This is a genomic window from Plantactinospora sp. DSM 117369 (assembly GCF_053764795.1).
The window spans coordinates 1,985,269-2,446,641 of sequence record NZ_CM132446.1; the positions used below are offsets into that span (position 1 = coordinate 1,985,269).

At 71.8% G+C, this 461,373-nt stretch carries 386 protein-coding genes, 4 tRNA genes and 18 pseudogenes (2 of these 408 cut by a window edge); 221 read left to right on the top strand and 187 right to left on the bottom strand.

What is annotated here, in order from left to right; translation table 11 throughout:
• Both ACSMXO_RS08885 and ACSMXO_RS08890 read right to left on the bottom strand, forming a co-directional pair.
• A protein-coding gene (locus tag ACSMXO_RS08885; protein WP_455417338.1) for a glycoside hydrolase family 53 protein crosses the window boundary here: on the bottom strand, positions 1–482 show its beginning. The gene continues 1,105 nt to the left of window position 1, outside the view; only the first 482 of its 1,587 coding nucleotides appear in the window; the start codon lies at positions 480–482; its stop codon lies off the left edge, out of view.
• Positions 483–706: 224 nt separating this feature from the next.
• Positions 707–2,785 (bottom strand): beta-galactosidase, encoded by a 2,079-nt coding sequence (locus tag ACSMXO_RS08890; RefSeq protein WP_455417339.1) that lies wholly within the window; start codon positions 2,783–2,785, stop codon positions 707–709.
• Between the two features lie 182 nt (positions 2,786–2,967).
• On the opposite strand from ACSMXO_RS08890, the gene ACSMXO_RS08895 reads away from it, so the two are divergent.
• From ACSMXO_RS08895 to ACSMXO_RS08915, 5 genes are all read left to right on the top strand, one after another.
• The gene (locus ACSMXO_RS08895) at positions 2,968–4,269 is read left to right on the top strand and encodes an ABC transporter substrate-binding protein (protein ID WP_455417340.1); all 1,302 of its coding nucleotides are present in this window, start codon (positions 2,968–2,970) and stop codon (positions 4,267–4,269) included.
• Positions 4,270–4,406: 137 nt separating this feature from the next.
• Positions 4,407–5,336, top strand: a complete 930-nt coding sequence (locus ACSMXO_RS08900; RefSeq protein ID WP_455417341.1) for a carbohydrate ABC transporter permease — start codon at positions 4,407–4,409, stop codon at positions 5,334–5,336.
• Position 5,337: 1 nt separating this feature from the next.
• Complete coding sequence (locus tag ACSMXO_RS08905) at positions 5,338–6,261, top strand: carbohydrate ABC transporter permease (RefSeq protein WP_455417342.1); 924 nt, start codon at positions 5,338–5,340, stop codon at positions 6,259–6,261.
• 82 nt (positions 6,262–6,343) lie between these two features.
• A complete protein-coding gene (locus ACSMXO_RS08910; protein ID WP_346255931.1) occupies positions 6,344–7,372 on the top strand; it encodes a LacI family DNA-binding transcriptional regulator in 1,029 nt (342 codons plus the stop codon).
• A gap of 82 nt (positions 7,373–7,454) precedes the next feature.
• On the top strand, positions 7,455–8,294 hold the full coding sequence (locus ACSMXO_RS08915; protein WP_455417343.1) for a GNAT family N-acetyltransferase: 840 nt from the start codon (positions 7,455–7,457) through the stop codon (positions 8,292–8,294).
• 27 nt (positions 8,295–8,321) lie between these two features.
• Here the strand turns inward: ACSMXO_RS08915 and ACSMXO_RS08920 are convergent, their stop codons facing one another.
• The 3 genes from ACSMXO_RS08920 to ACSMXO_RS08930 form a co-directional block, all read right to left on the bottom strand.
• Positions 8,322–9,389, bottom strand: coding sequence for an NADH:flavin oxidoreductase/NADH oxidase (locus ACSMXO_RS08920; protein WP_455417344.1), 1,068 nt, complete (start codon positions 9,387–9,389; stop codon positions 8,322–8,324).
• Between the two features lie 101 nt (positions 9,390–9,490).
• On the bottom strand, positions 9,491–10,792 hold the full coding sequence (locus tag ACSMXO_RS08925) for a dicarboxylate/amino acid:cation symporter (protein WP_455419200.1): 1,302 nt from the start codon (positions 10,790–10,792) through the stop codon (positions 9,491–9,493).
• A gap of 313 nt (positions 10,793–11,105) precedes the next feature.
• Positions 11,106–11,906: a DUF998 domain-containing protein gene (locus ACSMXO_RS08930; protein ID WP_455417345.1), complete on the bottom strand. Its 801-nt coding sequence runs from the start codon at positions 11,904–11,906 to the stop codon at positions 11,106–11,108.
• A gap of 295 nt (positions 11,907–12,201) precedes the next feature.
• On the opposite strand from ACSMXO_RS08930, the gene ACSMXO_RS08935 reads away from it, so the two are divergent.
• On the top strand, positions 12,202–13,020 hold the full coding sequence (locus ACSMXO_RS08935; protein WP_455417346.1) for an SAM-dependent methyltransferase: 819 nt from the start codon (positions 12,202–12,204) through the stop codon (positions 13,018–13,020).
• A gap of 35 nt (positions 13,021–13,055) precedes the next feature.
• Positions 13,056–15,290 carry a putative bifunctional diguanylate cyclase/phosphodiesterase gene (locus ACSMXO_RS08940; RefSeq protein ID WP_455417347.1) on the top strand — a complete coding sequence of 745 codons (2,235 nt, stop codon included), beginning with the start codon at positions 13,056–13,058 and terminating at the stop codon, positions 15,288–15,290.
• Positions 15,291–15,391: 101 nt separating this feature from the next.
• Here ACSMXO_RS08940 and ACSMXO_RS08945 read toward each other — a convergent pair whose 3' ends face one another.
• Positions 15,392–15,592, bottom strand: a complete 201-nt coding sequence (locus ACSMXO_RS08945) for a hypothetical protein (RefSeq protein WP_455417348.1) — start codon at positions 15,590–15,592, stop codon at positions 15,392–15,394.
• 57 nt (positions 15,593–15,649) lie between these two features.
• Here ACSMXO_RS08945 and ACSMXO_RS08950 point away from each other — a divergent pair, with 57 nt between their 5' ends.
• The gene (locus ACSMXO_RS08950; RefSeq protein WP_346255938.1) at positions 15,650–16,147 is read left to right on the top strand and encodes a DUF456 domain-containing protein; all 498 of its coding nucleotides are present in this window, start codon (positions 15,650–15,652) and stop codon (positions 16,145–16,147) included.
• A 414-nt stretch (positions 16,148–16,561) separates the two neighbouring features.
• On the opposite strand, the gene ACSMXO_RS08955 is transcribed toward ACSMXO_RS08950, so the two are convergent.
• Together ACSMXO_RS08955 and ACSMXO_RS08960 are read right to left on the bottom strand one after the other, a co-directional pair.
• Positions 16,562–17,674: an ImmA/IrrE family metallo-endopeptidase gene (locus tag ACSMXO_RS08955; protein ID WP_455417349.1), complete on the bottom strand. Its 1,113-nt coding sequence runs from the start codon at positions 17,672–17,674 to the stop codon at positions 16,562–16,564.
• Positions 17,671–18,375, bottom strand: coding sequence for a hypothetical protein (locus ACSMXO_RS08960; protein WP_346255940.1), 705 nt, complete (start codon positions 18,373–18,375; stop codon positions 17,671–17,673). The genes ACSMXO_RS08955 and ACSMXO_RS08960 overlap by 4 nt, the downstream gene beginning before the upstream one ends.
• Positions 18,376–18,632: 257 nt before the next feature.
• On the opposite strand from ACSMXO_RS08960, the gene ACSMXO_RS08965 reads away from it, so the two are divergent.
• The 5 genes from ACSMXO_RS08965 to ACSMXO_RS08985 all read left to right on the top strand — a co-directional run bounded on the left by ACSMXO_RS08965 (position 18,633) and on the right by ACSMXO_RS08985 (position 23,890).
• On the top strand, positions 18,633–20,282 hold the full coding sequence (locus ACSMXO_RS08965; RefSeq protein WP_455417350.1) for an amino acid permease: 1,650 nt from the start codon (positions 18,633–18,635) through the stop codon (positions 20,280–20,282).
• Positions 20,279–21,649, top strand: coding sequence for a glutamine synthetase family protein (locus ACSMXO_RS08970; RefSeq protein WP_346255942.1), 1,371 nt, complete (start codon positions 20,279–20,281; stop codon positions 21,647–21,649). Before ACSMXO_RS08965 ends, ACSMXO_RS08970 begins: the two co-directional genes overlap by 4 nt.
• 402 nt (positions 21,650–22,051) lie before the next feature.
• On the top strand, positions 22,052–22,618 hold the full coding sequence (locus ACSMXO_RS08975) for a hypothetical protein (RefSeq protein ID WP_455417351.1): 567 nt from the start codon (positions 22,052–22,054) through the stop codon (positions 22,616–22,618).
• A gap of 320 nt (positions 22,619–22,938) precedes the next feature.
• Entirely contained in the window at positions 22,939–23,718 is a 780-nt protein-coding gene (locus tag ACSMXO_RS08980; RefSeq protein WP_455419201.1) for a 3-oxoacyl-ACP reductase, read from the top strand.
• A gap of 16 nt (positions 23,719–23,734) precedes the next feature.
• Positions 23,735–23,890, top strand: a complete 156-nt coding sequence (locus tag ACSMXO_RS08985; protein WP_455419460.1) for a hypothetical protein — start codon at positions 23,735–23,737, stop codon at positions 23,888–23,890.
• A 74-nt stretch (positions 23,891–23,964) separates the two neighbouring features.
• Here the strand turns inward: ACSMXO_RS08985 and tnpB are convergent, their stop codons facing one another.
• From tnpB to ACSMXO_RS09005, 4 genes are all read right to left on the bottom strand, one after another.
• Positions 23,965–25,335: an IS607 family element RNA-guided endonuclease TnpB gene (gene tnpB, locus ACSMXO_RS08990; protein ID WP_455417352.1), complete on the bottom strand. Its 1,371-nt coding sequence runs from the start codon at positions 25,333–25,335 to the stop codon at positions 23,965–23,967.
• The gene (locus tag ACSMXO_RS08995; RefSeq protein WP_455419202.1) at positions 25,332–25,907 is read right to left on the bottom strand and encodes an IS607 family transposase; all 576 of its coding nucleotides are present in this window, start codon (positions 25,905–25,907) and stop codon (positions 25,332–25,334) included. The genes tnpB and ACSMXO_RS08995 overlap by 4 nt, the downstream gene beginning before the upstream one ends.
• Before the next feature lie 117 nt (positions 25,908–26,024).
• Positions 26,025–29,867, bottom strand: a complete 3,843-nt coding sequence (locus tag ACSMXO_RS09000; RefSeq protein WP_455417353.1) for a S8 family peptidase — start codon at positions 29,865–29,867, stop codon at positions 26,025–26,027.
• 698 nt (positions 29,868–30,565) lie between these two features.
• Positions 30,566–33,439, bottom strand: a complete 2,874-nt coding sequence (locus tag ACSMXO_RS09005) for a helix-turn-helix transcriptional regulator (protein ID WP_455417354.1) — start codon at positions 33,437–33,439, stop codon at positions 30,566–30,568.
• A 286-nt stretch (positions 33,440–33,725) separates the two neighbouring features.
• Here ACSMXO_RS09005 and map point away from each other — a divergent pair, with 286 nt between their 5' ends.
• Positions 33,726–34,583, top strand: coding sequence for a type I methionyl aminopeptidase (map, locus tag ACSMXO_RS09010; protein ID WP_346255948.1), 858 nt, complete (start codon positions 33,726–33,728; stop codon positions 34,581–34,583).
• A 30-nt stretch (positions 34,584–34,613) separates the two neighbouring features.
• The gene (locus ACSMXO_RS09015) at positions 34,614–35,324 is read left to right on the top strand and encodes a VIT1/CCC1 transporter family protein (RefSeq protein ID WP_346255949.1); all 711 of its coding nucleotides are present in this window, start codon (positions 34,614–34,616) and stop codon (positions 35,322–35,324) included.
• A 39-nt stretch (positions 35,325–35,363) separates the two neighbouring features.
• On the opposite strand, the gene ACSMXO_RS09020 is transcribed toward ACSMXO_RS09015, so the two are convergent.
• The 3 genes from ACSMXO_RS09020 to ACSMXO_RS09030 form a co-directional block, all read right to left on the bottom strand.
• Positions 35,364–35,867, bottom strand: a complete 504-nt coding sequence (locus tag ACSMXO_RS09020) for a nitroreductase/quinone reductase family protein (RefSeq protein ID WP_455417355.1) — start codon at positions 35,865–35,867, stop codon at positions 35,364–35,366.
• A 74-nt stretch (positions 35,868–35,941) separates the two neighbouring features.
• Positions 35,942–36,364, bottom strand: coding sequence for a ferritin-like domain-containing protein (locus ACSMXO_RS09025; protein ID WP_346255951.1), 423 nt, complete (start codon positions 36,362–36,364; stop codon positions 35,942–35,944).
• A 34-nt stretch (positions 36,365–36,398) separates the two neighbouring features.
• The gene (locus tag ACSMXO_RS09030) at positions 36,399–36,854 is read right to left on the bottom strand and encodes a hypothetical protein (protein ID WP_455419203.1); all 456 of its coding nucleotides are present in this window, start codon (positions 36,852–36,854) and stop codon (positions 36,399–36,401) included.
• Between the two features lie 244 nt (positions 36,855–37,098).
• On the opposite strand from ACSMXO_RS09030, the gene rimP reads away from it, so the two are divergent.
• The 12 genes from rimP to ACSMXO_RS09090 all read left to right on the top strand — a co-directional run bounded on the left by rimP (position 37,099) and on the right by ACSMXO_RS09090 (position 48,352).
• Complete coding sequence (gene rimP / locus ACSMXO_RS09035) at positions 37,099–37,788, top strand: ribosome maturation factor RimP (RefSeq protein ID WP_346255952.1); 690 nt, start codon at positions 37,099–37,101, stop codon at positions 37,786–37,788.
• Positions 37,785–38,840 (top strand): transcription termination factor NusA, encoded by a 1,056-nt coding sequence (gene nusA, locus ACSMXO_RS09040; protein ID WP_346255953.1) that lies wholly within the window; start codon positions 37,785–37,787, stop codon positions 38,838–38,840. Before rimP ends, nusA begins: the two co-directional genes overlap by 4 nt.
• A 48-nt stretch (positions 38,841–38,888) precedes the next feature.
• The gene (locus ACSMXO_RS09045) at positions 38,889–39,200 is read left to right on the top strand and encodes a YlxR family protein (RefSeq protein ID WP_455419204.1); all 312 of its coding nucleotides are present in this window, start codon (positions 38,889–38,891) and stop codon (positions 39,198–39,200) included.
• A gap of 93 nt (positions 39,201–39,293) precedes the next feature.
• The gene (gene infB / locus ACSMXO_RS09050) at positions 39,294–42,281 is read left to right on the top strand and encodes a translation initiation factor IF-2 (protein ID WP_346255955.1); all 2,988 of its coding nucleotides are present in this window, start codon (positions 39,294–39,296) and stop codon (positions 42,279–42,281) included.
• A 128-nt stretch (positions 42,282–42,409) separates the two neighbouring features.
• Positions 42,410–42,703, top strand: a complete 294-nt coding sequence (locus ACSMXO_RS09055) for a DUF503 domain-containing protein (protein WP_346255956.1) — start codon at positions 42,410–42,412, stop codon at positions 42,701–42,703.
• A gap of 163 nt (positions 42,704–42,866) precedes the next feature.
• Positions 42,867–43,361, top strand: a complete 495-nt coding sequence (rbfA, locus tag ACSMXO_RS09060; RefSeq protein WP_455417356.1) for a 30S ribosome-binding factor RbfA — start codon at positions 42,867–42,869, stop codon at positions 43,359–43,361.
• Positions 43,358–44,443 carry a DHH family phosphoesterase gene (locus ACSMXO_RS09065; RefSeq protein WP_455417357.1) on the top strand — a complete coding sequence of 362 codons (1,086 nt, stop codon included), beginning with the start codon at positions 43,358–43,360 and terminating at the stop codon, positions 44,441–44,443. The genes rbfA and ACSMXO_RS09065 overlap by 4 nt, the downstream gene beginning before the upstream one ends.
• 52 nt (positions 44,444–44,495) lie before the next feature.
• A complete protein-coding gene (locus ACSMXO_RS09070) occupies positions 44,496–44,903 on the top strand; it encodes a hypothetical protein (RefSeq protein WP_346255958.1) in 408 nt (135 codons plus the stop codon).
• The gene (locus tag ACSMXO_RS09075; protein WP_101370376.1) at positions 44,900–45,109 is read left to right on the top strand and encodes a DUF6186 family protein; all 210 of its coding nucleotides are present in this window, start codon (positions 44,900–44,902) and stop codon (positions 45,107–45,109) included. The genes ACSMXO_RS09070 and ACSMXO_RS09075 overlap by 4 nt, the downstream gene beginning before the upstream one ends.
• A 723-nt stretch (positions 45,110–45,832) precedes the next feature.
• Positions 45,833–46,144, top strand: coding sequence for a hypothetical protein (locus ACSMXO_RS09080; RefSeq protein WP_346255959.1), 312 nt, complete (start codon positions 45,833–45,835; stop codon positions 46,142–46,144).
• Between the two features lie 52 nt (positions 46,145–46,196).
• Positions 46,197–47,834: an alpha/beta hydrolase gene (locus ACSMXO_RS09085; protein WP_455417358.1), complete on the top strand. Its 1,638-nt coding sequence runs from the start codon at positions 46,197–46,199 to the stop codon at positions 47,832–47,834.
• Positions 47,834–48,352 carry a hypothetical protein gene (locus ACSMXO_RS09090; protein ID WP_346255961.1) on the top strand — a complete coding sequence of 173 codons (519 nt, stop codon included), beginning with the start codon at positions 47,834–47,836 and terminating at the stop codon, positions 48,350–48,352. Before ACSMXO_RS09085 ends, ACSMXO_RS09090 begins: the two co-directional genes overlap by 1 nt.
• A 396-nt stretch (positions 48,353–48,748) precedes the next feature.
• Here ACSMXO_RS09090 and ACSMXO_RS09095 read toward each other — a convergent pair whose 3' ends face one another.
• Together ACSMXO_RS09095 and ACSMXO_RS09100 are read right to left on the bottom strand one after the other, a co-directional pair.
• Complete coding sequence (locus tag ACSMXO_RS09095) at positions 48,749–49,654, bottom strand: hypothetical protein (RefSeq protein WP_455417359.1); 906 nt, start codon at positions 49,652–49,654, stop codon at positions 48,749–48,751.
• Between the two features lie 95 nt (positions 49,655–49,749).
• Positions 49,750–50,106, bottom strand: coding sequence for a peptidase inhibitor family I36 protein (locus ACSMXO_RS09100; protein WP_346255963.1), 357 nt, complete (start codon positions 50,104–50,106; stop codon positions 49,750–49,752).
• 269 nt (positions 50,107–50,375) lie between these two features.
• Here ACSMXO_RS09100 and ACSMXO_RS09105 point away from each other — a divergent pair, with 269 nt between their 5' ends.
• From ACSMXO_RS09105 to ACSMXO_RS09130, 6 genes are all read left to right on the top strand, one after another.
• Positions 50,376–51,413: a helix-turn-helix domain-containing protein gene (locus tag ACSMXO_RS09105; protein ID WP_455417360.1), complete on the top strand. Its 1,038-nt coding sequence runs from the start codon at positions 50,376–50,378 to the stop codon at positions 51,411–51,413.
• A 409-nt stretch (positions 51,414–51,822) separates the two neighbouring features.
• Positions 51,823–53,562 (top strand): trypsin-like peptidase domain-containing protein, encoded by a 1,740-nt coding sequence (locus ACSMXO_RS09110; RefSeq protein WP_455417361.1) that lies wholly within the window; start codon positions 51,823–51,825, stop codon positions 53,560–53,562.
• Positions 53,559–55,781 carry a tetratricopeptide repeat protein gene (locus ACSMXO_RS09115; protein ID WP_455417362.1) on the top strand — a complete coding sequence of 741 codons (2,223 nt, stop codon included), beginning with the start codon at positions 53,559–53,561 and terminating at the stop codon, positions 55,779–55,781. The genes ACSMXO_RS09110 and ACSMXO_RS09115 overlap by 4 nt, the downstream gene beginning before the upstream one ends.
• A gap of 52 nt (positions 55,782–55,833) precedes the next feature.
• Positions 55,834–57,342, top strand: a complete 1,509-nt coding sequence (locus ACSMXO_RS09120; protein ID WP_455417363.1) for a vWA domain-containing protein — start codon at positions 55,834–55,836, stop codon at positions 57,340–57,342.
• Entirely contained in the window at positions 57,342–58,496 is a 1,155-nt protein-coding gene (locus ACSMXO_RS09125; protein ID WP_455417364.1) for a hypothetical protein, read from the top strand. The genes ACSMXO_RS09120 and ACSMXO_RS09125 overlap by 1 nt, the downstream gene beginning before the upstream one ends.
• Positions 58,497–58,504: 8 nt before the next feature.
• Entirely contained in the window at positions 58,505–59,893 is a 1,389-nt protein-coding gene (locus ACSMXO_RS09130) for an ABC transporter substrate-binding protein (protein WP_455417365.1), read from the top strand.
• Between the two features lie 28 nt (positions 59,894–59,921).
• Here the strand turns inward: ACSMXO_RS09130 and ACSMXO_RS09135 are convergent, their stop codons facing one another.
• From ACSMXO_RS09135 to ACSMXO_RS09155, 5 genes are all read right to left on the bottom strand, one after another.
• Positions 59,922–60,206: a hypothetical protein gene (locus tag ACSMXO_RS09135; RefSeq protein ID WP_455417366.1), complete on the bottom strand. Its 285-nt coding sequence runs from the start codon at positions 60,204–60,206 to the stop codon at positions 59,922–59,924.
• A 48-nt stretch (positions 60,207–60,254) separates the two neighbouring features.
• On the bottom strand, positions 60,255–60,692 hold the full coding sequence (locus ACSMXO_RS09140) for a hypothetical protein (RefSeq protein WP_455417367.1): 438 nt from the start codon (positions 60,690–60,692) through the stop codon (positions 60,255–60,257).
• The gene (locus ACSMXO_RS09145) at positions 60,676–61,350 is read right to left on the bottom strand and encodes a hypothetical protein (RefSeq protein ID WP_455417368.1); all 675 of its coding nucleotides are present in this window, start codon (positions 61,348–61,350) and stop codon (positions 60,676–60,678) included. The genes ACSMXO_RS09140 and ACSMXO_RS09145 overlap by 17 nt, the downstream gene beginning before the upstream one ends.
• 292 nt (positions 61,351–61,642) lie before the next feature.
• Positions 61,643–61,906 (bottom strand): hypothetical protein, encoded by a 264-nt coding sequence (locus tag ACSMXO_RS09150; RefSeq protein ID WP_455417369.1) that lies wholly within the window; start codon positions 61,904–61,906, stop codon positions 61,643–61,645.
• Between the two features lie 251 nt (positions 61,907–62,157).
• The gene (locus tag ACSMXO_RS09155; protein ID WP_455417370.1) at positions 62,158–62,391 is read right to left on the bottom strand and encodes a winged helix-turn-helix domain-containing protein; all 234 of its coding nucleotides are present in this window, start codon (positions 62,389–62,391) and stop codon (positions 62,158–62,160) included.
• A 407-nt stretch (positions 62,392–62,798) separates the two neighbouring features.
• Between ACSMXO_RS09155 and ACSMXO_RS09160 the strand changes: the two genes are divergently transcribed.
• The 3 genes from ACSMXO_RS09160 to ACSMXO_RS09170 are packed head-to-tail and all read left to right on the top strand — an operon-like array spanning position 62,799 to position 66,683.
• Positions 62,799–63,065 (top strand): hypothetical protein, encoded by a 267-nt coding sequence (locus ACSMXO_RS09160; RefSeq protein WP_455417371.1) that lies wholly within the window; start codon positions 62,799–62,801, stop codon positions 63,063–63,065.
• Positions 63,062–65,137, top strand: a complete 2,076-nt coding sequence (locus ACSMXO_RS09165) for a hypothetical protein (RefSeq protein WP_455417372.1) — start codon at positions 63,062–63,064, stop codon at positions 65,135–65,137. The genes ACSMXO_RS09160 and ACSMXO_RS09165 overlap by 4 nt, the downstream gene beginning before the upstream one ends.
• Positions 65,138–65,177: 40 nt before the next feature.
• Positions 65,178–66,683 carry a hypothetical protein gene (locus tag ACSMXO_RS09170; RefSeq protein WP_455417373.1) on the top strand — a complete coding sequence of 502 codons (1,506 nt, stop codon included), beginning with the start codon at positions 65,178–65,180 and terminating at the stop codon, positions 66,681–66,683.
• On the opposite strand, the gene ACSMXO_RS09175 is transcribed toward ACSMXO_RS09170, so the two are convergent.
• The 3 genes from ACSMXO_RS09175 to ACSMXO_RS09185 are packed head-to-tail and all read right to left on the bottom strand — an operon-like array spanning position 66,659 to position 68,786.
• Complete coding sequence (locus ACSMXO_RS09175; RefSeq protein WP_346255977.1) at positions 66,659–67,573, bottom strand: hypothetical protein; 915 nt, start codon at positions 67,571–67,573, stop codon at positions 66,659–66,661. The genes ACSMXO_RS09170 and ACSMXO_RS09175 overlap by 25 nt on opposite strands.
• On the bottom strand, positions 67,570–68,238 hold the full coding sequence (locus tag ACSMXO_RS09180; RefSeq protein ID WP_455417374.1) for a hypothetical protein: 669 nt from the start codon (positions 68,236–68,238) through the stop codon (positions 67,570–67,572). The genes ACSMXO_RS09175 and ACSMXO_RS09180 overlap by 4 nt, the downstream gene beginning before the upstream one ends.
• Positions 68,235–68,786 (bottom strand): hypothetical protein, encoded by a 552-nt coding sequence (locus ACSMXO_RS09185; protein ID WP_455417375.1) that lies wholly within the window; start codon positions 68,784–68,786, stop codon positions 68,235–68,237. Before ACSMXO_RS09185 ends, ACSMXO_RS09180 begins: the two co-directional genes overlap by 4 nt.
• A 239-nt stretch (positions 68,787–69,025) precedes the next feature.
• Here ACSMXO_RS09185 and ACSMXO_RS09190 point away from each other — a divergent pair, with 239 nt between their 5' ends.
• Both ACSMXO_RS09190 and ACSMXO_RS09195 read left to right on the top strand, forming a co-directional pair.
• Complete coding sequence (locus tag ACSMXO_RS09190) at positions 69,026–70,378, top strand: MATE family efflux transporter (RefSeq protein WP_455417376.1); 1,353 nt, start codon at positions 69,026–69,028, stop codon at positions 70,376–70,378.
• A gap of 144 nt (positions 70,379–70,522) precedes the next feature.
• The gene (locus tag ACSMXO_RS09195; RefSeq protein ID WP_455417377.1) at positions 70,523–70,933 is read left to right on the top strand and encodes a nuclease-related domain-containing protein; all 411 of its coding nucleotides are present in this window, start codon (positions 70,523–70,525) and stop codon (positions 70,931–70,933) included.
• Here the strand turns inward: ACSMXO_RS09195 and ACSMXO_RS09200 are convergent.
• Both ACSMXO_RS09200 and ACSMXO_RS09205 read right to left on the bottom strand, forming a co-directional pair.
• Positions 70,853–71,866 carry a DUF5954 family protein gene (locus ACSMXO_RS09200; RefSeq protein ID WP_455417378.1) on the bottom strand — a complete coding sequence of 338 codons (1,014 nt, stop codon included), beginning with the start codon at positions 71,864–71,866 and terminating at the stop codon, positions 70,853–70,855. The genes ACSMXO_RS09195 and ACSMXO_RS09200 overlap by 81 nt on opposite strands.
• Before the next feature lie 134 nt (positions 71,867–72,000).
• Positions 72,001–72,618 (bottom strand): formylglycine-generating enzyme family protein, encoded by a 618-nt coding sequence (locus tag ACSMXO_RS09205; protein WP_455417379.1) that lies wholly within the window; start codon positions 72,616–72,618, stop codon positions 72,001–72,003.
• A 267-nt stretch (positions 72,619–72,885) separates the two neighbouring features.
• On the opposite strand from ACSMXO_RS09205, the gene ACSMXO_RS09210 reads away from it, so the two are divergent.
• Together ACSMXO_RS09210 and ACSMXO_RS09215 are read left to right on the top strand one after the other, a co-directional pair.
• Positions 72,886–74,064, top strand: coding sequence for a right-handed parallel beta-helix repeat-containing protein (locus tag ACSMXO_RS09210; protein ID WP_455417380.1), 1,179 nt, complete (start codon positions 72,886–72,888; stop codon positions 74,062–74,064).
• Positions 74,065–74,135: 71 nt separating this feature from the next.
• The gene (locus tag ACSMXO_RS09215) at positions 74,136–75,398 is read left to right on the top strand and encodes a hypothetical protein (RefSeq protein WP_455417381.1); all 1,263 of its coding nucleotides are present in this window, start codon (positions 74,136–74,138) and stop codon (positions 75,396–75,398) included.
• A 40-nt stretch (positions 75,399–75,438) separates the two neighbouring features.
• Here ACSMXO_RS09215 and ACSMXO_RS09220 read toward each other — a convergent pair whose 3' ends face one another.
• Entirely contained in the window at positions 75,439–76,020 is a 582-nt protein-coding gene (locus ACSMXO_RS09220) for a Uma2 family endonuclease (RefSeq protein ID WP_455417382.1), read from the bottom strand.
• Between the two features lie 145 nt (positions 76,021–76,165).
• Here ACSMXO_RS09220 and ACSMXO_RS09225 point away from each other — a divergent pair, with 145 nt between their 5' ends.
• The 8 genes from ACSMXO_RS09225 to dapB all read left to right on the top strand — a co-directional run bounded on the left by ACSMXO_RS09225 (position 76,166) and on the right by dapB (position 85,647).
• Positions 76,166–76,411, top strand: a complete 246-nt coding sequence (locus tag ACSMXO_RS09225; protein ID WP_455417383.1) for a hypothetical protein — start codon at positions 76,166–76,168, stop codon at positions 76,409–76,411.
• 309 nt (positions 76,412–76,720) lie between these two features.
• Complete coding sequence (locus ACSMXO_RS09230; protein WP_455417384.1) at positions 76,721–78,079, top strand: DEAD/DEAH box helicase; 1,359 nt, start codon at positions 76,721–76,723, stop codon at positions 78,077–78,079.
• 50 nt (positions 78,080–78,129) lie between these two features.
• Entirely contained in the window at positions 78,130–79,044 is a 915-nt protein-coding gene (gene truB / locus ACSMXO_RS09235) for a tRNA pseudouridine(55) synthase TruB (RefSeq protein WP_455419205.1), read from the top strand.
• A gap of 48 nt (positions 79,045–79,092) precedes the next feature.
• Positions 79,093–80,037, top strand: coding sequence for a bifunctional riboflavin kinase/FAD synthetase (locus tag ACSMXO_RS09240; RefSeq protein ID WP_455417385.1), 945 nt, complete (start codon positions 79,093–79,095; stop codon positions 80,035–80,037).
• 231 nt (positions 80,038–80,268) lie between these two features.
• Positions 80,269–80,538 (top strand): 30S ribosomal protein S15, encoded by a 270-nt coding sequence (rpsO, locus tag ACSMXO_RS09245; RefSeq protein ID WP_318395265.1) that lies wholly within the window; start codon positions 80,269–80,271, stop codon positions 80,536–80,538.
• A gap of 311 nt (positions 80,539–80,849) precedes the next feature.
• Positions 80,850–83,237 carry a polyribonucleotide nucleotidyltransferase gene (locus ACSMXO_RS09250; protein WP_346255990.1) on the top strand — a complete coding sequence of 796 codons (2,388 nt, stop codon included), beginning with the start codon at positions 80,850–80,852 and terminating at the stop codon, positions 83,235–83,237.
• 154 nt (positions 83,238–83,391) lie between these two features.
• Positions 83,392–84,765: a M16 family metallopeptidase gene (locus tag ACSMXO_RS09255; protein ID WP_455417386.1), complete on the top strand. Its 1,374-nt coding sequence runs from the start codon at positions 83,392–83,394 to the stop codon at positions 84,763–84,765.
• Positions 84,766–84,849: 84 nt separating this feature from the next.
• Positions 84,850–85,647 (top strand): 4-hydroxy-tetrahydrodipicolinate reductase, encoded by a 798-nt coding sequence (dapB, locus tag ACSMXO_RS09260; protein WP_346256303.1) that lies wholly within the window; start codon positions 84,850–84,852, stop codon positions 85,645–85,647.
• Between the two features lie 354 nt (positions 85,648–86,001).
• Here dapB and ACSMXO_RS09265 read toward each other — a convergent pair whose 3' ends face one another.
• Positions 86,002–88,062 (bottom strand): glycogen debranching N-terminal domain-containing protein, encoded by a 2,061-nt coding sequence (locus ACSMXO_RS09265; protein ID WP_455417387.1) that lies wholly within the window; start codon positions 88,060–88,062, stop codon positions 86,002–86,004.
• Between the two features lie 156 nt (positions 88,063–88,218).
• On the opposite strand from ACSMXO_RS09265, the gene ACSMXO_RS09270 reads away from it, so the two are divergent.
• The 4 genes from ACSMXO_RS09270 (at position 88,219) to ACSMXO_RS09285 (ending at position 92,843) form a co-directional block, all read left to right on the top strand.
• Positions 88,219–89,304: a substrate-binding domain-containing protein gene (locus tag ACSMXO_RS09270; RefSeq protein WP_455417388.1), complete on the top strand. Its 1,086-nt coding sequence runs from the start codon at positions 88,219–88,221 to the stop codon at positions 89,302–89,304.
• 109 nt (positions 89,305–89,413) lie between these two features.
• The gene (locus ACSMXO_RS09275) at positions 89,414–90,658 is read left to right on the top strand and encodes a sugar ABC transporter substrate-binding protein (protein ID WP_455417389.1); all 1,245 of its coding nucleotides are present in this window, start codon (positions 89,414–89,416) and stop codon (positions 90,656–90,658) included.
• 89 nt (positions 90,659–90,747) lie between these two features.
• Positions 90,748–91,920, top strand: coding sequence for a carbohydrate ABC transporter permease (locus tag ACSMXO_RS09280; protein WP_455417390.1), 1,173 nt, complete (start codon positions 90,748–90,750; stop codon positions 91,918–91,920).
• Positions 91,921–91,922: 2 nt separating this feature from the next.
• Complete coding sequence (locus ACSMXO_RS09285; RefSeq protein WP_346255995.1) at positions 91,923–92,843, top strand: carbohydrate ABC transporter permease; 921 nt, start codon at positions 91,923–91,925, stop codon at positions 92,841–92,843.
• A 3-nt stretch (positions 92,844–92,846) separates the two neighbouring features.
• Here ACSMXO_RS09285 and ACSMXO_RS09290 read toward each other — a convergent pair whose 3' ends face one another.
• Positions 92,847–93,449 carry a GNAT family N-acetyltransferase gene (locus ACSMXO_RS09290; protein ID WP_346255996.1) on the bottom strand — a complete coding sequence of 201 codons (603 nt, stop codon included), beginning with the start codon at positions 93,447–93,449 and terminating at the stop codon, positions 92,847–92,849.
• Between the two features lie 35 nt (positions 93,450–93,484).
• Here ACSMXO_RS09290 and ACSMXO_RS09295 point away from each other — a divergent pair, with 35 nt between their 5' ends.
• Positions 93,485–94,789, top strand: coding sequence for a glycosyltransferase 87 family protein (locus ACSMXO_RS09295; protein WP_455417391.1), 1,305 nt, complete (start codon positions 93,485–93,487; stop codon positions 94,787–94,789).
• 9 nt (positions 94,790–94,798) lie between these two features.
• Here ACSMXO_RS09295 and ACSMXO_RS09300 read toward each other — a convergent pair.
• Positions 94,799–95,239: pseudogene (locus ACSMXO_RS09300) on the bottom strand (N-acetyltransferase family protein); the annotation flags it as partial.
• Positions 95,240–95,319: 80 nt separating this feature from the next.
• Between ACSMXO_RS09300 and ACSMXO_RS09305 the strand changes: the two are divergent.
• Entirely contained in the window at positions 95,320–96,549 is a 1,230-nt protein-coding gene (locus ACSMXO_RS09305) for a winged helix-turn-helix domain-containing protein (RefSeq protein WP_346255998.1), read from the top strand.
• 103 nt (positions 96,550–96,652) lie between these two features.
• Positions 96,653–97,219 (top strand): DUF2752 domain-containing protein, encoded by a 567-nt coding sequence (locus ACSMXO_RS09310; protein ID WP_455417392.1) that lies wholly within the window; start codon positions 96,653–96,655, stop codon positions 97,217–97,219.
• A 13-nt stretch (positions 97,220–97,232) separates the two neighbouring features.
• Here the strand turns inward: ACSMXO_RS09310 and ACSMXO_RS09315 are convergent, their stop codons facing one another.
• From ACSMXO_RS09315 to ACSMXO_RS09335, 5 genes are all read right to left on the bottom strand, one after another.
• Positions 97,233–97,613 carry a bleomycin resistance protein gene (locus ACSMXO_RS09315; protein ID WP_455417393.1) on the bottom strand — a complete coding sequence of 127 codons (381 nt, stop codon included), beginning with the start codon at positions 97,611–97,613 and terminating at the stop codon, positions 97,233–97,235.
• Between the two features lie 152 nt (positions 97,614–97,765).
• Positions 97,766–101,140 carry a S8 family serine peptidase gene (locus ACSMXO_RS09320; protein WP_455417394.1) on the bottom strand — a complete coding sequence of 1,125 codons (3,375 nt, stop codon included), beginning with the start codon at positions 101,138–101,140 and terminating at the stop codon, positions 97,766–97,768.
• 338 nt (positions 101,141–101,478) lie between these two features.
• Positions 101,479–102,159 (bottom strand): hypothetical protein, encoded by a 681-nt coding sequence (locus tag ACSMXO_RS09325; RefSeq protein ID WP_455417395.1) that lies wholly within the window; start codon positions 102,157–102,159, stop codon positions 101,479–101,481.
• Positions 102,160–102,206: 47 nt separating this feature from the next.
• A complete protein-coding gene (locus tag ACSMXO_RS09330) occupies positions 102,207–104,696 on the bottom strand; it encodes an FHA domain-containing protein (protein ID WP_455417396.1) in 2,490 nt (829 codons plus the stop codon).
• Positions 104,693–106,573, bottom strand: a complete 1,881-nt coding sequence (locus ACSMXO_RS09335; RefSeq protein WP_455417397.1) for a protein kinase domain-containing protein — start codon at positions 106,571–106,573, stop codon at positions 104,693–104,695. The genes ACSMXO_RS09330 and ACSMXO_RS09335 overlap by 4 nt, the downstream gene beginning before the upstream one ends.
• Before the next feature lie 131 nt (positions 106,574–106,704).
• Here ACSMXO_RS09335 and ACSMXO_RS09340 point away from each other — a divergent pair, with 131 nt between their 5' ends.
• On the top strand, positions 106,705–109,701 hold the full coding sequence (locus tag ACSMXO_RS09340) for a BTAD domain-containing putative transcriptional regulator (protein ID WP_455417398.1): 2,997 nt from the start codon (positions 106,705–106,707) through the stop codon (positions 109,699–109,701).
• An 82-nt stretch (positions 109,702–109,783) separates the two neighbouring features.
• Positions 109,784–109,963 carry a hypothetical protein gene (locus ACSMXO_RS09345; RefSeq protein ID WP_455417399.1) on the top strand — a complete coding sequence of 60 codons (180 nt, stop codon included), beginning with the start codon at positions 109,784–109,786 and terminating at the stop codon, positions 109,961–109,963.
• Positions 109,964–110,000: 37 nt separating this feature from the next.
• On the opposite strand, the gene ACSMXO_RS09350 is transcribed toward ACSMXO_RS09345, so the two are convergent.
• Positions 110,001–110,798, bottom strand: coding sequence for a DUF4097 family beta strand repeat-containing protein (locus tag ACSMXO_RS09350; protein WP_455417400.1), 798 nt, complete (start codon positions 110,796–110,798; stop codon positions 110,001–110,003).
• 140 nt (positions 110,799–110,938) lie between these two features.
• Positions 110,939–111,451, bottom strand: a complete 513-nt coding sequence (locus ACSMXO_RS09355; RefSeq protein WP_346256008.1) for a toxin-antitoxin system HicB family antitoxin — start codon at positions 111,449–111,451, stop codon at positions 110,939–110,941.
• Positions 111,452–111,679: 228 nt separating this feature from the next.
• Between ACSMXO_RS09355 and thyX the strand changes: the two genes are divergently transcribed.
• The 5 genes from thyX to ACSMXO_RS09380 all read left to right on the top strand — a co-directional run bounded on the left by thyX (position 111,680) and on the right by ACSMXO_RS09380 (position 117,612).
• Entirely contained in the window at positions 111,680–112,423 is a 744-nt protein-coding gene (gene thyX, locus ACSMXO_RS09360; RefSeq protein ID WP_346256304.1) for an FAD-dependent thymidylate synthase, read from the top strand.
• A 46-nt stretch (positions 112,424–112,469) separates the two neighbouring features.
• Positions 112,470–113,390: a 4-hydroxy-tetrahydrodipicolinate synthase gene (dapA, locus tag ACSMXO_RS09365; RefSeq protein WP_455417401.1), complete on the top strand. Its 921-nt coding sequence runs from the start codon at positions 112,470–112,472 to the stop codon at positions 113,388–113,390.
• A 67-nt stretch (positions 113,391–113,457) separates the two neighbouring features.
• Complete coding sequence (locus ACSMXO_RS09370; RefSeq protein WP_346256010.1) at positions 113,458–115,146, top strand: ribonuclease J; 1,689 nt, start codon at positions 113,458–113,460, stop codon at positions 115,144–115,146.
• A gap of 250 nt (positions 115,147–115,396) precedes the next feature.
• Positions 115,397–117,052, top strand: coding sequence for a S1 family peptidase (locus ACSMXO_RS09375; RefSeq protein ID WP_455417402.1), 1,656 nt, complete (start codon positions 115,397–115,399; stop codon positions 117,050–117,052).
• A gap of 143 nt (positions 117,053–117,195) precedes the next feature.
• The gene (locus ACSMXO_RS09380) at positions 117,196–117,612 is read left to right on the top strand and encodes a DUF2784 domain-containing protein (RefSeq protein ID WP_346256012.1); all 417 of its coding nucleotides are present in this window, start codon (positions 117,196–117,198) and stop codon (positions 117,610–117,612) included.
• Here ACSMXO_RS09380 and ACSMXO_RS09385 read toward each other — a convergent pair.
• On the bottom strand, positions 117,554–119,242 hold the full coding sequence (locus ACSMXO_RS09385) for a YbjN domain-containing protein (protein ID WP_455417403.1): 1,689 nt from the start codon (positions 119,240–119,242) through the stop codon (positions 117,554–117,556). The two genes, ACSMXO_RS09380 and ACSMXO_RS09385, sit on opposite strands and share 59 nt — an antisense overlap.
• Before the next feature lie 94 nt (positions 119,243–119,336).
• On the bottom strand, positions 119,337–119,795 hold the full coding sequence (locus ACSMXO_RS09390; protein ID WP_455417404.1) for a YbjN domain-containing protein: 459 nt from the start codon (positions 119,793–119,795) through the stop codon (positions 119,337–119,339).
• Positions 119,796–119,980: 185 nt separating this feature from the next.
• On the opposite strand from ACSMXO_RS09390, the gene ACSMXO_RS09395 reads away from it, so the two are divergent.
• The 10 genes and pseudogenes from ACSMXO_RS09395 to pspM all read left to right on the top strand — a co-directional run bounded on the left by ACSMXO_RS09395 (position 119,981) and on the right by pspM (position 130,894).
• Entirely contained in the window at positions 119,981–122,449 is a 2,469-nt protein-coding gene (locus tag ACSMXO_RS09395; protein ID WP_455417405.1) for a DNA translocase FtsK 4TM domain-containing protein, read from the top strand.
• 28 nt (positions 122,450–122,477) lie between these two features.
• Positions 122,478–123,191: a helix-turn-helix transcriptional regulator gene (locus ACSMXO_RS09400; RefSeq protein ID WP_455417406.1), complete on the top strand. Its 714-nt coding sequence runs from the start codon at positions 122,478–122,480 to the stop codon at positions 123,189–123,191.
• Positions 123,192–123,223: 32 nt separating this feature from the next.
• Positions 123,224–123,796, top strand: a complete 573-nt coding sequence (locus tag ACSMXO_RS09405) for a DUF3291 domain-containing protein (RefSeq protein WP_455417407.1) — start codon at positions 123,224–123,226, stop codon at positions 123,794–123,796.
• A 28-nt stretch (positions 123,797–123,824) separates the two neighbouring features.
• A complete protein-coding gene (locus tag ACSMXO_RS09410; protein ID WP_455417408.1) occupies positions 123,825–124,784 on the top strand; it encodes an ornithine cyclodeaminase family protein in 960 nt (319 codons plus the stop codon).
• 59 nt (positions 124,785–124,843) lie between these two features.
• A complete protein-coding gene (gene rimO, locus ACSMXO_RS09415) occupies positions 124,844–126,355 on the top strand; it encodes a 30S ribosomal protein S12 methylthiotransferase RimO (protein WP_346256019.1) in 1,512 nt (503 codons plus the stop codon).
• A 220-nt stretch (positions 126,356–126,575) separates the two neighbouring features.
• Positions 126,576–127,118, top strand: a complete 543-nt coding sequence (gene pgsA, locus ACSMXO_RS09420; protein ID WP_346256305.1) for a CDP-diacylglycerol--glycerol-3-phosphate 3-phosphatidyltransferase — start codon at positions 126,576–126,578, stop codon at positions 127,116–127,118.
• A 96-nt stretch (positions 127,119–127,214) separates the two neighbouring features.
• Positions 127,215–127,739 carry a CinA family protein gene (locus ACSMXO_RS09425; RefSeq protein WP_346256020.1) on the top strand — a complete coding sequence of 175 codons (525 nt, stop codon included), beginning with the start codon at positions 127,215–127,217 and terminating at the stop codon, positions 127,737–127,739.
• Positions 127,740–128,104: 365 nt separating this feature from the next.
• Positions 128,105–128,377: pseudogene (locus tag ACSMXO_RS09430) on the top strand (helix-turn-helix domain-containing protein); the annotation flags it as partial.
• Between the two features lie 741 nt (positions 128,378–129,118).
• Positions 129,119–129,982 (top strand): PspA/IM30 family protein, encoded by an 864-nt coding sequence (locus ACSMXO_RS09435; protein ID WP_455417409.1) that lies wholly within the window; start codon positions 129,119–129,121, stop codon positions 129,980–129,982.
• A 132-nt stretch (positions 129,983–130,114) separates the two neighbouring features.
• Positions 130,115–130,894, top strand: coding sequence for a phage shock envelope stress response protein PspM (pspM, locus tag ACSMXO_RS09440; protein WP_346256022.1), 780 nt, complete (start codon positions 130,115–130,117; stop codon positions 130,892–130,894).
• Positions 130,895–130,935: 41 nt separating this feature from the next.
• Here the strand turns inward: pspM and ACSMXO_RS09445 are convergent, their stop codons facing one another.
• The 6 genes from ACSMXO_RS09445 to ACSMXO_RS09470 all read right to left on the bottom strand — a co-directional run bounded on the left by ACSMXO_RS09445 (position 130,936) and on the right by ACSMXO_RS09470 (position 143,699).
• Positions 130,936–134,595 carry a multicopper oxidase domain-containing protein gene (locus ACSMXO_RS09445; RefSeq protein WP_455417410.1) on the bottom strand — a complete coding sequence of 1,220 codons (3,660 nt, stop codon included), beginning with the start codon at positions 134,593–134,595 and terminating at the stop codon, positions 130,936–130,938.
• Positions 134,596–134,908: 313 nt separating this feature from the next.
• Positions 134,909–135,739 (bottom strand): DNA-formamidopyrimidine glycosylase family protein, encoded by an 831-nt coding sequence (locus ACSMXO_RS09450; RefSeq protein WP_346256024.1) that lies wholly within the window; start codon positions 135,737–135,739, stop codon positions 134,909–134,911.
• Positions 135,740–136,071: 332 nt separating this feature from the next.
• Positions 136,072–136,317 carry a CPCC family cysteine-rich protein gene (locus ACSMXO_RS09455; RefSeq protein ID WP_346256025.1) on the bottom strand — a complete coding sequence of 82 codons (246 nt, stop codon included), beginning with the start codon at positions 136,315–136,317 and terminating at the stop codon, positions 136,072–136,074.
• Between the two features lie 143 nt (positions 136,318–136,460).
• Entirely contained in the window at positions 136,461–137,237 is a 777-nt protein-coding gene (locus ACSMXO_RS09460) for an SAM hydrolase/SAM-dependent halogenase family protein (RefSeq protein ID WP_455417411.1), read from the bottom strand.
• A 208-nt stretch (positions 137,238–137,445) separates the two neighbouring features.
• Entirely contained in the window at positions 137,446–138,381 is a 936-nt protein-coding gene (locus ACSMXO_RS09465; RefSeq protein WP_455417412.1) for a siderophore-interacting protein, read from the bottom strand.
• A gap of 617 nt (positions 138,382–138,998) precedes the next feature.
• Entirely contained in the window at positions 138,999–143,699 is a 4,701-nt protein-coding gene (locus tag ACSMXO_RS09470) for an Lhr family helicase (protein ID WP_455417413.1), read from the bottom strand.
• Between the two features lie 172 nt (positions 143,700–143,871).
• Between ACSMXO_RS09470 and ACSMXO_RS09475 the strand changes: the two are divergent.
• From ACSMXO_RS09475 to ACSMXO_RS09515, 9 genes and pseudogenes are all read left to right on the top strand, one after another.
• Positions 143,872–144,219: pseudogene (locus tag ACSMXO_RS09475) on the top strand (hypothetical protein); the annotation flags it as partial.
• A 437-nt stretch (positions 144,220–144,656) separates the two neighbouring features.
• Positions 144,657–147,566 carry a Na+/H+ antiporter subunit A gene (locus ACSMXO_RS09480; protein ID WP_455417414.1) on the top strand — a complete coding sequence of 970 codons (2,910 nt, stop codon included), beginning with the start codon at positions 144,657–144,659 and terminating at the stop codon, positions 147,564–147,566.
• On the top strand, positions 147,563–148,057 hold the full coding sequence (locus ACSMXO_RS09485; RefSeq protein WP_346256029.1) for a Na(+)/H(+) antiporter subunit C: 495 nt from the start codon (positions 147,563–147,565) through the stop codon (positions 148,055–148,057). Before ACSMXO_RS09480 ends, ACSMXO_RS09485 begins: the two co-directional genes overlap by 4 nt.
• Positions 148,054–149,559, top strand: a complete 1,506-nt coding sequence (locus ACSMXO_RS09490; RefSeq protein ID WP_455417415.1) for a Na+/H+ antiporter subunit D — start codon at positions 148,054–148,056, stop codon at positions 149,557–149,559. Before ACSMXO_RS09485 ends, ACSMXO_RS09490 begins: the two co-directional genes overlap by 4 nt.
• Positions 149,556–150,260, top strand: coding sequence for a Na+/H+ antiporter subunit E (locus ACSMXO_RS09495; protein ID WP_455417416.1), 705 nt, complete (start codon positions 149,556–149,558; stop codon positions 150,258–150,260). The genes ACSMXO_RS09490 and ACSMXO_RS09495 overlap by 4 nt, the downstream gene beginning before the upstream one ends.
• Positions 150,257–150,517, top strand: coding sequence for a monovalent cation/H+ antiporter complex subunit F (locus ACSMXO_RS09500; RefSeq protein WP_455417417.1), 261 nt, complete (start codon positions 150,257–150,259; stop codon positions 150,515–150,517). Before ACSMXO_RS09495 ends, ACSMXO_RS09500 begins: the two co-directional genes overlap by 4 nt.
• A complete protein-coding gene (gene mnhG / locus ACSMXO_RS09505; RefSeq protein ID WP_455417418.1) occupies positions 150,514–150,876 on the top strand; it encodes a monovalent cation/H(+) antiporter subunit G in 363 nt (120 codons plus the stop codon). The genes ACSMXO_RS09500 and mnhG overlap by 4 nt, the downstream gene beginning before the upstream one ends.
• A 111-nt stretch (positions 150,877–150,987) precedes the next feature.
• A pseudogene (locus ACSMXO_RS09510) lies at positions 150,988–151,263 on the top strand (VOC family protein); the annotation flags it as partial.
• Positions 151,264–151,282: 19 nt separating this feature from the next.
• Entirely contained in the window at positions 151,283–152,386 is a 1,104-nt protein-coding gene (locus ACSMXO_RS09515) for a tetratricopeptide repeat protein (RefSeq protein ID WP_455417419.1), read from the top strand.
• Between the two features lie 29 nt (positions 152,387–152,415).
• On the opposite strand, the gene ACSMXO_RS09520 is transcribed toward ACSMXO_RS09515, so the two are convergent.
• Positions 152,416–152,649 (bottom strand): transposase family protein, encoded by a 234-nt coding sequence (locus ACSMXO_RS09520; RefSeq protein ID WP_455419206.1) that lies wholly within the window; start codon positions 152,647–152,649, stop codon positions 152,416–152,418.
• A gap of 132 nt (positions 152,650–152,781) precedes the next feature.
• Here ACSMXO_RS09520 and ACSMXO_RS09525 point away from each other — a divergent pair, with 132 nt between their 5' ends.
• Complete coding sequence (locus tag ACSMXO_RS09525) at positions 152,782–153,318, top strand: AAA family ATPase (protein WP_455417420.1); 537 nt, start codon at positions 152,782–152,784, stop codon at positions 153,316–153,318.
• A gap of 290 nt (positions 153,319–153,608) precedes the next feature.
• Here ACSMXO_RS09525 and ACSMXO_RS09530 read toward each other — a convergent pair whose 3' ends face one another.
• Positions 153,609–154,559: a GlxA family transcriptional regulator gene (locus tag ACSMXO_RS09530; protein WP_455419207.1), complete on the bottom strand. Its 951-nt coding sequence runs from the start codon at positions 154,557–154,559 to the stop codon at positions 153,609–153,611.
• A gap of 168 nt (positions 154,560–154,727) precedes the next feature.
• Here ACSMXO_RS09530 and ACSMXO_RS09535 point away from each other — a divergent pair, with 168 nt between their 5' ends.
• The 7 genes and pseudogenes from ACSMXO_RS09535 (at position 154,728) to ACSMXO_RS09565 (ending at position 158,735) form a co-directional block, all read left to right on the top strand.
• Positions 154,728–155,390, top strand: coding sequence for a DJ-1/PfpI family protein (locus ACSMXO_RS09535; RefSeq protein WP_455417421.1), 663 nt, complete (start codon positions 154,728–154,730; stop codon positions 155,388–155,390).
• 10 nt (positions 155,391–155,400) lie between these two features.
• On the top strand, positions 155,401–155,865 hold the full coding sequence (locus tag ACSMXO_RS09540) for a DUF2269 family protein (RefSeq protein ID WP_455417422.1): 465 nt from the start codon (positions 155,401–155,403) through the stop codon (positions 155,863–155,865).
• Between the two features lie 3 nt (positions 155,866–155,868).
• Complete coding sequence (locus ACSMXO_RS09545; protein WP_455417423.1) at positions 155,869–156,126, top strand: DUF3817 domain-containing protein; 258 nt, start codon at positions 155,869–155,871, stop codon at positions 156,124–156,126.
• 3 nt (positions 156,127–156,129) lie between these two features.
• Positions 156,130–156,774, top strand: coding sequence for an NAD(P)-dependent oxidoreductase (locus ACSMXO_RS09550; RefSeq protein WP_455417424.1), 645 nt, complete (start codon positions 156,130–156,132; stop codon positions 156,772–156,774).
• Positions 156,771–157,577 carry an SDR family NAD(P)-dependent oxidoreductase gene (locus ACSMXO_RS09555; RefSeq protein ID WP_455417425.1) on the top strand — a complete coding sequence of 269 codons (807 nt, stop codon included), beginning with the start codon at positions 156,771–156,773 and terminating at the stop codon, positions 157,575–157,577. Before ACSMXO_RS09550 ends, ACSMXO_RS09555 begins: the two co-directional genes overlap by 4 nt.
• Positions 157,578–157,663: 86 nt before the next feature.
• A pseudogene (locus ACSMXO_RS09560) lies at positions 157,664–157,765 on the top strand (VOC family protein); the annotation flags it as partial.
• 124 nt (positions 157,766–157,889) lie between these two features.
• Positions 157,890–158,735, top strand: coding sequence for an MOSC domain-containing protein (locus ACSMXO_RS09565; protein WP_455417426.1), 846 nt, complete (start codon positions 157,890–157,892; stop codon positions 158,733–158,735).
• Positions 158,736–158,883: 148 nt separating this feature from the next.
• On the opposite strand, the gene ACSMXO_RS09570 is transcribed toward ACSMXO_RS09565, so the two are convergent.
• Entirely contained in the window at positions 158,884–159,264 is a 381-nt protein-coding gene (locus ACSMXO_RS09570; protein WP_455417427.1) for a sensory rhodopsin transducer, read from the bottom strand.
• A complete protein-coding gene (locus ACSMXO_RS09575; RefSeq protein WP_346256042.1) occupies positions 159,264–160,454 on the bottom strand; it encodes a D-arabinono-1,4-lactone oxidase in 1,191 nt (396 codons plus the stop codon). Before ACSMXO_RS09575 ends, ACSMXO_RS09570 begins: the two co-directional genes overlap by 1 nt.
• Positions 160,455–160,733: 279 nt before the next feature.
• Between ACSMXO_RS09575 and ACSMXO_RS09580 the strand changes: the two genes are divergently transcribed.
• The 3 genes from ACSMXO_RS09580 (at position 160,734) to ACSMXO_RS09590 (ending at position 164,272) form a co-directional block, all read left to right on the top strand.
• Entirely contained in the window at positions 160,734–162,098 is a 1,365-nt protein-coding gene (locus ACSMXO_RS09580) for a hemolysin family protein (protein WP_346256043.1), read from the top strand.
• Positions 162,095–163,159: a hemolysin family protein gene (locus ACSMXO_RS09585; protein WP_455417428.1), complete on the top strand. Its 1,065-nt coding sequence runs from the start codon at positions 162,095–162,097 to the stop codon at positions 163,157–163,159. Before ACSMXO_RS09580 ends, ACSMXO_RS09585 begins: the two co-directional genes overlap by 4 nt.
• A 99-nt stretch (positions 163,160–163,258) precedes the next feature.
• Positions 163,259–164,272, top strand: a complete 1,014-nt coding sequence (locus ACSMXO_RS09590; RefSeq protein WP_455417429.1) for a sporulation protein — start codon at positions 163,259–163,261, stop codon at positions 164,270–164,272.
• 33 nt (positions 164,273–164,305) lie between these two features.
• On the opposite strand, the gene leuE is transcribed toward ACSMXO_RS09590, so the two are convergent.
• Together leuE and ACSMXO_RS09600 are read right to left on the bottom strand one after the other, a co-directional pair.
• Entirely contained in the window at positions 164,306–164,974 is a 669-nt protein-coding gene (leuE, locus tag ACSMXO_RS09595) for a leucine efflux protein LeuE (RefSeq protein ID WP_455417430.1), read from the bottom strand.
• On the bottom strand, positions 164,971–166,266 hold the full coding sequence (locus ACSMXO_RS09600) for a bifunctional pyridoxamine 5'-phosphate oxidase family protein/GNAT family N-acetyltransferase (protein ID WP_455417431.1): 1,296 nt from the start codon (positions 166,264–166,266) through the stop codon (positions 164,971–164,973). The genes leuE and ACSMXO_RS09600 overlap by 4 nt, the downstream gene beginning before the upstream one ends.
• A gap of 39 nt (positions 166,267–166,305) precedes the next feature.
• Here ACSMXO_RS09600 and ACSMXO_RS09605 point away from each other — a divergent pair, with 39 nt between their 5' ends.
• Positions 166,306–167,646: an aminotransferase class I/II-fold pyridoxal phosphate-dependent enzyme gene (locus ACSMXO_RS09605; protein ID WP_455417432.1), complete on the top strand. Its 1,341-nt coding sequence runs from the start codon at positions 166,306–166,308 to the stop codon at positions 167,644–167,646.
• 29 nt (positions 167,647–167,675) lie between these two features.
• Positions 167,676–168,374, top strand: coding sequence for a UdgX family uracil-DNA binding protein (locus tag ACSMXO_RS09610; protein WP_346256049.1), 699 nt, complete (start codon positions 167,676–167,678; stop codon positions 168,372–168,374).
• 52 nt (positions 168,375–168,426) lie between these two features.
• On the opposite strand, the gene ACSMXO_RS09615 is transcribed toward ACSMXO_RS09610, so the two are convergent.
• Together ACSMXO_RS09615 and ACSMXO_RS09620 are read right to left on the bottom strand one after the other, a co-directional pair.
• A complete protein-coding gene (locus tag ACSMXO_RS09615; RefSeq protein ID WP_455417433.1) occupies positions 168,427–169,848 on the bottom strand; it encodes an Nramp family divalent metal transporter in 1,422 nt (473 codons plus the stop codon).
• Positions 169,849–169,948: 100 nt separating this feature from the next.
• Positions 169,949–170,818, bottom strand: a complete 870-nt coding sequence (locus ACSMXO_RS09620) for a shikimate dehydrogenase (protein ID WP_346256051.1) — start codon at positions 170,816–170,818, stop codon at positions 169,949–169,951.
• 150 nt (positions 170,819–170,968) lie between these two features.
• On the opposite strand from ACSMXO_RS09620, the gene ACSMXO_RS09625 reads away from it, so the two are divergent.
• From ACSMXO_RS09625 to rny, 10 genes and pseudogenes are all read left to right on the top strand, one after another.
• Entirely contained in the window at positions 170,969–171,679 is a 711-nt protein-coding gene (locus tag ACSMXO_RS09625; protein WP_346256052.1) for a TetR/AcrR family transcriptional regulator, read from the top strand.
• A 54-nt stretch (positions 171,680–171,733) separates the two neighbouring features.
• The gene (locus tag ACSMXO_RS09630; RefSeq protein ID WP_455417434.1) at positions 171,734–173,668 is read left to right on the top strand and encodes a bifunctional sugar phosphate isomerase/epimerase/4-hydroxyphenylpyruvate dioxygenase family protein; all 1,935 of its coding nucleotides are present in this window, start codon (positions 171,734–171,736) and stop codon (positions 173,666–173,668) included.
• Positions 173,669–173,673: 5 nt separating this feature from the next.
• On the top strand, positions 173,674–174,816 hold the full coding sequence (locus ACSMXO_RS09635) for an acyl-CoA dehydrogenase family protein (protein WP_455417435.1): 1,143 nt from the start codon (positions 173,674–173,676) through the stop codon (positions 174,814–174,816).
• A gap of 166 nt (positions 174,817–174,982) precedes the next feature.
• Positions 174,983–176,317, top strand: coding sequence for an MFS transporter (locus ACSMXO_RS09640; protein ID WP_455417436.1), 1,335 nt, complete (start codon positions 174,983–174,985; stop codon positions 176,315–176,317).
• A gap of 40 nt (positions 176,318–176,357) precedes the next feature.
• Positions 176,358–176,558 carry a DUF3046 domain-containing protein gene (locus tag ACSMXO_RS09645; protein ID WP_107258591.1) on the top strand — a complete coding sequence of 67 codons (201 nt, stop codon included), beginning with the start codon at positions 176,358–176,360 and terminating at the stop codon, positions 176,556–176,558.
• Positions 176,559–176,775: 217 nt separating this feature from the next.
• Positions 176,776–177,627 (top strand): annotated as a pseudogene (gene recA, locus ACSMXO_RS09650) (recombinase RecA); the annotation flags it as partial.
• Positions 177,628–177,669: 42 nt separating this feature from the next.
• Positions 177,670–178,242: pseudogene (locus ACSMXO_RS09655) on the top strand (LAGLIDADG endonuclease); the annotation flags it as partial.
• Positions 178,243–178,413: 171 nt separating this feature from the next.
• On the top strand, positions 178,414–178,917 hold the full coding sequence (locus ACSMXO_RS09660; RefSeq protein WP_318395282.1) for a hypothetical protein: 504 nt from the start codon (positions 178,414–178,416) through the stop codon (positions 178,915–178,917).
• Positions 178,918–178,941: 24 nt separating this feature from the next.
• Positions 178,942–179,679, top strand: coding sequence for a regulatory protein RecX (locus ACSMXO_RS09665; RefSeq protein WP_455417437.1), 738 nt, complete (start codon positions 178,942–178,944; stop codon positions 179,677–179,679).
• Positions 179,680–180,430: 751 nt separating this feature from the next.
• A complete protein-coding gene (gene rny / locus ACSMXO_RS09670; protein WP_455417438.1) occupies positions 180,431–182,206 on the top strand; it encodes a ribonuclease Y in 1,776 nt (591 codons plus the stop codon).
• Positions 182,207–182,527: 321 nt separating this feature from the next.
• Here the strand turns inward: rny and ACSMXO_RS09675 are convergent, their stop codons facing one another.
• From ACSMXO_RS09675 to ACSMXO_RS09695, 5 genes are all read right to left on the bottom strand, one after another.
• Positions 182,528–183,526 carry an amino acid ABC transporter permease gene (locus ACSMXO_RS09675; RefSeq protein WP_455417439.1) on the bottom strand — a complete coding sequence of 333 codons (999 nt, stop codon included), beginning with the start codon at positions 183,524–183,526 and terminating at the stop codon, positions 182,528–182,530.
• Positions 183,527–183,655: 129 nt separating this feature from the next.
• Positions 183,656–184,366, bottom strand: coding sequence for an amino acid ABC transporter permease (locus ACSMXO_RS09680; protein ID WP_455417440.1), 711 nt, complete (start codon positions 184,364–184,366; stop codon positions 183,656–183,658).
• Positions 184,367–184,432: 66 nt separating this feature from the next.
• Positions 184,433–185,323 carry a glutamate ABC transporter substrate-binding protein gene (locus ACSMXO_RS09685; RefSeq protein ID WP_346256060.1) on the bottom strand — a complete coding sequence of 297 codons (891 nt, stop codon included), beginning with the start codon at positions 185,321–185,323 and terminating at the stop codon, positions 184,433–184,435.
• Between the two features lie 63 nt (positions 185,324–185,386).
• A complete protein-coding gene (locus ACSMXO_RS09690; RefSeq protein WP_346256061.1) occupies positions 185,387–186,172 on the bottom strand; it encodes an amino acid ABC transporter ATP-binding protein in 786 nt (261 codons plus the stop codon).
• 246 nt (positions 186,173–186,418) lie between these two features.
• Positions 186,419–186,514: transfer RNA gene (locus tag ACSMXO_RS09695), tRNA-Sec, on the bottom strand.
• Between the two features lie 310 nt (positions 186,515–186,824).
• On the opposite strand from ACSMXO_RS09695, the gene ACSMXO_RS09700 reads away from it, so the two are divergent.
• On the top strand, positions 186,825–187,307 hold the full coding sequence (locus tag ACSMXO_RS09700; protein ID WP_455417441.1) for a hypothetical protein: 483 nt from the start codon (positions 186,825–186,827) through the stop codon (positions 187,305–187,307).
• A 60-nt stretch (positions 187,308–187,367) separates the two neighbouring features.
• Here ACSMXO_RS09700 and ACSMXO_RS09705 read toward each other — a convergent pair whose 3' ends face one another.
• Positions 187,368–187,616 (bottom strand): DUF2277 family protein, encoded by a 249-nt coding sequence (locus ACSMXO_RS09705; protein ID WP_455417442.1) that lies wholly within the window; start codon positions 187,614–187,616, stop codon positions 187,368–187,370.
• 81 nt (positions 187,617–187,697) lie between these two features.
• Between ACSMXO_RS09705 and miaB the strand changes: the two genes are divergently transcribed.
• Entirely contained in the window at positions 187,698–189,191 is a 1,494-nt protein-coding gene (gene miaB / locus ACSMXO_RS09710) for a tRNA (N6-isopentenyl adenosine(37)-C2)-methylthiotransferase MiaB (protein WP_455417443.1), read from the top strand.
• A 50-nt stretch (positions 189,192–189,241) separates the two neighbouring features.
• Here the strand turns inward: miaB and ACSMXO_RS09715 are convergent, their stop codons facing one another.
• On the bottom strand, positions 189,242–190,591 hold the full coding sequence (locus tag ACSMXO_RS09715; protein WP_346256064.1) for a pectate lyase family protein: 1,350 nt from the start codon (positions 190,589–190,591) through the stop codon (positions 189,242–189,244).
• 384 nt (positions 190,592–190,975) lie between these two features.
• Positions 190,976–192,184 carry a DUF349 domain-containing protein gene (locus ACSMXO_RS09720; protein WP_346256065.1) on the bottom strand — a complete coding sequence of 403 codons (1,209 nt, stop codon included), beginning with the start codon at positions 192,182–192,184 and terminating at the stop codon, positions 190,976–190,978.
• A 248-nt stretch (positions 192,185–192,432) separates the two neighbouring features.
• On the opposite strand from ACSMXO_RS09720, the gene ACSMXO_RS09725 reads away from it, so the two are divergent.
• The 3 genes and pseudogenes from ACSMXO_RS09725 to dapF all read left to right on the top strand — a co-directional run bounded on the left by ACSMXO_RS09725 (position 192,433) and on the right by dapF (position 195,174).
• Positions 192,433–193,188: a class III extradiol dioxygenase subunit B-like domain-containing protein gene (locus ACSMXO_RS09725; protein ID WP_455419208.1), complete on the top strand. Its 756-nt coding sequence runs from the start codon at positions 192,433–192,435 to the stop codon at positions 193,186–193,188.
• A pseudogene (gene miaA / locus ACSMXO_RS09730) lies at positions 193,146–194,087 on the top strand (tRNA (adenosine(37)-N6)-dimethylallyltransferase MiaA); the annotation flags it as partial. The gene ACSMXO_RS09725 and the pseudogene miaA, both read left to right, overlap by 43 nt.
• A gap of 241 nt (positions 194,088–194,328) precedes the next feature.
• Positions 194,329–195,174: a diaminopimelate epimerase gene (gene dapF / locus ACSMXO_RS09735; protein WP_346256067.1), complete on the top strand. Its 846-nt coding sequence runs from the start codon at positions 194,329–194,331 to the stop codon at positions 195,172–195,174.
• A gap of 82 nt (positions 195,175–195,256) precedes the next feature.
• On the opposite strand, the gene ACSMXO_RS09740 is transcribed toward dapF, so the two are convergent.
• A complete protein-coding gene (locus tag ACSMXO_RS09740; protein ID WP_455417444.1) occupies positions 195,257–196,738 on the bottom strand; it encodes a malic enzyme-like NAD(P)-binding protein in 1,482 nt (493 codons plus the stop codon).
• 754 nt (positions 196,739–197,492) lie between these two features.
• Between ACSMXO_RS09740 and hflX the strand changes: the two genes are divergently transcribed.
• Both hflX and ACSMXO_RS09750 read left to right on the top strand, forming a co-directional pair.
• On the top strand, positions 197,493–198,944 hold the full coding sequence (hflX, locus tag ACSMXO_RS09745) for a GTPase HflX (protein ID WP_346256069.1): 1,452 nt from the start codon (positions 197,493–197,495) through the stop codon (positions 198,942–198,944).
• An 81-nt stretch (positions 198,945–199,025) separates the two neighbouring features.
• Positions 199,026–200,753: a hypothetical protein gene (locus ACSMXO_RS09750; protein ID WP_455417445.1), complete on the top strand. Its 1,728-nt coding sequence runs from the start codon at positions 199,026–199,028 to the stop codon at positions 200,751–200,753.
• A gap of 329 nt (positions 200,754–201,082) precedes the next feature.
• Here ACSMXO_RS09750 and lexA read toward each other — a convergent pair whose 3' ends face one another.
• Positions 201,083–201,868, bottom strand: a complete 786-nt coding sequence (gene lexA, locus ACSMXO_RS09755) for a transcriptional repressor LexA (RefSeq protein ID WP_318395190.1) — start codon at positions 201,866–201,868, stop codon at positions 201,083–201,085.
• Between the two features lie 248 nt (positions 201,869–202,116).
• Between lexA and ACSMXO_RS09760 the strand changes: the two genes are divergently transcribed.
• From ACSMXO_RS09760 to ACSMXO_RS09775, 4 genes are all read left to right on the top strand, one after another.
• On the top strand, positions 202,117–202,443 hold the full coding sequence (locus ACSMXO_RS09760) for a LysM peptidoglycan-binding domain-containing protein (RefSeq protein WP_455417446.1): 327 nt from the start codon (positions 202,117–202,119) through the stop codon (positions 202,441–202,443).
• 316 nt (positions 202,444–202,759) lie between these two features.
• Positions 202,760–203,272 carry a transcriptional regulator NrdR gene (gene nrdR / locus ACSMXO_RS09765; RefSeq protein ID WP_318395188.1) on the top strand — a complete coding sequence of 171 codons (513 nt, stop codon included), beginning with the start codon at positions 202,760–202,762 and terminating at the stop codon, positions 203,270–203,272.
• A 91-nt stretch (positions 203,273–203,363) separates the two neighbouring features.
• Positions 203,364–206,219, top strand: coding sequence for a vitamin B12-dependent ribonucleotide reductase (locus ACSMXO_RS09770; RefSeq protein ID WP_346256072.1), 2,856 nt, complete (start codon positions 203,364–203,366; stop codon positions 206,217–206,219).
• Between the two features lie 318 nt (positions 206,220–206,537).
• Complete coding sequence (locus ACSMXO_RS09775; protein WP_455417447.1) at positions 206,538–207,473, top strand: DUF2332 domain-containing protein; 936 nt, start codon at positions 206,538–206,540, stop codon at positions 207,471–207,473.
• A gap of 34 nt (positions 207,474–207,507) precedes the next feature.
• On the opposite strand, the gene ACSMXO_RS09780 is transcribed toward ACSMXO_RS09775, so the two are convergent.
• A complete protein-coding gene (locus ACSMXO_RS09780) occupies positions 207,508–207,696 on the bottom strand; it encodes a hypothetical protein (protein ID WP_455417448.1) in 189 nt (62 codons plus the stop codon).
• Positions 207,697–207,812: 116 nt separating this feature from the next.
• On the opposite strand from ACSMXO_RS09780, the gene ACSMXO_RS09785 reads away from it, so the two are divergent.
• Both ACSMXO_RS09785 and ACSMXO_RS09790 read left to right on the top strand, forming a co-directional pair.
• On the top strand, positions 207,813–208,094 hold the full coding sequence (locus ACSMXO_RS09785) for a DUF5522 domain-containing protein (RefSeq protein ID WP_346256074.1): 282 nt from the start codon (positions 207,813–207,815) through the stop codon (positions 208,092–208,094).
• 412 nt (positions 208,095–208,506) lie between these two features.
• Entirely contained in the window at positions 208,507–209,052 is a 546-nt protein-coding gene (locus tag ACSMXO_RS09790) for a hypothetical protein (protein ID WP_346256075.1), read from the top strand.
• A 130-nt stretch (positions 209,053–209,182) separates the two neighbouring features.
• Here ACSMXO_RS09790 and ACSMXO_RS09795 read toward each other — a convergent pair whose 3' ends face one another.
• On the bottom strand, positions 209,183–209,869 hold the full coding sequence (locus ACSMXO_RS09795) for a metal-dependent transcriptional regulator (RefSeq protein WP_346256076.1): 687 nt from the start codon (positions 209,867–209,869) through the stop codon (positions 209,183–209,185).
• A 97-nt stretch (positions 209,870–209,966) separates the two neighbouring features.
• Here ACSMXO_RS09795 and ACSMXO_RS09800 point away from each other — a divergent pair, with 97 nt between their 5' ends.
• Together ACSMXO_RS09800 and ACSMXO_RS09805 are read left to right on the top strand one after the other, a co-directional pair.
• On the top strand, positions 209,967–210,830 hold the full coding sequence (locus ACSMXO_RS09800) for a sulfurtransferase (protein ID WP_346256077.1): 864 nt from the start codon (positions 209,967–209,969) through the stop codon (positions 210,828–210,830).
• A gap of 84 nt (positions 210,831–210,914) precedes the next feature.
• Positions 210,915–212,096, top strand: coding sequence for an acetoin utilization protein AcuC (locus ACSMXO_RS09805; protein WP_346256078.1), 1,182 nt, complete (start codon positions 210,915–210,917; stop codon positions 212,094–212,096).
• Positions 212,097–212,352: 256 nt separating this feature from the next.
• Here the strand turns inward: ACSMXO_RS09805 and ACSMXO_RS09810 are convergent, their stop codons facing one another.
• Complete coding sequence (locus tag ACSMXO_RS09810; RefSeq protein ID WP_346256079.1) at positions 212,353–213,330, bottom strand: TetR family transcriptional regulator; 978 nt, start codon at positions 213,328–213,330, stop codon at positions 212,353–212,355.
• A gap of 157 nt (positions 213,331–213,487) precedes the next feature.
• On the opposite strand from ACSMXO_RS09810, the gene ACSMXO_RS09815 reads away from it, so the two are divergent.
• Both ACSMXO_RS09815 and ACSMXO_RS09820 read left to right on the top strand, forming a co-directional pair.
• The gene (locus tag ACSMXO_RS09815) at positions 213,488–214,414 is read left to right on the top strand and encodes an ABC transporter ATP-binding protein (RefSeq protein WP_346256080.1); all 927 of its coding nucleotides are present in this window, start codon (positions 213,488–213,490) and stop codon (positions 214,412–214,414) included.
• On the top strand, positions 214,411–216,039 hold the full coding sequence (locus ACSMXO_RS09820) for an ABC transporter permease (protein WP_455417449.1): 1,629 nt from the start codon (positions 214,411–214,413) through the stop codon (positions 216,037–216,039). The genes ACSMXO_RS09815 and ACSMXO_RS09820 overlap by 4 nt, the downstream gene beginning before the upstream one ends.
• Positions 216,040–216,124: 85 nt before the next feature.
• Here the strand turns inward: ACSMXO_RS09820 and sigB are convergent, their stop codons facing one another.
• Positions 216,125–217,162 (bottom strand): RNA polymerase sigma factor SigB, encoded by a 1,038-nt coding sequence (gene sigB, locus ACSMXO_RS09825; protein WP_455419209.1) that lies wholly within the window; start codon positions 217,160–217,162, stop codon positions 216,125–216,127.
• A 282-nt stretch (positions 217,163–217,444) separates the two neighbouring features.
• Here sigB and ACSMXO_RS09830 point away from each other — a divergent pair, with 282 nt between their 5' ends.
• Positions 217,445–218,233: a sporulation protein gene (locus ACSMXO_RS09830; protein WP_346263480.1), complete on the top strand. Its 789-nt coding sequence runs from the start codon at positions 217,445–217,447 to the stop codon at positions 218,231–218,233.
• Between the two features lie 49 nt (positions 218,234–218,282).
• Here ACSMXO_RS09830 and dtd read toward each other — a convergent pair whose 3' ends face one another.
• The 7 genes and pseudogenes from dtd to ACSMXO_RS09865 all read right to left on the bottom strand — a co-directional run bounded on the left by dtd (position 218,283) and on the right by ACSMXO_RS09865 (position 224,896).
• Entirely contained in the window at positions 218,283–218,705 is a 423-nt protein-coding gene (gene dtd / locus ACSMXO_RS09835; protein WP_346263478.1) for a D-aminoacyl-tRNA deacylase, read from the bottom strand.
• Between the two features lie 5 nt (positions 218,706–218,710).
• Positions 218,711–220,195, bottom strand: a complete 1,485-nt coding sequence (locus ACSMXO_RS09840) for a DUF7782 domain-containing protein (RefSeq protein ID WP_455417450.1) — start codon at positions 220,193–220,195, stop codon at positions 218,711–218,713.
• Between the two features lie 102 nt (positions 220,196–220,297).
• Positions 220,298–221,389, bottom strand: coding sequence for a CPBP family glutamic-type intramembrane protease (locus ACSMXO_RS09845; protein ID WP_346263476.1), 1,092 nt, complete (start codon positions 221,387–221,389; stop codon positions 220,298–220,300).
• 395 nt (positions 221,390–221,784) lie between these two features.
• Positions 221,785–222,411: pseudogene (locus ACSMXO_RS09850) on the bottom strand (lytic polysaccharide monooxygenase auxiliary activity family 9 protein); the annotation flags it as partial.
• 366 nt (positions 222,412–222,777) lie between these two features.
• Entirely contained in the window at positions 222,778–223,218 is a 441-nt protein-coding gene (locus tag ACSMXO_RS09855; protein WP_455417451.1) for a cupin domain-containing protein, read from the bottom strand.
• Positions 223,219–223,345: 127 nt separating this feature from the next.
• Positions 223,346–223,933: a hypothetical protein gene (locus ACSMXO_RS09860; RefSeq protein WP_346263474.1), complete on the bottom strand. Its 588-nt coding sequence runs from the start codon at positions 223,931–223,933 to the stop codon at positions 223,346–223,348.
• 534 nt (positions 223,934–224,467) lie between these two features.
• Complete coding sequence (locus ACSMXO_RS09865) at positions 224,468–224,896, bottom strand: hypothetical protein (protein WP_455417452.1); 429 nt, start codon at positions 224,894–224,896, stop codon at positions 224,468–224,470.
• A gap of 277 nt (positions 224,897–225,173) precedes the next feature.
• Between ACSMXO_RS09865 and ACSMXO_RS09870 the strand changes: the two genes are divergently transcribed.
• The 3 genes from ACSMXO_RS09870 (at position 225,174) to ACSMXO_RS09880 (ending at position 227,830) form a co-directional block, all read left to right on the top strand.
• Positions 225,174–225,791: a hypothetical protein gene (locus ACSMXO_RS09870; RefSeq protein ID WP_346263472.1), complete on the top strand. Its 618-nt coding sequence runs from the start codon at positions 225,174–225,176 to the stop codon at positions 225,789–225,791.
• Positions 225,792–225,850: 59 nt separating this feature from the next.
• A complete protein-coding gene (locus ACSMXO_RS09875) occupies positions 225,851–226,429 on the top strand; it encodes an HhH-GPD-type base excision DNA repair protein (protein ID WP_455417453.1) in 579 nt (192 codons plus the stop codon).
• Between the two features lie 183 nt (positions 226,430–226,612).
• Complete coding sequence (locus tag ACSMXO_RS09880) at positions 226,613–227,830, top strand: low temperature requirement protein A (RefSeq protein ID WP_455417454.1); 1,218 nt, start codon at positions 226,613–226,615, stop codon at positions 227,828–227,830.
• Positions 227,831–227,876: 46 nt separating this feature from the next.
• On the opposite strand, the gene ACSMXO_RS09885 is transcribed toward ACSMXO_RS09880, so the two are convergent.
• Together ACSMXO_RS09885 and ACSMXO_RS09890 are read right to left on the bottom strand one after the other, a co-directional pair.
• Positions 227,877–228,188: a hypothetical protein gene (locus ACSMXO_RS09885; RefSeq protein WP_455419210.1), complete on the bottom strand. Its 312-nt coding sequence runs from the start codon at positions 228,186–228,188 to the stop codon at positions 227,877–227,879.
• 79 nt (positions 228,189–228,267) lie between these two features.
• The gene (locus tag ACSMXO_RS09890; protein WP_318395162.1) at positions 228,268–228,555 is read right to left on the bottom strand and encodes a hypothetical protein; all 288 of its coding nucleotides are present in this window, start codon (positions 228,553–228,555) and stop codon (positions 228,268–228,270) included.
• A 158-nt stretch (positions 228,556–228,713) separates the two neighbouring features.
• Between ACSMXO_RS09890 and ACSMXO_RS09895 the strand changes: the two genes are divergently transcribed.
• Together ACSMXO_RS09895 and ACSMXO_RS09900 are read left to right on the top strand one after the other, a co-directional pair.
• A complete protein-coding gene (locus ACSMXO_RS09895; protein ID WP_346263469.1) occupies positions 228,714–229,070 on the top strand; it encodes a DUF3099 domain-containing protein in 357 nt (118 codons plus the stop codon).
• Between the two features lie 99 nt (positions 229,071–229,169).
• Entirely contained in the window at positions 229,170–229,547 is a 378-nt protein-coding gene (locus ACSMXO_RS09900) for a DUF4259 domain-containing protein (RefSeq protein ID WP_346263468.1), read from the top strand.
• Positions 229,548–229,621: 74 nt separating this feature from the next.
• Here ACSMXO_RS09900 and ACSMXO_RS09905 read toward each other — a convergent pair whose 3' ends face one another.
• Together ACSMXO_RS09905 and ACSMXO_RS09910 are read right to left on the bottom strand one after the other, a co-directional pair.
• Positions 229,622–230,560 carry a carbohydrate kinase family protein gene (locus ACSMXO_RS09905; RefSeq protein WP_455417455.1) on the bottom strand — a complete coding sequence of 313 codons (939 nt, stop codon included), beginning with the start codon at positions 230,558–230,560 and terminating at the stop codon, positions 229,622–229,624.
• Positions 230,560–231,477, bottom strand: coding sequence for a pseudouridine-5'-phosphate glycosidase (locus ACSMXO_RS09910; RefSeq protein ID WP_455417456.1), 918 nt, complete (start codon positions 231,475–231,477; stop codon positions 230,560–230,562). Before ACSMXO_RS09910 ends, ACSMXO_RS09905 begins: the two co-directional genes overlap by 1 nt.
• A gap of 107 nt (positions 231,478–231,584) precedes the next feature.
• Between ACSMXO_RS09910 and ACSMXO_RS09915 the strand changes: the two genes are divergently transcribed.
• The 3 genes and pseudogenes from ACSMXO_RS09915 to ACSMXO_RS09925 all read left to right on the top strand — a co-directional run bounded on the left by ACSMXO_RS09915 (position 231,585) and on the right by ACSMXO_RS09925 (position 234,538).
• Positions 231,585–231,803, top strand: coding sequence for a DUF3039 domain-containing protein (locus ACSMXO_RS09915; RefSeq protein WP_346263465.1), 219 nt, complete (start codon positions 231,585–231,587; stop codon positions 231,801–231,803).
• A 39-nt stretch (positions 231,804–231,842) separates the two neighbouring features.
• Positions 231,843–232,472, top strand: a pseudogene (locus tag ACSMXO_RS09920) (trimeric intracellular cation channel family protein); the annotation flags it as partial.
• A gap of 344 nt (positions 232,473–232,816) precedes the next feature.
• Positions 232,817–234,538, top strand: coding sequence for a DEAD/DEAH box helicase (locus ACSMXO_RS09925; RefSeq protein WP_346263463.1), 1,722 nt, complete (start codon positions 232,817–232,819; stop codon positions 234,536–234,538).
• 184 nt (positions 234,539–234,722) lie between these two features.
• Here ACSMXO_RS09925 and ACSMXO_RS09930 read toward each other — a convergent pair whose 3' ends face one another.
• Together ACSMXO_RS09930 and ACSMXO_RS09935 are read right to left on the bottom strand one after the other, a co-directional pair.
• A complete protein-coding gene (locus ACSMXO_RS09930; RefSeq protein WP_203860997.1) occupies positions 234,723–234,956 on the bottom strand; it encodes a DUF7455 domain-containing protein in 234 nt (77 codons plus the stop codon).
• A gap of 244 nt (positions 234,957–235,200) precedes the next feature.
• Positions 235,201–236,835 carry an RNA polymerase sigma factor gene (locus tag ACSMXO_RS09935; RefSeq protein ID WP_455417457.1) on the bottom strand — a complete coding sequence of 545 codons (1,635 nt, stop codon included), beginning with the start codon at positions 236,833–236,835 and terminating at the stop codon, positions 235,201–235,203.
• Positions 236,836–237,124: 289 nt separating this feature from the next.
• Between ACSMXO_RS09935 and ACSMXO_RS09940 the strand changes: the two genes are divergently transcribed.
• The gene (locus ACSMXO_RS09940) at positions 237,125–237,949 is read left to right on the top strand and encodes an inositol monophosphatase family protein (protein WP_455417458.1); all 825 of its coding nucleotides are present in this window, start codon (positions 237,125–237,127) and stop codon (positions 237,947–237,949) included.
• A gap of 3 nt (positions 237,950–237,952) precedes the next feature.
• Here ACSMXO_RS09940 and ACSMXO_RS09945 read toward each other — a convergent pair whose 3' ends face one another.
• The gene (locus ACSMXO_RS09945; protein WP_346259614.1) at positions 237,953–238,498 is read right to left on the bottom strand and encodes a LytR C-terminal domain-containing protein; all 546 of its coding nucleotides are present in this window, start codon (positions 238,496–238,498) and stop codon (positions 237,953–237,955) included.
• Between the two features lie 422 nt (positions 238,499–238,920).
• Between ACSMXO_RS09945 and ACSMXO_RS09950 the strand changes: the two genes are divergently transcribed.
• Both ACSMXO_RS09950 and ACSMXO_RS09955 read left to right on the top strand, forming a co-directional pair.
• On the top strand, positions 238,921–239,217 hold the full coding sequence (locus ACSMXO_RS09950; RefSeq protein ID WP_203861001.1) for a DUF4193 domain-containing protein: 297 nt from the start codon (positions 238,921–238,923) through the stop codon (positions 239,215–239,217).
• Positions 239,218–239,415: 198 nt separating this feature from the next.
• A complete protein-coding gene (locus tag ACSMXO_RS09955; protein ID WP_346259613.1) occupies positions 239,416–240,309 on the top strand; it encodes a hypothetical protein in 894 nt (297 codons plus the stop codon).
• A gap of 88 nt (positions 240,310–240,397) precedes the next feature.
• Here the strand turns inward: ACSMXO_RS09955 and ACSMXO_RS09960 are convergent, their stop codons facing one another.
• Complete coding sequence (locus ACSMXO_RS09960; protein ID WP_318395152.1) at positions 240,398–240,889, bottom strand: DUF3093 domain-containing protein; 492 nt, start codon at positions 240,887–240,889, stop codon at positions 240,398–240,400.
• 57 nt (positions 240,890–240,946) lie between these two features.
• On the opposite strand from ACSMXO_RS09960, the gene dut reads away from it, so the two are divergent.
• The 4 genes from dut to ACSMXO_RS09980 all read left to right on the top strand — a co-directional run bounded on the left by dut (position 240,947) and on the right by ACSMXO_RS09980 (position 243,749).
• Entirely contained in the window at positions 240,947–241,483 is a 537-nt protein-coding gene (dut, locus tag ACSMXO_RS09965; protein ID WP_455417459.1) for a dUTP diphosphatase, read from the top strand.
• A 109-nt stretch (positions 241,484–241,592) separates the two neighbouring features.
• The gene (locus tag ACSMXO_RS09970) at positions 241,593–242,330 is read left to right on the top strand and encodes a DUF3710 domain-containing protein (protein ID WP_455417460.1); all 738 of its coding nucleotides are present in this window, start codon (positions 241,593–241,595) and stop codon (positions 242,328–242,330) included.
• Between the two features lie 296 nt (positions 242,331–242,626).
• A complete protein-coding gene (locus ACSMXO_RS09975; RefSeq protein ID WP_331206888.1) occupies positions 242,627–243,007 on the top strand; it encodes an OB-fold nucleic acid binding domain-containing protein in 381 nt (126 codons plus the stop codon).
• Between the two features lie 43 nt (positions 243,008–243,050).
• Positions 243,051–243,749, top strand: coding sequence for a DUF3159 domain-containing protein (locus ACSMXO_RS09980; RefSeq protein WP_346259610.1), 699 nt, complete (start codon positions 243,051–243,053; stop codon positions 243,747–243,749).
• Between the two features lie 39 nt (positions 243,750–243,788).
• Here ACSMXO_RS09980 and ACSMXO_RS09985 read toward each other — a convergent pair whose 3' ends face one another.
• Together ACSMXO_RS09985 and ACSMXO_RS09990 are read right to left on the bottom strand one after the other, a co-directional pair.
• Entirely contained in the window at positions 243,789–244,481 is a 693-nt protein-coding gene (locus tag ACSMXO_RS09985; RefSeq protein ID WP_455417461.1) for a potassium channel family protein, read from the bottom strand.
• 1 nt (position 244,482) lies between these two features.
• The gene (locus ACSMXO_RS09990; protein ID WP_107258644.1) at positions 244,483–245,148 is read right to left on the bottom strand and encodes a potassium channel family protein; all 666 of its coding nucleotides are present in this window, start codon (positions 245,146–245,148) and stop codon (positions 244,483–244,485) included.
• Between the two features lie 272 nt (positions 245,149–245,420).
• On the opposite strand from ACSMXO_RS09990, the gene ACSMXO_RS09995 reads away from it, so the two are divergent.
• The gene (locus ACSMXO_RS09995; protein ID WP_455417462.1) at positions 245,421–247,538 is read left to right on the top strand and encodes an APC family permease; all 2,118 of its coding nucleotides are present in this window, start codon (positions 245,421–245,423) and stop codon (positions 247,536–247,538) included.
• Entirely contained in the window at positions 247,535–248,908 is a 1,374-nt protein-coding gene (locus ACSMXO_RS10000) for a class I SAM-dependent RNA methyltransferase (RefSeq protein ID WP_455417463.1), read from the top strand. Before ACSMXO_RS09995 ends, ACSMXO_RS10000 begins: the two co-directional genes overlap by 4 nt.
• A 55-nt stretch (positions 248,909–248,963) precedes the next feature.
• Here the strand turns inward: ACSMXO_RS10000 and ACSMXO_RS10005 are convergent, their stop codons facing one another.
• Positions 248,964–249,746: an RNA ligase family protein gene (locus tag ACSMXO_RS10005; RefSeq protein ID WP_455417464.1), complete on the bottom strand. Its 783-nt coding sequence runs from the start codon at positions 249,744–249,746 to the stop codon at positions 248,964–248,966.
• A 163-nt stretch (positions 249,747–249,909) separates the two neighbouring features.
• Positions 249,910–250,161: a hypothetical protein gene (locus tag ACSMXO_RS10010; protein WP_346259605.1), complete on the bottom strand. Its 252-nt coding sequence runs from the start codon at positions 250,159–250,161 to the stop codon at positions 249,910–249,912.
• Between the two features lie 419 nt (positions 250,162–250,580).
• Here ACSMXO_RS10010 and dxs point away from each other — a divergent pair, with 419 nt between their 5' ends.
• On the top strand, positions 250,581–252,578 hold the full coding sequence (gene dxs, locus ACSMXO_RS10015) for a 1-deoxy-D-xylulose-5-phosphate synthase (RefSeq protein WP_455417465.1): 1,998 nt from the start codon (positions 250,581–250,583) through the stop codon (positions 252,576–252,578).
• Between the two features lie 156 nt (positions 252,579–252,734).
• Here dxs and ACSMXO_RS10020 read toward each other — a convergent pair whose 3' ends face one another.
• Positions 252,735–253,928 (bottom strand): hypothetical protein, encoded by a 1,194-nt coding sequence (locus tag ACSMXO_RS10020; RefSeq protein ID WP_455417466.1) that lies wholly within the window; start codon positions 253,926–253,928, stop codon positions 252,735–252,737.
• A 190-nt stretch (positions 253,929–254,118) separates the two neighbouring features.
• On the opposite strand from ACSMXO_RS10020, the gene ACSMXO_RS10025 reads away from it, so the two are divergent.
• Both ACSMXO_RS10025 and ACSMXO_RS10030 read left to right on the top strand, forming a co-directional pair.
• Entirely contained in the window at positions 254,119–256,110 is a 1,992-nt protein-coding gene (locus ACSMXO_RS10025; RefSeq protein ID WP_455417467.1) for a hypothetical protein, read from the top strand.
• On the top strand, positions 256,107–258,026 hold the full coding sequence (locus ACSMXO_RS10030; protein ID WP_455417468.1) for a hypothetical protein: 1,920 nt from the start codon (positions 256,107–256,109) through the stop codon (positions 258,024–258,026). The genes ACSMXO_RS10025 and ACSMXO_RS10030 overlap by 4 nt, the downstream gene beginning before the upstream one ends.
• 94 nt (positions 258,027–258,120) lie before the next feature.
• On the opposite strand, the gene ACSMXO_RS10035 is transcribed toward ACSMXO_RS10030, so the two are convergent.
• A complete protein-coding gene (locus ACSMXO_RS10035; protein WP_455419211.1) occupies positions 258,121–260,094 on the bottom strand; it encodes a hypothetical protein in 1,974 nt (657 codons plus the stop codon).
• A 160-nt stretch (positions 260,095–260,254) separates the two neighbouring features.
• Between ACSMXO_RS10035 and ACSMXO_RS10040 the strand changes: the two genes are divergently transcribed.
• The 3 genes and pseudogenes from ACSMXO_RS10040 to ACSMXO_RS10050 all read left to right on the top strand — a co-directional run.
• Positions 260,255–261,604 carry an outer membrane protein assembly factor BamB family protein gene (locus ACSMXO_RS10040; RefSeq protein WP_455417469.1) on the top strand — a complete coding sequence of 450 codons (1,350 nt, stop codon included), beginning with the start codon at positions 260,255–260,257 and terminating at the stop codon, positions 261,602–261,604.
• A gap of 78 nt (positions 261,605–261,682) precedes the next feature.
• Positions 261,683–262,369, top strand: coding sequence for a response regulator transcription factor (locus tag ACSMXO_RS10045; RefSeq protein ID WP_346259599.1), 687 nt, complete (start codon positions 261,683–261,685; stop codon positions 262,367–262,369).
• 8 nt (positions 262,370–262,377) lie between these two features.
• Positions 262,378–263,523, top strand: a pseudogene (locus ACSMXO_RS10050) (sensor histidine kinase); the annotation flags it as partial.
• Between the two features lie 248 nt (positions 263,524–263,771).
• Here ACSMXO_RS10050 and ACSMXO_RS10055 read toward each other — a convergent pair.
• The gene (locus ACSMXO_RS10055) at positions 263,772–264,716 is read right to left on the bottom strand and encodes a DUF2637 domain-containing protein (protein WP_455417470.1); all 945 of its coding nucleotides are present in this window, start codon (positions 264,714–264,716) and stop codon (positions 263,772–263,774) included.
• Between the two features lie 364 nt (positions 264,717–265,080).
• Here ACSMXO_RS10055 and ACSMXO_RS10060 point away from each other — a divergent pair, with 364 nt between their 5' ends.
• On the top strand, positions 265,081–265,464 hold the full coding sequence (locus tag ACSMXO_RS10060) for a VOC family protein (RefSeq protein ID WP_346259597.1): 384 nt from the start codon (positions 265,081–265,083) through the stop codon (positions 265,462–265,464).
• Between the two features lie 60 nt (positions 265,465–265,524).
• Here ACSMXO_RS10060 and ACSMXO_RS10065 read toward each other — a convergent pair whose 3' ends face one another.
• Positions 265,525–266,277 (bottom strand): class I SAM-dependent methyltransferase, encoded by a 753-nt coding sequence (locus tag ACSMXO_RS10065; protein ID WP_455417471.1) that lies wholly within the window; start codon positions 266,275–266,277, stop codon positions 265,525–265,527.
• A gap of 263 nt (positions 266,278–266,540) precedes the next feature.
• Here ACSMXO_RS10065 and ACSMXO_RS10070 point away from each other — a divergent pair, with 263 nt between their 5' ends.
• Positions 266,541–267,200, top strand: coding sequence for a hypothetical protein (locus ACSMXO_RS10070; RefSeq protein ID WP_346259595.1), 660 nt, complete (start codon positions 266,541–266,543; stop codon positions 267,198–267,200).
• 127 nt (positions 267,201–267,327) lie between these two features.
• Here the strand turns inward: ACSMXO_RS10070 and ACSMXO_RS10075 are convergent, their stop codons facing one another.
• Both ACSMXO_RS10075 and ACSMXO_RS10080 read right to left on the bottom strand, forming a co-directional pair.
• Positions 267,328–269,427, bottom strand: coding sequence for a 3-hydroxyacyl-CoA dehydrogenase NAD-binding domain-containing protein (locus tag ACSMXO_RS10075; protein ID WP_455417472.1), 2,100 nt, complete (start codon positions 269,425–269,427; stop codon positions 267,328–267,330).
• Between the two features lie 55 nt (positions 269,428–269,482).
• A complete protein-coding gene (locus tag ACSMXO_RS10080) occupies positions 269,483–270,679 on the bottom strand; it encodes a thiolase family protein (RefSeq protein WP_455417473.1) in 1,197 nt (398 codons plus the stop codon).
• 189 nt (positions 270,680–270,868) lie between these two features.
• On the opposite strand from ACSMXO_RS10080, the gene galE reads away from it, so the two are divergent.
• Positions 270,869–271,894: a UDP-glucose 4-epimerase GalE gene (gene galE / locus ACSMXO_RS10085; protein ID WP_455417474.1), complete on the top strand. Its 1,026-nt coding sequence runs from the start codon at positions 270,869–270,871 to the stop codon at positions 271,892–271,894.
• A gap of 63 nt (positions 271,895–271,957) precedes the next feature.
• On the opposite strand, the gene ACSMXO_RS10090 is transcribed toward galE, so the two are convergent.
• Entirely contained in the window at positions 271,958–273,280 is a 1,323-nt protein-coding gene (locus ACSMXO_RS10090) for a ribonuclease D (protein ID WP_455417475.1), read from the bottom strand.
• A gap of 124 nt (positions 273,281–273,404) precedes the next feature.
• A complete protein-coding gene (locus tag ACSMXO_RS10095; RefSeq protein WP_455417476.1) occupies positions 273,405–273,977 on the bottom strand; it encodes a DUF3000 domain-containing protein in 573 nt (190 codons plus the stop codon).
• A 190-nt stretch (positions 273,978–274,167) separates the two neighbouring features.
• Here ACSMXO_RS10095 and hemE point away from each other — a divergent pair, with 190 nt between their 5' ends.
• Genes hemE through hemQ form a run of 3 tightly spaced genes read left to right on the top strand, consistent with a single transcriptional unit; the run spans position 274,168 to position 277,464 of the window.
• The gene (hemE, locus tag ACSMXO_RS10100; RefSeq protein WP_455417477.1) at positions 274,168–275,250 is read left to right on the top strand and encodes a uroporphyrinogen decarboxylase; all 1,083 of its coding nucleotides are present in this window, start codon (positions 274,168–274,170) and stop codon (positions 275,248–275,250) included.
• Positions 275,251–275,269: 19 nt separating this feature from the next.
• Positions 275,270–276,727, top strand: a complete 1,458-nt coding sequence (hemG, locus tag ACSMXO_RS10105; protein WP_455417478.1) for a protoporphyrinogen oxidase — start codon at positions 275,270–275,272, stop codon at positions 276,725–276,727.
• A complete protein-coding gene (gene hemQ / locus ACSMXO_RS10110; protein ID WP_455417479.1) occupies positions 276,724–277,464 on the top strand; it encodes a hydrogen peroxide-dependent heme synthase in 741 nt (246 codons plus the stop codon). Before hemG ends, hemQ begins: the two co-directional genes overlap by 4 nt.
• Before the next feature lie 140 nt (positions 277,465–277,604).
• On the opposite strand, the gene ACSMXO_RS10115 is transcribed toward hemQ, so the two are convergent.
• The 4 genes from ACSMXO_RS10115 to msrB all read right to left on the bottom strand — a co-directional run bounded on the left by ACSMXO_RS10115 (position 277,605) and on the right by msrB (position 280,607).
• Positions 277,605–279,128 (bottom strand): hypothetical protein, encoded by a 1,524-nt coding sequence (locus tag ACSMXO_RS10115; RefSeq protein ID WP_455417480.1) that lies wholly within the window; start codon positions 279,126–279,128, stop codon positions 277,605–277,607.
• A gap of 175 nt (positions 279,129–279,303) precedes the next feature.
• On the bottom strand, positions 279,304–279,807 hold the full coding sequence (locus ACSMXO_RS10120) for a GNAT family N-acetyltransferase (RefSeq protein ID WP_455417481.1): 504 nt from the start codon (positions 279,805–279,807) through the stop codon (positions 279,304–279,306).
• A 74-nt stretch (positions 279,808–279,881) separates the two neighbouring features.
• Positions 279,882–280,142 carry a Prokaryotic metallothionein gene (locus ACSMXO_RS10125; protein ID WP_318395121.1) on the bottom strand — a complete coding sequence of 87 codons (261 nt, stop codon included), beginning with the start codon at positions 280,140–280,142 and terminating at the stop codon, positions 279,882–279,884.
• Positions 280,143–280,178: 36 nt separating this feature from the next.
• Positions 280,179–280,607, bottom strand: coding sequence for a peptide-methionine (R)-S-oxide reductase MsrB (gene msrB, locus ACSMXO_RS10130; RefSeq protein ID WP_455417482.1), 429 nt, complete (start codon positions 280,605–280,607; stop codon positions 280,179–280,181).
• Between the two features lie 186 nt (positions 280,608–280,793).
• Between msrB and ACSMXO_RS10135 the strand changes: the two genes are divergently transcribed.
• The 6 genes from ACSMXO_RS10135 (at position 280,794) to ACSMXO_RS10160 (ending at position 299,535) form a co-directional block, all read left to right on the top strand.
• Positions 280,794–281,273 (top strand): hypothetical protein, encoded by a 480-nt coding sequence (locus ACSMXO_RS10135; protein ID WP_346259583.1) that lies wholly within the window; start codon positions 280,794–280,796, stop codon positions 281,271–281,273.
• An 87-nt stretch (positions 281,274–281,360) separates the two neighbouring features.
• The gene (gene ligD, locus ACSMXO_RS10140; RefSeq protein ID WP_346259582.1) at positions 281,361–282,389 is read left to right on the top strand and encodes a non-homologous end-joining DNA ligase; all 1,029 of its coding nucleotides are present in this window, start codon (positions 281,361–281,363) and stop codon (positions 282,387–282,389) included.
• A gap of 109 nt (positions 282,390–282,498) precedes the next feature.
• Positions 282,499–283,479 (top strand): AfsR/SARP family transcriptional regulator, encoded by a 981-nt coding sequence (locus ACSMXO_RS10145; RefSeq protein WP_455417483.1) that lies wholly within the window; start codon positions 282,499–282,501, stop codon positions 283,477–283,479.
• Complete coding sequence (locus ACSMXO_RS10150) at positions 283,415–289,360, top strand: RHS repeat-associated core domain-containing protein (protein WP_455417484.1); 5,946 nt, start codon at positions 283,415–283,417, stop codon at positions 289,358–289,360. Before ACSMXO_RS10145 ends, ACSMXO_RS10150 begins: the two co-directional genes overlap by 65 nt.
• Before the next feature lie 205 nt (positions 289,361–289,565).
• A complete protein-coding gene (locus ACSMXO_RS10155) occupies positions 289,566–295,187 on the top strand; it encodes an RHS repeat-associated core domain-containing protein (protein WP_455417485.1) in 5,622 nt (1,873 codons plus the stop codon).
• A gap of 88 nt (positions 295,188–295,275) precedes the next feature.
• The gene (locus ACSMXO_RS10160) at positions 295,276–299,535 is read left to right on the top strand and encodes a LamG-like jellyroll fold domain-containing protein (RefSeq protein WP_455417486.1); all 4,260 of its coding nucleotides are present in this window, start codon (positions 295,276–295,278) and stop codon (positions 299,533–299,535) included.
• 16 nt (positions 299,536–299,551) lie between these two features.
• On the opposite strand, the gene ACSMXO_RS10165 is transcribed toward ACSMXO_RS10160, so the two are convergent.
• The 3 genes from ACSMXO_RS10165 to ACSMXO_RS10175 form a co-directional block, all read right to left on the bottom strand.
• Positions 299,552–300,019, bottom strand: a complete 468-nt coding sequence (locus tag ACSMXO_RS10165) for an N-acetyltransferase family protein (protein ID WP_455417487.1) — start codon at positions 300,017–300,019, stop codon at positions 299,552–299,554.
• A gap of 294 nt (positions 300,020–300,313) precedes the next feature.
• Complete coding sequence (locus tag ACSMXO_RS10170; RefSeq protein ID WP_455417488.1) at positions 300,314–301,888, bottom strand: alpha/beta hydrolase; 1,575 nt, start codon at positions 301,886–301,888, stop codon at positions 300,314–300,316.
• Between the two features lie 33 nt (positions 301,889–301,921).
• Positions 301,922–303,016, bottom strand: coding sequence for an ATP-dependent DNA ligase (locus tag ACSMXO_RS10175; RefSeq protein ID WP_346259576.1), 1,095 nt, complete (start codon positions 303,014–303,016; stop codon positions 301,922–301,924).
• 141 nt (positions 303,017–303,157) lie between these two features.
• Here ACSMXO_RS10175 and ACSMXO_RS10180 point away from each other — a divergent pair, with 141 nt between their 5' ends.
• Positions 303,158–303,382 carry a hypothetical protein gene (locus tag ACSMXO_RS10180; protein ID WP_318395108.1) on the top strand — a complete coding sequence of 75 codons (225 nt, stop codon included), beginning with the start codon at positions 303,158–303,160 and terminating at the stop codon, positions 303,380–303,382.
• Positions 303,383–303,414: 32 nt separating this feature from the next.
• On the opposite strand, the gene ACSMXO_RS10185 is transcribed toward ACSMXO_RS10180, so the two are convergent.
• The 7 genes from ACSMXO_RS10185 to ACSMXO_RS10215 form a co-directional block, all read right to left on the bottom strand.
• Positions 303,415–303,618: a hypothetical protein gene (locus ACSMXO_RS10185; protein WP_346259575.1), complete on the bottom strand. Its 204-nt coding sequence runs from the start codon at positions 303,616–303,618 to the stop codon at positions 303,415–303,417.
• Between the two features lie 483 nt (positions 303,619–304,101).
• On the bottom strand, positions 304,102–305,130 hold the full coding sequence (gene nrfD, locus ACSMXO_RS10190; protein WP_455417489.1) for an NrfD/PsrC family molybdoenzyme membrane anchor subunit: 1,029 nt from the start codon (positions 305,128–305,130) through the stop codon (positions 304,102–304,104).
• The gene (locus ACSMXO_RS10195) at positions 305,127–306,098 is read right to left on the bottom strand and encodes a 4Fe-4S dicluster domain-containing protein (protein WP_346259573.1); all 972 of its coding nucleotides are present in this window, start codon (positions 306,096–306,098) and stop codon (positions 305,127–305,129) included. The genes nrfD and ACSMXO_RS10195 overlap by 4 nt, the downstream gene beginning before the upstream one ends.
• A gap of 4 nt (positions 306,099–306,102) precedes the next feature.
• Positions 306,103–309,390 (bottom strand): formate dehydrogenase, encoded by a 3,288-nt coding sequence (fdh, locus tag ACSMXO_RS10200; RefSeq protein WP_455417490.1) that lies wholly within the window; start codon positions 309,388–309,390, stop codon positions 306,103–306,105.
• Between the two features lie 63 nt (positions 309,391–309,453).
• Positions 309,454–309,744, bottom strand: a complete 291-nt coding sequence (locus ACSMXO_RS10205; RefSeq protein WP_455417491.1) for a hypothetical protein — start codon at positions 309,742–309,744, stop codon at positions 309,454–309,456.
• A 187-nt stretch (positions 309,745–309,931) separates the two neighbouring features.
• Positions 309,932–310,978 (bottom strand): glutathione S-transferase family protein, encoded by a 1,047-nt coding sequence (locus ACSMXO_RS10210; RefSeq protein WP_346259570.1) that lies wholly within the window; start codon positions 310,976–310,978, stop codon positions 309,932–309,934.
• A 69-nt stretch (positions 310,979–311,047) separates the two neighbouring features.
• Positions 311,048–311,866: an isocitrate lyase/PEP mutase family protein gene (locus ACSMXO_RS10215; protein ID WP_455417492.1), complete on the bottom strand. Its 819-nt coding sequence runs from the start codon at positions 311,864–311,866 to the stop codon at positions 311,048–311,050.
• A gap of 104 nt (positions 311,867–311,970) precedes the next feature.
• Here ACSMXO_RS10215 and ACSMXO_RS10220 point away from each other — a divergent pair, with 104 nt between their 5' ends.
• Entirely contained in the window at positions 311,971–312,993 is a 1,023-nt protein-coding gene (locus ACSMXO_RS10220) for an ArsR/SmtB family transcription factor (protein WP_455417493.1), read from the top strand.
• Between the two features lie 132 nt (positions 312,994–313,125).
• On the opposite strand, the gene ACSMXO_RS10225 is transcribed toward ACSMXO_RS10220, so the two are convergent.
• Both ACSMXO_RS10225 and ACSMXO_RS10230 read right to left on the bottom strand, forming a co-directional pair.
• A complete protein-coding gene (locus tag ACSMXO_RS10225) occupies positions 313,126–313,467 on the bottom strand; it encodes a cupin domain-containing protein (protein ID WP_346259567.1) in 342 nt (113 codons plus the stop codon).
• A 120-nt stretch (positions 313,468–313,587) separates the two neighbouring features.
• Entirely contained in the window at positions 313,588–313,860 is a 273-nt protein-coding gene (locus ACSMXO_RS10230; protein ID WP_346259566.1) for a hypothetical protein, read from the bottom strand.
• 337 nt (positions 313,861–314,197) lie between these two features.
• On the opposite strand from ACSMXO_RS10230, the gene ACSMXO_RS10235 reads away from it, so the two are divergent.
• The 3 genes from ACSMXO_RS10235 (at position 314,198) to ACSMXO_RS10245 (ending at position 316,225) form a co-directional block, all read left to right on the top strand.
• Positions 314,198–314,944, top strand: a complete 747-nt coding sequence (locus tag ACSMXO_RS10235; RefSeq protein WP_455417494.1) for a hypothetical protein — start codon at positions 314,198–314,200, stop codon at positions 314,942–314,944.
• A gap of 139 nt (positions 314,945–315,083) precedes the next feature.
• Positions 315,084–315,497 (top strand): hypothetical protein, encoded by a 414-nt coding sequence (locus ACSMXO_RS10240; RefSeq protein WP_455417495.1) that lies wholly within the window; start codon positions 315,084–315,086, stop codon positions 315,495–315,497.
• 227 nt (positions 315,498–315,724) lie between these two features.
• Positions 315,725–316,225, top strand: coding sequence for a DUF1990 family protein (locus ACSMXO_RS10245; RefSeq protein ID WP_455417496.1), 501 nt, complete (start codon positions 315,725–315,727; stop codon positions 316,223–316,225).
• 126 nt (positions 316,226–316,351) lie between these two features.
• Here the strand turns inward: ACSMXO_RS10245 and ACSMXO_RS10250 are convergent, their stop codons facing one another.
• Positions 316,352–317,272 (bottom strand): DNA-3-methyladenine glycosylase family protein, encoded by a 921-nt coding sequence (locus tag ACSMXO_RS10250; RefSeq protein WP_346259562.1) that lies wholly within the window; start codon positions 317,270–317,272, stop codon positions 316,352–316,354.
• Between the two features lie 154 nt (positions 317,273–317,426).
• Between ACSMXO_RS10250 and ACSMXO_RS10255 the strand changes: the two genes are divergently transcribed.
• Genes ACSMXO_RS10255 through ACSMXO_RS10265 form a run of 3 tightly spaced genes read left to right on the top strand, consistent with a single transcriptional unit; the run spans position 317,427 to position 318,408 of the window.
• Positions 317,427–317,885 (top strand): RNA-guided endonuclease InsQ/TnpB family protein, encoded by a 459-nt coding sequence (locus ACSMXO_RS10255; protein ID WP_455417497.1) that lies wholly within the window; start codon positions 317,427–317,429, stop codon positions 317,883–317,885.
• Positions 317,876–318,286, top strand: a complete 411-nt coding sequence (locus tag ACSMXO_RS10260) for a transposase (protein WP_455417498.1) — start codon at positions 317,876–317,878, stop codon at positions 318,284–318,286. The genes ACSMXO_RS10255 and ACSMXO_RS10260 overlap by 10 nt, the downstream gene beginning before the upstream one ends.
• The gene (locus ACSMXO_RS10265) at positions 318,172–318,408 is read left to right on the top strand and encodes a zinc ribbon domain-containing protein (RefSeq protein ID WP_455419212.1); all 237 of its coding nucleotides are present in this window, start codon (positions 318,172–318,174) and stop codon (positions 318,406–318,408) included. The genes ACSMXO_RS10260 and ACSMXO_RS10265 overlap by 115 nt, the downstream gene beginning before the upstream one ends.
• A gap of 319 nt (positions 318,409–318,727) precedes the next feature.
• Here the strand turns inward: ACSMXO_RS10265 and ACSMXO_RS10270 are convergent, their stop codons facing one another.
• The 9 genes from ACSMXO_RS10270 to ACSMXO_RS10310 form a co-directional block, all read right to left on the bottom strand.
• Positions 318,728–319,723 carry a Pecanex-like protein 1 gene (locus tag ACSMXO_RS10270; RefSeq protein WP_346259560.1) on the bottom strand — a complete coding sequence of 332 codons (996 nt, stop codon included), beginning with the start codon at positions 319,721–319,723 and terminating at the stop codon, positions 318,728–318,730.
• Between the two features lie 625 nt (positions 319,724–320,348).
• Entirely contained in the window at positions 320,349–320,975 is a 627-nt protein-coding gene (locus ACSMXO_RS10275; protein WP_455417499.1) for a COG4315 family predicted lipoprotein, read from the bottom strand.
• 309 nt (positions 320,976–321,284) lie between these two features.
• Positions 321,285–322,037, bottom strand: a complete 753-nt coding sequence (locus tag ACSMXO_RS10280; RefSeq protein ID WP_346259558.1) for a zf-HC2 domain-containing protein — start codon at positions 322,035–322,037, stop codon at positions 321,285–321,287.
• Positions 322,034–322,726, bottom strand: coding sequence for a sigma-70 family RNA polymerase sigma factor (locus ACSMXO_RS10285; RefSeq protein WP_346259557.1), 693 nt, complete (start codon positions 322,724–322,726; stop codon positions 322,034–322,036). Before ACSMXO_RS10285 ends, ACSMXO_RS10280 begins: the two co-directional genes overlap by 4 nt.
• A gap of 165 nt (positions 322,727–322,891) precedes the next feature.
• Positions 322,892–323,749, bottom strand: coding sequence for a spermidine synthase (locus tag ACSMXO_RS10290; protein WP_455417500.1), 858 nt, complete (start codon positions 323,747–323,749; stop codon positions 322,892–322,894).
• 74 nt (positions 323,750–323,823) lie between these two features.
• Positions 323,824–324,795 carry a hypothetical protein gene (locus ACSMXO_RS10295; RefSeq protein WP_346259555.1) on the bottom strand — a complete coding sequence of 324 codons (972 nt, stop codon included), beginning with the start codon at positions 324,793–324,795 and terminating at the stop codon, positions 323,824–323,826.
• Positions 324,792–327,275, bottom strand: a complete 2,484-nt coding sequence (locus ACSMXO_RS10300) for an AAA family ATPase (RefSeq protein WP_455417501.1) — start codon at positions 327,273–327,275, stop codon at positions 324,792–324,794. Before ACSMXO_RS10300 ends, ACSMXO_RS10295 begins: the two co-directional genes overlap by 4 nt.
• Complete coding sequence (locus ACSMXO_RS10305; RefSeq protein WP_346259553.1) at positions 327,275–328,420, bottom strand: exonuclease SbcCD subunit D; 1,146 nt, start codon at positions 328,418–328,420, stop codon at positions 327,275–327,277. The genes ACSMXO_RS10300 and ACSMXO_RS10305 overlap by 1 nt, the downstream gene beginning before the upstream one ends.
• 17 nt (positions 328,421–328,437) lie before the next feature.
• The gene (locus ACSMXO_RS10310; protein ID WP_346259552.1) at positions 328,438–330,195 is read right to left on the bottom strand and encodes an ATP-binding protein; all 1,758 of its coding nucleotides are present in this window, start codon (positions 330,193–330,195) and stop codon (positions 328,438–328,440) included.
• A 233-nt stretch (positions 330,196–330,428) separates the two neighbouring features.
• Here ACSMXO_RS10310 and ACSMXO_RS10315 point away from each other — a divergent pair, with 233 nt between their 5' ends.
• Positions 330,429–331,910 (top strand): glycerophosphodiester phosphodiesterase, encoded by a 1,482-nt coding sequence (locus ACSMXO_RS10315; RefSeq protein ID WP_455417502.1) that lies wholly within the window; start codon positions 330,429–330,431, stop codon positions 331,908–331,910.
• 45 nt (positions 331,911–331,955) lie between these two features.
• Here the strand turns inward: ACSMXO_RS10315 and ACSMXO_RS10320 are convergent, their stop codons facing one another.
• Entirely contained in the window at positions 331,956–332,699 is a 744-nt protein-coding gene (locus tag ACSMXO_RS10320; protein WP_346259550.1) for a pyrimidine reductase family protein, read from the bottom strand.
• 148 nt (positions 332,700–332,847) lie between these two features.
• Here ACSMXO_RS10320 and ACSMXO_RS10325 point away from each other — a divergent pair, with 148 nt between their 5' ends.
• The 6 genes from ACSMXO_RS10325 (at position 332,848) to ACSMXO_RS10350 (ending at position 339,960) form a co-directional block, all read left to right on the top strand.
• A complete protein-coding gene (locus ACSMXO_RS10325; RefSeq protein WP_455417503.1) occupies positions 332,848–333,393 on the top strand; it encodes a plasmid pRiA4b ORF-3 family protein in 546 nt (181 codons plus the stop codon).
• Between the two features lie 591 nt (positions 333,394–333,984).
• Positions 333,985–335,295 (top strand): extracellular solute-binding protein, encoded by a 1,311-nt coding sequence (locus ACSMXO_RS10330; RefSeq protein ID WP_346259548.1) that lies wholly within the window; start codon positions 333,985–333,987, stop codon positions 335,293–335,295.
• Positions 335,296–335,425: 130 nt separating this feature from the next.
• Positions 335,426–336,409, top strand: coding sequence for a carbohydrate ABC transporter permease (locus ACSMXO_RS10335; RefSeq protein ID WP_346259547.1), 984 nt, complete (start codon positions 335,426–335,428; stop codon positions 336,407–336,409).
• Between the two features lie 26 nt (positions 336,410–336,435).
• Positions 336,436–337,314: a carbohydrate ABC transporter permease gene (locus tag ACSMXO_RS10340; RefSeq protein WP_346259621.1), complete on the top strand. Its 879-nt coding sequence runs from the start codon at positions 336,436–336,438 to the stop codon at positions 337,312–337,314.
• Complete coding sequence (locus ACSMXO_RS10345) at positions 337,311–338,744, top strand: GH1 family beta-glucosidase (protein ID WP_455417504.1); 1,434 nt, start codon at positions 337,311–337,313, stop codon at positions 338,742–338,744. The genes ACSMXO_RS10340 and ACSMXO_RS10345 overlap by 4 nt, the downstream gene beginning before the upstream one ends.
• A 172-nt stretch (positions 338,745–338,916) precedes the next feature.
• On the top strand, positions 338,917–339,960 hold the full coding sequence (locus tag ACSMXO_RS10350; protein ID WP_346259545.1) for a LacI family DNA-binding transcriptional regulator: 1,044 nt from the start codon (positions 338,917–338,919) through the stop codon (positions 339,958–339,960).
• Positions 339,961–340,068: 108 nt separating this feature from the next.
• Here ACSMXO_RS10350 and ACSMXO_RS10355 read toward each other — a convergent pair whose 3' ends face one another.
• Both ACSMXO_RS10355 and ACSMXO_RS10360 read right to left on the bottom strand, forming a co-directional pair.
• Positions 340,069–341,304, bottom strand: a complete 1,236-nt coding sequence (locus tag ACSMXO_RS10355; protein ID WP_346259544.1) for an acyl-CoA dehydrogenase family protein — start codon at positions 341,302–341,304, stop codon at positions 340,069–340,071.
• Positions 341,305–341,437: 133 nt separating this feature from the next.
• The gene (locus ACSMXO_RS10360) at positions 341,438–342,547 is read right to left on the bottom strand and encodes a phosphotransferase family protein (RefSeq protein WP_455417505.1); all 1,110 of its coding nucleotides are present in this window, start codon (positions 342,545–342,547) and stop codon (positions 341,438–341,440) included.
• A 252-nt stretch (positions 342,548–342,799) separates the two neighbouring features.
• On the opposite strand from ACSMXO_RS10360, the pseudogene ACSMXO_RS10365 reads away from it, so the two are divergent.
• Together ACSMXO_RS10365 and ACSMXO_RS10370 are read left to right on the top strand one after the other, a co-directional pair.
• Positions 342,800–343,516 (top strand): annotated as a pseudogene (locus ACSMXO_RS10365) (amino acid-binding protein); the annotation flags it as partial.
• Positions 343,517–343,841: 325 nt separating this feature from the next.
• Positions 343,842–344,924 carry a GNAT family N-acetyltransferase gene (locus tag ACSMXO_RS10370; RefSeq protein WP_455417506.1) on the top strand — a complete coding sequence of 361 codons (1,083 nt, stop codon included), beginning with the start codon at positions 343,842–343,844 and terminating at the stop codon, positions 344,922–344,924.
• A 182-nt stretch (positions 344,925–345,106) separates the two neighbouring features.
• Here ACSMXO_RS10370 and ACSMXO_RS10375 read toward each other — a convergent pair whose 3' ends face one another.
• Positions 345,107–346,684 carry an aldehyde dehydrogenase family protein gene (locus ACSMXO_RS10375; RefSeq protein WP_455417507.1) on the bottom strand — a complete coding sequence of 526 codons (1,578 nt, stop codon included), beginning with the start codon at positions 346,682–346,684 and terminating at the stop codon, positions 345,107–345,109.
• An 845-nt stretch (positions 346,685–347,529) separates the two neighbouring features.
• Between ACSMXO_RS10375 and ACSMXO_RS10380 the strand changes: the two genes are divergently transcribed.
• On the top strand, positions 347,530–350,022 hold the full coding sequence (locus ACSMXO_RS10380; RefSeq protein WP_455419213.1) for a glycoside hydrolase family 9 protein: 2,493 nt from the start codon (positions 347,530–347,532) through the stop codon (positions 350,020–350,022).
• Positions 350,023–350,103: 81 nt separating this feature from the next.
• On the opposite strand, the gene ACSMXO_RS10385 is transcribed toward ACSMXO_RS10380, so the two are convergent.
• From ACSMXO_RS10385 to ACSMXO_RS10400, 4 genes are all read right to left on the bottom strand, one after another.
• On the bottom strand, positions 350,104–350,778 hold the full coding sequence (locus ACSMXO_RS10385; protein WP_455417508.1) for an SMI1/KNR4 family protein: 675 nt from the start codon (positions 350,776–350,778) through the stop codon (positions 350,104–350,106).
• 91 nt (positions 350,779–350,869) lie between these two features.
• Positions 350,870–351,163, bottom strand: a complete 294-nt coding sequence (locus ACSMXO_RS10390) for a hypothetical protein (protein WP_455417509.1) — start codon at positions 351,161–351,163, stop codon at positions 350,870–350,872.
• Positions 351,164–351,185: 22 nt separating this feature from the next.
• Positions 351,186–351,929 (bottom strand): tetratricopeptide repeat protein, encoded by a 744-nt coding sequence (locus tag ACSMXO_RS10395; RefSeq protein ID WP_455417510.1) that lies wholly within the window; start codon positions 351,927–351,929, stop codon positions 351,186–351,188.
• A gap of 135 nt (positions 351,930–352,064) precedes the next feature.
• Positions 352,065–354,080, bottom strand: coding sequence for a glycoside hydrolase family 3 protein (locus ACSMXO_RS10400; RefSeq protein ID WP_455417511.1), 2,016 nt, complete (start codon positions 354,078–354,080; stop codon positions 352,065–352,067).
• 631 nt (positions 354,081–354,711) lie between these two features.
• Here ACSMXO_RS10400 and ACSMXO_RS10405 point away from each other — a divergent pair.
• The 4 genes from ACSMXO_RS10405 to ACSMXO_RS10420 all read left to right on the top strand — a co-directional run bounded on the left by ACSMXO_RS10405 (position 354,712) and on the right by ACSMXO_RS10420 (position 358,648).
• Positions 354,712–355,071: a hypothetical protein gene (locus tag ACSMXO_RS10405; protein ID WP_455417512.1), complete on the top strand. Its 360-nt coding sequence runs from the start codon at positions 354,712–354,714 to the stop codon at positions 355,069–355,071.
• 260 nt (positions 355,072–355,331) lie between these two features.
• A complete protein-coding gene (locus tag ACSMXO_RS10410) occupies positions 355,332–355,412 on the top strand; it encodes a putative leader peptide (RefSeq protein WP_369938690.1) in 81 nt (26 codons plus the stop codon).
• 121 nt (positions 355,413–355,533) lie between these two features.
• Positions 355,534–357,990 carry a M14 family zinc carboxypeptidase gene (locus tag ACSMXO_RS10415; RefSeq protein WP_455417513.1) on the top strand — a complete coding sequence of 819 codons (2,457 nt, stop codon included), beginning with the start codon at positions 355,534–355,536 and terminating at the stop codon, positions 357,988–357,990.
• Positions 357,991–358,255: 265 nt separating this feature from the next.
• A complete protein-coding gene (locus tag ACSMXO_RS10420) occupies positions 358,256–358,648 on the top strand; it encodes an integrase (protein WP_455417514.1) in 393 nt (130 codons plus the stop codon).
• A gap of 183 nt (positions 358,649–358,831) precedes the next feature.
• On the opposite strand, the gene ACSMXO_RS10425 is transcribed toward ACSMXO_RS10420, so the two are convergent.
• Complete coding sequence (locus ACSMXO_RS10425) at positions 358,832–359,455, bottom strand: TetR/AcrR family transcriptional regulator (RefSeq protein WP_455417515.1); 624 nt, start codon at positions 359,453–359,455, stop codon at positions 358,832–358,834.
• A gap of 174 nt (positions 359,456–359,629) precedes the next feature.
• On the opposite strand from ACSMXO_RS10425, the gene ACSMXO_RS10430 reads away from it, so the two are divergent.
• Positions 359,630–360,367, top strand: a complete 738-nt coding sequence (locus ACSMXO_RS10430) for an SDR family NAD(P)-dependent oxidoreductase (RefSeq protein ID WP_455417516.1) — start codon at positions 359,630–359,632, stop codon at positions 360,365–360,367.
• Positions 360,368–360,449: 82 nt separating this feature from the next.
• Here ACSMXO_RS10430 and ACSMXO_RS10435 read toward each other — a convergent pair whose 3' ends face one another.
• The 3 genes from ACSMXO_RS10435 to bioB form a co-directional block, all read right to left on the bottom strand.
• Complete coding sequence (locus ACSMXO_RS10435) at positions 360,450–362,366, bottom strand: lectin (RefSeq protein ID WP_455417517.1); 1,917 nt, start codon at positions 362,364–362,366, stop codon at positions 360,450–360,452.
• A gap of 161 nt (positions 362,367–362,527) precedes the next feature.
• A complete protein-coding gene (gene bsaP / locus ACSMXO_RS10440) occupies positions 362,528–362,728 on the bottom strand; it encodes a biotin synthase auxiliary protein BsaP (protein ID WP_455417518.1) in 201 nt (66 codons plus the stop codon).
• Positions 362,729–362,730: 2 nt separating this feature from the next.
• Positions 362,731–363,726 carry a biotin synthase BioB gene (gene bioB, locus ACSMXO_RS10445; protein WP_455417519.1) on the bottom strand — a complete coding sequence of 332 codons (996 nt, stop codon included), beginning with the start codon at positions 363,724–363,726 and terminating at the stop codon, positions 362,731–362,733.
• Between the two features lie 289 nt (positions 363,727–364,015).
• Between bioB and ACSMXO_RS10450 the strand changes: the two genes are divergently transcribed.
• The 4 genes from ACSMXO_RS10450 to ACSMXO_RS10465 all read left to right on the top strand — a co-directional run bounded on the left by ACSMXO_RS10450 (position 364,016) and on the right by ACSMXO_RS10465 (position 368,371).
• Positions 364,016–365,152: an 8-amino-7-oxononanoate synthase gene (locus tag ACSMXO_RS10450; protein ID WP_455419214.1), complete on the top strand. Its 1,137-nt coding sequence runs from the start codon at positions 364,016–364,018 to the stop codon at positions 365,150–365,152.
• 46 nt (positions 365,153–365,198) lie between these two features.
• Entirely contained in the window at positions 365,199–365,903 is a 705-nt protein-coding gene (bioD, locus tag ACSMXO_RS10455; protein WP_346259618.1) for a dethiobiotin synthase, read from the top strand.
• Between the two features lie 90 nt (positions 365,904–365,993).
• Complete coding sequence (locus ACSMXO_RS10460; protein ID WP_455419215.1) at positions 365,994–367,649, top strand: sensor histidine kinase; 1,656 nt, start codon at positions 365,994–365,996, stop codon at positions 367,647–367,649.
• Between the two features lie 107 nt (positions 367,650–367,756).
• Positions 367,757–368,371, top strand: a complete 615-nt coding sequence (locus tag ACSMXO_RS10465; protein WP_455419216.1) for a response regulator — start codon at positions 367,757–367,759, stop codon at positions 368,369–368,371.
• A 49-nt stretch (positions 368,372–368,420) separates the two neighbouring features.
• Here ACSMXO_RS10465 and ACSMXO_RS10470 read toward each other — a convergent pair whose 3' ends face one another.
• Together ACSMXO_RS10470 and ACSMXO_RS10475 are read right to left on the bottom strand one after the other, a co-directional pair.
• The gene (locus tag ACSMXO_RS10470) at positions 368,421–369,260 is read right to left on the bottom strand and encodes an ABC transporter permease (RefSeq protein WP_455417520.1); all 840 of its coding nucleotides are present in this window, start codon (positions 369,258–369,260) and stop codon (positions 368,421–368,423) included.
• On the bottom strand, positions 369,257–370,285 hold the full coding sequence (locus ACSMXO_RS10475; protein ID WP_455417521.1) for an ABC transporter ATP-binding protein: 1,029 nt from the start codon (positions 370,283–370,285) through the stop codon (positions 369,257–369,259). Before ACSMXO_RS10475 ends, ACSMXO_RS10470 begins: the two co-directional genes overlap by 4 nt.
• A 220-nt stretch (positions 370,286–370,505) precedes the next feature.
• Between ACSMXO_RS10475 and ACSMXO_RS10480 the strand changes: the two genes are divergently transcribed.
• Positions 370,506–371,045 carry a signal peptidase II gene (locus ACSMXO_RS10480; RefSeq protein WP_346259525.1) on the top strand — a complete coding sequence of 180 codons (540 nt, stop codon included), beginning with the start codon at positions 370,506–370,508 and terminating at the stop codon, positions 371,043–371,045.
• On the opposite strand, the gene ACSMXO_RS10485 is transcribed toward ACSMXO_RS10480, so the two are convergent.
• From ACSMXO_RS10485 to ACSMXO_RS10500, 4 genes are all read right to left on the bottom strand, one after another.
• On the bottom strand, positions 370,998–372,239 hold the full coding sequence (locus ACSMXO_RS10485; protein ID WP_455417522.1) for an MFS transporter: 1,242 nt from the start codon (positions 372,237–372,239) through the stop codon (positions 370,998–371,000). The genes ACSMXO_RS10480 and ACSMXO_RS10485 overlap by 48 nt on opposite strands.
• A complete protein-coding gene (locus ACSMXO_RS10490; RefSeq protein ID WP_346259523.1) occupies positions 372,236–372,997 on the bottom strand; it encodes a DeoR/GlpR family DNA-binding transcription regulator in 762 nt (253 codons plus the stop codon). The genes ACSMXO_RS10485 and ACSMXO_RS10490 overlap by 4 nt, the downstream gene beginning before the upstream one ends.
• A gap of 115 nt (positions 372,998–373,112) precedes the next feature.
• On the bottom strand, positions 373,113–374,276 hold the full coding sequence (locus ACSMXO_RS10495) for a cytochrome P450 (protein ID WP_455417523.1): 1,164 nt from the start codon (positions 374,274–374,276) through the stop codon (positions 373,113–373,115).
• 9 nt (positions 374,277–374,285) lie between these two features.
• The gene (locus ACSMXO_RS10500) at positions 374,286–374,978 is read right to left on the bottom strand and encodes a class I SAM-dependent methyltransferase (protein ID WP_455417524.1); all 693 of its coding nucleotides are present in this window, start codon (positions 374,976–374,978) and stop codon (positions 374,286–374,288) included.
• A gap of 228 nt (positions 374,979–375,206) precedes the next feature.
• Here ACSMXO_RS10500 and ACSMXO_RS10505 point away from each other — a divergent pair, with 228 nt between their 5' ends.
• Entirely contained in the window at positions 375,207–376,151 is a 945-nt protein-coding gene (locus ACSMXO_RS10505; RefSeq protein ID WP_455417525.1) for a hypothetical protein, read from the top strand.
• A 68-nt stretch (positions 376,152–376,219) separates the two neighbouring features.
• Here the strand turns inward: ACSMXO_RS10505 and ACSMXO_RS10510 are convergent, their stop codons facing one another.
• A complete protein-coding gene (locus tag ACSMXO_RS10510) occupies positions 376,220–379,183 on the bottom strand; it encodes a M36 family metallopeptidase (protein ID WP_455417526.1) in 2,964 nt (987 codons plus the stop codon).
• A gap of 461 nt (positions 379,184–379,644) precedes the next feature.
• Between ACSMXO_RS10510 and ACSMXO_RS10515 the strand changes: the two genes are divergently transcribed.
• Complete coding sequence (locus tag ACSMXO_RS10515; RefSeq protein ID WP_346259518.1) at positions 379,645–380,943, top strand: ABC transporter substrate-binding protein; 1,299 nt, start codon at positions 379,645–379,647, stop codon at positions 380,941–380,943.
• A gap of 183 nt (positions 380,944–381,126) precedes the next feature.
• On the opposite strand, the gene ACSMXO_RS10520 is transcribed toward ACSMXO_RS10515, so the two are convergent.
• The 6 genes from ACSMXO_RS10520 to ACSMXO_RS10545 all read right to left on the bottom strand — a co-directional run bounded on the left by ACSMXO_RS10520 (position 381,127) and on the right by ACSMXO_RS10545 (position 389,949).
• Entirely contained in the window at positions 381,127–382,482 is a 1,356-nt protein-coding gene (locus ACSMXO_RS10520; protein WP_455417527.1) for an alpha-L-fucosidase, read from the bottom strand.
• Between the two features lies 1 nt (position 382,483).
• Positions 382,484–384,406 (bottom strand): polysaccharide lyase family protein, encoded by a 1,923-nt coding sequence (locus ACSMXO_RS10525; RefSeq protein ID WP_455417528.1) that lies wholly within the window; start codon positions 384,404–384,406, stop codon positions 382,484–382,486.
• A 288-nt stretch (positions 384,407–384,694) separates the two neighbouring features.
• Positions 384,695–385,876 (bottom strand): IniB N-terminal domain-containing protein, encoded by a 1,182-nt coding sequence (locus ACSMXO_RS10530; protein ID WP_455417529.1) that lies wholly within the window; start codon positions 385,874–385,876, stop codon positions 384,695–384,697.
• Positions 385,877–386,266: 390 nt separating this feature from the next.
• Positions 386,267–387,937, bottom strand: coding sequence for a M16 family metallopeptidase (locus ACSMXO_RS10535; RefSeq protein WP_455417530.1), 1,671 nt, complete (start codon positions 387,935–387,937; stop codon positions 386,267–386,269).
• Positions 387,934–388,884 (bottom strand): hypothetical protein, encoded by a 951-nt coding sequence (locus ACSMXO_RS10540; protein ID WP_455417531.1) that lies wholly within the window; start codon positions 388,882–388,884, stop codon positions 387,934–387,936. Before ACSMXO_RS10540 ends, ACSMXO_RS10535 begins: the two co-directional genes overlap by 4 nt.
• 93 nt (positions 388,885–388,977) lie before the next feature.
• Positions 388,978–389,949, bottom strand: coding sequence for a helix-turn-helix transcriptional regulator (locus ACSMXO_RS10545; RefSeq protein ID WP_455417532.1), 972 nt, complete (start codon positions 389,947–389,949; stop codon positions 388,978–388,980).
• A gap of 62 nt (positions 389,950–390,011) precedes the next feature.
• On the opposite strand from ACSMXO_RS10545, the gene ACSMXO_RS10550 reads away from it, so the two are divergent.
• Entirely contained in the window at positions 390,012–390,569 is a 558-nt protein-coding gene (locus tag ACSMXO_RS10550) for a DinB family protein (protein WP_455417533.1), read from the top strand.
• 5 nt (positions 390,570–390,574) lie between these two features.
• Positions 390,575–391,009, top strand: a complete 435-nt coding sequence (locus tag ACSMXO_RS10555) for a VOC family protein (protein ID WP_346259510.1) — start codon at positions 390,575–390,577, stop codon at positions 391,007–391,009.
• A 20-nt stretch (positions 391,010–391,029) separates the two neighbouring features.
• Here the strand turns inward: ACSMXO_RS10555 and ACSMXO_RS10560 are convergent, their stop codons facing one another.
• From ACSMXO_RS10560 to ACSMXO_RS10585, 6 genes are all read right to left on the bottom strand, one after another.
• A complete protein-coding gene (locus ACSMXO_RS10560) occupies positions 391,030–393,216 on the bottom strand; it encodes an acyltransferase family protein (protein ID WP_455417534.1) in 2,187 nt (728 codons plus the stop codon).
• A 137-nt stretch (positions 393,217–393,353) separates the two neighbouring features.
• Positions 393,354–394,835, bottom strand: coding sequence for a rhamnulokinase (locus tag ACSMXO_RS10565; protein WP_455417535.1), 1,482 nt, complete (start codon positions 394,833–394,835; stop codon positions 393,354–393,356).
• Complete coding sequence (locus tag ACSMXO_RS10570; RefSeq protein ID WP_455417536.1) at positions 394,832–396,901, bottom strand: bifunctional aldolase/short-chain dehydrogenase; 2,070 nt, start codon at positions 396,899–396,901, stop codon at positions 394,832–394,834. The genes ACSMXO_RS10565 and ACSMXO_RS10570 overlap by 4 nt, the downstream gene beginning before the upstream one ends.
• Positions 396,898–398,061, bottom strand: a complete 1,164-nt coding sequence (gene rhaI, locus ACSMXO_RS10575; RefSeq protein ID WP_346259506.1) for an L-rhamnose isomerase — start codon at positions 398,059–398,061, stop codon at positions 396,898–396,900. Before rhaI ends, ACSMXO_RS10570 begins: the two co-directional genes overlap by 4 nt.
• A 1-nt stretch (position 398,062) precedes the next feature.
• The gene (locus ACSMXO_RS10580; protein WP_455417537.1) at positions 398,063–398,476 is read right to left on the bottom strand and encodes an L-rhamnose mutarotase; all 414 of its coding nucleotides are present in this window, start codon (positions 398,474–398,476) and stop codon (positions 398,063–398,065) included.
• A 96-nt stretch (positions 398,477–398,572) separates the two neighbouring features.
• The gene (locus tag ACSMXO_RS10585; protein WP_346259504.1) at positions 398,573–399,607 is read right to left on the bottom strand and encodes a LacI family DNA-binding transcriptional regulator; all 1,035 of its coding nucleotides are present in this window, start codon (positions 399,605–399,607) and stop codon (positions 398,573–398,575) included.
• 369 nt (positions 399,608–399,976) lie between these two features.
• On the opposite strand from ACSMXO_RS10585, the gene ACSMXO_RS10590 reads away from it, so the two are divergent.
• Positions 399,977–400,936: a DUF6807 domain-containing protein gene (locus tag ACSMXO_RS10590; protein WP_455417538.1), complete on the top strand. Its 960-nt coding sequence runs from the start codon at positions 399,977–399,979 to the stop codon at positions 400,934–400,936.
• A 49-nt stretch (positions 400,937–400,985) separates the two neighbouring features.
• Here ACSMXO_RS10590 and ACSMXO_RS10595 read toward each other — a convergent pair whose 3' ends face one another.
• From ACSMXO_RS10595 to ACSMXO_RS10605, 3 genes are all read right to left on the bottom strand, one after another.
• On the bottom strand, positions 400,986–401,882 hold the full coding sequence (locus tag ACSMXO_RS10595; protein WP_455417539.1) for a carbohydrate ABC transporter permease: 897 nt from the start codon (positions 401,880–401,882) through the stop codon (positions 400,986–400,988).
• Positions 401,879–402,844 carry a carbohydrate ABC transporter permease gene (locus ACSMXO_RS10600; protein WP_455417540.1) on the bottom strand — a complete coding sequence of 322 codons (966 nt, stop codon included), beginning with the start codon at positions 402,842–402,844 and terminating at the stop codon, positions 401,879–401,881. Before ACSMXO_RS10600 ends, ACSMXO_RS10595 begins: the two co-directional genes overlap by 4 nt.
• A 396-nt stretch (positions 402,845–403,240) precedes the next feature.
• Positions 403,241–403,843, bottom strand: a complete 603-nt coding sequence (locus ACSMXO_RS10605; RefSeq protein ID WP_455417541.1) for a TetR/AcrR family transcriptional regulator — start codon at positions 403,841–403,843, stop codon at positions 403,241–403,243.
• A 268-nt stretch (positions 403,844–404,111) separates the two neighbouring features.
• On the opposite strand from ACSMXO_RS10605, the gene ACSMXO_RS10610 reads away from it, so the two are divergent.
• The 5 genes from ACSMXO_RS10610 to ACSMXO_RS10630 all read left to right on the top strand — a co-directional run bounded on the left by ACSMXO_RS10610 (position 404,112) and on the right by ACSMXO_RS10630 (position 408,093).
• The gene (locus ACSMXO_RS10610) at positions 404,112–406,583 is read left to right on the top strand and encodes a TRAP transporter permease (RefSeq protein ID WP_455417542.1); all 2,472 of its coding nucleotides are present in this window, start codon (positions 404,112–404,114) and stop codon (positions 406,581–406,583) included.
• Positions 406,580–407,599, top strand: coding sequence for a TAXI family TRAP transporter solute-binding subunit (locus ACSMXO_RS10615; protein WP_455417543.1), 1,020 nt, complete (start codon positions 406,580–406,582; stop codon positions 407,597–407,599). Before ACSMXO_RS10610 ends, ACSMXO_RS10615 begins: the two co-directional genes overlap by 4 nt.
• A gap of 230 nt (positions 407,600–407,829) precedes the next feature.
• Positions 407,830–407,902 (top strand) — tRNA-Gly (locus ACSMXO_RS10620).
• Positions 407,903–407,934: 32 nt separating this feature from the next.
• A tRNA-Cys gene (locus ACSMXO_RS10625) sits at positions 407,935–408,005 on the top strand.
• 13 nt (positions 408,006–408,018) lie between these two features.
• Positions 408,019–408,093, top strand: a tRNA-Val gene (locus ACSMXO_RS10630).
• A 1,032-nt stretch (positions 408,094–409,125) separates the two neighbouring features.
• On the opposite strand, the gene ACSMXO_RS10635 is transcribed toward ACSMXO_RS10630, so the two are convergent.
• Positions 409,126–410,283: an IS110 family RNA-guided transposase gene (locus tag ACSMXO_RS10635; RefSeq protein ID WP_455417544.1), complete on the bottom strand. Its 1,158-nt coding sequence runs from the start codon at positions 410,281–410,283 to the stop codon at positions 409,126–409,128.
• A gap of 503 nt (positions 410,284–410,786) precedes the next feature.
• Between ACSMXO_RS10635 and ACSMXO_RS10640 the strand changes: the two genes are divergently transcribed.
• Both ACSMXO_RS10640 and ACSMXO_RS10645 read left to right on the top strand, forming a co-directional pair.
• Positions 410,787–412,154: a hypothetical protein gene (locus tag ACSMXO_RS10640; protein WP_455417545.1), complete on the top strand. Its 1,368-nt coding sequence runs from the start codon at positions 410,787–410,789 to the stop codon at positions 412,152–412,154.
• 302 nt (positions 412,155–412,456) lie between these two features.
• A complete protein-coding gene (locus ACSMXO_RS10645) occupies positions 412,457–413,575 on the top strand; it encodes a hypothetical protein (protein ID WP_455417546.1) in 1,119 nt (372 codons plus the stop codon).
• Between the two features lie 158 nt (positions 413,576–413,733).
• Here ACSMXO_RS10645 and ACSMXO_RS10650 read toward each other — a convergent pair whose 3' ends face one another.
• The 3 genes and pseudogenes from ACSMXO_RS10650 to ACSMXO_RS10660 all read right to left on the bottom strand — a co-directional run.
• The gene (locus ACSMXO_RS10650; RefSeq protein WP_455417547.1) at positions 413,734–414,372 is read right to left on the bottom strand and encodes a hypothetical protein; all 639 of its coding nucleotides are present in this window, start codon (positions 414,370–414,372) and stop codon (positions 413,734–413,736) included.
• The gene (locus ACSMXO_RS10655) at positions 414,365–414,778 is read right to left on the bottom strand and encodes a hypothetical protein (RefSeq protein ID WP_455417548.1); all 414 of its coding nucleotides are present in this window, start codon (positions 414,776–414,778) and stop codon (positions 414,365–414,367) included. The genes ACSMXO_RS10650 and ACSMXO_RS10655 overlap by 8 nt, the downstream gene beginning before the upstream one ends.
• Positions 414,714–414,875: pseudogene (locus ACSMXO_RS10660) on the bottom strand (SEC-C metal-binding domain-containing protein); the annotation flags it as partial. The pseudogene ACSMXO_RS10660 and the gene ACSMXO_RS10655, both read right to left, overlap by 65 nt.
• A 291-nt stretch (positions 414,876–415,166) precedes the next feature.
• Here ACSMXO_RS10660 and ACSMXO_RS10665 point away from each other — a divergent pair.
• On the top strand, positions 415,167–415,841 hold the full coding sequence (locus tag ACSMXO_RS10665; protein WP_455417549.1) for a hypothetical protein: 675 nt from the start codon (positions 415,167–415,169) through the stop codon (positions 415,839–415,841).
• 547 nt (positions 415,842–416,388) lie between these two features.
• On the opposite strand, the gene ACSMXO_RS10670 is transcribed toward ACSMXO_RS10665, so the two are convergent.
• The gene (locus ACSMXO_RS10670) at positions 416,389–416,808 is read right to left on the bottom strand and encodes a peptidase inhibitor family I36 protein (RefSeq protein ID WP_432876579.1); all 420 of its coding nucleotides are present in this window, start codon (positions 416,806–416,808) and stop codon (positions 416,389–416,391) included.
• Between the two features lie 360 nt (positions 416,809–417,168).
• On the opposite strand from ACSMXO_RS10670, the gene ACSMXO_RS10675 reads away from it, so the two are divergent.
• Positions 417,169–420,006, top strand: a complete 2,838-nt coding sequence (locus ACSMXO_RS10675; RefSeq protein WP_455417550.1) for an AAA family ATPase — start codon at positions 417,169–417,171, stop codon at positions 420,004–420,006.
• A 277-nt stretch (positions 420,007–420,283) separates the two neighbouring features.
• Here the strand turns inward: ACSMXO_RS10675 and ACSMXO_RS10680 are convergent, their stop codons facing one another.
• Positions 420,284–420,757: a MarR family transcriptional regulator gene (locus ACSMXO_RS10680; protein WP_455417551.1), complete on the bottom strand. Its 474-nt coding sequence runs from the start codon at positions 420,755–420,757 to the stop codon at positions 420,284–420,286.
• A gap of 68 nt (positions 420,758–420,825) precedes the next feature.
• Here ACSMXO_RS10680 and ACSMXO_RS10685 point away from each other — a divergent pair, with 68 nt between their 5' ends.
• Complete coding sequence (locus ACSMXO_RS10685; RefSeq protein WP_455417552.1) at positions 420,826–421,212, top strand: hypothetical protein; 387 nt, start codon at positions 420,826–420,828, stop codon at positions 421,210–421,212.
• Between the two features lie 272 nt (positions 421,213–421,484).
• On the opposite strand, the gene ACSMXO_RS10690 is transcribed toward ACSMXO_RS10685, so the two are convergent.
• Positions 421,485–422,585 carry a response regulator gene (locus ACSMXO_RS10690; RefSeq protein ID WP_455419217.1) on the bottom strand — a complete coding sequence of 367 codons (1,101 nt, stop codon included), beginning with the start codon at positions 422,583–422,585 and terminating at the stop codon, positions 421,485–421,487.
• Positions 422,562–423,287 (bottom strand): annotated as a pseudogene (locus tag ACSMXO_RS10695) (histidine kinase); the annotation flags it as partial. The pseudogene ACSMXO_RS10695 and the gene ACSMXO_RS10690, both read right to left, overlap by 24 nt.
• A 173-nt stretch (positions 423,288–423,460) precedes the next feature.
• Here ACSMXO_RS10695 and ACSMXO_RS10700 point away from each other — a divergent pair.
• Positions 423,461–423,895 (top strand): DUF6326 family protein, encoded by a 435-nt coding sequence (locus ACSMXO_RS10700; RefSeq protein WP_455417553.1) that lies wholly within the window; start codon positions 423,461–423,463, stop codon positions 423,893–423,895.
• A gap of 310 nt (positions 423,896–424,205) precedes the next feature.
• A complete protein-coding gene (locus tag ACSMXO_RS10705; RefSeq protein ID WP_455417554.1) occupies positions 424,206–424,937 on the top strand; it encodes a class I SAM-dependent methyltransferase in 732 nt (243 codons plus the stop codon).
• Between the two features lie 170 nt (positions 424,938–425,107).
• On the opposite strand, the pseudogene ACSMXO_RS10710 reads toward ACSMXO_RS10705, so the two are convergent.
• The 4 genes and pseudogenes from ACSMXO_RS10710 to ACSMXO_RS10725 form a co-directional block, all read right to left on the bottom strand.
• A pseudogene (locus ACSMXO_RS10710) lies at positions 425,108–425,821 on the bottom strand (IS256 family transposase); the annotation flags it as partial.
• A 132-nt stretch (positions 425,822–425,953) separates the two neighbouring features.
• Positions 425,954–426,610: a group II intron maturase-specific domain-containing protein gene (locus tag ACSMXO_RS10715; RefSeq protein WP_455419218.1), complete on the bottom strand. Its 657-nt coding sequence runs from the start codon at positions 426,608–426,610 to the stop codon at positions 425,954–425,956.
• Positions 426,607–427,431, bottom strand: a complete 825-nt coding sequence (locus tag ACSMXO_RS10720) for a transposase family protein (RefSeq protein ID WP_455417555.1) — start codon at positions 427,429–427,431, stop codon at positions 426,607–426,609. Before ACSMXO_RS10720 ends, ACSMXO_RS10715 begins: the two co-directional genes overlap by 4 nt.
• Positions 427,432–428,232: 801 nt before the next feature.
• Positions 428,233–428,625, bottom strand: a complete 393-nt coding sequence (locus tag ACSMXO_RS10725) for a hypothetical protein (RefSeq protein WP_455417556.1) — start codon at positions 428,623–428,625, stop codon at positions 428,233–428,235.
• A gap of 356 nt (positions 428,626–428,981) precedes the next feature.
• Here ACSMXO_RS10725 and ACSMXO_RS10730 point away from each other — a divergent pair, with 356 nt between their 5' ends.
• On the top strand, positions 428,982–429,566 hold the full coding sequence (locus tag ACSMXO_RS10730; protein ID WP_455417557.1) for a DUF3800 domain-containing protein: 585 nt from the start codon (positions 428,982–428,984) through the stop codon (positions 429,564–429,566).
• On the opposite strand, the gene ACSMXO_RS10735 is transcribed toward ACSMXO_RS10730, so the two are convergent.
• Both ACSMXO_RS10735 and ACSMXO_RS10740 read right to left on the bottom strand, forming a co-directional pair.
• Entirely contained in the window at positions 429,563–429,883 is a 321-nt protein-coding gene (locus tag ACSMXO_RS10735) for a winged helix-turn-helix domain-containing protein (protein ID WP_455417558.1), read from the bottom strand. The genes ACSMXO_RS10730 and ACSMXO_RS10735 overlap by 4 nt on opposite strands.
• Positions 429,884–429,930: 47 nt before the next feature.
• On the bottom strand, positions 429,931–430,581 hold the full coding sequence (locus ACSMXO_RS10740; RefSeq protein ID WP_455417559.1) for a hypothetical protein: 651 nt from the start codon (positions 430,579–430,581) through the stop codon (positions 429,931–429,933).
• A 70-nt stretch (positions 430,582–430,651) separates the two neighbouring features.
• Between ACSMXO_RS10740 and ACSMXO_RS10745 the strand changes: the two genes are divergently transcribed.
• Positions 430,652–431,902, top strand: a complete 1,251-nt coding sequence (locus ACSMXO_RS10745; protein WP_455417560.1) for an MFS transporter — start codon at positions 430,652–430,654, stop codon at positions 431,900–431,902.
• A gap of 325 nt (positions 431,903–432,227) precedes the next feature.
• On the top strand, positions 432,228–432,371 hold the full coding sequence (locus ACSMXO_RS10750; RefSeq protein ID WP_455417561.1) for a maleylpyruvate isomerase N-terminal domain-containing protein: 144 nt from the start codon (positions 432,228–432,230) through the stop codon (positions 432,369–432,371).
• 139 nt (positions 432,372–432,510) lie between these two features.
• On the opposite strand, the gene ACSMXO_RS10755 is transcribed toward ACSMXO_RS10750, so the two are convergent.
• Positions 432,511–433,890: an IS1380 family transposase gene (locus ACSMXO_RS10755; RefSeq protein ID WP_455417562.1), complete on the bottom strand. Its 1,380-nt coding sequence runs from the start codon at positions 433,888–433,890 to the stop codon at positions 432,511–432,513.
• Positions 433,891–434,054: 164 nt separating this feature from the next.
• On the opposite strand from ACSMXO_RS10755, the gene ACSMXO_RS10760 reads away from it, so the two are divergent.
• Complete coding sequence (locus ACSMXO_RS10760; RefSeq protein ID WP_455417563.1) at positions 434,055–434,579, top strand: maleylpyruvate isomerase family mycothiol-dependent enzyme; 525 nt, start codon at positions 434,055–434,057, stop codon at positions 434,577–434,579.
• A 32-nt stretch (positions 434,580–434,611) separates the two neighbouring features.
• Here ACSMXO_RS10760 and ACSMXO_RS10765 read toward each other — a convergent pair whose 3' ends face one another.
• The 4 genes and pseudogenes from ACSMXO_RS10765 to ACSMXO_RS10780 all read right to left on the bottom strand — a co-directional run bounded on the left by ACSMXO_RS10765 (position 434,612) and on the right by ACSMXO_RS10780 (position 437,103).
• Entirely contained in the window at positions 434,612–434,776 is a 165-nt protein-coding gene (locus tag ACSMXO_RS10765) for a hypothetical protein (protein WP_455417564.1), read from the bottom strand.
• Positions 434,777–435,063: 287 nt separating this feature from the next.
• A pseudogene (locus ACSMXO_RS10770) lies at positions 435,064–435,207 on the bottom strand (DUF397 domain-containing protein); the annotation flags it as partial.
• Between the two features lie 104 nt (positions 435,208–435,311).
• Positions 435,312–435,917 carry a GNAT family N-acetyltransferase gene (locus ACSMXO_RS10775; protein WP_455417565.1) on the bottom strand — a complete coding sequence of 202 codons (606 nt, stop codon included), beginning with the start codon at positions 435,915–435,917 and terminating at the stop codon, positions 435,312–435,314.
• A gap of 478 nt (positions 435,918–436,395) precedes the next feature.
• Positions 436,396–437,103 (bottom strand): TetR family transcriptional regulator, encoded by a 708-nt coding sequence (locus tag ACSMXO_RS10780; protein ID WP_455417566.1) that lies wholly within the window; start codon positions 437,101–437,103, stop codon positions 436,396–436,398.
• Positions 437,104–437,128: 25 nt separating this feature from the next.
• Here ACSMXO_RS10780 and ACSMXO_RS10785 point away from each other — a divergent pair, with 25 nt between their 5' ends.
• From ACSMXO_RS10785 to ACSMXO_RS10810, 6 genes and pseudogenes are all read left to right on the top strand, one after another.
• A complete protein-coding gene (locus ACSMXO_RS10785; RefSeq protein WP_455417567.1) occupies positions 437,129–437,722 on the top strand; it encodes a TetR/AcrR family transcriptional regulator in 594 nt (197 codons plus the stop codon).
• Between the two features lie 12 nt (positions 437,723–437,734).
• Positions 437,735–438,655, top strand: coding sequence for an alpha/beta fold hydrolase (locus ACSMXO_RS10790; RefSeq protein ID WP_455417568.1), 921 nt, complete (start codon positions 437,735–437,737; stop codon positions 438,653–438,655).
• A 111-nt stretch (positions 438,656–438,766) separates the two neighbouring features.
• A complete protein-coding gene (locus ACSMXO_RS10795) occupies positions 438,767–439,252 on the top strand; it encodes a hypothetical protein (protein WP_455417569.1) in 486 nt (161 codons plus the stop codon).
• 316 nt (positions 439,253–439,568) lie between these two features.
• Entirely contained in the window at positions 439,569–439,922 is a 354-nt protein-coding gene (locus tag ACSMXO_RS10800; protein ID WP_455417570.1) for an ATP-binding protein, read from the top strand.
• Positions 439,923–440,052: 130 nt separating this feature from the next.
• Positions 440,053–440,570, top strand: a pseudogene (locus ACSMXO_RS10805) (DNA polymerase III subunit beta family protein); the annotation flags it as partial.
• Positions 440,571–440,645: 75 nt separating this feature from the next.
• Positions 440,646–440,822: a hypothetical protein gene (locus tag ACSMXO_RS10810; RefSeq protein WP_455419461.1), complete on the top strand. Its 177-nt coding sequence runs from the start codon at positions 440,646–440,648 to the stop codon at positions 440,820–440,822.
• A gap of 161 nt (positions 440,823–440,983) precedes the next feature.
• On the opposite strand, the gene ACSMXO_RS10815 is transcribed toward ACSMXO_RS10810, so the two are convergent.
• Complete coding sequence (locus ACSMXO_RS10815) at positions 440,984–443,068, bottom strand: sigma-70 family RNA polymerase sigma factor (RefSeq protein ID WP_455417571.1); 2,085 nt, start codon at positions 443,066–443,068, stop codon at positions 440,984–440,986.
• 444 nt (positions 443,069–443,512) lie between these two features.
• On the opposite strand from ACSMXO_RS10815, the gene ACSMXO_RS10820 reads away from it, so the two are divergent.
• The 3 genes from ACSMXO_RS10820 to ACSMXO_RS10830 all read left to right on the top strand — a co-directional run bounded on the left by ACSMXO_RS10820 (position 443,513) and on the right by ACSMXO_RS10830 (position 448,119).
• Positions 443,513–444,577, top strand: coding sequence for a pectate lyase family protein (locus ACSMXO_RS10820; RefSeq protein ID WP_455417572.1), 1,065 nt, complete (start codon positions 443,513–443,515; stop codon positions 444,575–444,577).
• 351 nt (positions 444,578–444,928) lie between these two features.
• Positions 444,929–446,089: a pectate lyase gene (locus tag ACSMXO_RS10825; RefSeq protein ID WP_455417573.1), complete on the top strand. Its 1,161-nt coding sequence runs from the start codon at positions 444,929–444,931 to the stop codon at positions 446,087–446,089.
• A 410-nt stretch (positions 446,090–446,499) separates the two neighbouring features.
• Positions 446,500–448,119: a CBM35 domain-containing protein gene (locus ACSMXO_RS10830; RefSeq protein ID WP_455417574.1), complete on the top strand. Its 1,620-nt coding sequence runs from the start codon at positions 446,500–446,502 to the stop codon at positions 448,117–448,119.
• Between the two features lie 439 nt (positions 448,120–448,558).
• On the opposite strand, the gene ACSMXO_RS10835 is transcribed toward ACSMXO_RS10830, so the two are convergent.
• Both ACSMXO_RS10835 and ACSMXO_RS10840 read right to left on the bottom strand, forming a co-directional pair.
• Positions 448,559–449,755: a YbfB/YjiJ family MFS transporter gene (locus ACSMXO_RS10835; RefSeq protein ID WP_455417575.1), complete on the bottom strand. Its 1,197-nt coding sequence runs from the start codon at positions 449,753–449,755 to the stop codon at positions 448,559–448,561.
• Positions 449,752–450,534: an alpha/beta hydrolase family protein gene (locus tag ACSMXO_RS10840; RefSeq protein ID WP_455417576.1), complete on the bottom strand. Its 783-nt coding sequence runs from the start codon at positions 450,532–450,534 to the stop codon at positions 449,752–449,754. Before ACSMXO_RS10840 ends, ACSMXO_RS10835 begins: the two co-directional genes overlap by 4 nt.
• A gap of 141 nt (positions 450,535–450,675) precedes the next feature.
• Here ACSMXO_RS10840 and ACSMXO_RS10845 point away from each other — a divergent pair, with 141 nt between their 5' ends.
• A complete protein-coding gene (locus ACSMXO_RS10845) occupies positions 450,676–451,281 on the top strand; it encodes a TetR/AcrR family transcriptional regulator (RefSeq protein WP_455417577.1) in 606 nt (201 codons plus the stop codon).
• Between the two features lie 263 nt (positions 451,282–451,544).
• Here the strand turns inward: ACSMXO_RS10845 and ACSMXO_RS10850 are convergent, their stop codons facing one another.
• Positions 451,545–451,841, bottom strand: a complete 297-nt coding sequence (locus tag ACSMXO_RS10850) for a winged helix-turn-helix transcriptional regulator (protein ID WP_455417578.1) — start codon at positions 451,839–451,841, stop codon at positions 451,545–451,547.
• Between the two features lie 72 nt (positions 451,842–451,913).
• Here ACSMXO_RS10850 and ACSMXO_RS10855 point away from each other — a divergent pair, with 72 nt between their 5' ends.
• Complete coding sequence (locus tag ACSMXO_RS10855; RefSeq protein WP_455417579.1) at positions 451,914–452,834, top strand: alpha/beta fold hydrolase; 921 nt, start codon at positions 451,914–451,916, stop codon at positions 452,832–452,834.
• A 176-nt stretch (positions 452,835–453,010) separates the two neighbouring features.
• On the opposite strand, the gene ACSMXO_RS10860 is transcribed toward ACSMXO_RS10855, so the two are convergent.
• A complete protein-coding gene (locus tag ACSMXO_RS10860) occupies positions 453,011–453,688 on the bottom strand; it encodes a maleylpyruvate isomerase family mycothiol-dependent enzyme (RefSeq protein WP_455417580.1) in 678 nt (225 codons plus the stop codon).
• 445 nt (positions 453,689–454,133) lie between these two features.
• The gene (locus ACSMXO_RS10865; protein ID WP_455417581.1) at positions 454,134–454,622 is read right to left on the bottom strand and encodes a zinc-binding dehydrogenase; all 489 of its coding nucleotides are present in this window, start codon (positions 454,620–454,622) and stop codon (positions 454,134–454,136) included.
• A gap of 174 nt (positions 454,623–454,796) precedes the next feature.
• On the opposite strand from ACSMXO_RS10865, the gene ACSMXO_RS10870 reads away from it, so the two are divergent.
• From ACSMXO_RS10870 to ACSMXO_RS10880, 3 genes are all read left to right on the top strand, one after another.
• Positions 454,797–455,006: a hypothetical protein gene (locus ACSMXO_RS10870; RefSeq protein ID WP_455417582.1), complete on the top strand. Its 210-nt coding sequence runs from the start codon at positions 454,797–454,799 to the stop codon at positions 455,004–455,006.
• Between the two features lie 6 nt (positions 455,007–455,012).
• Positions 455,013–455,675, top strand: coding sequence for an aminoglycoside phosphotransferase family protein (locus ACSMXO_RS10875; RefSeq protein WP_455417583.1), 663 nt, complete (start codon positions 455,013–455,015; stop codon positions 455,673–455,675).
• 142 nt (positions 455,676–455,817) lie between these two features.
• Positions 455,818–456,048 (top strand): hypothetical protein, encoded by a 231-nt coding sequence (locus ACSMXO_RS10880; protein ID WP_455417584.1) that lies wholly within the window; start codon positions 455,818–455,820, stop codon positions 456,046–456,048.
• A 246-nt stretch (positions 456,049–456,294) separates the two neighbouring features.
• Here the strand turns inward: ACSMXO_RS10880 and ACSMXO_RS10885 are convergent, their stop codons facing one another.
• From ACSMXO_RS10885 to ACSMXO_RS10900, 4 genes are all read right to left on the bottom strand, one after another.
• Positions 456,295–457,359 carry an integrase core domain-containing protein gene (locus ACSMXO_RS10885; protein WP_455417585.1) on the bottom strand — a complete coding sequence of 355 codons (1,065 nt, stop codon included), beginning with the start codon at positions 457,357–457,359 and terminating at the stop codon, positions 456,295–456,297.
• 163 nt (positions 457,360–457,522) lie between these two features.
• On the bottom strand, positions 457,523–458,002 hold the full coding sequence (locus ACSMXO_RS10890) for a YcxB family protein (RefSeq protein ID WP_455417586.1): 480 nt from the start codon (positions 458,000–458,002) through the stop codon (positions 457,523–457,525).
• A gap of 175 nt (positions 458,003–458,177) precedes the next feature.
• The gene (locus ACSMXO_RS10895; RefSeq protein WP_346263624.1) at positions 458,178–458,396 is read right to left on the bottom strand and encodes a hypothetical protein; all 219 of its coding nucleotides are present in this window, start codon (positions 458,394–458,396) and stop codon (positions 458,178–458,180) included.
• 133 nt (positions 458,397–458,529) lie between these two features.
• The gene (locus ACSMXO_RS10900) at positions 458,530–459,150 is read right to left on the bottom strand and encodes a TetR/AcrR family transcriptional regulator (protein WP_455417587.1); all 621 of its coding nucleotides are present in this window, start codon (positions 459,148–459,150) and stop codon (positions 458,530–458,532) included.
• On the opposite strand from ACSMXO_RS10900, the gene ACSMXO_RS10905 reads away from it, so the two are divergent.
• Positions 459,150–459,995, top strand: coding sequence for an SDR family oxidoreductase (locus ACSMXO_RS10905; RefSeq protein ID WP_455417588.1), 846 nt, complete (start codon positions 459,150–459,152; stop codon positions 459,993–459,995). The genes ACSMXO_RS10900 and ACSMXO_RS10905 overlap by 1 nt on opposite strands.
• A 104-nt stretch (positions 459,996–460,099) precedes the next feature.
• Here the strand turns inward: ACSMXO_RS10905 and ACSMXO_RS10910 are convergent, their stop codons facing one another.
• The 3 genes and pseudogenes from ACSMXO_RS10910 to ACSMXO_RS10920 all read right to left on the bottom strand — a co-directional run.
• Positions 460,100–460,486 carry a hypothetical protein gene (locus ACSMXO_RS10910; protein ID WP_455419462.1) on the bottom strand — a complete coding sequence of 129 codons (387 nt, stop codon included), beginning with the start codon at positions 460,484–460,486 and terminating at the stop codon, positions 460,100–460,102.
• 233 nt (positions 460,487–460,719) lie between these two features.
• Positions 460,720–461,043 (bottom strand): annotated as a pseudogene (locus ACSMXO_RS10915) (integrase core domain-containing protein); the annotation flags it as partial.
• Positions 460,977–461,373, bottom strand: the 3' portion of a protein-coding gene (locus ACSMXO_RS10920) for a helix-turn-helix domain-containing protein (protein ID WP_455417589.1). It continues 254 nt past the right edge of the window; 397 of the gene's 651 nt are visible here — the last part of the coding sequence; the start codon falls outside the window, past its right edge — the gene reads right to left on this strand; its stop codon occupies positions 460,977–460,979. The gene ACSMXO_RS10920 and the pseudogene ACSMXO_RS10915, both read right to left, overlap by 67 nt.

Below are 461,373 nucleotides of genomic sequence, written 5' to 3' on the forward strand. Positions count from 1 at the left end.
ACCACCGCGGCGGTACACTGCCCGCTGCTGACCTGGGCGGTCACCGAGATCTGGGTCCAGCTCGACGCGGTCGGGATGGTGACCCGCTGCTCGGCGCCGCCGCAGTTGCGCAGCGCCAGGTACGCCGCGATCTGGCCGCCGCCGGAGCGGACCCAGGCCCGCAACGTGTACGACCCGGCGCCGAGCCCGGTGAGCTGCTGGTAGGTCTCGACCCGGTAGGCGCCGGAGGCCCAGTGCGACAGGCGGTAGTTGCCGGACCGCCCGCCGGCCTCGGTGAAGCTGGCACTCTGCTGCCCGGAGCTGGACGACTCGGACCAGCCCGCTGGGCTCTGGCCGGCGCCGGACGACTCGAAGCCCGGGTTGGTGATGGCGGCGGCGGCGCGGACGGGGCTCGGAGCGGGGCCGGCGACCAGGCCGGCGGCGAGCAGTACGGCGCCGAGAGCGGCGGCTGCCGTACGGAGCGGATGGGACGGACCGCTCATGGGGATTCCTTCCGTCGAGGGGGATGGGACGTTCCTTCTTGGCAAACGCCGAGACGACACCGGTCGCCCAGGTTCTGGGTTGGGAGCGCTCACAGTCACGGTCTGCCCTCGCTGAACTGGACGAACAAGCGATCTCGTCCGAGGTTTGAGAGAGGTTGTTGTGAGCGCTCACAGAACCATCGCCGTCGATGGATGTCAAGAGGCCGCCGGCCCTCCTCGCCCGGTCAGGCGCGCAGCGCGCGTACCCCGCCGGCCGGTATCCGGCACACGCCCTGCTGGAAGCTGCCGTCGAGCAGGTCGGTGCCGGTGGCCGCCAACTCCACCTCCCGGTCGGCGTGGTTGATCGCGATCAGGAACCGGCTGCCGTCGGCACCGGCCCGGCGGACCAGCTCGACGCCCTCGGGCACCCCGTCCGGCGGGACCAGACCGGCGTCCCGGTACGCCGCCCGGAGCACCGGGGCGAGGCCGGCGGCGGTGAGCCGGGTGGAGACGTACCAGGCGTGGCCGGCGCCGAGGGCGTGCCGGGTGACCGCCGGCCCGCCGGCGGCCGGGCCGTCCAGATAGCTCAGTACCGGCGTGGCGCCCTGCGGCACCACCACCTCGGCCCAGACATCCCCGGTGGTCTCCGCGCCCGCTCCCGCCCCGGCCGGCTCGGAGTCGATCGCCGCCAGCCGGACCGTCTCACCCGAGCGCAGCGGGAGGAACTCCTCCACGGTCAGCCCGAGCAGGTCGCGCAGCGCCCCCGGGTGCCCACCGGGATGGATCGCGTCGTCCGCGTCCACGATCCCGGAGAAGTACGAGACCAGCAGCGTCCCGCCGCCCGCGACGTACCGGCGCAGGTTCTCGGCCGCGGCCGGCGTGGTCAGATAGAGGCTCGGTACGACGACCAGCCGGTAGCCGTCCAGGGCCCGCTCCGGGTGGGCGAAGTCCACGGTGAGCCGGTCCCGCCAGAGCCGCTCGTAGTAGGCCGCCATCCGCTCCCGGTAGTCCAGGTCGACCGAGGGCCGCCAGTCCAGCTCCACGGCCCACCAGGACTCCCAGTCCCACAGCATCGCCACGTCGGCGACCACCCGGGTGCCGCGCAGCGGTTCGAGGCTGGGCAGGTCGGCGCCGAGCGCCACCACCTCGCGCCAGATCCGGGTGTCGGTACCGCCGTGCGGCAGCATCGCGCTGTGGAACTTCTCGGCGCCGAACCGGGACGCCCGCCACTGGAAGAAGAGCGCCGACTCGGCGCCCCGGGCCAGGTGGGACAGGCTGTTGCGGCGCAGTTCGCCGGGACGCTTGGCGATGTTGCGGGGCTGCCAGTTCACCGCCGAGGTGGCGTGCTCCATCAGCAGCCAGGGCCGACCACCGGCGACCGCCCGGGTCAGGTCGGCGCACATCGCCAGCTCGATGTGGTTGTCCGGCTCCTCGGCCCGCAGGTAGTGGTCGTTGGAGACCACGTCCACCTCGGCCGCCCAGCGCCAGTAGTCGATCGTCTTGCAGTTGGCGATCATGAAGTTGGTGGTCACCGGCACGCCGGGGGAGAGCCGGTGCAGGATGTCCCGCTCCCGCCGGAAGTTGTCCAGGTGCGCGTCGGAGGAGAAGCGCAGGAAGTCGAGCTGCTGGGTCGGGTTGACCGAGGTCGGTGCGGCCAACGGCGGCTCGATCTCGGCCCACTCGGCGTACCGCTGGCCCCAGAAGGTGGTGCCCCAGGCCGCGTTGAGCCGGTCCAGGTCGTCACCGTGCCGGTCGCGCAGCCAGTCCCGGAACGCCTCGGCCGAGGTGGCGCAGTAGCAGAGCGCGTTGGCGCCGCCGTACTCGTTGTGCGAGTGCCAGAGCACCAGCGCCGGGTGGTCGGCGTAGCGGCGGGCGAGCTGCTCGGTGATCCGCGCGCTGGCTTCGGCGTACGCGGGTGAGCTGGGGCAGAACGACTGCCGCGCGCCCCCGCCCAGTGGTACGCCGTGCCGGTCGACGAGCCGGGCCTCGGGATGTCGCCGGCGGAACCAGGCCGGCGGTACGGCGGTCGGGGTGGCCAGGTCGACGCCGATCCCGCCGTCGTGCAGCAGGTCGAGCAGCCGGTCGAACCAGCCGAACTCGAACTGCCCCTCGGCCGGTTCCAGCAGGGCCCAGGCGAAGATCCCGACGCTGACCAGGTTCACCCCCGCGACCCGCATCAACTCGACGTCCTCGGCCCAGACGGATTCCGGCCACTGCTCGGGGTTGTAGTCGCCGCCGTACGCCAGGCGGGCCAGCCGGGGCAGCGGCCCGGCCCGACCGGCGGAGTCCTCGGCGGCGACCAGGAGATGCGGGGTCTGACTCATGCGGGATCTCCGAACTGTGCGCGCTCCCAACGGTAGTGCGCATGATTGCACACGGATCTACAAGGTGAACAAGTGTGAATACGTGTCTTGACATGATCGATCGAGGGTCCAAGACTGTGAGCGCTCCCAGTTGTTTCTGGTCGATCAGCAGCCGATGACACCACGGAAACTGAGAGGTTGAGATGACCCGTACGCTCGGCGCGAAGATCCTGGCGGTGGCTCTCGGCGCCAGCCTGGTCGCTGCCTGCACCTCCACGTCGGACGACGACCCGGCGGAGCCGACCGGGCCGGTCGAGCTGACCTTCTGGTCCTGGGCGCCCAACATGGAGAAGCTGGTCGACCGGTGGAACGCCGACAACCCGGAGACCAAGGTGACGCTCAGCAAGCAGGCCGGCGGCGCGGACATCGTCACCAAGCTGCTCACCGCGGCCAAGGCGGGCAACCCGCCGGATCTCGCCCAGGTCGAATACCAGTCGTTGCCCACCCTGGTCAGCAACGACGTGCTGGCCGACATCGCCGAGCAGGCCAAGCCGCTGAAGGAGAAGTTCTCCGAGGGCACCTGGCGGCAGGTGACCCTCGGCACCGACGCGGTCTACGCGATCCCGCAGGACGCCGCGCCGATGATGCTCTACTACCGGGCCGACCTGTTCGGACAGTTCGGGCTGACCGTGCCGAAGACCTGGGAGGAGTTCGCGCAGACCGCCCGTACGCTGCGCGGCAAGAGCAGGAAGCACTTCCTCACCACCTTTTCGGCGAACGACCCGGGCTGGTTCGCCGGGCTGGCCCAGCAGGCCGGCGCGAGCTGGTGGGGGATCGACGGCGAGTCCTGGCGGGTCACCGTCAACGACGCCGGCACCAGGAAGGTCGCCGACTACTGGGGCGGGCTGGTCGGCGAGGGCGTGGTCGACGGCAAGCCGATGTACACCCCGGAGTGGAACAAGTCGCTGAACGACGGCACCCTGCTGGCCTGGCCGAGCGCGGTCTGGGCCCCCGGCGTACTGGTCGGCAACGCGCCGGCCACCAAGGGCAAGTGGGCGATGGCCCCGCTGCCACAGTGGAGCGCCGGAGAGAACCGGACCGGCAACTGGGGTGGCTCCTCCACCGGGGTCACCGCGGCCTCGAAGCACAAGACGGCGGCGGTCCGCTTCGCCACCTGGCTGAACACCGACCCGGCCGCCACCACCATGCTGGTCCGGGAGTGCGCGGTCTATCCGGCGGCCCGGGACGCCCAGTCCGGCCCGGCGCTGGGCTCGCCACCGGACTTCTTCGCCAACCAGACCGACTTCTATCCGCTGGCGAAGCAGATCGCCGACACCGCCGCGGGGGTCACCTGGGGACCGAACGTCAACGTCACCTACGAGACCTACCAGGACGCGTTCGGCAAGGCGATCACCGCAAAGACGCCGTTCAGCGCGGCGGTGGACGCGATGCAGACCGCGACCGTGGACGACATGCGCAAGAACGGCTTCACCATCGCCGGCTGACCACTGAACCTCTTTCAACCTCCCCTCGCGGTCCGTCGTGGCCGCAGGCGGAAGTCGGGGCGCACACGCCGTGCGGTCCAGGTTGAAAAAGGTTCACCGGGCAGGCGTCAGCGACCGGCCGACCGAACGGAGAGTCGATGCCAACGGCCACCCCCGGGGTGCGCCGCCGGGGAAGGCGTACGGGCATCCCGTACGTCTTCCTCGCCCCGGCGGTGATCCTGTTCCTCGCCTTCTTCCTCGCCCCGATCGGGTACGCCGGGTACCTGAGCCTGCGCAAGGTCCGGATCTCCGGGCTGGGACTCGGCCGGGGCTCCCGGACCGAGGTCTTCGCCGGACTGGAGAACTACCGCACCGCGGTCACCGACTCCGAACTCTGGTCCGGTGCGCTGCGGGTGCTCGGCTACGGCGCCCTGCTGGTGCCGACCATGCTGGGGCTGGCGCTGCTCTTCGCGCTGCTGCTGGACCGGCCCCGGGCCCGGCTCGCCCGGTTCAGCCGTACCGCGATCTTCCTGCCGTACGCGGTGCCGGCGGTGATCGCAAGCCTGCTCTGGGGCTTCCTCTACCTGCCGGCGACCAGCCCGCTGAACGACCTGCTGGCCCGGTTCGGCCTGCCCGAGCCGGACCTGCTCGGCACCGATGCGGTCTTCTACGCGGTGGTCAACATCGCGCTCTGGGGCGGCGTCGGCTTCAACATGATCGTGCTCTACACGGCGCTCCGGGCGATCCCGCCGGAGCTGTACGAGTCGGCTCGGCTGGACGGCTGCTCCGAGATCCAGGTCGCGCTCCGGATCAAGATCCCGCTGCTCACCCCGGCGCTGGTGATGACCACGCTGTTCACCATGATCGCCACGTTGCAGGTGTTCAGCGAGCCGATGACGCTGGCGCCGATGACCAACTCGATCTCGTCGACCTGGACACCGCTGATGAAGATCTACCGCGACGCCTTCGCCACCGACGACCGGTACGCCGCCGCGGCCACCTCGGTGCTGATCGCCGCGATCACCCTGCTCCTCTCGCTGGGCTTCCTGCGCCTGGTGCAGCGGCGGGCCTTCGGACAGGAGCAGTGAGATGGCCGGAACCGACACCGTCACCGCCGCCCGGGCCGCGGCGGCCGGACGGACGGCGCCACCGGCACGGGCCGGCACGGGCAGCCCTGGCGAGGGCCGCCTCTCCCGGCTGGTGCCGACCGCGATCCTGCTGATCGGGGCGTTCTACTGCCTGCTGCCGGTGGCCTGGGTGCTGGTCGCCGCCAGCAAGGACGCGGCCACCCTCTTCACCAGCTCCACCTTCGCCCCCGGCGACGCGCTGCTCGGCAACCTGGCCGACCTGTCGACGTACCGGGACGGGCTGTTCTGGCGGTGGATGCTGAACACCCTGTTCTACGCCGGAGTCGGGGCGGCACTCTCCGCCGCGGTTTCCGGGCTGAGCGGCTACACCCTGGCCAAGTTCCGGTTCCCCGGCCGGTCGGTGGTGTTCAACGTGCTGCTGGCCGGGGTGCTGGTCCCGGGGATCACGCTGGCCGTACCGCAGTATCTGCTGCTGGCCAAGGTGGGGCTGACCGACACGTACTGGTCGGTGCTGCTGCCCAGCATCGTCAGCCCGTACGGCATCTACCTGGCCCGGATCTACGCGGCGGCGGCGGTGCCGGACTCGGTGGTCGAGGCGGCCCGGGTGGACGGGGCGAGTGAGTTCGGCATCTTCCGCCGGGTGGCGCTGCCGATGATGGTGCCCGGTCTGATCACCGTCTTCCTGCTCCAGTTCGTGGCGATCTGGAACAACTTCCTGCTGCCGTTCATCATGCTGGCGAACGACGAGCGGTTCCCGGTGACGCTGGGCCTCTACACGCTGCTCAACCAGGGCAACACCCAGCCGGCGCTCTACCGGCTGGTGATCGCCGGGTCGCTGCTGTCGATCATCCCGCTGGTGGTGCTCTTCCTGTCGCTGCAACGCTACTGGCGGATCGACCTGCTCTCCGGGGCGACCAAGGCGTAGCGGTCGTACGGGGAAGGTAACGGCGAGCTGTGTCACAAGGTCCGGTGCCGCCGCCGGGTGCCGGCGCGGGGACAATGACAGGGTGACCGCGCCTGACCGCAGCCGTACCCGCCGGACGAGGCCCCGCCCGACCATGGACGACGTGGCGGCGGTGGCCGGGGTCTCCCGGGGCACCGTCTCCCGGGTGCTCAACGGCGGGCACAACGTCAGCGGCCCGGCCCTGGACGCGGTCCGGCGGGCGATCCGCAAGACCGGGTACGTGCTCAACCAGCACGCCCGGAGCCTGGTCACCCAGCGCTCGGACTCGGTGGCGTTCATCCTCTCCGAGCCGCAGGACCGGCTCTTCGAGGACCCGAACTTCAACATCCTGCTCCGGTGCTGCACCCAGGAGCTGGCCGAGCACGACATCACGCTGCTGCTGACGATCGCCGGCACCTCCGAGGACCGCAAGCGGGTCGGCCGGTACGTCACCGCCGGCCACGTGGACGGCGCGCTGGTGATCTCCAACCACGCCGGCAGCCCGCTCCTGTACGAGCTGGACGAGCGGGGCCTGCCCTTCGTCGCCGTCGGCCGCCCGCTCGGCCACGACTCCGACGTCAGCTACGTCGCCGCCGACGACCGGGGTGGTGCCCGGCAGATGGTCAGCTACCTGCGGTCCAGGGGACACCGGACCATCGGCACCATCACCGGCCCGCTGGACACCTCCGGCGGGGTGGACCGGCTCGCCGGCTACCACGACGTGCTCGGCGAGACCGATCCCCGGCTGGTGGTGACCGGCGACTACACCCACGACAGCGGCGAGGCGGCGATGGAGCGGCTGCTGCGCCAGGTGCCGGAGCTGGACGCCGTCTTCGTCAGCTCGGACCTGATGGCCACCGGCGCGATCGCCGCGCTGCGCCGGGCCGGCAAGCGGGTACCCGACGACGTCGCGGTCGGCGGCTTCGACGACTCCAAGGTCGCCACCACCTCCGTACCGCGGCTCACCACGATCCGGCAGCCGTGGGCCCGGATCAGCGCCGAGATGGTCCGGCTGCTCCTCGGGCACCTGGCCGGCGACTCGCACGCCGCGGTCATCCTTCCCACCGAGCTGGTGGTCCGGGAGTCCGCGTAACGGCCGGTGTGTCCGGACCCGCCCGGGGCGGGCGCGGTGATCCGGCCCGTTCCCCGGCCGATGATCTGGCACGCTGGTAGGCGTGCTGATGGTGCCGGTACGCCAGCTCGGAGAGGCCGAACGCGGCGCGGTGGAGCGGATCCTCGACCTCGACCCCTTCGCCGCCGCACAGGTGGCCGAGCGGGTCGCCGCGCACGGCCTGTCCTGGTGGCGGGCGGACGGCCGGGTGCTCGGCTACGGCAGCCGGGACAAGCTCGAATCGGTCTGCTGGCTGGGCGGCCAGGTCACCCCGGTCTGCGCCGGCCGATCCGCTATCGCCGCCTTCGCCGAGGCGCTCGGTGCCGAGGAACGCACCTGCTCGTCGATCGTGGGGCGGGCGGACGGGGTGCTCGGGCTCTGGGAGCGGCTCTCCGGGCGGTGGGGACCGGCCCGGGACGTACGCCCGAACCAGCCGCTGCTGGCGACCGGGGCGGCGCCACAGGTGGCGGCGGACCCGGACGTGCATCCGGTGCGGCCGGGTGAGATCGACGCGCTCTTTCCTGCCGCGGTGGCGATGTACACCGAGGAGGTCGGGGTGTCGCCGCTGGCCGAGGACGGCGGGCGGGCGTACCGGCAGCGGGTGGCCGAGCTGGTCCGGGCCCGCAGGGCGTACGCCCGGATCGTCGACGGCCAAGTGATCTTCAAGGCCGAACTGGCGGTCGTCACCCGGCGCACCGCGCAGATCCAGGGGGTCTGGGTCGATCCGGCCTGGCGGGGGCGGGGGATCGGCGTCGCCGCGATGGCGGCGGTGGTCCGGGACGCGCTGGCCCGGGTCGCCCCGACGGTGAGTCTCTACGTCAACGACTACAACGCCCCGGCCCGCCGGGTCTACGAGCGCTGCGGATTCCGTTCGGTCGGTACCTTCGCCACCGTGCTGTTCTGACTCGGCTGTTCTGACTCCCCGAAGCGCTCACCAGGCCCGGAGGTACTGCTCCGGGGTGTGCACGGCGGCGCCGAGCCGGTCCGCCGCGCGGCGCGGCCAGTACGGCTCGCGCAGCAGTTCCCGGCCGAGCAGCACCAGGTCGGCGTCGCCGGTCGCGACGATCGCCTCGGCGTGCTCCGGCTCGCTGATCAGCCCGACCGCGCCGGTCGGCACCCCGGCATCCCGGCGCACCTGGGCGGCCAGCGGCACCTGGTAGCCGGGACCGAGCGGGATCTCGGCCTCCGGCACGCCGCCGCCGGACGAGCAGTCCACCAGGTCGGCGCCGGCCTCGGCGAGCAGCTTGGCCAGCAGCACGCTGTCGGCCGGGGTCCAGCCGCCCGGCACCCAGTCGGTGGCCGAGATCCGGACCAGCACCGGTACGTCGTCGCCGACCGCGGCCCGGACCGCCCGGGTCACCTCAAGGGCGAACCGGCTCCGGGCGGCCAGGTCGCCGCCGTAGGAGTCGGTGCGGAAGTTGACCAGCGGGGAGAGGAACTCGTGCAGCAGGTAGCCGTGCGCGGCGTGGATCTCGACCGCCCGGAACCCGGCGTCCAGCGCCCTCGCGGCGGCCCGCCCGAACGCCTCGACCACCCGCGCGATGCCGGCCCGGTCCAGTACCGCCGGCGTCCGGTACGCCGGCAGGAACGGCTCGGTGCCCGGCCCGACCGGGGTCCAGCCGCCCTCCTCGTCCGGCACCCCGCCGTTGCGGGGTGACCAGGGCCAGTACGTGGAAGCCTTGCGGCCGGCGTGTGCGAGCTGCACGGCCGGCACCGCACCGGCTCCGGCGACGATCGCGGTGATCGGCCGCCAGGCGTCGACGTGGGCGTCCGACCAGAGCCCGGTGTCCCGGGGACTGATCCGGCCCTCCGGTACGACCGCGGTGGCCTCGCTGATCACCAGCCCGACCCCGCCCACCGCCCGGGATCCGAGGTGGATCCGGTGCCAGTCGGTGGGCAGCCCGTCCGGACCCGCCGAGTACTGGCACATCGGCGACATCACGATCCGGTTCGGCAGGGTCAGACCACGCAGCGTCAGCGGGCTGAACAGCACACTCATCCTCGTCCCTTCCCCCGCGCTCCCGGGCGGGCGCCGGAAACGGATCGTGGTCTTCCGCCGCCCCGGTGCGGGGGTGGCGGAAGACCACGGTCAACCTAGCGTCAGGCCGGCTGCGGGGCCGGGTTGAGGTCTCGGGCCGGGGGTTCGGCCGGGGGCTCCTCGTCCAGCAGTTCGCGCCGGCCGGCGGCGTCGTACGCGGTCCGATCCAGTACGCCTTCCCGGGCCGCGACCACGGTCGGCACCAGCGCCTGTCCGGCGACGTTGGTGGCGGTGCGGATCATGTCCAGGATCGGGTCGATGGCGAGCAGCAGACCCGCCCCGGCCAGCGGCAGGCCCAGCGTGCTCAGGGTCAGGGTGAGCATTACCAGCGCCCCGGTCAGCCCGGCGGTGGCGGCCGAGCCGACCACCGAGACGAAGGCGATCAGCAGGTAGTCGAGCGGGCTCAGGCTGACCCCGAAGACCTGGGCGACGAAGATCGCGGCGAGCGCCGGGTAGACCGCCGCGCAGCCGTCCATCTTGGTGGTCGCGCCGAACGGCACCGCGAACGAGGCGTACTCGCGCGGCACGCCGATCCGCTCCACCGAGCGCTGGGTCACCGGCATGGTGCCGACCGACGAGCGGGAGACGAAGGCCAGCTCGATCGCGGGCCAGGTGCCGGCGTAGAAGCGCAGCGGGTTGAGCTTGCCGGCGACGATCAGCACCAGCGGGTAGACCACCAGCAGCACGATCGCGCAGCCGACGTAGACCGCGGTGGTGAACTTGGCCAGCGGCGCCAGCAGGTCCCACCCGTACGCCTCGACGGCGTGGCCGATCAGGCCGAGGGTACCGATCGGGGCGAGCCGGATCAGCCACCAGAGCGCCTTCTGGGTGATCGCCAGCAGTGCCTTGTTGAAGTTGACGAACGGCTCGGCCGCCGCGCCGACCAGCAGCGACGCGATCCCGGCGACCACGGCCAGGAAGACGATCTGGAGCACGTTGTTCTCGACGAACGCCCCGACCGGGTTCTCCGGGATGATGCCGGTGAGGAAGTCCGTCCACGAGCCGGTCCGCTCGGGTGCCTTGGCTCCGGCGACGTCCAGGGTGACGCCCCGGCCCGGGTTGGTCAGCAGGCCCAGCCCGATGCCGACGGCGACCGCGATCAGCGCGGTGATGCCGAACCAGAGCAGGGTCTTCAGGGCCAGCCGGGCGGCATTCGCCACCCCGCGCAGGCTGACCACGCTGACCACCAGGGCGGTGAAGACCAGCGGGGGCACGGCGAGCCGGAGCAGTTGGACGAAGATGCTGCCGATCTCGTCGAGGGTGGTGCCGAGCCAGGAGATGTCGGCTGCCCGGGCCAGATAGCCGAGCGCGATGCCGAGGACCAGACCGGCGAGGATCTGTACGGAAAATGGAATTTTGCGAATGGTGGAGATCACGGAAGTCATAAACGGAATCCCTAGGTCTGGATCCGGCGTGGCGCTGTGGTGGCCGGGGGTACGCCGGACTGGCGGACTGCGGTCGGCGGAGACGCGTCAGCCGCAACAGCAGCCGCTGGCCTGTAGCCGGAGATCGACATACAGGCGCACGGTCAGGAACCAGACATTGGTCATCGTCAAGAGACGATACGGCGCCGGAGCCGGTAATGAAAGGATGGATCTTCGTGAGGCGCCTTACAGCCATCGCCTGAGGCGCCTCGTCGGGGGCGCGCCTCGCTCCCCGCCGACCAGTGAACCTTGCTCAACGCTCAACCTCCCCTTGCGGTCTGTCGGACCGCAAGCTCGGACGCGGTGCGTGGGCGCCGCGCGGTTCAGGTGGAAAAAGGTTCAGCGCCGCGGGTGCCCGGGCCAGCCCGAGGATCAGCGCGATGGCGACTCCCCAGGCGGCCAGGTCGAGCAGGAGCAGCCGCTCCACCGCGCCCATCAGCACGCTCCGGCCGACCAGTGAACCTTTTTCAACCTGAACCGCGCGGCGCTCGCGCACCGCGTCTGACCTTGCGGTCCACCGCACCGCAAGGGGAGGTTGAAAAAGGTTCAGTAGCAGGGTGAGCCCGGCGACCGCCGACAGCGGCAGCGCGACCGCGGCGGCGGCCACCGAGATCCGGCGCAGCGGCCGGGCTACCCCGGTCGTCCCGGCCACCGCCAGGATCGCGAAGACCGTGCCGGCCACCGCCGCGATGCTGGCGCCGCCGTGCACCAGGTCGGCCAGGGTCACCCGGTCGAAGGGTGGCAGCGGGCAGGCGGCCCGGCAGCTCACCCCGGCCGAGACCACCGTGCCGACCGCGCTCGCCACCAGCAGCCCGGTCGCCAGCCGCAACACGGCGGGCAGGGCCGCGCCGAGCAACACCTGGCCGGCGGCGGTGGCCAGCAGGCCGATCCGGTACGCCCAGACGGTCGCACTGTCCGACGCGCCGGCCTCGCTGACGTACGAGCTGAGTTCCGGGGCCGGTCCGGCGTAGACGGCGAGCGCCACCGCAGCCGTGCCGAGCAGGGTGCAGACCGCGGCGGCGAGCGCCAGGGCGGGCCGGTGCGCGGCCGTCATCTCCGGGCGGGTCACCTCCGGGCGCGACGGAGACGGGGCGGGTGGCCAGTCCGGGGGCGGGACCGGCCGGCCGGTCGGACGACCGGGCCATCGACGTCGGTCACCCGGAGGAACTGTGCCTGCGCCATGCGGCCAAACCTATCCCGCCGCCGTACGGCCGGTAGAAGATCCGCTGTACAGGCCCTAAAGTGTGGGTCGATCACCACGACTCCGCCGGGTTCGTCGGCGCTGCATGCCGGTGCAGGTCGTGGCCGACCAGCCCCTGCACGGGCCGGAGTGACGAGCTGAGGCGGACATGCGACTTCCGGACGGGCTACCCGCGGACATCGATCTGACCAGGCCCAGCGCCGCCCGGGTCTACGACTACTTCCTCGGCGGCGCGCACAACTTCGAGATCGACCGGCAGCTCGCCGAGCAGATCGCGAGCATGACACCGAACCTGGCCGAGACGATGCGGGCCGGCCGGGCGTTCCTGCGCAGGGGCGTACGGATGCTGGTCGGCGAGGGCATCGACCAGTTCCTCGACATCGGCTCCGGTATTCCCACCGTCGGCAACGTGCACGAGGTGGCCCAGGCGCTCAACCCGACCGCCCGGATCGCGTACGTCGACATCGACCCGGTGGCGGTGGCGCACAGCCGGTCGATCCTGGCCGGCAACGAGTACACCGGGGTGATCCACGCCGACCTGCGGGAGCCGGAGCGGATCCTGGCCGAGGCCGAGAAGCTGGGCGTGATCGACTTCAGCCGCCCGGTCGCCGTACTGCTGGCCGGGGTGGTGCACTTCATCCCCGACGCGGACGACCCGCAGGAAATCCTGGCCACCCTGCGCGCCGCCACGGTGCCCGGCAGCTATCTGCTGCTCTCGCACTCGACCTACGAGGACCAGCCCCCGGAGATGCTGGACGCGCAGCGCCTCTCCGCCCGGACGTCGACCGAGATCACGCTCCGCTCCCGGGCCGAGATCACCGCGTTCTTCGGCGACTTCACCCTGGTCGAGCCGGGTGTGGTGCACATGCCGCTGTGGCGACCCGACGAACCCGGCGACCCGGGGGAGCATCCGGAGCGGCTCGGCGCGTTCGGCGGTGTGGGCCGGCACGACCGTGGCGCGGGCTAGCGGTGTCGACCTCCGTCACCGGAACCGGTGGGGACGTGTCGTCGGTTGACGAGCCGTCGGGTTCCCCGTCGGTCCCCGGTGCTGGATCGGAGCCGGTCGACGAGCCGCCGGTCTCCGTCGCCGGCTCCGAGTTCGACCGGTTTGGCGCGCACCGGTACGCGGAACGCTGGGCGCGGGAGGTGATCCGGTGCGGCTTCGTGGCGACGAGTACGGCCGAGAACCAGCGGCTGCTGCTGGCGCACACCGTACGGCTCGCCGAGGCGGTGCTGGCCGACCCGTTCACCCCGCAGCCCGGGTACGACGTCGGCCGGGCCCTGGTCGACGCCCACCTGACCGAGCCGGGCGTGCTGGACTGGTCGGTACGCGCCCTCGGCGAGCGGTTCCGTGCCCTCGTCCTGCCCACCCTGCCCGAGCCGGCGGCGGCACCCCGGGTCGCCGCCCTCCAGGGTGCCCTGTCGGCGGGATTCGCCGGTGCGCTGCGCCACCGCACACTCAGCCAGCAGGAGCGGATCGCCCAGGCCGTCTGGGAGGCCCGGGACCGGGTCGAGCAGGCGCTGCGGGACAGCGAGGCACGGTTCCGGGCGGTCTTCGTCGACGCCGCGATCGGGATCGGCATCGCCGACGTCAACGGGCAGATCATCGACGTCAACCGGGCCTTCGCCGAGCTGCTCGGCTATTCCGTCGCCGAGCTGCGTGAGATCAACGTGGCCGCACTGTTCCACCCCGACGACGCGGCCGGGATGTGGGAGCTGTACCAGGAACTGATCGAGGGCAAGCGGGACGCCGTACGGGTGGAGAAGCGCTACTACCGCAAGGACGGCAGCGCGGTCTGGACCGATCTCGCGGTCTCGCTGATCCGGCACGACGACGGGCGGCCCCGGTTCACCGTGGCGATGCTGGAGGACATCACCGAACGGCACGAGCTGCAACAGCGGCTGCGCTACCAGGCGTCGCACGACCCGCTGACCGGGCTGCCGAACCGTACCCTCTTCTTCGACCGGCTCGGCGAGGTCTTCGCCACCGGCGGGCCGGACGACCGGGTCGGGATCTGCTTCCTCGACCTCGACGGCTTCAAGGCGGTCAACGACAGCCTCGGGCACGACCTCGGCGACAACCTGCTGGTGACCGTGGCCCGGCGACTTGCCGACTGCGTGGCCGAGCAGGGGCACCTGGTCGCCCGGATGGGCGGTGACGAGTTCGTGATCCTGATCGACCACAACGCCGGCTGCCGGGCGGTCAAGGCGGTGGCCGACCTGGCGCTGGCGGCGGTCGCCGAGCCGGTGCAGATCGGCGAGCACCGGCTGTCGGTCTCGGCCAGCATCGGCGTGGTCTCCGGGCCGCTCGCCACCACCTCGGTCGCCGAGCTGATGAAGGCCGCCGACGTCACCCTCTACTGGGCCAAGGCCGAGGGCCGGAGCCGGTGGGTGAGCTACGACCCGGCGCGGCGGGCTCGGGAGCAGACCCGATCGGCCCTGGTCGCCGGCATGTCGGCGGCGCTGCACCAGGGCGAGTTCATGGTCGACTACCAGCCGATCGTGACCCTGGCCGACGAGGCGATCTGCGCGGTGGAGGCGCTGGTCCGGTGGCGGCACCCGGAGCTGGGGCTGCTCGGCCCGGACGAGTTCATCGGCCTGGCCGAGGAGACCGGGCTGATCGTCGAACTCGGTCGCTGGGTGCTGGCCCGGGCCTGCGAGGCGGCCAGCCGGTGGCACCGGGAGTTCCCCGACGCCCGGCTGGTGGTCAGCGTGAACCTGGCCGCCCGGCAGGCCCGCGACCCGGGCGTCGTCGGCACGGTCTCCGAGGTGTTGCGCCAGACGGAACTCCCGGCCGACCTGCTGCAACTCGAACTGACCGAGAGCGCGGTGATGGCCACCGACGGCGAGCCGCTGCCCGCGCTGCGCCGGCTGGCCGCCCTCGGGGTACGGCTGGCGATCGACGACTTCGGCACCGGTTACTCCAACCTGGCGTACCTGCGCCGGCTGCCGATCCACAATCTCAAGCTCGCCGGCCCGTTCGTCGAGGGGATCCGGTCCAGCGACCGGCAGGGCCTGGTGGACGGGCGGATCGTCGACGCGCTGGTGCGACTGGCCCACGCCCTCGGGTTGACCGTCACCGCCGAGGCGGTGGAGACGCTCGGCCAGGCGGACCAGCTCCGGGCGCTGGGCTGTGACGCCGCCCAGGGGCGCTACTTCGCGGCGCCGGCACCGGAGGGCGAGATCACCAGGTGGCTGGCCGCCCGCGCGCAGCGGCGCCGGGAGGGTGCCGTCTGACGCCGGGTGGTGGATGCGGCGTGAGAGGTGCGGGTAGGGCACCCTGGGAGGCGTGGACTCAACGCTTCCCCGTGACTGGAGGCCGGGGGAGTTGTGGCGTATCAGTGCCTGTTGGTGGACAGCCTCGTTCCACAGCCAGCGACACCGCCCCACCCGGCCAGCAGCGCGGCTTCCACGGTCGCGCCGGGGCGCAACCGGTAGCTGTACCGCACCGTCTCGGCCACACCTCGAACCATCTCAGCCGCATCCGACAGTTTCGCCCATACGGAGGAGTCGACGCCCATGCCGACAACCACCACCACGCCTGACCGCCCTCTCCTTCCCCTGGCTGAAGCCAGGTCTTCCTCGGGCGGCTCTTGATGACCGAGACCGAGTCAGTGGTGACCCTGCTGTGTGGCGTGACGATCGTGATCGGCGTCTGCGGGGTGATCGTGCCGATCATTCCCGGGCTGATCCTGTGCTGGCTGGGCGTGGTGGTCTGGTCGTTCTTCGGCGACGGCGAGGGGTTCGGCCGCTGGGTGGTACTCGGCCTGGCCACCGCGATCACGGTGCTCGGCACCACCATCAAGTACCTGTGGCCGGGGCGGAACCTGAAGCGCAGCGGGGTGCCGACGATGTCCCTGCTCGCCGGGGGCGTACTCGGGCTGGTCGGGTTCTTCGTGGTACCGGTGGTCGGGCTGGTGCTCGGCTTCGTACTCGGGCTCTGGCTCGCCGAACTGGCCCGGCTCGGTGACGCGAAGCAGGCCTGGCCGTCCACCCGGCACGCGCTGTCGGCGGTCGGGCTCGCGCTGCTGGTCGAGTTGGCCGCGGCGCTCGGCATCACCGCCGTCTGGCTGGTCGGTCTCGTCCTCACCTGAGGGGTGGCGGGACCAACCGGTGTCGAGGCCCACCTGGCGAACGTCCGAAGGATCAGGATCGCCGCCGCCGGTCGGTGCGGGTGCGGTGCGGCGGCGCGGGGCGGGCGCTGGCACGACCTGCGTCGTACCCGATGAGAGAGGTGACCGCGCCCCGCGCCGCCGCGGGAAACCGGGTTGTCCGAGAACCCGGCGTCGGGCCCCGGGCGGGGCCCTACGGGTCCGGCGGTGCCGGACCGGCGCGCCGAGATCGCGCGCGATGCTGTCCGGTCAGGCCAGGGACCCGGCACGCCGGCGTCGGCGGCGTGCGGTGTGCGATGCCTGCCATGTCATGGCTCAGATCATGCTGCCAAAACGGCAGGTCGGCAACGCAATTAGCGGCGTCGACGCCCACGGCGCGGGGTCGCCCGGGTCACCTCAGGTGACGGCGATGTCCAGCTCGGGGAGGTGCTCGGTGGCGGCGGCCAGCACGGCACCGGTGAGCCCGGGTGGCAGTCCGGCCCGGGCAGCCAGCCGGTCGACGGTGATCTGCTGCCGGCCGAGGAGTTCGACGGCCTTGCCGAGCAGCGACGGCTGCTCGCGGGGGCCGAGGTCGCCTGGCTCCGGGAAGCCCCACTGGGCGAGCAGCGCCATCCCGCGCCGGTAGGTGTGCTCCCGGTAGACGCCGAGGTCGTGCCCGCGGTAGACCAGCGCCTTCAGGCTGATCCCCCAGCGGCGCTTGAGGTCGTGCAGCCGGTCGAAGTCGAGCCGGGACGGCAGTTCGTCGCGCAGCGCCGCGCTCGGGGCCAGGAACTCGGAGGCGAACGCGGTGGCCTGCCGCTCCAGCAGTTGGCTGCCCGGCTCGGCGTCGTGGTGCATCAGCAGGTGGCCCAACTCGTGCGCGGCGTCCATCCGGGACCGGGCCTTGTCGTCCTTGCCGGGGTTGAGGAAGACGAACGGCCGCTGGCCGTACCAGTGCGAGAACGCGTCGACCCGCTCGGAGACGTCCGGCAGGGCGAGCACGATCACCCCGGCCGACTCCAGCAGCCGCACCATATGCGGTACCGGGGCGGCACCGAGGCCGAACGCGTCCCGGGCGGTGACGGCGGCGGCGCGTACGTCGTCGGGGCCGGTCGGCTCGGCCAGTTCCAGGTGCGGCAGCCGTAGCCGGGGCAGCCGGAGCTGCCGTTCGACCGCCTCCACCACCCGCCAGGCGAGCTCGCCGAACGCCTCCGCCTGATCCCGTTCGGCCTGGCTGGTCGTCCGCAGGCTGCGGAAGTGCGCCTGCCCCGAGGTGACCGGTACGGCGAATCCGGCGGCGAAGAACTCGACCGGCATCGAGAGCGCCAGGGCCAACCGGGCCAGCGTCGCCGCCGACGGTCGGGCCTGGCCCAGCTCGTACTGGCTGACCGCCGCGGCCGTGACCCCGACCTGCCGGGCCAGCTCGTTCTTGCGCATCCGCCGCCACCGGCGGGCCAGGGCGAGAGCGTGCGGCGCGAACGCGGCGGCTGCGGCGGCTGCGGGTACCGGAGGTCGGAGCCGGCCCGTCACGCGGACCGCTCGGCCGGACGGCCGAATGCCGCGCCGAACCGGCCGCTCCGGTCGTCGGGCTGGATGGCCAGCAGGTCCAGCTCGGGGATCGGCAGTTCGTCGGTGCGGGGCTGCGGCACCGCACCGTCGACCACCGGCAGCGGTGCTCCGGTGGTGGCCGGCTCGCCGAACCAGAGGCGTACCTCGAACCAGGGCGAGCCGCTGTCCCGGTTGTCCCGGGGCAGCCCGATGTAGGCAACCGCCTCGCCGGTGACGATGTCTCCGGTGTGCGCGATCCGGATGTGCCGTTTCGGCGGCACCACCTCGGCGAAGACCTCGGGGAACTGCCCCTCGTCGTCGAAGGCGAGCTGCCCGTCGCGGCTGTTCTCCACCGCGCCGCCGAGCCGGGCCTCGCTGCCCTCCCAGCGGATCGACTCGATCCCGCCCTGCAACGAGTAGAGCCGGACGACGTAACCGGCGCAGGCGATCTCCAGTGAGTTGTCCTCCAGCCGGACCCGGATGCCGTCGAGGCCGTCGAATTCGGCCTTGCCCAGGTTGGTCAGGTTGCGCCACACGGTGGTGCCGAAGCTCATCGCGTCGTCGCCGAGCTCCGGCTCGTGTCGGTCCGCCGCGCGCCGGTAGACCTGCTGGATCAGCCGACCCAGCCGGTCCAGTACGCCCTGCTCGTCGAGCACCGCCACCGCGTCGTCCAACAACGTCATGCGGGAAAACCTAGCCGAAGCCCCGGATGATATTGCCGAAATCAAGTGCCGACACGCCACGGCGGACACCGGAACCTGAGTCTGAGCAATCGAGAACTTCTCGACGGCGTGCTTCGGCGGCCGGACGGGAGCCGTGGTCTCGGTTACTCGATCCACATCGGTTGACGTGGATCTTCCGGAGGCGCACGATCTCGGACAGAGGCGTGACGCCGGTCACACGCTGCGTCCCACCCCGGATCCGGACGAAGGAGACGCCGATGAGCGCACCTGTCCCGCCGCCCCGTACGCCGACGGCCGCCGGGGTCGACCTCGACGAGCAACGCCTGGCCGAACTCGGCTACCAGCAGGAACTACGCCGCAAGCTCTCGGGTTTCTCCAACTTCGCGGTCTCGTTCTCGATCATTTCGATCCTGGCCGGCGCGATCACCTCGTACGGCATCGCGATGAACTCCGGCGGCCCGCTGGCGATCACCCTCGGCTGGCTCTTCGTCGGCGGCATGGTGACCCTGGTCGCGCTCGCGATGGCGGAGATCTGCTCGGTCTACCCGACCGCCGGGGCGCTCTACTGGTGGGCGGCGGCGCTGGCCAGCCGGAACAAGGCGGCCTGGGCCTGGTTCATCGGCTGGTTCAACTTCCTCGGCGAGGTGGCGGTCACCGCCGCCATCGACTTCGGCGCGGCGATCACCACCTCGGCCTTCCTCAGCCTCGCCTTCGACCTGGAGGTGACCCCGGAACGCACCTTCGTGGTCTTCCTGGTGATCATCATTGCGCACGGCCTGCTGAACACCTTCGGGGTCAACCTGGTCCGGGTGCTCTCCGACGTGAGCGCCTGGTGGCACCTGGCCGGGGTGGCGATCATCGTCGGGGTGCTGGCGGTCGTGCCCGACCAGCACAAGCCGATCTCCGAGGTCTTCTTCGAGGTACGCAACGCCACCGGCTTCGACTTCTCCGGCGCGGCGGTCTACGCCGTACTGATCGGTCTGCTGATGGCGCAGTACACCTACACCGGCTACGACGCGAGCGCGCACGTCGCCGAGGAGACCCACGACGCGGCCCGAGCGGCGCCCCGGGGCATCGTGATGTCGGTGGTGGTCTCGGTGGTCGCCGGCTTCTTCCTGCTGGTCGCGATCACCTGGTCGATCCGGGACTACGACGTCCAGCGGCAGACCGAACTCGGCCTCCCACCAGCCCAGATCTTCATCGACGCCACCGGCGAGACCATGGGCACCTTCCTGCTCTTCATCTGCGTGGTGGCGCAGTTCTTCTGCGGGATGGCCTCGGTCACCGCCAACTCCCGGATGGCGTACGCGTTCAGCCGGGACGGCGCGCTGCCCGGTTCGGCGATCTGGCGCCGGGTCAACCTCCGCACCGGTACGCCGACCAACTCCATCTGGCTCTGCGTCGCCTGTTCGACCCTGCTGGTGCTGCCGTCGCTGTGGAACACCACCGCCTACCTGGCGGCCACCTCGATCGCGGTGATCGGCCTCTACATCGCGTACGTCGGGCCGGTCTTCCTGCGCCGCCGCAGCCGGGACTTCCGGCCCGGCCCGTGGCACCTGGGCCGGTGGAGCCCGCTGGTCGGCTGGCTGGCGATCGGCTGGGTGGCGGTGATCTGCGTACTCTTCGTGCTCCCCACCACCGCGCCGATCACCCCGTCGACCTTCAACTACACCATCGTGGCGGTCGCGGCGGTGCTCGGCGCCGCCGGGCTCTGGTGGCTGCTCGGCGCCCGGCACTGGTTCACCGGTCCCCGGCAGAACGTGGTCCCGACCGCCCCGCGACCCGACCCGGACGTGCCCGACCCGGACGTGCCCGACCCGGACGTGCCCGACCCGGACGTGCCCGACCCGGTTGTGGGCGCCCCGGCTCCGGACCGGGCGGTCGCAGCGGACGGGGACGGCGGATGAGGGCCCGGGTTCCGGCGCTGAGTCTGGAGGCGCTCCGGGTGGCGGTGGACAGCGGCGACATCGACACCGTGGTCCTCGCCCTGGTCGACATGCAGGGGCGGTTGCAGGGCAAGCGGTTCCACGCGCCGTACTTCCTCGCCGAGGTGCTCCGGCACGGCAGCGAGGGCTGCAACTACCTGCTCGCCGTCGACGTCGAGATGAACACCGTCGACGGGTACGCGATGTCGAGCTGGGAACGCGGTTACGGCGACTTCGCCATGGTCCCGGACCTGAGTACGCTGCGCCGGGTCCCCTGGCAGCCGGGCACCGCGATGCTGCTGGCCGACCTGCGCTGGCTCGACGGCAGCGGGGAGGTGCTCGCCTCGCCCCGACAGATCCTGCGCCGCCAGCTCGACCGGCTCGCCGGGCACGGGCTGACCGCGTACGCCGGGACCGAGCTGGAGTTCGTGCTCTACCGCGACTCGTACGAGGACGCCTGGCGCCGGGGCTACCGCGAGCTGACCCCGGCGAACCTCTACAACGTGGACTACTCGCTGCTCGGTACCGCCCGGGTCGAGCCGCTGCTGCGGCGGATCCGCACCGAGATGGCCGGCGCCGGGCTGACCCCGGAGAGCGCCAAGGGCGAGTGCAACCTCGGCCAACACGAGATCGCCTTCCGGTACGCCGACGCGTTGACCTGCGCGGACAACCACGTCGTCTACAAGAACGGGGCGAAGGAGATCGCCGCTCAGGAGGGCATGTCGCTCACGTTCATGGCCAAGCCGAACGAGCGGGAGGGCAACTCCTGCCACATCCACTTCTCGCTGCGGCGTGCCGACGGGCGGTCGGCGATGCTCGGCGACGGCCCGGCCCGGCTGTCGCCGACCGGCACCCGGGTACTGGCCGGGCTGCTGGCGACGATCCCCGACTTCAGCCTCTTCCTGGCCCCGAACGTGAACTCGTACAAGCGCTACCAGCCCGGTTCGTTCGCCCCGACCGCGCTGCGCTGGGGCACCGACAACCGCACCTGCGCGCTGCGGCTGGTCGGGCACGGCCAGGGGATGCGGGTGGAGAACCGGCTGCCCGGCGCGGACGTCAACCCGTACCTGGCGATCGCGGCGCTGGTGGCCGGGGCGGTACACGGGATCGAGGCGGAACTGGAGCTGGAGCCGGAGTTCGCCGGCAACGCGTACGCCGACGAGTCCGCGCCCCGGGTGCCGGGTACCCTGCGGGACGCCCTCGGCCGCTGGACGGAGTCGCCGCTGGCCGCCGACGCGTTCGGGGCCGAGGTGGTGGCGCACTACGCCAACCAGGCGCGGGTGGAGTTGGCCGCCTTCGACGCGGCGGTGACGGACTGGGAGCTGCGACGCGGTTTCGAACGCCTCTGACCCGAATCCGTGAGTAAGTGGTTCGCGTTCGTTCCCGAGCCGTCCGGTGCCGTCGGGTTGGTCGAGCTGCCGAGGGCGGTACCTACCCACGACAAGCAACGACCCACATCGATCGGAACCTACTCGACAGCGAACCCGAAACAATTACTCACGGATTCGGGTCTGAGCCGCCATCCGGGCTGACCGAGGTGGTCAGTCCGGCGACCGGGTTGGTGGTGGCCACGGTGCCGCAGACCGGCCCGGCCGCTGCGCCAGGTTCGCCGCCCGTCCGTACCACCCCTGGCTGACCAGCGAGTTCATCGAATGAAACCGGGCTGAATGCAGCTCCTGATTGCATGGGGTCGCTCGGGCATCGCGTACGTCAATCAGAATGGGGGCTGAAGCATGGTACGCAGAAATCTCATGACCTTGGCGGTGGTTGTCGCCGCCGTCACGGGTGCCTCGATGCCGCTCAACGCCGCAGTTGCTGCGTCGGCCGAGCCGTCGACTGTCGAGGTTGCACGGACGTCACTCACGGCGACCCGCATCGACCAGGCCATCGCGAACCAGCATGGCTACAAGGTCGTGGTGCGGAACGGCGCGCTGGACAGCGTCAAGGTCGCTGATCACCCGATCACGCAAGATCCGGTCATTACTCCGCTGGACGCACCGGTCGTGTACGGCAACTGCGGGGTCTCGTTCCTCTACTACGCCCGGAGCGCTCCCCGCAAGGCCATCGTGCACACCGGGTTCGATCTGAACACGGTCCCACCGTCGGTCCTGGGTTCGTGGACGGTCGCGGTGACGGACAACGCCGGTGTCGGCTCGCGGACCTGGACACCTTCGGTCGGATGGAGCTGGGACACCACCTGGGACACCACTCACAGCGTGGGCGGATACTCGGTCGCGCAGGTGACGAACGGCTATGTGGTACTGGCTGACGGGCGGGTCTGCGTGTCGGGGAATCCTTGGCAGCACACGTACCTGTAGTGCCTTGAGGCAGTTCGCGGGCCAGGACTGGATTCCTGGCCCGCGAACTCTGCGCACAGGACGTCCGGCAGCACCCGGTGGTCCGGCGGGCCACCTTCGCGGACGTACCGGCGATGTTCGAGGGCGTCGACGTCGACTGGGTGGCCGCGTTCGGGCTGAACGTGGCCGACGCCGGCCGGCTGCTCGACCTCTCCGGAGTGGACGCCGCGACGTCGCTGACGGTGCGCCCCGAGGACACGTTGCCGGCCGGCGCCCCTCGACCACCGGCCACGCCGTCGGCGAGGATGCCGGGGACAGCGATCCCCGGGAGGAGTACGGCGATGATCAGTGATCGACTGGCTGGGCGGGTGGCGGTGGTGACCGGTGCCGGCAGCGGGATTGGGCTGGCCACCGTGCGCCGGCTCGCCGCCGAGGGCGCGTACCTGGTCTGCGTCGACATCGCGACCGACGCCGGGCGGGCCGCCGCCGACGAGGTGGACGGCGAGTTCGTGGCCTGCGACGTGAGCGACGAGGCGCAGGTACGCGATCTGTATGACCAGGTCGCGGCCAGGCGCGGCCGGATCGACATCGCGTTCAACAACGCCGGCATCTCCCCGCCGGACGACGACTCGATCCTGACCACCGGCCTGGACGCCTGGGAGCGGGTGATCCGGGTCAACACCACCAGCGTCTACCTCTGCTGCAAGTACGTCATCCCGCACATGCTGCGCCAGGGCCGGGGCTCGATCATCAACACCGCCTCCTTCGTGGCGCTGATGGGCGCGGCCACCTCGCAGATCGCCTACACCGCGAGCAAGGGCGGGGTGCTGGCGCTGACCCGGGAGCTCGGCGTCCAGTTCGCTCGGCAGGGGATCCGGGTGAACGCGCTCTGTCCCGGCCCGATCGGCACGCCGTTGCTGCGGGAGCTGTTCGCCAAGGATCCGGAACGGGCGGCGCGGCGACTGGTGCACGTACCGATGGGTCGGTTCGGCGAGCCCGGCGAGATCGCCGCCGCGGTGGCCTTCCTGGCCAGCGACGACGCGTCCTTCATGACCGCCGCCCAGTTCGTGGTGGACGGCGGCATCACCGGCGCGTACGTCACGCCGGCTCTAGACGAGTAGTTCCGAATCCCGGTCAGTGGTCGTAGGCGATCAGGGATCGGGTGACGGGCATCTCGCGACGCACCGGCTGCCCCTGGACGAGGCGCCCGAGGGCTACGGCTACGCGATGTTCAGAGAGAAGCGCGACGGCTGGGTCCGGGCGGTCTTCACACCGGACGAGTCGCCCCGGTAGGGCCGTGGTCCAGCGTGCCGCCCCTCAGGTGGTCTCACGGCGCTGGCAGATACTCCGTTACCTTTCAGTGCACTTTAGGTGAGCACGTGATTAGTAGTCCCGCCTTGCGGTGGGACGGTCCCGGTCTGACCGGCGGACGCCGTGCCGGGTTCACGCTTCACAGCCGCCAGCCCGTGTGTACGGGTCTTACGGTCGGCTCCACGTGCTGCCACCGGGCCACTCCCGGCGGTGTCGAACTCGGCCGCGACAGCGGCCAGGTTGCGTGCGGCGTTGAGGTCCCGGTCCAGGACCAGCCCACACGCCTCACAGTCGTACTCACGCTCGGACAGGGCCAGCTTGGCTTTCACCGCGCCGCAGCCGGAGCAGGTCTTCGAGGACGGATACCAACGGTCGGCCACGATCAGTCGGCCACCGTTCCATGAGGTCTTGTAAGCGAGTTGACGGCGGATCTCGGCGAATCCGGCGTCAGCGATATGCCGGGCCAGCCGCCGGTTACGCAGCATGCCAGCCACGTTGAGGTCTTCGACCACGACCGTGCCGTGCTCACGAGTGAGCCGGGTGGTGAGCTTGTGCAGGCCGTCGCGGCGCAGCTGAGCGACCCGGGCGTGCGCACGACCAAGCCGCGCGGACGCCCGTTCCCACCGCTTCGATGGGCGGCGTCCGGTACGCCGGTCGGGGCCGCTCTTACGCGACAGCGCTCTTCCCCAGGCATCTAGCCGGGCCTGCGAGGCAACGAGGTGGCGCGGGTTGTCCACCAGTTCACCGGTGGACAACACCGCAAGGTGCGTGACGCCGACGTCCACGCCGACCACAGACGTGGGCTTGGCCGGTACCTGGTCGGCGCGTTCGACCTCGACGGTGAACGAGACGTGCCAGCGGCCACCGTCGCGCCGGACGGTCGCGGACATGATCCGGGCGGTGCCGGCGTCGAGGCGGCGTGCGAGTTTCCGAGCGGACTCGTGCAGCTTCAATCGGCCCAGCCTGGGTAGCGTCACGTGCATGCGGTCGGGCTCGACCCGGATCGTGCCGGTGGTGAACCGCACGGACGGTGTGGTGCGGCGTCGGGACTTGAACCGAGGAAACCCGACCGGACGGCCAGCACGTTTACCGGCGCGGGAGTCGGCCCAGTTCTTCAACGCGCGGGCGAGCGCGTCCAGGCCGGTGTTGAATGCCTCCTTCGAACACTCCCGCCACCACGGCGCCACACCACCCTTCGCGGCGTTCCACTCCCGGCGCAACGCGGGCAACGACCACCCGACCGCCGGGGTGAGCTGACCATCCGGCACACCGTAGGTACGCTGCGCCGCGCGCTGGTCCATGACCGCCTTCACCCGAGCCAACGCCCAGTTGTACGCCAACCGCGCCGCCCCGGCGTGCGCGAGTACCGCACGCTCTTGGGTCGGGGTGAGGTCCAAGGCGAACCGGTACGCCTGAATCGTCTTCATGCCGGGTCGCCCTCGGTGGCCGCTTCGACGGCGCGGCGGGCTCGGTTCGCAGCAGAGCGCCGTCCATACAGACGGGCGCACAGCGACGTCAGGATCTCGGTCATGTCGCGCACAAGGTCGTCGTCCACCTCGGCCGGGTCGACCACCAGAAGCCGCCTGCCTTGGGCGGCCAGCGCGGCTTCGACGTACTCGCCGCCGAAACGGGCGAACCGGTCCCGGTGTTCGACCACGATCGTCGTGACGGTCGGGTCACGCAGCAACGCCAGGAACTTCTTGCGGCGTCCGTTGAGCGCGGACCCGACCTCGGTAACGACTCGGGACACAACGAGGTTCCGCCCAGTCGCCCATGCGGTTACCCGGGCGACCTGTCGATCCAAGTCGGACTTCTGATCGGCAGACGACACGCGGCCGTACACCACTGTGGTTTCTGGTGACGACGCCTCCGCGTGCTGCTCTACCAGGATCAGGCCGCCGACTCGTCGAGCGGGCACGGGCAGCTTGCCCTCCCGGAACCAGCGATACGCCGTGACCGGGTGGACTCCTTCCCGCTTCGCCCACTCTTTCAAGTTCACCATTGCATTCTATTACTTACTACAGCGGCAACTGCCCTGAACCCCCAATCCGGGACGTGCCCCGGAGGTCTGGTCTCCGGGGCACGTCGCCTTGGTGGTAATCGGTCGATCGGCGGGTTACTTGGATGGCTGGTACCGATTGGCGCTGAGGGCGAACGCCCGGTCGACCCGTTGCTCGACCCGGTTGCCGTCGACGTCCCAGGCTTCCACCTTCAGGCTGACCGCACCGGAGGTACGGTTCACCGCCGGGTAGCCGGTGAGGACCTGGAAGCTCCGGCCGTCACCATCACCCCGACCCTTCGGCAGCACCACCGCCCGCTGCCAGGTCTTGCCGTCGTCGAGGCTGGTCCACACCTTCATCCCGTCGATCCGGGGCATCGCCTCGATGGACTGCCCGTTGTATGCGGTGACAGTGAAGGTGTGCAGGCCGGGTGCCTTGACCGTGTTGTTGAGCTGGAGGTCCTTGCCGAGGTCGTAGCGGAGGAAGACGAACGGCTCCGGATGACACGGGTTGTGCCCGTAGCCGCGGCTGAGCCAGCACAGGGTGCCGGGTTTGGCGGTGGCCCGCTCCGGATGCTCCGACTTGAACGTCCAGGTCGTGGTGGTGTTGTTCAGATCCCGCTTGGACTCGGTCAGCCGGTAGGTGCCGGGCTCCTGCGGAAGCCGGAACACCGGGAGGAACCCTTCCATGCTGAGCGGGATCTCCTGGCCGCCCTCCCGGTGCAGTCGGACGGCACTGTTCCAGACGTCCTCCGCGGCGTGGAGGCTTCCGGTGATCCCGACTGTTCTGGGATAGATCAGGTCGCCCTCGCGACACCCGATGCAATCCCGCGCCCCGGTCTTGTGGGCGGGGTGGACGAGCAAGTCGGGCGGCAGCGAAGGCGCGGCTCCCGGGGCCACCGGGGCGGTGCCCCAGCGCTCGGTGGTCTGCCCCGGCCGGCCGAAGACCCGAGCAGCCGCCTCTAACCGGACCTTGGTTCCGCTGGCGTCACGGTAGAAGACCTCGCTCCGGCGTACCATCCGGGGGTCGACCGGGCCGAAGTACTGGGTCCGGGTCTGCGGCACCGCGAATTCGAAGTCAGAGCTCGCGCCCGGTTGCGCGCCCGGCTTCGACGCTTCGTCACGCGAAAAGGACGGTCCCGGCTGGGTGGCGTGGAAGGTGCTCTCCACCCGGGCGAGGTCACGCTCGCCGAACCGGTGATCCAGCGACGTGGAGACCTGCTGGTCGTGATAGAGCGAGAGCTGGTAGCTGTATCGGATGTTCGGGTCGCTGGTCAGGCCGATGGTCACCGTGCCCTTCCGGACCAGGTCCAGCAGCCGCTTGCCCTCGTCCCGTTGGATCTGGACCTCCGGTAGCAGCAGCTTCTGCTCATCTGGAATGACGGTCGAGTTAGCCGGCGTTGTGGGCGCCATACTGAGCCGGTGGTGCTCGTAGCCGGGTGGCGGGTTGGAGAAGGCGATGACGCCGATCGCACCGGCCCGGTGCAGGTTGTTGAGCCGGTCCACCCACAGTGCGAGGTCGGGGGTGCCATCCGGCGGGGTGTTGCCCGCACCCCACCGGTCATCGCCCCACTGGAGCAGGGCGAGCTTGCCGCGCAGATCGTGTCCGGCGATGTCCTCCGGGTCACCGAACCCGGCATCGACCAGCTCGAACGTCCCGTTGCGGGTGAACGGCAGCCAGCCGCCGGCCCAGTCAAACGCACCCGGATCGAACGTCAGCCCCCGGTCGGCGTGGGCGCGAAGCATCGGCTGCAATGCCAGGTCGTTGGCGCCGCGCACCCGCATCGAGGCCGGTGGGTTCGCCAGCGTCCACTGGCTGGAGAACTGGAACTCCCCCACCGTGACGCGTTCGGTCGGGGTCACCCACAGCTTCGTCTGGGCCCACGTGATGCTGCCGGTGGTGCTGATGGTGGTGATGCTGCCGTCGGCGTGGCTGCGCTCGTAGTTAACGGAGAGGGCGTACGGTGCGGCCGGTCGCGGAGTGGCGATCGATATCGGTCGGGCCTGCCGGCCGTCGAGGATGACTTCGGTGCCTCCGGTCACCGTGATCTGCGGGTCGATGAGGTAAGCCGAAACCTTCCGCCCCGCAGTGCCGTCGTGTCCTGTCAACCCCGCCATCACGCTGTAGGTGCCCGGCCGGACCAGCGCCTGGTACCGACCCACGCCGACCGAGGTGACGTCGGTGATCTGCTCACCCGGGACGTCCACCGCTTGCACCCTCGGCCGGATGCTGGGGACGGCCGGTTGGCCGTCCGGGCCGAGGACCTGAACGGTGAACGCCACCCGGCGGTCCAGCCCGACCGGGGTGGAGAGCCGGACCCCGCTCGCCTCGTCAGCGGCGACCACCGTGCCGCTGTAGGTCTCCAGGCCGAGCCTGCCGACGTTGAGGATGACCGTGGCGGTGGCGGCCCCTCCAGCCGGCACGGTGAGCGTGCCATCGACGGTCAACGCCCCGTTCGGTGCTGGCTCACCCGCCATACTCCGCAGACTCGGCGTCAGCGTCAGCTCGACCGGCTGGTCGGTCAGGTTCCGATAGGTAATCCGCTTGCTGACCGGGTCGGAACCGGTATCCCCGGTGATCCGACCGAAGTCGACATTCGGGGTGGTGGCGAAGACTTCCTGGTCGACCGCCCGCGCCGCATTGACTCGCCCAGCACCCTGCTCATAGACGCTGTGCCCGGCGTCGTGGGCGGTGCTCATCAACGCCGCCTTCAGCTCCGGACCGGTCAAGTCCGGGTACCGCTGCGCCAGAAGCGCCGCCGCACCCGACACATGCGGAGTGGCCATCGACGTACCGTTCGCCGAGGTGTAACGGGCGTCCACCGGCGTACCCAGCGTGGTCCCCGCTGCACGGGCGGCGACGATATCCACCCCTGGGGCGGCAATGTCCGGCTTCAGCGCCCCGTCCAGTCGCGGGCCTCGGCTGGAGAACCGCGCCATCTGGTCCCGCTTGTCGGTGGCCGCCACCGTCAACGCCGCCTCCGCCGTACCCGGCGACCCGACCGTCTGCGCGTTCGGCCCGTCGTTACCGGCGGCGATCACAAACAGGGTGCCGGTGCGCGAGGTCAGGCTGTTAACCGCCTGACTCAACGGGTCGGTGCCGTCCGTGCAGCAACCACCGAGGCTGATCGAGACGATGTCGGCGTCCTGCTCGGTGGCGGCCCACTCCATCCCCTGGAGAATCGACGACGTCGGGCACCCGTTGGTGTCAAAGCACACCTTCGCGGACAACAGCCGTGCACCCGGCGCCACACCCTTGTACCGGCCACCGGACGCGGCACCGGACCCGGCGATGGTGGACGCCACGTGCGTCCCGTGACCGTGCCGGTCCCCGGCGTCAGAGCCCGGAATGAAACTGACCGCCGTGGCGACCTTGCCCGCCAGGTCGGGGTGCGTGGCGTCGACACCGGAGTCGAGCACCGCGACATTCACCCCGCTACCGTCATACCCCGCGCTCCAGGTAGCGGGAGCACCGATCAACGGCACGCTTTCGGCCAGGCTCAACTCCAGCTCGCGGTCCAACCACACCTTTCCCACTCCAGCGGCCAGCACCGACGGACCCGCTGGCCTCGGTGCCACCGTGAACGAACCCGACCCGGCGCCAGAACGCGGTGCCGACTTCGGGGCCGTGGGCGCCGCCTCGGCACCGCGCAGCCGGTGCCAGAACTGCGCCGCGGTCTTTTTCTCCACCGCGACGCCGGCACCGTTGATGCTGGGCAGCGCGACCGCCTTGCCGGGAGTGGCGGGCAATTGCTCCACCCGCTCCGTCAACAGCTTTGCGGCCAGCGGCGCACTGCCGCCGGGCCGACCGGCTGGAGCCGGATAGGTAACGATCACCGGAAGGTGACCAGCATCGGCATCGGCATAGCCATGCTCGGCCAGATACGTGACGTTGAATAGATCCCGATCCAACACTCCGGCGGCAATCGCCGGCAGCACATCCTCGGGGAAGATGTACACGCCATCGGGCCCGGACTCTGTCTCGAAGGACGGCACACCAGCGAAGCCCGACCGTGGGGCCGCCTTGTCGACCGCGACACCGTACCGGCCAGGGGTACCGGTCAACGTAACCCGGTCGCCCGTGATCAGTGTGATCGTGGTGGAACCAGCACCGGCCGGCGCGGTCAGATCTGGGCTGGGCGCCGCAGGTGCGGCCGGCGCCGCCGCAGCCGGACCGGTCGGCGCAGCCAACACGGCGGCAGCCACGGCCGCCACCGTCGCGAACGCGGCAGCTCGCGGCGGGCGAGGCCGGGAACGGCGGTGCCGCCGCCCGGCCGATCGATGGAAGTTACCTCTGATCACCGTGGACTCCATCTCTTCTCCTCCAATCGGCCGTTCGGCAGGTGCACCGCGGTGGGCCGAAGCGACGCACCGTCACACCTCGACCCAGCCGTCGCCCAATCCGGGCATCTGCTCAGGTACGTCGGGGGCGCGCTTACCGGACCTGGACGGCTTGACATCCTCAGGCGGAGATGGGTCCGGGAGGCTCCTGGTACCCAGGTCGTGGCCAGGGTCGTCAAGTAGGTCGGGCTCCGCTGCTCGGCCCTCGCGCGGATCTTCGGCGTCGTGCACACGGTCAGGGTGCGGCCCAACACCTCGCCGTACCTATGGGAAAAACTCCCCATTCCTACCGGCGGCGTTCGCCGACCTGTGCTGAGCTACCCGTCGACCGCGTCGCGCAGATGACGGGCGAGCGCGGTACGCGTACGCAGGCCGAGCTTGCGCAGCGCGGCGCTGAGGTGCTTGTCCACCGTCTTCGGGGACAGGAACAGTTCGGCGGCGATCTCCCGGTTGGTGCGACCTGTGGCCGCCAGGTCGGCCACCTCGCGCTCCCGCGGCGAGAGTGCCGAGCCGTATCCGCGCGGGCCGCCCCGGTGCCGGGCCGGCAGCGACATCCCCCACTGGCGGGCGATGCTGGCCGCGCGTTCCAGGTCCCACCGGGCGCCGAGACCGTCGAAAGTGGTCATCGCGGTACGCAGCACTTCCTCGGCCCGAGGATCTCCGACCTCGAACAGGCACATCGCGGCCTGTTCCCTGGCCTGCGCCGCCTCGTACGGACAGAGCAGCGACTCATACCGCTCGGCGGCGGCAAGAAAGTGCCGGCCACCGGCGGGCCAGCGCCGCTCGGCCGCGTCGAGGAAACCCCGGGCATGGTGCAGAGCCGCCCGGGCCAAGGGCACGTCGAGGCCCCGTAGTTGCCGGGCGAACCGGATCAGGAACAGGCGCGCCTGGTCGACCCGCCCCGCTGCGACCAGCGCCTGCAGCACCGAGGGCAGTGCTCGCACCGCCGACGCCCAGACGCCGCTGGACTCGGTCAAGGCGACGAACCGATCGAGCCCAGCGAGAAACTGGTCCGGGTCGCCACGGGCCACCGCGAGTCGGGCCGACGCCGCTACCGGAATGGCCAACACGTCGAATGCGTAGTGCCGTTCGAGCTGTCGCACCAGGCGGGTTAGGCGGCTCTCGGCGCGGTCCAGGTCGCCATTGGCGAGGGCGAGGCAGCCAGCGACCACCTCACCGTCAAGGTGGTTGCGGGACGACTTGGCCGCCTCGATCAGCGGCTCAACTCGCTCGCCCAGCCCGCCCCACCTGCCCTGGCAGTAGTCCAGCAACGCCAGGGCGATCTGGATCCGAAGCTCCAGGAGCTCGTTCTGCGCAGTCGCCGCGCCCTCCCGGGCCCGGTCCAGCAGCCGGGCCGCGACCGCATGATGCCCGGCCCTGCACGCGTCCAGCGCGACCGAATGGTAGGCGTTCACCTCCCGCGGGTGCCGCGGCGTGCCGCCCGTGCAACGCACGATGCGATCGGTCACCGGGCGCCACTGTGGATCACCCATTGGTGCCAGCACCATAGCGACCTTGCCGAGCAGGAACACCTCGACGACCGGATTCGCCACCTCGGGCAGGATTTGCAGCGCCCGGTGCAGCCACATCTGGTGCTCCGCGGCCGGCACTCCGAGTGACCGGGGTATTCCGAGCCCCACCATCGCCCATGCCTTCAGTTCGGGCCGGTCGGCGAGATCGGCCAGCGCCTCGGCGAACAGCTCTCGTTGCAGGTCGTGGCGTTCGAACGCGTCGTACAGGATGGCCAGAGCGAAGCGCAGCTCACCGCGGACCGCCGCGGGCTGGTCGTGCTCCAGCGCCGCAGTCAGCAGGTCGATCACCTCGGGGTCCTGCCGAAGCGACTCCAGCGCTGCCCGGCCCAGCTTCACCGCGATGTGCCCCTGCCGCGCGGTGTCGAGCGGCGCATGACGCAGCACCTCGGCCAGTAGCCGGACCGCCTCGGCATCGTCGCCGAGCGCGACGGCCTGGTCGGCGGCAATTTCCGCAGCCGCCACCCATTCGGTCAACCGGCCCGCCCGGCGCAGGTGGTGGGCCACCTGTCCCGCCGGCATCGGACGCAGCTCCCGCAGTGCTTCCGCCGCCCGAGCGTGCAGTTCACGCTGGCGAGGCCCGGTGATACCCCCGTACACCGCCTGTGCCGCCAACACATGGCGGAACCCGACCGTGGTCGGGCGATAATCGGCCAGCAGGCCCGACGCCAGGCCCTCGGTCAGCCCGTCCGTGGCATCGGCCGTCGACAGTCGCGCCACGCTCAGCAGGAGCGACTCTGGAAAGGGTGTCTGCAACACCGCCGCGGCCTCCACCACCGCCTTCGCCGCAGAACCGAGCCGGCTCACCCGCTCTCGCACCGGGTCTCGAATACCGGCCGGCACGTCCAGGTCACTCAACACCCGGCGGGCCCATCCTCCGTCATGCCGGATCAACGTTCCCCGCGCGTGAAGGAGTGCGACAAGTTCCTGAATCGCCAGCGGCAGCCCCGACGCCCGTTGACACAGGTGAACGGCGAACTCCTCGGAGACCCGGTCAATCCCGAGCATTGCCGCTGCCATCGTCCCGGTAGCCGGCGGATCCAGCGGCGCCAATGCGATCCATGCCCGGCGCACCGTCTCTGGCAGTCGCACGGTCACCGCCCGTACTCGCGGGGCCGCCTCCTCACCCCGCATGGTAAGAACGATCGACAGGCCCGACGGCGGTACGGACACCAGGTAGTCGAGGAACTCGACGCTCTGTTCATCCGCCCAGTGCAGATCCTCGATAACCAGAATCGCTGGGCCCACCGCGCCGAGCACCTCCACCAGCCCACGGAACACCTGATGCCGACGCGTAGCACGATCAGCAACCGGCTCGGGAGGCGGTGGCAGCATCCCGGTCAGCTCTGGAAGCAACGGCCGCAACGCGCCCGCCACCGGGGAAAGTTCCACACCTGCCAGCGCCTCGCCGAGGCCGCGTACCGCTTCCACCAGCGGTCCAAGCGGGAACGGCTCGCGAATCTGGCGGCACGCGCCTACCAGCACCCGTCGACCTGCTAGCAGCGGATGGGCCATCAGTTCGGTCACCAGTCGGGTCTTGCCGATTCCCGCCTCGCCCTCCACCGCCACCACCGCCGGTGACGCGGACACCACAGACACCAGCCGGTCGAGATCGTCGTCACGTCCGACCAGTGGCGGCATTACCGATCGTGGCCCGGTCATCGAGGGCGGCCCCGGGCTCGGACACACTCCCACCGACCGCGACGGCCCAGTACGGTCGTTGACGGCTGGTCCGTCCCCTGCACAACCAGGAAGCTAGTGGTCGGACGAAACAAGGGTCAAGATCTAAATTGCGACCGCCGGCTACCGCTGGCACGACCAGCGCCACCTCGGTCCCGCCCGGTTGCTGGCCAGCCTCCGGCGCGTCGGGATGCCGCTGGCCCAGATCTTCGGTGGCTGCCTGGCCGGACGGATGAGCGGTCCCGGTCCCGGCGATAGGCTGGAGGTCATGACCGTACGTGCACCGCTGACCCCTGGCACGCTCTCCCCGTGGCGCCAGGTGCCGCCCCACATCGTCCGCCCCGAGTACGTCGGCAAGAAGCGGCCGAAGGAGTGGCGCGGCTCGCACGTGCAGTCGGCCGAGACGATCGAGAAGATGCGGGTCGCCGGCCGGATCGCCGCCCAGGCCACCCAGCTCGCCGGCGAGCACTGCAAGCCCGGCGTCACCACCGACGAGATCGACCGGGTGGTGCACGAGTTCCTGATCGACCACAACGCCTACCCCTCCACCCTCGGCTACAAGGGCTTCCCCAAGTCGTGCTGCACCAGCCTCAACGAGGTGATCTGCCACGGCATCCCGGATTCGACCGTGCTGATGGACGGCGACATCATCAACGTCGACGTGACGGCGTACCTCGACGGGGTGCACGGGGACACCGACGCCACCTTCTGCGTGGGCGAGGTGTCCGAGCCGGCTCGGCTGCTGGTGGAGCGGACCCACGAGGCGATGATGCGGGGCATCCGGGCGGTCGCTCCGGGCCGGCAGATCAACGTGATCGGCCGGGTCATCGAGTCGTACGCCAAGCGGTTCGGCTACGGGGTGGTCCGGGACTTCACCGGGCACGGCATCGGCGAGGCGTTCCACAGCGGGCTCTACGTGCCGCATTACGACAGCCCCCGGCCGACCGACGTGATGGAGCCGGGGATGACCTTCACGATCGAGCCGATGATCACCCTCGGCACCCACGAGTACGACATGTGGGACGACGGCTGGACCGTGGTCACCAAGGACCGGCGCTGGACCGCGCAGTTCGAGCACACCATCCTGGTCACCGAGGACGGCCACGAGATCCTCACGCTGCCGTGACGGACGCGCCCTCGTGACGGGCGGACACTCGTGACGGACGCGTCCACCCCGGTCAGCGAGCACCACCACGCGGACGTCTCCGGTGGCTGGCTGCGCCCCGCCGTGTTCGGCGCGATGGATGGCCTGGTCACCAACATCGCGTTGATCGCGGGCGTCGGCGGCGGTGGGGTCGCGCCGCGCAACATCGTGCTGACCGGCTTCGCCGGGCTGGTCGCCGGGGCGATCTCGATGGGGCTCGGCGAGTACACCAGCGTGCAGTCGCAGAACGAGCAGGTGGCCGCCGAGGTCGCCAAGGAGCGCCGCGAGCTGGAGCGGAACCCGGCCGGGGAGGCCCGGGAACTCGCCGAGGCATGGGTGGAGCGCGGGCTGCCCCGGGACCTCGCCGAGCAGGTCGCGGAGGCGCTGCGGCACAACCCGGAGGAGGCGCTGCGGGTACACGTCCAGGAGGAGTTGGGCGTCGACGCCGACGAGCGGCCCAGCCCGTGGACCGCCGCCTTCTCGTCGTTCCTCTGCTTCTCGGTCGGGGCCGTGGTGCCGTTGATCACGTACCTGCTCGGCTTCTCCAGCCTGTGGCTGGCGCTCGGGGTGGGCGGTGTCGGCCTGTTCGTCGCGGGTGCGATCGTCGCCCGGTTCACCAACCGGAAGTGGTGGGTCAGCGGCGGCCGGCAACTGCTGCTCGGCGCGGCGGCCACCGCCGCGACGTACCTGGTCGGCCGGCTCATCGGCGTCGGCGTGACCTGACCGCGCCGGTGTCCGGGGGGTCCAGGTGCGGGGCGGCGGCTACTCCCGCCCCGGCGGAGACGTCCGTTCGAGCCGGAAGACGCGGATGTCCCGACCACCGGCCCGGCGGACGTAGGTCCGGTACGCCGGCCACTCGGCCACCAGCAGGTTCCACAGCCGCTCCCGCTCGGCCCCCTCGGTCAGCCGGGCCCGGACCGGTATCCGGGTGCCGTCGACGGTGACCGTGGCGCTCGGGTCGGCGAGCAGGTTGAGGGCCCAGGCCGGCTGCTCGGGGCGACCCCAGTTCGAGCCGGTCACCACGAAGGCGTCGCCGTCGCGCACGTAGAGCAGCGGGTTGCTGCGCGGGCGTCCGGACCGGCGCCCGGTGGTGGTGATCAGCAGCGACGGCACCAGGCCGAGGGCCACCACCCGGCCCCGGGTCAGCCTGGCGACCAGGCGGTCGGCCGGGACCAGTACCGGGGTGCAGGCGGCGAACCAGCGTGAGTGGCCGAGCCGGCGTACGGCCCGGCCGAACGCGGAGACCGGTCTTCCCAGAGCGGACATCGATACAGTGTGCCGGCTGACCGTCGTCCCGGTTCGCCCGCACCGTCATCCGTCTCGGAGGCGGGGCGTGCAGGTCAGGTCGGGCGGCCCGGGAACGGCACCGTGGCCGGGCTGACTCCGGCCGCCCTGCGCCACCGGGTGGCCCGGACCGCCGCGTCGGTGAGCCCGTCCAGCGCGCGGGTGCGCTCGGCACCCTCGGTCGCCGGCAGCGCGGCCCGCCAGACCGCCGCGGTGCGCTCCTCGACCTCGACCGCCAGCCGCAGTGCGCTCGCCTCGTCGGTGACCGCGAACGGCGGCGCGTACGCCGGCTCGGCCGCCGGTACCGGACCGCCCCGCTCGGTGAGGAGCAGCACGAGCTCGTCCCGCCGGCTGCGGTGTGCCGCCTCGGCGGAGCGGGCCTGCTCGGCGGCGCCCCCCTTCAGTCGTACCCCGATCAGCCCGTACGCGTAGATCGCCGCGTGCTCGGCGGCCAGGGCCGCCGCCAGTGCCTCGGACATCAGGCCGCCTCTCCCCGGGCGCCGCCGCGCCCGGTCACCGGAGCACCTCCAGGTGCGTCGCCCGAGCCGCGGCGATCGACCCGACCAGCGCGGCGCGGGCGGCCGGCGCCGCGGTGCAGGCCTTCGCGGCGGCGTCCCGGCCCTGCTGCTCGGCCTCCCGTAACTGCCCCAGGGTCTCGGAGACACCGCCGGCTCCGGTGCCGGGGGCCGGGGCGGTGGCGGTGGCGCTCGGCAGGGCGGTGCCGGTCACCCGGGACAGTTCGGCGGCGTGCGCGCGGTGTGCCTCGGCGACCGGGCGGAGCCGGTCGGCCAGCTCGGGGAACGCGGTGACCGCGGCCTCGTATCGGGCGGCGAGGTCGAGAGCGCCGGTGATCAACGGCGCCAGCGGGTCCGGCGGAGGCGGCGGGTCGGGCTCGCCGCCGAAGAGACCACAGCCGGTGAGGGGGCCGGTGGTACCGATCAGTGCCGCCAGGGCGACCGCCCGCACCACTTCGCGCCGGGACCGCCCCGCCGCGCCGATCGTCTGGTTCGTGTTGCCGGTCCGCACCCGGCAAGTCAACACCATCGGTACCGCCGGCGGGGTCGGCACGCTCACCACGGCCGGTCGTCGGTGCGCCGATCGGGCTCTCCGGCGGTCAGCGCGTTACGCTCTGCGCAGCCGCCGGGCGCGTCAGTCCGGTGGCACGCTGGTATGGCTGCCGGGCGGAGCCGGCGATCACGAGAGAGGGGCGGAGATGACGCAGCGTGGCCGGAACGCCGGTCGGCCCAGGACGGGTCACCGGGCTCCGGACCGTCCCCGCGAGGACCCGTCCGCGCGTCGGCTCCGGCTCCGTGCCGTGATCGAACCTGTGGTGACCGCCGCCGGCTATGACCTGGAGGACCTCTCGGTGTCCCGGGCCGGCCGGCGGTACGTCGTCCGGGTGGTGGTGGACGGCGACGCCGGGGTCAGCCTCGACGCCGTGGCGGACGTCTCCCGGCTCCTGTCCAAGGCGCTCGACCAGGCGGAGGAGACCGGCGGCGACCTGGTCGCCGGGGAATACCAGCTCGAGGTGAGCTCCCCCGGCGTGGACCGGCCGCTGACCCAGCCGCGGCACTGGCGGCGCAACGTCGGCCGGCTGGTGAAGGTGACCGTGCGGGGCCCGGGTGAGCACCCGGAGCGGGGCGGCGCCGACGAGCGGCCGCCGGCACCCGCGGACCGGCAGGTGACCGCCCGGGTGGTCGCCGCCGACGACGAGCGGGTGGTGCTGGAGACCGACGCCGGACCGGTCGGCTGGGCGTACCCCGACCTCGGGCCGGGCCGGGTCCAGGTGGAGTTCAACCGGCTGGACGAGATCGCCGACGACGATCCGACCGGTGCCGGCGATGATGACTATGACGACGTCGGCAACGGCGACGACGAAGATGTGGAGGGCGAGGAGCGGTGAACATCGACCTCGCGGCGTTGCGTGCATTGGAGCGCGAGCGGGAGATCCCGTTCGACACGATTCTCGCGGCGATCGAGACCGCGTTGCTGACGGCGTACCGGCACACCGAGGGGGCCCAGGCGCATGCCCGGGTCGAGATCGACCGTAAGACCGGCGCCGCCCTGGTGTACGCCCAGGAGCAGGACGCCGAGGGTGCGGTGATCCGGGAATTCGACGACACTCCGCACGACTTCGGCCGGATCGCCGCGATGACCGCCAAACAGGTCATCCTGCAACGGCTTCGCGAGGCCACCGACGAGGTGCACTTCGGCGAGTACGTGGGCCGGGACGGCGACCTGGTCACCGGGGTGGTGCAGGCGCACGAGGCGCGCAGCGAGAAGGGCATCGTCTCGGTCGACCTCGGCAAGGTCGAGGCGGTGCTGCCCCAGGCCGAGCAGGTCCCCGGCGAGTTGTACGAGCACGGCCAGCGGATCCGCTGCGTCGTCGTACACGTCGTCAAGGGCTTCCGGGGCCCGCAGATCACCCTCTCCCGGTCGCACCCGAACCTGGTGAAGAAGCTCTTCGCCCTGGAGGTGCCGGAGATCGCCGACGGCACCGTGGAGATCGCCGCGATCGCCCGCGAGGCCGGTCACCGCACCAAGATCGCGGTCCGTTCCACCGTGCCGGGCGTGAACGCCAAGGGCGCCTGCATCGGCCCGATGGGCCAGCGGGTCCGGGCGGTGATGAGCGAGTTGCACGGCGAGAAGATCGACATCATCGACTGGTCGGAGGATCCGGCCCAGTTCGTCGGCAACGCTCTCTCGCCGGCCAAGGCGCTCCGGGTCGAGGTGGTCGACGCGGCGACCCGTACGGCCCGGGTGACCGTGCCGGACTTCCAGCTGTCGCTGGCCATCGGGCGGGAGGGGCAGAATGCCCGGCTTGCCGCCCGATTGACCGGTTGGCGGATCGACATCCGGCCCGACACCGAGCAGATGCCGAGCCAGGCGCCGGCCGGGCGGCAGGGCGGTCCTGATCACGCAGCCGAGGCGGACGGAGCGATCTCGGCCGGGTAGGGGTAGACTTTCTCAGTGGTACGACGCGCGGAGCCGGAGCGCACCTGTGTGGGCTGTCGGCGACGGGCGCCGGCCGGCCAGCTGCTGCGGATCGTCGCGGTCGGCGATGAGACTGGTCACAGCCTCCGACCCGATCCGACCCGTAAGCTGCCGGGGCGGGGAGCACACCTGCATCCCGACCCGGCCTGCTTCACGCTGGCAGTGCGGCGTCGGGCCTTCGGGCGGGCGCTGCGTATCGCTGGCGTACCCGACGCGAGTGAGTTGGCCGAGCACCTCCAAGGCGTCGACGACCACGACCGGCCATCCGGCCGGGCGGGATCGACGCAACGGAACCCGAGCAAGGTAGGACGACCGACATGAGCACACGATGAAGTCCCAGAAATGACCAGGCTTCAAGTGCACGAGTGAGGTCGCTGCGGGTGCTGCCCGCACGACCTCGGAGTGAGGAGTGCAGTGGCAGGCAAGGCCCGCGTACACGAGCTGGCTAAGGAGCTCGGGGTCGAAAGCAAGACCGTTCTCGCCAAGTTGAAGGAAATGGGCGAGTTCGTCAAATCAGCGTCCAGCACCGTCGAGGCCCCGGTGGCTCGGCGACTGCGCGGCGCCTTCGTCGCGTCCCCGGAGCCGGCGGCACCCGCCGCCGCCCCGACGCCACCGCCGGCACCCAAGGCGGCTCCGGCGCCGGGTCCGGGAGAGCCCAGGATCGCCGCGAAGCCCGGACCACCCCGTCGGCCGACGCCGCCGGCGAAGCCCAAGGGGCCGGTGCCCGGTCCGCCGCAGACGGCGACTCCGGTCGCCAAGCCGGCGAGCGCGCATGACATCGAGTTGGCCGCCGCCGAGGCGCGCGCGGCCGCGCTGAAGGCCGAGCAGGAGGCGACCGTCAAGGCCGCCCAGGCGGCTCGGCAGCAGCGCAACGACACGGTCCGGCGGGAACCGCCGGCCGACGGCGGCCCCACGAACCGGCCGAAGCCGGGTCCGAACGCCGTTCCGCCGCGTCCGGGTACCCCGTCGGGTGCCCGTCCCGCGCCGCCTGGCGCCCCGACGCCCGGCCCTGGCCGGCCCGGTGGCCGTCCGCCGGCGCGCAGTGGCGGTAACAACCCGTTCGGCATCACGCCGGGCGGGCAGCGTCCGGCTGCCTCGGGTGGGCCCCGGCCCAACCCGGCCAACATGCCGCCGAGGCCGAGCCCGGCCTCGATGCCGCCCCGGCCGAGCCCGGCGTCCATGCCGACGCAGCGGCCCGGTCGTCCCGGTGGCGGCCCCGGCCGTCCCGGTGGCGGTGGCGGTGCCGGTCGTCCCGGTGGCGGTGGCGGCGGCTTCCGCGGCGGCCCTGGTGGCGGCGGCGGTGGCGGCGGCTTCCGCGGCGGTCCCGGTGGTGGCGGCGGTGCCGGTGGCGGCTACCGCGGTGGCCCCGGTGGTGGCGGCGGTGCCGGTGGTGGCTACCGCGGTGGCCCCGGTGGCGGTGCGCCGGCCGGTGGCGCCGGTCGCCCCGGTGGTGGTGGCCGTGGCCGTGGTGGCGGTGCCGCGGGTGCCTTCGGGCGTCCGGGCGGCAAGCCGACCCGTGGTCGCAAGTCGAAGAAGCAGCGCAGACAGGAGTTCGACAACCTGTCCGCGCCGACCATGAGCTCGGGCGCCCCGCGCGGCCAGGGCCAGGTCATCCGGCTGCCTCGCGGCGCGTCGCTGTCGGACTTCGCAGACAAGATCAACGCGAACCCCGGTTCGCTGGTCCAGGAGATGTTCAACCTGGGCGAGATGGTCACCGCGACCCAGTCCGTCTCCGACGACACGCTCCAGCTGCTCGGCGAGCACCTCGGCTTCGAGGTCTCGATCGTCAGCCCGGAGGACGAGGACCGCGAGCTGCTCGCCCAGTTCAACATCGACCTGGACGCCGAGGTCGCCACGGACCGGCTGGTCAGCCGTCCGCCGGTGGTGACCGTCATGGGTCACGTCGACCACGGTAAGACCAAGCTGCTCGACGCGATCCGCAAGGCGAACGTGGTCGAGGGCGAGGCCGGTGGCATCACCCAGCACATCGGTGCGTACCAGGTGCACGTGCCGCACGAGGGTGAGGACCGGGCGCTGACCGTCATCGACACCCCGGGTCACGAGGCGTTCACCGCCATGCGTGCCCGTGGTGCCCAGGTCACCGACATCGTGGTGCTGGTGGTCGCCGCCGACGACGGCGTCATGCCGCAGACGATCGAGGCGCTCAACCACGCCAAGGCGGCGGACGTGCCGATCGTGGTGGCGGTCAACAAGATCGACAAGCCGGAGGCCAACCCGGACAAGGTCCGGCAGCAGCTGACCGAATACGGGCTGGTCGCCGAGGAGTACGGCGGCGACACCATGTTCGTCAACGTGGCGGCCAAGCCGGGCATCGGCATCGAGGAACTGCTCGAGGCGGTCCTGCTCACCGCCGACGCGTCGCTGGAGCTGACCGCTCCGATCGACGGGCCGGCCCAGGGTGTGGCCATCGAGGCGCACCTGGACAAGGGGCGCGGTGCGGTGGCCACGGTGCTGGTGCAGAAGGGCACCCTGCGGGCCGGCGACTCGATCGTCGCCGGTGGGGCGCACGGCCGGGTCCGGGCCATGCTGGACGAGAACGGCAAGCCGGTCACCGAGGCCGGCCCCGCGCGTCCGGTCATGGTGCTCGGTCTGACTGCGGTACCGGGAGCGGGTGACACCTTCCTGGCGGCCGAGGACGACCGTACGGTCCGGCAGATCGCCGAGCAGCGGCAGGCGCGGCGGCGGGCGGCGAGCTTCGCCAACTCGCAGCGGCGGCCGAGTCTCGAGACGATCATGGAGCAGCTCAAGGAGGGCGAGAAGACCTCGCTCAACCTGGTGCTCAAGGGCGACGGCTCCGGCTCGGTGGAAGCGCTGGAGGACGCGCTCTTCAAGCTCGACATTCCGGCGGAGGTCCAACTGCGGATCATCCACCGGGGCGTCGGTGCCATCACGGAGAGCGACGTCATGCTGGCCAGCGCCTCGTCCGAGGCGGTCACGATCATCGGCTTCAACGTCCGGGCCTCCAACAAGGTCCGGGAGATTGCCGACCGCGAGGGTGTGGAGATCCGGTACTACACGGTCATCTACCAGGCCATCGAGGAGATCGACGCCGCGCTCAAGGGCCTGCTCAAGCCGGAGTTCGAAGAGGTCGAGCTGGGTAGCGCGGAGATCCGCGACGTCTTCCGCTCGTCCAAGATCGGCAACATCGCCGGTTGTATCGTCCGGTCCGGTGTCATCCGCCGCAACGCCAAGGCGCGGCTGCTGCGTGACGGGACGGTCGTGGCCGACAACGTCACGATCAGCTCGCTCAAGCGGTTCAAGGACGACGCCACCGAGGTCCGTGAGGGCTTCGAGTGCGGTCTGACGTTGAGCAACTTCAACAACGTCCAGGTCGGGGACATCATCGAGACGTTCGAGATGCGCGAGAAGCCGCGCGCCTGAGCGAGTTCGATACCGGTGGCCGGAGCCCGTGGGGTTCCGGCCACCGGCCTGTCCGCCGGTCGCCTGCGGCGGCCGCCGCAGGCGAAACGCGGTGAACGGCAGGGGTGGAATGGCGTACCCTTCCCGCCGTGTATACCGGAACCGCCCTGTTCGACCTGCTGTTGCCTGGAGACTCGCGCTCCCTGAAGGCCAAGCGGTCCTACGTCCGCCCCATCGTCGCCGCATTGCGCAAGTTCGAGGTCTCGGCCGCCGAGGTGGGCGCGTTGGACCTGCACGGCCGGGCCCAGATCGCGGTCGCCCTGGTCGCCTCCGAACCCGAGCACGTCGGTACGGTGCTGGACGCCTGCGAGCGTCTGGTCGCCGGCCGACCGGAGGTCGAGTTGCTCTCCGTACGGCGCCGGTTGCACGGCGAGGAGGACTGAATCGGCGGCTGGCCAGGGGGTAATCGGCCGGTACGGCCAATGGCGACGGCGGCGGCGAGGCCGCAGGATGCGCGGGTAGTGTTTCCCAGGTCGGCCGGTCCGGCCGCGGCGCCCAGCGTCGCCGGTCCGGCCCGGAAGCGCAGATGGGCGTGGAGGTGCGGAGATGACGGACCAGGCCAAGGTGCGTCGGCATGCGGAGCGGGTGCGGGAACTGGTGGCGTCGGTGGTGCGTACCCAGATCAAGGACCCCCGGCTCGGCATGATCACCATTACCGACGCCCGCATCACCCCCGACCTGCGGGACGCCACCGTCTTCTACACGGTGCTCGGCGACGCCTCCGACCAGGCGGCCACCGCCGCCGCGCTGGAGAGCGCCAAGGGGCTGCTGCGGAGCACCGTCGGCAAGGCGCTCGGGCTGCGTCACTCGCCCAGCCTGACCTTCGTCCTCGACGACGTGCAGGACCAGGTCAAGCAGATCGACGAACTGCTGGCGGCGGCCCGTACCGCCGACGCGGAGGTGCAGCGGCTGGCCGCCCAGGCCGAGTACGCGGGCGAGGCGCAGCCGTACAAGCTCGACGCGGACGACGACGAGGACGACACCGACCACGGTCGGGACGAGGACCGGCCCCCGGCCGGGGACGGCGGAGGCCGGCGGTGAGCAACGCACTGCTCGCCGACGTGTCCCAGCCGGCCGCCGAACAGCCGACCGAGGCGGAGTGGGCGGCGGCGGTCTCCGCCATCACCCGGCTTCCCGCCGACGGCCGGATACTCCTGATCTGTCACGTCAACCCGGACGGGGACGCGCTGGGCAGCATGCTCGGCTTCGGGCTCGGGCTGCGCCGGCTCGGCGTACGGCAGCTCCAGGCCACCTTCCCCGGCCGTCCGGAGGTGCCGGAGCCGCTCCGGGCGATGCCCGGCTCCGACCTGCTGGTCCCGGCGACCGCCGCCGACCCGGACCCGGACCTGGTGATCTGCTTCGACGTCGCCGCCGTGTCCCGGCTCGGTGACCTGGCCGACCGGCTGGACCGGGCCGGCACCGCCATCGTGCTGGACCACCATGCCTCGAACACCCGGTTCGGCGGGATCCATCTGGTCGACCCGGACGCCGCCGCGACCTCGGTGGTGGTGGAGAAGCTGCTGGTCCGGCTCGGCGTGCCGCTCGACCAGGGGATCGCCGAGTGCCTCTACATCGCGCTGGCGACCGACACCGGCTCGTTCCGGTTCGACATGACCACCCCGGCGGTGCACGAGATGGCCGCCCGGCTGCTGGCCACCGGCATCCGCCCCGGGGAGATCTCCCGGCGGATCTTCGACACCCGGCCGTTCGGCGCGGTCCGGCTCTACGGCGACGTGCTGGGGCGTACCGAGCTGGAGCCGTTGGCGGCCGGCGGGCTGGGGCTGGTCTGGACGTACGCGACCCTGGACGACCTGGCCCGGCACGGGCAGCGCCCGTACACCCTGGAGCCGCTGATCGACTCGGTACGCTGCACCGCCGAGGCGGACGTGAGCTGCGTGCTCAAGCAGGTCGCCGAGGGGGAGTGGGCGGTCTCGATGCGCAGCAAGGGCGGCACCGACGTGAGCCGGGTGGCGGTGGCGCTCGGCGGAGGCGGGCACCGGCTGGCGGCCGGGTTCACCGGGTACGGGGCGGCGCCCGAGGTCGTCGACGCGATCCGGGCCGAGTTGGCCCGGGACGCCACGGCGGGCGGACCGACCGGTGGTGACCGGCAAGATCGGCAGTGACGCGGACGGCATCTAGCTTTCCGCCGGGCGGTGGCCCGGGGACAATCGGCTCATGGAACAGCAGCCGGAGCTCTCTGCGGATGTGCCCCGGGCCTGGGACCGACCGGTCGTCACGGTTCCGACCCTCACCGTTCTGTCCCTGATCGGCGGGCAGTTCCCGTCGTTCTCGACGCAGGCGAACGTCTACGCCATCGGCACCGGCGGCGTGCTGGTGTGGCTTGGGCTCTCCAACCGGGTGCCCCGGCGGCCGGTACCGCACCGGCTGCGGTCCGGCGCCGTCTGGTGGCTGCTGCCGGTACTCGTCTTCGGGGTCTTCGAGGCCAGCACCTTCATGCTCGGCTCCCGGGACGACTTCCCGACCTTCTCCAAGATCGCCGACCCGTTGCTGGACGACTCGCTGGTCCGTTCGGTCGGCTACTTCGCGTGGCTCGCCGCGTTCTGGGGATTGGTGCGTCGATGAGATACGTCGCGATCGCCGGGTTCACCGTGGCGCTGCTGCTCTTCGTGGTGGTCGAGTGGGCCGCCCGTCGGGAGGGCTCCCGGATCCCCACCTTCGGCGACGTCTGCGCCTACGTCATGCGATACGAGGTCGGCCCGGTGCCGGTCGGCCGGATCGCCCTGTTCGGCTTCTGGTGGTGGATGGGCTGGCACTTCTTCGCCCGCTGAACGTTTCCGGAACCCCAGTCCCGCGCAGGGCCGCGCTGACCAGCCGAGCCGCCAAGATCTGACGGTTCGTACTGTCCCGTATGGCGGGAATGCTGCACAGGATGTGGACCTGAACGATAATTTGGGTAAGGGAACTGAACGATACCTAGGGTTGTAGTCGCACCTGTCCCACCCGTGACCAGGTGTGGCAACCCGTCGCAGATCGCCTGCCTCCCAGGGTCAACCGACCCGGGGCTCACGCCGTCCCGGCCGTCTCGCCCGGAGATCCCGGACCCGCCGTACCGGCCGATCAGCAGGATCCCTGTCGCGGTGGACCGCGCCGTGCGGTGCCACCCACCCTGGAAGGAGCCACGTCATGGCCGCCAAGCCGACCAAACCCAAGCCGGAGAACACCGACGAGGCCCGCGAGCAGGCTCGTCGCGCACTCCAGACGTCGATGGACACCCGCCAGTGACCGAGTTCGCCAGCGGCGTGAGGCGCCAGATCCGGCCGCCGGCCGGACCCGTGCGCACCGATCGTCCTTCATGCCGGCCGACGAGCCGGCCGACTCCGCCCGCACCGGCCTGCCGGACGGCCTCGGACCGTCCCGGACAGCCGGTGCGGCCGTGTGTCGGGTGAGGACAGTTGACCAGTCCTAGCCGGCAGGTCGATGTTGATATATTGCTTCCCCAACGGGGCCCGGTCGGCCGGGTGACCGCCCCCGAGGTCTGACGGGGAGGCGTGATGACGCAGCCGGTGCGGGTCAACGTGCCAGGGTTGCGGACGGTGGGCGGCGAGATCGTCGGTCACGGCACCGAACTGAAGCGCAATGTCACGGCGGTCGAGGGTCAACTGGTGCCCCCGGGCGGGCCCGGGGTGAACGGCTGGGCCACCCTCGACGCGACGACCAGGGCCTCCGACGGCTGGGAGGCATATCTCAACGGGCTCGGCGGCCGGATCGAGGCGGCCGGACAGTCCCTGATCGACTCCGCCGACAACTACCAGGGCTCGGACCAGCGCGCCGGCCAGCGGCACGGCGGGATGCGGGTCCAATGAGCGCGCGGATCGGTCGACCTGATCGCTCGGCGTTTGACGGCGGGGCGCCCCGATGAGCGGCGTGACCTTCGAGATGGTGCTGAACGCCGACCCGGAGGCGTGGCGTAAGGCGGCGGCCGGCTGGGACCGGCTCGGCAGGTCGACCGACGAGCGGGCGGACGCGCTGGCGCTGTCGACTCGGCGGCTGCCGGACGTCTGGGAGTCCGGCTCGGCATCGCAGGCAGCCGGTGCGCACTGTGACGGTCTGCGCAAGGAACTCGACTCCGCCTTCCCACCGGTGCTGCTGATCGCCCAGGCACTCGCCCAGCACGGCACCGACGTCGCGGAACTGCGGGCCCGGGCCGAGGAACTGGTCGAGCAGGGCCGGGCCGCACACGTCACCATCAACCCGGACGGGTCGATGACGATGGACCCGGCGCACGCCAACGAGTGGACCGCGCGGTCGATGTCCAGCCTGGTGTGGCAGCGGGACGCGCTGCTCAAGGAGGCCGCCGAGCTGGACGCCCGGACCGCGAAGGCGATCGCGGAGAACACCGCGACCGCCTCCGGTACGCCATCGGCCAAGGTGGACAGGTCCAGCGTGCCGGCCAAGGGGACCGATCCGGCCGACGTGAAGAAGTGGTGGGACTCGCTCTCGCCGGCACAGCGCCGGTACGTCATGTCGGAGTACCCGGAGCTGATCGGCTCGCTCGACGGGGTACCGGTGGCGAGCCGGGACATCGCCAACCGGATCGTGCTGGACCGCGAACTGGACGGGCTGACCCAGCGCCGGGCCGACCTGGACGCCCGGGAGGCGCACATCCGGGCCATGGTCGAGCAGGGGCGCGGCGCGGAACTCTATCCGGACGCCGGCAACCCGGCCGGGGCGGCGCTGGCGGAACTGGAGAAGATCAAGGAAGAGCGGGAGCGGATCGACGGCAGCCTGCGCGGGCTGAACCGGATCGACGACCGGCTGGAGGATCCGGGCAAGCCGCGGGCGTACCTGATCGGGCTCTCCACCGCGGACGACGGCCGGGCGATCGTCTCGGTCGGCAACCCGGACGCCGCCGACAACGTGCTGACATACGTTCCCGGCACCGGCGCCGAACTGTCCAAGGTGGGCGGCGACATCGATCGGGCCGACCGGATGGCCCTGGACGCCAAGCGGGTCGACCCGAGCCAGGAGACCGCCTCGCTGCTCTGGCTCGGCTACGACGCGCCGGACTCGATCGCCTGGAACGCACCCTTCGACGGCTCGGCCGAGGGCGGTGCGCCGGAACTCAACCAGTTCCAGCACGGCCTGCGGGCCACCCACGACGGAGAGCCCTCCCGCAACGTCGTCCTCGGGCACAGCTACGGTTCTACGGTGATCGGGCACGCCGCCACCGGCGCCGGGATCAACGCCGACGCGGTGGTCTTCGTCGGCTCGCCCGGGGTGGACACCAACTCGGCGACGGAGCTGAAGGGCGTCTCCCCGCACGAGGTGTGGGCGACCAGGGCCGAACACGACGCCATCAAGCGGGTACCCGACTGGGACCTCGCGCACGGCAACGACCCGACCCGGGAGGACTTCGGCGGCCGGGTGTTCAGCAGCAACCCGGGCGACCCGGACGACGAGGGGGCGACCCACTCGGCGTACTGGGACGACGGGAACCTGGCCCGGGAGAACATCGCGTACATCGTGACCGGGCAGAACGGCAAGGTCACCTGATGGCCGCGCGGCGCTGGCGCACCGGCGTACTGGCGGCGGCCCTGATGGCCGGCCTGGCGACATCGGCATGTGGAGGAGACGAGGACGTGCAGCCCACCGTCACCGCCGTACAGGCGGCCCAGCGGGTCGAGGAGATCCTGCGGGAGGCACATTCGCAGCTCCCGCCCGGCGCCGAGCTGAAGCCGTTCGGCGACAGCGGCACGCTGCCGTGCGACGACCCGACCGACGGTGGCCCGGCCGGCCGGGTCTTCGTGGAGCAGCAGTACGAGGTGGTCTTCCCGGCGAACTGGCCCGCCGACCAGGCGTTGCCGAAGCTGGCCGACTACTGGCAGCAGCGCGACTACAAGGTGGTCAACGACCTGCGGGAGCGCAGCGATCCCCGGCTGAGCGTCGAGGACCCGGCCGACGGCTACCGGATCAGCGTCACCGTCTACAACCGGGCGCCGGGGTCGGTCGACATCTATCTGATCGGCAGCTCACCGTGCGTCTGGGAGCACGGCACGCCCGATCCGCAGTGAGGTAGCGGTCGGCCCACCCCTGGTCGGCCAGATCGGTCCGCACGTCGAGGTCGCACCGCCGGCGCTGCCGGTCGCCCCCGACACCCTGCCCGCCCGACCCAGCGCGGAGGCCGGGGTCGGGCACTGCCTCGAATATCTCGAACTCGCCGTCGACCGTCGCGTTCCCGACGACCCGCCCAGCCGATCCCGGTACCGCAGACCCCGACTCCGGTCGTGGCCGACGATCCCGTACCTCCCCTTGCGGTCCGACGGACCGCAAGGCCGGACGCGGTGCGTCAGCGCCGCGCGGTCCAGGTTGAAAAAGGTTCACTCATCCGCCGGCTCGCCCGGCACCACGCCGGCCAGCCCGTCGCCCTGCACTACGACGGCGTCACCTGAGTTTGGCCGCCAGGGCGGTCAGCGGAGCTTCGAGCTCGCCAGCACCGCCTCAGCGGCGGCGAGTTCCGCCTCCGTTGCGGCACGGAGGTCCTGGAAGTAGTCCGGGTGTTGCCGGATCTCCTCCTCCTGGATCTTCACCTCGGCGGCGTGCCACACCTCGACCAGGTCTGTCTGCTCCTCGCAGCGAACAACGGCGACCGCCACCGCTCTCTCTTCGCTCGACGCGGTGCTCTCTTCGCTCGACGCGGTGGCCTCTTCGCTCGACGCCGCGGCGGCGTCATCCGCCCACCATCGTGGATCGGACATGGCCGCGAAGGGGTCCTGATAGTCGAAACCCAGGTTGCGGACGCAGTCCCGCCAGGCGTCCATCGCCACCACGACGCGCTGTTCACGCTGGGACTCGTCCAGCGACGCGCGGTCCAGCTTCCGCAGCAGATCCAGGTCCGCGCTCTTCTCCGGCCGGAGCCGGGTGGCCGCCTCGCGTCCGCACCCGTCCGCACCGAAAACCGCCGACTGCTGGCTCTCGCTGAGGGCGTTGTCGCGCCGGTCGTACCGCTGTTCGACATCCAGCGGCGTGAGCAGCCCAGCCGGGACATGGAAGCCGAACCGCTCGGCGATGCTCATCTCGATGACGCCGTACCGTCGGCGGTTTCTCAGGTCCTTCAGGTCCGTGGGCCGCTCAATGATCTCCCAGTCGTGTCCCCTCGCCGCCATGCATTCCTGGGTGAGCACATCCTGGGCGTTCGCCATGATGTACAGCCCGGCCAGCGAGAGCGTGTAGGCGTCGAACGGTAGGCGCAGGTTCTCGACCTCAGCGGTCGGCGGGAAGGGCTCGACGTCCCGCGAGGACCGCGGTGACTCAGGTGCGGCACAGCCGGCTACCAGGAGGGCAACGACAAGAATTCGTCCCGATCGCAGAATCATTTTCGCTCCAATGTCGCCAGGTGCTGGCACACCGGTTCTCCCGTGTGCCAGCACCTGTGTCGCGGTTCACTCAGGCAACTCGATCGGTCGCTACCTCAGACTCGCTTGAGGGAGCTGGCCTTGTTCGAGAAGTTGTTGTTCCCGAAGTTCGAGTCATAGGAATTTGCCTGCGCGTAGTAGGTGCTGGAGCCCCCGCACCCCGGAAGGTCCCACATCCTGACGGCGTGGCTCCGGTAGTTGCGCATCGCATTCGCGTCGTTGTCGATGCCGCTCGGCAGGTTGCGGCAGGTAGTGGTGGGCGCGAACTGGAACTCCCGGTCTTGATAGCCGTTGGTCTCGTAGAGGCAGAACGTGTTGGCGGGGCAGTCGGCGAAGGCGGGACCCGCGGCGACACCGACGGAGAGGACGGACATGGCCGCAGTCGCGAACACCGCCACGATCTTGTGCTTCACGTGATACGTCTCCATTCTGAGCTGAGGCTCGTTGCGGATCGATCGATGTGCCAAGCGTGCCACCGGTGCCCGGAATGGTCGTTGGCGCGCCGTACACATTGTCTTGACGATGTGTCTACCCGCGTGGCGCGATCTTCGATGTGCCACTCCGACGGGCCCCGGTCCTCGGCAGGTTGGGGCCGGGGCTCTGATGTCACAAATCTTCTGTCCAGCGCGTCGAGATATGGTGATGAAGCGACCGCTCTATTGATCGTTGACGGGGGACGTTGATGATGGAGACTGTCACATTCCAGACTGAAGACTTTCCTGCGGCCGATCGGTTTGCGATCTGGTGCGAACGAATGACCCAACTGATGGGGCCGATGGAAATGGCGAGCGAGCATGCCCCTGACTTCCAGGCGCGGGCGCGGGTACTGCACCTTGGCGCCCTACAGGTGTGGCCCATGGCACTTCAGCCGATGCGGTTTCGGCGAACGGTACGGCTGCTCCGGGAGTCCGCGTCCGAGCGGTACCACATCTCGCTGGTCCTCAGTGGAGCGCTCGACGTGCGCCAGGACGGCAAGCACGCCGTACACGGCCGACACGACCTGTCTGTCGTTGATCTGTCCCGGCCCTTCGACTGCCGTCTGATCGGCGGCGGGCACCTGACCATGATCGGAGTCGAGGTCCCCAAGGTCCTGTTGCCGCTACCCGAGCAGAGGGTCGAGAAGCTCCTGGCGCGGCGATTGTCGGGGAAGGGCGGAATCGGGGCTCTGCTGGTGGGGGTCATTACCCGGCTCTGTGGGGAGACCGACGGCTACCGACCGGCGGACGGCCCACGACTGGGCGGGGTCCTGATCGATCTCTTGTCGGCGTTGTTGGCCCACACGCTCGACGCCGAGAACGTACTTCCATCGGAAACGCATCGCCGGACCCGGGCGCTGCGGATTCGGGCGTTCATCCAGCGGCACCTCCACGATCCGCGGCTCACTGTCAGCACCATCGCCGCCGAGCACCACATCTCCGTCAGCTACCTGCACCGGCTGTTCGAGACGGAGGGCGTCACCGTCGCGGCGTGGATCCGTGAGCAGCGCCTCGGACGGGTTCGCCGGGACCTCGCCGATCCGGCGCTGGCCACCACTCCGATCCACGAGGTAGCCAACCGTTGGGGCTTCGCCGACCCCGCGACGTTCAGCCGGACCTTCCGCTCGGTCTACGGCATATCTCCCAAGGACTACCGTCGGCGACATACTCAGGGTGGACGCCCGTCTTCAGATCACCGGGAGCTGTTGAGCCAGAGCACGGCCTCGGCAAGGTTGGCGAGGTAGGCGATCGTGTCTGGCAGCGCGACCGTCAGAGCCGGTCGAGCTCGGTGAGGCCGATGTCGAGATCGAAGGGTACGGCCAGCTTGAGCCGGCCGTGGAAGATGCTGGTCGGCCGGTAGACACTCCGCGGCCCTGCCAGGCGTCTCGCGGTTGGCGACCCTCCCGACACGGTCGGCGGACCTGCCGCCGCAGCCGACCACCTTCGCCGACCGACAGGATTCGTCTCGAATTGAGGACGCGGCCTCCCGGCACCAACCACGGAAGCTCGTGGTCATTTCATCCAATGTCACCCGAAAGGCAGTGGCGGTTGCGGGTCCAGCGGTAGCCTGCGGCGGTGCCGGCCGGTCGGCAGACTGATTCCCGACCTTGTTACGGGTGGCATCGATCCGACACCTGCGAATAACGTTGCCGTGTGTCGCATTCGGGCCGCGCACAGTGGCGGGCATGCATCCGGGACGAGCGGGCCGGAATCCGCGGTGCCGGCATCGTCCTCGGCGACCGGCACGTGCTGACCTGTGCACACATTCTCCTTCCGGTGCCCCATGACGAGCCGGGCGGCGCCCACGACAGACCGTCCCGGGACTTCGAGGTGGAACTCGTCGGGCATCCCGGCGTACCGGCGGTCCGGGCCGGGGTGGTTGACGGCTGCTGGAGGCCGCCGCAGGACGACCAGCGGGCCGACCTGGCCCTGCTCGGGCTCGCCGAGCCGCTGCCGTCCGGCACCGGTCCGGTGCTGCGCCGGCTGCCGTCGGGTGCGCGTCGCGCGGTACGGATGTTCGGCTTCCCCGCGACCGTCCCGACCGGGGTCTGGGCCCGGGCCCGGCTCGCCGGGGACGGCGGGCCCGGTGGCGAGTGGATCCAGCTCGACTCCGAGCCGACCGGTCCCGCCGTGGAACCCGGGTTCAGCGGCACGGCGGTCTTCGACGAGGAAACCGACCACGTGCTGGGGATCGTGGTCAGCTACCTCGCCGGCCGGGGCTCGGCACTGTCCTGGATGATCCCGGTCGAGACGATCATCAGATACCTCCCCCGGGTGCGGGAGTGGGTCAGCGGCGACTCGGCGGTCGACGCGAGCTTCGCCGCGCCGGCCGGCCCGGTGCCCACCGACGAGACGGTCGTCCGGCAGCTCACCGACTTCCTCGCACCCGGCGCCCCGCCGGACTCGCGGATCATCGTCACCGCGCCGGGTTCGGCTGCGCAGGCCGCCCTGCGCGACGTCGTGCTGCGGACCAGTCGGGAGTTCCGGCCCACCGACCGGGGCGGGCCCGCACCGGCACCGGCCGCCGCCGCGGAGTCCCCAGCGGGCCGGATCGACCTGGCGCTCGATGTCTCGGGCCGGACGGTGGACGAGGTCAGCAGCCGGATCGTCAACTGGATGAGCGTCGGTGCCGACCCGGGGAAGTCGCTGGCCGACAGCCTGGCCGGCGATCCGCCGCCGATGAACCTGGTGCTCGACGGCGTGGACCGGGCGGCCGACCCGGCCGCGCTGGTCGCCGAGGTGGTGCGACCCATCGCCGACCGGGTGGCCGGACGCGACCTCCGGCTGCTGCTGGTCTTCCACGACGACCACGCGCCGAGCCTCGGGTACGCCGCGCTCGAACTGCTGGCCGCCCGGGTCGCCGACGTACGGGCTGCGGAACAGGCTGCCCGGGAGCGGTACGCGTACGTCGCCGCCCGGGTCAGGCCGGTACCGGCACCGTCCTCGCACGAGCCGGGGCTGCGGCTGCGACTGACCGCGTTGCGGGCGGCCGCCACCCGACCCGGCGACAGCCCGCTGCTGCCCGGCATCGAGTCGTGCCGGCGGAAGGCCGACCGGGCACTTGACGCCGCCAGGCAGGCACGCCGGCAACTGGAGGCGGTGCTCGACGAACGCGACCGGTTGCGGGACCGGCTCGACGGCTACCGGGCTGGCGTACCGGCACCGCTGCGGGAGGACCGGGAACTGACCGCGCTCTACCGCGAGGCCCACGAGGCGCTCTGGCAGGGGCCGGCCGACCTGGCGGCCTGCGCCGTGCTGGTCGACCGGTACGCCACGGCGATCCGGCGGCGGGCGGCCGAGGCGGAGGACCGTCCCGTTGATCGTCGACCCGCCGAGGTGGATGATCCAGGACCGCGCGACGGCCGGGACGAGCGGCCGGGTGCGGCGCGGTGACGGAGAAGTGCAACCGCCCGGGCTGCCCCGGGTCGGTGGACGAGACCGGCTTCTGCGACACCTGCGACCGGCGTCCGCTGCCGCCCCCGGCCGCCGGGCCGCCGCCTGCCGTCACCGGCTCCACGGCCTCCGGCGGCTCGTCCTGGCTGGTCGGCGGCCTGGTGTCGATGCCGGAGTTGCAGCCCGCCGACCCGGTCAGCCGGCTGCGCGGTGACACCGAGGTACCCGAGTCGAGCCGGTTCTGCGGCCACTGCCAGGCCGAGGTCGGCCGGGGATACGCCGGCCAGCCCGGGCTGGCGGAGGGATACTGCGGCCGGTGCCGTGCACCGTTCTCGTTCGTGCCGAAGCTGCGCCGGGGCGACCTGGTGGCCGACCAGTACGAGGTCGACGGCTGCCTGGCCCGGGGCGGTCTCGGCTGGGTCTACCTGGCCCGGGACACCCACCTCGACGACAACCCGGTCGTCCTCAAGGGACTGATCACCAACGACGAGGCGGCGCTCCGGCTGGCGGTCGCCGAACGCCGCTTCCTGACCACCATCGAGCACCCCAACATCGTCCGGATCTTCAACTCGGTCACCCACCGCGATCCGCGTACCGGCGAGCGGGCCGGCTACATCGTGATGGAATACCTCAACGGGCAGTCGTTGCAGGACGTGCAGGAGGCCGCCGCCCGGGGTACCGCGCCGCTGCCGATCGAGCACGTGCTCGCGTACGGGCACGAGATCCTCGCCGCGCTGGAATACCTGCACGGCAGCCGGGGCCTGCTCTACTGCGACATGAAGCCGGCGAACGTGATCCGCTGCCCGGACCGGATCAAGGTGATCGACGTCGGCGGCGTACGCCGGATCGACGACCGCACCAGCCCGGTGGTGGGTACGGACTTCTTCCAGGCCCCACCGGACGAGATCCGGCGGCACGGCCTGACCGTCCGGTCGGACATCCACACCGTCGGCCGGACGCTCCAGGTGCTCTTCGAGGTCAGCGAGGAGGGGCGCCGGGCGGCCCCGGTCGACCCCGACGGGATCGCGTTCGGCGTGGAGTCGTTCGTCCGACTGGTCAACCGGGCCGTCGCCCGACACGACCGCCGGTTCGCCACCGCGGCGGAGATGTCCCAGCAGCTCAAGGGAGTACTCCGGGAGGTGCTGTCGCTGCGTACCGGCCGGGCCCATCCGGTCCGGTCGGCGGTCTTCGCCCCGACTCCGGTGCTGCTGGACGGCGGGCTCGGCGCCGTACCGGGGCTCGACGTCTGGATCCGGGGCACGAGCGGGCTGCTCGACGTCGCGCCGCCGTCGCCGTCCTGGGCGGCCGGCGGGCTGCCGCTGCCGATCGTGGACCCGGACGACGAGGCGGTGGACCTGCTGGCGACCGCCGGGGCGGCGGACCCGCGTGGGCTGATCGAGAAGCTGGCCAACTCCGGGCTGCGCTCGGTCGAGGTCCGGCTCGCGCTCTGCCGGGCGTACCTGGAAGCGGGTGATCCGGACAGTGCGGCCGGCTCCCTGGACGCGGCGGTCTCCGGCCTCGGTGCCCGCGCCGATCACGACTGGCGGATCCGCTGGCACCGGGGCCTGCTCGGGCTGGCCCGCGCGGACGTGCCGACCGCCGAGACCGAGTTCGACGCCGTCTACTCCGACTGCCCTGGCGAGATCGCCCCGAAGCTCGCCCTCGGCTTCTGCGCCGAACACCTGGCCGAATACTCCCGGGCGACCCGCTGCTACCGGGCGATCTGGCAGCGGGACCGGAGTGAGGGCAGTGCCGCCTTCGGGCTGGCCCGGCTGCGGCTGCGCGACGGCGACCGGGCCGGGGCGGTGGACATCCTGGACGAGGTGCCGAGGGAGACCCTGCACTACGAGCGGGCCCGGGTGGCGGCGATCCGCATCCTCTGCGGCCGGCTGCCCTCCGGCGGGCCGACCCCGGGCGACGTCGCCGAGGCGGTACGCCGGCTGCCCGCACTGCACCTCGACGGCGGCAACGCGACCGGGGAGGCCAGGGACAGGTTGACCGCGCTGGTCCAGACGGCGGCGCTCGGCCTGTTGGAGGGCGGTGCCGGGGACGGCCTCGGCAACGGCGGCGAGGTGCTCGGGCCAGAGCCGACCGTGGACGACCTCCGGCGGCGGCTGGAGCGGTCGATGCGGGTGCTCGCCGCGCAGGCCCGGACGATCGAGGACCACGGCGCGCTGGTGGACCTCGCCAACGCGGTACGGCCGAGGACCCCGTGGTGAAACCGACCGTGGTGAACCCGACCGTGGTGACCATCCGATGGGAGGTGCCGGCGTGACGCCAGGACCCGGCGGGGGCGGCCCGCCACACGCCTTCGGGCTGGAGGTCGTGCAGAACCCGTACCGGTCGACCTCGGACACCGGGATGGCGGTCGTGCTCAGGGTGACGGCGCGGTCCCCGGCCGAGGCGGTGGCGCCGGCGCCGACCTCGGCCGGGGTGGTGGTGCTGGTCGACTGTTCCAGCTCGATGGGCTATCCGCAGGCCAAGATGACGGCGGCGAAGCAGGCCACCCGGGCGGCGATCGACACCATCCGGGACGGCAGCAGCTTTGCCATCGTCGCCGGCACCGACACCGCCCGGATGGTCTACCCCGAACGGGCGACGACGGCGGTCGCCAGCGAGAGCACCCGGGCGGCGGCGAAGCGGGCCACCGGACACCTCTACGCCGGCGGTGGTACCGCGATGGGGCGCTGGCTGCGGCTGGCGGACCAACTGCTGGGTCCGTACCCGGATCTGGTGCGGCACGTGATCCTGCTGACCGACGGCCGGAACGAGCACGAGACTCCGGAACAGCTCGAAGAGGTGCTGACCGGCTGCGCGGGCAATTTCGTCTGCGACGCCCGGGGCATCGGTGAGGACTGGGACCACCGTCAACTGCTGCGGATCGCCTCGGTGCTGCGGGGCACGGCCGAGGCGATCGGGCAGGTCGACGAGCTGGTCGCCGACTTCAAGTCCATCATGGACAGGGCGATGGGCAAGCAGGTGGCCGACCTGCGGATCCGGCTCACCACCGCCCCCGGCGTACGGGTCCGGTCGGTACGCCAGGAGACGCCGACGCTGGCCGACCTCACCGAGCACGCGACCGTGCTGGACGACCGGACCACCGAGTTCTACACCGGCTCCTGGACCGGTGACGAGAGCCGCGACTTCCTGGTGGACCTGGCGATCGGCTACGGGTCGGACGGTGACCGCCCGCCGCTGGAGGAGGAGGTCCGGGCGGCCCGGGTGGACCTGCTGATGGCGGGCGAGCGGTGCGCCGACCCGCGACCGATCGTGCTGCGCTGGACGGACGACCCGGTGGCGCCGACCCGGATCGAGCCGCTGGTCGCCCGGCACCTGGGGCAGGAGGAACTGGGCGACGCCGTGGCCGCCGGCTGCGACGCCCTGGAGGCCGGGGACCGGCAGACCGCCGAGGCGCAGCTCGGGCTCGCCGTCGGGCTGGCGGAGCGGCTCGGCAACACCGAGGTGCTGCACCGGCTGGCTGGTCTGGTGGAGGTCACCGGCGACTCCGACCGGCCGGTACGGCTGAAGGCGGACTGGACCAGGAGCGCACTGCTGCGGGTCGCGGTCAGCTCGGTGATGGTCGGGGGCGCGGAGCCGCCGTGGGCCGCCCGCCAGCCCCGGCCCTCGCCGCAGTCCCCGTCGGCACCCGAGCCGGCGCCGGGGACCGGTACCGCCGACCAGGTCTGTCCCTGCGGGCGGATCTCGCCGCCGGAGGCGGTGGTGTGCGACGCCTGCCGCCGCCCGTTCCGCGAGCCGGCGGCCGGGGCTGAGGGGGCCTGATGACGACGGAGCTGGCGGCGAGCAGTGCGGTGCGGCCGAGCACGACCCGGCGTACGCTGCTGCGCCTGCTCGGCTGCCTGCTCGGCACGACCGTGCTGGTGCTGGCCAGCTCGCTCGCCGTGGTCTGGGGCACCCACCGCACCGCCGAGACGGTACGCACCCGGAGCCTGCCCGCGGTGATGGAGCTGGCGGCGGTGCGTACCGCCCTGGTCCGGGCCGACACCGCGGCGATCACCAGCTTCCAGACCCGGCAGGCCGGACTCGTCGGGCCGGGCGAGGAATACCAGAACCAGATCGCCGCCGCCAGCCAGAGCCTGGCGCAGGCCGCCGAGGACATCGGCTCCGGCGACACCAGCAGCCGGCAGATCCAGGTCGTGGAAGGGCTGCTGGTCACGTACATCAGCCTGATGGGGCAGGCGCACGCGCACTACCGGCAGAGCGGGCCGGATGGCCTGGCCACCGTCTACGCCTGGTACGCCTCCCGGCTGCTGTACTCCGACGGCGGAATCCTCGCCCAGCTCGACACACTGCTGGCGGCGGAGACGGCGACGCTGGAGACGCGGCTCTCGTCCGGGTGGCTGAGCCCCGGCACGACGCTGGTCTGGGTACTGCCGGTGCTGTTCCTGCTGTTGCTCCTCGTCGGCGCGCAACTCTTCCTGCGCCGACGGTTCCGCCGGGGCGTCAACTGGGGGCTCGCCGCCGCCACGGTGCTGCTCGCCGTGCTCACCGCCGGTACGTCGTTCGTGCTGGTCTCGAACGAGCAGCTCGCCGACGCCCACGCGGAGCTGTCGGAGGTCCGCCGGCTGTCGGCGGAGCAGGCCGCCGGAGCCGATCAGGAGGGCATCACCGCGCTCGACGGACTCCTCGCGGGCTTCTGCTCCCCGGCGGGTGGGTGCGAGGTGCGCAGCGGCGTGTTCCGCAGCCGGCCCGACGCCGGGTCCCCGGCTGCGCCGCCTTCTCCGTCGGCGTCCGCGATGCCGGTGGCGGACCGCGACGTGCTGCGCCGCGCGGAGGAGGTCGACGACCAGGCGGCGTTGGCCACCGGGGCGACCTCCGGCGCGTTTGTCGTACTGCTTCTGGCGTCGCCGATCGCGCTCCTCGTCTGGTTGGGGCTGCGGCCGCGCATCGAGGAATACCGGTACCGGTCGAGATGAGACTCTCCATGCGACGCAAGCTTGCCGAGCTGGCCCTGTTGCCGGTACTGGTCGTCGGGTTGGGCCTGGGCGGCTGCCTGGGACAGCGTGACGGGGAGACGGTGACCGTGCTCGCCTCCTGGACGGGCGCCGAGGAGGAGAGCTTCCGGGCCGTACTGGACGCGTTCACCGAGCAGTACGGCGTCGAGGTCGACTACCGGGGCACCCGGGCCGTACGCCAGATCCTCCTCGCCGAGGTGCAGAAGGGCACCGCGCCGGACGTCGCGGTGCTGCCGACCCTGAGCGAGATGGCGGCGTACCTCCGACGGGGAGTGCTCCGACCGCTCGACGGCGATCCCGCATCCTCGATGAGTCCGCAGTGGCGCAGGCTGGCCCAACTGAACGCGGGCGGCGGGCTGGACGTGGTACCGATCAAGGCTGACCTGAAAAGCCTCGTCTGGTACCTGCCGGAACGGGCGCCGTTCGGCCCGGCGGGACCGCCGGGAAGCTGGGAGGCGCTGGTCGATACCAGCCGGTCACTGGCGGCGGCGGGGAGGACGCCGTGGTGTCTGGGTATGAGCGCCACCCCGGGCTCCGGGTGGCCGGGGACGGACTGGATAGAGGACATCCTGCTGCACCGCTCCGGGATGGCCGCCTACGACGCCTGGTCGGCCGGTCGGCTCGGCTGGAACTCACCGGAGGTACGGGCGGCCTGGGCGGCGTGGGGCGAGCTGGTCACCGGCCCGGGGATGGTCCGGGGCGGCAGCGCCGCCGCCCTGCTGACCGAGTTCACCGATGCCGGCAAGCCGATGTTCACCAGCCAGCCCGGCTGTCTCCTCGAACACCAGGCATCGTTCGTGATCGGCATGCGGGCCGGCTACCCCGACGACGAGCCGGGCGGGGTCATCCAGGCGGCGGATGTCCGAGGTGCGGACTACTTTCCCTTCCCGACCTTTGGCGGGGCGGACCCCGGCGCGGAAGGCCGGGACGGCTCGGTGGTGTCGGCCGACTTCGCCGGCCTGTTCAGCGACAAGCCGGTGGCCCGGCGTCTGGTCGAGTTCCTGGCCACGGACCAGGCCCAGCGGATCTGGCAGGACAGCAGCGCCGGCAGCTTCTTCTCGGTCAACCGGGAGGTGCGGCCGAGCGCCCCGGCCGAGCCGGCGTTCGCCAACCGGCCGGACCGACGGCCCGAGGTGAGCGAGAGGGTCGCGGAGACGCTGACGGCGAGCCAACGCCCGCTGTGTCTGGACGCCTCGGACGTGATGCCGAGCGCCATGGCGAACGCGTTCCAGCACGCCGTACTGGAGTTTCTGCATGACCCGGACCGGCTCGGCTCCCTGTTGGCCGATCTCGAACGGCTCCGCGCCTCGATCGGGCCGGAGGAGTGGCTGCCGGGCGCGTGTAGCGGCCCGGCGTAGCAAGGGGACGCGGGCGCCGCCGCCAGTCTCACATGTACTCTGCGGCCGTCTTCTCGACCTGTTGGGTGAACTGCTCAAGTTGTGGCTCGGTGAGATCCGCCTCCTGAAGCAGTGTGCCGAGAATTGCGACCTGTGCGGAGCACGCCCGGGTATCCCTGACGAACGCGGCAATGTCCTGGAGGTCCTTGCCACGGAAGCGCCGATCCACAGCAAGCGCGGCGGCGGCGCTGATCACCTGCGACTGCCCGGACCATCCAACCTGGTCCAGTTGCTCCAGTAGCCGGTCGGCGCTGTCCCAGTCACGTCGGGCCATCGTCCAGATGAGGTCGTTCAGTCCTCTTGTTGAGCCCACGTGAACGGACTACCCGGTGGCGTGGTGCTCTGCCAACTGCTTGGCCTCGGCAAGAACGTCGTCCAGAGCTTCGTCGGTCAGGTCCTCCTTAGCGAGGATCGTGTACGCCACGAGAGTCTGCACCCGGCCCATGGCTTCTGGCTCCATGTCGAGCTGTACCGACTCGTCGAACACGGCCCTGATCAGCGACTCTGCGTCGGCGGGGTCGATCGGCGCTGTCCCGTCGACAGTCTCGGCGCGGAGGTCTGCGACAAACCTGATCACCTCGGCTTCGTCGTACGTCCCCTGAAAACGTCGTTCGATCGCGAGGAAGAAGAGGGCGCTGAGAAACGCCGGCCAACCATCCCATCCTTCGGCGTCCAGCTTGCGTTCGTATTCGTCGTTGGCCTCGAAGTCGCCCTTGATGAGAGTCCGCGCGAACTCTACGACGTCACTTCTTATCATCATCCTCTTGCTTCCTTGTACGGTGCCGTTTCTTGAGGTAGTCGATGGCGGCTCTGCCGACCAGGGCGGCACCGAGGGCGGCAACCACGACCGCCGATGCCGTCTCATGCGCCGGCGGATGCTGTGCAGGGGCGGGATGAGTGGTCGGTGTTGTCGTGGACGCGGGGCCGCCGGAAGGTGGCCGGTCTCCCTTGATGTGTCGCAAGGCGACCTTCGTGCCTTCTTCCACCGCTTTCGTCGCCTCGGTGACTGCATCCTTGACGTCGTCGGCCCGTCTCGCCGTTCGGTCCAGGAAACTGGTCGCGCGGGTTCGCCGATCCATCGCCTCAGTTGTCGTACGCTCGCCATCCGGCATGGCCTCCGGTGCGGAGGAGCGGGGTGGCACGGTGCCGGGGGCGATGATGTTGACGTAGGCGGTGAAGTGCTCGGCGGCTTCGGACAGGAGTCGCGCGGTCTTACCGGCCTTCTCCGCAGCGGTGCGGGTGTCCACGACCGCCTTTCGCATCGACCGGTCGTCCGTGCCTCGGGACGCTTCGGTGTACTCGGCCTGAGCCTGCCTAGCTTCCTCCTCCGCGCGCTTGGCAGTCACGGCAGCCTCGTCGAGGATGCCTATGACCGTGCGGAACCCTGCCACGACATCACCGACGGACGTGTTAGCCATCAAGCCTCGACGCGTAGTCGTGTGCGGCTTCTGCGCCAGATCGGAATAGCTCGGCTACCCGCGACGATTCTCGCAACGCCTCTTTGAGCCTCGCCATGCCCGCCTCGACCTCTCTGTGCGCGCTGTCGTGGGCGGTCGCGGCGGCTAGGGAGCGTGCTTCTTCGGCCCGGCTCTGGACCCCCTGCATCAGGGCACTGCCGTCTTTGGCTGCCTGTTCGCCTTGTCTGATGGTCGCCTTGACCCGAGTGATGTCCACGAGGCTTGTCCCGAGTCGCTTGCCGAGCCGATGGGATCAGCCGAGGACGCTGGCGTATTCGCGGGCTGCGGCGGCGCTGCCCTGGATCATGGTCGCGGCCTCCGTGAGACGCTGCCGGGTCTGCTCGGCGCGGTTGATGGCCTCGGCGATCTTCGGGTGGCCGGTGCCGGCGGCAACGGACCGGAGCCGAGCAAGGACCTGTTCGGTGTTCTCGATGGCGGATCGGATCTGATTGAGGGTGGTATTGCCCTGGTCAGCAGCCTGAGCAAGTGCGGCTTTGACTTCCTCGATGCTGGCCATGCGATCCTCCCCGATTGCCGGCTGGAGCGAGATGGCGTAGAGCGGGTCGGCGTAGGTGAAGTCATGCCTGGCCATCACGCCCGCGTGGTCGAACGAACACTATCCGAGACGGGCGGCGTGTGCAGCCCCGCGGATTTGCGCCCGGCCCGCTGGTCGGGGCACGGCGCTTTACACCCGGCCGCTGATCCGACCTTCGGTCTGGGTTGTCTACCTGACGCGGCACCGAAGTCCACCTGTTGCCCGGAGTGGCCCTAACTGGCGCTCTGATCTGGACCGGTGACGTACACGCCCTTGCCCTGGTGCCCTTCCACCAGGCCCTCGGCCTGGAGAATCAGCAGGGCCGAGCGGATGGGCTCGGCGGATACGCCGTAGAGGGCGATCATTTCGCGGAGCGACGGCAGCTTGTCGCCGGGCTTGTAGTGCCCTGACGCGATCTTGTCGCGGATGTCCTGGGCGATTCGTTGGCGATCTGAGATGCGGGGCATGGCAACTTCCTGGTAGGCCCCTGCATCCTCTCATGATCGCCAATCGAGCCTCAAGACTTTGTCTGCTTTGCATGGTTAGTTCTTGTCCTCCAATGCTTTGCATTGTAAGTTGCTTCCAAGGACGCCTGGCGACGGAAAGCCTGGTAGGCAACCGGCCCTCCGGTTGGGCATCCCCACCGCTGGCACGGCTGGCTTCGGCCAGGTCAGCCGTGCCAGCGCGACCAATTGACGACCATGCCCAGGCGACAGGCTCCCGTCCGGCCCGACTTTGGCCCGATGTCGTACCGCCGCTTGTCGCTGCGGGAGCTGGGCCAGTTCGTCCATGTCCTGCTGAATCGAGGAGAGGTTGGTGAGGTCGTGCGTCTTTCGTTGTGCCGGCCGCTGCCGCCCGAGATGGCGAGCCGCTGATGGCCGAGCCGAGCCCGAACCGGTACGTCGTACACGTGCCGTTCGCCGCACCCGACCAGACCGAGGCCCGGCAGTATGCCCGGATGCTCGCCCGCGCCGTCGGCCGGCTGCCGGAGGTGGACGCGGCCGAGGCGACGGTGTCGGCAGAGGACGACCAGGGGGTGCAGTCCCGACTGTTCTGCGACCGGCTCCTCGCCGGTGGTCGCCGATGCGTGCTGCGGGCCGATCACGAGGTGCCCTGCGCGGTGGTGGAGTCGGGCCGGTGAGCGGGGTGCCGGTCGTGCTCTGCCGGAGCTGCGACGGCGTGACCTTCACCCTCGACCAGTGCTCCTGCATCCGGGGCGGAAACCGGCTGCTGATCGAGGACGACCGGACCTCGGCGGGGGAGCCGTACCGGAACTGTGCGCTCTGTCAGGGCGTCGGCACCGTGGCCCGGCCCTGCCACGGGTGCGGGCAGACCGGGCGGCGTCGCGCCCAGCTCGTGCTCAGCGTGGCGAACGTGGACACCGGGGCGGTGGCGTCGGCGAACGTCGTACCCGGAGTGGTGGAACCGGTGCCGTGGCCCGGCGGCGGAGGGTGGCACCTGCCGCTGGCGCCGCTGGTCAGGGAGCTGGCGGCGACGGTCGGTGCCGGCTCGTGGCGGGACGTGCAGGCGCCGGACGGGACGCCGGACGCTCCGGTGGTGTTCCTGCCCCGGCAGTGGCGGCCGAGCCTGCCGGAGCCGACCCGCCGCGCCCTGGAGGCGGAGGCGATCGCGACCCAGAGCGGCCAGCCGTGGCACGTCCTACTCGGCCGCACCGCCGCCGCCCCGCCCCGGAACCTCGCCGCCGACCTGGGCCGCTGGTGCCGGCTGGCCGACCTGCTCTATCTCGACCTGGTGGTCGAGGCGTGTCGTCGCGGCCATGCCGACGACCCCGCCTGGAGCGTCCGCTACGAGGTCCCGGGCGGCGAGGTGCCGGCCGAGTCGCGTGGCTGGGCCGCCGACCTGCCCGGCGCGGTCGCGGCCACCACCGTCGCCGACGCGCTCTACGGCCTGCGGGAGCGCGGTCGAGCCGCCCCCGCGCACTACCTGACCGGGCGCGACCGGCAGCCGCCGGAAGTCCCGCACGTCGACCTTGACCAGCTCGAACGCCGGATCGTCGCCGACTGCACCGACCTGGGCAGCGGCACGCCGACGGCCGGCGCGCAGGCGATCTGGCGGGACGGCCGCTGGTGGCACACCAGCCTGCGGATCGCCGGCACCGTCGAGACGTTCGTCGAGCGGAGCACCGGACAGATCGCGTGCCGCCAGGCGGTTGCGTTGCGGCGTGGGTGGCAGCCGCCGGCACCGTCCTGGCAGGGCCCGCCCATCGGGTACGCCGAGTGCCGCGACTGCGACCCGCACAGTCGACTCCGCGCCTGCTCCTGCACGCTGGCCGGTCGGGCCGCCGATCCCGACTGCCGGGCCTGCGCCGGTTCCGGCCGCAGCCCGTCGCCGATGCCCTGCCGGACCTGCCAGGGCACCCGACGGATCCATCACGGGGTGAACGTCACCGTCACCGACCTGGACGGCCGGGTCGTACACCTGACCTGGCGGCCCGGGCAACCGGTGCCGGCGCCGCTGGTCGCCAGCCAACCCGGCGGCCGGCCGGTGCACCAGCTTCCCGACGCCTACCGGCTGGGCACCTGGGCCGGCACCTTCGGGGTACGCCCGGAGGACCTGACCGAACTCGACGGCGCTGCCACCCTCGACCAGGACCTGCGGGACGGCGTCGTCACCCTGCCCCACGTCGGGGCGGACCCGCTCACCTGCTATCTGCATCGGGCCGGCCGGGGGCAGCCCGGTGCCCGGCTGCTCGTCGGCGCCGCCCGGCCCGAGGTGCCGACCCTGGCCGAACTCGTCCGGCTCGTCCTCGGCCTGGGGCTGGCGGTCACCGTCACGGCCACCGACCACAGCCGCAACGCCGGAGACCCCCGCCTCGTCCAGGGCGACAGTTGGGATGTCACCGTCGGTCTGCCCGGCGTGCCGGTCGACCCCGCCGCGCCACCCACCCGGAACACCCCGGAGGCCGCGATCGCGTTCTGCCTCGAATACCTCGAACTGGCGGTCGTACGCAGCGTGCCCGACGATCCCACCGAGCCGATCCGGGTGCCGCAGGCGCCTCAGCCGAGCACAGTGGACGATCCGACGCCGCTGGTCCGGCAACTCGCTCGGCACCACCCGGGACAGCCGGTCGCCGTGCACTACGACGGCGTCACCTGCCAGCTTCACCTGCGCGAGCGGGACGGCGTCCGGCACCTGACCACCGCGCCGACCCTGCGCGCCGCGCTCACCGACCTCGGCCTGCACCCGCGTTGAGCCCCCTCGCGCCGCCGCCACCGGCGGTACCCTGTGGCCCGTGATCGGCGGCGGCTCGGACGGTACGGCGACGGCTCCACCATTGTGGACCCAGGCGCCGCGCCGACGTCGTACCCTCGGCGCGGCGCTTTTGGAGGCCGTCGCCGTAGTCGGCACCTCGCTGCGATTGCTGGTCCGGCACTGGCCGGTGCTGTTCGCGCTCTACTTCGCCGGAGCGGCGGCCCGGGAGTTCGTCGTACTCGGCGCGGTGCAGGTCAGCAAGATCAACGGTGTGCTGGGAATGCTGGTCGTCGTCCTGGGACCGATCGCGACGCTGACCGCGCTGGTGTTGATGCTGCGTGCCCTGCGCCCGTCCCTGCCGTGGCTCTCGGCCGCGACGACCGAGACGGCAGACATCGACTCGACCGAGCCGCCGGACATCGGAACGACCGAGGCGGCGGGAGTGGCAGAGGCAGGGGAGGTGGGGATCTGGCCGGCGGGTGACACCGGCGGTCGCCCGCCGCGCCGCAAGACACTCCTCGACCACCTGGGCAGTGCGCTCGTGCCGTTCCTCGCCGTATACGCCTCCTGGGGGTACCTCCAGGAGGATCTCACCGACTACCTCTACAAGGTCTTCGTCGACACCTACCTCGCCGACGCCGCCATCTTCACCGATCCTGGCCAGGTCGCCGAGAACGCGGAGCGCCGCATGCCGCTCGACCTCACCGGCACGATCCTGGCGGTGGTGGCCGTCGCGGTGGTGCTGCGCTGGCTGCTCGGCAAGTGGCAGGAGCGGTCCCGGATGGGCTGGCTCGGCATCCCCGGCGCCTACGTCGAGGTCGTCTGGATCTCTGTCGTCGCCACCACGGTCGCGCAGGCACAGGACCCGCTGCTGCAATGGCTCCAGGAGCGCCGGATCGTGGTCTGGTTGCTGGACGCCTGGCACACGCTGGTCGACCAACTCGGGCCGCTGTCCGGGCCGGTCCGGGCCGCCGGGGCGTTCCTGGTCGGTGCGGCCGGATCGGTGCAGGTGGCCATCATCGTACCGCTGGCCTGGCTGGCGGTCGGCGCGGTCGTCTACGGCCACCGGCTCACCCCACCTCCGCCGTCCGAGGCCGACCTGGTGGAACGGGCCGCCCGGCGTTGGCGGGCGCTGCCCCGACCGGTACACGTGGTCGGGGCGAACCTCGGCGCCGACCTCCGCGAGCGGTTCGCGCCGATGGTGCACAGCCTGCGGCTGATGGCGCGGGCCGGACTGGCCCCGATGCTCTTCTTCTGCCTGGCCTTCCTGCTGGCCCAGACCGCCCGGGAGTGGCTGTGGGAGGCGGAGCGGATGATCATCGGCGGGCAGGACCTCGAGTCGATCTGGATGCCGCTCTCCGGGCAGCTGGCGCTGCTCAACGATGCGGTCGGCACCGTGGTGCTGGCCTGCCTGCTCGGCGCCGCCGTCGATCGGGTGCTGCGGATCCAGCCGCCGCCCTCGGCATCCGGCACCGAGAGGTCGACCGCCGAGACGTCGGCAGGAGACCAGCCCGCCGGGGATCAGCCGACCGGCAGCCGGGCGTAGCGCGGCCGCTGGGTCGGCTTGACGATCCGCAGTGCGACCGGGGCGGCCGGGCGGGGCAGCAGGAAGTACGCCTCCGCCTGCAACGACCGCTGCGCGGGGTCGTCCGCGACGCATTGGGTGACCGGCAGCCGCGCACCGCTCAACTCCGGTGGGTTCACGCTGAACAGCCGACCGTCCCCGTCCTCGAGATAGGGCAGGCAGCCGATCAGCGCCTCCGGGGCGGAGAGCTCGAACGCCACCGTCGCCCGCCAGACGCGTACGCCCTCCGGCAGCGTGACCGGCCGGCTGCCGCGCGCCGGTACGGAGGACGCCTCGACCAGTTCGACCAGGCGGATCCGGGCACCGGAGAACTCCACCCACCCGTCGGCTCCGACACCGACCGGTTCGAGGTACTCCGCCCGGGAGTACCGCTCGTAGCCGTCCTTGACGCCCGGACCGAGGGCCAGGAGGAGGGCCGGCAGCAGGGCCAGCAGACCCCATCGGTTACGTCGCCACCAGCCGACCGGTCCGGTGCCCGAGCCACCGGGGGCAGCCGGTGCGGTGGTCACCGGCTCCGAGAGCGGGCGGGAGACGGGCGACGACGTAGTGGAGACGGGTGACGGTGCGGTGGGGACGGGCGAGGGTGCGGTGGGGGCCGGTGAGGCGGTGGGGACGGGCGATGGTGCGGTGGGTGGGCGGGCCGGTTCTGTGCTGGGGGCGGCGGGTGGTGGCGGGCCGGGCTCGACCACGGGCAGCATCGCCGTGTCGACCTCGGCGTACCGCAGGATCACGGTCGGCGGGCCGGTCCACGGTGGCGGTGGGCCGAGCGGATCCCGCCGGGGCGGTGCGGGCGGTGGCGGGCCGAGTGCGTCCAGGCCCTGGCCGGACGGGACTGGCGGTGGCTGGGTCACGGCGCCACCGCCCGCGCGCTCGCCAGCGGTACCGGTGCCGGAGCGCCCGCCCACTCGTCGACCCGCGACCGGTCCACTGCGGGCAGCGGTACCTCGGCCAGGTCGTCCATCCGGATGTCGATCTGCTGCTGGGCGAAGTACGCGGAAAGCCGGGTCGCCGCGTCCCGGGGTACCTCGAAGGCGAGATCACCCTCGACGGGTATCCCCGGCTGGAGGACCCGGGCGGCACCGACCAGCGACTGGGTGAACCGGGTCGTGGCCCGGAACTCCCGGTCCCGCTGGTCGCGCAGGGCCGCGTACCCGATGCTCGTCGCCTTGTCCCGGGTCGCCAGGCGGACCCGCAGGACGATCCAGACTCCCGCCGTGTCGTACGACTGGCCGCCGTTGGACACCTTCGCGGCGCCCCGGACGTCCAGCACGGTCGCGTCGAAGACCCGGGTCGACACCGTCTCGCCGAACCTGCCCGCCTGGACGAACGGCCGCTCACGGGCCTCGGCACCGCCGCCGTTGATCGGTCGCCAGTTGGCGATGGCCCCGCCCACGGCCAGCGCCGCGAGGATCAGGGTGCCGGCACCGGCCCGGAGACCCATCCGCTGCACGCGGCCGGGCGGCGCCCGGTGACTGCCGACGGAGTCGGGATCCGGGTGCTGGACCGGTACGGTCATCCGGCCCTCCGGTCCTGCACCGGCACCTCGACCTCGGCCCGGCGCTCGGGGTCGAGCCATTCCCAGGTGTCGCCGATGGTGTCGAGGCGGCGCGTCGTACCCCAGACCTGCACCTTCACGCTCGTCGGCACGGGGGTGCTGTCGTCCTGCTCCCAGAGGAACGCGAGCCGTTCGGGCAGGCCGGGATTGAGATAGGTCGGCTTGCTTCCGTCGCGTACCAGCCGGACCTGGCTCGGCCGCTCCTCGGCGATCCCGGCGACACCGCTCAGCCTGATCGCGTCGTCGAAGTCGGTACGGCTCTCGTCGGCGGTGTTCTCGATCGTCGCCAGTACCGTGAACCAGCGCTTGCCATCACGGAGGTACAGCGTCGGCAGCTTGCCGACCAGCCGGCTGCCGGTCACCGTGACGCTCCACGGCCCGCCGTCGACCGCCTTGCCGACCGCGACCGTCGGCACCTCGGGCTTCGCCACCGTCTCCAGGCCGCCGAACAGGCCCGAGGCGGCGAGCCCGGCCACCCCGGTGCCGAGCCCCAACCAGCGCAGTGGCACCGCCAACAGTCGGGCAGCCAGTCCCGATCGGCCCGCTCCCGGCCCCCCGCCGTGGTTCGACACGGTTCCGGAGCATAGGCACTGGTCGCTGATCGGGCCAGTGCGGCGCGGTCGGTCCCAGGGGATGGGCGCACGGACGGGGCAGCTCGACAGCACGGCCCGGAAGGTCGCCCAGTCAGGAGCGGTAAGCGTCGAGCAGCCTTGCGTTCCTTACAACTGTCATGCCAGGATCGTTCGCGATGAGCCAGCCCACCGCTCCCATCTCGCAGGCCGCCCCACCGCCGGGCGCGGTCGACGCGTCCGCGCGGCGGATCCTCGGGCTCGCCCTGCCGGCCGTGGTGGTGCTGGCTGCCGAACCGCTCTACGTGCTGGTCGACACCGCCGTACTCGGGCACCTCGGGGCCGTGCCGCTGGCCGCACTCGCCGTCGGCGGCCCGGTGATGACCCTGGTCGTCTGGATCGGCACCGTCACCGCGTACGGCACCACCGGGCGGGCGGCCCGCCGATTCGGGTACGGCGACCGGGCCGCCGCCGTCGCCGAGGGCGTCCAGTCGTCCTGGCTCGCCCTCGCCGCCGGCCTGCTGCTGGCGGTCGCCATGCAGTTCGCGGCCGGCCCGCTGGCGCGTACCGTCGCGGGTGGTGGCGCCCCCGAGGTGGCCGACGGCGCGGCACTATGGCTGCGGATCGCGGCGATCGGCGCCCCCGGCCTGCTGCTCGCGGCGGCCGGCAACGGCTGGATGCGCGGCGTGCAGGACACCCGCCGGCCGCTCTGGTTCGTGCTCGGGCCGAACCTGCTCTCCGCGCTGCTCTGCCCGCTGCTGGTCTATCCGGCCGGGCTCGGCCTGGCCGGCTCGGCGATTGCGAACGCGGTCGCGCAGACCCTCTCCGGGCTGCTCTTCGCGGCTGCGCTGGTCGCCGAGCGGGTGCCGCTGGCGCCCCGGCCCCGGGTGATCGGCCGGCAACTGGTGCTCAGCCGGGACCTGCTGATCCGGGGCGCCGCCTTCCAGGCCAGCTTCCTCTCCGCGACCACCGTGGCGGCCCGGTTCGGGGTGGCCGCCGTCGGTGCACACCAGATCGCCCTGCAACTCTGGTTCTTCACCGCGCTGCTGCTCGACGCGCTGGCCATCGCCGCCCAGGCGCTGGTCGGGGCGGCGCTCGGGGCCGGCGACGGGGCCAGCGCCCGGCTGCTGGGCCGGCGGATCGCGATCTACGGTGGCATCTGCGGCGTCGCCTTCGCGATCATCATCGGCGCCGGTGCCGGGATCGTGCCGAGCTGGTTCAGCGACGATCCGCAGGTACGCGAGCAGGCCATGGTCGCCTGGCCGTGGTTCGTCGGGATGCAGCCGCTGGCCGGAGTCGTCTTCGCGCTCGACGGGGTGCTGATCGGCGCCGGTGACATCCGGTTCCTGCGCAACCTGACCGTGGTCAGCGGGTTCGGGGTCTTCCTGCCGGCGATCTGGCTCACCTTCGCCCTCGACCTCGGCCTGGGCGGCATCTGGGCCGGGCTCACCCTCTTCATCGTGGCCCGGCTGGTCGGCCTGCTGCTCCGGATGCGCTCCGGCCGCTGGGCGGTACTCGGCGCGACCCGGTGAGTACGGCCGTCGGCGGCTCCTACCGAAACATGCCCACTGACCGAGAACCGTCTTCAGTGACAGGTGCAGGTAGCCTGCCAGGACGAGTAGGACCCTGAATCGGGGGAGTGACGGTGGGACGGCGAGAGCGGTGCGTGGTGACACATGCGTGACGATTCTCCCCGCTGGGAAGAGGTCAACCCGAGCAACTTTCCGCACGAGAAGGACGGCCTGCGGGAGCTCGCCTCTTACCTGCCAGACGCCCACCCGTACCACGTCTGGGCCAATGTCGAGTTCGTGGGCACGGACGGGTCGATCAACGAGATCGACGCGCTGGTGCTCACTCGCAGTGTTCTGTACGTGGTGGAGCTGAAGCACTGGCAGGGCGTGATCGAGGGCAGCGGCACCCACTGGACCCGGCAGCTGCCGAGGCGTTGCACCGGGGCTCTCCGCTGGGTCAAGCGGTGTACCGGGCCGTATGCCCACCGGTGTCGGTCAGTCAGGGTCGGGCATCAGGCCCTGGGCGCGGAGGTCGGCGACGTGTCGGGCCGGTGGTGGTTGGGAGTCGTGGTCTGAGGGGCGCGGCCCTTCCGGTCCGTCGGGGCCGACCCGGACGAAGGTTTCGACCCGGGTGACCCGGCACCGCACGCCGTTCATCTCGAAGTCGTCGGTACGCGGCGGCTGGTGTGCCGCGCGAGCGCGCTCGCACGCCGCCATGAACTCCTCGATCGTGGTGGTCTCGTCCATCCGGGGGCGCACGATGGAGAAGGAGCCGGCGTCCCGGGCAGCCTGTGGGGTCGGGTAGGCGTCGAACGACTTGGGTCGCCAACTGCCGTCGACGTACCCGCCGATGGTGAAACCGACCGGGAGCAGCACCACGTTGGGGTGGGTGTCCAGTGCCCGGTAGGAGTCGGCGCGGACCTCCTCGGGGACGGTTTCCGCGCGGTGGAAGGCGGAGGTCATCTCCATCCGGACGATTCCGTCGGTGAGTCCGGTGCCGGCGGTCGGGTCGATGACGAACCCCTCCATCTGGGACGGAGCTTTCTCCGCCTGGCCGGGCGGGTACGGGTCGGGGTCGGTGGGTCGGGGTGGCTCGGGCCCGTCCGGCCCCATCCGGATGAACGGCTGGGCGCGGATGATCCGGTATCGGCGGCCGTTGACGGTGAGGTCGTTGACGGGCTCCCAGTCGAGCAGTTCGTACGCGGCCTCGCACTCGGCCCGCTCGGTCGCGTTCTCGGGGGTGTCCGGTGTCTCGCTGTGCCGCCTGTGGAGGTGGTGGGCGAGGCTGTCCCGGGCGTACTGCGGCTCTTCGGCGTCGAGCCGGATGATCCGCCACCGGCCGGCATCCAGTTCTTCGGCGAGGCCGAAGATCGGGGCACCCCACATGGTCTTGGGGTAGGCGAGCGAGCGACGTCGGGCGTCGTCCTCCGAGATCATCGAGACGGGGTCGTCCCGCTGCTCTATTTTGATCAGCAGGTGATCAGGCGCCGACTTGTCGTGACTGGTCATGTACGCATTGTGTTGCCTCCGTTGCCGAACCGCAGCCCCGCCACCGCCACAGTTCGTCCACAAATCTCATCATCTTCCCCACAACGCTCCACAAGAGCTTGACAAAGCCGCGATCGCTGCGGCCCGACCCCGGCTCAGGCGGGTGGCAGCGGCGCGACCGGGCGTACCGCGGTGAATTGGGCGTGCTCGTACCGGGTGGCGGAGAGTAGCAGCAGCCACTCGTCGCAGCCCTGCCAGGGAGAGAGGTCGGCGGCGCCACCGCGTGCGGTTCGAGGGCCGTCGCCGGTCCGGGGTCGGGCGTCGGTCGGGGCGCCCGCATACCCGGGGATCCACACGTCGGCGCAGAGTTCGCCCGCTGACCCCATCGCGGCGAGCCCGAACGCGTTCTCCGACGAGGCCGTCCGCTTCTCGTCAGCGAAGTCGTCGAGCAGTTGCTCCTCGTCGGGTTTCCCGTCGCCACGGAAGGTCAGCGTGGTGGTGCCGGCTCGGGCCGCGTACTCCCACTGGGCCTCGCTGGGCAGCGCGAACGGCAGCAGGCCGAGCAGGTCGTCCAGGTCGTCTTCGAGCCGGGCGGTGGCGGTGTCGGGCTCGGCGTACGCGTCCTCGTAGTCGAGGAGCCATGCCGGACCTGGGCCACCGTCAGCGGGTGCCGGGCGATCAGGAACGGCTCGACCCGCACCTCGCGTACCGGCTGGGCGTCGCCGGCGGTGGCGAGGAACGGCTCGATGGTGTCCTCGACCTCGCCGGCGCATACCGCGTCCAGCTCCGCGTCGGACAAGCCCATCCGGAACGTGCCGCCCGGAACCTTCCGGAACACCACCCCGGACGGGGTGTGCCGCCATGCCGGGCGCCCGGCCACGATCGCCTCGCTCCACAAGGCGCCGAACGCTACTGCAGCGGTGGGCGCGCGTCGTACGGGTGACCTTCGCGAAGGTGCACGTGACATCATGGCCGTGCGGAAACGATCTCCGTCGGTGCCTCCAGGCGGTCGACGGGTCCGCGTACGGGGAGGAGTGTCCGTGAGAAGTCTCAAACATCTGTTTGCGGTGATGGTGCTCGGGCTGTCGACGGTGGTGGTGTGCACGTCGCCCGCGGCTGCCGAGAACGTCCAGGCCAGCTCTGCCGAGGGCGTCCAGACCATCTATCTGAACGCGGCCGGCGACGACGCCCGGGACGGCGCGACGCCCGCCACCGCGGTCCGCAGCCTGGCGCGGGTGCAGCAGCTCGTCGCCGCCGGCCCGCTCGACATGGACGTCGAGGTGCGCATCCACGCCGGCACGTACGTGGCCCAGGGCATCGTCTGGCAGACCTACCGTCCGGGCCACACGATCTCGTTCATGCCGGACGACTACGAGTACGGCGAGGGCATCGGGGGCATCGCGGCGCGGCCGGTGTTCCAGAACGGACGGGCCAGCGGGTCGGGCCGGTACATCGGCGGACCGTGGTTCTATGCCTGTCCCGGCAACCCCGGCCAGCCACTCGCGGAGGGCGGGACGTCCGGGTTGCGGTTCTACTACCTGCAGGTGGAGTACTACGCCGCCTCGGCCATTTCGCTGGACGGCTCGGCGGGGTCGTGCGGCGGGGGCTACCAGCGCTCGTCGGCGCCGGGCCTGCCCTCGGCGCGGGGGCTTGACGGAAACACCGTCTTCGGGATGCTCTTCACGAAGATCGGCAACGCCTACACCGGCGGCTCGTGCGACAACCCCGACTTCCTGCGGTGCGGCTACGGCGGGATCGTGCTCACCGAGTCATCCGACAACCGCATCGAGAACAACCACTTCGTGGACCTGCGGAACTCCGAGAACAGCTACATCCACGCCATCTACGTGACCCACAAGAGCAACCGCAACCGGTTCGTGGGCAACCAGGTGACCGGCGTGAGCAGCGAGCCGATCAAGGTGCGCGACGGTAGCAACTTCAACACGTTCGAGCAGAACGTGTTCGGCGCCAACGGGTTCCTCCGGTCCTCGCCGTCGATGACCCACTACCGTGAGGAGCTCAACGAGGCTTCGGACGAGTGCGCGTCGTACCACGTCCGGTTCGCCAACAACGACCTCGGCACCTATCTCATCGGCAGCACCGCCAACCTGCCGGCATGGCTGATCACCCCGGCTGGTGCGACGTACAAGGGTGCCGCGGTGTGCCCGGCCCTGCCGGCGGGTGAGGTGCGGCTGACCACGGCGAACAACACTTACTGACTCGTGCGCCCGGCGGCCCTACCGGGGCCGCCGGGCACGCCACCTCGGGCGGTCGGTGCGCGAGTTTCGCGGTGACGATCGTCCCGGCGTACCGGTTGACCTGCCCCGACCTGCCCCCGGCCGGCCCCGCCGGCATCGACCTCGACCAGCTCGAACGCCGGATCCTCACCGAATCGTCGACCGGGCAGATCCACCAGCGGCGTACAGTGCTGCGGCGCGGCTGGCAGCCGCCGGCCCCGTCGTGGCAGGGCGAGCCACTCCCGTACGCCGAATGCCCCGACTGCGACCCGGACAGCAACCTGCGGCGCTGCCACTGCCGACTCGGCACCGGGGTCGCCGAACCCGACTGCCCGGCCTGCGCCGGCACCGGCCGCAGCCCGTCGGCGCTGCGCTGTCACACCTGCCGGGGCAGCCGCCGGCTGCACCAGGCCGTGACCATCACGATCACCGACCTGACCGGTCGGGTCGTCCACCTCACCTGGCAGGCCGACCCGACCGGCTGGCAGACCGGCGAACTCGTCTGGCACATCGCCCCGGACACCGTGCCGGGCGGGGAGCGGAGCTGGCGGACCGGGCGCCGGGTGACCGCCCCGCACGTCGCCACCCAGCCCGGCGGCAAGCCGCTGCACCAGCTCCCCGGGCGGTTCCGGCTGGCGGAGTGGGCGGCCACCTTCGGGGTACGCCCCGACGACCTGACCGAACTCGACGGCGGCGGCGATCTCGACGACGACCTGCGGCACGGCACCGTCACCCTGCACCGGCCCGGGGACGACCCGCTGATCGAACACCTGACCGCAGCCGCCCGGGGCCGGCCCGGCGCCCGGCTCTTCGTGCTGGCCCGTCGCCCCGACGTACCGTCCCTGGCCGACCTGGTCCGGCTCGCCCTCGGACTGCACCTGACGCTCACGGTCACCGTCGTCGACCATGTCCGCAACACCGGAGACCTCCGGCTGGTTCAGGGCGAACGCTGGGACGTGAACATCGGCCCCGCCAGCGGGCCGGTCACCCCGGCCGACCCGCCGACCCGGCCCACTCCGGAGGCGGCGATCGCCTGCTGCCTCGACTATCTCGAACTCGTCATCGGCGGTGCGGTCCCCGACGATCTGGTCGACCCGATCCCGGTGCCCCAGTGCCCGAACCCGATCGAGCTGGCCGACCCGGTGCTGCTGCTGCGCCGACTCGCCCGACACCACGCTGGCCAGCCCGTGGCCGTCCACTACACGGCCGCCACCTGCGAGATCGTGCTCCGCGAACCCGACGGCGTACGCCTGCTCGTCACCGCGGCCACCCTGCCCGCCGCGATCGACGCCCTCGGCCTGGCCCCGGGCGGGTGACCCTGCGGGCAGGTCCGACCCCGCCGGAACGGCCAGGACGTCAGAGCCGGTCGATCCCGGTGAGGTCGATGCCCAGCTCGAAGGGCTCGGAGAGCTTCAGCCGGCCGTGGAAGATGCCGGTCGGCCGGTAGGTGCGGGACGTCGTCCCCAGGGTGTGGACGTAGACGGTGGGTTGCCCGGAGCTGTCCTCGACCCGCCAGAAGTGCGGGATGCCGGCCTGGGCGTAGATCTGCGGCTTGCGTTCCCGGTCGCGCAGGACGGAGTCGGGCGAGACCACCTCCACCGCGAGCACCACCGCGTCCGCCGGATACCAGGTCTGGTCGTTGTCGACGTCGGCGTCGGCGTGCACCACGATCAGGTCCGGCTCGGGGCGCTGCTGCGGGCCGAGCACCACCGACATCTCCCGCCGGACCCGGAACCGGTCCGTCGGCGCGGCGAGGGCCAGCGCCTGCTCCAGCAGCCGGAGCACCTTCATGTGGAAGAGCTTCTGCGGGCTCACGAAGACGAGGCTCCCGTCGATGAGCTCGGTGTGCGGGGGAAGGCCGGGAATCCGGTCGAGATCATCGGCGGTGAAGCCACCGGGCGGCGGGCGGAACCGTTCGTACACCGGCTCGGCACTCATCGCCTCACCCCCTGCGGTCGACCTGCCCGTGACGCTCAGCATAACGAAGAGTGCCGTTCCGGCGTGGTGCTGCGCGCGGCAGCCCGTCCTTACGCGCGTGGCGGGCGGCGGAGCGGCACGGCGGCACAGCGGTGGAGGAGAGCGGATGACCCTGCTGCGGGACCTGATCGACATCCCGACCTCGGTGGGCGAGAGCGACTTCGTGGTCAAGGCCGCCGAAGGAGCCGACCTCGACCAGTACGTCGTCACCGACCAGCTCCGCGAGAGCTTCGACCAGGCACTGCGGCGGATCGGGCACGCCATCTCCACCCGCCGGTCCCAGGCGATGTTCCTGCACGGCTCGTTCGGCTCCGGAAGTCGCACTTCATGGCGGTGCTCCGGGAGATCCTGACGCACAACCCGCAGGCGCGAGAGATCCGCAAGCTCGCCGAGCCGGTGAGCGCCGCCGACCCGTGGCTGCCCGGGAAGCAGATCCTCACCCTCACCTGCCACATGCTCGACGCCGCGTCGGTCGAGCAGGCGATCCTGGAGGCGTACCTGCGGCGGGTCACCGCCCTGCACCCGGAGGAGCCGGTCCCCGCCGTACACCGGTCGGACGCGCTGCTCGCGGACGCTGACGGGATCCGGCGGCGGATGGGGGACGAGGCGTTCTTCGCCGCGCTGCGCGAGGGGCCGGTGCAGCCGGCCGGACCTGCGGCCGTTGCAGCGCGACGCCGTGCCGCCGCTGCTCGCCGGCGAGGACGCCATCCTTCTCGCCCCGACCGCCGGCGGCAAGACCGAGGCGGCGGCCTTCCCGTTGCTGTCCCGGATGACGGCCGAACAGTGGACCGGCACCTTGGTCCTCTACCTCTGTCCACTCAAGGCACTGCTCAACAACCTGCTACCCCGACTGGAGCGGTACGCCGGCTGGCTCGGGCGCCGGGCTGCGGTCTGGCACGGCGATGTGACCGCGAGCCGCCGTCGAGCGGTGCTCTGGGAGCGCACCGACATCCTGCTCACCACACCCGAGTCCCTGGAGTCGATGCTGGTCAGCGTCAACGTCGACCACCGGCTCTTCTTCGCCGGCCTACGGGCAGTGGTGGTGGACGAGGCGCACGCCTTCGCCGGCGACGACCGGGGCTGGCACCTGCTCGCCGTACTGGAACGGCTTACCCACCTGGTCGGCCGGCCGCTGCAACGGGTCGGGCTCTCCGCCACCGTGGGCAACCCGGACCAGCTGCTGGCCTGGCTCCAGGGCTCCGGCGTCGGCAACCGGCCGGGACGGGTCGTCGCACCGGAACCGCTGCCGCGACCAGCGGCTGCCGGGGCGGTGATGCCGGGGCCGCCGCCGGGTGACATCGAACTGGATTACGTCGACTCGCTCGACAACGTCGCAACTGTGATCGCCGCGCTGCACGCGGGAGAGAAGCGCCTGGTGTTCTGCGAGTCGAGGCAGACCGTGGAGGAACTGGGCCAGCTGCTGCGGGCGAAGGGCCTGACCACCTTCCTCTCCCATGCGTCCCTCTCCGCCGACGAGCGGATTGACGAACGACTCGCCCCGGAAGGCGTCGGCACCGTCTCGTCACCACCGGTCACGGCTCGTACGGCGGCAGCCCCGGACGGGACGCGCAGATGTCGACCCAGTACGCCTGCCGGGCCTGGCGCCCGAGCCGGGACCGAAGTCGGAGGCAGTAGCGACAGCCCGACCGCCAGTAGTGATCGGCCGGCCGTCGTCCGTACTGCGTGCCTGTGCCTCGGTGGCGGTGGTCGGCCGGGGAAAGACCAGCGGCGACAGCCGTACGGCCAGCGCGCAGAAGATCACCAGTACGGCTACGCCGACCCCCGGGGAGCGGTCGGTGAACGGCACCGTCGACAGCAGCACACCGCACCCGAGCATGACACCGGCCGGTCCAAACGTGCAGCATGGCGCCAAACCTATCCGGCCGCGCGCGTCGGGGTTGGAGCAACCCGTTCGGCTCGCGGCCGGTCAGCGGCAGTACCGCCGGGCCCTGGCCGGGCCCGCACCGGCGTGGGCGAAGCGGCCGGCGGTGGCGGTATCTGGCAGGCTGGTTGCCCGTGAATGCTCCCGCAGGCGCCGACGGTCTGATCGTGGTCGACAAGCCCGGCGGCATGACGTCGCACGACGTGGTGGCCCGGATCCGCCGGCTGGCCCGGACCCGCCGAGTCGGGCACGGCGGCACCCTGGATCCGATGGCCACCGGCGTGTTGGTGATCGGGGTCGGCAAGGCGACCCGGCTGTTGACGTACGTGATCGGGGCCGGCAAGAGCTACACCGCGACGATCCGGCTCGGCCAGTCGACGGTGACCGACGACGCGGAGGGCGAGGTGCTCGCGGCCACCCCGGCCGGGCACGTCACCGACGAGGCCGTCGCCGCCGGGCTCGCCGCGCTGACCGGGGAGATCGACCAGGTGCCGAGCGCGGTCAGCGCGATCAAGATCGACGGGCAGCGGGCCTACAAGCGGGTACGCGACGGCGAGGCGGTCGCCCTCGCCGCGCGCCGGGTCACCGTCTCCCGACTCGACCTGCTGGCCATCCGCCGGCTCGACCTATCGACGACGGCCGGGGCGGTGACCGGGGACGGTGGTGGCGGGCTGGCGACCGGGAACAGTGGTGGCGGGTTGGCGGTGCTGGACGTGGACGTGGCGGTGGACTGCTCGTCCGGGACGTACATCCGGGCGCTGGCCCGGGACCTCGGTGCCGCGCTCGGGGTCGGCGGGCACCTGACCGCGCTGCGGCGTACCGCCGTGGGCGGGTTCACCCTGTCCGAGGCGGCGACCCTGCCGGAGCTTGAGGAACGCGCCCCGGAGGTGGTCAACCTGACGGTCGAGGCGGCGGCCCGGAGGTTCTTCCCGCAGCGCCAGGCCAGCGCCGACGAGGCGAAGGTGCTCTCGCACGGCGGCCCGCTCGACCCGGCCGGCATCACCGGGCCGTACGCGGTCTTCGACCCGGCGGGCGGGCTGATCGCTATCGTCAGCGATCGGGACGGCCGGGCCCGGGCGGAGATCGTGCTCGCCCCGGCCTGACGGCGCGGCCGAGGCGGCGAAGGCGCACGGAAGGAAAAGGGATCAGGGATGCAGCGGTGGCGGGGGTACCACGGGGCGCCGGTCGGTTGGGGCCGGTCGGTGGTCACCATCGGGGTCTTCGACGGGATACACCAGGGACACCAGGCGATCATCGGGCACGCCGTGAAGCGCGCCCGGGACATGGGCGTGCAGTCGGTGGTGGTCACCTTCGACCCGCACCCGGCCGAGGTGGTCCGGGCCGGTTCGCATCCGGCGGTACTGACCGAACCGGCCCGCAAGGCGGAGCTGATCGAGGCGCTCGGGGTGGACGTACTCTGCGTGGTGCCGTTCACCCCGGACTTCTCCCGGCTGTCGCCGGAGGCGTTCGTGCACGACGTACTGGTCGAGCAGTTGCACGCCGCGCTGGTGGTGGTGGGGGAGAACTTCCGGTTCGGCCACCGGGCGGCCGGCGACGTGGCGCTGCTGGAGCGGCTGGGCCGTACCTTCGGCTTCGGGGTGGAGGGGGCGCCGCTGGTCGCCGACGCCGATACGGTCTTCTCGTCCACCTACATCCGGGCCTGCGTCGCCGCCGGTGACGTGACCGCCGCGGCGGCGGCGCTGGGCCGGCCGCACCGGCTGGAGGGTGTGGTGGTCCGGGGCGACCAGCGGGGGCGGGAGATCGGATTCCCGACCGCCAACCTGCTCTGCCACCGGTACGCGGCGGTGCCGGCGGACGGCATCTACGCGGCCTGGCTGATCCGCCGGGGCGGCCGGGCAGGACAGGGCGCCGAACGGCTCCCCGCCGCCGTGTCGATTGGAACAAATCCGACATTTTCTGGCAGGGAGCGCCGAGTCGAGGCGTACGTGCTGGACTTTTCGGGCGATCTCTACGGAGAACGCCTCGCCCTGGACTTCGTGGCGTACCTGCGGGAGATGCGCAGCTACGACGGCATCGAGCCGCTGGTGGCGCAGATCCGGGCCGACGTCGAGCGGACCCGCCAGGTACTAGGCTGACCGGCCGCAGTCAAGCCCGTGCTGACCAGGGAAAACCCTCCCAGGCGGGGTGACCCGCCCAGGTCGGGCGTGCCCTTGACTCGGCCGGACCGGAGCAGGCTGGTAACCTGACGAGGACGTCGGGTTACCGGCGTGGCCTCGCGTGCCTGCACGACGCCGCGGGTGCGGGGTCGCCCCGGCCCGGTCCACCGACCGGCCCGGGCGGAGACGACAATCCAGGAACAGGGAGACATGGCGCTCGACCAGGAAAGCAAGGCCAAGATCCGCCAGGAGTACGCGACCGCCGAGGGTGACACCGGGTCACCCGAGGTGCAGGTGGCGGTGCTGACCAAGCGGATCGCCGACCTCACCGAGCACCTCAAGGTGCACAAGCACGACCACCACAGCCGTCGTGGTCTGCTGCTGCTGGTGGGTCGCCGTCGGCGGCTGCTCAACTACATGCAGAAGAAGGACATCAACCGCTACCGGTCGCTCATCGAGCGACTCGGTCTGCGGCGGTGATCTGAGCGGGGGAGCGGCCGTCCCGGTGCCGGCCCGGCGAGACGACGTCGCCGACGGCACCGACGGGCAGTCGCTCCACCCGCCCACCTCGCCACACCCGTAACCAGGGGCCAGCGCGACCACCCGATGGGGAGCCGGTCGACGCACCGGTCCTCGGTAGTGGCCCCCGGGCCGGCCGGCACTCCCGGCGCCCCGGGCGCTTCGATCGAAGACCGGTTGTCTGGGCAGCTCCTCTGGCCACGGTCTCGCACCGGTGGATGCCGGCGCGGAGGGCAGTCGCGGGCCCCCGATCGAAGGAGTGCTACCGCACCATGACCGAAACGACCAACCCCAACAGCAGCACGCTGGGCACCCAGCACCGCACCGCCGTGATCGACAACGGGTCCTTCGGCACCCGCGAGATCACCTTCTCCACCGGGCGTCTGGCCCGGCAGGCCGCCGGCTCCGTCCTCGCCCAGCTCGGCGAGACCGTGGTCCTCTCCGCGACCACCGCGAGCAAGCACCCGAAGGAGCAGTTCGACTTCTTCCCGCTCACCGTCGACGTCGAGGAGCGGATGTACGCGGCGGGCCGGATCCCCGGCTCGTTCTTCCGCCGCGAGGGGCGGCCCAGCGAGGACGCCATCCTCACCTGCCGGCTGATCGACCGGCCGCTGCGCCCGTCCTTCGTCAAGGGGCTGCGCAACGAGGTCCAGGTCGTCGAGACCGTGCTGGCGCTCGACCCGCAGCACCCGTACGACGTGGTGGCGATCAACGCCGCGTCGCTCTCCACCAAGCTCTCCGGCCTGCCGTTCTCCGGCCCGATCGGGGCGACCCGGATGGCGCACGTCGACGGCCAGTGGGTCGCCTTCCCGACCATCGAGGAGCTGGCCCGGGCCACCTTCGACATGGTGGTCGCCGGTCGCGCCCTGCCGGACGGCGACGTCGCGATCATGATGGTCGAGGCGGAGGCCACCGAGCACACCGTGGCGCTGGTCGCCGGTGGCGCCCCGGCGCCGACCGAGGAGGTCGTGGCGAGCGGTCTGGAGGCCGCCAAGCCGGCCATCCGGGAGCTGTGCCGGGCGCAGAGCGAGCTGGCCGAGGTGGCGGCCAAGCCGGTCGCCGACTTCCCGGTCTTCCTCGACTACACCGACGACGTCTACGAGGCGGTTGCCGGAGTGGCCCGCGGCGAGGTCGCCGAGGCGCTGAAGATCGCCGGCAAGGCGGAGCGCGAAGAGGCGCTGGAGCGGATCAAGGACCGGGTCGTCGAGCAGCTCGCCCCGAGCTACGAGGGCCGGGAAAAGGAACTCAGCGCGGCCTTCCGCTCGCTGAACAAGTCCGAGGTGCGGGCCAGGGTGCTCCGCGACCAGGTCCGGATGGACGGCCGCGGTGTGCGCGACATCCGGCCGCTGACCGCCGAGATCGCGGTGCTGCCCCGGGTGCACGGCTCGGCACTCTTCGAGCGCGGCGAGACGCAGATCCTCGGCGTCACCACGCTGAACATGCTCCGGATGGAGCAGGCGCTGGACACCCTCTCTCCGGAGAAGACCAAGCGCTACATGCACAACTACAACTTCCCGCCGTACTCGACCGGTGAGACCGGCCGGGTCGGTGCGCCGAAGCGGCGCGAGATCGGGCACGGCGCGCTGGCCGAGCGGGCGCTGATCCCGGTGCTGCCCAGTCGCGAGGAGTTCCCGTACGCGATCCGCCAGGTCTCCGAGGCGCTCGGCTCGAACGGCTCCACCTCGATGGGGTCGGTCTGCGCCTCCACCCTGGCGCTGCTCAGCGCCGGTGTGCCGCTGAAGGCTCCGGTGGCCGGCATCGCGATGGGCCTGATCTCGGACGAGGTCGACGGCAAGACGCAGTACGTCACGCTGACCGACATCCTCGGTGCCGAGGACGCCTTCGGCGACATGGACTTCAAGGTCGCCGGCACCAAGGACTTCGTCACCGCCCTCCAGCTCGACACCAAGCTCGACGGCATCCCGTCCGACGTGCTGGCGGCGGCGCTGCAGCAGGCGTACGAGGCGCGGCAGGTCATCCTCGGCGTGATGCAGAACGCCATCGAGGCCCCGGCCACGATGTCCGACTACGCGCCGCGGGTGACCACGGTGAAGATCCCGGTCGACAAGATCGGCATGGTGATCGGGCCGAAGGGCCAGACCATCAACGCCATCCAGGACGAGACCGGTGCCGAGATCTCGATCGAGGACGACGGCACCATCTACGTGGGCGCGACCAACGGCCCGTCGGCCGAGGCCGCGGTCGAGCGGATCAACGCGATCGCGAACCCGACGCTGCCGAAGGTCGGGGACAAGTTCCTCGGCACGGTGGTCAAGACCGCCGCGTTCGGGGCGTTCATCTCGCTGCTGCCCGGCCGGGACGGCCTACTGCACATCTCGAAGGTGGGCGACGGCAAGCGGGTCGAGCGGGTCGAGGACTTCCTCAACGTCGGCGACAAGGTCGAGGTGCAGATCGCCGACATCGACGCCCGCGGCAAGATCTACCTGGACAAGGTGCGGCCCGAGGGCGAGGAGGCACCGGACCAGGCGGCCGGCGGCGAGCGTCCGGCCGGCCGGGACCGGGGCGACCGTGGCCCGCGGGACCGCAGCGACCGGGACCGGGGCGACCGTGGCCCGAGCCGGGGCGACCGCGAGGGCGGCGAAGGTGGCGGCGAGGGCGGTGGCGGCGAGCCGCGCCGCCGGCGCAACCGGCACAGCTGATCGATCGCGCCGCGCTGGCCATGCCGCACCTGATCGTGCGGCACGGCCGGCGCGGCGCGCGCGGCACCACCGCACCGGAATCGGGTACGGGTGCCGCACTGTTCCGGGTGCGGCGTCCGCCGCGCCGTCGGCGTACAGGTAGGAGCCAGGTCCCTTGAGTCGGGCGAAACGAGTGTCGGGCGCCGGTGGCGTTCGCGGTGCCTCCGGTCCGGCGGGCCGGGCGGTGACCCGGGTGGTGGACAGCGACCCGCTCGGCGGGACCGTACGCCGCACCGTGCTCCCCAGCGGGCTGCGGGTACTCACCGAGGCGATCCCCACGATGCGGAGCGTCTCGTTCGGCATCTGGGTGGCGGTCGGGTCCCGGGACGAGACCGGGCCGCAGGCCGGCGTCTCGCACTTCCTGGAGCACCTGCTCTTCAAGGGCACCCGCAAGCGCAGCGCGCTGGACATCTCGGCGGCGATCGAGGCGGTGGGCGGCGAGACGAACGCCTTCACCACCAAGGAATACACCTGCTACTACGCGCGGGTGCTCGACCAGGACCTGCCGCTGGCCATCGACGTGATGTGCGATCTGGTCGCCGACTCGGTGCTGGCCGCCGCCGACGTGGAGACCGAGCGCGGGGTGATCCTCGAAGAGATCGCCATGCACGACGACGAGCCCGGCGACGAGGTGCACGACCTGCTGGCCAGGGCGGTCTACGGCGACCACCCGCTGGGCAGGCTGATCTCCGGTACCGAGGAGACCATCTCCCCGATGTCCCGGCGGCAGATCCAGAGCTTCTACCGGCGTCGCTACACCGCACCGTCGATCGTGATCGCCGCCGCCGGCAACCTCGAACACACCGAGGTGGTCAAGTTGGTCCGGCAGGCGCTGCACGGCACCGTACTGGACGGCGAGCCGGCCGCACCGGCCCCGCTGCGCCCGGCCGACACCCGGGTACGCACCAGCCGGCCCGGCAGCGTGGTCGAGCACAAGGAGACCGAGCAGGCGCACGTCGTACTCGGCTGTCCCGGCATCGGCCGGCTCGACGACCGGCGGTTCGCGCTCGGGGTACTCAACAACGTGCTGGGCGGCGGCATGTCCAGCCGGCTCTTCCAGGAGATCCGCGAACGGCGTGGCCTGGCCTACTCGGTCTACTCCTACTCCAGCCAGTACGCCGACACCGGCCTCTTCGCGGTCTACGCCGGCTGCGCCCCGGGCAAGGTCGACGAGGTGCTGGAGCTGGTCCGGGCCGAACTGGCCGAGGTCGCCGCGCACGGCGTCACCGACGCCGAGCTGGCCCGGGGCAAGGGCATGGCGAAGGGCTCCTACGTGCTCAACCTGGAGGACACCGGTTCCCGGATGAGCCGGCTGGCCAAGGGCGAGCTGCTCTTCGGTGACCTGTTGCCGGTCGACGAGCTGCTGGCCCGGGTCGACGCGGTCAGCGCGGACGAGGTGAACGCGCTCGCGGCCGACCTGCTGGCCCGGCCGATGTCGCTGGCCGTGGTGGGCCCGTTCGGCCCGGACGACTTCCCGGCCGCCGGCTGAGCCGTTCGCCCCGGCCGCTACGCCAGCCGGGGCACCCGGCGGACGTACCTCCCGGGGTGGGATAAGTTGTGCCGCGTGAGTGACGTGCGTGAACCCCGGGCCGGATCGTCCGCCGAGTCGTCGGCCCGGCCGGCGGGAGCGCCGCTGCGGGTCGGTGTGCTGGGCGCCCGTGGCCGGATGGGCGTCGAGGTGTGCCGGGCGGTGGAAGCCGCCGACGACCTCGAACTGGTGGCGATGGTCGACGAGGACGACTCGCTGGGCAGTGCCTCCGACGCGGGCGCCGAGGTGGTGGTCGACTTCACCAACCCGGACGTGGTGATGGAGAACCTGCACTGGTGCATCGAGCAGGGCATCCACGTGGTCGTCGGCACCAGCGGCTTCACCGAGCAGCGGCTCGACCAGGTGCGTGGCTGGCTGGCCGACAGGCCCGGGGTGGGCGTGGTGATCGCACCGAACTTCGGCATCGGGGCGGTGCTGATGATGCAGTTCGCGGCCCGGGCAGCCCGCTACTTCGAGTCGGTGGAGATCATCGAGCAGCACCATCCGAAGAAGCTCGACGCGCCCAGCGGCACCGCCACGCACACCGCACGGTTGATCGCGCAGGCCCGGGCCGAGGCCGGCCTGGGCCCCGTCCCGGACGCCACCAAGGACGAGGTGCCGGGTGCGCGCGGCGCCGACATCGACGGGGTACGCGTGCACGCGGTCCGGGCCGCCGGCCTGGTCGCGCACCAGGAGGTGCTGTTCGGTACCGCCGGTGAGACGCTGACCATCCGGCACGACTCGTACGACCGGGCGTCGTTCATGCCCGGCGTGCTGCTGGCCGTGCGTTCGGTGCCGCAGCGCCCCGGACTCACCGTCGGCATCGACGCGCTGCTGGCCTGAGGCACGACCGGCGACCGGGCACCGACGGCTGGCGCCGAGGCGTCCAAGCGGGAGGGGTCGTGCCGCGCATACTGTCGAGCTGGGTGCACAAGCGGGGCATGTCCGGTGAACCCGGGCAGCGACTCGGCCTGCGGCGCGTGGCGGCGCGCGGCGGGGCGGGAGCACAGGCGGGGCAGCTCGACAGTGCTCGTGTGAGGCACAGTGCAGGTGTCGGAGGTGCCGTCCGGGCGGTGTGTGGGCGCAGGCGGTGGGATCGCCGGCATCGCCGGCCGGGTGGGCGCGTGGACGGGGCAGGTCGACAGTTCCGTCGGTACCGTCATCCGGCCAGGCGCACCACCCGTGGCGAGACAGTCCCTAACGCTGCCGGGGTGTGGGGACCAGCCCGGAGGGCAGGCCGGAGATGGTGCCGTGGCCGGTACGGTCGACGGTGACGTCGACCGGGGTGCCGGCGATCCGGAGCCGGCGGGCCGTGATCGCGCCGAACGGTGTACCGGTGAGGGGCCGGAGCTGGACCTGGCCGGCGGGCACGTCGGGGTAGAGGCCGACCGCCGCTTGGAGCAGGACCACGGCAGCCGCCGCGCTCCACGCCTGGGGACGGCAGGCGGCCGGGTACGGCAGCGGTCGGGCCAGTGCCGTCCGGTCGTCGCCGCTGAACAGCTCGGGGAGCCGGTAGTCGAACGCCTCCGCCGCGCCGAGCAGGCCGTCGGCGAGCCGGGCCGCCGCCGAGGCGTAGCCGCTCGCGGCCAGCCCGCCGATCGCGATGGCGGTGTCGTGGGCCCAGATCGACCCGCAGTGGTAGGAGAGCGGGCTGAACCCGGCATCCTTGGTCGACATGGTGCGCAGCCCGTAGCCGCCGGCCAGGGTCTCGTCGGCGAGTAGTTCGGCGACCCGGGCCGACTCGTCGGCGTCGAGCAGACCGGTGCCGAGCAGGTGCCCGAGGTTGCTGGTCAGCGAGTCGACGGGCCGCTTGTCCCGGTCCAGCGCCAGGGCGGGATGGGCGCCGAGTGGCCCGTCCACCCAGAACCTGGCCCGGAACCGGTCGGCGAGCCCGGCCGCGTACGCCCGCCAGCGCTCGCCGCCCGGGCGGTCGAAGGCGTCGAGCAGCGCCGCGCCGTCCAGGGCGGCCCGGTGGGCGTAGCCCTGCACCTCGGCCAGTGCGATGGGGGGCCGGGCGAGGCTGCCGTCGCGGAACCGGATCGAGTCGTGCGAGTCTTTCCAGCCCTGGTTGGCCAGCCCCTGCCCGCTGAGGTCGAGGTATTCCACGAAGCCGTCGCCATCCGGGTCGGCGTGCTCGGCCAGCCAGCGCAGCGCCGCCTCCAGGTGCGGCAGCAGCGGGACGATCTCCTCGTCGGGCAGGCCCCAGCGCCAGGCGTCGTGCAGCAGGCTCACCCAGAGCAGGGTGGCGTCGATGGTGCCGTAGTAGGCGGCGGGCAGCCGCAGGCCGTTGCCGACCGCGACGAACTCGTGCCGGCGCAGCTCATGCATGATCTTGCCGGGCGCCTCGCCGGACCGTTCGTCGACCCGGGTGCCCTGCCGACGGGCGAGTACCCGCAGCGTGCTGGCGGCCAGCTCGGTGCCGAGCGGCAGCAGCATCCGGGCCGCCCACATGCTGTCCCGGCCAAAAAGGGTGAGGAACCACGGCACCCCGGCGCCGAGGAAGACCTCGTGCGGGCTCTCGGCCTCGGCGAGCCGGAGCGCCCGCAGGTCGTCCAGGGAACGGTCGAGCAGCCGGACCAGCCGGAGGTCGTCCGCCGACACCTCCGGTCGGGACCAGGCGGGCTCGCGGGGCGGGGTGACCACGACCGCCCGGGGGTCGTCCACCGCCAGGCGCCAGCGCAGCACGACCTGGCCGCGCGGCGGCAGCTCGATCGACCAGCGGAGCCGGCCGGTCCCGGGCTCGGCGTCGGCACCCTCGCCGCTGACCGTGACGGTGATCCCCTCGGCGGTCCAGCCGAGCTGGCCGGGCTGGCCGGACTTGGCCTCCAGCGGGCTGGTCGGCAGCCCCGACTTGACCGTCTCGACCGGGGCCAGGTCGCAGCCGAGGTCGAGGGTGGCGGTGGCGCGTACCGGGTCGGCGGCGGTGGAGACGATGTGGATCTCCTCGGTGAGGCCCCGGGGGACGACCCGGCGGACCCGGTCGACCCGTACCGTCGGGTCGGGGCCCTCGTCGCCGAGCCAGCGGGCCAGCGAGACGAAGCGTGCCCCGTGCGGACCGTCCGGACCGTTGCCGATCGCCTCCAGGTCGCGGCCGTCGAGCCGGAACTCGGCCTGCCGCAGCACCCGGGCGTCGGCGTGGAAGACCCCCTGCACGCCGACAGGTCTGAGTTGTCCGTCCGCGTCGGTCAACACGCTGGTCGGGGCCAGCACGACGCCGACGAGATCGTGTAACAGCGGTTGGAGGTGCCGGTCGGCCACAAGGAACTCCTGATCCGGGGGTGGTACGCGGTGCCTTGACAGATCGTCGTGCGGGGTGCAAAGTGCGGAACATTCCAGCAACTTGAACGATCCAATACTGCCCTACTTCTTTTGGATCGTTCAAGAGGGGCGACGAGGGATTCTATGGCGGAAAAAGTGACGATCGCGACAGTGGCCCGCCGGGCGCGGGTCAGTCGGCAGACCGTCTCCAACGTGTTGAACGCCCCGCACATGGTCCGGGAGGAGACCCGGGAACGGGTGCGGGAGGCGATCAGCGCGCTCGGGTACCGGGCCAACCAGGCGGCCCGGCAGATGCGTACCGGCCGGTCCCGGCTGATCGCGGTCCGGATCGAGCCGACCCGGGACGGGGTCAACGGTTCGGTGCTCGACCGCTTCCTGCACGGGTTGACCGAGGCCGCCGAGGCCGCCGGGTACCGGGTGATGCTCTACACCGCGCCCGACTCCCGGGGCGAGATCGACGCGTACGACAGCCTGCTCGGCGCGTACGACCTGGACGCCTTCGTACTCACCGGCACCGAGTACGACGACGCCCGGACCGCGTGGCTGACCGAGCGGGACGTACCGTTCGTGACCTTCGGCCGGCCCTGGGACGACCCGGCGAAGGCGCGGTCGGGCGCGCGTACGGCGGTGCCGTCCCTGCACCCGTGGGTCGATGTCGACGGGGCCGACGGGGTCGCGCAGGCGACCCGGCGACTGCTCGACACCGGCCACCGGCGGATCGGCTTCGTCGGCTGGCCCGCCGGCTCCGAGGTCGGTGACGACCGGCGGTCCGGCTGGTTCGACACGCTGCGGTCGGCCGGGCTCGACCCGACCGGCCTGGACCGGGCCGCCCCGGACGGGTTCGCCCAGGGCGAGGCGGCGGCCCGGGACCTGCTCGCCGGGGCCGAGCCACCGACCGCGATCGTCTGCGCCAGCGACTCCCTGGCGCTCGGCGCGCTCCAGGCCGTCCGGGGACCGGGCGACTGGGCGGCCGGGTCGGACCAGCGGCCCCGGCTCGCCGTCACCGGCTTCGACGACACACCGGTGGCCCAGGCCATCGGGCTGACCAGCGTCAGCCAGCCGCTGGCCGAGGCCGCGGCCTGCTGCGTGGACCTGCTCGCCGACGTACTCGACGGGGGGCGGCGGGGCGGCGCGGCCGGCTCCCGCCGGTCGGGCCCGGCAGCCGGCGGACCCGGGCAGGTGCTGCTGCGCCCCTCGCTGGTGGTGCGGCAGAGCGGCTGACCGCCCGCCCGCCGGCCGGCGCCGCGAGCGGACAGCGGCCGGCGGGCAGACCAGAGACCAGGACGTTCCCGACCACCGTGACACCCCGAAATCCCACCAGGAGAGTGAGATGGCACGACGATTCCTTCGCCGGGCGACCGTGGCGGGCATCGCCGCCACGGCGCTGCTGAGCTCGGCCGCCTGCGGCAGCGGCTTCGACGACGGCGCCGAGACCAGCCAGAGCAGCGGGCCGGCGGCGTTGCAGATCCTGATCGGCTCGTCCGGCGAAGCCGAGACGAAGGCGGTGCAGCAGGCCGCCGCGAGCTGGGCCAGCGCCTCCGGGAACACCGCGACGGTCACCCCGGCGCAGGACCTGGTCCAGCAGCTCGGCCAGGCACTCGCCGGTGACACCCCGCCGGACGTCTTCTACGTCGACGCCGGCCGGTTCGCCGACTACGCCAGCGTCGGCGCTCTCGAACCGTACGGGGACAAGCTCGCCGACGCCGGGGACTTCTATCCGAGCCTGCGTACCGCGTTCACCCGGGACGGCAAGCTCTACTGCGCCCCCAAGGACTTCTCCACGCTCGCCCTCCAGGTCAACACCGAGCTGTGGGCCAAGGCCGGTCTGACCGACGCGGACATCCCGACCACCTGGGACCAGTTCACCGCGACCGCCCGCAAGCTCAAGGCGAAGGGCGTCACCCCGCTGGTGATCGGCGACACCCGGGACCGGATCGGCGCCTTCCTGAAGCAGAACGGCGGCTGGATCACCAGCCCGGACGGCAAGCAGGCCACCGCCGACACCCCGGAGAACCTGCAAGCCCTCCAGTACGTGAAGAGCCTGCTCACCGAGGGACTGGCCCGCTATCCGAAGCAGCTCGACGCGGGCTGGGCCGGCGAGGCGTTCGGCAAGGGCTCGGCGGCGATGACGATCGAGGGCAACTGGATCAAGGGCGCGCTGCAGAACGACTTCCCGAACGTGAAGTACACCGTGCACCCGCTGCCGGCCGGGCCGAAGGGCCAGGCCACGCTCTCCTTCACCAACTGCTGGGGGATCGCGGCGAAGAGCAAGTACAAGGAGCAGGCGATCACGTTCGTCGAGGCGATGATCTCGGTGGAGCAGCAGATGGGCTTCGCCAAGGCGTTCGGCGTGATGCCCTCGCGGCAGGCCGCCCGGGACCAGTACACCCAGGCGTTCCCGGCCGACAAGGCGTTCATCGACGGCGCCGAGTACGCCCAGGGCCCGGTGAACGCGCCGAAGATGGACAGCGTGCTGGCCGACTTCGACACCGGCCTGCAGGGGCTGGACCGGGGCGACCCGAAGGCGCTGCTGGAGCGGGTACAGAAGAACACCCAGGCCACGCTCGGCGGCTGAGCCGGACCGCTGGCCCCGGCTCCGGTCCCCCCGTACCGGACCGGGGCCAGCCCCACCGCCTTATTCCGCACCGAACCCGAGGAAGGACCATGGCGACCGACGTACTGGCCGGACCGGACGACACGCGGCCAGCCGCGCCCACCCCGGCACCCCGGCGTACCCGACGGCGGGGCGGGATCCGCAGCGGCGAGACGGTCGCCGGCTGGGTCTTCGTCACGCCGGTGGTGGTGATCCTCGGGCTGTTCATGCTGCTGCCGATCCTGATGGCGCTCTGGGTGAGCCTGACCGACTGGAACGGCCAGGGCAGCCCGTTCACCTCCCGGGTGCCGCTGGTCGGGCTGGACAACTACACCGACCTGTTCACCCGGGACGGGCTGGCCCGGCAGAACTTCATGACCTCGATCCGGAACAACCTCTACTACGTCGGGATCGTGGTGCCGGCGCAGACCGCGCTGGCGCTCTTCCTCGCGCTGGTGGTGAACAACCGGATGCTGCGCGGGCGGGGATTCTTCCGGGCCGCGTTCTATTTCCCGTCGGTCACCAGCTCGGTGGCGATCAGCGTGGTCTTCCTCTTCATCTTCGCCAACTCGGGAGCGGTCAACCGGCTGCTGGCGCTCTTCGGCGTCGACGGGCCGCAGTGGTTCGCGGACAGCCGGGGCGTGCTGCACATCCTGCTCGGCGCGGTCGGGGTGGACGCGCCACCGGCGGCGCTGGCCTCGGGCGGACCCTTCGGGCTGCCCTGGTGGGACTGGCTCGCCGGGCCCAGCGTGGCGATGTGCTCGATCATCCTGCTGGTCGTCTGGACCACCTCCGGCACCTTCATGCTGATGTTCCTGGCCGCGTTGCAGCAGGTGCCGGAGACGCTGGAGGAGGCCGGCAAGCTGGACGGGGCGACCCGCTGGCAGCGGCTGCGTTTCATCACCCTGCCGTCGCTGCGGCCGACCATGTTCCTGGTGCTGGCGCTGGGCGTGATCGGTAGCTGGCAGGTCTTCGACCAGATCTACGTGATGAGCCAGGGCGATCCGGCGAAGACCACGCTGACCCCGGCGTACCTCTCCTACCGGACCGCGTTCCGGGACTTCGAGTACGGCTCCGGGGCGGCGATCTCGTTCCTGCTCTTCCTGATCATCATCCTGCTCACCCTCGGCCAGCGCTGGCTGCTGCGCGAACGCGGCTCCGGTCGACGATCCCGCCGCCGCGCCCGCCGGGATGCGGCCGGGACCGGACGTTCGGGTACCGCCGAGACCGGACGGAGGTCCTGACGATGGCCGTACTCACCCAGCCCGGCTCGGGGCCGACGATCCGCCCGCCCCACGACGGCGACCCGCGCCCGGCGAACCGGAGCCGCCGGCCGGGCGGCCACCCGGCGGCCGCCTTCGCCGGGTACGCCGTGCTGGTCTTCTTCGCGCTGGTCTTCCTCTATCCGTTCGTCATCCAGCTCGGCAACGCCTTCAAGACCGAGCCGGACGCGGCGGCGAACCCGCTCTCCCCGGTGCCGTCGGTGCTGGACCTGAGCAGCGTGCAGCGGATCTTCGAGGGGACCGACTTCCCGCTCTGGCTCGGCAACTCCACCCTGGTCACCGTCGTCGTCACGCTCGGCCGGGTCTTCTTCGCCTCGCTGGCCGGCTACGCCCTGGCCCGGCTGCGGTTCACCGGCCGGCGCGCCGTCTTCGCCGTGGTGGTGGCGATGATGGCGGTACCGCCGGTGGTGCTGCTGATCCCGAAGTTCCTGGTGCTCAACCAGCTCGGCCTCTACAACAGCTACTCGGCGCTGATCGTGCCGCTGCTGGTCGACGCGACCGGGGTCTTCGTGATGAAACAGTTTTTCGAGTCGATCCCGGTCAGCGTCGAGGAGGCTGCCCGGATCGACGGGGTCGGGGCGTTCCGGATGTTCTGGTCGGTGGTGCTGCCGATGGCCCGGCCGGCGCTGATCACCGTGACGATCATGTCCTTCCAGGGCTCCTGGAACGAGCTGCCGCACACCCTGGTCGCGGTGCAGGACCCGGGACTGTTCACCCTGCCGCGCGGGCTGGCCGACCTGGTCAGCGGCTCGCTCGGCGAGGGCAACCAGTACCCGCTCAAGCTCGGGGCGGCGCTGCTGGCCACCGTACCGGTGGCGATCATCTTCGTGGTCTTCCAGCGCTACTTCGTGCGCGGCGCCAACGAGGGGGCCGAGAAGGGCTGACCTTCACCCCTGCGCGGGCTCGGCGGCGGCGCCCGGCTCGGGTTCGGCGGCGAGCGAGACGTGCAGCCGGAGCTGCGGCACCAGCAGGTCGTCGACGTCCAGCGCCCGGGCCGCCCCGTCCGGCTCCCAGCCGGCGCCGCCGAGGAACTTCCGGGTCGCGGCGTCACCCTCGAAGGCCCAGGCCACCGCCGTGTCGAAGCCGTCGGTGCGCCACAGGTCGACGCTGGCGGCGAGCAGCCGGCTGCCGTGCCCGCGCCGGCCCCACCTCGGCTCGACCAGCAGGTCCGTCACGGCGACGACGCCCGCGCCGAGCGCCTCGGCCGGTTCCTCCGGGGCCAGCGCCTGCTCGTCGGGGGGGCCGGATGCGGCAAATCCCACCAGATACGATTGTTCGGCCTGCTCGACGGCGACCAGGACGCGGTGCCGTTCGGAGGGGGGCGCCTCGACCGCCGCACTCCACCGGCGACCGAGCCATTCCTCGTCCAGGTTGTCGAGCACGTGCTTGGGCAGCATCCTCCGATAGGCGACCCGCCAGGTCGCGAGCTGGATGCGTGCGATCTCGCCGGCGTCTGACGGACGCGCCGGGCGGACGTACCCGAGAGCCATGAGTGGGAAGCCTACGCAGGGCAAGGGGGGCGGCAATGGCGCAGGGTGCCGGTTGGCGTACCCGGTACCAGGTGCTATTCGTGATCGCGTTGGCGGTGCTGGTCACCGGGTTCCTCTCGGTGGCGGCGGTCCGGCACGGCTTCTTCGACCTCCGGGTCTACTACGGGGCGTTGCACCACTGGGTACGCGCCGACGGCGAGATCTACGACTGGCTCAAGCCGGACAGCAAGTACGGCTTCACCTATCCGCCGTTCGCGGCCCTGGTGATGCTGCCGCTGGCGTACCTGAGCTGGCCGGCGGCCATGGTGATCAGCGTCACCCTGACCGTGCTGGCCAGCGCGCTGCTGATCTGGTGGCTGGTCGACCCGATCGCCCGCCGGACGGGCTGGACCCGGTGGTTCACCCTGGCCGTCGCGCTCTGCCTGGCGGCGGCTTTCGAGCCGATGCGCGAGACGGTCAACTTCGGCCAGGTCAACATGCTGCTGCTGTTCCTGGTCGGTGCCGACCTGCTCTGGCTGGTCGCCCCGGTGACCCCGTTCGGGCGCCGGCTGCCGCAGCGCTACCGCCGCTTTGCCGGGGTGGGTATCGGGCTGGCCACCGCGATCAAGCTGACCCCGGGCATCTTCATCGTCTATCTGCTGGTCACCGGGCGCTGGCGGGCGGCGCTGGTGGCCAGCGGCACGGCGGCCGCGGTCACCCTGCTCGCCGCCGGAGTGGCCCCGGACGCGTCCCGGGAGTTCTGGACCACCGCGCTGTGGGACACCGACCGGGTCGGGTCGCTGTCGTTCATCTCGAACCAGTCGTGGCAGGGCGTGGTCGCCCGGCTCGACCCGGACCATCCGAACATGCTGCTCTGGCTGGTGCTGGTGGCGGCGACGGTGGGGGTCTGGATCTGGCGGGCCCGGGCCGCGGCGGCGGTCGGCGACGAGGCGGCCGGGCTGGCGCTGACCGGTGTGGTGCAGAGCCTGGTCAGCCCGGTCACCTGGGTGCATCACCTGGTCTGGCTGATCCCCGCGCTGATCCTGCTGGTCGACAACGCGTACGCCGCCCCGGCCGGCAGCGGGCGGCGGCGCTGGCTGCTGCGGTTCGCGGTCTTCGCGTACCTGGTGCTGATCAGTCGGCTGGTCTGGATCTGGGAACGCCGCTTCGACGGCCTGCTCGGCTTCCTGGGCAGCAACTTCTATGTCTGGATCAGTGTCGCACTGCTGTTCGCGCTACCGGTCCGGGGACCGGGCCAGCTCGCCGAGTCGGGCGGCGTAGCGGAGTTCGACCAGCCCAAGCGGCGGCCGTCCCCCCGACCGTTGCAGTTCGTAGCTCGACCGCTCACCATCGGCGACTAACCCGGCCCGTTCGTAGAACCGGCGGGCCCGCCGGTTGTCGGCGAGCACCCAGAGCCGCAGCTCGGTCCAGTCGAGCGCGGTCAGCTCGGCGACCGAGGCGGCCAGCAGTTCCCGGCCCACTCCGGCGCCCCAGTGCCCGGGCCGGACGTAGAGGCCGAGGATCTCCGCGTACCGGTGGTCGAGGCGGTCCGGGTCCTGGTCGACCCGGTACGGCCCGACGGTGCAGAAGCCGAGCACCGCCTCGTCGTCGCTCCGGGCCACCAGGGTCCGGAACGGGTGGTCGGGCTCGGCGGTGCCGAGGTCACGGCGGCGCTGCGCCCAGGCGGCGACGTTCAGCCGGGCCAGTACCTCGGCCGGCATGATCTCGGCGTACCCCGTCTGCCAACTCCGGACGTGCACCTCGGCGATGGCCAGGGCGTCGCCGGGGGCCTCGGGGCTGACGGCTAACATCAGGATTGTTTTATCCCGTTTTGCGGGTCAGGTCCAGGCCCAGCGCGTCGTGTCGGACCCGTCGACTAGGGTCCGGGGCGATGGCCGTACCCGAATCGTTGTCGCTGCCGCAGGCCCGGCGGATCGCGCTGGCCGCTCAGGGCTTCGCCGATCCCGCGCCCGGAGCCGTGCCGACCCGTCGGCATCTGCGCCGGGTGCTCGACCGGCTCGGCCTGCTCCAGATGGACTCGGTCAACGTCCTGCAACGGGCGCACTACCTCCCGCTCTACAGCCGGCTCGGGCCCTATCCGGCCGAGCTGCTCGACCGGGCCGCCTACCGGCGTCCCCGGGACGTCTTCGAATACTGGGGGCACGAGGCGTCGCTGGTCCGGGTCGACCTGCAACCGGCGCTGCGCTGGCGGATGGCCGCCGCGCACACCGACGCCTGGGGCGGGATGCGCCGGATCGCCGTCGAGCAGCCGGAGCTGGTCGCCCGGGTCCTCGACGAGGTACGCGCCAGCGGCCCGATGACCGCCGCCGAGATCGAGCACGACGCGCCCCGGGAGACCGGGAACTGGGGCTGGAACTGGTCGGCGGTGAAGCGTGCCTGTGAATTCCTCTTCTGGGCCGGTGAGCTGACCGCCGCCGCCCGGAACAGCTCCTTCGCCCGGGTCTACGACGTACCGGAGCGGGTGCTGCCGCCGGAGGTGCTGGCTGCGCCGACCCCGGAGCCGGCGGAGGCCCACCGCAAGCTGGTCGAGATCGCCGCCCGGGCGCTCGGGGTGGCGGCCGAGCCGGAGCTGCGGGACTACTTCCGGCTGCCGGTCGCCGCCGCCCGCACCGCCCTCGCCGAGCTGGTCGAGGCGGGCGTGCTGCGGCCGGTCACGGTGCAGGGCTGGCGGCTGCCCGGCTATCTGCACCGGGACGCCCGACTGCCCCGGTGGATCCGGGCCAGCACCCTGGTCAGCCCCTTCGACCCGCTGATCTGGGAACGGTCCCGCACCGAGCGCCTCTTCGGGTTCAGCTACCGGATCGAGATCTACGTGCCCGCACCCCAACGGGTGTACGGCTACTACGTCCTGCCGTTCCTGCTCGGCGATCGGTTCGTCGCCCGGGTCGACCTGAAGGCCGACCGCAAGGCGGGGACGCTGCTGGTGCCGGCGGCCTGGGCCGAGCCCGGCATCGATCCGGTCGAGACCGCCCGGGCCCTCGCCGCCGAGCTGCACCGGCTGGCCGGCTGGCTCGGCCTGGGCGCGGTGGCGGCCCCGGTCGGCGGAGACCTCGCCGGGCCCCTCGCCGCCGCCCTCGCCAGCATGCTCGCGGTACGGTGAGACGAGCCGGCCGGCGTCCGCTGGGCCGGCGGGCGGCGCGTCGCGAGCGGTGGCGAGCGATGCCGACGCTGTGGCGGACGCGATCGGCGACGGGTAGGGCGGAATGACGAGCGTTGACGAGACCCGGTCCGGCGAAGCCGGGACGGCACCTGACGCCGGCTGGCCGAGCGGGGCAGCGGCGGCCTATCCGGATTATCCGGTGCCCCCCTACCAGGCTCCCGAGCCCGACCGGCTCACCCGGTTCGTCAACCGGATCCAGGCGCGGGCGCCCCGCTGGCTCGCCCCAGTGGCGGCGCTCGGCTGCCTGGCCGGCGCGGTCGGCTACACCCTCTTCGCCGATCCGACCCGGAGCGCACCCGATGCGGCGCCGTCCTGCATCCTCAAACTCACCACCGGGCTGGACTGCCCGGGCTGCGGCGGCACCCGCGCGTTCTGGTACGTCCTACACGGAGACCTGCCGGCGGCGGCCCGGCACCACCTGCTCTTCGTCTTCGCCCTACCCTTCCTGCTCTACCTCTACGTGGCCTGGGCCGGGCGGCAGATCTTCGGCTGGAAGCTGCCGCAGTTGGAGATCACTCCGAAGACGATCGGCATCTTCCTCGCCGCCTGGGGGGTCTTCTCGGTGCTGCGCAACCTGCCCTGGGCGCCCTTCGACGCCTTCTACGTCTGACGGGACCGGACGGCTACGTCTGCCGGGCCGGGCTCGGGGAGCCTATCCGGTGCAGCGTGCCGTCCGGGTCGGCGAAGGCGAATTCGCGCAGGCCGTACGGGGTGTCCCGTACCTCGCCCAGCCGACCCTCGACACCTGACCGGGCCCAGTCGGCGTGCAGTGTGTCGGCGTCCGACACGTAGAGATAGACGGTTGCCGCCGTCCGGGCGGGGTCGTGCTCTGCCCACTCCGTGAGGTGCAGGGATACCGGCCCGCGCTCGACGAAGCCGTAGCGCTCACCGCCGTCGTACGGACGAACGGTGAAGCCGAGCCGTTGATAGCGGTCGAGCGCGGCGTCCAGGTCCCGCACGGGCACCACCGGGGCGACGCTGTCGAACGTGACTTCCTGGGCCATCCGATACTCCACGTCGCCGACTCGCCATCCGTGCTGGTGTGGGTGCGACCTCTGGGACCCTACCCCGTCCGGGCGAGGCAGCCGTGGCTCTCCGCCGGATGGTCAACGGGTGCGGTGACCGGCAGACTCCGGCCACCGCACCCGTACGCCCGCTACCCGATCTTGTATGCCCGGATCACCGTCTGGGTGACCGTGTTCCCGGCGGTGTCGGTGGCGCTGGCCCGCAGCGAGACGTAGCCCGGCTCGGCCGGATGCCGCAGCACCGCCTGCCCGGCCGTCACCTCCGCCGGAGCCCAGTTCACCCCGTCGTTGTACGACACCTCGACGGTCAGGTTCTCGTTGGCGCCGGCTCCCGACTCGGGCTGCGCCGTCACGGTCACCGGGATGGTGCCGGTCTGTCCGGCCGGGGTGCTGTTGTCGTTGTCCACCCGGGGCGAGAAGCGCACCGTGGAGATCGGTAGCCGGACCGGCGACTCCCCGGCGACGTGCCCGGACCGGAACGTCCAGGTCACGCTGACCCGGGTGGAGAGCGTCGCCGGCCCGCCCCGCTCCGCCGTCATCGTCAGCCGGTACTCCCCGGTCTCGGGTGGCAGTTCGATCGTCCCGTTCAGACCGTCGAGTTCGGCCAGTACCTTGCCGTCGCGCTCCAGGGTGATCCGGCCGGTGGCGATCGAGGAGAAGCCGGCCCGGCCGACGCCGTCACCGTAGAGCGGGGCCTGCACGGTGAGGGTGTCGCCGAGCCGGGTCACCCACTGGTGCTCGTACGGCGGTGCCGCCACCGTCGGCCCGAACACCCCGCGACTCCACTGCTCCTGGTACGACTGCCCGGGCCGGTACGCCACCGGCGGCGCCACCAGGCTGGTCAGGTACGCCTGCTCCGTACCGGAGCCGGTCGTCTCGTCGACCGAACGGAACCACTGCGCCCGGCCGTCGGTGTTGTAGTACTCGATCCGGGTCGACGGCAGCGGGAAGGTCATCGCGTGTGCGAACCCGCCCATCACCGACTCCGGCAGCACCGCCCAGGCCAGTTTCCGGCCGCTGCTGCCGGAGGACTCGTGGCCGTGGTCGGCCCGGACCGTGGCCAGGTCGGCGGCGGTCACCTGCCGGGTGAAGCCGTTGCCCATCCGCCCCTCGTCGAGCCAGCACAGCAGGTACGCGTACGAGTGGTCCGCGGCGTCCGCCGGGGCGAACGTGGCGGTGGTCCGGGAGACGAACCCGGCGGCCGCCTGGTCCGGCCCGACCCGACCGGTACGCAGCCGCTCGAAGGTCCCGCCGAGGGTGCCGACCTCGGCGGTGCGTCCGGCGGCCAGCACGCTGGTGGCCAGTTCGGCGAAGACCTGCCGGGCGCTGCTGTTCGGCACGGTCACCCCCAGCGGTCGACCGAGCCGGGCGTCGAGGACGACGCTCCGGTCGCCGCTGACCTCCAGTTCGGGCTGGGCGAGGATGCTGGTCAGATAGGTGCCGTCCAGCGGGCTGGTGATCGCGGTGAGCGCGGCGTAGCGCCCCTTCGGCACCCGGAGGGTTGCCGTGCCGTCCTCGGTGACCGGCATCGAGATCGATCCGGCGCTGTCCAGCGCGGCCAGCATGGTCAGATAACCGTTGGTCGGCTCGCCGGCCTGGCCGAGGTGCGAGACCTTGACGTCGTAGCTCTCCATCTCGCGGTCGACCGCCAGCGGGGTGGGCACACTCCCGCCACCGCTCACGGTCGCGGTGAGGTGGCCGGTGAGCTGCCCCAGCGGGCCGCCGCTGCCGGCCGTGTCGGCGGTGACGGTCGCCTCGGCGGTGCCGCCGGCCGGCACGGTGACGCTGCTCGGCGTGACCGCGAACATCCCGGTCGGCACGGCGGTGCCGTCCGGCGCGACCGCCCGTACCCCGAGTTGCAGCGTGACCGCCGCCGTGCCCGCGTTGTGGTAGCTGACCGTACGCCGGACCGGGGTGTCGTCGTCGTGCGGCCATGCCTGCCGGCCGAAGCTCAGGCTCGGCGGATCGGCGGTGACCCGCTGGTCGAGCGCCCGAGCGACGTCCAGCCGGCCGGCGCCCTGGGCGAAGACGCTGAGTTCGGGGTTAGGCCGGGCGGCGGCCATCAGCGCGGCCTTCAGGTTGCCCGCCGGCAGGTCCGGCTGGCGCTGCGCCAGGATGGCGGCGGCCCCGGCGACGTGCGGTGTGGCCATCGAGGTGCCGGACATGCTGATCCCGCTGCCCTCGGGCACGTCCGGCCCGGTGTCGATGCTCCGGGCGGCGACGATGTCCAGGCCGGGGGCGGTCAGGTCGGGCTTGATGGCGCCGTCGCCCTGCCGGGGGCCCTGGCTGGAGAAGCCGGCCAGGGTGTCGGACTTGCTGACCGCGCCGACCGCCAGCGCGGCGTCGGCGGTGGCCGGCGAGCCGATGGTGCTGGTGCCCGGGATGTTGCCGGCCGCGACCACGAAGAGGGTGTCGTGGGCCTCGGTCAACTGCCCGAGGGCCTGCTCGACCGGGTCCACCACCGGGCTGTCCAGCCCCGTCAGGCTCAGGTTGACCACCTGAGCGCCCGACTCGGCCGCCCACTGCATGCCGGCGATGATCGCGGACTCGGCGCAGCCGCCGGCCGCGCAGACCTTGCCGTCCAGCAGCCGGGCGCCGGGGGCGACGCCCTTGAACCGGGCCGCACCGGTACCGGCCACGGTGGAGGCGACGTGCGTGCCGTGTCCGGCGATGTCCCGGTCGTCCTCGGCGCCGTCGGTGAAGTTGCGCTGCCCGGTCACCTGTCCGGCGAGGTCCGGGTGGGTTTCGTCGATGCCGGTGTCCAGCACCCCGACCGTCACTCCGCTGCCGTCGAAGCCGGCCGCCCAGGCGGCCGGCGCGCCGACCTGCGGGACGCTCTCGGCGAGGGCGGGCCGGCGCAGGCCGTCGAGCCAGACGGTGCGCACGGTCGCGGCCATGGTGCGCCGGGTCGGCTCCGTCCCGGTCAGGTCGGTCCAGAACCGGGGCAGCCCGGCCCGGTCCACCGCGACGGCCTGCCCGGCGACCGGGGGGAGGTCGCGGACCAGTCGCGCGCCGGCCCCGACCAGCGCGCGCTCTCCCTGCACCCGGTCGTCGGCACCGGCGTACGTCACCAGCAGTGGCAGGTCTCCCCGGCGGTCGTAGCCGAACTCCAGCAGTGCGGTGACGTCGAAGAGCCGCTCGTCCAGTCGCCCGCTGCGGACCAGGGCGAGGGCGTCGGTCGGGATGACGTGCAGCCGGTCGCCGACTCTCCGGGTCAGGAACTCGATGCCGGTCCGGCCGGGTCCCGGCTCGACGCTCGCCTTGAGGTCGGTGGTGACGGTGACCCGGTCGCCGGTGACCAGGCTGACGGTCCGGGCACCGGTACCCGCCGTCGGGTCGGCCCCGGGTGTGCCGGGCGGGGCCGAGGATTCGGCCGGTACCGCGTATCCGGCGAGGCCCGCCGGTCCCGCCATCGCGGCCGTGCCTGCCGGCGGTCCGGGTACGGCGAACGCGAGCAGCAGGGCGAGACCCGTTACTCCCCACGTAAGCCTTTTAACTGGATTCATGGTGTGCCTCCCCTGGATACCGGTCATACCGGCACTCCTCTGCATTGACCGAAACACATCACCGGAGAGGCGGCAACATAGACGTCCATAGATTGGGATGATCGCCGGCTGGAGCGACTACCCACAGTGGACCGCCCGGATCCCTCGAACGGGCGGTCGGGCCGGCTCCTCGATCTACAACTCCTCCACGGCGGCGCTGGACAACCTCACCCGCCGCGCCGGGCAAGGCCAGCACGGGCGGCAACCAACACGAGCGCTTCGGGTACGGCCGGCGGTACCGGTTCGAGCCTGAACGAACCAGGCCACGAACGGGCGGCGGCTGCCGTACCAGTCGCCGCTCACGGCGCCGGCAATGCCCGAGGGCCCTCGGAACCGTCGTCCGGGACGATCTCGCCGCTCACGGCCCGCCGCCGGTGCGCCGCCGCCTCCGACACCGACCAGGCGATCGCGGCCAGGGCCGGCAGGCGCAGGCCCTGCTGGCCGTACACCAGGTGCGCGGCGCTCACCGCGAACCACGGCGCCGCCGGGCCGTGCAGCATGATCGGGTCCCCGACTTCGTAGCGCAGTACGAACAGCCACTGCCCCATGTCACCCTGGAACTCCACCACGCCCTGGTGCCAGAAGCTCAGCCACTGGCCCCGGTAGTCGCAGAGCAGGCGCTGATCAGTGAGGATGGTCCGGACGTGCGCGTGGTCCCGCCACTGGGCCGCCGCCGATGCCTCGGCGCGCCGCCGCGCCGAGGAGTTGGCCATGGCGTTCGCCGCCAGACCGGCCGCCACGAACGTCGCGGAACCGAGCAGCAGGGTGCTGCTGCTGCGGTACGACACCGACGTGCCGTAGAAGCGGGCGTAGCCGAGCACGGCTTCGGCGTACGCCACCTCGTCCCGGTTCAGTCGTACCGCGCCCGGCGGCAGCGCGGTGAGGGCGCCCCCGGCGTGCAGGTGTTCGTACAACTGGCAGGCGTTGGCCCATCCCTCGCGATGAGCGACGTCGATCGCGTCGTCCTTGCGGCGGCCCACCGGTTTCCCCCGTCCCTCTCAGTGCTGAAATGCGCTGTCCTGCCTGGTCAGCGCCCCGGTTCGTGGCGCCGCAGCGCCCAGCGGGTGGCGGCGGTCAACATGCCGCCCTGTAGCGCCAGCACACCCATCGCCCACCACCACGCGCCGGTCGTGTGCCGCCACAGTGCGTCCGCGGACGGGTCGACCGTCAGCGAACGGAGATCGACCGTGGCCGCCGCGGCGGCGTACCCCCACCGGGCCGGCGCGAGCCACGACAGCTCCGCCACGCCGGTGCGGTCGACCACCTCGAAGAGGCCGCCGCAGAGCACCAGCTGTGCCATCACCAGCCCCACCAGGATCGGCATGGTCTGCTCCCCGGTGGAGACGTACGCGCTGACCAGCAGCCCCAGCACGGTCGCGGTCAGGGCAGTCAGCCAGACCACCACGATCAGCTCCAGCAGCGGCCACGGCAGCGCCAGCGCCCGCGGTGCCCCGGGCCGGCCGGCGAGGCCGACCACCACGAACAGCGCCGCCTGGACCGCGGTCACCACCGCGAACACCAGCAGTTTCGACCCCAGGTACGCGCTCGGCGCCAGCCCCACCGCACGTTCCCGCCGGTAGATGGCACGTTCGCGGACCAGTTCCCGGATGCCGCCGGCGAGCCCGATGAAGATCCCACCGATGATCAGCACGACGAGCAACTGTGCCGGTTCCAGGCTCGGCCCGGAGGCCGACCGGGTGAAGCCAGCGCCACCGGGGATCACGTGCAGCAGCGCGGCGAGACCGAGTGGCAGACCGAGCAGCAGGGCCGCGTACGTCCGGTCCGCCAGGGTGACGGCCGCCATCCGCCGGGTCAGGATTGTCAGCTGCCGCCGCCAGCTCTGCCGCGCCGGCTGGACCGGGGCTGGCTGGGCGTCGGCCGCTCGGGCCTGCGCCGCTGGGTCGTACGCCGGGTGGGCCTGTGCCGGGTGGGCCTGTCCGGAACGGTTGCCGGGCCCGGCCGGTCCGACGGCGGCGGGCCGGGGCGGCAGCGTGGCCGCATAGCGCGCGGCCCAGCCGTCCGGGTCGTCGGCCACCTGCTTGAACACGTCGGCGTACTCCCGGGCGCCGAAGAACCGCAACAGCCCGTCGGGTGGTCCGACGTAGGCCACCTTGCCGCCCCGGCCGAGCACGAGTACCCGGTCGCAGACGTTGAGGTGCAGCGGGCTGTGAGTGATCACCACGACGGTGCGGCCCCGGTCGGCGAGGTCCCGCAGACCGGTCATCACGTCCCGGTCCAGCGCCGGGTCGAGCCCGGAGGTGGGTTCGTCGAGGAAGAGCAGCGACGGCTCGGTGAGCAGCTCCAGCGCGACCGAGGTGCGCTTGCGCTGACCGCCGGAGAGCGTGTCGATCCGCTGGTCCGCCTGGCTGACCAGACCGAGCTGGTCGATCACCTCGCTGACCCGCCGCTCCCGCTCCGCGCCCGTCACGTCGGGCCCGAAGCGCAGCCCGGCGGCATACCGCAGGGCCCGGCGTACGGTCAGCGCCGAGTGCAGGATGTCGTCCTGCGGCACCAGGCCGATCCGGTGACGCAGTTCGTCGTACTCGGCGTACAGGTCGCGGCCCTGGTAGCTGACCGTGCCCTCGTTCGCCGGGCGGTAGCCGGTCAACGCGGCGAGCAGCGTCGACTTACCCGCCCCGCTCGGACCCATCACGGCGAGCAGGCTGCACTCGTCCAACGCGAAGCTGACCTTGTCGAGCAGCCGCTTGCCACCCGCCACGGTGACGCCCAGCCCGTCGGCGTGCAGCGAGACCCGCCCGGCGTCGACGTACTCGCGCAGCTCGGCGGCGTCGACGACGAGTTGGTGCCGGCCGAAGGACAGCAGGTCACCCGGGCGCACCTCGGCGGTGGTGACCCGGCGGCCGTTGACGAAGGTGCCGTTGCGGGTGCCGAGATCGACCAGGTTCAGGCCGGCGGGGGTGCGGAGCAGCTCCGCGTGGTACCGCGACACCAGCAGGTCGTCCAGGACGATGTCGTTGTCCGGGGCCCGGCCGATCCGGGTCCGCCCAGCCGCCCGGTACGTCGCGGACGGCACCCGCCCGGCCTCGAAGCGTGGCGTGCCCGCGTCGGACGTACCTCCGGCCGGCATCCCCGACGGTGTGCCCGGGGTACCCGGCGGCGTGGCCGTGCCGGGCGGGCCCGGCGGCCTGGCCGCGGCGGCCATGGTCGGCGGTGGCGGCGCGAGTGGTGGCGGAGTGACCTGCGGCGGTGCCGGTGTCGACGCCGGCCGCAGGGTGAGCCGGGGACCGTCGAACCCGCCGAGCCGGACCTCCACCGGCCCGGTCAGGTCCAGTTCGGAGACCCGGCCGGCCGGGGTGTACGTGCCGTTCTGGCCGCCCAGGTCGCGCATCCGCCAGCGCCCGGCCTGGTACCGCAGCTCCAGGTGCTCCCGGGAGACGCGCGGGTCGTCGACGACGATCCGGCACAGCGGGTCCCGGCCGACCCGGAGCGCCCCCTCCGCCGGGGTGACCCGCCGCTCCCCGTCCGGGGCGCCGATCAGCAGGATCGCGTCGGTCATGCCCCACCCTTGGGCAGTCGCTTGGCCATCGCGGTGGCGAGCTGGATCGCGTCGGACTGGTATCCGCCCTTACCCTCCACCACCACCTCGATGACCACCTGCCCGCGTCGGACGAAGACGATGGCGATGTCGTAGTACTGCCCGGTGTCGGCGAAGACGCCGAGGGCCTCGTCACCGAGCTTCGGGACCTGCATCTCGGACCACTTCTCGCAGCCGGCGGCCTTCGTCCGGACCGCGTCGAAGAAGACGTTCGCCTCGTCGGCGTAGAAGCCCGCGACCGCCGAGCCCACGTTCGGGTAGCTTCCGGTGTTGACGTCGAAGCCGTTGGTCTCGCTGGCGCCGATCGCGTTCGCGGTGACCCTCCCGTCGCTGCACAGGCTCAGCGCGGAAAGCCCACCCTGCAGGATGTCGTCCGCGTCCCGGGGACGGATGACCTCGCGGCGGGCCTTCAGCACGGCCGTGATGTCGGCGGCCGTGACCAGCGCCGGCTGCAACGCGGTCACCGGTGGCGGTGGCTTGCTCTTGTCGTACGACCGGGTGGGGGTGGCGCCGGGCCCGGTCCCGAACAGGTCTCCGTCCGGCGAGGCCTGGTATATCCCGACGCAGCAGGCGACGAGGGAGAAGAGCAGCACGCCGACGACGATCAGCGGTGCCTTGCTGCCCCTCTTCTGCGGCGGCGGGGTGCTGAGGAAACCACCGACGGCCGGGGAGAGCCGTGGACCACCCGGGCTGCTCGGCGGCATCGGGTAGCCCGACGGTGGCGGCGGCGGTGACGACACCGGCCGGGTGCCACCGGTCGAGCCCGGCGGCATCGGGTAGCCCGGCGGTGGCGACGTCGGCCGGGTGCCACCGATCGAGCCTGGCGGCATCGGATAGCCGGGCGACGCCGGGGCGGCGGCCGGCGAGACCGGCCGCGCGGGCCCGAACGACGTCTCGGGCAGCGCCGAGCCGGCCGATGATCCAGGGATCCCTTCCGGCCCGGCGGCGCCCGGAACCCCGGAGCCGACGGAGGTCTCCGGCGGCGCGGTACGCAACGCCCGGATCCAGGCCGCCGCACTCGCCGGCCGGGCCTCCGGCTGCACCGCGAGCATTGCGACGATGCCCCGCACCTGCCGATCCTGGCCTGGCCCGAGCGCCGCGGTCAGCCGCTGCACCATTCCCGCCGGGTCACCGGGCAGCGGTGGGTTCCCGGTGATCGCGTAGTAGACGGTGGCGCCGAGGGTGAACCGGTCGGTCGCGGGGGTGTACTCGCCACGGGCCAGCGACTCCGGCGCCATGAACGGAGCGGTGCCGAAGATCCGCGACGTGCGGTCGGTGCTGCGCAGGCGTACCAGCCCGAAGTCCACCAGGTAGACCCGGCCGTCGGGGGCGAGCAGGATGTTCGCCGGTTTGATGTCGCGGTGCAGCACCGGGGCAGCGTTGGTGTCCCGACCGCTGTGCAGGTAGTCGATCGCCTCGGCGACCTGCTGTAGCGGGGCCAGCACGTCGAGCCCGCGTACGTCACCGCGCTCCAGCGCCGTCTGGAGGCTGGGACCCTCGATCCACTTCATCACGAAGTAGAGCCGCCGGCCCGCCGCATCCGGCTGGTGCCCGGCCGGATGCGGCGGCGCGCCGACGAAGACCTCCTTCACCTTCACCAGCGCCGGGTGCTCCAGGTGGGTCAGCAGGGCCGCCTGGAGCCGCAACTCCTCCAACTGCCGGTCGGCAGCCGAGTCGTCGTCGAGCCGGATCAGCTTCACGGCGTACGAGAACGAGTCGGCGCCGTGGCGTTCCCGGGCCAGCCAGACCTCACCCTCGCCACCTGCCGCACGCCGCTGCACCAGTTCGTACCGGTCCGGCGCGTCCGCCGGGCCGACGTACCCGGGCCCCCCGTCCATCGACACCCTGATCCACCCGATCTCTTCCGCCCTGGCCGCGTCCGCCGTCAAGCTAACGGATCTTCCGGGTGTGGATCCGCCGCTTGTTAGCGAGTTGTGAGTACCTGGGTGAGGTGCGGTAACAATGGCCCGTGCAGTTCGGGATCCTGGGGCCGGTCGAGGTCCGACACGACGGGCGGCTCCTGCCCAGCGGCAGCGGGCGGGAACGGCTGGTGCTGGCCAGCCTGTTGCTCGGCGCCGGGAAGGTGCTCCCCGCGGACGTGCTGATCACCCGGCTCTGGGAGCAGCCGCCCGGCTCCGCCCGGGCACAGCTGCACAACCTGATAAGCGGCCTGCGCCGCCGGTTCCGGGCCGTGGACCCGGACCTGATCGAGACCCGACCCACCGGGTACCTGCTGCGCCTGCGCGGACACCGACTGGATCTGACCGAGTTCCGCGACCTCGCCGACCGGGGACGTGCGGCCGCCTCGGGTGGGGACCACACCGCCGCGGTGGCGTTGCTCGACCAGGCGCTGGCGCTGTGGCGCGGCCCGGCGCTGGCCGACGTCGCCGGAGTGGACAGCGGGCGACTCCGCGAGGCCCTGCACGGCGAGCGGCTCGGTGCGGCCGAGGCCAAGCTCGACGCCGTGCTGGGGCTCGCGGAGTACGAGGCGGTGCTGCGCGAGGTCGAGCCGCTGCTCGCCGACAATCCGTATGCGGAGCGGCTCTATTGCCAGCAGATGTCGGCGCTGGCCGGCCTGGGGCGGCGGGCTGAGGCGCTCGCCGTCTACCGCCGCGCCTACCGGCGGTTCGTCGACGGCCTGGGTCTGGAGCCGGGGCCGTTGCTGCGCGCGACACAACAGCGGATCCTGCTGGGTGAACCGGTGGCCGGGGCGGGCACGGAACGGACCCGTCCGGTGCCGAGGCAGCTTCCGCCGGCGCCGGCGCTGACCGGCCGGGAGTCGCTGCTCGACCGGGTCCTCGGGCAGATGACCACCGCTGATCCGGCCTGCGCCCCGGTCGTGCTCCTGACCGGTCCCGGCGGGGTCGGCAAGAGCGCGCTGGCGCTGGCGGCGGGTCACCGGCTGGGTGCGGCCTTCCCGGACGGGCAGCTCTACGCCGACCTGCGGGGCAGCCACGACACGCCGGGAGATCCGTACCGGATCGTGGAGCGTCTTCTGCGGGCGCTGGGCGTCGCGGGCGGTGATGTCCCGGACGATCCCGAGGAGCGGGTGACGCTGTACCGCAGCCACCTGGCCCGGGGCCGGATGCTGGTGGTCCTGGACGACGCGGCCGACGAGGCGCAGCTACGGCCGTTGTTGCCGGGATCGGCCGGCAGCGGCGCGGTGGTGACCTCGCGGCGGCACCTCGCCGCGATGCTGGGCGCCGCCCGGGTCCCGGTACCCGCGCTGTCCACCGAGGACGCGGTACGGCTGTTGACGGAGGCTGTCGGCGAGGCGAGGATCGCCGCCGAACCGGAAGCGGCGCGCGAGATCTCGCGGCTCTGCGGTGGGCTGCCGCTGGCGCTCTGCATCGCCGCCGCCCGGCTGGCGGTACGGCCCGAGGAGACCGTCGACGAGCTACGGCAGCGGCTGGCGGTGGAACGGGGCCGGCTGGACGAACTGGCCGTCGGCGACCTCGACGTCCGGGCCAGCATCGCGTTGAGCTACCGGGCACTGCCCGCCGAGGCACGGCGGCTGGTGCGGCGGCTCGGGCTGCTCAGCACCACCGACTCGGCACGGTGGGCCGCGCAGGCGCTGCTGGACACCACCGACGGCCGGGCCCGTGCGCTGCTGCACCAGCTCGCCGACGTACACCTGGTCGAACCGCTCGGTCGGGACGCCGTGGGGCAGCAGCGGTACCGGCTGCACGACCTGGTCGCCGAGTACGCCCGGGAGCGGCTCATGGTCGACGACGAGCCGGCCGACCGGGAGCAGGCGCTGGCCCGGCTGCTGCGCGGCTGGCTCGACCTGGCCGGCGAGGCCGACGAGCTGCTCGGCACGCCCGAGGCGGAACGGAACCGGGAGACCGGTCCGATGGTCAGCAGTGGTCAGCGTGCCCTCCGTGCCGACCCGCTCGCCTGGTTCGAGACCGAACGCGCCGGACTGGTCGCGGCGGTCGGCCAGGCGGGCCGGGCCAACCTGCCGGACCTGGCCGGCGGGCTCGCGTTGCGGCTGTCCGGCTTCCTCCGGCTCCGCTCCTACGACGACGACCTGGAGCACATGCTGCGGCTCGCTCTGTCCTGCGTGCCCACCTCCGGGGCGGATCCGCTCCGGGCCCGACTGCTCGGCGAACTCTTCGCCGCCTGCCTCGGGCGGGACCGGTACGCCGAACTGCCCGCCATCGCGGCTGACCAGCTCGCGGTGGCTCGCCGGATCGACGACCCGCAACTGCTGGTACGCGCGCTCACCAACTCCGGCCTGGCGGCGCTGCGCGCCGGGCCGTCCGGGGAGGCGTTCGACTGGCTGGCCCGGGCGGTGAGCACGGCCCGTGACCTGCAACTGCCCGGTCACCTGCGACGCGACGCCCTGGCCACCCTCGGCTTCGCGTACTGGGAGATGGGCGACCCCGGCCGGGCCGTGCCACTGCTGGCGGAGGCGTTGGCCGTCAGCGACGCACCGATCCCTCCGCTGCGGGACGCGCTGCACCGTTACCACTACGGGCTGGCGTTGACCGACACCGGTGAACTGAGTGGCGCGCGGCAGGCACTCGCCGAGGCGATGGAGGTCAGCGTGCGGCTCCGCGACGACCTCGGCACGGCGTACCTGGAGCAGGCGCTCGCCGATGTCGACATCCGCGAGGGCAGGTTGCCGGAGGCGGCGCGGCGACTGGACCGGGCGCTGGCCGGACACGAGGCGCTGGGGCACCGCGACGGGCTCGCCGAAACGCTGCGTTCCCTGGGGGACCTGGCCGCCGCCGAGGGCCGGTGGGCGGATGCGGAAGCGTCGCTTCGGCGCGCACTGGAGTTGTACCGGCGGATCGGGGCTCGGCCGCAGGCCGCCCGGGTACTGGCCCGGCTGGACCGGGTCAGCGTCGCGGTCGGTGACGGAGGCGCCGCCGCGGGGTACCGGGTGAGGTGGCGGGCCATCCTCGACGGGCTGAGCCTGGCGGAGGCAGCGCTGCAACTCCCGCCGTTCCTCGACCGATGAGCGTGGGTCCTCGGGCGCCGGCGGATCATCGGGATCAACTGCTCCCTTCGGCTCCGCATCGTCGACAACGTGGGTGGGGCTGGTGGCGGTCGGGCAGGCGTCGCTGTCCCGGATCCCGGTCGACGGTTCCCATCTCCGGCACTGTTCCGGGCTGGTCCTGTTCGGACTGGGGCTGGGCAGCGCGTTCGTCGCGGCGACGGTGCTGGCGGTCGCCGGCTCGTCCAGGATCCCGCTGGACCGCCGCCCGAGGTACCACCGGTGATTCGGCCACCGGGCCCGAGGCCGGTGCGGCGGGCCGGTCAGGCCGCCCGGCGTACCTCGATGTCGCCGCTCACCGTACGTATTTCGAGGCTCAGGTCGGGGCCGCCGGCGACGACGGGTGCGGTGCCCACGTCCAGCCCGTTGCGGGTGGTGCCGGAGATGGTGTTGAGGTCGAGCCAGACCCCGGTGCCGGGGCGTACCCCGATGCCCACGTCGCCGGAGGCGGTCCCGATCCGCACCCGGCCGCGCCGGGTCGCCCCGACGCGTACGGCGCCGGAGGCGGTCTTGATCTCGACGGCGTCCGCGGCGTCGGAGATGTCGACGTTCCCGGAGGAGAGCCGGGCCCGGAGCGGTCCGCCGACCTGCCGGGCGACGAGGGCGCCGGAGGCACCCTTGACCTCCAGCCGGCCGTCGACCCGGGACACCTCGATGTCGCCGCTCGCCGTGTCGACGTCGGCGTCGCCGGTGACATGCTCGATCTCGATGTCGCCGGACGCCGAGCCGACGGTCAGTTCGGCGTAGCGGCCCCGGCAGCGGACGTCGGCAGAGGCGACCTTGATCCGCCCGGAACTGTCCAGCGGGACGCGGACCAGCACGCGTACTCCGCCGAAGCGGAGCCGGAACAGCCCGCCGGCCCGGTCGGGGACGACCACCGACAGCACGTCCCCGTCCAACCCGACCTGGGTACGCGCGGCCTGCTCACGGGATCCGGCGCTGCCGTCGTACGGGCGTACGTCGACGACGACCGAGTCGCGGTCCTCGGCGACCATCTCGAAGACGCCGGCCGGCAGGTCGGCGGTGACGGTGACCGGTGCGGTACGGGGAAACTCGTGCATGGCTCCTCCAAGCGGAAGTCTCGGGTGGCGGATGCGGGCCGGTTGCCCGGCACACGGGCGTCGCCCCGGGCTGGGTGATGCCGGGGCGATGGTCGGGGCGGCCGGGCTGGCCGGCGCGCCCGGGGCGGCGGTCGGGGTGGTCAGGCCTGGGCCCAGCCGGTGATCCGGCGGCTGGACCCCCGGCCGGCCCGGCCGGTCGGCGGCGGGGCGGCGCCCGGCACGGCGGCGGCGACCGCCCGGACCAGCCAGGCGTTCACCGAGATGCCCTCGGCGGTGGCGGCCCGCTCCACGGCGTCCTTCAGGGTGTCCGGCAGCCGCAGGGTGATCCGGGCGACGTCACCGGGCGGCTCGGTCGGCGGAGGCGGTGCTGGCGGTGGGCCGGGAGCCGCCGTCGCGGGCTGCTGCTCCGGTGTCTCCCGGTGCACCACCAGGTCCGCTTCCCGGGCGCGCAGTCGCACCTCGACCGTCGGCCCGTCGAGCTTGGCGGTGATCTCGGCGGTCGCGTCGGCGAGCACCTCCAGCAGGCAGAGCCGGGCAGAGATGTCGAGCGAGCCGGCGAGCAGTTCTGCCGCCCGGCTGATCTCCGGGCCGCCCGGTGCGGCGGCGGCGGCGAGGTCGCGGCGCAGCGCGGCCAGATAGGGAGCCAGGTCCATGACGTCACTATGACATCGAAGTGACGTCACTCGCAAGCGTCAGTGTGACGGCATCTTGACGGCTCAGGCTGTCGTTCGTCGTTCGCGCCGCCGGTGCCGGCTTCTCCTCGGCACCCCGAGGGACCCGTTTCGGGTGGTGCTGCAGGGGCGGCGGCGCTCGGGCATCGACGCCGACAGGGGGTCGTCGGGATGACGCCGGAGGCGACTAGAGTCCGAGGAATGCCGGAGATGGTTGCCCCCCAGGTCAAGGTCATCGCGTGGACGCACTTCGAGCCGCCGGAGGACGTACCGTGGTCGACCGACGCGGACGGCGGCCAGGCGCTGGCCGAGTTCGCCGGCCGGGCCTGCTACCAGTCGTGGCGCAAGCCCAACCCGGCCACCGCGACCAACGCGGGTTACCTCGCGCACATCCTGGAGAGCCAGCACCTCTCGGTGCTGGAACACGGCACCGTGACGTTCTACTTCACCGGCGTGTCCCGCTCGTTCACCCACGAACTGGTACGCCACCGGCACTTCTCCTACTCCCAGCTCTCCCAGCGGTACGTGCCGGAGCGCGAGGCCGCCATGGTGGAGCCCTCGGTGATCGCCGAGGACGCCGAGCTGCACAAGCGGTTCGTGGAGGCGAGCGAGGCGAGCCTGCGGGCCTACAACGACCTGCTGGAGGGGCTGGAGCGGCGCTTCGCCGACGTCGAGAACCCGACACTGCGCCGCAAGCAGGCCCGACAGGCCGCCCGGGCGGTGCTGCCGAACGCCACCGAGACCCGCATCGTGGTCACCGGCAACTACCGCGCCTGGCGGCACTTCGTGGCGATGCGGGCCACCGAGGGCGCCGACGTCGAGATTCGTGAGCTGGCCGTCGAGTGCCTGCGGCAGCTCCAGCGCGTCGCGCCGAACGTCTTCGCCGACTTCACCATCAGCGCGCTACCGGACGGCACCGAGATCGCCACCAGCCCGTACGCCCAGTTGTCCTGAACCCTTCCCCGCCGGTCGGGCGGCGGCAGTCCGATAGGTTGTTCGCATGACCCACCACCCTGACAACGCCGGTCGGGCGGCACCCCGCCCGTTCGGGCGCCTGCTCACCGCGATGGTGACCCCGTTCACCCCGGACGGCTCGCTGGATCTCGACGGCGCGGCCCGGCTCGCGGCCTACCTGGTGGACGAGCAGGGCAACGACGCGCTGGTCGTGAACGGGACCACCGGCGAGTCGCCGACCACCACCGACGCGGAGAAGGAGCGGCTGATCCGCACGGTGGTCGAGGCGGTGGGTGACCGGGCCCAGGTGGTCGCCGGGGTCGGCACCAACGACACCCGGCACACCATCGAGCTGGCCGGCGCCGCCGAGAAGGCCGGGGCGCACGGGTTGCTGGTGGTCACGCCGTACTACAACAAGCCGCCGCAGGCCGGGCTGGTCCGGCACTTCACCGCGGTGGCCGACGCCAGCGCGCTGCCGGTGATGCTCTACGACATCCCGCACCGCAGCGGCGTGCCGATCGCCACCGAGACCCTGCTGCGGCTCGCCGACCACGAGCGGATCGTCGCGGTGAAGGACGCCAAGGGCGACCTGATCGCCAGCTCGGTGGTGACCGGCCGGACCGACCTGGCCTACTACTCCGGCGAGGACGCGTTGACGCTGCCCGCCCTGGCGATCGGCGGGGTCGGCCTGGTCGGCACCTCGACCCACCTGACCGGGGCGCTCACCAAGCAGATGATCGAGGCGTACGACCGGGGTGCCACCGCCGAGGCGTTGGCCCTGCACCGGCGGCTGCTGCCGCTGTTCACCGGGATCTTCCGCACCCAGGGCACCATCCTGGTCAAGGCGGCACTTGCCGCCCGGGGCCTGCCCGCCGGGCCGGTACGCCCGCCGCTGGTGGAGGCCACCTCCGACGAGATGGCCCAGTTGCGGACGGACTGCGCCGAAGCCGGGCTGGAGTTGCCGTGAGCGGGGGCAGGGACAGCGGTGGGAGGCGGGTGTCTGGTGACGGCACGGAGCGAAGCGGAGTGCCCGCATGAGTCAGCCGGGAATTGAGCTGGAGCTGCCGCCGGAGCTGCCCGAGGGCGGGCTCCGGATCGTGCCGCTGGGCGGCCTCGGCGCCATCGGGCGGAACATGACCGTCTTCGAGTACGACGGCAAGCTGCTGATCGTCGACTGCGGGGTGCTCTTCCCCGACGTCGAGCAGCCCGGCGTCGACCTGATCCTGCCGGACTTCGCGCCGATCCTGGACCGGCTCGCCGACGTACAGGCGATCGTGCTCACGCACGGGCACGAGGACCACATCGGGGCGGTGCCTTACCTACTGGCCCACAAACCGGACATCCCGCTGGTCGGCTCGCAGTTCACCCTCGCCCTGGTCGAGGCGAAGCTGGCCGAGCGGCGGATCGAGCCGTACACGCTGACGGTGCGGGAGGGCGGCCGGGAGCGGCTCGGCCCCTTCGAGTGCGAGTTCTTCGCGGTCAACCACTCGATCCCGGACGCCCTCGCGGTGGCCATCCGGACCCCGGCCGGGCTGGTGCTGCACACCGGCGACTTCAAGATGGACCAACTCCCGCTGGACGGCCGGGTCACCGACCTGGCCGGCTTCGCCCGGCTCGGCGCGGAAGGCGTCGACCTGCTCCTCTCCGACTCGACCAACGCCGAGATCCCCGGTTTCGTCAGCTCGGAGCGGGAGATCGGGCCGGTACTCGACTCGATCTTCGCCAAGGCGCGCGGCCGGATCATCGTGGCCTCGTTCGCCTCGCACGTGCACCGGGTGCAGCAGGTGCTGGACTCCGCCGCCGAGCACGGCCGGAAGGTCACCTTCATCGGCCGGTCGATGGTCCGCAACATGGGCATCGCCCGCGACCTCGGGCTGCTGCGCATCGAGCCCGGCCTGGTCGTCGGGCTGGACGAGGCGACGGCGCTGCCGCCGGACCAGATCGTGCTGATGTCGACCGGTTCGCAGGGCGAGCCGATGAGCGCGCTGGGCCGGATGGCCACCGGCGACCACCGGCACATCACGGTCGCCCCCGGCGACACGGTGGTGCTGGCCAGCTCGCTGGTGCCGGGCAACGAGACCTCGGTCTACCGGGTGATCAACCAGCTCTGCCGGGCCGGCGCGACCGTGATCCACAAGGACGTGGCAAAAGTGCACGTCTCCGGACACGCCCCGGCCGGTGAACTGCTCTACCTGCTCAACGTCGTCCGGCCGAGCAACCTGATGCCGGTGCACGGCGAGTGGCGGCACCTGCGGGCGCACGCCCGGCTCGGCATCGAGTCCGGGGTCGCCGCCGACCGCGTGGTGCTCTGCGAGGACGGCGACGTCGTGGACCTGGTCGAGGGGCACGCCCGGGTGGTCGGTCACCTCAAGAGCCGGTACGTCTACGTCGACGGCCTCGCGGTCGGCGACGTCGGCGAATCGCTCCTCACCGAGCGGCGCATCCTCGGCGACGGCGGGTTCATCTCGGCGACCGTGGTGGTCGACTCGGTCACCGGCAAGGTGGTCGGCGGTCCCACCGTCTCCGCCAAGGGCTTCTCGGACGACCCCGACGCGTTCAACCCGGTGATCCCGCTGATCACCGAGGCGCTGGGCCGGGCCGCCACCGAGGGCATCACCGACCCGCACCAGTTGCAGCAGATCGTCCGCCGTACGGTCGGCCGCTGGGTGAACGACGCGTACCGGCGCCGTCCGATGATCGTCCCGACCGTGGTCGAGGTCTGATCGGATCCACGGCGCCGACCGGCGTCTGCGAGTTTGCCGGGCCAGGCCCTTCCGTGCGGAGAGCGTGCGGGAGGGCCAGCGTGCGGAAGGGCCGTTGCGCCCCGGTCGCCGCCGTTCCAGGTGATACGGACGGGAGCCGCTTCCGGTTCAGTCGATCGGCTGTGAGATTGCCCATCACCGATCCGTTCATCGGCGGCCGCGTGCCGGCCGTACCTTCCCGCGGGCTGCCCGATGGTGAAGGAGGCGATCGATGGATCGCGGACGCGCGACGCGGAGCCGGCGAGGCACGGTCAGTCGGCGGAGTACGGCACAGCGACGGGGAATCGCGATCGGGGTGACGGTGGCGACCGTCGCCGGTCTGGCGGCGGTGACCTGGCCGGCGCTGGCCGGGGAGGACCCGCCGCGATCGGAGCCGACGCCCGCCGGCCCGGCCCGACAGCTCGTCGACGCGCTGCGCCGGGACCTGTCGCTGACCGAGGCCCAGGCGCGGGCCCGGCTGGACCGGGAGCAGTGGGCTCGCGGGACCACCCAGCGGCTGCGTACCGAACTCGGGGCCGGATACGGCGGCACCTGGCTTGCTGCCGACGGCAACCAGCTGATGGTGGCGGTGACCGACCAGGCGGCTGCCGCCCGGGTACGCGCCGCCGGAGCCGAACCGAAGCTGGTCACCCGGAACGCCCGGCAGCTCGACACGGTCAAGGCGAGTCTCGACCGGATCGCCGATGACGCGACCCCGGACGTCGCCGGCTGGTACGTCGACGTGTCGAACAACCGCGTCGTGGTACGCGCCCAGCCCGGTACCGAGGCCGCCGTGCGGCGGTTCGTACAGGCCAGTGGCGCCCCGGCGAACGCGGTCGAGGTGGTCGCCTCGGCCGAGGCGCCGGTGCCGCTGATCGACGTACGCGGCGGTGACCCGTACGTGATCGACGACCGCGCCCGGTGCTCGATCGGCTTCTCCGTCGTCGGCGGATTCGTCACCGCCGGCCACTGTGGAGCGCCAGGCGCCACCACCAACAGCCCGGACGGGGTCGCCCAGGGTGTCGTCTCGGCCTCCTCGTTCCCCGGCGACGACTGGGGCGTGGTGGAGACCAACGACGACTGGGTCCCGCAGCCGGTGGTCAACGACTTCGACGGCGGAACGATCGCGGTCGCCGGTGGGCAGGAGGCACCGGTCGGCAGCTCGATCTGCCGCTTCGGCGCCACCACCGGCGCCCGGTGCGGTGTCGTCGAGGCGCTGAACGCCACCGTGGTCTACCCGGAGGGCACGGTCACCGGGCTCACCCGGACGAACGTCTGCGCCGAGCCGGGCGACTCCGGCGGCTCCTGGATGTCCGGTGACCAGGCCCAGGGGGTCACCTCGGGCGGCTCCGGCGACTGCACGGTGGGTGGCATCACCTTCTTCCAGCCGCTGACCGAGATCCTTGAGGTCAACCAGCTCACCCTGGTCACCACCGCGAACGGGCCGACGGCGCCCCCGGCCGACCCGCCGGCGACCACCGACCCGCCGGCCGCGACGGAACCGCCCGCCGCGACGGAACCGCCGGCTGCGACCGAGCCGCCGGCCGCGACCGAGCCGCCGAGCCCGCCGCCGGGTTCCGAGTGCGCCGAGCACAAGGCGCTGAAGGCCGCCACCCTCGGGGCCGGGCGTCGTCAGGTGCAGCCCGCCGGTCGCTACTTCCGGGCTGGACACGGTCGGCAGGTCGGCTGTCTGGACGGGCCGTCCGGGGCCAACTTCGACCTGGTACTCCAGAGGTGGAGCCGGGGCGGCTGGCGTACCGTCGCCGTCTCCGCCGGGCCGACCGCGGACGAGCAGATCTCCTACCGCGGCAGCGCCGGCTTCTACCGCTACCGGGTGGAGTCCCGGCGCGGCTCCGGCACCTACACCCTCGGCTTCTCGCTGCGCTGAGTGGTGGCCGACCTGCACTGAGCGGCGACTCGCACTGAGGTAGCCGGGCGCCGAGACGATCCGAGAGCGCCGGCCGGCGGGCTGAGTATTCGTACCCGGTCCGCCGGCCGCCCGGCTGGGTAGCCTTTGCCCGGGAGGCGGCGATGGGTTACCGGTTGTTGATCATGCTGGTCCTGGTGCTGCACTTCGGCTTCCTGGCCTATCTGGTGCTCGGCGGGTTCCTCGCCTGGCGCTGGCCGAGGACGGTCTGGCTGCATCTCGGTGCCGCCGCCTGGGGCGTGCTGGTGACCACCGCCCAACTGGTCTGTCCGCTGACCTATCTCGAACACTGGGCGCGGCGCCGAGCCGGCGAACCCGGCGTCGGGCAGGGCTTCATCGACCGCTACGTCGAGGGCGTGATCTATCCCGAGCGGTACGCCGCGCTCGCCCAGGCACTGGTCGCGGTGCTGATCCTGGTCTCCTGGCTCGGCCTGTCCCAGCGGCTGGGTCTGTTTCGGGGGCTCAGGGCAGCGCGGCCACCGCGGCCGCGAAGGCGGCTCCGCTGGCGAGGGTCGCGTTGACCAGTACGGCGAGCTGACCGGCGGCGACGCCGTGCTCCAGGTCGGTGCTGACGTCGCCGGCCAGCACCAGTTCCCCCGCCCCGAGATCCAGGACGTACGCCTTGGGCAGCAGTTGCTCGTGGTTCCAGGCGTTGCAGAACTCGTACGCCTGCCCGAGCCGGTCCGCCGGCAGCCGGCGCTCGGCAGTCACCCTGGCGTGCAGGATCTCACCCCGCTCACCCAACCGCTGGAACTCGATCAGCGCGTCGCCCCACCGGCCGCCGACCGTGCCCGCCGGACCGAGTACGTGCTGGTCCGCCCGGTCCCGCAGCACGTCCACGATCGCCGCCACGGTCAGCGGCCCGACCACCGCGAGCCCGTCGCCCCGGTCCCGGCACCCCGCCGGCACCGGCTCCACTACCGTTTCCGGCTCCACTGCCGTTTCCGGCTCGGGTTCGATCGCCGTTTCCGGCTCGGGATCGATTGCTCGTTCGGGCTCGTCCACCGGCTCGGGTTCGATTGCTCGTTCGGGCTCGTCCACCGGCTCGGGCGGCAGGCGTAGCGGGCCGGGCAGCGGGCGTTCGGCCAGCCAGGAGGCGATCCGGCCGGACTGGTGGCTCGTCCCGTTGCGGGCGTCGAACCGGCCCGCCAGGTCCTCGGCGGTGGCGGTGAGCTCGGTGCCGAGCGCGGTGACGGTCAGCTCGGCGGCGTGCCGCCCGGCGTACCCGGGGCGGCGGATCAGGTGTCGCCCGAAGCCGGCCGGGCCGGCCAGTCGGCAGAGCAGCGCCCCGGCGGCGGCGAACTCCAGCGCGGACGCCTCGTCGTAGGGGCGGTCCAACTCGGGCAGGTGCCGGGCGAGGATCTCCAGTCCGCGATCGTAGTGACCGGTGAGTGCGCAGAACCGCAGGTGGTCGGCGAGGAACGGAAACCCTGCCCGCTCCCGCCGGTGCCGCCGGTAGGCGCGTACGTGTGCGTCGGCGGCCTCGTCGTACCGGCCGAGCCGCAGGTACGCCAACTGGATCGTGCCGAGCGCCCGCTCCGGCTGGTCGGGGCAGCGCAGCGTGCCGGCGAGCACCGGCTCGACCAACTCGACCGCCTCGGTCCACCGGCCCCAGCCGGTCAGCAGCCTCGCCTGCTCGGCCGGCTCGCAGGCGACGCAGCCACTCCACTCGGCACGGGGCGCGGCCCGCCAGCGCACCAGCCACCGTCGGGCGGTCGACTCGGCGCCGACGTGGTCGGCGATCTGGCAGCGCAGGGCGTACGCCGGCCCGCAGCTCTGCCCGGCCGCCCCGAGCCGCCGCTCCAGGTCGTCGAGGGCGGCCCCGGCGCGGGTCAGCCCGATCCGGGAGGTGCCGCAGAGCGCGGCCACCGCCTCCCGGTGGTAGCCGTGCAGCAGGGCGGCGTCGGTGGCGTCGAGCGTCCCCGGTGCCCGGTCGACGACGTCCAGACACCATCGGACCGGCGGGAGCATCCGCCACGGTTCGACCTGCCGGTGCACCTCGACCAGGGCCAGCCGGGCCGCGACGCCGAGCCGGACGTCCCCGCCGGCGTCGGCGTGCGCGACGATCCGGTCCAGTTCGGCGACCTTGGCCGCGTCGTCCGGCCGGTCCCGGGCGTCTGCCAGCGCGGCGAACAACTCGTCGCGGGTCACGCGGCCGCCGCGTGGGGTCGGGTCATGGACGGGTCTCGCTTTCACGGGGTCGGGCCGGTTTCACGGGGTCGGGACGGGCCGCCGGTGAGTTTACTCAGCGTCGCAGCTCCGCCACGGCAGCGCACATCTGCCGGCCGGTCGAGATGCCGCAGTCGAGCAACTGGTCGAGCTGCCGCACCGTGACCCCACACTCCAGGTCGGTGACCACCTCACCGCAGACCCGGGCGCTGCCGTCGTCGTTGACCTGCACGAACGCCTTCGGCCAGAGCCGGTCGCGGTTCCAGGTGTTGCAGAACGCGTACAGGACGGGCACGTCGTCGACCGAGAACCGGCTCGCCGCCATCGTGCGGACCTGGAGCACCTCGCCGGCCCGGAGGAAGTAGACCAGGTTGCCGTCCCAGCTACCGACCAGGTCACCGTCCGGGTCGGTGTAGCAGGTGTGGCCCCGGCCGCCGAGCACCGTGCCGAGGAGTTCGTCGGTCAGCGGTCGCAGCCGTTCCGGCCGGCCGCCGCCGGGCCGGTCCGAGGCGGCCACGAAGTCCGGTACGGGCATGCGGGGTCCCTCCTGGACGGCTCCGGCTCCGCCCGTGATGGTAGGACCACGGCCGCCGGTACCGGGCCGGGCCGGGGTCGCCGGGGTGCGGGCGGTGGGTGTCGGGTGTGATCCGCAAGGTAGCTGGTCAGACACGACGCGCAAAAGCGGGGAATCCTCAGCGTGCGCCGCTAACGTGTGAACTTATGGCGGGCCGTGCCTCCTCTCAGGCGAACCGGCGCCGGAGCGGGTCCACGACCCGCACCGGCGGTACTCGGGCGGGCAACACCCGGGCGCGGCAGCCGGCCCGGGGCCGGGCCGCCGCACGCCGGCCGACCCGGACCAGTCCGGCGGCGTACGTCGGCCGGGCGCTCGGGGCGACCTGGATGGGGCTGGCGCACGGCGTCGGCTGGGCGATGCGGGCGGCCGGCCGGCAGGCGGCGACCGCCCGCGACCTCGACCCGGAGCATCGCCGGGACGGTGCCGGTCTGTTCCTGCTCGGCCTGGCGATCCTCAGCGCCGTGGCGGTCTGGTTCTCCTCGGCCGGGCCGCTCGGCGGCCGACTCGCCGACACCATCCGGCTGTTCTTCGGCGCGATCTCGATCGTGCTGCCGATCCTGCTGCTGATCGGGTCGGTCAGGCTGATGCGCGCGCCCGCCGAGCCGGAGCACCGGGGCCGGGGATTGGTCGGCTGGACCGCGCTGATCGTCGGCACGGCGGCGCTGCTGCACATCGGACAGCATCCGGCCGACAACACCGAGCGGGACTACGCCGGTGGCCTGATCGGGGCCGGCGTCGGCGGCCCGCTGGAGAGCGCGGTCAGCGCCTGGGTCGCCGTACCGCTGCTGGTGCTGCTGCTGCTCTTCGGGCTGCTGGTGGTGACCGCGACCCCGATCAACAAGGTGCCGGAGCGGCTCGGGCTGCTCGCCGGTGCGGTGCTCGGCCGGCCGGAGTCCGAGGAGGACTCCGAGCCCGAGTCGAGGCGCGGCTCCGAGGGCCGACGGCCGCGCCGCCGACCGTCGCCGCTGCCCGGCCCGGCCGACGAGGACGAGCCCGGCTACGAGATCGACACTCCGGCGCACGAGACCGTTCCGCTGCCGCGCAAGCCGAAGGGCAAGGTACCGGCCGCCCGGAAGGCACCGGAGCCGCCGGAGCACTCCCCGGCACCGACCCGGGCGGAGCAGTTGGCGATCACCGGGCTGGCCGGCGACTACACGCTGCCGCCGGCCAACCTGCTGCGTCCCGGCGGTGCGCCGAAGACCCGCAGCCGGGCCAACGACGAGGTGATCGCCGCGCTGACCGGAGTCTTCGACCAGTTCGACGTGGACGCGGCGGTGACCGGCTTCACCCGGGGGCCGACCGTCACCCGGTACGAGGTCGAGCTCGGGCACGGCGTGAAGGTCGAGCGGATCACCCAGCTCTCCCGCAACATCGCGTACGCGGTCAAGTCGCCGGACGTGCGGATCCTCAGTCCGATTCCGGGCAAGAGCGCGGTCGGAGTGGAGATCCCGAACAGCGACCGGGAGGACGTGGCGCTCGGCGACGTGCTTCGGTCCAGGGCGGCGGCGAGTGACCACCACCCGATGCTGGTGGCGCTCGGCAAGGACATCGAGGGCGGCTTCGTGGTGGCCAACCTCGCCAAGATGCCGCACATCCTCATCGCCGGCGCCACCGGTGCCGGCAAGAGTTCATGTCTGAATAGTCTACTTGTGTCCATTTTGACCCGCGCGACCCCGGACGAGGTGCGGCTGCTGCTGATCGACCCGAAGCGGGTCGAGATGACCAACTACGAGGGGATCCCGCACCTGGTCACCCCGATCGTGACCAACCCGAAGAAGGCGGCGGACTCGCTGGACTGGGTGGTCCGCGAGATGGACATGCGCTACGACGACCTGGCCGCCGCCGGGGTACGCCACATCGACGACTACAACCGCAAGGTCCGGGCCGGTCAGATCAAGCCGCCACCGGGCAGCGAGCGGGAGATCCGGCCCTACCCGTACCTGCTGGTGATCGTGGACGAGCTGGCCGACCTGATGATGGTGGCGCCGCGCGACGTGGAGGACTCCGTCGTCCGGATCACCCAGCTCGCCCGGGCCGCCGGCATCCACCTGGTGCTGGCCACCCAGCGCCCGTCGGTCGACGTGGTGACCGGTCTGATCAAGGCGAACGTGCCGTCCCGGCTCGCCTTCGCCACCTCGTCCCTGGCCGACTCCCGGGTCATCCTCGACCAGCCGGGCGCGGAGAAGCTGATCGGCCGGGGCGACGGCCTGTTCCTCCCGATGGGCGCCTCCAAGCCGGTACGCATCCAGGGCGCCTGGGTCACCGAGGGTGAGATCAACGACATCGTCAAGTTCTGCAAGGAGCAGCGGGAGCCGGAGTTCCGGCCCGACGTGCTCGCTCCGGCGCAGGACACCAAGAAGAAGGTCGACGAGGACATCGGCGACGACCTCGACCTGCTGGTGCAGGCGATCGAGCTGGTGGTCACCTCGCAATTCGGCTCGACCTCGATGCTCCAGCGCAAGCTGCGGGTCGGCTTCGCCAAGGCGGGCCGGCTGATGGACCTGATGGAGACCCGGGGCATCGTCGGGCCGTCCGAGGGCTCGAAGGCCCGGGACGTGCTGGTCAAGCCGGACGAGCTGGAGGAGGCGCTGGCGGCGCTCCGCCCGGACGACTGACCGGGGAGGCTCGCCCTACCCTGGGAGGGTGGCGAGTCTGGACGATCTGGAACCGGGCCTCGACGCCGTCTCCGTACTGGTCGATCCGGTGCGGCGGGCGGCGTACCGGGTGGTGGCAGCCGGGGCGGGGCCGGTCGGCCGGGACGAGGTGGCCGCCGAGGTCGGCATCGGGCGTACTCTCGCCGCCTTCCACCTGGACAAGCTGGTCGACGCCGGGCTGCTGACCGTGTCCCTGGCGCGCCGGTCCGGCCGTTCGGGTCCGGGTGCCGGCCGTCCGGCGAAGCTCTACCGGCGGGCGCCGGGGGAGCACGTGGTCAGCGTGCCGCCCCGGGCGTACCGGCTGGGTGCGGAGCTGCTCGCCGAGACCGTGGTGCGGCTCGGCGGGGAGGAGGCCCTCTTCGAGGTGGCCGCCGAGCGGGGCCGGCAGGCCGGCCGGGCGGTCGGGCCGGGCGCGGAGCTGCTCGACGTGCTGCACGCCCAGGGGTACGAGCCGGTGCCGGACGGCGCCGACATCCGGCTGCGCAACTGCCCGTTCCACCAGCTCGCCGGGGACTATCCGCCGGCCGTCTGCGGGATGAACCTGGCCCTGCTGACCGGGCTGCTGACCGGGGCGGACCGGCCGGGTTGGCGGGCCCGGCTCGATCCCCGGCCCGGACTCTGCTGCGTGCTGCTGGAGCGCACCGAGGACACCCGGCAGCCGCCCGAAGACAAACCGGCGTCTTCTAAAGACAATGGGGATTGACAAAGAGATTCGCCGGCTGGTTCGCTGCGGACATGGCCTTTCACCTTGCCCAACTCAACATCGCCCGGCTGCGCGCGCCGATGGACGACCCGCTGATGGCCGACTTCGTCGCCGACCTGCCGACGCTGAACGGGCTCGCCGACACCTCCCCGGGATTCGTCTGGCGGCTGCGCGACGAGGACGGTGGTGGCGACGACGCCACCGCGCTGCGCCCGTTCGGGCCGGACGTACTGGTCAACCTCACGGTCTGGGAGTCGGTGCCGGCGCTGCGGGACTACGCCTACCGCAGCCCGCACCTGGAGTCGCTGCGCCGCCGCCGGGAGTGGTTCCATCCGGCCGGCGCCGATCCGCACCTGGTGCTCTGGTGGCTGCCGGCCGGCGAGCTGCCGACCCTGGCCGACGCCTGGGCCCGGCTGGACCGGCTCGCCCGCACCGGCCCGACCCCGGACGCATTCACCCTCCGGCACCCCTTCCCGGCACCGGAGCCGGGGTCACGTCCGGAATCGGGGTCACGCCCGGAGCCGGGATCGCGTCCGGAGCCGGTGGCATCTCCCGAGCCGGCGACACAGCCGGAGCCCGGCGCCGCGAACCGGTGGTTGACCTGAACCGCGGTTGAAGTATCAGAATCCGCTGATGACCCAGTTCATCACCGACGCCGAGGTGGCGGCCCGGCTGGACCCGGCAACGGCGGTACGGGCGATCCGGGACGCGCTGCTGGCGGCGCACCGGGGCCGGCTCGTCGCCCCGCCCCGGGTGGCCGCGCCGCTGGCCGGCGGCCGGCTGGTCTTCACCGCCGGGCAGCTCTCTGGCGAGTGGTACGGCTTCCGCTCGTACGACACCTTCGGGCATGCCGAGGGCGAACAGGTGGTGGCCCTGCACGAGGCCGGTACCGGGCGGGTCCGGGCGATCGCGGTCGGCGAGGAGATCGGGTCCCGGCGTACCGGGGCGCTCGGCGGGGTGGCGGTGGACGCGCTCGCCCGGCCGGACGCGGCCACGCTGGGAGTGGTCGGTGCCGGTGGCCAGGCGTGGGCGCAGGTCTGGGCGATCGCGGCGGTACGCCGGCTGCGGGAGGTCACCGTCTTCTGTCGTACCCCGGCCGGGCGGGAGAAGTTCGCCGCCCGGGTCCGGGCCGAACTGGACATCCCGGCCCGGGCGGTCTGCACCGCCCCGGAGGCGGTACGCGACCGCGACGTGGTGGTGCTCGCCACCACCAGCCCCACACCGGTGATCTCGGCCGCCGACCTGAGCCCCGGCAGTCACCTCAACACCATCGGCCACAAGCAGGTGGGCCGGGCGGAGTTCGGCCCCGACCTGCTGGACCGGGCGGATCTGCTGGTCACCGACTCGCTGGCCCAGGCCGGCGGGTACGACCCGCCGATGCTCGGCACCGTCGGGGCGTACGCCGGGCGGTTGCGGGCGCTGGGCGCGGTGCTGGCCGGCGCGCTCCCCGGCCGGACCACGGCGGACCAGGTGACCGTCTTCTGCTCGGTCGGCCTGGCCGGCAGCGAGGCGTTCCTGCTCGACCGGCTGACCCGGCCGGCGGCCGAGCCGGCCGGCGCGGTGCCGCCGGCTCGGGGTGCCGGGCCGGGGTGACGCGCCCGCGCGGGGGCAGCCGCCGTGGCCGGGCCGTCCAGCCGTCCCGGTAGGCTCGGATGGTGTCTGCCACTTCCCCCTCCTCGACCGCCGGCCGCCGGGTCGCGCTGCTCACCCTCGGCTGTGCCCGTAACGAGGTCGACTCGGAGGAGTTGGCCGCCCGGCTGCACGCCGACGGCTGGCAGGTGACCACCGACGGCGAGGGTGCCGACGTGGTGCTCGTCAACACCTGCGGCTTCGTGGAGAAGGCCAAGCAGGACTCGATCCAGACGTTGCTCGCCGCCGCCGACACCGGGGCCAAGGTCGTGGCGGCGGGCTGCATGGCCGAGCGGTACGGCCGGGAGCTCGCCGACGGCATGCCCGAGGCCGGTGCGGTGCTCAGCTTCGACGACTATCCCGACATCTCGGCCCGGCTCGACGATGTGCTGGCCGGCAAGCAGCTCCCCGCGCACACTCCCCGGGACCGGCGCGAACTGCTGCCGCTGACCCCGGTGGCCCGGCAGGGCGGAGCGGTGGTGGTGCCGGGGCACGGCGGGACCGCCACCCGGCCTGCCGGCGGCACGCTGGTGGCCGACGAGCACACTCCCGCGCACCTGCGCCCGGTGCTGCGGCACCGGCTCGACTCCGGTCCGGTCGCCTCGCTGAAGCTGGCCAGTGGCTGCGACCGGCGTTGCGCGTTCTGCGCCATCCCGACGTTCCGCGGCGCCTTCGTCTCGCGTACCCCGGACGAGCTGCTCGCCGAGGCGGAGTGGCTGGCCCGTTCGGGTGTCCGGGAGCTGGTACTGGTCAGCGAGAACTCCACCTCGTACGGCAAGGACCTCGGCGACCCCCGGCTGCTGGAGAAGCTGCTGCCGCAGCTCGCCGCGGTCGACGGCATCGTCCGGGTCCGGGCCAGCTACCTGCAACCGGCGGAGACCCGACCAGGACTGGTCGAGGTGATCGCCACCACACCGGGCGTGGCGCCCTACTTCGACCTCTCGTTCCAGCACTCCAGCGAGGCGGTGTTGCGCCGGATGCGCCGGTTCGGCTCGACCGACCGGTTCCTCGAACTGCTCGCGTCGGTGCGGGAGTTCGCCCCCGACGCCGGGGCCCGGAGCAACGTGATCGTCGGCTTCCCCGGCGAGACCCGGGCGGACGTGAAGGAGTTGGAGCGCTTCCTCACCGACGCCCGGCTGGACGCGATCGGCGTCTTCGACTACAGCGACGAGGACGGCACCGAGGCCGCCGGCCTGCCCGGCAAGGTGTCGCCGGCCACGGTCAAGCGCCGCTACGACCGGCTCTCCGCGCTCGCCGACGAGCTCTGCTCGCAGCGCGCCGAGGAGCGGCTTGGCGCGGCCGTGGAGGTGCTGGTCGACTCGGTGCACGGCGGTGTGGTGGAGGGCCGGGCGGCCCACCAGGCACCGGAGGTGGACGGCTCGACCACCCTGGTCGCCCCGATCGGAGGCGGGGTCGACCTGGCCGCGTTACGCCCGGGCGACCTGGTCCGGGCCAGGGTCACCGGCACCGAGGGCGTGGACCTGGTGGCCGTACCGGAGGAGATGGTGTCGGCGGCGCCGCGTGGGGCGGGGTGACCAGGGTGGCAGTGACGGTCCCGTCGGGGGCGTACCGCCGGTGCGCCGGCCTCGGCGGCGGGACGCCGTCGTGACCGAGGCGGCGGATCCGGTACCGGGCCCGCCGGTGCCGGCCGGCACGGTCGGCTCCGGGGCGGGCCGGGGTGGCGGGGGTGCCGAGCCGGGCCGGGCGGCGGCGGCCGTCGATCCGGCGCCCTCCGGTCGGGTCGGTCCGGTCCCGGTGGTCAACGCCGCCAACGGGCTCACCGCGCTCCGGCTGGCGCTGGTACCGGTCTTCGTCGGGCTGGTGATCAGCTCCGGGATGGTGCACTCCGGCTGGCGGGTGGCCGCCTGCCTGACCTTCGCCGTCGCCTCGGTGACGGATCTGGTCGACGGCTGGATCGCCCGGCGCTGGGCGCTGGTCACCTCGTTCGGCAAGGTGGCCGACCCGATCGCCGACAAGGCGCTGACCGGCACCGCTCTGGTCTTACTGTCCTGGTATGACCGTATCCCCGGGTGGATCACCGTACTCATCCTGGTCCGCGAGTTCGGCATCACGCTGATGCGGTTCTGGGTGATCAGGTATGGCGTCATCGCGGCCAGCCGGGGCGGCAAGGCCAAGACCGCCGTCCAGATCCTGGCCATCGTCTGGTATCTCTGGCCGGTGCCGGAGAGCGTGACCTGGGTCGGGCCCTGGATCCTCGGCGTCGCCGTGGTGGTGACCGTGCTGACCGGGCTCGACTACGTGGTCCGGGCCCTGCGGCTGCGGCGCGCCGCGCCCTGACGGCGTGCCGGACACGCATCCGCTCGACCGGCCACGAACAGTGCGACGGGCTACAGATCGACACGCGACAGACACCGCCTGACCGGAGGAGGATCGATGGACGACCCGGCACGGGCAGCCGACAACGGGGCCGCGGCGGTCGTACACGCGCTCGTCGACCGGGGCGCCACCCTGGCAGTGGTGGAGTCGCTCACCGGTGGCCTGCTGGCCGCCACGATCGTCGACATCGCCGGGGTCAGCAGCGTGTTCCGGGGCGGCCTGGTGGTGTACGCGACCGAGTTGAAGTCGTCGCTGGTGGGCGTACCGGCCGAACTGCTCGCCGAGCGGGGCGCGGTCGACCCGGAGGTGGCGGTGGCGCTGGCCGAGGGGGGCCGGGCGCGCTGCGGCGCTGACTGGTGTCTCGCCACCACCGGGGTCGCCGGCCCGGAGCCGCAGGACGGCAAGCCGGTCGGGCTCGTCTTCGTGGCGGCGGCCGGACCCTCCGGCACCGTCGTACGCCGACTCGACCTCGACGGCAACCGGCTGCGGATCCGGATCGGGGCGGTGAGCGGCGCCCTGCACCTGCTCGCCGAGCGGCTGCACGCCGAGGCCGACGAGAGCCCGGTCGACGGCGAGTGCTGATTTCCACTCGTCTGCCGGCGGGTTGCTCCGGCCGGATGTCCCGGGTCGGCACCCGGCCGGTACGGCAGCCGACCGGTTGTCACCAGCACTGATCCCCTCCTGCCGGGCTGGCCGGTGCCGGTGCGGGGGTGCCGGCGGACGGGCGGGGAGGAGGAGCGGAGTGGCGGGGCGGGATGTCGTCGGCGGCCGCACCGGGTACGGTTGCGGGAAGGCTCGGGCAGTCGACGTCGCGGTCACCGCCGCAGCGCGGCCGGATCGACGCCGCGTGTCGCGGCGAGGTCGATTCCGCCGTATCGCGGCGGGGTCGAGGTGACGGCGCCGGTCCGACGTCCGGGAGGATCCGAGCCCGCGACACGGGAGGTGCGATGGTCCTGCTACGCCGGGTGATCGGTGACGCGCTACGGGCGCGTCGGCAGGGGCAGCACCGGACCCTGCGCGAGGTCTCCTCCGCCGCCAACGTCAGCCTGGGCTACCTCTCCGAGATCGAGCGGGGCCAGAAGGAAGCGTCGAGCGAACTGCTGGCCGCCATCTGCGACGCGCTGGGTGCCCGGCTCTCCGAACTGCTCCGCGACGTGAGTGACACCGTCGAGGTGGCCGAGGGGCTGCCCGGGGTGCTGGTGCCGGTCCAGGAGAGCCCGGTATCCGGGCGGGACGGGGCGAGGCGCCCGGACTCCGGCGGACCGGCCGAGCAGGCCGCGCGGGCCGCGTCGAGGTACCCGGAACCGGTCCGGCAGTCCGGCACGGCAGAGCCGGCCCGCCAGCCGGCCACCGCCGAGCCCGTACGCCAGCCCCGCACCGCCGAGCCGGCCCGGCAGGCCGCGGCGGCCGAACCGGCCCGCACCGAGCCCGCCGCGCAGTCGGCGCGGGTCGAGGCGTCCCTGGTCGGGCCGGCGCTGGCCGACCGGGCCCTGCGTACCCTCGCCGAGGGCGGCGTGCACCAGCTCGGCGCCGAGCCGGTACGGCAGATCGCGTCCGATGGCACCGTTTCGGTGACGGTACGGCAGGAATCGCCGCTCAAGGCGACCCTGCGGACCACCCGCCGGATCCGCCCGACCGCCAGCCCCGACCGGGACGTCGTCTGCGTCGGCTGACTCCACCCGACCGAGCACCCGGCCCCGCCCGGGCCTTCCGCCGCGTCGGCTGACCGGCCCGGGCATCGACTGACCGGCGCGTCAGGGCGCACGGCGTCGCTGAAGGTGTGGCTCGCCGGGGCCTACCGCGTTACGGTGGGCCCCTAGCGGCATATCCGGTGGATATCCCCCTGAGGTCGTATGCCGGGGTGGCGCGATCCTGGGACGATGGAGATCCTGTCGCGCGGGCGCCTTCCTGGGCCGGCAGACACGGCCACCGGACTGATGACACTGAGGGGATACCGGGAGATGGCGAACCCGTTCGTCAAGGGCTGGCGCTACATGATGGCGCTGTTCGGCGCCAAGATCGATGAGTACGCCGATCCCAAGGTGCAGATCCAGCAGGCCATCGAGGAGGCGCAGCGCCAGCACCAGGCGCTGGTCCAGCAGGCCGCGGCGGTCATCGGCAACCAGCGCCAGCTGGAGATGCGGCTGTCCCGGCAGATGTCCGAGGTCGAGCGGTTGCAGGGGATGGCCCGCCAGGCGCTGGTGCTCGCCGACCGGGCCCGGGCCGCCGGTGACGAGACCGAGGCGACGAAATACGAGCAGAGTGCGCAGACCGTCGCCACCCAGCTCGTCGCCGCCGAGCAGTCGACCGAGGATCTCAAGACCCTGCACGACCAGGCGATCGGTGCCGCCGCCCAGGCGCGCCGGGCGGTCGAGAACAACTCGATGATCCTCCAGCAGAAGCTGGCCGAGCGGGCCAAGCTGCTCAGCCAGCTTGAGCAGGCCAAGATGCAGGAGAGCGTGGCCAAGTCGCTGGAGTCGATGTCCGCGCTCGCCGCGCCGGGCAACACCCCCTCGCTCGACGAGGTGCGGGACCGGATCGAACGACGCTACGCCAACGCGATGGGCCGGGCCGAGCTGGCCGGCAACTCCGTCGAGGGCCGGATGCTGGAGATCCAGAAGTCCACCCTCGACCTGGCCGGCGCGTCCCGGCTGGAGCAGATCCGGTCCAGCATGGCCGGCGAGAAGCTGGCCGGCGGGACCACCAGCCCGGCGGTCGAGCCGGCGGCTCCGGCAGCCGACCCGGCCGGGGTGGCCCGGCTGGACGAGATCCGGGCCAGCATGGGCCGGGACAAGCAGGCCGGCGGCGGCAGCGCCGCCGGCTGAGCCGGCGCGATCCGGCGAACGCGGGATGCCGCCGGCTCTGGCCGGCGGCCATAGGGCGCCGGCCAGAGCCGGCGGCCATAGGGGGAGCGGAGCCGCCGGCCGGACCGGCGGCCGTCGGGGAGTGAGGTCGAGATGGCGGATCTGCGAACCCGCCACCTGCGCCGGCTGCGGAGCCTGCGCCGGTCGGTGCGGCGGTGGAGCGTGCTCGCGGGTGGCCTCGGCGGGGCGGCGGCGATCCTTACCCCCTACCAGGGGCTGGGACTGCCGGACGCGGCCTGGGCGGCGGCGGCCGGCGGTTCGGTGATGCTCGCCGTCTGGCGCTGGGCGGACCTCCGCGCGCTGGCCGCGCAGCCGGTGCCGCCGGCTCCCGAGCCGGTCTCCCCGGAACAGGTCCGCGCCCGGCTGGTCGCCGCGGTCGAGCGGCTGCCCGCCGGGCGTCAGGCCCTCGCCGAGGTACGCCGGCAGCGCGCCCGGGTCGCCCTGCGCGGCTCGTCCGCGGCCGAGCCGTGGGCCCGGCTGGATCAGGCGGCCACGACGATGGCGGGGCTCGCCGGCCGGCTGACCGGTCCCGCCGGCCCGGCCGTGCTGGAGGCGGCCGTGGCGGAGCAGTCGCTTCGGGACCTTGCCGAACGGGTGGCCAGTGTGGACCGGGCGGTACGGGTGGCTCCGGCCGAGACCCGGGCCGAGCTGGATGCCGCGCACCGGCACCTGACCGTGCAGCTCGACAGCGGTGTGTCGGCGTACGAGCGGCTGGTGGCGGCGGCGGCGCGTTTCGTGGCCGAGGACGGCCGCGAGTACGACGACAACTCCTCGGTGACCCGGCTCACCGAGGCGACCGACCTGCTCCGGGGCGTGGCCGCTGGCCTGGCGGACCTGCGCTCCCGTACCGGCCCGACCCAGGCGATGTCCTGACGGCGCCGGTCGTCGTGCCACCGGGCCGGGCCGGTGAGGCGTCAGGCCGGCGTACGGATCGAGACCGAGCGGCTGACCACGGAGGTGCCGGCGGCGTTGCCGGCCTGGATGCGGTAGTGGTAGACGGTGTCGCGGGCCAGCCCGGTGTCGGTGAACGAGCGGGCCGCGCCCGGCACCGGCAACGTCGCCACCCCGGTGGTGAAGCCGGAGTCGGTGGCCCGGTGCAGTCTGAATCCGCCGACCACGCTGGTCAGCGGGACGGCCCAGCTCAGCACCACGCTGACCCCGCGCTGGCCACCGGCCACACCGTCGAGCGTCACCGCGAGGTCGGTCGGGGCCGCCGGCACCGCCGGGGTGACCACAGTGGAGACGTTCGACCACGGTGACGTGGCGCCGAGATAGCAGGTGCGGACCCGGTAGTAGTAGGTGGTGTCCGGAGCGACCCGTGGGTCCGGGCAGCTTCCGGTGACCGGGACGGTACTGGTGACCAGCCCGCTGGTGAAGGTCGGGTTGGTGGCCCGTTGCAGGTCCACCGTGGTGGCGAAGGACCGGTTCACCCAACCCCGGTTGACCCGCAGCGGCGGCCCGCTCGCCACCGTGGCGACCAGCCCGGTCGGCGGCCGTAGCTGCACCATCGCGCTGGCCGGGTTCGAGTACGCCGAGTGGGCGACGCTGTTCTCCGCCCGGACCCGGTAGTAGTAGGTGCGCCCGGGGACGACGGTCGAGTCGACGTACCGGTTGTCGCCGGCCGGGACGGCGAAGGTGTGCCGGTCCCGGGTGAAGCCGGCGTCGGTGGCCCGCTGCACCAGGCTGCCGGTGGCCGGCGGTGCCGCCGTACCCGTGCCGGCCGGCGGCCGGGAGTTGTCCGTCCAGGCCAGCACGATCGCCGGGAGTACGGTCGCGGAGCCGGGTTCCGGCCTGGCGGCGAGCCCGGTCGGCGCGGCCGGCGAGAACCGCAGCACCATCGGCCGGGCCATCTGGGCGTCGGCGTGGCCGAGTAGCTGGCAGTGCCAGACGTACTCCCAACCGAAGTTGTGTACCCGGTTGGTCACCGCGGCCGGCTCGCCGGTCTCCGGGTTGACCTGGGTGTATCCGTCCGACGTCCCGGCCGCCCGGGTGGGGTCGTGCAGCCGGGTGCTGTCCGGGACGGTGAACGGCAGCGGCTCGGGCAGCGTCGGCCGGATCGCCACCACCGTCGCCTCGAACGGGTTCATCCGGACGGTGTCCTTCCAGCCGACCTCGTTCGGCTCCGGCGGCTTGATCGCCCCGTCCCGGCCGACCCGGTTGACGAGCTGGACGTTGACGTGGTGGAAGTGGATGGACTGGGTGTCCATCCCGTTGTGGGTGATCTTCCAGAGCTGGGTGTTGTCGCCGGGGGAGCCGACCGGGGCGGCCGGGTCGGAGGGGAGCAGCACCTCGGTCGGCGGGTCGATCCGGGTCAGCGGGATGGTGGTCTGGATCAGCGAGCTGGTCTTCGGCAGCTCGGTGCCGAGCAGGAAGTTCATCCGGCCGTACTCGGGGTCGAAGTCGGCCACGATCGCCTTGGGACGCAGCGGCAGGGTCACCGGCGTACCCCCGCCGTACGGGGTGAAGGTGATCGAGGTGTCGTCGATCGGGACGTACGTGTTCCGGGGCGTGGCGGTGCCGAACGCGGCGTCGTACGCCTTCTGCGGCACGATCGGCGGGGGCTGGCTCTCCCCGTACGCCCGGGGGAGCGCGACCCGGAGCCGGTCGGTGTCGAACGGCGGGGCCGGCGTGCCGACCACCTGGATCTGCATCAGGGTCCGGGTGTTCGGGCCGTAACCGGGCCGGGTGGTCGGCGGCCCGCCCGACGAGGTCCGGTCCGGGGCGCCGGTGTAGTGGTCGTTGCGCGGATCGAAGCCCGGCATCGGGGCCGGACAGTCGTTGTAGAGGATCAGGTTCGACCCGGGTGGCACGGACGAGAAGTCGACGACCACGTCGGCGCGCTCGCCGGGGGCGAGCAGCAGGGCGTGCTCGGTGACGCCCCGCACCGTCACGTCCCGTCGGTTGTACTGGTAGTTGATCGGCTGGCTGGGCAGCACCGCCACCGCCGGCAGCAGTCCGCCCTCGGAGCCGATCTGGATCCAGTCCGGTCCGGCCGCGTTCGGGTCGGGGACCCCGCCGCACCGGCCGTCGGTCGGCCAGGCCGGCGGGAAGTCCGGGTTCGGCCGGGCCGCGACCATCGGCACCTCGCCGGCGTCGCCGTCGCGCAGGGTGCCGTCCGGATGCCACATCGGCACGTTGGAGGCCGCGTAGTAGAGCTGGAGGTTCAGGCTGCGGTCGTTGCAGGCGTTGAGGATCCGGAACCGGTACGCCGCCGGCCGCAACCGCAGGTAGGGATAGGCGGCACCGTTGACCAGCGGGGTGTCCAGGAACGCGTCCGGCACCGCCGACGGGGCGGGGGTGCCGGGCTGGACCGGCGGCTGCCACGGCCGGTTGGCCGGGTCGTAGTACGGGTTCGGCGCCGCCCCGTGGGTGATCCCGGTGAACGGCGGCCAGAACCAGGGCCCGTAGTCCCACCGGCCCATCGGGTTCGTCCCCGACTCGTTGTAGGGGTTCTGGCTCGGCATGTAGACGTGCGGGAACCAGAGGCTGCCCGGGCCGCCCCAGCGGGCCACGTCCCAGGTCGGGTCCTCGGCGGCGAGCTGGGTCTCGTCCGGTACGAAGGTCTTGTCCTGGAGCACCAGCACGATCTCTTCGGCCGGCAGCACGCCGTCGTCGACGAGCTGCCGCTGCACCGGATCGTCCAGCCGGTAGAGGCCGACCTGTCCGGAATAGACGGTGAGCCGGGCGATCCCCTCCGCCTGGTCGTGGAACCAGAGCAGCCGGCCGCTCTGCTGGTTGGGGTAGTAGGCGGTGCTCGCCCCGGCGCCGGGATCGGGCATGTCCGGCACGCTGGCGTAGCCGGCGCCGCGCGGGTACGAGGTCGACTCGCCGGCCGGGGTCGTCCACTGTGCCGGGCCGCCGTTGCTGATCCACGGGGTACGCCCGCCGTGCAGGTGCACCGCCGACCGGTTCTGCGGATAGCGCTCGGTGCCGCCGAGCGGACCCGTACCGGCGCCCGGCAGGGTCGGGTCCACCGGCAGGAAGAGTGCACCCGCCTCGCCGACCGGCAGCCGGTTGACGTACTTGACCCGGACCGGACGGTCCCGCTGCGCCAGGATCAGCGGCCCGAGATGGTACGGCCGGAGCGGTGGGGCCACGGTGTTGTGCCCGGTGTCGTCGGTCCCGTTGTTGAGCTGCCGGTAGCCGCGCAGCCGGGTCGGCGGCAGGTCGGGGTGCAGTCGCTGGTGGTACTCCTGCACGCCGATCTCGTAGTAGTCGCAGCCCGGATAGGTGGTGGTGTCCGGCACCGCGACCGGGATCAGGTTGCCCAACTCGTTGGGGGTGTCGCCGGGCCGGGGCAGCGAGGTGACGAACTTCCGGATTCCGGTGCCCGGCGCCACCCGCCCGTCGGCGTCACAGACCGGCAGCGGACTGTACGCGAAGTTCGGCACGAAGCCGAAGTAGTCCGGTGGGGCGGTCGGGTCCAGGGTGGCCGCCGGCAGCGGATCGGTGCTGGTCCGGGCGGCCGGCACCACCGGCCCCGCCCGGCCGGTGCCGGTCTGCTCGCTGTTCCCGCCCTGCCGCCTGGCCTGCTCCGCCCGGGCCGCCCGGTTTGCCGCGAACCTCCTGAACATGACCGCACCCCTTCCCCGGGAAGATCAGCTCGACCGGATCGCTCCGTCCGCCAGCGCCCGAGTTCCGCGACCGGTCCGCCCCGGCCTGGGGAGTGAGCTGCTGACGATCCGTAAGCAGTCAACCGTGTACAGCCAGTGTTGGATACGGTCGCCAGCCTGGTGAGAGTGCCTCGACTTCGGATTGGCACACGACGGCGTCGTCCGGCCATCGGGGCTCACCGTCGGCCGGGCTCACCGTGGGTGCGCGGGATGGTCGGGCCGGGCCGGGGCCGGTCGGCACACGGCGGCGGGGGCGTCCGGGGGGTGCGGCTGATCAGTGCGTGGGGTGGCCGGGGCCGGTGGGGAGGCGCCGGCCGGGCTCGGGCTGGCAGACCGGGCACCAGTAGGTGACCCGCTCGTCCTGCTCCCGCTTCCGGATCGTCGCGCCGCACCGGCGGCACGGCTCGGCCCGGCGGCCGTAGACGTAGCTGGTCCGGCCCCGGTGCAGCGACCCGGTGGTGCTCTGTGTCCACCGCCCCCGGTTCGCCATCAGCAGCCGGTGCGCCAGCGCCACCATGCCCGGCAGGTCCGGCACCTCCCGGACCGGTGTCCACGGCGACACACCGCGCAGGAACAGCAGCTCGGACTTGTAGAGGTTGCCGATTCCGGCGAGATTGGTCTGGTCGAGCAGTGCCTCGGCGATGCTCCGGGCCGGCTGGGCGGCGAGCCGGCGTACCGCCTCGGCCGGGTCCCAGTCCTCCCCGAGGAGGTCGGGCCCGAGATGCCCGACCAGCGACGGTTCCTCGGCGGTCGGGACCAGGGCGAGATCGTGCAGGTGGTAGCCGACCGCCACCGCGTCGGCGGTACGCAGCACCACCCGGATGGTGTGCGCGGGGCGGGCCGCCCAGCGCTCCCCCGGGGCGTACGTCCGCCAGGCTCCGTCCATCCGCAGGTGGGAGTGGAGGGTGAGCCGCGCCTCGTCGTCCCGGGTGAGCAGCCGCAGCAGCAGGTGCTTGCCCCGCGCGGCGGACTCCAGCACGGTCGCGCCGGTCAGGTCGGCGGTGGCGAGTCGCGGCACCCGGAAGTCGGCGGCGGTCAGCCGGTCACCGGCCAGGGCACGGTGCAGCGCACGGGCGGTGTTCCACACGGTGTCGCCTTCGGGCACCCGTCCATCCTCCTCCAGCCGTACGCCCACCGGCCGCGCACGCGCCGATCTCCGCCGCAGGTCGTGAGCTGGGCGGTCGCGCTCACACCGCCGCTGGACGTCCGAAGCCGCCGCGCGGCCACCGGAGTCGCTGCGTGACGTTCGGAGTCGCTACGCGCCCGTCCGGCGTCGCCACGTGGCCGTCCGGAGCCGCTACGCGGCCGTCCGGAGCCGTGCGGGCGGAAGAAGGTGCTCCCGGGGGGTGTGGCTGTGGGTGGCCGGTCGCCGAGGCGGGCCCCTCGGGGGACGGCGGCGTGGCGGCGGAGCCGCGCCCTACCGCCGCCCACCCAGGTTCAGGGCAACTCCTCGGGACGGGGCTGGCGGACCGCGTCCTGGTAACGCGGGTGGCTCGCGCCGTAGATGGCGTAGTTGAGCCGGGCGTCTGACAGGCTCAGGTCACCGTTGGGGCCGCCCCGGGCGGTGCCGGCATTCTGGTCGGTGGAACCGTCGTCGGTCCAGAAGCAGATCGGGCAGGTGCCGCCGCCGGTCCGGTGCGCGCAGCATGGGCAGGCGGCGACATCGATCGTTTGTTTCCCCACGCGGTAAGCATTTCACAGCAGCCGGGCGCGGGCACAGTAGACAGTTTTGTCATCCTTTTCGGCTCCACCGGCCGATTCCGGGCGCTGTCGGTGGCTCGACGCAGGCGGTGCGTGGGCCGGGTCGGCGCCGCTCGGCGCGGCGCTCACTCCAGCCGCAGCACGGCGCCCGGGCTGACCCCGAGGAGTTCGTCGGCGCGGCCCCCGTTGACCGCCACCGCCAGGTGGTCGGCCGAGTCCGGATAGACGACGAGTTCGCCGGTCGGGGCATCCCCGAAGGTGCCGCCCCGGACCGCCCGGCGCGCACCGATCCGGACCACCGGACCGAGGTGCCGCAGTGCGGAGCCGGGGGCGGCGAGTTGGACGTTGCCGTAATGGTCGACGGTCAGCACCTCGGCCTCCAGCCAGCCGTCGCCCTCCAGCAGCACCGGCTCGGGGAGCCGTACCAGGGTCGCGGGGTCGACGGCCGGGCCGGCGTCGGTCAGGGGTGCGCCGAGCGCGAACCGGGCGGCGGCGGGGGCGAAGACGTCCCGGCCGTGGAAGGTGCGGGACGGGTCGGGGAACCATTCCGCGCTGGTCAGCTCCACCGCCTCGACGATGCCGCCGAGTACGCCCGCGGCCCGGGGGAGCAGCCCGTTGTCCGGCCCGACCAGCAGTCCGCCGGGGGTACCCAACGCGACGCCGCGCCGCGCCGTCCCCACGCCCGGGTCGACCACCGCCACGTGTACCGCCGGCGGAAGGTGTTCCACGGTCTGGGCCAGTACGGTGGCGCCGCGGGCGATGTCCCCGGGCGGGACCAGATGGCTGACGTCGATCACCCGGACGGCCGGGGCGATCCGGGCGACCACTCCGTGACAGGCGGCCACGAACCCGTCGGAGAGGCCGTAGTCGGTGGTCAGGCTGAGCCATGCGTAATCGGACACAGCCGGAAGGGTAGCCCCCGGTGGCGGTGCGGCCCGGCGGAGCAGCGCGGGTCGTCGAGCAGCTCTGGGAGTACGCCGGGCACGTGCCAGCCTGATCTTCCTCCAGGTGCTCGACATCGCCGACCTGGACCATCTCGCCCTGATCGCCGCGGAGGTGGCGCCCCGGCTCTGAGCCGAGCCCGCAGTGCTGACCGGGGCGCGGCTGGCGTCAGGCCGCGTCGTCCGCCTTGCCGAGTCGCCAGTAGCCCATGAAGGCGACCGACTCCCGGTCCAGGCCGCGCTCCGAGACGAGGTGCCGGCGCAGCGCCCGGATCACCCCGGACTCGCCGGCCAGCCACGCGTAGTGCCCGCCGCTGGAGAGGCCGACCGGCACCTCCCACAGCTCGTCGTCCACGGCCTCGTCCGGGGCGTCGGACCGGGTCGGCCGGTCCGCCGGGAGGAGCCGTTCGGCGGCGGCCCGGACCGCCGGGACCAGCAGGCTGCCGTGCGCCGCACCCGAGCGGGGCAGCCAGGTCACGGTCACCAGCGGCGGGGCCGGCAGGTCGAGCACGTCGGCCGGGTCCGGGACCTCCAGCAGTACCTCGCCGCGGCAGTGTGCCGGCAACCGTTCGACGATCGCGGCGATCGCCGGTACCGCCGTCTCGTCCCCGGCCAGCAGCAGCGTGCGGGTGGTCAGTGCGGGCTGGAACTCCCGGCCGCCGTGATCACCGAGGTAGCCGTGGTCCGGCCCCATGATGACGATCCGGTCGCCCGGTGTGGCGGCCAGTGCCCAGCGGGCCGCCGGTCCGTGTGCGCCGTACGGGCCGCCATCGGGGTGCAGCACGATGTCGACGTCGACCTCGCGGGCCTCCCGGCGCACCGCCCTGGTGGTGTAGGTGCGGAACGGGTTGCGCAGCTCGGTGGGGAGGGCCCGCCAGCGCGGGTACCAGTCGGTGCCGGTCGGCAGGTGGCGGAAGCCGTGCACCGAGATCGGGAAGACGAGTTTGATCCGCTGGTCGTAGCCGGGGTCGGCGAAGGTGTCGAAGTCGTCTCCGGTGAAGGTGACCCGGAGGAAGGACGGGCTCAGCCGGTGCAGCCGGACGACCTCGGCCGGGAAGAGCCGCCACGGGGCGACGAGCGACGGGGCGGTGGAAAGCTCGGTCATCTGGCCAACCTCTCGGTACGCGACGCCGGCAGACTCGCGAGCGCGGCGTGTCGTTAGGTTAGCCTAACCTGGCTGCAAAGTCAGTCGGGGAGTCGGACTCCGTGGTCGGGGTGCGCCTTCTCACTGCCCCACCCGCCTGGCCGACTCTGGCGGACGGTGACCGATCCGCTGGCAACTGCCCTACACCTTCGCCTGCCTCACCCACCTACGCCCCGCCGACCCGCGGCCGAACGCCCAAGCCTGAGATGAGGGTGGCGATCGTCAGACCGATTCCGTGGATGAGCAGCAGCACGAGAACCACCACGTACCCGAGAAGGAGGCCCCCGAGGCGCGGGGCCGACCATCGGGTCTGGACCTGTGCCGCGGCATCGTCGGGCGGGTGCTGGTGGAGCGAGCCCGGGCAAGGTCGTTGTTCGAGGGGTGCCATGGGGCTTAGCGGTATGGGCCGGTGCCCCCATGCCCCATCCGCTCTCGACCTGGAGAACAACAGCGTGGCTCCGACATCTCTGATGGAACCTACACAGGGGACGCGGCGCCTCAGCCGAGCCGGCCGACCTGCTCGGGCACCGGCACATCGGCGAAGGCCATCCCGTCGGACGGCCGGCGGACCTTCCGGATCAGCCGCGCAGACGCAGCCCGCGCGGCGTGGTCCGGAAGCCGGCGGCGGTGAGCGCGTCGCGCAGGGGCGAGGCGTGCACCGAACCACCGTCGGCGCGTTCCACCGCCAGTGCACCGAGCGCGCCGGAGCTGACCGCCGAGCCGAGCGCCTGGGCGGCGGCGGTCAGCGCCTCGCCGTCGTCGGTGAACGAGAGCAGGGTCCGGCCGCCGCGCTCCACATAGAGCACCAGCGCGCCGCCGACCAGCACCACCAGGGCACCCGCCTTACGCCCGGCCCGGTGCCCGGTCGCCGTACCGGCGGAACCGCCGTCGGGTTCGACCGTGCCGTCGCCGGAGTCGACTACCCGGGCCGGCCAGGGCAGCGCGGCGCCGTACGGGTTGGCCGGGTCGGTGGCGGCCAGCACCCGGGCCCCGCCGGCCCGACGGCGCAGCTCCTCCGGCTCGGCGAGCGCCCGAAGCCGGTCCACCGCGCCGGGCACCGCGAACTGTGCCGCGCCGAGCCCCTCGACGAAGTAGCCACGGCGGGCCGCCCCGCGCTCCTCCAGTGCGGAGAGCACCGGATAGACCGCGGCGAAGCCGCCGGACACTCCCTCGGCGACCACCGCTCCCCGGGTCACGACCCCGTGCCGTTCCAGCAGTACGTCGGCGAGCGCGGCAGCACGTCGGGTCGGATCGGTGTCCCGGCCGGGGAGCCGGGACCAGCGCCCGGCGACCGTCGGTGGCCCGCCCCGGGCCGGCAGTGCGGGGCGGCCCGGCCGCCGGTAGCGGGTCCGGGGCGCGCCGGTACGCGGCCGGTGCGCACCCCCGCCCCCGAGTACGGCGCGCAGCGGCGCCAGGGTGTCGTTGGTCAGCCAGCCGGCCCAGACCAGCTCCCACACCACCCCGACCAGCGTCGCGTCGTCGACCGGGGCGGCAGCGGCGCCGGCGACCCGCCCGTCGGCGGCGACCCGTTCGGCCAGTGACCGGAAGAACAGCGCCTGCCCGTCGCCGAGCGCCGCCAACGCCGCCTCGTGCAGCGGGGTCAGCGCCAGCGCCTCGTCCGGCGGCGGCAGCAGCAGGGCGGCGCTGTCGGCGTACGCCAGGGTGACCCAGCCGTCGCCCCGGCCGATCGCGCCGGAACCCGCCCACACCACCTCGCCGCTGGCGCAGAGCTCGTCGAGATAGCCGGGGGAGTAGTCGGCGACCCGGGCGGGCAGGACCAGGCTCTCCAGCGCGGACGCCGGCACCGCGGCCCCCTGCAACTGCTCCACCACGGCGGCGACCGCCTCGACGCCCCGGGCGGCCGCACCGACCTGCTGCCACCGGGGCAGGAAGGTGGCCAGCGCCTGGGCCGGCACCGGCTCGATCTCCCGGCGCAGCGCGGCCAGGGAACGGCGGCGCAGCAGGCGGAGCACCTCGGCATCGCACCACTCCGGACCGGCGCCGGTCGGCGAGAACTCGCCGGAGACCACCCGCCCGTCGGCGCCGAGCCGGCGCAGCGTCTGCTCCACCACGAAGACGCCGAGCCCGAACCGGGCCGCGCAGGTGCTTGCGGCGAAGGGGCCGTGCGTGCGGGCGTACCGGGCGACGAGATCGCCGAGCGGGTCGGCCACCGGTTCGAGGTACGCCTGCGCCACTCCCACCGGCAGGGCCACGCCGAGTGCATCCCGGTAGCGACCGGCGTCCTCGACCCCGATCCAGCGCTCCTGACCGGCGACCCGGACCCGGAGGATCCGCCGGGCCGCCGCCAGCCCGGTCAGCCACTCCGGCGCGACTCCGCGTTCGGCCAGCTCGGCGTCGGAGAGGTCGCCGAGCAGCCGGAGCAGCTCGACCGCGTCCTCGGCGTCCCGGGGCCGGCGCTGCTCGGTCAGCCAGCGCAACTGCCGCTCGGTCTCCGTCACCACCGTCGGGTCGAGCAGCTCCCGCAGGTCGACCCGGCCGAGCAGCTCGCCGAGCAGGGCCGAGTCGAGCGCCAGCGCGGCGGCCCGTCGCTCGGCCAGCGGGGCGTCACCCTCGTAGAGGAAAGCGCCGACGTAGCCGAAGAGCAGCGAGCGGGCGAACGGCGACGGCCGGGGCGTCTCCACCTCGACCAGCCGGACTTTGCGGGCGGCCACCTCCCGCATCAGCGACACCAGGCCGGGCAGGTCGAAGACGTCCTGGAGGCACTCCCGGGCCGCCTCCAGGGTGATCGGGAAGTCGGCGTACTCCCGGGCGACGTCGAGCAGCTGGGCGGCGCGTTGACGCTGCTGCCAGAGCGGCTGGCGGCGGCGCGGGTCGCGGCGGGGCAGCAGCAGGGCACGGGCGGCACACTCCCGGAACCGGGCGGCGAACAGGGCGGACCCGCCCACCGACTCCTCCACCAGGGCGGCGATCTCGTCGGGGTCGAAGGCCACCAGCTCGGCGCCGGGCGGATCGTCGGCGGTGTCGGGCAGCCGGACGACGATGCCGTCGTCGGAGGGGACCACCTGGGCGTCGACGCCGTACCGCTCGGTGAGCCGGCGGGCGATGGCCAGCGCCCACGGCCCGTTGACCCGGGCGCCGAGCACGCAGTGCACGGCCAGCCGCCAGTCGCCCAACTCGTCGCGGAAGCGCTCGACGAGTATCGTCCGGTCGTCCGGCACCGACCGGGTGGCGGCCTGCTGCTCGCGAAGGTACGCCACCAGGTTGCCGGCGGCCCAGTCGTCCAACCCGCCGGAGCGGAGCGCGGCGCGGGCCGCCTCGTCGTCGGCCCGGACCAGTCCGCGCAGCCGGTTGCCGAGCGCCCGGCCCAGCTCGACCGGGCGGCCGAGCTGGTCGCCCTTCCAGAACGGCATCCGAGCCGCCTGGCCGGGTGCGGGCGAGACCAGCACCCGGTCCGGGGTGATGTCCTCGATCCGCCAGGACGACGAGCCGAGCAGGAAGACGTCGCCGACCCGGGACTCGTAGACCATCTCCTCGTCCAGCTCACCCACTCGGGCGGCCCGCTCGGCACCGGCCAGGAAGACCCCGAAAAGTCCCCGGTCGGGAATGGTGCCGCCGCTGGTCACCGCCAGCCGTTGCGCGCCGGGTCTGCCGGTGAGCAGGTCGGCGACCCGGTCCCAGACCAGCCGGGGACGCAGTTCGGCGAAGGCGGTGGACGGGTAGCGCCCGGAGAGCATGTCGAGTACGGCGTGCAGGGCCGAGTCGGGCAGTTCGGCGAAGGGTGCGGCACGACGGATCAGCGCGGTGAGGTCGGCGACCCGCCACTCGTCGAGGGCGACCATCGCGACGATCTGCTGGGCGAGCACGTCCAGCGGGTTGCGAGGATAGTGCAGCTCCTCGATGGCGCCGTCGGTCATCCGCTCCGCCACCACCGCGCAGGAGAGCAGGTCGCCCCGGTGCTTGGGGAAGACCACGCCCCGGGAGACCGCGCCGACCTGGTGCCCCGCCCGGCCGACCCGTTGCAGGCCGGCCGCGACGCTCGGCGGGGCCTCGATCTGCACCACCAGGTCGACGGCGCCCATGTCGATGCCGAGCTCCAGGCTGGAGGTGGCGACCACCGCCGGCAACTGGCCGGACTTGAGCGCCTCCTCGATGTGCCGGCGCTCCTCCCGGGAGACGCTGCCGTGGTGCGCCCGGGCGATCACCGGCGCCGCTCCGGTCGCCGCGCCCGACTGCGCCATGATCTCCGCCGGCAGCCGGGGCGGTGCCGCCGGCCGAACCGGCGCGGGCCGGTCGTCTCCGGCCCGGCCGGTGGAGGGCGGCCGGTCGTCCCCGGCTCGGCCCGGGAAGGGCGGGCGGCCGTCCGCGGCCCCGTCGGTCGGGTCGGGGGCCAACTCGGCCTCGTCGGCGGCCAGCTCGTTCAGCCGGGCGCAGAGCCGCTCGGCGCTGCGCCGGGAGTTGGTGAAGACGATGGTCGACCGGTGCGACCGGACCAGGTCGTAGACCCGCTCCTCGACCGCCGGCCAGATCGACGCGCGGCGCGGGGTGCCGAACTCGTCCTCCGGCGCCTCCTGCTCGTCCAGCCGGGTCATGTCCTCGACCGGCACCTGCACGCTGACCTCGATGGTCTTCGCGGTCTCGGGCTGCACCACGGTGACCGGCCGGGCGCCGCCGAGGAACCGTGCGGTGGCGTCGATCGGGCGCACCGTGGCGGAGAGCCCGATCCGCTGCGCGGGGGCGGGCAGCAGGGCGTCCAGCCGCTCCAGGGAGAGGGCCAGGTGGGCGCCGCGCTTGGTGCCGGCGACCGCGTGCACCTCATCGACGATCACGGTCTGCACGCCGCGCAGCGAGTCCCGGGCGGCGGAGGTGAGCAGCAGGAAGAGCGACTCCGGCGTGGTGATCAGGATGTCCGGCGGGGTACGCGCGAACGCCCGCCGCTCGTCGGCCGGGGTGTCCCCGGTCCGCATCCCGACGGTGATCTCGGGCGGCGGGATGCCCAGCCGGGCCGCCGCCTGCCGCATGCCGGTGAGCGGGGTGCGCAGGTTGCGCTCGACGTCGACGGCGAGCGCCTTCAGCGGGCTGACGTAGACCACCCGGCAGCGGTGCCGGGGGTCGGCCGGGACCGGCTCGCGGGCCAGCCGGTCCAGCGACCAGAGGAACGCGGCGAGGGTCTTGCCGGAGCCGGTCGGTGCGACCACCAGGGCGTTGCGGCCGGCGCCGACCGCACGCCACGCACCGGCCTGGGCATCGGTGGGCGCGGCGAACGCGGCGCCGAACCACTCCCGGGTCGCCGCGCCGAACGTCGCCAGCACATCACTCACCGACCCATCGTGCCCGGTCGGTCCGACAGGTTCACCGGAACGGTTGTCCGCATGCCCGGTTGATCGTTGTTTTCGCCTGAGATGAGGGCTAAGTCTCACTTAACTGCTTGCGAATGAAGTGCGACATACAGTAACTTCTCCGAAACCCAAGCTCGGCGCCAAGGGGGTACGGATGACCGGCGTTCCGCGCGACGTCCCCGAAGCCACGGACGTGCTGACCCGTCGGGTCGAGACCTACCTGACCGTGGCGCGGGCCGGTCTGCGCGGCGCCGACCTCGAACTCGCCGAGCGGCTCGTCGATTCGCTGCGCCAGTTGGTGGCGGCCACCGCCACCGCCAGCGCGGCGGACCGGGCCCGGGTCCGGGCGGCGGTGCACGCCCTGGTGCTACGCCGCGAGGCGCACGGCCGGGTGCTGCCCCGGCGCTCCCTCGCCGGCGCCCAGCAGGTGATCAACCAGGTCGTCCGGCACCTCGGCCGGGCCGACCTGGTGGTGCCGTCCACACCCGACGTCCCGGACGGCACGGCCGCCAGCGCCCCCCTGGACGGCGGCCCGGCACCGGCCCTCCGTGACCAGGGTTCCGCGCACGGCCTCGACTCGCCGTGCGCCGTCGGGTAACACCTCCGACCCGCGCACCCCGGCCCGCCCGGTAGTCCCGCCACCGCCGGCCCGGATCGCCGGGTGGCTCTTCGGGCCGCCGGCCCGGATCGCCGGGTGGCTCTTCGGGCCGCCGGCCGCGCCCGCCCAGCGGCTCGAACCGGCGGGCGATCCCTCGCGCCAGCGGCGCCACCCGCCGACCCGGGACCGCCGCCGGACCGGCCGGGCCGCATGATCGCCCATCCCAGGTCCCACTCGGGTGGTTTCGGGCAATTCCGCGTGTCGAGCCGGACTCTGGCGTGTGATCTGTCTGAGTCCACGTCCTCGCCGCCGGACCGTGCCGACACCCACCTGGAGTACGCATGCTGATGCTGCTGGCGCTGCACCTGGTGGCTGCGGCGCTGGCGCCCGCATTGGTGCGCCGGTGGGGACGCCGGGCCTTCCTGCCGCTGGCGGTCGCCCCGGCCAGCGCGTTCGGCTGGGCGCTCGGGTACGCCGGCACCGTCCGGGACGGCAGGGCGGTCGTCGAGGTGTACCCCTGGGTGCCGGAACTCGGTCTCGAACTGGCGTTGCGGGTCACCACCCTGTCCTGGCTGCTGATGCTGCTGGTCGGCGGGATCGGCGCCCTGGTGCTGGTCTACTGCGTCCGCTACTTCGACGCCGACGAGCCCGGGCTCGGCCGGTTCGCCGCCGTCTTCGTCGGCTTCGCCGGAGCCATGCTCGGGGTGGTGGTCGCCGACGACCTGCTGCTGCTCTACGTCTGCTGGGAACTGACCAGCGTCTTCTCCTACCTGCTGATCGCGCACCACCCGGAGCAGCAGGCCAGCCGGCGGTCGGCGAACCAGGCGCTGCTGGTGACCACCCTGGGCGGCCTGGTCATGCTGGTCGGCTTCGTCATGCTCGGCCAGCACGCCGGCACGTACCGGTGGTCGGAGATCGCGGCCCGGCCGCCGCCGCCCGGCGGGTACCTCGGGATCGCGGTGGTGCTGATCCTGGTGGGCGCGCTCAGCAAGTCGGCGATCTTCCCGACCAGCTTCTGGCTGCCGGCCGCGATGGCCGCACCCACCCCGGTCAGCGCCTACCTGCACGCCGCCGCGATGGTGAAGGCCGGCGTCTACCTGGTCGCGCTGCTCGCCCCCGCGTACGCGCAGGTCGGCCCGTGGCGCCCGGTGATCTACGTGACCGGGATCGTCACCATGCTGGCCGGCGGCTGGGCCGCGCTGCGCCAGGTCGACCTGAAGCTGCTGCTGGCGTACGGCACGGTCAGCCAGCTCGGGCTGCTGGTCGTCCTCGTCGGCGCCGGCACCCCGGACGCCGCGCTCGCCGGCGTGGCGATGCTGCTCGGGCACGCCCTGTTCAAGGCGGCCCTGTTCCTGGTGGTCGGGATCGTCGACCGGCGGGCCGGTACCCGGGACCTGACCGTGCTCTCCGGGCTGTACCGGCGGATGCCGCTGGTCTGCGCGACCGCCGTACTTGGCGCGGCCTCGATGGCCGGGGTACCGCCGCTGATCGGGTTCGTCGCCAAGGAGGCGGTCCTCGGGGCGTTCACCGGCGACCCGGTGCTGCTCGCCGCGCTGCTGCTCGGCGCCGTACTGACCGCCGCGTACAGCGCCCGGTTCGGCTGGGGGGCGTTCGCCGGTCGCTCACCATCCGGGGAGGCGACTCCGATCCGCCCGGTCGAGACCGTCCTGCTCGCCCCGGCGGCTCTGCTCGCCGTCGCCGGGCTGGTGCTGGGGGTACTGGCCGGGCCGATCGGCGATGCGCTCGCCGGCTATCCCCGCTCGTTCGGGCCGATCGCGCACCAGCTCACCTTCGTGCCGGCGCCGGGGCCGGTCCTGGGCATGTCGCTGCTGGCTCTGGTCGGTGGCCTGTTGGTCTTCGCGTCGCGCGGCGCGGTCGGCGTGGTGCAGGCCCGGGTGCGGGCACCGTTCGACGGGGACACCGCCTACCAGGTGCTGAGCCGGGGGTTCGACCGGGTCGCGGTGGCGGTCACCGGTGCGACGCAGCGGGGTTCGCTGCCGCAGTACCTCGGCATCATCCTGCTGGCCCTGGTGCTCGTGCTGGGCGGCGCGCTGCTGCGCGGCCCGTGGCCGGACCGGGTCGGCTCCCCGCACCATCCGTTGCAGGCCGTCGTCGGGGTGGTGCTCGGGGTCGCCGCGGTGCTCACCGTGCGGGCCCGGCGCCGGCTCACCGCGGTGATCCTGGCCGGCGTCACCGGTTACTGCACCGCCATGCTGTTCGTGCTGCACGGGGCACCCGACCTGGCGTTGGCCCAGTTCCTGGCGGAGACCGTCACCATTGTGATCTTCGTGTTGGTGCTGCGCCGGCTGCCGGCCCGGTTCTCGGTGCGGCCGCTGCGGCGCAGCCGGTGGAGCCGGCTCGCCGTCGGTGTGGCGGTCGGGGCCGTGGTCACCGCGACGGCCGTGGTCGCGACCGGGGCACGGCGGGCGCCACCGGTCTCGGCCGAGTTTCCCGGGCCGGCGCTCTCCTTCGGGTACGGCCGCAACGTCGTCAACGTCACCCTGGTGGACATCCGGGCCTGGGACACCATGGGCGAGATCGCCGTGCTGGTGGTGGCGGCGACCGGAGTGGCCAGCCTGATCTTCCAGCGTCGACGCGGTCCGGACCGGCCCCGGCGGGACGACCTGCCGCCGCCCGGAGCCGAGCGGGCCTGGCTGCGGGCCGGGCCGACGCTGCGGACCCGGCGCCGCTCGATCGTCTTCGAGGTGGTCGTCCGGCTGATCTTCCACACCATCGTGCTCTTCTCCATCTTCCTGCTCTTCTCCGGCCACAACGCCCCGGGCGGCGGCTTCGTCGGCGGCCTGGTGGCCGGGCTCGCGCTCGCGGTCCGCTATCTCGCCGGTGGCCGGCACGAACTCGACCAGGCGGCCCCGGTCGACGCCGGGCTGCTGCTCGGGGTCGGCCTCTTCGTGGCGGTCGGCACCGGCCTGCTGGCCATGTCCACGGGTGGGGAGGTGCTGCGCAGCAGTCTCCTGGAGCCGGAGCTGCCGCTCGTCGGCGAACTGCACCTGGTCACCTCGATCTTCTTCGACATCGGCGTCTACCTGGTCGTGGTCGGCCTGATGCTGGACATCCTGCGCAGCCTCGGCGCCGAGGTGGACCGGCAGATCGAGGTGGAGGACGAGCCGGGCACCGGGCTGCGTACGGACCGGCCGGCGGGACCGGCGCAGCAGGCGGCGGCGGGTGCGGGGTCGCCGGACGCTCCGGGCGGTACGGACGCCGGGGCGGCCGGTACGGACGGCCGGCGATGACCCCGAACCTGGTGCTGGCGCTGGTCGTCGGGGTGCTGTTCGGCAGCGGGGTGGTGCTGCTGCTGGAGCGCAGCCTCAGCCGGGTGCTGATCGGCGTCATCCTGCTGACCAACGCCACCAACCTGCTGCTCCTGCTCGGCGGCCGGCCCGGTGGGGCGCCCATCCTCGGGGTCACGCCGGGCGCGGAGATGAGCGACCCGCTGGCCCAGGCCATGGTGCTGACCGCCATCGTGATCACCCTGGGTCTGACCGCGTTCCTGCTGGCGATGGCGTACCGGAGCTGGCAGCTGACCGGGCACGACGAGGTACGCGACGACCCGGAGGACCGCCGGATCGTCCGCCGTGCGCAGCGGCACGAGCTCGCCGGCCCGGACGACAACGTCGGTGAGGGGCCGTGGCCACCGGCCGGTGGGGTGATGGGCACCGACCCGGAGCAGGTCGACCCGGAGCCGCCGCCCCGCCGGCTCGACGGCGAGGCGGGCAAGGCATGAACTACCTGGTACCGCTGCCGGTGGTCGTACCGTTGTTCGGCGCGGCGCTGACCCTGGTGCTGGGCCGCCGGCCGATCGCGCAGCGGGCGATCAGCGTCACCGCCCTGGTGATCACCCTGGTCGTCGCGGGCATGCTGCTCTGGCGCGCGCACTGGCACGGCCCGCTGGTGGTGCACGTCGGCGGCTGGCCCGCCCCGCTCGGCATCGTCCTGGTCGCCGACCAGTTGGCCACGCTGATGCTGGTGGTCTCGGCGGCGGTGACGCTCTGCGTGCTGCTCTACTCGATCGGCGAGGACCGGGCCGATCCCGGCGAGCACGCCCCGGTGGTGATCTACCACCCCACCTATCTGGTGATGACGGCCGGGGTGACCAACGCCTTCCTCGCCGGCGACCTGTTCAACCTCTTCGTCGGCTTCGAGGTGCTGCTGTCGGCCAGCTACGTGCTGCTCACCCTCGGCGGCACCGAGGAGCGCATCCGGGCCGGCACCACGTACGTCGTGGTCGGCCTGGTGTCGTCGCTGATCTTCCTCACCGCGATCGGCCTGGTGTACGCCTCCACCGGCACGCTGAACCTCGCCCAGTTGGTGGGCCGGCTCGACGCCCTCCCGGCCGACCTGCGGCTGGCGCTGCACGGCGTACTGCTGCTCGCCTTCGCCATCAAGGCGGCGGTCTTCCCGCTGGCGGCCTGGCTCCCGGACAGCTATCCGACCGCCCCGGCCCCGGTCACCGCGGTCTTCGCCGGCCTGCTGACCAAGATCGGCATCTACGCCATCATCCGGACCGAGACGCTGCTCTTTCCCGGCGGCCGTGCCGCCGATCTGCTGCTGGTGCTGGCCCTGCTCACCATGCTGGTCGGCATCCTGGGCGCGGTCGCGCAGTCCGACATCAAGCGGCTGCTGTCGTTCACCCTGGTCAGCCACATCGGATATCTGCTCTTCGGGGTGGCACTGACCTCGGGGCCCGGGCTGGCCGCCGCGATCTTCTACGTGGTGCACCACATCACCGTGCAGACCACCCTGTTCCTGGCGGCCGGGCTGGTCGAGCGGCGGGCCGGCAGCACCAACCTGGACCGGATCGGCGGGCTGGCCCGGACCGCTCCGTTGCTCGGGGTGCTGTTCCTGGTGCCGGCGCTGAACCTCTCCGGCATCCCGCCGTTCTCCGGGTTCCTCGGCAAGCTGGGGCTGATCCAGGCCGGGGTGTCGGCCGGCGGGGTGCTGCCCTGGCTGCTGGTGGTCGCCAGCACCCTGACCAGCCTGCTCACCCTCTACGCGACGACGAAGGTGTGGAGCCTGGCGTTCTGGCGTCCGCCCCGGCTGGTCGAGGCCGAGGCGTCGGCCCGGCTGCCCCGGCTGATGGTCGGCGCCACCACCGTACTGGTGCTGCTCGGGGTGGGGCTGACGGTGGCGGCCGGCCCGCTCTTCGGCGTCAGCGCCGAGGCCGCCGACGACCTGCGGCAACGCGTCCCGTACGTGCGGGCGGTCTTCCCCGGCGGCCCGCCGTGACCGGCGGCGCCCGGGCGGCCGCACCGGACCCGTCGCGCCGGGCCGTACCGGGCTGGCTGGTGCGCCGGGCCGTACCGGGCTGGCTGGCGCTGCGGCGCCGGCTGCCGGACCGGCGGCGCCGGCGGGCGCTGTGGCGCCGGTTCCCGGACCGGCGGCGCTGGCGGGATCATCTGATCACGGTCGGCTGGCTGGTCACGGTCTGGAGCCTGCTCTGGGGCGAGTTCACCGTCGGCAACCTGGTCGGCGGCGTGCTGGTGGCCGTGGTGATCCTGGTCTTCCTGCCACTGCCCCGGGTCACCTTCGGGGGCCGGCTCCGGCCGCTGGCGGTGGCCGGATTCGTCGGGCGGTTCGTCGTCGAACTCGTGGTCGCCAGCGTGCACGTCGGCTGGGTCGCGCTGCGCCCCGGGCAGCCCCGGAGCGCTATCGTCGCGGTCCGGCTGCGGGTGCGTACCGACCTCAACCTGGCACTGACCGCCGAGGTGCTGTCGCTGGTCCCCGGCACGCTGATCGTGGAGGCGGACCGGGAGACCGGGACGCTCTACGTGCACGTGCTGGACGTACGCGGCGCCGAGGACCTGGCCCGGAGCCGGGAACGCATCCTGGCCCTGGAGGCCCGCCTCGTCCGCGCCATCGGTTCCGAAACGGAACTGCGGCTGCTCTCGCCGACCACTGGAGACACCGAACCGGGAGGACCACCGTGACCGTTGCCCTCGTTGTCGTCGCCGTCCTGCTCTCGACCGCAGCGGCGCTGGCCCTGGTCCGCGTCGTACGCGGCCCGGCGCTGTTGGACCGGGTGGTCGCCGCCGAGGTGCTGATCTCGATCATGATCGGTGCGCTCGGCGTCGAGGCGGCCGTCACCCGGCACGCCACCACGCTGCCGATCCTGATCGTGCTCAGCACACTGGGCTTCGTCGGCTCGGTGGCCCTGGTGCGCTTCGCCGCCGGGGAGGAGGCGTGACCGGCGAGGTCGTGCTCGACGTGCTGGTCGGGGTCTTCCTGGTCGCCGGCGGGCTGCTGAGCCTGGTCGCCGGGATCGGGCTGGTCCGCTTCCCGGACGTGCTCAGCCGGATGCACGCGGCGACCAAACCGCAGGTGCTCGGCGTACTGCTGATCCTGTTGGCGCTGGCGGTGAGCCTGCGCAACGGCGCCGACCTGGCCACGCTGGCGCTGATCGGCGGATTCCAGCTCACCACCGCCCCGCTCGCGGCCCAGATGATCGGCCGGGCCGCGTACCGCACCGGGCGGGTCCACCGGGAGTCGCTGGACGTCGACGAACTGGCCGACCGCGACGACGCCGGCTCTGGCCCTGCCGGGTGAGCAATCCTGGCGGCCGAGCTGCCATCCGTACGTCCGGTCGGTGTCCGTCCTGCCTGGCGTGCACCTGCTCGGCCCGGGCGACGACGAAAAACCTGCCTCTATGCTGGGCCGATGGCGTCGGTCAGGCAGATCCAGGTCACCTTCGACTGTGCAGAACCTCAGCGGGTCGCTCGTTTCTGGTGCGAGGTGTTGGGGTACGTCGTACCGCCGCCACCGGAGGGGTTCGCTACCTGGGACGATTTCGATCGCACGCTGCCGCCTGAGCATCGGGGTGCAGCGTTCGCATGCCTTGATCCCACAGGTGTGGGCCCGCGACTGTTCTTCCAGCGCGTTCCCGAGGGGAAACCTGACGAACCAAGAACCGATTCGGGGTTCCCCGTGGCGACCGCCCCGGATTCGGCCGCTCATGCCGGGCGCCCTCGCGGTCGACGACGATGCGGCCAACGCGGCGCTCGACGACGCACAGGCAGCCTACGAGCGGGGCGACCACACCACAGCCGTGGCGGCAGTGAGGCTGGCCGCTCTACAGGACGACGACGACTACACGTGGTATGCCATTGAACATGCCGAGCAGTACGCGACCGAATGCGCCGGGTCGGGCAACCACGTTGCCGCCCTGCGGTACGTCGAAGCCATGCTGCGTTTTCCCGTCGAGCCCGACTGTCCCGAGCTGCGGCAAGCGGGCATTCTCGCCTACCAGGGGGAGATTGGCCGGGCCCGAGCCAGGTACCTACACCTGACCGACCACCCCAACTCCAACGTACGACTACTGGCCACCGGCCGCCTGCTCGCACTGCTCCAGGAGCAGGACAATCTCGCCGGCCCAGCGGACCGGGCCGGGGCCGCGAACGGCGGTACCGCGGCTTCCAACCCGGCTGCGCAGGCCCTGCTGGAGAGCCAGCTCGGCAAGATCCAGAGAAAGCGGGGCGACAGGGAGGGTGCGCTGCGGACCCTGCGGGCCGCCGCCGACAGTGGTGAGCAGTTCGCCCTATTCGGGTTCTCGAGTCGGGCCACCTACGACCTCGCCGGCACTTTCCGGGAGGAGGATCCCGATCGCGCCCGCGAACTTTACCCGCGGACACTTCGGATCCCTGTCGACGGTGAACCTGACACCGCCACTCCGGGCGCTGTCAGGATGTGTCTCGGCTCGCTGGCCAAGCGGAACCGCGACTGGCCAGAGGCGTCGCGCTGGTTCCAGCAGGTGATCGACTCCGGTGACCAGATCCAGACGGCTCTGGCGGCGGCGCACCTGGGCGAAATCGCGTACTGGCAGGAGGACCATGCCACTGCGGCGCGGTACTACGAACTCACGCTGGCCAGCAGAACCGAGAGCGCCGGTCTCGTGGGCGAGGCGGCGTACCGGCTCGGCGGAATACGGGCCGCCGAGGGCGACATCGATCGGGCGAGATCGCACCTGCTGCGGGCAGCCCGGTCCGGCCACAAAGGCTTCGCCGAACAGGCGGACCGGCTACTGCGCAGCCTCGCCCCCTCCGCCGGTGGTATTCAGTGAGGCCAGCCGGGAGGCTCAGTGAGCCATTTTCATCCTGCGTAGCGGTTGGCTTCGACGCGGTGCAAGACGAGGATGGCCTGCACGATCGCGGTGGTGCGGAGTGGGCAGCAGCGCGGCTTGGCCAGAATCTTCCAGGTCTTGAGCGTGGCGATGGCTCGTTCGCCGCGGGCTCGGATCCTCGTGTGCGCCCGGTTGACCGCCTTCTGCCGGCGGGACAGCTTCGGCCGGAAGCGGCGCCGAGGCTCCCGGTCGGGGCATCGGATCTTGGTCGACTGCTGTCTTACCTGGAGCCTCGCCCTCGTCGATCTCCGGACTCGCTGCACCCGCCCTGAGCTGCAAGATTAGCCTGGAAAAGGCTCAATGATGAGGCGTTCAGTCGGAAAAGCGGGGTGGTGATGAGGCGACCAACACTGTTCCTCACTGTGGGACTCCCATGCACCGGAAAGACCACTGCTGCTCGGCGCATCGAGGTCGAGCAGAAAGCACTTCGTCTCACGAAGGACGAATGGGTAAAGGCTCTCTACGGGCATGAGAATCCGCCATCGGCTCAGGACGTGATCGAAGGACGGCTCATCCAGATCGGACTGCGCGCCCTCGAACTCGGCAACAACGTCGTGATCGACTACGGCCTCTGGAGTCGAGACGAGCGCTCCGCTCTACGGCAGGCAGCAGCAGACCTAGGCGCGACGGTGGAGATGCGCTACTTCGAACTCACCCCAGCCGAGCAGCGGAGACGACTTGATCAGCGCCAAGTCGAAGCGCCACACACCACTTGGCCCATGTCCGACGAGGAACTCGCCGAGTGGGCTGCCAACATCGACATCCCGACGCCAGGCGAACTCGACGGCAGTGAACCCATTGATGACCCACCGGATGGATTCGCGACATGGGACGAGTGGCGCAGACACCGCTGGCCGCCGTCGGTCTCCTGACGCCTGCTCCTTGCAGCGCTGCCACGACCTGCATATCAAGCAGAAGAGGATGCCGCTGGGCGATCTCACGAACCGTGGCGGCCAAAGTCACCCATGGTCGATCGGGGTGATGTCGTGGCAGGCCGGGAAAGGCCCGGTCGCCGGCCTAATGACCGAGGACTAATCATTGCCATGAGACTGTCCAGCTCTGAGTGGTCGTCGCGCAGCGGAACCCCGAACAGAAATTGCCGGCCGACAGGCTGATGCGGGACGTGTACGCGACGCAGACTGCGGACCGGGTCTGGACGCGCTCAGTCGGTGGGTTTCTGGAAGGCGGCACGGTAGGCGTGGGGGCTGGTACCGGCGATTCGTTTGAAACGGTCGCGGAAGGCGGTAGGTGAGCCGAATCCGACCTGGGCGGCGATGCGGTCGATCGGGTGGTCGGTGGCTTCGAGCAGGTACTGGGCTTGGCGGATGCGGATGCGTAGCAACCATTGCAGGGGCGTGGTTCCGGTTTGCTCGCGGAAGCGGCGGTTGAGCGTGCGGGTGCTCATGCCGGCGTGGGTGGCGATGTCGTCGAGGGTGAGGTCTTTGGCGGCGTTGTCCTGCATCCACCGCAGTACGGGTTCGAGGGTGGATCCCCGTGGGGTGGGTGGTTGGTCGTGAACGATGAACTGGGCTTGCCCGCCCTCGCGTTCTAGGGGCATGACGGACAGTCGGGCGGCGTCGGCGGCTACGGCGGAGCCGTGGTCGCGGCGGATCAGGTGCAGGCAAAGGTCCAGACCCGCCGCGGCGCCGGCCGAGGTGAGCAGTTGACCGTTGTCTACGTAGAGGACGTCGGGGTCGACATCGATGGCGGGGTAACGGTCGGCGAGCAGGCTGGTGGCGAGCCAGTGGGTGGTTGCGCGCAGCCCGTCCAGCAGTCCGGTGGCGGCGAGGATGAAAGCGCCGGCGCAGATGGAGGCGATTCGGGTGCCGTTGGCGGCGGCCTGTCGCAGGGCGTCGAGGACCTCGTCGGGGACCGGGGCGGTGGGGTCGGCGCAGCCGGGGAGGATGATCGTGTCCGCGTCGGTGAGGGCGTCCAGGCCCCATGGCGGCTGCAGCGTGAACGCTCCGGCGTCGACGGCAGGGGTGGCGCCGCAGACCCGGACGCGGTAGGCGGGGCGGCCGTCGGGCAGCCGGGTACGGGTGAACACCTCAATCGGAGTGGACAGGTCGAACGGTATGGCCCTATCCAGGGCGAGCACGGCCACGGTGTGCATGGCGACAAAGTACGTCACCGCCTCATTACCGCCAAGGCGCTGTTCGCCGATATCCGCTGGTAATCGCCGGTGGCGAGAATCCGTTGGAGCGTGGCAATCCAGCCGCTTCCCGTGACCGCACCGGGTGACTAGCGTCGGCCTCACGCCAGAGAGGGAGGACTGATCGGTTTGCTCGCGCAGTTCGTGTTGTTCGACGGGTTCGATCCGCTAGACGTCATCGCACCGTACGAGGTCCTGGCAGCGGGTGGTGCGATCACGGGCGGGATGTTGGAGGTGGAGCTCGTCTCGGCCGAAGGACCGCGTCAGGTACCCAGTGGGATGGGCCTGCTGTCGTTGGAGGCGACCGCCCGGTTCGAGCCAAAGCGCGCGGACCTGGTCGTCGTTCCTGGCGCGGCCGGGAGCCTGCCCGAAGGCGAGGACGACGTGCGGGAGGACAGCATCCCCGTCATCCTCGCCCGCACCCTCGATACGCCGCTGCCCGGCCTGCTCAAGCAGGCCCTCGACCGTCCCGGCCTGACCGTGGCCACGGTGTGTGGGGGATCGATGGTGTTGGCGATGGCCGGCCTGATCAGCGGCCGTCCCGCGACCACCAACCACCTTGGACTGGACGCCCTGGCCGCCACCGGCGCCGCCGTGGTCGACGCCCGGGTGGTCGACGACGGGGATCTGGTCACGGCATCCAGCGTGACCTCCGGGCTTGACCTGGGCCTGTATCTGCTGGAGCGGGAACTTGGCCCACGCGTTGCCCGCGCCGCTGAGCGGTTGTTCGGCCACGAACGTCGCGGCACCGTCTGGCGCAACACCGGACCCGCGCCCATGGTCACTGGCTGAGGCAGGGCCGATGACAAAGTTCCTGCTCTCGGTCCATGTGCTTGCCGCCATCATCGCGATCGGGCCGGTGACGGTCGCCGCCAGCATGTTCCCAGCCGCGGCGCGCCGCGCCCTGGCCGAATCCGGCACGGACCGGGATCTGGCCGTGCTGCGCTCCCTGCATCGGATCTGCCGGGTCTACGCGGCGGTCGGGATCGTGGTGCCGGTATTCGGGCTCGCCACCGCCAGCAGCCTCGGCGTGCTCGGCGACGCATGGCTGATCACCTCGATCGTGTTGACGATAGCCGCCGCGGGCGTGCTCGTGCTGCTTGTCCTTCCACGCCAGGCGCGCATCCTCACCCAGGCGCCGGCGAGCTCAGGGGTCGATGAGCGCGGGCCGGCGCGGCTGGCCATGTACACCGGCATGTTCAATGTGCTGTGGGCCGTGGTCACCGTGCTGATGATCGTCCGCCCCGGCTCCACCACCGGAGTGTGAGGCGTGAACCGGTTGCAGGCGCTGCGGATCGCGGCCGGCGCGGAGCTCACGACCCTGGCCATCCTGCTGACCAACCTGGTCACCGTGCACTCGCCACAGGTGTCCTCTTTGGTCGGACCGATCCACGGGTGCGCCTACCTGTTCGTCATCATCCTCACCGTCCGCCAGAGCCGGGCCACTCGCACCCGCGTGGCGGCCGTGGTCCCCGGCATCGGCGGCCTGCTCGTCCTGCGGCAACTCGCCCACACACGGCAGGGCTGAGGGGTGCGCGGTCTCGTTGTCGGCGCGAACGGGCGCCTCGGCCGATGCGTCGTGACCCGGGCACTTGTCGAGGGGCACGAGGTCACCGCCTTCGTACGTAACCGCGGTGGCCTGCCCGAGCACCCCGCCCTCACCGTGGAGATCGGCGCGGTCGCCGACCAGGCGGACCGGGTTCGCGACGTGGTCGCCGGCCACGACGCGGTCCTGTCCGCGCTGGGCAACCCCTTGTGGCTCACCGGAAGGCGCGGCCCGGCGATCCTCGCGGCGGCCATGACCAACCTGGTCGCCGCCATGCACGCCGCGGGCGTGCCCCGCATTATGGTACCGCTGGCCTGGGGCACCGGGCAGAGCCGGACCGCCGCTTCACCACTGGTCCGCACCGTCGCCGCCACCCTGATCCGCCGCGACTACCGCGACTTCGACGCCGCTGAGCAGATCCTCACCGCCTCCGGTCTGTCGTGGACGATCGTCTACTTCGGCGCGCTGACCGACCGCGAGGACACCACGCGGTGGCGGGCGTCGACCCAGGTCCGCACCCCGCGTCCACTGGCCATCGCCCGAGATGACCTCGCCCGGTTCCTGGTCGGCGCGGCCGAGCGGGACACCTTCGTATGCCGTCGCGTCGTACTCAACGGGGACCGGCCATGAACGGCAAGATCGTCGTGATCACCGGGGCCAGTTCCGGACTCGGCGCCGCAGCCGCCCGCGAACTGCACCGACTCGGCGCCCGCGTCGTGCCCGTCGGCCGCTCGCCGGATCGGACCGCCGCGCTGGCCGCCGAGCTCGGCGTCACCGGCCACACCGTCGACTTCACCCGGCTCGACAGCGTCCACCTCCTCGCCCGTAGGCTGCTCAGCGACCACCCCCACATCGACGTGCTTGCCGCGAATGCCGGCGGCATCCCCGCCACCCGGCGGCTCACCGTCGACAGCATCGAACCCATCCTCCAGGCCAACGCCATCGGCCCCTGGCTTCTGACCCGGCTGCTCAACCCGGCACTGGACGGTGCCCGGGTCATCGCCACATCCTCCCGCTCCCACACCAGCGCGACGCTGCCCACCGCACAGCTCGACCAGATCGCCACCAGCACCGGCGGCCTCGGCCCCCACCGGACCTACGCCCGAGCCAAGCTCGTCGCCGGCATCCTGCTCCGAGAGCTCGGCCGCCGGTACCCGCACCTCACCGTCGCCGACTTCCACCCCGGCATCATCGCCTCGGACTTCGGCCGCTACCTCGGCCCACTCGGCACCGTTCTCAAGGTCGCCGCCACTCCCGTGCTCGACTCACCGGCGACGGCCGCACACCGCCTGATCCATCTGGTACAGACCACCGACGACATCGACGGCACCTACTTCGTGCGCAACCGACCCGCGCCTGGATCGCCGCTGCTCAACGACCACGACCTCGGCGGCCGGGTGTGGAAGCTCGCCGAACAACTGACCACGGCATAGCGCGACACCGAAATTCTGTGGATTATTCTTTGCTGTCTGACGTCGATGATCGGTAGCAGGTTGCTGTTGGTGGGAGCCCGATCCGCGCACACGGTGCGGTACGCGTGCGACTACTGCCTGCCGATGGCGACAACGAGTCGTGCCTCGTCATGCAGGACATCGAGGGCAATGAGTTCTGTCTCGACTGAGTGGCCCTGAGTCAGACTCCGGCCCGGCGCTGGTTCCCCGGTGACGGCATCGGGGTCGCCTGGTGCCGGGCGGCCGCCGGAGCGAGGGTACCGCCGTGACGCCGCGTCGTGTCATCCTGACCGGATGCGAGTCGTCTCGATGCACACGTACCCGGTGAAGGGGTGCCGCCGGATGGACCGCGACACGGCGCGGGTCGAGCCGTGGGGCCTGGACGGCGACCGGCGCTGGCTGATCGTGGACGAACACGGGCTCGGCCTGACCCAGCGCCAGCACCGGGAACTGGTGACGATGCGGGCGGTGTCCCGGCCGGGTGGGCTGACCCTGGACGCGCCGGGGCTGGACCCGCTCGATCTGGCCGAACCGACCGACGGCGAGGCGATCCAGGTCCGGGTGTACCGGGGGCGGCCGCCCGCACCCGTACGCGCCGCCGGCCCCGAGGCGGACGACTGGCTCAACCGGCTGTTGGGGCGCCCCGCCCGGCTGGTCTGGCTCGGCGATCCCACCGGCAACCTCGTTCCCTGGACGGTCCCGGCCGGCTCCAGCGCCGAGCTGAGCTTCGCCGACGGCACTCCGCTGCTGCTGGCCAACACCGCGTCGCTGGACGCGTTCAACGAATGGCTGCTGGAGTCGGGCAGCACCGAGGGGCCGCTGCCGATGATCCAGTTCCGCCCCAACCTGGTGATCAGCGGTGCCGCGCCGTGGGCCGAGGACGAGTGGGTCGGCCGGCGGATCAGGATCGGCGGGGCCATGTTTCACGGCGCCGCCGAGTGTGGCCGCTGTCTGATCGCGACGATCGACCAGGAGACCGGACAGCGGGGGCGGGAGCCGCTATGGATGCTCGCCGCACGGCGGAACATCGGCAAGAAGCTCCTCTTCGGTCTCCAGATGACGGTGCGGGCCGAACCGGGCGGGCCTGCCCACGAAAGTCGTACGGTCAGCGTCGGTGACGCCGTGGAGGTGCTGGACTGACGGTGAGCATGGCGGGGGCGGTCGTGGTCGGATCGGGCAACCCGTCCTGGTGGCGGTGGGAGCCTTCGGCGCTGTCGACGGCCATCCCACGGCATGCGGATCTTGTCCACCCGGCCGCTGGCGGTAACGGGTTCCGGCAGCCAGGTGGTCAGGAGTCGGCGGGGAAGGCCATCGTGCCGGTCAGCCCGACGGTGCCGGGCAGCCGGCTGTCCTGGCGCAGGAACTGCACCACGACCGGGACCGGCGAGCGGACGACGCAGCCGAACCGCCGGCTCAGCACGATCGCCTCGGGGTCGACCAGGTCGTTGAGGCGGATGTGCCGGATCCGGCGGGCGTCCACCCTGACCGGGTACGGGCCGACCGGTTCCCGGTCCTCGTAGTAGACGGTGATCTCCAGCTCGGCCGGCTCGTCACCGGTGTTCAGCACGGACAACTGGTCGAAGCTGGTGAACTCCGGTTCCTCACCGTTGCTGGGAAAGGGGATCCGGCCGCCGGGGACCACCCAGACCCGCCCGCCGAGCCCGGCCATCAGCCGTCCCTCAGCAGCCGGGCGAGGTCGGGGGTCAGGAACACCTCGTCCGGGTCGAGCCGGCGGCGGAGATCCTGGAACCTGTCCCACTGTGGATAGACGCCGCGCAGCTCCCGGGCGGTCAGCGAGTGCTTCTTGCCCCAGTGCGGGCGCCCGTCGTGCTGCCGGAACACCGCCTCGACGTCGGCGAAGTACTCCCGATGGGGCAGGGAGTTGTTCTGCAGGCAGGCGATCGTCGTGGTGGCCCGGCCATACGCCGGGCTGAGCCAGATGTCGTCCGGGGCGCAGGTGCGTACCAGGACCCGCCAGGCCACCCCGACGCGGTGCCGGTCCAGGATCCGGCGCCGGATCTCGGTGAAGCAGGCGTGGAAGGCCTCCGACGGAATGGCGTACTCGATCTCCTCGAACCGCAGCTCCCGGTGCCGGGGGATGGTGCGGTGGCTCGGGCCGGACTCGCAGGTCCGGGGCTCGCCGGCCGGGGTGAGCTCCGGTTCCTCGCCGCGCCGGTTCAGGGTGCGGATCTGGGTGGTGTCGGTACGCGGGTACCAGTAGAAGTCCATGTTGCGGTTCTGCCGCTGCAACTGGTGCAGGTGGTCGAGGGTCCAGGCGATCGACGAGCACCAACTGCGCCGCCGCAGGTGGTAGGTGGGGCTGAGCCGCAGCGTCAGCGTGGTCACCACGCCGAGCACGCCGAGGGAGAGTCGCGCCGCCGGCAGGAGGTCGCTGTTCTGCTGCCCGGAGATCTCCAGCACCTCACCGGTGCCGGTCACCAGCCGGACTCCGGCCACCTGGGTGGAGAGGTTGCCGAAACCCAGGCCGGTGCCGTGCGTACCGGTGGCGGTGGCACCGGCGATGGACTGCACGTCGACGTCACCGAGGTTGTCCATGGCGAGCCCGGCCTCGTAGAGCGCCTCGCCCAGTTCACCGAGTGGCACCCCGGCACCGACCGTGGCCAGCTGCGGATCGTCGTGCCGGCACATGGTCCGGGGCAGTCCGGCCAGGCTGACGAGTACGTCGTCGGTCCGGACCAGCGGACTGGACGAGTGGCCGGAGCCGACCGGCCGGAGCGTGGTCGAGGTCTGCCGGGCCCGTTCGACGAGTGCCCGGACGGCGTCCTCGTTCTCCGGCGTGGCGTACTCCCGTGGGGTGAACCGGAGGCTCCCCGACCAGTTGCGCCACTCCCGTCCCAATGCGGCCTCCCTTCCCGGCTGCCCGGCCGGCAACCGCACGGTGAGGTAGCGGTGAGGTACCAGACCGGGCGGGGTGGATCGGGACACGCGTCTCTACCCGGTGGGCGGTCGGAAAAACGGCTGGTCGGGGCCGGTGGTGGTTGTCCGGGCAGTGGCCTCCGGGGCTCGGTAGGATGGTCTGGTGATCGACTCAACTGTCCAGGAGGGCAGCTGTAGCCAGCCGGGTCGGACCCGGCATCTCCCACACCAGCCGCGACGACGGGGAGCGCTGAGCACCCCGTGTTGATCGCGCTCGGTCTCGTCCTGATCATCCTGCTTACCGTGGCGACGGGATATTTCGTCGCCCAGGAATTCGGTTACGTCGCCGTAGACCGGGGCAAACTGCGCCAGCTCGCCGAGGACGGCGACGTCGCGGCGCAACGCGCCCTCACGGTGACCGGACGGCTCTCCTTCATGCTCTCCGGAGCCCAACTCGGGATCACCGTCACCGCTCTGCTCGTCGGTTACGTCGCCGAGCCGTACCTCGGCGACGGCCTGGCCGACCTGCTCGGCGTGGCGGGCGTCTCGGCCGCGGTCAGCACGCCGGTCGCGGTCGTGCTGGCCCTGGTGATCGCCACCGTCGTGCAGATGGTCTTCGGCGAACTCGCTCCGAAGAACCTCGCCATCGTCCGGGCGGAGGCGCTGGCCCGGGCCCTGAGCCGCTCCACGCTGATCTACCTGGCCGTCGCCGGGCCGCTGATCCGGCTCTTCGACGCCGCCGCCACCCGGCTGCTGCGCCGGATCGGCATCGAACCGGTCGAGGAGTTGCCCAGCGGGGCGACGCCGGAGGACCTGGAACAGATCATCGCCGAGTCGCGCGAGGAGGGGCACCTCGACGCCGAGATGTCCACTCTGCTCGACCGGGGACTCGACTTCCGGCAGCTCACCGCCGCCGAGGCGATGGTGCCCCGGGTCGACGTGCACACCGTACGGGCCGACGAGCCGCTCAGCCGGCTGGTCGAGCTGCTCGACACCGGGCACTCGCGCTTCCCGGTCCGCGGCGCCGAGGGGGTGGACGACGTCGTCGGGGTGGTCGGCATCGCCGACGTACTCGGGGTGCCGCCGGCGCGCCGCGCGACCACCCCGGTCGAGGCGGTCGCCGTACCCCCGTTGCTGGTTCCGGCGACGCTGCCGCTGCCGACGGTGCTGGACCGGCTCCGGGCCGGGCACCGCCAGCTCGCCTGCGTGGTGGACGAGTACGGCGGCTTCGCCGGAGTGATCACGCTGGAGGACATCGCCGAGGAGCTGGTCGGCCCGATCCGGGACGAGGACGACCCGCCCGAGCGGGCCCCGGTCCGGCAGGCCGACGGATCCTGGGTGGTGCCGGCCCGCTGGCGGATCGACGAGGTCGCCGACAGCACCGGGATCACCCTGCCCGAGGCACCCGAATACGACACCCTCTCCGGGCTGGTGATGCGGGAGCTGGGCCGGATACCCGAGGTCGGTGACCGGCTGGAGATCAAGCTCTCCGCCGACGGCGAGCCGGACCAGGAGGCGACGCTGCCCCGGGCCCACGTCGAGGTGCTGGCGGTGGACCGGCACGTCGCCGACTCGGTCCGGCTCCGGGTGCTGGTGCCGCAGGGCGGGACGGAGCGCACCCCGTGAGTACGACGTGGGCGTTGCTGATCTCCCTGTTGCTGCTCGCGCTGAACGGCTTCTTCGTGGCCGCCGAGTTCGCCCTGCTGGCCTCGAAGCGCTACCGGCTGGAGCAGGCCGCCGCCTCCGGTGGCCGGGCCGCCCGGGCCGCGCTGGACGGGGTACGCGAGCTGACCCTGATGCTGGCCGGTGCCCAGCTCGGCATCACCGTCTGCACGCTGGGGCTGGGTGCCCTCGCCGAACCGGCGATCGAGCACCTGTTCAGCCCGCTGCTGCACGCGGTCGGCCTGCCCGACACGGCGAGCCACGCGATCGCGCTGGTCTTCGCGCTCGCCCTGGTCACCTTCCTGCACCTGGTGGTCGGCGAGATGGCCCCGAAGTCGTGGGCGATCACCGACCCGGAGCGCTCCGCCCTGCTGCTCGCGCTGCCGTTCCGGGCGTTCGCCCGGGTGGCCCGGCCGGTGCTCTCCGCACTGAACGGGCTCGCCAACGTGACACTGCGGCTGGCCCGGGTACGCCCGGAGGAGCAGTTGGCGGTGGCGCACGGGCCGGAGGAGCTGCGCATGCTGCTCCAGCAGTCGCGCGAGCACGGCCTGCTCGCCGCCGACCAGCACGAGATGCTGACCAGCATGCTCGAACTCCAGGGCACCACCGTCGCCCAGGTGATGGAGCCGGTCGAGACGATCGTCTCGGTACGCCCCGACGACTCCGCGGAGCGGATCGAGGAGGTGTGCCGGTCCAGCGGCCGGTCCCGGCTGGCCGTCTTCGAGGCGCCGGGTGAGGTGGCCGGGCTGGTGCACGTCCGGGAGGCGGTCCGGGCCACCACCGCCGGACGACCGGCGACGGCCCGGGAGCTGATGACCGTGCCGTTCACCCTGGACGCGACCGCGACGGTCACCGAGGCGGTGGCCGCGATGCGGGCCGAACAGGTGCAGTTGGCGCTGGTCAGCAACGGTGCGGGTGTCAGCCGGCCGATCGGCTTCGTCGCCCTGGAGGACCTGCTGGAAGAGGTCATCGGGGAATTCGACGACGAGACCGACCCGATCCCACGGGGCCGCCGGCTGCGCTGAGCGTCCGCCGTTCCCGCCCCGGCGGCTCGCTCCGGGGTGGGGGCGGTGCGGCGGAGCGGCCGGCTGGGGCCCGGCCGGGCGCGGACGGGAGGGGCGACGGTGGGCTTCGGGGGACTCCTGCCGGGTGCGGGTCTGACCGTGCGGACCGTGCTGACCAATCCGAGTACCCGGCCCGGGCTGTCGCTGCCCGGCCGGGTCACCCTCACCGCCGGCCGGTCGCCGGTGACGGTCGACCGGGTGACCCTCGGGCTGGTCACCCGGGTCGAGCCGGCCGGCGGCGAGCTGGAGTACCAGCCGGTGGAGTTCCACCGGGTGGCCGCCGCCGGGGCGTTCGTGCTGGCTCCGGAGGAGCGCCGGGTCCTCGACTTCGGCGTGCCGGTGCCGTGGGAGACGCCGGTGACGGTGGTCAACGGGCACTGCCTGCTCAACCTGCGGATGGGGCTGCGGGCCGAGGTCGCGGTCAGCGCGCTGCTCGACCGGGGCGACCTGCGCCCGGTGTACGTGCACCCGCTCCCCGCCCAGGCCGGCGTGCTCGCCGCCCTGAGCGAGCTGGGCTTCGAGCTGCGGCAGGTCGGACTGCTCGCCGAGCGGCTGCCGGGGATCGACCAGAGGTTGCCGTTCCACCAGAAGATCGCGTACTGGGCGGCACCGCTGTACGGCGGCCCGTTCAGCGAACTGGAGGTCTCGTTCTTCACCGACCCGTACCGGGTGGAGGTGCTCTTCGCGCTGGACCGCCGGGTCGCGCTGGCCGGTGCCGGACACGTCAGCTTCAGCCGGTTCCGCGTGGACCACCGGGGCGCGGCGGAACTCGACTGGATCACCGTGGTGGACAGTTGGCTCCGGTACGCCGTACAGCGGCACTCGGCCACCGCCGCCGGCTACCAGGTCCGCACGGAACGCCGTCCGTCGCCGCCGCCCCGCCCGACCGACCCCGACCAGTCGCACCCCGGCCCGTCCGGCACCGACACCCGGGACAGCGAGCCGCCGGGCCGGGAGCCCAGTGGTGCCGCACCGGCCGCCGGCCACGATCCGGACCGCGGGCTACGCCCGATCGGCGGCGGTGAGGGCGGGATCGGCGGTGGCGCGGGCGGTGGCGGCGGTGGCGGAACGTGAGGGTTTCGGCTGGCTCCGGTGGATCCGGGGCGGTCAGCCGGTGCTGGCGGTGGCGAGCTTGATGCCGAAGCCGAGGAAGAGCGCGCCGATTCCGGTGCTCACCCCGGCGGCCAGCCGCTGGCGGCGGCGGAACTGCGCGGCCAGGAAGGCGCCGGTGAAGATCAGCACGGTCAGGTAGAGCGCGCTGGTGACCTGGGCGATCGCGCCGAGCAGCAGGAACGACAGCGCCGGGTAGGGATAGGCCGGGTCGACGAACTGGATGAAGAAGGAGATGAAGAAGAGGATCGCCTTCGGGTTCAGCAGGCTGATCACCGCCGCCCGCCGGAACGGCCGGTCGGCCGCCGCCGGCCGGGTGTCGACCAGCGGCGCCACCGCCGGGTCGTTCCGGGTACGCCAGCGCCGCCACGCCCCGCGCAGCATCATCAGCCCGACATAGCCGAGGTAGGCCGCGCCGGCGTACTTGATCACCATGAAGATCGGCGGGTACGCCTTGAGTACCGAGGCCACCCCGGCGGCGGAGAGCGCCATCAGCACCGCGTCGCCGAGGAAGACCCCGGCGGCGGCCCGGTAGCCGGCGCGTACCCCGGTCTTCGCGGCGGTGGTGAGCACGTAGAGCGAGTTCGGCCCGGGCAGCAGGATGATGGCCACCGTGCCGAGCACGTACGTCCAGATGTCGGTGATCCCCAGCACGCCGGTCATCATCGCCCCACCGGGACCCCCGGGCGAAGCAATTCCCGGAGCCTGACCTGTGCTTTCGGCCACTCGTCGGCGAGCATCGCGTACTGCACGGTGTCCCGCCACGAGCCGTCCGGCCGCCGCCGGTGCCGCCGGAGCACCGCCTCCCGGGTGGCGCCGAGCCGCTCGATGGCGCGCTGCGACCGCTCGTTGCGGATGTCGGTGTGCCAGACCACCCGCTCCGCGCCCAACTCCTCGAAGGCCCTCGTCAACAGCAGCAGCTTCGCCTCGGTGTTCACCCCGGTACGCCACCAGCGCCGGCCCAGCCAGGTGTGTCCGATCGCCACCGACCGGTGCCTGGGATCGATCTCGTAGTAGGAGGTGGTGCCGACCACCGCGCCGGTGACGGCGTCGAGCTGCGCCCACGGCACCCGCTCGCCCCGCCAGTGCGCGTCGAGCGCGGTGCGGACGATCTCGGCCATCCCGGCCGGGTCCTGCGGCTGCACGGCGCTCAGATGGGGCCAGACCTCCGGGTCGCGGGTCGCCGCGTACAGGGCGTCGACGTGCGACTCGGCCAGCGGGGCGAGCCGGACGTGCGCGCCGGCCATCGGCGCCGGGGTGTGCCAGGGGGAGCGGTCGGCCCGCAGGTACGCCGGCAGCGGGGCGGTCACCCCGGCGTCCGGCTCGGGCCGCCCGGCGACGGTACGCAGCGGCAGCACTCCGGCCCAGTGCGGCAGGCCGTGGTCGGCGGGCTCCTCGCGTACGCCTCCGGTGCGGGTGCGGACCGAGACCTCGCGCAACGGCAGGGCCAGCAGGGCGGTCTCGGCCAGCTCCCGGCGACTCGGCGGCCGGCTGTCGGCGCTGCGGCCCTGGCCGACCTTCTCGACCAGCGCGGCCAGCACCCTCCGCCGCTCCGTCTCGTCGGCGACCAGATGCGCGGTGCCGTGCGCGACCAGCGAGCGGTAGTTGGCGCTGTGGTGGAACTGGGACCGGGCGTAGACCAGCCCGTCCAACTGGGTCACCGCGACGCAGACCGGCAGCCCGGCGCCGGACCGGGCGGCCAGCAGCGGCCGGCTGCCGGTCGAGCCGTGCAGGTAGAGCGTCTCGCCGATCCGGACGTGCAGGGTGGGCAGGATCCGGGGCTCACCGTCCACGGTGAACCCGAGGTGGCAGTGGTACGCCTCGTCGAGCAGGTCGTGCGCGGCGGAGCGCTGGTAGGTCATCTTCGACCGGTCGCGGGTGGCGGTGCTCCGTCGGGTCTGCGGGTAGGTCTCCGGTGCGCCGTCCGGATGCGTCTGCGTCGGGGTCTGCTCGGCCATCTCGCGTCCGCCCTTTTGTGATAGTACAATCTTCAAACTGTGACAGCACATTATCAGGTCGCCGGTACGACGGCAGCCGAGATATCGGCCAGTGTGGAGGCGGGCGTCCGGACCGGGGAGTTGCCGGCCGGTGCCGCGCTGCCCGCCGTCCGGGCCCTGGCGCAGCGGCTCGGGGTCAGCCCGGCGACGGTCGCCAAGGCGTACCAGGGACTGCGGCAACGCGGGGTGGTGGAGACCGCCGGCCGCAACGGCACCCGGGTCCGCCCGAAGCCACCGGTCACCGGCCGCCGGGCCGCACTGCGGCTGCCCGCGCCGCCCGGTGCGCTCGACCTCTCGGTCGGCGAGCCCGACCCCGGGCTGCTCCCGCCAATCGGCCCGCACCTGGCCGCGCTGGCCGAGACCGCCGGTGCCTCGGTCAACTACCGGGGCGGCGGCGTCCTCCCGGAACTCGTCGAGGCGGCCCGGGAGCGGCTGACCGCCGACGGGGTGCCGGCCGAGGCGGTGACGGTGACCGGCGGCGCGTCGGACGGCATCGAACGGCTACTGGTCAGCAACCTGAGCCCGGGCGACGCGGTCGCGATCGAGGATCCCGGCTGGGCCAACACCATCGACCTGGTCGCCACGCTCGGGCTGCGCGCGGTGCCGATGCCGGTCGACGACGCCGGGCCCACCCCGGCCGGGCTGCGCGCCGCGCTGGCCGCCGGCGCCCGGGCGGTGCTGGTGACCAGCCGGGCACAGAACCCGACCGGGGCGGTGGTGACCGCCGACCGGGCGGTGGCGCTGCGGGCGGTGCTGGCCGACCGCCCCGACGTCCTGCTGGTCGAGGACGACCACGCCGCCGAGCTCTCAGTCGAGCCGCTGCACAGCCTGGCCGGCGCCACCCGGAACTGGGCCTTCGTCCGCTCGGCCAGCAAGCCGTACGGGCCGGATCTGCGGCTGGCCGTGCTCGCGGGGGACGAGGTGACCGTGGCCCGGGTAGCCGGCCGGCTGCGGGTTTGCTCCGGCTGGGTCTCCACCCTGCTGCAACGGCTCACCCTCGCGCTGTGGCGGGATCCGGCGGTCACCGAGCGGATCGCACTGGCCCGGGTGAGCTACGCCGAGCGGGTCGCCGCGCTGCGCGGCGCACTCGCCGAGCGCGGGCTGGCCGGACAGGGCCGTACCGGGATCAACGTCTGGTTGCCGGTGCCCGACGAGACCCGGGCGGTCGCGGTGCTCCGCGACGCCGGCTACGTGGTGGCCCCCGGCGCACTGTTCCGGTTGGCCAGCGGGCCGGGAATCCGGATCACGGTCAGCCCGCTCGCCGAGGCCGACATCGCGCCGCTGGCCGACGCGGTGGCCCGGGCCGCCGCGCCCGCCACGCCGGCCACCCTGAGTGCGTGATCCGGGGGGTACGGGGTAGAACATGCGCTATGCCTGAGACGGAGACCGCTCCCGGAGCGCAGGAGTTCATCCCACCCGGCGCCGACAGCCTGGCCGAGCTGCGCGACGCGGCCGGCGGCTGCCGGGGCTGCGAGCTGTACCGGGACGCCACCCAGACTGTCTTCGGCCGGGGCGACGAGCACGCCCGGGTCGTCTTCGTCGGGGAGCAGCCCGGCGACATGGAGGACCAGAAGGGGCTGCCGTTCGTCGGGCCGGCCGGGCACCTGCTGCGGCGTGCCGTGGACGAGGCCGGCATCGACCCGGCGCAGCTCTACATCACCAACGCGGTCAAGCACTTCCGGTTCGAGATGCGCGGCAAGCGCCGGCTGCACAAGACCCCGGACCGGGTGCACATCGTCGCCTGCCGGCCCTGGCTGGTCGCCGAGTTCGCCCGGCTGCACCCCGAGGTCGTGGTGGTACTCGGCGCGACGGCGGCCAAGGCGCTGCTCGGCCCCTCGTTCCGGGTCACCCAGTCCCGGGGCGTACTGCTGCCCTGGCCGGAGTCGGCGCAGCGGCCGCAGGACTTCGCCAAGGTGCCGGTCGGGCCGACCGGGGAACGCGAGTCGGTCGCGCCGACCCGGCTGGTCGCCACCATCCACCCCTCCGCGGTGCTCCGCGCCGACGACCGGGACGCCGCGTACGCCGGCCTGGTCGCCGACCTGAAAGTGGTGGCTGGAGCGCTGGGCTGAGCCTGGGCGACCGGTGGTGCCGACCCGGGCAGGGCCGGCACCACCGGCGGCGTCAGAGCCGCTGCAATTGGGTGACCACCATCGCGACGGCGAAGAAGCCGTAGAAGCCGATCGCCGCCAGCATGCCGCCGAGCCGCCAGCCGCGCAGCCGGACAGCCGCCGGCAGGTCACGGATGTTGAGGCGGACCAGCAGGATCGAGTAGAGCAGGGTGACCACCGAGGCCGCGCAGGTGGAGATGATCAGCAGGCCGAGCGGTTGGCTGAAGCCGGCGAGCAGGATGATCGAGCCGAGCACGATCTCGGCCCAGACCACCGCGAGATAGAGCCGGGCCTCGGTCCACCGGGTGGAGGTGGTGAGGTAGTTGCGCCGGAGGAAGTCGCTGGCCACCCGGCCGATCACGTCCAGCAGCCCCATCGCGGCGGCCCAGAGCGAGACCACGGCGATCGCGAAGAACAGCGGCTTGACCCAGGTGCCGACCTCGGACGCCAGGATCTCGCCCTCGATCCGCAGGAACGACGGGTCGTTCTTCAGGTCGTCCCGGCCGAAGAGGGTCTGGTAGGCGAGCAGGCACATGATCGTGATGGTCACGAAGCAGACCAGCGCGAAGGTGAAGAAGTGCTCGATGTTGGCCCGCTTCCACCAGGTCGCCCAGCGGGCCAGACTCCTCTCGTCCTGCGGGAAGGAGTACCGGTCCGAGCCGGAAGCCTCCTCCCGGCCGGTGATCGGCGAGATGAGCCGGGGTACGTGCGCGCCCATCCCGTACCGCTTGTCGCGGATCCAGTTGCTCAGCACCAGGTTGTGCACCCCGCCGGCCCCGGCGGCGCCGATCGCGCTGAGCAGCATGGTGAAGGTGATCCCGGCCGGGATCTGTCCGAACCCGACGACGGTCTCCCGCGCCCCCTCGCCCCAGGTGCTCAGCGAGATCACGAAGACCACCACCACGGCCAGGAAGAAGAGCGTGAGCGCGACCTTGACCACCTCGACCCGCTCGACGGTCCGGTAGATCACCTTGGAGACCGAGAGCAGTACGCCGATGGCGACGAGCACACCCACGGTGATCCAGACCGCGTCGCCGCCGCCGACCAGATAGGTGAAGACGGCGGAGCCGCTGGTGGCCCAGCCGGGCCAGACGTACTGGAAGGCTCCGGCGAGGCAGATGAGGATGCCCCAGCCCTTCCACCAGCGGGAGAACCCGGCGACGACGGTCTGGCCGCTGGCCAGGGTGTAACGCTCGATCTCCATGTTGATGACGAACTGGACGGCGAGGGTGGCGATCGCCAGCCAGAGCAGGCCGAGCCCGCCGAGCGCGGTGAGGTACGGCCAGAGGATGAGTTCCCCGGCGGCCATCCCGATGCCGACCGCCACCACGCCGGGGCCGACCATCCGGCGCAGGGGCATCGGTTCGGGCAGCTCTCGGGTGACGGGGTCGTCAGGGGGTGCGGCGCTGTCGGGGGTGGTCGCCGGTCGGCTCATCGGATACTCCGGGGGGGGTTGGGGGTGGGGGTGTGGACCGTCCCGGTCGGACGGCCGGTGGTGCGGAGGCGCCGTGCGGAGGTGACCGCGCGGCATCGGCTCAGGCGGCGTGCCGGGCTCGCCCGGCGAGCAGCAGGTCGAGGTGGCGCAGCATCCGGCCGGTGTCCGGGGTCCGGCCGGTGAACAGCTCGAACGCGGCGGCGGCTTGGAAGACGCACATGCCGGTGCCGCCCACCGCCCGCAGGCCGGCCGCCCGGGCGGCGGCGAGCAGTTCGGTCTCCACCGGCATGTAGATGACGTCCAGCACCCACAGTCCGGGGTGCAGCAGCTCGACCGGCAGCGGTACGCCCGGATGCGCCCGCATGCCGACCGGACTGGTGTTGACGAGCCCGTCGGCGGCGCCGACGGCGGCCGGCAGTTCCGCCGGGCCGGCCACCGCGATCCGCTCGGTGTCGAACCGCAGGCTCAGGGTCTCGGCGAGCAGGCCGCGCCGGTCCGGGTCGGGGTCGACCACGGTGAGGTGCCCGACGCCGGCCTCGAGCTGGGCGTACGCGCAGGCGGCGCCGGCACCGCCGGCCCCGAGCTGCACGACCCGGCCGGTGGCGGCGCCGGGCAGCCCGTGCCGGAACGACTCGGTGAACCCGTAGGCGTCGGTGTTGTAACCGATCCGGCGCCCGCCCCGGAAGACGACCGTGTTGACCGCGCCGATGTCGTCGGCCGGTGGGGCGAGCCGGTCGAGCAGCTCGATCACCTGTTGCTTGAACGGATGGGTGATGTTCAGCCCGGCGAACCCGGCCGCCTCGGCGTCGTCCAGCAACCTGCGCAGTTCGGCCGGGGTCTCCGGCCGGTCGACGTCGAGCAGCGAGTACGACAGGTCGAGGCCCTGGTGCCGGCCCTCGGCCTCGTGCAGTGCCGGCGACAGCGACGCGCCGATGCCCGCTCCGATCAACCCGTAGCGGCAGGTCCGCATGGTGCTCCCGTCCTGGTCCGGCGCGGTCCGGACCGGCGGGGTGCCGTCGGCCGGGGTCCGGCGTCAGCTAATGTACGAACTGGTACGTTAGTTATCCGCCTCGGTGCCGGGCCTGTCAAGGGCGCACCGGGGGCACGGCACACTGGTCCGATGGCGGATATCCGGAGGGACGAGGCGATGACTCTGCGGGCGGCACCGGCCGCCGAGGCGGGGCCCGATCGGGGTGCGACCCCAGCCGTCGAGCGGCGGCGGGACGCGGAACGCACCCGGGCCGACATCATCGACGTCGCCACCGACGAGTTCGCCAACCGGGGCTACAGCGGCGCCCGGGTCGACGAGATCGCGGCCCGGACCCGTACCACCAAACGAATGATCTACTACTACTTCGGCGGCAAGGAGCAGCTCTACCTCGCCGTCCTGGAGCGCGCGTACGGCGAGATCCGGGCCGCCGAACGGAGCGTGGACGTCGACCACCTGGAGCCGGTGGCGGCGATCCGGCGCCTCGCCGAGGTCACCTTCGACCACCACGAGGCACATCCGGCGTTCATCAAGCTGGTCGGGGTGGAGAACGCCCAGCAGGCCGAGCACATGACCCAGGTCGCCCGGCTGGTCGACCTGAACAGCTCCGCGGTGGACCTGCTGCGGGGCGTACTGGAGCGCGGGCAGCGGGCCGGGACGTTCCGCTCCGACGTGGACGCCCTCGACGTACACATGATGATCAGCGCCTTCTGTTTCTTCCGGGTCGCCAACCGGCACACCTTCGCCGCGCTGTTCGACCGGGACCTCCTCGCCGCCACCAGCCGCCAGCACTACCGGACGATGCTCGCCGAAATGGTCACCGGCTACCTCCGCCGGCGCTGACCGCGCTGTCCCGGAGAGAGAGTCGCCGCCGATCCAGACCCCGGGAGGTGCGCCATGACCAGCCGTCACCGTTCCGCCCCGACCCCGCGCGACACCGGCCGTACCCTGCGCCGGGCCGTGGCGACCGTCTGCCTCTCCGGTACCCTCGAAGACAAGATCGCCGCAGCCGCGGCGGCCGGGTTCGACGGCATCGAACTCTTCGAGAACGACCTGGTGGTCTCGGCGTGGTCGCCGGCCGAGGTACGCGCCCGCTGTGCCGACCTGGGGCTCACCATCGAGCTTTACCAGCCGTTCCGGGACTTCGAGGCGGTGCCGGCCGACCTGCTGCGCGCCAACCTGGCCCGGGCCGAGCGCAAGTTCGACGTGATGGCCGAGCTCGGCACCGACACCCTGCTGGTCTGCTCGTCGGTGGCACCGGCAGCGGTCGACGACGACGCGCTCGCCGCCGAGCAGCTCGGGCTGCTGGCCGACCGGGCCGCCGCCCGGGGGATCCGGGTCGCCTACGAGGCCCTGGCCTGGGGGCGGCACGTCTCCACCTGGGACCACGCCTGGCGGATCGTCGACCGGGCGGACCATCCGGCGCTCGGCGTCTGCCTGGACTCGTTCCACGTGCTGTCCCGGGAGGTCGACCCGGCCGGCATCGCCGAGATCACCCCGGGCAAGATCTTCTTCCTGCAACTGGCCGACGCGCCGCACCTGCGGATGGACGTGTTGCAGTGGAGCCGGCACCACCGGCTCTTCCCCGGGCAGGGCGCCTTCGACCTGGCGGGCTTCGTCCGGCTCGTGCTCTCCGCGGGGTACGCCGGACCGCTCTCCCTGGAGGTCTTCAACGATGTCTTCCGGCAGTCCGATCCGGCCCGTACCGCCGTCGACGCGATGCGCTCCCTGGTCTACCTGGAGGACGGCCTGCACCCGATCGGGCGGTCGGACCGGCAGCCCCGGCGGCTACCGACCGCGCCCGAGCTGACCGGGCACGCCTTCACCGAGTTCGCCGTCGACGGCCGATCCGGCCCGGTCCTCCAGGACGTGCTCCGGGGGCTCGGCTTCACCCACACCGGGCAGCACCGCTCCAAGCCGGTCCAGCTCTGGGAACAGGGTGGATGCCGGGTGGTGCTGAACAGCGCGGTGACCCGCCCACAGGCGTCCGGCACCGCCGCGATCAGCGCGTTCGCGCTGACCACCACGGATCCGCGCCGCGGCGTCGATCGGGCCGCGGCGCTGCACGCGCCGGTACTGCCCCGGCGCCGGGGCCCGGCCGAGGCGGAGCTGGCGGCGGTCGCCGCCCCGGACGGCACCTCGGTCTTCCTCGCCGAACCCGACGACGGCTGGCGGGCCGACTTCCTGTCGACCGGCAATGTGGTCGCCGGCGGCGCCGGACTCGTCGCCACCGACCACCTCGGGCTGACCCAGCCCTTCGACCACTTCGACGAGGCGGGCCTCTTCTACCGCTCGGTGCTCGGGCTCACCCGGCTCGGCACCGAGGAGTACGCCGCACCGTTCGGGCTGATGCGGTCCCGTGGCTTCACCGACCCGGGGCGTGCGGTCCGGCTCGCCCTCACCGTCGCGGTGCTCCGGCGCGGTGACTGGGCGCCGTCCGTGGCCGACCCGCAGCATGTCGCCTTCGGCACCGACGACATCTTCGGCACCGCCGCCGCCCTCGACCGGCTCGGCGCCGCCACGTTGCGGATCTCCGACAACTACTACGCCGACCTGGTCGCCCGGTTCGGCCTCGACGAGGGTACGGCGCGGCGGCTCCGCCGGTACGGCATCCTCTACGACCGCGACCCGCACGGCGGCGAGCTGCTGCACCTCTACACCCCGGTCTACGGCGGCCGGATCTTCTTCGAGGTGTTGCAACGCCGGGCCGGCTACGACGGCTTCGGTGACGCCAACGCGCCGGTCCGGATGGCGGCACACCGGCACCAGCGACTCGCCGAGGTCGCAGCGCCGGCCGGGGATGTGCCCGCCCCGGTCGCCGGGGCAGACTGACCGGTATGGAGCAGCACCTCTACGAGCCCGTGCACGACGAGTTCCGCGAGCTGTGCCGGGCGTTCCTGGCCCGCGAGGCGGTGCCGTACCACGACCGGTGGGAGGCCGACGGCATCGTGGACCGGGAGGTGTGGCGCCGGGCCGGTGCCGCCGGACTGCTCGGCATGGACATCCCGGAGGAGTACGGCGGCGGCGGCCAGCGCGACTTCCGGTTCAACGCCGTACTCGTCGAGGAGGTCGTCGCCAGCGGCTGTTCCGGGCTCGGGTTCGGGCTGCACAACGACGTGGTCGCGCCGTACCTGAGCGAGCTGGCCACCGGCGACCAGCGGGCGCGCTGGCTGCCCGGCTTCTGCTCCGGCGACATCGTCACCGCGATCGCGATGAGCGAGCCGGGCGCCGGCTCCGACCTGGCCGGGATCCGCACCACCGCCACCCGGGACGGCGACGACTACGTCCTGACCGGACAGAAGACCTTCATCACCAACGGCGAACTGGCCGACCTGGTCGTGGTGGTGGCGAAGACCGCGCCGGAGCGGGGCGCGCACGGGGTGAGCCTGCTGGTGGTCGAGCGCGGCACACCCGGGTTCAGCCGGGGACGCCGGCTGGCCAAGGTCGGGCTGAAGGCCAACGACACCGCCGAACTCTTCTTCGACGAGTGCCGGGTGCCGGCGGCGAACCTGCTCGGTACGGAGAACAAGGGCTTCTACCACCTGATGGCGAACCTCCCCCGGGAGCGGCTCGGCATCGCGGTCGCCGCGGTCGCCGCCGCCGAGCGGCTGCTCGCGGTCACCCTCGAACACGCCCGGTCCCGGGAGGCGTTCGGCCAGCCGATCGGGGCGTTCCAACACAACCGCTTCCTCCTCGCCGAGCTGGACACCGAGGTCACCATCGCCCGTACCTTCCTGAACCACTGCGTCGCCGAGTTCAACGCGGGCCGGCTGTCCGCGGTGGACGCCGCGAAGGTCAAGTGGTGGACCACCGAGTTGCAGAACCGGGTCGCCGACCGCTGCGTCCAGCTGCACGGCGGCTACGGCTACATGCTGGAGTACCCGGTCGCCCGGGCCTGGCTGGACGGCCGGGTGCAGACCATCTACGGCGGCACCACCGAGATCATGAAGGAGATCATCGGACGCGACCTGGGGCTGTGACGGGCCGTCGGTCCGCGCTACGCCGCCGGCGAATCGGGGTTGAACGTGCCCGGCGGCCGTGCTTCGATCCGCAGGTAAGGATGGCCCTCGGCCACCGCTCCTTGCGGAGGGCGATCTGCGCCTCCCGCCCCGGCGGCGGGTCCGAACGGGGACGGGAGCGGCTGGCATGACGGCGGAACTGACCACCGGAGTCGACGGCCGACCCGTCGGGGCGGCGCCGCTCGACGTCGCCCGGGTCCAGCGGCGCACGTTGCTGCTGCTCTGCCTCACCCAGATCATCGGCGGCACCGGGATGACCATCGGGATGTCCGTCGGCGTACTGCTCGGCGCCCGGCTCGGCGGCACCGCGATCTCCGGTCTGGTGCAGAGCGCCTCGGTGGTCGGCGGCGCGCTGCTCGCCGTACCGGTGAGCCGGATCATGCGGACCGGTGGCCGGCGGCCGGGGTTGGCCGTCGCGTACCTGGTCGGCGCGGTGGGCGGGGCCCTGATCGTCGTGGCGGCGGTCGCCGACTGGGTACCGCTGCTCTTCCTCGGCGCGCTCCTGTTCGGCGGTGGGACGACCGCCGGGCTCCAGGCCCGGTACGCCGCCGTGGACCTGGCCGAGCCGGCCCGCCGGGGCCGGCACCTGTCGATCGCCGTCTGGGCCACCACCATCGGTGCGGTGACGGCCCCGAACCTCGCGGCGCCGGCCGACCAGGTGCTGGCCTGGACCGGGGTACCCCCGCTGGCCGGCCCGTTCGTCTTCAGCGTGCTCGCCTTCGTGCTGGCCGCCGGGGTACTCCTGGTGTTCCTTCGGCCCGACCCGCTGCTGACCGCGCGGCGGCTCGCGACCGCCGGTGCCGACGGCGCACCGGCCACCGACGCACCCGGCACCGGCGTTCCGGCCCGCCGGGACGACGGCCTGCGCGCCGCCTTCCGGGTGGTCCGCGACCTGCCGGCCGCCCGGCTCGGCATCTCCGCCGTCGCGATGGGGCACCTGGTGATGGTCGGGGTGATGGTGATGACCCCGGTACGCCTCGGCGAGTGGCACTCCGACGCCCACCTGCTGCGGGTGGTCGGCCTCGTGCTCAGCCTGCACATCGCCGGGATGTTCGCGCTCGCCCCGGTGGTCGGCTGGCTCACCGACCGGCTCGGCCGGCGGGCCGTGATCCTCGGCGGGCTCGGCCTGCTGCTCGCCGCCTGCGCGGTCGCCGGGACCGCCGGGCACGACACCGTACGGATCTCGATCGGCCTCACCCTGCTCGGCCTCGGCTGGTCCGGCACCATGGTGGCCGGCTCCACTCTGCTGTCGGAGTCGGTGCCGGTCGAGGTACGCCCGGCGGTGCAGGGACTCTCCGACCTGACCATGGGGTTGGCCGGGGCGCTCGCCGGGGCGCTGAGCGGGTTTGTCATCCAGGTTGCCGGCTATCCCGTGCTCAACCTGCTGGCGGCGGTCGCCGTGGTCCCGCTGCTGGCGCTAGCGTTGCGGGCGGCGCCGCCGCGGGTGCGGGTCGGGGCCTGAGACCGGGCGGGGGTGCCCGGAGCGGAAGGGGACTAGTTCGGTGCGGCTGACAGACTTCTGGGCGCGGTTGGAGCAGACGTTCGGCCCGGCGTACGCCGGCAGCATCGCCGCCGACCAGGTGTTGCCGCAGTTGGGGGGCCGGACCATCCGGCAGGCACTGGAGGCCGGCGAGGAGACCGTGGTGGTGTGGCGGGCGGTCTGCGCGGCGTACCCCGACCGGGTGCCGGCTCGGCTACGCTGACTCCTCGATCGACACGCGTCTCAAAGTGATCGACTAGGCACTTACGGTAGTTTGGCGTGTCGTGTGCCGAGTCGTACACCTGTTCGGCTATTGTCCACAGCGGGGTGCCCGTCCACAGGTCGCGGCCAGCCGGCTGTTTTCTGTCGGACCGAGCGCCTAGCGTGTGCGCGTGACGAAAAGCTCAGCGAAGATGCCGGCGAAGGCAGGGGTGGCAACCATGGCGGCAGGACCTGACCGGGAGAAGGCACTCGACCTTGCTCTCGCTCAGATCGACAAGCAGTTCGGCAAGGGCTCGGTGATGCGGCTGGGGGAGCGGCCGGTCATCCAGACCGCCGTGATCCCGACCAGCTCCATCGCGCTCGACGTGGCGCTCGGCGTGGGCGGTCTGCCGCGCGGCCGGGTTGTCGAGATCTACGGCCCGGAGAGCAGCGGTAAGACGACCGTCGCGCTGCACGCGGTGGCCAACGCGCAGAAGGCCGGCGGCATCGCCGCGTTCATCGACGCCGAGCACGCCCTCGACCCGGAATACGCGAAGGCGCTGGGCGTCGACACCGACGCGATGCTGGTCTCCCAGCCCGACACCGGTGAGCAGGCGCTGGAGATCGCCGACATGCTGATCCGGTCCGGCGCGCTGGACATCATCGTGATCGACTCGGTCGCCGCGCTGGTGCCGCGCGCCGAGATCGAGGGCGAGATGGGCGACAGCCACGTCGGCCTCCAGGCCCGGCTGATGAGCCAGGCGCTGCGGAAGATCACCGGTGTGCTCAGCCACACCGGCACCACCGCGATCTTCATCAACCAGCTCCGGGAAAAGATCGGCGTGATGTTCGGCTGCATGTCGTATTCGACGAGGGTCACCCTCGCGGACGGCACGCAGGAGAAGATCGGCAAGATCGTAAACCAGCGCATGGACGTCGAGGTGCTCTCGTACAACCCGGAGACCGACCGGGTCGAGCCCAAGAAGATTGTCAACTGGTTCAACAACGGCCCGGCCGAGGAGTTTCTCCAATTCACGGTCGCCAAATCCGGTGGCAACGGGCGCGCGCAGTTCGCCGCCACTGCCAACCACCTCGTCCGGACCCCGGGCGGCTGGCGCGAGGCCGGCGAACTGATCGCCGGAGACCGGGTGATGCTGACCGAGCAGCGCCGGCTCAGCGAACAGCAGTGGCAGGTGGTGCTCGGCTCGCTGATGGGTGACGGCAACCTCTCGCCCAACCGGCGGGACCGGTCCGGAGTGCGGTTCCGGCTCGGTCACGGAGCCGAGCAGGCCGGCTATCTCGACTGGAAGGTCTCGCTGCTCGGCAGCATCCCGAACTCGCGCCGGACCGACGCCAGAGGGGCCGTCTTCGCGGACTTCACTCCGCTGCCCGAGCTGGATGAGTTGCGTCGGGCGGTCTACCTCGGCGACGGGAAAAAGCACCTGAACTGGGACTATCTCAAGGCACTGACGCCGTTGGCGCTCGCGGTGTGGTACATGGACGATGGCTGTTTCACACTGCGGTCCAAGGGGCTCCAGCAGCGTACCGAGGGTGGCTCAGGTCGGATCGAGATCTGTGTCGAGGCGATGGCTGAGGGCACCCGGGAAAGGCTGGTCGAACACCTGCGGGACGCGTACGAGCTGGACGTGAAGTTGGTGAGTCGGGGTGCGCGACAGATGGCGTTCATCCAGTTCACCACCGCTGCCTCGGCGAGGTTCCAGGAGATCGTCGCGCCGTACGTGCCGGTGGTGATGGAGTCCAAGCTGCTTCCGCGCTTCCGTGGCCGGTGCGTCGTCCAGCCGGCGTTCGTACCGGCGGAGCTGACGCCGGTGCCGGCGCGGATCATCGACGTGCGGGTCAAGCCGAAGACCCGGTCGATGAACCGGTTCGACATCGAGGTCGAGGGGAATCACAACTACTTCGTCGATGGCGTGATGGTGCACAACAGCCCCGAGACGACCACCGGTGGTCGGGCGCTGAAGTTCTACGCCTCGGTCCGGCTCGACGTGCGGCGGATCGAGAGCCTCAAGGACGGCACCGACGTGGTCGGCAACCGGACCAGGGTCAAGGTGGTGAAGAACAAGGTCGCGGCGCCGTTCAAGCAGGCCGAGTTCGACATCATGTACGGCAAGGGCATATCCCGGGAGGGCTCGCTGATCGACGTCGGCGTGGAGCAGTCGATCATCCGCAAGTCCGGCGCCTGGTACACCTACGACGGCGACCAGCTCGGCCAGGGCAAGGAGAAGGCCCGGGAGTTCCTCCGGGAGAACCCGGACGTGGCGGCCGAGATCGAGAAGAAGATCCTCGAAAAGCTCGGTGTCGGGGTGGCGGCCGGGACGGACGCGGCCGGCGGGCCGGAGCTGCCGCCGGTGGACTTCTGACGCCTCGACTGAGTCCACATCGACGTGGCAGGACGACGTGGTGCCCGTACGGGCCGGGGGTGGGACGCCGCCCCGTCGGCCCGTACGGGCGGCAGTGGCACCGGCCGCTCGCGCCGGTCAGGGGGCTCGGCCACCCCGTCCGGGCGGTGGCCGACCGGGGCGGTGGGACCGGACAACGACGCACCAACGGACGAGTCACCGACGCCGAGCGCTCCGCGTGACGAGGCGGAGCAGGCCCGGGAGATCTGCCTGCGCCAGCTCGCCGTGCGTCCACGCACCCGGGCCGAGCTGGCCACCGCGCTGGCCCGGCAAGGCATCTCCGAAGAGGTGGCCGCCCAGGTCCTCGACCGCTACGACGAGGTCGGCATCATCGACGACGCCGCCTTCGCCCGGGCCTGGGTGAGCAGCCGTCACCAGGGTCGGGGGCTGGCCCGCCGCGTGCTCGCCAACGAACTGCGCCAGCGCGGCGTGGACGCCGACATCGCGACCGAGGCGCTCGGCGAGCTGGACGAGACGACCGAGGCCGAGACCGCCCGGCAACTGGTCGATCGCAAACTCCGGACCGCCACCGGTTCTCCCGAGGCGGTCTTCCGGCGGCTGGTCGGGATGTTGGCCCGGAAGGGCTATCCGCCCGGGGTGGCGATCCGGGCGGTCAAGGACGCGCTGGCCGAGCGGGACGCCGAGGCGGCCGAGTTCGCCGACCAGATCGACGCGGACGCCCTGGCCGAAGCCGGCACGGAACCCGACCGCGACGCTCTCTAGGCCGCTCGGCGGTGGCGGGTGCCGTGCGGCCGGAGCTGGCCGAGGCGCCGGCCGACACCGACGCCTCCGACTGAAGACCCTGCTGAGGCGCTGAGCCGTCGGGGGGAACCGTCTCCGGGGTCGGGGGGACCCCGCGCTGCCGGCCTGGGAGCGCTTCCGTTCCGGTCACTGGACCGGTCTCGCCGGGGCCGGAGCGGAAGTCGGATTCCGGACTCGCCCCCTTATGCCCACCCTGATATCAGCTTGCCGTGAGCGTGTCGTCGCCCTAGGTCAGGCACCTGGCCGGATCATGAGTTTCTTGACCGAATGCCCCATCGCGACCTAGCCTCGCCTTAGACGAGTTTTCCCGACCATCGCAGGCTAAGCGCACAACATAGATCGCGTAACAGTACGGCATCACTTCAGGCCAGTTCATCGGCCAGATATTCGGTTACCGGACGGGCCGGTCCGGTAACCGCAGCACCATCAGCACCCGGTCGTCGGCGGTGTCCCCGGGGGGCACTGCCCGGTGGCCGTACCCTCGGCCAGCCGCCTCGGTCGGGCGTCGCGACAGCCGTAGGGCACGCCTCACCCACGGGCGTGGCACCTCCGGCGCTTGACGGCACAGGGGAGGCGGCCATGAGCGAGCGGGCCAGGATCGGTAGCGGGTTCAGTCACGCCGGGGCTCCGGCATGAGCGAGCGACGCGAGCGAATCAGCCAATCCAATGCGGATGTGCCTCATGCCGGCACGCAGCGCAGCGGAGTGCCGGCATGAGCGGCCTCGAATGGGTCCTGCTGGCCGCCATCGTCGGGCTGGCCGCGCTGGTGCTCGTCGCGATCAGCCTGGGCGCCCGGGCGCTGCGCCGGATCGGGGCCGTCACCGCCACGCCGCCGCCGGACGATCCCGCCTTCGTCGCCGAGAAGGACCGGCAGGAGCAGTCGCTGGCGGCGCTGCGTACCGCCGCCGACGAGGCGTCGTCGAGCGTTGATACGGCCAAGTCGGCCGCTGCGGCGGCCCGGGCCGACGCCGCCGCCGCGAAGGCCGAGGCGAGCGCCGCCCGGGCCGAGGCGCAGCGGGTCCTGGACGCCGCCCGGGCCGAGGCCGACACCGTACTGGACCGGGCGCACCGGCAGGCCGAGGCGGACGCCGAGCAGGTACGCGCGGCGGCCCGGCGAAGCGGCGAGCGAGAGATCTCGCTGCTCGCCTCCACCACCCGCGAACAGGCGGCCGAGGTGGAACGGCGAGCCCAGCGGATGGACGAGCGGGAGCGGCTGCACACCGAGGAGGTGGAGCGGCTCGCCGAACGGGAGCGCCGGCTGACCGCCACGGCCGCCGAGCTGGCGGCCCGGAAGGCGGCGCTGGTTGCCCGGGAGGCGGCGCTGGTCGAGGCGGAGGAGCTGCGGAAGCGGGAGCTGGAGCGGATCGCCGGGCTGACCGCCGACGCGGCCCGGGCCGAGCTGGTGGAGGCGATCGAGGGCCAGGCGAAGCGGGAGGCGGCGATCCTGGTCCGGGACATCGAGGCCGACGCCCGGAACACCGCCGAGCAGCGGGCCCGGCACATCGTGGTCGACGCCATCCAGCGGGTGGCCAGTGAGCAGACCGCGGAGAGCGTAGTCAGCGTGCTGCACCTGCCCGGAGACGAGATGAAGGGCCGGATCATCGGCCGCGAGGGGCGCAACATCCGGGCCTTCGAGTCGGTCACCGGGGTCAACCTGATCATCGACGACACGCCGGAGGCGGTGCTGCTCTCCTGCTTCGACCCGGTACGTCGGGAGATCGGTCGGTTGACCCTGGAGAAGCTGGTACTCGACGGCCGGATCCACCCGCACCGCATTGAGGAGGTCTTCGAGACCGCCAAGCACGAGGTGGAGCGGCTCTGCCAGCGGGCCGCCGAGGACGCTCTGGTCGAGGTGGGCATCACCGAGATCCACCCGGAGATGGTCAGCCTGCTGGGTCGGCTGCGCTACCGGACGTCGTACGGGCAGAACGTGCTCAAGCACCTGGTCGAGACGGCGCACATCGCCGGGATCATGGCCGCCGAACTGCGGCTGGACGTGCCGCTGATCAAGCGGTCCGCGTTCCTGCACGACATCGGCAAGGCGCTCACCCACGAGGTGGAGGGCAGCCACGCACTGATCGGCGCGGACCTGGCCCGCAAGTACGGCGAGTCCGAGGAGGTGGTGCACGCGATCGAGGCGCACCACAACGAGGTGCCGCCGCAGACCATCGAGGCGGTGCTGACCCAGGCGTCCGACGCCTGCTCCGGCGGTCGGCCGGGCGCGCGCCGGGAGAGCCTGGAGGCGTACGTCAAGCGGCTGGAGCGGATCGAGGAGATCGCCGCCGGCAAGTCGGGCGTGGAGAAGGTCTTCGCGATGCAGGCGGGCCGGGAGATCCGGGTGATGGTCAAGCCGGACGACGTCGACGAGATCGGCGCGGCGGTGCTGGCCCGGGACGTGGCGAAGCAGATCGAGGAGGAGCTGACCTATCCGGGTCAGATCCGGGTGACCGTGGTACGCGAGTCCAGGGTCACCGAGATCGCCCGCTGACGCCCACGCCGAGCCCGGTGACGCCCGTCCCGCCGCAACCTCACATCGGGGCGCACGCTACGGGTCCTGGCGCCGGTAGCACCGGACGGACAGGGAGACTGTCGAGCTGCCCCGGCGGTGCACCCACCGACAGGACCTGACACGGCGCCGGTGGCCTTCGGCCCGGCGGGTGTGGTGGCGGCGCGGACAGGGTTCTGGCATCGGCGGATGGTGTGGCATGGAGAGACGGAAACGCCGGCCGCCACCTTACGGTCGCGGCCGGCGTTCTCGTGTCCGTCGGACTCCGCCCTCGAAGCAGCGGCGGAACTGGCGGGCTGGTAGCTACGCGCTGCCCGCGCCGGCCCCGACACCCACGCTGGCTCCGCCGGGACCGGCCTGCGGCATGATCGACGGCGGCGCGGCCTGGGTCGGCAGGCCACGGGTCTTGCGGGCCCGGGCCATTCGGCGCTGCACGTACTCGGCGAGCTTCGACAGCAGGTAGTTGATCAGGATGTAGATGGCGCCGACCACGGTGTACACCTGGATCGGATTCTCCAGGTTGTCGATGATGATCCGGCTGACCCGGAGCACTTCCTCGTAGCTGATGATGAAGCCGAGCGAGGTGTCCTTGAGCACCACGATGAGCTGGCTGATCAGGGCCGGCAGCATGATCCGGAACGCCTGGGGCAGCAGGATCATCCGGGTGGTCTGGAAGGAGCTGAGCCCGATCGCGTGCGCCGCCTCCCGCTGGCCGCCGGGCAGGCCCTCCATGCCGGAGCGGAGGATCTCGGCGATGACCACGCCGTTGTAGATGGTGAGGCCGATGACCAGGTACCAGAGGATGTCGCCGAGGTCGACGCCGAGGTCGGGCAGGGCGCTGGCGACGAAGAAGATGGTGATCACGACCGGCAGTCCGCGGAAGATCTCCACGCAGAACCGGGTGACCGCGTTGAGCACCCAGCCGAGTCCGCGCAGCGTCCAGGCGGCCGGGCCGGGCAGCCCCACGAACCGCCGCTGCTTCAGCGTCTTGAGCTGCAGCCGGAGCACGGCGAGCGCCGTGCCGAAGACGAGCGAGCTGACGATCGCCAGTCCGGCGGCGGTGAGGGTGGCGATGAAGCCGTCCCGCAGCCGCGCCCAGACCAGCGGGAACACCTCGTTGTTGGGGTCGACCAGCGGACCCCACTTCTCCATCGTGAACTGGCCGTTCTCGTCGAGCGGCAGGTAGATGAGGAAATATCCGAGGGCGGCGATGCCGACGACCGCGAACAGGCTCACGATCAGGGTGATCCGGCGGGCCCGTGGCCCCGGGGCGTCGTAGAGCACCGTCTGCTGGTTGCTCATGCCTGCACTCCGCTTCGTTCCGTGCCGCCATGAGGCAGATTGGCGCTGAGTCCGACGACTTGCTCGCTGCGCTCGCTCATGCCGGCACCTCCTCGTTCACGTCGCCCGGCATCCGACTCTCCAGTGCGTTCATCGGGCCGCCACCGCCCGGCGCCGTTCGATCCGGTCGAGGAGGATGCCCAGCGGCACGGTCATCACCAGGAACCCCATGGAGACTCCGATGAAGACCGGGATGATCGGCTCGCCGAGCGCGCTGGTCAGGTTCTGCGCCGAGTTGGAGAGGTCGCCGACGACTCCGAAGAAGCCGGCGAGCGCGGAGTTCTTGATCATGGCGATGATCACCGAGCCGAGTGGTACAACCGCGGACTTCCAGGCCTGCGGCAGCACCACGTACCGCAGGTTCTGCCCGAAGGTGAGCCCGATCGCCCGGGCCGCCTCGGCCTGCCCCGGCGGTACGGCGTTGATGCCGCTGCGGATCGCCTCGCAGACGAAGGCGGCGGTGTAGACCGAGAGCGCGATGACGGCGAACCGGAAGTACGGCAGGTCGATGCCGAGCCGGGAGAAGATGCTGGACAGCCCGGGGATGCGCAGGAAGTCGGCGTTCGAGCCGAGCGCCGGCAACCCGAAGGCCGCGAAGAACCACACAATGGTCAGCGGGCTGTTCCGGAACACCGTCACGTACGCCGTGCCGATCCAGCGCAGTGGCGGCACCGGGGAGATCCGCATGACCGCGACCAGGGTGCCGAGCACCAGCGCCCCGATCGCGGACAGGATACAGAGCTGGAAGGTGAGCCAGAACCCTCCAACGAAGACGTCGAAGTGGTCGACGAGCACACTCACGGGCACGCCTCTCTCATGGTCACCTTCCAGCTCCTACCTCTCGCGGGTGGTCGATACCTGAGCTACTCAGTACCGGTTGACCGCCGGACCCTGCGGGACGGTCGGGTCGAACTTGCCCGCGGTGTCCTGCCAGGCCTTCGCGTACCGGCCGTCGGTGTAGATCTTCTCCAGGGTGGCGTTGATGAACTCGCGGAACGCGGTGTCGCCCTTCTTGACGCCGATCCCGTACGGCTCCTCGGTGAACTTCTCGCCGGCGAGCTTGAACTTGCCCTCGCTCTTGGCCACGTAGCCGAGCAGGATGACGTTGTCGGTGGTGACGGCGTCGACCTGCTTGTTGGTCAGCGCGTCGACGCACTTCTGGTAGCCGTCGAAGAGCACCAGCTGGGCGCCGGGGCTGGCAGGGTTGGCCAGGTACTTCTTGATGTTGTCGGCCGGGGTCGAACCCTGCACCGAGCAGACCTTCTTGTCGCCGGCCTTGAACGCGTCCGGGCTGGTGATGGAGCTGTCGTCGGAGCGGACCATGATGTGCTGCCCGGCGACGTAGTACGGACCGGCGAAGTCGATCCGCTCCTTGCGCTTGTCGTTGATGGTGTAGGTCGCCACCACGATGTCGGCCTTGCCCTGCTCCAGGACCTCTTCCCGGACCGCGGACGGGGTCTCGATGTATTCGATCTTGTCCTCGGCAATGCCCAGCTCACCGGCGATGATCTTGCCGATCTCGACGTCGAAGCCGGCCGGCTTGTTGTCCAGGCCCTTGAGGCCGAAGCCCGGCTGGTCGAACTTGGTACCGATGATGATCTTCTGGGCCTTGTTCAGCCGCTCCATGGTCGTGCCGGCCTCGAAGGTCTTGCTGCCGGCACCAGTGCCCGCGCCGTCTCCATCGTCACCGCCGCAGGCGGCCACGGTGAAGGCCAGTGCCGCGACCGCGGCCACCGCCGCCACTCGCGTGATGCGCATTGCTCTCTCCTTCTTCGACGGAGCGGCCAGACCCGAGGGGACGGTCCGCTCCACTGTGGATACCTAGTGGGTGAGGATTTTGGACAGGAAGTCCTTGGCCCGCTCGCTACGAGGGTTGGCGAAGAACTCGTCCGGTGCGGCGTCCTCGACGAGCTGGCCGTCGGCCATGAAGATGACCCGGTTGGCGGCGTGTCGGGCGAAGCCCATCTCGTGGGTCACCACCACCATCGTCATGCCGTCTCGGGCCAGCGAGGTCATCACGTCCAGCACCTCGCCGACCATCTCCGGGTCGAGGGCGCTGGTGGGCTCGTCGAAGAGCAACGCCTTGGGCTGCATGGCCAGGGCGCGGGCGATCGCCGCCCGCTGTTGCTGTCCACCGGAGAGCTGTGCCGGATATTTCTCGGCCTGGTTCGCGATCCCGACCCGCTCCAGCAGCTTCATCGCCCGGTCCCGGGCTGAGGCGGCCTTCTCCTTGCGGACCTTGGTCGGGCCGAGGGTGACGTTCTCGAGGATCGTCTTGTGCGCGAAGAGGTTGAACGACTGGAAGACCATGCCGACCTCGCTGCGCAGCCGGGCCAGGGCCTTGCCCTCGGCCGGCAGCGGCTGGCCGTCGAAGGTGATGGTGCCGGAGTTGATCGGCTCCAGCCGGTTGATCGCCCGGCAGAGCGTCGACTTGCCGGAGCCGGAGGGGCCGATCACCACGACGACTTCGCCACGGGCCACCGACAGGTCGACGTCCTGCAGCACGTGCAGTGGGCCGAACCACTTGTTGACCCCGTCAAGCCTGATGAGCGGTCGGTCGGTCGTCGTCGCACCGGCCACTTCGCCCGCGTCGCTCCGCTCGGTCATGCCCCCACCTGTCTCGTCCATGATCTGTCACACCGGATTCAGGCTGAATCGGTTACGCAACTCTAGGGGACCTGACGTGCTGGAATGTAATCGAGTTCATCACGGGGCGATAACAGCGACGACAAAGATCGTGACTGTTCGCTAAGGTCTGCGAACTCTGAGTAGTGATGCGCGCGCCGTCGTCCCACTTCCTTGAGGTGGGACGCCATGCGGAACCGGGCGACCGATCCGTCGCGGGGAAAAAGCTGGCGGAGGCGTACGGGAATCGAACCCGCCCGACCGAGCTGCTCGGTCGCATCGGTGTTGAAGACCGTGAGGACCACCAGGTGCCTGCCCGCCTCCAGGTCGGACTATATCCGTGCCCGAACTGTCCGGTGCCCGACCGCGCTGACCCGAAGAGACCACGCTGGGTGAGCGTGTCCGGCGAGCTGCGCCGGAACGAGCTCTCCCTCCGACTACAATAGGTAGTCAAGGGTCGTCTATTTCGGCGGATATGGTCACAGACCGGTAACTTAGCCGCTCTCGATCCGGTGTGGCCGGCACCATCGTGGGTGAGGCCGTTACACCCAGAAACCAGGGTGTCCGGCCCGACGGGGGATGCCCGACCAAGACCCGGCATCCAGCCACGAACGATTACGGCGAGGAGGCGGCAATGATCGAGCTGTGGAACTGGAGGACGGAGGGGCGCGTCGCCGCCTCGGAGATCCGCCTCGCGCTTGCCGACGCACTCGACGTACCGGTGCTGCCGCTCGGCGGGGTCGACCCGGTCCGGGTACCGGCCGGCGCGCTGTTGGTCGACGTCTGGCACCGTCCCGGTGACTTCCCGACCTCCGTCGACTGCTACGGAGTGCCGGCCGGGCTGCCCGAGGTGGGCGCCGTCGCGGCGTTCGCCCGCCGGCTCGGCCGGGCCTGCCTGCTGCCGGACGACACCCTGGACGCCGGGCGGCACCTGCTGGTCGCGGCGGACGGCACCATCCGGCCCGTGCACCACGACGTGCGGGACACCGAGGACGGCGAGATCCTCTCCGAGCAGCGGCTCTGCACGGTGCTCAGCCCGCGCTGCCGGGGCTGGTCGCCCTGCCAGCGGTCGCGCTGGGTTCCGGACTCGGTGATCCCGGCGCTCGCCGCCGCCTGACCGCCAACCCACCGCCTGACCGCCAACCCACCGCCTGGCGGCTAGCCCGCCGCCTGGCGGCTAGCTCGCCGCCTGGCCACCCTTCGCCGGCTGGCCGGTGCCGGAGCCCTTCACCACGAGCTGGTCGAGCAGGGTCCGAGTCGCCTCGGCCACGGCGGCCACCGCGGCGTCGAAGGCCGCCGCGTTGTGCGCGGCCGGGGCACGGAACCCGGAGATCTTGCGGACGTACTGCAACGCCGCCGCCTCGATGTCCGTCTCGGTGACGACCTCGGCGTACGGCTGGCGAAGGGTCTTGATGCTCCGGCACATGGCGCTACCTTCCCGTCGAGGGGGGAGTGGACGTCCCGGGGGAACGGGCTTCCCGGGTCCTGCGGATACTCTGTCACTGTCATGACTACCGCAGCCCTCGGCAGCCCGCGTACCTATCAGGTGCGCACCTACGGCTGCCAGATGAACGTGCACGACTCCGAGCGGATCTCCGGACTGCTGGAGCAGGCCGGTTACGTGCGTGCGGCCGACTCCGACGATCCGGACGTCGTGGTCTTCAACACCTGTGCGGTACGCGAGAACGCCGACAACCGGCTCTACGGCAACCTCGGGCACCTCCGGCCGGTCAAGGACAAGCGCCCCGAGATGCAGATCGCGGTCGGCGGCTGCCTGGCCCAGAAGGACCGGGGCGAGATCGTCCGCCGGGCGCCCTGGGTGGACGTGGTCTTCGGCACCCACAACATCGGCGCGCTGCCGGTGCTGCTGGAGCGGGCCCGGCACAACGCCGCCGCCGAGGTGGAGATCCTGGAGTCGCTGGAGGTCTTCCCCTCCACGCTGCCGACCCGGCGTGAGTCGACCTACGCCGGCTGGGTGTCGATCTCGGTGGGCTGCAACAACACCTGCACCTTCTGCATCGTGCCGGCGCTGCGCGGCCGGGAGAAGGACCGCCGCCCTGGCGACATCCTGGCCGAGGTACGCGCCCTGGTCGCCGAGGGTGTGCTCGAGGTCACCCTGCTCGGCCAGAACGTCAATTCCTACGGCGTCGAGTTCGGTGACCGGCTCGCGTTCGGGAAGCTGCTCCGGGCCACCGGCGAGATCGACGGGCTGGAGCGGGTCCGGTTCACCAGCCCGCACCCGAAGGACTTCACCGACGATGTGATCGCGGCGATGGCCGAGACCCCGAACGTCTGCCACTCGCTGCACATGCCGTTGCAGTCCGGCTCCGACGACGTGCTCCGGGCGATGCGCCGGTCGTACCGGGCCGAGCGCTATCTCGGGATCATCTCCAAGGTCCGGGCGGCGATGCCGGACGCGGCGATCACCACCGACATCATCGTCGGCTTCCCCGGCGAGACCGAGGCCGACTTCGCCCGCACCCTGGAGGTGGTCCGGGAGGCGAGGTTCTCCTCGGCGTTCACCTTCCAGTACTCGAAACGCCCCGGCACCCCGGCCGCCACCATGCCCGACCAGCTGCCCAAGCAGGTGGTCCAGGAGCGCTACGACCGGCTGATCGCAGCGGTCGAGGAGATCACCTGGGCGGAGAACCGCAAGCTCGTCGGCACCCCGGTCGAGGTGCTGGTAGCGGTCGGCGAGGGGCGCAAGGACGAGCGCACCGGACGGCTCTCCGGCCGGGCCCGGGACGGCCGGCTGGTGCACTTCGCCGCCGGCTCGTACGCGGGGAAGATCCGGCCCGGCGACATCGTGCACACCACGGTCAGCTACGCCGCCCCGCACCACCTGAACGCCGACGGGGAGCCGCTGGCCCACCGGCGTACCCGGGCCGGTGACGCGGCCGAGGCGGGGCGCGCGCCGCGTACCGGTGGGGTGTCGCTCGGGCTGCCCACCGTCGGCGTGCCGCCGCCGCTGCCCGCGTCCGCGGCGGCCTGCGACCGCTGAGGCGTGCGGACGGGCCGGTTTCCTCCGGCCCGTCCTGCCACCCGGTCCGCTCAGAGGCCGATCCGGCCGGTGCCGGCACCGCTGGTCACGATCGACTTCACCCCGCTGGCGCTGTCGAGCTGGTACGAGTACGGGATGCCGGCGACGCTGCCACCGGTCTGCCCGCTGCCGGAGTTGACGAAGTGGTTGTTCCGGGCGACCAGGCTGCCCGGACCGGAGTCGCCCTCACCGAGGTGGTACGGGTCGTCGGTGTTCTCGAAGTAGTTGCCCTCGACGAGTACGCCCGCCCCCTCGGTGGACGCGACGCCGTAGCCGCCGATGTTGTTGTAGTAGTTGTTGTAGACGTGCACCGGGTTGCCGAACCGGACCCGGGGGTGCCGCTGCTGCGAGCCGTCGAACCAGTTGTGGTGGTAGGTGACCCGCAGGTGGCCCCGGTCCTGGCTGGCGTTGTCGTCGCTGTGGCCGAGCAGCATGGACTTGTCGTGGCCGTAGACGCGGTTCCAGGAGATGGTGACGAAGTCCGAGGCCCGCTTCACGTCGACGGCGCCGTCGTACCCGTCGGTGAAGCTGTTGTGGTCGATCCAGATGTTGGTGGCCGACTCCTGGACGTTGATGGCGTCGTCGTCCCAGCCACGGAAGTTGATGTTGCGGATGATGACGTTGCGGTCTCCGTTGATGTTGAGTCCGCAGCCCGAGATGGTGGCGTTGGCACCGACCCCGACGATGGTCTTGTTGGAGCGGACCCGGAGCATGCCGGAGCAGGAGATGGTGCCGGAGACCCGGATCACGGCGGCGCTGCTGGAACCGACCGCGCTGGTCAGGGCGGATGCGCTGGTGACCGTGGTGGCGGCGGCGTTGCCGCCACCCGTGGTACCACCGTTCTGGGTGGCCCAGCCGACCAGCCCGGTCTGCGGCGGCAGTGTCGGTCCGGTCGTCGGATTGTTCGGAGTGGTCGGCCCCGGTGTACCCGGGTTGGTGCCGCCGGTGCAGGTCACGTCGTTGACGCTGAAGCTGGTCGGCGCCGGGTTGCTCGACCCGGTGAAGGTGCCGTTGAACCCGAACGAGACGCTGGCGTTGGTGGCGACGCTGCCGTTGTAGCCGACGTTGGTCGCGGTGACCTGGCTGCCGCTCTGCGACACGTTCGCGTTCCACGCCTGGGTCACCGTCTGCCCGGCGGAGTAGGTCCAGCGCAGCGTCCAGCCGTTGAGCGGGTCGCCGAGGTTGGTGATGGTGACGTTGCCGCCGAAGCCGCCCGGCCACTGCGAGGCGACCGAGTAGCTGACCTGACAGCCGACCGCGGCGTGTGCGGAGACTGCCGTGAGCACACCGGCTCCGGCGAGCGCGGCGGTGGTGGCGGCAGCGGTGAGAATCAGCGCCGTCCGGCGCCGTCGTGCGAGCATCGTGCTCTCCTTCTCGTTCGGACGCACCGCGCGCACCGCCGGTCAGCTCCGGTGCCGTGCCCGGCGGCTCCCGGTGACCGGCCGACCCGCGCCGCGGATCCAAGCCGTGTTTCGAGACGATGGCTCCCACGCTCGCGCCCACCCGAGGCAAGCGCTTTCCTTGATGGAACCACGCTTTTCGATCCTTGTAAACGACTGGCTCGTCCCCGGTGCGCGCTGGTTCGCCCCCGGTACCGCCCGTTGCGCCCGAACGAGTAACGCCGCCCGGGATGCCCGGGCGGCGGTGTCGTGGCGGGGCGGGGCCGCCGGCGGTCGGCCGGTACGTGTGGACAGTCGACGGCGGCCGGAGTTCCCCGGGCGAGCCTGGCCCGCCCGGGGATCGGCTCAGCTCGCCTGTTCGGCCAGCTCCAGGAACCGTCGCTTGGCGGCGAGGGCCTGCTCGGCCTCGCGGATCCGCTTCGCGTCGCCGGCCGTCCTGGCCCGGGCCAGCCGCTGCTCGGCCTCGGCGACCTGGTCGCGCATCTGCGCGAGCAGCGGGTTGGCCGACGGCTCGGTCCGCCGCCACGCCGAGTCCATCGCCTGGCGTACCTTCTCGTCCACCGCGCGCAGCCGGCGGTCCAGGTTGGCCGCCGCGTCCCGGGGGACCCGGCCCGCCTCGTGCCACTGCCCCTGGATCTCCCGCAGCTTCGCCTGCGCGCCGCGCGGGTCGCCGTCGACGTCGAGCGCCTCGGCCTCGGCGAGCAGGGCCTGCTTGCGCTCCAGGTTGCCGCGCTGCTCCGCGTCCCGGGCCGAGAAGACCTCGCTGCGCCGGGAGAAGAAGCTGTCCTGGGCGCCCCGGAACCGTTCCCAGAGCCGTTCCTCGGCCTCCTTCGAGGCGCGCGGCGCGGCCTTCCACTGTGCCATCAGTTCGCGCAGCCGGTTGGCGGTGGCGGCCCAGTCCGTCGAGTCGGCCAGCGACTCGGCCTCGACGACCAGTTCCTCCTTGGCCGCCTGGGCCTGCTTGCGCTGGGCGTCCAGGGTGGCGAAATGCGCCCCACGGCGCCGGGTGAAGCCGTCCCGGGCGGCGGCGAACCGCTTCCACAGCTCGCCATCGGTCTTCTTGTCGACGCCGCGGATGGTCTTCCACTCGTCGAGGATCTCCTTGAGCCGGTCGCCCGCGGTCTTCCACCCGGTGGACTCGGCGGCCAGCTTCTCGGCCTCCTCGACCAGAGCGGTCTTCCGGGTCACCGCCTCGGCCCGGGCGGTCTCCCGGGCGGCCCGGGCCTCGCCGGCCTTTCCTTCGGCGAGCGTGGCCAGCCGGTCCAGCCGGGCGGCGAGCGCGTCGAGGTCGCCGACCACGTGCGCCTCGGCGAGCGATGCCCGCAACCGCCGGATGGTGGCGAGCGAACCCGATGGGTCCGCCGCCCCCGAATTGAGTCGGGCCTCGGTCAGGTCGACCTCGGTGACCAGGTCGGCGAAGCGGCGGGCGAAGTGGGCCAGACCTTCCTCCGGCGCACCGGCCTGCCAGGAACCGACCACACGCTCACCCTCGGCCGTCTTGACGTAGACGTTCCCGTCCGCATCCACCCGTCCAAAGGCAGTCCAGTCACTCATGAGCCCATCCTCGTTCTCCCGGCGCTACCGGGGATGGGGGTCCCCGGCGATCGCCGCCACGGCGCAGCGAAGTATCTCCCGGCATTGTCACAGGTCCAACCCGGTCCGCGTCGAGCGCCTATCGTCGACCGTGACCATACGGTGTCCTTGACCGCACCCGGATCGTCTGGTCTTCGGGTGTAAGGTTCGCTGCCCGCTACGGTGGTGGCGTGCCACTGGTCGCCGCCGCCGTCTGCCCACATCCCCCGATGATCGTTCCGGAACTTGCCGCGTCCGCGGCCGGTGAGCTGGATGATCTCCGTTCCGCCTGCGTCGAGGCGGTCGGTCGGCTGCTGGCGACCGGACCGGACGTCGTAGTCGTGGTGGGGGCGGGGGAGCGAACCCTCCGGCACGGGCCGGACGACTGCGGCAGCCTCCGGCCGTACGGGCTGGACCGGGTGCTGCGGCTGGGGCCGGACGGCACCCGCGCCGGCCGGGCGGAGCTGCCGCTCAGCCTGCTGGTCGGTGCCTGGCTGCTGGACCGGGCCGGTGCGGCCGGACCACACCGGGGGCAGAGCGTCGGCACCGACACACCCGTGCACGAGTGCCGGCGGATCGGTGCCGAACTGGTCGAGGATCCGACCGAGCGGGTCGGGCTGCTGGTGATGGGGGACGGGTCGGCCTGCCGGGGCGAGCGGTCCCCCGGGTACGACGATCCGCGCGCCCGGCCCTATGACGACCGGGTCGCCGCGGCGCTCCGGGACGCCGACGGCTCCGCCCTGCTCGGGCTGGAGCCGGAGCTGTCCGCCCGGCTGCTGGTCGCCGGCCGGGCGCCCTGGCAGGTGCTCGCCGGTGCGGCGGCGCACAGCGGAGCGCCCTGGCACGGTGACCTTACCTACTACGCGGCGCCCTACGGAGTCAGCTACTTCGTCGCCACCTGGACCCCGTCGCCGGACGGGTCGCCCGGATCCGGTGAGCCGGAGTGGCTGTCGAGGTCCGGCGAGCCGGGCGGAGGGCCGGCGTGACCGGGCGCGGCCGGATCGTCGCGGTCGTCGGCCCCACCGCCACCGGCAAGTCCGGGCTGAGCATCGAGCTCGCCGAGGCCCTGGATGGCGAGGTGGTCAACGCCGATTCGATGCAGCTCTATCGGGGAATGGACGTCGGAACCGCCAAGCTGACTCCGGCGGAGCGGGCCGGGGTACCGCACCATCTGCTGGACATCTGGGCGGTGACCGAACCGGCGAGCGTGGCGGCGTACCAGGCGCTGGCCCGGGCGGCCGTCGACGACATCCTGGCCCGGGGACGGGTACCGCTGCTGGTCGGCGGCTCGGGGCTCTACGTCCGGGCGGTGCTCGACGAGTTCGAGTTCCCCGGCACGGATCCACTGGTCCGGGCACGGCTGGAGGCGGAACTCGCCGAGTCGGGGCCGGCGCCGCTGTACGCCCGGCTGCGCGCCGCGGATCCAGCGGCGGCGGAGAACATCCTGCCCAGCAACGGGCGGCGGATCGTACGGGCGCTGGAGGTGATCGAGCTGACCGGCGCGCCGTTCACCGCCTCGCTGCCCCGGCCGACGCCGTACTACGCCGCCGTACAGCTCGGGGTGGACCGGGAAACGGCGGCGCTGGACGAGCGGATCGCCGTACGGGTGGACAAGATGTGGGCGGACGGTCTGGTCGCCGAGACCCGGGCGCTGGCGGAGCAGGGCCTGCGGGAGGGCCGTACCGCCAGCCGGGCGCTCGGCTACCAGCAGGTGCTCCGGCTGCTCGACGGCGAGATGTCCGAGCCGGAGGCGCGGGCCGACACGATCCAGGCAACCCGGCGGTTCGTCCGGCGGCAGCGCTCCTGGTTCCGCCGCGATCCCCGGATCCACTGGTTCGACGGGGCCCGGGACGACCTGGTCGAGGCGGCCCTCGCACTGGTCCGCGCCCCGTCGGCCGGCGCCGCCCACGCCACCCACGCCACCCACGCCACCCACGCCACCCACGCCACCGGGGACGATTCGGCCCTACACCACCCGGGCTGACCCGGCTGTCCCGTCTGACCGCCGGCGGGCCTTACGACACGGCAGGGGCCGGTGGGGTCGCCAGAGGCATGCGGTGCGAGTGATCCCGGGCCCGGGTGAGGGTGCCCGGCGGGCCCGGCCGGCGCTCGGGGATGATGGAGGGGTGCGGTTCACCAAGGGCCACGGCACCGGTAACGACTTCGTGCTCCTGCCCGACCCAGACGGCCAGCTCGGCCTGACCCCGTCGATCGTGGCGGCGCTCTGCGACCGTCGGCGCGGCATCGGCGCGGACGGGGTGCTGCGGGTCGTCCGGGCGGCCAAGCACCCGGACGCGGTCGGCTACGCCGGCAGCGCCGAGTGGTTCATGGACTACTGGAACGCCGACGGCTCCATCGCGGAGATGTGCGGCAACGGGGTACGGGTCTTCACCAGATATCTGATCTCCAGCGGACTGGCCGAGCCGGTCGACGGCGGCCTGCCGATCGCCACCCGGGCCGGACTGGTCCGGGCCGAGGTGGCGGCCGGGGAGATCGCGGTGGATCTCGGGCGGCCCCGGATCACCGGGGGAGCCGTGGCCACGCTCGGCGGGCTGACCCTGGCCGGTACCGCGGTGGACTGCGGCAACCCGCACCTGGTCTGCGTACTGCCGGGCAGCATCGAGCTGACCGGGCTCGACCTCACCCGCTCACCCGGCTTCGACCCCGCGGCCTTTCCGGCCGGCGTGAACGTCGAGTTCGTCGCCCCCGCTGAGCCGGTCGACGGCGCCGACCTGCACGTGCGGATGCGGGTCTACGAGCGCGGCTCGGCGGAGACGCTCTCCTGCGGCTCCGGCGCCTGTGCGGTGGCGGCGGTGGCGTTGCGCGACGGCGGACGTACCAGCGGGGCGGTCGCGGTGGACGTGCCCGGCGGCCGGCTCACGGTGACCCTGGACGACGAGAGCTGCTGGCTCGCCGGCCCGGCGACGCTGGTCGCACACGGCGAGATCGACCTGGCCGCGATCACCGGCTGAGCTTCTGCCCGGCCGTGACCCCGGCCCAGGTGGTCCGGGTCGCGGTCCTGCTGCGGGACCTTCGGTCCGGCCGGCCGCGCGGTCAGCTCGACAGCGGACTGGCCGGGGCGGCGGCCTCGGCGGCGATCTCGGGCAGGTCGGCCGGCCCGGGATCCGCGGCCGGCGGGGGAGTGGGGTGCTGCGCGGCGGCCCGGACCGCGGCGGCCACCGCCGGTGCCACCCGCGGGTCGAAGACGCTCGGCACGATGACCGTCGGGTTGATCTTCTCTGCGCCCACCACGTCGGCGATGGCCCGGGCGGCCGCGATCGCCATCTCCTCGGTGAACTCCTCGGCATGCGCGTCGAGCATGCCGCGGAAGACGCCCGGGAAGGCGAGCACGTTGTTGATCTGGTTGGGCTGGTCGGACCGGCCGGTGGCGACCACCGAGGCGTACTTGCGCGCCTCCCGGGGGTCCACCTCCGGGTCCGGGTTGGCCAGCGCGAAGACGATCGCGTCGGGGGCCATCGTGGCGATGTCGTCGCCGGTGAGCAGGTTGGGGGCGCTCACCCCGATGAAGACGTCCGCGCCGCGCAGGGCCGCCTTGAGGTCACCGGAGAAGGCGTCCCGGTTGGTGTTCTCGGCGAGCCACTGCCAGGCCGAGTTCAGCCCTTCCAGGCCGCGGTGCAGCGGCCCCTGGCGGTCGTACGCGATGATGTCGCCGACGCCCTGCCGCAGCAGCAGCTTCATGATCGCCGTACCGGCGGCGCCGGCGCCGGAGACGACCACCCGGACGTCGGCGAGTTTCTTGCCGACCACCCGCAGGGCGTTGGTGAGCGCGGCCAGCACCACGATCGCGGTGCCGTGCTGGTCGTCGTGGAAGACCGGGATGTCGAGCAGTTCGCGCAGCCGGTTCTCGATCTCGAAGCACCGTGGCGCGGCGATGTCCTCCAGGTTGATCCCGCCGTACTGCGGGGCGATCGCCCGGACGATCGAGACGATCTCGTCCGGGTCCTGGGTGTCCAGCACCACCGGCCAGGCGTCCACCCCGCCGAACCGCTTGAAGAGCGCGGCCTTGCCCTCCATCACGGGCAGCGCCGCCGCCGGACCGATATTGCCCAGGCCGAGCACGGCAGAGCCGTCCGTCACCACCGCCACGGTGTTCCGCTTGATGGTCAGCCGCCGCGCGTCGGCGGGATTCTCCGCGATGGCCAGGCAGACCCGGGCCACCCCCGGGGTGTACGCCCGGGAGAGCTCGTCCCGGTTGCGCAGCGCCACCTTCGGGGAGACCTCGATCTTGCCGCCGAGGTGCAGCAGGAAGGTCCGGTCGGAGACCTTGCGCACGTCCACCCCGTCCAGCGCGGTCAGCGCCTTCACCACCTGGTCGGCGTGCGTCGCGTCCGCGGTGTCGCAGGTCAGGTCGACGACCACCGTGGTGGGGTCGGAGTCGACCACGTCGAGCGCGGTCACGATGGCGCCGGCCTCACCGACGCAGGTGGTCAGCCGGCCGATGGCCGAGGCGTCCGCCGTTACGCTGATCCGGATGGTGATCGAGAATCCGGCACTCGGCAGTCGGGTGATCGCCACGTGGTCCTCCGTCGTCTTCCCGCGGCTTCGTTGCCGCCGTCAGCATTCTCGCCTGCCGGCCCGGACCCGCCGTCGGCCGGGCCCGGCCTCCGTCGCCATCCGACGACCCGCACCACCCTAGGCCGGGTCGACAACGCCGCCGACGCCAGCCCGGGCGGTTGACGCCACCGGCTCACCTTCCGCCGGTGGCTCCGGCCCGCCGCCCGTGGCACTTCATTCAGGTCCGCCCGCCCGAAGGACGCCGGGCCATGCCGGCCGTCGGCGGCGGCCAACCGCTGCCGCCCGGTTCCGGGCCGGTCGCCGGTGGCTCGGGGCCGGGCCGGGGCCGGAGGGAATTTTCCCGCTGGTGCTGGCCGTTGACCATCCTGGAGGCCGTAGTCCCGGGCGAACCTGGTGGCCGTAGTCCCGGGCGAAGCAGAGACCGCTGGGCGAACGGCTGATCCCGGCGAAGCGGGGAAGGCTAGTGCGGGGTTCTGGCCGGGCGGCCTGCGGGGTTCTGGCCGGGCGGCCGTGCGCCGGGCGCTCGTGCGCCGGGCGGCCGACGGGACGGCTGGGCCGATATATAGCGGGTGCGTCCGACGGGCGCGCGTGTCACGATTGATTGCCACCCGCGCGCCCAGGGTAACAATGCGACGAGAAGCCGCAGAGCGCGTAGATGGCGCAACAGGCATCAGAAACCCCTACCGGCCGGCATACGGAGTCCGGAGACCGGTGGGTCGGCGATAGATGGAAACACCAGATCAGGAGGAACGGCTTGCGAGACCAGGAAAGCTTCGTTCGGCTGGCGGACGAGGACCTTGACGCCATCGTCATCGATGGCGACGTCACCACCGGCGAGCTGGAACTGGAGGACCGCCAGGCGCTCCGCCGGGTCGCGGGCCTCTCCACCGAGCTGGCCGACGTCACCGAGGTCGAATACCGGCAGCTCCGGCTGGAGCGGGTGGTCCTGGTCGGCGTCTGGACGGACGGCACGGTGACCGACGCGGAGAACTCCCTCGCGGAACTCGCGGCGCTCGCCGAGACGGCCGGTTCGCAGGTGCTCGAGGGCCTGATCCAGCGGCGTAGCCGGCCGGACCCGGCCACCTACATCGGTCGGGGCAAGGTCGACGACCTCGGCTCGGTGGTCACGGCCTCCGGCGCCGACACGGTGATCTGCGACGGTGAGCTGTCCCCGTCCCAGCTTCGCAACCTGGAGCAGCGCACCAAGGTCAAGGTGGTGGACCGGACCGCGTTGATCCTGGACATCTTCGCCCAGCACGCCAAGAGCCGGGAAGGTAAGGCGCAGGTCGAGCTGGCTCAGCTCGAATACCTGCTGCCCCGGCTGCGCGGCTGGGGTGAGAGCCTGTCCCGGCAGGCCGGTGGTAGCGCCCGAGGCGGCGGGGCCGGCGGCGGCGTCGGGCTCCGTGGTCCCGGTGAGACCAAGCTGGAAACCGACCGGCGCCGGATCCGGATCCGGATCTCCCGGCTGCGCCGCGAGATCAAGAACATGCGGACCGCCCGGATCACCAAGCGGGCCCGCCGGGCCCGCAATGGCGTACCGGCCGTGGCTATCGCCGGCTACACCAACGCGGGCAAGTCCAGCCTGCTCAACCGGCTGACCAACGCTGGGGTACTGGTCGAGGACGCTCTCTTCGCCACGCTGGATCCGACGACCCGCCGGGCGTACGCCGCCGACGGCCGGGTCTACACCCTGGCCGACACCGTCGGGTTCGTCCGGCACCTGCCGCACCAGATCGTCGAGGCGTTCCGCTCCACGCTGGAGGAGGTCGCCGACGCCGACCTGGTCGTGCACGTGGTGGACGGGGCACACGCCGACCCGGAGGAGCAGGTCCGGGCGGTACGCGAGGTACTGGCCGAGGTCGGTGCGGACAAGCTTCCCGAGCTGCTGGTGGTCAACAAGACCGACGCGGCGGACGAGGAGACCCTGCTCCGGTTGAAGCGGGAGTGGCCGGAGGCGGTCTTCGTCTCCGCGCGTACGGGTGGCGGCGTCGAGGACGTCCGGGCGGCGATCGAGGCCCGGCTGCCCCGCCCGGCGGTGGAGGTTCGTGCGGTACTCCCGTACGACCGGGGCGACCTGGTCGCCCGGGTGCACCGCCGGGGCGAGGTGCTCGGCACGGCGCACCTGCCGGAGGGGACGAAGCTGCACGTACGGGTGGACGAGGCCCTCGCCGCGGAGTTGGCGCCGTACCGGGAGGTAGTGGCATGACCAGCCGCCCCGTTGACCGGTGACGGAGGGTTGATCACGCCGCTTCCCCGGTTAGCGGCATCAGCATGCGACACTGGGCGGATGCGGCGAGTCCTCTCCATGGTGCTGGTTGCCTCCGGCGTGCTCGGATTGACCCTTGGCCTGGTCGGGGTCAGCCTCGGTTTCGGAGCTGTTGCGGCCTCCGCCGCTGCCGGCAAGAAGGTCTGCACCGTCACCGACGAGCGGATGACGGAACTCTCCGGCATGATCGCCACGTCGAGTGGTTACGTGATGATCAACGACGGCAGCGAGGATCCGGACCGGGAGCGGGTCTTCCTGCTGGACACCAAGTGCAAGCTGAAGAAGGCCGTCCAGTACGCGAGCAACCCGCGCGACCCGGAGGACCTCGCCCTCTCCCCCGACGGCAAGACCCTCTGGATCGCCGACACCGGTGACAACGACACCGAGCGGCGGACCAGCGTCGTGCTCTGGAGCATGCCGCTCAGCGGCGCCACCAAGCCGGTGCTGCACCGGCTGACCTTTCCCGGCAACAAGCGGCACGACGCCGAGGCGCTGTTGATCGGCTCCGACAACGTGCCGTTGATCATCACCAAGGCGACCGGCAAGGCCGAGATCTACCGCCCGAGCGCGGCCCTGAAGAAGAACAACGACGAGGGCGTGCCGCTGGCGAAGGCCGGCGAGATCAGCCTGCCGAAGTCCTCCACCGCCAACCCGTTCGGCGGGGCGGGCCGGGTGACGATCACCGGCGCGGCCCGCTCGCCGGACGGCAGCCGGGTCGCCCTGCGCACCTACGCGGACGCCTTCGAGTGGGACGTGAAGGACGACGACCTGGTCAAGACCCTGACCACCGGGAAGCCTCGGATGACGGCCCTGGCCGACCCGTTCGGCGAGGCGGTCGCCTACACCCCCGACGGCAAGAGCTTCCTCACCGTTTCCGACGTCGCCTCGCTCGACGAGGAACTGGACGTGACGGTGCTGAGCTACACCCCGGCCAAGGAGGTGGCGGCGGCCTCGGCCGGCGGGTCCGGGGCCGACTCGACGAAGTCCGCGAAGTCCTGGACCGATTCGCTGACCCTGGACGACATCACCTATCTCATCGCGGCCGTGGGGGTGCTCGGCGCACTGCTGGTCGGGCTGGGCATCTTCGGGATCGTGCGGGCCCGCCGCCGGCCCAGGGAGGACGGCCTGGGCGCCGTCGGGCCGGACGGTGACAACATCGATCCGAGGGCCGGCCGCGAGGGGACGCCAGACGGCGACCGGGACCGCCCCGGCGGCCGGCGCCCCGACTACGACGACGGGTCGAACTGGGGTCCGGCACGCTCCGGCGGGTACGACAACGGATACCGTTCCGACCGCCCGGCCGACGACTACGAGCCGGCCGGCCGGGGCAGGCCGGGGGGCGGCGTTTACGGCGGGAAGCCGGCCGGTGGCGGTGGCGTGTACGGCGGTGGCCGCCCTCCGGGCGGTGGTAGTGGCGGTCACCCCCAGGGGGGCGGTCGACCTCAGGGTGGTGGCGGTCGCCCGCCCGCTGGCGGTGGCGTGTACGGCGGGGCTCCCGCCGGCGGTGGCGCTCCGGCCGGCCGGCCCCGGGCCGGTGGCGCTGGCGTCTACGGCGGCCAGCCCTCCGGCGGCAACGGCAACGGTCGGGGTGGCCGCCCCGGGCCGGACGACCAGTGGGTCGAGCAGCGGGGCGGGCCGTCGCGGGGCGGCCCGGGTGCCGGGCCCCGTGCTGGTGGACCCCGGGGTGGCCAGTACGGCCAGCCCCGGCAGCGGTCCGGCGGGCATCCCGACGACTACGACCACCGCTGACCCGGCCGGGTCCGACCACCGCGGGGTGACTCCGGCGGCGGTGATCCCGGCGGCGACCGCCGACCCACCGCACGGCAGGGCTTTACCCGCTCCTGGTCGGCCGGCGGTCCGCCTCCAGCCGGCCGGGCCATGTCCTGGCCAGGCCGCGCCGGGCCAGGACATGGCCCGGCCGCGCCCGGGCCGGGCCATGCATGTCCTGCCGAGCCTGCCGGGCCAGGCCGGGCGGACGGGGTTCAGCCCGGCAGCGGACCCCCACACCGCCGGCCCCGCACCAGCACCGCGACGGGCCCTCGGCCGGTGCGGGTATGGGAATGCTCGGTGGGTGGTCGTCAGATCCGGCGGAGCACCGCCACCACCCGGCCCATGATGGTGGCGCTGTCACCGGCGATCGGGTCGAAGGCGGAGTTGGCCGGCATCAGCCAGACGTGCCCGTCCCGGCGGCGGTAGGTCTTGACCGTCGCCTCACCGTCCAGCATTGCCGCGACGATCTCTCCCGAGTTCGCGGTCGGCTGCTGGCGGACGACAACCCAGTCGCCGTCGCAGATCGCGGCGTCGAGCATCGAGTCACCCTTGACCTGGAGCATGAAGACCTCGCCCTCGCCGACCAACTCCCGAGGAAGCGGGAAGATGTCCTCGACGGCCTGCTCGGCGAGGATCGGGCCACCGGCGGCGATCTGACCGAGCAGGGGCACGTAGGCCGGGGTGGGCCGCTGGGCCCGGGCGGTCTCGTCGTCGATCATCTCGCTTGGCGGGCGCACGTCCACGGCGCGCGGGCGGTTGGGGTCGCGCCGAAGGAAGCCCTTGCGCTCCAGTTCCTTGAGCTGGTAGGCCACGCTCGACGGGGAGACCAGGCCGACCGCCTCGCCGATCTCCCGGACGCTGGGCGGGTAGCCGTAGCGCTCCACCCAGTCCCGGATGAACTCGAGGATGCGGCGCTGCCGGGCGGTGAGGTCTGCGGAGACCAGGTCGGGGAAGGCGCTCACCACCGGTGTGACCGCGCGCAGCGCGGGGGCACCCTCCCGGCTCCGCGGTCCGGCCGTGCGTCGGCTGGCCCGGGTGCCTGGTACGCCGCTCTTCTGGGGCTTCTGCCGGCTCGTCCGGTCGTCGGTCGACACGTCGTCCTCCTGGTGGCGGTGGGGGTGCCTTGGCGGCTCGTGGTGCGTCGTGGCTCGGCGCCGGTCCCGTGTATTCCACGGTCCCGGTGTCGATGTTCAAAACCGTATAGGTGAGATCACACAGTTTCAAACATCTGTACGACATTCGGCGCGGCGTGTCGCCTCCGTCGGCTCGACATCGAACGCCTGTTCTGATAAACCATCGTACGTCCGTTCGTTCGAACTCCTGTTCGATCTTGGAGGTCGCGATGGGTGCGACGGGATATCCGGGGACTTCCCGAGGCGGTGGGCGGCTGCGGCTCACCCGGCGGGGCCGGTTGGTCGTGACCGTGCTCCTGCTGCTCCTCGTGGCGGGACTGGCGGCGATCCTCTCGCCCGCCTCCCGGGCCGCCGACCCGCCCCGGTCGGCGGAGACGGCGGTGGTCCGGCCCGGTGACACCCTCTGGTCGGTGGCCGAGCGGCATCGACCCAGTCAGCGGCCGTTCGCGGTGATCGACGAGATCCGCCGGCTCAACGGGCTCGACGACTACACGGTGCACGCCGGTCAGCGGCTGGTCCTGCCGGCGAAGCGGTAACCGCGGCCTCTCCGTGCCCGCGAAGCGGTAACCGCGTCGTCCGCCGGGCGGTTGGAAGATTTGCGGGCCGCGCCACGCCCTGTTCAACTTGACCTCGGCTGCTCGGCGGCATACGGTCGACCCCTAGATGTAGTAGTGACAAGGGTGTAAGTCGCCTAGAAGTTGGGGTTCCACTACCCGCAGCACTCAGGTCCGCCCAACACCGCGGGAGCCACCGAAGGTGGCGGATCCGCCGGTGTCGGCTGCCTGTGGGCGGGTCCGCCGCTCCGGCGGGCCGACAGGCGCGGTGGTCCCGGCGGCGTGAAGGAGGTAGGCGATGCGGTGTCCGTACTGCCGGCACGCCGACTCCCGGGTGGTCGACTCGCGGGAGGCCGACGACGGCCAGTTGATCCGGCGCCGGCGAGCCTGCCCGGAATGCGGCAAGCGGTTCACCACGGTCGAGGAGCCGGTGCTCGCGGTCGTCAAGCGCAGCGGGGTCACCGAGCCGTTCAGCCGGACCAAGATCATCGGCGGGGTGCGGAAGGCGTGCCAGGGCCGTCCGGTGGACGACGACGCGATCGCCCTGCTGGCCCAGCGGGTGGAGGAGACGGTCCGGGCCAAGGGCGCGGCCGAGCTTCCCAGCCACGACGTGGGGCTCGCCATCCTTGGCCCGCTGCGCGAGCTGGACGAGGTGGCCTACCTGCGCTTCGCCAGCGTGTACCGGTCGTTCGAATCGCTGGACGACTTCGAGCGGGAGATCGACGCGCTGCGGGCGGCGGCGGTGGCTCGGAGCCGGTCGGCGGTGGACGGCGTCGGGGCTGTCCAGCCGGCGGGCGAACCGGCCAGTTAGTTCTTTACGGACAACAGTAGTTCTTTACGGACAACAGATCAGCGAGGTCGTGCGACGGGAAGCGTCGTGCGTGCGTAAGGGGGCGGATGAGATGTCGGGGGAAGGTGTGACAGCAAGTAGGTCACGTACCCGGTCGGCGGCGGCCGGTCTGAAGGTGGAGCGGGTCTGGACCACCGAGGGGGTGCACCCGTACGACGAGGTGACCTGGGAGCGCCGGGACGTCGTCATGACGAACTGGCGGGACGGCTCGATCAACTTCGAGCAGCGGGGCGTCGAGTTCCCGGATTCGTGGAGCGTCAACGCGGCCAACATCGTCACCACCAAGTACTTCCGGGGCGCGGTCGGCACCCCGGAGCGGGAGTGGTCGCTCAAGCAGCTCATCGACCGGGTGGTGAAGACGTACCGGGCGGCGGGGGAGCAGCACGGCTACTTCGCCGGCCCGGCCGACGCCGAGGTCTTCGAGCACGAGCTGACCTGGATGCTGCTGCACCAGGTGTTCAGCTTCAACTCGCCGGTCTGGTTCAACGTCGGCACCGCCTCGCCGCAGCAGGTGAGCGCGTGTTTCATCCTGGCCGTCGACGACTCGATGGACTCGATCCTCGACTGGTACAAGGAAGAGGGGCTGATCTTCAAGGGCGGCTCCGGCTCCGGGGTCAACCTGTCCCGGATCCGTTCCTCCAAGGAGCTGCTCTCCAGCGGTGGCACCGCCTCCGGCCCGGTCAGCTTCATGCGGGGCGCGGACGCCAGCGCCGGGACCATCAAGTCCGGCGGGGCGACCCGGCGGGCGGCCAAGATGGTCATCCTGGACGTCGACCACCCGGACGTCGAGGAGTTCGTCCTCACCAAGGCGCGTGAGGAGCACAAGATCCGCGCGCTGCGGGACGCCGGCTTCGACATGGACCTCGGCGGCTCCGACATCGTCAGCGTGCAGTACCAGAACGCCAACAACTCGGTCCGGGTCTCCGACGAGTTCATGCGGGCGGTGCAGGACGGCGGCACGTTCGACCTGCGTGGCCGGCTGGACGGCGCGGTGATCGAGACCATCGACGCCAAGGGGCTGTTCCGGACCATCTCCCAGGCCGCCTGGGAGTGCGCCGACCCCGGCCTGCAGTACGACGACACGATCAACGACTGGCACACCTGCCCGGAGACCGGGCGGATCACCGCCTCCAACCCGTGCTCGGAATACCTGCACCTGGACAACTCCTCGTGCAACCTGGCCTCGCTGAACCTGATGAAGTTCCTCCGCGCCGACGGCGGCTTCGAGGTGCGGAAGTTCGTCAGGTCGGTCGAGCTGGTCATCACCGCGATGGACATCTCGATCTGCTTCGCCGACTTCCCGACCGAGAAGATCGGCGAGACCACCCGGGCCTACCGGCAGCTCGGCATCGGGTACGCCAACCTCGGCGCGCTGCTGATGGCGACCGGCCACCCGTACGACTCGGAGAGCGGGCGGTCGGTGGCCGCCGCGATCACGTCGCTGATGACCGGCACCGCGTACCGCCGCTCGGCCGAACTGGCCGGGGTGGTCGGCGCCTACGACGGCTACGCCCGCAACGCCGAGCCGCACAAGCGGGTGATGCGCAAGCACGCCGCCGCGAACGACGCGATCAAGCCGACCGGCACGGTCGCCACCGAGATCGTCCGCGAGGCTACCAAGCAGTGGACCCAGGGCAACAAGATCGGTGACAAGTCCGGCTGGCGCAACGCCCAGGCGTCGGTGCTCGCCCCGACCGGCACCATCGGGCTGATGATGGACTGCGACACCACCGGGGTCGAGCCGGACCTGGCGCTGGTGAAGTTCAAGAAGCTGGTCGGCGGCGGCTCGATGCAGATCGTCAACCAGACGGTGCCGCGCGCCCTGCGCAGCCTCGGCTACCCCGAGGAGCAGGTCGAGGCGATCGTCGAGCACATCTCCGAGCACGGCCACGTGGTCGACGCGCCCGGGTTGAAGCCGGAGCACTACGCCGTCTTCGACTGCGCGATGGGTCAGCGCTCGATCGCCCCGATGGGGCACGTCCGGATGATGGCCGCGGTGCAGCCGTTCATCTCCGGCGCCATCTCCAAGACGGTCAACATGCCGGAGTCGGCGACCGTCGAGGAGGTCGAGGAGATCTACTTCGAGGGTTGGAAGCTCGGCCTCAAGGCCCTGGCGATCTACCGGGACAACTGCAAGGTCGGCCAGCCGCTCTCCGCCGCCAAGAACGAGAAGGAGAAGGCGGTCGAGCCGGCTCCGGTGGAGAAGGCGGTCGAGAAGGTCGTCGAGTACCGGCCGGTGCGCAAGCGGCTGCCGAAGAAGCGCCCCTCCGAGACGGTCTCGTTCTCGGTCGGCGGGGCCGAGGGTTACCTCACCGCCTCGTCGTACCCGGACGACGGTCTCGGCGAGGTCTTCCTGAAGATGTCGAAGCAGGGCTCGACGCTGGCCGGGGTGATGGACGCCTTCTCGGTGGCCATCTCGATCGGCCTGCAGTACGGCGTGCCGCTGGAGACGTACGTCAGCAAGTTCACCAACATGCGGTTCGAGCCGGCCGGAATGACCGACGACCCGGACATCCGGATGGCCGCCTCGGTGATGGACTACATCTTCCGCCGGCTGGCGCTGGACTTCCTGCCCTACGAGCGCCGGGCCGAGCTGGGCATCTTCACCGCCAAGGAGCGGGCCGCGCAGCTCCGGGCCGAGGCCGAGGCGGAGAGCGCGGTGGACCTCGCCGCGATGGCCGCGTCGGCGCCGGTGGAGACGGCCAAGCCGGAGCCGGCGGCGGAGCAGCAGGTCGAGGTGGCGGCGGAACGGCCGGCGCCGAAGGTCGGCTCCTCCACGGAGCTGCTGGAGGCGGTGCTCGGTACGGCTGCGGACGCCCCGCTCTGCTTCACCTGCGGCACCAAGATGCGCCCTGCCGGCAGTTGCTATGTCTGCGAGGGCTGCGGCTCGACCTCCGGTTGCAGCTGACCGAGGTCGGCTCCGCTCCCGCCGACCGGCGTGGTTCTCGCCGACCGGCGCCGATCGCGGCCGCGCCGCGCCGACCCGGTGCCGGGGAGGCACGACGGGTGACCCGCGATCCGGGCCGGTAGGCACGACGACGAATGGCACGGCGACCGCCCGATCCCCGCACCGGGGATCGGGCGGTCGCCGTCTGCGGCGGGCGGGTCCCGGAAGGTTGCGCCGGCCCGCCGGGCCGGGCCGGGCCGCCGTGATAGTGATCACGGATACCCTGGCGCAGCGGCGCTGTGCAGGGACGCCGGCCAGGTCCGCTGGGATCATCGACACATGACGATCGCCACCCGCTACGTCGAGTTCGGCACCCGTGAGGCGCGGGGGGTGTCGCCCGCGTACGAGCGGCTCTCCCTCGCGGTTTCCGGCGACGAGGAGCTGCTCGACCTGATCGGTACGCTGCCGCCCGCCAAGCAGCAGCCGAACCTGCTGTTCGGAGTCGTACGGCTGCTCGGCGGCCCGGTCGAGGACCCGGCCGCGTTCCACGAGTACGCGGTGGCGAACTGGCCGGCGATCGCGGCGCAGATGCGTACCCGGGCCACCCAGACCAACGAGGCCGGCCGGTGTGCGCTGCTCCTGCCGGTGCTCAACTCCCTGCCGCAGCCGCTCGCGTTGCTGGAGGTCGGCGCCTCCGCCGGGCTCTGCCTCTACCCGGACCGCTACGCCTACCGCTACGGCGACCACCTCCTCGGTACCGGCGAGCCGCTGCTCGACTGCGCGGCCACCGCAGTGGCGCCGCCGACCCGGCTGCCCGAGGTGGTGTGGCGGGCCGGCCTGGACCTGAACCCGCTGGACGTGACCGATCCCGCCGACGTCGCCTGGCTGGAGGCCACCATCTGGCCGGAGCACGCGCACCGGCGGGCCCGGTTGTCGGCCGCCGCGGCGGTCGCCGCGGCGGAACCGCCGCTGCTGGTCCGGGGCGACCTGGTGGACGACCTGCCGGCGCTGGCCGCGCAGGCGCCGCCCGGCGCGACCCTGGTGGTCTTCCACACCTCGGTGCTCTACCAGGTGCCGGCGCCACGCCGGCAGGCCTTCGCCGAGCTGGTGCGCGGGCTGCCCGGCCACTGGATCGCGAACGAGGCTCCGGAGGTGCTGCCCTACGACGGATTGCCGGAGCCGCCGAGCGACGCGTTCTACAACGTGCTCGCGCTGGACGGCAGGCCGCTCGCCTGGGCCCGGGGGCATGGACAGGCGATGGTCTGGTTCGGATAGCCCCGATTCTCGATGCCCGGTCGCCAGCAGGATGTCACGTCACCGGCATGTCCCGCATCCCGCGCAGCGGTGAGCAGACGACGGCGAGCAAGTTGCTGACGAAGGTCCTGGCGGCGCCGCCGAGGGCGATCAGCCCGCCGCCGAGGCTCATCCCGACGAGTTCGGCGAACGCCCGGCTCATCCCAAGCTTGCCGTTCGGGTCGACGAGCTGGCCGGCGGGCACGAGCCCGGGTAGCGCTACCGTTGATCTTGGTGGTCGGATACCGAATCTGGCCTCCTCCGGGTCGGGGAACCAGCCGCCGGCGGGAGCGGTCGGCGGGTTGTCGTAGGGTCGGCGCGATGGACGGTCCGGGGGAGCAGGCGAGGGGACGACGCCTGCCGTTGGCACCCCGACCGCTCGACCGGCCGCACCCGTCCCGGCTCCCGGTGACGCACCCGGACCGGGAGCGGATCCTCGCCGCCCACGCCGCCGCGCTCGCGGCCGGAGCGGCTGGCTATCCCGACCCGGGCACCGGGCTCTTCGTGCTCACCGCCGGGTTTCTGGCCCGGCGCGGCACCTGCTGCGGACGCGGCTGCCGGCACTGCCCGTACCTGGACGACCCAGTGCCGCCGACCGACTGAGCCGGGCCACCCCGTTCGGCCGCGCTGCCACCGGCCTCCCCGTTCGGCCGCGCTGCCACCGGCCTCCCCGTTCGGCCGCGCTGCCACCGGCCTCCCCGTTCGGCCGCGCTGCCACCGGCCTCCTTGACGGTGATCGAGGACGCCCCGCAACCCGGACCGGTGCCGGGTGGTCGCGCTCGGCCGGAACGAGCGGCGGGGAGGAGCCGTGCGGGCGAGCGGTGGGGAGGAGCCGTGCGGGCGAGCGGCGGGCCGGAGCGGCGCGGGCAAGCGACGGAGCGGAGCCGTGCAGGCGAGTCGTTCAAAGGGGCCGCGCGGGCGACCGGCGGGGCGCGGGGTTTCGCCGGGCGCGCCGAACCCGTACGGTGTCCGACGGATTCCCCGGCGCTCGGGCCGGGCGGGTGGGAGGTGCGAGGTGCGCGGACGACTCTGCCTGATTGGTGCCGGTTTGCTGCTGCTCGCCGGGTGTGCCGAGGAGGCCGCGCCGCAGTCGGTCGGACCGGTGCCGAAGGTGGTCCGGCTGCCGGCGTCGGCGGCCGGCGGTGCCTGCCAGCTACTGGAGTACCCGGCGATCGAGCAGGCCATCGGCACCAGGTTCGAGGTGGCGGCGGCGAGCCGGCACGGCAAGACGGACACCTGCGTGCTGCGCGGCGAGGCCGAGGCCCGACCCGAACTCGCGCTGTCGGTGACCCCGACCACGGCCGACGCGTCGATCTTCGCCGACGAGGTCGTCCCGAGCGGCGGCAAGACCGTCAAGGGGCTGGGCAAGGCCGCCTACCGCGCCACGACGGCCCCGACGAAGAGCGCCGGAAGTGCGGTCGAGGTGGGCTGGCTCGCCGGCAACGGCCGGTTGGTCAGCCTCCGCTTCACCTTCGCGGCCGGGGAGGACGAGGCCCAGGCCGACGCTCTCGCGCCCAAGCTGATCAACCTGGCGAAGAAGATCGACACCAGCAGCAGCTGACCAGCGCCGGGCCGGAGCCGGCGGATGAGCCGGAACCGGCCGCTGGGTCGGACCGGGGGGCGGGTGCGGTGCGCCGCCCCGACGGGCAGGTCGGGCGGCTGCGCTGCTGTGCAGGCGGTGCGGCTGCGCGTCAGTGCGCGGCGACGAAGACCCGGGAGGCGACCTCTCGGGGCAGCCGTACCTTGTCGCCGGAGCGGTCGATCGTGACCCCGTCACGTTCCTGGGCCACCGTCACCATCGCGCCCGGGTCGACTCCGGCGGCGTGCAACTGCCGCAACACGTCGCCGTCCTTCTGGACGCTCTCGCAGATCCGGCGGACCACCACCGGGCCGCTCAGGCCGGGGAAGGCGAGGTTGCGCTCAGCTTCGGTGACTGTTTCGACCGTGACGTCCGGGTTGGGGCTCAGCGCCTCCAGCCCTGGGATCGGGTTGCCGTACGGCGACCGGGTGGGCCGGTCGAGCAGCTCGTAGACCTTCTTCTCCACCGAGTCGCTCATCACGTGTTCCCAGCGGCAGGCCTCCTCGTGGGCCTCCTCGTAGGGCATCCCGATCACGTTGACGAGCAGGAGCTCGGCCAGCCGGTGCTTGCGCATCACCGAGATCGCCTGCGTCCGGCCGAGCGCGGTGAGCTGGAGATGCCGGTCGTCCTCGACGGTCAGTAGGCCGTCGCGCTCCATCCGGGCCACGGTCTGGCTGACGGTCGGACCACTCTGGCGCAGCCGCTCGGCGATCCGGGCGCGCAGCGGCGGCACCCCCTCCTCTTCCAGCTCGAGGATGGTGCGCAGGTACATCTCGGTGGTGTCGACTAGGTCGTTCACGTCAGTGGTCCTCCCGATCACGATGGTACCTCGGGGCACCGATATTCAGTGTCGCCGAGCCGGGCGCTTCCGCGCCGGATGGTGTTGACTGGACGCCGTGTCCGTACCGGGTGACCTCCTCGTTGACGTGACCGGGCTCGCCGCCGAACTGGCGTCGGCCGAGCCGCCGGTCGTACTGGATGTCCGCTGGCGGCTCGTCGGGCCGCCCGGCCGCACGGACTACCTCGCCGGGCACCTTCCCGGCGCGGTCTTCGTCGATCTGGACACCGAGCTGTCCGGGCCGCCCGGCGAGGGTGGCCGGCATCCGCTACCCGACCCGGCGGCGTTGCAGCGGGTGCTCCGCGCGGCCGGCGTCCGGGCCGGCCGGCCGGTGGTGGTCTACGACGGCGGCGACGGGTTGGCGGCGGCCCGGGCCTGGTGGACGCTGCGCTGGGCCGGGCATGCCGAGGTCCGGGTGCTCGACGGCGGCTTCCCGGCGTGGGCCGGGGCCGGGCTGCCGGTCACCACCGAGCCGCCGTCGCTGACCCCCGGGGACGTGACCGTACGCCCGGGCGGCATGCCGGTGCTGGATGCCGGCTCGGCCGCCGAGGTGGCGGCGGACGGGGTGCTGGTCGACGTCCGGGCGGCGGCGCGCTACCGGGGCGAGACCGAGCCCGTCGACCCGGTAGCCGGGCACATTCCCGGTGCGGTGAACGTGCCGGCGACCGAGTACGTCGGGGTGGACGGCCGGTTGCCGGCGGCCGAGGCGCTGCGGGCCCGGTTCGCCGAGGCGGGCGTCCGGCCCGGGGTGCGGGTCGGCGCCTACTGCGGCTCCGGGGTGACCGCCGCGCAGGCGGTGCTCGCTCTGCACCGGGCCGGATATCCCGAGGCGGCCCTCTACGTCGGGTCGTGGAGCCACTGGATCACCGATCCCGGGCGGCCGGTCGCGCTCGGCACCGACCCGGCGCCGGCCGGCTCCTGAGCCCGTCGGGTCGCGGCAGCGGCGCGCGGCGCTCCGGGTACGTGGTCGCGGGTGGTCGTCGGTCGCCGTGCGACGATGAACGCCATGTCGGACGACACGGTGGTGGTCTGGGACGAGAGTCTGCTGGCGTATGACCTGGGTGACCACCCACTCGACCCGGTACGGGTGGAACTGACCCTGGCCCTGGCTCGGGAACTCGGCATCCTGGACCGCCCCGGCGTACGCGTGGTGGCGCCCACCCCGGCCGACGACACGGCACTGGCCCGGGTGCACCGGCCGGACTACCTCGACGCGGTCCGGGCGGCGCCGAGCGACCCGCTCTTCTCCGGATACGGCCTCGGTACGCCGGACAACCCGATCTTCGACGGGATGCACGAGTCCAGCGCCCTGGTGGCCGGGGCGAGCCTGGCGGCGGCCGAGGCGGTCTGGCGGGGTGAGGCCCGGCGGGCGGTGAACGTGGCCGGTGGACTGCACCACGCGATGCCCAGCCGGGCGGCCGGGTTCTGCGTCTACAACGACCCGGCGGTGGCCATCGCCCGACTGCTCGACCTCGGTGCCGAGCGGGTGGCCTACGTGGACGTCGACGTGCATCACGGTGACGGCGTGCAGGAGGTCTTCTACACCGACCCCCGGGTGTTGACGATCAGCCTGCACGAGACGCCGTTGGCGCTCTTTCCGGGCACCGGGTTCTCCGACGAGACCGGCGGTCCGGGGGCCGAGGGGAGCGCGGTCAACCTGCCGCTGCCGCCCGGCACCGGTGACGCGGGCTGGCTGCGTGGCTTCCACGCCACCGTTCCGGCGCTGCTGCGCGCGTTCCGGCCGCAGATCCTCCTCACCCAGTGCGGCGCGGACAGTCACCGGCTCGATCCGCTGGCCGATCTGCGGCTGAGCGTGGACGGGCAGCGGGCGAGCTATCTGGCACTGCGGGCGCTGGCCGACGAACTCTGCGAGGGGCGCTGGGTGGCCACCGGCGGTGGCGGCTACGCGCTGGTCGAGGTGGTGCCCCGGGCCTGGACGCACCTGCTCGCGGTGGCCACCGGTGAACCGGTCGACCCGGCCGCGCTGACTCCGCCGGCCTGGCGGGCGTTGGCCAAGGCCCGCCGTCCGGAGCGGGAGGTACCGCTGCGGATGACCGACGACGCGGACGGCTCGTACGAGCGGTGGCAGCCGACCGGCGAGCCGGACGCGGTGGACCGGGCGATCATGGCGACCCGCAAGGCGGTCTTCCCGCTGCACGGCCTCGACCCGCAGGATCCGGCGCTCTGACACCGACTGCGGCCGGAGCTCCGGATCTGGCTGACGCGTGCCCTGGAGTTGGCTGACGACAGCGGGGCCGGGGCTGGCCCGGCGACACCGGGGCTCCCGGGATCCGGCCCCGACGGCCGGCACCGTGCCCGCCGGTGGCGTACCGGCCGGCGGAGTCGCCGGTGCTGCGGTCCTGGCCGGGTCCGTGGCGGCGTGTCCGGCCGGGCGGCGGACGCTGTCGCAAAACCGTCTCGAATTAGTATTGGAAACCGTCTCGTTATGTCTCCGGGTGGATCGGATCGGTGACCCGCAGGTGCCGGTAGAGGGTGGCCCGGGAGACGCCCAGGCTGGCGGCGATCTGGTCCACGGTGTGCAGGCCGGCGCCGTGCATCGCCCGGGCTGTCCGCACCTGTTCGGCGCTGAGCCCGGGGGGTCGCCCCGCCCGGCGCCGACGGCCGGGCCGGACCCGCTCCGGACCCGGGTGCCGGCCTCCCGCCTCGCCCTCCGGGCCGGGTTGCCAGCCTCCGGACAGCTCGTCGGCCCGGCCGGTCCGTGCTCCCGGCACCGGGCCGGTGCCGCCGCGTCGGGTGTCGCCGACCGGTACCACCTCGGATGTCGTGCCTGCTGCACGGGGTGGCGCGGCCCGCTCCGGCCCGTCCGGTCCGGCGGGCGGAGCCGCCCCGGGCGGTGCCGGCTCACCGGATGGCCGTGCCGGGTCGGGCAGGAGTCGGACGGCCCCGTCGAGCAGCGCCGCCCGTAGTTCGTCGTCCGGCATGTCGGCGAAGAAGACGATCGGGTCGCCGAGCATCCCGGTCGCCTGGATGGCACGGATCCGTTCCAGCCGGGTCGCGCCCGGCCCGGCGACCAGGTCGTACGCCTGGGTGGCGAGTCGCATGATCCGGGCGTACGTGCTGCCCCGGGCCAGCAGCGTCATGTCGTGATAGAGCGTCCCCAGCGGACGGCGGTGCCGCAGCAGGGTGTCGAGCCAGCCCTCCAGCGCCGCCCAGCGGGCCGCCGGCCAGGGCAGCCGGGCCGCCCGCTCCAGGGCCGCCTCCAGATCGGAGACGAGCGGCTCGGCCAGCGCCACCAGCAGGTGCTCCTTGCTGGGGAAGTGGTAGAGGATGCCCGCCTTGGTCAGCCCCAGCCGGTCGGCGATCTGCCGCAGCGAGGTGCGCTGGTAACCCTGCGCCCCGAACAGGTCGAGGGCGGTACGCAGGATCCGGCTCCGGGTGTCGAGGGCGGGCGGGTGGTCCATCCGCCCAGCGTACCGGCCACTGACCGTCGATCAGGAATCTGTGACGGTCGTCCTACCATCGGTCAGTACACTGGGGACCGAGACACCGTCACGATCTGGCTCGATGCGCCGTCCAGGCTGGGGACGACGCGGAATCGGCAACTAACAAGGGAGCGTCATGACCGCGATCTCGGTGGCCGGCCTGGTGAAGACCTTCGGGGCCACCCGCGCGCTGGACGAACTGGACCTGACCGTCCGGTCCGGTGAGGTGCACGGGTTCCTCGGGCCGAACGGGGCGGGCAAGTCCACCACCATCCGGATCCTGCTCGGCCTGCTCCGCAAGGACGCGGGCGAGGTCGGCGTACTGGGCGGTGATCCCTGGCGGGACGCCGTGTCGCTGCACCGCCGGCTGGCGTACGTGCCCGGCGACGTGAACCTCTGGCCCAACCTCTCCGGCGGGGAGGCGATCGACCTCTTCGGCGCGCTGCGCGGCGGCCTGGACCGGGCCCGCCGGGACGAGCTGTTGCAGCGCTTCGACCTCGATCCGACCAAGAAGTGCCGCACCTACTCCAAGGGCAACCGGCAGAAGGTGGCGATCGTCGCCGCGTTCGCCTCCGACGTCGAACTGCTGGTGCTCGACGAGCCGACCTCCGGGCTGGACCCGTTGATGGAGGCGGTCTTCCGGGAGTACGTCGCCGCGCTGCGCGACGCGGGCAAGACCGTACTGCTCTCCAGCCACGTGATGTCCGAGGTGGAGGCGCTCTGCGACCGGGTCAGCATCATCCGGGCCGGCCGTACGGTCGAGTCCGGGACCCTGGCCGAGCTGCGCCACCTGACCCGGACCCCGATGACGGTCGAGACGGAACGCCCGGTGGACGGGCTCGCCGACCTGGCCGGGGTGCACGCGGTGACCGTCTCCGGCTCGACCACCCGGTTCGAGGTCGAGTCCGGCACCCTCGACCCGGTGCTGGCCCACCTCGCCCGGTTCGGCGTACGGGCGCTGACCAGTACGCCGCCGACGCTGGAGGAGCTGTTCATGCGGCACTACGGCGACGGATCCGGGACCGCCCCCGCCCCGCGTCCGGTGCCGGCGGGTGCCCGATGAGCGCGTTCACCGGCACCGCCCGGCTGACCCGGCTCGCGCTGCGCCGGGACCGGGTGAAGCTCCTGGTCTGGGCGCTGGCCCTGCCGGCGGTCGGCGCCGCGGTCGCGCAGAGCGTCTCCGGCATCTACGGCACCGAGTCCGACCGGATCGGCTACGCCACCACCAGCGCCGCGAGCGTGGTCGCGCGGGCGTTCAACGGCCCGGTCTCCGGACCGAGTCTCGGGTCGGTGGTCACCGCCGAGGCGTACACGATGCTGGCCCTGCTCGCCGCGTTGCTCAGCACCTTCGCGGTGGTCCGGCACACCCGGCAGAACGAGGAGACCGGCCGGGCCGAGCTGCTCGGCTCGGCGGTGGTCGGCCGACACGCCCCGCTCACCGCGGCCCTGCTCACCACGGTGGCCGCCAACCTGGTCAGTGGGCTGCTGCTCGCCCTGGTGCTGGTCGCCGGTGACCTCCCGGCGGCCGGCTCGCTCGCCCTCGGCGCGGCGACGGCCGGGATCGGGGTCTCGTTCGCGGCGGTCGCCGCGGTGACCGCCCAGCTCTCTGGTACGGCGCGCGGCGCGAACGGCATGGCCGCGGCCGCCGTCGGGCTCGCCTTCCTGCTCCGGGCCGCCGGAGACGCCTGGGGGACCGTCACGGCCGACGGGATGGGGGTGGTCAGCGCCTGGCCGTCCTGGCTCTCCCCGCTCGGCTGGGCCAACCAGGTCCAGCCGTTCGACGGCAACCGCTGGCCGGTGCTGGCCCTGACCGCCGGTTTCGCGCTGCTCGCCGTCGGTACGGCGTTCGTGCTGACCGCCCATCGCGACCTGGGCAGCGGGGTACTGGCGGTCCGCCGGGGGCCGGCGGTGGCGGCCAGCGGGCTGCTCAGCCCGGGCGGCCTGGCCTGGCGGTTGCAGCGTGGCGTGGTGCTCGGCTGGGCGATCGGTGTCGTGGTGATGGGGCTGTCGATGGGTTCGGTCGGCGACCAACTGGACAGCTTCGTCGGCGAGAACGAGGCCGCCAGCGAGCTGATCGCCCAGCTCGGCGGCACCGAGGAGCTGGTCGACGCGTTCCTGGGCACCATGATGGCGATGTTCGCGCTCGCGGTGGCCGGCTTCGCGGTGCAGGCGGTACTGCGGCTGCGCACCGAGGAGGCGGCCGGCACCCTGGAGGGAGTGCTGGCCACGGCGGTCAGCCGGCCCCGCTGGCTGCTCAGCCACCTGATCTGGGCCGCGCTCGGTGCGGTCGTCCTGCTGGCGCTGGCCGGTGCCAGCACCGGACTGGGCTACGGCCTGGTCAGCGGCGACGTGCCCGGCGAGGTGGCCCGGCTCACCGTGGCCGGACTGGTCCAGGCGCCGGCGGCGCTGGTCCTCGCCGGCCTGGTGGTGGTGTTCTTCGGGCTGCTGCCCCGGCTGTCGGTGGCGCTGTCCTGGTCGGTCTTCCTGCTCTGCGTCCTGCTGGGCCAGCTCGGCGCGCTGCTGGAGCTGCCGCAGCCGGTGCTGAACCTGTCGCCGTTCACCCACCTGCCGGCGGTGCCGGCCGCCGACCCGAGTGCCACCCCACTGGTGGTGCTGCTCGCCGTCGCGGTCGCGCTGACCGGGCTCGGCCTGGCCACGTTCCGCCGCCGAGACATGGCGATCGGCTGAGAAGGACGGGCACGAAGGGCGAACAGGGGCACAACGCGGAGCCCCCGCCACCGGACAGGCGGCGGGGGCTCCCGCGTGTTACGGCTCAGCTCGCGTACGCCTCCAGCCGGTCGGCCCGGGACGGGTGGCGCAGCTTCAGCAGGGTCACCTTCTCGATCTGGCGGATCCGCTCCCGGGAGAGGCCGAATTCCCGGCCCACCTCGTCCAGGGTGCGCTGCCGGCCGTCGTCCAGGCCGAAGCGCAGCCGGATCACGGCCTGCTCGCGGTGCGAGAGGGTGGCGAGCACGATCTCCACCTCGTTGCGCAGCATGCCCTGCGATACCGCGTCACCAGGCTCCTCGCGGGGGTCGACGGCGGCGACGAAGTCACCGAGCGCGCTCTCGCCGTCCTCGCCGACGGCCTGGTCGAGGCTGACCGGCTCCCGGTCGTACGAGATGAGCTCGATGACCTGGAACTCCGGTACGCCCAGCGCGGCGGCGACCTCGGCCACGGTGGGCTCCCGGCCGAGCTGGGTGGCCAGGTCGCGGCGGGTCCGGACCATCCGGTTGACCTGCTCGACCATGTGTACCGGGATGCGGATGGTGCGGGCCTGGTCGGCCATGGCCCGGGTGATGGCCTGCCGGATCCACCAGGTGGCGTAGGTGGAGAACTTGTAGCCCTTGGTGTAGTCGAACTTCTCGACGGCGCGGATCAGGCCGAGGTTGCCCTCCTGGATCAGGTCCAGGAACGCCATGCCCCGCCCCGTGTACCGCTTCGCGATGCTGACCACCAGCCGCAGGTTCGCCTCCAGCAGGTGGTTCTTCGCGGCCCGCCCCTGGGCGGCGACGAGTTCCAGGTCCGCCCGCAACTCCACCGGCAGCGCGCCCCGGGTGTCGGTGCTCAGCTTCTCCTCGGCGTAGAGCCCCGCCTCGATCCGCCGGGCCAGTTCCACCTCCTGGACGGCGGTGAGCAGCTTGGTCCGGCCGATGCCGTTGAGGTAGGCCCGGACCAGGTCGGCCGAGGCGCCGCGCTCGTCGGTGGCGTCGAGGTCGACCAGGACCTGCCCGCCATCCCCGGCCGGCTCGTTGTCGACGCCGGCCGCGCTGGCCGGGTGAGTGTGGCTCTCGCTGTGCTGCAGGACCATCATCTGTCGCCTCCCCGCTTCGACAATGTGGCGCGTCCCAGCGGACAACCGCGCTGGTGACACATAGCTTGGCCGGTAGGGCGTGAAGCCGAGGTGAGGCGAGCATCGGGTTGGCATGAAACCGGGAGATGACAGAGGGCTGATTCGTCCCGGTTTCTCGACCTTGATCCGATTGATCACCGCCGGTCCGTCGGAAGTCGGCCCGGTACGCGCCCGGCGGTACTTGCCGGTGACGGTTACCGTGCGAGACGGGATCGAGATCAACGACGGATGGAGGACGTGGTGGTCTTCAAGCGGTTGATGCAGGCGATGGGCGTGGGCGGTCCGTCGGTCGAGACGGTGCTGACCAACCCGAACTGCCGGCCAGGCGGTTATCTGGAGGGCCAGGTCCACGTCGCCGGCGGCGACCACCCGGTGGACGTCGAGTACGTCTCGCTCGGCCTGGTGACCCGGGTCGAGGTGGAGAGCGGTGACAGTGAGTACAACACCACCCAGGAGTTCCAGCGGCAGCGGGTGACCGGCCCGTTCCGGCTGGAGAGCGGGCAGCGCCACGACCTTCCGTTCCGCTTCGAGGTGCCGTGGGAGACGCCGCTGACCGAGATCGGCGGTCAGCACCTGCACGGGATGACCATGGGGCTGCGTACCGAGCTGGAGGTGGCCCGGGCGGTGGACAAGGGCGACCTCGACCCGGTGGCGGTGTATCCGCTGCCGGCGCAGGAGCGCGTCATCGACGCCCTGGTGCAGCTCGGCTTCCGGTTCAGCCGGGCCGACGTGGAGCGCGGCCGTATCTACGGGGTGCAGCAGAGCCTGCCGTTCTACCAGGAGATCGAGTTCTACCCCGGGCCGCAGTACGCCCGCGCGATCAACCAGCTTGAGCTGACCTTCGTGGCCACGCCGCAGCAGTTGCAGATCGTGCTGGAGATCGACAAGCGGGGTGGGCTCTTCACCGAGGGCCGCGACGCGTTCGGCCGGTTCACCGTCGACCACGCGTCGGTGGACCGGACCGACTGGGTCCGGCAGCTCGACGGCTGGCTGCGCCAGTCCATGCAGAAGCGCGGCCTGTTCTTCTGAACCGTCCCACGCCGGTCCGCCCGGCGGACCGGCGAGGTCCGGGCTCCTCCTACAACTCCAGCAGCACCGTGCGCGGGCCGACGTTCACGCTCTCCACCAGCATGTGCGCCCGGAACCGCCCGGTGGACACCGTGGCGCCGCGCAGCCGCAGCGCCTCGACGAACGCGGTCACCAGCGGTTCGGCCAGCTCGGCCGGGGCCGCCGCGCCCCAACTGGGCCGGCGGCCCTTGCGGGCGTCACCGTAGAGGGTGAACTGGCTGACCACCAGCAGCGGCGCCCCGGCGTCGGCGGCGGACCGCTCGTCGTCCAGGATGCGCAGCTCGTGCACCTTCCGGGCCAACGTCTGCGCGGTGGCCCGGGTGTCGGAGTGGGTCACCCCGAGCAGCACCAGCAGCCCGTCCGAGACCGCCCCGACCACCTCGCCGTCCACCGTCACACTGGCCCGGCTGACCGTCTGCACCACCGCCCGCACGGCGGTCAGTTTGCCACGGGTGCCAGGACGCCGCGTTCCACCAGGTGCGCGATGATCGGCCCGGCTGCCTCGGCAAGGTCCTCCGGGGGTACGTCGTGCGCCAGCGCCAGCACCGCGAGCTGCTCGCGCAGCGGCACCTGGCCGTTGGCCCCGCCGACCAGGGCCAGCACCAGCGGGTCCACCTCCTCGGTCCAGCGCAGTCCGTGCGACTGGACCAGGACCTGCCGGTCCACCGCCCAGCCGTCGTCGCCCATCGACGCCTCCTGGCGCAGCTTCAGCCCGTCGACCGCCCGGAACCGGGTGGCGAGCAGCGCCTCGTCGTCCCGGCCGCGCAGCCAGTCCTGCCGGTCGAACCAGGCCGCGATCTGCTCCCCCATCGGCGGCTGTACGGCCTGCCGCAGGTCCTCGACCCGCACTACCGGATCGGTGTGGCCGCCCCGGCGCAGGTTCACCACGCCGAAGCCGATCGCCTCCACCTTCTGCGCGTCGAACCAGTCCAGCCAGGCGGCCACCCGGTGCGGGTCGGCCGCCTCGCCGGCGTCGGCCAGCCACAGGTCGACGTACGCCATCGGGTCGGCGACCTCGCGCTGGATCACCCAGGCGTCCAGGCCGGTACCGGTGAACCAGCCGGCCACCCGCTCGCCCCAGTCCTCCCCGGCCACGTGCAACCAGTTGGCCAGGTACTGCATGGTGCCGTCCTCGGTGAGTAGCCCCGGCGCGGCGGCGGCGAGTTCGGCGGCGATTCCGTCGCCGACCCGGCCCGAGTCGCGGTAGCTGTGCGTGGTGGTGCCCGGGCCGACCACGAACGGCGGGTTGCTCACCACCAGGTCGAAGCGGCGCCCGGCCACCGGGCCGACCAGGTCGCCCTTGCGCAGTTCCCAGCGGTGTCCGTTCAGCGCGGCGGTGGTCGCGGCGAACCGCAGCGACCGGTCGGAGACGTCGGTGGCGGTCACCGAGCGGGCGTGCTCGGCCAGGTGCAGCGCCTGCACGCCGCTGCCCGTGCCGAGGTCCAGGGCGCTGCCGACCGGGCGCCGGATGGTCGCCCCGACCAGCGTGGTGGTCGCCCCGCCGATCCCGAGCACGTGGTCGGAGGCGAGCGGCTGGCCGGGCCGGGCGCTGGCCGGCACGTCGGAGAGCACCCACCAGGAGTCCCCGTACGGCTCCAGGTCGACGCCCTGGCGCAGCCCGTCGCCGACCCGTTCGAGCAGTCCTCCGGCGAGCGCCTCGGCGAGCGGCAGCGGGGCGAAGGCGGCTCGTACCGCCGCCTCCGGCTCGGTCTGGGCGCAGACGAAGAGCCGGATCAGGGTGGCGAGCGGGTCCCGGTCCTCGGTGACCCGCAGCGCCGCCCGATAGTCGTTGCGAGCCAGTCCGCTGGTCGCCGCCGGGCCGAGCCGGTCGGCGATGCCGCTCGAGGTGTAGCCCGCGCTGGTCAGTGCCGTCCGGAGCTGGTCCACCCCAGCCGGGGACAGCAGCATCTCGTTCCCGTCCACGGCGTCCATCCTGCCCGCCGGCCCGGCCGGGCCGACCCGCAACCCCCGCAGTTGGCGACCCGGAACCACCCCGTCGGGTGTAACCGGCTGCGGCATCCCGGGTCAGCCGGCCGGTCCGATCGGCGTTTCCCCAGCTCTCGGCCGCTGTTCCGGCTCCGGCACGGCCGGAGCCGGATATCCGGCTCCGGCAATCGGCTGCCCGGCAACGGCGGTCGGGTAGGCAGGCACCGGGAACGGATATCCGGGGGTGGCGGTCGGGTATGCGGATCCGGGGGCCGGGCGCTCGGGCGAGACGGTCGGCAGCCGGTGGCGGCGGGCCAGCCAGAGCACCACGACGGCGTAGCCGGCGTGCACCAGCAGGCTGACCGCGAACATCTCCCAGGGGCCGTCGGCGGCCGTCTCCTCGCTGGCGAGCTGACCAAGCGCCGCCGCGCCGACGAACGAGATCAGGTTGTTCACCACGTGCAGCGCGACCGCGGCCTCCAGGCCGCCGGTACGGATGGTCAGCCAGCCCAGGACTCCGCCCACGAACGCCAGGTCGGCGAAGCCCCACCCGGTACCCCAGCCGTGTGCCAGCGCGAAGAGCACGCCCTGAAGGGCGATCGCCGGCCACGGTGTCCGGAGAAACGCCCCGACGCCCTGCAACAGCCAGCCCCGGCAGACGTACTCCTCGGCGGCGGCCTGCAACGGCACCAGCAGGAGCAGCACGACCAGTGCGCCGAGGAAGCCTGCCCAGCCCGGCCAGCCGGTGTCGACGGCCTCGCCATCGTCCAGACCGCCGGTCAGCGCGAGCAGGCCGAAGCTGCCAGCGAGCAACAGCAGCACCGCCGGTACGGCGAGCAGCGCGCACCGGCCGAGCCAGCGCCAGCGCAGCCGGCCGAGCACCGAGGAGACCGTACCGGCCGGACGGGCCTGCACCCAGCGCGCCGCGAGCAGCACGAACGGCAGCGCGGCGGCGATGGCGGCGAGCAGCAGCGCGAGGTCGCCCAGGGTGCCCAGTGTCGGCAGGCCGTCCGGGCCGGTCGGGCGCCCGGCGAGGGTGGCGATCGCGGTGCCGACGCCGGTCAGCAGGCAGAGCACCAGCAGGGTGCCGCCGAGGATCAGCAGGGTGCCGAGCGGCGGGCGCCACCAGCGGTGCCGTTCGGTCCGGGCCAGCCGGTGGTAGGGGGTACCCGGGGCGGGTGCGGTCGTCATGTGCCAAGCGTGCCGCGTCGGCGCCAACGGAACGCCGGCCGTGGTTCCGAACCGGCACCGAACCTGCCGGCGATCGGCACCATCGTCGAGACGCTCGGCGGCACAGCCCGAGCCGACCCGGCGGGCGCCGGTCTGCCCGATCGGGCCGGGCCGGATCGGGCAGCGGTGTCGAGGACGAACGGCGGCGCGGAGGTGGTGGCGACATCGCCATCCGTGGTGGCTGTCGGTGGGATCCCATCCGTCGTGGCTGTCCGCGGGCCGGAGAGGGCCGATCTCGACGGGATGCCGCCGCCGGATCGGGCCGGTGGCATCCCGTCGAGAGCGTCACGGTTCGCCGCGCGGGGGCGGGCCGGGCGACGTGCTCGCGGCCGGACGGGCCGCGGGTCGGAGCGTCAGAACGTCACGTCCGAGCAGCCGTAGAAGGTCTCCGTGCTGTCGGACCGGGTCCACACCGAGTAGATGATGTGGTGTCCGCTCTTACCGGACGGCAGCCGACCGGTCCAGTAGTAGTGGCCGTCGTTGCTGCCCACGTTGCCCCGCTGCGGCGGGTTGGTGACCGAGGAGAACGGCGTCGACTCCAGGTCGCTCCAGGCCAGCGGGCGGGTGGGGCTCCAACTGTTCCGGGTGACGTACAGGTCGAACCGGCCGGGGTGCGCCGCCCAGTTGCTGTACCGGAACTCGACGCTCGCGCCCGAGCTGACCTGGGCCTTCGGGAAGTCGTTCCGGGCCAGGTCCCAGCCCCGGAAGGTGGAGTTGCCGCCGCTGCACAGCTGGCCGTCCGGGATGAAGCCCTGGGTCCGGCCGGCGCCGTCCGAGCGGAGCACGCTGAACCAGTTGTAGAGCGGGGAGACGCCGCTCACGTTGGCCGCGGCGACGCAGCCGGGATTCTGGTTCACGATGTTGCCCTGCGGGGTCAGGCCGTCCCGGTAGCACGCGTACGTCCGGCTCGCCGGAACCATCAGCGCGCCGTGTGCGTTGGCCGGGTTCGGCGAGATCACCGTCAGGAGGCCGGCGGTCAGCACGGCGGAGACGCCGACAACCGTCAGTCTGCGCAGGAGTTTCACGAGTTGATCCCTTCTGTTCGACCGCTGCCGGAGGATGTCGTCGGGCGGCGCGGTCGGGCGGACTCCGGCGGGGCGCGCGGGCGTGGTGGTGGCGTCCGCCGCGCCCGGTCACCGGCTGCTGGTATCAGGCCCGGATCCCACGCGCACAGCACGGTTGCCCCCGTACTGCGGCGATATGAACCATTGCAGCACGGATGGCCGGCTCAATCAATAGGTGCCTATCGATACCTGACCGGGCTGAATGGTCCCGCATGTCCAGTCGGGGCCGGGGCCTGCGCGGCCGGAGACGGCGCGCGCCGTGGGGGTCGGGCTGCTGCGGCCGGCTCAGGCCAGTTGGAAGTCGGCGAAGTCGAAGCCGGGTGCCACCACGCAGCTCACCAGCACGGGGTGGTCGCCCGCCGGCTCGGCCGACTGCCAGACACCGCCGGGGATCACCACCTGCGGCCGCTCGCCGGCGGGCACGTCCGGGCCGAGCCGGACCTCGGCCGGTTCCTCCGCCGGCACCTCGGCCGCGCCGCCGAGCCGCAGCCGCAGCGGGCCGCCTGAATGCCACAGCCACAGCTCGTCGGAGCGGACGACGTGCCAGCGGGACCGCTCCCCGGGTTGCAGCAGGAAGTAGATCGCGGTCGCGGCGGCACGCGGTCCGGCGTACCCGTCGGGGGTGAAGGCGTGCGCCGAGCGCCAGGTCTCGCGGAACCAGCCCCCCTCCGGGTGCGGGGCCAGGTCGAACTGCTCGGCCAGCGGGGGTCGGTGCGGTGTCGTCACGGGTCGACCTCCACTCGGGTACGCCGGGCCGGCCCGGCACCCGACGAACCGGAAGTCTACCGAGCGGAGTACGCCCCGGCGGCCGGCCGGGACTGGGTACGACGTCGGCCCGGCCGCCCCGGGCGGGTCAGAGCCCGGCCGCCTCGTCGTACCGGCGGCGCAGGTCGGCCATCTCCGAGGGCTCCAGTGCCTCCTTCTGCGCCAGTTCCTCGTACTTGTCCGGGAACATCTCCTTGAGCCGGTCGATGAACCGGACGTCCTCGGTCGCCTCGACCACCTGGATCCCCGGCGGCTCGGTGGACATGTCCACGATCACCGGACCGGCCAGCTTGACCGCCCAGTCCCAGGGCCGCTTCTGCTCGGCGACCCCGCAGAGGTGGAACCCGTAGACCGTCTTCACCTCGGCGAGCGTGCTGACCCCGCTCGGCTCGAAGCCGTAGACGTGTACCCCGCAGATGACCGGCGGCTTCTTCCCGTCCTTCTCGGCGGTCGCCTGCTCGACGTTGTGGCCCGTGTGCTGGTGCTGCCCGGGGTCGGCCGATTCCAGTGTGGTGCGCAGCCGGGTCATGATCTGCCCGCGCAGATCGGGCGGCCCGGCCTCCGAGCCGGCCGTGTTGACCAGTACGACCGTGCCGGCCGACACCGCCAGCAGGATGACCGCCACCCACACGAAGCGGTTGCGGTACCACCCCGTGAAACTGTTCCGGGTAATCATGATCGTGTCTCATCTCGTCGCCAGGTTGGTGCGTTGGCAGAACTCGTCGGACGCGCCAACCCATGGTGGGTGGTGTCCGTCGTTGTCGGAACGTGCCCGGCGAATGCAGCGCGGATCGGGCGCAGCGCGAATCCGGCGTCGAGGCGGCGCGCTGCCGGCACTGCGTGCTCCCGTGCTGGCCGTTCCCAGTGCGGTTGCCCCCGCACTGCGGCGATATGAGCCATTCCAGCACGCCCCGCCCCGCCCCGGCAACATCGACGGCCCTCAACGGCCCGCTCGGTCCGGCCGGGCTGTCGGCGCCGCCCGACAACTACCCTCACGGCACGCTGGTCGCCGGCGGCAGCCGTACGGTCTTCGTCAGCGGCCCACGCCAGCGATCACCATCATCATCACCGACATCTACGCCGAGGAATGGTTGCGCGAAATCGAGGTTGTGCCCGTCGGCGACTCGTGCTCTGGGCTGTCGGCCGGTCTAGTCGAGCGCCGGCACCGACTGCGGTGGCGGTTCGTCTGGTCCAGGGACTGTCGGCATCGTCAACGGCTCGACGCCGGCCCGGGCGGCGGCCGGTGACCGGGGACCAGGCTTCGAGCCCCGCCGGCCAGGAAGAGCAGCGCCGAGGGCAGGAACGCGACGCCGAGGCCGCCGAGGGCCAGCAGTAGACCCCAGCCGCCGATCACGACCGCCGCGACGAGGTCGAGGTACCCGGCGATGCGCGGGACGAGCCGCTGGGCCAGCGGTGGCAGGGCGGCGGCGATCACCGGTACGCCGAGCAGGACGAGCGCCGCCACGCCGGAGTCCTCGACGGTGAGTGGTGTGAGGATGACCGCCACCAGCGCGGTGATCACCAACCCCGCCCGGCGGACCAGGCGCTGCCCGTCGCCCCCTCGGCCGACCAGCACCAGTACGCCGACCGCCAGTACGGCGGCGAGCGCACCCAGCGTCGTCACCAGGATCAGAGTCATGGGCCCCTCCGAGGCAGTCGGGAAGATCCGAATTGACGGCCACTCCACCCGGGGCACCGGGCGTGTCCGAGGCGGATCGGGCCCACCGGTTAGATTACCGTCGATCCTGGGCCGGTGACCCGCCGTCGTCCGGGCAGGCCGCTCCACCTGACCCGGTCTGGCCGGCCGGTGGGAGAGGTGGGCAGCCGTCGAGCAGGACCGTGCCGAGCGGCGAGCCCGTCCGGCCGGGGCGCCCGCAGCGGCGGATCCGGCGAGCGGAGCGTACCGAGGGGCCGAGATGATCCTTTCCCGTGCGATCGCCGAGGGCGTGGCGGCCGGCACCGTGACCCTGGTGTTCCGGCGCTGGGCCCGGCCCGACGTCCGAGCCGGTGACACCCTGACCACCGCTGCCGGGGTGATCGCCGTCGAGTCGATCACCGAGGTCGATCCGACGGCTGTCACCGATGCCGAGGCGCGCAGCGCGGGCGCACCGTCCGCCGCCGCCCTGATCGCGGCGCTTCGCGGTACCGCGGGCCAGCCGACGTACCGGATCGGGGTCCGCTGGGTCGGCCCGGACCCTCGGGTGGCGCTGCGGGCCGACAGCCAGCTCTCGGCCGAGCAGCACGCCGAGCTGGCCGCCCGGCTGGCCCGGCTCGACCGGCACAGCCGGTACGGACCGTGGACACACGCCCTGCTCCGGCTCGTCGCCGCCAACCCGGGGCGGCGGGCCGGGGACCTCGCCGACCAGGTCGGCCGGGAGCGGGACGCGTTCAAACGCGACGTACGCAAGCTGAAGAACCTGGGGCTCACCGAGAGCCTTGAGGTCGGCTACCGGATATCCCCGCGCGGCGCCGCGTATCTTGCCGCCCTTTCCGCCGGGCCTCCGCCCGGGGAGACGCGGCCGACGGCGGAGTGACCCGGTGTACGTCCCGGGGGCGCTCCGTCGGTGCCGGAGTGAGCAGGCAAGATAGCCGCATGACGCTCTCGCTGCCCATTGCTGCCGAAGCGAACGAACTGCTCCGGCGTGACCCGCTGGCGCTGCTGATCGGCATGGTCCTCGACCAGCAGGTCAGCATGGAGAAGGCCTTCGCCGGCCCGTACGAGTTGGTGAAGCGGCTCGGCCACGCGCCGGACGCGGCCGAGCTGGCCGCGTTCGACCCGGACGCGCTGACCGCGATCTTCGCCGAGCGCCCCGCCCTGCACCGGTTCCCGAAGGCGATGGCGGCCCGGGTGCAGGAGGTGTGCCGGACCCTGGTCGAGCGGTACGACGGTGATCCGAGCCGGCTCTGGTCGGAGGCCGAGGACGGCCGCGAGCTGCTGAAGCGGATCACCGGGTTGCCCGGGTTCGGCAAGCAGAAGGGGCAGATCTTCCTCGCCCTGCTCGGCAAGCGCTTCGGTGTTCAGCCGCCCGGCTGGCGCGAAGCGGCCGGCGACTACGGCGTCGACGGTGCCCACTACTCGGTCGCCGACGTGGTGGACGAGACGTCGCTGGGCAAGGTGCGCCAGCACAAGCAGCAGATGAAGGCCGCCGCCAAGGCCGCAGCGGCGGGCTGACCCCGCCTGGGCCCGCGCGCGACGACCGGCCGGCGGGGCGGATTCGGGCGGCGGCAGCGCCCGGGCGGATGCTGACTCGTTGAGTGTGGAGATTATCGACGCTCAGGGAGCGACCAATGGTTTCGACGGCTCCGACCCGCGTACCTCTCGGACCGCCGACCGGACCCGCCGGGCTGAGGCCGGATGGCTGACAGGCCGGTGGACCCGGTGCTGCGCGCCGAGTCCAGTTCGCAGCGGGCCACCTTCCTGGAGCTGTTCCTGGATCTGGTCTTCGTCTTCGCACTCACCCGGGTCTCCGCGCGGCTGGTCGAGGATTTCACCACGGAGAAGCGCGTCCTGTTCTCCGAGGCCGGCCAGACCCTGGTCCTGTTCCTGGCGCTCTGGCTGATCTGGGCCTCGACAGCGTGGGTCACCAGCACCCTGGAGCCCGAGGCGTTCGCCGTGCAGGGCGCTGTGGTGCTGACCGTGGTCGGCAGCATGGTGGTGGCGGTGGCGTTGCCGGAGGGGTTCGGCGATCGGGCTCTCATCTTCGCCGCCGCCTATCTCGCGGTCCAGTTCGGCCGGATCGGCTTCCTCGTGGTCGCCACGCGTGGCCGGCTCGTTCCCAACGACCCGGCGTCGCCGCGACGGGTGCTCTTCTGGGCTGGATTGTCTGCCGTGCCGTGGCTCATCGGGGGAATGGTCGACGAGAGTGTCCTCCGGGGAGTGTTGTGGAGCGTCGCGGTCGCCATGGACTATCTCGGGTTCACGCTGGGCTGGCCGACTCCCCGGTCCGGTCGCACGCGGTACGGCACTCAGCCCTTCGGCGGGGAGCACTTGGCCGAACGGCTTCAGCAGTTCCTGTTGATCGCGCTCGGCGAGGTGATCCTCGTCACCGGGATCGCCTTCAGCGGCGGTGACGGCACCTTTACCCCCGCCCGGACCGGCGCGCTGGGTCTGGCGTTGCTGACCACCGTGCTGCTCTGGCGGATCTACTTCTACCGGGCCGGGCACGTGCTACCGGCCGCGCTCGCCGGGGCCCGGGATTCGACCCGGCTCGGTCTCTCCGCCTGGTACACGCACCTGATCATGATTGCCGGCATCGTGCTCACCGGGGTCGGTTACGAGCTGACCATCACCCACCCGTTCGGGCAGATCGTGCCCGGCTGGCTGATCGCCATCCTGGGCGGCCCCGCGCTGTTCCTGGCCGGGCGGGCCGGTTTCGAGTTCCAGGTCTTCGGGCGGATCTCCCGATCCCGGGTGGCCGGCCTGCTCCTGCTGGGAGCGGTGGTACCGGCGATGGAGCACTTGCCGCTGCTGACGGTCGCCGGCGCCACCGCCGGAGTACTGCTCGGGGTGGCCCTCCTCGACCTGCGCCGCTCGTGGGGCCAACCGCCCGAGCAGCCGGTGCCGCGGATCTGACCGGCGGCCGCCGCCCTGCGCGGCCGTCGGTCTCAGTCCGTCGGTCTCAGGCCGCGGTCGGGTGGGCGAGCGCGGCCAGGGCCCGGCGTACGTCGGCCAGCGACACCGTCGCCGAGTCGTCCAGGTCGGCCAGCCCGGCCTCGATCCACTGCCGCATCAGGGTGGTCACCCCGATGCCCCGCGCCTCGGCGGCCGACCGGACCCGTTCGTAGGTGTCCAGCGGCAGGCGTACGGAGCGGCTGACCATCGGCACGTCGGTGTCCGGGGTGGGCAGCTCGACCGGCTGTGCGTCGTCGACCAGGTCGGCGAGCTGGTCGTCTCCGGTGTGGAACCGCTTGATGGCATCGTCTCGGTGCATCGTCACCGCCTCCTCCTCGTCTCGGTGCTCGATCCCGGTCCCCTGGTGCGCGATCTCGGGCCCGCCCGGTGGGACGGACTCATCGCCGTCGCCCCTGGATCGCCTCCTCGTAGCGCTTTGACTCGATGTCGGTCAGGTCACGCGCGGAGAGGATGTCCCAGTCGTTGTCAACTTGATCGGCCTCGGCCAGCAGGATGGCCAGTCGTCGCCCGCGCCGTGCCGTGGCGTAGACGACCATCACGTCGTCGCCGAGGTGCCGGATTACCCGTCGGGCGCTGTGCAGCGCCTCCCACACCTCGCCGGGGGTGACGTCGTGGACCTTCAGGTTTCCCAGCGCCTCGTCGGTGAAGCTGAACCTGCTGCCCACGCGGGGGAGCGTACCACGGGCGTAACACGCCGGGGGCGAGCGCGGGGCCCGGGGCGGCGGCCCGGCGCCGCTGGTCAGGCGAAGGTGCGAGGATGGGGGTGGCATCCCGGGACGGGAGAGTTCCGGGGAGGACCGACCGCATCCCTCCGGAGGCCGTGGTGAAGCGTCAGGCGTACCAGCCGATCCTGATCACCGACGCCTCACGCAGCCAGGACGACCAACTACGTACCCGCGAGCGCCGGTACATCGTGATGATGTCCATCCGGGCACTCTGCGTCATCGTCGGTGCGATCCTGGTCGGCGCCAAGGCACCGCTGCTCTGGCTCTGGCTGCCGCTCTGCGCCGTCGGCATGGTGCTGATCCCGTGGCTGGCGGTCCTGCTCGCGAACGACCGCCCGCCGAAGGAACAGCACCGGATCGGCGCCAGGTGGCGTCGTACGCACCTCGACGAGACCCCGCCCCGGGCGCTGCCTGCCGAGGAGCGGCCGCACCGGGTGATCGACGCCGAGCCGTGATCCGAAGCGTCGGCCCCGGTCGGTAGTCTCACCCGGGCCGGTGATCGACTTCGCGTGCCGGCCGCGGGTGCGGGACGCGAACGGTCAGGAGGAGCAGCGGTGGGTAGCTGGGGCGTCGGCAACTTCGACAACGACACGGCGGCGGACCATCTCTCGATCATCACCAAACGACTGCTCGACGAGGTCACCGAGGCGATGGCCGGCGATCCGGTCGAACTCGAGCCGGACGAGTACTGGGGCGTGGCGGTGCCGTGCAACCTCGAACTGCTCTACCGGTTCGCCGAACTGCCCTACGTCGGCGTCTGCCTACCCGCCCCGGACGTCGCCGCCGACTGGAAGCGGCGTTACCTGGCCGTCTGGGACGAGACCATCGGGGAACTCGTGGAGTCGGCGGAGGCCCGGGAGGCCCGCCGGGCCGTACTGGTGGAGACCTTCGACCGGTTTGTCGCGGCAGCCCGTCGCGAGGCCACGGACTGAGCAGCCACGGGCTGACCAGCCATGGACGGAGCGGGCTGAGCGCTCGCGGACCGGGCCCCCGGCCGGCTGACCGGTCAGCCGACCACCCGGGCCGACCCGTCGGCCGCCGGCCGGGCACCGAGGGTGCCGACCGCCGCCGCGCCCAGTTCGGCCGCCCGGTCCAGCGCCTCGGCCGCCGGCGCCCCGGCGACCCAGGCCGCCAGCAGACCGGCCGCGAACGCGTCCCCGGCTCCGGTCACGTCCCGCACCGGCACCCGGCGGGCCGGCGCGGAGACCACCTCGCCGCCGCGCTCGGCCCAGACAGCACCGGCGGCTCCGTCCTTCACCACGACGTGCCGGGCCACCTCGGTCAGGGCACGCGCCTGGGCGGCCGGTGAGCCCGGGCCGGCCAGCACCGCCGCCTCGTCCGCGTTGGCGAGCAGCAGGTCGGCATCGCGTACCCAGCTCAGGAACGCCGCCGCGCCGACCCGGCGCAGCGGTTCGGCGGAGGCCGCATCCACGCTGGTGGTGAGGCCGCGCCCGCGCGCGGCGGCCAGCGCGCGCCGCCCGGCCTCCCGCGACCCGGCGTCCAACAGGGTGTACGCGGACAGGTGCAGATGGGTCGCGTCCGCGCTGGCGCCCAGCGCGGCGTCCACGTGCTCCGGGGTCAGCCACAGATTCGCACCACGCTGGGTGACCATGGTCCGCTCCCCGTTTCCGGCCAGCACGATGACGGTGCCGGTCGGCACGTCCGGATACCGCCGCACCGCGCACCGCACGCCCAGCGTGGTCAGCTCGGCGAGCCGGGAGGCGCCGGCCTCGTCGGCGCCGACCGCGCCGACCAGGGTCACCGGGCGGCCCCGCCAGGCCAGCCAGGCGGCGGTGTTGGCGGCCTGGCCGCCTCCGGTGACCCGGATGTCGGCCGAGGTGTCGGAGCCGGGCGCCACCGGCCCGGCCAGCACCGCCAGCACGTCGGTGACGATGTCGCCGACCACGACGATCCTGGCCCTGGCCGCAGGTTCCGTGGTGGTCATCACCGGGTGGCGGCGGCCACGGCGATCTGGGCCGCGAGGGCCGCGTTGCGCAGGATGATCCGGACGTTCACCGCAAGGCTGGCGCCCTCGGTGGCCGAGTGGAAGTGGGCCAGCAGGAACGGGGTGACCGCCTTGCCGGTCACCCCGTCGGCGGCGAGCCGGGCCAGCCCGTCGGCCAGGGTGCGGTCGTGCAGGGCCGGATCGAGCTGCTCGTCGGTGGGGAGCGGGTTGGCCACGATCAGCGCACCCGGCTGGACCCCGTGGGCCGTCCGGGCCGCCAGTACCGCCGCGACCTGCTCCGGCGAGTCCAGCGACCAGTCCAGGTCGAAGCCGCCGTCGGTGATGAAGAAGCCGGGGAACCGGCGGCTGCGGTAACCGGCCACCGCCACGCCCAGCGTCTCCAGCCGTTCCAGCGTCGCGCCGACGTCGAGGATCGACTTCACCCCGGCGCAGACCACCGCGATCGGGGTCCGGGAGAGCGTGGTCAGGTCGGCCGACTCGTCGAAGGTCTGCGCCGCCTCCCGGTGCACACCGCCCAGCCCGCCCGTGGCGAAGACCCGGATTCCGGCCGCCGCGGCGACCGCACTGGTGGCGGCCACCGTGGTCGCCCCGTCCGCCCCGGTCGCGGCGGCCAACGCCAGGTCGCGTACGGAGAGCTTGGCGACCCCGTCCGAGGAGGCCAGTCGGGTCAACTGGGCGTCGTCGAGACCCACCACGAGAACGCCCTCGACCATGCCGATGGTGGCCGGCACCGCACCCTCGGCCCGTACGGCCGCTTCGATCTCGCGGGCCACCCGCAGGTTGTCCGGGCGGGGCAGGCCGTGCGAGACGATGGTGCTCTCCAGGGCGACGACGGGACGTCCGGCGCGCAGTGCCTCGGCCACCTCGGCGCCGTACCGGATCTGAAAATCGGTCACGGCTGACCACCGTACGGGCCGGGGCCGGCGGGTGTTCCGGTGGACCGCTCGGCAGTGACCTGCCAGACTTGAGCGTTGGCGGGGTCACTTAGGGAGGAATCGCTGCCGTGAGCACTCAGGTTCTCGAGCGTCCGGAGCTGAAGGACGCGGACACCGGGCCGGAAATGTTCCACTACGTCCGGAAAGACAAGATCGCCGAGAGCGCGGTCATGGGGACCTTCGTGATCGCGCTCTGCGGTGAGACGTTCCCGGTCACCAAGGCCGCCAAGCCAGGCTCGCCGGTCTGCCCGAAGTGCAAGGAGATCTACGACTCCATGCGGGACTGACGCGGGCCGGGGCCAGCCCTGCGCGCGTAACATCCTGCGGTGACCGCCGCAGCCGCCCTGCTCCTCGCCGACCTCACCGGTGTGGCGATCTTCGCCGCCTCCGGGGCGTCAGCCGCGGTGGTCAAGCGGCTCGACCTCTTCGGGGTGGTCTTCGTCGGCTTCGTCGCCGCGCTCGGCGGCGGCATCTTCCGGGACCTGGTGATCGGCGACGGGCCACCGCTGGCCTTCGCCGACTGGCGGTACGCGGTCACCGCGATGGTCACCGCCGCGGCGGTCTTCTGGCTGCATCCCCAGTTGGCGCGGCTGCGTACCACCGTGCTGGTCCTCGACGCGGCCGGGCTCGGCCTCTTCACCGTCACCGGTACGCTCACCGCGCTGGACGCCGGCCTGCCACCGCTCGGCGCCGGCATGATCGGCATGATGGCCGGCATCGGCGGCGGGCTGGGCCGGGACCTGCTCACCGGGGAGATTCCGGTGGTGCTGCGCCGGGAGATCTACGCGGTGGCGGCGCTGGCCGGCGCGGTCGCGGTCGTCGGCCTGGACCGGGCCGGCCTGGCCGGGCCGGGGCCGTTGATGGCGGCGGCGCTCTTCGTCTTCGCGGTTCGGCTGGTGGCCCTGCGCCGGCGCTGGTCGGCTCCGGTCCCGGCGGACCCGCCGGCCGGCGACGGCGCTGTTCCGGCGGCCCGGCAGGCCGACGACGGACGCCGGGTGGAGCGGCAGGCCGATCAGAGCGGCGGCGTGGACCGGCAGGCCGATCACGGCGGCGGCGTGGACCGGCAGGTCGACGACGGACGCGCTGCGGACCAGGGCCGCTGACCGGCAGTGCCCCGACGGTGTCCGGGAACTGTCGAGGCACTCGGGCCGGCGGCGCCAACTGTGCCCGCTGTGGCGTCGGTGTCGCCTGGGTCGGATGGGGCCGGCTGGTTATGCTGGTACGGCCTTCGCGCTCGGTCCGGTCGCGGAGGCGTTTTTCGTGTGGTCGGATACCTGGCCGTCGGAGGGGAGAGATTCGCGTGGGAGCCCGACTGCCGGTTCTCGAGTCGTTCCCGGCGCTGCGGGCGTGGCAGCGTAAGGCGTTGGTGGAATACCTGCGACGCCGTTCCGAGGACTTCCTGGCCGTCGCCACGCCCGGTGCCGGTAAGACCACCTTCGCGCTGCGGATCGCCGCCGAGCTGCTCGCCGACGGCACGGTCGAGGCGGTCACCGTGGTCGCCCCGACCGAGCACCTGAAGACCCAGTGGGCCGCGGCGGCGGCCCGGGTGGGCATCCAGCTCGACGCCGCCTTCCGCAATGCCGACCTGCACTCCTCGGCGGACTTCCACGGTGCGGTCGTCACCTATGCCCAGGTCGGCATCGCCCCGCAGGTGCACCGCCGCCGGACGATGACCCGACGGACCCTGGTGATCCTCGACGAGATCCACCATGCCGGCGACTCCCGGTCCTGGGGCGACGGGGTCAAGGCGGCCTTCGAACCTGCCGTACGCCGGCTGATGCTGACCGGTACGCCGTTCCGGTCGGACGAGAACCCGATCCCCTTCGTCAGCTACGAGCGGGGCGGCGACGGCCTGCAACGCTCCCGGGCCGACTCCGTGTACGGCTACTCGGACGCGCTCGCCGACGGCGTCGTCCGTCCGGTGATCTTTCTCGCGTACTCGGGGGAGACCCGGTGGCGGACCAGTGCCGGGGACGAGTTGGCCGCCCGGCTGGGCGAGCCGATGACCCAGGACCTGATCGCCCAGGCGTGGCGTACCGCGCTGGACCCGGCCGGCGACTGGATGCCGCAGGTGCTGCGGGCCGCCGACGCCCGGTTGCAGGTGCTCCGGGCCGGTGGGGTCTCCGACGCCGCCGGTCTGGTGATCGCCACCGATCAGCAGGCGGCCCGGTCGTACGCCCGGCTGATCGAACGGATCACCGGGGAGCGGGCGGTGGTGGTGCTCTCCGACGACCAGGGCGCCTCGGCCCGGATCGCCGCCTTCGCCGCCTCGGACCAGCGCTGGATGGTCGCGGTCCGGATGGTCTCCGAGGGGGTCGACATTCCCCGGCTGGCCGTCGGCGTCTACGCGACCAGTGCCTCCACGCCGCTCTTCTTCGCCCAGGCGATCGGGCGGTTTGTCCGGGCCCGCCGGCCCGGCGAGACCGCGTCGGTCTTCCTGCCCAGCGTGCCGCATCTGCTCGGGCTGGCCAGCGAGATGGAGGTCGAGCGGGACCACGTGCTGGGCGCGCCGAAGCGGGGCGACGGGCTCGACGACGACCTGCTGGAGCGGGCGCAGCGCACCGAGCAGGCCAGTGGGGAGCTGGAGAAGCGGTTCGAGGCGCTCTCCGCCACCGCCGAACTGGACCAGGTGATCTTCGACGGCGCCTCCTTCGGCACCGCCGCCCAGGCGGGTACGCCGGAGGAGGAGGAATATCTCGGCCTGCCCGGCCTGCTCACCGCCGACCAGGTCGCGGTGCTGCTGAACAAGCGCCAGGCCGAGCAGTTGGCCGCACAGCGGCGCCGGAAGACCGGCGAGCCGGTGCCGGCGCCCCGGCCGGAGAGCCGCCCGCTCAGCGCGGCGGAACGGCGGGTCAGCCTGCGCCGCCAGCTCAACGCGCTGGTCGCGGCGCATCACCACCGGACCGGACTGCCGCATGGCAAGATCCATGCCGAGCTGCGCCGCCGCTGCGGCGGGCCGCCCAGCGCGCAGGCCACCATCGAACAGCTCGAGGAGCGGATCGCCACCGTCCAGACGCTGTGACCGCGTCCCGGCACCGGGGGCGGCCGCACGGCGGCCGGGGGCCCGGGCCGACGCCAGCACAGTGCCGGCGGTCCGGGCCGTGGTGCGGCCGATCGCCGGCGGTGTCGGCAATCGGCACTGTCGGGGTATAGACGACCGGAGGCGCCCGCTCGGGGCACCTCCGGTCAGCTATGTCCTGGTTGGGTTAGTTCGCCATCAACTCGGCGCCTCGCCAGCTGAACTCGGGGTCAACCGCGTACCGAACCGTGATCTTCACGAGATCCTCGGCGTACTTGTTCGCGTGATGCCCACAGAACACCAGCTCGCTTCCACCCGCGAGGGTGATCCGAAGCTTGCCGGCGGCGTTACAGCGGTCGCACCGTTCATCGGCGGCTGGGGGAGCCACCGTCTCGGGCGGCGGCGTGAGGGTCGGGGTCATCGCCTTCCTCCTGCGGTCGTCACCGATGAACACTCTCGTCGGTCATTGCTCACCTATCGTGCAACACCCTTGTGGGGTGTGGCCTTCCCAGTGTGCCCCCGGGGGACCGATGTCACACGTGGTAGAGACAGTGTGCCGTGCCACCAGGGTGCCACGTCAACGATCACAAGTGGGGAACCACCGATCATCATGCGCCCGATGTACGTGTGGTGATCAGATGGACACGACTGGTTGACTTTTGGGGTCAGTCAAGATAATCGCGCAGCACCTGCGAACGGGACGGATGGCGCAGCTTCGACATCGTCTTGGACTCGATCTGCCGGATCCGCTCGCGGGTCACGCCGTACACCTGGCCGATCTCGTCCAGGGTGCGCGGCTGCCCGTCGGTCAGCCCGAACCGCAGCCGCACCACACCGGCCTCCCGCTCGGAGAGCGTCTGGAGCACCTGCTGGAGCTGGTCCTGCAACAGCGAGAAGGAGACCGCGTCGACCGCGACGACCGCCTCGGAGTCCTCGATGAAGTCCCCGAGCTGGCTGTCTCCCTCGTCGCCGATGGTCTGGTCGAGCGAGATCGGCTCCCGGGCGTACTGCTGGATCTCCAGCACCTTCTCGGGTGTGATGTCCATCTCCTTCGCCAGCTCCTCCGGAGTGGGCTCGCGGCCCAGGTCCTGGAGTAGCTCGCGCTGGATCCGGCCCAGCTTGTTGATCACTTCGACCATGTGTACCGGGATGCGGATGGTGCGGGCCTGGTCGGCCATGGCCCGGGTGATGGCCTGCCGGATCCACCAGGTGGCGTAGGTGGAGAACTTGTAGCCCTTGGTGTAGTCGAACTTCTCGACGGCGCGGATCAGGCCGAGGTTGCCCTCCTGGATCAGGTCCAGGAACGCCATGCCCCGCCCCGTGTAGCGCTTGGCCAGCGAGACCACCAGCCGCAGGTTCGCCTCGAGCAGGTGGTTCTTGGCCCGCTCGCCGTCCCGGGAGATCCACATCAGGTCGCGCTGCATCTCCCGGACGAGCTTCTCCTCGCCCTCCTCGGCGGCGCGCAGTCGCTCGGCGGCGTAGAGTCCGGCCTCGATCCGCTTGGCGAGCTCGACCTCCTGCTCGGCGTTGAGCAGCGGGACCTTGCCGATCTGCTTGAGGTAGGCCCGGACCGAGTCGGCCGAGGCGGTCAGCTCGGCGTCCCGGCGCGCCTGCTTGAGCGCCTCGGACTCCTCGTCGTCCCACTCGAAGTCGTTGTCGGTCGCGGCGTCGGCGGCATCTGCCTCGGCGGCCTTGGCCAGCTCGGCCGGCTCCTCGACCACCACGTCCTCGATCTCGGCGGCAAGCTCCTCCGGATCGATGTCGTCGCCGGGACCGTCCGGGTCGCCACCCTTGGTCGGCGCGCCGGCCTTGGCGGCCTTGGCCGGTCCGGTGCCGGCGGCCTTGCCGGCTCCCCGGCCGGGCTTCGCCGGAGCCTTGGCGGCCGTCTCAGCGGCCTTGGCGGCACCAGCCGGCGATGCGCCGTCGGCCGCGAGCGTCGGCTTGCGGGCCGCCGGCTTGCGCGGCGCGCCGGCCGACTCGTCGGCGGCGGGCGCCTGCTTCGGGGCCGGCGGCGCCGACTTCTTGGTCGCCTTGGCGGTGGTCGCCCGCGAGGCGGGGGTGGCGGACCGGGCGGCGGCGACCCGGCGGCGGGTACTCGCCGAGCCGTCGACCACGACGGTCACCCCCGCGTCCGAGAGCGCACGCAGGATCTTCTTGGCCTGGGCCGGAGTCACCTCAGCAGACTCGACCGTACGCGCCAACTCGGCCGACGTGAGCTGGCCGCCGGCGTTCTGCGCATGGGCGATCAGGGTGTCGGTGAGCGAGCGTACGTCGGCGCCGATGTGGCGGGGTTCTGTCACGAATGACCTTCCGGAGGCGATGAGCGAGCACGGCCGGGATCGGCCGGCGCAGCGCTATGCGTTGTGTCGGGCCGATGTGGTTGAGGGACCCCCGTGTCCCGGGCCGGCCGGTGCTCGGCGGTCCGTGGCGCGTGGGCAGGCGTGAATTGTAGCGCCGTCTGCGGCGATCATCCCGCGCCGCACGCCGGAGACGTGGTCCGGGGCCACCGACCCGATGCGCGTGTTGACTTTGTAAGGATGATACTCGCGCCGGGGGCGGGACGTCACAGGCGTGCGGGAAGGGGACGTCATGGACGGCACGACACCGGCTCCGGAGGAGCTGCTGAAGATCGCGGTCGAGGTGGCCCGGGAGGCGGCGGAGACCGCGTACCGGATGCGCGCCGACGGCGTCTCCGGGGTGGCCACCAAGAGCACCGTGACCGACGTGGTCACCGCGGCCGACCGGGCGGTGGAGCGGCAGGCGGTCGCGACCCTGCGGGCGGCCCGGCCCGGCGACGCCGTGCTGGGCGAGGAGTACGGCGACGCCGAGGGCGCCGGCCCGGCCGGCGGCAGCGGCGTACGGTGGATCCTCGACCCGATCGACGGCACCGTGAACTACCTCTACGGGCTGCCGCACTACGCCGTCTCGCTGGCCGCCGAGGTCGACGGCGAGGTGGTCGCCGGAGTGGTCCGCAACGCGGCCACCGGGGACGAGTGGACGGCCGTCCGGGGCCGGGGCGCCTACCGGGCCGGCCGGCGGCTGGCGGGCTCGGTGGAGACCGATCTCGGGCAGGCGCTGGTGGCCACCGGGTTCGGGTACGACCCCGCGCGCCGGGCGCACCAGGCCGGGGTGCTGCACCGGCTCATCCCGTACGTCCGGGACATCCGCCGGTTCGGCGTCGCCTCGATCGACCTCTGCCTGGCCGCCGAGGGACTGGTCGACGGCTACTACGAGAAGGGGCTGAACCTCTGGGACCACGCCGCCGGCGGGCTGGTCGCCACCGAGGCCGGGCTCCGGGTCGGCGGGCTGTCCGGCGCCGCACCCGGGCCGGACCTGGTGATCGCGGCCCCACCGGCGCTGTTCGGCCCGCTGCACGACCACCTGGTCCGGCTCGACGCGGCCGGCGGCCCCTGACGGTCAGTTCAGGTTGGGGTCGGCGCAGGTCCGCGGCGGCAGTTGTGTGCTGTCGCTGTCCCGCTGGGTCAGCGCCTGGTTGACCTCGGTGATGGTCGCCAGTTGCTTGAACTCGCCGCCGATGACGACGTCGACCACGTCGTCCTTGCGGTCGAGCTGGAACTCCGGCTCCGCCTCGTTCAGGAAGTACGCCCTGAGCACGTGGTACGAGCCGACGCCCTTCGGCCCGTACCGCAGCACCGCGACCTCGTCGTCGATGCCCTTCTTCGCCGGCTCGTTGCCGGCCTTGAGCACCTGGAACTGCCGGTTCTGGAAGTCGGTCTTCACCGTGTTGGCCAGGCCGGCGGTCTCGGTCGCGTTGTAGACATTGATCTTGATGTCCTTCGGCAGCCGCAACCGCGTGTCGGCGAGCTTGTCGCCTTCCTGGCAGTCGCTGGCGACCTCCTTGCCGGCCTGGGTGTCGCGGACGAGGGTGACGGCGACGAACACTATGGCGATCACCGCGAGCACGCCGACGACGAGGAGGGCTCGGACGCGCGCGAAAGTCATCTGCTTGGCTCCTGCGAAGCTGGTGTGGAACAGACACCGGGCGGCCGACCGGGCGGGCCGCCGTGGCTATCGAGTATGCCGGTGGCGCCAGCCGTTGTCCGACCGGGTGCTGAATCCACCAGATTTGTCGGCGCGCCGACGCCGATCGGCCGACCGCTACCCCTATCTTCGTGTCGCCTGAGTCACATTGGGAACAACTCCGCGCGCTCGGACGTACATGTCTGCCGCAGGGACGGTATACATGCCTCGCCCGAAGGGGGGTAAGGTACCCCGCTCGCCGGGGGAGTTCCGCCCGGCGGCCACGACCCGGAACGTGCGCCGGGTTGGGCGACCGGAAGTGATGGCCGGCCAGCGGGAACCGAAACAGCGTCCTCCGGCGTTACAACCGGAAGCGACTATATCGATATGGGAGAGTGAGACCGATGGCCACCGACTACGACGCCCCGCGTCGCGACGAGGTCGACCTCGGCGAGGACAGCCTGGAAGAGCTCAAGGCTCGGCGGGTCGACTCACAGTCGGCCGCCGTGGACGTCGACGAGGCCGAGGTCGCCGAGAGCTTCGAGCTGCCCGGTGCCGACCTGGCCGACGAGGAGCTCACCGTGAAGGTGCTGCCGATGCAGTCGGACGAGTTCCGCTGCGCGCGCTGCTTCCTGGTGCACCACCGCAGTCAGCTCGCGGTGGAGCGCAACGGTGAGCTGATCTGCCGCGAGTGCGCCTGACCACTGCGGCCGGAGCGGTCTTCCCGGGCAGGGGAGTCCGTCCGGCGGGTACGGGGTGAGTCTTCCGGGACGGGGGGAGCGGCGACCTCCACGGCTGGGGGTCGCCGCGCGTGATTCGACATGCGGGGCTGGCGGGTAACTGCTTGACTCGATGCGCGTGGTGGCACGCCCCACCGACGACACGCGCTGGAGGTCATGATGAGCCGCTCCGACCGGGCGTCCGACGCTTCCTCGCCGGGACCGACCGATGCCGCCTCGGCGGGACCGACCGACCGGGACGGACCCGCCGTACCGGTCGACGACACGACCTCGGCCACGCCCGCCGACCGGGGTGCGACGCCAGGTGCCGAGCTGGCGTCCCGGGACGACGAGCTGAGTTCGACCGTCGCCGCGCTCACCGCCGACGAGCTCAACCAGTCCCGTCGGCGACGGCTGCTCGGCCGGCTGGTCGGCCAGGTGCGCACCGGGCGACCCGGAAACCTGTTCAAGCCGAAGGCGGCGGTCCGCTGGCTCACCGACACGGTGACGGAGATCGCGCCGCACATCCCGGTGCGCGACCGGGAGACCCTGCTCCGGCACTTCGACGGTCTCGACGGGGACGCGCTGGCCGAGCGGCTGATCCGCAACGCCGTCAGGGCGACCGCCGGGGTGGGCGCGGCCGGTGGCGGTGTCGCGGCGGTGGAGTGGGCGGTCACCCCGACCCTGCTCTCGGCACCGCTGCTGCTGGCCGCCGAGACCGTCGCGGTGGTCGCCATCGAACTCAAGCTGATCGGCGAACTGCACGAGGCGTACGGCGTGCGGCTGCCGGGCGGCGGCGGCCAGCGCGCCGTCACCCTGATCCGGTCCTGGGCGGGCCAGCGCGGAGTCAATCCGCTGCTGCCCGGGGTGGGCGTCGGCGCGGTACTCGGCACGGCGGCCCGCAAGGAGCTGCGGGACCGGCTGCTGCGGCGGTTCGGCCGCAACCTGACCACCCTGGGGCCGTTCCTGACCGGCGCGGCGGTGGCCGGTTTCCTCAACGGCCGGGCCACCCGGGGACTCGGCGACCGGGTCCGGGAGGACCTCCGCCAGGGGCCCAAGGCGCTCGGCGGATGACCGACCGACCCGGCGATCGGCCGGCTCCGGCGCCTTGCCCGGGTGCGGGTCCAGGTGGGCGGTGGACCGGGTGCGGGTCGGGCGGCGGTCAGTCCGGGTCGCGGGCCGCGAGGATCGCCTCGGCCAGGCGTACCGGATGGCGGGAGCTGATCACCCAGTAGGGTGTCGGGTCGGCCGGGTCGTCGAGGACCACCTGCACCGCTCCCGGCACCCACGGACGCTGCACCACGAACGCCAGCGGGTCGGCACCGACGCCGAGCACCTCACGCCGGCCCTCGGCGTCCAGCGGGATCGCGTCGGCGACGAACCGCACCGGCAGCCGGGCGTCGTCGACCAGGAGTTCGCCGTCGCGTACGGCGATCCGGATCCGGCCGAGCCAGCCGAGACCGACGGCGGCCAACGGCAGCAGCACCACGAAGGGCAGCCAGGCGCGTACGCCGGTGGAACCGAGCCAGAGTTCGGTGGCCAGCAGCCCGGCGGCGGCGATCCCGGCCAGCCAGAGCCACCAGGGCAGGGTCAGCCGCTCGGCGTACCGGGCACGGGCCGGGACGACGGCGGGCTCGGAACTTGTCGGGGCCACGCTGGAAGGGTACGGCCCGACGCGCCCGGTCGACCCGGCAGGATGGGGGCAGCACCGATGGATCCGCGAACCTGCCAGGAGAGTGAGAGCGTGACGCACGTGCTGCCCGTACCTGTCCGGCGACTCGACCCCGACCTGCCACTGCCGGCGTACGCCCATCCGGGTGACGCCGGAGCGGACCTGGTCGCCGCCGAGGAGGTCGAGATCCCGCCCGGCCAGTGGCGGCTGGTCCGGACCGGTGTCGCGCTGGCCCTGCCCGCCGGGTACGTCGGGCTGGTCCATCCGCGGTCGGGGCTGGCGGCCAGGCTCGGTGTGACCGTGCTCAACGCGCCCGGTACGGTCGACGCCGGTTACCGGGGCGAGATCCTGGTCAACCTGATCAATCACGACCGGGTCACCCCGGCGAAGATCTCCCGGGGGGACCGGATCGCGCAGCTCGTGGTGCAGCGGGTGGAGCGGGTCGAGTTCCTCCCCGTCGACGAGTTGCCCGACTCCGTCCGGGGCGCGGGCGGGCACGGCTCGACCGGGGGGCACGCCGGACTGGTCGCCGCCGACCACCGGGGCGAGCGGGTCGAGGGGACGGAGAGCCGGTGAACCCGCCGGAAAGAGTGCCCGGGTCGGCCCACGCCGCACACCGTGCCCGACAATGCGAGTGAGATCCGCCCACCCGGCAGCCGGAAACGGAAGGTAGCAGGTAAGCACGATGATCTTCTCCCGAGGACGCGGCGGGCGCCACTCCCGCGACGAGCGCTCCGGTCGGCAGTCGGCCGACACCCAGGACCTCGCCGCCGCGGCCGAGCCCGAGGGGCCCAGGCGCGGGCCGTACGACATCGGCGACGCGCCGCCGGACGTGCAGCGGCTCGACCTGGGCAGCCTGCGCATCCCGGCCGTACCGGACGTGGAGGTACGCGTCCAGGCCAACCCGGACGGGGTGATCCAGCAGGTCGTCCTGGTGCACGGCGAGAGCGCCCTCCAGTTGGGGGTCTTCGCGGCGCCGCGTACCGAGGACATCTGGCCGGAGTGGCGGGAGGAGATCCGCACCTCGCTGGCGGCCGACGGGGTGGTGGCCGAGGAGGTGGACGGCGAGTACGGCACCGAACTGCGCGCCCGGGTCCGTACCCCGGACGGCGGCGTCGCCGACCTGCGGTTCGTCGGCGTGGACGGGCCGCGTTGGATGATCCAGGGCGTCTTCCAGGGGCGTGCCGCCAGCGACCCGGTCGCGGCCGGACCGCTCGCCGAGTGCCTGAACGGGCTGGTGGTCGACCGGGGTCAGGAGGCCAAGCCGGTCCGCGAGCCGCTGCCGCTGCGGCTGCCCCGCGAGGCGGCTGCCGAGGCCGAGCCGCAGCCGGACGGCGACGGGTCCGGGCCGCCGGTCAACGGGGTGGTCTCCGGCCACCAGCACCCGCACCGGTCCGAACCGAGACCCCGCCGCGACGTCTGACCACTGCCCGCCGGGTACCCGCTCCGGTGGGTGCCGGGGCGGTCGTGGCGGCGGCCCCGTCCGGCCGCCGGCCTGCGTCCGCCGGCATCCGGACGCGGCCGCCGGCGGGACCTGCCCGGGCGGATTCCGGAGGTCAGGGGGCCACCGGTCCGGGCGTGGACGGCAGGCGGGTCGGCAAGCCGCCACCAGGCGGCAGGTGCGCGCGTGCCGAACCGGCGTACGCTTGCGGGACGGCTTCACGCCAGTCGTGTCGAGGACGCGCCGGGCGGGCGCGTCGAGGAGGGTGACACCGGGTCATGGCGACCGACCAGGGCCGAGTCTCGTGGCGGGGCTTCCTGCAACGGCTGACCGCGAGCGAGGCCGAAATCGAGGCCGAGGAGTTGCTCCGGGAGAGCGCCGAGTGCGGCAGCACCCCGGCCGGGCAGTGCAGCCGCGGACAGGTGGTGTCGGTCTCGGGTCGGCTCCGCACCGTGGTCTACACCCCCCGGACGAACCTGCCGACCCTGGAGGCGGACCTCTACGACGGCAGCGACATCGTGACCCTGGTCTGGCTGGGCCGCCGGCACATCTCCGGGATCGAGCCGGGCCGGCAATTGACCGCGCGCGGTCGCATGGCGGTACGGGATGACCGTAAAGTCATCTACAACCCGTACTACGAGCTGGAGTCGCCGCGGTGAGCACGGACGGCGTCGACTCCGGCCGCGACCGGAAGATACCCAGATGACCGCTGGACAGCCCCGCACCGACAGCACGGGCAGCGACCCGACGGCCGGCCGGACCGAGGAGGAGGAACCGCTTCCCAGCCTGACCGAGCAGATGGCCGAGCAGCTCGGCGGCTGGCGGGGGATGGTCGAGTCCAGCGTCCCCGTGGTCGTCTTCGTCGCGGTCAACATCATCACCGAGCTGCGTCCGGCGGTGATCGCCTCGGTGGCGGTCGCGGTGCTGATCGCGGTCGTCCGGCTCTTCCAGCGGCGGCCGGTCCGGCACGCCGTCAACGGCCTGGTCGGGATCGGCATCGGCGCCATGATCGCCTGGCGTACGGGTGACGAGCGGGACTTCTACCTGCCCGGCATCCTCTACGGCATCGCCTACGGGTTGGTGCTGCTCGGTTCGGCGGTGATCCGCCAGCCACTGGTCGGCTGGATCTGGTCCATCATCGCCGCCGGTGGCCGGTCCGAGTGGCGGCAGGATCCCCGGCTGGTCCGCACCTTCACCCGGCTCACCGTGCTGTGGGGCGTGGTGTGGCTGGCCAAGGTCGGTGTGCAGGCCGGGCTCTATCTGGCCGACATGGACACCGCGCTCGGCATCGCCCGGCTGCTGCTCGGCTACCCGCCGTACGCGCTGCTGCTGGTGATCACCATCTGGGCGGTCCGCCGGGTGAACCGGGTGCCGGCCGTACCGGCCCCGCTCGGCGGCTGATCGCCGTCGGCCGGCCCCGCCCGATCGGCTCCTGCCGGTTCAGCCGCTGCTGCTGCGGGTCCGTTCGACGCTGTCCGGACCGAGGATCACCTTGCGGACCTCGTCCTCGACCTCGGCGGTGCAGACGAAGATCAGCTCGTCGCCGGCCTCCAGCGGGTCGTCCGGGCTCGGCACCAGCACCCGCTTGCCGCGCAGGATGGCGGTGAGCGCCGAGTCCCGGGGCAACGGCACGGAGTGGACCGGATGCCCGACGTACGGGGCGGTCGGCGGCAGGGTGATCTCGACCAGGTTCGCCTCACCCTGCCGGAACGTCATCAGCCGGACCAGGTCGCCGACGGTCACCGCCTCCTCGACCAGGGCCGCCATCACCCGAGGCTTGCTGACCGCCACGTCGACACCCCACTGGTCGGTGAAGAGCCACTCGTTCTCGGCCCGGTTGATCCGGGCGACCACCCGGGGAACCGCGAACTCCGTCTTGGCCAGCAGCGAGACCACCAGGTTGACCTTGTCGTCGCCGGTGGCGGCCACCACCACGTCGCAGCTCGCCAGGTCGGCCTCCTCGAGGCTGGCCAGCTCGCAGGCGTCGGCGAGTACCCACTCGGCGGCCGGTACCCGCTCCGGGCGGAGCATCTTCGGCTTCCGCTCGATCAGCATCACCTGGTGCCCGTTCTCGATCAGCTCCTGGGCGATCGAGCGGCCCACGTTGCCGGCGCCGGCGATGGCGACCCGCATGTCAGCGCCCTCCTTCCGGCGGCGAACCCGCCACCGTCGTCACCTGGTCGGCGATGTCGTCGGTGACCAGCATGGAGACCTGGTCGCCCTCCTGGAGCACGCTGGACGCGGTCGGCAGGGCGGCGATGCCGAACCGGGTCAGGTATCCGACCCGGGCCCCGGTGGCCTCCTCCAGCCCGCGTACCGGCCGGCCGATCCAGTCGTCGTGCACCGGTACCTCGATGATCGAGACAGTGCTGGTCGGGTCGCGGAAGATCTCCACGTGTCCCTCCGGCACCAGGTGCCGGACGATCCGGTCGGCGGTCCACCGGACCGTGGCCACGGTCGGGATGCCGAGCCGCTCGTAGACCTGGGCGCGCTTGGAGTCGTAGATCCGGGCCACCACCCGGGAGACGCCGTACGTCTCGCGGGCCAGCCGGGCCGAGATGATGTTGGAGTTGTCGCCGCTGGAGACGGCGGCGAAGCCGTCGGCCCGCTCGATGCCGGCCTGGCGGAGCACCTCCGCGTCGAACCCGGCGCCGGTGACGGTGATCCCGCCGAAGTCCGGGCCGAGCCGGCGGAACGCGTCCGCGTCCTGGTCGATGACGGCCACCGAGTGGCCGCGCGACTCCAGGTTGTGCGCGAGGGTCGAACCGACCCGGCCACAGCCCATGATCACGACGTGCAAGGTAAGTCCTCCCGGGTCACCGCGGGACCGACCCGTCCGGTGGGGTGATGTCACCCTGAGCGTAGTCATCCGGCCATCCGCCCGTGCTGCCCGACCTCCCGCGCCGCCGGATCTCCGGGCGCGTCCCGGCCTCGGGAGCGGTCGGACGGCATGGCCCCGCACGCTTGGCGCTGGGCGATCGGTCCGTCCCGGGTGCCGGGTCGGCCGGCTCACCGGGAAGATCGGCCGCACCGCCCGACCGGGCGAATCCGGCAGCCGTACCCTTAGCGGTTGTGGCCAGTCCCACCTCGCTAGTCAAGCGCCTGCTGCTGGGCCGACCCTTCCGGTCGGACAAGCTGCAGCACACCCTGCTGCCGAAGCGCATCGCGCTGCCGGTCTTCGCCTCCGACGCGCTCTCCAGCGTGGCGTACGCCCCGGACGAGATCCTGCTGACGCTGTCGATCGCCGGCACCTCGGCGTACCTCTTCTCGCCGTGGGTCGCCCTGGCCGTCGTGGTGGTGATGCTCACCGTGGTGGCGAGCTACCGGCAGAACGTGCACGCGTACCCCTCCGGCGGCGGCGACTACGAGGTGGCCACCGTCAACCTCGGGCCGAAGTTCGGCGTCGGGGTGGCCAGCGCGCTGCTGGTCGACTACGTGCTGACCGTCGCGGTCTCGGTCTCCTCCGGGGTGGCCAACCTCGGGTCGGTGCTGCCGTACGTCTCCGAGCACCGGGTCGGGGTCGCGGTGACCGCGGTGGTCGTGCTGAGCGCGATCAACCTGCGCGGGCTGCGGGAGTCCGGCACCGCGTTCGCGATCCCGACCTACGGCTTCATGATCGTGATCATCGGGATGATCCTCACCGGGCTGATCCGGATCTTCGTCCTCGGCCACGACCTCCGGGCCCCGAGCGCCGATTTGATGGTCAGCGCCGAGCACGCCAACCTGACCGCCTTCGCGATGGCCTTCCTGCTGCTCCGGGCCTTCTCCTCGGGCTGCGCCGCGCTGACCGGGGTGGAGGCGATCTCCAACGGCGTACCCGCGTTCAAGCCGCCGAAGAGCCGCAACGCCGCCACCACACTGCTGCTGCTCGGCTCGGTGGCGATCGTCATGATCATGGGCATCATCTGGCTGTCCCGGCTGACCGGCCTGCAGTTCATGGAGAACCCGGCCCGGCAACTCGAACACGGCCCGGTCGACTACGTGCAGAAGACCGTGACCGTCCAGCTCGGCCAGGCCATCTTCGGCAGCGGGATCCTGCTCTTCGTGGTGGCCGGCGCGACCGCGCTGATCCTGTTCCTGGCCGCCAACACCGCGTTCAACGGCTTCCCGGTGCTCGGCTCGATCCTGGCGCAGGACCGCTACCTGCCCCGGCAGTTGCACACCCGGGGCGATCGGCTGGCGTTCTCCAACGGCATCGTCTTCCTCGCGCTGACCGCGATCCTGCTGATCGTCGCCTTCCAGGCCGAGGTGACCCGGCTGATCCAGCTCTACATCGTCGGCGTCTTCGTCTCGTTCACGCTCTCCCAGGCGGGGATGATCCGGCACTGGAACCGGATGCTGCGTACCGAGCGCGACCCGGTCGTCCGGCGGAGGATGGTCCGGTCCCGGGCCATCAACGCCTTCGGGATGGGCCTGACCGGGGCCGTACTGGTGGTCGTCCTGATCACCAAGTTCCTGCTCGGCGCCTGGATCGCCATCGCCGCGATGGCCGTGATCTACGCCATGATGCTGGGCATCCGCCGGCACTACGACCGGATCGCCGCCGAGCTGACCCCGGCCGAGGGCCGCCCGGTGCTGCCGGCCCGCAACCACGCGATCGTGCTGGTCAGCAAGGTGCACCAGCCGACCCTGCGGGCGGTCGCCTACGCCCAGGCGACCCGGCCGGACACCCTGACCGCGCTGACCGTGAACGTCGACGAGGCGGACACCCGGGCGGTGCAGGCCGAGTGGGAACGGCACGGGGTGACCGTCCCGCTGACCGTGATCGACTCGCCGTACCGGGAGATCACCCGGCCGATCCTCGACTTCGTCGCGTCGGCGCGCCGGGAGTCGCCGCGCGACGTGGTCACCGTCTTCATCCCGGAGTACGTCGTCGGGCACTGGTGGGAGAACCTGCTGCACAACCAGAGCGCGCTGCGGATCAAGGGCCGGCTGCTCTTCGAGCCCGGGGTGATGGTGACCAGCGTGCCGTGGCAGCTCGCCTCCACCGCCCGGAAGAACCTGGACCGGTTCGACGCCACCCTCAGCCGCGGACCGGCCCGGGGCCCGCGCGGCAGTGCCGTCGGTGGCCTGCTCGGGCCCCCGCCGTCGAACACCGCCGCCGCGCCGGCGCCGCCGCCTCCGCTGGCCGGTACCGACCTCGACGAGCCTCCGCCCGCCCCCGGGCGGGACACGGCCGGTCCCCGATGAGCGCCGGGGAGCGGTCCCGGGTGCCCTCGGTGGGCCCCGGTGAAGCGGAGCGGGTCGAGCTGACCGTCGGGCCGGTGGCGCACGGCGGGCACTGCGTGGCCCGGCTGGACGGGCAGGTGGTCTTCGTCCGGCACGCGCTGCCGGGGGAGCGGGTGATCGCCGAGATCACCGAGGTACGCCGGGACTTCCTGCGGGCGGACGCGGTGACCGTACTCGACGCCTCGCCGGACCGGGTCGTCCCGCCGTGCCCGTGGGCGGGGCCGGACCGGTGCGGCGGCTGCGACCTCCAGCACGTCGCACCGGCGGCGCAGCGGCACTGGAAGGCCGAGGTGGTACGCGAGCAGCTCCGCCGGCTGGCCCGGCTGACCCCGGAGGAGATCACCGAGCTGGACGTCCGGGTCGACGAGCTGCCCGGCGGCCCGCTCGGCTGGCGCTCCCGGGTCCGGTACGCCGTCGACGCCGCCGGCCGGCCCGGGCTGCTCAAGCACCGCTCGCACGAGGTGGTCCCGATCGACCGGTGCCGGATCGCCCGCCCGGCGATCCAGGAGCTGCCGGTGCTGGCGCCCAGCGGCCGGCTCTGGCCCGACGCCGACCTGGTGGAGGTGGTCGCCTCCTCGGCCGGCGACGTGACCGTACGCGGGCGGCGCGGTACGGGCCTGCCCGGTGGCGACCTGGGCGACGCCGCCGTCCCGCCAGGCGGCGGGCCGACCGGTGCCGGCGGGCCGGATCACCGGTCGGAGCGGACCGCCGGAGTGCCGACCGGGGACGGAGTGCCGACCGGGGACGGGACGGCGGAGCGGGTCCGGGAGGTGGCGATCGGCCGGACGTGGCGGCTGCCGCCAGAGGCGTTCTGGCAGGTGCATCCGGCGGCGGCGGAGACGCTGGCGACGGCCGTACTCGACCTGCTGGCGCCGCGGGCCGGCGAGTCCGCCTGGGACCTCTACGGCGGCGCCGGGCTCTTCGCGGCGGCGCTGGCCGGCCGGGTCGGCCCGGCCGGCCGGATCACCCTGGTGGAATCGGCGGAGCCGGCGGTCGGGGCCGCCCGGGACAACCTGCGCGACCTGCCGCAGATCGAGGTGGTCCGGGCGTCGGTCGGGCCGGCGCTGCGGCGGCGTCGGATCGTCGGGCCGGTCGACCTGGTGGTGCTGGACCCGCCGCGCACCGGTGCCGGTGCCGAGGTCGTCCGGGCGGTCGCCGCGGCCACCACCCGGGCGGTGGCCTACGTGGCCTGCGACCCGGCCGCCTTCGCCCGGGACGCCCGGACGTTCCGGGAGGCGGGCTGGCGGCTCGCCGCGCTACGCGGGTACGACCTCTTCCCGATGACCCAGCACGTGGAGCTGGTGGCGCTGCTGCTGCCGAGCGAGGGCTGAGCCCGGCCGGCGGCGGCGGTCGACACCCGGACCGGGGTCGACCTCCGCCGCCGGCTCAGCGGCCGGTACGGCGGCGCTTCAGGGTCCGCTCGTAGTCCTGGAACCGCGCCTTGGCGATCGCCGAGCGGGTCTCCGAACGCAGCACGATGCCCTCGGCGCGGCCCGGCGTACCGTCCAGGGCCACCGTCGTGGCCGGCAGGAGCTCGCCGAGGAGCCGGTGGGTCTTCTCCAGGTCGGTGGGCAGCTCGGCGGCGTCGACCGTGGCCAGCCGGGGGACCGTCGGCAGCCCGGCGGAATCGGCCCGGGCCAGCAGCTCCGGCTCGGCGAGGAACGGCTGACCCGCCGACTCCCGCCAGGACGAGATCCGCTCGACCGGCCAGTCCAGCAGCTCGGCGTAGTCGTCCAGCACGACCACGTCGAAGAGCCGGGCACCCACCGCCCGGGTCTCGGTGTAGTGCTTCGACGCGGCGGTCACCTTGCCGCCGTAGACCTCCAGGTAGTGCACCACGACGGCGTCCCGGTCGACCGGTGGCAACCGGTCGGCGATCGGCCGGAGCGCCTCGACGATGCCGAGCGCCGGGTTGCCGATCAGGTCACCCCGGGCGTAGAGCAGCTCCTCGCGGCTGCCGATCAGGTAACTGCCGTCCGGCAGCGAGACGATCCGACCGTTCGTACCGTCGACCTTCTCGGTCAGATGGACCCGGCCGGAGAAGGCGACGGCCTCGTCGAGCAGCCCGCCGTTGCGCGGGTCGAGCGAGTGGTAGGTCGGGATGGACGGGTACTTCGTCAAGGAGTTGACGGCGACCAGGTTCGCCGTACGGACGTTGAAGTCGGACATGCTGCCTCCCCGCGATCTGCCTGCCGTCCACCCACCGGTGGTTCCGCGGCAACTCTGCGGGATCGCCGACCGGGCGGGCAAGGCGGTTTCCGGCGCGGCGACCGGCGCGGCGTCGCGGGAATCGACGCGGATTCGAGGGGGAGCGGGCGGGTCCGATCCGGGTTCAGCCAGTGGCGTGCAGGGCGGACCGGGGCGCCGTGGGGACCGCCTCCGTATCCCGGCGGGCGGCCCGGGCGGCGGCCCGGTCGCGGAGCCGGATCCAGGCGATGATCAGCAGAATCAGCGGCAGCAGCGGCAGCGCGACCAGCAGCACGATGCCGACCGCGAGGACCTGGCCGGCGGCGTACCGGCCGGAGGTCGGGGTGGTTCGGGCGCGGCCGGGGGACCACTCGGGGCGGGAGTCAGCAGGCGACATGGCGAGACCTTAGGGGAGGGTGGGTTACCGGCCATGCTACGGCCCTTGGCGGCATCTGCCCGATTTTTCGTTCGTTCGGCGGAACGGACCCACCACTCGCGGTGCGGAGTCATCGACTGTCCGCAACGGCGGCGCCGTCCGGTCAACGGGACTCTGCTGATCGCCAGCCGCCGGGAACCGGCCGGCGAAGCGGTTCGCCCGCCGGACCGCTCCCGATCGGCTACCCTGGCGCGCCGGGGTGCGCGCTCAACCTCTGCAACTGGACGGCGCGGGGCCGTCCGTGGCACTGCTTCGGCGGCCCGGCTGCGGGCCGGTCCGGCCCCGATAGACTCTGCGGCTATGAGCCTGTGTAGGGAGCGAATCAGCCAGCCCAGCGCCGTGCGGCCCGATACCCCTGCCGAGCGCGGCGAGGTGACGGCATGACCGTGGAGGAGTCGGAGACGTCCGCCGGACGGCTGTTGGGCGCGGTCCGTGGACCGCAGGACGTCAAACGGATGTCCGCCGAGGAGCTGGCGTCGCTCGCCGCCGAGATCCGGGACTTCCTGGTCGCGAAGGTCTCCCGGACCGGCGGGCACCTCGGCCCGAACCTCGGGGTGGTCGAGCTGACCCTGGCCATGCACCGGGTCTTCGACTCGCCCCGGGACCGTTTCCTGTTCGACACCGGGCACCAGGCGTACGTGCACAAGATGCTCACCGGGCGGCAGGAGGGCTTCGACCAGCTCCGCCAGCGTGGTGGCCTGTCCGGCTATCCGAGCCAGGCGGAGAGCGAGCACGACCTGATCGAGAACTCGCACGCCTCGACCGCGCTCTCCTATGCGGACGGGCTGGCCAAGGCGTACGCGCTGCGCGGCGAGTCGCGCAACGTCGTGGCGGTGGTCGGCGACGGGGCGTTGACCGGGGGCATGTGCTGGGAGGCGCTGAACAACATCGCCGCCGCCCGCAACCCACTGGTCATCGTGGTCAACGACAACGGCCGGTCGTACGCGCCGACGATCGGCGGTCTGGCCGACCACCTGGCCACACTGCGGCTCAACCCCGGCTACGAGAAGGTGCTGGACACCGTCAAGGAGGCGCTCGGCTCCACCCCGCTGGTCGGCAAGCCGATGTACGAGGTGCTGCACGCGGTCAAGAAGGGCATCAAGGACGCGGTCGCGCCGCAGGCGATGTTCGAGGACCTCGGTATCAAGTACTTCGGCCCGGTCGACGGGCACGACGTGGCCGCGATGGAGTCGGCGCTGCGCCGGGCCAAGGGCTTCGGCGGGCCGGTGATAGTGCACGCGGTGACCCGCAAGGGTCTGGGCTACCGGCCGGCCGAGGAGGACGACGCCGACTGCCTGCACGGCCCGAGCAGCGCCTTCGACGTGGAGACCGGCAAGCTGCTGGCCGCCCCGTCGGTGAAGTGGACGCACGTCTTCGCCGACGAGCTGGTCGCGATCGCCGACGAGCGGCCGGACGTGGTCGGGATCACCGCCGCGATGGCCGAGCCGACCGGTATCGCCGCACTGGCCCGGAAGTACCCGGAGCGGGTCTACGACGTCGGCATCGCCGAGCAGCACGCGGCCACCTCGGCCGCCGGCCTCGCCATGGGCGGCCTGCATCCGGTGGTGGCGGTCTACGCGACCTTCCTCAACCGCGCCTTCGACCAGGTGCTGCTCGACGTCGCGATGCACAAGCTGCCGGTGACGTTCGTGCTGGACCGGGCCGGGATCACCGGCCCGGACGGGCCGAGCCACTACGGCATCTGGGACATGTCGGTCTTCGGCGTGGTGCCCGGGCTGCGGATCGCCGCGCCCCGGGACGCCGCGACGCTCCGGGCGGAGCTGCGCGAGGCGGTCGCCGTGGAGGACGGCCCGACCATCCTGCGCTTCCCGACCGGTGCCGTCGTCGCCGACCTGCCGGCGGTACGCCGGATCACCGCCACCGGCTCGGTCTCCGGCGGGGTGGACGTACTCGCCGAGTCCGCCCGGACCGACGTCCTGCTGGTCGCGGTCGGCGCGTTCGGGCAGCTCGGCGTCGAGGTGGCCGCCCGGGTCGCCGAGCAGGGCTACGGCGTGACGGTGGTCGACCCGCGCTGGGTCCGGCCGGTCCCGCCGGAGCTGGTCACGCTGGCCGGCAGCCACCGGCTGGTGGTCACGGTCGAGGACGGCGTACGCGCCGGTGGGGTCGGTGACGCGCTGGCCAAGGCGCTGCGCGACGCCGACCTCCGGGTGCCGGTACGCGACCTCGGCGTGCCGCCGGTCTGGCAGCCGCACGGCACCCGGGCGCAGATCCTCGCCGACCTGGGGCTGACCGCGCAGGACGTGGCCCGGGACGTCACCGGCTGGGTCTCCCAACTCGACGACGAGCCGATCGCGCCGGTGCGGGTGACCGCCCCCAACGGCGACCGGGCGGCGAAGGGACGCAACGGCCGGGGCTGACCGCGAGGGCAGGGCGAAGAGCCTCGCATGATCCCGTTACCTACCTGATGTAGTGGCCTCACCCCGACGGTGAGGCCACTACATCAGTATGAGGCCACTACATCAGTGGAACAGCGCGATCACGGCGACCTGGACCGCCGGAGGCGGGGAAGAGCCTCAGTTGGCGCCGCCGGCAGAGCGGTCGGTGGTCTTGTCCGAGGCGATCAGGCTGAACGTCTCCCGGGTGGCCGGCTTCGGCACCACGACCAGGCCGGGGCGGTCGACCAGTCGGATCGTGTTCGCCGGCAGTGCGAGGCTGGTCTCCGGGCTCGGCTGCCAGACCAGCACCACGACGGGGCTGGACAGCGGCAGGACGTACGCCTGGAGCGGCTCGAGCCGGTCGGCGGCCGAGACCAACGGCGGACCTCCGGCGGGCCGGAGCAGGGCCGCCGTCATCATGCCCTCGTCGGTGCGCCAGCTGAGCTGTTCGAGCTTGGCCGGCTCCTCCCCGGCGCCCACCAGCTCGACCTCGGCCAACTCCTTCGTCGACAGCCGGTCGATCGGCCAGGAGACCGGCACCGATCCGGGGTGGGCCTCGCCGTGCACCCGGTGCGGGATGCTGCCGAACGGCCCGGTCTTGGTGCCGAGAGCGCAGGTGTCGAGGCCGTCCAGCACCTTGGCGCCGGAGCCGGTGTCGTCGCCGACCAGCGGATAGCGCGGCCCGTCGATGCCGGTGCCGAGGTCGATGAGCCGGTCGGCGGCCTTGCCGCTCGGCAGCGACTCGCTGGGGCGCAGCCGGGCGGTGACGGTGCGGGCGGCGCAGGCCGGCAGCGCGACCGGTCCGGTCAGGCCGTCGGTGACGGCCAGTGGCCGGCGGTCCGGCCCGAGGAGCCGGTCCACCCGGGCGGAGACGAGATAGCGCCGGCCGGTCGGCAACTGCACCGGGAGTACGTCGGAGTAGACCAGGTAGCCCGGATCGGTGTATTCGACCGCCCGGTCGACCGTGAACTCCGCACCGTCGCCGGTCAACTGCAACAGCCAGGATCCCGCCTCGCCGGGCACGTCGGCGGCGACCAGCGCGAGCCGGCCGCCGTCGACCTCGCCGAGCCAGAGGATGCCGGAGGAGGGCAGGTGCACCCGGTCCTCGACCGGGGAGCGCCACTCGTCGACGGCCCGGGCCACCGCCGAGGTCGCTTGTGGATCACCGGCCAGGGCGCCCCGCGAGGGCCACACCTGGAGGGTGCCGTCCAGCGTGTCGTAGCCGACCCGGAGCGCGACCGGAGGTTCCTTCGGGACGGTGCCGCACCCGCCGATGAGCAGGGCCAGCGTGAGGGCCGCGCCGACGATCCCGCTCCGAGGGAGTGAACCCACCGCTGTGCTCCCGATCCGCCTCAGTCGTCAACAGAAGCCACATCCTACGAGATCTCGGACGCGGCTCGGGCGCGACCCGGGAAAGCCCGACCGATCGGGGACAGGCGTCCCGGCGACACGACTCGCCCTGCGGAAACCCGCCGCCCAGGCAACTGGGACCAATGGGGTACTCCTGTAGACTCCGCCGACTGTGACGCTTGCCGAGCCACGTCTGCACACCACGCCGGACCCGGAGGGCCCCGAGTCAGGAAGCCGAACGGCGACCGGAACCGACGGGGGCGCGGCGGAGTCGGCGGGTTCGGGCACCGGTTCCGAGACCGGCTCGGGTACCGCGACGGCGGCGGCCGCCGACCGGGAGCAGGCGCGGCGTCCCGGCGACGCGGGCGAGGACGCGGGTACCCCGGACCGGAACACCGGCCAGCCGGCCACCCGGCCGGCCCGCTGGCCCACCTGGCGGCGCGACCTCGCCGTCTACGCCGCCTTCCTGGTCGCCGGTCTCTGGGTGACCAGCCAGATCTGGCTCGACCCGGCCGGCCGGGTCGCCTCGCTCTACAGCAGCGATCCCGCACAGGTGCAGTACTTCCTCGCGCACTCCGTCCGGGTGGTGCTGCACGGCGAGTTCCCGTTCTTCACCGACCGGTTGAACTACCCTGACGGCGTCAACCTGATGGCCAACACGGCGATCCTGGGGCTGGGCATCCCGATGGTGCCCGTGACGCTGCTGTTCGGCCCGGCGGTGTCCTTCGTGGTGCTGGTGACGATCGGCCTGGCCGGCACCGCCTCCGCGTGGTATTACGTGATCTCCCGACACCTGGTCAGCGCCCCGGTCGCGGCGATCGTCGGCGGCTGGTTCTGCGGCTTCTCCCCGGCGCTGCTGTCGCACGCCAACTGGCATCCCAACATCATCTCCCAGTTCCTGTTGCCGTTCATCGTCTGGCGGGTACTGGTGCTGACCCGCTCCACCCGGCCGGTCCGGGACGGCGTGATCCTCGCGCTGCTCGTCACCTACCAGGCGTTCATCAACGAGGAGATCCTGCTCTTCACCGCGATGGCCTGCGGGGTCTTCCTGCTCGCCGTGCTGGCCCAGGAGCCGGCCCGCTGGAAGGCGGCCTGGCGCCCGCTCGGCGCCGGCCTGGCGGTCTGCGCCGTGCTCGCCGGGGCGCTGCTGGCGTACCCGCTGATCGTGCAGTTCGCGGGCCGGCAGGCGTACCACGGGCTCAGCGACGCGGTGCGGGACTACGGCAACGACCTGGCAGCGTTCTTCGTACCCGGCTCCACCACGCTCGGCGGCAACCAGCGGGCCAATCTCGACCTCGCCCCGAACTACTCCGAGGAGAACGCCTTCTTCGGCTGGAGCCTGGCGCTGCTGACCGTGGCGATCGTGGTCTGGCTCCGCCGCGAGGTGGTGATCCGGGCGCTCGCGGTGACCGGCCTGCTCTTCGCGATCCTCTCGCTCGGCGAGCGGATCTCCTGGTGGAACCGGGGCGCCTTCTGGGGGCCCTGGGACATCCTGGTGAAGGCGCCGCTGCTCGACGCGGTGGTGCCGACCCGGTTCGGCCTGATCACCACCGTGGTGATCGGGCTGATCCTCGCGCTCGCCACCGACCGGGCCTGGAAGCTGGAGATCGCCGAGCGGCGGGCGCTGCGTGCCGTGGTGGTGGCCGCGCTGGCGATCGCGCTGGTGCCGATCCTGCCGCTGCCGCTGCGCGAGGTGAGCCGGCCACCGGTGCCGCACTTCATCACCTCCGGACAGTGGCGGCCGTACGTCGGCCCGGACCAGACGCTGGTGCCGGTGCCGATCCCGGCGATGGGGCACACCAACGGGATGCGCTGGGCCGCCGCCACCAATCTCGACTTCAAGATTCCGGGCGGCTACTTCCTCGCTCCCCGCAACGGCAACACCGGCGACCCCGGCCGGTTCGGCGGGCGGCCCAGCGGGCTCAGCGCGGTACTCGACCGGGTCGCCACCAGCGGCCAGCCGGCGACGCTGACCGACCGGCAGCGCCGCCGGGCCCTGGACGAGCTGCGGCACTGGCGGGCCGCGATCCTGGTGCTGCCGGTGCGGCAGGACAACGTCGAGGCGCTGCGCAGCACCGTCGACCAGCTCGCCGGGCCGGCCCGGCGTACCGGCGACGTGTGGCTGTGGGACGTCCGCGCCCTGACCAACCGCACGCCCGGGTGAGCGGGCCGGGTCGACCCGCCGAGACCGCGCCGGACGTCGCGGTCCCGGCGGCCGTGCCGGCGACCAGCAGCGCCGGCCGCCGGGTGCTGGTGCGGCGCATCGCCGCCGACCGGCTCGGCGTACTGCGTGCCTGGTCGATGCGGCGGCGGGGTCCGCTGGTCGACGCGGCGGTCGTGCTGCTCTATCTGGCCGCCGCCGGTTACGTCACCTCCGGGCTCTGGATGCACCGGGACCGGATGACGTACGCCAGCAACGACATGATGCTCTTCGAGTGGATGCTGGCCCGGGCCGCCCGGGCGGTGACCCATCTGGAGAACCCGTTCTACAGCACCGCGTTGAACGCGCCGGACGGGATCAACCTGATGGCGAACACCTCGGTGCTCGGCCTGGGCGTGCCGCTGACCCCGGTGACCCTGCTCTTCGGCTCGCAGACCAGCTATCTGCTCGCGCTCGTGCTCTCGCTGGCCGGTACGGCCACCGCCTGGTATCTCTTCCTGTCCCGGCGGATCGTCGGGTCCCGCCTCGGCGCGGCCGTCGCCGGCCTGTTCTGCGGGTTCGCGCCCGGGATGATCTCCCAGGCCACCGGGCACCTGCACATGATCGCGCAGTTCCTGGTGCCGGCGATCCTCGCGGTGGTCTTCGACCCGCGCACCGACCGGGTGGTCCGGCGTGGCGTACTGCTCGGGGTGCTGGTCGGCTATCAGGTTTTCCTCGGCGAGGAGGTGCTGGCCTTCCTGGTGCTGGCCTGCGGGCTCTTCACCGTCGGCTACGCGGTTTCGGCCCCGGGGACCGCGCGGCGGCTGGCTCCGGCGTTCCTCGGCCGGCTCGGCGTCGGCACCGCAGTCGGGGTGGTGCTGCTGGCGTACCCGCTGTGGTTCCAGTTCTTCGGGCCGGGGCATTATCGCGGACTGCCGTTCGACCCGAAGGCGTACCCGCTGGACCTGGCGTCGTTCACCGCCGCGTCCCGGCAGTCGATCACCGGCCACGACTCGGTGCCGGGCCTGCTCTCACCGAACCTGACCGAGGAGAACTCCTTCTTCGGGCTGGCGCTGATCGTGCTCTGCGCGGTGGTGGCGATCTGGCAGTGGCGGCGGCCGCTGGTGCGGGCGCTGGTGCTCTGCGTACTCGTCTTCGCCGCGCTGTCGTTCGGCGAGGACCTGCGGCTGGGCGGGGAGGTGCTGGACCTGCCCGGCCCGTACCGGCTGGTCTCGGCGCTGCCACTGATCGACCTGGCGGTGCCGGCCCGGTTTCCGCTGATCTGCGTACCGGCCCTGGCGATGCTGCTGGCGCTCTCCTTCGACGAGGTGTTCCGGCGTACGGCGGGCGGCGGCGCGGCGGACACCGGTGCGGTGCCGGAAGCCGGGGCAGGGGTGGCCGGCGCGCGGGTGCCGGTCCGGCTGCTCTGGACCGGGGCGGTGCTCGCCGTACTGCTGCCGGTGGCGCCGACGCCGCTGCACACCAGGCCGGTCTGGCCGGTACCGGACTTCGTCGCCAGCGGCGAATGGCGGTCGTACGTGCCGCCCGGGCGTACCCTGGTGGCGGTGCCGCCGACCAGGGGCTCCGAGGCGACCGCCGGGATGTTCTGGTCGGCCCGGACCGGGCTGGCCTTCACCACCCCGGGCGGCTACTTCATCGGACCCACCGGGCCGGACGATCCGCAGGCCCGCTGGGGAGCGCCGGACCGCCCGACCGCGGTGCTGCTCGACCGGGTCGCCGCCACCGGTGAGGTGCCACCGATCGGTGAGGTCGAACGGCGGCAGGCGGTCGAGGACCTGCGGCACTGGCGGGCCGCGATCGTGGTGCAGGGTGGCCTGCACCGGGGCGTGCCGGTCAGGGAGACTCTCGACCAGTTGCTCGGGCCGGGCCGGGACATCTCCGGCGCCTGGGTGTGGGACGTCCGCGCCCTCGTCGGCTGAGCCGTCGCCCCGTCGTATGGCCCCGTCGTCCCGTCGCCCGGCCGGGTTCTTGCCCGAGTACGCCGCCCAGCAGAGAGCCGTGCCGTAACTGCGGTCAGCCGACGAGCGGTCGGACGTCCCAGAGCCAGACGTCGTCCACCCGCTGCCCGGGGCCGAGCAGTCCGGCCAGCAGGACGTGCAGGGCGGGTGTGGCCGGGTGGTCGCCGAGTACCACCACCGAGGCCCGCCAGAACCGCAGGTCCTCGATGGCCTGGCGGCGGTGCTCCTCGGTGACCACCGGTGCGGCGCCCCGGTCCATCGTCCCGTAGATCAGCAGGCTGGTCGGCCGGGACGGGGCGCCGAACACCCCGTAGCCCTGCGCGTCCGGGCCGATGAAGTAGCCGGCCGGGATCGGGAACGCCTGCCCGGTCAGCGCGCTCCAGCGCAGCGTGGAGAGGCCGTGCACGTTGCTCGGGATGGGCACCGGCACCAGGGTCCGGCCCGCCGGCACGTAGGGCCGCCAGGCCCCGGAGGTGATGAACCGCGGCGGCGGGTCGATGTGCGTGGCCGGCAGCGGGCGCGGGACGAGCGGCAGCAGCGCGAGCGCGATTGCGGCGTACGCCAGGATCCGCAGCCGGGGCTGGGCCGGCGCGACCCGGCCGGCGACGTCGAGCGGGGCACTGCCCGGCGCCGGGCCGCCGTTGGCCGTCGCGCTGCCGTCCGGCGTGCCGGACGTGATCTGGTGCGGCGTGCCGGAGGTGGCCGTGACGCCGTTGCCGGAGCCGTCGGCCGGAGCGCCGCCGTTAGAGGTAGCGGCGGCCGGTCGCGGGCGGCCCTTCGCGACGTCGTTCCAGGCGAGCGCGACCAGGATCCCGACGGCGGCGACCGTGACCAGACTCAGCCGGGTCGGCATCATCATCTCGATCAGCGGCAGGTCCTCCGGCAGCAGGTGCCACGGCCCCTCGTGCTCGGTGAGCCGGCCGTCGTAACGGATCTGCCGACCCAGCGAGGCGAGCGCGAACCCGGCACCGAGCAGCGCGGCGATCCGGGCGGCGACCGAGGTCCGCCAGAGCAGCACGGCGACCAGCACGACCAGCCCGACGAGCGGCCAACCCAGCCAGGTGTTCTGCTCGGTGACCCCGATGGTCTTCTCCACCTCCGGCGAGCCGGCGATGGTGTCCCGGGAGTAGGTGACGAAGGCCCGCAGGTCCTCGCCCCAGTTGTGGAAGACGCCGCCCTGTAGGCCGCGGTAGGACTGCGGGCCGTTGAACTGGTACCAGATCGGGTAGCCGGCCAGCAGCAGCGCCACGACGCCGCCGACGCCGAGGCCGCGCAGGAAGGTCCAGATCCGGTTGCGCATCAGCGACCAGCGGAAGGCGACGTAGAGCGGCACCACCACCGCGCAGGCCAGCGCGGTGAGCAGCAGCATCTCCTCGTTGATGAAGATCTGGTACGCGACCAGCAGCCCGAGCAGCAGCCCGTTGCGCAGCCAGCGGCCCGGCTCGGCGAGCCGGAACACCCGGACCACGATCAGCGGCAGCAGGAAGTTGGAGACGAAGTTCGGCTGCCCGTTGGCGTGGTGGACGATGCCGGGCGCGAAGCCGAGGAACGCCCCGCCGACGAACGCCGCGCCCCGCGAGGAGACCAGGTGCCGGGAGAGCGCCCAGTACGAGGTGGCGGCCGTCGCCGCGAGCGCACCGCCCAGATAGAGCGCGTACGTCACCTGCGGACCGAACAGCCAGGTGAGCGGGGCCAGTGGCAGGGTGACGCCCAACAGCGAGGTGTTGGCCATCATGTTGACCCCGTCCGGCGCGTTCTGCCGGGCCGAGAAGAGCGGGTTCTCCAGGTGCTGCACCGAGTACGCGCCGTGCGCGAAGAGCCACTCGAACCAGCTGTGGTCGGTCGGCAGGTGCGACGACACCCGGTGGTTGACGTCGCCCCAGTAGTTGGCGCACACGAAGATGCCGAGTAGGACGTACGCTCCGATGGCCAGTACGTCGACCCGCGCGGGAGTTCGGAAGATCCGCCACCGTCGAGATCGACCGACTTCGGTCGAGCCGGCTTCGGCGTCCGAAGAATTGTCCACCACCGGAACTGCCACGAGGCGCCATCGTACAGGTGGCTTCGCGTCCGAATTGCCGCTACCCGCTCCGGGATATCCGGAGTATGCCGGATCACCGTGCCGGCTCGCACCGGACCATCCGGGCGGAACGCGCCGGGCCGGCCGGCGGAGTCGGGGAGGGAGGGAGATGCCCACCATCGAGCTGGGTGAGTTGGCCGCGGGGTCCCGTCCCGGGCCGGTCGAGCCCGATCCGGCAGGGCCACGCCGGGCCGGCCGGCACCGGTCGGTCCGGCCGGGGTTGCTCGCGGCCTTGCTGGTCGGGGTGCTCGGCACGGTGGCGGCCGGCAGCCCGTTCCCCCGACCCTGGCCGGAGGCGGCGGTACCGGCCTGGCTCGGCTCCATCGTCCACGCCGACCGGGACTGGATGTTCGTCGTCGACCCCGAGCGGTCCCGTCGGGGCGGTCCGGAGCTGGCCGCGTACCGGCTGCCGGCGGCGGAGCCGGGCTGGCGGGTGACGCTGCCGGCCGGCGACGTCGGGAGCCTCCAGCTGGTCGGCGAGCACCTGCTGCTGGCGCGCTATCCGGAACCGTTGCTGGGCAGGGTCGCCCGGCTGACCGTGCTGGACGTGTCGGACGGCGCCGTGGCCTGGGAGCGCGAAGCGAGCCTGATGGTGGTCGGCAGCGGCGGTGACCTGGTGCTCTGGGCGGCGGCCGAGGACTGGCGGCCGGGCGCGGAGAACCGGCCCGGCACGCTGGAGGCGGTGGACCCGGCCTCCGGTGCCGTGCGGTGGTCGCTGCCGGTGCCGGCCGGCGCCCTGCCGTCGTTCGACGTGTCGGCGGCCGACCCGAGGGCACCCGTCCGAGCCTCGACCCTGGTCCTCGCCCTGCCGTCCGGCCGGGTCGAGGTGCGCGATCTCGGCACCGGCGCCGTCGTGCGGACCGTCCAGATGCCGCCGCCGGGCGCCGGGCTGCGGACCAACTGGCGGGCCGCGGTCGCCGCCGGCCTCTTCGTGGTGTACGAAGAGAGCGCGGTGACCGCGTACGGGCTGCCGGGGCTGGACCGGCGCTGGTCAGTGCCGGCCCAGCCCGGCGTGGAGCGGGGGCCGTTCGCCTGCGGGGCCGACCTGTGCAGCCTGCGCTCCCAGCACGGCGTACGGGTCTGGGACGCGCTCACCGGCCGTACCCGCTGGTCGGACGAGCGCTGGACCGGCATCTGGACGGTTGGTGAAGCCCTGGTCGCCACCGAGGTGGCCGGGGCCGGCGAGACCGAGGCGCTCTCCGTGCTCGATCCGGCCACCGGACGGGTACTCGCCGACCTCGGCGCCTGGGGACTGTTCACCCCACACGGATCGCGGTTCCTCGGCGTCCGGTACGGCGCGGACCGCCGGGCCTGGGTGGTGGAGTTCGATCCGGCGACCTGGCGGAGCCGGCTCGTGACGGTGCTGTCCGGGGTCTCCGGCGACTGCGGGCTGACCGCGACCGCGCTGCACTGCCGGCGGCTGGACGCCTCGATCGGGGTGTGGCGGCTGCCCGGATAGCCGGCCGGCCGGCGCCTGCGAGCTGTCACTTGTCGGGCACGGATAGGTTGTCCCCTACAGGCAGCTGGGGAGGTCGTGGTGCGGGTACTGGTGGTGGAGGACGAGCGCAACCTGGCCGACGCGATCGTCCGTGGGCTGCGCCGGCAGGGCATGGCGGTCGACGTCGCCTACGACGGCTCGGCCGGACACGAGATGGCCTTCGTCACCCGGTACGACGTGGTGGTGCTCGACCGGGACCTGCCGGGGGTGCACGGCGACCAGATCTGTGCCGACCTGGTCACCTCGGGCGCGCTGACCCGGGTGCTGATGCTGACCGCCAGCGGTACGGTCGCGGACCGGGTGGAGGGTCTCCAGCTCGGCGCCGACGACTACCTGCCGAAGCCGTTCGCCTTCGACGAGCTGGTCGCCCGGGTGCAGGCCCTCGGTCGCCGGGCCACCCCGGTCACCCCGCCGGTGCTGACCGTGGCCGACCTGGTGGTCGACCCGGCGCGGCGGGTCGCCACCCGGGCCGGGGCGGCGGTGGACCTGACCCGTAAGGAGTTCGGCGTGCTGGAGGAACTGGTCAAGGCGCGTGGGGCGGTGGTGTCCAGCGAGGAACTCCTGGAGCGGGTCTGGGACGCCAACACCGACCCGTTCACCACCACGGTCCGGGTGACCGTGATGACGTTGCGGAAGAAGCTCGGTGATCCTCCACTGATCGAGACGGTGGTCGGGGCCGGCTACCGGGTGCCGGACCCGTACGTGCCGGGGCAGGTGAGCGCGTGACCGTCTATCTGACCCGCCGCCGGCCCCGGGTGCGGCCCACCCTCCGGCTCCGGCTGACCCTGCTCAACGGCGTGCTGCTGATCGGCGCCGGGGCGATCCTGGTGCTGCTCGCCTGGCTGCTGGTCGGGGACGCGCTGACCCCGGACATCCAGCTCAGGTCGAACCCGATGCTCGAACTCTCGGACGGCCGGACGGTCGGGGCACGCCAGTGGCAGCAGGAGATGGCGCAGACGGCCACCCGGGAACTGCTGGTCAAGGGGCTGCTGGCGCTGTTGGTGATCAGCATCGTCGGGGTCGCCGGGGCGTACGCGGTGGCCGGCCGGGCGCTCCGCCCGCTGCACCAGGTCACCTCGACGGCCAGGCGGCTCGGCGAGGCCACCCTCGACCAGCGGATCCGCTACTCCGGCGCGGACGACGAGGTGGCCGAGCTGGCCGGCACCTTCGACGCCATGCTGGACCGGATCGGGGACGCCTTCGAGGCGCAGAAACGCTTCGTCGCCAACGCCTCGCACGAGCTGCGTACCCCGCTGGCGGTGATGCGGACCGAGATCGACGTCACGATGGCCGACGACGAGGCGGACGTGGCCGAGTACCGGCGGATGGCCACGGTGGTCCGGGACGCGTCGGAGCGGGCCAACAACCTGGTCGACGCGCTCCTGGTGCTGGCGCGCAGCGAGGCCCAGTCGGGTCGCCGGCTGGCCCGGAAGGCGCCGACCGACCTCGCCACCGGGGCCAGTGCGGCACTCTCGGCGGTCCGGAACGAGACCAACCGGCTCAAGCTCCAGGTCGAGACGGCGTTGGCTCCGGCACCGGTGGTCGGCGATCCCGGCCTGCTGGAACGGCTGGCCGGCAACCTGATCGAGAACGCGGTGCGGTACAACCACCTGCACGGCCGGATGTGGGTGCGTACCGGCTCGGGGCCCGAGCACGCCTGGCTGGTGGTCGGCAACACCGGTTTCGAGGTGGAGCAGGCGGACGTACCAGGGCTGTTCGAGGCGTTCCGGCGGGGCGGCCGGGAGCGTACCGGTGCCCGTGGCTCCGGGTTGGGGTTGTCGATCGTCCGGGCGGTCTGCGACGCGCACGGCGGCACGGTCAGCGCGATCGCCCAGGACGGCGGCGGGCTGGAGGTGACGGTGACCTTGCCGGCGGCCGAGACGACTCCGGTGGTGGCCGCCTCGGCGGCGGTCGGCGGGGGTCCGGTCGCCGTGCCGGTCCGGCCGGTGCCCGCGAACAGCGTGGCCAGTACGGCCAGCACCATCCCACTGGGCTCGGCGGCCAGCCGGGCCACCCCGGCCGGCGTGCCGGTCCCGGGTACGCCGCCCGAGCCGACTCCCGGCACCCCGACCGGCCTGGCGGAGGCCGGCCCCGGCGCGGACCCCGCATCTGGCTAACGGTTCTGCGTTCAGGCGACGAGGTCGAGTTCGCGTACCTCGCGGCGGATCGCGCGCAGCCGGGCGGTGGTGATGCCGAGTTCCCGCGCCACGTCGGCGTCACTGGCCTCGGGCCGCTCCGCCTGGATCGCCGCGGCCAGCGCGGCGGTCTCGGTGATCGGCCGGCGTGGCCGGGCCGTGGCGCCCGGCTTGGCCGCGCGCCCGGTCGAGCCCCGCTTCCGGGCCGCTCCGGTCGGTGCCTTCCTGGTCCTGGCGGCGGTTCCGGCGTCCGGTGGCGCCGCCGCGCCGGTGTCCCCGGGTGTGCCCGCCTGCGTCCCGCCGGCTCCCGCCCCGCCGGACGGGATGGCGAGGATCTCGCCGATACCCCGGCCGAGCGGCTCGACCGCGCCGAGCGGTACGCCGTCCGGTGCCGCGGCCGGACGCCGGCGCGTCCCGGCGGCCTGCTCGGATCCGACGGCCCGGTCGAACCCGCCAGTTTGGGCGGAACCGGCCGCAGCGGCGGAATCCGCCGGGCCGGACTCCGCCGCTGCGGCGCTCGTCGTTCCGGCCGTCTGCTCGGCCTGCGCCGTGGAGATCCGGCCGCCCAGCTCGACCAGGCAGATGCTGGCCACCACGATCAGGCCGTCGACCGACAGCGGCAGCAGGTACGGCGACGCGCCGGTCTCGCCGTACCGGGCGGCCACCCCGACCATGTGCCAGTACGACACCCAGGCGGCGATCCCGGCGATGGTGGCGGTGGCCGCCATCCGGGCGAACGCCAGCGAGCGGCGGTGCACCGGTACCCGTGAGATCAACTCGACGGTGAGCAGCAGGGCCAGCGGTGGCCAGGCGGCGATGGCCTGGCTGATCGGGTTGTCCCGGGCGTGCAGGATGTTGGCCACCACCGAGGCGGCGACCCCGAGGGCCAGGGTGGCGCGCACGGCCCAGCGGACCCGGCGAAGCTGTGGGAGGGGCACCGGTCGCTCCTTGCCTGTCGTCGTGCTTCCTCTCGGCCCAGCGGACCAGCCGGCCTGACCGCTCATCCTTACGGCCGGAGCGGTCCAGCCGGTGTACCGGCCGAATTTCCGGCGTGTCGCTCACCGCCTGGTGGCCGTCCATGTGCTTGGCGTTGCCACCCTTTCCGGTCGGTTGCCGACCGGGCGACGGTGGAAAAACGCGGTTGCCGATCCCGTCGGGCCGTGCCAGGCTTGCCGCCGTCAGCCCGGATTACCGGAGGGAGGTGCGGAAGATGGTTGCGCTGTCCTGTCCCGCGCCTCGCCTCGGCCACCGCTGACCGATCCGCGTTTCTCCGCGAGGCGCGCACTCCACTATGGAGGATTTGTGAGTTCCATCATCCACAACGTCAGTTTCGACTGCGCCGACACCTACAAGCTGTCCAGCTTCTGGGCGGAGGTGCTGGACCGGTCCCTGCGTCCGGAGGACCAGCCCGGCGACGACGAGATCACGCTGCTGGCGCCGGACGGCGTCGGGCCGCAGGTCTTCTTCCAGCGGGTGCCGGAGGGCAAGGCGGGCAAGAACCGGCTGCACATCTGCCTGCAACCGACCGACCGGACCCGGGACGAGGAGGTCGACCGGCTGTTCGGGCTGGGCGCCACCCTGGTCGCCGACCACCGGCGGCCGGACGGCACCGGCTGGGCGGTGCTCGCCGACCCGGAGGGCAACGAGTTCTGCGTCGAGCGGAGCGCCGCCGAACGCACCGGCTGAGCCCGGGTAGTACGCGGGAGCGGGCCGCTCCGCACCGGTAGCGGTGTGGAGCGGCCCTTGCTAGTCGGGCAGCCGGGCGAGCAGGGCGTACGTGTTCGGCAGCCGGCCCCGCCAGGCCGCCGCCGAGACCCCGGCCGGCCGCCAGAACGGTTCGGGGAACTCGGCGAGGTGACGCAGCTCCAGCCCGGCCGCGAGCACCGCGCCGACGATCTCGCCCAGCGTCCACTGCCACTCCACGGCACCGTGCCCGGGAAAGGTGTCGTTGACGTGCGACCGCCCGAAGTAGCTGCGGTCCGGGCGGATCCGGGGCTCGTCGGAGTCCCAGCTCCAGAGCGGTACCGCCGGATGGCCCTCGTAGACGAAGAGGTGGCCACCGGGCCGGAGCAGCCGGGCGGCGTCCCGGGCCCAGGCCGCCAGGTCGGGCAGCCAGATCAGTGCACCCTTGCCGGTGTAGACGAGATCCGTGCAGCCGTCCCCCAGCGGGGCACCGGGCAGCCGGGCGACGACGTACCGGCAGGGGACCGCCAGCTCGGCGGCCCGGCGGGCGGCGGCGGTGGCCGCCACCGAGCTGAAGTCGACTCCGAGCACGGCACGCGCCCCGGCCCGGACCAGCGCGACGTCGTCGAGGCCGTGCCCGCTCTGCAGGTGTACGACCGTCGGCGACGACCGCAGCAGCGGCCGGAGCAGCGCGACCTCGGCCGGGAAGAGCGACGAACCCTCCCGGGCCTGCCGTAGCAGCTCCTGGTATTCCCGGACGTGCTTGGCGGAGGCGGTCTCCCAGGCGATCCGGTTCCGCCTCGTCTCCTCATCCATGCCGTTGAATGTCGGCGGGCGCGAGCGACGGCGCAACCGGATTCGCCCCGACCCCGCCGTGGAGACTCGGTGAAGGATGCCTGCCGGGTCCTCCCGACGGGACGAATCCAGTCGACGTCCAGTGGTAGTTCAGTCCGGTACGCGAATCTCGATTCCTGCCCGGCCGGCGCCCCCGCCCGGTCGGGCAGGCAAATCGCGGCGTCCCGCCACCACCGTTGGCAACCGTACGACGCAGTCGCGTCAGGGCATCCCTGGGAGGTCACGTGAACACCTGGAAGGCCAAGCTCGGCACATCCACGGGTCGGGGCGGAGGGCGGTGGCGGGCGCGGCTGGGCGTACTCACACTGCTGGCCGGCGTGCTCGCCGTACCGGCGGTGGCGGTCGGGCCCGGCGTCGCCAGTGCCGGCGCGATCGTGCCGTGTCCGGACACCATCACCGACTGGCGGCTTCTCTCCAGCGGCCGCTTCGGGCGGGTCTGGGAGGGCTACCGCTACACCCTGCACAGTGCCACCCCGACGTTCCTGGCCAGCGACGGCCAACTGCTCGACAACGGCACCGACAGCACGGTCAACTACACCATCACCTCGCGGGTGTCCCGCACCTTCAGCGTGCAGGCGACGGTCGGGATCAGCGCGACCGGGCAGGACAGGTTCTTCACCACGAACGTCAGCACCCAGATCGTGATGACCCAGGTCACCGAGCGGGGGGTGAGCATCGCGGTGCCGGTGCCGCCCCGGAGCCGGCTGATCGCCGAGTACGGCGTGGAGGCGTACCAGGTCAGCTACGCGGTGGAGGCGTGGCGGGCGTCGACCCGAGTGACCGACGAGCCGGTGCCGGGCGGACGCTGCGAGGAGTGGGGTTACTACCCGCAGAGCACCACCGCGCCGACCCACATCGAGGGCTGGCGGTTGCGGACCGGCTGAGCCGGTTCCGCGTACCGTCGGTGTCCGGGCAGATCGCGGTGATCAGGGACCGAGTCGCACAGCGCGCCGTGCGACTCGCCGGGACAGGTCCCTGATCACCGCGATCGTGGGGGATGGGTGGGTCCGGTCAGGCGGGCAGGCTGGCCGCGCCCCGGGGCAGGAAGCGGCGGCCGGTGACCCGCTCCGAGGTGCCGGTCCGGTCCAGGTACGGCGTGACACCGCCGAGGTGGAACGGCCAGCCGGCACCGAGGATCATGCAGAGGTCGATGTCCTGCGGCTCGGCGACCACACCCTGGTCCAGCATCAGCCGGATTTCCTGGGCGAGTGCGTCCAGCGCCCGCTGGCGTACCTCTTCGGCGTGAAGCGGCGCGGAACCGACCTCCAGCAGCCCGGCCACCTCGGGGTTGACGTCGCCGTCGACCACCAGCGGCTTGCCGGACTCGGCGATCCGCCTCAGGTTCTCGCTGACCGCGAAGCGGTCCGGGAAGGCGGCGTGCAGCGTCCCGCCGACGTGGTACGCCACCGCCGGCCCGACGAGCTGGAGCAGCGCCAGCGGGCGCATCGGCAGGCCGAGCGGGTCGAGTGCGGCGTCCGCCACCTCGGGCGGGGTGCCGGCGTCCACGGCCGCGAAGATCTCGCCGAGGAACCGGGTCAGCAGCCGGTTGACCACGAAGGCCGGCGCGTCGGCGACCAGGACGCAGGACTTGCGCAGCTCCTTGCCGATCGCGAACGCGGTGGCCAGGGTGGCGTCGTCGGTCCGCTCGCCCCGGACGATCTCCAGCAGTGGCAGCACCGCGACCGGGTTGAAGAAGTGGAACCCGACCACCCGCTCCGGGTGCTCCAGGTCGGCGGCCATCGCGCTGACCGAGAGCGACGAGGTGTTGGTGGCGAGTACCGCCTCCGGCGAGACGATCTTCTCCAGCTCGGCCCAGACCTGCTTCTTCACGGCCAGGTCCTCGAAGACCGCCTCGATCACGAAGTCGGCGTCGGCGAAGACGCCCTTGTCGACCGAGCCGCTGACCAGGCCGCGCAGCGTGGCGGCCGTACCCTCGGGAAGCCGGCCCTTGCCGACCAGCTTGTCGATCTCGGCGTGCACGTAGCCGACGCCGGAGTCCACCCTGGACTGGTCGAGGTCGGTGAGCACCACGGGCACCTGGAGCCGGCGGGCGAAGAGCAGCGCGAGCTGCGACGCCATCAGGCCGGCGCCGACGATGCCGACCTTGGTCACCGGCCGGGCCAGTGCCTTGTCCGGGGCCCCGGCCGGCCGCTTGGCCCGGCGCTGCACCAGGTCGAAGGAGTAGAGGCCGCTGCGCAACTCCTCGCTGAAGACCAGCTCGGCCAGCGCCTCCACCTCGGCGGCCATCCCCTTCGGCAGCCCGTCCGGGTCGCCGTCGGCGGGCCCGGTAGGCGCCTCGCGGGCCAGCTCCAGCAACTCCAGCGCCCGGTAGGCGGCCGGGACCGCGCCGTGCAGCCGCTCGTCCAGCATCTGCCGGGCGAAGTAGAGCACGCCGTCCCACATCTCCCGGTCGACCTCCGGCCGGGTCACCTGGACCTCGCCGCGCACCACCTGCGCGGCCCACTCCAGCGAGCGCTCCAGGAAGTCGGCCGGCGCGAAGAGCACGTCCGCGATGCCCAGCTCGGCGGCCTGCTTCGGCTTGAGCATCCGGTTCTGCGTCAGCGGGTTCTGGATGACCACCTGGGCCGCACCGGCGATGCCGATCAGGTTGGGCAGCAGTTGGGTGCCACCCCAGCCGGGTACCAGGCCGAGGGAGACCTCGGGCAGGGCCAGCGCGGCGGCGCCACCGGAGAGCGTCCGGTAGTGGCAGTGCAGCGCCAACTCCAGCCCGCCGCCCATCGCCGCACCGTTGACGAACGCGAAGGTCGGCACGGCGCTGGTGCGCAGCCGGCCGAAGACCCGGTGCCCGAGCCGGCCGATCTCCCGGGCCTCGTCCCGGTCGGCGAGCAGCGGCATGCCGGTCACGTCGGCGCCGACGCAGAAGATGTACGGCTTGCCGGTCACCGCCACGAACGCCGGCTCGGCGGCGAGCGCCTCGGTGATCGCCTTGTCCAAGCTGGACAGACCGGCCGGGCCGAAGGTGTTCGGCTTGGTGTGGTCCAGGCCGTTGTCCAGGGTGATCAGCGCGGCCGGGCGGTCCAGCCCCGGCACCTCCACCAGCCGGAGCAGCGACCGGGTGACCACCTCGTTCGGGTTACGCGGAACCGTCACTGCGCCACCTTCCGATCGCACTGCGGGGCTCGCAAACCCGGCTCACTCCTCGCGCTCACTTGTCCTCGCCCTTCCAGTTGGGGTTCTCCCAGATGACCGTGCCGCCCATGCCGATGCCGATGCACATCGCGGTGAGGCCGTACCGCACCTCGGGGTGCTCGGCGAACTGCCGGGCGAGCTGGGTCATCAGCCGTACCCCGGAGGAGGCGAGCGGGTGGCCGATGGCGATCGCCCCGCCCCACTGGTTGACCCGGGGGTCGTCGTCGGCGATGCCGAAGTGGTCGAGGAAGGCCAGCACCTGCACCGCGAACGCCTCGTTCAGCTCGAAGAGGCCGATGTCGGAGATGGAGAGCCCGGCGATCCGCAGCGCCTTCTCGGTCGACGGGATCGGGCCGTAGCCCATCACCTCCGGCTCCACCCCGACGAAGCCGTACGACACCAGTCGCATCGACACCGGCAGCCCGAGTTCCCGGGCGACGTCCTCGGCGGCGAGCAGGCTGGCGGTGGCCCCGTCGTTGAGCCCGGCCGCGTTGCCGGCGGTGACCTTGCCGTGCGGGCGGAACGGTGTCTTCAGGGTGGCCAGCTTCTCCAGTGAGGTCTCCCGGGGCGCCTCGTCGACGGTGGCGAGTCCCCAGCCGGTCTCCGGGTCGCGAATCGCCACCGGTACCAGGTCGGGTTGGAGCTTGCCGTTGGCGTACGCCTTGGCGGTCTTGACCTGCGAGGCGAGCGCGAACGCGTCGGCGCGGTCCTTGCCGATGTGCGGGAGCCGGTCGTGCAGGTTCTCCGCCGTGGAGCCCATCACCAGGGCGGAGGGGTCGACCAGCTTCTCCGCCAGGATCCGCGGGTTGGGGTCCACGCCCTCGCCCATCGGGTGCCGGCCCATGTGCTCGACGCCGCCGGCGATCGCCACGTCGTAGGCGCCCATCGCGATCCCGCCGGCCACCGTGGTGACCGCGGTCATCGCCCCGGCGCACATCCGGTCGATGGCGTAGCCGGGCACCGTCTTGGGCAGCCCGGCGAGCAGCGCGGCGGTACGGCCGATGGTGAGGCCCTGGTCGCCGATCTGGGTGGTGGCGGCGATCGCCACCTCGTCGACCCGCTCCGGCGGCAGTTGCGGGTTGCGCCGCAGCAGTTCGCGGATGCAGCGGATCACCAGGTCGTCGGCGCGGGTGTGGGCGTACATCCCACCCGCCTTGCCGAACGGGGTGCGGACGCCGTCAACGAAGACGACGTCCCGGACTTCACGGGGCACTGGAGCCTCCTTGCCGCAGGGGCCCGGGTGGGCGGGTACCTCGGATGCTACTAGCCAGTAACTAGTGTCGTTTGCGCACCCCGTGTGGCTCGGACCACATATTGTCCGGCTGGGTGCTCCGGTAATCCCGCTATTGCCGGCTAAACACCGAGCAATTGTGAAAAAGCCTCCAATCAGCCAGGAGTCCGGGTGAAGGTGCTGGTCGCCGGTGGTGCCGGCTTCATCGGCAGCACCATCGCGTCGGCCTGCCTGGACGAGGGCATCGAGCCGGTGATCCTGGACAGCCTCTGCACCGGGCGGGTCGAATTCACCCGAGGACGGACCTTCTACCGGGGCGACATCTCCGACGGCGCGCTGCTCGACCGGATCTTCACCGAGCACCCGGAGATCGGCGCGGTGGTGCACGCGGCGGCGCTCATCGTGGTGCCGGAGTCGGTCAGCGCGCCACTGCGCTACTACCGGGAGAACGTCGCCAAGTCGCTCGACTTCCTCGACCACGTCCTCCGCAACGGGGTCACCCGCTACGTCTTCAGCTCCTCGGCGGCGATCTACCGTACCGGTGCCGACCTCTCGGTCGACGAGAGTTCACCGCTGGAGCCGGCCAGCCCGTACGCCCGGACCAAGGCGATGATGGAGACGGTGCTCGCGGACACCGCCGGGGCCACCCCGCTGCGGGCGCTCTCGCTGCGCTACTTCAACCCGATCGGTGCCGATCCGCTGCTGCGTACCGGTCTCCAGGTGCCCCGGCCGACGCACGCACTGGGCAAGTTGATCGACGCCTGGGCCGACGGCGGGGAGTTTCTGATCACCGGTACCGACTGGCCCACCCGGGACGGCTCGGGAATCCGGGACTACATCCACGTCTGGGACCTGGCCCGCGCACACGTCTGTGCGCTGCGCCGGTTCGACGAGATCCTGCCGCCCGGCGGCGACCGGTCGGTGGAGGCGGTCAATCTCGGCACCGGGGACGGGACCACCGTCCGGGAACTCGTCGCCGCCTTCGCCGCGGCGGTCGGGCCGGTACGGACCCGCGAGGCGCCGCGCCGCCCCGGCGACGCGGCCGGCTCGTTCACCCGGAGCACCCGGTCCCGACTCCTGCTCGACTGGAAGCCCGAGTATTCCGTTGCCGACGGCATCCGGCACGCCGTGCAGTGGTGCCGGATCCGTGACGAACTGCTCGGCATCCGCCGACCCGCCCTGCACCTGCACCACTGACCTGTGCTGCCGGTCCGGCCCGCCGGACAGCCGTACTGCCAGCGGGCCGGTGCGGACGCGGGGTCAGGTCGTGGGCTCGACCAGCGCCGCCGCGAGTTCCTCGGCGATCAGGCCGACCTGCCAGCTCCGGGCGCCGTACCCGCGCAGGGTCTCGGCGACCGTCTCCGCAGTGATCTCCTCCGGCGGGATCCAGGCCAGCCGGCGGACCGAGTCGGGAGTGATCAGGTTTTCCGGTGGCAGGGTGTGCGCCGCGGCGATCCGGGTCACCACCTCGCGGCACCGGGCCAGCCGGGCGGCCGCCACCGGGTCCCGCTCGGCCCAGCGGTGCGGCGGGGGCGGCCCGTCGATCGTCGGGCTCACCGGCAGCGCGTCGTCCGGCAGTTGCCGGGCGTCGGCGAGGGCGTCCAGCCAGGTCCGGACGAGCCGGCGTACCGAGCGCCCGCCGAAGCCGGGCAGCATCAGCAGGGTCCGCTCGTCCTTCGGGTCCATCTCGGCGGCGGCGATGATCGCGGCGTCCGGCAGCACCCGGCCGGGCGCCGAGTCACGGCGGGCGGCGATCTCGTCCCGGGCGTACCAGAGCGACCGCACCCGGGCCTGCGCCCGGGCCCCGCGCACCCGGTGGATGCCGGAGGTCCGCCGCCACGGGTCCGGCCGCTGCCGGGCCGGCTGGGCACCCCAGGCCACCAGCGCGGCGAACTCCTCGGCCGCCCACGTCGCCTTGCCCTGCCGGTCCAGCTCGGCCGCGAGCTTGTCCCGCAGTTCCGTGAGCATCTCCACGTCCAGCGCGGCGTAGGTCAGCCAGGACTCCGGCAGCGGCCGGCTGGACCAGTCCGCCGCCGAGTGGTGCTTCTCCAGGGTGAAGCCGAGCAGTTGTTCGGTCAGCGCGGCCAGGCCGACCCGTTCGAAGCCGGCGAGCCGGGCGGCCAGCTCGGTGTCGAAGAGGCGTCTCGGCCGCAGCCCGAGGTCGGCGAGGCAGGCGAGATCCTGGCTGGCGGCGTGCAGCACCCATTCGGCGTCCGCGATCGCCTCGTCGAGGGTGCGGAGGTCGCCGAGGGGCAGCGGGTCGATCAGCACGGTGCCGGCCCCGGCCCGCCGGAGCTGGACCAGGTAGGCCCGCTGGCTGTAGCGGTAGCCGGAGGCGCGTTCGGCGTCGACGGCGACCGGGCCGGTGCCGGCCGCGAACCGGGACACCACGTCGGCCAGGCCGGCGGGTGTCTCGACGGGGGCCGGGGTGCCGTCGCGAGGGGTGAGAAGCGGTACGGGCCCGCCGGGCGTTGGGTCGGGCCCCACTGTCTCGGGATCCGGCGCGGACACCGGAAGGCTGTGCGGCTCGTCCCCTGCTCGGCGTTGCGCGGCCCGACGGCGCAGGGGTGGTTCGTCGGTCACCTGACAACCCTAGTCTTCGCCAGGATTCGGGTCGCGCAGCCGGTCCGGCGAGTCGGGTCCGGTGGGGCGGCTGGGGCCGCCGAAGCGGTTGGGGCGTACGAGGTTCGGCGGAAGTTGCGGCTGGTCAGGCGGCGCCGGCCGGCCGGGAGTGCGGCAGCGCGGTGACACCCGGCGGCGGCAGCCCGGCGGTGGAGGCGAGCAGCGTGCACCAGGCCAGCAGGTGTGCCCGCAGGTCGTCGTCGACCGGGGTCCAGGAGGCGCGGATCTCGATGTCACCGGCAGCCGGCGGGCCGGCCAGCTCGCCGAACCGGGTCGACATGGTCTGGGTCACCGTGCCGCCGAGCGCCCGGTAGGCCGCGTCCCGCGCCTGGAGCGCGTCGGTCAGCCAGGTCCAACCGACGGCGGGGAGCAGCGGGTCGGCGGCGAGGTCGATCTCCAGCTCGGCGGTGACGTAGGTGACCAGGCGCAGCGTCCCCTCCCAGCCCTCGTGTCCGGCCGGGTCGTGCAGCAGGATGAGCCGTCCGGTGGCCACCTCCTCGCCGTCGCGCCGCACGGTGGCGGCCAGCGCGAAGGCGTACGGGGCCAGCCGTTGCGGGGCCCCCACCTCCTCCAGCACGATCTCCGCGCGGGGCGCCGCCGACCGCAACCCGGCCACCGCGCGGGCGAAGGTCTCAGGCTGGACGATCGGGGAGGCCATATCCGCAGCCTAAGCCGATCGTCTGCGCGGTGGTGGGGCGCCGCGCCGGTCGGAGCGGCTGGTCGGCCCGGCGCACCGCACATCGGGTCTGCCTGCCCCGGCGACCGCAGCCGGATCCGGCGCGTCTGGCACGCCACAAAACCCGGCGGTGGGCGTCGCCGGGATCGGGGCGCGTGGCACGATGGCGCCGATGACCACCACGACTGCGGGCAACGTGGCCCGAGACGACCAACCGGCCCCGGGCGGCCCGGCCGATTCGCCGTTCGTCCGGGCCTGCCGGCGCCAGCCGGTGCCGCACACCCCGGTCTGGTTCATGCGGCAGGCCGGGCGTTCGCTGCCGGAATACCGCGAGGTGCGGGCCGGGATCCCGATGCTGGAGTCGTGCCGCCGGCCGGAGCTGGTCACCGAGATCACCCTCCAGCCGGTACGCCGGCACGGCGTCGACGCGGCGATCCTGTTCAGCGACATCGTCGTACCGGTGGCGGCGGCCGGGGTGGATCTGGACATCGTGCCCGGCACCGGCCCGGTGGTGGCCGAACCGGTACGCACCCTCGCGGACGTCGACCGGATCCGCCCCATCGACCCCTCCGACGTGTCCTTTGTGGACGAGGCGGTCCGGCTGCTCGTCGCCGAACTCGGCGACACCCCGCTGATCGGGTTCGCCGGAGCGCCGTTCACCCTGGCCAGTTACCTCGTCGAGGGCGGGCCGTCGCGCAACCACGTACGCACCAAGGCGCTGATGCACGGCGCACCGGACGTCTGGCACGCGCTGCTGGGCCGGCTGGCCGAGATCACCCTCGCCTTCCTGAAGGTGCAGGTCGGGGCCGGTGTCTCGGCGGTGCAGCTCTTCGACTCCTGGGCCGGGGCGCTCTCCGAGGCCGACTACCGCCGGTTCGTGCTGCCGCACTCGACGGCGGTGCTGCGCGGGCTCGCCGACGCGGGCGTGCCCCGGATCCACTTCGGGGTCGGCACCGCCGAACTGCTCGGCGCGATGGGGGAGGCCGGCGCGGACGTGGTCGGGGTGGACTGGCGTACCCCGCTGGACGCGGCGACGGTGCGGATCGGGCCGGACAGGGCGGTGCAGGGCAACCTGGACCCGGCCGTGCTCTTCGCGCCCTGGCCGGTGGTCGAGGCCGAGGTGCGCCGGGTGCTCGGCGAGGGCGCGGCCACACCCGGGCACGTCTTCAACCTCGGGCACGGCGTGCTGCCGGAGACCGATCCCGACGTACTGACCCGGGTCGTCGCCCTGGTCCACGAGGCGTCCGCGAACTGACCGAGAGGCGGGCACCGGGGTGAACGACACGACACGGTCCGGCGGGCCGCGGATCGCCGTGGTCGGCGGCGGGATCACCGGGCTGGCCGCCGCGCTCCGGCTGCGGGACCGGCTCCCCGCCGACACCGAGATCACCGTGTACGAGCAGTCCGGCGCGCTCGGCGGCAAGCTGCGTACCGGGTCGCTGGCCGGAGCGACTGTCGAGTTCGGCGCCGAGGCGTTCCTGACCCGGGACCCGGCCGGCGGGGACTCGGCGGCGGTCGCCCTGGCCCGCCGAGTGGGGCTGGCCGACGCGCTGGTGCACCCGGCGATCGGGCGGGCCGCACTGGCGATCGGTGGCGAGCTGCGGCCGATGCCCCCGGGCACCCTGGTCGGAGTACCCGGTGACCTGGCCGCGGTGGCTCCGGTGGCCCGGCCGGCGGCGGAGCGGGACGCCGACGGGGGCTGCCCGCTGCTCGGCCCGGACGAGGACCCGACGGTCGGCGAGCTGGTCCGGCGGCGGCTCGGCGACGAGGTGGTGGACCGGCTCGTCGACCCGATGCTCGGCGGGGTGTACGCCGGCCGCGCCGACGAGCTGTCGCTGGCCGCCACCATGCCCGGGCTGGCCCGGGCGGCACGCGTCGAGCCGACCCTGACCGGGGCGGTCCGGGCGGCGATGGCCGCCGCGCCCCGGCCGGCCGGTACTCCCGTCTTCGCGACCGTGAACGGCGGGGTGAGCCGGCTGGTGGCCGCCGCCGCCGAGGCGGCCCGGGCCGAGATCAGGCTGAACGCGGCGGTCCGGGAGCTGCTGCCGGTCCCGGGCGGCTGGCGCCTGGTGATCGGCCCGACCCGCGACCCGGAACTGGCCGAGGTCGACGCGGTGGTGCTGGCCCTGCCGGCCCGGCCCGCCGCCCGGCTGCTCGGCGGGGTCGACGTGGCGGTCGGTGCGCTGGTCGGCCGGCTCGACTACGCCAGCGTGGCGCTGGTCAGTCTCGCCCTACCCGGCCCGCCCGACGGGGCGGCGGCGAGTGACCGCGGCGCGGTGCCGGGGGACCTGTCCGGGTTCCTGGTGCCGGCGACCGAGGGGACCCTGGTCAAGGCGGCCACCTTCTTCACCAGCAAGTGGGCGCACCTGCGCCGCCCGGACGGCACGCTGCTGCTGCGCGCCTCGGTCGGCCGGCACGGCGAGGAACACCTGCTGCAACGCGCCGACGACGAACTGGTCTCGGCGGTGCACCGGGAGCTGTCCGGGCTGCTCGGCGCGGAACTGCCCGAACCGGTCGACAGCCACGTGCAGCGGTGGGGCGGCGCGCTGCCCCAGTACGCCCCCGGCCACCTGGACCGGGTGGCCGCGGCCCGGGCCGCGCTGCGGACCGCACACCCGACCCTGGCGCTGGCCGGCGCCGGCTACGACGGGGTGGGGATTCCGGTCTGCGTACGCTCCGGCGAGACCGCGGCCGAGGAGATCATCAAGGTGCTGGGAGTATCGAGGGCATGACTGTGGAACAGACGGGTGGCGCGGAGCAGCGGGGCGGCGCGGAGCAGAGCAACGCGGCCCGGCTGCGGGAGCTGAACGAGAGCATCCGCTACACCATGTGGTCGGTGTTCCGGGCGACCGGCCCGCTGCCGGAGGCCCGGGACGGCATCGCGGCCGAGGTCGAGTCGCTCTTCGAGGAGCTGGCCGGCAAGGACGTGGTGGTCCGGGGCAGCTACGACGTCTCCGGGCTGCGCGCCGACGCGGACCTGCTGATCTGGTGGCACTCGTCGTCCAGCGACGCGCTCCAGGACGCGTACGGGCGGCTGCGGCGTACCGCGCTCGGCCGGCAGTTGGCGCCGGTCTGGTCGCAGATGGCGCTGCACCGGCCGGCGGAGTTCAACAAGAGCCACGTACCGGCGTTCCTGGCCGGCGAGCCGGCCCGGGGTTACGTCTGCGTCTACCCGTTCGTCCGCTCCTACGAGTGGTATCTGCTGCCCGACGCCGAGCGCCGGGAGATGCTGGCCGAGCACGGCATGATGGCCCGCGGCTATCCGGACGTCCGGGCCAACACGGTCGCCTCGTTCGCGCTCGGCGACTACGAGTGGCTGCTCGCCTTCGAGGCCGACGAACTGCACCGGATCGTCGACCTGATGCGCGACCTGCGCGCCTCCCGGGCCCGCCGGCACGTCCGCGAGGAGGTGCCGTTCTTCACCGGCCGGCGCCGGAGCATCGGCGAACTGGTCAACGCGCTGCCGTGACGCGAACGCGCCGCCCTGCCGTCGGTGCTGCCGGGTCGTCGGCTCCGGACCCGACCGCAGCCGGGCAGCACCTGGTCGGAGGGGAGTAGGGGGCAACGGCGTCGCGCCGCTGCCCCCTACTCCTTCCGTTCCTGAGAGCGTCAGTCGACGACCGTGACGATCCGGCGGCGCCGGGCCACGACGACGCCGAGCACACCGGCGGCGAGCAGCAGCACACCGCCGAGCGCGACCAGTCCGGCCCGGGCACCGGTCACCGGCAGGCCACCGCCGGCACCACCGGTCTCCAGGGTGATCGGCGCGGTGTTGTTGCCGGCGTTCTTGTCCTGCACGCCGCCGTCGACGACGATCGAGCCGGCCGCCCCGGGCTCGCCGGCAATCTTGACCGTAAAGTCGAAGAGCCAGGTCTTACCCGACTGGAGCTGCTCCGACGGCCAGCAGTGGTACGACAGGCCGTCCACCACTCCTCGCCGGTCCGCACCGTTCGGGTTGGCGGTGTTCGGCTCGCACTGCTCGTCGACCTTGAGCACCGACAGGCCGGCCGGCAGGACCACCTCGGCCGACGACGACCACTCCTCACCCGGGGTGAGGGTGTTCGCCGGGCCGTCGTTGCGGATGCCGACCCGGATCGACCTGGTCTCGTCGACCGCACCGTCGACGGTCGCCCCGATCGCGACACTGTCCGCCTCGTGCAGCGGCACCTTCACGGTGAACGCGGTCTCGTTGTCGTCGTGGTTCAGGTCCTCCGCCGGGGCCCGCAGCGCCTTGCTGGTCGGGACCAGCCGGAGCCGCTTGCCGCTCGACTTGTTGCCCGCCTGGCTGAGCCGCTGCTCGGCCTCCTCGTCGGTCAGCGGCAGCACGGCGGCCCAGGCCCCGTAGGTGTCCGGGCCGGCCGCCTTGTCGGCCACCTTGAGCCGCAGCGGCGTCGCGGGATCGATCTCGAAGGTCTCGTCCGGGCCGAGCGCTCCGTCCACAATGCAGGTCAGGGCGAGGTCGTCCCGGCTGTACAGGCAGTTCTCGTACGGGTTGGGCAGTTCCAGGTAGTGGGTGGTGCTGATCACCACGGCGACCGCGTCGGCGGCGACGGTGCCCTCGTTGCGGGCCGAGATCGGCACGTTGGTCGAGGCGCCGGCCTTCAGTTCGACGTCGGCGATCCGGCCGATCACCAGGTCGATGCCGGGGCCGCTGACGTGGACGATGCTATCCGTGCTGGCCTCGCCCATGGTGTTCTCCGCGCTGGAGGTCGCGGTGATGGTGCCGCCCCACGGGGTCTCGTCGAGGTTTCCGGGTGCGATCCCGATGGTGTAGGTGTGCGTCGTGCCGGCCGCGAGTTCCGCGAGCGTGCAGGTGGCCACCGCGCCGGAGACGGTGCAGCCCTGGTCGGTGCCGGGCAGCGTGGCGGTGATGGCGGCGGGCAGCCCGGAGACGTCGACCTTCACCGAGACGTTGCGGGCGGCGACGCGCGAGTAGTTGTCGATGGTGAGCTTGACCGGCTTGGGCTTGGTCGCGTTCTGGGCGACGTTGACGACGGCCGGCAGCGACGGGTACGCGGCGGCGTACGGTGACTCGGGCTCCTGGGCACCGGCCGGCATGGCGGCGGCGACCGTGGTCAGGGCGACCACGGTGACGGCCACGCCGATCCGGGCCAAGGGCAGGAGGGGGCGCATGTACACCTTCCATGGGGTTACGTAGAAAGGCGCCGGGGCAAGATCTCCACGGCGGTGATCGGGAGGCTAGAGGTGGCCCGGTCGGGCCAGCAACCCCGCCCGGCACAAACCCCGCGAATGCCCGCGATCGGCGGGCAGTTCCATCCGAACCGCCGGTCTGGGCTGGCCAGGCAGACTAGTCCGCCGCCTCGGCCCGGTCCGCCGGGTCGCGGCGCATCGGCACGTGCGGGATGCCGTCCTCGACGTACTCCGGGCCGCTCACGGTGAAGCCGTAGCGGGCGTAGAAGTCGACCAGGTGCGACTGGGCGTCGAGTACGCAGGGCCGGGAGCCGACCACGGCCAGCGCCTCGGTCATCAGGCGTCCGGCGTACCCGCCGCCCCGGGCCTGCCGGGCCACCACCACCCGGCCGATCCGCTCCACCCCGCCCGGGTCGGCGAGCAGTCGCAGGTACGCGATCGGCACGCCGCCCTCGGCCAGCCACAGGTGCCGGGTGCCCGGCTCGACGTCCCGGCCGTCGAGTTCGGGATAGGCGCAGTCCTGCTCGACCACGAAGACGTCGACCCGCAGCTTCAGCAGGTCGTGCAGGGTCCGGGTGTCGAGGTCGGCGAACGAGGCGACCCGGAGCTCGACCCGCTCCGCGGGATCCGCCTGGCGCGGTGGCGTCTGCGACTGCTGCATCCCGCGATGGTAGGCCGGCACCGGCGCGGACCGTCGCCGGGGAGATCCGGCGGCGTCAAGAGCCGGGTGGAGCGTCAGGCCGGGCGGGCGCCGACAGCGTCCCGGATCTCCGCCCCGCGCTCGCCCTCGACGACCCGGGCGCAGTGCCCGCAGCAGAAGAACCGGCCGGAGACCTCGACACCGTGCCCCATGATCCGGATGCCGCAGTGCTCGCAGACCGGGGCGAGCTTGTGCGCCGCGCACTCGAACGAGTCGAAGGTGTGCACGTCCCCGCTGGTGGTGCGGACCTCGAACGCCATCCAGTAGTCGTTGCCGCAGACCTCGCAGGTCGCCATGTCGAATTCCCCCGTTTCACCGCATCTGCGGTGATTCTACGTGGCTGACGGGTCGAGGCGCATCGAGATCGAGTTGATGCAGTACCGGGCGTTCGTCGGGGTGAAGCCCTCGCCGTCGAAGCGGTGCCCGAGGTGGGAGTCGCAGGTGGCGCAGCGCACCTCGATCCGGACCATGCCGAGCGAGCGGTCCTCCAGGTAGCGGATCGCGCCGGGCAGTGCCTGGTCGAAGCTCGGCCAGCCGCAGTGCGAGTCGAACTTGGTGTCGCTGGAGAAGAGTTCCGCCCCGCAGGCCCGGCAGTGGTAGGTGCCGGCGGTCTTGGTGTCCACGTACTCGCCGGTCCACGCGCGTTCCGTGCCCGCCTGGCGGAGCACCCTGAACTCCTCCGGAGTGAGCCGGACCCGCCACTCCTCCTCGGTGCTGGGCAGCTTGCCTGCCTGGTCGTCCCGGACACTGTTGTCAGCCATACCCCAACGGTACGGCGGAGATCGTCGGGCGGCTAAGCGCCTCGTCGGGGCGGCCGAGCACCGCAGATTCGTCGGAAAACAGCGAGAAACAACTGGTTAATCACCGCCCGGCGACCGAGTCGTTGACAGGACATGCGGGCGGCCACCGGGCCGGGGGGAGAGCGACGGCGACGCGAGCACCGGCCGGTGCTGGCCGAGTTCCGGCTGACCTGGCGGCAGGCGGTGGTCCGGGGGCTGCGCTGGGGCGGTCTGGGCAGTGGTGCCGTGATCGTGATCGTCAGCACGCTGCCCGGGCACCGGGAACTCTCCGAACTGGCCTGGGCCGCCGTGCTGGCCCCGCTGCCGCTCGGGATGCTCTGCGGCGCCGCCGACCGGCTCCGGGCCCGGGTTCGGCTGGACGATGCGGGGCTGCGGGGCCGGGCGTACGGGGGGTACGCCTTCGTGGCCTGGCCGCGGGTGGTCGACGTCCGGGCGGAGCGCCGCCGGGGTCGTACCGTCGTCGCCGTCTACCTCGGCGATGCCGGGCCGCTGCGGCTGCCCGCCCCCTACGACGGCGGTCTGCTGGACCGGGATCCCCGGTTCGAGCAGAAGCTCGTGCTGATCTGCCAGGTCTGGGAGGCACACCGGCACGGCAGCCGGGAGCGGGAGGCGCGACCCCTGTCCTGAGCGGCCGTGCCGGCTGTCCGGCCGTGGTGGCGGGCGGCGTCTCCGTGTCGGGTCACCCGTGTCGGACCGGTGGCATAGGGTCGGCGCATGGCTGGTGGCAGCGCGAAGGCGAAGCCCGTCGAGGTCGAGGTGGCCGGGCACACGGTACGGCTGAGCAGCCCGGACCGGGTCTACTTCCCCCGTCGCGGGTTCACCAAGAAGGACATGTTCGACTACTACCTCGCGGTCGGCGACGGGATCATGCGCGCCCTGGGCAACCGACCGACGGCGTTGCAGCGCTTCCCGGAGGGCATCGAGGGGGAGATGTTCTACCAGAAGCGGGTGCCGGCGCGGGGCGTACCGCCCTGGATCCAGACCGCGAAGATCCAGTTTCCGAGCGGCCGGAGCGCCGACGAGCTCTGCCCGGCCGACCTGGCGCACGTCGCCTGGGCGGCCCAGATGAGCACGGTGGTCTTCCATCCCTGGCCGGTCCGGGGCACCGACGTCGACCGCCCCGACGAGCTGCGGATCGACCTCGACCCGCAGCCCGGCACCGACTTCGCCGACGCGGTGGAGGCGGCCGGCGAGGTGCGCGGGCTGCTGGACGAGCTGGGCGCGACCGGCTGGCCGAAGACCTCCGGCGGCCGGGGCGTGCACGTCTATCTGCGGATCGCGCCCCGGTGGACCTTCACCGAGGTGCGCCGGGCGGTGATCGCGTTCGCCCGGGAGGTCGAGCGGCGCCGCCCCGACCTGGTCACCACCTCCTGGTGGAAGGAGCAGCGCGGCGAGAAGGTCTTCATCGACTACAACCAGATGGCCCGGGACCGGACGATCGCCTGCGCCTACTCGCTGCGGGCCAATGCCCGGGCCACCGTCTCCACCCCGGTCACCTGGGACGAGCTGCCGGACGTGGAGCCGGACGACTTCGACCTGAAGACGGTACCGGAGCGGGTGGCGAGGATCGGCGATCCGCACGCCGGCATCGACGACGCCCCGTGGGACATCACCCCGCTGCTGGAGTGGGCCGACCGGGACGACCGGGACGGCGCGGGCGGGGATCTGCCGTACCCGCCGGACCATCCGAAGATGCCGGGGGAGCCGAAGCGGGTACAGCCGTCCCGGGACCGCGACCGGTAGCCCCGACCAGGCTGCGGCCGCCGAAACCGGGGCTCCAGCCGTTCGGGTTTGTTCGCGTCCGTTCGGGACGCTGGACAGGCCGCGACCGGCGCCGTGACGATCTCCGGCTATGGAGCAGTTGACGGTGAACCTGCTGGGTCCGATGGAGGTGTGGCAGCGAGGTCGCCTGGTGTCGATTCCCACCGGGAAGGCGCGCACACTCCTGGCGATGCTGCTGCTCTACCGGGACCGAGTGCTTCGGCGGGCGACAGCCTATACCGAACTGTGGGGTGACGCCGTGCCTGCCTCGGCTGCCTCGAACTTTCGCAGCTACCTGGCGGAGTTGCGGCTGTGGTCGATGGATCTGGGCGGTCAGCTGTTCCAGGCCAGCTCTGGCTGGTCCTTGACCATCGGCGGTAACGTCGACGCCCTGCGATTCCAGACCATGATCGATGATGGTCGCGGTGCGCGGCGCCGCGGCGACCCGGCCTCGGCGCTCAGGCTTCTCGCCGATGCGGTTTCGCTGTACCGCGGTGCTCCGATGCTCGACGTAGCGCAGGGGCCGGCCCTTTTCGGCTACGCCCAGGCCCTGCTCGTCCAGTGGCAGTCCGCCGTGGAGGATTCCGCCGAACTGCTGATCGAGGCCGGTGAGCCGGATCGCGCCCGCCTGCTGTTGCAAGACTTCGTCAGCCGCCAGCCATACCGCGAGCGGGCCTGGGGCCAGCTCATGGTGGCATGTAGCCGCAGCGGCGATGTCGCGGCGGCCGTCGACGCGTTCCGGCGCGCCTGCGGGTACCTGGCCAGCGACCTCAACGCGCGGCCAAGCCCGCTGCTGACGGCGCTGTACGAGGCGATCCTGCGCGGGGATCCGCGGGTACGGCTCGGGCCCGGTCCGGTGCCGCACTGCTCGCGGGGTTGGCACCGGGGCACCGGGGCGGTGTGCGCTCCGAAATGCGCACAGGCGTGCGGCGCTGACCGATCCTGCGCGCATGACAGAACCAGTAACACGATGGCGAGCGGTTGTGGCGGCAGCGACTGCGGTGGCGATGGCAGCGACCCTGCTGACCGCCACACCGGCGCAGGCGGAGCCCGATCGTCCACGTCGACCTGACCGGGCCAAGCCGGCCTCGGTACCGGGCGCCAACGCCGCGCCGACCAGTGGGCACAAGCCCGGGCGTGAGGAGGCCACGTTCCTGCGCACCTCGCCGGGCGCGAGCTGGCAGGCCACGGTCGCCGCTCCTTCCGGGGTACGGGCGGAGGTGCTCGACCGGGCCGCCGCCACCCGGGCCGGAGTGAAGGGCCTGCTGCTGCGGGTATCGAGCGACGAGGCAAAAGTTGCGTCCGTCGAGGTCGACTACGGCGGGCTGAGACACGCCTACGGCGGCGACTGGGCCTCGCGCCTACAGATCGTGCGGGTCTACGACGGCAAGGTGTTCCCGGCCCGCAACGATCTGAAGGGCGGAAGGCTGCGGGCGGAGCTGCCGCTGCCGGGCAGGTCCCGACTGCCGAGTGGGCTGCGCGCGGCCGACGAGCCGGGGCTGGCCGAGGCGAGCCTGTTCGCGGTGACCGCCGCCGCCAGCGGTCCCAACGGTAGTTTCCAGGCCACCACCCTGTCGCCGTCGTTGAGCTGGCAGGTCGGGTTGAACTCCGGCGACTTCGGCTGGTCGTACCCGATCGGGGTGCCCGACCTCCCTGGCTTGACCCCCGACCTGGGCCTCGGCTACTCCTCCGGCAGCGTCGACGGGCGGATGGCCGCGACGAACAACCAGCCGTCGATCATCGGTGAGGGCTTCGACTCGCAGGCGGGGTTCATCGAGCGCTCGTACCAGTCCTGCAAGGAGGACGGGCAGGCGACCTCGCAGGAGTTGTGCTTCGCCTCCCAGAACGCGACCGTCGCGCTGCCCGGCATCACCGGTGAACTGGTCCGGGATGACGCGACCGGCGTGTGGCGATCGGAGGAGGACAGCGGCTGGCGGGTGGAACTGCTCACCGGAGCCTCGAACGGCGACAACGACGGCGAGTACTGGCGGCTGACCTCACCAGACGGCACCCAGTACTTCTTCGGCCGTTCGGCGGCGGCGAAGTCGGCGTGGACCGTCCCGGTCTTCGGCGATGACGCCGGGGAGCCGTGCCACCAGGCGGCCTTCGCCAACGCGTGGTGCACCCAGGCGTACCGGTGGAACCTCGACTACGTCGTGGACACCCACGGCGACGCCATGGCGTACTACTACGACACCGAGACCAACTACTACAGCCGGGCCCAGTACGTACGGTCGGGGCATCTGAACCGGATCGAGTACGGCTTCCGCGACGGCTCGACCGCGCCCGCGGCGGGGCGGGTGTTGTTCACCCCCGCGCCGCGCTGCATTCCCGGCGCCGTCTGCGACCCCGCCACCCACCCGCAGAACTTCCCCGACGTGCCGTTCGACCAGCAGTGCACGAGCACGAGCTGCCTAGTCCCGACACCGACGTTCTGGACAGCCAAGCGGCTGGCGAAGATTACGACGCAGGTCTACCACAACGCCGGATACCGGGATGTGGCGTCGTGGACGCTCAACCACGAGTTTCCGGCTAACGGCGACGGCACCGATCCGGGGTTGTGGCTGGAGTCGATCGTCCAGGCTGGCCACGCCGGCGGGACGGTGACCATGCCGCCCGTGCAGTTCGACGGGGAACTGCTCGACAACCGGGTCGACGGGCTCGACATGGCACGCCCGTTCGCCAAGTGGCGGCTCAACGCGATAACCAACGAGACCGGTGGCCGGATCGAGGTCACGTACGCCGAGCAGGAGTGCCAGCGGACCAGCCTGCCCACGCCCGACAACAACGTCATGGCCTGCTATCCGGGGTACTGGCTGATGGGTGGTTCCACCGAGCCGACACTCGACTGGTTCCACAAGAACGTCGTCTCCAGGGTGGTCGAGCGGGACCTGACCGGTAGCGGCAACGCCCCGGAGGTCACCGAGTACGAGTACCTCGGCGGCGCCGGGTGGGCCCACGACGATGGCGAGTTGACCCCGGCCCGGTTCAGGTCGTGGGGCCAGTTCCGTGGCTACCAGCGCACCCGGGTCAAACACGGCGACCCGCTGGCCGGGCCGCAGCGGGTGGAGGAGCACCTGTTCCTGCGTGGCATGGACAACGACCTGCTGTCGACCGGTTCGCGGCGCGACGTGTGGGTCAGCGACTCGCAGGGCGGCAGCGTCGAGGACAAGCCGGTGCGGCGTGGCTTCACCCGCGAGGTGACGACCTTCAACGGGACCGACTGGCTCAGCAGGACCATCTCGGAGCCCTTGGAGATCCGCAAGACGGCCAGCCGCAACCGGGCGGTCGGGCCGCTGGAGGCGTACCTGACCGAGGAGCGGTCCGAGCGGGAGTACACCAAGCATCCGGGCGGGGTCTGGGTGACCGAGACCGTCTACTCCTACGACGACTACGGCCGGGTGATCCTGACCGACGATCGCGGGGACACGTCCACTCCCGATGACGACACGTGCGCCCGGACGTCGTACACGCAGAACCTGACGTCGTGGATCATCGACACGGTGGCCAGGATGGAGACGGTCAGCGTGGGCTGCTCCGTCACGCCGTCGAGCGGCGACCTTCTCAGCGACGAGCGCCACTACTACGACGGCGCGACCAGCATCACCACGCCGCCGGTCAAGGGAGACCAGACGAAGTCGGAGGAGGTGTCCGAGCCCGGCACGTATGTGCCGATCGGCAGCCTCCGGTACGACGTGCACGGCCGGCCGGTCGAGTCGACCGATCCGTCCGGTGACAAGAGCACGGTCACCTACACCCCGGAGACGGGTGGGCCGGTGACGGCGGTCGCGGAGACCAACGCCCTCGGGCACACCAGCACCACCTCGATCGACCCGCTGCTCGGCACCGTGCTCTCCACGACGGATGCCAACGGTGTACGCACCGACATGACCTATGACGCGCTGGGCCGGCTCACCGCGGGCTGGGCTCCGGGACGCAGCAAGGCGGCAGGCCAGTCCCCGTCTGCCAGGTTCTCCTATCTGGTACGGGGCAACGCGCCCTCGGTCGTCAGCAGCAGCACCTTGCTGTCCAACGGCTCGTACCTGGTCAGCCACAACCTTCTTGACGGCTTCCTGCGGCTGCGCCAGACGCAGAGCCCGTCACCGGTCGGCGGACGGGTCATCACCGACGTGTTCTACGACAGCCAGGGCAGGGTGGAGAGGACCAACGACGACTACTGGAACGAGAACTCCACCCCGGCGACCGCTCTGTTCAAGGCGGCCGACGAAAAGGTGGTGGCGCAGACGCGCTACCTGTTCGACACGGCCGGACGCGAAACCGACGAAATCCTTTTGTCGGGTGGCGTCGAGAAGTGGCGTACCACGACGTCGTACGGCCCGAACTGGACGGCGACCGACCCGCCTGCGGGCGGTACGCCGACGATGGAGATCTTCGACCTCGAGGGCCGTACCGTCGAGCTGCGCCAGTTCCACGGCGCCTCGCCGGCCGGTGGCTACGACGCGACGAAGTACACCTACAACAAGGCCAGGCAGCAGGCGAGCGTGACCGACGCGGCCGGAAACGTCTGGCGCTACTTCTACGACCTGCGCGGCCGGGTGATCCGGGACGAGGATCCGGACTCCGGCGTCACCACCCATACCTACGACGACGAGGACCAGGAGATCTCCAGCACCGACTCGCGCGGCATCACACTGACCAACACGTACGACGCGTTGGGCCGCAAGACCGGTCACTTCAACGGGCAGACCAAGCTGGCCGCGTGGACGTACGACACCCTGCCCAACGGCAAGGGGCTGCCGGTGGCGTCGCAGCGCTACGTCGACGGCAGCGTCTACTCCAGCGAGGTCACCGGGTACCAGCAAGGAACCGGCCGTACGCTGGGCTCGAAGGTGACCATTCCCGCCGTGGAGGGGAGCCTGGCCGGTACGTACACGACCAGCCTGACCTACGACGCGTTCGGGCGGCTCAGCAGGACCGGGCTGCCGGCGGTGGTGGGACTGCCCAACGAGACCCTCACCCACGGCTACAACCTGTTCGACCAGCCGCAAACCCTGTCCGGATTGGACAAATACGTCGCAGACACCTGGTATGACGAGTTTGCCAGGGTCGTCGGCACACTGCACGGCACGCAGGGGCGCCAGGTCTGGTCCGGGTTCGGGTTCGACCCGGTGACCGGCCGGCTGGAGCTGGCCACGATGGACCGAGAGGACGAGGACAATCCCGGCGTGTCGGCGTTGACCTACCGCTACGACCCGGTCGGCAACGTGCTGTCCAGCTCAGATGCCGTCTCCGGCGACCAGCAGTGCTTCGGCTACGACTATCTGACCCGGCTGACCGAGGCATGGACACCGTCGTCCGGTGACTGCGGCGACGCCCGATCCGCGGCCGCGCTCGGCGGACCCGCACCGTACTGGCACTCGTTCAGCTACGACAAGACCGGAAACCGGCTGTCCGAGGTCCGGCACGCGGCGGGCGGGGACACCAGCCGGGCGTACACCTATCCTGCGGCGGGGTCGGCGCAGCCGCACACCCTGAAGTCGGTGACGACCATTGGCCCCGGGGTGGCCAAGACCGACACCTACAGCTACGACAGCGCCGGCAACATGCTGACCCGGCAGGGCCAGAACCTCAGCTGGGACGCGGAGGGGCAGTTGGCGCGTATCGGCGACACCTCGTTCCTCTACGACGCCGACGGCAACCGGTTGATCCGGCGCGACCCCTCCGGTACCACGCTCTACCTCGACGGACTGGAGATCCATCAAGGTACCGGCGGGGCTGTCTCGTCGACCCGCTACTACGGCAACGTCGCCGTGCGCAGCGCGGCCGGGCTCAGCTGGCTGGTCTCCGACCACCAGGGCACCGCCAACATCGCCATCAAGGCGTCGGACCTGTCGGTGACCCGGCGGTACCAGACCCCGTTCGGGCAGTCGCGCGGCACCGCCGTAGGTTGGCCGTCGGAGCGTGGCTTCGTCGGCGGGACAAAGGATCCGTCTACCGGGCTGGTCCATCTCGGGGCGCGCGAGTACGACGCGGACATCGGGCGCTTCATCTCGGTCGACCCGATCATGGACGACACCGATCCGCAGCAGATGAACCCGTATCCGTACGCCAACAACTCGCCGGTCACCTACTCCGACCCGGACGGGTTGAAGTACAAGTGCTCCAACCCTAGGCAGTGTGACGGCAGCGCCGCGAAGCAGAGGGCGGATGCGGCCAAGCGCAAAAAGTGGGAGGCGGCCCAGAAGCGCGCCCGCGCGGAGCAGGCCCGCAAGGAGCGGATCCGGGCCCGCAACCAGGCGGCGGCGGCCAAGGTGCGCGCCAAGAAGGCGCGGCAGGATGCAGCCCGCAAGCGCGCGGAAGATCGCCGGAAGGAGCGCATCCGCGCCAAGAACCAGGCGGCGGCGGCCAAAGCGGCGGCCAAGGCGGCCCGGGACAAGGCCAAGAAGGAGCGGGCGGCGCAGAAGAAGCGTGACGATGCGCTGGCGAAGTGTGGTGGAAGCATCCGCGCCTGCAACAAGAAGGATGAAGAGCGCTACATGAAGAAGGTCTGCTACAACAAGGCCTCCTGCGAGCACTATGAGCGCCGTTTCGTCAAACCGAAGGGTCCCGCGCAGAAGTCGAAGACTCCGGCGCCGAAAAAGCCTTTGACCTGCTGCGGCGGCTCAGGGGATTGGACTCGGAAAGACTACGAAAACGCGCTGAAGATCACCCATGAGATTGCTGGCATCGGGAACTGGGGCGGCGCGGCTGTTGCAGCTGGATGTGCGGCTATCTACTTTGCGCCTTGCGCCACTATAGCTGCAGGTGTGAGTAGGGTCAGTGCCTTCACTCAAGTCGGTGCCTCGACCGTTCTCGCCATCGACGCATGTGACCGAGGGGAGGACTGCGCGACGTCGGTCCTGGCTGTCGTCAACGACGTCGGCGGGGCTGTGGCGCCGCAAGTGGCCCTGTGGGGCACGATGAGGTGGCTCGACAAGAGAACCCGACCGTAGGTATTTGGTCATTTTGCACAACAGCGCGGTGGCGTGGGTGACCACGTCACCGCGCTTCGGTGTTTGAGTCCTGCTTCGTGTGGAACAGGCGCCGGCGGCGATCCTTCGTGTGCGTTCCGCTATGCGCCTGGGTGTGCGGCACATAGCAACGCTTGTAGCCGGCCCGCTCCACAGCGGGCCGGCTACTCGTTGCTGGAGGCTGGCTGTGCGACGTTTCGGCTTGATACTGCTCTGCGCCCTGTCGCTCGTGGCGCAACCCCTTCCCGCGCGGGCCGCTCCGGACGACACGGCCGGACGTATGGCGCTGAGCGGCAAACCCGGCCCGGGCGTGCCCGCCCGGGCGCCCATGGGCGACGCGGCGAGCAGGAACGCGTGGCGCACGGCGCCTGCGGTCACCTGGCCGGCGCCCGGCGTAGCGGAGGTCAAAGCGACCGAGGTCGAGAAGGCCGACGCGGACGCGCCGAAGCTGACGCGGGCCGGAACGCTGCCGATCTGGCTCGGGCAGTCGGCGACCGTACGGCTGCTGCGCTCCGGGAAGGACTCCGGCGTTGTCTTCAGCGTCACCGGCGCGGCCGGGCGGGCGCCGATCGAGGTGGACTACACCGGCTTCCGGCACGCGTTCGGCGGCGACTACGCGGCCCGACTCAAGCTGGTACGCCTCGACGGCCAGCCCATCACCAGCAACAACGACCCGATCCGTGGCCGGGTGACGACGACGGGCGCGGATGGCGTCTACGCGTTGGTCGCCACGTCGAGCAGCAGCGCGGGCAGCTACCGGGCGACCAGCCTGGCGCCGTCGGCGACCTGGCAGGTGGGCCTGAACTCGGGCGACTTCACCTGGTCCTACCCGATCACCTTGCCCCAACTGCCCGGTCCGGTCCCGGACCTGAGCCTCTCCTACAACTCGGGCGCCGTCGACGGGCGGATCGGTTCCACCAACAACCAGCCGTCCGTGGTCGGCGAGGGGTTCGACCTGCGTACCGGCTACATCGAGCGGTCCTACCACGCCTGCGACCAGGACGGCCAGGCGGGCGTCGCCGACCTGTGCTACCTGTCGCCCAACGCGGTCGCGGTGTTGCCCGATTTCACGACTGAACTCGTCCGCGACAAGGACACCGGCACGTGGGCGGCGCAGCGCGAGAGCGGGTGGCGGATCGAGCAGCTGTTCGGCGCGTCCAACGGGGACAACGACGGCGAGCACTGGCGGCTGACCTCGCCCGGTGGCGTGCAGTACTTCTTCGGTAGCAGCGCCTCCGCCAGCTCGGCCTGGACGGCGCCGGTTTACGGTGACGACGGTGGCGAACCCTGCCACCAGGCGACGTTCGCCGCGTCCTGGTGCCAGCAGACCTACCGCTGGATGCTGGACAAGGTCGTCGACCCGCACGGCGACGCGATCACCTACAGCTACGAGAAGGAGACCAACAACTACAGCCGGGCCGGGACGATCACCCCGTACGTGCGCAGTGGTCACCTGGTCGGCATCGAGTACGCCGGGGGCGCGGCCCGGGTGGTGGTCACCGTGGCCGGCCGGTGCCTGCCCGGATCAACCTGTGCCAGCAGCGAACCGGCCAACTTCCCCGACGTCCCGTACGACCAGGAGTGCGGCACCAGCAGTTGCGCCTACCTCGCCCCGACGTTCTGGTCCAGCAAGAGGCTGGCGAAGATCACCACGCAGGTGAACAGCGGCAGCGGCTTCCGCGACGTCGACTCCTGGACGCTGACCCACTCGTTCCCGGGCACCGGCAGCAGCGGTGCCGACGCGGCACCCGCGCTGTGGCTGGAGTCGATCACCCGTGCCGGCCACGTCGGCGGCACCGTCACGCTCCCGCCGGTGAAGTTCGCCGGGACCATGCAACGCAACCGCCTCGAGGCGATCGACGGCAAGGTACCCCTCAACAAGTACCGGATCCACGGCATCGTCAACGAGACCGGCGGGCAGATCAAAGTCAACTACTCGCTCGTCGACTGCGCCGCGGGCAGCACGCCGGCTCCGGACAGCAACGTGCGCAAGTGCTTCCCCGCGTTCTGGAGCCCCGGCGGCACCGGAATGGCCCTGGACTGGTTCCACAAGTACGTCGTCAACGCGGTGATCGAGGAGGACCTGGTCGCCGGGCGTACGGCGAAGGTCACCCAGTACGAGTACCTCGACCCCGGCGCGGTGCTGTGGAGCCACGACAACTCCGAGATCCTGCCCGCCACGCAGCAGTCCTGGGGGCAGTGGCGCGGATACCAGCGGGTGCGGGTGCGTACCGGCGGCCAGTCGGTCACCGAGTACCTGTTCCTGCGCGGGCTGTACGACGACAGGGACGCCGACGGCGACCAGCGTCTGATCACGGTGGACGGCGTCGAGGACCGGGCGGCGTTCAGCGGCATGGTCCGGCAGACCGCGGTATTCGACGAGTCGAACGTGATCAGCCGTACCACGTCCCAGCCGCGGCTCCTGGGCACCACCGCGACCCGGCCGCGCGCCTCCGGCACGTTGGAGGCGACCCTGGCCGATGAGGTGTCGGAGCGGACACTCATCACGCTGGCCGGCGGGGGAACGCGGACCGTGGAAAAGCGCTTCGGCTACGACAGCCGAGGCCGGCTGCTGCACACCAGCGACCTCGGCGACACCTCGACCACGGCCGACGACAGCTGCCTGCGCAACACCTACACCGAGAACACGACCACCTGGATCATCAACACCATCGGCCGGGTGGAGACCCTGGACGCGGCGTGCGACGCGACCGGAACGACGCTGACCGATGTGAAGAACACCTACAGCGACGCCGGTGACCTCACCAGGGTCGAGGAGTGGAACGGCAGCGGCTTCGTCACCGCCTCCCGCACGGTTCCCGACCGCCACGGCCGCCCGCTGGAGCAGTACGACGCGCTGGGGCACGTCACCCGTACCGCGTACACCCCGGCGACGGGTGGACCGGTGACCCGCACGGTGCGGACCAACCCGCTGGGCCACAGCGTGACCACCGACTTCGAGCCACTGCGCGGCACCGTCTCGTCGACCGAGGATGCCAACGGCAACGTCACGCGCACCGGCTACGACGCACTGGGTCGGCTCGCCGCGGTGTGGCTGCCGGGCCGGGCCACCACGGCGACGGCGAACGTGCGATACGAGTACCTGGTACGCGCGAGTGGACCATCGGTGGTGACCACCCGGCCGCTGATCGGCCCGGTCAGCCACGAGCTGTACGACGGCCTGCTGCGCCCGGCGCAGACCCAGACGGGCTCCCCGACCGGTGGCCGCATCGTCACCGACACCGTGTACGACGGTGCCGGTCGGGTCTCCCGGGACATCGACGCGCGCTGGGACGCCGGGTTGCCCGGCACCAGCCTGCTCGCCGTGCCCACCACCCCAAATCGCGAAACGCGGTACAGCTATGACGGGGCGGGCCGGGTCACCGGCGAGGCCCTCTACTCGGGTGGGGTGCAGCAGTGGCGCACCACGACCGCGTACGGCGGCGATCGGGTGGACGTCGACCCGCCGCAGGGCGGCACGGCCACGACGTCCATCCTGGACGGACATGGCCGGACCGTCGAGCTGCGGCAGTACGCCGGTGGCGCACCAACCGGCGCCTACGACGCCACCCGGTACACGTACACCAGGCTGGGCCAGTTGCACACGATCACCGACCCGGCGGGCAACGTGCGGCGCAACACCTACGACAGCCGGGGGCGGCAGATCAGGGCCGAGGCGCCGACCACCGGCACCGTCGTGCTGGGCTACGACGACGCCGACCGGCTCATCTCCCGCACCGACGCGCGCGGCCGGACCCTGACCTACGGCTACGACGACCTGGACCGGCGCACCGCCCTGCGCGAGGGTGCCAGCACGCTCGCCGAGTGGGCGTACGACACCGCACCGGGCGGCAAGGGGCTGCTCGCGTCATCGACGCGGCACTCCGGCGGCGCGGCGTACGTCTCGGCGGTCACCGGCTACGACGAGCGGGGCCGGCGCAAGGGCACGGCGGTGACCGTCCCGGCGGCCGAGACCGGGCTGGCCGGCACGTACACCACGACGTTCACCTACCACGAGGACGACCAGCCCGCCACGACGACGCTACCGGCGGTCGGTGGCCTGGCGCAGGAGACGCTGACCCACGGCTACGACGCGCTGGGTAACCCGGACACGCTGACCGGGCTCGCAGCCTACGTCGCCGACACGACGTACGACGAACTCGGGGCGCTGGACTCGCGCTCGTCCGGCCCTGCCGGACGGCAGGTTCACCGCAACTACGACTGGGACCAGGCCACCCGCTGGCTGGCGTACCTGTCGGCGTATCGCGACGTGGAGGCCGGGCCGACGCTGGCCGACCGCGCCTATGGCTACGACGCCACGGGCAACGTGACCTCCATCGTCGACAACCTGGACGACACCGCCGACCGGCAGTGCTTCCGCTACGACCAGCTGCAACGGCTCGTGCAGGCATGGACGCCGGCCGGTGAGTGCAGCGGGTCGCCGACGACCGGCAACCTGAGCGGGCCCGCGCCGTACTGGCACGACTACAGCTACGACAAGATCGGCAACCGGCTCGCCGAGGTGTGGCACGCGGCGGCCGGCAACACCACCCGGACCTACGCCTACCAGGCCGAGCAGCCGCATCTGGTGCGGTCGGTGACCACCAACGGGTCCACGACCGCGAGCTACGGCTACGACGCCTCCGGCAACACCACCTCACGGCTGGGGCAGGCCGTCAGCTGGGACGCCGAGGGACGGGTGGCCACCAGCGGAGCCGAATCCACCGTGTACGACGCCGACGGCAACCAGCTCGTCCGGCGCGATTCGGCGGGTACCACCGTCTATCTCGGGCACACCGAGGTGCGCCGGGCCACCTCCGGGTCGGTGACCGCGACGCGCTACTACGGCCAGGCCGACAGCGTTGTCGCGGTACGCACGCCGGCCCGGCTGAGCTGGCTGGTCGACGACCACCAGGGCACGGCCACCGTCGCGGTCGCCGACCAGGCCGGCCAGCCCACCGCCCGCCGCTACCCGTTGCCGTTCGGCGCCACCCGTGGCGCCGCGCCCACGTGGTGGGACGGCGAACGGCGGTTCGTCGGCGGCACCGTTGGACCGGCCGGGCTGATTCACCTGGGCGCGCGCGACTACGACCCGGCGATCGGCCGGTTCCTCTCCGCCGACCCGATCGTCGACACCGACGATCCGCAGCAGATGCACGGCTACTCCTACGCCAACGGCAGCCCGGTGACGCTGTCGGACCCGGACGGGCTCAAGGCCAAGAAGTCGTCGCCGCGGTTCCCCGCCAAGAAGGACTCCGACCGGCTGCGCGGAATCGTGATCGACCGCCTTCTGAGCCAGCCGTACGACGACTACTTCGTGTGCGAGGGCTGCGGTTGGGAGTACTACGGCGACACCATCTGGGACATCGGCGGGTACTACGACGACAGCTACGGCTACGACACCTACGACGAGCCGCAGGTCCGGTACACCTACCAGCAGACCGAGTGTGGCGGCTGGGGCGGCCAGTGCGTGACGCCGCGGCCGTACGAGTGGGTGGCCGACTACGATGCGGCGCCGGTCTCGCCGTACTCGCCTGCGGTCCCGCCGTCCTCGTGGACGGGCGGCGGGGGCACTGTCATCGGCTACGATCTGATGCTTCCGTCCTGGTACTCGATATCGATCCCGGCCTCGGCGCGGTCCTCGTCCTCCTCCGGATCGGGCTGGGGCAGCTTCGGCTCCACCGGCGCACTCGACCGGTGGCCGTCGATGACCTGGGACCCGCCACGGCAGACCGGCCCGTGGACGGGCATCGGGTCGGGCGGCGTATGGCTGCCCGGTCTCGGGTCGTCGCTGGTTCGTCACCGGTAGGCGGTGCGCCATGAGACGTGGTGTGCTGACGGCGCTAATGGGTCTGGCCATCTCGGGCACCCTCGCCATCCCTGGATCCGGCGGGACCGTGTCCGCCGAATCCCCTCCGGCCCGCGAACCGGTCGCGGGCCAGGAGGCGGGTCCGGTCGCCGGGCCGGAGCCGGGTCCGGTCGGGGAGGCGGCGGGTCTGGCCGCGGCCCGCCGCACCGGCCGTCCGGTGGAGGTCACCGCGCTGACCACCCCGACCCGGCAGGTCTTCGCCCGCCCCGATGGCACGATGTATGCCGAGGTGAAGTCGAGCCCTGTGCGGGTCAGGCGGGGCAACGGCTGGACGCCCATCGACACCACCCTGGTGCGCCAGCCGGGCGGGTTCATCGCACCGAAGGCGTCCACTGCGGACGTCCGCTTCTCCACCGGTGGGGACGGGCCGTTCGCCAGCCTCATCGACGGTGCCAGGCGGGTCGAGCTGAGCTGGCCCGGCCGGCTGCCTGAGCCGCACCTGGCCGAGGACTCCGCGACTTACCCGGCCGTGCTGCCCGGTGTCGACCTCGTCGTGACCGCCACGCCCACCGGGTTCACGGAGAAGCTGGTGGTGCACACGCCGGAAGCCGCCCGGCACCCGGCCGTTTCGCGGATCCGGTTCGGGTTGCGTACCGAGAACTGGACGCTGACCGGCGACCAACTGCCGGCCTTCATGTGGGACTCGTCGCCGCGGGCCCGCAGGCACCCCATGAAGGTGGAGGTCGGCCGGGACAGCCTGACGGTCGTCCCGGATCCGGCGGTGCTGTCCGACCCGAACCTGGTCTACCCGCTGCACCTGGATCCGGAGGTGCCGACGCCCCGGCCGCACTGGGCGATGGTGTGGTCGGCGATGCCCAGTCAGAGCTACTACGACACATCATGGGACGCGCAGGTCGGTATCGACCCGGCCGACCAGCCAGCAGGTGGCCGGTGGCGCTCCTACTTCGAACTCGACACGTCGTTCGCCGCCGGCAGGTACATCATCAGTGCGACCTTCCGGGCCACGCTGGTGTACTCCTACAGTTGCGCAGCCGAACCGGTGTACCTGTGGCACACCGGCACGATCAACTCCGGCACCACCTGGAGCAATGCGCCCGGCAAGATCTCCGAGGTGGGTGCCCCGGTCACCACCATCAAGGCCGGCCATGAGGCGTGCCCCGGTATGCCGATCGCCGAGTTCGACGCCACCTCCCTGATCACCGATGCCGCCGCGCGGTCGTGGCAGCACGTCACCGTGGCGCTAGTGGCCGACGAGAGTCCCACCGGTGTGGGCGGCAAGCGTTTCGAGAACGACGCCCGGTACGCCCACAAGGTCCCCGGCATCGGGGTGGTGTACAACTCCGCCCCAGAGGCACCCGTCGTGGAGCCGACCACGACCATGCCCGGCTGCGCCGGCTCGCCGGAGATGTGGGTCACCACGTTGACCCCCGAGCTGTCGGTGACCGTCGCCGACGCCGACACCGGCGACCGCCACGGCATCGATTTCGAGATCCGGGCTGCCGGCACCGAGCCGGCGCTGCACACCCCGCCCAGGACCGTGCCGGGGATCCACCAGTACGACGTGCCCGAGGGGGTACTCGCCGACGGCGGCCGGTACGAGTGGCGGGCGCGGGCGAGCGACGGCATCGACATCGGCCCGTACAGCCCGTGGTGCCCGTTCACCGTGGACGTCACCGCCCCGGTCCGGACTCCGACCGTCACCTCACAGCACTTTCTTCCGATCACATCCGGGCAGACGTATGGCCTCCGCGTCGACCAGATCGGCCAGTTCACCTTCGACGCGGGCGGTGATCCGGACGTGGCCGGGTACGAATACGAGATCCGGGTGCCCGGTCGGGCACCGGTGGGTGGACGCGTCATGGCGCCTGCTCCGGGCGCGGCCGCCTCGCTGGAGTACCGGCCGCTGGTCGGCGGAACACGGTCGACGTACCAGATATGGGTGTGGTGTGTGGACGCTGCGGGCCACCGCGGCCCGGAAAACCCGCGTTACCAGTTCCGGGTCAAGGAACTGCCCGCCGTCGTCGGCCTGCACTTCGACGAGGGAGCGGGAAACATCGCGGACGACGCCAGCGACGCCGGCGCGAGTGGCACGCTGACGCTCAACCCGGGGATGTCCTGGGTGGACGGATATGCGGGTTCGGGCGTACGCCTGAACGGGGCGCCCGGGGCCGGTGGCGTGGCCGCGCAGAGCGCGGTCGACACGGCGCAGAGCTTTACGGTGATGGCCTGGGCGCGGCTGCTGTCCGACGACATCGACAACTCTCGGGCCCTGAACATCGTGGGCCACGCCGGCAACGGGTTCGCGCTGCGGTATCAGAAGGTCAACAAGCGCTGGCAGTTCGCCACGCGGCTGAGCGGGGCCGCCGACGCGCCGGAAGCCGTCGCGGCTTCCGACACTCTGGCGCAGGTTGGCGTCTGGACCCACCTCGCGGGCGTGCACGACGCGGCCGCCGGCCAGATTCGGCTGTACGTCAACGGACGGCTCGCCGGCACCGCACCGTTCAGCACGCCGTGGACGGCCGCCGGCCCGCTGCGGATCGGGCCGTTGCAGGACAGTCCGGTATGGACCGGTGACCTGGACGAGGTCAGCGTCATCGACACGGCCGTGTCCGAGACGATGATCCGCGACGACATGGGCTGGTTGGGCCAGTTCGGCGGTGAAGGGCACTGGCGATTCGACGAGGGCAGCGGCATCGTCGCGCCCGACGACTCCGGAAACCGCCACACCGCGGTGCTGTACTCCCAGGCGTCCTGGACGAGCGCGCGGCACGGTGCCGGGGCGCGGTTCGACGGCGGCTGGGCGCACACCGACTACCCCGTGATCGAGCCCAACGCCAGCTACACGGTCGCCGCCTGGGTCAAGCTCGACCGGCTGCCCGGACAGGACCAGTACATCGCGGTGAGCCAGGACGGTCGCTGGGACAGCCGGTTCAGGCTCGGCGTTTCCCGTGGCATGGGCATGCCCAACGGCTGGATCTTCGCCGTGAACGCCGCCGACACCCCCGACGACGGGGTTGCCGGCAGCCAACCCAGCTGGGTCCAGGGCGACATCCTGGAGCAGGTCGGCGTCTGGACCCACCTGGCCGGAGTGTACGACCAGGCCGCGGGCCAGATCCGGCTCTATGTCAACGGGCGGCTCGCCGGTACCGCACCGTTCGTCAACGCCCCGCCCGCCGTCAGCTCCCTGGTATTCGGGCGTTGGCAGAACGAGGGTTTCCGGGTCGGCGCCTGGCCCGGGACGATCGACGACGTCCGCGTGGCGCAGCGCGCCCTGTCCAGCTCGGAGATCGAGGCGTGGATGGACTGGCCCAAGCAGGCGGCCAGCGCCCGCTGGACCTTCGAAGAGGGCAGCGGCACGGTCGCGGTCGACGTGAGCGACAACGACCACACGCTGTCCCTGGTCGACCGCGTGAGCTGGGTCACCGTGCCGACGGGCAAGGCGTTGCGCCTGGACGGGCAGACCATTCCGGACTGGCCGTTCGACGGTGCACACGGTCGTACCGGCGGGCCGATCGTGCCTGCGGAAGGCGGCAGTTTCACCGTCGCGGGCTGGGCGCGGCTGGACAGCCTGAGCGGGTCCGCCGCACTGCTGAGTCAGGACGGGGTCAACGACAGCGGGTTCAGTCTGCGCTTCGACGGCGGGGGAACCAAGGCGTGGTCGTTCCGGATGGCCAAACAGGACAGCCTCGCCAGTGATGAGTACGCCGTGGCCCGGGGTGGCACCCCGCAAGCGGGTGTCTGGACCCACCTGGCCGGAGTGTACGACCATTCGGCCGGAACCCTGAGGCTCTACGTCAACGGGTCGCTGGTGGCGACGACCAGTTATCGAGCGACCTGGTTCGCCAACCGGGCGTTCATCGTCGGCCGCGAGTACGGCAGCGGCTACGGATGGCCGATGTCCTGGTGGAAGGGCGAGGTCGACGACATACACGTGCTGGATCATGCGGCGACCGCCGCCGAGATCGGGCAGATCAAAGGCACTCCGCCGGTGCTGCCACCGACGCCGGTGGTGAGCGCCTCCGGCTACTGCGAAGCGACCGGGTATCCCGGCGGTTGGGGCGTCCGCGTCAGCGGCAGCGTTGCCGACACGACGCTCAACATCAGCAGCGCGTACGTGTCGTACTACGCCGGCGGTGTCGACCCCGAGGGCGCGTCGCCGTCGGGCAGCGTGTCGCTGAGCACGAGCGGACGCTCCTTCAACGGTAACTTCCCGAGCATGTCCGGGTGGGAGTTCATCGGCGGCAGCGGGGCCAGCTGGACTGTCACGGTCACGTTGAGCGATGGGAAGTCGTACAGCAGATCCGGCTACACCAGTAGGTGTGGATGATCGGGGTAGCCGGCCCTCAGAGCGTCAGTTTCATCCCTTCGTGGCTGGCCTGGAAGCCCAGCGAGGCATAGAACCGGTGCGCGTCGGTACGCCGCTTGTCGGTGGTCAACTGGACCAGCCGGCAGCCGCGTTCGCGGGCCTGGTCCACCGCCCAGGTCATCATCCGCCGGCCGATTCCCTCGCCGCGCAGATCGCGGCGGACCCGGACCGCCTCGACCTGCATCCGTTCGGCGCCGCGCCGACTCACCCCGGGGATGAAGGTGAGCTGCATCGTGCCGACCGGTTCGCCGTCGATTTCGGCGACGATCAGCTCGTTGCGCGGGTCGGCGTCGACTGCCTCGAAGCCGGCCCAGTAGGCGGCGTCGACCTCCTCGCCGGTCGACTCCGCCGGTTCCCGGCTCGCGGTCACCTCGTCGTCGAGCAGCATCGCGACGACCGCCGGTACGTCGTCCCGGCGGGCAGGCCGGAAGATCAGCTCACTCATGCCCTCAGCCTGGCACATCGGCCCTGCTCGACCTGGTCGCCTGGGCGGATCGCGGACGGGATTGCCGTCGTTCCGGCGAGCCCCAGGTGTCCGCCCAGCAGACTGTCGAGCTGCCCCGCTTGTGCACCCGCCAGGTGGCCCGCGCCGCCGAAGCGCCGCCGCTGGGCGCCCGCGCCGTTGGCCCCCGCCCCGGTTGTGCACCCAGCTCGACAGGGAGCGCAGCGGACTGTCCCCGCAGAGCCCGGCGCCGGCCACGCCGGATCCCGACTGGCCGGGCAGCGCCGGCCGCCGGGGTCAGCGGGCCGGGCAGGTGGTGCCGGCACTCGGCGGCTTCAGGTCGATCAGGTAGTCGTCGACCGCGTCGCTGATGCAGCGGGTCTGCGGATAGGCGGTGTGCCCCTCGCCCTGCCAGGTCAGCACCACGCCGACGTCGAGCATCTTGGCCAACTTCGGCGTCTGCTCGTAGGGCGTGGCCGGGTCGCCGGTGGTGCCGACGACCACGATCGGCGGGGCACCGGTCGCCGGGCCGGTCGGGTACGGGTCCCGCTGGCCGGGCCAGAACTCGCAGCTCAGCATGCCCACCGCCAGCGGGGCGCCGAACAGCGGGTATTTCTGGCGCCACTCCGACTGCAACGACCGGATCCGGTCGAGGCCGACCTTCTTCTCCTCGTCGGCGCAGTTCACCGAGAGGTTGGCGTCGAAGAGGTTCGTGTAGCTGCCGTCCTCGGCCCGCTCGGCGTACGAGTCGGCGAGTTCGAAGACCTCCTTCGGGTCCCCGTCGGCGAGCGAGTCGATCGCGGCGGCCAGCTTCTGCCAGCCGGCCTCCGTGTAGAGCGAGGAGATCACCGCGTAGAAGATCCAGCCGGCGGTCGCCTCCCGGCCGCCCTCGCCGCGTACCGGGGAGACCCGGGCCTTTTCCAACGCGTCCGTCACCGCGCCCCGGGCGTCCGGGGCGATCGGGCAGCGGCCCGGTGTCTCCCGGCACCAGGTGGTGAAGTTGGTGAAGGCCCGTTCGAAGCCCTTGGCCTGGCTCTCCGAGCCGGCCACGATGTCCTGCTCCGGGTCGATCGCGCCGTCGAGCACCAGCGCCCGGACGTTACGCGGAAAGAGCTGGGCGTACGTCGCGCCGAGCAGGGTCCCGTAGGAGTAGCCGAGGTAGCTCAGCTTCTCGTCGCCGACGGCGGCCCGGATGGCGTCCATGTCGTGCGCGGCCTGCTCCGTGGAGTAGAGCCGCAGCCGCTCGCCGTACTTGCTGCCGCAGGTGTCACCGATCTTCCGGTTCAGCGCCACCAGCTCGTCGAACTCCGCCTGGCTCGCAGGATCCGGCTCGAAGCCGAAGGTGCTGTCCAGATCGGCGTCGGAGACGCACTTGACGGGGGAGGAGCGGGAGACGCCCCGGGGGTCGAAGCCGATGATGTCGAACCGCCGGGTCACCTCGTCGGGGAGCCCGCCGAAGCTGGCCCCGAACGACAGGTAGACCGCCGAGTCGACGCCAGAACCGCCCGGTCCGCCCGGGTTGATCAGCAGCGAACCGATCCGGTCCTGCTGCTTGGTGGAACGGATCCGCAGCAGCGAGATCTCCAGCTTGTCGCCGCCCGCGCCGGCACCGCCGGCGGTGCTCCAGTCCGCGGGTACGCCGATGGTGGCGCAGTCGTACCGCATGTTGGGCGCGCCCCGGCCGACGAGCTTGCGCGGCACCTCCGGACAGGGTTTCCAGTCCGCGGCGCCGACAGCGTTCGGCGCGGCTGCCGGGCCACCGCGCTCGCGCTCGTCGTCGGGCCGGAAAATCGGGATGGTGCAGCCGGCGACGAGCATCACGACGGCCAGGAGACCGGCCAGGGGCAGCCGGCGAAGATGCGAGCGGGCCAAGAGAAATCCTCCGTGATCGTATCGACCGTCAGGCTACGCGCCGGGAGCGAGCGGGTCGCCGCGGAGCACCTGGTCGACGTCGAACCGGATCGGGCGGTCGAGTTGGTCGTACCCGCAGGAGGCCGGCTCCCGGTCGGGCCGCCAGCGGACGAACTGGGCGGTGTGCCGGAACCTGTCCCCCTCCATCGCGTCGTAGCCGACCTCTGCCACCAGCTCCGGCCGGAGCGGCTCCCACTCCAGGCTCTTGGTGCCGGACCACCGGCTCGGCCCGCCCGGGATGCGCTGCCCGCTGGTGTGGTCGCCGTGCACCCACGGGTGCTCCTCGACGCCCTCGCGGTACGGCGCCAGCTCGTCCAGCAACTCGGCCCGGCGGGCGGCGCTGAACGACGCCGACACGCCGACGTGGTGCAGTGTCCCCGCCTCGTCGTAGAGGCCGAGCAGCAGCGAGCCGACCACCGGGCCGGACTTGTGCCAGCGGAAGCCGGCGACCACCACGTCGGCGGTGCGGGTGTGCTTGACCTTGAACATGAGCCGCTTGCCCGGCTCGTACGGGATGTCGGCCGGCTTGGCGACCAGCCCGTCCAGCCCGGCCCCCTCGAAGATCTCGAACCACCGGGCCGCCGTTTCCGGGTCGGTGGTGGTCTGGGTGACGTGCACCGGGGGTACGACGCCGCGCAGCTCCTCGACGAGCCGGGCCCGGCGCCGCTCGTAGGGCTGGTCGAGCAGGGACTCGTCGCCGATGGCGAGCAGGTCGAAGGCGACCAGGTCGGCCGGGGTCGTCTCGGCCAGCATGTTGACCCGGGACGCGGCCGGGTGGATGCGCTGGCTGAGCAGGTCGAAGTCCAGCTTGGGCTCGCCGTCCGGGCCGTCCCGGCGGATCACGATCAGCTCGCCGTCGACCGCGCAGCGGGTCGGCAACTGCGCCCGGGCCTGCGCCACCACCTCGGGGAAGTAGCGGGTCATCGTCTTGCCGCCCCGGCTGGCCAGCTCGACCTCGTCACCGTCGCGGAAGACGATGCACCGGAAGCCGTCCCACTTCGGCTCGTAGCTCATCCCCGGCCCGGTGGGAATCTTCGGCACGCTCTTCGCCAGCATCGGCTCGACCGGCGGGTTGATCGGCAGCTCCACCCGGCCAAGTCAACCAGATGGGCGCCGGGCCGGGGTGCCCCGTGCCCGTACCGGCGGTCCCCGTGGTCACAACCGGCTCACCAGTCCCGCGTCGGGCACCGGGAGTGAGGTGTTTTAGCAGGTCAGAGCTATCTTCACCGGATGCGGGGCTGGGTGTGCGTCTGCTGCGGCCGGTGGCAGGTGAGTGTCGAGCGGATCGCCGGGAGATACCTCTACCGGCTGGCGTACCGATATCGCCCGGACGTCGGTGGGGTGGACGTACTCGGCGAGGTGGGGACGATCGCGGCGCTGGAGCGGCTGCTGCTGGCCCGGACCCCGGTGACCCTGGCCGACCTCCGCGAACGTCCGGCCGGCCGGGCCTCGTGAACCGATCTGCGTCTATCGGGGTCGTCGCGGTACTAGAGCGCCTTCGCGATCTCGACCAGTACGTCGGCCGGGACCTCGACCGCGGTCTCGTGCGCCGGAATGTCGAGCTGGGCCAGTGCCTCCGGGTCGGAGACCCGCCAGCCCTGCACGATGAAGGTGTCACGGTCGGTGCGGTACAGCGACGGGCAGTTGTTGACCTGGGATTGCGCGGTCTTACGAATGAAAGTGAGCTTCACGATCGGGCCTCTCGCTCCTTTTATGCCGCTTTGGGCCGGATGCCCCAGCGGTCTGTGTTGCATTATGCGGCTAATCGGGACGTTCGGGCACGGACCACAGCAACGCAGTGGCGTGAATGTAGGTGAATGGCCGATTCATCTCGCGCCCGGACGCGGGGCTTTTTCTGGTATTAGCCCCGCGACACCACAGCTCAGACGTGGGTCTCGGACGGGGGTCGCCAGTCCGCGTACCGGGCCACCGAGCGCAGCGCGACCCGGGGTGGGGTGAGGACCGGGATCCGCCCGGCGGCGGCGCGGCGCAGCGCGGCGGGCAGCTCGGCCCGGCCCCGCCCGCGCCGGATCCACCGCCGGAAGGGGCAGTAGGGCCGGGTCAGCGACGGCGACCACGCCGGGACGTCGGAACGGCCCGCCTCCCGGCGAGGATGGCCGCCGCGCAGGTGCCGAGCACGATGCCGGCGAACGGCAGGAGTCTGGCCACGGCTCTCACGATCGGCGCTCCCGCCTGCCGGTGCGGGCCGCCAGCCGTTCCCGCTGCGGCTCCACGGTGTACTTCGGATCCCGGGCCGAGGCCATCCCGGCCTGGAAGATCCCGAACCGGAGGCAGACCGAGCCGGCCAGCATCGCCGCCGCGCCGGCCGCCGTCGCCGCCCGGCCACGCCCGGTGCCGGCCGCCACCGCCAGCGCACCGGCCGCGCTCAGCAGCTTGCCGGCCCGCAGCAACCCGCCGGCCAGGCCCTGCCGCATCGGCTCGGCCACCATGCCGAGCCGGCGTTCCATCCGGTACGCCGCCGCCAGTTCGGTGGCGGCGCCGAGCACTGCGGCGCGGCGGGCCGGTTCCGTCTCCCCACCGGGGGCGGCGAGCAGCCCCAGCGCACCGGCCGAGGCCGCCGCCGACCCCGCGAAGAGCACCGGGAGTTCCCGGTACCCGTCGTGCCAGACCGGCACGGCGGTGTCCGCGAAGAGCGTCGCGGTGTACGAGGCGACGGCCGGCCCGAGCGCGGCGGCGCCGAGCGTACCGAGCCGGCCGAGCCGGGGCAGCCGGCCGGTGACCGCGCTGCCGGCGGCGATCAGCGCCAACGGGCCGTACCCGGCGAGCAGCCAGGAGCCGACGCTCATCGGCGAGGTCACCTTGACCACCCGCAGCATGTGCAGGACCCGCTCCGGGCGGCCGAGGTCGTGCACCAGCGAGTAGAGCGAGCCGGCCAGCGCGACCGCGGCACCGGCCTTGAGCCCCCGGGCCAGTCCCGGCCGGCCGGTGAGTTCGGCGGTGGCGGCCAGGGTGGACGAGGCACCGGCCAGCCCGCCGAGGAAGAGGTAGCCGCCGATGTCCGCCGGCTCCCAGACCGGCGGCTTCAGCACCGGCCGGCCGTAGTACGACCGGAACTCGGCCCTCGGCACCATCAGCCGCTCGCCCCGCTGCCGCCGCCCCGGGCGGCCGGCCGAGCCGATCAGCGCGTCCCGTTCCACCGGCAGGTCGGGTGCGGTGTCGAGCCGCACGTCGGTGTGGGTCATCGGCGGGCTCCCGGAACTGACACGGCGACCAGGGCGGCCAGCAGCCCGGCGGCGACCAGTGCGGTCCGGCGCCACATCGCCGGCAGGTCCCGGGTGGTGACCACCGGGTCGGGCGGCAGCCCGTACACCTCGGGCTCGTCGAGCAGCAGGAAGAACGCGCCGGCTCCGCCGACCCCGTCGTACGGGTCGGCGCCGTAGAGCCGGGCGCTGTCCACCCCGGCGTCGTGCAGGTCCGACACCCGGGCGGCGGCCCTGGCCCGCAGCTCGGAGAGCTCGCCGAACTGGATCGAGTCGGTCGGGCAGCTCTTGGCGCAGGCCGGTTCCTGGCCGACCGAGAGTCGGTCGTAGCAGAGGGTGCACTTCCAGACCCGCCCGTCACCCTCGCGCACGTCGAGCACCCCGAACGGGCAGGCCGGTACGCAGTAGCCGCAGCCGTTGCAGATGTCCTGCTGCACCACCACGGTGCCGAACTCGGTGCGGAACAGCGAGCCGGTCGGGCAGACGTCCAGGCAGGCGGCGTGCGTGCAGTGCTTGCACACGTCGGAGGACATCAGCCAGCGGAAGTCCATCCCGGGTACGGCGTCGACGTGCCCGTCCGGCGGTGCCGAGCCGGGCATGCCGAGCGAGACCGCGGTGCGGCCACCGGCGGCCCGGCGCAGCGCGGCGGGTACCTCGGCCGGGGCGAGCTGGGCCTCCTGCCGGCCGAGCCGGCGCGGCTGCTCGACGAAGGCGACGTGCCGCCAGCTGTTCGCGTCGAGCTGGCCGGTGTTGTCGTACGACATGCCGGTGAAGGCCAGCCCGTCCTCGGGAATGGCGTTCCACTCCTTGCAGGCCACCTCGCACGCCTTGCAGCCGATGCAGACGCTGGTGTCGGTGAAGAAGCCGACCCGGTCCGGCGGTTCGGCGTACCCGCCGGCGGTAGCGGGGTCGCGCCGGTCCCCGGTCGCCTCGCGCAGGTCGGGAGCCATCCGCTCACACCTCCGTTCCGGTCGCGGTGGTGACCCCGGCCCGCCGCTGGTAGTCCCGGACCAGTGCCACCCGCTCCGGCCCGCGTGGCCGCCGCCCGGGGCGGATGTCGGCGGAGAACGCCTTGCTCTCCTGGATGTGCGAGTTCGGGTCCAGTGAGATCGAGGTGAGTTCGTTGGCCGCGTCGCCCCGGCTGTAACCGTTCGGTCCCCAGTGGAACGGCAGGCCGATCTGGTGCACCACCCGCCCGTCGACGCGCAGCGGCGCGACCCGCTCGGTCACCAGCACCCGGGCCTCGATGGCGTTGCGGGCGGTGACGATGGTGGCCCAGCCGCAGTGCACCAACCCGCGTTCGGCGGCCAGCTCGGGGGAGACCTCGCAGAAGAACTCCGGCTGCAACTCCGCCAGGTACGGGGTGTGCCGGCTCATCCCGCCCGCGGTGAAGTGCTCGGTGAGCCGGTAGGTGGTCACCACGTACGGGAAGGTCTGCGCGCCGCGCTGCGACCCGTTCGGGTGGTACTTGTTCTGCTCGTGCGGCCGGAGCAGCCGGGCCGGGTTGCGCTGCTGGCCGTAGAGCGGATTGTCCATGGGGGAGTCCTGCGGCTCGTAGTGGGCGGGCAGCGGGCCGTCCGAGACCCCGGTCGGCGCGAAGAGCCAGCCGAGCCCGTCGGCCTGCATGATGAACGGGTCGGTGCCGCGCAGCGCGGCGACGCCCCGGGCGCCCTCCGGCGGCAGGTAGTCCGGCGGCTTGGTCGGCTCGAAGTCCGGTACGTCGTAGCCGGTCCACCGGCCGGCGTCGGCATCCCACCAGACGTACTTCTTGCGCTCGCTCCACGGCCGCCCGTCCGGCCGGGCCGAGGCCCGGTTGTAGAGCAGCCGCCGGTTCGCCGGCCAGGCCCAGGCCCACTCCGGGGAGACCCAGTGCTGCTCCTCGGCCGGCTTGCGCCGGGCAGCCTGGTTGATCCCGTCGGCGTACACCCCGCAGTAGATCCAGCAGCCGCAGGCCGTCGACCCGTCGTCGGCGAGTTCGGTGTACGTCGACAGTGGCCGTCCGTCGGCGTTCCAGCCGTTGATCTCGGCGAGCACCGCCTCGGCGTCCGGTTCCGCGGTCCGGCCGAGCGTCGGGTAGTCCCAGGTCAGGTCGAGGATCGGCCGGTCTTTCGGATCGGTAGAGCCGGCCAGTTTCTGCCGGATGATCCGGCCCAGGTGGTACATGAACCACAGGTCGCTGCGCCGGTCGCCGGCCGGCTCGACCGCCTGGTGGTGCCACTGGAGCAGCCGGTTGGTGTTGGTGAAGCTGCCGTCCTTCTCGGTGTGCGCCGCCGCCGGCAGCACGAAGATCTCGGTGCCGATCCGTTCGGTGGCGAGTTCACCGGAGGCGATCTCCGGCCCGTCCTTCCACCAGGTGGCGCTCTCGATCATCGTGAGGTCCCGGACGACCAGCCAGTCCAGCTTGGCCATGCCGAGCCGCTGCATCCGGGCGTTGGCCGAGCCGACCGCCGGGTTCTCGCCGAGCAGGAAGTAGCCCTTGCAGGTGCCGCCGAGCTGCTCCAGCACCGTGTCGTAGTGCGAGTGGCTGCCGGTCAGCCGGGGCAGGTAGTCGAAGCAGAAGTCGTTCTCCGGCCGGGCCGCCGCCCCCCACCACGCCTTGAGCAGGCTGACCGTGTAGGCCCGCATGTTCGCCCAGAACCCCTTGCGGGCGGCGTCGGCGATGATGAAGTCGGCCAGGGTCTGGGTCTTGTGCGCGTGCGGCATCGGGATGTAGCCGGGCAGCAGGTTGAACAGCGTCGGCACGTCGGTCGAGCCCTGGATGCTGGCGTGCCCGCGCAGCGCCTGGATGCCGCCGCCGGGCCGGCCGATGTTGCCGAGCAGCAGTTGCAGGATGCTGGCCGAGCGGATGAACTGGGAGCCGTCGCTGTGCTGGGTCCAGCCGACCGCGTAGACGAACTCGCTGGTCCGCTCGGGGCCGGAGTTGTCGACCAGGTGCCGGCACACCTGCGCGAAGACCTCCGGCGGGATGCCGCAGATCCGTTCCACCATCTCGGGGGTGTAGCGGGCGAAGTGCCGCTTGAGGATCTGGTAGACGCAGCGCGGGTCGGACAGGGTCGGGTCCTGGCGGGGCTGGCCGTCCAGGGCGGCGCTGCCGGAGCCGAACTTCTCGCCCCGGCCGGCGCCGTGCCCGTCGTGCTCCGCCGACCGCCTCGGGTCGTCCTGGAGGCTGCGCCCGGCCGCCACCCGTGCCTCGAACTGGCTGTCCCGCTCGCCGGTCGCCGAGACCAGTTGCACGCCCTCGTACTGCCAGCTCTCCTCGCGGTAGGTGTGGCTGTCCGGGTCGAAGCCGGAGAAGAGCCCGTCCAGGTCCTCGGTGTCCCGGAACCGCTCGTCGACGATGGTCGAGGCGTTCGTGTACGCCAGCACGTACTCCCGGAAGTCCTTCCCCTCGGTCAGGACGTGGTTGATGATCCCGCCGAGGAACGCGACGTCGGTGCCGGCCCGGATCGGCACGTACAGGTCGGCCAGCGCGCTGGTCCGGGTGAACCGGGGGTCGACGTGGATCACCGTGGCGCCCCGGGCCTTCGCCGCCAGCACCCACTGGAAGCCGACCGGGTGCGCCTCGGCGAAGTTGGAGCCCTCGATCACGATGCAGTCGGCGTGCTGGAGATCCTGCATGAAGGTGGTCGCACCGCCGCGCCCGAACGACGTGCCGAGGCCGATCACCGTGGAGCTGTGGCAGACCCGGGCCTGGTTCTCCACCTGGATCACCCCGAGCGCGGTGAACAGCTTTTTGATCAGGTAGTTCTCCTCGTTGTCCAGGGTGGCGCCGCCGAGGCTGGCGATGCCCATCGTCCGGGCCACCCTGACGTCCTCGTGCTCCTCCTGCCAGGTTTCCCGCCGGGTCCGGATCACCCGCTCGGCGATCATCTCCATCGCGGTGTCGAGGTCGAGGTCCTGCCACTCGGTGGCGTACGGCGGCCGGTAGCGCACCTTGTCCAGCCGGCCCGAGTCGGTGGTCAGTTGCAGCGTGGCGGCGCCCTTCGGGCAGAGCCGTCCCCGGCTCACCGGCGAGTCGGGGTCCCCCTCGATCTGTACCACCCGGTCGTCGGAGACGTAGACGTTCTGCGCACAGCCGACCGCGCAGTACGGGCAGACCGACTTGACCACCCGGTCGGCGTCGGCGGTACGGGCGCGCAGGTCGGCGCTGTGCCGCGACTTCACCGACGCCGCCCGCCCGGCCCGGTCCGGACCGGTGAGCTGGCGCCAGACCGGCCACGAGCCGATCGGTAGACCGCGCACCTGCGCCTCCTGTCGTCGAGGGCCGCCCACCACCGGCACTTCCCGCGGGTGGCGGCCGGTTCGTCACCGGTCCGGTCGAGCCAGCCCGTCGGCCCGGGCCCGGTCCCGCATCCAGTCGTGCACCTGCCGCGACGACATCGGGTTGACCTCGCGCGGATTCACCAGGACCTGGGTGCGGGACGGCAGGACGCCGGGGCGCTGCCGTTGCGCCTGGGTCACCGTGCTGCCGCCGTCGGCCGGGATCCCGGTGCCGACCAGGTACGCCTGCCCGGCCGGGATGCCCAGCTCCGCGCCGATCTCCTGGTAGCTCCGGCCCAGGCCGACCAGGTGCAGCACGCTTTCCTTGCTCGCCACGCCGCCCCCGCTCACCATGCCGACCGGTACCGACCGACCGGTCGACCGCCAACCACCGACAAGCCTCTCATTTCGCCCAGGTCGCCGGAGCCGGTTTGCGCTCCTCGCACCGCGACGGGTGGTGGCCGGACATGACGCAGGGCCGCTCCCCGGCACCGTCGGACGGGAAGCGGCCCTGCGTGCCCGGTCAGTCGGCCAGCGGGGTGTGCCCGGCCGGCACGGTCTCGTCGGCGCGCGGCGGTGGTGGCGGGGTGCCGTCGCCGAACGGGCGGCCGCCGAGCGCCTCCCGGCCGTGCGGGTCCAGCCAGTTGCGCAGGTCCGGCCCGAGCGGCACGATCCCGGTCGGGTTGATGTCCCGGTGCACCTCGTAGTAGTGCCGCTTGATGTGGTCGAAGTCGATGGTGTCGCCGAACCCGGGCGTGCTGAACAGATCCCGGGCGTACGCCCACAGCACCGGCTGCTCGGCCAGCTTCTGCCGGTTGCACTTGAAGTGCCCGTGGTAGACCGCGTCGAACCGGACCAGGGTGGTGAACAGCCGGATGTCGGCCTCGGTGATGGTGTCCCCGACCAGGTAGCGTTGCCCCTCCAGCCGGGCCGACAGCCAGTCCAGCCGGTCGAAGAGCCGCCGGTACGCCTTCTCGTACGCCTGCTGGCTGCCGGCGAAACCGCACCGGTACACCCCGTTGTTGACGTCGGCGAAGACGACCGCGTTCACCTCGTCGATCTCCTCCCGCAGCGCCTCCGGATAGAGGTCCGGCGCACCGGGCCGGTGGTACGCCCGCCACTGCGACGACAGGTCGAGGGTGATCTGGGCGAAGTCGTTCGTCACCACCTGCCCGGTCGGTACGTCCACGATCGCCGGCACGGTGATCCCGCGCTCGTACCCAGGGAACCGGGCGAAGAACGCCTCCTGGAGCCGCTCGATGCCGAGCACCGGGTCCCGGCCGCCGGGGTCGAGGTCGAAGGTCCAGCTCCGGGCGTCGTGGGTCGGCCCGGCGATGCCCATCGACAGCACGTCCTCCAGCCCGAGCAGCCGGCGGACGATGACCACCCGGTTGGCCCACGGGCAGGCCCGGCTCACCACCAGCCGGTACCGGCCGGGTTCCACCGGATAGCCGTCCCGCCCGTCGGCGGTGATCCGGGTGGCGATGTAGCGCTGGTCCCGGGTGAACTCCGCACCCTGCTTGACGTAGCTGCCCTGGGTGGTGCTGCTGCCCTCTGTGGTGTTCGACATTCCGCTATCGTTCCCCAAACTTGCCTCGGATCCACCGCCGGAGCGTCCCGAACCCGCCCCTGGAGGGAGTCAGCGGCGCATCAGCTCGTTGACCGCGCCGTAATCCAGGGCGCCGGCGAGGGTGTCGTAACCGCCCGACCCGTACGCCTCCTCGGCGGCCCGCCGGACCACCGCGTACGCGGCCTCGGCGACCGCCGAGCCGAGGCTGACCCGGGCCACCCCGAGCTTTGCGAGGTCGGGCACGGCCGGCGCACCGGGGCCGGCGAGGATGTTGACCGGTGCCGGGATGCCGGCGACCAGTGCCGCCACCGTCTCCGGGTCGACCACTCCGGGAACGAAGATCCCGTCGGCACCGGCCCGGAGGTAGGCGGCCGCCCGGTCGAGGGTCTCCGGCAGCCCGCCGGCACCGCGCAGGAAGGTGTCGATGCGGGCGTTGACGTACAGCGGCACCCCGACCTCGGCCGCGACGGCCCGCGCGGCGGCCAGCCGGGCGGCCTGGTCGGCGACCTCGCGCAACCCCGGGCCGCCGCCCGGCGCCGCGTCCTCCAGGTTGACCCCGACCGCACCGGCGGCCAGCACCGCGCGGACGGTCTCGGCGACCTGCTCGGGGGTGGTCCCGAAGCCGGCCTCGATGTCGGCGGTGACCGGCACCGAGACCGCGCCGGCGACCCGCCCGACGAGCTCGGTGGCGAGGTCCCGGCCGAGGACGTCACCGTCCGGGACGCCGAGGCTCCACGCCACCCCGGCGCTGGTGGTGGCGACGGCCCGGGCGCCGGCGGCCTCCACTATCCGGGCACTCGCCGCGTCCCACGCGTTGACCAGGACGATCGGGTCGGACGGGACGTGCAGGGAACGGAACAGTTCGGCGCGGCTGCGTTGATCACTCATGCCCGGTAGTCTCCGCCGCCCGGCCGGCGCCGCCGTATTCTTTCAGCTCTGGCTAAAACGACGGGCCTGTCGAACGAAGGGCCTGCCTGGAACGAAGGGTCGACGTGGTCTCCATCGGTCTGCCGGGCGGCGCGGTCGCCCGGATCCGGTTCGCGGTCTCCTGCCTCTGGGAGGTCGTGACCAGCGTCCGGGTGCTGCGCGACGCCGGCGACCACGCCGTGCACCTGCCCTGGGCGACCCGGGTACGCCCCCGGCTCGTCGACGCCGGCCTGATCCCCGCCGGCGGTGCTTTCCCCGGCCCGGTCGGCGGTGCCGGGGCGGCCCAGGGCGGACTGCTCTGGCAGTTGATCCCGGCCGGTCCGCACTACCTGCCCGACTTCCTCACCCCGGCGCCCGAGGGACTGGACCCGGAGCTGGACAGCGAACTCGCGGCGCTCCGGGCCACCCCGGTCGAGGTGGTCCGGGCGGACCTCGACGGCTACGCCGGCCGGGACGCCCCGGCGGTGCGGCACCTGCACGCCGACCCGGCCGAGGGGCTGCGCCGGCTCGCCGACGAGATCGTCCGGTACTGGCGGATCGCGCTCGCCCCGGACTGGGCCCGGATCCGGCTGCTGCTCGACGCCGAGGTGCATCACCGGGCCCGACGGCTGGCCGCCGACGGCGCCGCCGGACTCCTCAACGACCTGCACCGGCAGGTCCGGTGGGAGGGGGAGACACTGGCGATCGCCCAGCAGCACTGCACCGCCGCCGACGTGCCGGACGGGGACGGGCTGGTGCTGATCCCGTCGGTCTTCGTCTGGCCGTCGGTGCTCAGCGTCGCGGCCGGCCCGGCGTCGCAGCTCGCGTACCCGGCCCGGGGCATCGCCACGCTGTGGGAGACACCCCGGCAGGCGCCCGACGGCCTCGCCGCGGTGCTCGGCCGGGGCCGGGCCCGGGTACTCGCCGAGATGCGGTCACCGGTCTCCACCACCGAACTGGCCCGGCGTACCGGGCTCTCGGCCGGGGGCGTGTCGCAGCACCTCGCCGTGCTCCGGGCCGCCGGGCTGGTGGCCACGCACCGGACCGGCCGCACCGTGCTGAACAGCCGTACCACGGTCGCCGAGGCGCTGCTCTCGGTGGCCGGCTGATCGCGGCTGTTCCCGGCACCACGTCCGGCAGGGCCCCGGTGGTTGGGCTAACCACCGGGGCACGGGCGGCACGGGACGTACCACCTCCATCGGGCGGGCCTTGCGGGACCGCTCAAGGCACCGCCTCCCTCGTTAATGAGCGGGCACCGACACGCAGACCATTGTGGTGTCCTCAAGGGCCTCGACGACCCCGGGCGCCTGCTCCGGAACGTGCACGAAGTCGCCTGCGCGCACCGTCACGGCGTCGCGCTCGGTGCCCACTCGCAGCGCTCCGCTGAGCACCACCCAGACCTCCGCGTAGGAGGCCGGCAGATCGGCACGCGCCCCCGCGTAGAAGAACGACGTGTAGGCGCTCATCGAGCTGCCGGCGTCTTTGCCGAGGGCGGGTGCGATGAGGATCCGGTCGCCGAATCGGATGGCGTCGTCGCCGATCGCCGAGCTGAACCTGCGGGCCCGCGAGGGCGTGACAGCCATGCCGAAACCTCTCTCCCCTCCTAGTGAACCTTTTTCAACCTGGACCGCGCGGCGCTCACGCACCGCGTCCGACCTTGCGGTCCGCCGGACCGCAAGGGGAGGTTGAAAAAGGTTCAGTGGTCAGGCGTCGAGCTCGGTCGCGGCGACGGCGTGCACGGGCGGCGCCTGGATCCCGAGCTGTCGTGCGATGGCCGGGATCTCAGGGTCCGCGAGGAACTTGTCGTAGTCCTTCGCGTCCCAGTCGAAGACGGACCACACCCGGTGCGCGTCGTCGGGATCGAAATAGACCCGGGCGCCCCGGCAGCCGTGCTCCCGCCGCTTCTCCGCGCCGACTGTCTCGAAGACCTCCAGGAACCGATCAGGGTCGGTGATCCTGGCGATGGTGACGATCACTACCTGCTCCTAAGCGCCGTGGACGACTTCCCGCCAGTCGTTCAGAACCATAGAACCTCAACTATCGTTGAGGTCAAGTCCTGGCGGCGATGCTGGCCGCGATCGTCTACCTGGTCCAGCCAAATCCGACACAAAGATCGATGTCTTGTCCGATCGCAAGGGTCTTCCCCTGACCGTGCTGATTTCCCCGGCCAACGTCCACGACCCGCAACTACTGACCCTTTTCAACCTGGACCGCGCGGCGCTCACGCACCGCGTCCGACCTTGCGGTCCGCCGGACCGCAAGGGGAGGTTGAAAAAGGTTCACTGGTTGGTGGCCCTTGTTACGATCTTGGCCGTGCATCCCGAACCCGCACCACCGGGCCGGATCCAGCCCGCCCACGGGTGGCCAGCCGACCAGCGATTCACCGGAGGGACTCCCGCCGGGTTCGGTTCGCACGGATTCGGCCCGGCCGGGGCGCCATCGACCGGTTCCGCCCGGTGGGCGGGAGCCTGGACGGCGGGCAAGTCGGCGAGAAGGACGGCGCTGGTGGTGCTGCTCGGCCTGGCTTTCATCGGGCTGAACACCGCCATCGCGTACGCCACCGTCGGGTCGAGGGTCATTCCGATCGTGACGGGACTCGCCTTCTGTCTGGTCTTCATGGTCGTCGTACGTCTACTACACCGGGCGATGTGGCTGTCCCTGCTCTCGTTCCTTCCCGCCCTGTTCGTACTCGTGGGATCGGTGGGACTCGCCCCCGACCTGGCGCTGGAGAAGCGCGGCGTCCGCCAGGAGGTAACCATCGTCGACGCCGAGGTCGCCGGTAAGCGGCACACGTTCACGCTCCGGGGCGACGATGGTCCGCTCGACGAGCCACTGACCTATCAGGGCAGCAACCCCGGCTACCAAATCGGCGACACCCTGACCGTACTCACCGACCCGGACGGGGTGATCGCGCTCGAGGAGGCCGATCGGGTCGACTCCGGCGGTACCCTGGGGTCGCTGGTCCTCGGTGGCATCGGCTGGACTGCCATCGCACTGCTCGCGGGATGGCGTGGGCACGTCCGCCGTCGGGAAGGCCGGTTCGACACCCTGGTGATATAGCGCGCTGATCCAGCACGAGCGGATGAGCCGCTCCGCGCGTTCCGGAAGGGGCGAACCAGTTGCCAGGAAGGACCCGGAGTGGAAAGACGAGAGCTGAGGGTCGGTGGGCGCAGGTGACAGGCGGAGGACCGTGTCGACGATGGCCGTCGCGGTCCTGCTGCTTGCGGCCTGCGGTTCGGCAGGATCGCAGGACATGCCGGCACTTCAGTTCGGCGAGGCGATAGACACGACGATTGCCGGGGTGGCGAAGAACGGCGAGCCGGTCCTGGTCCGCGACCTCACGAGCGTGGAGTGGGACGAGGTCGCGCTCTCCAGCGAGGGTGCAACAAAGCCGGAGATCGAGACCGTGGTCGGCGAGAGTGGCCTGAAGGGCAATCGATACCTGTTGTCGCCCAACCTTCTCGTGTTCCGTGACGCGGGCGAGGTGGTGTCGCTGATCGGGACAACCCCGGACCTGTTCACGGGAGAGTACGGCGTGCTGTTCGGCCCGGAGGCGTTCCTCACCCCTGATGAGGCCCGGGGCGGGTACGTCCGGTTGACTGGCGGTACCTGACGGCAATCGACGTCGCCGGCCGCGTCCTGTCCGAAACGGCACTCAGCCCGGTGCACAACATCGACGCCCAATGGCTGGCTTATCGGCGCCGACACAGCACCGATCATGCCGTTCATCCGCGGAAATACCAATGCACGCGGGTACGGCTGGAGCGCTAGGCTGCCCGACGGAACCGACGCCGTACCCGTGGCCCACCGGCGGGTACCGCTGCGAGGAGGCGGCAGGCAATGCCCGGACTGACCTATCCGGAGGCCGGTGCCACCCGCACCGGGCGGCTGCCGGCCGGCTACCGGCACCTGCGCTACCGCGCCGCCCTGCCCCCGGGCGCGTTCGAGGTGGCCGGCGAGGCGGTGCTCTGCTGGCGGATGCACCGGGCCATGGGGGTGCGGATCGAGGCCAGCGCGCCCCGGGCCGAGCCGGGCTGCACGGTCACCACCGGGCTCGGGCTGGGCCGGCTCCGGCTGGCCGCGCCCTGCGAGGTGGTCTGGACGGTACGCGACGACCGGCGGGCCGGCTTCGGCTACGGCACCCTCCCCGGACACCCGGTACGGGGCGAGGAGGCCTTCCTGGTCGAGCGCGCCGACGACGGTGGGGCCTGGTTCACCGTCACCGCGTTCAGCCGACCGGCCAGCCCGCTGACCCGGGCCGCCGGCCCGCTGCTGCCGCTCTTCCAGCGCGGGTACGCCTGGCGCTGCACGTCGGTGCTCCGCCGGCTGGCCGCCGGCTGAGCGCCGGGGCGGACGACGCGGGGCGGAGGTCGCCCTCGGGTGCGGTGCGGACCGACCCGGGAAGCGTCTGCGGTGCGGACCGACCCCAGGACCGTTGGCGGTGCGGACGCCAGGACCGTCGGTGGATCAGAACCGGGCGAAGGAGCGGAGCGGCATCCGTGGGCCGAACCGGGGCGCGTGGTGACCGCCGGCCTCCAGCAGCACGCAGACCCGGCCGCGGTGGCCCCGGAACGGCTCCAGCAGGGCCAGCATCCGGGCGTCGTCGCCGCGTACCTCGCCGGCCAGGGCCCAGGCGACCGTGTTCGGGATGTGGTAGTCGCCGACGCTCACCGCGTCCGGGTCTCCGAAGGCGATCCGGACCACCTCGGCGGCGGTCCACGGGCCGATCCCGGCGATGGCGGTGAGCCGGCGGGTCGCCTCGACCGGGTCGGCGCAGCGCTCCAGCCGGTCCGCTTCGGCAGCCGCCCGGCGCAGCGTCTCCGCCCGCCGCTGCTCCACCCCGAACGGGTGGAACACCCAGTACGGCTGGCCGGCGATCACCGACGGCTCGGGCGGGGCCCAGAGCCGGGGCAGCGGGCCGGGGGCGGGTACGCCGAACCGGCGCACCGTCGCCGAGTACGCCCGGAACGCCTCCTTGCCGGTGACCTTCTGCTCCAGGATCGCCCGGAGCAGCCGGGGGAAGATCTGCCCGGTGGCCGGTAGCCGGAGCCCCCGGTGGGTGCTGGCCAGCCGGGCCACCAGCGGGTGACCGGCGGCGAGCCGGTCGAAGCCGGTCAGGTCGTCGCGCAGCCCGGCCACCGCGTCGGCCCGGTCGACCACCCAGCCGCCACCCGGCCCGTAGCCGTCGGCGAGCAGGTCATCCCCGACTCGGCGCAGCGCCAGCGTCCCCGGCCCGTCCGGGGTGCGGGTCGCCCACCAGAACGTGCCGTCGACGAATCGGGCGCAGGGGTCGTGTGCCCCCATCGCCAGCGACCGAACCGAGCCGTCGAGGTGGTAGCGCTCCGGTGGGCGCAACAGCCGGCTCGCGGTCGGCCCGGTTTCGGTCACCGGATCCTCCGGAGGATGCCCCGTCTCGCAAGGCGGGGAGAAATCCGGACTCCGCCAGGAGTGGCCCGGCGGAGCCGGGACGGTCCGAGGGCGAAGCCCGCTGGCCTGCGGCGTGTCGCGTTACTCAAACCTCTCCTCGTGTAAGCATTCGAACATGCGTACGGCGTACAAGTGTCGGGTCCACCCGACCCCCGAACAAGCGGCGGTGTTCAACCGCACCTTCGGCTGCGTACGCCTGGTCTGGAACCGCACCCTCGCCACCCGGCACGTCGCCTACCACCAGCGCGGCGAGCGCACCTCGTACCGACAGACCGACGCCGCGTTGACCGGCTGGAAACCGACGACCGAACTCGCCTTCCTGTCCGAGGTGTCCTCCGTGCCGTTGCAGCAAACGCTGCGCCACCAGCACACCGCCTACGTTAACTTCTTCGCCGGCCGCGCCCGCTACCCCCGCTTCAAGTCCCGGCACGGCCGCCAGTCGGCGCACTACACCCGGTCCGCGTTTCGGATCAGGGCCGGCGGGTTGCACATCGCGAGACCGACGGGCCGCTCGCCCTGGTGTGGTCGTGGCCGGACGTCGACCTGGCCACCCTGGACCCGACGATGGTCGTGATCTCCCGCGACACCGACGGGCGCTGGTACGCCACCCTTGCCGTCGACGTCGACCAGCCCGCCCCGGCGGGTCCAGCCGGTGCCGAGATCGGCGTCGACCTGGGCGTGAAGGACTTCGCCGTCCTGTCGACCGGCGAGCGGATCGCCAACCCCCGACACCTGGAGCGCAAGGCGCGGAACCTGGCCCGTTACCAGCGGCGCATGGCCCGCTGTCAACGCGGGTCGGCGAACCGGCGCAAGGCCAGAGCGAAAGTCGCCGCCGCCCACCGCAAGGTTCGTGCGGGCACCTGCTCACCACGCTCTCCCTCGGGACGCGCCACTGGGCGTGTCCCGACTGCGGCACCCGGCACGACCGGGACATCAACGCCGCCAAGAACATCATTGCGGCTGGTCGAGTCGTAGCCGAGAGCGATCTCGGCGATGCCTGCGGAGCTGATGTGAGACAGCAAGGGTCCTCCCTTCTGTGGTCGGCTGGGAAACAGGAAACCTCTGGGGCGACCCAGGGAATCCCCCCTCAGCTTTAGGGCGGGGAGTAAGTCAACCGGACACTCTGCCACGCATGCGCGGGGGGCCGCAGAGCCCGGAACGGCTGGCCGGGCGCCGGGCTGGGCAGGCCCGAGCCCGGATACGGAGAACGGCACCGGAACGCCCGTGCGCGTTCCGGTGCCGCTCGGCCTGTAGCGGTGTCAGGTGCGGTCCGACCCGGTCTCCTCCTCTCGGGCTCTCCAGCCGGACTCACCTGGTGGGCGGCGGGGGTGGGGGACCAGTCACCGCCGGATGGTGCGGGTTGTGGCGGGAGCGTTCACACCGCTGCGGCCGCCGGCCGGCCGGAGCCGGCCGGGATCACCGGACGGTGATCCGCACCACGTCGAAGGCCGGCACCTGGTTGGCGCGGGTCATCATCGGGATCCGGTGCGAGCCGTCGCCGGCCCACACCGCGCACTGCGCGGTACCCCGCTGGGTCAGCCCCGGCACGGTCACCGTGACGGTGTCCGGCTGGGCGCCGCCCCGGCCGTCCTCGGTCGCCACGAAGAACGCCGGGACCGGCGCCGGGTCCGGTGCGGTACGGCTGCTGCTCAGCATCCGGCAGGCGGAGTGGAAGTGGCCGCGGACCAGGCCCTCCTCGGTGAGGAAGGAGCTCTCCTTGTAGTAGCCGCCCTGCCCGGCCGGCAGGAACCGGTCCCGGACCAGGTTGCGGGTGCTGACCTGGAGCGTGAACTGCTGGTTGACCCGGACCGAGTTCGGCGCCCGGGTGATCAGCAGGGTCGGGTTCTGCTCCGGGGCGCCGACCTCACCGAATGCGGTGCCGACGCAGCGGGGGCCGTTCTGGAAGCCGTCGTGCGCCGTGAGGTCGCTGTCCGAGCAGTCGGCGCCGAGTGGTTCGAGCGCGGCCGGGTTGCCCGGCGCGGGAGTGCCGCTGGTACCCGGGCTGGGGGTGCAGTTGGTGCCGCCGCTGCCGGGGCGACCGCGCTGGGCCAGGGTGCCCGGCTCCTGCCCGTCACCGGGGTGCTGGATGGCACCGTGGTCGTGGTACGACCGGGTCTGCGGCTTCGCCGCCGTGCCCGGGCCCTCCGCCGCCGCTGAGGAGGACGGGTTCGCCGTGCCCGGGGCGCCGGTCGGGGCGCTCGTCGACGGCGCGGTGGTCGCCGGAGCCGGAGCGGTCGGGCAGGGCTTGGCCGCCGGCGGCCGACCCCGGCCCCACGTGCCGGCGTTCGAGACCTGGGTCACCGTGATGATCGCGCCGAACACGCCCAGCGTGGCCAGTACGGCGATCAGGCGCTTGTTGCGTGGTGGTCGATTCGAGCGCCGCCGTGAGGAGCGGACGGGGGTGTTCTTCACGTGGTGCCACCTCTTCCTTAGAGGGCTCGGTCAGCGAGGTCGGATTTCAGCGGGACCAGGCTGGTGGTGCCGACGGCCAGGAGGTCGTCGGCCGGGGCGGGATGCTGAGCGGGCCATCGACTGCGCGGGCCCGGATGTCCGGCGATCGGCGCGCTGTCGACCCGGCGGGGGTCACCGGGCGCGGCGCTGGCCACGGAGATCGGCGAAGCGAAGGACGATCGTGATCGCCGCGTGGCAACCCGTATATCGTCTCCATCTTCCCGCCTTTCCGAATATTCAGCCGGTAACGGTGCGAAAAAAACCGTACGGAATGCGTTGGCTAAGAGTCAAACCGTGGTAGAGAAGATAGGGATCTCTTGAGGTCCACTTAAAAGGAAATTATGTTTCGGGTGGCGAACCATCGGCAGGGCCGTCGGGTCGGTCGCCGGAGGGTGTCGGTCACGCCCCGCGCAGCGTCCACAGTGGCCGGACAGGCCGCGACGCCGACCCCGGAGCAGGGCCGGCGGCACAGCCGGACAGCGACCGTTGCCGCGCGCCGCGTCCGGGATCACGGCGACGACCGGCCGCGCCTACCCTGGCAACGGCCGGCCGCCGGGTCTGTGGGGCAGCACCGGGTGGTGGACGGTCAGTAGCTCAGCGGCCCCTGTTCCTCCTCCTCGGCGTCGGCCGGCGGCGGGGCGACCGGCTTCGGCGTACCGGTCGGCAGGCAGCTCAGGTTCTTGGTGCCGGTCGGGGTCACCACGAACCAGGTACCGCCGACCCCCTGGCCCTTCCACTCCCCGGGCTTTTTGTCACCGATGTAGCGGTACACCGGCCAGCCGCCGATGGTGATCTGCCGGGTGCCGTCGGGCCGGAGGACCGTGCCGACCTTGTCGGCGGCGACGCCCTTGAGACTCGGCTTGCTGTTGGTGAGCGCGGGTGGCCACACCCGGGCGCACTCGCCGGCACAGGTTGTCGTCGGTGACTTTGCCGAGTCCCGGTCGAAGCGGTAGAGCACCCAGCCCTTGTCGTCGGTCACCACCTGACCCATCCGGGGGACCCGCTTGCCGACCAGGCCGGCGGTGACGTCCACATCGGCCACCTCGACCGGCTGCGTGGTCGGTTCGGCGGTCGGTTCGGCGGCCGCGTTCGCCGCCGGCTTCGCGTTGCCGGCGGCATTGGTCTCCGGGGTGGTTCCCGCTGGTGCGCAGGCCGTCAACGCGGCCAGCGCCGCGCCGGCCAGTACGACGCCGGTACGCTTCGTCGGTGCCACGTCCCCTCCTCTGCTGGACAGGTTGCCGGAAAGTACGGCCGCCTCGGCCGCCCGGATGAGCTATTTGCAGTGGACAATTTCACAGCGATACGTTGAACTCTTGCCCGGTGCGGTACGTACAAATCAAGAGCCATCCTGGCCACGTGCTTTCCGGCCGCTCGGCAAACCCCTCGCGATCGGTCCGTGGCCCTATTCGGGCGCGCAATTATCCGAGGCGTGGCGGCGCCGGGACAATGCGTGTCCGGCGCCCCTGGATCGGGTCGGACAACTCCGGGCCGCGCACCTGCGGTGCCGGCGCGGCCGACTCGGTCAGGCCCGTACGGTGACCAGGGGGTCCACCGAGCCGTCGTCGTCGATCACCTGCACCTGGAGTTGGCCGATGTCGTCCGAGTCGGTGGAGGTGGCGGTCTCCAGCATCAGCGGGTTGGGCTGGGCCGCCGTGCCGTAGCCGCCGGGCGGCACCTTCCAACTGGAGAGGGCCTCGGTCTCCCCGTTCTTGTGGATCAGCACCAGCCGGCACTTCTTCGGACCGGAGACGCCGCTCAGTGCGTACGAGATCCGGGTGCCCCAGGGCGTCGAGCCCAGGACGACCTCCATGCTTGCCCCGCTGTCCGGGTCGGTGGCGGTGAACCGCTCGCCGGTCGGCGCGGGCCGGCCGGTGGCTCCCGGGCTGCTGGTGACCGTGCCGGGACCGGGCGGCTGTGCGGTCGTACCGGGATCGGCGATCCGGGTCCCGGTGAACAGCGCCAGGCCGCTGAGCATCGCCACCAGGACCACTCCGGCCGCGAGGCTGTAGAGCCGGCGGCTGCGGGCCCGCCGCCGGTCCGCGCCGACCGCCGCCGCGACCCGCTCGAAGAGCTGGCCGTCGGCCTCGGCGCGCTCGGCCACCATCAGGTCGTGGCCGTCGACCTCGCCCAGCAGGTCCACCACCGGCAGCAGCGACTCCAGCTCCAGCCCGCACTGCGGGCAGCTCGCCAGGTGCTCCTCGAAGCGCAGGGTGTCCCGCTCGTCCAGGACGCCGAGCGCGTACGACGCGACGTCCCAGTGGATCTCGGCGCTCACTCGGTCACCCCCCGCTCCACCAGGGCCGCGCGGAGTGCCCGGAGCGCGTAGTAGACCCGGGACTTCGCGGTGCCGAGCGGCAGCCCCAACTCCTCGGCCGCCTCCGGCACGGTGCGCCCCCGGAAGTACGTCGCCACCAGCACCTCCCGGTGCGGCTGGCTCAGCGTGCGCAGCGCGTCCGTGATGGTCATCATCCGCAGCACCCGGTCCGTGTCGTCCGACTCCGAGAACGCCTCGAGATCGCGGTCGTACGTCTCGGCGGGGCGGGCCTGCTCGCTGCGGTGGTCGTCGATCACGATCCGCCGGGCGACGGTGACCAGCCAGGGGCGCAGCGACGACTGGCCGTGGGTGCCGAGCCGGTGCGCGTTGCGCCAGGCGCGTAACAGCGTCTCCTGCACGACGTCCTCGGCGCGCTGGCGGTCGCCGCCGGTCAGCCGCAGGACGAACATCAGCAGAGGTTTGGCATGTTCCTCGTAGAGCACGCGAACGAGCTCGTCGGAGTGCCGCGTCTCGGCGGGGGTCGAATTGTGGCGGCCGGCAGCCGGTCGCGATGTCACCGGCCCATCATTCCGTCCGTTTGGCCGCGCGTCGAGACTTTTCCGGTACCGAATTGCCCGGCGTTGCGTGGTGGCGCACATTCGCCCCGGCATGACCGTGTCGCCATACCATCCGCCGGCTACCGCCTGCATCCCACCCATACCTCCGCGTCGAAGGCGCGCGAGCCGGCCCCCCGCCTGGGGCCCGGTCCATCCCGCCGCCGAGAAGTACGGATTCCGGCCCGGGCCGGATCAACGCAGCTCGGAGAAGTTGTGCCGGGGCGTGCACTCCCAGCAACGTTCGTCCGATGTGTCCGGCTAGATGGCGATGTTGAAGCTGCCCGGCGGGGGTGGCGCGGAGGGCCGCGCGGCGGTGTCGGTGACCACCCGGGCGCCGTCGGCGAAGCGGTCCAGGTCGGCACCGGCCAGCACCCGGCCGGGAAACCAGTCTCCGGCGGTGCGCCGGACCAGTTCCGGCACCGGCAGTTCGGCCCGGCTGCCGGCCAGCACCAGGTTGCCGTACCGGCGGCCGCGCAGCACCGCCGAGTCCGCGATCAGGCAGACCTCGGGGAGTACGGCCCGGACGGTGGCGACCTGGGCGCGGGCGTACCGCAGCGGCGGGCCGTCCGCGACGTTGACCAGGTGCACGCCGCCGGGGCGCAGCACCCGGGCCGCCTCGGCCGCGAACTCCACTGAGGAGAGATGTGCCGGGGTGCGGGCACCGGCGAAGACGTCGGCCACCACCACGTCGTAGTCGCCGTCCCGGATCGTGCCGAGCACCTCGCGGGCGTCGCCGATCCGGACCCGCAGCCGGGGGTCGGTCGGCCAGGGCAGTTTCTCGCGGACCAGGTCGACCAGGGCCGCGTCGATCTCGACGACCCGCTGCGTCGAGCCGGGCCGGGTGGCCGAGAGATAGCGGGGCAGCGTCATCGCCCCGCCGCCCAGGTGCAGTACCCGGAGCGGCTCGCCGGCCGGCGCGACGAGGTCGAGCACGATGGCGATCCGGCGGACGTACTCGAATTCCAGGTGGGTCGGGTCGGCGAGGTCGACGTGCGACTGCGGCGCCCCGTCGACCAGCAGGGTGTACGAGCCCGGCCGGTCCGGGTCCGGGCGCAGCTCCGCCAGACCGCTCGGCACCTTCACCGCGAACGCGTCGGCCCGCCGTTTCCGTCCCACGGGTGAAGTATGGCCGCCGGGTCCGCCGGTCCGGGCGGGGGTCGGCGGAAGGGGTCCTGCCACACACCGCCCGGTCAGCGGGTGTAGGCCGGCGGGGCGGCCCGGGTGGTGGCCAGGGTCAGGGCGCGGTGCAGCAGCCGGCCGTCGCCGAGCCGGGCCCGCAGCCGGCGTTCCAGCCCGGCGATCGGGATCAGGTTCTGCGGGGCCCGGGGGTCCTTGTAGGGCGTGGAGGCGAACCTCGGCAGCGTGACCAGGGAGAGGTTCGCCAGCTCGATCGCCTGCTGCTCGGCCAGTTCGGCCGAGCACTCCACCCGGACGATCCCGGCCCACGGGCCGCGCCCGGAGCCGGGTAACCGCAGATACCACGAGTAGCCGCCCCAGGCCGTACCGAGCCGGAAGACCGGGGAGCGTTCCCGGGCGGCCAGCCCGGTGACCAGCGCGGTGTGCCGGGCGTCCAGGTATTGGCTGTGCTGGGTCTTGATGTAGCCGAGGGTGCGTGGCAGTTGCCGCCGGCTGCGCAGCGGGCCGTCCACCACCAGCAGGTCGCCGTCGTCCCGGACCGCGCCGGAGACCTTCACCTCCAGCGCGGTCAGCGGCCCCTGGACCGCCGCCGGCAGCTTGCTCAGCTCACCGGTCCCGCTGAGCCGGTGTACGGCGTACCGGATCTGCCCGGCGACCACGTCCTGCGCCGACGGGCTGGCGGTGAAGAGTCCCCGCTCCACCTCGGCACCGGCCAGCTCGGCGGCGCCCCGGCGCAGGTCGCACCGGACCACCCCGGCGGCGTACGAGGCGGCCAGGCCGGGAAACGAGCTGCCGTCCGGCTCCTCGGTCCAGACGCTGGCGTCGATCCGGCGCACCCCGTCGACCAGCAGCACCACGTCCGGCGGCTCGATCGAGTCCGGTGCGGTGAGCGGGCGCCACTCGTCGGCCGGCAGCTCGACGTCGGTCTGCACCTGGGCGCTGCTCGGCGCCGCCGGACCACCGGCCGCCTCGAACGAGGCACCGTAGGCCGGATCCCAGGCGTCGACGAAGAGCCGGGCGCTCACCGGCCGGTCCGTTCCACCCGGGAGCTGCGGGCGTCCTTGCGTACCTCGAAGCGGACCGGAATCCGTTCGGCCAGCGCCGGTACGTGGGTGACCACCCCGACCATCCGGTCGCCCCGGGCGGCGAGGTTTTCCAGAGTCGCGGCGACGGTGTCCAGGGTGGCCGCGTCCAGCGTGCCGAAGCCCTCGTCGAGCACGATCGACTCCAGGCTGGCGGTGGTGGTCGACAGCCCGGCGAGCTGTTCGGAGAGCGCCAGCGCCAGCGCCAGGGAGGCCTGGAAGGTCTCGCCGCCCGACAGCGTCCGGACCGCCCGGCGCAGCCCGGCGTCGTGGTGGTCGAGCACGAAGAACTCGCCCTTGTCGTGCGCGAGATCGTATTGCCCGTCGGTGAGTTCGCGCAGGATCCGGGAGGCGCCGTCGACCAGCATGTCCAGCGCCTCGGCCAGCAGCCAGCGCTCGAAGTTGTTGGCCCGCAGGTGCCCGGCGAGCGCCTTCGCGACCCGGGACTCCCGCTCGTGCCCGGCCCGCTGTTCGGTCAGTTTCCGGGCCTGCTCCCGGCGCTCGACCAGGCGGCGCTGCTCGGCCTCGGCCCGCTCGACGGCGACCACCGCCAGCCGGACCGGGTCGGCGTCGGCGGCCGGCCGGTCCAGCCCGACGGCGGTGAAGAGCGCGGCGATCCGTCCGGCCGCCGCCTCGACGCCGCCGTGCGCCTCGGTCACCGCCGAGGCGGCGTCGGCCCGCCGCGCGCGCCGCTCCTCGGTGGCCCGGGCCGCCCAGCCGGCGAGCCCGGCCCAGGCGGCGGTCACGTCGGCCCGGTCGGCGGCCGGCGGGCCGAGCCGGGCCACCCCGTCCCGGACGGTGTCGAAGGCGTGCCAGGCGCCGCGCAGCCGCTCCTCGGCCGCCTCCACGCCGGCCCGGGCCCGCCGGGCGGCCTCCCGGGCCGCCCGTACCGCGCCGCCGGCCGCCTCCAGGTCGCGCCGGAGCCCGGCGAGCAGTTCGAGCTGTTCGCGCAGTGCGGCCGGGCCGGGGGAGTCGGCCAGCCGGGCGTCCAGGTCGGCCAGCCGGGCGGTGAGCTGTTCGTGCCGGGCCCGGGCCTGGTCGAGGGTGCGTTCCAGGTCCCGGGCGGCCCGGTCCCGCTCGGCGACCAGCCGGCTGGCGGCGTCGGCGGCGGCCCGGGCGGCCTCGCCGGCCTGCTTCGCGGCGGCCACCGCCGAGCCCGCCGGCAGCGGCGGCACCTCGGTCACCGGCTGGGTGCAGACCGGGCAGGGCGCGCCGGCGTGCAGGTGGGCCCGGAGTGCCGCCGCCCGGTCGGCGGTCTGCGCCTCCTGGTAGGCGGCCCGGGCCGCCTCCAACTCCGCACCGGCCCGCTCCGCGTCGGCCCGGGCCGACGCCAGCGCGGCCACCGCCGCGTCGTGGTCGGCACCGGCCGAGTCCAGCGCGCCGGCCAGCGTCGCCGCCTCGCCGGCCACCTGCTGGCGTTCGGTGTGCGCCTGTTGCAGCAGCCGCAGCGCCGCCGGGTCGCCGGCACCGGCCAGCTCGCCCCGGAGCTTCTCCTCGCGTTCCTCGGCCACCGTCACCGCCGTCGCCGCCTCGGTCGCCGCCTCCCGGGCGGCCGTGACCGCGTCGGCGACCACCGCCAGGTCCCGGGGCGGCCGGACCCGGGCCAGCTCGGCGAGTTCGGCGTCGAGCGCGGCCAGGGCGCGTTCCGCCTCGGTCGCGGCGGTCCGGGCGGCCCGCAGCTCGGGTACGGCGGCGTCGACCCCGTCGGCCAGCTCGCGCATCGCGTCGACCCGGGTGGCGGCGGCCGCCAGCGCCTCGTCGTCGATCCCGGTGAGCCCGTCGAGTACCCGGTCGACGGCCTCCAGTGCGGCGTCGGCCCGGCCGGCCCGGGCGGTCGCCCGCTTCTGCACCTCCTCGTAGACGCCGAGGCCGAGCAGGTTGACCAGGATCTGCTGCCGGGTCGCCGGCTTGGCGTGCAGGAAGTCGGCGAACTGTCCCTGTGGCAGCAGCACGCAACTGGTGAACTGCTCGTACGGCAGCCCGACCGCCTCCAGCACCGCCTCGTCCATCTCGGCCGGGGTGCCGGCGACCACCTCGCCGAGGTCTTCCGGGCTCAGCCCGGTGTCCAGCTTCGTCACGTCGAAGCCGGGCGGCATCAGTTGCAGCCCCGCGTTGCCGGTCTTCACGTTGCCCCGGCTGTCCCGCCGGACCACCCGGGTCGCCACGTAGCGTGCGCCGGCCGACTCGAAGACCAGCCGGACCCGGGCCTCGTTGGCCGACGGTGCCAGCGCGTTGGCGATGCCCCGGGCGCCGCCCCAGCGCGGCACCGTGCCGTAGAGGGCGAAGCAGATCGCGTCGAGCACGCTGGACTTGCCCGAACCGGTCGGCCCGACCAGGGCGAAGAAGTCCGCGTCGGTGAAGTCGACGGTGGTGGCGTCCCGGAAGGCGGTGAAGCCGGCCAGGTCGAGCCGGAGCGGACGCACTATTTGGTCGCCTCCTCATAGAGCTCGTCGAACAGTTCGCGTACTCCGTCGTCGGCCTGGCCCCGGCTGGTCAGGTAGTCGCCGAACAGCTCCCGGGGGGAGCGCCCAGCCCGCTGTGCGGCCCGGCCCGCACCGGCGGCCGGCAACATCTCCGGGTCGATCCGTACCTCCAGGGCCCTGGGCAGCAGCTCCTGCACCTCCTCGCGCAGCCCGGCCCGGGGCGCCTCCCGGACGTAGACCCGCAGCCAGGCCGTGCGGTCGTCGACCTTCGCGAGTTCGGCCAGGGTGCCGCGTACGGTGCGCAGCGGCGCCGCCGCCGTGATGGGCACCTCCCGGACCCGGGCGGCCGTCCGGGTGCCCACCTCGACGATGCTGACCGAGGGGCGGTTCTCCTCCTCGCCGAAGTCGACCGCGAGCGGGCTGCCGCTGTAGCGGATGTGGCACGGCCCGAGCACCTGCTGCGCCCGGTGCAGGTGCCCCAGCGCCACGTAGTGCGCCCCGCTCGGAAAGACCGAGGCCGGTACGGCGTAGTTGAGCACGGTGTGCGCCTCCCGCTCACCGCCGCCGGTCCGGGCGCCCACCACGGTCAGGTGCCCGGTGACCAGGTGCACCCGGTCGGGGGAGTCGAAGCTCTCGGTCAGCCGCCCGAGCACCCGCCCGACGTGGTCCGCGTACGTCTGCACCGCCTCGGCGGCGGTCAGCTCGTACATCTCGACGGCCCGGACCGCGTACCGCTGGGAGAGGAACGGCAGCGCGACCAGCCGCCACGCCTCGCCGTCGGCGGTGCTGCCGTCGATGACGTGCTCGGCCGGGTTGTCCCGGACGCTGCCCCGCAGCGCCACCCCGGCGGCCTCGGCCCACGGGCGCAGCGCGTCCAGGGCCGGCCCGTTGTCGTGGTTGCCGCCGATCGCCACGACCTGGGCGCCGGTGCGGCGCAGCGCGGAGAGCGCCCGGGTGACCAGCCGGGTCGCCTCCGGGGTCGGCGCGGCGGTGTCGTAGAGGTCACCGGCGACGATCACCAGATCGGGGGACTCGGCCTGGGCGACCTCGACCACCTGGGCGAGGGCGTCCCGGTGCTCGCCGATCCGGGACTGTCCCTTGAGGACCTTGCCGACGTGCCAGTCGGAGGTGTGCAGGATCTTCACGGCTCGCCCGCCCGTAACTAGAAGGGGATGTCGTCGTCGGAGAGCACGCCCGACCGGGTGCCGACCACCGCGAACGGGTCGGCGGCCTGGGTGATCGAGCGGAGCGTCCCGGTCGGCGCGGCGCCGGCCTCGGAGACCCGGGTCGCCCAGGCCGGGAAGGGGAAGTCCAGGCAGAGCGGTACCGGGATGTCCGGCTGGTTGACGAACATCGTCCCCGGCTTCGCCAGCAGCGCCCGCTGCCGCTGCGCGGCGGGGAGGAAGCCGTACTCCGGGCGGGACGCCTCGGCCGGGTCGAGCCGGCCGACCACCCGGATCGCCGAGTTGGTGACGATCCGCCGTTCCACCTCGCTGGCGGTCTGCTGCGCCCCGATCAGGATCACCCCGAGCGAGCGGCCCCGCTCGGCGATGTCCAGCAGCACCTCCTTGATCGGCGAGGAGCCCTCCCGGGGGGCGTACTTGTTCAGTTCGTCGAGGACGACGAAGAGCAGCGGCTTCGCGGTGCCGGCCTTCTCCTTGCGCTCGAACTCGGTCTTCAGGGTCACCCCGACCACGAACCGCTGCGCCCGGTCCGGCAGGTTGTGCAGGTCGACCACGGTCACCTGGGCGCTCTCGGCGGTGTTCACGCTGTGCGGCCGGCGGGTGGCGAGATCACCTCGGATCAACCTCGCCAGGTCCTTCTTGCTGCCGATCAGCCGCCGGGCGAAGGCGTTGACCGTGCCCATGTTGACCGCGCTGCCGGCCCACTCCGAGCGGGTCTCGTCGTCGGTGAGCTGCTCGACGATGTGGTCGACCAGGTCGGGGTAGGAGTTGATCCGTACCCCGTCGATGCTGACCCCGCCGTCGGCGGGCTGGGCGTACCGGGCCAGGTGGGCGGCGACCGAGTGCACCACCATGGTGTATTGCTGGCGCTCGTCGTCGGCGTCGGCGAAGACGTACGGCAGCAGGCGGTCGGCGCAGAACTCGGTCAGCGTCCAGTAGAAGCTGTCGACTCCGGCGAGCCGGCTGCTCACGTCCGGGGTGCCGGAGGAGTCGCCGGGCCGGGGCGGGGCGTAGACCCGGACGTCCGGGAACGCCCCGGCGGAGAGCCCGAGCTTGGCGTACGTCTCGGTGGTCGCCGCGTCCAGCCGGCTGTTCGGGTGGTCGAGGAAGAGCAGGTCCTCGCCCTTGACGTTGAAGATCAGTGCCTTCGCGTTCACCGCGTCGCCGCCGAGCACCCCGGAGCGGAACACCGAGTAGAGCAGGAAGGTGGCGAAGCTGGTCTTGGTGGCCACCCCGGAGATGCCGGAGATCGAGACGTGCGCGCCCCGGCTGCCGTCCAGGAAGTCGGCGTTGAGGAAGACCGGTACGCCGTCCCGGCCGATCCCCATCGGCACCCGGCGCTCCATCCGGTCGAAGTGCAGCGCCGCCGACCGGGCCTCGCCCTCGGCCCGGTAGACCACCGCGCCGGGGGAGGGCGGCACGTAGAACTCCGGGTCCACCCGGGTGGTGGTGATCTCGGCCGCCTCCTGCACCATCGCCGGCAGGGTGCCGTCGGCGATGGCGAAGACGTCGGAGTCGAACTGCGCCCCCTCGTGCCGGGCCCGGACCTGGGTGACCACCCCGGCGATGGTGACCGGCTCCCGGTCGGGCAGCTCGCGCCGGGTCACCACCACGTCGTCGAGCTGGAGGTAGCTGCCCGGGGTGACCGCCGTCCAGAACTGCAACGGGGTGGCGTCGGCGGTGCCCAGCACCCGGCCGACGGCCGCGCCCGGATCCTCCGGTGGGCTGTCGGTCACCGCGCCACTCCGGTCGGTGCCGCCCCGGTCGGTGTCGCGCCGGTCAAGGTGAGAATCTGGTCAAGACACACGAGTCGCATCCTGCCTCACTAGTACGACACCATGCCACGCGGCGCGGCGGTAACCCGGGCAGCCGCCGGGTTCGTCCCGCACTCGGCCGTACACGGCTGCTTTGCGGCAGATTAACCAGATCTTGGCGGTCCGCTCCCGGTGCCCGACTAGCCTTCTGCGCCATGATGACCCTCAATCCGCCGCCGGACCGGGGCAACACGCCGGCACCGGCGGGACACGACAGCCGCCGGCCCCGGCGTACTTCGGTGCTCGTGGCCGCCCTGCTGCTGGCCGCCACCGCTGGCGCCGGAGCCGCCGCCACCGCCCACCCCGCGCCGGCCGCCGCCGAGCCGGGCCGGGTGCACGTGTCGGAGAACTTCGACGGCGGCACCCTGCCGGCCGGCTGGCGCGCGGTCGACGGCACCTGGCGGGTGCAGAACGGCCGACTCTACGGCACCTCGGCCAGCGCCAGCCAGAACAACAAGGTCACCTTTGGGGCGTACCTGACGCACTTCCGGTTCGAGGCGACCGTACGCTTCGAGTCCGTGACCGCGAGCACCCGCTGGGCCGCGCTCGGCCTGGACGTACCGGCGACCGGGGCGACCCCGTGGTGGATCGCCACCATGCGCAGCGGCACCACCGCGGCCAACGGGCTGGAGTTCGCCGAACGCACCACCGGCAACGCCTGGAACGTGACCGACACCGCCGCCGCGCCGACCGCCGCCGGCACCGGCCGGGACGTCCGGGTCGCCGTCGAGGTGCACGGCAGCCAGGCCCGGTGGTCCTTCGACGGCCGGGAGATGCTGCGCACCGGCAGCCTGCGCCGCTCCGGTACGGCCGGCCAGGCGCTCTTCGTCAACGGCGCCACCGTCTCCTTCGACGACGTCCGGATCACCGAGCTGGCCCCGAGTGCCCTGCTCCGGCCGCCCGGCAGTCCGGTCGCGGTGATCGCCCACCGGGGCGCCTCGGCAGCCGCTCCGGAGAACACCCTGGTCGCCCAGGAGATCGCCCGGCGCGGCGGCGCGGACTGGATCGAGAACGACGTGCAGCCGAGCAGCGACGGCGTGCCGTTCGTGCTGCACGACGCGACCGTGGACCGCACCACCGACGGCACCGGCGCGATCCGCTCGCTGACCAGTACCCGGCTCAAGGCGCTGGACGCCGGCTCCTGGTTCGCCCCGCACTACGCCGGGGTACGGATGCCGACCCTGGCCGAGCAGTTGGCGGACCTGCGTACCCGGGGCGGCCGGCTGGTGCTGGAGATCAAGGGCGCGCACAGCCGGGCCGAGGTCGCCCGGATCGTCGCGGTGGTCCGCGAGCAGCAGATGACCGACCGGGCGCTCGTGCAGAGCTTCGAGGTCGACGTGCTGCGGTACACCCGCGAGCTGGCTCCGGAGTTGCCGCTCGGGCTGCTCCGCAGCACCCTGGACGCCGATCCGGTGGCGATCTCCGCCGAGCTCGGCCTGGCCACCTACAACCCCTCCTCGGCGGCGCTCCTCACCCGCCCCGGGATCGTCGGCGACCTGCACCGGGCCGGGATCGCGCTGATGGTCTGGACGGTGGACACCCCGGCCGGCTGGCGGCAGCTCGACGACCTGGGCGTGGACGGGATCATCACCAACCGCCCGGCCGAACTCGTCGGCTGGAACGCCGCCCAGGGGTAGCGGCCGCGCGGCGGTGCCCCGGGAGCCGGGGCGCCGCCGGCGGGCTCAGCCGCGGACGTACCGGAGCAGCAGCTCGTCCCCGGCGGCGAGGACGTGCCGCAGCGACATCCCGTGCGGGGTGGTGGTCGGCCCGGCGGTGATCCGCCCGGCGCCCGGGCCGGTCAGCATCGGCGCCACCGTGAGGCAGACCTCGTCGACCAGGGCGGCGGCGGTCAGCGAGCCGAACAGGTGCGGCCCACCCTCGCTGAGCAGTTGGCCGAGCCCACGGCGGTGCAGCTCGGCCAGGCCGGCGGCGAGGTCGACCTGCTCCTCGCCGCGGCGCAGCAGCTCGGCGACGTCGGCGAGCCCGGCCGGCGCCTCGGCCCGCTCGGAGGTGAGCACCACCGGCCGGACCGGGGCGTCCGCGAAGGCCGCCGACTCCGGGTCGAGGTTCAGCGCCCGGGAGACCACGACCATCCTCGGGTACTCGGCCAGCCCGTGCTCCCGGCGCCAGGCCCGGCGCCGCTCGTCCAGCCGGAGCGCCCGGTACGCCTCGTGCCGCAGCGTGCCGGCGCCGACCAGCAGCGCGTCGCAGACCATCCGCAGCAGGCCGAAGACCCGCTTGTCCGGCGCGCTGGACAGCCCGGCGGAGTGGCCGTCCAACTCCACCGCCCCGTCGATGCTGGCGACGAAGTTCATCCGCAGATGGGGGCGGTCGAGGCGCGGATAGAGTGCGATCAGCGCCGGGTCGTCCAGGGCCGTCGCCGCCGGGGCAGGCCACAGCCGGGTTATTCCGACATTCCCGGTCATTCGCTGGCCGGACCGGTGACCGGAGGGACGGGTGCGGGGGTACGGTGCTGGCAGTCGCACCAGTTGCGGCCCCGGCAGTCGTCGTGCCTGTTGTCCCGGCAGGCTCGGCAGATCATGCCGGTAGCCTATGCCGAGAGGGTGGGAGACGATGCGCCGTCAGATCTTCCAGCTCAAGGTGTCGCTCGCCGACGTCACACCGCCGGTCTGGCGGCGGGTGCTGGTGCCGGGCGGCTACACCCTGGACCGGGTGCACCGGGTGTTCCAGTCCGTACTGGGCTGGCAGAACTGTCACCTGCACTCGTTCGACATCGACGGTGTGCAGTACGGGGTGCCGGACGCCGAGGGGGAGTTGACGCTCCGCGACGAGCTGGATACCCGGCTGGACGCGGTGGCGACCAAGGGCGGTCGCTTCCTCTACACCTACGACTTCGGCGACTGGTGGGAGCACGACGTGATCGTCGAGGACGTCTTCGGCGCCGATCCCGACGAGCGCTACCCGGTCTGCTCCGCCGGTGCGGGGGCCTGCCCGCCGGAGGATGTCGGAGGCCCGTACGGCTACCGGCGGTTCCTCGCCGCGATGGCCGACCCGGCTCATCCGGAGCACGATTCGCTGCGCGCCTGGCTCGGCCGGCCCTTCGATCCGTCGACTTTCGACCCGGCCCGGGCGAGCACCCTGGCCCGCTGGCTCAGCTGACCCCGGGTACGCCCGGCCGTGGCCGGGAACGCCGGGGCGTACCGGGCCGCCGGCCGGCCGCCGGCCACTGTGGAGCGGTGCCGGGTGGGCCCGGTACCGCTTGATCCGCCGCCGGCCGCGTGGCGTCGGGCCGTCGCCTCCGCTGCCAGCGTGCCGCCGGCTGTCGCGCGCCCCGTGCGGACCCCTCCGGTGTCGAGATCGCTTGCCGGGACGGATCTGGCTACCCGCCGGTTGGCCCGGACGTCGGCCTGCCCGTTACCTCGGGGATAACGCCCCGCTTTGCGGGTGAGTGACCCAGCGCCGACGGTAACGAAATGGGAACGCTCCCAGATGTCCATTGACACCCCCGAAACGCCCCGGCAATCTCATGGGAGCGCTCCCGGCGGTTTGTGGCCGAGGCCACACGATCGCTGACGCGGCGTCAAACCGAATCCCCATCGCACGGCGCCGGGCCCTGCGCCCGGCGCCGTCGGCGGGCGGACACACGCACCTAAGCGCCACCGGAACAAGCCAGCACCAGCAGCACCGCTGGACACACACGAATCTCCGCCACCACCACAACTCGAATTACCCACCTGAGAGGGGTCAGGGATGAGCGTCATCAGGCGCCGGCTCCGCACCGTCGCGGTCGCCGCGCTCGCCGCGGGCGTGGCTCTCGGCAGCACGGCGTGCAGCAAGAGCGACAACGAGGGGTCCACCGGCGAAGGGGGACAGGTCAAGCTGGTCCTGCAGACCTTCCAGAACTTCGGTTACGACCAGGCGATCAAGGACTTCGAGGCCGCCAACCCCAACATCAAGGTCGAGCACCAGAAGATGGGCGAGCTGCGGGACTTCCAGCCGAAGCTGGTGCAGTGGCTCGCCGCGGGCAGCGGTGCCGGCGACGTGGTCGGGCTCGAAGAGGGCGTGCTGCTGGGGTACGTGCAGAACCACGACAAGTTCGCCAACCTGCTGGAACTCGGGGCGGACGAGCTGAAGGCCAACTTCCCGGAGTGGAAGTGGAACAACGCCATGACCCCGGACGGCAAGAAGCTGATCGGGCTCGGCACCGACGTGGGTGGCCTGGCCATGTGCTACCGCAAGGACCTCTTCCAGCAGGCCGGCCTGCCGACCGACCGCGAAGAGGTGTCCAAGCGGATCAGCACCTGGCAGGACTACATCGCGCTGGGCAAGGAGTTCAAGGCCAGCGGCAAGGCCAAGGCCGCCTGGCTGGACAGCGCGACCAGCCTGATGCAGCCGCACGTCATGCAGAACTCCGAGACGTTCTTCTTCGACAAGGACAACAAGTTCATCGGTGACACCAACCCGGTCGTCAAGCAGACCTGGGACATGGGCCTGCAGATGGCCGCCGACGGGCTGACCGCCAAGGCGCAGCGCTGGAGCGCCGACTGGGACGCCGCCTTCAAGAACTCGGCGTTCGCCACCATCCCGTGCCCGGCGTGGATGACCGAGGGCGTCATCGCCCCGAAGTCCGGCCCGGCGAACTCCGGCAAGTGGGACATCGCCAAGATCCCCGGCGGTGGCGGCAACTGGGGTGGCTCCTACCTCGCGGTGCCGGCGCAGACCAAGCACCCGAAGGAGGCGTACCTGCTGGCCAAGTACCTGACCAGCAAGGAAGGCCACCTGGCGGCGTTCAAGGAGGCCGGTGCGATGCCGTCCGACATCGCCGGCATCGAGGACCCGGCGTTCAAGGACAAGAAGAGCGAGTACTTCAGCGGCGCCCCGACCGGCGAGATCTTCGGCGAGAGCGTCAAGAACATGAAGCCGGTCTTCCTCGGCGCCAAGCACCAGCAGATCTGGGAGACGGTGGTCGAGCCGCAGATGCAGGCGGCCGAGCGCGGCCAGCTCAGCTCGGACGCCGCCTGGAAGAAGGCGATGGCCGAGGCCAAGAAGCTGACCAGCTAGGTCGACCGGTGACCTGCCGCGCCCACGGGTGAGGAGTGCCCGTGGGCCGGCGGCGGTGCCCACACCCGGGAAGGGTGTGGGCACCGCCGCGAGGTCACCGGCCGGTCCACCTCCCCGGAAGGACCCCGCAATGAGCTCTGTCGTCGGCGCGGCACCACCACGGCACGCTGCCACGCCACCCACCCCGGAACCGACGCACCGCCGGCGGTCGTACCGCCTCGGGCGCTGGGACATCAAGTACTCGCCGTACCTCTACGTCGCCCCGTTCTTCATCCTCTTCGGGGTCTTCGGCCTCTTCCCGGTCCTCTACACGGTCTACGTCTCGCTCTTCGAGTACGACCTGCTCAGCGGCACCAAGGAGTTCGTCGGGCTGGAGAACTACCGGGTCCTGCTGGACGACGCGCAGTTCTGGAACGCCGCCTACAACACGTTCGGCATGTTCGTGCTCAGCACCGTGCCGCAGCTCGTGGTGGCGCTGATGATCGCCAACCTGCTGAACCGGCAGATGCGGGGCCGCACCCTGTTCCGGATGGGGATCCTGATCCCCAACATCACCTCGGTGGCCGCGGTCGGCATCATCTTCGCGCTGATCTTCGCCGACCGGTACGGCCTGGTGAACTGGCTGCTCGGCACCGTCGGCATCGACCCGGTCGCCTGGCGGGACAACCGCTACGCCTCCTGGTTCGCGATCGCCTTCATGGTCGACTGGCGGTGGACCGGCTACAACGCGCTGATCTACCTGGGTGCGATGCAGGCCATCCCCAAGGACCTCTACGAGTCGGCGTCCCTGGACGGCGCCTCCACCTGGCGGCAGTTCTGGAAGATCACAGTGCCGCTGATCCGGCCGACCATCCTCTTCACGATCATCATCTCCACCATCGGCGGGCTGCAGATCTTCACCGAGCCCCTGATGTACGGCTTCGGGCTGATCCGCGGCGGCGCCTCGAACGAGTTCCAGACCCTGGCGATGTACATCTACGAGCGGACCTTCACCGGCAACTTCGAGTACGGGTCCGGCGCCGCGATGTCCTGGCTGCTCTTCCTGATGATCGTCATCTTCGCGTTGATCAACTTTGCGATGGTCCGCCGCTCGGTCAAGGGGGAGCAGAAGTGACCACCATCCAGACCCTGCCCCGCACGGTGAGCCCGACGCCGCAGCCGTCCCGCCGACGCCGTGGCCGGGGCGCGCCCGGAGCCCGGCTCTGGCAGGCCAGCCCGCTGACCTACCTCGCGCTGGTGATCGGCTCGGTGCTCTCGGTCTTCCCGATCGTCTGGTCGTTCATCATCGCCTCCCGGGACAACAGCGCGGTCTACGAGATGCCGCCGACCCCGGGCGGCAAGCTGTTCAGCAACATCGACCGGATGCTGGCCAACGAGGACGCCGCGTTCCTCTACGGCCTGGTCAACTCGGCCGTGGTCTCCTCCGTGGTGACCATCTCGGTGATCTTCTTCTCCACCCTGGCCGGTTTCGCCTTCGCCAAGCTCAAGTTCCGGGGCAGCAACGCGCTGCTGCTGGTGATCATCCTGACCATGATGGTCCCGACCCAGCTCGGCATCATCCCGCTCTACCTGATGATGGTGGAGCTGGGCTGGACCGGCACCCTCCAGGCGGTGATCGTGCCGTTCCTGGTCCAGGGCTTCGGAGTCTTCATGATGCGCCAGTACGCGATGTCGGCGATCAGCGACGAGCTGATCGAGGCCGCCCGGCTCGACGGCTGCTCCACCTGGCGGGTCTACTGGAACGTCGTACTGCCGGCGCTGCGTCCGGCGGCGGCCGTACTCGGCCTGCTGACCTTCATGCAGACCTGGAACGAGTTCCTCTGGCCGTTCGTCGTGCTCACCCCCGACACGCCGACGGTGCAGTACTCGTTGAAGATCCTTTCGTCCGGCCTGTACCAGACGGATTATGTAGCTCTGTTCGCCGGTACCGCGCTGGCGACCCTGCCGCTGCTGATCGTGTTCATCATCTTCGGCCGCCAGATCATCGGCGGCATCATGGAAGGCGCCGTCAAGTCGTGAGCAACTCCGCGAGCCCACTGTCCACGCAACTGCTCGAGGAGGGTGAGGGCGCCACCTTTCCCCCCGACTTCGTCTGGGGCGCGGCCACCGCGGCGTACCAGATCGAGGGTGCGGTGCATGAGGGCGGTCGAAGCGCATCGATCTGGGACACCTTCAGCCACACCCCGGGGCGGGTGGTGCAGGGGCACACCGGTGACGTCGCCTGCGACCACTACCACCGGTACCGCGACGACGTGAAGTTGATGGCCGAGCTGGGGCTGAAGGCGTACCGGCTCTCGGTGGCCTGGCCCCGGATCCAGCCGGACGGGCACGGCCCGGGCAACCAGGCCGGGTTGGACTTCTACCGGCGCCTGACCGACGAGTTGCTGGAGCACGGCATCGAGCCGTGGATCACGCTCTACCACTGGGACCTGCCGCAGGCGATCGAGGACGCCGGGGGCTGGCCGAACCGGGACACCGCCGCCCGGTTCGCCGAGTACGCCGAGCTGACCGTCGCGGCCCTAGGTGACCGGGTCCGGCACTGGATCACCCTCAACGAGCCGTGGTGCTCGGCCTTCCTCGGCTACGGCTCCGGGGCGCACGCGCCCGGGCGTACCAATCCGGGCGAGGCGGTCCGGGCGGCGCACCACCTGATGCTCGGGCACGGCCTGGCCACCCGGGCGATCCGGGCGGCCCGGCCGGACGCCGAGGTCGGGGTGACCCTCAACCTGTACGCGGTCTCCCCGCAGACCTCCTCGGACGCCGACGCCGACGCGGCCCGCCGGATCGACGGGCTGGCCAACCGGATCTTCCTGGACCCGGTGCTGCGCGGCAGCTACCCGGCGGACGTCGTCGCCGACCTGACCCCGGTGACCGACTTCGGCCACGTCCAGGACGGTGACCTGGAGACCATCTCCACCCCGATGTCGTTCCTCGGCATCAACTACTACAGCCGGCACGTGGTCGCGGCCCCGGTCGAGGGAGTCGAGCCGGAGCCGTACTGGCGGGCCCAGTCGAGTTGGCCCGGCAGCGAGCAGGTCCGGTTCGTCACCCGGGGCATGCCGGTGACCGACATGAACTGGGAGATCGACGCCCCGGGGCTGGTCGAGACCCTGGAGCGGGTGCACCGGGAATACCCGGAACTGCCGGTCTACATCACCGAGAACGGCTCCGCCTTCGTCGACGAGGTGGTGGACGGCCGGATCGACGACGCCGACCGGCTCGGCTACTTCGACGCGCACCTGCGGGCCTGCCACGCGGCGATCGCCGCCGGAGTGCCGCTGCGGGGCTACTTCGCCTGGTCACTGCTTGACAACTACGAGTGGGCGTGGGGCTACACCAAGCGATTCGGCATGGTCTACGTCGACTACGACAGCCAGCGCCGGATTCCCAAGTCGAGCGCCAGGTGGTACGCCGACGTCATCCGACGTAACGGTTTGGCCGCACAATGAACCTTCGACCTCTGTTCGCGGTTCGTCGTGCCCCCGACTGAACATCGGGACGCAGGCGAGGCGCTGCCCAGGTCGAGGAAGGTTCAATAGGCGTGGTCAGCCAGTATTGGGGGTGCCCGGCACCGGCCCGCACGGGTTCGGTGCCGGACATCCGACGTCGGAGGGACAGACGATGACAACCCAGCGCACCCGCTCGCTCGGGCGGCCCACCCTGGATGCGGTCGCCGCCCGCGCCGGAGTGGGGCGGGGCACCGTGTCCCGCGTCGTCAACGGTTCACCCCAGGTGAGCCCGGAGGCCCGGGCGGCGGTGCAGCGGGCCATCGCCGAGTTGGGCTATGTGCCCAACCGGGCGGCCCGGGCCCTGGTCACCCAGCGGACCGACTCGGTGGCCCTGGTGGTCTCCGAGTCGGAGGAGCGGGTCTTCGGCGAGCCGTTCTTCGCCGGTATCGTGCGCGGGATCAGCTCCGCACTGCTGGAGACCCCGATGCAGCTCTGGCTGGCGATGGCACAGTCACCGGCCGAGCGGGAGCGGGTCGAGCACCACCTGACCAACCAGCATGTGGATGGCGTACTCCTGCTCTCGCTGCACGATGCCGACCCGCTGCCCACCCTGCTGGAGCAGCGCGGGCTGCCGACCGTGCTCGGCGGCCGGCCGGCCAGGATGCTCGGCGACCCGTCCGGGGCGTACTTCGTCGACGTGGACAACGCCGGTGGCGCCCGGCAGGCGGTCGAGCACCTGGTCGGGCAGGGCCGCAAGCGGGTCGCGACCATCGCCGGCCCGCAGGACATGGGGGTCGGCGTGGCCCGGCTGGCCGGCTACCAGGAGGCGGTACGGGAAAGCGGCGGGCTGGTCAGCGAGGCCATGATCGCGTACGGCGACTTCAGCGAGACCAGCGGTGCGGCGGCGATGCGCCGGCTGCTGGACAGTTGCCCCGACCTCGACGCGGTCTTCGTCGCCTCCGACCTGATGGCCTGCGGTGCACTGCGGGCGCTGCGCGAGTCCGGCCGGCGGGTCCCCGAGGACGTGGCGGTGGTGGGCTTCGAGGACGCCCCGATCGCCCGGCAGACCGAGCCGCCGCTGACCACCGTCTTCCAGCCGATGGAGGAGATGGGACGGCAGATGGCCAGGCTGCTCGTCTCGCGGATCCGGCGGGAGGAGCGCGAGGTGCCGTACGTGCTGCTCGACACCCACCTGGTGCACCGCACCTCCGCCTGACCGGCCGGGCGGCCGGGCTGTCTGCCTGACCGGCCGGGGGCCGGGCTGTCTGGCTGACCGGCCGGGCGGCCGGGCTGCGGGCCTGGCGGCGCGCCGCAGGCGGATGTCTCAGTCGCCCGTCCAGCGCCGCAGTTCGCGGCGGGCCAGCGCGGCCCGGTGCACCTCGTCCGGGCCGTCGGCGAGCCGGAGGGTACGGGCACCGGCCCAGAGTGCGGCCAGCGGGGTGTCCTGGCTGACCCCGGCCCCGCCGTGCGCCTGGATCGCCTTGTCGATCACCCACTCCGCCATCGCCGGAGTCACGATCTTGATCGCCTGGATCTCGGTGTGCGCGCCCTTGTTGCCGACCGTGTCCATCAGCCAGGCGGTCTTCAGTACCAGCAGCCGGGCCTGCTCGATCCGCACCCGCGACTCGGCGATCCACTCCTGCACCACGCCCTGCTCGGCCAGGGGCCGGCCGAACGCCACCCGCGCGGCGGCCCGCCGGCAGAGCAGTTCCAGGGCGCGTTCGGCCATCCCGACCAGGCGCATGCAGTGGTGGATCCGGCCCGGACCGAGCCGCGCCTGGGCGATCGCGAAGCCGTCACCGGGCCCGCCGATCAGATGGTCCACCGGCACGCGTACGCCGTCGAAGCTCACCTCGGCGTGCCCGCCGTGCGCGCCGTCGGAGTAGCCGAAGACGGTCAGGCCGCGCCGCACCGTCACGCCCGGGGCGTCCCGCGGCACCAGCACCATGCTCTGCTGCCGGTGCCGGGGCGCCTCCGGATCGGTCTTGCCCATCACGATGAAGATCCCGCAGCGCGGGTCCATCGCCCCGGTCGACCACCACTTCCGCCCGGTGACGACGTATTCGTCGCCGTCCCGTTCGATCCGGGTGGCGATGTTGGTCGCGTCCGAGGAGGCCACCTCCGGCTCGGTCATGCAGAACGCCGAGCGCAGTTCGCCGTCGAGCAGCGGGCGCAGCCAGCGCTCCCGCTGCGCCGGGCTGCCGAAGTCCGCCAGCAGCTCCATGTTGCCGGTGTCCGGGGCGGCGCAGTTGAGCGCCTCCGGGGCCAGGTGCGGGCTGCGGCCGGTCAGTTCGGCGAGCGGGGCGTACTGGAGGTTGCTGAGCCCGGCGCCGTACTCGGGATGCGGCAGGAAGAGGTTCCACAGTCCCCGGCGCCGGGCCTCGGCCTTGAGTTCGGCCATGATCGGTGGCCGGCTCCACTGTCCGGCCCCGGTCGTCGGGTCGGTCGCGGCGGCGACCTGCTCGGCGTGGACCGGCTCGGCCGGCAGGATCCGGTCGGTCAGGAAGTCGTGCAGCGCCTCGTGCAGCTCGGCGGTGCGCGCGTCGAACCCGAAGTCCATCGGTGCTCCTCGGCAGTTCAGCTCGGCGGGTTTTCCGGTGTGTGCCTCTCGGGCCGGTGCGGGCGCCGGTGCGGCGGTCCCGGGTGGGTCCGGCGGTTGACCGGCTCGGCCGCGACTTCCGGCAGCAGGCTGGTCAGTTTCGGCGAAACGCGGCCAGGCCGTACGCGACCAGCGGGGCGACGAGGGCGCCGATCCGGTCGAACCCCTCGCCGACGGTCTGCCCCAGGGTGTGCCGGTAGTGGATGCCCTCGCAGATCACGGCGAGCTTGAAGCAGCCCAGCGCGACGTGCCAGTCCAGCGGGCCGACGTCGACGTCGCTGCGGGCCGCGTACCGGTCGATCAGCTCGGCGCCGGAGGGGAAGCCGGCGCGCGGACCGAGCCCGTCGGCGACCGGGTTGCCGTCGGCCGCGTCGGAGTCGCCGAGCACCTCCCAGTAGGTCAGCAGCAGGCCGAGGTCGGCGAGCGGGTCGCCGAGGGTGGCCATCTCCCAGTCGAGTACCGCCCGGATCGTCACCGCCGGGCTCTCCGACGTGGCGCCCGGGGCGGGCCCGCATTCGGCGATCAGGTTGTCCAGGCGGTAGTCGCCGTGCACGATCCGCCCGGCGTTGCAGCCGTCCGGCGCGGTCGCGGCCAGCCGTCGGCGTAGCTCGTCGATGCCGGGCAGCGGCCGGCTGCGGGACCGGTCGAGCTGCCCGCCCCAGCGGCGTACCTGCCGGGCCAGGAAGCCCTCCGGCCGGCCGAAGTCGGCCAGTCCGACGGCGGCCGGGTCGACGGTGTGCAGCGTCGCCAGCACGTCCATCATGACCAGTGCGAGCGCCCGGCGCTGGGCCGGGGTCAGCGGGTCGGTCTGGCTCCGGCTCCGGTAGACCACCCCGGGGACCCGGGCCATCAGGTAGAACGGCGCACCGAGCACCGCCTCGTCGGCGCAGTGCAGCAGGGCGGCCGGCACCGGTACCCCGGTCGGGGCGAGTGCCGAGATCACCCGGAACTCCCGGGCCATGTCGTGCGCGGTGGCCAGCACGTGCCCGAGCGGGGGCCGGCGGAGCACGAACTCCTGGTCGCCGGCCCGGACCAGGTAGGTGAGGTTGGACCGGCCGCCGGCAATGAGTTCCGCCCGGAGCGGGCCGGTCAGCAGGTCGGGGCGGTGCGCCGCGAGATGCCCGGCCAGCCGGTCGAGGTCGAGCCCGGACGGCGACCCGGCGGGTGGCTCCGGCCGGACGGCGGTGGCCGGCGGATCGGTCATCCCGACAGTTGATGGCATCTGGCGGTCGGAGTCAAGCCCGGGCCGCCGGGCGCAGCATCCGCTCCGCTGCGGGGAAGGGACCGGGGCCTCGCCGAGCTGGCCCGCCCGGGGCGGCACCGTACGTCTTCGGGGCGAACACGGGTTGTTGCTGCCGGGACATGCCGCTGCAACAGGGGCGAAATGGTCATCGGGCAGCCTGGTTGACAGCTCGCCGGCGGAACGCGCGCCGGTCCGCCGACGGAGGGGACGGACATGTTGCTGAGGGTTCGGGTGACCCTGCCGGATCGACCCGGAACGCTCGGTCAGGTCGCTCGCACGCTGGGCGTCGCGGGTGCCGACATCGTTGCGGTGGTGGTGTTGGAGCGGCTGGGCGGTCGAGCCGTCGACGACTTCACGGTGGTCTGGCCCGGTGCCTCCCGGGTCGACCGGCTCTGTGCCGGACTCGGCGCGATTCCGGGGGTACGGGTCAACGGCATGTGGCGGGCGATCGGCGCGCCGACCGGCGGGGGACAGGACGCCGAGCTGCTCGCCCAGATCGCTGCGAACCCGGCCGACGGGCTGGCCACGCTGGTCGACGCGGTACCCGGCCTGCTGGCCGCCGACTGGGCCGCCGCGGCGGTGGTGCCGGCGGACTGGGCGGCGCGGACCGGGATGGGCGCGGGGACGGTCCGGGGCAGCGGCGCGCCCGCGGTGGCGTACGCGAGCTGGCGGGCACCGAGCCCGCTCCAGTTGCCCGAGGTGACCCCGTTGCGGGCCCGCTCGGTGAACGGACCGGCCGGCACCCACTACGCGGTCGCCCCGTTCGGCCGGGCGGGGCTGGTGCTGATGCTGGCCCGGGTGGACGGCGACGGGCTGGCGGCGGCCGGTTTCCACGTCACCGAGGTCGACCGGATCGCCCAACTGGTGCGGGCCGCCGCGACGATCCTCGGCGACCGGCTCGACCTGGTCAGCGCGCCACCGGCGGCGACCGAGCCGGCCCCGCCATCGGAGGTGGACGGGTCGGCTCCGGCGCTGGCGATGCCGCCGGTGGCGGTACCGGCGACGGCTGCGGCAGCGGCGCAGCGCGCCTTCCCCGGCCGAGAGACGCTGGCCGGGCCGGCGGCACCGGCGAAGCCCGGTCCGCCCGGTGGACCGGAGATGACCGCGGCGCTGGCCTCCGGCTCCGCCGTGGCGCCGGTAGGTCCGGCCGCCTTCGCCCCGGCGAGCGGGCGACTGCCGGCGATCATGACCCGTCACGGCTGGGCAATCGACGGGTAACAGCAGGCGGGCAGGCTGGCATCGGAAAGGAGTTGCGATGACACTGTGGCGGATCAGGGCGACGGTGGCCGACCGGCCGGGATTCCTCTCCGTACTCACCGCCAGCCTGGCGCTGCGCGGGGTGAACATCCTCACCGTCCAGGTGCACACCACCGAGGCGGGGGCGGTCGACGACTTCCTGGTGGACGCGCCGGCCGAGTTGACCGCGGACGACCTGGTGGCGGCGGTGGAGCGCGGCCGCGGGCGGAACTGCTGGGTGGCCCGCAGCGAGGCGCAGGGCCTGGCCGACCAGCCGACCCGGGCACTCGGCCTGGCCAGCCGGCTGGTACGCGATCCGGACGGGCTCGGCGAGTCGCTGCGCAGCCTGCTCAACGCCGACTCGGTCACCTGGCGGCCGGTGGCCTCCGGCCCGGCGGGTCCGGGACACGGCGCCGGGACGATGCGGCTGCCCGACCCGTGCGGCGGCTCCTTCGAGGTGCTCCGGACAGCCCCGAGCTTCACCCCGGCCGAGTACGCCCGCGCCCAGGCGCTGGTGGACCTGGCCGGTGCGGTGGCGCGGCAGGCCGCCGACCGGGTGACCCTGGTGCTGCCGGACGGCGCCGAGTTGACCGTACGTCCCGCCGTCCCCGACGACCTGCCGGCGGTGCTGGCGATGCACCACCGCTGCGCGGCGCGGAGCCTGCTCCGGCGCTATCCGGGGCGGGGTGCGGCGCCGCCGGAGCGGCTGCGCCGGCTGCTCTCCCCGGCGCACGGGGTAACGCTGCTGGCGCTGCCCGGTGGCGCGGACGGTCAGCCCGAGCGGGTGGTGGCGATGGCGAACCTGGCGCCCGAGGGGGTGCTCGCCGAACTCGCCCTGCTGGTCGAGGAGGGCTGGCAGCGCCGCGGCCTCGGTGCCGCGCTGCTGCGCCGCCTGGTCGGGTACGGCACCCGGGCCGGCTACGCCGCGCTGCTCGCGCACACCCCGGCCGACAACGTGGGGATGCTGCGCCTCCTGGACCGGCTCTGCCGGCCGGGCGCGGTCGACCGGGACGGCGAGCTGCTGACCGTCACGGTCCCGCTGCACGACCCGCGGGCCGTGCCGGTCTCCGCCGCCGAGACTCCCGCCGCCGCCGAGGCGTAGCGGCGCGGCACAGACCCGGCGGTCCGGTCCTGGTTCGGGACCGGACCGGCGGAACCGCCTGACTGGGGCGAGACGGAAGGGGCCCCTCCGGTAGGACGGCCGGAGGGGCCCCTTCCCGGGTGCCCGGCCGGTGGCCGGGCGTCCGGGCTCTCAGGTGGCCGGGCTGACGGGTGGCCGGGCTGTCAGGTGGCCGGGTAGCTGCTGTAGTCCGGGAAGTTGCCGTACAGCCGCTGGGCCGAGGAGCTGACGGTGACGGCCTGCACCAGCAGGTCGCCGCCGACGAAGGCGCCCTTCCAGGAGGCGCCCCGGCCGCCGAACGGCTCGTCCCGGTCGCCCCGGGACCGGGGCTTGTTGATACCCACCTTGAACGCCTGGAGGTCGACCGCGAGCTTCGCCGCCTTCTCCTCGTCGTCGCAGGCGAGGCTGGCCACCAGGGCGCCGTTGCTGGCGTTCATCGCGGCCAGCAGCTCGTCCGGGGTGTCCACCACCACGATGGTGTCGACCGGGCCGAACGGCTCCGCGTGCATCAGCCGGGACCGGCCGGGCGGGGCCAGCAGCACCGACGGGGCCACGTACGCCGAGGTGTCCTGGCCGGCCAGGAACGGGGCCCCGTCCAGGCGTCCCCGGTAGAGCGGCACCGCGCCGCCCCGGACCGCCTCGTCCACCCTGCGGCGCAGCTCGTCCGCCTTGGCGGCGCTGATCAACGGGCCGAAGTCGAGCTCCGGCAGCGGGTCGCCATCGGCCCAGCTCTCCTCCACGGCCAGCGGGTGGCCGAACCGGACCGAGCGGACCACCGGCAGGTACATGTCGAGGAACTGGTCGACCAGCTCCCGCTGCACCACGAAGCGCGGGTACGCCGTGCAGCGCTGCTTGCCGTACTCGAAACCCTTCTTCAGGTGCTTGGCGAGGCTGTCCCACTGCGAGAACTCCCAGATGCCCCAGGCGTTCAGCCCCTCCTGCTCGATCATGTGCCGCTTGTCGGTGTCGAGCAGCGCGGCGGCGACCTTGCCGCCGTTGGACCGGCCGCCGACGAAGGCCACCGCGCCGATCTCGGGGGCCCGGACCAGCACCTCGGAGAGTTCCTCGCCACCGCCGCTGAGCAGGGTGGCGGGGAGTCCGGCCCGGCGCATCAGCGCGTGCGCCACGGTGAGGCAGACCGCCCCGCCCTGGGACGGCGTCTTGGCGATGACCGCGTTGCCGGCGAGCAACTGCACCAGCTCGGCGTGCACCAGAACGCTCATCGGGTAGTTCCAGCTCGCGATGTTGCTGACCGGCCCGGCCAGCGGTTCCCGGCCGTCGGCCAGCATCCGGTCGATCTCCTCGACGTACCACCGCACGCCGTCCAGCGCCCGGTCCACGTCCGCGCAGGCCAGCCGCCACGGCTTGCCGATCTCCCAGACCAGCAGCAGGGCCAGCAGATCCCGGTGCACGGTCAGCTCGTCGAGCGCCTCGACCACCCGGGCCTTGCGGTCGGCCAGCGGAGTCTCGGCCCAGTCGCGGTGCTCGGCCGAGGCGAACGCGACGGCGGCCCGGGCCGACTCCGCGTCCAGCCGGGACAGGTTGGCCAGTACGGTGCTGTCCACCGGGGTACGCACCGGGCTGGGCGTACCGACCGACTGCCAGCCGCCCTCGATCAGGTTGCGCAGCGTGACGGTGCCGTCGGGTCGGCCGGCGTCGAGGTCGAACGCTTCGGGGGTCGTCCGCACCGCCCGGGCCAGGGTCTCCGGCCAGGCGGTGCCGTCGGCAAGGCGCAGTGCCATCGCTGTCTCCTCAGGGTCGTCGGCCGGCTGAGCCGTCGGTGTGCAGGGCTCGCCGGGGCCGGAACGATCAGCGTGCGGCGGCGTCGATGGCACCGCTGATCTGGGGTTTTGTCTCCCTGATCTGGGCGTACTGTCTCCCGGGGCGCGCGGCGGCGGCAACCGTACGCCCGTATCCCAGGACGGGAGTCCCGCCGGTTGGCCCGGGCATCCGGCTAGCTGAGTCGCCGATCAGCCCACTGAGCTGGGAAAACGATGTCTTGTCATCGAGGGTTTTGGATGCTGTGAGGATCGTCAACGAAGAGGAAAGGGCTTTCCTCTGGACATCCCGGTGGCCCTTCGCTGCCCGGCGGCCGGAGGTGTCGCCGGTTTGGGTCCTTCACAAACCGGCAATGGCGCGGTTACATTGTCTGCTATCCATGGGAGCGCTCCCGGGCTCCGATGGACCGAGATCCAAACCCCTCGCCCGGCACCACCGCAGCACAGTTTTCCCAGGCCCCAGCACCCGCGTCGTGCACCGCGCAGGGAGAGGGGCGGATGCGCCCACATCCGCCCCTCGTGTCCTCCGCTACGCGTCGCCGCGCGCGGCTCCACGGACAGGAGCGATTCTAGTGCGCGACCGCATTGCCCCGGCCCGGCCGAACGGGCAACGTCCCCGGCCCGGTCCCCGGCCCAAGCCAGGCGCCCGGCAACGCCTCGACGGTCGGCAGCGACCGGACGGCCGGCAGCGGCCCGACCGCGGCCAGCGGCCGGGCCGCTGGTACCTCCGCGCGGTGGCCGCCGGCGCCACGGCACTGGCCGCCGCCGCGGCGGCGGTGCTGACCGGGGTCGCGCCGGCCGCCGCCGACGTGCCGACGACGGCCGGCGCGCCGGCCGCGACCGGATCGGCGCCGGCCCCGGCCGCCGCGCCGGCCTTCAACTACGCCGAGGCGCTACAGAAGTCGCTCTACTTCTACGAGGCGCAGCAGTCCGGCGCGCTGCCCGACTGGAACCGGGTCTCCTGGCGCGGCGACTCGGCGCTGACCGACGGCTCCGACGTCCGGCTGGACCTCACCGGTGGCTGGTACGACGCCGGTGACCACGTCAAGTTCGGGTTCCCGATGGCGTTCAGCGCCACCATGCTGGCCTGGGGCGCCGTCGAGTACCGCAGCGGGTACCAGTCCTCCGGCCAGCTCCCGCACCTGCTCAACAACCTGCGCTTCGTCAACGACTACTTCATCAGGGCGCACCCGTCGGCCAACGTCCTCTACGGACAGGTCGGCAAGGGCGACGACGACCACAAGTGGTGGGGGCCGGCCGAGGTGCTGCCGATGGCGCGGCCGGCGTACAAGATCGACGCGAGCTGTGGCGGCTCGGACCTGGCCGGCGAGACGGCGGCGGCGATGGCCGCCTCCTCGATGGTGTTCCGGCCCACCGACCCGGCCTACGCGGACCGGCTGGTCACGCACGCCCGCCAGCTCTACAGCTTCGCCGACAGCGTGCGCCGGGCCTACCACGAGTGCATCACCGACGTGACGAACTTCTACCGGTCCTGGAGCGGCTATCAGGACGAACTGGTCTGGGGCGCGATCTGGCTCTACCGGGCCACTGGGGACGCCAGCTACCTGACCAAGGCGGAGACCGAGTACGACCGGCTCGGCACCGAGCCGCAGCAGAGCAACCGGCTCTACAAGTGGACGGTGGCCTGGGACAACAAGCAGTTCGGCGCGTACGTGCTGCTGGCCAACCTGACCGGGAAGCAGAAGTACGTCGACGACGCGAACCGCTGGCTCGACTACTGGACCGTCGGGGTGAACGGGGAGAAGGTGCGTACCTCCCCGGGCGGGATGGCGGTGCTGGACACCTGGGGCGCGCTGCGGTACGCCGCCAACACCGCGTTCGCGGCCCTGGTCTACAGCGACAAGACCACCGACGCGACCCGGAAGACCCGCTACCACGACTTCGCGGTCCGGCAGATCAACTACGCCCTCGGCGACAACCCGCGCAACTCCAGTTACATGATCGGATTCGGTGCCAACCCGCCGCGCAACCCGCACCACCGCACCGCACACGGCTCCTGGTGGGACAGCATGCAGGTGCCGGAGGCGACCCGGCACACCCTCTACGGCGCGCTGGTCGGCGGGCCCTCCTCGCCGAACGACGCGTACACCGACAGCCGGTCGGACTACGTGATGAACGAGGTCGCCACCGACTACAACGCCGGGCTCACCTCCGCGCTGGCCCGGCTGATCTCCGAGTACGGCGGCACGCCGCTGGCGAACTTCCCGCCGGCCGAGACGCCGGACATCGACGAGATCACCGTGGAGACCACGGTGATGCAGGCCGAGCCGAGGGCGACCGGGATCAAGGCGATTGTCTACAACAAGTCCGCCTACCCGGCCCGGGCGCTGACCGACTCCTCGTTCCGGTACTACTTCCGGCCCGAGGGGAGCAGCGCGATCCAGGTGACCAGCGGCTACACCCAGGGCTGCCCGGCACCGACCAGCGCCCGGCAACTCTCCGGCGACATCTGGTACGTCGAGGTCGACTGCTCCGGCTACACCATCGCCCCGGCCGGCCAGTCGGCGCACCGGATGGAGGTGCAGTTCAAGATCGGGGTGCCCGAGGGGGGCACCTGGGATCCGAGCAACGACCCGTCGTACCAGGCCGCCGCCGGGCCGAACCCGAAGCTGGCGCTCTATGAGGGCGGCGCGCTGATCTGGGGCGCCGAACCGGCACCGTCGGCTCCGGACAACACCGCGCCGAGCGCGCCGGGTACCCCCACCGCCGCCGCCGTGACCGCTGGCGGAGCCACCCTGAGCTGGACCGCCGCCACCGACGACGTCGGGGTCACCGGCTACGACGTGTACCGGGAGAACGGCGCCAGCGACGTCCTGCTCGGCTCGGCGGCCACGCCGACGTTCGCGGTGACCGGGCTGGCGGCCGGGACGGCGTACCAGTTCTACGTGGTGGCCAGGGACGCCGCCGGCAACCGCTCGACGGCGTCGGCGCCGGTCTCGGTGACCACCCCGAGCGGCCCGGCCGGCGGCTGCCGGATCGGCTGGACCGGCAACGAGTGGAGCACCGGGTTCAGCGGCACGATCACGATCACCAACACCGGGACGAGCACGGTGCAGGGCTGGACACTGGAGTTCGCCCTCACCGCCGGACAGCGGATCACCCAGGCGTGGTCGGCGACCGTGACCCAGTCCGGTACGGCGGTCACCGCCACCAACCTCGGCTACAACGGCACGCTCGCCCCGGGCGCCTCGACCAGCTTCGGATTCAACGGCATCTCCACCGGCAGCAACCCCCGGCCGACGTCGTTCACGCTCAACGGCGCGGCCTGCGCGACCGGCTGATCCGTCCCTTGGCCGGTCCCCGCCGGGGCCGTCGGGCGGTAACCAGCAGGCTGCCCGACGGCCCCGGTCCGGTGGATCGGGCTAACGCAGCGGCTCGGCGGCCTTGGCGGTCGCCTCGTCGAGCCAGTCGAGATACCACCGGGCGAAGCCGACCCGCTCGCCGTGCGGGCCGGCCAGCGGAGTGAAGCCGCCGTCGTCGGCGCTGTCGTCGGCCCACATCGCGCCCCGTTCCGGGCCGCTGACCACCAGCATCTGCCGGTACGCGCAGCCGAGGTGGCACAGGTAGACGGCGCCGACCGTGTGCGACGGGTCGTACGCCACCCGGTCGTGCAGCTCCCAGTAGGCGTCCTCGGCCGCGTTGAACTCCTCGACCGTGCCGAAGTCCTCCTCGTCCGGCGGCTCCGGCAGCTCGGCCGCCGGGTTGACCGGGCCGGTGTGCGGAAACGGCTCGGCGAGGGTCGCGAGCTCGGTGAGGTCGGCACCGTCACCCTCCCAGCGCCAGCGACCGTCCACCCGGCGCAGCGGAAAGAGGCCGTAGAACGGGCCCGCCCCGCCCCGGCTCACCTCCAGCAGGAAGCCACGGTAGTCCTCCGGCAGCCGCACGCCGAGCTGCTCCTCCAACTCCGCCAGCTCGGCCGGGCGGAGCGGTGGTTCGAGCCGCCATCCGTGTCCGTTCGCGCCGAAGACCTTGGCGTCGGGCGCACGGGAGAGCGCGGCCACCCGGTCGCGTACCCCGGACCAGTCGATGTTCGTCACGGGCCGGACCCTATCGGGGCGGTCCGACGGATCCGCGGCCCCTCCGCCGGCGCCCCGGGACCCCCCGCCCGTCGTCGCGGCCCGGACCCGGTCAGAGTCCGCGCTGGGCGGCGAGCCGGTCCACCGCCTCCTTCGCCTCCCGCAGCCCCTCGCCGGTGGCCTCCCGGTACGCCTTGACGGCCGCGATCTTCTCTCCCCGCTCCAGGTGCGCCACCACCTGCGGCAGCGCCGGCTCGGGCAGGGCGAGGCCGAGATTCCCGAGCACCAGGTCGAGTTTGGCCTCGACCCGGCGGAGCCGGGCGGTGGTTTCCCGCTGGCGCCGGGCAGCCGACGACATCTCGGTCAGCGCCAGCACGAGCAGGGGGAGCGCGACGACAGGAACCAACCAGGAATCCATGGCACGGTATTCAAGCAGAGGACGTCGGCGGTGTCTCCGGTCGGCTGCGCCGGCTCTCGGCGAGGTTGGCCAGCGCGGTGACCGTGTGCGGGTGCTCCTCGCCCAGGGCGTGCCGCAGCCCCTCGGCCGCCTCCTCGTGCAGTTGCCGGGCCAGCGCGAGGTCACCGCGGGCGCCGGCGAACACGCCCAGGTTGTCGATCGCGATCAGCGTGTCGGGATCACCCGCGCCGCGTACCTCCCGGGACAGCCGGACCGCCTCGGCGGCCAGCTCGTACGCCGCGTCGACCTCGCCCGACCGGAACAGGCACTGGGCGAGGTTGTCCATCGAGGTGAGCGTCTCGGGATGGGTCGTGCCGCGCAGTCGGCGGGCGGCGGCCAGCTCCCGCTCGTGCAGCTCGCGGGCCCGGGGCAGGTCGCCGGACGCCTGGAGCACCAGGGCCAGGTTGTTGACCGCGTACCAGGTCACCGGGTGGTCGTCGCCGAGCACCCGGCCGGAGAGTTCCACCACGCGTTCGCCCAGCTCGCCCGCCTCCGCCAACTCGCCGAGCCCCCGCCGTACGTCGACCAGGTTGCTCAGCAGCGCGATCGACTGCGGGTTGGCGTCCCCCCACTGCCGCCGGGCCAGCGAGACCGCTTCGGTCAGCGCCTCGGCGGCGGCGGCGAGCTGCCCGCGGGCGACCAGAGCAGCGGCCCGCCGGCCGCGCCGGTGCACCCGAAACATGGTCGTCCAGTCCCGCAATCCCGCCACGGTCACCTCCGGCCTCCGGGGAATCGGCGCGGATCACTCTACGCGCCCCCGGCCAGTACGGCGGGGGCCCGTCCGATGTGGACGGCGCCGCCGCCGGTGCCCGGGTCACGGGGCCGGCGGCGGCGACTCGTCGGAGCCGTTTCAGCGGGTCCGCAGCCCGTACCCGTACGGGAAGAGCGGGCGGTAGTCCCGGCCGCCGACGTTGATCGGCACCTGCGCCTCGCTGCGCGGCCAGCTCACCGAGAGCCTGCCGGTGAACGGGCGACGACCGAAGAGGACGTCGGCCACGCCGGCACCCTCGCTGCCGGGCAGCCAGGAGGCGACCAGCGCGTCCATCTGACCGAGCTGGTCGGTGAGCACCTGCGGCCGGCCCGAGACGACGAGCACCACACAGGTGTCGATCGCGCCGCAGACCTTGTCGACGACCGCCTTGTCGCCGGGCTGGAGGGAGAGCGACTTCGCCTCCTGCTGCGGCGTCGTGCACCAGGTGCACTCCGGCCCGCCGACGTCACCGAAGCCCTCGGTGTACGGCGTCTCGCCGACCACCACGACGGCGACGTCCGAGCCGGCGGTCGGGGCGGAGCCGTCCGCGCTGTACGTGACCTGGGCGCGCGGCGCCACCTCACGGATGCCCTCCAGGATGGTGGTACCCGGGATGATGTCGCCGGAGGCGCCCTGCCAGGTGATGGTCCAGCCGCCGGCCTGGTTGCCGATGTCGTCGGCGTTCCGGCCGGCGACGTAGATCTTGGCGTCCTTACGCAGCGGCAGTGCCCGGTCGCTGTTCTTCAGCAGTACCTGCGACTCGGCGACCGCCCGCCGGGCCAGCGCCCGGTGCTCGCGGCTGCCGACCTCGTCGACGTCGTCGGCGGAGGCGTACGGGCGCTCGAAGAGGCCGATCTCGAACTTGGCCCGCAGGATCCGGCGTACCGCGTCGTCGATCCGGGCCTGGCTGACCCGGCCGGCCCGCACCTCGGCGAGGAGCAGGTCGATGAACTGCTTGGCGTTGTTCGGCACCATGAACATGTCGATGCCGGCGTTGACCGAGGTACGCACCTTGTACGCGGTCAGCCCGGCCACGGTCGGCTCGTCCGGGTCGGGGATCTGGTGGATGCCCTCCCAGTCCGAGATGACGAAGCCCTTGAACCGCTGCGCCCCCTTGAGCACGTCGGTGAGCAGCTCCTTGTGCGCGTGCATCTTGACCGGGTTGCCGACGCCGTCCTCGATCCAGTCCACACTGGAGAACGACGGCATCACGCTGTCCACGTCATGCCGGCGCAGCGCGGTCCAGAACGGCGCGAGGTTGGTCCGGGCGAAGTCGGCCCGGGTGGTGACGGTGACGCCCTGGTCGATGACGTACCGCTGGGAGCCGGACGGCAGGCTCTCGTTGGCGTCGGCGGCGGCCTGGTCGTACTCGGTGTCGCCGTCCCCGGCGTAGTGCTTGATGGTGGCCAGCACCCCGGCGTCGCGCAGCCCGTCGACGTAGCTGCTCATCTCGCCGACCAGCCCCGGTTCCTCGCTGAACGCCTCGTAGGCCCGGCCCCAGCGCTCGTCCCGGGAGACGCAGAGGCAGGGGGCGAAGTTCCACGGTATGCCGGTCGCCTTCACCTCCTCGCCGGTGGCCTTGCCGATCTGCCGGACGAGTTCCGGGTTCCGGGTCGCGCCGAGACCGATGTTGTGCGGGAAGACGGTGGCGCCGTAGACGTTGGAGTGCCCGTGCACCGCGTCGACGCCGTAGATGATCGGGATGCCCAGCCGGGTGCTCAACGCCTGCCGCTGGAAGCTGTTGATCATCGACACCCAGGCTTCCGGGGTGTTCGGGGTGGGGATGGAGCCGCCGCCGGAGAGCAGCGAGCCGAGGCCCCACTGGGCGACCAGCGTCGGGTCGGCGTCCACCGCCAGCCGCTCGGCCTGGGCCATCTGGCCGACCTTCTCCGGCAGGGTCATCCGGCCGAGCAGGTCGTTGACCCGCCGGTCGATCGGCAGCCTCGGATTGCGGTAGTCGGGCTTGCCGCCGTGGCCGCCGGAGCCGGCGACGGAGGCGGGGTCGGTGGACCCGGCGGGCGCCGCTGACGCCGCGCCGGTGGGCGGCAGCGAGACGACGAGCAGGCCGGTGAGCAGGGTTATCAGTGGTGTTCGGGATCGCGAGTGTGGACGCATGTCGAGCCCTCCAGAACGAAGTCGGGGTGCGCGCCAGGCCCGATCCTCCCGGTGACCATAAGACGGCGTCAATATCGGATGGTAAAGGTTCCTTCGTGAGAGCGCTCTATCCCGTGTGCTTCGTCCACCTTCATGGTTATTCGTGCTGCCGTTGCTTTCCTGCCGGTAGTGGTGCAAGTCAGCTTCGCTCGCTTGCGGACGGACCCCGGTGTGCGCCGCCGCGCGACCCGGTGCCCGCACCGCTGGCATCGGATTGCCCCGGCCGGTGGGCCGGCCGGGTAACCCGCTCGGGGGTCCGGGATAGCTCTCCGGAGGGAGGTGCCGGATCGCCGGTACCGGGACCGTGGACCTCCGGAACGCCCGAACGGGCGACGAGCGAGGAGGACGCGATGAGGACGACGGGACATCGAATCGGGGCGGTGGCGGCAGCGGTCGCCATCGTGGTGACCGGGTCGGCGGCGTCGGCCGCACCCGGGCACCCGCCGGCACCGGTGGCTCGGGTGACGGGATCGGCGCAGATCTCGCTGCCGTACTGGCCGGACAGCGACGTCCGCGTGTTCACCTTCGACGCCGTCGGCACGCCGTACAGCCGGGCGCGCCGGAGGGCCTGCCCACCGACGCGTCCGGGACGGTGCGCATCTCGCACCGGGTGGCCGAGGCGGGGATCACGGTCGGGATGGCGGCCCGGGTCGACTGCTTGGTGACCGGACCCGGCGTCGCCACCCTGACAGCCGTCGTGACGCAGGCCGACGAGCCGGTGGCGGACTGGGTCGGCAAGCGCCTCGGCTTCAGCGTCTACGACGCGGACCGGCACGGCACCGACCGGATGGGCTTCTCCTGGTCCGTGGTGAACGGGGAGCAGAACGAGAGCGGCGAGTGGGTCGAGGCGGGGGTCGGCACCTGCATGGGGCCGGGCCCGTTCGCCCCCGTCACCCGGGGCGACTACACCGTCCGGCACCAGGACCTGCTGCCACCGCCGGTTGGGCACTGACCCTTCTCGGGTACCTCCGGTCCGCCGGCTCCGGCGCGCGCGGACCGGAGGCGGCCCGGCGGACCGGCCTGCCCCGTCCGTGCACCCAATTCGACAGTCTCCGATCCGGGGAAGACCGGCCGCCGACGGCGCCGACGGCACGTCGGCGGGATCGAGCGGCGCATCCGGGGGCGCGATCCGGATCCGGCGTACGGAGGTGTTCGTCGCAGGGAGTGGATCGACGGTTGACAGCGCGTCGGTGCTCTATCAAGATCTACTTTGTGCGAAGCGCCTTTCTGACCAAGCGGGGTCACATCGACCTCCTGCGCGTCGCCAGCGCCGCCTGTCGACCGTCCCTCTGACGCCGGGCTCCAATTCCGTTCCGCCCTGCCGGCGGCGTTTCCCGATCCGTAGGTCTCCGGCCCTGCGGCGGCGTCCGCCCGCACGGCAATTCCCCCTCTCCTGATCGGAGTACTGTCCTTCATGCTCAGACGTCCCTATCCCCGGCTCGCCGCCGCGCTGGTCGCCGCCGCGCTGCTCGGCACGGCGGTCTGGACCGGACCGGCGTACGGGTCCGCGCTGCCGGCCGTACCGGCGCTTCCCGTCGACCTCTCCGACGTCCGGGGCTACCCCCGGCAGAACGTGCTGCCGGTCTGGCCGGACAACCCGAACGACGCCTCGATCCCGATCGGCGTCACGCCGTACGACGAGATCGCGCCCAAGCTGAACGCGTTGCAGAAGGCCAGCGACCGGGTCTCCGCCCGGGTAGCCGGAAAGTCCTCCGGGGGCCACGACCTCTACGCGGTCACGGTCACCGCGCCGGAGAGCCGTGCCGAGGCGCGCCAGCAGGAGCAGTGGAAGCGCCTGATCGAGGAGGAGCCGGTCCGGGCCCGCAGCGACCGCCGGCTGCTCCGCGACTACAAGACCCCGCTCTTCGTCAACGCCAACATCCACGGCAACGAGTGGGAGGGCACCGACGCCGCGCTGCGGGTCATCGAGGAGTACGCCACCAGTACCGACCCGGCGATCGTCACGCTGCTCAAGCGGAACCGGCTGGTCTTCAACGTCACCTCGAACCCGGACGGCCGGATCGCCGGCACCCGGCAGAACGCGGCCGGCTACGACCTCAACCGCGACCTGACCATCGTGTCGCAGCCGGAGACCAACCTGATCCGCGAGCTGATCATCGACACCAAGCCGATCATCACCCTCGACCTGCACGGCTACGTCAACCCGACGCTGCTGCACCCGAGCACCCCACCGCACAACGTCAACAACGAGTACGACCTCTACATCAAGCACGGGCTGCCGAACGCGCTGGCGATCGAGGAGGGGCTGCGTGCCCTCGGCTACCCGGAGACCCAGCGGGCCCGGATCCCGTTCCGGGACGACGAGCCGGGCGTCTGGGACGACTTCCCGCCGATCTACGTACCGTCGTTCGCGATGTTGCAGAGCAGCATCCCGTACACCATCGAGGCGCCGCTGAACCCGCGCGGCAACCTCAGCCCGGAGGAGAAGGTACGCCGCTCCGGCATCAACACCGACGTGCACGAGGTGGCGATCAAGACCTCGTTGCGGTACATCCAGGAGCACCGCGACCAGGTGATCTTCGACCAGGCCGAGGTCTACCGGCGCGGCTGGGCCGGTGAGCCGCTGCGCGACATCCCGGACGGCTATGTGCCGGGCTGGGGCCCGGAGGACAACTACCACACCACCTTTCCCCGGGCGTACGTGATCCCGACCGGCCCCGGCCAGCACTCCGAGACCGCCGCGGCCCGCCTGGTCGACCTGCTGGTCGGCAGCGGCGGCCGGGTCTGGAAGGCGAAGAAGGACTTCCGGGCGGACGGGAAGTCGTACCGGGCCGGCTCGTACGTGATCGACCTGCACCAGCCCAAGCGCGGCCTGGTCAACTCCCTGCTCGAACCCGGCATCGACCTGACCGGGCGGGTGGACGACCTCTACGCCGGCCCGGCCGCCTGGAGCCAGGGGCTGACCTGGGGTGCCACCGTCGACACCCTGTGGAACCGCCTCCCCGACGTACGCCTGGAGCGCACCTACGACGGCACGGCCGACGGCGACCTGCCCGCCGGCAACGTCGACCTGCGGCTGGACATCCAGGACGGCGCCGACCTGCTCGCGGTCAACTCCCTGCTGGGCAAGGGCGTCAAGGTCCACCGGCTGGCCGACGGCTCGGTGGTCGTCCCCGGTACCCCGGTCAACCGCTGGCTGGCCTGGACCGAGGCCCGCGAGCACGACGTGACCTTCACCCGTGCCCCGGCCCGCTGGCGCGGCACCCTGCTGGACGAGGTGGTCGTCGGCTACCTGGGCACGGTCGAGGACCGGGACACCCTGCTCGACACCGGCTTCGAGGCTCGCACGCTCACCGCGACCACCCTGGCCACCACCCTCACTGCCGACGTCGACGTCCTGCTGGTGGCGAGCAACGTCAACCTGGCGAACCTGACCCCGGAGAACCGCGCCGCGCTGGACGCGTTCCTGGCCCGCGGCGGCGGGGTGGTCGGGCTCGGCACCGCCGGGGCGGGCTTCGGCAACGCCGCCGGACTGCTCAGCGTCACCGCCACTGCCGGCGCCAGCCTGGCCAGCGGGGTGGCGAACATCGTCAACCGGGGCGGCCCGGTGACCGCCGGTGCTATCCCGCACGCGTTCATCAACGAGCCGGTCTGGTTCACCGACCTCGGCGCTGGAGTCACGGTCGAGCAGTCGTACGCCGCCGACCCGCTGCTCGCCGGCTGGTGGGCGGCGAACGAGGCCGGCACCACCGGCCAGGCCGCGGCGGCCGGGCAGGCCAGCATCGTGCGTACGGTCAGCCCGGGCGGCAACGGTGTGGTGCTGTTCGGCACGGACCCGACGTTCCGGCTGCACCCCAAGGGCCTGCACTCGCAGTTGGGCCGGGCCCTGCTCTGGGCGGCACAGCGCTGACCCGATCCGGATGACCGGGTGAGACCGGGGCCCGGTGTCACGCACCCGGGCCCCGGGCGCGTCCGGCGACCGGTACGGGCCGGTCCCGTTCGGCGCCGGCGGGTCTGCCCCGCAGCTTCGCAGACCCGCCGGTCCCGACCGGCACCGGCGTGGACCTGTCCGGGGGCCTTCGTCGCCGTACTCTCGGCAAGTGAAGCGGACCGGGGCACCACCGGGTCGGTAGCCGCGCCGCGATGGCACAAAATCGGGAAGGATGGACGCCTCCGTGAGGTCCAGACTGCGCCGGCTCTACATCCACGACCGGCAGTTCACCTGGATGGCCCGGATCGACCACGTCCGGACCGGGCAGGGAGTGCGCCGGTGCGTCCGGGTACGCGTCTGGGGTGCCGGCAAGAACAGCCGCGCCCTCCAGGTGGACCTGCTCTCCACGGCGCCGCGCTCGGCGTGGGGCGATCCGGCGGTCACCGACGGCGCGTATCCGGAGCCGAAGCACGTCCGGGCGGTGATCGAGCACGCCCTCCGGCACGGCTGGCAGCCGGACGAGATCGGCGGCACCTTCGTGCTGACCGGCTCCGGGCACGCCGAGGCGCTGTCGCTGCCCGGGTTCGTCGTCACCGACCTGCTGCTGCTCGCCGAGCGCCCCGCACCCGGCGGGTAGGACAACGCCGCCGGTAGACCTCCGACAGCCGGGACCCGGCGCCGGTAGGCCCAGGATCGGCTATTCGGCGCAGGAGTCCTGGAACAGTGCATCGGCCGCATTCGGCCGATCGCAGCGCTGCTCATCGGCGGAGCAGGGCCGTCCTTGCCTCGGCACGTGCCGCCCGGCCGTCGCTGCCGCGACTCAGCTGAGGTGTAGGCGGCGGGGTGGTCGATGTGGCAGGTCGCGGGCGTTGGTGGTGCGCAGCCCGTCGAGGGCCAGTTCGAGGTAGCGGCGCCATGCCTGCGGCTGCGCGGGCAGCAGGGGCGCCGCTGTCTGGTGAATGCCGCCGAGTAGCAGCACGATGTCCGTTCCCGTGATGTCGCCGCGGACGGCGCCCTCTTCGCGCGCCCGAGCCGTGAGTGCCTCGGCGGCGTCACAGAGCCGGTCGATCGCGTCCCGCACCTCGGAATGTTGCAGCGACGGGCGTCCGATCACCTCGCAGAACGCGCGGTCCGCGGCGAGCACCTCGACGCCGTCGGTCATGAACTCCCGCAGCGCCGCTGCCGCGTCGGCGGCGCCGAGAAGGCGCTCTGCCGTGCGGACGAGCTGGTCGAGCATCTGGAGCATGATCGCCGCGAGCAGGTCTTCCTTCGAAGCGAAGTGCCGGAACACGGTGCCCTTGGCGAGACCGGCGCGTTGGGCGATCTCGCCGATCGGCACCTCCACCCCGTGCTCGGCGAACGCCGCGGTTGCGGCATCGAGCAGCAGGCGCCGATTGCGCACCATGTCCGCCCTCTGGCCCGAATTGGCTGTCGTCGCGCTCATCCGCGCCTCCTTCCGGGGCAAGCCTACCGGCGAAAATGACCAGGCGATCAGATTAGCTGCTAGGCTAACGTGACCGGGCGGTCATATTCCGCTCGCCCGTCCCCGGGTCGCCGACCGCCGTCCGGAGGTGGCTGCCGGTGTGTACGTGAAACCACCAACTTCAGGAGAAAAAACGTGAGCAACACCTTGGAAGGCACAGTGGCCCTCGTCACCGGGGCGTCCTCGGGCATCGGCCAGGCCACCGCACTCGCCCTGTCGAAGGCGGGCGCCCGAGTTGCAGTCGGGGCTCGGCGGGCCGACCGGCTGCACTCGCTGACGCAGGACGCTCCGGGCGAGATGATTGCCCTTGAGCTGGACGTCACCGACCGCCAGTCGGTGCAGGACGCGGTCGCGGCCACCGTCGAGCGTTTCGGAGCCCTCGACGTCCTGGTGAACAACGCGGGCGTCATGCTCAGCGGCCCGATCCTGGGCGCGGACACCACGGAGTGGACCCGCATGGTCGAGACCAACCTACTCGGGTCGATGTACGCGGTTCATGCCTCCCTGCCGCACCTGCTCCTGCGCAGGGGTGCCGTGGTGCAGATCTCGTCGACCTCGGGGCGTACGGCATCGGCGGCCAGCGGCGTGTATGCGGCAACCAAGTTCGGCATCACGGCTTTCTCCGAGGCGTTGCGGCAGGAGGTCACCGCGCAGGGCGTGCGGGTCATCGTCGTCGAACCCGGATTCGTCGCTACCGAGCTGGCCAGCCACATCACCGACCCGGCGATCCAGGCCGCGGCGAAGGCAATGGCCGAATCCATGCGGACTCTCCAGCCCGAGGACATCGCCAGCGCTGTGCTGTACGCCCTCACCCAGCCCGAGCACGTTGCTGTCAACGAGATCCTGATCCGACCAACTGACCAGACCCGCTGAATCCGGTGTCCGGCCAACCGGTCGACGCCCCGACGGTATTCCCCGGGCCCCGTCGGGTGGATCGATGGCGTTCCTCGGCTGGTCAGGCCGGTACGCTCCACTTCTGGTTGGCGGCGCCGGTGCAGCTCCAGAGCTGGGTCGGCGTACCGTTCGCCGGGTTGTTGTCCAGCACGTCCAGGCACTTGCTGGCGCTGGCGCTGGTCAGGTCCCGGCCGGCGGTGGCGGTCCAGCGCTGGTTCGCCGCGCCGGTGCAGGACCAGATCTGCGCCCGGGCACCGTTCGCGGTCGAGTTGTCCCGGACGTCGAGGCACTTGCCGAGCGCCCGTACCGTGCCGTCAGCGCCCAGCGTCCACTGCTGGGCCGCGCTGCCGTTGCAGTCGTAGAGCTGCACGGCGGTGCCGTCCGCGCTGTTCGCGCCGGCCACGTCCAGGCACTTGCCGGCGAGCCCGACGATCTGGCCGGTACGGCCGCCGCCACCGTCGCCGGACTGGGTGCCGGACCAGGTGAAGGTCGCGGTGGTCCGGGCCGGCAGGGTGTAGGTGAAGGACTGTCCACCCCAGACCACCCGGAGCGACTGGCTGCCGGTGCCGCCGTTGTGCGCGATCAGCGCCTTGGAGCCGTCCGGGTTGCGCCAGGCGACGTTCGGCACGGCGCCGTTCGCGGTCGAGTCGATCCGGTACGCCCCCGGCTTGACGAACTTGGTCAGGTGCCCGGTGGTGTAGTACTCGATGGTGTTGTCCACCTGGCCGGCGCGCGGGCCGCCCTCCTGCACGGTGACCAGCCCGGTGCAGACGTCACAGCCGCCGTTGTGCGGGCCCATGCTCTGGTTCAGGGCGAGGCTCCACTTGACCACGCTGCCGCTCCAGTTCCGGGTGTAGTTGACGATGTCGGCCAGGTCCTCGTTGTGCTGGTTGCCGATCCAGGTGCCGCCGGAGTGCTCGGTGCTGAACTGGCGTACCGCCGGATACTGGGCGTGCACCTGGGAGCCGACGCTCGGGCTGCCGGCGTAGCCGTGCCAGGCGATGCCGGCGAAGAGCGGGTCGTTGCGCAGCGCGGCGTCGGAGACGATCCCGCTGCCGATCTGGCCCCAGTCGCCGTAGTTCCAGTCGTGGATCATCACCTTGGTGGTGATGCCGGCGGCCCGGAAGGCCGGCAGCAGGTGGTTCTTGGTGAATTCCAGCAGGCCGGAGGAGTTCCAACTCATCCCCGGGTAGTTCATCGCGGGCGGGTTGGCCGCCTGGCAGCAGTTCGGCTCGTTCTGCACCGAGACGTAGTCCACGCCGATCCCGGCGGCCTGGTACGACTGGACGTACTTCACGAAGTACTGGGCGTAGAGCGGGTAGTACTCCCACTTCAGCCAGCCCATCTGGTCCATCCGGCCGTTGTCCTTCATCCAGCCCGGCGCGCTCCACGGCACCCCCTTGACCCGCAGCGCCGGGTTGAGCTGTTTCGCCTGGGCGGTCAGCAGCCGGACGTTGGTGTCGTAGCCGTTGGCGCCGAAGTCGGACAGGTCGCAGCAGGTGTCGTCCAGCGACACGTGGCCGGGCCGGGAGAGGTCGGAGGCGCCGATCGGGTTGCGGACGAAGGAGAGCCCGATCCCGTCGGTGGGGTGGAACAGCCGGCGCATCACCGCGTCCCGGGTCGCCGCGCTGATCGGCCCGCCCCGGAACAGGTAGGCGGTGGTGTCGGTGATCGAGGCGCCGCCACCTTCGAACTGCTGGTAGCGGGTGTTCTCGTCGACGGTGACGGTGTGCGTGGCGCCGGGACTGGTGGCGGCGAAGGCGATCGGCGTCTGCGGTTGCAGGCCACGGGTGACGGTCCGGCCGCCGGAGTCGGAGGTGGTGGTCAGCCAGATGTTCACCGGCTCGTTGGCCGCGTACGCCGGGGCCGGTCCGGCGACCGCGCCGACGGCGGCGACGCAGAGTGCCAGCAGCGCGGCGGCGGTACGGCGGGGCGGGGGTGTGCGGCGGCTGGTGGCCGCCGTACCTGCGGAGGACATGCGGGGGTCTCCCCTCCGTGGGCGGGTATCCAGGGGTCAGCGGCCGGCCGGCACTGAATAGGTAACACTCTTTAATAAAGAGTGTCAATGCGAGTTAATAAAGAGTGTCAATGCGAGGCGCGGCCGGCGGGAGCGGATCCCGGCGGAAGGGTGTGCGTGGCTCAGCGGCTGGTGGCGGTCTCGCCGTGCTCGACGCAGACCGCCGACCAGCCGGAGGGGAGCACCTGCACCTTCATCCGGCGGCGGCAGGAGGCGCAGTAGCGCGGCGGCTCCAGCGCGCGGGCGGCCCGGCAGGCGTCGTGGTCGCCGGTGGCGGCGGCCTCGCCGCACCGGTCGCACCAGTTGGCCGTCTCCGTCGACATCGTCACAGCGTCGCCGACAGCGCCTTGACCGGCATCTTCAGCTCGTCCAGCAGCGCCAGGTCCTCGCCGGCCGGGCGGCCAAGCGTGGTCAGGTAGTTGCCGACGATCACCGCGTTGATCCCGCCGAGCAGGCCGTCCCGGGTGCCGAGGTCGCCGAGGGTGATCTCGCGACCGCCCGCGTACCGGAGGATGGTCCGCGGCATCGCCAGCCGGAACGCCGCGATGGCCCGCAGCGCGTCCCGCGGCGCGACCACCGGCTGATCGCCCAGCGGGGTGCCCGGGCGGGGGTTGAGGAAGTTCAGCGGCACCTCGTGCGGGTCCAGCTCGGCGAGCTGCGCCGCGAACTCGGCACGCTGCTCGACGGTCTCGCCCAGCCCCAGGATGCCGCCGCAGCAGACCTCCATGCCGGAGGCCCGGACCATCCGCAGCGTCTCCCAGCGCTCCTCCCAGGAGTGCGTGCTCACCACGTTGGGGAAGAAGGACCGGCAGGTCTCCAGGTTGTGGTTGTAGCGGTGCACGCCCATCTCGACGAGTTCGTCGACCTGGGCCTGGGTCAGCATCCCGAGCGAGGCGGCGACCTGGATGTCCACCTCGGCCCGGATCGCGGCGACGCCCTCGCGCATCTGCGTCATCAGCCGCTCGTCCGGGCCACGGACGGCGGCGACGATGCAGAACTCGGTGGCCCCGGTGGCGGCGGTCTGCTTCGCCGCCTCGACCAGGGACGGGATGTCCAGCCAGACCGACCGGACGGGCGAGGCGAACAGCCCGGACTGCGAGCAGAAGTGGCAGTCCTCCGGGCAGCCGCCGGTCTTCAGCGAGACGATCCCCTCGACCTCGACCTCCGGGCCGCACCAGCGCATCCGTACCTCGTGCGCGAGCTGGAGCGCGGCCGAGAGGTGCTCGTCGGGCAGCCGCAGCACGGCGAGCACACCCGCCTCGTCGAGGCCGACACCACCGTCGAGCACCTGGGTACGCGCCCGGTCGAGGATTTCTGGCATGGGTCGTACCCTACAAGCGGGCCGTCCGTCGATGTGGTCCCACCCGGCCGACCTGCCCGGACGCCCCGCCGCCGGCGCACCGGTGGTGGATCGGCCGGCCCGGCGGGCCGCCGCAGACCGCGACGGATGGTATTTTCGCCGGTCGGGGCCGCCGCGCCGGGCGGCGCCGCGGGCCCGCCGAGCCCGGGCCCGGTGCGAGCCGCCCCGGGCGGGCCGGAGCCGCACAACATGCGGCGATCGGGTTTCCGACAGCGCCCGGGGGCGGACGCGGACCAGTGTGGGGGTGGCGGTGCCGAGCTGGCTGGAGACTCTGGACCGGCGGGCGCGGCTGCGCGCCAAGGCCGGGCTCACCCGGCGGCTGCGGCCGAGGAGCGCCGCCGAGGACGTGGTCGACCTCGCCGGCAACGACTACCTCGGACTGTCCCGGCATCCGGCGGTGGTCGCCGCCGCGGCCGAGGCGCTCACCGGCTACGGCCTGGGCGCCACCGGTTCCCGACTGGTACGCGGCTCCACCGAGGCCCACCAGACGCTCGAATCCTGCCTCGCCGACTGGCTCGGCACCGGCCGGGCCCTGGTCTACTCCTCCGGCTACCTCGCCAACCTCGGTGCGGTCCGCGCCCTGGTCCAGCCCCGCACCCTGCTGGTCTCCGACGCGCACAACCACGCCTCGCTGATCGACGGCTGCCGGCTCTCCGGCGCGGAGACCCGGGTCACCCCGCACCTGGACGTCGACGCCGTCGAGGCGGCCCTGGCCGGGGCACCGGGCCGGCCGGCGGTGGTGGTCACCGAGTCGGTCTTCTCGGTCGACGGCGACCTTGCGCCCCTCGCCGAGCTGCACGCGGTGGCCCGCCGGTACGGCGCGCTGCTGCTGGTCGACGACGCGCACGCGCTCGGCGTACTCGGACCGGCCGGGGCGGGCGCGGTGGCCGGCGCCGGACTCGCCGGCGAGCCGGACGTGGTGGTGACGGCGACCCTCGCCAAGTCGCTCGGCGGAGCCGGCGGGGTGGTGGCCGGGCCGGCCGAGCTGGTCCGGCATCTGATCGACACGGGCCGCACCTTCATCTACGACACCGCGCCGCCGCCGGCGGTGGTCGCCGGGGTGCTCGCCGCGGCCGGGCTGGCCCGGGCCGGTGACGCGCTCCGGGCCGAGCTGGCCGACCGGGCCGCCACGGTTACCCGCCGGCTCGGTGCGGCCGGGCTGGCGGTCTCCGCCCCGGCCGCCGCGGTGGTCTCGGTGACCGCGCCCGGCCCGGAGACCGCGGTGGCCTGGGCGGCCGACTGCCGGGACCGGGGCGTCGCGGTCGGCTGCTTCCGGCCGCCGTCGACCCCGGACACCCGCTCCCGGCTGCGGCTGACCATCAACGTCGGGATCGATCGCGCCGACTTCGACCGGGCGCTCGAGGTGATCGTGGAGTGTGCCCCGTGACCGCGACCGGAGGTGGCTGGTGAGCGGCGTGGCGTGGCGGGGGCCGATCCTGGTCACCGGCACCGACACCGACGTGGGCAAGACGGTGGTCACCGCGGCCATCACCGCCGCGGCCCAGGCCGCCGGCCTGCGGGTCGCGGTCATCAAGCCCGGGCAGACCGGTACGGCGACCGGGGCGGAATCCGACGTCGACACGGTGAACCGGCTGGCCGCGCCGATGACCGCACGCACCCTGGTCAGCTATCCCGACCCGCTGGCACCGCTCGCGGCGGCCCGGGTCGCCCAGGCCGAGCCGCTGGAGCTGTACGCGGTCGCCGACGAGATCAGGGCCGACGCGGACAAGCACGACCTGGTGCTGGTCGAGGGGGCGGGCGGGCTGCTGGTCCCGATGGGGTTGCGCCCGTCCGGCGAGGCGTGGACGCTCGCCGACCTGGCGGTGTCGATCGGCGCCCCGGCGGTGGTGGTCACCCGGGCCGGGCTCGGCACGCTGAACCACACCGCGCTCACCCTGGAGGCGCTGGACCGGCGCGCGGTGCCCTGCGGCGTGGTGCTCGGCGCCTGGCCGGCCGAACCCGAGCTGGTGCACTGGGCCAACCTGCGGGAACTGGTCCCCAACATGGTCGGCGCGCTGCCGGACGGGGCCGGCACGCTCGAACCGGGGGTGTTCCGCCGTTCCGCGCCGGGCTGGCTCACCCCGGCCCTGTACGGCGTACTCGACGACTGGCGGGCCTGGGCCGAAGAGGTCAGCTGACCGGGCCGCGGGTGCGCCGCCGTCGATCCGGGCGATTCCTGACTTTCGGCAGTAACCGGCCGGTGGCGCGGCTTGTAGCCTGGCCGGGTGATGGCCGGGCTCCGCGACGTACGGTGGTGGCGCCGGCGCCGGCCGGCCGGCAGCCGGGCCGCGCCGGTCGGGCTGCCGCGCCCCGGCGGGGCGGTGCCGCCACGACGGCGCGACCGCCTCCTCGACCTGGCGCTCTGGGTCGTGATCTCGGCGCCGATCGCGATAGCGCTGCTCACCCCGCCGTACTCGTCCTGGTTTCCCGGCCGGCTGGCCGGTTCCCTGTTGGTGACCGGGCTGGCGGTGCTGGCCAGCCGGCGGGCGCCGCTGCTCGGGCTGCTGCTGGTGGTGCTGCCGACCGCCGGGGACGGCAACTTCATGTTCGGGATCCCGGTGCTGAGCTATCTCGTCGGGTTGCGCGAGCGCCGCTCCGGCCCGGCCGCGCTGGTCTTCGCCGGGATCGGGCTCGGCGGCACGGTCCTCAACCTCGGCGTGCTCGGCACCGATGCCGAGGTCTGGTTCCTGCTCGCCAGCACGCTGCTGGTCGGCGGGGTCTTCCCGTGGCTGGTCGGCCGCTACCACCGGCAGCACCGGGCCCTGGTGCTGGCCGGCTGGGAGCAGGCCGACCTGCTGGAGCGGGAGCAGCGCGGCGCCGCCGAGCGGATCCGGATGCGGGAGCGGGCCCGGATCGCCCAGGACATGCACGACTCGCTCGGCCACGACCTGAGCCTGATCGCGCTGCGCGCGGGCGCCCTGGAGGTGGCGGCGGACCTGGACGAGCATCACCGGCGGGCCGCCGGTGAGCTGCGGGCCAGCGTGGCGCTGGCCACCGACCGGCTCCGCCAGGTCATCGGGGTGCTGCGGGAGGACGCCGAGCCGGCGCCGACCCGGCCGCCGGGGGAGCGGGTCGACGACCTCGTCGCGCGGGCCCGGGCCGCCGGGATGGCGGTACGGCTGCTGGTCGAGGGGGACTCCCCGGGTGCCGCCGTGCCGCCGATGGTGGAGCGGGCGGTCTGCTCGGTGGTGCAGGAGGCGCTGACCAACGCGACCCGGCACGCGCCCGGGGCCGCCGTGACGGTGGCGGTGCGCCGCGACGCCGACCGGATCTCGGTGCGGGTCGGCAACGAGCGGCCACCGGCCGGACCGCTGCCCGGGGTCCGGGGCGCCGGGTCCGGCCTGGTCGGGCTCTCCGAGCGGGTACGCCTGGCCGGCGGCACCCTGCGGGCCGGTCCGGACGGCGGCGGCTTCGAGGTGTACGCGGACCTGCCGGCCGCACCCCGAGTGGAGACCGGACACACCGAACCGGCCGAGCCGGGGTACCCGGTGCCGGACGTCGCCGCACCACCGGTCGGGGCGGCCACCGCGCACCGGCTGCGTTCGGCCCGGCAGCGGGTCCGGCGCAGCCTGCTCGCCGTGGTCACCGTGCCGGCCGCGATCGGCGCCCTGCTGGTCGTCGCCTACTACCCGATCGCCACCTTCGGCGCGGTGCTGGACTCCGACCGCTACGCGCAGCTCCGGATGGGGCAGGACCGGGCCGAGCTGCGCGACCTGCTGCCGGACCGGCAGGTCGTCGCGCCGTCCGGGGCCGCCGACCGGCCGGTGCCCAGCGGTGCCACCTGCGAGTTCTACTCCGACGGCGCCTTCCCGTTCGGGCAGGCGGTCTACCAGGTCTGCTTCCTGGACGGGCGGCTGGTGGTCAAGGACCGTCTCGGCGGTTGACCCGGCAACCCGTTCGTCCCGCCGACGCCGTGCCCACCCGCCCCGCCGGCCGCTACCCGAGTTGAGGAGTACGTGTGATCCCCGTCCTGCTGGCCGACGACGAGGCGATGATCAGAGCCGGTGTCCGGGCGATCCTCGCCGCCGACCCGGAGATCGAGGTGGTGGCCGAGGCCGCCGACGGGCGCGACGCGGTCGAGCTGGTCCGGGCGCACCGGCCCCGGGTCGCGCTGCTGGACATCCGGATGCCCCGGCTCGACGGGCTGGCCGCCGGAGCGGAGATCCGCCGGCTGGTACCGGAGACCGCGGTGGTCATCCTGACCACGTTCGGCGAGGACGACTACATCGCCCGGGCGCTCGGCGAGGGGATGAGCGGATTCCTGCTCAAGTCCGGCGACCCTCGGGAGCTGATCGCCGGGGTGCGGGCGGTGGCGGACGGTGCGGCGTACCTGTCGCCGGAGGTGGCACGGCGGGTGATCGAGCTCGGCGGCGGACTGCTGGCCCGGGCACCGGCCGCCCGGGAGCGGATCGAGGGGCTGACCGAGCGGGAACGGGAGGTGCTGGCGCTGGTCGGTGCCGGGCTCTCCAACGCCGAGATCGGCCAGCGGCTCTTCCTGGTCGAGGGGACGGTGAAGAGCTATCTGAGCAGCATCTTCACCCGGCTCGGGGTACGCAACCGGGTGCAGGCGGCGATCATCGCGTACGAGGCGGGCCTGACGGCCTGAGCCCGTACGGGCGGGGCCCTCCCCGGCCGGGAAGCGCCCCGCCCCAGGATCAGGCGTCCCGGCGGCGCAGTACGGCGAGCCCGGCCAGCAGGGCCGCGACCACCCAGCCGGCGACGATCAACAGGCCGGCCGCCGCCGGGTAGGGATCGCTCTCGCCGCGCAGGAAGTGCAGGCCAGCGCTGCCGGGCAGCGCGTCGGCGATCGCGTTGAGCGGTCCGAGGTCGGGCAGCCGCAGTGTGGTCGGCACGATCGCCAGCAGCAGGAAGACCGTGACCAGGGTGCCGACCGCGCTGCGCAGTGCGGCGCCGAGACCGAGGGTGAACAGCCCGATCAGCGCCAGGTACCCGGCCAGCCCGAGCGCGTACCCGATGGTCTCGCCCAGCTCGAACCGGCCCCACTCGCCGAGCACCGGAGCGGCGACGGCGGCACCGAGCCCGCCGAGCAGGAGGCCGGTGCCGAAGGTGACCCCGGCGACCACGGTGCTCTTGGCCAGCAGCAGCCGGGCCCGGGACGGGATCCACTGCAGGGTGGTCCGGATCGTCCCGCTGCTGTACTCGCTGGTGATGACGAGCAGGGCGAGTGCGATCACCGCGAACTGGGTCAGCTCGACGGCGTCGATCGCGATCCGCCCGGCCGCCAGCACGCCCCGGTCGTTGGCCGGCTCGTCGTCGGTGTTGCCGTTCGCGACGTAGATCGCGAGTTGCCCGGCGGTGGCGGCCATCAGCAGCACGCTGGAGAGCAGGCACCACCAGACCGAGCGCACCGACCAGAGTTTCGTCCACTCGCTGGCGATCGCGCCCGGAAGTCCACCGCCGGACGGCGGGCGGCCGGCGGCCCGCCGGGCAGTGTGTGGGAGGGCGCGGTTCGGCTGCGGGAGGGTGCTGCTCATCGTGCCTCTTTCCGATCGGATCCCCGGGACCGGCCGCCGGAGTCGTGGGAGCCGCCGACCCGGGCGTCGGAGCCGTGTGAGCCGCCGACCCGGGCGTCGGGGGTGGTGGCCGGCGGCGGGGCGGCGAACTCCAGGTCCCCGCCGGTGAGTTCGAGATAGGCCTGTTCGAGGGAGGCCTCCCGGGCGTTCAGCCCGTGCAGCCGTACCCCGAGATCGTGGGCCAGGTCGCCGACCTGGGCGACCGTGCTCCCGGTGACCAGCAGTTCGTCGTCACCGATCCGTTCGACGGTGGCGTGCCGGCCGACCAGCCCGTCCCGGAGCCGGGTCAGTGCGGCCGGTTCGGGGCTGACCACCCGGACGGCGGCCAGCGAACTGCCGGCGATCACCTCGGCGATGGGTGCGTCGGCGAGCAGCCGGCCGCGGCCGATCACCACGAGCTGGTCGGCGGTGAGCTGCACCTCGCTCATCAGATGGCTGGAGACGAAGACCGTACGTCCCTGCGCGGCGAGCGACCGCATCAGCTCGCGGATCCACCGCACCCCGTCGGGGTCCAGCCCGTTCACCGGCTCGTCGAAGATCAGCACGCCCGGGTCGCCGAGCAGCGCGCCGGCGATGCCCAGCCGCTGGCCCATGCCGAGCGAGAGGGTGCCGGCCCGCTTCCCGGCCACCTCGGTCAGCCCCACCGTGCCGAGGACCTCGTCCACCCGGCGTACCGGAATGCCGTTGCTCCGGGCCATCGCGGTCAGGTGGGCCCGGGCGGTCCGGCCGGGATGCACCGCCCGGGCGTCGAGCAGCGCGCCGACCTCCCGGAGCGGATGCCGGAAACTCCGGTACGGCCGGCCCCCGACCAGCGCGGTACCCGAGTCGGGCCGGTCCAGGCCGAGGATCATCCGGATCGTGGTGGACTTCCCGGCGCCGTTCGGCCCGAGGAAGCCGGTGACCCGGCCCGGCGTGATCGACAGCGAGAGCCGGTCGACCGCCGTGGTGGCGCCGAAGCGCTTGGTCAGTTCGGTTAATGTGATCATGGATCCTTCCGGTGTTCGCAGCAGCCCGGCAGCCGGTGTTCGGAGTAGGTCAGCAGCGACGGTAGGAATCCGGACGGCGGTCACACAGCGGACGATCGAGGGTCGGCGGGGCCGACTTTCGTCAGGAATGCCGGCCGGTGTTCCGGGCCGGCATCCCGGTCGGCCGGCGACGTAGGCTGGGTGCCGTCCGGGCAGCCGTCGGTGCTGGAGGTCTTCTGTCATGCAGCAGGTCGAGGCGGATTCCTCGATGCCCGAAGCGGACCGGGCGGCCGGTTCCGTCCGGTGGTACCCCCGGGTGCTCACCCTGGCCGTCGTGATCGTGCTGGTGGACCAGATCACGAAATACCTGGCCGTGGCCGCGCTCTCCGACGGCGGCGTCGTACCGGTCCTCGGCGACCTGCTCAGCCTGCGGCTGCTCTACAACCCGGGCGCGGCGTTCTCGATCGGCACCGGCGTCACCTGGATCTTCACCATCATCGCCGCCGTCGCGGTGGCCGCGATCACCCGGGCCGCCTGGAAGGTCCGCAACCGGGCCTGGGCGCTCGCCCTCGGTCTGGTGCTGGGCGGCGCCACGACCCACCTGCTGGACCGGCTCTTCCGGGATCCCGGGTTCGCCCGGGGGCACGTCGTCGACTTCATCGACTACGCCGGCTTCTTCGTCGGGAACGTCGCCGACATCTGCCTGGTGCTGGGCGGTGCGCTGATCGTCCTGCTATACCTGCGCGGGATCGACATCGACGGCCGGCGCGACCGGGTGTGACCCGGCCGGGCGGAGCCGGGCCAGGCCGAGCACGGTGCCCAGCCCGGCACCGGCCATCAGCAGCATCGCCCAGGCGATCGCCGCCGGCCCGAACGCGCCGACCGCCAGCCCGATCGCCGGGGGCAGGGCGATGCCGCCGGCCATCGACACCGCGACGACGGTCGGGGTCAGCCCGGGGCGGTGCTCGGCCAGCCAGGCCAGCCCGGTGGGGAAGAGGGGACCGACCGCGGCCCCGAGCAGTCCGTACCCGACCGGTGCGATCGGGTCGGCCAGGGTGGCCGCCGCGGCCAGCACGGTCAGTCCGGTGCAGCCGAAGACGATGGCCCGGGCCGAGTAGCGGCGGCAGAGCGGCACCACCGCGAAGCGCGAGGCGGTGAAGGCCAGCCAGAACCCGGAGGTCGCGGTCGCCGCCGCTGCCGCTGGCCAGCCCGTCGCGATCAGGTGGGTGGTCTCCCAGCCGGCCGCGCCGGTCTCCAGCCCGACGTGCAGTACGAAGAAGAGCAGGAACCCCAGCGACAGTGCGGTGCCGACCGGGAACGCCCGCCGCGGTGGGCGGCTCTGGGCGGTGGAGGTGGCGGTGCCCGCCGTACTGGCCCGGTGGCGGGGCCCGGCGGCGGGCCGGGCCGGGCCGGACAGGGTACGCAGGGCCGGCAGGGCGAGGAGGGCCAGCAGGGCGCAGCCGGCGAACGACCAGCCGTACCCGGGCAGCAGCCCGACGGCGATCGGTCCGGCGACCGCGCCCGCACCGAAGCAGCCGTGCAGCAGGTTGAGCATGCCGTGGCCACCCTCGGCGTACACCTCGGTGAAGACCTGGTTGACGCCGCCGTCCAGGCCGCCGAAACCGACGCCCGCGACGAAGGCGGCGAGCAGCGCGTACGGCCAGTCCGGGGCGAGCGGGAAGGCGAGGGCGCCCAGCGCGACCCCGACCAGCGACCAGCTCAGGAAGCGTCCGTCCGGTACCCCGAGCCGGCGGGCCAGGGGCATCGCCAGTACCCCGATGATCGCGCCCGCGAAGTGCACGCTGAGCGCGGCGGCCGCCCCGGCGGCGTTGATCCCGTGTGCCTGGCGCAACTGCGGGATGGCCGGACCGTACAGCGCCTGTTGCAGGCCGATCATCGCGAAGGCGGTGACCGCGCCGAGCACCGCCAGCCGGCGCAGCCGGGGTGGCCCGGGGTGCCGGGGCGGCGTGTTCATGCCAGCACCACCGTCAGGCCCGCGTCGCGCAGCGCCGCCACCTGTTCCGGATCGGCGCCGTCGTCGGTGACGAGGACGTCGGCGAGCTGTACCGGCCCGATCCGGGCGAAGGTGGCCCGGCCGAGCTTGGTCGAGTCGGCCACCACCACCCGGCGGCGGGAGGCGCCGATGGCGGCCCGTTTGACCCGTACGTCGTCGAGGTTGAAGTCGGTCAGTCCGGTTCCCGGGTCGGCGCCGCCGACGGAGAGCACGAAGGTGTCGAACCGCAGGTCCTCGAAGATCCGCTCGGCGAGCGGCCCGACGAAGCAGTGTTCCCCGGCCCGGACGTCGCCACCGGCGGCGATCAGCCGGATCCCGGGCTCGTCGGCGAGTTCGGTGCTGGCCGGCACGCTCAGCGCGCACACGGTGAGTTGCCGGCGCCCGCGCAGTGCCCGGGCGGTGGCCAGCGCGGTCGTCCCGGCGTCGACCACCACGGTCTCGTTGGCGCCGATCAGCTCGGCGGCGGCGGCCCCGATCCGGGCCTTGACGTCGGCGTGCTGCCGGACCCGTACCGCGAACGGCGGCTCGTAGCTGCCCGAGACGGTGCTGACCGCACCGCCGTGCACCCGCTGGAGCAGCCCCTCCCGTTCGAGCAGCTCCAGGTCGCGGCGGATGGTCATCTCCGAGACACCGGCCCGGGCGGTCAACTCGGCGACCGTGACCCGGCCCGAGGTCAGCAGCGTGTCGATGATCGCCTGGTGCCGTTCCTGTGCAGACATGTGTTCGAGTAAAACACTAAATCTGTTCGAATACCAAGATCCTTTGTTCGAGTGAGCCGCGTCTCATCCCCCGACCGGCAGCGGCCGGCCTGGTGCAGACCGAATGGAACAGGGCTCAGCGGCGCGCGACGACCAGCGCGTCCGGCATCCGGAACGACAGGTTGTCCGGACACCAGGGCGCCCGGAGCACGGTCACGTCGGCCAGCAGCGGAGCCGTCTCGGCGACCACCACCGCCGCCTCCAGCCGGGAGAGCTGGGCACCGACGCAGCGGTGCGCCCCGGCCCCGAACGCCAGGTGCCGGCGGGAGCCGCGCTGCCCGGGCACGAACGCCTCCGGTGCGGCGACCACCGCCGGATCGCGGCCGGCGCGGGCCAGCCAGAGCACCAGGCTGGTCCCCTCCGGTACGGGGGTGCCGGCCAGCTCGGTGTCCCGGGCGGCGACCCGGCGCCAGGTGACGATCGGCGGCTCCAGCCGCAGCGCCTCCTCGACCACGTCCTCGACGTCCACCGTGCCGGCACGCACTCCGGCGACCACCTCCGGGGTGCCGGTGAGCCGGTGCAGCAGCAGGGTGAGGAACTGCGAGGTGGTCTCCTGACCGGCGACCAGCAGGAAGAACAGGGCCCCGATCACGACGTCCGGCGGATGCCCGGCGGTACGCAGCACGCCGGCCAGCCCGGCGCCGGTGGCGGCGAACTCCCGCAGTACGGCGTGGAACCGGCCCACCACGTCGGCCAGTACCCGCTGTCGGGGCAGGTCGACCGGTGCCCAGAACAGCTCCAGGGCGGCCCGGGTGAACTCCTTGACCACCTCGGCCGGCGCCTCCGGCAGGTCGACCAGCCGGGCCAGTACCAGCAGCGGCAGGTCGGCGGCGAGGTCCGCGTACAGGTCGACGGGCTCACCGGCGTCGAGCGCGGCGTCGAGCCGGCCGACCCGCTCCCGCACGAGGGTGGTCAGCCACGGCCGCTGGGCGGCGACCCGGTGCGGATGCAGCGCCTCGGCCACGATGCCCCGGATCTCCGGATGACTCGGCCCGCCGTTGTTGGCCAGGGTGGGGGGCAGCCGGAAGCCGTGCCGGGCGAGGATCCGGAGCGCGCCGACCGGGATCGGGGTCATCGCGTCCAGGGCGTTGTCCGGGCGGAACGTCTCGGGATCGGCGAGCACCTGGCGGACCAGCGCGTGCCTGGTCACCACCAGGTGTTCGACCCCGACGTGGTCCGGCACCGCGACCACGTCCGGCCACGCCCGCTCGTCCGGCTCCTGCCAACTACGGAACAGCACCCGGTCACGCTAACCAGTACCGGCGCGGTGGCCGGTGCCGCCGGTCGCCGGGGTGACCTTCGTCAGTTCCCAGACCCGGCTGTGCTTGACCCGGACGCTCTCCAGGGCGACCGTGACCGGGATGTCGTAGCCGGCCAGCGGCTGGAACCGCTCCCTGGGCAGGTACGCCCGCTCCGGGTCGCCGACCAGCACCCGGGCGCCGGCCCGGGCCGCCCGGATCAGGAACCGGAGCACCCGGTTCGCCATCGCCTGGCTGTAGAAGACGTCGCCGGCCAGTACCACCTGGGCGCCGCCCGCGTCGCCGTCCAGGATGTCGCCGAGTTCACCGGCCACCGCCACCCCGTTGGCCTCGGCGTTGGCCTCGACGGCGGCCACCGCCATCCGGTCGATGTCGACGGCCCGGACCTGCGCGGCGCCGGCCCGGGCGGCGGCGATCGCCACCAGTCCGGAGCCGGACGCCAGGTCCAGCACCCGTCGCCCGGCGACCGTCTCCGGATGGTCGAGCAGGTAGCGGGCCAGCGCCTGGCCGCCGGCCCAGGCGAAGGCCCAGAACGGTGGCGGCTGCTCGCTGCGGAACTCGCCCTCGGTCAGCTCCCAGAGGCCGATCGGCTCGGCCGCCTGGTGCAGCCGGATCTCCGGTATCGCCGACACCGGGGTCAGGTGGGCGTACCGTCGGACGAACTCAGCCGGGCTCTCGGACACAACCGCCGATTGTGCCGGTCAGCCGGCCGGGCACACCGCCCGCCCCCGGCGTCCCGCCCGTCCAGTCCGGTTCCCGTACCCGGGCGTGTCGCGGTGCAGTGGTAACCGGTTCAGCACTCCGCGTCAAAATCACCCTCTTCATTGCTGAATGGTGCTGATACGCCAGTCTTCCGCGCATCCAGCAATGCCCATAGCGTCCATTGAGTACGCAATCGGCGTGGATGGGTGGTGGTGACGGTGTGGCGGCTCGCGACCCGGCTCGGGTCCACGCTGGTGTGCGCGACGGTGGGCTGGGCGATGCTGCCGGCCGATCCGGCCGGGGCGGCTCCCGGCTTCGACACCGCGTTGACCCGGCTACCGGGGCGGTTCGTCGCCGGTGCCGGTGCCGAGACGGTCACCGCGGTGATCTCCACCACCCTGGACGGCGAGTGCCGCAAGGTCCGCTGGTCGCTGGTGCTGCGGGCGGACGGTCTGCGGCTCGACCAGATCGGGGTCGACCGCATCGAGCAGGCCGGCGTGGTCCCGATGGACGTCCGGGGCGAGGGCGGCGGGGCCAGGCTCACCGACCGGGATCTGGACCCCGGCACGCTGTGCCGGGACCGGACGGTCACCGCCCAGTACCGGCTGGCCGTCGACGACGCGGTGACGGACGGCCGGATCGAGTTGACGGTGGAGGCGTTCGACGCCCAGTCCCGGCTGCTCGACCGGCGCAGCGCCACCCGCGAGGTGATCAGCGAGCGGAGCGGAGCGCCGCCGCGGCGCGCGCCGGCACCGAACACACCGGAGCGGGCCCGGCCCACCCCGACCGAGGCGGCGCCGAGCCCGACCGAGCCGGTCGAGCCGGAGCCGACCGAGTCGGTGGAGGGCGACTCACCGGTACTCGCCGAGGGGCCGGAGGGGGCCGCCGGATCGGACGGGGGCGGCTCGGGCGGCGGCGAGGCCAGTGCCACCGCCGGTCGGGGCGGTACCGGGCTGACCGGGATCGGCTTCGCGGTCGGCGCCCTGCTGCTCTTCCTCGGCGCCGGCCTGCTGCTCCGGCTGCGCTTCCGCAACCGGTTGGCGGCGGCGACGCCCGCCCCGGCGCGCCGGGGCCACCAGGCCGCCGCCCGACGCGGCCACCCGGAGGCGGTACGACGGCGCGGCGGTGCCGCCCGGCGCTATCCCGACTGGTGATTCGATCGGATACGCGGAGCGGCCCCGCCCGATCCTGAACCGCGATCGGACGGGGCCGCTCTCGCCGCTTACCTGCCGAACGCCTGGAACTCCGCGATCCGGACCTGGCTGCGGGCCGGGCTGGCGGTCGTGCAGTCGGTGCTGGTCGTCGGGTCGTTGTCCTGCTCACCGGCGTACTCCGGGCCGCCGGTGCACTGGCTGTGCCGCACCTGGATCCGCAGGTGCGTGGCGACCGTACGCGGGATGTCGAACGAGCGCAGGTTGACGTCCCGCGAGTACGCCCGGTACTTCCCGCCCGGGAACGCGTCCGACCGGCTGGTGTACACCGTCCGGTAGTTGGCGTCCACGGTGCAGTCGACCCGGGTGGCGTCGCAGGCCAGTACGGCGAACGAGCGCAGCGCCGAGAGGGCGTTCTGGCTGCGCGGGTCGGCCGGGTCGGCGGCGTTCGTCGGCCGCAGGTAGGCACTCACGTTCACCCGGCGTACGGTCTGCGGCCGGTCACCGGCGAGGTCGACGGTGACCTGCCTGCCGGCCACCCCGTCCAGGGAGGCCCAGTTGGTCGCCTCGGTGTCGTCGACCAGCTTGTCGGTGTTGACCCCGTCCCCGGCCACGGTCGCGCCGGAGGCGGCCGAGGCGAGGTTGCGGTTCAGCTCCAGCTCCAGGGTGACCGGCTTGTCGCCGTGCCGGCCCCGGCCGGGCTCGAACTCCCGGCTGAACCGGGTGTGCCCGAAGCCCGGGGCGACCGCCACGAACGAGAACCTCGTGTCCGCGATCACCTCGAAGGTGTCCGGTAGCGGGGTGGCCGGGTCGGTGTCCGCGACCGGGACGGCCCGGGCCTCGTACTCGCCGAGGTAGAGCCGGATCGGCGCGTCCCGGCTCTCGCCGTCGGCCTTGAGCTGCACGGTGACGTTGCGGGCGCGCGGCGAGGCGAAGCTCGGCGTCGGGTCGGTGTCGGCGGCGCCATTGGTGGCGGCGTCCCGGCCCATCCCGGAGACGGCGAAAGCGTTCCAGATGATGTCCTGGTTGGCCCCGCCGAACCGGAGCTGGTCCGCGGCGAGCATGTTGTCCCGCATGTCCAGCATGCTGACCGAGCTGGCCGCCTGGAGCAGGTACGAGTCGAAGACGAGCTGGCTCCAGCGCCGGTTGCCCGGGCACTTCTGCACCGCGACCTTGCCGAGGGCGCAGTCGAGCTGCTTCGACGGCGTACCCTGGCCGTACCGCCTGACCAGCGCGGACCGGACCCGGTAGTTGGTCGCGCCCCAGATCTCGCCGTCGGCGTGCACGGCCGGGCCGGCGGTGTTGTAGCCGATATCGGAGTAGTTCAGCGGGCTGCGGCTGAGGTCGTAGTTCCGGATGCCGCTGACGGTGTTGCCGGTGACGTAGCCGCCGATGATGAACGGCGTCTCGCCCGGGGCCCGCAGGTTGTGCTGGAAGAGATACTCGGCGGCCATCAGGTCGCTCCAGGACTCACCCATGGCGCCGCCCTGGTGGCCGCTGATGCCGCTGTTCGGGCCGCCGATCATCCGGTTGGTCACCGCGTGCATGTACTCGTGCCCGATCACCGTCATGTCGTAGTCGCCGTCCACGCAGGGCGGGTACGGGCCACCGGCGGCGGGCTGCCACAGGTACATGTTGGTGCTCGGCGGGAGGCCGTCGCGCGGGGTGCTCTGGTTGGCGTTGTTCCGGTTGCCGCTGAGCGCACCCTGCTGGGCCCGGCCCTGCTCGGCGTCGCCGCCGAGGCCGTCGGCGGTGAGGTTGACCGCCTGGAGGTTCCAGGCCGCCTCGTCGAAGCCGAGCCGGTAGGTCCAGTCGTGCATCCGGTTGTGCATCGCGAAGAGGTTGGCGATCGCCGCGTTCGCGTCGTTGTCCTGCGCGGCGGCGAAGACCGCCGGGTCGCACTTGGAGGTCTTCCACGCGTCGGTGAACGGGTAGACGTAGTCCCGGGTCGGGCTCTCGGTTGCCGGTACGGCGGGGGTGCCGCCGCCCCACGACACCACGGTGCTGGCCGAGTTGCCCCGCGCGGTGCGCGTCGGGGCACCGGTGGCCAGGTCGACGTCCCAGGCCTGCCCGCTGTTCGGGTCGCGGACCGGGCGCTCGCAGCCGCGCTCGACGGTCAGGCACCAGAGCACCCGGGAGTCCCGGCCCGGCTCGGTCCTGCTCGGCGGGGTGGCCGGGAAGACGGCCCACTTCGGGTTCTCGGAGTCGAAGTCGACCAGGTCCTCGCGGACCAGCACGGTGCTGCGCTCACCGTCGACGAAGGTGGTGAACGCGGTCGGGTGGTCGGTCCGGTCGGAGATCAGGGTGACCTCCCAGGCGGCCCGGGGCGCGGCGTCCGGCACCGGCACGGCGACCTGCCGGATGTCCCGGCTGGCCACCTCGTCGGGGGTCAGCCCGGCGTCGGCCAGCGCCACCGCGTACGCCTGGTCGGCGGTGACGGTGACCGGCTGGGGGGTTCCGGTGTTCCGGGAGAGCGAGGAGCTGACGTTGATTACTGTGCCGCCGGTGATGGCGATGCTGACCAGTCCGTCGTAGCCGGCCGGCAGGTCGCCGAAGCGCTGCCGCAGGGTCACCACGGCACCGGCGCCGATCTGCCGGACCAGCAGCTTCTCCAGGCTGGCCACGGCCGCGCCGTCCAGACCGAACAGCTCGCTGTTGCGGGCCAGGTACTGCCGCGCGGCGGTCTCCGGGTCGGCGTCCAGCCCGGTGGCGAGTGGGCCGTCGGTGGCGGTCAGCGCGTGCGGGGTGCCGAGCGCGTTCCACCGGACCTCACCGGCGACCTGGTTGGCCAGGCCGCGCTGCCGGGCGTTCGGTGCGGCCGAGCCGGCCCGGTTGTCCACGTCCCGGTGGGCGTGACTGCCCCCGTACGACTCCGGGTGCTCTCCCGGCTGGACCGTAGCGCCGGGGTCACCGGCGGGTGCCGCGTTGGCGCTGGTGGCGCCGGGCAGCAGGGCGGCGGCCAGCACGGCCGCCATCAGCGCGGGCAGCCCGCGCCGACCGGTCCAGATCGTTGATCTCCACCGGGTATGTGGCAAGGCGTCCTCCTTGGACGAGATACGACGAAGCCGACCGGTCAGGTCGGCTTACGGGTGGGGGAGTTGGATCATGAGCGCGTGTAGATACGTGAATATCAGCCGGTGCCAGGGGAAGCAAGGAAAGGTCGGGTACCGGCCACGGGGATAGGTCCCGTTCGTATAACGGTTCGGCCGGGCCGCTGGGTTTTCCGGCGTTCCCGCAGGTCCGGCCGGTCTTCGTCGCGGCGGTGTCTCTTGACAAGCGGCCCGCGTCACACCTAGCGTCCGGTTCTGTTGGATCGTTTCATTGCCGTACCGCACGACCTGCCACCGTCAATTACCGCCCCCGCGACCCGGCCCGACGTCGAGGGAGGATCCGCCGCTGCCTGCCCAGGCATCCCTGCGCCCGCACAGGCAAGCGGTTTCCTGCCCCGACGTCCCGCACCCACCGGCCGTCGTCGCCCTCGGGAAGGAGAATGTCCATGGTGCACACCCGACGGGCCCGCCGAGCCGTGAGGGCCGCAACCCTCGCCGCGGCGGCCCTGCTCGTCCTGCCGCTGGCCGCCTGTGGCGGTGGTGACGACGCCTCGGACGGCCCGGTCACCCTCGACTTCACCTGGTGGGGCAACGAAGACCGGGCCAAGGTGACCGAGCAGGCCATCGACCTGTTCGAGAAGAAGTACCCGAACATCAAGGTGAACACCTCGTTCGGTGCCTTCGACGCGTACTTCCAGAAGCTCTCCACCCAGATCGCCGGTGGCGACGCGCCGGACGTGGTGCAGATGGACCGTGCCTACCTGCGGGAGTACGCCGACCGCAACGCGCTGCGCGACCTCACCGAGTACATCGAGGACGGCACTCTGAAGGTCGGGGACATCACCCAGACGCTGCTCCCGGCCGGCAAGGTCGGCGACGCGACGTACGCGGTGCCGATCGCGCAGAACACCCAGGGCGTCGTCTACGACCCGGCGCTCTGGCAGAAGGCTGGCGTGCCGGCGCCGAGCCCCGAGTGGAGCTGGGCCGACCTCCAGGCGGCCGGGCAGAAGCTGAGCCAGTCCAGTGGCGGCAAGGTGGCCGGCTTCGGCGACTTCGGCTTCGCCATCGACTGGTTCGACATCTGGCTGCGCCAGCGGGACAAGGCCATCTACACCGACGACGGCAAGCTCGGCTTCACCGAGGCGGAGCTGACCGAGTTCTGGACCATGACCGGCCAGATGCGCGCGGTCGGCGCGCTGGCGCCCCCGGCGCTGACCACCCAGCTCGACGGCTCGATCACCAACTCCTCGCTGATCAAGAAGGGCGTCACCGCCGAGGTCAACTACGACTCCGGGTTCACCGGCATGGTCAGCGCGTACGGCGCGCCGCTGGCCATCGCGCCGATGCCGAGCGACACCCCGAAGCGGGGGATGATCGCGGCGATGTCGATGGCCTACAGCGTCGCGCAGCGCAGCGAGCACCCGAAGGAGGCGACCATGCTGGTCGACTTCCTGATCAACGACGTCGAGGCGGGCAAGGTGCTGGCGGTCTCCCGGGGCATGCCGGCCAACGCCAAGGTGCGGGACGCGATCGCTCCGACCCTGGCCCCGAACGACAAGCTGGTCTACGAGTTCGAGCGGTCCGTCGTCGACAAGCTGCTGCCCACCCCGCCGCCGCAGCCCAAGGGCGGCGGCGCGGTCAAGGCCGAGTTCCAGCGGATCTACGACGAGGTCATCTTCGGCCGGATCCCGGTCGCCGAGGGTGCCAAGCGGGTCATTGACGAGGCCAAGAGCCAACTCGGCTGAGGCCAACCGCGGACACCGGAGGGTGCCCCCGTCCCGGATGGGACGGGGGCACCCGCGTTTCCGGCCGGCGGCCCCGGAATGCGGCGGGGCCGGGAACCCGGGCGGCCGACCCGGCCATCCGGCCGGCCGCCCGGGCGTCTTCCCCGGGCTCGCGGTCGTGCGCGCGAGTCGTTCGGGCAGCGGTCAGGACCCGGGGTGTACCGCGAACACGTGCGCCGGGGCCGGCGGCAGCGGGCCGACCGTCAGCACCGGGCCGTCCGGGCCGGGACGCCACCGGGGCTGCGCCGCCGCCGGGCCGACCGCCCGGAGCCGGGCCCCGGGCGGCAACGACAGCCCGGGTACCCCGAACTCGGGGCCCGGGTCGCCGAGCACGATGAGGTAGCGGACGTCGTCGCGCCGGGTGAACCGGACCGGTACCCCGGCACTGGTGACCGCCGCGGGCACCTCGCATGGACGGGTGCCGTAGATCGCCTCGCCGTACCCGGCCAGCCACCGGCCCACCTCGGGCAGCACCGCCCGCTGTGCGGCCGGGACGACGCCCCGGTCGTCCGGGGTGATCCCGAGCAGCAGGTTGCCGTTCTTGCTCACCACGTCGGCGAGCAGGTGCACCACCTCGGTGGCGGAGAGCAGGTGCTCCGCCGTCTCCTGCCGGTTCCAGCCGAACGACAGCCCCAGCGCCCGGACCGTCTCCCACGGCACCGGATCGATCTCCGACCGGGTGCCGTACTCCGGGGTGCGCACGTCGGCGCGGTCGCGGGAGAAGCGGTCGTTGACCACCCCGTCCGGTACCGCCGCGTAGTAGTCCGCGACCAGCCGGTCGGGGTCACCGGCCGACGGATATCCGATGTCGTTCCAGAGCACGCTCGGCCGGTACCGGTCGATCAGCTCGCGCCAGTGCGCGTCCACGTACCGGGCGTATCCCGGCGAGTCGGGGACGCTCGCCGCCACGTCGGCCATCCGGCGGATCGGCAGGTTGCCGAAGGTCCAGTCCAGGCCGCCGGAGTAGTAGAGGCCGTAGCGCAGGCCACGCTCGCGCACCGCCGTACCGAGTTCGCCGATCACGTCCCGCCCGGTCTGCCACCGTGGCAGGTGCGGGTTGGGGTGTGCGGAGGGCCAGAGCAGGAAACCGTCGTGGTGCTTGCTGGTCGGCACGACGTACCGGGCGCCGGCCGCCGCGCAGAGGTCGGCCCAGGGCGCCGGATCCCAGTCCCGGACCGCCGCGACGAACTCGGTGCGGAAGTCGGCGTACGGCCGGTCGCCGTGCACCCGCCGGTGGTACGCCCGGGTCGGTCCGGCCAGCAGGTAGGTGTTCTGGTACCACTCGGCGTACGAGTGCCGGGCCAGCGGGTCCGAGTGCTCCGCCGCGCCCGCGGGGCCGTCCGAAGTGGACTCGTCCGGGCCGGTCCGGCCGGCGCCGAGCAGCCGTACCACCTCGTCGTCCAGGGGCGCCCAGGCCGGGACGGAGTAGAGGCCCCAGTGGATCATGATGCCGAACTTGGCGTCCCGGTACCAGGCCGGGGTCTCCCGCTCCCCGCGCACGTCAGTCGAGTTCCAGCCGGATCGCGTCGTACGCCGCCTCGTTGCCCAGCTCCGGCGGGGTGTCCTCGTTGATCGCCAGGGTGATCTCGTTGCCGGTCCGGCGCAGCGCGCCCGCGTCGAACCGGAACTCCCGCCGGTAGTGCCGGCCGCCGCAGGCGCTGCGGTAGGTGGCGCCCCGGGCGTCGTCCGGCGCGAAGGTCCAGATCAGCCGCAGCTCGTTGACCCGGATGGTCAGATTGCTCGGCAGCGGCGGTACGTCCCGGGCAGTGTCCATCGCCCAGGCGGCGAGCGCGACGGTCAGCGTGGCGGTCGCGCCGGGCCGCACCGGCCGGTCGAGGTCGAACCGGATCCGCCAGGGCGGCACCGGTTCCCCGTCGACCCGCTGGAACTGGAGGTAGTTCCAGTCGTCGTCACCGCTGCGCCCGACCGTGTAGACCACCCCGTCCGGGAAGTCGGCCTTGAAGAACCGCGCGGTGCCCCACTGCCGGAACTCGTCGCCGCGGCGGAACTCCGCCGAGGTGCGGTCGGGGGTACCGAGCTGGAAGACCGTCCGGCCGTTGCGGGGCGGCTCCCAGTGCAGCTCACCGAGGTCGACCCGGCCACCGGCCGGCACCGGCACGTCGTCGCGGACGTACTCGCCCCAGGTGCCGGGCCGGTAGACGGTGAGCCGGTACGTTCCGGGCCGCACGTCGGGCAGCCGGAACACCCCGCCGGGGCTCACGTCCGTCCAGTACGCGTACCCGAGCGCGGTCCGCTGGAAGTCCAGCCGGTTGTCCGAGAGCACCGCCACCGCGCCGCGCAGGTGCGGCTGGCCGGCGAGCCGGATCCGGCCGTGCACGGTGCACCGCTGCGGGCCGGGCGTCCAGCCCGGCAGCGCCACCCGGTCGTAGAAGTCCCGGTGCACGTCGAGGCGGGCGTAGCGCAGCGCCTCGGCACGCATCCGGGCCGGGTCGTCGCCCCGGCTCAGGTAGACGAAGTACGGCCCGTACGTCTTCTCCCACGCCTGGCCGGCGGCCACCCGTACCGGTGGCGAGCCGTAGTGCGTCGCCTGCGGCTCGACCAGCAGCACCGGTCGGCTGGTGGTCTGGTGCAGGGTCAGGTCCTGCCGGACCGGGCCGCCGCAGAACGCCTCCCGGTTCGGCTGGACGGCCCAGATCCCGTACCCGTTGCCGTAGAGGCCGTGCACCACGTGGTCCTTGAGGTAGGTGGCCCAGTCGTACTTGGTGTAGTAGCGCCGGGGATAGGCCGAGCCGAGGCCGGCCAGGTCGTGCGTCGCGTCCATGACCATGGGAGCGGCGGCCAGCTCGGCGGGGGTGGGCATCCGGGCGGCACCGTCCCGCCACGGTGCACCGATCGGGTCGTCCTCGACCGAGACGTGCGTGAACAGCTCGGGGTCCAGGTAGCAGACGTACCGGTGCTGGTCGGAGCGGAAGCCGTGCAGCTCGGGCGGGTGCTGGAAGACGGTGGCCAGGTGGATGCCGGGCTCACCGGCCCGGACGATGTGGTGCCGCTCCAGCCAGAACGGCCCGCCGTTGGTCGGGCTGTACCGGAAGGCGATGTCGACGAAGTCGTCCCCGCGCCGGATCTCGTACGAGTTCTGTGCCGGCGGCAACGGCAGCGGATCGCCCTCCATCGCGTTGTTCATGTCGAAGTTGCCGCGACCGCCCGCGCCGAGCAACTCCTGACCGTGCAACCGCAGCGAGGTCAGCCGGCTGGCGCTGGTCTTGCTGACGGTGATCTGGACGGGGCCGTTGTCGACGACGATCTCGGTGTCCGTCTCGGTGACCTCGCAGCTCGTCTGCGCTTCGCTCGGCTGCCCCTCGTCGAATGCCGCACCGGCGGCCGCGCCGCCGGTTGCGGCACCGATCCCGGCGCCGAGGACGGTCGCCGCGCTGATCCGATGAAAGTCCCTGCGTGCGATCACGTCGTGTCCTCCCGATCAGGAGCATCGGATGTCTGCCCACGATGGCCGGCCACAGCGTCCGGCCATCGCCGGCAGAACCGTCCCGGCGTGACTGCCGCCCACTCCCAGTTGAAACGAATCAATCGGATTACGACGCTATTGCGCTCCGAGTAGACCTGTCAAGGCACCGTCACCAGACATCCGATGTCAGGGCGGGATCGGGCCCGCTCTTCGGGGGTAAAGTGCGACGGCGGTGCCCGGACCAGCCGCTTTCTGGTCCGGGCACCGCCGTCTTGGTGCGGGTACAGCTCAGAGCACGCCGTCGGTGAGCAGGTCGGTGGTGCCGCCCAGGTCGGCGCCGCCGACCAGCCCGGTCACGCTGCCCAGGGTGCCGCCGAGGTCGGTGACTCCGCCGACGGTGTCGGTGACGCCGCCGAGGGTGCCGTCCAGGTCGGTGACTCCGCCGACGGTGTCGGTGACGCCGCCGAGGGTGCCGTCCAGGTCGGTGACTCCGCCGACGGTGTCGGTGACGCCGCCGACGGTGCCGCCGAGGTCGGTGACTCCGCCGACGGTGTCGGTGACCCCGCCGACGGTGCCGCCCAGGTCGGTGACGCCGCCGAGGGTGCCGCCCAGGTCAGTGACGCCGCCGACGGTGTCGGTGACCCCGCCCAGGCCGATGCCGCCGAGCGTCCCGTCGACGGTGCCGGTGACCCCGCCGACCGTGCCGGTGACGCTGTCCAGGGTGCCGTCGAGGTCCGCCACGCCACCCAGGTCGGCGACGTTGGTCAGGTCGGTGATGGTGGTCAGGTCCGTCACGCCGCCCAGGTCGCCGGCACCGACCAGGCTGGTCGTGCCGGCCACCGTGGAGGTCACGGTGCTGGCGGCGAAGTCGGCGGTGCCGAGCACGCCGTCGACGGTGTCGACCCCGCCCGCGGTGCCCAGCACCGTCGAGTCGAGGGTGTCGGCCACGTCGTGCACGCCGGACAGATCCACGCTCAGGCCGCTGTCCAGGCCCAGCACCGGCAGGGCGGAGCTGACACCGACCTCCAGGCCGTTGGGGTCCACGCTGACGGCGCCCACGCCGGCCACATCGACGTCGACACCGGTGCTGTAGACGCCGGCGGTGAACTGGTTGGCGACGGTCTGCACCTGGCCGACGACGCTGGTCGGGCTGAGGCTGACCGAGCCGAGGCCCAGGCTCTCCACCGCGCCGAGGTCGGTCAGGCCCTGCAGCGGTACGGAGTCGACCACCAGCGGGAGGACGTCCGCGACGTCGGCCGGGACCACGTCGCCGAGCCCGACGCTCTCCAGCGTGCCGGTCGGGTCGAGTTCGTACGCCGTGCGCAGGTCCACGTCGGTGAGCAGGTTGACCACGAACTCCTGCAGGGTCTGGGTGGATTCCACGGCGGGAGTCGCCTCGGGGGCCGGGGCGGGGGCAGGGGCCGGGGCCGGAGCCGGGGCGGGGGTCTCCACGGTCGGTGCCGATTCCACGGTGACGATCTCCTCAGAGGTTTGGGCGGGATGATCTGGGCATGTCGTTCCAGACCTGGCGCCGACCGTACGGCGTTGCCGACGTACCGGACATCGGGGACGATCCCCGGTTCTCGCCCTAACCGGCTAGGTGCGAGACCCGGCCGCGGGTTAGGGGCATAGGGGCTGCGGCCGGCGGATCACCCCGAGCACGGCCCCGCTGCCGCCCCGCCACACCGGACCGGGCCGACGGATCGGCCCAGTTCACCCCGGCTGCCCTTCTGGGGTCGGGGCGCTGGCCCGGACACCCCGCAGCCGACGGGTCCGGTCGGGGAAGTCCGCGCCAGCCCTCAGCCGATCGCCACGGCGGCGCGCTGTCCGTACCGCCTGCCCTGCCCCGAGTTCGGCCGACTACTCGTTACCGTGCCAGATCTTCCACAGGGCCCGGCCCAGGTAACTGGCGATCATCCATCCGCCGATCGCGGCCAGCGGACTGCCGTCCACCTCGCCGATCACGATCCCGATCGACACGGCCAGGGCCAGGCCGCCGATGCCGAGGGTGAGCACGCCGAGCACGCCGATCCGCACGTGCCGACGGGTCATCCGACGCCGCTGCCGGGGAGCGCCGCGTCGTGACTGGGGCCGGGGGATCTGGTCCGGGTCCCGGGCTGGCAGCGGCACCTGGGCCTGCGGCGGCACCCGGTCGTCGACGCGTACCTGGTCGGCGTTGCGGTAGAGAGTCGGTTCGATGCGTACCGAGATCCCGTCCTCGCCGATCAGCAGCCGGCCCCCGTCCGGCCAGCCCAGCATCGCCGCGCACCGGTCATACCGGACGGTTGCCGGCGGAGCGCCGTCCGAGGTGACGCTCACGCCCTCGGCACCGACCACTAGGCGCTGGGTCGGGTCGCCCAGCCCGGGGTACGCCGTGCCGGAGACCGCCTCGGCCGACGTGGACGGTGCGGCGACGAAGCCCGCCCAGTCTGCGGTACACCCCACCGGGGTCATCAGCAGCGCGGACGCCAGCGCCTCGCCGGCGACCCGGTGCACCTGTTCGACGGTCACCGCCTTCAGTTCCGTCGCCAGATCGTCACTGGAGCTGACCGGATAGCCGGTGAGGAGGTTGAACGCGGCGGCCGGCAACCGCGCGGCGTCGGCCTCGGCGGTGCCGAGCGCGTCCGTGGCCTTGCCGACCACGGCGGCGACCTCGGCGTCGTCGATCCGGCCCACCCGCAGTTCCGCCAGCACGTCGACGAAACCGCCGAGCACGGCGCCCTGCTTCTCCGGCAGCGCGTCGGCGAGCGCGGTGATCACGGCGAACCCGTCTCCGCGCGGCTCGTAGTCGGCCGCTGCCGTGTAGGAGAGACCGGCCTCCTGGCGCAGCGCCCGGAACAGCCTCCGCTCCAACACTCCGGTGAGGACGGTGGCCGCGGCCTGTCGGGGTACCACCGACTGGAAGCCGGTGGCCTGCGAGCCGCCGGGGAAGAAGGCCGGCGTACGGGGCAGGGCCGAGGAGGCGGCCGGTGCCGGGCACCTCTGTCCGGATGGGAGGGCGAGGGTGAGTCCGGCCGGTACGTCCTCCCCAGCGACCCAGAGCACGGCGTTCTCCCGGGTGAAGTACCGCGCTGACCATTCGCGCAGGTCGTCGACGGTGACCACCTCGAGTCCCCATTCCGGGTAGCTGACCAGGCCGTAGTCCCGGGCGCCGTACCGCCACAACGGCATCGCCGAGATGGCCGGGTTGCTCCGGCCGCTCCACTCGGTACGCAGGATCGCCCTCTCGGTCTCCAGCCGATCAGCGGCGAGCCGGTCCAGAGAGGTGCAGACGCCGGTGAGGAAGGTGACGATGTCGGCGGCCGAGCCCTGCATGTGGAAGTGGGTGACGCTGGTTCCGGTGGTGCCGTTGTAGTGGTAGTCGGCGACTCCGAGCGGGTGCAGCACCAGGTGTTCCAGCAGGTGGGTGACGCCCCGCCGGGCCAGCGTCTCGTCGGCCTGGCCAACCCGGAACATCAGACCGGCGTGCATCGGACCGGTGGTCGGGGCGACCAGGGCCGGTACGCCGTCCACCTCCAGCTGCCGGATCACCGCACACCTGCCTTCTGGTACGCCTCGCGGCGGGCCTGCTCGAACCTGGCGATCGGGTCGCCCGACATCTCCCACGGCTCCACGCTGACGAGGTGGCCCAACCCGTCGAAGAGCCGGGCCGAGGTCCGGTGGTCGTCGATGATGGAGAGCATCATCGCGAAGGTGTTCTGCACCAGCACCCAGCCGGGCGTACGCCGGAACGCCGGGTGCAGCACGGAACGCTCCGCGGCCTCCCGCAACCGGGCGCGCACCTCCGGGTCGGTCCAGTACCGCCGCCGGTTCGCGCCCTCCAGTTCGGCAAGGTGCTCCAGTTGGGCCTCGGCCACCAGTACCGCGTTGTGCGCTCCTTCCGGCGCGGCGAGCATGGCTGACCGGGCGAAGTCGTGGATCGCCTCGAAGGATCCGCCCCACTTCGGGCAGAGCTGCTGGAGGAGCTGACGCTGTCCGGGCAGGTGGTGAGGGTCGCTCGCGGCGAGCCGGTCGTAGCGGCGCCGCGCCTCGGCGGTGCCGAGCTGTAGGCCACGGACGGTGATCAATCGGAGCGTCCACAGTGTCGGATCGGTCGGATGGCGGGCGGTCGCGTCGATCAGCAGCCGTTCGGTGTGTCGGAGCATCTCGTGGAACCGGTCGAACTGCTCGCGGCTGACGTGCTGGGCGCGTTTGCGGGTGCGGACCTCCCACGCCTGACGGATGAGGAGGTCGCCGAGGAACGCGGCGGCCAGCGGCTCGTCGGGGTTGGCCTGGGCCAGCTCTTCAAGGAAACGACGGTCGCCGTACCCGTCGACGGTCAGCCGGAGCAGGGTCGTGCGGGCTCCGGGCTCCTCGGCCACAAGCCCGGCGCGTACCGCCGGCCAGTCGCCGGCCCGCAGCGCGGCGCGGAGGCCGGCCAACTGCGGATAGGCGGCGGTGGGGTCGGTGGTGAGGGCGGGGGCGGGCGCGACGGGCATGGCGGGCATCGTAACGAGATCTTGTTCCGGCCGGCTCACCCTTTCCGGTCGAGGCCGGCCGGTCCGGGAGCACTTCGTGCGGGTGACCGTGGACTACTCCGGACGCCGCGACCCGGACCGGCTCCGGGCCCGGTCCAGTCGCCCGGCCAGGACGCCGAGTTCGTCGGCCAGCTCGGCGGGTTCGAGCACGGTGAACTCGGGGCCGAGCAGGGCGAGGTGCAGCGCCAGGAAGCCGAGCCAGTCCGCTCCGGTGCTGAGCAGGCAACTGTTCCGGTCCACCGCCTCCACCAGTCCGGCCGTCGGCGGGACCCGTTCGGCGATCTCCTCGGCCGGTGCGTGCACCAGCACCCGGGCGCGGTACCGGTACGGTGCCGCCCCGACCGAGTCCGCGACGAAGGTCGCCGGGTCGGGCGGGTCGTGCGGCGTGAACCGCTGCCCGGTCGAGCGGAGCCCGTCGATCCGGTCCACCCGGAACGTACGCCAGGCGTCCCGGTCGGTGTCCCGGGCCACCAGATACCAGCGCTGGCCGGTGTGCACCAGCCGGTGTGGCTCCACCCGGCGGATGCTGGTCGTGCCGTCGCGGCTGTGGTAGTCGAAGGTGAGCCGGTGCAGGTTCTGGCACGCCTCGGCGATCGCGGTCAGCAGGTCCGGGTCGACGGTGGGTGCCCTGCCGGCCAGCGGGACGGTGGTCAGCCGCAGCGCGGCGGTGCGCTGCCGCAGCCTGGCCGGCAGGATCCGGTCCAGCTTGGCCAGCGCGCGCAGCGAGGTCTCGGCGATGCCGGTCACGCTCTGGCTGGCGGCGGTACGCAGGCTCAGCACGACCGCCACCGCCTCGTCGTCGTCGAGCAGCAGCGGCGGCAGCGTCGACCCCGCGCCGAGCCGGTAGCCACCGGCGACGCCGGGCGTGGCCCGGACCGGATAGCCGAGGTCGCGCAGCCGGGCCATGTCCCGGCGCAGGGTACGCACCGTCACGTCCAGCCGCTGCGCCAGTTCCGGGCCGGTCCACTCGGTCCGGGTCTGCAGGATGGCGAGCAGGCGCAGCAGCCGTGCCGAGGTGTCGAGCATTTTCCGAGTCTGCCAGCAAACCAGGAACGGTCCTGTCCTCAATTGGGACTAGCCTGCGAAACATGGACATCGACTGGACCGGACAACTGGTCGACCAGGTGGACTGGCACTGGCAGCACCACCTGCGGCCCCGGCTCGACGGGCTCACCGACGAGGAGTACCACTGGGAGCCGGTCGCCGGCGGCTGGGGCGTACGCCCGCGCGACGGGGTGGACGCGGCGGTGGCGCACGGCGCCGGCAGGTACGTCATCGAGTACGCGCTGCCCGAGCCGACGCCGCCGCCGGTCACCACGATCGCCTGGCGGCTGGGGCACCTCATCGTCGGAGTGTTCGGGCAGCGCAGCGCGGCGCACTTCGGCGGGCCGCCGGTCGACTACGACAGTTTCGACTACGCCGGCACCGCCGCCGAGGCACTGCACCAGCTCGACACGGCGTACGCCACCTGGCGGGACGGCGTACGCCGGCTCGGCCCGGACGGCCTGGCCCGGCCGTGCGGCCCGGCCGAGGGCCCGTACGCCGAGTTCCCGATGGCCGCCCTGGTGCTGCACATCAACCGCGAGACCATCCACCACGGCGCCGAGATCAGTCTGCTCCGTGACCTCTACCGGGCCCGGAGGTGACCCGAATGGCGTACGAGTTCCAGGTGACACAGGACTGTGCCGACCCGCACGTGCTCGCCGACTGGTGGGCGGAGACGCTCGGCTGGCAGGTGGAGCCCTCCGACGAGGCGTTCATCCGCCGCATGGTCGCCGAGGGGCACGCCACCGAGGACGACACCCGGACCTACCACGGGGTGCTGGTCTGGAAGGAGGGGGCGGCGATCCGGCACCCCGAGGGGACGCAGCGGGCGCCACGGGTGCTGTTCCAACTCGTTCCGGAGGCCAAGACGGTCAAGAACCGGATGCACCTCGACGTCCGTACCGGTGCCGAGGACCTCACGCCGGTGGTCGAGGCGCTGGTGGCGCGCGGCGCGAAGTTCCTGCACAACGGACGCCAGGGCCCGTACACCTGGGTCACCCTCGCCGACCCGGAGGGCAACGAGTTCTGCGTCTCCCGCTAGCCGGGCTGCCGGTGGCCGGCTCAGGGGGCGGCCGCGAGAATCCGTTCGAGCGCGCTGCGCAGCCGTGGTGCGAGCGTACCGGCGTAGGTGGCGGTGAGGTGCTGGTTGTCCCGGTAGACCAGCACTCCGCCGATGACCGGGGCGCAGCGCTGCCTGGGGCAGATCGTCCCGGTGAGGTCGATCAGGCCGACCCGGGGGAGGTCCTCCAGCGCCGCGAGCTGCGCGGCTCCGGCGCCGGTCGCCAGGGCGTCCTGCCGGTCGGCTGCGCACCGGGTCAGCCGGCGCGGGTTCGCCGACACGCATTTCGGGCTGTCGGCCGCGAGGATCGGGGTGCCCCGGAGCACCACCGTGGGCACCCCGGCCGAAACCAGGTCCGACCAGGTGCGCCGCATGCCGTCCACCAGCGCGTTCTCTGCCCGCTCGCCGTTCAGGCCCCGACCGCCGGCCATCGGCCGGTAGCGGGAACTGGTGGTCAGCAGCAGTGCGGGCCGCTCCGGGCCGGTGAGCGCGGCGCGGACGTTGCGGTACCACCCGGCGCAGGCGTCCCGCTGCGGCTGGTCTCCGGTCAGCATTTCGAGTCGGAGGAACGGGCAGTTCGGCTTGAGGTACGTCACCAGCCGCCAGCGTTTCGCCAGCGCGACCGCCTGCAGCGCCGGTACCCAGCTCGCGGCGTGGCTGTCGCCGGCCAGCGCGACGGTGAACGGGGCGTCCCGGTCGCCGTACACGCACGCCTGGGCGGTGCCGCTGGTGACCGGGGGGAAGCAGTTGTGCCGGTAGACGTCGGGCTGGTCGGCCGCGGCGTCGGCCGGGTCCGGGGTGATCGACCGGACCCGGTCGACCGGGACGCCGGCCTGGCTCTTCTGGGGCGACCGGCCCAGCGCGGCGGCGCCCGGTGCCGCCGATGGCACCGGGCTGGGCAGCGCTGACACCGGTGCGGCGGCGGGTGGCGGGACCGGCCGCTCGGGCGGCCAGACGGTGAGCTGGAAGAGCAGCCCGGCGAGGATTCCGGCGGTGGGGAGCAGCGCGCCGACCCGGAGTACCTGCCCTGGTGACCAGCCGTCCAACGTACCGGTCCGGGCCGGGATCTCGACGTACCGGTGGGTGAGGACGGCGAGCAGTACGGCCCCGCCGAGCACGCCGAGATCGGCTGCCAGCGGTAGGTCGCCGAACCGGGCGTGCGCGGCGACCAGCAGCGGCCAGTGCCAGAGGTAGAGCGGATAGCTGACGGCTCCCGCCGCCCGCAGCGGCCTCGCGCCCAGCACCCGGTACACCGCACCCGGCCTCGCCGGCACTGCCGCCGTACCCGTGGCACCGGCCGGCATGCCGATCGTGCCGCCGGCGATGATCGCGGCCGCGCCCAGCGCGGGCAGCAGGGCCAGCGGTCCGGGAAACTCCGGGCCGGGCCGCAGGGTGAGTACCGCGACCGCGACGGCGGCCAGTCCGGCCCAGCCAAGCAGGGTGCCGAGGCGCCGGGGCAGTCCGGCCAGTCGCGCCCCGAGCAGGGCCAGCACGGCGCCGAGGGCCGGCTCCCAGAACCGGGTGGTGGTGACGAGGAAGGCGCGCCCCGGTTCGGCGGCGGTGTGCCAGACCGACCAGGCGAACGAGCCGAGCGCGAGCAGCCCGGCGGTGAGCAGCAGCGGGCCGGCGAGCCGCACCGGGCCGCTGCCCGGCTGCCCCCGGCGGCGTACCGTCCAGGCCGCGACACCGGCCGCCAGCAGCGGCCAGACCAGGACGAACTGCGCGGCGACCCCGACCGCCCAGAGCTGGGCCAGCAGGCTGGCGTCGGCGTCCGGGACGACCGCCTGGGCGTCCTGTGCGGCGAGCCGCCAGTTCAGCACCTGACCGGCGCCGGCCAGCACGTCCCAGCCGGCCGCCGACCAGCGGCTCCGGGGCAGGCAGGCCAGCGCCAGTGGCAGTGACGCGGCGAGCACCAGCGTGCCGGCCGGCAGTGTCCGCCGGACCCGCCGGGCGAAGAATCCGGCCAGGTCGATCCGTCCGGTGCGCTGCCACGCACCGAGCAGGGCGCCGGTGACCAGGAAGCCGAAGACCACCAGGAAGACGTCAACGCCGACGAAGCCGCCGGGGACGATGCCGATTCCGGCGGCGCCCAGCAGCAGCGACCCGACGGCCAGGGCGCGCAGGCCGGTGAGGTCAGCCCGGGTCGGGCCGGCGGCGTCCGTTCGGGACCGTGGTCGCGACCGCACCATTGTTGAACCTCCGGCCCAGGTTTCTGTCCAGTTAGTCCCTTCTTAACAGATAAACATCCTGATAGACGCCTTTTGACGTTTTCGAGCGGCGTTCACCTCGGCCCGGAGCCGGTGACGCCGGGTTGGACGGTCTGCGGCTATCCGTCGGCCAGGCCGGCCCGCTCCGCCGCCGCCCGCCAGGCGGCCTCGCCGCCGGCCCGCGGCCGGTAGGTCCGGGTCGATCCGGTACGCCGCAGCAGCGCCCGCAGCTCCGTCAGCCCGCCGTCCAGTACGCCGAGCGCCCTGGCCTGCACCAGCGCGTTGCCCAGCGCCGTCGCCTCCACCGGCCCGGCCACCACCGGCAGACCACACGCGTCGGCGGTGAGCTGGCAGAGCAACTCGTTGCGGGCCCCGCCGCCGACCACGTGCAGCACGTCCACGCCGCGACCGGACAGCCGCTGCGCCTGGCGTACCGCGACCCGGTGGGCCAGGGCCAGACTGTCCAGGATGCACCGGGTCAGCGCCGCCGGCCCCTCGGGTACCGGCTCGCCGCGCCGGACGCACGCCTTCGCGATCCGGGCCGGCATGTCGCCCGGAGGCAGGAAGACCGGGTCGTCCGGGTCGACCACGGCGGCCAGCGAGGGCGCCCGGGCGGCGGCGGCGAGCAGCGCGGTCAGGTCGTCGGCCAGCCCCTGCGACCGCCACACCCGCAGCGACTCCTGGAGCAGCCAGAGCCCCATCACGTTGCGCAGGTAGCGGACCGTGCCGTCCACCCCGGCCTCGTTGGTGAAGTTGGCCGCCCGGCTCGCCTCGGTCAGCACCGGCGCGGGCAGCTCGACGCCGACCAGCGACCAGGTGCCGCAGGAGATGTAGCCGAACCGGTCGTGCTCGGCGGGTACCGCCGCGACCGCCGACGCGGTGTCGTGCGAACCGACCGCGGTCACCGGTACCGGCCGGTCGGTCCCGACCGCCTCCCGGACCTCCGGCCGCAGCTCGCCGACCGGGTCGCCGGGCCGGCGCAGCGGCCCGAACAGCCGGGCCGGCAGCCCGGCCCGGGCGATCAGGTCGGCGGACCATTCCCGGGTACGCACGTCCAGCAGTTGCGTGGTGGAGGCGTTGGTCACCTCGGTCCCGGCGACCCCGGTCAGCCAGTAACCGAGCAGGTCCGGGATGAGCAGCAACGTCTGCGCCCGGTCCAGGGCCGGGGTGCCGAGTTCGGCGGTGAGCTGGAACAGCGTGTTGAACGGCAGCAGTTGCAGCCCGGTCGTCCGGTAGAGATAGTCGGCGCCGAGCGCGGCGACCACCCGTTCCTGCACCCCGTCGGTACGCCGGTCCCGGTAGTGCACCGGGTTGCCGACCAGCGCGCCGGTGGCGTCCAGCAGCCCGTAGTCCACGGCCCACGAGTCGATGCCGACGCTGGCCAGGTCGGGCCGGCGGTGCAGCACGGCCCGCAGCCCGGTCAGCGTCTCGGCGTAGAGCCGGGGGACGTCCCAGTGCAGGGTGTCGAGCAGCCGGACCGGCCCGTTGTCGAACCGGTGCACCTCGGTCAGCGTCACCCCGTCCGGGGCGACCTCGGCGAGCATCACCCGGCCGCTGGCCGCGCCGAGGTCGACGGCCGCGACGGCGGTCGAACCGGTCATCGAAGGAACGCCGCGGCCACGCCGGAGTCGACGGGTACGTGCAGTCCGGTGGTGTGCGACAGCTCGCCGCCGGTCAGCGCGAAGACCGCACCCGCGACGTGCTCCGGCAGCACCTCCCGCTTCAGCAGGGTACGCCGGGCGTAGTAGGCGCCCAGTTCCTCCTCCGGCACCCCGTACACGGCGGCGCGCTGGGCGCCCCAGCCGCTGGCGAAGATCCCGGAGCCGCGTACCACGCCGTCCGGGTTGACCCCGTTGACCCGGATGCCGTGCTCGCCGAGTTCGGCGGCGAGCAGGCGTACCTGATGCGCCTGGTCGGCCTTTGCCGCGCTGTACGCGATGTTGTTCGGCCCGGCGAAGACCGAGTTCTTGCTGGAGATGTAGACGAGGTCCCCGCCGAGGCCCTGGTCGAGCATCAGCCGGGCGGCGGCCCGGGAGACCAGGAAGGAGCCCTTGGCCATCACGCCGTGCTGGATGTCCCAGTCCGCCTCGGTCGTGTCCAGCAGCGACTTCGAGATGGAGAGCCCGGCGTTGTTGACCACCAGGTCGACCCCGCCGAAGGCGAGCGCCGCCTCGGCGAAGGCGCCCTCGATCCCGGCCGCCTCGGTGACGTCCACCGCCACCGCGATCGCCCGGTCCGCGCCGCCGATCTCCCCGGCCACCGACGCCGCGCCCTCGACGTTGCGGTCGGCCACCACCACGCAGGCACCCTCGGCGGCCAGCCGACGGGCGATCGCCGCGCCGATCCCGGAACCGCCCCCGGTGACCAGCGCGACCCGGCCCGCCAGTGCCTTCGGCTTCGGCATCCGGCGCAGCTTCGCCTCTTCGAGCTGCCAGTACTCGATCCGGAACTTCTCCGCCTCGTCGATCGGGGCGTACGTCGAGACCGCCTCCGCCCCGCGCATCACGTTTATCGCGTTGAGGTAGTACTCGGCGGCCACCCGGGCGGTCTGCTTGTCCCGGCCGAAGCTGAACATCCCGATCCCGGGCACCAGCACGATCGCCGGGTCGGCACCCCGGATCGGCGGCGAGTCCGGCTCGGCGTAGCGCTCGTAGTAGGCGCGGTAGTCCTTGCGGTACTCCTCGTGCAGCTCGCGCAGCCGGGTCACCACCTCGGGCAGCGGCGCGTCCGGCGGCAGGTCGAGCACCAGCGGCCGGACCTTGGTCCGCAGGAAGTGGTCCGGGCAGGAGGTGCCGAGCGCGGCCAGCCGCGGGTGCTCGGCGCGGGACAGGAAGTCCAGCACCGCCTCGTCGTCGGTGAAGTGTCCGACCTGGAACTGCCCCTGCTGCCGGCTGTCGGTGCTGGCCAGCCCGCGCAGCGTCGGGGCCAGCGCGGCGGCCCGCTCCCGCCGCTGTTCCGCCGGCAGCGCCGCGTACCCCGCAAGCACCGCGCCGAACGGCTCCGGCCGGCCGTGCTCGGCCAGGAACCGGGTGGCGGTCTCGATGATCTCCAGTGAGCGGGCCTCGCACTCGGCGCTGGTGGCGCCCCAGGCGGTGATCCCGTGGCCGCCGAGGATCACGCCGATCGCCTGCGGGTTGTCCCGGGCGATCGCGGCGATGTCCAGGCCGAGCTGGAAGCCGGGCCGGCGCCACGGTACCCAGAGCACCCGGTCGCCGAAGCAGCGGCGGGTCAGCTCCGGGCCGTCGGCGGCGGTGGCCAGCGCGATCCCGGCGTCCGGGTGCAGGTGGTCGACGTGCGCGGCGTCGACCAGGCCGTGCATCGCGGTGTCGATCGACGGTGCCGCCCCGCCCCGGCCGTGCAGGCAGTAGTCGAAGGCGGCGACCATCTCGTCCTCGCGGTCCACCCCGGGATAGACGTCGACCAGGGAGCGCAGCCGGTCCAGCCGGAGCACCGCCAGCCCCGCCTCGGTCAGCGTGCCGATGTCCCCGCCGGAACCCTTGACCCAGAGCAGTTCGGCGGGCCCTCCGGTGACCGGGTCGGCGCCGGTCGCCTTGGCCGAGGTGTTGCCGCCGCCGTAGTTGGTGTTGCGCCGGTCGGCGCCGAGCCGGTGGCCCCGGGCCAGCAGCGCGGCGACCTCCGGATTCGTCGGTCCGGTGCTCACGATCATGCCCCCCAGCCGGCCTGCTGCCCGCCGACCCGCTCGGCGGCGATCCGCTCGGCGTAGCCGGAGCGGGCGTACGCGGCCATCGGATCCGGGTCGAGGCCCATCTCCTGGCGGACCTCCGCCAGCATCGGCCGTACGTCGGTGTTGTACGCGTCCATCAGCACCCCGTTGGCGCCGAGCACGTCCCCGGCGGCCTGTGCGGCGGCCAGCGCGTCGGCGTCGATCAGCAGCGCCTTGGCGGTCGCCTCCTGGACGTTCATCACCGAGCGGATCTGGGCCGGGATCTTCGGTTCGATGTTGTGGCACTGGTCGAGCATGAAGTTGACCCCGGACTCGGCCCGCAGCGCGTCGGCCCGGACGATCTCGTGCATGATCCGGAAGAGCTGGAACGGGTCGGCCGCCCCTACCATCAGGTCGTCGTCGGCGTAGAACCGGGAGTTGAAGTCGAAGGCGCCGAGCTTCCCCTCCCGGAGCAGGAAGGCGACGATGAACTCGATGTTGGTGCCGGGGGCGTGGTGGCCGGTGTCGATCACCACCTGGGCCCGGTCACCCAGCTTGAGGCAGTGCGCGTACGCGGTGCCCCAGTCCGGTACGTCGGTCAGATAGAACGCCGGCTCGAAGAGCTTGTACTCCAGCAGCATCCGCTGCTCCGGCCCGAGCCGTCCGTAGGTGGCGTGCAGCGCCTCGGCCAGCCGGTCCTGCCGGGCCCGGATGTCGTCCTGGCCGGGATAGTTGGTGCCGTCGGAGAACCACAGCTTCAGGTCGCGCGATCCGGTGGCGTCCATGATGTCGACGCACTCCAGCAGGTGGCCCAGGGCCTTGCGCCGGATCCGTGGGTCGGGGTTGGTGACGCTGCCCAGCCGGTAGTCGTCGTCCTGGAAGACGTTGGCGTTGATGGTGCCGATCCGCACCCCCCGCTCGGCCGCGTAGGACGCGAGCTTGCCGAAGTCGTCGACCCGGTCCCAGGGGATGTGCAGCGAGACCACTGGGGCGACTCCGGTGAACGCGTGCACCTGTGCGGCGTCGGCGATCTTCTCCTCGGGATTGCGCGGCACCCCGGGCTGGCTGAACACCTTGAACCGGGTGCCCGAGTTGCCGTACGCCCAGGAGGGCACCTCGATCCGTTGCGCGCGCAGCGCCGCCCGGACGTCGGTCTCGGTCATGTCAGGCCTCCGTGGTGTCGAGCGTGGTGTTGTCCAGAGCGGTGTTGTCCAGAGCGGTGTTGTCCAGCGCGGTGTTGTCCAGCGTGGCGAGTTGCGAGTCCAGATTGAAGATCTCGTCGAGGACGACGAACCCCTCGTCGGGGCGGCGACCGTCCAGGCCGACGAAGAAGGGGGCCATCTCGGCCTGCCACCGGGCGTTGACGTCGGTGGCCTCCATCGCGGCGAGCGACGCGGCCAGGTCCTCGGTGCGGAAGTGCCCGACCAGCAGCCCGTCGTCGTGCAGGAAGAGGGAGTAGTCGTGCCAGCCGGCCGCGTGCAGCGCCCGGAGCATCTCGGGCCAGACCGCCGCGTGTCGTTCCCGGTATTCGGCCAGCCGGTCGGGCCGGACCCGCAGGACGAAGCACACTCGCCGCATCGGCGGGCCTCCCAACAAATGAACCGTTTCAACAAGCCGCACTCAACATACGAGCGCCGTCACTGAACTGTCAAGAAACCGGGCCGGGTCCGGAGCTCAGCCCGGGGCGCGGGCGTACTGGCTGGACTCCCGGACCACCAGCTCCGGATCGAAGATCACCTGTTTGTGCTGGTGGTTCTCCGGGTCGTTCGCCTCGTCCAGCATCAACTGTGCCGCCGTCTGGCCGAGCCGCTGCCGTGGCTGGCGTACCGAGGAGAGCGGCACCGCCGCCGCGGCGGCGAAGTCGATGTCGTCGTAGCCGACCAGCGCGATGTCCTCCGGTACCCGGACCTGCTGCCGGGTCAGCTCCTGGAGTACGCCGAGCGCCAGCAGGTCGTTGGCGCAGAAGACCGCGGTGGCCCGGGCGGACCGGGGCAGCCCGAGGATCCGGGAGGCGGCGTCCCGGCCGGCCGCCACGGTCGGGCTCGGCGTCTCGAACCGGCGCAGCGTCTCCTCGGCGAGCCCGGCCTCGCGCAGCGCGTGCACGGCGCCGTGGTAGCGGTCCCGCACCTGTTCCAGCCGCCACGGCCCGCCGACGAAGGCGATCCGCCGGTGTCCGGCCTCCACCAGGTGCCGCATCGCCAGTTCGCCGCCGAGCCGGTCGTCGACCGCGACCGAGCAGACGTCCGGCCGGGTGGAGCGCCGGTCCAGCAGGACCACGAGTACGCCCCGCTCGCGGAGCCGGACCAGCCGCTCGTTGGCGTCGTCGACCGGGGTGATCAGCACCCCCTGGACCCGCTGCTCCTCCAGCAGGTCCAGATATCTGCTCTCCTTGGCCGAGTCGCCGTCGCTGTTACAGAAGATCACCGCCATCCCGGCCGCACCGGTGGCGTCCTCGACCCCCTTGGCGACATCCGTGAAAAACGGGTTCGCCACGTCCAGCACGACCAGGCCGAGGGTGCGCCCCCGGCCCCGGCGCAACTGCCGGGCGGCGTCGTTGGGCACGAAACCTAGCTCGTTGATCGCGGCGAGTACCCGGTTCCGGGTCGACGCTGCGACGATGTCGGGCCGGTTGAGCACGTTGGAGACGGTGCCCACCGACACTCCCGCCTGGCTGGCCACGTCGCGGATGCTCACCGCTGGTCCCGGCACCACCGTCTCCTTCCGCAGCCCCCGACCGTCGGGCTGAAACGTGTCAAGGTTATCCGGCGGTTCCGCGCGACGGTGCGGCTGACCGCAGTTCCCGCACGGCGGCCTCCACCGCGTGCGACCGACACTAACTCCCCGGTGCACCGCACCGGGTGCACCTCGCCGGTCCGGTGCCCCGGTACCCCGATGCCCCGATGGTCACGGCTCCCCGGGCCGGCGACGATGCCGTTCGGGACCGCGGGTCCGGACGGCGCGCGGTGCGTGGTTTCCGACCGGCGGCGCCGTCGGTACCCTGTCGGGTCAGGGGAAGCGCTTTCCTGTCGGTGCCGCCGACCGGGGCACCGTGGAACCGACGCACAGAGGGCGGCGAGCATGGGCGAGGACCTGACCGGGGTACGGCTGCGGGTGCGTGGCGAGACCGTCGCGGAGTACGTCCTCGACGACCTGCACGTCGACCCGCGCTGGGGGCGCCGGCCGTACCTGCATCCGGTGCGTACCCTCGCCGGGGTCGTGGTGACCGACACGCTGCCCGAGGACCACCGCTGGCACCTTGGAGTCTCGGTCGCCATGCAGGACGTCTCGGGCACCAACCTCTGGGGAGGCCGGACCTACGTCCGGGATGCCGGCTACACCTGGCTCGACGACCACGGCCGGATCGTGCACGACGGCTGGCTGCCGGACGGATCGCTGCCGGACGGATCTGTGCCGGACGGATCTGTGCCGGACGCGGACGCCGGCGACCGCGACGCGGTGGCCGAGGGCGGCTCGGTCGACGGTCCCGGTGACGGCGGGTTCGCCGAGCGGCTGCGCTGGCTCGACCCGGCCGGCGCGACCCTGCTGACCGAGGAGCGGCGGGTCGGGGCCGCCGAGGTGGCCGGCCGGGCCGACGCCTGGCTGCTCGACTTCGGGTACGTCCTGACCGCACCGGTCGACCGGGACATCCTGCTCGGCAGCCCGGCCACCAACGGCCGGCCGGACGGCGCCGGATACGGCGGCTTCTTCTGGCGGGTCGCCCCGGGGCCCAACCGGGCCTTCACCGCGAGCGCCGAGGGGGAGGAGCGGGTCAACGGCAGCACCGAGCCCTGGCTCGCGATGGTCGGCGCGGCGGGCGGCGGCCGGCCGTACACGCTGGTCTTCGCCGGCCTGGCCGACGGCGACCACTGGTTCGCGCGGACCGGGATCTATCCCGGGGTCTGCGTCGCGCTCGCCTTCGACCGGACCCTGCCGGTCCCGGCCGGCACCTCGGTGCGGCGCCGGCACCGGATCGTGGTCTCGGACGGCGAGCTGACCCGCGACGAGGTCGAGGCGTTGGGGCCGGTCCTGACCTCCTGACCGGCCCCGCGCTCCAAACCCGAACCCGAACCCGAACCCGAACCGACCCTCAGCCCTTCAGGCCGGAGGTGGCGATACCCTCCACCAGATAACGCTGGAAGGCCAGGAAGAAGAGCATCACCGGAACGATGCTCAGCACCGACATCGCGAACATCGGGCCGTACGCCGACTCGCTGGTCTGGTCGATGAAGAGCCGCAGCGCCAGCGGCAGGGTGTACGACTCCGGGTCGTTGAGGTAGACGAGCTGGCTGAAGAAGTCGTTCCAGGTCCAGATGAAGGTGAAGATCGCGGTGGTGACCAGGGCCGGCTTGAGCAGCGGCAGGATCACGTACCGGAAGGTGAGCACCGGGCCGCAGCCGTCGATCTCGGCAGCGTCGTCCAACTCCCGGGGCAGGCCCCGGATGAACTGCACCATCAGGAAGACGAAGAACGCGTCCGTGGCGAGCAGCTTGGGCAGGATCAGCGGTACGAACGTGCCGACCAGATCCAGCTTCTGGAAGATCGTGTACTGCGGGATCAGCACCACGTGGTACGGCAGCATGATGGTCAGCAGGGTGAACGCGAACAGTGGCCCGCGCAGCCTGAACCGCAGCCGGGCGAAGGCGTACGCGGCCAGCGCGCAGGAGATCAGGTTGCCGATCACCGCGCCGACCGCCACGATCAGCGAGTTGGTGAAGAACTGCCAGACGCCGATGCCCGCGATCCCGTCCAGCGCGGCGGAGTAGTTCTCCGGCGCCAGCCGGGTCGGCAGCAGGCTCAGGCTGGACAGGATCTCGTCGGTTGGCTTGATCGAGGTGGCCAGCAGCCACACCACCGGATACAGCAGCAGGGCCAGTACGGCGATGATCAGCGTGTGCCAGCCGACCGTACGCAGCCGGGCACCGGTCGCGCCCGGCCGCCGAGCCGCCGGAGTGCGGGTCGACAGGCCGTCGGAGAGCGTGCTCACCGTTCCTCCCCCGAGTAGAACACCCAGCGGCGCGAGGTGCCGAAGAACAGTGCCGTGATGATCGCGATGACCAGCAGCAGCAGCCAGGCCATCGCCGAGGCGTAGCCCATCCGGAACTGCGAGAACCCGCGTTCGTAGAGGTAGAGCGTGTAGAACAGGGTCGAGTTGCTCGGCCCGCCCCGGCCACCGCTGACGATGAACGCCGGGGTGAACGCCTGGAACGCGTGGATCGTCTCCAGCACCAGGTTGAACAGGATGATCGGGGAGAGCATCGGCAGCGTCACCGACCGGAAGGTGCGCCAGGCGCCCGAGCCGTCGACCGCGGCGGCGTCGTACAACTCGGTCGGGATCTGCTTCAGACCGGCCAGGAAGATCACCATCGGCGCGCCGAACTGCCAGACGGCGAGGATGATCAGCACGTAGAGCGCGTAGTCCGGCTCGTTGATCCAGCCGCCGGTGTCCCAGCCGACGCTGCCGGTGACCGAGTCGACCACCCCGGCGTCGGTGAACATCGCCCGCCAGACCAGCGCGATCGCCACGCCGGTGCCGAGCAGCGAGGGCGCGTAGAAGGCCGACCGGTAGAAGCCCTGCCCGCGCCGCTTGCGGTTGAGCAGCAGGGCCACCGCGAGGGCGGCGGCCAGCTTCAGCGGTACGGAGATCAGCACGTACATCGCGGTGACCTTGGCCGAGGCGAGGAACCGCGCGTCGTCGGCGAAGAGCCGCTGGTAGTTCTCCAGGCCGACCCACTCCGGAGAGGTGAAGAGGTCGTAGTCGGTGAACGACAGGTAGAGCGAGGCGAGCATCGGGCCGACGGTCAGCAGCAGCGCCCCGACGACCCAGGGGGAGAGGAAGAGGTACGCGATCCCGGGCCGATTGCGTCGGTATCGGGGCCGGGCTCCGGCAGCGGCGCCGCCCGGTGCGGCGGGCCGGGGCGGCGGCCTGCGCAGGGTCCCAGTTGTCATGGTCGACTTCCCATCGGCTCCTGGCGGCCACACCCTCGCCGGGTGTGTGCACGCGCCCCGGTGGTGAGGCGGTGATGAAACCATTCAACAAACCGCACGAAGGTACCGCCGGCGGGCGGGGCCTGTCAACGGAGGCTCTCCCGACCGGAGTGGAGTCCGGGCTGGTTGGAGGAATGTCCGGCTGTGGATGAATCGATTCAGGAGGACGATCGGGGCTCGGGACGCCAGCCCGTCCCGGCCGAACGCGGCGACCGGCCGGTCCTGCCCGGGTACACCCCGCCCGCCGGGGAAGTGCCCCGGGCCGAGCGGGGATCTCCGGTCGGCCCGACACAGTGGGTCTCGGGTCAGTCCAGTTGCCGCGGGTCCCGGGTCAGTCCAGTTGCGACGGGTCTCCGGTCAGTCCAGTTGCTCGGGAAGCAGCCCGAGTTCGCGGGCGACCGAGAGCCGCACCCACTCGGTGAGCTGACGGCGTGGGACGATCCGGTCGTGCACCGCCATCTGCACGGCGAGCCCGTCGATCAGGCCGTTGATCCGCCAGGCGGCCCCGGCCGGGTCGTCGCAGCTGAACACCCCGGCCGCGACCCCGGCCGAGATCACCTCGCCGAGCCCCTCCCGCCGGCGCAGGTCCAGCCGCCGCGACACCTTCTCCAGTTCCGGCGTACGCAGCGACTCCGACCACCCGTCGATCCACATCGCCCACGACCGGGACCGGCCCGGCAGGGTGTAGAGGCGGAGCAGTTTCTTCAACTTGACCAGCGGGGGGGCGGGAGACCGGAGCACTGCCTCCAGCCGGGCCAGATCCTGCTCCGCGGCGTACGCGAACGCCTGGGCGACCAGTCGCTCCTTCGTGGCGAAGTGGTAGAAGACCAGCGCCTGACTCACCCCGGCGGCCTGGGCCACGTCGGCGGTACGCGTGTTGGCCAGGCCCCGCGTCGCGATCACGTCGCAGGCGGTGCGTAGTAGCGCATCCAGGCGCACCTCTGCCGCACGTCTCGTCACGCGGCTACGTTAGCCCATTCCGGCCGGCACAATAAGCTATCAACACGTCGGATAAGTTACTAGCGGGTCAGACTGTCCACTAGCGCCTCAGAAGCCGCACGCCCCGGCACCGGTAACCGAGCCCCCTGACCCCCGCCCAGCAGGGGTGCAGCGGCGGAGGGCTGCCGGGTGGGCCGGCCGGCGCAGCCAGTCAACCGCCCGGCCCGGCGGGCCAACCACCGGACGGAGAAGATCGGCAACCATCGGTACCCCGTAGTAGTGTCCGCTCATGCCAGACGGTGTGGCCGAAATCCCTCCGGCGACAGGCCCCGAACCCGGGCCGGACCGGCCGGCGGAAACCCCCGCCCGTCATCCGGGGCGGTCGGCGGAAACGTCCGCCCGTCATCCGGGGCGGTCGGCGGAAGCGCCCGGCCGGATCGGGCGGGACGAACTGCCCGCGCTGGCCACCCCGGACGTCGCCACCGCCGCCGTGACCTATGACGACGAGGAGCGGCCGGCCCGGCAACTCAGCGGCCCGGTCGAGGTCGGGGTGGCGGTGGTCGCCTTCGTCGTCGCGCTGCTGGTGCTCTGGCAGGTGTTCCGGCCACTGTCCCAGGGCAGCCAGTTCTATCTGATCGTCTTCCTGACCGGCGTACTGCCACTGGTCTTCCTCGCGTACCGGTCGGGGCTGCGGCTGCCGGACCGGCTGGCGAGCCGGCTGCCGGCGGTCGCCCCGCGCCGCGTACCCGATCCGGATGCTCCGGCCGCGTCGCGCCGGGACCTGCCGACGGTGCCGGACTGGCTGCTGGCCGGGCTGGCCCTGGTCGTCTGCCTCTATCCGGTGCTGCCGGTCGCGATCGGCGACGCCGGCGGTGGCTACGACGCCTTCCTCGACCGGCAGGGGCTGCTCGCCCCGGTCGACGTGTTGATGGGCGCGCTGCTCCTGGTACTCCTGATCGAGGCCTGCCGGCGCACCACCGGCTGGATCCTGCCGGTGGTCTGCCTGCTCTTCCTCGGCTACGGCTACTACGGCGGGCTGCTGCCGCAGAGCTGGGCGATCGCGCACGCCGGGCTCGACTTCGGACAGATCGTCGACGCGCTCTACAACTCCGGCAGCGGTTTCTACGGCACCCCGCTGGACGTCGCCGCCACCTACATCGTGCTGTTCACGATCTACGGTGCGGTACTCGACCTCTCCGGCGCCGGACGGTTCTTCGTCGACCTGTCGGTGGCCGCGTTCCGGCGGTCCCGCAGCGCCGCCGGCCGCACCGCCGTCGCCTCCGGATTCCTGCTCGGCACCGTCTCCGGCTCCGGCACCGCCACCGCGGTCAGCGTCGGCGCCGTCACCTGGCCGATCCTGCGCCGCGCCGGCTACCCCGCCGAACACGCTGGCGGCATGCTGGCGGCGGCCGGGGTCGGCGCGATCCTCTCGCCCCCGACCCTGGGCGCGGCGGCCTTCATCGTCGCCGAATACCTGGAGGTCTCCTACCTGACCGTGCTCGGCTGGGCGGTGATCCCGACCCTGCTCTACTACCTCGGCATCCTGCTCGCCGTCGAGATCGACGCCCGCCGGTTCAAGGTACGCCCGGTCGAGGTGGCCACCGGCTCGGCGTGGCGGTTGCTGGGCCGGTTCGGCTACCACTTCTCCTCGCTGATCGTCATCGTCGTGCTGCTGGCCGTCGGGGTGAGCGCCACCCGGGCGGTCGTCTACGCCACCGGGCTGGCGGTGCTGCTCAGCTTCCTCGACCGGCGGAGCTGGCTGACCCCACGTCGGATCTTCACCGCCCTCTCCGCCGGGGTCCGCGGCGTGCTCCCGGTCGCCGCGGTCTGCGGCGCGGCCGGCATCATCACCGCCACCACCACCAAGACCGGGCTCGGCGCGCAGTTCGCCTCGCTGCTGGTCCGGGGCGCCGAGGCACTGACCGACAACCCGACCGTGGTGCTGGCGCTGACCGTGGTCTTCGCCGCGGTGGCGCTCTCACTGCTCGGACTGGCCGTACCGGTCACCGCCTCGTTCATCATCGGCTGGGTGATCATCGGTCCGGCGCTGCTCGCGCTCGGCGTACCGGCCCCGGCGGCGGCGATGTTCGTCTTCTACTACTCGGTGCTCTCCGAGGTCACTCCGCCGACCGCGCTGGCCGCGGTGGGCGCGGCGGCGATCACCGGCGGCCGGACCGTGCCCACCATGTGGCAGGCGCTCAAGTACGCCCTGCCGGCGTTCCTCGCTCCGATCGCCTTCGTGCTCACCGGGCCGGGGGAGTACCTGCTCGGCCGGGGCTCACCGGTCGAGGTGCTCTGGGCGGGGCTGGTCGGCTGTCTCGGCGTGGCGGCGCTCGCCGTGGCCACCGGTGGCTGGCTGCTCGGCGTCGGGCCGGTCGGGGCGGTCGAACGGTCCCTCAGCGCCGTCGCCGGCCTGCTGCTGCTCTACCTGCACCCGGTGTCGATCGCGATTGGCGGCACGCTGGTCGTCGTCGCCGTGCTGGCCGGACTGGCGCGCCGGCGCCGTATGGCCGGGACCCGGTCGGTGGTCGAGGAGGTGGTGGCCGAGGAGGTCGACCCGGCGGTGCCAGGCTCCCGGGGCGGCGGTGACCGGCACGTCGAGGCCGGACCGGGCGGCGCGGACGCGCAGCGGTCGGGGCCGGAGAGCACGCCGGTGCCGGCCGCCCCGGATTCCCGGGTGGACGACGGTTCCCGGGCGGACGACGACACCGGGCCGAGGGGCCGGGGAATCGGTTCGAGCGTGGGAGAGGATGCGAAATGAGGCGTACGACGAGGATCGTGGCGGCGGTCGCCGCCGCCGGCCTGGGGCTGACCGGCCTGGCCGGCTGTGGTGGTCGGCAGGACACCGCCAGTACCGACGCGGGCGGCGACGTCACCTGTGAGGTGGGTACGGAGACCCGGATCGGAATCGCCACCGGCAACGCGACCGGGGTCTACTTCGCGCTCGGCAACGCGTACGCCGAGCAGGTCTCCAACGCGCCGGGCAGCAAGGTCAAGGCCACCGCGGCCGAGACGGGCGCCTCGGTGCAGAACATCCAGCAGCTCGTCGCCGGCACGTACGCGGTGGCGTTCTCGCTGGCCGACACCGCCGCCGACGCGGTGCAGGGCACCGGCAGTTTCGAGGGGCAGCGGCAGCCGGTGCAGGCGCTGGCCCGGATCCACACGAACTTCACCCAGGTGATCGTCCGTAACGGTGCCGGGATCAATTCGGTTGCCGACATGCGGGGCAAGCGGGTCTCCACCGGTTCGCCGAAGTCCGGTACCGAGGTGATCGCGAACCGGCTCCTCCAGGCGGCCGGGCTCGACCCCGCCAAGGACATCCAGGCGCAGCGGCTGGACCTGGCCAAGACCGTCGACGGGATGAAGGACGGCTCGATCGACGCGCTGTTCTGGTCGGGCGGCCTGCCGACACCGGGCATCACCGACCTGCTCACCACGGCCAAGGGCCAGGTCAGCTTCCTGGACATCACCCCGCTGCTGGCCGAGATGAAGAAAATCAACCCGGTGTACGAGGAAGGTGCGATCCCAGCCGCCACCTACGGCACTCCGGCGGACGTCAAGACCATCGTGGTACCAAACTTCCTGCTGGTGAAGGACGACCTGGACGCGAACCTGGTCTGCGTACTGACCAAGGCGCTCTTCGACCGGAAGCCGCAACTGGAGCAGGCCAATGCGGCGGCCAAGGAAATCAGCCTGGACACCGCCCGTAAGACCGACCCGGTACCCCTGCACCGCGGTGCCGCCCAGGCCCTCGACGACCTCAACGCCGCGAAGTAACCGTCCGACCCCCGCGCCACCGTCCCTTCATTCCAGGTTCCTAGGATGCTTAGGGGCGGTGGCCCGGACCGGGGCGGACGATCAAGGCTTCGACCAGGCTGAAGTCGCCGATGTCGGGGGTGCGGGTGGGTGTCCTGGACCTGTTGACCCGCCGACCGGCCCCCGAGTTGGCATCTGTTCGCGGCCTCGGCTAAAGTTCTCATCCGTCACCAGGAAACACCGGATGACAAGCGGACGTAGCGCAGTTGGTAGCGCATCACCTTGCCAAGGTGAGGGTCGCGGGTTCGAGTCCCGTCGTCCGCTCGGAGATGCCGCCACATGTCGGGGGCTACCTCGGTGGAGTGGCCGAGAGGCGAGGCAACGGCCTGCAAAGCCGTGTACACGGGTTCAAATCCCGTCTCCACCTCGGCTACAAGCGAGGGCGATTGGCGCAGTGGGAGCGCGCTTCCTTGACACGGAAGAGGTCACTGGTTCAAACCCAGTATCGCCCACCAGCTATATAAGCAGGTCAAATGGCTCGTTACCAGATCATCGGTAACGAGCCATTCTGTTGTTGCTCCTTACGTTGGGAGCAAACTGGGAGCACATGATCGTCGGCGGCGACCCAGCGGCGGGTCCAAGCAAAGGATGACGCGGTACGGGGAAGTTGCCTCAGCCGGGTGAGTGAAGGCGCGGTCGGGAGCGGTTCGGCCGGGGTGAGTCGCGTGTGACGGTGGTGTCGGACGAGGTGCAGGAGGACGACGCCGACCTCCCACGGCGGCTTGCACTGCTCAGTTGCCGGTCCAGCCGTTACGACGAGCGGGTGCGTTGCGCCGGTGTCTGAACCGGGACGCGGTCGGGCCGGGCCCGATGGTGGCCTGTTGGCGGCGTGGTGCGCGCATGGTGAGCGACGCCGGTACGGCCGCCGGCTCGTTGCCACCGCCAGCGGGTCCGGCAGATCGTGCTCGACGCTGCGTGGGAGCCGTCGTTCGTGCAGCCGCTGCCCGGTGAGAGGCTGCCGCTGATCCGCGTCCCGGATGCGCGGTCCCTGGCCGACCGCGTAGATCTGAACCGCCGACGGGCCGAAGCTGGGCGGAGTACTTCGACAAGCCCTGTTCGGACCGAGTCAGCTGTCCCGGCACGAACTCGCCTGCTGACGACGACCGACTCACACCACGTGCGGGCGTAACCACCACGGTCTCCCTACGTGGCGCGGGGATCCATAGGCTGCTGGTCGACGGGAACCAGGGCCGCGCACGTCGACGGGAACCAGGGCCGCGCACGTCGACGGAAATGCACCGATCTCCGACCCGCCGACCCCGATCCGACTCGAACCCGATACACCCGCTGGCGGCGACCCGGCTCGCCGCCTCGACGGCCGCGAGGTCTGGCAGGCACAACCGTTCTGCCGTGGACAAGTCCTGTACGTGTTCAACCCGGCCTGTGCCACCACCACACTCGACGTCCGCTCTGTGACCGGTCTACCATAGCGATCAACGTCCGGATTTGGCTCCCCTCTGTGTCAAGAGGCGGAGAGGATTGGTGTTCTAGGCTGGTTGGAGGCCGGGTCCGGGAAGTGACTGTTCCGAAGTGCCGGCTGTCGGGATTGAGCTGGCCGCGCTGGATTGAAGTGTCGCTCCCACTTGTCCTCCCGGACCCGTCGCTCCTGCTCCGGCATCCTTGATCATCTGCTTGTAGACCAGGTCGGAAAGTCGTCGTTTCAGGGCGCGCATGGCTTCCATGGTGGTCTTGCCGGCGGCGAGTTTGCGCCGGTAGTAGGCTCGCCCCTCGGTGTCGTGGCGGAGCTGGACGACAGCCATGATGTGCACGACCCGGTTGATGCGACGGTTCCCGGCCCGGGACAGGCGGTGGCGTCGCTGGTCACCGGAGGACGCGTCGATGGGGGCGGTGCCGTTCCAGGAGGCGAAGTGCCCGCGGCTGGCGAACCGGTGGATGTCACCGATGTCGCCGATCAGCCGGGCAGCTCCGGACGGGCCGATGCCGGTGAGTTCCAGGAGGTTGCTGCCGGTGGCCTCGACGAGTTCGGTCAACTGTGTGTTCGCGGCCTTGATCTTCTTGTCGATGCTCGCGAGTTCAGTGATCAGCTCCGAGGCGAGTTGCCGGCGGGTGCGTCCGACGATGTCGCGGGGTCGTACGGTGTTCAGCAGTGCGCGGGCTTGTGGCGCGGACAGGAATCTCTTCGCCCCGCCCGGGACGAGTCCCAGGATTAGATGATGCAGTCGGCTGACGGTCTCGGTGCGGGTTCGGCCGAGAGTGTCGCGGCGATCGACGAGCAGCCGCAGCGCGACGGTGGCGTCATCGGCGGTGACCTGCCGCAATCCTTCGGTGCGCAGGGCTGCCACTGCCACGGAGTGCGCGTCGACGGGGTCGGTCTTGCGGCCCTGGCCGGTGGCGAACACCCGGGCCCGGGCGGAGAGCTTCGCGGGCACGTCGACGACGGTCTCACCGTCGGCCACGAGGCGTTGGGCGATGTGCCGGCCGATGCCGTTGCAGCCCTCGACCGCCCACAGGCGTTCCTTGTACTGCCGGCCGAGCGCGAGCATCGCATGGTAGCCGACGGTGTCGGTGCCGAACCGGCCCTGCGCCAGGACCTTCTCACGGTCGTTGATGACCTCGATCGTCGCGGAGCGTTTGTGGGGATCCATGCCGATGATCACGCGTGCCATGCTGTCCTCCTCGACCACACCGAGCTGATGTCGGCGAGGAGGGCAGCGCTACTTCGAGCTGGGCAAACCCCTCTTGAGCCTCTCCGCGCCACGGTGACCGACGGGCCGCACGCCAAATGAGAGCCACACCAGGTTGCGGTGGGCAGCCGCGATCAGAGCTATCCCGCCGGTCACCTCGACCAAGCCTGGCCGGGCTGCGGTCGTAGGTCCAGTAAACAAGTAGCCGCCGTCCGTGCGCGCCGTTGCCAGCGAGGCCGTCACCTTCGGTAGCCGTGGATCCCAGCGCGGCCAGGTGCGAGGACGTCCGGTCGTGCCGATGTCCGGGCGTTGGTGCACCCTGGGGCGAGACAGGGGTTCGACGCGCGTTGTATGTTCCCCCGACGATGTACGCCGCTGCGTACGCGTCGCGAATCGCGTTGCCCAGCCCTTTGTCCGGGAGTGCTGTGTCTGCCTCGCCGATCCTGCTTGCTCTAGCAGGTAACCCTGCGCTGCTCTCGGAGCACATCGATGTCCTTGCGGCTATGGGGCATCCAGAGTTGTTGCGGGAGCTGGCGCGGGAGCAGCGCCTAACCTCGGCCCAGTCATACTTCCTTGCCGGAAGTGGGCAGCGCGACATTTTGGTAGCGCTTATCGAGTCGGGAAATCTCGCGATTGAGCGGATTCCAGACGGTGACCCATGGGCGCTGCTCGCCGTCATCAACCGGGTCGACGCACCTGACGACTTGCTGTCCAGGCTCGGCTCCTGGCCGGACACCGCGGTGCGTCTGGCGTTGGGCAACTATGCGTCGGAGCGCCTGGACGTCGCGCAGCTCGTGGCCGACGATGAAGACTGCTCGGTGGCTGCGTCCGCCGGCCGCCTCTGGGAACTTCCCGAGACGCTGGCGTTGCGGCTGTCGCGACGTGCTGAGGCGTGCGTCCGGGTCACCCTGGCGTCGAACATCCATACTCCTGGCATCGTTTTGGCTGACCTGATCGGCCATGGTGGCGAGCCCTCGATGAGCCCGTGTCCGCACTGGCCCGACGTCGTGGCGGCGCTGTGCGAGGTACGTCGGCTGGCCGCGGGCAATCAGGCGACTCCCGTAGCAGCGGTTGAGCCTCTGACCGCCGAATGTGATCCCGCGTTGGTGCTGGCACTCTCGAGCCGAGCAGACCTACGCGACGAGACCTACGAGCGGCTTCTGTCACTGCGCGACCACGACGTGATGGTTCGCGTCGCGATGAACTGGGCGGCGCCTCCTGATCTACTCCGCGAGCTGTACGATCTTGAGGCTGGCCGCTGGCAGAGCTATGTGCTGGCGAATCCACGCACTCCACTGGACCTGCTCGTGCGGCACAGCCGCGAGGGCGGCTCACCGCGGACCGATAACCACCCGGACCTCGACGGGTTGCTCGGATTGGCCACGCACCCAGACCCGCGGGTCAGGCTGGTCGCGGCTGCAAGCCACAGGTTGCCGGCAGACGTCCGCGCGACTTTGATCCGAGATGCGGACTTCGACGTCGCATGCCGGGCTGTCCGCTACTACTCCGTGCCCTCCGAGCAGGTCCGCGCGATTGCAGCGCGCTATGGTCCACTCGTTTCCTCGCTGGTGGCTGGGCATCCATCTTGCCCGCCCGATGTCCTGCTCACCATCGCCACGGATCCGCTGAGCTCAGCCGAGGCCATCATCGATGTCGCCGTACATGAAGCAGCGCCGCCCACCGCGTTGGCTGCCTGCCTTCAACATCCGCATGCCGCCGCCTACGTCGCCTGTAATCCGGCGACGCCGCCGGACATGCTGATCGAGCTGGCGTCCCATTCGGATCCCCATGTGATCCTGGAGCTTGCGAGAAATCCGAGCCTTCCCGCAGTAGCCGCTCATCGCATCCTCGAAAAGTTCGCGACCGACTGACCCGCCGCCCAGCCACCGCCACCACGCATTCATCTGCCGCTGAGCACGCGAGGCGGCCGGCTCTGCACAGTCACGAGCGAGGCGGCCGGCTCTGCACAGTCACGGAGCGTGGCGGCGTACGGCTTGCGCGCCCGTCCGACCATGCCGAGAGGCGTGCGTGCTGGTCGGTCAGTAGCCGTCACGTTCGTTGCGTGCCGGTCCTAGACATCGGTGCGGCATGACAGGCGCTGCCGCTTGCTGAAGGACACGCAGGGTGGGACGATCGCAACCATGATCGAAAGAATCGAGTCCTCCGTCCGCCGGTGAGCGTGACGCCCGAGCCTGAACTGCTCGGACCCCAGATCGCTCTGTTCGAACACGCTCTGCGTCTCCATCAGCAACACCCCGACGGTGCACTGCCTCGCGACGGTAAGCCATATCCGGACGAAGACCGTCACCGCTCGCGACCGTCATACCGACGGGTAAGGGATCGACGCCTCTACGGGGCCGATGTCGCCGTCGTCCTCGACAAACACTTCAGCCAGCCCGACGCGCAGGCGAGTGAACTGGTCGACGCCTTTCGCGAGGTCTACGTCCCGATCCAGCGCAACGACCACATCGTTGCCGCGGCGCTACGCGCGGATCGGCAGCGCATGCGGCAGACCGGTCGGTGGTTGGTGCGGCACAGCATCGATCGCAATGCCGCCACTGTCGGGCTCGCGCTGCTGGCCGCCGATTGGGCCGAGGAAGACATCCCGCTAATCCAAACCATCGGTCTGTTGTCGAACCATTTCGGGCCGTTGGCCGCCGAGGCGTTGCAGCGCCGCCGTGGAGGTGCAGAAGCGCTGATGTGGCTCGCCGAACGCGTCGCCGGCTGGGGCCGGGTCTACGTCGTCGAGGCGCTATGCCGACAAGGCGCCACCAGTTCCCGGGCATGGCTTCTGCGCCATGCCTGCGACGGCGACTACCTCAACGGCTACTTCGCAGGCGAGGTTGCCACCACAGCGCACCTGCACGAGGCGGTCACCGGCACCGATGTCGACGATGACCTGGTCGATCACACCGGCCGGCTACTGAGGATCATGGCCGACTGCGGTGGCATGGGCATGACTCTCGAGCACTACCCGCCGGCATCTGCCGTGTTGGCTGCGCATGCTGCTCACCTCGCCAAGCAGCCGCCGGCAGCGAACCGATACGTCGATGCCGCGATCATCGCCGACCATCTGACGGCCAAGCCCCCGAACCGGTGCGGCTGCACTACTGAGCAGCGGGACCGCATCGTGCAGCAGTACCTCGCAATACTCGACCGGCCGGATTGGCGCGCCGCGGTCCGTGAGGGTCCTGGCATGAATAGCGATTTCTTCGCCTGGTTCACCGGCCACGTAGCGGCGCGGCTGCGTCTCGGCGCGGTTTCTGACGTCGCCGAGAATGGCGGACGATGAACTACGCCGCCGACAGCGCCCGGTCGAGGCGGTGCACACCGATGCCGGGCGACCGTCGCACGTGCTTCGGCCGACGGGGTTGTCGGCGTACGCCTTAATAAACTGGGCATGATTTTCGTAGCCGGAGATCGCCAGGGCGTCCTGAGCCGGTGACGGGCTCAGGCTTCCCTATTGTCGACCCAGCGGCAGAACGGGTCCGTGGTGTCCTCGTCGCCCATCTCGGCGGGCTGCGACACGATCTCCAGCCCGGTCGCCGGGGCGGTGACACCGAAGGTGCGGTGCAGCCAGTCCCGGTAGGGCGCATTGACGATCTCGTGGTCGGCATCCCACGGCTCGGGCGGCGCGCCGAACTCCTCGTTCCAGCAGATCTCCCGGTAACCGATCGCCAGCAGCCGCAGAAAGTCGACCGCATCGTCGGTGAGCACACACGTCATCATCGAACCGCTGCCCGAACCGAGATGAACGATCTTGACCCGTCCCTCACCGTCGCGCCACAGCGCGGCCATCGAACCCTCGCCACCGGTCTGTGCGAACGGCCACAACCGCGCGGCCGCATCCGGAACCGACTCGTCGAACCAGGACCGTGCGTACGACAGGGTCTGCTCGGCGGTGTAGCCACGCAACTCAATCGAGGTGCCCACCCAGCCGTCGTCGCTCAACGAGCCGTACAGATCCCCGTCGTGCCCTTTCACCACGAAACCCTGCTCGTCGACCCAGCCGAAGAGCAGGCGCAGCGGCTCCGGTAGGTCGAATCCGTCCGGCACCCGGGCCAGCGTCGTCTTGAGGAAGTCACCCACGCCCGGCAGCGTACGAGATCACCTCGCCCTGCCACAGTCCCAGCCGCACCGCCCGGTCGCCGACGTGCAGGGTGCCGCCGACCAGCCGGCCGGCCTCGTCGCGCTCCGGGTCCCAACCGCTCAGCACTCCCGCGATCACCGAGGCGAACGGCTCCTCGCCGGAGGCGTCCCGCCCGGCCCAGCGGCCACCGTCGTAGTCGTAGTCGTAGGCCGACCGCCAGCTCTCGTCACCCGGAGCCGTCGGCACGATCGTCAGGGACCAGTCACTGCGCCCGTCGAACAGCAGCCCACGGCCGTCGTCCACGACGAGGTGGACCGGCCCGGTGGTGAGATCGACCGGGTCACCGGGCCAGTGCCAGGCCAGCCGCGTGACCGCGGCCAGCCGGCAACCGATCAGCATGTCCATCAGAATGGTTCCGCCAGTAGTAGTGACCGTTGGTGTCATCGAACCGGCTCTTGGCGCGGCAGCACCGGCGAAACCGCCGTCCTGAGCCGCACGGGCAGTGATCTTTGCCGCCGCATCATAGAGATATTGCTGTTCACACAGCTCTACGAGCCCGCAGCCAATCCGCCATCGGTCCGCGATCCGCTCGATTCGTCGATCGCCACGACCGCTGGCGCGTCTCAGCACGAGTCAGCGCACTGATCTGCCGCCGACCGGTGCGTTGGCCGGCCGCATGTCGGTCACCGTCCGTAATCCGAGCCTCGTTCTCGGCCGCGCCCCACGTGCACGCTCGTGCCGATGAGCGGTCACCGTCTGAGGGCGTGGTGGGCTCGTATGGTGTTATCGCTTCGTGGGATGGAACGAGGCGACGTATGAGATTCTCGGCGGTTCCGACGAGTCAGCGGAAGCACGTGACGAGCTTGCCGTACTCGAGGGATGGATCGGAGGAGCACTTGCGGAGTCCGTCCGCGAGTGGTACCTGCTCGGCGGTGATCGACGTCTGGCCTCGATCAGCTCGAACCTGGTCACCCAGACGCGGGACTTCACGAGCCCGAGGGTGAGTCGTTTCCTCGACAACGGATACCTCCTACTTGCTACCGACAGCCAGCACTGCTGTCGGTGGGTCGTGGCGGTCTCGGCAGCTCACGGCAACCCACCGGTGTATCTGATCGACCCGGACGACGACACCTGCACGACGCGAAGCCGCTACGCCGATACGTTCTCCGACTACGCCTTCACGGCTTCCTGGGATGCGGCCCTCTGGAAGGGGGTGCTGTCGGCCGACTTCGACCATCCCCTTCCACCCGATGCCCTCGACACGCTCAGGCTCCGGCTCACCGCACTCCCGACCACCCACGGATGGGCCATGAACCAGGGCTGCGACGCGGTGTACCGATTCGGCGGCCCCGCAAAGGTCGCCGTCGCCGTCACGGGGAGTACGGCTTTGTGGAGCGCGATCGCGGCACCATCCACCGCCCAACGAGACGCCTTAGCCACGCTGATCGGCGCCACGCCGGGCCACTGACCTTGGGCTTCGAATACCTTCCGCCCGGCCTGACCTTGAGCGCGTAGATCAAGACGTTGATCCGCCGCACAGCACGTGCGGCGGCGGGCTGCGTACGGGTCACCGAGCGTGGCGACGTACGTTCGGCGCGGCGTCCGATCATGCCGAGATGAGGGTGCGACACGAGGTCGCACGTGTCGAGTGAGTACGTCGATTGGAGGTCGGGTGTAGATGCCCGAGGCATGGCTCGCGGTCAGTATCCGAGATCGGTGGTGAGTAACCGTCGGGCGCGAAGTTCAGGAGAAGCCCAAGGGCACCCATTCCGGCTGGGTGCAATAGGCATCGCGCACTTGCCTTCGGGGCGGTCCAACGCCGATGATGCCTGACTTCCTGCGCCGTGATCGTCCACAATCTCACCCGCGCCGCCGAGATCTCCCCGCCCCGGCCTACGCCGCTGTCGGCCTGCCAGATCCATCGAGGCCCGGGGTAGGAGTTCAATGAGGTGCGGGACCGGCGCCGGACGGAGATCCGGCGCCGGTCGGTGCTTGCTAAGAGCGTTCTCGGACACTCAGAGGAATCGGTGTGAGGCGTTGTCGAGGTAGGTGTTGCTCAGGTTTCGCGATGTGCCGGCAGCCACGTTGTCGTACGGACCACCGTAGTTGCTGTTGTAGTAGACACGGACGGGCCGGGAACTGCGATTCCACGCCGATGTGGCATTGTTCTTAATACATTCGCCCTGCCCTATCCCAGACGACCGAAACTCGTAGCAGCTGGGCTGGGTGGACCCGTAGTTTGCGAGTGATGCCGTGAAGTCAGAAAGCGACCCCGTCAGGTTGTGTCCCCAGTAGAAGCAGATTTCGCCGGATTCGCATATACCGTTCCTGGGGGTGGCCGCCGAGGCGGCGGACGGAGCCAGCGCCGCGAAAAGCGACGCGGATCCGAGAACGAGGATCATTGCGCGTGCGATGGTCATCCTGGTTTTGGTCATCTCTTTCCTTTCGATCCTGACACCTTCGCTGTATCGGTGCGTAGGTGGCCTGGATGCTCGTCCAAGCCGGGTGGGTCGGATCTTCTGTCCGACCATGCCGCCGTACCACCTCCTCGAATTCTCCGTACACGCGGCGGAAGTCGATGGCAGCCGCGTTCGGCTTGTTCGATCAACACCGCCAATTGATCCACTTTGGATCGGCGTTGCCGTCGGCTAGCCTTCGGTGCCATGACTCCAGGATCTACGCAAGAGCGCCGAGGTGGCATCACGGTACCCACCGAAGGATTTGCCCACAGTCGAGCGATTGACGTTGCCGGCCCGGCTCGATGTGCGCAGATTTCCGATTGGTTCGCCTGACCCATGACGCTTCTGGAACGTGATCAAGAGCAGGTGCGGATTCAGGATCTTGCCGCTGGTCTCGGCTCGGGGAGCGGCGCCGTCGTGCTTGTCGAGGGTGCACCTGGGATCGGCAAGTCGGCGCTACTGGCGAGTGTGTGTGGGAACGCCCGCCGGCGGCAGGTCATGGTGCTCGCGGCGCGCTGCGGTGAGCTTGAACGGGACATGCCGTTCGGAGTCGTACGGCAGCTGTTCGAGCCGACTCTGCTTACTGGCACTGCGGCTGACCGGGCGGACCTCCTCGCCGGTGCGGCCCGACTCGCCTCGGTGGTGTTCGAGAGTCGCCCCGCTGCTTCTGACCTACCGGTCGGCGATGTTGCGCATGCTCTCTACTGGTTGTGTTCCAACCTCGCGGAGCGCGGATCGCTGCTGCTGGCGGTCGATGATGTCCACTGGGCTGACGAGGCGTCGCTGCGGTTCCTCTCCCACCTGGCCCGACGGGTCACGCATCTGCCGGTACTGCTGCTGCTTGCCACGCGCCCGGCCTGGCGGAAGGGCCGGTCACCGGCAGCCCGGGTACTAAGCGGCGTCACATCGCACTTCATGCCCCTGGCTCCGCTGACCGGTGAGGCCGTTGCGGTGTTGGTTCGTGACTCCCTGTCGGCGGACGCGGAGGAGGAATTCTGCGAGGCGTGCACCTCGGCCAGCGGCGGCAATCCCTTCCTGCTCACCGAGGCAGTCAACACGCTTCGCGCCATGGGTGTCACCGCCAGAGCAAGCGAGGTGCACCACCTGGGAGCCCTGCGGTCCGATTTCATCACGAGATCCGTGCTGGAGCGCATCAATTCGGTGGGACCCCAGGCCCTGCATCTGGCCCGAGCGGTGGCGGTGCTCGGTGGCTCGGCAACTCTGCACCGGGCCGCGACACTCTCCGGCACCGCTGCTGACATGGTAGGGCCCGGCTCAGAGGAGATGGGTTCCAACCAGGCCGCGAAGATCATCGACCTACTCGTACGGGAGGGTGTTCTTGCCCCGGGGCTACCCCTCGACTTTGTACATCCGTTGGTCCGTACCGCTGTCTACACCGATATCAGCGCGTCGGTGCGCTCCCACACGCACAAGGCGGCGGCCCTGATGCTGGCGGACGAACACTTGGCGCCTGAGCACATCGCGCCCCACCTCCTCGCCTGCGAACCAACGGGTGACCCGTGGGTCGCCGATGCCCTGCATGCCGCAGGGCGCGCGGCTCTCGGCCGCAGCGCGATCGAGAGCGCCATCGGCTTCCTGGAACGGGCGCTGGTCGAGCCGCCCGAACCATCCGTCCATACGTCGATGCTCGTCGACCTGATCCGGGCACTGGTGCTGTCGAACCGGCTCGACGACGCCGCGGACCGGCTGCAAACGCTCCTGTACACCCCCGGCACCACTAACCTCCCCGCCGAGACCGCAGTGGAACTCGGCACGCTGCTGGTGATCGCCGGGCAGCGCTATCACGGCGGCCACCTGCTGCGGTACGCGCGGAACGTGGCGGGCAGCAGCCCGGAGATCGCCACCCGGGTCCTCGCGGCAGCCGCCTTTGGCGGTCTCACCGCCATGGATCCACCCCACATCTGGATCCGCCAACTGGAACAGGCAGTGCCCAACCTATCCGGCACCGCAGACGCAGACCGCATGGTGTACGCAACCCTCGCGTTCCTTGCCGGCGCTACCGGCGACCGCCCGGCGGACGAAGTCGCCCGGCTGGCCTCTGTCGCCGCGACCGGTCCCTTACCGGCCAGGAACTTCGGCATGCTAGCCAATCTGGCCGGCGCGGCCTTCGCCATCTGCGGAGACGGTGACCAGGCGCTTCAGTTGCTCAGCAAGGGAATCGACACGGCCCGCCAGAGCGGGGACATCGCCACATTGGGCTATCTCCTGGTTCTCCGGTCACACGCCGCGATCGAAGTCGGGCAGCTCATGGAGGCCGAAGCCGACGGCCAAACGGCGATCGAGATCTACCAGGAACGCCCCGAGGAGCGCCCGCTCGCCGCCGCGGTGCTCGTTGACGCGCTCGTCGCCCGTGGCGAGACCGCCGCCGCCCAGCACGTACTCACCACGCTGGGCCTCGAAACACACCTGCCGCTGAACTGGCTGATCGCCCACTTCTTCCACCTGGCCAGAGCCCGGCTCCGTCTCCAGCAGCGCCGCCCCGCAGATGCGCTCGCCGACCTGGCCGTCTGCGGTGACGCGCTCACCGCCGCCGGATACACCAATCCGGCCTTCGCCAATTGGCGCTCCGAGACGGTTCACGCGCACCTCGCCATGGGCGACACCGCCAAGGCCCAGGCCCTGGCCGCAGAGCAACTCGAACTGGCCCGACGGTTCAGCTCCCCACGCTCAATCGGCATCGCCCTGCACACGGCAGGCATGGTCGCGAAGGGCGCGGAAAGCGTCGCCTTACTCCGCGAGGCCGTAACCACCCTCGAAGGCACCTCCGCGACGCTCCACCACGCACACGCCCTCGCCGAGTACGGCGCCGCGCTGCGCCGCAACGGCGACCGCATCGCAGCCCTGGACCCGCTGCGCCAAGCCCTGCACCACGCGACCCGCTGCGGGGCACAATCACTGACCAGCCGGACGATCGACGAACTGCTAGCCGCTGGCGCCCGCCCCCGCCGCGCCACCCTGTCCGGACCCGACGCGTTGACCGCCCAGGAACTCCGCGTCGCCCGTTTAGCCGCGCAGGGCGCCACCAACCGCGACATCGCCCAGCAACTCTTCGTCACCCGCCGCACCATCGAGATCCACCTCAGCAATGCCTACCGCAAACTCAACATCACCTCCCGCCAGCAGCTTCCAGCGGCACTCGCATCAACCAAATGAATCCAAGAACCGTTTGCGGTGCCGTGTCTCGTAAGAGGTGTCAAAGAGGACGGCGCCCGCAGTGGAGGGGTCCAGGTAGCGAGCGCTCTCGAGCCCTCGTGTGACGATCATGTAGCGGCGGATGGTGCCGGCCGCTGGATCGGGTATCGGCGGCGCGTAGTCCACGGCAACATCATCCCCAGCTCGACGCACTACCCCTCCTGCCAGTCGACGTCCGGATCTGTCGATGACAGTGCGTCGCAGGCAGCGCGCGTCCGGATCCGCGTGCGGTGTGCTTCTAACCGCTCGCTGGTGCCGTTTGCGTTGGGCTGGAGACGGCCGCCTCGTACCTGAGCAAGGTATCGACGAATGTGCGTTGTTGCGCTGGGCTCAGCGGCGCGAGGGCCTGTCGCCATGCCCGGGCACCCGGGGACAGCCATTGGGCGATGGCGGGACGGCTCTCAGGGCTGATGTCCACGATGCGGCGACGGCGGTCGGCGTCGTCCTCGCGCCGTACCAAGACCCCTCTGCGGCTCAGGTCGCTCACGATCAGGCTCACCGTGGTCGGTGCCACACCCAGCATCCCGGCCAGTTGGGAGACGGTCAGCGGACCGTCGAGTAGGAGCAGGGACAACATCGACAGGTGTCTCGGCGCCAGCTCAAGCGACCGTAGCTGTTCCGGCGATGGCAGCCGTTTGACCCTGCCGATCAACCTTGGCATCACCAGGAGCAACTTCCTGACGGTGTCGTCCGTGGTGTCAGGCGTTGACATCCGCCCACCTCCCAAATAACTTTGTAAGCAAAGCTAATTTGCGATCAAAATTGTTCACGGAGGATGGTATGCCTCACCTCAGCGTGCATGTGCTGGAGAGCGACCTGGCCGGCCGTGAGACCGCACTGATTCGGAACCTGACCGATGCGGTCGTCGCCGTCTATGGGGAGTGGGCCCGAAGCATCGCGGTCGTGCAGTTGATCGGCCTGCCGCCCAACCGTTGGGGTATCGGCGGCAACCCAGCAGAAGCGCCCTCACCCAGCGTCACGTTCGGCATCAGAGAGGCGGCGTTCAGCCGACCCGACGCCGACGAGATCGTTGCCCGCCTCGTGTCCGGGGTCACGGACGCCATCGTCGACGTCCTCGGGGAGCGCGTCCGCGCCGGCCTCACGATCGAGCTTGTAGGCACCCCGGCCGGGCGCACAGGAATCGGCGGAGTTGTCGTCACGTCATAGGGATCAAGCAAGTGCCGGAGCCGGTTACGAGCACCCAACAACACTCGATCGGCGCACTCTACTGCCGCTGACCGAGTGCGCCAGGCTGCCCGAAGCCGTCACGCTTCATGGCCAGCGTTCCGCGCCGGTAGGGCGCGCGGAACTGCCGATGTGCGTGCACGTGATCATGCGCAGGCGGCTTGCTGCTTGGATTGTCCGGCATGTCTGGTCCACGCCTGACCGTAGGGATCGCGGATTGCCGGGATTCCGGCCGAGGTTGCCCGATGGTCGGTCTACTTCATGCGGTTCGTTTCGTAGGCCCACATGGCGAGTTCGACTCGGTTTCGGGCAGCGAGTTTGGTCATGAGACTGGTGACGTGGAACTTGACGGTGCTGATGCTGATGTGAAGTTCTTCGGCGATCTCGGCGTTGGTCCTTCCTCGCGCGACCCTGCGGAGCACGTCCTCCTCACGTTCTGTGAGGGCGTCGATGGGTTGGGCGGGCGCGGTGGCGGGGGTGTTGGTCGAGAAAGTGGCGAGGAGTCGACCGGTGACCCCTGGGTCGATGAGCACATCGCCTCGGACTGCGGCGTGGATTGCGTGGATCAGTTGGTCGGGTTCGGCGCCTTTGAGGAGGAAGCCTCGGGCACCTGCCTTGAGGGCTCCGTGGATGTACTCGTCGGTGTCGAAGGTGGTGATCACCACGACGGCGATCGGATCGGCGTTTCCTGGTCCGGCGAGCAGGCGAGTGGCTTCGATGCCGTCGAGGTTCGGCATGCGAATGTCGAGCAGGCAGACGTCGGGTCGCAGTTCGCGAGCGAGCGTGACGGCTTCACGTCCGTCGGCGGCCTGCCCGATCACGTCGATGTCAGGCTGACCGTTGAGGATTGTTGACAGTCCCGCACGGACTATGCCCTGGTCATCGGCGATGAGGACGCGAATGGTCATATCGCCGTGCCGTGGCGTGGGAGAACCGCCCGGGACGCCCCAACCGCGATCCGGATTCGGTCCGGCCGTGAGCGTCCCACCCAGTAGGGTGACTCGCTCGGTCATGCCGACCAGCCCGTACCCGGGTTGGTTCGGGGCGGGCGTGGTGCGGGCGCCGTCGTCGCTGACCGTCACCTGCACGTCGGTGGCGCTTCCGATCACGGTGACCTCGACCCGGGTTGCCTGCTGTGCGTGGTGCTGGGCGTTGGTGACCGATTCTTGCGTGACCCGGTAGATGGCGGCCTCCAGAGCCGGTGGGAGATTCGTCAGTTCACCGCGCAGCTCCACGTCGATGCGAAGCGAGTCGGTGCTGTTCGCGGCCAGACGTTCGATGTCGGCAATGCGGCGTTGGGGGGCCATGGCGGGCCGCTTCTGGCGGTCCCGGAGTGCGCTGACCATCGTGCGCATCTCCGCGAGCGTTCGGGCTGCCTCGCGGTCGATGGTCTCCAAAGCCTCGGTTGCCCCGCTGAGCGACGACGACCGCGCGAGGAACAGTCCGGCCTGAGCCTGGATCGCGATCGCGGAGACGTGATGGGCGACGGTGTCGTGCAGTTCCCTCGCCAGATGCTCTCGCTCTTGCAGCTTGGCATGCTCGACCAGCTGCTCGCGAGCTGTGACCCGGTAGCGGATGGACACCCCCAGTGCCGCCGTGAACAGCAACACCGCAGTCCCGGCGATCGTCTCGGCGACCCCGGTGAAATCGGTGCTGACGCTGGCGCTGACAGCGACAGCCATGATGGCGAGCCCGATGGCGGCGTCGCGGCCAGCACCCCATCTGAAAAGCGGGTAGGCAAGTATCAACACAGCCCATCCGCTGTGCAACACCACCGGTTCGGCGCCCGCGACGAACGTGGCCACATCCAGCGCCGCGAACGTGCCGAAGGCGAACGCCACGACCGACAGCGGATGGGTTCGCCGGAACAGGACCGCAACCGCCAGTCCGCATCCGAAGGCGACGGCGACCGGTCGCCATACCAGATCACGACGCAGGACCGCTTCAAGCGCGACTCCGGCCATCACGATCGCGGCGAACACCCAGTCGCCCCGGCCGCGCGCCGGCGGGTTCTTCCCGGCGGGTTCGGCCCACACCGCCGTCGCGGCATTCCACATGACTGTCACAGTAGCGATTGCGCGATGGCGGCGGGACAGCCCCAGGAACAGTCCCTGACCTGGCCCATCGGCCAGGTCAGCCTTGGCCACAGGACTCGTGTGCTCCGCGTCGGTCCTCTCGAAACTGGAAACCGTTCGGCTCTACTCGGCTCACCAACAGAAGGAGACCGTCGGTGGACAGGAATCGGGCAACAGAGCTTCACGATACGAAGGTGGATGTGAAGGTCGCGCTCTGTGGTTTATGGATCTCCCTGCTCTTCGTGTTCGCGTACGTCGACATCTTCGGTTTCTTCCGGGCCGACGTGATCAACGGAGTACTCGCCGGCAAGGTATCCGGCACAGGTTTAGAGATTAATCAGGCTTTCCTCGTCTTCACTACGATCTTCATCGTGATTCCATGCCTGATGGTCATCGTCTCGCTCTTCGCCCGAGCAAAGATAAACAGAGTGGCCAACATCGTCGTCAGCCTGATCTATGTGGTATCCGTGGCCGTGACGATCGTCGGCGAAACGTGGATTTACTACATCCTCGGGACTGTCATCGAGATGATGATCCTCCTCGCGATCGCAAGAGTCGCCTGGACCTGGCCAAAGCATCCTGCCCATTGACAACAATCGACGGCGGCTCGAAGCACCAGTGCGCACCACGGCCCGCCCGCAGCCTCGAACTCATCAGCGTGCAGACCCGTCCGGCGGGCGACACGCCTGGCAGACCACCCCGGCCCGGTGCCGGACTGATCGGACCCGCAATAGTCCAGTAGCGTGCACCACCCACACACGGTGGGCGACCGAGGGAACCGGTGGGCACGCCCACCTGGTTCCAGATCACGTTCCGTTCGGCGTCGGCAACGTAGACGACCACATCCGGATCTGCCGCCGATCGTGCGCGCCATCGACACGAGGATCGGAGCTGTAGAACGTGACCGAGTGGACCAACGATGTCGCCATCCAACGCTGGGGAGCGATGCCCCGCAGCATGTTGGAGCAAACAGCACACGACGGCGATTTCGCCAAACGCCACCTGATCAACCCCGTCCTGCTGCGCATGCTCGGCGACCTGACCCGGCAACGGGTGCTCGACGCCGGCTGCGGCAACGGCTACCTCAGCCGGATCCTCGCCGGACGAGGCGCCACCGTCGTCGGCGTCGAACCCGGCCAATCGCTGTTCGACTTCGCCGTGGAGCAGGAAACCATCGCACCGCGAGGCATCCAGTACGTCCAAGCCGACCTGTGCGACCTGCCGGACCTCGGCGCACCATTCGATGCCGTGGTCGCCAGCATGGTCCTACCCGCCATCCCGGACTGGACCGGCGCGATGCGCGCCTGCGCACACGCACTCAAGCCCGGCGGACTGTTCCTGTTCACCGTCAACCACCCCTGCTACGAACAGCTGTGGCCCACCTGGCGCGAACATGGCGAGTACCGCACCCACCGCTACCTCACCGAATACGAGATCCCCGGCCCCAGCGGCGTCGACTTCCACCGCACCCTCTCCACTTACCTCAACCAACTGGCCCGCCTCGGCTGCCAGCTCACCGAACTGGCAGAGCCCGGACTCGACCCCGACGCCACCGTCGACGGCCCCGACGGCATCGACGCCTACGTCCACCTACCGAACTTCCTCATCGTCGCCGCCTGTCGAACCACCTGAACACATCCTGCCGCCACCCGGCCGACGTGCAGGAAAGGCAGTCCATGCCGAAGGCGTCGCCTCCGCGCACCACGGGGTGTGACCAACGGCCTAGCAGGGCGTCCGTATCTGCTGCCGCCGACCGTGCGAGGAGTGTCAAGTTAACGGCTGATCTTGGTTGTTTGAGGTGGTCAGTGGTTGGCCGGGGTGAGCCGGCCCTCGAAGGCGATCTGGAACGCGTTCAATGGCGCCTTCCAGCGCATGGTCCAGCGCCGGCGGCCGGCTCCGGTCGGGTCCAGGCTCATCAACGCCATGTACACGCACTTGAGCGCGGCCTGCTCGTTCGGGAAGTGACCGCGAGCACGGACGGCCTTGCGGATGCGAGCGTTCACCGACTCGATCGCGTTGGTGGAGCAGATGACCTTGCGGATCTCCACGTCGAACGCGAGGAACGGCACGAACTCGGCCCACGCGTCGGACCACAGCTTCACAATCGCCGGATACTTCTTCCCCCAGGCGTCGGCGAACTCCATGAACCGCTCCGTGGCGGCGTCCTCGGTGGCAGCGGTGTAGACCGGCTTGAGCGCCTTGGCGATCTTGTCCCAGTCCTGCCGGGCCGCGTACCGAAACGAGTTGCGCAGCAGGTGAACCACACAGGTTTGCACGATGGTTCGCGGCCAGACCGTCTCCACCACCTCGGGCAGGCCCTTGAGTCCGTCGCAGACCAGCATCAGCACGTCCGACACGCCGCGGTTCTTCAGCTCGGTCAGCACGTGCAGCCAGTGCTTCGCACCCTCGCCGCCGTCACCGGCCCAGATGCCGAGGATGTCGCGGTGACCGTCGACGGTGACCGCCATCGCGAGGTAGATCGGCCGGTTCGCGACCTGGCCATCCCTGATCTTGACGTTGTGAGGTCGAGCCGCGGCGCGGTGCCGGTCTTTCGACCGGTCCGTTTCCGCGGCCCGCCTCCCGAACCGGACGTGCGGCTTTCACCGCATCCGGCTCTCCACAAGTCCCGGCGGCCCGGGACGCGATCTTCATGCTGCGGTTGGCCACGGGCTCGGGATTCTGGTTCCCCGATATCGGTAGCGGATGGTGCCCGCTTGGGTAGGGTTCCAGAGGGTCACCTCGCCGTCGCTGGGCCACCAGCCGCCGTCGCAGTACCGGCGGCGGAGTTCCTTCCAGCTGATCTTCTTCCGGTGTTTGCGCCGGAGTCTGATCATGATCTGGCGCCAGGTGAACGCTCGCAGGTAGTCGAACGTCTTGAACGACACACCGGGCCGGAAGTAGGTGGTCCAGCCGTGCAGCACCCGGTTGAGTTGGTGTAGCACCTTGGCCAGGTCCAGGTTCAGATCCTGATGACAGATCGTTTTGATCTTCCCAGTGATGGAGGTCAGAGCCTTCTTCGACGGGTAGTTGTAGACGAACTGTCGGGTGTCTCCCTTGCGGCGGTGACGCTGGATGCGCCAGCCGAGGAAGTCGATGCCGTCGTCGATGTGCGTGATCAGTGTCTTAGCCCCCGACAGGCGCAGTCCCATCGGGGCCAACAGCGTCGCCGTCTGTTCCCGCAGGGCTTCCGCGTGCTGACGCTCGCCGCGCACCAGGATGAGGAAGTCGTCCGCGTAGCGGATGAACTTCCACGTCCCTAAACCTTTGCGGCGGCGCTGTTCGCGGTCCCACTGAGCTGATCTCAGCGACTTTGCGGTAGGTACTTGTACTCGAAGTGGGTCAGGTGCAGCGCGGCGGCGACGATGTCACCGATCCGGCGCGGGCTGACGGTGGTGTGACGTAGCGTTTTCCAGCGTCCGACCAGGATCGCGAAGCCGCGTTCGCCCTGCCAACGCAGGCCGCGCAGGAGCCGGTTGTAGGCGCGGTTGTCGGGTGCGAGCCGGCTGCCGTCCGCGGGTTGCTTGATCGGAGTCTTGATGCTGTGGCCCGTGCCTTCGTAGCCGGAGTCGGCCAGGGCGGGCAGGTCGAGATCGGCGGCGGCCCAGTTCAGGGCGGCGGTGATCGCGAGTTCACGGACGCAGCGGGTGTCGTGCAGGTGCCCGGGCATCGCCTCGGAGGTCCAGATCGGCAGCCCGTCGGGGCGCATGACCGCCTGGATGTTCGCGCCGAAGTCGCGGTGCTTGCCGCAGAACCAGGCGTCGATCGTGTCGCCCTTGACCGACAGGGTGGTCTCGGACAGCCGGTCGCAGTCGAACAGTTTGCCGTCCAGGATGACGTGGGACCAGCCGTCGTCGGCCGCCCTACGCAGGGCGGTGTGCAGGTTCTCGGCCTGGGCTGCGAGCACGGTGATTCCCTCGTCGCGGTAGCGGTACGCGGTGGCCCGGGAGATGCCGAACCCGGCGGCGAGCATGGCCATGTCCTCGGCCTTGCGGAACCACACCAGTACCAGCAATGCCTGGTAGAAGCAGGTCAGCGCGCGGGTACCGCGCCGCGTTCCCCTGGCCCGGCGTTCGGCGGCGAGGAGCCGGCCGAGGTACTGCACGAGTTCCCTCGGGACGTCAACCATGGAACGATAGGCAATCACGTGGAGCCCTCTCGAAGACGTGTTTCTGTCGCAAGGATGTGTCTATCGATGGCTCCACGCCTGTTTCCACCACCGCCCGAATCGGGGCCTTCGCCCGTGTCGCATCAATCAACCGCTATACGGCGCTGAGATCACCTCAATACCCGACGTCGGCACTCCACCCTCGACTACCTCAGCCCTGCCGCTTACGAGGCCACCGCCCACGCGAACAGGTCACTCGGCAAGGTAGCGTGAGATCAACTTATCGACCCTGTCCGTCGAATCGGGTCAAGCCCAGACCGTACTAATCTGCCGCCACCCCTCGCGTGCCACCCAGCCGGAGCCACGTCCCCGCTTGACGAAACCCAAAGGGACATTCCCCGCACGATCGTCCTGGTGGATGACCTCCGTACGTTCGTGGATGGCCGTAGCGCCGCTGGCACGAACGGCCCCGCGGCTACCGCGACCGTACGGGTTATGGCAATTTGATCCACCGAGCGGGGTTCCTGGTTCGGGTTGTCTTGGAGTGACAAACCTTGATACCGGAACCCCGCTTCTCAATGCCTGATCAACGCACCCCTTGACCAGCCACGCCCACGCTTAACTGAACGGCGTTGCCATTAGCCCGGCCGCCAGGGCGATCTCACAGCAGTGTCTGGCACAACTGGCCCGGCGTACCCCCGCTGCTACCCGGTGGCGGGGCGTTGATGTTCGTGGACGTGGACTCGATGCTGTGGCGCGGGGGCCGCGTCCGCACGGCGTGGGACACAGCCCCCCGGGGGTCTTGTCGGCGCGGAGAGCAGGCTATGCCTGCGTGGTCACCCATGTGGAACAACTACTGATCTCGATGTACTGGGAGCCCCACTCGCCCCAGCAGGCGCGGTACTGGACGGTGTCCTCTTCTGGGTAGTTGCGATTGATGACGGTCGTCCCGTTGTCCGCGCCGTTGTTGTCCCAGTCGTCTCCTTCTCGACCGCTGGAGATCCGCCATTGGACTACGGCGGAATGGCCGTCCGCCTTTGTGTCCCTGATGTGCCAGTAGTCCCCGTACTCCTCGTACCAGGCCCAACCGGCACCGCCACTGGCATACGCCGTCGGTCCGTTGGCGAGAGCCGGCGTGGAGGCGCTGGCGATGATTCCCAACGCCATCCCTACGCCCGCGATGACCTGAACCAACCTGCGTTTCGGGATACCCATCTTCGTCCGCCTCTCTGGTCAGAACTTTGTTGTGTTCGCTAGCATCGATCACCCAGGGTCATTGCGTTCTCGGGTTGCTGCTGCTTACGGTGGCGATCAAGCCGAAATCACGGCTGTTGATCGCGTCGTTGAGCCGTCGGTAGACCGCCTGGTTGGATTATTGCGTCGTCGTCATCGGACCTCTCCTTCACTTTGCATGCCATGGCCGGGTCCCCGGCTCGCGCCTGTTGGGCGCTCACTGATTCCGACGACGTAGAGCCTGCGAATGTGACGTAGAGCCTGCGAATGTCAGGGAAGGCGCCGACTCACGATCCGGTGCTGCTGCCTACGCCGCCCGGGAAGAGGAGTTGGCCCTGGTGATCGCGGACGAGGTCGACCACCCGGCGCGGCACCGGGCCGACCTGACCCGCTACCTGGTCGCCGGTACCGGCGGCTACCGCTCTCGGCGGCTCACCCGGATCGTCGACACGCTGCACTTCGTGCCGAGCCACGCGTCCCGGCTCGTGCAGGGCGCCGACCTGGTGACGTTCCTGTTCCGCCGGATGCAGACCGCCGCCGTGGATCTGCGTGAGGCGGCGACGAACGAACGACTGTGGTCCTCGGTGCAGCCCCGGGTCTATCGCGCTCAGCGAGCAGCGCCTCGTGGGTTTTATCTCGTCGTTGAGCTGCTGCCAGCGGCGGGCGATCGAGCGCAGGGTGTGCTTCGTCGCGGCGAGAACGGTGGCGACCGGACCGGGACGCAGGCCGGCGCAGCGTTCAATCAGGGGCATCTGCGACAAGGGCTGCAAAGGTTCACGCAGTGTAGGTGGCCGTGCGTTGCCAGGGCGGCTGGTCGGCCGGGCCGCCGGGCGATGCGCCGGGCGAGCCTGCGCCCATCGAACAAGGGCGCAGTGGAACGGTGCCTGGTAGGGCGGCCGGCGAGGGTGCTGATCAGCGGTTAGTGGGCTGCGGAAAGGAGTGCCTCGGCTACTGCGGTTCTCGCGTTGACGATCGTGTGACCGGTTCGGTGGCTGGTGACCAACCCAGCCGCGCGCAGTATGCCGAGGTGTTGCGAGGTGCCGCCGGCCGACAGTCCGATGCGGCGCGCGAGGTCGGTGGTGGAGAGCGGCGACTCGAGTGCCACTAGTAGGTCTGCCCGGGTTCGGCCGATGACTGCCGCCAGCGCACGGGGTGGACAGGGGCTGGCTTCCCACAAGGTGGCGACGCCGCGCGCCGGGTACGCCAGCTGTGGTTGTTCCGCGGCCGTAATGCTGAGCACCGACGGCCACGCGAAGACCGAAGGTACCAGCAGTAAGCCGGTGCCTCTCAGCGAGGTGCTGCCGGGGCAGCGCAGGGGGCTCGGCGTCGGTGCCTGGCGGGACGCCGTGGGGCGATCGAGAGGCTGCCGTCTCGCCAGTGCACACGCTGATGAAGGTCGTTGAGCAGTCCTTCAGCGCCGTCTTCCGTCAGCCGCCGAGCCCTCTGGAATACCTCCGCGTCTAGCAAGGTCCGGATCCTCGGCCAGGACTGGGCGAGGGCGATGTCCCAGTACTCGGTGATCTCGTCGACGAGGCGGGCAAGTCCGGATTTGGGGTCATCGCAAAGCCCTTGCAGGGCGGACAGCCGGGGCTGGTCGAGCACTTTAAGATCCGCCCGGACGACCTCCGCCGAGGTGGCTGCCAACGCGGAAAGCTCGGTCGCGAGGTCTGCGGTGGCGGTGGCCGGCGGCGGGGGAGTGAGGAAGTCCGGAATCGGATGGCCGTTGGGCGGGACGAGGCTGGTCAGCCATCGGTGGCCCGCGCCGGGGAGGAACCCGGCGGCGGCGAGTCGCGGGCGGACCTGGTTCACCCAGGGTAGGTGTACCGGGTGGCTGGCCGGATCGCCCAGCACTCGCACGCTCGCCATCACTTCCCAGAGGCAGGAGATGGTGATCCGGGTACGAGCTACGTCGTGCATGGAGAACCCAAGCGAGAGCACCCCTACCTCCAACATTTGCCTCGAGCTAAAACACTACTCGGTGGCGTGCGGAGCCGGTGAGGTTGACGGAGTGACCGATCAACAGCTCCACCTGGTGCCACCTCCGGCCGCTCCCCGCTCCCGCAGCCGAATCTCCACCGCCTTTGCGACTCGCTTCGGCGGAATGTCACGCCCGTTCTGGGTCATTTTTTCAGGCACCATCGCGAACCGAATGGGCGATATGGTCGTCCCGTTCCTGGTCTTCTACCTCGGCTCCCGCGGCATCTCCGCAGAAGCGACCGGCTCGATCGTGGTCGCCCTCGGGCTGGGTGGGCCGATAGGCTCGGTGCTCGGAGGCTGGCTCGCCGACCGGGTCGGGCGCAGGTTCGTACTGCTCACTGGCCTCATAGCCACTCCGGCGAGCCTCGGCGCGCTCTTCGCCGCACCCAACCTGCCGACTCTTGCCTTCGCCGCCGCGTTGGTCGGCATGTGCAACAGGCTGTATCCCCCTGCGGCTGCGGCGCTGATCGCGGACTCGGTCACGCCGACCCAGCGAGCGCGTGCCTTCAGCCTGCTGCACTGGGCGGTCAACATCGGTACAGCGGCGTCTGCCGCCACCGCCGGATTCCTTGCCGCTCGCGGCTACTGGCTGCTGTTCGTGCTCGACGCCGCCACCTGTCTCATCTACGCCATGTTCGTCGCCCGAGGCATCCCTAAGAAGGCACCCGACCAACGTACGCGGACCAACGGCGGGGGCTACCGAGTGGTCTTGCAGGACCGGGTGATGATGGCGTTTGTGGCGATGACCGCGCTCGCCGCGATCGTCTATAGCATGACCCAATTCGCGATCCCGTTGGCGATCCGGCTCGACGGCCTACCACCGACCGTCTTCGGGCTCGTCGGTATCGTCAACACGGTCCTCGTGATCGCGCTCCAGCCGGTGCTCTACGGCATGATCACCCGGTTCGATCGCGTTCGGGTCCTCGCCACCTCCTGGGCGCTCGTCGCGGTCGGTGTAGCCAGCACTGGGTTGGCCCACGAACCGTGGCAATATGCGCTCACCGTGGTCATCTGGACGATCGGCGAGATCGGTAACGGGGTGGTGGCCGGAGGGATAGTCGCCGACCTGGCGCCGGCGGCGATGCGTGGTCGCTACCAGGGAATGATCAGCTGGGCCAAGACGATGGCCGGGCTTGTCGGACCAGCGTTGAGCACCACGCTTCTCTCTGTCGTCGGGCCGGAGGCGATCTGGTTGACGTGCCTGGTGGCCGGGCTGTCAGGTGCGGTGGCGGTGCTGGCACTCATTCCGGCGCTCGGCGCTCGCGCTACCACTGTCCCCTGAACCGTTCTTGTCGTTCGGTTTCTGGCCGTCCGATTCTTCGAGCTGTTGAGGTACGGGTTGTCGCGTCGACCAGCAGCCAAGCCCGCTCCCGGCGCGGCCCTGGCCAGCAGCTGCCGTCCGCCGACTGGGATCACTCTCGTGATGCTGCGACGGCCGCCGTCGCCACTGCACAAAACTGAAAGACATGCCGCCAGCCGACCCGCGGGGTGAGCCGTCGCCGGGTGCACCGACGAGCAGGAGCACTGAGCTGGGATCGAGTGCCTGAGTCAGGAATCGCTCAGGCGGTGGCTCCGTTCCTGACCCACTTCGAAGATAGGTGCGAGATATGGATCTGCACGCTCGGCTGCGCCAGCAGCTTGAGGATTTCCGCGACTGTTTGAGCGTCGACCTGAGCGCTCCCATCCAGCATTGTCCGGGCTGGACGCTCTTCGACCTTGCCGAGCACCTAGCCTCGATGATTCGCGTGTAGCGGCGGTGCTGCCGGCCCAGCCGGTCTGATCGAGTGGTGTCGATTGTTTGGTGGGCTGGGCGTGGTGGTGGGCCGTCTGTCGCGGCGGTGGGCGTGGTCTCCTGGGTTCTCCGGCCGGTGGGTCGGGGCTGGCCCGGGGTCAGCCGGGTGCGGGGATCGCCGTGATCCGGGTGAACGCGGCGGTGATCTGTTCTGCCCAAGGCCAGGTGGCCGGGATGCGCACCCGGCGGCGGCGCTGTCCGTGGACGATGCGGGCGGCGGTGTGCAGCAGCCGGTAGCGCAGCCGTTTCGGCTCGGCGGTGGCGAGGTCACCGTCCAGGGCGTGCAGTTGCAGCCAGCAGATGAGGTCCGCGGCGATCGCGGCGGCAACACACCAGGCCTGGTTGATGGCGAACTCGCGGGACGGTAGCCGGCGCAGGCCGGTGTCTTTGGCGCAGCGGATCCGGTCCTCGACGCGGGCGTGGGCGCGGTGTCGGGCTTCGAGCCACTGCAGGGCGCCGGCCTGGGTGTTCGTGACGATCGCGGTGTAGCGCCAGCCGTCACGTTCCTCGAACAGCGACAACTGCGCGCCGGGGTGCGGGCGTTCACGGCGGACGATGACCCGCGCACCTTGTGGCCAGCTGGTCAGGGTGAGCAGCCCGGTCAACTCCGCGACCTGGGCGCCCTCGCGGATGCCGCCGTCGGCGGCCAGCGCCGGTGTCCAGGCGGTCGCGGGTAGTGCGGTGATGGCGGCGCGTTCCGGCTCACCGATCGACCAGCCGATCGAGTACTCCACTCGCCGGCGCGTGGTGTTCAGGTTGGTGAGCCAGTCGAGGACCTTGTGGGTAGCCGCGGCGCTGTCACCTCGCACGAGCAGATGCCGCCGATGGGGCACCGGGATCTGTGCGATCGCGTCGGCGAGGACTTCGACGTGGTCGGTGGCGGTGTTCGCGCCGGCGTTTCCCGGCCGCAGCTTCACCGCGAGCATCTCGCCGGTGTTGTCGCAGGTCACGAGAATGGGGTGGAAGCCGTACGTGTGTTTGTAGGTCGCCGCGGCGCCGTCCTTGTCCGAGTGGGCGAGCACGATCGTGGAGTCCACGTCCAGCACGACCACGCCCGCGCCGATGTCGCGGCCCGCCGCCCGGGCTGCCGGCGCCCCGCCGAACAGCTGCCACATCCGAGCCCGGACCCTCGCCCTGGCCACCGCAATCCGCCGCAGCTGAGCGGTGCCGATCTCGTCGAGTGCCCGCCACACCGTGGTATCGGACGCGACCGACCCGAACACCTCGTGCTGGTGGCGCAGCACGTCGATGTCGCAGATCGCCTCGCCACCGTCGGCGATCATCACCGCGAGATCCACCAGCACCCGGCCGCGATCGTGGACCGGCCACCGCCCCCGGCGGGCCAGCCCGCCCGACAACGCCCCGGTCAGCCCGGACCGGTCGGCCAGCATCCGCAGCAGCGCCGCACCGACGTGCGACACCACACCCGTTCCGTCCGCGGTGACCCGCAGATCCTTCGACCACGCCGTAAACTTCACCGCGGAAGTGCCTCCCAGGTAGAGAACCTTGTAGATGTCGCAATCACAAGTTTCCCCTGCCAGAGAGGCACTTCCGTCTATCTACACGCCGGAAGACCCCACGAATTGATGATCACCATGAATCACCCGGGCTAGGCAGCGGACACCTGGCTGTAGCGTCTGCGGTGCGCGACGGGCAAGGCGTTCACCGTCCGGTTCCCGCGCCGCGTGACGCTTTGGTGCCGTGGTTCGAGGACACGTGCGCGGTCGTGCTGGACGTTCTGGCGGCCGAGCCGGACACCCCGGCGTGGACGTTTCATCCCCCGAACACGATCGGCTTCTGGCAGCGACGCCGCTGCCAGGAGACCCTCCTGCACCGATGGGACGCCGAAAATGCCCTGGGCCGGCCTGCCGTTATCGATACCGCGCTGGCTGAGGACGGTATCGCCGAGGTTTTTGACACCATGGCGCCGCGCCAGATCGTGCGCGGACGGGCGAACGAGCCGAAGGTGGCCATTCGAGTTCGTGCCAGCGATACCGGCGGGTCGTGGACCTACGGACCCGGTGAGCCGGTCGCCGAGATCACCGGCACTTCGGAACAGCTGCTGTTGATGTTGTGGGGCCGCCTGTCACCCGATCACCCCGCCATCGTATGGGCGGGGGACCGGAGGGCGGCCCTGGCGGTGCTTGTGAGTGGCCTGACCCCTTGAGGGCCCCAGGCACCTCCTACGCCTCCGGAACCTCAGCCCGTGTGACCGATGGACTTGTTGAAGTCCTGCCCAGGCCGGCGCTGCTGCCGGTATCCCGGTACACGCTGGCCGTCACAGCGGCCCGGCGCGGCGTGCGCGTAGACGTCCCGGTCGTGGTCGCTGACGGCGGTGGGGTCCTCGACCAGGTAGTCGATCATCCAGTCGACCAGATGCCGGGAGCGGCCGGCGAGCAGGCGTCCGGGCAGGTCGGGGACCTGTGAGTTGGCGGTGAGACGCCCAGCGGTTCGTGGGTGCTCGGACTTGGGCCGACGGACAGGGACTTAAGCGTCAGCTCAGGTCCGGCGCCCCTGTCCCTCGGCCCGAGTCAAGAACTGTGTCAGGCGGCAGGATGGTCTGTCTGCGTTTCGGAAGCCAGCTCAAGGCAGCAGGCCCATGCCTCGTTTTGGTGTCGCCTCGCTCGGTCACCGCAGACACCGATCAACTCTCAGCGCTCCAGGTCATCGAGCGTGAACTCGCGAAGGGCTGCACCTTCCAGGAACGCCAACCACTCCTGCTCGGTCAAGGTCAGAATCGGACCGGCACCCGCCTGCTTCGTGTCCCGTACGCCGATCACACCATCGGCATACGCGACCTCAACGCACCCTCACCGGAGACACCCAAGCCCTCACGATCCGCTTCGGCTCGGCCGCCACCCGCTCATCGCCGCATGGCGGCACTTCCAAGGGCATCCCGTCACTCCGTCGGGCCACCAGGTCGATGATTTGGCAATGCCTCCCATTCGACCTTCGTCAGCGCGTACTCGACCTCGCCGTGCTCGTGGCCCGGGATGGGATCCGGCCACTCCGGATGGAAGGTACGGACGTACCGCAGGCCGGCCTTTTCCAGCACCCGTCGGGACCCGGTGTTGACGGTCATCGTCTCGGCGTACACCCGCTCGACGCCCAGTTCGGTGAAACCTTTGCGCATCAGCGCCCGAGACCCCTCCGTGGCGTACCCCTTGCCCCACGCCGAACGACGCAGCCGGTATCCCAACTCGATCCCGTTTCGGGCAGTGCCATCCGCGTGCGGCCCGTTCTGTGGGGGGCGGAAGTGGAACCAGCCGAGGAACTCTTCGGTCGCCTTCTCAATGGCGGCCCAGAAGCCGTAACCCTCGTACTGCTCGTAGTACGTTAGCCACCCCGGAATGATCTGGTCGCGGACCACCTCGCGAGTCGTCGGCTTACCGCCCGTGAGGTATCGCATCACCTCAGGGTCGCCGTTTAGTTGGACGATGTTGTCCACGTCGTCTTGCGTTAATCGCCGCAACACGAGCCGGTCGGTCTCTAGGAAGATCCGCATCGGCCCATTCTTGCCGATGCCCCTGCCATGTGACGACGGGTGGCAACCGTTTGCAACGGCGCTGGACCCGCAGGGACGAGCGAGGATCGCAGCAGGCGTAGGGCCAGGAGCCGGCGTGGGACGTGAACGGTTCCGGACGACCTCGCCGAGGCTACGCATCAGATGGTCAGCGTCGACACGTCGTACAGCCATCCGTACAGCCAAGCCCGCCCGCTGGTCGGCGCTGCTTAGCCCGGCGAAAGGCGATGTGGCCAGGGGCGGGGTGGAACCGCCGACCTTCCGATTATCAGTGAGAGCGCGATCGCGAAGCACACTGCGGCCATCTTCGCGAAACTCCGGATCGCCCCGTGGCGATGACGCCAACCGCCGGGTACTGGCCGTGTGTGTTGGCCTACGTGAAACGCTGACCGATCAGCAGCCGAAGGGCGGCAGCGAAGCGAACTCGGGTTCGCCGATCGCCGACGGTCGGCGTTCCGGCTCAGGCGCGCTTCGTCACGCGTTGGTCGACCTGCACGATCTCCGCCGCCGTGGGGGCGTGCTCGGGATCGGTGAGCCACTGCAGCGCGACGCCAACGAGCAGCGAATAGTAGTGCGCGCCGACGACCCGACCTCGTCCTCGGCTTCCTGCGGTCCCAGCCCGCCGAACGCCTGGGCCAGCGCGGGTACGGGCCGCCTGCTGGGCCCGCGCGTTCGTCGCCCGAATCTTCTCGTCGTGTTGCAGGTAGCTGACGCCCTCGAAGTTCACGAACCACAACTCGCGGTTGGTCTGGATCGACTCGATGATCCGGGTCCAACGGGCCTCGTGGGCGGCGACGTCGGCTGCGCCGGGCGGCAGCGGCGCGTCGATGACGGTGAACAGTAGCTCTCCCCACTCGGTGTTCAGCTCGTGCAGCGCCTGCGTGAGCAACTCGTCCTTTGAGCCGAAGTGGTAGTTGATCGAGGCATGGTTCGCGCCCGACGCGGTGATCAGGTCGCGCACGGTGCGGGCATATCCGTTGCGCAGGAGGCAGTCTCGCGCTGCGCGCAGCAGGTTCTCGGGAATGCTCTTCGGATGGAACCGATCGGTTCGATACAGGTAGGCGGAGCATCGAACCGACTGGTACCATCTCTCCCGTGCCCGCTCCCAAGGCAGCAGCCTGGACCCTGACCGCACCCGCGCGGCGGTCCTTCGCACCGCGGAGGGCATCCTCTACGAGCGCGGGCTCGATGGCGTGGGGATCGCGGAGTTGTGCGCCGAGGCGGGCATCTCCAAGGAGACGCTGTACCGCCACTTCGGGTCCAAGGACGGGCTCATCCGCGCCGTCCTGGAAGCCCGCAGCGACCGTGTCACACGCTGGCTGGCCCGGGCCGCCGCCGACGCGGGCGACGAGCCGGCGGCCCAGCTCGCCGCGGTCTTCGACGCCCTCCGCCTCTGGTACAACGAACCCGGCTTCCGCGGCTGCGCGATCGTGAACGCCGCCACCCAGCACCACACCGCTCCGGCCAGCACCATCGCCGCCCGTCATCTCGGTCGTTACCTGGACCTTCTCACCGCGATCGCCACCCGAGCCGGAGCCGCGAATCCCGCCGCTCCGGGACGGCAGCTCCTCCTACTCTCCTCGAAGGCGCGATCGTGGTCGTCGACCACCACGAGGGCCCGGGCGCCGCGAACGACGCCCGGGACGCGGCCCTCGCCCTTCGCGACCACACATCGCACCGACGAACACTCCTTGAGGCAGGTTGCACAGGCAACCGCCGCACTCCACCAACTGCTCACCGAAGTCATCGCCTGGACCCAGGCTGTCGCCCCCGTGCGCGCAGCCTGAATGGGAGGACACATGTCGAACACAACGTCGGATGCCGAACTGGCGCGTTCACTGGAGGGCGGGTTCGTCAGCAGCCACGCCGAGGTCAACGGCGTCCGCCTGCACTATGTGGCGGGCGGCCGCGGCGAGCCGCTGATCCTGCTGGGTGGCTGGCCGCAGACCTGGTGGGAGTTCCACAAGATCATGCCAGCCCTCGCGGAACATCGTCGGGTCATCGCCGTCGACCTGCGGGGCATGGGCGGCTCGGACAAGCCCGCGGGCGGTTATGACAAGAAGACCATGGCCGGTGACATTCTCGCGCTCACGCGCCATCTCGGCTACGACACGGTGGACATCGTCGGACACGACATCGGCGGCATGGTCGCCTACGCCTTCGCGGCCAACCATCCGGCGAGCACACGACGGATCGCGCTCCTGGACATCGCCCACCCTGACGAGCGGTTCTACAAGTACTCGCTCCTGCCCGTGCCCGGACGCCAGCAGGTGGGCGGCGACATCCACGCCGGACCCGGACGGTTCCTGTGGTGGTTCGCGTTCAACCAGGTTCCCGGCCTGCCCGAACGCCTGCTCGCCGGCCGCTCCCGTCATCTGGTCGACTGGATGATCGACTACCTGGTCGAGGACCCCGGCGCCATCAGCGACCACGACCGGGACGTCTACGCGCACGCCTACTCGACGGCGGACGCGATCCGCGCCGGCAACGCCTGGTACCGGGCGTTCGGCCAGGACATCGCCGACGAGAAGACCTACGCCCCCGTGAGCGCACCGCTGCTGGGCCTGGGCGGCGGCGAAGGCGGGTACCAACTTCTGAAGGCGGTGCTGCCAGACAAAGGCACCGACGTCGAGGTCGCCGCCGTGGCAGACAGCGGCCACTACATCCCCGAAGAACAACCCGAGGCCGTCATCCAGCACCTCACACGGTTCTTCACCTGACACACCACTAGACCCGGGGCAGGCTGCGCCGACTCCCGGCAGGCTTTTGTCGGTGCTCGCTGGCATGATCGTGGCGATTGTGCCGATATCAGGAACTCCAGGGAGACCGCCGTGAACGACGGCCGTGCAGATTTCGACTTCATCTTCGGGCGATGGCAGGTGCGAAACCGCAAGCTCCGCGACGTCGCCGACCCGGATTGCACCGAGTGGATCGAGTTCGATGCGAAGGCGTACGCCGAACCCGTACTCGGCGGGCTCGGCCACGTCGACCGCATCTGGACCGAAGAGCCACCGGGGGAGGAGCCGTTCGAGGGGTTCACGCTGAGGCAGTTCGACCCGCAGACACGGATGTGGCGGATCTGGTGGGCCTCTAGCCGCCGACCTGGTCACCTCGACCCGCCTGTCGAGGGCGCATGGCGTGACGGAAGGGGCATCTTCGACTGCGACGATGTGTTCGACGGGCGGCCGGTGAAGGTGCGCTTCGAGTGGACCACCGACGGTCCCGACTGTGCCCGGTGGCAGCAGGCATTCTCCTACGACGAGGGACAGACCTGGCGGACCAACTGGGTCATGGAATTATCGCGCGTCGCTGAATAAGCGGTTAGGTCTAGGGCCGCCGGGGGCTGTTGGCACTTCAGGGTCTCCCTCGTCAGAGACTCCCTGCCCCTTCCCTCGCACAGAAGAAGGACCGCAGGCGTAGCACCTCCCGGCGGTCCTTGGCGCGCGGAGCGGCCAGCTCTGCATCAACGACCTGTACGTATCATCCAACCCGGCGAACGTCCGCCACCCTGCTGCGACCTGAGGGCCCACGGCGTGGCGCGATCATTCGCGCGGCGATTGCTGCTTGTCGCGCGGGACACCTCCACGCGCGTCCTGAACGACCTGCGACCTGGTCCGCGGCATCCACCCGCCGGTGCTGGCCGACCGCGGCCTCGGTGATGCCGTCCGGTCGCTGGCGCTCGACATCGTCCTCGACGTCGAGGTGCACCTGAGCGGTCGACTACCTTCGCCGATGGAGTCGGCCGCGTACTTCGCCGTCAACGAGGCACTGACCAACGCGGCGAAGCACACCGATGCCCGTACCGTGCGGGTGATCCTGACCCACGACGGCAGCACCCAACGGGTGGTCGTCAGTGACCACGGTCACGGCGGTGCGGACTCGCCGCGCCCCGATGCTCCCAGGCCCTTCCCGGCTCCGCGCGCGGCACGGGCCTGCGCGGCATCCAACGCCGCTTGGGTACGTTCGACGGGGGGATGTGGGCGATGATTGGCCGTTGACAGGCCTCAGGATGTTTCAGGCTTATCTGAAGCTGCTGGTTGAGATGCTGCGGGCCCTCTGTTGACCTTCGCGTTGGTTGAAGGCTGAGGATGGCGGCGTGAGGGAGCAAGATGACCGGATGACGATCGAGGCGTTCGCGCGGGGCCGCGAACATCACCACCAGTGCAGGCGGTTCTACGACGACTGCGGTCTGGTGCGGCCCCGCGCGGTCGCCCCGGTCATCGGAGACCGGCACTAGTCACTGGATCAGATCGACGAGGTCGTCTTGATTCGCCAACTCCGAGAGGCGGGGCTGCCTCTGGATGATGTGCGACGGGTACCGGCTGGTCCGGCCGCGGTGGCCGAGGAACTGTTGGCCTCTCATCTGGGCACCATGGAGCGCGCCCTCGAGGTTGCCCGCGCCAACATCACCACCGCGAGGACTCTGATCCGAGATCAAGCAAGCAACGCCGTAAACCTAACCCTGCCCGGCTGGCTTTGGCCGAGGCGATCGGACAGGTAGCTCCGGCCGCTGATACGAACGGAGAGATTTGTGTGCTCGGAGGAGACCTGATAGAGGCGACATCGGATGAGGTCCGGTTGGCCGTGACCGACCGGTACCGGTTGGCTGTCAGGTCGATGTCCGTCGAGGGGCGGTGTCATCGGCCTGACGCACTCGCTCTACCTGAAGGAGCTGTACGTGGCGGAGGGGCGAGGGGTCGGGAGCTCCTCATGGACCACTTTGTCGAGGTGGCGATTGCGAACTCCTGCAGTCGGCTCGAGAGGACCACCGATCGGGACAACGTGCAGGCACAGCGTTTCTACGACAGAAAGGGGGTCGCGCAGAACAGCAAGATGATCTTCTACCGGTTTGAGGGCCAACTGCTGCGAGCGACAGGTATCAGGTGATCCGGTCGTGATAGCAGTAGCGTTACTGACCCCGATGATTGCCGGGCACCCGCGGTGATCGCGAGGTTCCTGACGACGGGTTCCTGACGACGGCGACCGCCACGGACGAAGCCCAACCGGGCCGGAGGCTACAGGGTGGCCTACTCGGTTGCCGCGCGGCGCTATGGTGCGCGCATGGCGGCGCCGACTCCGGTGGGGGTGCGCAGGTAGTCGGTCGGTGGGAGTTTGCCGTCGGGTGTACGGGGGCCTTGGGCACTGGTGGGGTCGGTGGACTGGAGGATGGTGCTGGTGTTGTCGCCGCTGTCCCAGGTGTTGCCGTCGAGAGTGCTCCCGTCGACCGTCCTGGACGGCCTTCTGGTGTTATCGGCGGCGGCGTTGTGACGTAGCACTGTTGTGGCGTCCGGGAAGTGGAAGCCGACGGCGCCGTTGCGGTAGGCGGTGTTGTTGTGCAGTTGTATGGTGCCGCGGTTGCCGCTGCTGGCGAAGCCGTGGTTGACGTTGTCCCAGGCGGCGTTGTTGCGCAGTTGGTGGGTGGCCGCAGGGGATGACGCACCGCCGCCGAGGCGGAACCCGTTGGCGTTGCTGCTCCAGGGTGTGATGTTCCACCGGTTGACGCCGTTGCCGTATGCCCAGTTGTGTTCGATGGTGATGGGGCTGGCGAAGTCGCCGACGTCGAAGCCGTTGTCGGCGTTGTTGAATGCGCGGTTGCCTCGGATCAGGTTGCCTTCACCGGCGCCGAACTTGATTTCCAGGCCGACGCCGGAGCGGCCGTGGTCGGCGGGGTCGACGTTGTTGAAGAAGTCGCTGTCGAGTACCTGGTTGCCGACGGTGCCGGTGCGCCAGAGCGCCAGAGCGGACCGTACGTTGTCGTGGATGGACAGGTTGCGGAAGATGTTGTGGCGGCATGACTCGCATACGTAGGCGTGGCTGCCGGAGTTCTTGATCTCCAGTCCTTGGACGGTCCAGTAGTTGGCGCGGTGTGTGATCGTCCACTGGTCGGCCGGGATTCGGCTGGCGTCGATGACGGGTTGTTCGTCGCGGTAGCGGGTCAGTGTGATGCGCTGTGTCGGTTGGCCGCTGGTGGTGATGACGACCGGTTCGGTGGGTTGGTAGGTGCCGCCGCGTAGGGCGATGGTCTGGCCGGGCTTGACCATGGTGACGGCTTTGCGCAGTGTGGCGAGGGGGCGTTCGACGGTGCCGGTGCCGGAGTCGGAGCCGTTCGGGGCGAGGTAGATGTGGGCGTCGGTCATCCCCGGCGCCTGTGTCGTGGCCGGTGGCCGGTTAGGTGGTGTGGTGGTGGATACGCCGGCGGTGGTCAACGGCGCCGCGGCCACGCCAGCATCGGCCTGGGGTTGCGGGGAGTGCTGGACAGCGAGGGTTAAGCCGCCGCCCATGAAGATCGCGGCGCCGGCCACGCCCGCGGTGACCTTGTTCGCGGCGGCGTGGTAGATCGCGGTCCAGATGGATGGTGGTGTGACCGAGCTGTTGACGCTGACCACGGCCGCTGTCGCCACGGGGATGAGGGCGAGCCCGTGCAGCAGGCTTTCCGGGGGTAGCAGCCCGTTGCGGTGTGTGCCGCATTGTGGACAGCTGTTGACGTGCCGAATCAGGCGCTTGCGCCACACAGACCGCGGCCGGCCGCGACAGCTCCTCGTGAGCGTGGTGAGTTCGGCGCAGCCCGGTGCGGCGTTCAGCGCTCGGACGACGACGCGCGCGGCGTCGAGCTGGGCCTTCATGCGTTGTATGCGCACGCCGGCATGCTTGATGTCGACAGCCAGCGCCGTAGCTAGTTCGGTCCGGGTCAGCTCGCCGGTCGCCTCCTGCCACCACAGCGCCAGAAGGTTGCGGTCGGTGTCGCTGAGCCACCGGGCCGCCTGCGCCACCTCACGGCGTTGACCACTGAGCTCAAGCTCGGTCACGGTCCGCTCGACGAAGTCGCTGCCCGGATCGAGCAGGTCCGGTGGGAGCTCTGTTCGCCGCCGAAGCGTTCGCTGCCAGTTCCGCACGTACCCGTGGACCTGCCGGTACGCGATCATCGCCAGCCAGGATCGGAACCGTTCAGGCTCGCGCAGCCGCGGCAGGCCGCGCATGGCCAGGATCATCGTTTCCTGGACCAGGTCGTCAACGTCGGGGTGTCCGTTGAGTGCCCGGCCGATGTAGTTGTAGATCAACGGCAGGTGGGCAGAGATCAGCTCGGTCAGGGCCGCCTCGTCGCCTGCCTGGGCGGCTTCAACCAGTTCCGCCATGCCGCGGACGGAGGTTGCGGCAGGTTGTTCCGCCACCCCAGTGGTTCCCCTCGGGCTGCTCTGTTCGTCGACTACAGCGCGGGCCGGTGACCGCCACCAACTGCCTAGCAATCCACGGCCGTGGATTGGTCGTCATATGGTCACATGATCAGCTCGGGGTTGTAAAGCGGCGCGTAGCCGACCCATCGACGCAACGTGCGGCGAGGCCCCGCAGCGGCGCGGACACGAGGTCGACATTTTCTTGTTACCCGGGTGGCCCGCCGAACGTCTCATGAGAAACCCGTATGCGCCCGATCAGGTCGCAGTCGCGGGACAAGGGCTGACGTGTCTGAGGAGAAGCATGCGACGTACCAGGCTCAGCGGCGTCTGCGCTGGTAGCACGATCGGCGGGCCGATCCCTGACACGCCCGCGAACGTCCCCCCAACCCTCGAGGAGGTCACCTCATGAGCCGACCCAAGCTCCACAGCAAACGAGCGCGGCGCGGCGCGTTCGCCGCCAGCACGGCCGGCGCGTTGGTCGCCGCGCTCACCTCGACCAGCGCCGGAGCGGACCCCGCCACGCGCCAGGTCGCGGCGGCATCGACGGTCCAAGCGTCGGGTGCGATCGGTGCGCCGACCGGCTTCGCCGCGATCTCCGGGTGGGGACAGGACGGCACCACGGGCGGTGCCGGCGGCCCGACGGTAAGGGTGAACACCGCCAGCGCGTTCCTGGCCGCGATCGCGCGGACCGGACCGCTGATCATCGAGGTCGACGGGATGATCGCGCTGCCCGGACCCATGCACAACGTCACCTCGGACAAGACCATCGTCGGGCTCGGCGCCCACTCCGGCTTCACCGGCGGCGGCCTGAACATCGGGCTGGGAGCCAACGACGGCATCACCTCACCGCCGGCCAACCGGGTCCACAACGTCATCATCCAGAACCTGACCTTCGACGACTGGGCCGACGACGCGGTCAATGTCCAGATGTTCTCCCATCACGTCTGGATCGACCACAACACGTTCGTCGGCGGCTACGACGGAGCCGCCGACGTCAAGCGAGGCTCGTCGTACGTCACCATCTCCTGGAACCACAGCACCCACGGCAAGAACATGCTGGCCGGCCACAACGCCGACAACGCTGCGCAGGACCGCGGCCGGCTGAACATCACCTACCACCACAACTTCTTCGACGGCACCATCGAGCGCAATCCCTGGGTGCGCTTCGGCAACCCGGTGCACGTCTACAACAACTACTACCGCGACATCAGCAAGTACGGCGTCCGGTCCACCGTAGGCGCGGGCATCCTCGTGGAAGGCAACTACTTCCAAGGCGTCGCCGTGCCCTTCCAACTCAGCGGCGGCGGCGGCACCAACGGCAACCTCGTGTCCCGCAACAACTGCTTCGCCAACTCCGGCACGCCACAGACCGCCGGCAGCGTCAACCCCATCCCCTACAGCTATCAGCTGCAGCCCTGCCAGGACGTCCCAGCCCTGGTAAGCGCCGGCGCGGGCGCCGGCAAGCTGTAGCCGGTGTCCACCGCCGGGACGGTGACACGTCCCAGGCAGCCGGCAGCGCGCGAGCTCGCCATGGCACCTGGAGGGCGGGCTCCAGGCGGCGATTCGCGTCAACGACCGGCCCCCGCAGGCCCCACCAAGCAGTTGACATATAGGGATATAAGTATATATTGGGTAAGCGCTTTCCTGGCGGGATTTCGGATTGGGTTTCGGCGGCGGAAAGGGCTTACCACCCCAGTGGGCGCAACTGGTGTCAGCCTTGCGGCTGACCGTCCGGGCGTATGTCAGCGCCACCTGCGGCACCGTCGGGCAACGGTGCCGCCAGCAGGTGGCTTCCACCCCGTGAAACAGATGGAGTACGCCATGTCCCATCGACAGCGCCGAAGGGCGTTGTGGACCTCTACGGTCGCCGTCGCCGCAATGGCCGCGACCGGGGTCATCGTCACCACCGGCGTGGCCCAAGCGGCCGTCGGCTGCCGGGTCGCCTACTCGGTCGGCTCACAATGGCCCGGGGGCTTTTCCGGCAACGTCACCCTCACCAACGTCGGCGACCCCCTCACGTCCTGGCAACTCACCTGGTCGTTCTCGGCCGGACAAACGATCACACAGGCGTGGAACGCCACGGTCACCCAAAGCGGCAACTCGGTGCGGGCCGTGAACGTCGGCTACAACGGCAACCTTGCCACCAACGCCTCAGCCTCGTTCGGTTTCAACGGCACCTGGAACAACAGCAGCAACCCGGCGCCGAGCAGCTTCGCGGTCAACGGAGTCACCTGCACCGGCGGGACCGACCCGACCACACCACCGCCCAACCCCACCACACCACCACCGACTACCCCGCCGCCGACGTCGTGGCCGACGCCGACCGGACAGAGCTCGGTTGACGGCACCATCGCGGTGTCCGGCACCTTCGACGGTGGGATGCGCCGGTACTGCTGCATCGGCGACGGTAGCCAGGAGGAGAGCCAGGATCCGATGTTCCAGCTCGCCTCCGGGGCGACGCTACAGAATGTGATCATTGGTGCGCCGGCTGGTGACGGGGTGCACTGCTCCGGCCCGTGCACTCTGCGGAACGTGTGGTGGGAGGACGTGGGCGAGGACGCCGCGACCTTCCGTGGCAGCGGCTCGCCGAGCTTCCTGGTCGACGGCGGTGGCGCCCGGTCGGCCAACGACAAGGTGTTCCAGCACAACGGACCTGGGACGGTGACCATCCGGAACTTCCAGGCCACGAACTTCGGCACCTTCTACCGGTCGTGCGGCAATTGCTCCACCCAGCACCGACGCAACGTGGTCATCCAGAACGTGACGTTGACCCGACCAGGCAGCACCGTGGCGGGGATCAACACCAACTACGGTGACACGGCACGGTTCAGCGGGATCACGATCGTGAACGACTCCAGCCGCAGCATGGTGATCTGCCGTAAGTACACCGGCAACGAGGGCGGTGGTGACCCGCCCGTAGTGGGCACCGGCCCGGACAGCACCAACTGCCTGTACTCGCCATCCGACATCACATACCGGTAGGCACCGAGCAGGTGACCTCTAGGCACCACCAAAGCGGGTAGCCGCCGCTGCCCCGCTCCGCACCCCCGGCCCACCCCACCCCGGGGGTGCGGGGCACAAAAACTGTCGGATCGGACGGCCGCGACACCCGAGTCGCGACCCGTCCTTCGAGCGCGGCAAGTCGTTCGTGACATACATCCACGAGGCGGCGGCACCAAAGACGGCCCACGGCATGGACGCCGCAGGCGACGTGGCCTGCAACAAACCTGCAAACGCCAACCCTTGAGGCTGGAAAGCGCTTTCCATAGGCTGAGGTTCATCGATGTTTCGGTCTCGTGACCGGGCACAAGAGACGCGGACCGTGACCCTATGCGGCGTCTGGGCAGCCAGGGCACATGCCCACACGACGCGCACACTTTGGAGACACACAGATGACGAGATTCAAGATCCTGATCGCCGGCACCACCGCCGCCGTGGCAGTGGGGGCGGCGGGCGTCTGGGCCACCGGCTCGGCGTTCGCCGCGACCACCCACTACGAGGCCGAGACCTCTCCGGCGGTCTGCACCGGCACGATCGACAGCGAGCACTCCGGGTTCTCCGGCTCGGGCTTCTGTAACAGCACCAACTCCACCAGCGGCTTCGTCCAGTTCACGGTGAACGCCGCCGCGGCCGGCACCGCGACACTGGCGGTGCGGTTCGCCAACGGCACCACCACCAGCCGCGCCGCCAGCCTGATCGTCAACGGCACGACCGTGCAGTCGGTGCCATTCGAAGGCACGGGTGCGTGGAACACCTGGGTCACCAAGACGTTGACCGCGACCCTGAACGCGGGCAACAACACGATCCGGTTCAGCCCGACGAGCTCGACCGGCCTGGCGAACATCGACTACCTCGACGTCACGACGGACGGCACGCCGCCGACGACCCCGCCGCCGACGACGACCCCGCCACCCACCACGCCGCCACCGGCCGGGGACACGCTGTACGTGGCGCCGAACGGCAGTGACAGCGCTCCCGGTACGCAGGCGAGCCCGACGACGCTGACCTCGGCGATCACCCGCATCGCGCCCGGTGGGACGATCTACATGCGCGGCGGTACCTACAATTTCTCCCAGACGGTGACCATCGCGCAGGGCAACAACGGCACCGCCAGTGCCCGTAAGAATCTGTTCGCCTTTCCTGGCGAGCGGCCCGTGCTCAACTTCTCCGCGCAGGCCGAGGACCCGGCCAACCGCGGGCTGGCCGTGGGCGGCAACTTCTGGCACATCAACGGCGTCATCGTCGAACGCGCCGGCGACAACGGGATCCTGCTGGCCGGCAACAACAACATCATCGAACGCACGATCACCCGGTACAACCGCGACTCCGGCCTGCAACTGTCGCGGCTGATCGCCGGCGCACCGCGGGAGCAGTGGCCGTCCAACAACCTCATCGTGAGTTCGGAGTCGCACGACAACGTCGACTCCGACGGTGAGGACGCCGATGGCTTCGCCCCCAAGCTCACCGTCGGCCCCGGCAACGTGTTCCGCTACACCGTGGCCCACAACAACATCGACGACGGCTACGACCTGTACACCAAGTCGGACACCGGCGCCATCGGCGCGGTCACCATCGAGGACTCCCTGGCCTACGACAACGGCACCCTGTCCAACGGTGGCCAGGCCGGCAACGGCGACCGCAACGGCTTCAAGCTCGGCGGCGAGGACATCGCGGTCAACCACGTCGTACGCCGCACCATCGCCTACAACAATGGCAAGCACGGGTTCACGTTCAACCGCAACCCCGGCTCGATGACGATCTCGAACAACCTCGGCATCGACAACACCGAACGCAACTTCAACTTCGACGGCGGCACCTCGGTGTTCCGCAACAACACCTCCTGCGACAGCGGATCCAACGACCGGATCATCGGCAACAGCGACGCCTCCAACCAGTTCTGGGCCGGCACCAACGGCTCCCGCTGCACCAACTTCAGCGGCTCCCTGAGCTGGTCCTTCGCCGCAGACGGCCGCCTCGTCGTCACCATCGGCGGACGAACCGTCACCCTCTAACCCAACACCAAACACCCGACTTCACCATCCGACACTGTCGAACGGGCAGAAGGCACGACAGTCGACCGCGTCAAGGCTGACGTCATGTCCCTGGTGGGCCTATCCGGTTCGTCTGGCGAGGCCCACCAGGCCCCATCCCAGGCCGCAGCACCGCCCACGCCAGCCGCCTCAACGCGGCGGCCGAGCGCCGCAACGCCGGGCAGGACCGACCAACTGCCACCATGAGCGTCTCTGCGGGCGCTCAGGTTTGCCGGCCCGTGCCAACGGTCGTCCAGGCTCATCGATTGGAATCCCGCCACCCCTCGAGGAGGTCACATGAGATCGCGTCGATCGCCTCCCGGCCCTCGGCGACGGCCAGCGGGTCGACGTAGCGGCCCTCGGGGGCCCACAGGTCGTCGATTTCCTGGCGCCGCTTCGCCGGATCCGGGGGCGGACTTGTCTATCGCAGGGTTTCCGGTCTTTGGGTTGCCGCGACAAGTGCGGCTGAGGCGCACAGTGCAGCGGTCCAGACGAGCGTGGCGTCGGTCGAGGAATGGTCGGCGATGGTGCCGGCCGCCCACGGGCCGATGGTTTGGCCGGCGGCGAAGACTGTGGTGAAAGCGGAGAGGGTGGGTGCCCAGTCTTCGGTGCGGGTCGCGCTGCGGATGGTGGCGGTGACGGCGGCCGGAACGGTCATGAAGGTGCCGCCGTAGGTCAGGACCGAGACGGCGAGGACGGCGTATGACGAACTGACGAGGGTGAGGATGCTCGCGCCGGCGAGGAGGGCTAGCAGGGTGGTGAGGACGCGGGCTGGCGGCCATGCGGCGATCAGGGGACTCCACAAGCGGGGTGCGGCCACGGCGCTTGTCCCCAGGAGGGTCCACAGCGTGCTGATCTGCCATATGGGCGTGTGCTCGTGGGCCAGGGCTGCTGACAGGAAGGTGATGTAGGCGATGTATCCGGCGGCGAAGAGTAGGTAAGCGACGCCGGTGCGCCACAGCCGTCGTAACCGGCGTTGGCCTGTGGCCGACTGGAGCTCGGGTTCGTCGACTCGGGCGGCGCTCCAGCTAGCGACGGTAGCCAGGAGGGCGAGGGCGGCTAGGCCGATCCAGGCCATCGGCCATTCGTGCGGGGCGTGCGTCACCAGGCTCGGCAGCGATGCTCCGCTGACGGCGATGCCAAGCCCTGCGCCGGAGAAGTAGATCGTGATTGGTGCGGGTGAACGCGCGGCGGCGGCGCTGTGCGAGGCGATCACGCCTCCAGCGACAAAGACCAGGGCGCCGCCGATGCCTGCCGCCGCGCGTGCGGTGAGCAGCGCCAGGTATGCGCTGCTCACCGCCGTGCCGGCCAGGGTCAGGGCAGTGATCATCATGCCTAGGCGGAAGATCGCCGTGGGCCCCCACCGCCGCGCCGCCACGCCGGCGAGTACGGCTCCCAGAAGGTATCCGACGCTGTTGGCGGTCGTCAGCGCACCGGCTTGGGCAAGGCTCCAGTGCAGATCGGTTCGCATGGCCGGCAGGAGCAGGCCGTAGGCGAAGCGGGAGATCCCCAGGGCCGACGCGGTTCCCAGGGCGAGTCGTGCGGCGGTCCAGCGATACGCCGGAGCTTGCGGGCGGAGCGAACCGGTGGCCTCGGCAGGGGTGGGAATCAGGTTCACCGGGTGGTGTCTCTCACGTGCCGGTCGAGGAAGGCGATCACCGTACGGGCGAGGGCGACTCGATGGTCGGACAGGGCGTGGTCGGTGCTGAAGACGTGGTGCTCGAGACCCGGAACGGGGTGGGCGCGGTAGGCATCCACCAGTGGCCGGTGGTGGATGTCGGCCGGGGTGACAGCGTCGCGGTCGGTGCCGATCAGCAGCACGGGGCGGGTGGCTAGCCGTGGCGCGAGGTGGGCCAGGCTCCACGAGTCCCCCGCTGCCTCCATCTCCGTGACCAGCGCCTGCGCACTGGTGCCGGTCAGGGGGAGCAGTTCGCCCGCCCAGTCTTCGAGGTAGGCGGCTCGCACCGCCGGGTCGGCCCGGCAGGCGGCGGCGGCCGTCCCGAAGTCGAACCCGGCCACCGAACCGACTGCGGCCACGCCGGGATCGGCGGCCGCGGTCATCAACGCGGCGAAACCGCCCAGGCTGTGGCCGATGACGGCCAGCCGGCCCGGGTCGAGAGCGTGGGCGGTGGCGGGCTCGGGCTCGCGCAGGCGGGCGACCACGCGAGCCGAATCCTCCAGCACGTGCGCCCACGACCAGGAGCCGTCCATCCCCCACGAGCCGCGGTAGTGGAACACCAGCGTGGCGTAGCCGGCTCGACGCAACGCCTGCGCGAGGTCGAAATTCCGCTCATGCCCTGGGAAGCCGTGCAGCAGGACTACCACGGGGTGCGGGCCGGGGCCGGACGGCAGGTGCAAGACGCCCAGCAGCGTTGCGCCCGCACTCTGAAAGGTCACGGGCACCGTACGCGCGGCAGGTCCCTGCACGTGGACGGGATCAGTAACGAGCGGGTCCGGCACAGCATGCTCCTTAGATAGAACCGACCGGTTCGATCCGCAGGTTAGCAGACCATCGAACCGACTGGTACCATCTTCCGCATGCCTGTTCCCAAAGGCAGCACCTTGGACCCTGACCGCACCCGGGCGGCGATCGTTCGCACCGCGGAAGGCATCCTCTACGAGCGCGGGCTCGATGGCGTGGGGATCGCGGAGTTGTGCGCCGAGGCGGGCATCTCCAAGGAGACGCTGTACCGCCACTTCGGGTCCAAGGACGGACTCGTCCGCGCCGTCCTGGAAGCCCGCAGCGACCGTGTCACACGCTGGCTGGCCCGGGCCGCCGCCGACGCGGGCGACGAGCCGGCGGCCCAGCTCGCTGCGGTCTTCGACGCCCTCCGCCTCTGGTACAACGAACCCGGCTTCCGCGGCTGCGCGATCGTGAACGCCGCCACCCAGCACCACACCGCTCCGGCCAGCACCATCGCCGCCCGTCATCTCGGCCGCTACCTGGACCTTTTCACTGCGATCGCCACCCGAGCCGGAGCCGCGAATCCCGCCGCTCTGGGACGGCAGCTCCTCCTGCTCCTGGAAGGCGCGACCGTCGTCGCCGACCACCTCGAAGGCCCCGGCGCTGCCGACGACGCCCGGGAGGCGGCCCTCGCCCTCCTGAGCAACGCGGCCAAACAGCGCGCCGACAATTCCTGCTGATGGTGTTACACAGGTCGGTCCAGCCGCCACCGGTCGGGCCGTCTCCGCTGGCCTGCGGCTATCTCAGCTGCGGCCCTCTTCTGCGACCAGAGGGGCCGGGTCACCGGATCGTCCATCAGCGAATCCGTCCCGGCTGACCGACCGGACGGCGACCTCGTCTGCTCTGCGGGGCCGACGTTCCTCGGCGTGGGCTGGCCGCTGCCCCCGCTTCCCGGGCCGCCCGGCTTCGACCAGGCGGGCAGCGCCGGGGTCACCGAGCGCCGTTACCGTCGGTTGCTGCTGTCGAAGGAGGCGCGGTTGTCGACGATGGCGGACTGGTGGGTACGCACCCAGAGGACGAGGTGGTCGACGGCCTCGGCGAGGGAGCAGCCGAGCGCGGTGAGCTCGTACTCGACCCGTGGAGCAACGTCAGCGGCGCCCGCGCCGTGGAGCACCTTCGCCTCATCGCCGCGGGCCTGCACATCGCGACGGTTCGTACCCAACTCAACCTCTCCCTGGTGGCCGATTTCGAATCCTTCACCAGCTTCACCCCCGCCGATCGCCACACCGCGGCCCTCCATCAACTGCTCACCGAAGTCATCGCCTGGACCCAGGCTGTCGCCCCCGTGCGCGCAGCCTGAATGGGAGGACACATGTCGAACACAACGTCGGATGCCGAACTGGCGCGTTCACTGGAGGGCGGGTTCGTCAGCAGCCACGCCGAGGTCAACGGCGTCCGCCTGCACTATGTGGCGGGCGGCCGCGGCGAGCCGCTGATCCTGCTGGGTGGCTGGCCGCAGACCTGGTGGGAGTTCCACAAGATCATGCCAGCCCTCGCGGAACATCGTCGGGTCATCGCCGTCGACCTGCGGGGCATGGGCGGCTCGGACAAGCCCGCGGGCGGATACGACAAGAAGACCATGGCCGGTGACATCCTCGCGCTCACGCGCCATCTCGGCTACCAGACGGTGGACATCGTCGGACACGACATCGGCGGCATGGTCGCCTACGCCTTCGCGGCCAACCATCCGGCGAGCACACGACGGATCGCGCTCCTGGACATCGCCCACCCTGACGAGCGGTTCTACAAGTACTCGCTCCTGCCCGTGCCCGGACGCCAGCAGGTGGGCGGCGACATCCACGCCGGACCCGGACGGTTCCTGTGGTGGTTCGCGTTCAACCAGGTTCCCGGCCTGCCCGAACGCCTGCTCGCCGGCCGCTCCCGTCATCTGGTCGACTGGATGATCGACTACCTGGTCGAGGACCCCGGCGCCATCAGCGACCACGACCGGGACGTCTACGCGCACGCCTACTCGACGGCGGACGCGATCCGCGCCGGCAACGCCTGGTACCGGGCGTTCGGCCAGGACATCGCCGACGAGAAGACCTACGCCCCCGTGAGCGCACCGCTGCTGGGCCTGGGCGGCGGCGAAGGCGGGTACCAACTTCTGAAGGCGGTGCTGCCGGACAAAGGCACCGACGTCGAGGTCGCCGCCGTGGCAGACAGCGGCCACTACATCCCCGAAGAACAACCCGAGGCCGTCATCCAGCACCTCACACGGTTCTTCACCTGACACAGCACAAGCCGCTCAGCGGCCCGGCGCCGGCAACCCGCCGGGCCGCTGAGCCGGACAGCCGAAGACCCCGAGAACACCGGCAACTGGGCGAAGGTTCAGCCAGTGCAGTGGCCGCCGAGCCGGGCCGTCGACGAAGGGGAACTCCGGGCGTACGGGTGCCTGGTTCGATCCCGTCAGGGGGTCAGGGGACCCGCGAGCACGACCAGGGCCGCCTTCCGGTCCCCCGTCCAGCCGATAGCGGGGTGATCGACTGATAGGCGGCCCCACAACATCAACAGCAACTGTTCGGCCGTACCGGTGATCTCGGCGACCGGCTCACCCGGTCCGTAGATCCAGGACCCGCCGCTGTCGTGGGCACGAACCCGGATGGCCACCTTCGGCTCGCTGGTTCGCCCGCGCACGATCTGGCGTGGCGCCATGGTGTCGAACACCTCCGCGATGCCGTCTTCGGCCAGGTCGGCATCGATAGCGGTAGGCCGGTTGAGGGCGTTTTCGGCGTCCCAGCGGTGCAGGAGGGTTTCCTGACAGCGGCGACGCTGCCAGAAGCCGATCGTGTGCGGGGGGTGGAACGTCCAGGCCGGGGCGCTCGGGTCAGCCGCCAGAGCCTCCAGCATGACCGCGCACGTGTCCTCGAACCACGGCATCAGCGCATCACGCGGCGCGGGAACCGGATGATGGCCGTCGCGCCCGTCGCGTACCGCAGATGCCACCCACAGATTTCCGTTGCCGAGATGGTCAGCCAGGTCGTAGAGGGTCCAGCCTGGACAGTGCTCGATGGGGGCGGTCAGGTCGTCGCGCAGGCAGTCGCGGAAACCCTCAAGCTGGTGGCGCAGCCGAGCGCGCAGGTCCATGCCTCGAACCTAACAATCTCCGTCGCGGGTCAGGCACGGGGCCACCACCTGAGCGATTCCTGACCCAGGTGCTCGATCTTGGGGGGCGGTGCGGACGTGGCGGTCGCGGTCGCGGCGCTGGCCCGCGGTGTTCGGGCAGGTGGATCAGGCGCCAGGCGATCAGGACCCCGGCGATGTAGGCGGCGCCGACGATGAGAGACGAGAGGGGTCGCTCTGGCGGTCCAACCGGGGTGACGGCCAGGACGGCGTCGACGGAGGCGATGCCGACGAGGGAACCGAGGGGGCCAACCGGGGCCGGTCGTTCCCGGAATCGCCCGGCTGGCCCCCTCGGTCAGCCCTGGTGCTGAATTCACTCGCGGTGTCGGGATCGGATCCACGAGCAGCGCGTCGGCTCGGCGCTCGCGCGGGATCACCACCCTCTTCTGTTCGCGCCACGCGGGCGGTGTCAGAAGGTGACGGTGACCTTTCCGTTCAGGCAGCCCTGTCCGAATGGTCGGTGCGCGGCCTGGATGTCATGGATCCTGAAGGTGGAGCCGATGCGGAGCGACACGGCGCCCTGATCGACGTACGTGGTGAGTTCACGCGGCCCGACGCCGTCCTCACGGACCTGGTTGATCGTGGTCAGTACCTTCCTCGCGGGCAGATCGGGAACCGGTCCGGCCTGGGTGGCGATGGAGGCGTACCGGCCGCCATCAGCCACCGCCTCGGTGACGAACGCGCCGAACGTGTCGAAGACCGCGTCGTAGTGGCGGTCGGCGAGGGCGGCCGGGTCGGTGGTGGCGAATTCCGCGCCCCATTCTCTGGTGATGTCGAGGTGGGCTTCGCGGGAGACCAGGGCGTCCACCCGTACGCCTCGTACCCGGGCCAGTTGCAGGGCCAGACCACCGACAGCGCCAGCGGCTCCAGCGACGAGCAGCCGTTCGCCCGCTGACACCCCCCGCCACTCCAGCGTCTGCAGAGCGGTCAGACCTGCCAGCGGCGGTTGACCAACCTCCCTGGGCAGTACATCTAGGCCGTGTCCGGCGGATCACGTGATGGCCCTGCGCGGCGCAGTCATTTCCCTCTCTTGCTTCCAAGCGCCCCGGGGCGCGGCCGTACGGTTCTCGCTGTGACAATTCAGCGAATGCCCGCTGCGGAGGTTCCAGTCTCTGTCGAACTGGTGCGCCGTCTACTCGATCAGCAGCACCCCGACCTGGCGGACCTGCCGGTCGAGGTCCTGGCCAACGGCTGGGACAACCTTGTGTGTCGGCTTGGTGAGGAGTTCCTCGTCCGGTTGCCGCGACGCGCCATGGCCGCCGAGCTCGTCGCGCACGAGTAGCGGTGGTTGCCGGAGTTGGCCGACCGCCTGCCGTTGCCGGTGCCAGCGCCGGTGCGTGTCGGGCAGCCGACGACTCAGTACCCGTGGTCATGGAGTGTCGTGCCGTTTTTCCCGGGCCGGACCGCCGCGCGGTCGGAGCCCGACGACCTCTGGTCGGCCTCGGCGACGCTCGGCGGTTTCTTGGGCGCGCTGCATGCCCCGGCTCCTTCGGAGGTGCCCGTCAACCGGTTTCGCGGGATACCACTGGCCGGGCGCCCCGAGGGAGTCCTGACCGGGCTGGCGCACGTCGATCCGGGTGACCGTGTCGCCGCGCTGCGGATCTGGGAGGCGGCCGGCGCTGCGCCTGCTTGGGATGGTCCGCCGCTGTGGTTGCACGGGGACCTGCACCCGGCCAACATCCTGGTCGATTGCGGCCGAATCAGCGCCGTGATCGACTTTGGTGACATCACCTCGGGCGATCCCGCCACCGACCTGTCCGTGGCTTGGATGTTGTTCACGGCGGAGCAGCGTGCTGCTCTTCGACAAGCGTATGGCCGCGCGGACGACGCGACCTGGGAGCGGTCGCGTGGGTGGGCGCTTGTCCTGTCCCTGGTCTTCCTGACGCACTCGGCGGACAACCCGCTGATGCGCGGCATCGGCGAGCGCGCCTTCCGTGCGGTGCTGGAGTAGCAGCCGACCTCCAGGTAGTACCTGGCAGAGCATGGCGCCGTCGGCTCCAGGGCGCTTGACTTGCAGTAGCGACCGAGAGGGCTGGAGGGCGGGCTGATCAGGTCTTGATCCAGAGCCGGATCGAGGCGGCGGTGACGGTGCCGTGCTCATCGGCACCGTCGAGCTGGTGTCGATCCTGACCGACCGACTGGGCATCCGCCACGGACCACTCGCCGCGATCGGCAGCGCCAACCTGAACCAGGCCGGCTTCGTCATCGTCGGCTTCTTCGTCCTCGCCTGGGTTGTCGCCGTAGCGGTGTGGCGTCTCGCCCGCGTCGAACAGCGATGGGAACGCCCGCGGCTGCGCGTCCCGGAGCCGACCGCCGACACGTAATGGCCACACTCGTTCAGCTGACGGACGCGCAGACGCGAGCCACCGACCCGCATGACATTCCGGGATGGCTTTCCGCCCCGACCCGGCGCGGACTCGGGTCGACTCCATGGCATCCGTCTGGCCCCACCAGCCCGGCCGCCGCTGTGGAGGCGACCGTTCCCCTACGGACGGCGAGGAAGCAGGGAACGAGCGTGTACCGTGCCAAAACTCGTTTCATGGCGGTGACCTGGTGTTTTGGAGATCGGTTCAGGCTGCCTGGTGGTATTCGTTGATCACTTCGTCGAGTCGTTGTCGGCGTCGTACGTGTTTGTCCATGGGGATGATGACGGCTGGGTCGTGGTTGGGTGGGCGCTGCTGTCGTCCTTGGTGTGGTCGGTGGTTGTTGAAGTGGTCGGCGTACTCGCCGACCACGGCCTGCGTGTGCCGCTCGTTGTAGAGCAGCATGTGGTCGGTGCATTCTTCGCGGAGGCTGCGGCCCCAGCGTTCGATGAAGCAGTTCGCTCGCGGGGTGCGGGGCGGGGTCTTGACTATCGTGATGCCTTCGGCGGTGAACACCGCGTCGAACGCGGCGGTGTACTTGGCGTCGCGGTCGCGGATGAGGAACCGGAAGCCGTTGGCATGCTCGCCCAGGTTCATGAGGAGGTTACGGGCTTGCTGGGTCACCCATTGCCCGGTGGGGTGGGCGGTGATGCCGAGGAGGTGGACCCGTCGGGTGGCCACCTCCATGAGCACCAGCGCGTACAGGCGCCGTAGCAGGATGGTGTCGAGGTGGAAGAAGTCGATTGCCAGCAGCCCACTGGCCTGGTTGCGCAGGAAGGTGCGCCAGATGATGTCCTGTTGGCGGGGCGCGGGGCCGATACGGTGGCGGGTCAGAATCCTTCGGATCGTGCCGGCGCCGATCCGATAGCCGAGCCGCTGTAGTTCGTCTTGAACGCGGCGGTGTCCCCATCGGGGGTTCTCTTCGGCCAGCCGCAGGACAAGGTTCCGGATCTCGTCGCTGACCGGTGGGCGGCCAGGTCGGTTCGGGTAGGTCCAGTGGTGTCGCACCAGCCGGCGGTGCCAGGCCAGCAACGTGGCCGGAGTGACAATCCGATGCTCCCGTAGCCGGCGGGGCAGCAGACGGGTTGGGGCAGACAGGATCGCCCGGTCCGGCCAGGACAGCCGCGGCCGGCCGTGAATGTGGCGGCGTAGCACCGCTGTCTCGTGCCGTAGCGCGAGGACTTCGACCAGCAGCGCTCTGTCTCCTCGGAGTAGTAGCCCCAACCCGGTGAACATGTGGATCATTCCCAGGTACAGCAACCGTACGACCATGCCGGCGATCATTAGGCCGAGCCAAGAACTTCCAGCTCACAGCATGTGCGACAGAGTTTGGCGCGGTACACGGGGTAGTCAAGCTCGCCTGCGCCGAAGCCGACGATCGGCCGGCTCGCGGCCCCATCGTCTTGGCTCGTGACTGTTTCGCCATGGGCGGCGGTCACTTCCAGGCGGGTTGCAACCCGTTGACGAACGCGGCGAACTCGGCCCGCTGCTCCTCGGTCAACAGGTCCTTCGGGATCGTGATCGCCTGGATCTTGCCGAACATGATGTACCAGACCTCGGGGGTCTCGATGACGCGGCCGAGGCCGGCCCACCGAAACCGCGACTCGGCGAGCGGGTTGGCCACCGTGACCCACTCGTCGTCCAGCGTCATGTGAAACCCGTCCTTGATGACGTCGGACTGCATACGCACCGACCGAGCCACCGTGATCGGTGCGATCGCGACCACGAACAGCAGTCCGAGGACCAAAGTCCCGTAGGCCGTCGGCATCGAGGGCTCCAGTGCCACCAGGGCGAGGCCGAGGACGATCAGCACTCCGCCCAGGATGCGGACGGAGTTCAGCTGCGGACGGAGGAGGAACCGGAGCGTGCGCCGCAGTCGCTTCTCGTCATAGGGGACCCACATGGAGATCTGCATCGCCGCATCCTAGTCAGCATGGAACGGCCGGCTCGGTTCCGCTCTTGTGGTTGATCTTCGTGGTTCTTCACTCGGGTGGAAGGAGCCACTACCGGAAAGGAGCCTGAGCGTTGACCGAAGCGGCGGGCGCATGGTTGGAAGACTTCATGCCGAGCCGGTGAGCACGCGCTGTCGTTCAGGACTCCTTGCCGACGGAAGCGGGCAATGGCCAGATCGCCCAGTGGGCGTCGTGCGACGCGTGGCGTGAGATGTCGATGAACGCGGGTCCGTAGGCTGACTCGACCCGCCAATGCTCAAACTGGTCGAGCTCGGTGTTGACGTACCGGGCGAGGAACTCGACGAGCTGTTCCATCTCCGCATCGCTCAAGGGCGTGGTCGAGATGTCTGCTGCCATCCGCACATGATGGCTGACAGACGCACGCTCGTAGCCGCGATCCGCGCGTCACGCACGGTCACGTGGAGGCGGTCTGACGGGCGCCCGGAACTGCCGATGAGCGGATATCGGATCATGCGCAGCGTGTAAACGGTTATGTGTCGATCTTCGCAGGCCAGGTGAGCATAGCGGCTTCGGCAACGGCGAGAAGCTCATCCGTGCCGGCGCCGTCGCGTGCGTGCTGGGACATGCCTTGCAGGATGACGCCGACGAGGACGGCCAGACGGCCGGCGTCGGTGCCGGCGGGCAGCCGGCCGTCGGCGACATCGGCCTCGATCCGCTTTCGCAGCGCGGTGATGTTGGCGGTCCGTTGGGCGCGCAGCAGTTCGGTGATGTCAGCCGATGCTGCGGTGCAGTTGACGGCCGCGCTGATGACGAGGCAACCAGGTGGATGCTCGGGCCGGGTGTACTCCACCGCAGCGGCGCGTAGCGCGCGGGCGACACCGTCGCGCACGGACTCCTCCGCCGCGAGTGCCGTCGCGAAGAACGCGCCGTGAGTCTGCTGATAGCGCTCGACCACCTCGCGGAACAGAGTCTTCTTGTCGCCGAACGCCGCGTAGAGGCTGGGTGGCGTGATGCCCATGGCCGCGGTGAGTTCGGCCACCGACACCGGCTCGAAGCCGCGTTGCCAGAACTTGTGCAGCGCCGTCGACAGGGCCTGGTCCCGATCGAAGGCTCGGGGCCGGCCACGCCGGCGGGGACGATCATTGGCCATTGACACATTCTATAGCGCTCGCTAGCCTGATGCCCAGGCAATATATAGTGATTACTACAGAAAGGTCACGCGGCATCATGGCACTGCTCAACGGCAAGACCGCTCTGGTCACGGGCGGCAGCCGAGGCATCGGTCGGGCAATCGCCACACGACTCGCGGCGGACGGCGCCCTCGTCGCCGTCCACTACGGCACCAACGAGGCGGCCGCGAACGACACCGTCACCGCCATCACCGGAGCCGGCGGCCGCGCGTTCGCGGTCCGCGCTGAACTGGGTGTACCCGGCGACGCACAGGCGCTGTGGTCCGCCTTCGACGCCGGCCTCACCGAATCCGGCGCCGAACCGGGCGTCGACATTGTGGTCAACAACGCCGGCATCGCGAGCTCCAACGACCTGGCCCGCACGACCGAGGCCGAATTCGACAAGATCGTCGCCGTGAACGTGAGAGCCCCGTTCTTCATCCTTCAGCAGGCCCTGAACCAGTTGCGGAACAACGGCCGGGTCATCAACATCTCCTCCGGCGTCACCCGCATCGCCGCACCAGCGATGATCACCTACTCGCTGACCAAGGGCGCCATCCACACTCTCACCTTCACCCTCGCTAAGCAGCTCGGCGAACGCGGTATCACGGTCAACTCGGTGGTCCCTGGCATCGTCGACGTGGACAGCAACGCCGTCTGGCTGCGGGACAACCCTGAACAACTCGCTTTCTGGGGCTCCTTCTCCGCGTTCAACCGGGTCGGCCAACCCGCCGACATCGCCGACGTGGTGGCCTTCCTCGCTTCCGACGAGGCCCGCTGGGTCACCGGCCAGCATCTCGACGCCACCGGCGGCGCACACCTGTGACACATCCCTATGCGGAAAAGCCGCGATCCGCTCGTCACCGAAATCGACGGCGGGCGCTGCTCGCCGGCGTCGGTTGCACCGAGGCGCGTGCCTCTGGTTGAGCATCATGTGGGTCGGCGGTCGTGTGTCGGGAGGAGCAGCCACCGGGCGAAGCAGCTCTGGTCGTCAATTTTGGTGTACCACCTGACTTTGAGACTGTATCCGTTGCTGCGGGTTGGCAGGAGCAGTCCCGTGTCCGGCTCCCGTGACGGAGGTCCATGCTCAGCCGGGGGCGGGCCTGGTTGAGGCGGCGACAGCGGCATCGCGTGCTCGCCTGTTCCGTCGAGGGCGGCGCTGAAGATTGCGATGTCGCCGCTGGGAATGCTGAGGGCATCACCGACGTCATCGGTGGTCGATGGATGGTGCAGTGCCGATTCGAGGGTTCCGCGATAGTCCGGGCCCGAGGCCTGGACGATCGCCAGGGTGCCCTCCGCGGACTCGAACACCTCCATCCAGCTGTCGTCACGAACGACCCCTGTACCGTGCCAAAACTCGTTTCATGGCGGTGACCTGGTGTTTTGGAGATCGGTTCAGGCTGCTCGGTGTATTCGTTGGTCAGTCCGTCGAGTCGTCGTCGGCGTCGTACGGGCTTGTCCATGGGGATGATGACGGCTGGGTCGTGGTTGGGTGGGCGCTGCTGTCGTCCTTGGTGTGGTCGGTGGTTGTTGAAGTGGTCGGCGTACTCGCCGACCACGGCCTGCGTGTGCCGCTCGTTGTAGAGCAGCATGTGGTCGGTGCATTCTTCGCGGAGGCTGCGGCCCCAGCGTTCGATGAAGCAGTTGGCCGGTGGGGTGGGGGGCGGGGTCTTGACCACCGTGATGCCCTCGGCGGTGTACACCGTGTCGAAGGCGGCGGTGTACTTGGCGTCGTGGTCGTGGATCAGGAACCTGAACTGGTTGGCATGCTCGCCCAGGTTCATGGTGAGGTTACGGGGTTGCTGGGTCACCCATTGCCCGGTGGGGTGGGCGGTGATGCCGAGGAGGTGGACCCGTCGGGTGGCCACCTCCATGAGCACCAGCGCGTACAGGCGCCGTAGCAGGATGGTGTCGAGGTGGAAGAAGTCGATTGCCAGCAGCCTACTGGCCTGGTTGCGCAGGAAGGTGCGCCAGATGATGTCCTGTTGGCGGGGCGCGGGCCGACACGTTGGCGGGCCAGGATGCGTCGGATGGTTCCTGCCGCAGTGCGGTGGCCGAGTTGCTGTAGTTCGCCTTGGATCCGGCGGTGTCCTCGTCGTGGGTTTTCGCGGGCCAGCCGCAGCATCAGGTCACGGATTTCGTCGTTGACCGGTGGTCGGCCGGGTCGGTTCGGGTAGGTCCGGTGGTGTCGCATCAGCCGGCGG

Bases quoted from the DNA above. Each gene is read 5' to 3' on its own strand.
- ACSMXO_RS08890 (WP_455417339.1), bottom strand. From the start codon at position 2,785: ATGAGTCAGACCCCGCATCTCCTGGTCGCCGCCGAGGACTCCGCCGGT.
- ACSMXO_RS08895 (WP_455417340.1), top strand. From the start codon at position 2,968: ATGACCCGTACGCTCGGCGCGAAGATCCTGGCGGTGGCTCTCGGCGCC.
- ACSMXO_RS08900 (WP_455417341.1), top strand. From the start codon at position 4,407: ATGCCAACGGCCACCCCCGGGGTGCGCCGCCGGGGAAGGCGTACGGGC.
- ACSMXO_RS08905 (WP_455417342.1), top strand. From the start codon at position 5,338: ATGGCCGGAACCGACACCGTCACCGCCGCCCGGGCCGCGGCGGCCGGA.
- ACSMXO_RS08920 (WP_455417344.1), bottom strand. From the start codon at position 9,389: ATGAGTGTGCTGTTCAGCCCGCTGACGCTGCGTGGTCTGACCCTGCCG.
- ACSMXO_RS08930 (WP_455417345.1), bottom strand. From the start codon at position 11,906: ATGACGGCCGCGCACCGGCCCGCCCTGGCGCTCGCCGCCGCGGTCTGC.
- ACSMXO_RS08935 (WP_455417346.1), top strand. From the start codon at position 12,202: ATGCGACTTCCGGACGGGCTACCCGCGGACATCGATCTGACCAGGCCC.
- ACSMXO_RS08950 (WP_346255938.1), top strand. From the start codon at position 15,650: ATGACCGAGACCGAGTCAGTGGTGACCCTGCTGTGTGGCGTGACGATC.
- ACSMXO_RS08960 (WP_346255940.1), bottom strand. From the start codon at position 18,375: ATGACGTTGTTGGACGACGCGGTGGCGGTGCTCGACGAGCAGGGCGTA.
- ACSMXO_RS08965 (WP_455417350.1), top strand. From the start codon at position 18,633: ATGAGCGCACCTGTCCCGCCGCCCCGTACGCCGACGGCCGCCGGGGTC.
- ACSMXO_RS08970 (WP_346255942.1), top strand. From the start codon at position 20,279: ATGAGGGCCCGGGTTCCGGCGCTGAGTCTGGAGGCGCTCCGGGTGGCG.
- ACSMXO_RS08975 (WP_455417351.1), top strand. From the start codon at position 22,052: ATGACCTTGGCGGTGGTTGTCGCCGCCGTCACGGGTGCCTCGATGCCG.
- ACSMXO_RS08980 (WP_455419201.1), top strand. From the start codon at position 22,939: ATGATCAGTGATCGACTGGCTGGGCGGGTGGCGGTGGTGACCGGTGCC.
- tnpB (WP_455417352.1), bottom strand. From the start codon at position 25,335: ATGAAGACGATTCAGGCGTACCGGTTCGCCTTGGACCTCACCCCGACC.
- ACSMXO_RS09005 (WP_455417354.1), bottom strand. From the start codon at position 33,439: ATGACCGGGCCACGATCGGTAATGCCGCCACTGGTCGGACGTGACGAC.
- map (WP_346255948.1), top strand. From the start codon at position 33,726: ATGACCGTACGTGCACCGCTGACCCCTGGCACGCTCTCCCCGTGGCGC.
- ACSMXO_RS09020 (WP_455417355.1), bottom strand. From the start codon at position 35,867: ATGTCCGCTCTGGGAAGACCGGTCTCCGCGTTCGGCCGGGCCGTACGC.
- ACSMXO_RS09025 (WP_346255951.1), bottom strand. From the start codon at position 36,364: ATGTCCGAGGCACTGGCGGCGGCCCTGGCCGCCGAGCACGCGGCGATC.
- rimP (WP_346255952.1), top strand. From the start codon at position 37,099: ATGACGCAGCGTGGCCGGAACGCCGGTCGGCCCAGGACGGGTCACCGG.
- rbfA (WP_455417356.1), top strand. From the start codon at position 42,867: ATGACGGACCAGGCCAAGGTGCGTCGGCATGCGGAGCGGGTGCGGGAA.
- ACSMXO_RS09070 (WP_346255958.1), top strand. From the start codon at position 44,496: ATGGAACAGCAGCCGGAGCTCTCTGCGGATGTGCCCCGGGCCTGGGAC.
- ACSMXO_RS09075 (WP_101370376.1), top strand. From the start codon at position 44,900: ATGAGATACGTCGCGATCGCCGGGTTCACCGTGGCGCTGCTGCTCTTC.
- ACSMXO_RS09080 (WP_346255959.1), top strand. From the start codon at position 45,833: ATGACGCAGCCGGTGCGGGTCAACGTGCCAGGGTTGCGGACGGTGGGC.
- ACSMXO_RS09085 (WP_455417358.1), top strand. From the start codon at position 46,197: ATGAGCGGCGTGACCTTCGAGATGGTGCTGAACGCCGACCCGGAGGCG.
- ACSMXO_RS09090 (WP_346255961.1), top strand. From the start codon at position 47,834: ATGGCCGCGCGGCGCTGGCGCACCGGCGTACTGGCGGCGGCCCTGATG.
- ACSMXO_RS09095 (WP_455417359.1), bottom strand. From the start codon at position 49,654: ATGATTCTGCGATCGGGACGAATTCTTGTCGTTGCCCTCCTGGTAGCC.
- ACSMXO_RS09105 (WP_455417360.1), top strand. From the start codon at position 50,376: ATGATGGAGACTGTCACATTCCAGACTGAAGACTTTCCTGCGGCCGAT.
- ACSMXO_RS09125 (WP_455417364.1), top strand. From the start codon at position 57,342: ATGACGACGGAGCTGGCGGCGAGCAGTGCGGTGCGGCCGAGCACGACC.
- ACSMXO_RS09130 (WP_455417365.1), top strand. From the start codon at position 58,505: ATGCGACGCAAGCTTGCCGAGCTGGCCCTGTTGCCGGTACTGGTCGTC.
- ACSMXO_RS09135 (WP_455417366.1), bottom strand. From the start codon at position 60,206: ATGGCCCGACGTGACTGGGACAGCGCCGACCGGCTACTGGAGCAACTG.
- ACSMXO_RS09140 (WP_455417367.1), bottom strand. From the start codon at position 60,692: ATGATGATAAGAAGTGACGTCGTAGAGTTCGCGCGGACTCTCATCAAG.
- ACSMXO_RS09145 (WP_455417368.1), bottom strand. From the start codon at position 61,350: ATGGCTAACACGTCCGTCGGTGATGTCGTGGCAGGGTTCCGCACGGTC.
- ACSMXO_RS09150 (WP_455417369.1), bottom strand. From the start codon at position 61,906: ATGGCCAGCATCGAGGAAGTCAAAGCCGCACTTGCTCAGGCTGCTGAC.
- ACSMXO_RS09155 (WP_455417370.1), bottom strand. From the start codon at position 62,391: ATGCCCCGCATCTCAGATCGCCAACGAATCGCCCAGGACATCCGCGAC.
- ACSMXO_RS09160 (WP_455417371.1), top strand. From the start codon at position 62,799: ATGGCCGAGCCGAGCCCGAACCGGTACGTCGTACACGTGCCGTTCGCC.
- ACSMXO_RS09180 (WP_455417374.1), bottom strand. From the start codon at position 68,238: ATGACCGTACCGGTCCAGCACCCGGATCCCGACTCCGTCGGCAGTCAC.
- ACSMXO_RS09190 (WP_455417376.1), top strand. From the start codon at position 69,026: ATGAGCCAGCCCACCGCTCCCATCTCGCAGGCCGCCCCACCGCCGGGC.
- ACSMXO_RS09195 (WP_455417377.1), top strand. From the start codon at position 70,523: ATGCGTGACGATTCTCCCCGCTGGGAAGAGGTCAACCCGAGCAACTTT.
- ACSMXO_RS09200 (WP_455417378.1), bottom strand. From the start codon at position 71,866: ATGACCAGTCACGACAAGTCGGCGCCTGATCACCTGCTGATCAAAATA.
- ACSMXO_RS09205 (WP_455417379.1), bottom strand. From the start codon at position 72,618: ATGCGCCGGCGAGGTCGAGGACACCATCGAGCCGTTCCTCGCCACCGC.
- ACSMXO_RS09220 (WP_455417382.1), bottom strand. From the start codon at position 76,020: ATGAGTGCCGAGCCGGTGTACGAACGGTTCCGCCCGCCGCCCGGTGGC.
- ACSMXO_RS09225 (WP_455417383.1), top strand. From the start codon at position 76,166: ATGACCCTGCTGCGGGACCTGATCGACATCCCGACCTCGGTGGGCGAG.
- truB (WP_455419205.1), top strand. From the start codon at position 78,130: ATGACGTCGCACGACGTGGTGGCCCGGATCCGCCGGCTGGCCCGGACC.
- ACSMXO_RS09240 (WP_455417385.1), top strand. From the start codon at position 79,093: ATGCAGCGGTGGCGGGGGTACCACGGGGCGCCGGTCGGTTGGGGCCGG.
- rpsO (WP_318395265.1), top strand. From the start codon at position 80,269: ATGGCGCTCGACCAGGAAAGCAAGGCCAAGATCCGCCAGGAGTACGCG.
- ACSMXO_RS09250 (WP_346255990.1), top strand. From the start codon at position 80,850: ATGACCGAAACGACCAACCCCAACAGCAGCACGCTGGGCACCCAGCAC.
- ACSMXO_RS09275 (WP_455417389.1), top strand. From the start codon at position 89,414: ATGGCACGACGATTCCTTCGCCGGGCGACCGTGGCGGGCATCGCCGCC.
- ACSMXO_RS09280 (WP_455417390.1), top strand. From the start codon at position 90,748: ATGGCGACCGACGTACTGGCCGGACCGGACGACACGCGGCCAGCCGCG.
- ACSMXO_RS09285 (WP_346255995.1), top strand. From the start codon at position 91,923: ATGGCCGTACTCACCCAGCCCGGCTCGGGGCCGACGATCCGCCCGCCC.
- ACSMXO_RS09290 (WP_346255996.1), bottom strand. From the start codon at position 93,449: ATGGCTCTCGGGTACGTCCGCCCGGCGCGTCCGTCAGACGCCGGCGAG.
- ACSMXO_RS09295 (WP_455417391.1), top strand. From the start codon at position 93,485: ATGGCGCAGGGTGCCGGTTGGCGTACCCGGTACCAGGTGCTATTCGTG.
- ACSMXO_RS09305 (WP_346255998.1), top strand. From the start codon at position 95,320: ATGGCCGTACCCGAATCGTTGTCGCTGCCGCAGGCCCGGCGGATCGCG.
- ACSMXO_RS09310 (WP_455417392.1), top strand. From the start codon at position 96,653: ATGACGAGCGTTGACGAGACCCGGTCCGGCGAAGCCGGGACGGCACCT.
- ACSMXO_RS09315 (WP_455417393.1), bottom strand. From the start codon at position 97,613: ATGGCCCAGGAAGTCACGTTCGACAGCGTCGCCCCGGTGGTGCCCGTG.
- ACSMXO_RS09320 (WP_455417394.1), bottom strand. From the start codon at position 101,140: ATGAATCCAGTTAAAAGGCTTACGTGGGGAGTAACGGGTCTCGCCCTG.
- ACSMXO_RS09330 (WP_455417396.1), bottom strand. From the start codon at position 104,696: ATGACCGACGCGATCCTGCTGATCGGCGCCCCGGACGGGGAGCGGCGG.
- ACSMXO_RS09335 (WP_455417397.1), bottom strand. From the start codon at position 106,573: ATGGACGGGGGGCCCGGGTACGTCGGCCCGGCGGACGCGCCGGACCGG.
- ACSMXO_RS09350 (WP_455417400.1), bottom strand. From the start codon at position 110,798: ATGCACGAGTTTCCCCGTACCGCACCGGTCACCGTCACCGCCGACCTG.
- ACSMXO_RS09355 (WP_346256008.1), bottom strand. From the start codon at position 111,451: ATGGACCTGGCTCCCTATCTGGCCGCGCTGCGCCGCGACCTCGCCGCC.
- thyX (WP_346256304.1), top strand. From the start codon at position 111,680: ATGGTTGCCCCCCAGGTCAAGGTCATCGCGTGGACGCACTTCGAGCCG.
- dapA (WP_455417401.1), top strand. From the start codon at position 112,470: ATGACCCACCACCCTGACAACGCCGGTCGGGCGGCACCCCGCCCGTTC.
- ACSMXO_RS09370 (WP_346256010.1), top strand. From the start codon at position 113,458: ATGAGTCAGCCGGGAATTGAGCTGGAGCTGCCGCCGGAGCTGCCCGAG.
- ACSMXO_RS09375 (WP_455417402.1), top strand. From the start codon at position 115,397: ATGGATCGCGGACGCGCGACGCGGAGCCGGCGAGGCACGGTCAGTCGG.
- ACSMXO_RS09380 (WP_346256012.1), top strand. From the start codon at position 117,196: ATGGGTTACCGGTTGTTGATCATGCTGGTCCTGGTGCTGCACTTCGGC.
- ACSMXO_RS09390 (WP_455417404.1), bottom strand. From the start codon at position 119,795: ATGCCCGTACCGGACTTCGTGGCCGCCTCGGACCGGCCCGGCGGCGGC.
- ACSMXO_RS09395 (WP_455417405.1), top strand. From the start codon at position 119,981: ATGGCGGGCCGTGCCTCCTCTCAGGCGAACCGGCGCCGGAGCGGGTCC.
- ACSMXO_RS09405 (WP_455417407.1), top strand. From the start codon at position 123,224: ATGGCCTTTCACCTTGCCCAACTCAACATCGCCCGGCTGCGCGCGCCG.
- ACSMXO_RS09410 (WP_455417408.1), top strand. From the start codon at position 123,825: ATGACCCAGTTCATCACCGACGCCGAGGTGGCGGCCCGGCTGGACCCG.
- rimO (WP_346256019.1), top strand. From the start codon at position 124,844: ATGGTGTCTGCCACTTCCCCCTCCTCGACCGCCGGCCGCCGGGTCGCG.
- ACSMXO_RS09425 (WP_346256020.1), top strand. From the start codon at position 127,215: ATGGACGACCCGGCACGGGCAGCCGACAACGGGGCCGCGGCGGTCGTA.
- ACSMXO_RS09435 (WP_455417409.1), top strand. From the start codon at position 129,119: ATGGCGAACCCGTTCGTCAAGGGCTGGCGCTACATGATGGCGCTGTTC.
- pspM (WP_346256022.1), top strand. From the start codon at position 130,115: ATGGCGGATCTGCGAACCCGCCACCTGCGCCGGCTGCGGAGCCTGCGC.
- ACSMXO_RS09445 (WP_455417410.1), bottom strand. From the start codon at position 134,595: ATGTTCAGGAGGTTCGCGGCAAACCGGGCGGCCCGGGCGGAGCAGGCC.
- ACSMXO_RS09465 (WP_455417412.1), bottom strand. From the start codon at position 138,381: ATGACCGAGCTTTCCACCGCCCCGTCGCTCGTCGCCCCGTGGCGGCTC.
- ACSMXO_RS09480 (WP_455417414.1), top strand. From the start codon at position 144,657: ATGCTGATGCTGCTGGCGCTGCACCTGGTGGCTGCGGCGCTGGCGCCC.
- ACSMXO_RS09485 (WP_346256029.1), top strand. From the start codon at position 147,563: ATGACCCCGAACCTGGTGCTGGCGCTGGTCGTCGGGGTGCTGTTCGGC.
- ACSMXO_RS09490 (WP_455417415.1), top strand. From the start codon at position 148,054: ATGAACTACCTGGTACCGCTGCCGGTGGTCGTACCGTTGTTCGGCGCG.
- ACSMXO_RS09515 (WP_455417419.1), top strand. From the start codon at position 151,283: ATGCCGGGCGCCCTCGCGGTCGACGACGATGCGGCCAACGCGGCGCTC.
- ACSMXO_RS09525 (WP_455417420.1), top strand. From the start codon at position 152,782: ATGAGGCGACCAACACTGTTCCTCACTGTGGGACTCCCATGCACCGGA.
- ACSMXO_RS09530 (WP_455419207.1), bottom strand. From the start codon at position 154,559: ATGCACACCGTGGCCGTGCTCGCCCTGGATAGGGCCATACCGTTCGAC.
- ACSMXO_RS09540 (WP_455417422.1), top strand. From the start codon at position 155,401: ATGACAAAGTTCCTGCTCTCGGTCCATGTGCTTGCCGCCATCATCGCG.
- ACSMXO_RS09555 (WP_455417425.1), top strand. From the start codon at position 156,771: ATGAACGGCAAGATCGTCGTGATCACCGGGGCCAGTTCCGGACTCGGC.
- ACSMXO_RS09565 (WP_455417426.1), top strand. From the start codon at position 157,890: ATGCGAGTCGTCTCGATGCACACGTACCCGGTGAAGGGGTGCCGCCGG.
- ACSMXO_RS09570 (WP_455417427.1), bottom strand. From the start codon at position 159,264: ATGGCCGGGCTCGGCGGGCGGGTCTGGGTGGTCCCCGGCGGCCGGATC.
- leuE (WP_455417430.1), bottom strand. From the start codon at position 164,974: ATGATGACCGGCGTGCTGGGGATCACCGACATCTGGACGTACGTGCTC.
- ACSMXO_RS09600 (WP_455417431.1), bottom strand. From the start codon at position 166,266: ATGGCCGAGCAGACCCCGACGCAGACGCATCCGGACGGCGCACCGGAG.
- ACSMXO_RS09610 (WP_346256049.1), top strand. From the start codon at position 167,676: ATGCCTGAGACGGAGACCGCTCCCGGAGCGCAGGAGTTCATCCCACCC.
- ACSMXO_RS09615 (WP_455417433.1), bottom strand. From the start codon at position 169,848: ATGAGCCGACCGGCGACCACCCCCGACAGCGCCGCACCCCCTGACGAC.
- ACSMXO_RS09620 (WP_346256051.1), bottom strand. From the start codon at position 170,818: ATGCGGACCTGCCGCTACGGGTTGATCGGAGCGGGCATCGGCGCGTCG.
- ACSMXO_RS09625 (WP_346256052.1), top strand. From the start codon at position 170,969: ATGGCGGATATCCGGAGGGACGAGGCGATGACTCTGCGGGCGGCACCG.
- ACSMXO_RS09630 (WP_455417434.1), top strand. From the start codon at position 171,734: ATGACCAGCCGTCACCGTTCCGCCCCGACCCCGCGCGACACCGGCCGT.
- ACSMXO_RS09635 (WP_455417435.1), top strand. From the start codon at position 173,674: ATGGAGCAGCACCTCTACGAGCCCGTGCACGACGAGTTCCGCGAGCTG.
- ACSMXO_RS09640 (WP_455417436.1), top strand. From the start codon at position 174,983: ATGACGGCGGAACTGACCACCGGAGTCGACGGCCGACCCGTCGGGGCG.
- ACSMXO_RS09660 (WP_318395282.1), top strand. From the start codon at position 178,414: ATGAACCGGTTCGACATCGAGGTCGAGGGGAATCACAACTACTTCGTC.
- rny (WP_455417438.1), top strand. From the start codon at position 180,431: ATGAGCGGCCTCGAATGGGTCCTGCTGGCCGCCATCGTCGGGCTGGCC.
- ACSMXO_RS09675 (WP_455417439.1), bottom strand. From the start codon at position 183,526: ATGAGCAACCAGCAGACGGTGCTCTACGACGCCCCGGGGCCACGGGCC.
- ACSMXO_RS09685 (WP_346256060.1), bottom strand. From the start codon at position 185,323: ATGCGCATCACGCGAGTGGCGGCGGTGGCCGCGGTCGCGGCACTGGCC.
- ACSMXO_RS09690 (WP_346256061.1), bottom strand. From the start codon at position 186,172: ATGACCGAGCGGAGCGACGCGGGCGAAGTGGCCGGTGCGACGACGACC.
- ACSMXO_RS09700 (WP_455417441.1), top strand. From the start codon at position 186,825: ATGATCGAGCTGTGGAACTGGAGGACGGAGGGGCGCGTCGCCGCCTCG.
- ACSMXO_RS09705 (WP_455417442.1), bottom strand. From the start codon at position 187,616: ATGTGCCGGAGCATCAAGACCCTTCGCCAGCCGTACGCCGAGGTCGTC.
- miaB (WP_455417443.1), top strand. From the start codon at position 187,698: ATGACTACCGCAGCCCTCGGCAGCCCGCGTACCTATCAGGTGCGCACC.
- ACSMXO_RS09715 (WP_346256064.1), bottom strand. From the start codon at position 190,591: ATGCTCGCACGACGGCGCCGGACGGCGCTGATTCTCACCGCTGCCGCC.
- ACSMXO_RS09720 (WP_346256065.1), bottom strand. From the start codon at position 192,184: ATGAGTGACTGGACTGCCTTTGGACGGGTGGATGCGGACGGGAACGTC.
- ACSMXO_RS09725 (WP_455419208.1), top strand. From the start codon at position 192,433: ATGATCGTTCCGGAACTTGCCGCGTCCGCGGCCGGTGAGCTGGATGAT.
- ACSMXO_RS09750 (WP_455417445.1), top strand. From the start codon at position 199,026: ATGCGGCGAGTCCTCTCCATGGTGCTGGTTGCCTCCGGCGTGCTCGGA.
- ACSMXO_RS09760 (WP_455417446.1), top strand. From the start codon at position 202,117: ATGGGTGCGACGGGATATCCGGGGACTTCCCGAGGCGGTGGGCGGCTG.
- nrdR (WP_318395188.1), top strand. From the start codon at position 202,760: ATGCGGTGTCCGTACTGCCGGCACGCCGACTCCCGGGTGGTCGACTCG.
- ACSMXO_RS09770 (WP_346256072.1), top strand. From the start codon at position 203,364: ATGTCGGGGGAAGGTGTGACAGCAAGTAGGTCACGTACCCGGTCGGCG.
- ACSMXO_RS09775 (WP_455417447.1), top strand. From the start codon at position 206,538: ATGACGATCGCCACCCGCTACGTCGAGTTCGGCACCCGTGAGGCGCGG.
- ACSMXO_RS09785 (WP_346256074.1), top strand. From the start codon at position 207,813: ATGGACGGTCCGGGGGAGCAGGCGAGGGGACGACGCCTGCCGTTGGCA.
- ACSMXO_RS09805 (WP_346256078.1), top strand. From the start codon at position 210,915: ATGTCGGACGACACGGTGGTGGTCTGGGACGAGAGTCTGCTGGCGTAT.
- ACSMXO_RS09810 (WP_346256079.1), bottom strand. From the start codon at position 213,330: ATGGACCACCCGCCCGCCCTCGACACCCGGAGCCGGATCCTGCGTACC.
- ACSMXO_RS09815 (WP_346256080.1), top strand. From the start codon at position 213,488: ATGACCGCGATCTCGGTGGCCGGCCTGGTGAAGACCTTCGGGGCCACC.
- ACSMXO_RS09820 (WP_455417449.1), top strand. From the start codon at position 214,411: ATGAGCGCGTTCACCGGCACCGCCCGGCTGACCCGGCTCGCGCTGCGC.
- sigB (WP_455419209.1), bottom strand. From the start codon at position 217,162: ATGGTCCTGCAGCACAGCGAGAGCCACACTCACCCGGCCAGCGCGGCC.
- ACSMXO_RS09845 (WP_346263476.1), bottom strand. From the start codon at position 221,389: ATGACGACCGCACCCGCCCCGGGTACCCCCTACCACCGGCTGGCCCGG.
- ACSMXO_RS09860 (WP_346263474.1), bottom strand. From the start codon at position 223,933: ATGATTACCCGGAACAGTTTCACGGGGTGGTACCGCAACCGCTTCGTG.
- ACSMXO_RS09865 (WP_455417452.1), bottom strand. From the start codon at position 224,896: ATGACTCTGATCCTGGTGACGACGCTGGGTGCGCTCGCCGCCGTACTG.
- ACSMXO_RS09870 (WP_346263472.1), top strand. From the start codon at position 225,174: ATGATCCTTTCCCGTGCGATCGCCGAGGGCGTGGCGGCCGGCACCGTG.
- ACSMXO_RS09875 (WP_455417453.1), top strand. From the start codon at position 225,851: ATGACGCTCTCGCTGCCCATTGCTGCCGAAGCGAACGAACTGCTCCGG.
- ACSMXO_RS09880 (WP_455417454.1), top strand. From the start codon at position 226,613: ATGGCTGACAGGCCGGTGGACCCGGTGCTGCGCGCCGAGTCCAGTTCG.
- ACSMXO_RS09885 (WP_455419210.1), bottom strand. From the start codon at position 228,188: ATGCACCGAGACGATGCCATCAAGCGGTTCCACACCGGAGACGACCAG.
- ACSMXO_RS09905 (WP_455417455.1), bottom strand. From the start codon at position 230,560: ATGACCACCACGGAACCTGCGGCCAGGGCCAGGATCGTCGTGGTCGGC.
- ACSMXO_RS09930 (WP_203860997.1), bottom strand. From the start codon at position 234,956: ATGACCCCGACCCTCACGCCGCCGCCCGAGACGGTGGCTCCCCCAGCC.
- ACSMXO_RS09940 (WP_455417458.1), top strand. From the start codon at position 237,125: ATGGACGGCACGACACCGGCTCCGGAGGAGCTGCTGAAGATCGCGGTC.
- ACSMXO_RS09945 (WP_346259614.1), bottom strand. From the start codon at position 238,498: ATGACTTTCGCGCGCGTCCGAGCCCTCCTCGTCGTCGGCGTGCTCGCG.
- ACSMXO_RS09950 (WP_203861001.1), top strand. From the start codon at position 238,921: ATGGCCACCGACTACGACGCCCCGCGTCGCGACGAGGTCGACCTCGGC.
- ACSMXO_RS09955 (WP_346259613.1), top strand. From the start codon at position 239,416: ATGAGCCGCTCCGACCGGGCGTCCGACGCTTCCTCGCCGGGACCGACC.
- dut (WP_455417459.1), top strand. From the start codon at position 240,947: ATGGATCCGCGAACCTGCCAGGAGAGTGAGAGCGTGACGCACGTGCTG.
- ACSMXO_RS09970 (WP_455417460.1), top strand. From the start codon at position 241,593: ATGATCTTCTCCCGAGGACGCGGCGGGCGCCACTCCCGCGACGAGCGC.
- ACSMXO_RS09975 (WP_331206888.1), top strand. From the start codon at position 242,627: ATGGCGACCGACCAGGGCCGAGTCTCGTGGCGGGGCTTCCTGCAACGG.
- ACSMXO_RS09980 (WP_346259610.1), top strand. From the start codon at position 243,051: ATGACCGCTGGACAGCCCCGCACCGACAGCACGGGCAGCGACCCGACG.
- ACSMXO_RS09985 (WP_455417461.1), bottom strand. From the start codon at position 244,481: ATGCGGGTCGCCATCGCCGGCGCCGGCAACGTGGGCCGCTCGATCGCC.
- ACSMXO_RS10000 (WP_455417463.1), top strand. From the start codon at position 247,535: ATGAGCGCCGGGGAGCGGTCCCGGGTGCCCTCGGTGGGCCCCGGTGAA.
- ACSMXO_RS10005 (WP_455417464.1), bottom strand. From the start codon at position 249,746: ATGTCCGACTTCAACGTCCGTACGGCGAACCTGGTCGCCGTCAACTCC.
- ACSMXO_RS10010 (WP_346259605.1), bottom strand. From the start codon at position 250,161: ATGTCGCCTGCTGACTCCCGCCCCGAGTGGTCCCCCGGCCGCGCCCGA.
- dxs (WP_455417465.1), top strand. From the start codon at position 250,581: ATGACCGTGGAGGAGTCGGAGACGTCCGCCGGACGGCTGTTGGGCGCG.
- ACSMXO_RS10040 (WP_455417469.1), top strand. From the start codon at position 260,255: ATGCCCACCATCGAGCTGGGTGAGTTGGCCGCGGGGTCCCGTCCCGGG.
- ACSMXO_RS10065 (WP_455417471.1), bottom strand. From the start codon at position 266,277: ATGGATGAGGAGACGAGGCGGAACCGGATCGCCTGGGAGACCGCCTCC.
- ACSMXO_RS10095 (WP_455417476.1), bottom strand. From the start codon at position 273,977: ATGGCCTCCCCGATCGTCCAGCCTGAGACCTTCGCCCGCGCGGTGGCC.
- hemE (WP_455417477.1), top strand. From the start codon at position 274,168: ATGACCACCACGACTGCGGGCAACGTGGCCCGAGACGACCAACCGGCC.
- hemQ (WP_455417479.1), top strand. From the start codon at position 276,724: ATGACTGTGGAACAGACGGGTGGCGCGGAGCAGCGGGGCGGCGCGGAG.
- ACSMXO_RS10115 (WP_455417480.1), bottom strand. From the start codon at position 279,128: ATGCGCCCCCTCCTGCCCTTGGCCCGGATCGGCGTGGCCGTCACCGTG.
- ACSMXO_RS10120 (WP_455417481.1), bottom strand. From the start codon at position 279,807: ATGCAGCAGTCGCAGACGCCACCGCGCCAGGCGGATCCCGCGGAGCGG.
- ACSMXO_RS10125 (WP_318395121.1), bottom strand. From the start codon at position 280,142: ATGGCGACCTGCGAGGTCTGCGGCAACGACTACTGGATGGCGTTCGAG.
- msrB (WP_455417482.1), bottom strand. From the start codon at position 280,607: ATGGCTGACAACAGTGTCCGGGACGACCAGGCAGGCAAGCTGCCCAGC.
- ligD (WP_346259582.1), top strand. From the start codon at position 281,361: ATGGCTGGTGGCAGCGCGAAGGCGAAGCCCGTCGAGGTCGAGGTGGCC.
- ACSMXO_RS10145 (WP_455417483.1), top strand. From the start codon at position 282,499: ATGGAGCAGTTGACGGTGAACCTGCTGGGTCCGATGGAGGTGTGGCAG.
- ACSMXO_RS10150 (WP_455417484.1), top strand. From the start codon at position 283,415: ATGGCAGCGACCCTGCTGACCGCCACACCGGCGCAGGCGGAGCCCGAT.
- ACSMXO_RS10165 (WP_455417487.1), bottom strand. From the start codon at position 300,019: ATGAGTGAGCTGATCTTCCGGCCTGCCCGCCGGGACGACGTACCGGCG.
- ACSMXO_RS10180 (WP_318395108.1), top strand. From the start codon at position 303,158: ATGCGGGGCTGGGTGTGCGTCTGCTGCGGCCGGTGGCAGGTGAGTGTC.
- nrfD (WP_455417489.1), bottom strand. From the start codon at position 305,130: ATGACCCACACCGACGTGCGGCTCGACACCGCACCCGACCTGCCGGTG.
- ACSMXO_RS10195 (WP_346259573.1), bottom strand. From the start codon at position 306,098: ATGGCTCCCGACCTGCGCGAGGCGACCGGGGACCGGCGCGACCCCGCT.
- ACSMXO_RS10210 (WP_346259570.1), bottom strand. From the start codon at position 310,978: ATGTCGAACACCACAGAGGGCAGCAGCACCACCCAGGGCAGCTACGTC.
- ACSMXO_RS10215 (WP_455417492.1), bottom strand. From the start codon at position 311,866: ATGAGTGATCAACGCAGCCGCGCCGAACTGTTCCGTTCCCTGCACGTC.
- ACSMXO_RS10225 (WP_346259567.1), bottom strand. From the start codon at position 313,467: ATGGCTGTCACGCCCTCGCGGGCCCGCAGGTTCAGCTCGGCGATCGGC.
- ACSMXO_RS10240 (WP_455417495.1), top strand. From the start codon at position 315,084: ATGGCCGTCGCGGTCCTGCTGCTTGCGGCCTGCGGTTCGGCAGGATCG.
- ACSMXO_RS10245 (WP_455417496.1), top strand. From the start codon at position 315,725: ATGCCCGGACTGACCTATCCGGAGGCCGGTGCCACCCGCACCGGGCGG.
- ACSMXO_RS10255 (WP_455417497.1), top strand. From the start codon at position 317,427: ATGCGTACGGCGTACAAGTGTCGGGTCCACCCGACCCCCGAACAAGCG.
- ACSMXO_RS10260 (WP_455417498.1), top strand. From the start codon at position 317,876: ATGGTCGTGATCTCCCGCGACACCGACGGGCGCTGGTACGCCACCCTT.
- ACSMXO_RS10285 (WP_346259557.1), bottom strand. From the start codon at position 322,726: ATGCAGGCGGTAGCCGGCGGATGGTATGGCGACACGGTCATGCCGGGG.
- ACSMXO_RS10315 (WP_455417502.1), top strand. From the start codon at position 330,429: ATGATGACCCTCAATCCGCCGCCGGACCGGGGCAACACGCCGGCACCG.
- ACSMXO_RS10320 (WP_346259550.1), bottom strand. From the start codon at position 332,699: ATGACCGGGAATGTCGGAATAACCCGGCTGTGGCCTGCCCCGGCGGCG.
- ACSMXO_RS10325 (WP_455417503.1), top strand. From the start codon at position 332,848: ATGCGCCGTCAGATCTTCCAGCTCAAGGTGTCGCTCGCCGACGTCACA.
- ACSMXO_RS10330 (WP_346259548.1), top strand. From the start codon at position 333,985: ATGAGCGTCATCAGGCGCCGGCTCCGCACCGTCGCGGTCGCCGCGCTC.
- ACSMXO_RS10335 (WP_346259547.1), top strand. From the start codon at position 335,426: ATGAGCTCTGTCGTCGGCGCGGCACCACCACGGCACGCTGCCACGCCA.
- ACSMXO_RS10350 (WP_346259545.1), top strand. From the start codon at position 338,917: ATGACAACCCAGCGCACCCGCTCGCTCGGGCGGCCCACCCTGGATGCG.
- ACSMXO_RS10355 (WP_346259544.1), bottom strand. From the start codon at position 341,304: ATGGACTTCGGGTTCGACGCGCGCACCGCCGAGCTGCACGAGGCGCTG.
- ACSMXO_RS10360 (WP_455417505.1), bottom strand. From the start codon at position 342,547: ATGACCGATCCGCCGGCCACCGCCGTCCGGCCGGAGCCACCCGCCGGG.
- ACSMXO_RS10370 (WP_455417506.1), top strand. From the start codon at position 343,842: ATGACACTGTGGCGGATCAGGGCGACGGTGGCCGACCGGCCGGGATTC.
- ACSMXO_RS10375 (WP_455417507.1), bottom strand. From the start codon at position 346,684: ATGGCACTGCGCCTTGCCGACGGCACCGCCTGGCCGGAGACCCTGGCC.
- ACSMXO_RS10400 (WP_455417511.1), bottom strand. From the start codon at position 354,080: ATGCGTCCACACTCGCGATCCCGAACACCACTGATAACCCTGCTCACC.
- ACSMXO_RS10415 (WP_455417513.1), top strand. From the start codon at position 355,534: ATGCTCAGACGTCCCTATCCCCGGCTCGCCGCCGCGCTGGTCGCCGCC.
- ACSMXO_RS10425 (WP_455417515.1), bottom strand. From the start codon at position 359,455: ATGAGCGCGACGACAGCCAATTCGGGCCAGAGGGCGGACATGGTGCGC.
- ACSMXO_RS10435 (WP_455417517.1), bottom strand. From the start codon at position 362,366: ATGTCCTCCGCAGGTACGGCGGCCACCAGCCGCCGCACACCCCCGCCC.
- bsaP (WP_455417518.1), bottom strand. From the start codon at position 362,728: ATGTCGACGGAGACGGCCAACTGGTGCGACCGGTGCGGCGAGGCCGCC.
- bioB (WP_455417519.1), bottom strand. From the start codon at position 363,726: ATGCCAGAAATCCTCGACCGGGCGCGTACCCAGGTGCTCGACGGTGGT.
- ACSMXO_RS10460 (WP_455419215.1), top strand. From the start codon at position 365,994: ATGGCCGGGCTCCGCGACGTACGGTGGTGGCGCCGGCGCCGGCCGGCC.
- ACSMXO_RS10465 (WP_455419216.1), top strand. From the start codon at position 367,757: ATGATCAGAGCCGGTGTCCGGGCGATCCTCGCCGCCGACCCGGAGATC.
- ACSMXO_RS10470 (WP_455417520.1), bottom strand. From the start codon at position 369,260: ATGAGCAGCACCCTCCCGCAGCCGAACCGCGCCCTCCCACACACTGCC.
- ACSMXO_RS10475 (WP_455417521.1), bottom strand. From the start codon at position 370,285: ATGATCACATTAACCGAACTGACCAAGCGCTTCGGCGCCACCACGGCG.
- ACSMXO_RS10480 (WP_346259525.1), top strand. From the start codon at position 370,506: ATGCAGCAGGTCGAGGCGGATTCCTCGATGCCCGAAGCGGACCGGGCG.
- ACSMXO_RS10485 (WP_455417522.1), bottom strand. From the start codon at position 372,239: ATGAACACGCCGCCCCGGCACCCCGGGCCACCCCGGCTGCGCCGGCTG.
- ACSMXO_RS10490 (WP_346259523.1), bottom strand. From the start codon at position 372,997: ATGTCTGCACAGGAACGGCACCAGGCGATCATCGACACGCTGCTGACC.
- ACSMXO_RS10515 (WP_346259518.1), top strand. From the start codon at position 379,645: ATGGTGCACACCCGACGGGCCCGCCGAGCCGTGAGGGCCGCAACCCTC.
- ACSMXO_RS10540 (WP_455417531.1), bottom strand. From the start codon at position 388,884: ATGCCCGTCGCGCCCGCCCCCGCCCTCACCACCGACCCCACCGCCGCC.
- ACSMXO_RS10545 (WP_455417532.1), bottom strand. From the start codon at position 389,949: ATGCTCGACACCTCGGCACGGCTGCTGCGCCTGCTCGCCATCCTGCAG.
- ACSMXO_RS10550 (WP_455417533.1), top strand. From the start codon at position 390,012: ATGGACATCGACTGGACCGGACAACTGGTCGACCAGGTGGACTGGCAC.
- ACSMXO_RS10555 (WP_346259510.1), top strand. From the start codon at position 390,575: ATGGCGTACGAGTTCCAGGTGACACAGGACTGTGCCGACCCGCACGTG.
- ACSMXO_RS10560 (WP_455417534.1), bottom strand. From the start codon at position 393,216: ATGGTGCGGTCGCGACCACGGTCCCGAACGGACGCCGCCGGCCCGACC.
- ACSMXO_RS10565 (WP_455417535.1), bottom strand. From the start codon at position 394,835: ATGACCGGTTCGACCGCCGTCGCGGCCGTCGACCTCGGCGCGGCCAGC.
- ACSMXO_RS10570 (WP_455417536.1), bottom strand. From the start codon at position 396,901: ATGATCGTGAGCACCGGACCGACGAATCCGGAGGTCGCCGCGCTGCTG.
- rhaI (WP_346259506.1), bottom strand. From the start codon at position 398,061: ATGACCGAGACCGACGTCCGGGCGGCGCTGCGCGCGCAACGGATCGAG.
- ACSMXO_RS10580 (WP_455417537.1), bottom strand. From the start codon at position 398,476: ATGCGGCGAGTGTGCTTCGTCCTGCGGGTCCGGCCCGACCGGCTGGCC.
- ACSMXO_RS10590 (WP_455417538.1), top strand. From the start codon at position 399,977: ATGGGCGAGGACCTGACCGGGGTACGGCTGCGGGTGCGTGGCGAGACC.
- ACSMXO_RS10600 (WP_455417540.1), bottom strand. From the start codon at position 402,844: ATGACAACTGGGACCCTGCGCAGGCCGCCGCCCCGGCCCGCCGCACCG.
- ACSMXO_RS10610 (WP_455417542.1), top strand. From the start codon at position 404,112: ATGCCAGACGGTGTGGCCGAAATCCCTCCGGCGACAGGCCCCGAACCC.
- ACSMXO_RS10615 (WP_455417543.1), top strand. From the start codon at position 406,580: ATGAGGCGTACGACGAGGATCGTGGCGGCGGTCGCCGCCGCCGGCCTG.
- ACSMXO_RS10640 (WP_455417545.1), top strand. From the start codon at position 410,787: ATGGGGCATCCAGAGTTGTTGCGGGAGCTGGCGCGGGAGCAGCGCCTA.
- ACSMXO_RS10655 (WP_455417548.1), bottom strand. From the start codon at position 414,778: ATGGACATGCTGATCGGTTGCCGGCTGGCCGCGGTCACGCGGCTGGCC.
- ACSMXO_RS10670 (WP_432876579.1), bottom strand. From the start codon at position 416,808: ATGACCAAAACCAGGATGACCATCGCACGCGCAATGATCCTCGTTCTC.
- ACSMXO_RS10675 (WP_455417550.1), top strand. From the start codon at position 417,169: ATGACGCTTCTGGAACGTGATCAAGAGCAGGTGCGGATTCAGGATCTT.
- ACSMXO_RS10680 (WP_455417551.1), bottom strand. From the start codon at position 420,757: ATGTCAACGCCTGACACCACGGACGACACCGTCAGGAAGTTGCTCCTG.
- ACSMXO_RS10685 (WP_455417552.1), top strand. From the start codon at position 420,826: ATGCCTCACCTCAGCGTGCATGTGCTGGAGAGCGACCTGGCCGGCCGT.
- ACSMXO_RS10690 (WP_455419217.1), bottom strand. From the start codon at position 422,585: ATGCGCACGATGGTCAGCGCACTCCGGGACCGCCAGAAGCGGCCCGCC.
- ACSMXO_RS10720 (WP_455417555.1), bottom strand. From the start codon at position 427,431: ATGGTTGACGTCCCGAGGGAACTCGTGCAGTACCTCGGCCGGCTCCTC.
- ACSMXO_RS10725 (WP_455417556.1), bottom strand. From the start codon at position 428,625: ATGGGTATCCCGAAACGCAGGTTGGTTCAGGTCATCGCGGGCGTAGGG.
- ACSMXO_RS10750 (WP_455417561.1), top strand. From the start codon at position 432,228: ATGGATCTGCACGCTCGGCTGCGCCAGCAGCTTGAGGATTTCCGCGAC.
- ACSMXO_RS10765 (WP_455417564.1), bottom strand. From the start codon at position 434,776: ATGATCGACTACCTGGTCGAGGACCCCACCGCCGTCAGCGACCACGAC.
- ACSMXO_RS10775 (WP_455417565.1), bottom strand. From the start codon at position 435,917: ATGCGGATCTTCCTAGAGACCGACCGGCTCGTGTTGCGGCGATTAACG.
- ACSMXO_RS10780 (WP_455417566.1), bottom strand. From the start codon at position 437,103: ATGCCCTCCGCGGTGCGAAGGACCGCCGCGCGGGTGCGGTCAGGGTCC.
- ACSMXO_RS10790 (WP_455417568.1), top strand. From the start codon at position 437,735: ATGTCGAACACAACGTCGGATGCCGAACTGGCGCGTTCACTGGAGGGC.
- ACSMXO_RS10810 (WP_455419461.1), top strand. From the start codon at position 440,646: ATGGACCACTTTGTCGAGGTGGCGATTGCGAACTCCTGCAGTCGGCTC.
- ACSMXO_RS10815 (WP_455417571.1), bottom strand. From the start codon at position 443,068: ATGGCGGAACTGGTTGAAGCCGCCCAGGCAGGCGACGAGGCGGCCCTG.
- ACSMXO_RS10820 (WP_455417572.1), top strand. From the start codon at position 443,513: ATGAGCCGACCCAAGCTCCACAGCAAACGAGCGCGGCGCGGCGCGTTC.
- ACSMXO_RS10825 (WP_455417573.1), top strand. From the start codon at position 444,929: ATGTCCCATCGACAGCGCCGAAGGGCGTTGTGGACCTCTACGGTCGCC.
- ACSMXO_RS10830 (WP_455417574.1), top strand. From the start codon at position 446,500: ATGACGAGATTCAAGATCCTGATCGCCGGCACCACCGCCGCCGTGGCA.
- ACSMXO_RS10845 (WP_455417577.1), top strand. From the start codon at position 450,676: ATGCCTGTTCCCAAAGGCAGCACCTTGGACCCTGACCGCACCCGGGCG.
- ACSMXO_RS10850 (WP_455417578.1), bottom strand. From the start codon at position 451,841: ATGGAGGGCCGCGGTGTGGCGATCGGCGGGGGTGAAGCTGGTGAAGGA.
- ACSMXO_RS10855 (WP_455417579.1), top strand. From the start codon at position 451,914: ATGTCGAACACAACGTCGGATGCCGAACTGGCGCGTTCACTGGAGGGC.
- ACSMXO_RS10860 (WP_455417580.1), bottom strand. From the start codon at position 453,688: ATGGACCTGCGCGCTCGGCTGCGCCACCAGCTTGAGGGTTTCCGCGAC.
- ACSMXO_RS10885 (WP_455417585.1), bottom strand. From the start codon at position 457,359: ATGGTCGTACGGTTGCTGTACCTGGGAATGATCCACATGTTCACCGGG.
- ACSMXO_RS10890 (WP_455417586.1), bottom strand. From the start codon at position 458,002: ATGCAGATCTCCATGTGGGTCCCCTATGACGAGAAGCGACTGCGGCGC.
- ACSMXO_RS10895 (WP_346263624.1), bottom strand. From the start codon at position 458,396: ATGGCAGCAGACATCTCGACCACGCCCTTGAGCGATGCGGAGATGGAA.
- ACSMXO_RS10900 (WP_455417587.1), bottom strand. From the start codon at position 459,150: ATGGCCAATGATCGTCCCCGCCGGCGTGGCCGGCCCCGAGCCTTCGAT.
- ACSMXO_RS10910 (WP_455419462.1), bottom strand. From the start codon at position 460,486: ATGGAGGTGTTCGAGTCCGCGGAGGGCACCCTGGCGATCGTCCAGGCC.